This window comes from Janthinobacterium sp. HH102, assembly GCF_001758625.2.
Taxonomy (GTDB): Bacteria; Pseudomonadota; Gammaproteobacteria; order Burkholderiales; family Burkholderiaceae_D; genus Janthinobacterium.
On sequence record NZ_CP062062.1, the window covers coordinates 3588522 to 4047485 of the forward strand.

Here is a 458964-nt window from a genome sequence, read left to right on the forward strand (position 1 = left end):
TATGTCTTTGTCAATCACCAGGGACGCGTGGAAGCGGCAGGCCTGATCGGCGACGCAGACTGGCTGGCCCTCGTCGGACAATTGAACGCCGAACCGTCGCAGGAGCGCGCCGCATGAGCAATATCAACTTCGGCCCGCATTTTGAACGCCTGCGCCTGCTGTACCCCGTGCGCTGGCGCATCGCCGCAGGCCTGCTGTGCATGGTCCTTACCGTGGGCGCCCAGCTGGCCTTTCCGCAAGCCATCGCGTATTTCATCGACAACGTGACCGCCCTCACCCGGCACGGCGTCACGCCGGGCATGGTCGCCGCCATGCTGGCCTTCAGCGTGCTGTATGCGCTGGCTTCGGCCGCGCGCTTCTACCTGCTGCAATCGAGCGGACACATGGTTGTCATGGGCGTGCGCCGGCGCCTGTTCGACGTGGTGATCAACCAGCCCATCGCCTTCTTCGACAAGCACCATGGCGGCGAGCTGAACAGCCGGCTCACGTCCGACGTGTCGGCCCTGCATGAAAGCCTGACCATCGGCGCGGCCAACGCCCTGCGCTCGCTGTGCGTGTTTTTGGGCGGTATCGCCATGCTGCTGCAGCTGTCGCCCATGCTGAGCCTGCCGCTGGCCTTGTTCATTCCCATCAGCCTCTATCTCGGCAAGTTATCCGGCAGCAATTACCGGCAGCGCGCGCGGGCCATTTCGGCCACTCTGGCCACCAGCGGCAAGGTGGCGCAGGAATATTTTGCCCATGCGCGCCTGGTGCAGGCGTTCAACCAGCAAGGCGGCGCCATGGCCCGTTACGCGCAAGCCATGCGGGAGCTGCTGGAGGTGTCGCTGGCCGGCACGCGGCTGCTGGCCGTGTTCCAGGGCGCGCAAGGCTTGCTCGCGTTTGTTGCCCTGTTGACCACCCTGTGCTTCGGCGCCCACCTGATCGGCCAGGGCCGCCTGAGCGTGGGCGAGCTGACGGCCTTTGTCATCTATGCCAGCATGGTGACGGACACGGCCGGCTCCATCAGCGAGTTCTGGAACACCTGGATGCGCACCATGGGCTCGACCGACCGCATCTTCGAGATCCTGCGCAGCCACCGTGCCGTGCCCGAAGCGCCGCCGCAGCCGCCGCTTGCGGGCCACATCGCGCTGCGCGACGTGCGTTTTGCGTATCCCGAGCGCGTACAGGTCGCGGCGCTGGACGGCGTCAGCCTGTCCATCCGCGCGGGCGAAAAGATCGCCCTCGTCGGCGCCTCGGGCGCGGGCAAGTCCACCATCGCCAGCCTGGTGCTGGGCCACTACAAGATGGACGCGGGCAGCCTGCAATTCGACGGCATCGACGCGCAGGTGCTGGGCGTGACGCAATTGCGGCGCCAGATGGCCGTGGTGGAGCAGGAGCCGGCCCTGTTTTCCGGCAGCATCGCCGACAATATCGCCTTTGCCGTGCCGGACCGGGTCGTGGCGCGCGAAGCGATGGTGGCGGCGGCGCGCCTGGCCCATGCCCACGATTTTATCGCGGCCTTTCCGGACGGCTACGACACCCTCGTGGGCGAACGGGGCGTGCAATTATCGGGCGGACAGAAGCAGCGCATCGCGATTGCCCGCGCCATCCTGCGCGCGCCGAAAATCCTGATTCTGGACGAGGCCACCAGCGCGCTCGACGCGGCCAGCGAACAGCTGGTGCAGCGCGCGCTCGATGCGCTGATGCAAGGGCGCACCACCATCATCATCGCCCACCGCTTTTCCACCATCGTCAAGGCCGACCGCATCATCGTCATGGACAAGGGTCGGATTTGCCAGCAAGGCACGCACGCCGAGCTGCTGCGCGCGGGCGGCCAGTATGCGCGGCTGATGCAGCAGCAGCTGTCGCAATTCCAGCAGTTGCATGACAGTACGGCCACCCTGTAGAGTGGGCCAGATGAAAAAAACCTACCATGGCAGTTGCCACTGCGGCGCCGTGCGCTTCGCGGCCGAGATCGACCTGGCGGCCCCCAGCCTGCGCTGCAACTGTTCCTATTGCCTGAAGATCCGCTGCTGGGCCAGCCAGGTGCCGCCCGCCGACTTCCGGCTGCTGGCCGGCGAAGGCGACTTGAGCGCATACCGCTTCGGCGCCGGGCGCGAGCGCCACTATTTTTGCCGCCACTGCGGCGTACGTCCGTTTGGCTACGGTGCTTCGCCCCGCAGCGGCCCGTTTGTCGGCATCGGCGTGAACTGCCTCGACGATGCGGCGGCGGCCGAGCTGGCCCGGGTGCCCGTCACCTTTGTCGATGGCTGGCATGACGACTGGGACAGGCCGCCGCAGGAAACAGGGCACTTGTAAACAATGCAAATGTAGAAATGGTTGTCAGCTACGCCGGAGTTTTCCTACGTGGCGACAAGGAGTGTCCCTATGGTTAAGCCCGACGCTTGCAACGAGAATGGTCTCAACGGTGCTGCACGGCGCCGGAGCTCAGCAGGAACATCCGACCCAATATTGGAGCGGATGACGACGCAGACTAACCTTAGGGGACATGATCATGACTTCGAACAGCAACGACAAATCCGGCAGCCAATCGGACAAACAGCAATCGGGCAGCCAACAGTCGGACAAACAGTCCGGCAGCCGCCAATCGTCGGGCGGTACCCAAGGGGGCACGCACGAGCAGCACGTCGAGGCGGGCCGCCAAAGCCACAAGAATGACGGCGACAAGCAATCAGGCTCACAAGGTTCGCAGCAGTCGGGCCAGCAATCGGGCCAGGGCAAGAGCGGCGGCGGCAGCCAGCAATCGGGTTCCGGCTCCGGCACGCGCGGCGGCACGCATGAGCAGCACGTGGAAGCGGGACGTCAAAGCCACAAGAATGACGACAAATCCTGATTTCGCAGGCATGGCCCGATGCCGCTGGTCGACATGAAAGCGCTGAAGGCCATGCTGTGCGCCGGGCTGGGCATGGGCCTGGCCGCCTGCGGCGCCAGGAATACGGCATCGAACGTGGAGGCCCCGGGCGCGCCAGCCGGGGTCTCCACGCGCGTGCTCGATGCTGGCGCCGACGCCCTGCAAGCCCGGCCGCCCATTGCGGCCCTCAATGCCTATCTCGACGGTTTTCATTTCTACAACGGCAATCTGCGCGGTCAAATGGAGGCGCACCACTATTGCACCATCGTCAATGAAGAGTTGATTCAATGCGTGATTTACGACGGCAACGTCAAGGATGCCAAGCTGATGGGCGTCGAATACATCGTCAGCGCCAGGCTGTACCAAGGTTTGCCTGCGGCGGAAAAAGCGCTGTGGCACAGCCATGTGCATGAAGTGAAGTCGGGCCAGCTGATCGCGCCCGGCATACCTGCCGTGGCGGAAAAGGCGCTGATGCAAAAGCTGGTGGGCACCTACGGCAAGACCTGGCATACCTGGCACACGGATCTGCACAAGACCTTGCCGCTGGGCGTGCCGCAACTAATGATGGGCTTTACAGCCGACGGCCAGGCCGATGCCGCCATGGTCGCCGCGCGCGACCACCGCTTCGGCATCGATTCGGCCGAAAAACGCCGCCAGCGAACCGACATCGCCGCGCCCGCCATCGTTGCCGGTGCCGACGCCTGGCAGCACGGCACGGTCATCCAGCTGGCCGACCCGACGGGAATGCCGCACAGTGCATCATCACCGCCGCCGCCATCCACGCACACGGCCGCGCCCGCCATTTCGCGTCCAGCCAGATAGACGGCGTGCGAAAGGCCGTTGTCTGGATCGGCATTCTGGGCGATAATTACGCCCATGAACGATACCACTACCTTACCCCCATTGCCCGATCGCCTGTCGATCGACCCGAGCAGCCCTTACCACGTTGCAGCCGTGTTCGAGAACGACGTCGGCATCCGCTTCAACGACAAGGAACGTCTTGACGTGGAAGAATATTGCATCAGCGAACGCTGGATCAAGGTCGCTTCCACCAAGTCCCTCGACCGCCGCGGCCGTCCGCTGCAGATCAAGCTGAAGGGCAAAGTCGAAGCGTTTTACCGCTAAGCAACACCTGCAGTTGTCATCGAGGCCGATTTTCATCGGCCTTTTTTGCGTCCGCCGCTTTCCGCTCAGGCAGCGCTGGTGACCAGCCCGGCCGCGGCCGCCATGGGCAGCCACAGCATGGCGTCGGCCAGCACCTCGTCCGGCGCCCTGCCGCTGGACTGCGCCGCCTGCTGCGCGCACTGCGCCAGCGGCGCGCCGCCGGCCAGCGCCTGCAGGCAGTCAAATTGCCACGGCTGCAGCTCTTGCATGGCAAGCCGGTAATGCATGCGCGAAATGGCCACAAAGGCGGGACTGGCCTGCGGTTGGGCCGGAATGGCGTCGTCCGGCGCGGCCTGTGCCTGTTGCCAGAATGCACACAAGGGAAATGACAGGGCCAGCAGCCGCGTGCACGGCGCCAGGCGCCAGGCCGGCGCATTTCCCAAAAGCAAGTCCAGACCGGAAGGCAGGACGGGCTGCGCCAGTTTTTCAAGCCCCGGCGCCCTGCCCGCCTCGCTGCGCGCCCGCTCCAGCCGCGCCAATTCGACGGGAAAGCGCAAGACGTCCCCCTGCGCGCCGGCCGCGCCCTGGCTGGCGGCGAGAAAATCGGCAAAGCCGCCGCCCAGGTCATACAAGGTCGGGGAAGCGGACGGGTGGCGCCAGACATAGGCGCGGGCAAAGAAGGCGAACAGCTCGTCGCCCATGACCTTGCGCAACACGGGATAATCTGCCTGCAGGCATTCGAGCAGGCGCTGCACGTAGCCGTCCGCATGGATGTGCAGCGGCGCCGGCCCGCCCCGCGCCCGTTTCAATACTTGCTCCTGCGTCAAGCCGTGGCGCTCGCTGGCCAGCTGCGCGCCGCGCGCCGCACCGCCCGGCGCCGTCATCGCCGTCAAAAACCACGATTGCAATTGCGCCAACGGTGCGTCCGCGCGCGCGTCGCCGTCGGCGCTACGGGGCATGGGCGGCCTCCAGGTGAAAGCCCAGCGGCGCCGAGACGGCGGCCAGGCTCGCCGTGGCCGTGGCCGTGGCTGGTACGGCATCGGAAAACTCTCCCCGCCCGGCCGCGCGCGCCTTGTCGAGCTCGGCCAGCAGCTGCGGGTAAGCCGGAATGTCCGCATCCCATTCCAGCAGGGCCGACACGCCCCCCGTCAGCTGCTGCGCCAGCGCGTACAGGCGCCAGACGGCCGCCGGCACGGGTGCGTCGTGCGTGTCGATCAGCATGGCGCCGCAGACGGTGGGCCCGGCCAGGTGGATTTGCACGATGTGCTCATGCGGCAACTGGCGGATGTAGGCTGCCGCGTCATAGCCATGGTTATGCGCGCTGACGTGGACATTATTAACGTCGAGCAAGAGTCCGCAGCCCGTGTCCTCGGCCAGGCGGCCCAGGAATTCCCATTCCGGCATGCTGGACTGGGCAAACTCCACGTAGCTGCTGGGGTTTTCCAGGATCAGGGGACGGCCCAGGAATTCCTGCACTTGCCGCACTCTGCCCGCCACGTGGCGCAGGCTGGCTTCGTCCAGCGGCAAGGGCAGCAAGTCGTGGCTGTTGAGCGAGGCGGCGCCCGTCCAGCACAGGTGGTCGGAAATCCACGCGGGACGGATCTCGGCGGCCAGCTGGCGCAGCTTGCGCAGGTAGGCCAGGCTCAAGGGATCGCTGCTGCCGATCGACAGCGACACGCCATGCATGACGATGGGCACCTGCGCCGCCACCTGCTCGAGCACGTGGCGCGCATAGCCGTGGTTATCGATGAAATTCTCGCTGATGATCTCGAACCAGTCCACCTGCGGCCCGTGTTCCAGAATGTGCGCGTAATGGGGCGGACGCAGCCCCACGCCCAGGCCCAGGTTCGGCAGGCCCAGGCGCGGCCGCGCCTCGTGCAGGATGCCCCGCATCAGGTCGACGGCGGCAAGGCCAGGCGCAGGTCGGTGGGCGCCGGCGGCGCGCCCACCGGCGTGCCGCGCGCCGCCATCACCTTGCCGTAGGCTTCCCAGGCCTTGTCGTAGACATTGTCGCCCAGCGCAAAGCGCATGGTCTGGCCCAGCGGAATGCTGCGGTGCTCGGGCGCGGGACCGAAATCGTACAAGGTCATGGTGGCGGGTTCGGGCGGGTCCTTCTTCGTGGTGTTCGGATACAGCTGCGAGGCCGAAATCGGCACGGCGCAGCCGCCGAAGCCGCCGCATTTGTTGTCGCTGGGCGCGCTGTAGATTTTATCGTCCTGCGGCGGCGGTGGCACATAGCATTCGCTGCCCGGCGCCGCGGCAGCCTTGACCGAATGGCCGCAGGACGAGCCGCCCGTGTCGGCCTGGGCAAAGCCGCAGCCGCCCTGGGCATGGCAGCCGTTGGAGCCGCGGCACGTATGGTAGACGGCCAGCGCGGCGCAGGTGGACGACGCTTCGCCCTCCAGATGCATGCCCTGGCAGGCGTGGTACAGCACGCCATTCTCGGCCAGCGGCACGCCCGTCGCCAGGTTCGGCGCCTGGCCCAGCACGGCCCAGCAGATGGCCATGCGGTCGCCCGCGCCCACCATCGACGGATACGGAAACTCCAGTTTCTGGTTCAGCCAGTACTTGTCCAGCACGGAAGTGATGCCATAGATGGCGCCCGTGGCCACCGTGCTCAGCATCCCCAATGTGCCGCTGGTATCCTTCAGGCGGTTCAGGGCGCCCGCCACGGCAGCGGGCGCGGGGATGTTCTTCGGCGCGGTGGCCGGGTTGTAGCGCTCGTTGGTCAGCATGGCCTCGCTCCAGCGCCCGCCTTTCTTATGCCAGCCGGCCCAGGTCTGCACTGGCAGCATGGCCTTGACCTGACCGAAACGCTCGTAGTGGTCGAACGGGGCGCTGTCGTGGCGTGCCTGTGCGTCGCGCGATTCGGCGTCCTTGCCATTGTTCGCGTACGACGGGTAATCGCACTTCAACGCGGCCAGGTCTTCGCGGTAGTCGGGCTGCACGGCCATCAGGCGCTGCGCTGCGTCACGGCGGTAGCGCTGGATGGCCGTGTCGCTGCCCTCGCCCTGGTCCGTGATGGCCGCCATCATGTCGATGGCCTTGTTGAACGAGCCCGTCTGGCCGCCATCCTGGTCCTGCGGGTCGAAGCAGGTGTCGAACTTGCGAAACTCCGCCTTGGCGTGGCCCGGCACCTGGCTGTTGAACATGTCCTGCTGCACCGAGCCGTTGACGAACAGTTTTTGCCACAAGGTCTGGCCATCCGTGTATGCGATGCTGATATAGCGCGCATAGCACTCATACATGTAGCCGATGGTACCGAACAGGGGCAGATCATGCACGTGCTTGCCCGGCGTCCAGCCCACGAACGGTACCTCGGGGAAATATTTGGTGTGGTTGTGCGCGTCAAACTTCGCCAGCTGGGCGCGCGCCTGCTGTTCCGGCTGCTCGATGGCGAGGAACAGGTCACACTGGTTGTCGTTCAGCTCTTCCAGGTTGACGCGCACGTGGCGGTAGCCGGCCGTGTCCTGCAGGTCGACGATGTGCGGGATCACCGTGCAATCCTTGCCGTAGCAAGTCCAGCCGTGGTCCTGCGATTGCAGCTCCGAGCCCGTGAAGCATGGCGCCGTGCCGATGGCCGTGGCCAGGTTGGCCGCCATCTGCAGGTGCAGCATCTCCTGGATGAAGACGCTGAAGATGATATTGAAGGCCTTCTGCTCCTTCAGTTCGGGCCGGGCCGTGGTGCCCATGCCCGGCCACTGGCGGCCTTCGTAGTAGCTGATGCCTTGCGAGTTGATCTGGTGCGTGCCCTGGATCGAATACATGGTGGCCATGTACAGGGGAATGGTGAACAGTTCCACGCTGACGGCTGCCTGGGCGATGGCGCGCACTGCCGCCGTATCGGTGGCCAGCATGTCGAGCGGACGGTTGCTGATGGCGGCCTGGGTGCTTCCTAAAACGGGCATTTTCATTCTGTCTCTCCACAGGAACGATGCGTCTCGGATATCGGGCCGGGCTGCGCCATCTGCGTGCGCTGCTCACGGCACGGAAATCATACGCCTGAGAAAGATATTTTTGCGGCAATATTTATATGCCGGCCGACGCATTGAACTGCGCCTATGCAGCCGGCCTTGCACCATGAAAATAAGCGTTTCAGGCTGTCATTCGATGACAATTGAATAGAATCGACGAAACGCGCGCGTGTATAAGCAGCGCACCGGCCATGGCCGGCGCGTCGCTTGCATGATGATAGTCAAGCGGCCGGCGGCGGCTGGAAGGCGCAAAAGCCGGGCCACTGGTCGCGACTGTCGCACACTTTCAGGCAGCCTTGATTGCCCTTGAACGTGGCGACAACCTTGATGGGAAAGCCATACAGTGGCGTGGTGGCCAGGAAGGCGGACGGGCAGCTTTGCTCATTGCTGAAGCGGAAAGTGATTTCTTCGCGGCGGCCCTTGCGCGCAAAGCTCAGCATGAAGGTTTCATTGCTGTTCCACTGCGCCTTGCCCGGCACGCGGAAACGATAGCGCGGACTGCCCGGCTGCTGGCCGTCAAGTTTTTGGCCGAAGACGCGGCTGCTGGCCGTGGCCGTTTCCACCTTGGCGATCGGATAAGGCACGGCAAACATGTAGGTGCCCGCGAAACCCTGGTCGAAGCCCAGGCCCTTCTGGTAGAACGGCACGACGATATGCGGCGCGCCCGCGTATTCCGCGCTGTTGCGCGCCGTCATGCGCGACGTCAGCTTGTCGTCGGGCGCTTGCCCGAAGACGACGTCCACTTCCACCAGGGCCTGGCTCTTGTCGATGTCTTGCGCCAGATAATCCCTGGGGGCGATCTCGCTGTGCACGCAGCCGGCCAGCAAGACTGCGGCGAGGCCGCCGGCGATGATTTGAGGGTAGCTCATGGCTGTTTTCCTTCCGGCGGCGCGGAACTGAGGCCCAGGCCCGTCACTTGCCAGCCGCCCTTGCCTTGTTTCCATTGAAATTGCTGGCCGAACCAGGCCAGTTCCAGCTCGCGCCGGATGCGGTTGCTATCCGTGCGGCCCTGGCGCGCCTTGATGGCGGCGCCCGCCTGTGCGGAGGCGGCCTCCGACAAGGGTTTCAGCCACCGTTGATACGTGTCCGGCGGCAAGGCCAGCACGCCGGCCACGCCGTCGTCGCGCGTGGCGACGATGATCCCCACCTTCGTCAGCGCATTCGTCAGATAGGCGCCGCGCCGCCCGTCGGGCGAGACGGAGACCAGCATGGCGGACGCGTAATCGCCGGTGACGCCGCCCGGCACGTCAAACCACAGCAGCTCGCCCGTGCCCGTATCGAGCGCGCGGCCGTCGCGGGCAAACAGCAGCATCTCGGGACGGCCCGGCTGCGGCACGCCCCATTCGGGGTCGCGCTCCGTGCGCACCATGCTGTCGCGCTGCAGGGGACTGATGGGGCGCATCAGCGGTTCACCATTCTGCACGCCGATGAGGATGGTGCCCTGGCCCGTATAGCCCTTGGTGAATGCCAGCAGCATGGGCTGGCCCTCGCGCGTCGCTTTTAGCGGGCGCACCTCCACCACTTCGCGCGCGCCGCCGGGCCAGTAGCCGTGCTTGCGGAAAGTCAAGGTGACGAGCGCGTCGTGGCGGTCACGCGTGACGACAAAGTCGCCGTATTGCTGCATCACCGGCACATACGGCGCTTGCGCCTGCGCGGCGGGCACGATGGCGGCGGCCAGGGTGGCGGCGGCCGCCAGGCGGTGTAAAGAAAAGAACAGCATGGCATCCTGTAAAGGTCGCACTGGGCGAAGGAACGCCATCATAAACGATTCATCGCCAGCAACACTGTCCGATAGGAAACATCAATGGCGCTGGATTTCGATCAGCTCGATCTCGAACAGCTTGGGCCACAATTTTCCCGTGACAAACAAGCGCTTGCCGCGCGCATCCCAGGCAATGCCGTTGAGCACGGCGTCGGGATTGGCCGTGCCCCGCTGCTCGGGCGGCAGCAAGCCCGTCAGGTCGATCCAGCCCATAACTTTACCGCTGGCCGGGTCGATGCGGGCGATCACGTCCGCGCCCCACACATTGGCGAACAGTTGCCCATCGACCATTTCCAGTTCGTTCAGCCGGTCGATGGGCCGCCCTTCGGCTTTCACTTCGAAGCGGCGCACTTCCTTCAGGGTTTTCGGATTGAGCACGCGGATGGCGGACGTGCCGTCGCTCATGTAGACGAATTGATTGTCGCTGGCCAGGCCCCAGCCTTCGCCCGGGTAGCTGAATTTGCGTTTCAATTTGAAGGTCTTCACGTCGAAGACATAGCCGGTCTGCGAAATCCACGTCAGGCCCAGGAGCTCATCGCCCACATCCGTGATGCCTTCGCCAAACACATTCTTGTCGAGCATGCTTTTTTGCAGCACCTTGCCCGTCGTCAATTCCACCTTGCGCAAGGAGGACTGGCCATTCTGGCCCGTGCTTTCATACAGATGGCCATCCTTGAACAGCAAGCCTTGCGTGAACGCCTGGGGGTCGTGCGGATAGGTGTTCTTGACGAAATAACCATACACGGGCAAGGCGGCCTGGGCGTAGCCCATTTCGCTCATCAGGCCCACGGTGCATAACAATCCCAGCAGCAATGAGCCGGCCGTGCGTTTAAGTCTGGTATTGACGTTGATGTTCATCGGGTCGGGCGGAAGTTGGCGAGCGCCTATTGTAAACGTGCCGAGTCCGCCATGCGCGCGCTGACGAGCTCCAGCCAGGCGCGCGCCGCGAACGACAGCCGCCCGCCCCGGCGCCAGGCCAGCATCAGATTCCACTCCACGGGCGGGCCGTCCAGGGGGATGACGTCAAATTGCGCGGCATCAAGCGTGTCGCAATACATCTTCGGCAGCAGGCAGATGCCCACGCCCAGCCGCACCAGCGAGGCAATGAAATCCCACTGGCCGCTGCGGCCCGTGATGCGCGGCGCGAAACCGGCCCGCTGGCAGGCATCCTGCACGATGTCGTTCAGGGCAAACGCGGCGCCATAGAAGATGAAGGGGCTGTCGGCCAGATCGGCCAGGGCCACGGACGAGTGGCCTTGCCACGGCGAGCCGGGCGCCGCCAGCAGGCACAGTGGTGAGCGCACGAGGGGCAAGGCTTCGAAATCCTGCCAGGTGGCCGCATTGCCCGGATAGTCGAGCATGGTGCCCAGTTCCACCGTGCCGGTGCGCAAGTCGCGCTCGATCGCCTGCGTGCCGCTTTCATACATCTTCAGTTCGATGCCCGGATAGCGCTGGTGGTATTCGGCCAGCCACGGCGCCAGGGTCGAATGCGTCTGCGGCGACACGCCGACGCGCAGTTCTCCCCGTTCCAGATGTTGCAGGTCACGCAATTCCACCTTCAGTTCCGCATGCAGGGCCAGCAGTTCATGCGCGCGCGACAGCACCACCTTGCCCGCGTCCGTCAGCGTAAAACGCTTGCCCGCGCGGTCCAGCAGGGCCAGGTCCAGCGATTGCTCCAGCTGTTGCACCATCTTGCTGACGGTGGGCTGCGTCACGTGCAGCCTGGCGGCCGCGCGCGTAAAACTGGCTTGCTCGACCACTTCGACGAAGTAGCGCAGGGAGCGGATATCCATGATGCATTCCAATATCGAATGATAATCATGAGTTTAAGTCATTTTATCTTTTGATGTGGGCTCACTACAATGAAAACCTCCCCCATCCGTTTGAAAGCCCGCCGTGAAAGCCGCCCCTTGTTCCACCACTGCCCCACTCTCCATCCCCGTCTGGCGCCAGCCTGCACAGACTGCGTGGCAAGTGGGCATTTTGATTGCCGCCTGGTGGCTGGCCGACGCGGCCGCCTCCGCCCTGCACTTGCCGTTCTCCGGCGGAGTCGTGGGCCTGTTCGTGCTGGTGGCCCTGCTGCTGGCGGGCTGGGTGCGCCCCGCCGCCATCGAACTGGGCGCGAACTGGCTGCTGGCCAATATGCTGCTGTTCTTCATACCGCTGGTCGTATCCGTGGTGCAATTTACGCAACTGTTGAAGTCGCAAGGTCTGATGCTGTTCGTAAATATCGGCCTGGGCTTTGCCTGCGTGATGCTGGCGACGGCGCTGACGGTGGAAGGGGTGTGCCGCTATGAACGCAAGTTGCGTCTGAATAAGCTGCTGCGCCAGCGCGCCGCGAGGGCGCCAGCATGAGCACCCTGCTGCTGTCGCTGCTGTTCCTGCTGCTGACCCTGGTGCTGTTCTACGCCAACCAGGCCGTGCACCGCCACCACCCGCACTTCTTGCTGACGCCCGCCATCTGCACCTCGGCGATATTGATCGTCATCGTGCAGGCCACGTCGACCCCTTTCGCCACGTATTTCGGCGAGACGCGCTGGCTGCCGTGGTTGCTGGGCCCGGCCACCATCGCGTTTGCGCTGCCCATCTTCCAGGAGCGCAAGCTGATCCGCAAGCATTGGCTGGCCTTGTCGCTGGGCAGCTGCGCTGGCATCGTGGCATCGGTCGCCGCCACCTTGCTGCTGGACCGGGTATTTGGCGTGCACGGCGACATGGCGCGCAGCCTGCTGGCGCGTTCCGTGTCGACGCCGTTCGCGCTGGAAGCGTCGCGCCACATGGGCGGCTCGGCCCAGCTGACGGGCATCTTCGTGGTAATGACGGGCTTGTTCGGCTTGATGCTGGGCAAGCCGCTGCTGAAACTGCTGCCCTTGCGCATGCGCATCGCCCGTGGCGCCCCGTATGGCGCGGCCGCGCACGGCTTCGGCTTGTCCGTGGCGCGCAGGGTCGGCACGGAAGAAGGCGCCGTGGCCAGCCTGACGATGATCTTTTCCGGTGTCGTGACGGTGCTGCTGGCGCCGCTGCTGGGGCATTTGCTGGGCTAGCGGCCCGCTTGCAGCGCCTGCATGCCATGCACGATCAGGTCGATGCCCGCCAAAAAATCCTCGCGGTCGTCGTGCGCGCGCAGCTGGCCCGCCACCTTGCGGGCGAACGGAAACGCCTGCGCGTCGAGGCGTGACCAGGCGCCCGCCAGGGTGTCGAGGAAATGCGCGCGTTCCAGGCCCTGTTCCCGGGCGATGACGGCATTGGCCGCATTCTGCCCGCTCACGCCCAGCAGATAATTGAGCAAGGCGCATGCCGCCATCCACTGCCGGTCCTGCGGCACGCCCAGCGCATCGACCTGCCGGCCCAGGCGTTCCAGGATGCGCACGGTGGGCAGCTGGCCCGGCGCGCGCGACAGGGCCGAACCCAGCCAGGGATGCGCATCCATCGCCTCGAACATGGCCAGCGCCACGGCGCGGATGCCCGCCTGCGGCGTATCGCCAGGCGGGGCGTCCTGCATGGCGCGGGCGACGATGGCGTCGCTGGCGGCCGTGAACAGATCATCCTTGTCAGCCACGTGCCAGTAGATGGCGCCCGCCCCCGTCGCCAAGCGCGCGGCCAGGGCGCGGAAGGTCAGGCCGCCCTCGCCCGCTGTGTCGAGCAGGGCGATGGCAGCGTCGATGATGGAGTCGCGCGTCAGCGAGTCGGCGCGTCGTGGTGGGGTCGCTACGGTATCGGGCATCGCTTATCTTGACACAGATGATGGCTTGCCGCAAAATTCTTCTGGAACGCCGTTCCACTACTATTTTGAACACCACCTGAAAGATCACCATGCAAATCGCCATCATCGGCGCGGGCTTGGGCGGGCTGATGCTCGCCCGCGTGCTGCACGTCCACGGCATCGCCGCCACCGTGTATGAAGCGGATGCGTCGCCCCAGGCGCGCCGCCAGGGCGGCATGCTCGACATCCACGAGGAAAGCGGCCAACAAGCGCTGCGGGCGGCCGGCCTGCACGACGCCTTCCGTGCCCTCATCCATGCGGGCGGCGAAGCGAGCCGCGTGCTCGACCAGCATGGCACGGTCTTGCACGACGAGGGCGACGATGGCACGGGCGGGCGTCCCGAAGTGCCGCGCGGCGAGCTGCGCCGCATCTTGCTCGATGCCTTGCCTGAAGGCTGCGTGCGCTGGGGCCACAAGCTGACAAACGTCGCGACGCTGGACGGCGGCAGGTACATGCTGAGCTTTGCGCATGGCGCCACGGCGGCCAGCGCTCTGCTGGTGGGCGCGGACGGCGCCTGGTCCCGGGTGCGGCCGCTGCTCTCCAGCGCGCAGCCCGCCTACAGCGGCATTGCCTTCATTGAAACGTATCTGTTCGACAGCGACCGCCGCCACGGGGCCACTGCGCAAGCCGTGGGCGCCGGCGCCCTGTTCGCGCTGGCGCCGGGCAAGGGCATCCAGGCTCACCGCGAAGCCGATGGCGTGCTGCATGCGTATGTGGCCCTGAGTAAACCCGAAGAGTGGCTGGCAGGCATCGATTTTGCCGATCCCGCCGCCGCGCGGGCAGCCATCGCCGCCCAGTTTGCCGGCTGGGCGCCGGCGCTCACGGCCCTGATCACGGACGCGGACACGCCGCCCGTGCCCCGTCCCGTGCACCTGCTGCCCGTCGACCACCGCTGGCAACGCGTGGCAGGCGTGACCTTACTGGGCGACGCGGCCCATTTGATGGCGCCGGCCGGCGAAGGCGCCAACCTGGCCATGCTGGACGGCGCCGAGCTGGCGCAGGCGCTTGCCGCGCACCCAAGCGACGTGGAAGCGGCCTTGCTGGCATATGAAACGGCGCTGTTTGCGCGCAGCAGCGCGGCCGCGGTGGAGTCGGAACGCATCCTGCGCCTGTGCTTTGACGACGACGCGCCGCATAGCCTGGTGCGGTTCTTCACAGGCATGCGGGACGCCGGCCCGGCACGCACAGTGTGAACGGCGGCGCCAAAGCCCCACGCCGGCGGCCTTTATCGGGGATAATACGTCTTTCCCCATTCCAAGCAGCCGCGCCACGATGAAATACCCCGCAGTCCTCCCCTTCAGCGACATCCTGCCACGCCTGCATGAATTCGACGCCATCATCGACGTGCGCAGCCCGTCCGAGTTCGCGGAAGACCACTTGCCGGGCGCCATCAACCTGCCCGTGCTCGACGACGAGCAGCGCGTGCGCGTCGGCACGCTATATAAACAGACCAGCGCCTTCGAAGCGAAGAAGCTGGGCGCGGCGCTGGTGGCGAAGAATATTGCGCGGCATATCGAAGACGGTTTCCTCGGTCACCCGCACGAATGGAAGCCGCTCGTCTACTGCTGGCGCGGCGGCAACCGCAGCGGCGCCATGGCGCACATCCTGGCGCGCATCGGCTGGCCCGTCACGCAACTCGACGGCGGCTACAAGGATTACCGGCGCCACGTGAATGCCGAACTGGCCACCCTGCCCGAGCGCTTCGACTTCATCAACGTGCTGTGCGGCCCGACGGGCAGCGGCAAGAGCCGCTTGCTGCAAGTGCTGGACACGCAAGGCGCGCAAGTGATCGACCTGGAACAATTGGCAGCGCACCGCGGCTCCGTGCTGGGCGGCTTGCCCGAGGAAGAGCAGCCCTCGCAAAAATCGTTCGAAAGCGCGCTGTGGCAGCAGTTGCGCCAGTTCGACCCGGCATTGCCCGTCTTCATCGAATCGGAAAGCAAGAAAGTAGGCCGCGTGCGCGTGCCCGACGCGCTGATGGACAAGATGCGCGCGGCCGCCTGCACCGACGTGCGGCTGGCCACGGACCAGCGCGTGCAATTGCTGATGCAGGACTATGAACATTTCGTCGGCGACCCGGAGCGCCTGAATGTGCAGCTGGCCCTGTTGACGCAGCTGCATGGCAAGGAGAAAATCGCCCATTGGCAGCAGCTGGCGACGGCGGGCCAGATGGCCGAGCTGGTGGAAGAGCTGCTGATCCAGCACTACGACCCCGTCTACCGGCAATCGATCGCCCGCAACTTCAGCCGCTACGCCCAGGCGACGCCGCTGGTCTTGCCCGATATTTCAGAACATGCCTTTGAGCAAGCCGCGCGCGCGTTGTGTGGTATTGTCGGCACTAATTCCCCCTAAAGACGCAGTGCCGGGGTCGGCCCCTGAGAGTCCGACCCCAGACCTTGCGTTTGGGGTAAAAATGATCATCGTTGTACACAACATCAGCAGGAATTTCCATGTCAGATAGCGCAGCAACATCCAATACCCCCATCCGATTGACCGAATTTGCCCATGGCGGCGGCTGCGGCTGCAAGATCGCGCCCGGCGTGCTGGCCGACATCTTAAAGGGCAGCGGCGGCTTTCCGCTGCCGAAAGAATTGCTGGTCGGCATAGAAACCTCCGATGACGCGGCCGTCTACCAGCTCAACGACGAGCAGGCGCTGATCGCCACGACGGATTTCTTCATGCCCATCGTCGACGATCCGTTCGACTTCGGCCGCATCGCCGCCACCAACGCCATTTCCGACGTGTACGCGATGGGCGGCACGCCCATCATGGCACTGGCCCTGGTCGGCATGCCGATCAACAAGCTGCCCGTGGAAACCATCGGCCTCATCTTGAAAGGCGGCGAAACCATCTGCGCCCAGGCCGGCATCCCCATCGCGGGCGGCCACACCATCGATTCCGTCGAACCGATCTATGGCCTGGTCGTGCTGGGCCTGGTGCACCCGTCGCAGGTGAAACGCAACGCGGGCGCGCGCGCCGGCGATAAACTGGTGCTGGGCAAGCCGATCGGCGTGGGCATCCTGTCGGCCGCGCTGAAGAAAAATGCGCTGGACGCGGATGGCTACGCGTCCTTGATCAACAACACCACCAAATTGAATACCCCGGGCAAGAAACTGGCCCTGCTCGATGGCGTGCATGCGCTGACGGACGTGACGGGCTTCGGCTTGCTGGGCCACACGCTGGAACTGGCGCGCGGGGCCAAGTTGCAGGCGCGCATCGCCATGGCTGACGTGCCGCTGCTGCCGCAAGTGCAGCAACTGGCGCAGAATGGCAACATCACGGGCGCCTCAGGCCGCAACTGGCAGGGCTACGGCGCGCAAGTGGCGCTGGATGACAGTCTAACTGCCATCGACAAGGCGATCCTGACGGACCCGCAAACGGCCGGCCCCCTGCTGGTGGCGTGCGCGCCGGAAGCCGTCGAGCAAGTGCTGGCGATTTTCCGCGCCGAAGGCTTTGGCGACGCCGTCGTCATCGGCGAGATGCAGGATGGCAATACCGGGGTTTCCGTATATTAATGAACAATCTTTCAAAGGCAGTCCCATGACCACATTCTCCAACAAGTTCCCCGCCATCCTGGCCACCGTCGCCGCCACCCTGGCCATCCACAGCGGCCTGGCGCAGGCGCAGCAAGTGCTGCGCGTGTCCGCCATTCCCGACGAAGCGCCGACGGAGTTGCAGCGCAAGTTCAAGCCGCTGGGCAGTTACCTGGAGAAAAAGCTGGGCATGAAGGTGGAATTTACGCCCGTCACCGATTACGCGGCGTCCGTGGAAGGCTTGATCAATCACAAGCTCGACATGGTCTGGTTCGGCGGTTTCACGTTTGTGCAAGCCAACGTGCGCAGCGGCGGCAAGATCGTGCCGCTGGTGCAGCGCGAGGAAGACACGAAATTCCGCTCCGTGTTCGTGACCACCAGCAAGGACATCAATCAATTGTCTGATCTGAAAGGCAAGAACTTCACGTTCGGCTCGGAATCGTCGACCTCGGGCCATTTGATGCCCCGTTACTACTTGCTGGCCGCCAAGATCAACCCGGACACGGACATGAAGCGCATCGCGTTCTCGGGCGCGCATGACGCCACCGTGGCGGCTGTGGCCGGCGGCAAGGTCGACGCGGGCACCTTGAACATTTCCGTATGGGAAAAACTGGTCGAAGCGAAAAAGGTCGATCCAAGCAAGGTGCGCGTGTTCTACACGACACCCGGCTACTACGATTACAACTGGAGCGTGCGCGCCGACATGAACCCCGTCGTGCGCAAGAAGCTGACGGACGCCTTCCTGGCGCTGGACCCATCGACGGCCGAAGGCAAGGAAATCCTCGAACTGCAGCGCGCCACGAAGTTCATCCCGACCAAGGCCGAGAACTACAAGGATATCGAAGCGGCCGCGCGCGATGCGAAGCTGTTGAAGTAAACGACGTCGTCGCGTTTTATCGTAGGTCGGATTAGCGGCAAAGCCGCGTAATCCGACACAAGCGATAATGCCAACAATGTTGTCGGATTACGGCCTCCGGCCTAATCCGACCTACGCTGCCGTCGCATGGCGTAATCCGACACACCAACGCCCCCATACCGAACATCGCATGACATTCCAACTTCACAAGGTCAGCGTCCACCACGCGGGCGCCGCCGGCAGTGCGCTGGCGCTGCGCGAGCTGGACCTGGACGTGGCCAAGGGTGAACAGATCGCCCTGATCGGCCCGTCCGGCGCCGGCAAGACCAGCTTGCTGCACACCTTGGCCTGCGCGCTGCGCCCGGCATCGGGCACATTGCACATCCTGGGCGCATCGCCCTGGCAGCTCGGCAGCGCCGCGCGCCACGCCTTGCGCGCGCGCCTGTTCCTGGCGCCGCAAACGCCGCCGCTGCCGCCGCGCCAGCGCGTTGTCAACGCCGTGCTGGCGGGACGCTTGCCGCAATGGAGCTTGTGGACGGCCATCCGTTCGCTGGTCGCGCCCGTCGATCCGCGCGCCGCATGGGAAGCGCTCGGCAAATTCAACCTGCAGGATAAACTGTATGCGCGGGTCGACCGCCTGTCCGGCGGCGAACGCCAGCGCTGCGGCATGGCGCGCGCGCTCGTGTCGGATGCAGAAGTGTTCCTCGTCGACGAACCCTTGTCCGCGCTCGACCCCACCCTCGCCTTGCAGACGATCCACGTGCTGCAGGCGGAAGCGACGGCGCGCAACGCCACCCTGATCTGCAGCCTGCACCAGGTGGAGATCGCGCGCGCCTGCTTTACGCGCATCGTCGCCCTGCGCGACGGCCAGATCGTCTTCGACTTGCCTGGCGCCGAGGTCAGCGACGCCATGATCGCCGAGCTGTACCGCAACAAGGCCGACGCCGCGCCCCAGTTCGAATCGGTGGAAGCGAACCTGGACGCCACGAGGCCCCTTTGCTGAAGAGCGCCGACGCCGCCATGCCGCGCGACCCCGCCTGGCGCGGCCGCCTGACCGGGGCTGCCATCGTGCTGCTCGTGCTGTGGCCGATGCTGGTGCAGGCCGAATTCAAGCCGTGGATACTATGGGATGCGCAAAGCCTGGCAGCCACCAGGCAATTCATCGCCAGCTTCGTGCCGCCCGCCCACTCGCTGGAATTTTTGCAGCTGGTGGCCATTTCCAGCTGGGAAACCATCGCCATGGCCACGGCCGGCATGGCGCTTGCCATGCTGGGCGCCATTCCCCTGACCTTGCTGGTGACGGAGCGCCTGTCGATCTCGCGCATCGGCAGCGGCCAAGTGTCGCCGCTGGCCGCCAGCGTGCGCCATGGCGTGCGCGCGCTGCTGGTGCTGCTGCGCAGCGTGCCGGAACTGGTCTGGGCATTGCTATTGGTGCGCATCGTGGGACTGGGGCCGACGGCGGGCGTGATCGCCATCGCGCTCACGTATTGCGGCATGCTGGGCAAGGTGTATGCGGAAATCCTCGAATCATCGGACGCCGCCGCCTGCAACGCGCTATTGCACAACGGCAGCGGCAGATTAAAAGCCTTGCTGTACGGCGCCCTGCCCGAATCGGCCGCGGAACTGGTGTCGTACACGATCTACCGGTGGGAATGCGCGATCCGCGGCTCCGTCGTCATGGGATTTGTCGGCGCGGGCGGCCTGGGCCAGCGCATGGATGAATCGATGAAGATGATGGCAGGCAATGAACTGGCCACCATGCTGATGGTGTTCGTGCTGCTGGTGGCGGGCGCCGACGCCGTCTCCGCCATGCTGCGCCGGAGGCTGGCATGAAGACTGAACCGATGTTGCCCGCCCCTGCCCCCGTGCGCTGGTCGACCTGGGCCTTGCTGGCCGGTCTGCTGCTGCTGGTCATCGCCAGCTTCGCCACCCTGCCCATGAAATGGGGAGAATTCTTCAGTGCCGATGCCGTGCGCACGACGGCCGATTTCCTGCACGGCTTCGCCCCGCCCGAGCTGGCCAGCCCCTTCCTGATGAAAGTCGGCGTGGCGACGTTCGAAACCCTGGCCATGTCGGCCATCGGCACGGTGATCGCCGCCATCCTGGGCGCGCTGCTGGCCCTGCCCGCCAGCGGCCGTTTCGGCAGCCTGGCGCGCAACGCGACGCGTGGCGTGTTGAATGTGCTGCGCTCGATCCCGGAACTGGTGTGGGCCTCGATCCTGCTGATCGCCGCCGGCCTGGGCCCGTTCGCGGGCACCCTGGCCCTGGCCCTGCACACGGTGGGCGTGCTGGGCCGCTTGTTTGCCGACGCCTTCGAAAATTGCCCGCCCTTGCCGGCCGCCACCCTGCGCATCAATGGCGCCCGGCCCGCCGTGGCCTTTTTGTACGCGACCTTGCCGCAGTGCGGGCCGCAGATGATGTCCTACACCCTGTACCGCTGGGAAAACAATATCCGCGCCGCCGCCATCCTCGGCGTTGTCGGCGCGGGCGGCCTGGGGCAGATGCTGAAATACCATCTGTCGCTGTTCCAGATGCAGAACGCCGCCACCGTCATCGTCGCCATGCTGCTGATGGTGGCCGCCGTCGATGGCCTCAGCTACCTGCTGCGCCGCGCCATGACCCGCTAATTTTCACTTTTCACAAGGAATGCCCATGTCAGGCTGGTGGACGATTATCTCGACAGAAACGCCGGAACAGCTGGCCGATATGACGAAGGTCAACAAGGAAGCGTTTCTCGCCACGTGGGAAGCGGGCCTGTTCGGCGCCGACTGGATCGCGCAATTGTGTGAGCAAAGCAAGGCGACCCAGCTGGCCTTCAATGGTTTCCCCAACCGCTACACGGCCTCGGCGGACGTCATCGCGCCCCTGCTGCTGGCGGGCATCGCCGAAGCGCAGGACGGGGAATTTCCGCAAGACAAGCCCACGGGCTGGCCCGGCAGCATTACCGTGTATCCGGAGCGCATCGCCGCGTGCAGACCTGGACAGTTGCTGACCATCGAAGTGTGGGACCAATCGTAAATGATGATCAGAGGCAAATGATTTACACTGGCAGCTGAACAATAAAGGAGTCCATGCATGGGATTGGCAATAACAGTCGGCGCTCTGGCCGACCTGCACGAAGAAGACCCGGAAGGCGCGCAATGGTTGGCCGATTCCCTGGCGCAAGCGAACGCCCTGCTGCAAAAAGCGGGCTTGCCGCAGCATGGCGAACCGCTGGTCTTGCCGCAACTGCAGTCGCGCGCAGCGCTTGATTCCTTTCCATACAGCTACCTGCATTATTTGCGCCGCGCGTATGCGCATGCGGTCCAGGATGGGCAATGGCGGGCCACGCCGCTGGCCGAAGGCGAGGATCCAAGCGAAGATCCGGTGCTGGAAGCGGCGCAGGATGACCTGGACAGCCACCTGCTCTGCCATTCCGATTGCGAGGGCTTTTATTTCCCCCTCGTCTTCGACGACGTCATTTTTGCCGATGATGAACATCCGCTGCTGGGCGGCATGCTCGGTTCCTCGTACAGCCTGCGCGCCGAACTGGTCACGGTCGCGCCCGCGCTGGGCATTTTCCTGCTCGGCGACGAGCTGAGCGATGAAGAAGCGGCGCGCATCAATGCGCGTATCGACGCCGAAGACGGCCTCGAGCGCGAACTGATCGCCTGGCTGGCCGCGTATGAGGCATGCAGGCTCAGCATCGAACACAAGACAGCGATCGTCTTCAACTGAGCATGCTGATACGGCCCACCACCGCCAGCGACTGGCCAGCGCTGAAAGCCACGCGCCTGGCCGCGCTGCTCGACGCCCCCACGGCCTTTGGCGCCAGCCACGCCAGCACGGCCGCTTTTGCCGATGCCGACTGGCAGCAGCGCGCCATCAGCACGCCGCAGCGCACGTTTTTCCTCGCCTTTGACGACGATCAACCAATCGGCCTCGCAGCGCAGGTGCTCGCCGGTAATGGCGAGTGCCACCTGATCGCCATGTGGGTGCAACAGCAATACCGCGGCCGGGCCGTAGCCCAGGGGCTGGTCGACGCCGTGAAACAATGCGCGGTGGACAACGGCCATTCCCGGCTGGTACTCGACGTGGCGCCCGAGAATGCGCGCGCGGCCACCTTCTATCAGAAACAGGGTTTTGTCTTTTTGCCGGAATGGGAAGCGCTGGAGAGCCATCCGCATATCCGCGTGCAGAAGATGGAGTGGCTGGCGCCGGCTAGCTGATAGTGGCCCAGGCCCTGGCGCCGCTGGAACTGTCGGGGCGCGCACACAGCACGATGTAAGCAAAATTGTGGGGACGGCAGCAAACGACGCAATGATCCTGTTAATATTGCCAAATACTTAAATGACTGGCACCATCCGACGGACAAGCGCCACGGCATTCAAGCATGACGGATGTATTTTCCTGCCCCGCAGGCCACTCTTGCATAGACTGTCAACACCATGAAAAAACTGCTCCTGGGCGCCGTCGCCGCCTGCTGCGCGCTGCATGCCGGCGCCGCCCCTGTCGAAGACTTCATCAGCATCTGGAAACTGGAACGCACCACCGTCCCGAACTATGTCGTCATCAAACAGGAAGGCGAGCGGCTCGTGGCGCTGCGCTACTCGCGCAATGTGCTGACCAACAAGATCACCGAACGGCGCTTTCCCGCCAGCTATGCGAACGGCGACGTCACCATCGCTGCGGGCGAGACCATCATCGAAGCGCGCAGCGTGAACGACGTGGCGACCGTCACGACGCTGGCGGAAGCGTACAAAAAGATTTCGTCCTCCACGGCCGCACCGACTAGTTAAGGAATGGCGCAGATTTGAGTCACATCATCATCCGCCAGCGCTATCCGGGTGCAGAAGATGGAGTCGATAGCGCCGGCATGAGCGCAATCAGTTGGTACACCCCGAGGATGAAGCGTGTTTGACTGGATTTTCGACGCCATCGTCTGGGTCGTTCGCCTGCTGGTCTATAACGTAGTAGGAACGGTCATCGAAAAACTGTTCTATTGGCCGGGCTGGGCAATGCTACGGCTGCTCACCCTGGGCCATTACCCTCCGGCAAGAGGGCTTCCTCACCATCATTTTGCCGTCGCCCTGTTTGCTGCAATAGTCATTGCTTCCGGCTTGCTGATGGCATGGGCGTAAATGCAGATGCGCCGCCTGGGCGACCTGCGGCTGGCGTGCGAAGTCCACTGGGCCATCGACAAGGAGACCTTGCCTTTCGCCATGCGCACCATGATGAGCGCAATGGGCGGGCCCTGCAATTTCGTGTCGAAAAAGGGCACCTACAGCTTTGCCGAAATGCGGCGCATCACGGCTGCGACGATCAGTTTCAACGGCAAAAGCGCGCCCGTGCCCTTCAACGGCCATGCTTTCACTCCGCCGCTGCGGGAGCAGGACTGGAGCGATGACAGTATGATCGAACTGGCATTCGACAACGATCAGGCTGCGCAGTGACCAGCGCAGTACCCTACTTCACCCGCTGCTTTTCCAGCTTGCGCGCCAAGGTGCGCCGGTGCATGCCCAGCCTTCTCGCCGTTTCCGAGATATTGAAATCCGTCTCGGCCAGCATTTCGTGGATGCGCTCCCATTCCAGGGTCTTGATGTTGGTGGCGCGGTTCGTCAGTTCGATGTCGGCGTTGCCGGCCACGTGGCCGAAGGCCGCTTCGATGTCGTCCGTGTTCGACGGTTTCGCCAAATACTGGCAGGCGCCCAGCTTGATGGCTTCGACGGCCGTGCCGATGCTGGCGTAGCCCGTCAGCACGACGATCAGCATTTCCGGGTCGTGCTGGTGCAGCATCTGCACGCAGGCCAGGCCGGACGTATTGCCATTGAGTTTCAAATCGACGACGGCGTAGTCGGGGCAATGCTGTTCCAGCAAGGCGCTCGCCTCATCGAAATTGGTGGCCAGGATGACCTGATAGCCGCGCCGTTCGAACGAGCGGCCCAGGGTGCGGGCAAACGCGGCATCGTCTTCCACGATCAGTAACAGACGGTCATCCTGCATGGTGGTCGCTTTCTCTTTCCAGTTTGATGGCAGCCAGCGGCAAGGCCAGGTGCACCACCGCCCCGCCCTGTACCCGGTTGCGCGCCGTCACCGTGCCGCCCAGGGTACGCGCGACATTGACCACCAGGAACAGGCCGAGGCCGCCGCCGGGCTTGCCCTTGCTGCTTTGATATGGTTTGCCCAGGTGCGTCAGCATCGACGGCTCGAAGCCGGGGCCCGCATCGGTAACGACCAGGTGCAAGGCGTCCGCTTCGCGCGTCGCTTCAAAACGCAGCCATTCGGGCGATGCTTCCAGCGCATTGTCGAGCACATTGCAGATGGTTTGTTTCAAGGTCGAATCGAAGACGACGGGCACATCGTGCTCGATGCGGTTATCGTACTCGAAATCCTGGATCGGGCGGCTCGTGCGCCACTCGTCGACCAGGTCGTTGAGGAAGGTATTGATCGTCGTCTTCACGGAAGATTCCCCGCGCGCCTCGCCCGCCGACAATAAAATGCCGCTGACGATGCTCTTGCAGCGCTGCAATTGCGCCTGCATTTCCGTGATTTCTTCCAGCAATTCGCTGTTCTTGCTCAATTCCGGCATGCGGCGCCAGTCGCCGAGGATGACGGACAAGGTTGCCAGCGGCGTGCCCAGCTCGTGCGCGGCGCCCGAGGCCAGCAAGCCCATGCGGATGATGTGCTCCTCTTCCGCCGCGCGCTGGCGCAAGTCGGCCACCTTGGCGTCGCCGGCCCGCTGGTTGCGGTTGATGCGCGTGATGAACACCACCAGCAAGGCGGCGTTCAAAATAAAACAGATCAGCAGGCCCTGCACGTACAGGCTGGAAAAACCGCGCTCGGGGTCGATCGGCAGGATCAAGGGGCCGGGCAGCAAGGCCAGGCCCGCCAGGCACAGGCTGGTAATGGCCACCATGATCCAGGTCGACCACACTTCCAGCAGCACGGCGCTGAGGATGACTTGCAATAAATACAGGAAGGCAAACGGATTGCTGATGCCGCCGCTCAGGTAGAGCTGGGCCGTCAGCACGGTGACGTCGACCAGCAGGGCAAGAAACAGGGCCGTATTGGAAACGGGCTGGCGTTCGTGCCAGCGCAGCAGGCTGGCCAGGTTGAAGGCGATCAGGCAGGACAGCACTTCCAGCATGTAGGGCACGGGCAAGGCGATGCCCAGTCCCACGCCCACGCCGAAGATGGTGCTGATCTGGCCGATCACGGCCAGCCAGCGCAGCTGGATCAGCAGCTTCATGTTCTGGTGGCCGGCCGGATGTTCCATCTCGGCCGCCACGGCGCCGCGTTCTAGTACCTCGCGGTTGGGCAGGATTTCAATCCTGCCCGGCATGGTCGCTTTCCTGGCGATCGGCATTGCCCGCCTTGCGCGCGCGGCGGCGCCGGTCTTCGCGCACGATCCACCATGTGATGCCGGCCACCATCAGGGCCAGCGCGAACCACGTCAAGGCGTACACGAGGTGATTGTTGTGGAACGAGATCACGGTCAGGCCGCCGACGGGGGCGTCACTGGCCGTTTCCGATTTCTCTTTCGCATCGACGAAATATGGCGCCACGTTGCTCAGCATGTGCGAGGCGGCGATGGCGGCCACGTCGCGCGAATACCAGTGCTGCGTGGCAGGACTGTTTTCACGCAAGAAACCGCCGCCCGTCTCGCTGATGCGCAGCAAGCCGTCGACCTCGACGATGCCGGCCGGCGTGCTGGCGGCGATGCCGGCGCGTTTCGGCACGAAGCCGCGGTTGATGAGCACGGTGCTGCCGTCGGCCAGGCGCAAGGGCGTCACCAGCCAGTAACCGCTGCCCAGTGCCGTCGTTGCTTGCACCAGGGTATTGAAAATGGGGAGATAAGTACCGGAGAGTCGCACATGGCGGTATTCATCCGTTTGCTGCGTGATGCCGGCCCAGGCTGCGGGTCCAGGCGCGTCCGTTGCGGGCGCATGTACGCGTTGTTCGACGCGCTCGATCAGGTCAAGCTTCCAGAACAGGCGCTTGACTTGCCAGGTTCCCAGGATACAGAAACCGGCAAACAAGATCCCCGCCAGCAAGGCCAGTGCAATTTTTGAATAATGCACAGCCATGCCGCGTGGGCCTGGCGCGGCATCTTGCGATGCGGCGCCAGGGGCGCGCCCTGTGTTGCTTGGGCGCGGTTGACTCATCATGGAGCCGTTTTCGTATGCATGTACTCAGGCATCAGATCCGGCATCATGTTGTGGTTCATGTGGTACATGACCCACAGGGAACCGGCCATGGCAATGCCCACGATCATGATCGTGAAGATCAGCGCCATCATGTTCCAGCCGCCTTCGGACTTGGTGTTCATGTGCAGGAAGTACACCATGTGTACCACCACTTGAACGGCCGCGAACGCCAGCAGGACCAGACCCATGGTGCCCGAGTTGGTGATGGCTTTCGTCATCACCAGCCAGAACGGAATGGCCGTCAGGATCACCGACAGGATGAAACCGATGGCGTAGCTTTTCAGGCTGCCATGATCGTGGTTGTCATGGTGGTGGCTATCGCCGTGTGTGTGGTGGTCGCTCATGGCAGCACTCCCATCAGGTAGACAAAGGTGAAGACGCCGATCCAGATGACGTCCAGGAAGTGCCAGAACAGCGACAGGCACATCATGCGGCGGCCGTTTTCCGGGGTCAGGCCATGCTTGTTCAACTGGAACATCAAGGTCACGAGCCAGATCACGCCGAACGTCACGTGCAAGCCGTGGGTGCCGACCAGGGCAAAGAACGACGACAGGAACGCGCTGCGCTGCGGACCGGCGCCTTCGTGGATCAGATGAATGAATTCATACATTTCCAGCGACAGGAAGGCCAGGCCGAACAGGCCCGTGATGCCCAGCCAGACCAGGGTGCTGCGCAATTGCTTGCGCTGCATGGCCAGCATGGCGAAGCCGTAGGTGATCGACGACAGCAGCAGCATGGCCGTGTTGACGGCCACCAGCGGCAGGTCGAACAGCGCGGCGCCCGTCGGGCCGTCCGCATAGCTGCGGCCGACCACGGCGTACGTGGCGAACAGACAGGCGAAGATCAGGCAATCGCTCATCAGGTAGAGCCAGAAACCGAGCAAGCTGCCGTTTTCCGGGTGGTGCTCGCGCACAAAGTAGCTGCGCGTGCTTGGTGCGGCGCCAGCGGCGCCGGTGTTATGGGCGATGGTATCAGACATGGCTGCTCAGCAATTTAGTATAAGCGTCTTCGGTACGGACCACTTCTTCCGCAGGAATGTAGTAATCGCGCTTGTAGTTAAAGGTATGGACGATGATGGTAATCATCATGACCACGAAGCCGATGCCGGCGACGAGCCACATTTGCCAGATCAGGCCAAAACCGACCAGTGCGGACAGTGCGGCGATCACGAAACCAGCCCAGGTGTTCTTCGGCATGTGGATCTTCGTGAAACCGGACGTCGGACGCTGGTAACCGTGTTTCTTCATGTCAGTCCATGCATCGAGTTCGTGCACTTGTGGCGTGAAGGCGAAATTATAGTCTGGCGGTGGCGACGACGTCGACCATTCCAGCGTACGGCCGCCCCATGGATCGCCGGTGACGTCGCGCAGGGCGTGACGGTTGCGGAAACTCACATAGAACTGCATCAGCAGGGAACCGATACCCAGCGCGATCGAGACGGCGCCAAACCAGGCGATGATGGTCCAGATTTGCAAGGATGGATCTTCAAAGTGGTTGACACGACGGGTCACGCCCATCAGGCCCAGCACGTACAGCGGCATGAAGGCCAGGTAGAAGCCGACGAACCAGAACCAGAACGAGCACTTGCCCCAGAACGCGTCGAGCTTGTAGCCGAAGGCTTTCGGGTACCAGTAGTTAATTGCAGCAAATACACCAAACACCACGCCGCCGATAATCACGTTATGGAAGTGGGCGATCAGGAACAGGCTGTTATGCAGCACGAAGTCCGCTGGTGGTACGGCCAGCAGCACGCCGGTCATGCCGCCGATGGTGAAGGTGACCATGAAGCCGATCGTCCACAGCATCGGCAGTTCGAAGCGGATACGGCCGCGGTACATGGTAAACAGCCAGTTGAAGATCTTCGCGCCCGTCGGGATCGAAATGATCATCGTCGTGATGCCGAAGAAGGAGTTGACGCTGGCGCCCGAACCCATGGTGAAGAAGTGATGCAGCCATACCAGGTACGACAGGATCATGATGACGCAGGTGGCGTACACCATCGAGGCGTAGCCGAACAGGCGCTTGCTGCTGAACGTGGCGACCACTTCCGAGAACACGCCGAACAGCGGCAGGATCAGGATGTAGACTTCCGGGTGACCCCAGATCCAGATCAGGTTGACGTACATCATGGCGTTGCCGCCCAGTTCCGTCGTGAAGAAGTTAAAGCCGGCAACGCGGTCCAGCGACAGCATGGCCAATACGGCCGTCAGCACCGGGAAGGCGGCGACGATCAGGATGTTGGTGCACAGTGCGGTCCAGGTGAAGACGGGCATTTTCATCCAGGTCATGCCAGGCGCGCGCATCTTGACGATGGTGGCGATCAGGTTGACACCGGACAATAGCGTCCCGACCCCGGCAATCTGCAAGGACCAGATGTAATAGTCTACCCCCACGTCCGGACTGCCGACGATGCCCGACAGCGGCGGATACGCCAGCCAGCCCGTGCGGGCGAATTCGCCGACGAACAGCGAAGCCATGACCAGGGCGGCGCCCATGGTGGTCATCCAGAAGCTGAAGTTGTTGAGGAATGGGAAAGCCACGTCGCGCGCGCCGATCTGCAGCGGCACCACGTAGTTCATCAGACCCGTCACGAAAGGCATCGCGACGAAGAAGATCATGATCACGCCGTGGGCGGTGAAGATCTGGTCGTAGTGATGCGGCGGCAGGAAGCCGGCATTGTCGCCAAAGGCGATCGCCTGCTGGGTACGCATCATCAGCGCGTCGGCAAAGCCGCGCAGCAGCATGACCAGGCCCAGGATCATGTACATGATACCGATTTTTTTATGGTCGATACTGGTGATCCAGTCGCGCCACAGGGTACCCCAGACGCGGAAATACGTCAGTGCCGCAACGAGTGCGATACCGCCCAGGGCGACCATTGCAAAGGTCGCCAGCAGGATAGGTTCGTGAAATGGAATTGCATCCCAAGTCAGACGGCCGAATATAAGCTTCGTCAGATCAATATGGTCTAGCATTGTTACTCTCAGAGAAAAAAGGGAGGCGCCAGGCAAGCGGCGCCAGTATCTGCAGCGCCACTACGATGCGCTGCGGGATTCATGCAGTGGTTACTTGGCTTGAACGCCCTTTTCCACGACTGCATCGCTAGCGACTACTGCCGTTACGGCCGCTACCGGGCTTTTTGCCATCGTCAATTTGTATGGCTCGACCGGCGTCACGCACAGGGCGTCGGAAACGATGGTGCGGTTCAGAATTGCCTTGTACAGATCGTTAGGCACGGCGCTGTAGCGGCGTACCGGGTCGCGTTCGCTAGGCTGGGCCAGCGACAGGTAGTCGTCGCGGTTCAGCGCGCCGCCACCGGCACGTGCCGATTCCACCCATTTGTCGAAGTCCGCATCATTGACACCGTGGAACTTGAAGCGCATGCCCGAGAAACCGGCACCGCTGTAGTTCGCGGAGAAGCCTTTATAGACACCCGGCTTGTTGATGACGGCATTCAACTGCGTTTCCATGCCCGGCATGGCGTAGATCTGACCTGCCAGCGCGGGGATGAAGAACGAGTTCATGACGGACGACGCGGTGATCTTGAAGCGGATCGGACGATCGACGGGCGCGTACAGTTCATTCACGGAAGCGATGCCTTGCTCCGGGTAGATGAACAGCCATTTCCAGTCCATGGCCACGACTTCGACGATCATCGGCTTGTGGCTGGCGGGAATGGGACGGTTGGCGTCGATACGGCTCAATGGGCGGTATGGATCGAGGGTGTGGGTGCTGATCCAGGTCAGCAGGCCCAGCACGATGATGATCAGCAGGGGCGCGCCCCAGATAATCAGCTCGAGGCGAGTCGAGTGGTCCCAGTCCGGCTCGTATTTGGCCGCGGTGTTGTTTTTTCTATAGCGCCATGCGAACAGCAGGGTCAGGGCGATTACCGGAACGATAATCAACAGCATCAGCAATGTCGAGATGACAATCAGATTGCCTTGCTGAACTGCGATGTCGCCAGACGGATTCAGTACCACCGTATTGCAACCAGCCAACAATGCGAGAGGTAAAAGAAGCAGTCCGCGACGAACTTTTAATGAAAACATACAGGAAAGTCCAGTACAGGGGATGAAGATATGGTACTGTATTCTCACTGGAGCGCACTGGCAATTGGACGTTTTGTCCTACCCCTTGCTCGGACTTTCACTTGGTAGACGAGGACTTCTCCTACAACTATCTAATGAATAGTCCTGCTCCGGGCGTGAGACACCCGGGGTAAGTTACGCGTTGGCCGAACTCGAAACGATATTGGAGACGATCATCATGTCCAGCACGCGCACACACAGCGGCGATGTACCCGCCGACTTTTCCCCCCACTCCCTGCGCGACGCACGCGGGGCCGGCACGGTCGAATCGCATATCGACCCCGGTGAGATCGCCGTCGGCGTGATCATCGGCCGCGCTTCCGAATACTTTGACTTCTTTGTTTACGCCATCGCCTCGGTGCTGGTGTTTCCGCGCGTCTTCTTCCCGTTCGAAGAACGCCTGGAAGGGACGTTATATGCGTTCCTGATTTTCTCATTCGCCTTCATCGCCCGTCCGTTCGGCACCGTGATCTTCATGGAAATCCAGCGCCGCATGGGACGCAGCGCCAAGCTGACGTTCGCCCTCTTCCTCCTGGGCGTGTCGACGGCCGGCATCGCCTTCCTGCCGACCTACTCCCACCTGGGCTTTGCCGCCATCATCTGGCTGTCCGTGCTGCGCATCGGCCAGGGCGTGGCCCTGGGCGGTTCCTGGGATGGCTTGCCATCGCTGCTGGCCCTGAACGCGCCGGAAAACAAGCGCGGCTGGTACGCCATGCTGGGCCAGCTGGGCGCGCCCGCCGGCTTCCTGATCGCCGCCGGCCTGTTCTGGTTCATGCTGACCAGCCTGACGGATGAAGACTTCCTCGACTGGGGCTGGCGCTATCCGTTCTATGTGGCCTTCGCCATCAACGTCGTGGCCCTGTTTGCCCGTTTGCGCCTGGTGTCGACGAATGAATATGCGCGCCTGCTCGACGAACGCGAACTGCAGCCCGTGAGCGTGTTTGAAATGAGCCGCGGCCAGGGCCGCAACGTGCTGATCGGCGCCCTCGCCGCGCTGGCCAGCTACGCCCTGTTCCACCTGGTCACCGTGTTCCCGCTGTCGTGGATTTCCGTCTACCAGACGCGTTCGGCCCCGGACTTCCTGCAAATCCAGATGGTCGGCGCCGTGCTGGCCGCCATCGGCGTAGTGATTTCCGGCTTGCTGGCCGATAAAGTGGGCCGCCGCACCACCCTGGGCGTGCTGGCCGTGCTGATCGCCATCTTCAGCGCCTTCGTGCCGACCCTGATGGGCGGCGGCAATACGGGCCAGGACGTGTTCATCCTCGTGGGCTTCAGCCTGCTTGGCCTGTCCTACGGCCAGGCTGCCGGCGCCGTGACGGCCAACTTCCCTGCCCGCTTCCGCTATACGGGCGCGGCCCTGACGTCCGACCTGGCCTGGCTGGTCGGCGCCGGCTTCGCCCCGCTGGTGGCGCTGGGCCTGTCGGCCAACTTCGGCCTCGCCTATGTCAGCTTCTACCTGCTGTCGGGCGCCGTCGCCTCGCTGGCCGCGCTGAGCCTGAACCGGGCGCTGGAAATCCGCGACTGACATATATATATATATATATAGAGGCAAATCGGGTGGCAGCGTGCTGCCACCCGACAATACCCAAGAAACGCCGGCACCGTCCGGCGTTTTTTTATGCCACGGACCGGCTTACTGTATCGCCAGCTGCCGCCCGCCCGTGCCCTCTTTCTTCGGCAAGTCCAGCAGCAGCACGCCATTTTCATAGCGCGCCTGGGCGCCGGCCTCGTCCACCTCGTGCGGCAGCACGAAGCTGCGGTATTGCTGGCCATACTCGCGTTCGCTGCGCACGGTCTTGCCGCCGCCGTCGCGCGTCACCCTTTCATCCTTGAGTTCGGCACTGATGGAGACGCGGCTTCCGTCGATGGAGACCTTGATATCGTCCTTGTTGACGCCCGGAATGTCTGCCTGTACCTGATAGGCTTGCTCGGTTTCGGAAATGTCGACGCGCATGCGTGACGAACCCGCATCGCGCAAGCGCAAGGCGGGCGCGAAAAAGTCATGCATGAAATCTTCCATGTCGCTGAACGGGTCGAAACGTGCCAGCGGGTTTTGCGGATCGCGACGCATCAATTGATTAGCCATGATGTCCTCCTGCATGGGATGGTTTGCACACGGCGGTCGTCGCAGGGACGCCGCCACCTCCTGCATCTTAGGATGCGAACCGCTTGTCTCTTTGATCTGCCTCAATCGCGGCCAGCTTGATTTTTCCCCGACGATCATCTGTGCGCTGGCGCGCTTTGCACCGCCTTACGCGTCGGCAATTTAGCGCAAGACTGTTATGCTAGCGCACGCTATGCTTGACCACCAGAAACCTTGCATTTCAATTAAAATTGACTTTTTCGCGACAGCCTTACACGGACATGATGAATACCAAGACCCCGATCGACTCCTTCAGCTTTCGCCGCATCCTCGCCCGCAACGTTACCTTGCCGCTGCTTATCGGGATCGTCACGGCCCTCGTCTTTGTCGGCTTGATCGCCTACCTGCTCTCGGCCCTGCGCTCGGTCGAGCATTCCGAACGGGTGATCGGCAACGCCAACGAAGTCATGAAGCTGTCCGTCGACCTGGAAACAGGCATGCGCGGCTACCTGCTGACGGGTGATGAAACGTTCTTGGCGCCGTATAAATCGGGCAAGGCAAAGATCGCCGTGGAAATGAGCACCCTGCTCGAGCTCGTGTCGGACAACTCCATCCAGGTGGACCGGCTGCGCCGCATCCGCGCGCTGCAAGGGCAGTGGATGGAGTATGCGGAAGCCGTGATCGCCCAGCGCCGCAACAACCAGGAATTCCTCGCGCGCGTGCGCCAGGGCGAAGGCAAGCTGGAATTCGACGAAATCCGCCGCGAATTCCTCACCTTCCTGTCCATGGAACAGCGCTTGCGCCAGGAGCGGGCCGACTCGGCCGAGGGCCGCACCATGCTGGCCGTGGTGGTGTTCCTGATCCTCAGCCTGGGATTGTCCGGCTTGCTCGCCTACCTGGGACGTCGCGAACTGCTGCGCCTGTCCGATATCTATAACGATGCGCTCGAGCAGCGCGGCAAGGACAACGAGGTGCTGCAGGAGCAAGCATGGCTGCGCACGGGACAGACGGAGCTGGCCGCCCACACGAGCGGCCAGCTGGGCCTGCCGCAGCTGGGACGGCACGTGCTGGACTTCCTGGCGCACCGGCTGGAAGTGGCCGTGGCCACCCTGTACGTGGTCGACGAGGATGGCAGTCTGCGCCGCACGGCCGTGTACGGTTTCAACGAACAGGGCGTGAAGGAAAAACAGGTGTTCAAGCTGGGCGAAGGCCTGGTCGGCGAGACCGCGCGCGAAAAGCGCCTCAAGCACGTGCAGCAAGTGCCCGAGAATTATCTGACCGTGACGTCGAGCCTGGGCAGCGGCGCGCCGCTGGAACTGGTGTTGGTGCCCGTCAACAATGAAGGCCTCGTCAACGGCGTCATCGAGCTGGGCTTTACACATCCCGTCAGCGCCCGCGCCAAGGAATGGCTGAACCTGATTGGCACCAATATCGGCACGTCGCTGGAAGCGGCCCTGTACCGCCAGCGCCTGCAAAATGTCCTTGAAGAAACGCAGCAATTGAATGAAGAACTGGAAGTGCAGCAGGAAGAGCTGCGCACGGCTAATGAAGAGCTGGGCGAGCAGTCGCGCGTGCTGGAACAGTCGCAAGCCCACCTGGAAGAGCAAAAGGCGGCGCTGGAGCAGTCGAACGAGCAGCTGGCCGTGCAGGCGCTGTCGCTGGACCAGAAGAACATGGCGATCAGCCAGGCGCACGCCCAGCTGGAAGCGCGCGCGGAAGAGCTGCAGCGGGCCAGCCGCTACAAATCCGAATTCCTGGCGAATATGTCGCATGAGCTGCGCACGCCGCTGAACAGCTCGCTTATCCTGTCGAAGCTGTTGTCCGACAACAGCAGCGGCAACCTGACGCCGGAGCAAGTGACGTTTGCGCAAACCATTTATTCGGCCGGCAACGACCTGTTGACCCTCATCAACGACATCCTCGACATTTCCAAGGTCGAGGCGGGCAAGCTGGAGTTGACGCCGGACGCCGTGCCTTTCGACGAGCTGCTCAGCAGCATGAAGATGCTGTTCGGCGCCCAGGCGCAGCAAAAGAAACTGGTGTTTGACGTCAAGGTGGCGCCGGACACGCCGCCATCGTTCGTCAGCGACCGCCAGCGCCTGGAGCAGATCCTGAAAAACCTGCTGTCGAACGCCATCAAGTTTACCGATGCGGGCACGGTGTCCCTGCACGTGAGCGCCGATGCGGCCGGCCAGGTGCGCTTCCAGGTGCAGGATTCGGGCATCGGCATCGCCGACGACCAGCAGCACAAGATTTTCGACGCCTTCCACCAGGCCGACGGCACCACCAGCCGCCGCTATGGCGGCACGGGCCTGGGCCTGTCGATTTCGCGCGACCTGGCCGCCTTGCTGGGTGGAGGCATCGAGCTGGCCAGCACGCCGGGCCAGGGCAGCACGTTTACCTTGGTGCTGCCGGCCGTCATGCCGGAACGGGCGGTGGAGGCGGCGGCAGCGCCCCACGCCGCGCCGCAAGCGCCCGCAAAAACCGCGGCCGCCGCACCAAAGGCGGCCCCCGCCGCCAAGCCCGTGCCGCTGCCCACGTTCCAGGATGACCGCGATAGCGTGCCTCCCGCCAAGACGGGCCAGCGTTCCGTGCTGGTGATCGAGGATGAGCCGTCGTTTGCCGGCATCCTGTTCGACCTCGCGCATGAAATGCAATACCGCTGCCTGGTGGCGCACGGCGCCGACGAAGGCTTGCGCCTGGCCGAAGAATTCCTGCCCGACGCCATCCTGCTCGACATGGGCTTGCCGGACCGCCCGGGCTTGCTGGTCTTGCAGCAATTGAAGGAAAACCCGCTGACGCGCCACATTCCCGTGCACATCGTCTCCGGCAACGACCAGATCCAGGAAGCCATGCAGCTGGGCGCCATCGGCTACGCCACCAAGCCGCGCACGCGCGAACAATTGAAGGAAGTGTTCCACAAGCTCGAATCAAAATTCACGCAGCAGATGAAGCGCATCCTGCTGGTCGAGGATGACGAACGCCAGCGCGAAAGCGTGGTGCACCTGATCAGCGACAACGACGTGGAAATCACGGCCGTGGCCTTGGGTGAGCAGGCGCTGGAACTGCTGAAGACACAAATTTTCGACTGCATGATCATCGACTTGAAGCTGCCCGACATCCAGGGCAACGAATTGCTCGAACGCATGGAACATGAAGAGCTGTGCTCGTTCCCGCCCGTCATCGTCTACACGGGCCGCAACCTGAGCCGCGAGGAAGAAGCGGATTTAATGAAATATTCGCGCTCGATCATCATCAAGGGCGCCCGTTCGCCCGAGCGCCTGCTCGACGAAGTGACCCTCTTCCTGCACAAGGTGGAGTCGGAACTGTCGAGCGAGCGCCAGGGCATGCTGCAACAGGTGCGCAGCCGCGAGCGCGTGTTTGAAGGACGCAAGATTTTGCTGGTGGACGACGACGTGCGCAACATCTTTGCCCTGACGAATGCGCTGGAACAGAAAGGCGTGGTGGTGGAAATCGGCCGCAACGGCTTCGAAGCCATCAGCAAGCTCAACAGCGTGGACGATATCGACCTGGTGTTGATGGATGTCATGATGCCGGGCATGGATGGCCTGGAAGCGACACGCTTGATCCGCGCCGATGGCCGCTACAACAAGCTGCCCATCATCGCCATTACGGCCAAGGCCATGAAGAATGACCAGAAAGAATGCCTGCAGGCGGGCGCATCCGACTACCTGGCCAAGCCGATCGACCTGGACCGTCTGTATTCGCTGCTGCGCGTGTGGATGCCGAAGATGGAACGCATCTGATGCCACGCCACGCGATGGAAAGCCGCTGATGTCCCCGCGCTACACGGACGAGCAGCTGCATGCGCTGATGGAAGCCATCTATCAGCGCTACAGCTACGACTTTCGCGACTATTCCCTGCCCTCGCAGCGCCGCCGCCTGAACCAGGCGCTCGAGCGCTTCCATTGCGCCGACTTGCCTGCCTTGCAACAGCAAGTGCTGCACGACGCAGCCAGCTTTGGCAAGCTGCTGCAGATTTTGACCGTGCCCGTCACGCAAATGTTCCGCGACCCGGCGTTTTTCTTCGCCTTGCGCGAACACGTGGTGCCCGTGCTGAAAACCTACCCGTCGCCAACCATCTGGGTGGCCGGCTGCTGCACGGGCGAAGAAGCGCTGTCGCTGGCCATCGTGCTGCACGAGGAAGGCTTGCTCGAACGCAGCACGATCTACGCCACCGACATCAATCCGCAGGCGCTGGCCACGGCCGCGCGCGGCGTGTATCCGCTGCACCGGCTCGAGGAGTATGGCGCCAACTACCTGGCAGCGGGCGGCCTGGGCCAGCTGGCCGACTACTACACGGTCGAGCATGCCACGGCGCGTTTCGAGCAGCGTCTGCTCGACAGTATCAACTTTGCCGACCACAGCTTGTCCACGGACAGCGTTTTTATCGAAACGCAATTGATTTTGTGCCGTAACGTGCTGATTTACTTCAACAAAACCTTGCAGGAGCGGGCCCTGGGCCTGTTCCACGACTCGCTGTGCCACCGGGGTTTCCTGGGCCTGGGCAGCAAGGAAAGCACGCATTTCACGCGCTTTGCCGCCGACTTCGAGCCATTGCCGGGTCCCGAAAAGCTCTACCGCAAGCGTGCGCCGTCGCACGCCGCTTCCCATTACGCTGGGCGGCACATGCCAGGATTGAAACATGATGAATGAAACAAGCACCAAACTGCTGATCGTCGATGACTTGCCGGAAAACCTGCGCGCGCTCAATGCGCTGATCCGCGAGAGCGACCGCAGCGTCTACCAGGCCTCGTCCGGCGAAGAAGCGCTGGCCCTGCTGCTCGAACACGATTTCGCGCTGGCCATCCTCGACGTGCAAATGCCGGAAATGGATGGCTTTGAGCTGGCGCAACTGATGCGCGGCACGGAAAAGACGCGCCATATCCCCATCGTCTTCGTCACGGCGGCCGGCAAGGAAATGAATTTCGCCTTCCAGGGCTATGAAAGCGGCGCCGTCGACTTCCTGCACAAGCCGCTCGACATCAATGCCGTGCAAAGCAAGGTCAACGTGTTCGTCGCCCTGCACCAGCAGCGCAGCGAGACGCGGCGCCAGGTGCAGGCGCTCGAGCACAGCCGCCAGCAGCAGGAAGCGTTATTGAAGGAATTGCGCGCCACCCAGGCTGAACTGCAGCGCTCGCTGCGCCTGCGCGACGAATTCATGTCCATGGTGGCGCACGAGCTGCGCACGCCCCTGAACACGCTGTTCCTCGAGACGCAGATGCGCACCGTGAACCTCGAGCGGGGCAACCTGGCCGCCTTCGAGCCTGAAAAGCTGGGCAAGATGGTGGCGCGCGACGGGCGGCAAATCCGCAGCATGGTGCGCCTGATCGACGACATGCTCGACGTGTCGCGCATTACCAGCGGCAAGCTGTCGATCCGCCGCGAATCGGTCGACCTGACCAGCCTGGTGCGCCGGGTGGCCGACGACCTGTCGCCGTATGCCGCCGCGGCCGGCAGCGTGCTGGAAGTGCTGGCCTTCGAACCCATCCACGGTTACTGGGATGCCTTCCGCGTCGAGCAGATCGTCGTCAACCTGATCAGCAATGCCGTGCGCTACGGCCAGGGCCAGCCCGTCGAAATCAGCCTGGCGCACACGCAGAACAGCGCCGTCATCGAAGTGCGCGACCATGGCATCGGCATCAATGCGCGCGACCAGGAACGCATCTTCGACGCCTTCGAGCGCGTCATGCACCAGGACCGCACCGGCGGCCTGGGCCTGGGCCTGTTCATCACCAAGCAGCTGGTCGACGCGCATGGCGGCGCCATCACCCTGCAAAGCCAGCCCGGCAATGGCGCCCTGTTCAGCGTCACCCTGCCGCTGGCCGGCAGCTGAGGCCGGCATGACCATCACACCCGCCCCCCGCGGCCAGGCCGGCGCCAGCGGCGTCGCCTTCTTGCTGCAGCTGGAACGCCGGCTGCGGCTGCTGCAGGACACGGGCGAGATCCTGTCCCTGTCGGCGCAGCTGCTGGGACAGCGCCTGGGCGCCCAGCAGGTGGCCTGTTTCGATATCGACCAGAGCCTGCAATGCCCTACCCTGCAGCATGCGTGGAGCGACGGCCTGGCGCCCGGCGCCGCCGGCGAGTATTTCCTCGGCGATTATGCCGCCCGCCTGGCCGATGCCCTGGCCGCCGGCCAGGCGCTGGCCGTCAGCGATGTGGCGAGCGACCCGCGCACGGCCATGCCGGCCGCGCTGGCCACGTTCGCGCGCCTGGGCATCCGTGCCTTCCTGAACATTCCCATTGCCAAGGAGGGCCGGCTGGCGGCCCTGTTCGTCGTGCACAGCAGCGCGGCACGGCTGTGGCATGCGGACGAAATCGAACTGGCCGTGCAAGTGTCGGAACGGGTCTGGTCGACCATCTTGCGGGCCAGGGCGGAATCGCGCCTGCGCGCCCTCAGCGCCACCATGGAAACGCAGGTGGCCGAGCGCACGCGCGAGTTCGGCCGCACATGGAACGTCAGCCCCGACTTGCTGGGCGTGCTCAACCTCGACGGCTATTTCGAACACTCGAACCCCGCCTGGCAAGCCACCCTGGGCTGGTCGGTCGAGGAAATCCGCACGACGAAATTTTTTGAACTGATCCATCCCGAAGACTTACCGCGCACCTATGCGGCCTGGGAGGCAGCCAACCAGGGCCAGCCGGCGCTACGCTTCGAAAACCGCTACCGCCACAAGCTGGGCGGCTGGCACTGGCTGTCGTGGGTGGCCGTGCCCGAGGGCGAGAAAGTGTATTGCAGCGCGCGCGACATCACCGTGGAAAAGAAACTGGAAGCGGACCTGGCCGCCCGCAACAGCGAGCGCGAACGGCTGTGGCGCAGCGCGCAAGACCTGATGGTGGCCATCGATGCCGACGGCTGCTTTACCGCAGTCAACCCGGCCGCCAGCGCCATCCTGGGCTGGCTGCCCGAGGAAATGCTGGGCCGCAGCCTTTTCGACTTCGTGCTGCCCGAGGATGCGGCCGCCACGCGCCAGGCGCTGGCGCAAGTGTCGCGTGAAGCCATGCCCAGCTTTGAAAACCGCTACCGGCACCGCGATGGCGGCCACCGCTGGCTGTCGTGGGTGGCGGCGACCGAAGGCGACCTGGTGTTTGCCACCGGGCGCCACGTCACCCTGGAAAAGGAGGCGGAAAGCACCTTGCGCAGCATGCAGGAATCGTTGCGCCACAGCGAGATGGCCCTGCTGCAATCGCAAAAGCTCGAAGCGCTGGGCAAGCTGACGGGCGGCGTGGCCCATGATTTCAATAACGTCCTGCAAATTATCTCGGGCAATCTGCAACTGCTGCAGATGACCCTGGATGGCGACCCGCTGGCTGCCAAGCGCATCGCCAGCGCCTCGTCCGCCGTGGAACGGGGCGCCAAGCTGTCGGCCCAGCTGCTGGCCTTTGCGCGGCGTCAACCGTTGAAACCGCTGGTGACGGACCTGGCGCAGCTGCTGCGTTCGACGGAAGAGCTGCTGCGGCGCGCCACGGGCGAAACCATCGAGACGCGTCTGCTGCTGGCCGACGACTGCTGGCGCGCCCTGGTCGACCCGCACCAGCTGGAAAACGTCATCCTCAACCTGGCCATCAACGCGCGCGACGCCATGAATGGCCAGGGCCAGCTGACCATCGAACTGAGCAACAGCGTGCTGGACAGCGGCTACGCGGCCCGCCATGCGGACGTGGCACCCGGCGACTACGTGCAGCTTGCCGTCTCGGATACGGGCACGGGCATTCCCGCCGAACTGCTGGACAAGATTTTCGAACCGTTCTTCACGACCAAAAGCGAAGGCGAAGGCACGGGCCTGGGTTTGAGCATGGCCTATGGCTTCCTGCGCCAGAGCGGCGGCCACCTGACGGTGGACAGTCTGCCGGGCCACGGCAGCACCTTCCGCATCTACCTGCCGCGCTCGCTCGAAGCGGAAACGGAACTGCCGCTGCAACTGGGCGGACCCGTGCTGGGCGGCAAGGAAACCATCCTCGTCGTGGAAGACGACGTGCAGGTGCAGACGACGGTGGTGGACATGCTGCGCGGCCTCGGCTACGTCGTGCTGCGCGCCAGCGACGGCGAAAGCGCGCTGGCCATCGTCGGCAGCGGCGTGCCCATCGACCTGCTGTTTACGGACGTGGTAATGCCGGGCAAGGTAGCCAGCACGGAACTGGCGCGCCAGGCCCGCTTGCTGCTGCCGCAGCTGGCCGTGTTGTTTACCTCGGGCTACACGCAGGACGCCATCATGCAAGGCGGCCGCCTGGAGCCGGGCGTGGAGCTGTTGAGCAAGCCCTACCGGCGCGAAGACCTGGCGCGGCGCATCCGCCACCTGCTGGCCAATGGCCGCCATGTGACGGCCCTGCACCAGTACCGTGCGCAGCTGGCGCCGCAGCCTGCGCCGGCGCTGCCGGAGGGAAGGCATATCCTGCTGGTGGAAGACAATGCCGACGCGCGCGCGATGACGAGCGAACTGCTGGCCATGCTCGGTCACACGGTGCTGGCCGTGGGCACGGCCGAGGAAGCCCTGCCGCTGCTGGGCACGCCGGGACTGGATCTGCTGCTGACCGATATCAGCCTGCCGCAGATGTCGGGCGTCCAGCTGGCCGAGCTGGCGGCGCGCGACTATCCGCAGCTGGAAGTGGTGTTTTCCACCGGCCATGCGCCGGCCAATTCCGGCGTGCTCGACCCGCAGGCGCGCTTTCTGGTGAAACCATTTACCGTCAAGCAATTACAGCGGGCCTTGCTGCCGCCAGGTCAGTAGACGTCGAGCCGGCGTGCCTTCAGTGCGCTGGCCAGCTCTTCCAGGCCAAACGGCTTGCGCAGGAAGCGCGCGCTGGCGTCCTGCATCAGGCTGGCGCCCCAGTCGTGTCCTGAAGCAAACACCACCTCCAGCTGCGGCCAGTGCGCGCGCGCATGGCGCGCCAGCTCCAGGCCGGACATGGTGGGCAGGCTGATGTCCGTCACCAGCACGTCCAGGCCCGGCATGGCCAACAGCGGCATGGCCGCTTCCGCGCTGGCCACGCCGTGCACGGTGTGCCCCAGCATATTGAGCATCTCGGTGGTCATTTCGCGCGCATCGTCATTGTCTTCCACCAGCAGGATGCGCCGCCCGGACGGATCGGGCGCGCCCACCAGGCGGCGGTCGGCCAGCAAATGGCGGATGCGCCGCGCCAGGTCTTCGCGCCGGTAGGGTTTGCTCAACAGCTCGACGCCAGCGTCCAAGCGCCCGCCGCGCATGATGGCGTTATGCGTATAGCCCGAGGTAAACAGCACGGCCAGGTCCGGCAGCAGCAATCTCGCCTGCTGCGCCAGCTCCTTGCTGCTGACGGGACCGGGCATGACGACGTCCGTAAACAGCAGGTCGATGGCCACGCCCGTGCCCAGCAGGGCCAGCGCCGAGGCGCCGTCGTCCGCATGCAGCACGTCGTAGCCTAGGCCGCGCAGCATGTCGACCACCGTGTGCTGCACGGGCGCGTCGTCTTCCACCACGAGGATGGTCTCGCCGCCGCCCAGCACGGGGCCCGTCAGGCCAGGCGGCGGTTCGGCCAGCTTTTCCAGTGAGCGCGGCAAATATATCTTGAACGTCGTGCCGGCGCCCGGCGCGCTATGCACCTTGATGTGGCCCGCGCTTTGGCGGATGAAGCCGTACGCCATGGACAGGCCCAGGCCCGTGCCCTCGCCTTCCTTTTTCGTCGTGAAGAACGGTTCGAATATCTGGTCGATCACGTCGCGCTCCATGCCGTGGCCCGTATCCGTGATGGTCAGCAGCACGTATTGCCCCTCCAGCACATCGGCATGCAGGCTGGCATAGGCGGCGTCGAGCGTGACGTTACTCAAGGTAAACGTGAGGCGCCCGCCCTTGTCCATCGCGTCGCGCGCATTGATGGCCATGTTCAGCAGCACGTTTTCCATCTGGTTCGGGTCGACCAGGGTATGCCACAAGCCTTCGCTGATGAAGGTTTCCTCGGTAATCGCCTCACCCAGGGCGCGGCGGATCAGCTCATGCATGCGGCGCAGCAGCCGGCCCAGGTCCGTCACCAGCGGTTTTAATGGCTGGCGCCGTGCAAAGGCCAGCAGTTGCGACGACAGCTTGGCGCCCCGCTCGACGGCCGAGGCGGCTGAATCGAGGCGCCTGGCCGCCTGCGGATTATCGGCCACGGTCAGCTTCAGCAACTGCAAATTACCGGAGATGATTTGCAGCACGTTATTGAAATCATGGGCCACGCCGCCAGTCAGCTTGCCGATCGATTCCAGCTTTTGCGCCTGCAACAAGGCTTGCTCGCTGCGCACGAGCGCCAGACGCGCCTCTTTTTCATCGGTGACGTCGCGGCCGATGGCGTGAATCAGCTTTTGCGCCGGCACGGCCGTCCAGGAAATCCAGCGGTAGCCGCCATCGCGGCGGCGGTAGCGGTTTTCCATGCGCAAGGTGGGCGCGCCGTGGGCCAGGCGCGACAAATCCTGCAGGGCCGCCATGCGGTCGTCGGGATGCACGAGGCTGATGAAGTCCATGCCCAGCGATTCGATTTCCGGGCGCTCGAGGATCTTGCTCCATGCGGGGTTGACGGCAATGATCATGCCGGACAGGTCCGCCACCAGCATAATGTCGGTGGACAGCCGCCACATGCGGTCGCGGTCTGCCGTGCGGTTGGCCATTTCCACTTCCAGCGAGGAATTCAGGTAGGCCATCTTTTCCAGCACGTTCTTCTGTTCCTGCACGTCCGTATTCGTGCCCACCCAGCGCAGTACCTTGCCCGCCTCGTCGAACAGGGGCAAGGCGCGCGCCAGGAACCAGCGGTAGGCGCCGTCGCTGGCGCGGCGCATGCGGAACTCCTGCTCATAGGCGCTGGCGGTGGCGACGGCCCGGTCCCAGCTTTTCTGCGTGATCTGCACGTCGTCCGGATGCACGCAGTGGCGAAAGCCGCTCGATACAAGCGACTTCATCGATTGCCCTGTGTATTCGCACACCTGTTCGTTGACCCAGTAGGTGGCGCCGCTGCCATGCGCCAGCCAGGCCTGGTTGGGCATGGTCGAGGCAAGCGAACGGAACTGCGCCTCGCTGTCGAGCAAGGCGTTGCGCGCCTGCCAGTGTTCGTCGATATCTTCGCAGGAGCCATACCATTTCACGGCTTGGCCGCGTTCGTCTCGCCGGCAATACGCGCGCGAATGCACCCAGCGGTATTGGCCATCCTGCCGGCGCACGCGCATTTCCTGGTCCAGGGGCTGGCCGCTGCCCACCGCTTCGCTCCACGCCGCCAGTGTGCGGGGCACGTCCTCGGGATGGATGGCGTCCAGCCAGCTGGTACCGAGGCCGCTGCCGCCCGTCCAGTCGCGCCAGCGCTGCGCCACATAGTCGAGCTTGCCGTCGAGGTCGGCCGTCCACAGCACTTGCGTGTTGAGCTCGATGGCGTAATGAAAGTGTTCGCGGCTGTCGTGCAGCGCCTGTTCCAGCTGGCCCCGCTCGATGACATGCGCGGCCACGCGCGCGGCCAGCGCCAGCAGTTCGATTTCCGGTTGCGTGGGATGGCATGTCGCCTGGAAAAACAGGCCCAGCACACCCAGGATATGCCCCTTCGCGCCAAAGACGGGGGCGACCCAGCAGGCGCGGTAGCCGTGCAGCATGGCTTCCTTGCGTCCGGCGCTCCAGTTCACGTCGCGCGTGATGTCGCCGCAATATACGGGCGCGCCGGAAAAGGCCGCCGTGCCGAATGGAGAAGGCTGTTCGCCGCCGTGGCGCAGGGCCAGGCACAGGTCTTGTGGCAGGCTGGGCGCGGACAAGCCGCAAAAGCGGTCGGCCTCGTCGATGAGCACCAGGCAGGCATGCGCGCCGCCCTCGGCCAGGTCTTGCAGCGCCAGCAACAAATGCTCCAATGCCTGGGCCAGGTCGGCGCCTGCCGCGATGCTGCCCAGCGCACTATGTTCGGCGTCCAGCAAGGAAAGAATGTTGTTTGCGTGCACCGTGTCGATAAGGGGAAAACTGATGCCCGAAATATACCATGGGGCAACGCTCTTGCAGGAGGAAAACAGCATGCCCCTTGATCTCTCCCCCCACGCGACCCTATGCTAAAGTGTTGCTCTCTTCTCAAGCGAATCCCAGCATGCCTACCACCTTGCCGTCCTCCCTGATCGCCACCGCCCTGCTCGCCTCCGTCCAAGGCGCCGTCGCCGCCCCCATGAGCCTCGACGATTACCTGGCCCTGAGCGGCCCCGCCCCCACGGCGCAGATCGCGTATGGCCCCGCGCCGTCGCAATACGCGCAGCTGTTCCGGCCCGAAGGCAGCGGCCCGTTCCCCGTCGTCGTGCTCGTCCATGGCGGCTGCTGGACGGTGGCCTTCGGCGGCATCAAACAGATGCGCAACGTGGCCGGCGCCCTCGTCGCGCAAGGCATCGCCGTGTGGAACGTCGAGTACCGCCGGGTCGACGAGCCGGGTGGCGGCTATCCGGGCACCTACGAAGACATGCACGCGGCGCTCGACAGCCTGCAGCAGCACGCGCCCCAGTACCAGATCGACACGAGCCGCATCGTCGCCATGGGCCACTCGGCCGGCGGCCAGCTGGTGCAGTGGATCGCCGGCCGCGAAAAGCTGCCCAGGACCAGCCCCCTGTACCGCGACAAGTACTTGCCAATAAAAAATATCCTGAGCCTGGGCGGCCTGGCCGACCTGCGCCACGAGAAAGACTTGATCAAGAGCAGCTGCGAACGCGACATCGCGCAACTGGCAGGCAGCGCCAGCACTGAGCGTCCCGACATCTACAGCGACACCAACGCCGCCGACCTGATCCCCAACGGCAGCCGCACCGTGCTTGCCACGGGAGAACTGGACACCATCTCCCCTCCCCGCGTCGCGCACGACTACGCGGCCAGGGTGCTCAAGGCCGGCGACCATGCGGAGGTGCTGATTTTGCCGGGCGCCAGTCATTATGACGAGATTGCCGCGACGTCGAATGCGTGGAAGATGGTTTTGCCGGTGGTGCGGGGGATGCTGGGGATGGCGGGCGATCAGAACCAATAAGGCAATTGATCAATGCATGCGAATACGCAGTTTTCGAACCGGGCGATGAAGGTAAACCATGCGGGAGAGCAAGGAGCCATCAGCATTTATACCGGCCAGATCTTCGTGGCCCGTTTGACCGCAAGCCATCTCGTGCCGGAACTACGGGCCTTGAGGGCGCATGAGCGGGAGCACAGGACGATATTTCATGACGTTCTCGAACGCCGTGGCTTGCCGCGCTGCCGCAGCTATTCCCTGTGTGCGGCGGGTGGCTATGCGCTGGGCATCGCCACGGGGCTGTGCGGTGCGCGCGCGATCTCGCTGACCACCGTGGCCGTCAAACGGGTGGTCCTCCGGCATCTGCAGCACCAACTCACTATATTGAGCGACGACGATGATGCGGCTGGCGCCATTACAGCAATCCTCAAGGACGAGCAGGAACATCACGACCAGGCATCCATCCACGCGCAAGGCAGCGGGATGTTCGGACGCATACTGAGCGGCATGGTATTCGGCGCCACGGAATCGGTGATCTGGCTGGGAGTGCGCCTTTAGTCATACTGCTATTATTGGCCCAGGCGGAAAGCGGCCATGAGCCGTCTCATAGGAATGATATGCCAAGCACAAAAATCAATGCAATGACCCAGTGCGAATGGCTTGAGCTTGGTTTTTTCTATGAGAGAGATGACGATCTCAAAGAATGGCGATTGCGAGGCCTCAAAGCGGGACTTCGACAATTAGCCGAGGCGATACGCGCATATGCCGCCAACCCACGTAATAGGATTGTTTCGGAACACGAACACTTCGGACCGTACAAATATCTTGAAATTGGAACCTGCCCGACCACAGAAATTACTGACCACTGGATAGCCGGACCTATCAGTGAAATCTATCAGTTAGCGCAACTGATGGAAGCTCGCCTGGATAAAGTACTCGTGGGCGATTGTGTTTTTCTTCGTTCCGAATTCGCGCCCTCATCACCATATGAGTTTATCCTGGAAATTGAGGGGGATAACTTTGACCCGTCAACGGCGGATCTTGACAGCTGGCCGTGACCATGACATTTTCTGCTAAAGTCTGCGCCGGAGCGTAGCTTACTAACGGTAGCCTTCGGCCAATAGCAGCCACGAACATTGATTAATGATTTTTGCCAGATTGACTGGAAATGAACATCAAGGAATACGAGAACCTGCCAGATGGACTTCATCCTTTGACGGTTTGGGAGCATACCAGGATTGCACTGATCGAATCCGAAGGGGAGGACAAGTTCCTTACCCTCCGCAAACTTCGCGAGCTCGCGCACCATCAATGGCACACCTATGAAATTCCCCCATCAGGTCTTCGCGATCATTTACAACGTTGGCTTCAAGAGCATTGGCAGCATTCGTATCAGTTCATTGAATCCGTTCTGCTAATTGCCTATAGTTTCTGTCTAAACAAGGGGATTTATTCTAAGGCGCTAGAAGAGTTCCCTGGTGCTTTCAGCTTGAGCGAGCAAGATCTTGAACAGTCAGCAGGCGAAAGCATGAATCCGTGGTGGTCTTTGGCTCCAAAAGTAAAATGACTGAGCAAGGCGTAAGCGTGTTTTTCTTTGACATGTGACCGCTTTTGGGAGCAGCCTACCAATGACACCAACCGGCCAGAAGCCGCCGTTCGGCTCTATGGTCTAGAGCGTTTTCTGAGCTTTGATCACCGCGATGGTAGTGCAGCTAGAGTGCGGTGATACCCCATAAAGATGCCTCGTTCGGCGCTGGTTTGGGAGTGGGGAGCTACAGACGTGCAAGCTTGGCTCTCAAAAGGGACACCAATAATGCGCTGGGCCTGCCGGCTTTTGAAGAATAGGAGGCGACTCGATGAAGCTAAACAAGGCTTGGTGGGAGCATCTGGCGCCGAAGTCGATGATTGGACGGCGGCGCGAGGTTGAGCAATTGCTGGAAGACTTCATACGGGCCTCCGACTTCGGATTGGAATGGGCGCGGGTGGCTGCAAATCCCCACGGTGTTTTTAGGCTCACGCCAGGCAAAGTGATACCCGTGGTGCGCATGATATTCATGAGCGACCGTCAGGGGTTCATCGCTCCGTTCCAGAAGCTCATGGATGGGCATAGAACTGTGGACCGCAAGTCAGGGTACGGACTCGGCGCCTTGGGCGAAGGCGAGTTAGCTATCCGGCCTAGGATTTCGGTGGAAGTTGTTACTGACCCTGCGTATTTGGCTGCGGCCATGCGCGGAGCTACGCAGATTGACGAAAGCACGATCAGGAGCCCTAGCCTTGTATTTTCGTTGCCCGCAGTTTTCTTACTTTCGCCCAAGCACTACCCTGAACGCACATACGTCCTCTACCAGCATATCTTCGGCGCTGGTGCATCGTACCCTGACGATGGGTACTTTTATGTTGGTGTGTCCACCCGAAGCTGGCAAAAGCGCTGGTCCGAGCACTGTCGCGCGATTGGGACGGGCAGTCCATTGCTTTTCCATCGTCGATTTCGAGAGGAGCAAGAGGGTGGGCGTCTTACGTACGTGCACCACAAAGTGATGGCTATCACCGACGATCTGGAGCAGCTCTACGAGGCGGAAGAGTTTCTGGTGGAAGGCCATTGGGATGATGAACGCCGGCTAAATATGGTCCCAGGCGGAAAGAGTGGCCTACGCTACCTTCGGGAAAACGGAATGCTTTCGAAAGGCGCTGTTCCTCTGCCCGATGACCGCGACAAGATTCTGCACAAGTGGCTGAATGACCATCCACGCTTGGGATTACCGGCGCCGTGGGTCGCCGAAAAGTGGAAGGACAACGACTGGGCGATAGCGCAGATTTGCGGGCGGGACGGGCGCTTATCCGTCGTCCAAGTCAAGGCAATACGTGAGCTCGCCAACTACCACACGCCAGAGGAGATCTACGTCCGCATCGGGGCGAAAAACGTGGATCAAGTGAAACGAGTCTTGGATGGAAAAACCTACGCACGAATAGCCTGATCTCCCGAGTGTGCCGTACCAAGCTACTATAGTTCGCGCCGGCTTAAGGAAACGCGAGCTTAGGCCGGTACGAGGGCTGGTGAGCGGCTGCTTTGGGGCGACAGCTGACGCTCATCAACCGCGAACTGGCAACAGCAAGAAGAATAGGCCCACCCCCTCAACCCAGGCTCCCCGGGCCCAGCGGGCCTGAAAAATGGCCAGGGCAAGGCGCGCGGGCGAAGACAGTACGATGAGTACGGCGAGCCCAAGCAACGCAGCCATGGCCATTTTCTTAGGCTCGCGGCTCTGGCCCGCCGTTCAAAACAATACGATCACTGAACACGCGCCAGGTACTGTGCCAGTTGGGCAAAAGTAGCCTTAAACCCCTGCGTCATCGACTCAAACCCCTGCTTGAACGTCTCATGCTGCTCATCGGTCGCCTTGTGGGGCGTCGACCGCAAGGTCATCGTCGTCTTGCCGTTTTCCTCGGTAAGCGTCATGACATTGAACGATTCCAGCGGCCACGTCGCGCTGACCGGGTGCTGCACGGCATTGCCCTGCTTGTCGGCGAAGGACAGGATCGAGACGATCTTTTCCGGCGCTTCAATGGCCTGGTAGGTGAACTTGCCCCACATCTCGTAGCCATTGTCGGCGCGCATGCCGTAGTGGAAGACGCCGCCCGGCCGCAAGTCCAGCGCCAGCACGCTCAATTCGAAGCCGACGGGACCCCACCACTGGGCCAGGCGATCGGGCTCCACCCACGACTGGAACACCAGCTCGCGCGGCGCGTCGAAGGTTTGCGTGATGACAAAGTCGCTGCTGTCGCGGTGCTGTCCGTCCTGCTTCTGTTTTTCCGTCGTCATGCTGTCTCCTGATGGTGGTGGGCTCACTGTTAATGTACCAGCGGCGCCGGCAAACGGAAAGGCCTGTACGCCTGTCAAACCAGCATGCTAAAATATTAGTTAGACACCTAACCATTAGACGACTCACCTTATGATTTCTATCGAAGAGCGCTTTTCCGCCGCGCTCCACAAGACGGCGCGCGGCTGGCGCCATGCCATCGACCGGCGCCTGAAAGACCTGGACCTGGGGCAAGCGAGCTGGATGTGCATCGCCATGATCGCCAAATCGCCGCAGCCGCCCTCGCAAAGCGAACTGGCCCATCAGCTGGGCGTGGAAAACCCCACCATGGTGTCGATGCTGGACCGGCTCGTGAAATCGGGCTTCGTGCAGCGCCAGCCGTCGGAAACGGACCGCCGCGTGAAACTCGTCGTGCTGACGGAAGCTGGCCTGCAGGTGTATGACACGGTGCGCAAGGAAGCGGACGGTTTCCGCAAGGAACTGCTGCAGGGCATTGATCCCGGTCAGCTGCAGGCCGCCACCGAACTGCTGGAAGCGCTACAGGCGGCCACGGAGAAATCCGCATGAGTTCGGCCACAGCCAGTACCACGCCGGCGCTGCCCGCTTCACAGGACCCGACCTTGAACCGGCGCATGATCACGATTTCGATCATGCTCGCCACCATCATCCAGGCGCTCGACGGCACCATCGCCAACGTCGCCCTGCCCCACATGCAAGGCAGCCTGTCCGCCTCGCAAGACCAGATCACCTGGGTGCTGACCTCGTTCATCGTCGCCGCCGCCATCGCCACGCCCCTGACGGGCTGGCTGTGCGACCGTTTCGGCCAGAAAAACACCTTTCTCGTGTCGGTCGCCGGTTTCACGCTCGCCTCCGTGCTGTGCGGCCTGTCCGGCACCCTGTCCGAGATCGTCGCCGCCCGCTTGCTGCAGGGCGTGTTCGGCGCGGCCCTCGTGCCGCTGTCGCAGGCGGTCTTGCTCGACATCAATCCGCGCGAAAAACACGGCTCGGCCATGGCCATCTGGGGCATGGGCGTGATGATCGGCCCCATCCTGGGACCAACCTTGGGCGGCTGGCTGACGGACAGCTACAGCTGGCGCTGGGTCTTCTTCATCAACATCCCCATCGGCGCCATGGCCTTCTATGGCATCTGGCGCTACATCCGCAAGGACCCGCCCAACCGCCGCATGAACTTTGACATGTTCGGCTTTGCCACCTTGAGCCTGTCCATCGGCGCGCTGCAGATGCTGCTGGACCGGGGCGAGCAGAACGACTGGTTTTCCTCGACGGAAACGTGGATCGAAGCCATCGTGCTGGCCATGAGCCTCTGTTACTTCATCGCCCACACGGCCCTGCGCCCGGCCGGCAAGTCCTTCCTCGATTACCGCCTGCTGAAGAATTCGAACTATGTGAGCGGCTTGCTGTTCATCTTCATCGTCGGCATGGTGCTGTTCGCCACCCGCGCGCTGACGCCGTCGATGCTGCAAGGCTTGATGAATTACCCGGCGGCCATTGCCGGCCTGGTGACGGCCCCCAGCGGCCTGGGCACGATGCTGGCCATGCTGATCGTCGGCAGGCTGACGGGCAAGATCGATACGCGCATCCTGCTGGGCGTGGGCTTTTCGATTACCGCCTTTTCGCTGTGGCAAATGGCCAATTTCACCCTGGACCTGGTGCCGAAGACGGTCGTGTGGAACGGCATCATCCAAGGCATCGGCCTGGGCCTCGTCTTCGTGCCCCTGAGCGCGGCCACGTTCGCCACCCTGTCGCCGCAGATGCGGGCGGAAGGCACGGCAATCTACAGTCTGGTGCGCAATATCGGCAGCAGCATCGGCATCGCCCTCGTGCAAACATTGTTGGTACGCAATACGCAGATCGCCCATGCGTCCCTGACGGAACACATCAATATTGCCAACCCTGCCCTGCATGACCCCGGCATCGCACAGGTGTTCGACCTGGGCACGAGCACGGGCATCGCGGCGCTGAATGGCGAAATCACGCGGCAGGCGTCGATGATCTCCTACCTCGACGACTTCTGGCTGATGATGTGGCTGACCATCCTCGTGCTGCCGCTTTTGCTCCTGATCAAACCACCGAAGAAAAATGCGCCTGTCGTGGTCGACCACGCGGCCATGGAATAACCCTCATGCACACACCGATGAAACTCTCCCTGAGCGTCCTGGCGCTAAGCTTATCCCTGGCCGGCTGCGCCAGCATTCCGCCCGACACGCAACAGCTGCCGCAACAAGACCTGGCCACCGTGCAATTGGCGGCCGACATCCACCTGGCCAGCGAAGGCTGGCCCGCCGCCCAGTGGTGGCGCCAGTTCCAGGACGATCAGCTGGACCAGCTGATTGAACAGGCGCTGGCCGCCAGCCCGAACCTGGCGGTGGCAAACGCCCGCATCGGCTCGGCCCTGTCCGCGTTTGACGCCCAGCATGCGCAGCGCGGCCCCAGGCTGGACTTGGACGCGAACGCCAACCGGCAGCGCTATTCGGGCAACGGCCTGATGCCCGCCCCCATCGGCGGCAATTACTACAACGAGGTCACGGTGGGCGTGCAAGCCCATTACGACCTGGACTGGTGGGGCAGGCACAAGGCGCAGATCGCGGCCAGCCTCGGTGAAGTCAATGCCCGCCGCGCCGAATACGCGATGGCGGAACAGATGCTGGCCGCCGAGATCGCACGCCACTACTTCAGCATGCAAAACGGCTGGGCCCGCATGGACAACCTGCATGCGCTGGTGCAACTGCAGCAGCTGCTGGTGCTGGACAAGGAAAAGCGCATCGCCAACGGCCTCGGCGTCAGCGATGACCATCTGTCCGCGCAAACGCGTTTGAGCCTGCTTCAGCAGCAGATTGCCCTGCTGGAGACGCAGGTCGTCACGGAACGGGAAGCCTTGCGCGCCCTGCTCGGCGGCGACAGCTCGGCGCTGGCCAGCCTGCAGCCGAAACAGGCGCAGGCGCTGCCGCACGCCCTGCCCGCCAAGCTGGGCATGGAATTGCTGGCGCGCCGGCCCGACTTGCAGGCGGCCCGCTGGCGAGTGCAAGCATCGATGAGCAAGATCGAGGCGGCGCAGGCGGCGTTCTACCCCGATATCGACCTGAGCGCCTCGTTCGGCCTCGATGCGATCAAACTGGGCAAGCTGCTGCAGTCCGGCAGCCGCACCCTGTTCATCGGCCCCGCCCTGTCCTTGCCCCTGTTCGACAGCGGCCGCCTGCAGGCACAGCTTGCCGGCGCGCGCAGCGAACGCAACGAACTGATCGCCGACTACAACCAGAACGTCTTCAATGTCGTGCGCGACGTGGCGCAGGCCGGTGCCAGGGTACAAGGCGTGGAAAACCAGCTGCGGCTGCAGCAGGACAACCTGCGCGCCAGCGAAGCGCAGCTGCGCAACGCGAATGCGCGACTCAAGCAAGGGCTGGCCGACCGCGCCACGCAACTGAACGCGGAAATGACCGTGCGCGGCCAGGTGGACCTGGGCATGCAGCTGCAAAACCAGCGCCAGAACGCGGAAATCAGCCTGACCGTGGCCCTGGGCGGCGGCTACCGGGGCAGCAGCGACTTTGCCGCCACGACGACTCAACAATAACGATCGATTACGGAATACATCATGAGCAGCGACACCACAACCACCTCCACCGAACAGCCGGGCAAACGCAAGGCCGTCCTGATCGCCATCACGGCCGCCTTTCTCGTGGCCGGCGCCGCCTGGACCGCCTACTATCAACTGGTGCTGTCCAGGGAAGAAGTGACGGACAATGCCTACGTGGGCGGCAACCTCGTCACCCTGTCCGCGCAAGTGACGGGCAATGTCGACGCCATCCGCGCCGACGAGACGCAGATGGTGAAAGCGGGCGCGCCGCTGATCACCCTGAACGCCATCGATGCGGACCTGGCCCTGAGCCAGGCGCAGGCACGGTTGGGCAACGTCGTGCGCCAGGAACGCGAGCGTTATGCCAGCGTGGGACAGTTCGACGCCGTCATCGAGCAGCGCCGCCTGGCCTTGGCCACGGCGCAGGGCAACCTGGCGCGCCGCGCGCCGCTGGCGGCGGACCACACGATCTCGGGCGAAGATCTTGTTCATGCGAAACAGGCCGTCGACGACGCGAAAGCGGCCTTGATCGTGGCGCAGCGCCAGGCCGAGTCGGCCAAAGCGGGCGTGACCGGCGTCAACCTGGCCAGCCATCCGGCCGTGCTGTCGGCCAAGGGCGACGTGCTGCAGGCGTGGCTGGCCGTGCGCCGCAATGCCGTGGTCGCGCCCGTCTCGGGCTATGTCGCCAAGCGCAGCGTGCAGCTGGGCTCGCACGTCACACCGGGTACGCCGCTGATGTCCATCGTGCCGCTCGACCAGTTATGGGTCGACGCGAACTTCAAGGAATCCGAATTGCGCAATATCCGCGTGGGACAGGCGGCGACCATCGAAACGGATTTGTATGGCAGCAAAGTCGTCTACCACGGCAAGGTGCTGGGCATGTCGGCCGGCACGGGCAGCGCGTTTTCGCTGTTGCCGGCGCAAAACGCCACGGGCAACTGGATCAAGGTGGTGCAGCGCGTGCCCGTGCGCATCACGCTGGACCCGAAAGAGCTGGCCGCCCACCCGCTGCGCATCGGCCTGTCGACCACGGTGACTGTCGACACCAGCCATGGCGAAGGGGCAACCCTGGACCAGCCGATGGCGGCATCCACCGTCTACACGACCCAGGCGCTGAGCCAGCCCGTGGACGAGGCGGAGAAGATGGCCGATGCCATCATTGCGCAAAACCTCCTGAATTGATGCGTAGGTCGGCTTAGCGCAAGGCGCGTAAGCCGACAACATTGTTGGCATGGCCTGTGGTGGTGTCGGATTACGCGGGGCGTTGCCCCGCTAATCCGACCTACCTGGCCTTGCCAGCCGATGCTACCTGGTCCAGGATATGCTTGGGCACTGCCGCATAATGCTTGAATTCCATCGTGTACGTGGCGCGGCCTTGGGTCAGCGAGCGCAGGGTGGTGGAATAGCCGAACATTTCCGCCAGCGGCACCAGGGCCTTGACGATGCGCCCCGCGCCGCCGGGAATGTCGTCGACGCCCTGCACCATGCCGCGCCGGGCCGTCAGGTCGCCCATGACGTTGCCCATGAATTCTTCCGGCGTTTCCGCCTCCACCTGCATCATCGGTTCCAGCAGCACGGGCGACGCCTTGCGCATGCCGTCCTTGAAGGCGATGGAGCCGGCCATGCGGAACGCGTTTTCGTTGGAATCGACGTCGTGGTAGGAGCCGAACGTCAATGTCGCCTTGACGTCGACGACCGGATAGCCGGCCAGCACGCCCGCCTTCAGGGTTTCGATGATGCCCTTGTCGACGGCGGGAATGAATTCGCGCGGCACCACGCCGCCCTTGATGGCGTCGACAAACTGGTAGCCCGTGCCCGGCTCCAGCGGTTCAAGTTTCAGCACCACGTGGCCGTACTGGCCCCGTCCGCCCGATTGCTTGACGAATTTGCCCTCGATATCTTCCACCGCGCGCGTGATGGTTTCGCGGTACGCCACCTGGGGCTTGCCCACGTTCGCTTCCACGCCGAATTCGCGCCGCATGCGGTCGACCAGAATTTCCAGGTGCAGTTCGCCCATGCCCGACATGATGGTCTGGCCCGATTCCTCGTCCGTATGCACCCTGAACGACGGGTCTTCCTGCGCCAGGCGGTTCAGGGCGATGCCCATCTTTTCCTGGTCCGGCTTGGTCTTCGGTTCGACGGCCTGGGAAATCACGGGTTCCGGGAAGATCATCTTTTCCAGCACGATGATGTGGTCGATGGCGCACAGGGTGTCGCCCGTGGTGACGGCTTTCAGGCCCACGGCGGCGGCGATGTCGCCCGCATACACTTCCTTGATTTCCTTGCGCTCGTTCGCATGCATCTGCAGGATGCGCCCCAGCCGCTCGCGCGCGCTCTTGGTGGGGTTGTAGACCATGTCGCCCGAGTTCACCACGCCCGAATACACGCGGAAGAAGGTCAGCTGCCCCACGAACGGGTCCGTCATGATCTTGAAGGCCAGCGCCGAGAAATGCTCGTCGTCGGCCGGATGGCGCTCCACCTCGTTGTCGTGCTCGTCGTGGCCCATGATGGGCGGCACTTCCAGCGGCGACGGCAGGTATTCGATGACGGCGTCGAGCATGGCCTGCACGCCCTTGTTCTTGAAGGCGCTGCCGCACAGCATGGGCACGATTTCGTTGCGGATGGTGCGCGCACGCAAAGCCTGCTTGAGTTCCGCTTCCGTGAACGTGTCGCCATTCAGGTAGCGCTCCGTCATGTCGAGGCTCGCTTCAGCCGCCTGTTCGACCAGGTGCTCGTGCCATTCCCGCGCCTGCGCCAGCAGCTCGGCGGGAATCTCGCCATAGCTGAACTGCACTCCCTGGCTGGCGTCGTCCCAGGTGATGGCGCGCATTTTCAGCAAGTCGATGACGCCCGTAAAATGCTCTTCCGCGCCGATGGGCAGCTGGATGGGCACGGCCACGCCCTTCAGGCGCTCGCCGATCTGCTTGCGCACGCGCAAGAAATCCGCGCCCACCCGGTCCATCTTGTTGATGAAGGCGATGCGCGGCACATGGTATTTATTGGCCTGGCGCCAGACGGTCTCGGACTGGGGCTGCACGCCGCCGACGGCGTCGTAGACCATCACGGCGCCGTCGAGCACGCGCATCGAACGCTCCACCTCGATCGTGAAATCCACGTGGCCGGGCGTGTCGATGATGTTAATGCGGTGTTCGGGGAAGTTGCCGGCCATGCCTTTCCAGAACGCGGTGGTGGCGGCCGAGGTGATGGTGATGCCCCGTTCCTGCTCCTGCTCCATCCAGTCCATGGTGGCGGCGCCGTTGTGCACTTCACCGATCTTGTGATTGACCCCCGTATAAAAAAGGATGCGCTCGGTGGTGGTGGTCTTGCCGGCGTCGATATGGGCGCTGATGCCGATGTTGCGGTAGCGCTCGATAGGTGTTTTGCGGGTCATCACAATCTCCATGGCTAGCCCCGGCACGACTGTGTTTGCGCCGGTTTTCCAGTGTAGCAGACATCGATTTTGGCAGTGGCGGGTAACCGGTTTTTACCATGCGCGCAACACTGACATTAACGCGCACGCGCGTTGCACAGGACAAATAAGAGTTTCGGCTATACTTTCAACTTTATTAATCCAGCAAAGATTAATCAAAATCAATACGCACGGTGAATTACCGTGCAAGGCGACGCCGCCGGCATGCAGCCCAGGTGCGCACCGAATGACATGCCCCACTCAGCCTATGACCATCCAACTAAGAAAAATAATCCTCTCCTCCCTGCTGGCGTCGCCGGCGCTGGCCATGGCCGGCGAACTGGAACAGCAAATGCAGCGTTGCGCCGTGCTTGGTGACGCCAGCGCCCGCCTGGGCTGCTTCGACACCCTGGCCAAGGCGGCGGAAAAAGCCACCATCGCCGCCGGCGGCGATCCCGTCACCGCTGCCGTGGCCCTGGCAGCGGCTGCCGAGGTTGCTCCCATCACGCCCGTCAGCCCGCCGGGCGTGGCCACGCCGGACGCCGTCAACGCCGCCATCCCCGCCATCGCGCAGGCTGGCGCGGCGCCGCCGGAAGCACCGATTTCGCGCACCCAGCAATCGTGGGAACTGAACGACGCATCGAAACGGGGCCTGTTCAACTTCCGCCCGCACCGCGACACCTATCTGTTGCTGGCCAATTACAGCGACGCCTCGAACGACGAACCGTTCCAGGATTTCACGCCAGCCGGCATCAAGAGCCAGCACGTGGAATTGACCTTCCAGCTGAGTTTCAAGATGAAACTGCTGGAGGACATCGCCGGCACGCCCATCGACATGTGGTTCGGCTACACGCAGCAAAGTTTCTGGCAGGCGTATAACCGCAAGGCTTCGAGCCCCTTCCGCGAGACCAATTACCAGCCGGAGCTGATGCTGATCTTGCCGATCAACAAGAATTTCGCGGGCCTGGAATTCAATTACCTGAACCTGGGCCTCGTGCACCAGTCGAATGGCCAGACCTCGACCCTGTCGCGCAGCTGGAACCGCGTGTATGCCGAGCTGGGCGTGGAAAAAGACAACCTGGCCGTCACGGGCCGCATCTGGCACCGCCTCGACAACAGCGCGACGGACAACGACAATATCGACATCACCGATTACATGGGACATGGCGACTTGCGCGTGAGCTACCGCAACAAGGGCCATGAATACGCCGTGACGGCGCGCCGCAATTTCAGCAAGAAGCATGGCTCGATGCAGGCCAGCTGGGCTTTCCCATTGAAAGCCAACCTGAAAGGCTATCTGCAGCTGTTCTCCGGCTATGGCCAGAGCCTGATCGACTATAACTATTCGCAGAAATCGATCGGCGCCGGTTTCATGGTCGACCTGTAAGCAGTACACGCATAAAAAATGGCGCCGACGGCGCCATTTTTTATGGGAAATCCAGTTTAGTGCCGCCCGCCACCGAGCACCCGAGCCGGCAGCATGACGATGGCGCGCAGCAATTCGAACACGCCTTCCACGCCGATGCCGATCAGGCGAAATGGCAGCAACAGCAGCCAGGCCAGCGGATACAGCACGAGAGCCAGCAAGGCCAGGGGCCAGCACACCAGCAAGAGCAGCAGCCACAGCACGAATCCCAGCATCGCGTTCCCCTCGAATGAAATGTGCGGAGCAAGCCGTGCTTGCCCCGCTACCGTGACGGCACTATAGCCAAGCGCCGCGGGGGCGGCAACGGCCGTGCGACGAACTGCGTGCTACGGGGATGAACGGTGCAAAAACGGGAATGAACGGGGGCTTACTGGCCGACGCAAATCACTTTCGTGATGTACTCGTGCGCGTTCGGCTTCTTGCTGGCGGCCCATTTGATGGCCTGGTTGGCCTCTTCGATGGTCAGGATGGAGGCCTTGTCCTTCGACTTGATGAAGGACACGCCTTCAAACACGCCTTCCTTGCTGCGCATTACCTTGGCAAACACGGGCGGTTTGGTCTCGCCGTCGCTGATTTTGTTCTGTTGCACGAGGTAACGCTGATCGATCTGTTCCATGATAATAAAGCTGTCCAGTGGTAAAAGACGGAATATACCCTGAATGGACAAACGCCGCAGGATGAAATCGCTGCGGCGTTGCCCAAATTTGATTTCGAACGGCTGACAAAACCGTAGCGAGCGGCAGTGAGTTGTGGCTAAGAAGCGCAACCGTACTTTAGTACGGTGAGCATCGCAGGCCGCAAATCGCGACGCGCAGCAGGTTTGGTCAGCTGATCAGGCGTAGACGGGATTCTGCGTCACTGGCTGCAGATTCACGTCATAGATCACCTGCGCGCGGATCGACGTTTCCAGCGAGGGGATCGAGCCGCCCGCGCGGTACTGGAAGCTCACCTGCAGCACGTCGCCCGCCTTCACGGCCACCGGCGCGGCCAGCGGCAGACACATGTAGTGGTTCAGCCAGTCGATGGTGGTCGAGCGCTCGGGCACGACGGCCAGGATATTCTTGGTGACGAAACGCAAGGCGTTCAAGGTGCCGCTGCGCTCGACGACGAACTTGCCGTCGAAGCCGAACACGCTGTCCGTCGGCTGGCTGAAGTCGATGATGCTGTAGACGGACGGCGGCGCCAGTTCCAGCACACCTGGATGGATGGCCGTGGTTTCCTGGAATTGCACGATGGGCGCATAAAACCCCTCGAAATCGTATTCCTGCTGCATCGGCTGCACGGCCATGATGACGGCCTCGGGCAGGAAGATGGGCAGCGGGCCGCCGAAGCGGGCCAGGTAGCGGCGCTTGAACGATTCGATCACTTCCACCTGCTTTTCGCGCAGCATGCCCACATGGATCATTTCGCAGATGACCACATCGACGGGCTCGGGCGGCAGGTATTCGAAGGCGTCCGCATGAACGACTTCGACTTTTTCACCGTTCGGGTTGAGCGCCAGCATCTTGCGCGCTTCCTTGACCATGTCCGGATTGAACTCCACGCACCAGACCTTGTCGGCGCGCGCGGCCGCAAACCACGACAGCACGCCGGTGCCGCCGCCCAGCTCCAGCACCTTCATGCCGGGTTTCACCGCGTAATCGATCGCCGACTTGAACCCGTGCATGCGGTTCTGGTCCATCAACATATTGTGGTGGTAATGGACGGGGATAAATTGCCCCAGGTAACAACTCTCGATTTCTCGTTCATTCAGCATGTCTGTCCTCTTGGAGTCTGGCTCCGATGGCCGATCGGTTTTGTCATTCCAGAAAGCAGTGATATCGCACGGGCTGCGCGCGGGGCGGCGACAATACAGCCGGCGCCTGACGGTGGTGTGATGGCCCATGCGAACAATCTCCTGATTAATGCGACACGATCATTATCGTTAATCGCCAGGGAGAACAAAGGGCTGAGGTGAGAGGCAATTCCATGCCAGTTTTGGCGCTGGCATGGAAAATATTATCAGAACGATTACTTACATGTACTTATTTACGGGCAGCGCGCGCCTTCTGTGCCGCTTCGATGATGGCCACCACGCCTGGCTTGTCGCCGGCCTGGGCGAACTGCACGGCCGTCCAGCCATGGTCGCTTTTCAGGGTGGCGTCCGCGCCCCAGGACAACAGCAGCTTGACGGCGCCCTCCTGTCCTTCGCGGGCGGCAAACATCAGCGGCGTGATATTGGCAGGCGCGCGCGCATCAACGACGGCGTCGCGGTCGAGCAATATCTTCATGATGGGCAAGTCGCCCGCCGAGGCCGCATAGTGGAGCGCCGTCCAGCCGCTCTGGTTGACCTTGGCACCCTTGGCCAGCAAGGCGTTCACCGCGTCCAGCTTGTGCTTGTAGGCGGCCATCATCAGCGCCGTGTTGCCGTTGGCCGAACGCGCCTCGATGTCGATGCCGGGGGCGTCGAGCAGCAGCTTGAACACCTTGTCCGCATCGTCGCGCAGGGCCAGCACGAGCGGTATGTCGCCGCGCTGCGCGTCAGGCTGGTTCGGATTCATGCCGTCAGCCAGCATGCCGCGCACGCCGCTGTCGTTGTTGACGGAGACGGCGCGGAAGAAGGCATCCGGTTCCGGCGCCGCCTGGCCGGCCGTCGCCCAGCACAGCAGCATCGCCGCAGCGAGTTTTCTCATCATGTCGGACCTTAAGAAGTTATGGCAACTGATTGAATAGCTTGAAGAAATTGTCCGTCGTCTGTTTCGCCACCTGGTCCAGGGGGATGCCTTTCAGGGTCGACAGGTACTCGGCCACGTGGGCCACGTAGCCCGGTTCGTTCATTCGGCCGCGGAACGGCACGGGGGCCAGATACGGCGAATCCGTCTCGATCAGGATACGCTCGAGCGGCACTTCCAGCGCCACAGCCTGCAAATCCTTGGCGCTCTTGAACGTGACGATGCCGGAAAACGAGATATAGAAACCCATATCGATGGCGGCGCGCGCCACTTCGAGCGATTCCGTAAAGCAATGCATGACGCCGGCCACGCCGCCGGCGGCCACGCCCGCACCCTCTTCGCGCATGATGCGTATCGTGTCTTCGCTGGCCGCTCTTGTGTGAATAATCAAGGGTTTACGGGTGATTCTTGAAGCTTTGATGTGAGTGCGGAAACGCTCGCGCTGCCACTCGAGGTCGCCCGTCAGGCGGAAATAATCGAGGCCCGTCTCGCCGATGGCGATGATCTTCGGGTGGTCGGCCAGGCGCACCAGGTCTTCCACCGACGGTTCAGGCGTGTCCTCGTAATCGGGATGCACGCCAACGGAGGCAAAGATATGCGGATACTGCTCGGCCAGGGCCAGCACCTGCGGGAAGTCCGGCAAGTCGACGGACACGCACAGTGCGTGCGTCACCTTGTTCTCGGCCATCTTGGCGAGGATCTCGGGCATGCGAGCAGCCAGCTCGGGGAAATTGATATGGCAATGGGAATCGATATACATAAGGCGGGATTGTACCGGAGGGAGCAAAAACTGGCAGGGGAACGGCGGCGGCGCGCATCCCCTGCCGGGGCGGTTCGGATGCTGGCAGCCGATTACATCTGCGAGGCCGGATGTTCCGCGAGCGGAACGAAGTTGCCGGTCGATTCGTCGAGCGCGTCGAGCGAACCGTTCTCGATGTCGTACACCCAGCCATGCAGGGTCAGACGATGTTGCGCCATGGCCAGCGCCACCGAGGGATGCGTGCGCAGGTTATTCAGTTGCGCGACCACGTTGGCGCGCACCATGCCGTCGATGCGCGACTGCTCCGTCGGATGGTCGACCGATTCGTTGATCATGCGCGCAGCATCCGCATGGTGCAGCCAGCTGCGCACGGCCGGCATGTGATCGAGGCAGGCGCAGGTGGCGATCGCCTTCATCGCGCCGCAATCGGAATGGCCGCAAATGACGATGTCGCTCACGTTCAGGGCGGACACGGCAAATTCCACCGTGGCGCTGACGCCGCCCGGCTCCGGGCCGTACGAAGGCACGATGTTGCCCGCGTTGCGGATCACGAAGAGTTCGCCCGGCTCGCGCTGCGTCACCAGTTCGGGCACCATGCGGCTGTCCGAGCAGGAAATGAACAGGGCCTTCGGGGTTTGTCCCGTGGCCAGGGTCTTGAACAACTCGCGGCGCTCAGGAAAAACCTCTTTTTGGAAACGTAGGAATCCAGCAATAATGTCGCGCATAATCAATAGGGATCGTTATCTGAGCCGGTATTATCGCTGAATGGCGCAGGTTTCGCCTATTGCCGCGCCTACTGCCCTTCTGGCGGCTGCCACAGTTCCACCTTGTTGCCCTCGGGATCGATAACCCAGCCGAACTGGCCGTATTCCGAGTCCGGCGCCTTGTCCAGCACATTACAGCCTTCGTCGCGCAGCGCTTGCAGCAGCGCGTCGAGGTCGTCGACCCGGTAATTGATCATGAAGGACGCCTTGCCGGGCGCGAACTGCTCGCTGTCCTTGGCCGCCACGGACCAGATGGTGGTGCCGCCAGTGGACTGGCCAGCGGCGTCCGTCCAGGTGAAGGCGGCGCCGCCCCAGGGCTGCACGTCCAGGCCCAGGTGGCGCTGGTACCAGGCGCGCAGCGCGGCCGGGTCTTGCGCCTGGAAAAAGATGCCGCCGATGCCAGTGACTCGTTGCATGCACGCCTCCGTTGCTGTTCAGTGCCTTGACTGTAACACCGGGGGTCAAGCGTGGCAAACGGCGCAGAGATAATTTACATTAACTCAGTAACGCAAGCTCTTGATTTCATTGGCAACTTGACGCGTAGTCTAGCAGCATGTCTTCGAGGAACAGCTTGGGCGACAAGGGGTGTTCGGCAATTGCCCGGCGCTCGTTGGCGGCCTTGATGGCGGCCATCAGGCGGCTGACGTTGATGCGCCCGGCCAGCGCTTCCAGTTCGCGCCGGTGGCGCGGGTAGTAGCGGATGGTGCCGGACAATTTAACGGAAAACACGTCGTACAGCCAGCGCTGGAGCGATGCCACGAGCGGCGCCAGCGGCGCCTTCTGCAGTTTGTCCGCCGCCTTCAGGGCCGCTTCCACGCCGGGATTGGCCAGCACCTGCAGCAACTGTTCCGTTTCCTCGCGACCGCCCGATTCGGACTGGGCCAGCGCGGCCAGCGGCGCGCCGCCCTGCTCGCGCAGCCAGCTGTCCGCATCGTTCAAGCCTTGAGCCTTGAGCCACGTCAACGCCTGCTCGTGGCTGGGCATGGGCAAGGCAAATTTGCGGCAGCGCGACAAGATCGTCGGCAGCAGGCGGTCCAGGCTGTTCGAGGCCAGCAGGAACAAGGTGCCCGGCGGCGGCTCTTCCAGGGTCTTCAGCAAGGCGTTCGAGGCGGGCGTGTTCAGCGCCTCGGCCGGGTACAGCACGACCACGCGCAAGCCTTGCCGGTGCGTGGAAATGTTCATGAAGTCGGCCAGGTTGCGGATCTGTTCGATCTTGATGTCTTTCGACGGCGTCTTGGTCTTGGCGCTTTTCTTCGCGCCTTCACCCTCTTCGCCGTCGTCCGCCACCTCGTCTTCCAGCGCTTCCGGACGCACACGGCGGTAATCGGGATGGTTGCCCTGGCTAAACCAGCCGCACGAGGCGCAGGCGCCGCAGGCATGGCCGTCGGCGCGCACGTCTTCGCACAGCAGCGCTTGCGCAAAATGCTCGATGAAGTCGGCCTTGCCGATGCCTTGCGCGCCATGGAACAGGATGGCGTGCGGCATGCGCGGGCGCAAGGCTTGCAATTGCTGCCACGCGTCCTGTTGCCACGGATACAGAGAACTGGTCATATCTTCTTCTTTTAAATCAGCGCGTTACAATGCTTTGTGCAAGCAATACATCAAGCAATTGCGCGAGCTGCACCTGGATGTCGGCAATGCTTTGCGTGGAATCGATGATGCGGAAACGCTGCGGGAACTGGGCCGCGCGGCGCAAATACTCATTGCGCGTGGCGGCAAAGAAATCCGATCGCTCCTGCTCGAATTTATCCAGTGCGCGCGTGGCATCCAGGCGGGCTCTAGCCACGGCCAGCGGCACATCGAACAGGAATGTGATGTCCGGCTGCAAATGCGGGTGCACCCACGCTTCCAGCTGCTCCATCTTGCGCAAGTCCATGCCCCGGCCGCCGCCCTGGTAGGCGAAGCTGGCATCGGTAAAGCGGTCGGAAATGACCCACTCGCCCCGTTCCAGGGCGGGCGCGATGACTTGCGCGATGTGTTCGCGGCGGCTGGCGAACATCAGCAAGGCTTCCGTTTCCAGGTGCATCTTTTCATGCAGCAGCAGTTCGCGCAGCTTTTCGCCCAGGCTGGTGCCGCCCGGTTCGCGCGACGAGACGAGGCTCACGCCCCGCTGCCGCAGGTAATCGGTAACAAAGCCGATATGCGTCGACTTGCCCGCGCCGTCGATGCCTTCGAAGGTGATGAAGCGCGGTTGATAGTGTTGTGTCATGAAGCTCTTGATTTGATAAGGATATTAGCGCTGGTACTGGTTCACGGCGCGGTTATGGTCGGGCAAGTTGGCCGAGAACTGGCTGGTGCCGTCGCCGCGCGCGACGAAATACAGCGCCTGCGTGCGGGCCGGCGCCAGCGCCGCCGTCAGCGATTGCGCGCCAGCCAGGGCGATCGGCGTGGGCGGCAAGCCGCCGCGCGTGTAGGTATTGTACGGGGTGTCCGCTTCCAGGTCGCGTTTGCGGATCTTGCCCTGGTAATTGTCGCCCATGCCATAGATAACGGTGGGGTCCGTCTGCAACAGCATGCCCGTCTTCAGGCGGTTGACGAAGACGCCGGCGATCATGGCCCGCTCGGACTTTTGCCCCGTTTCCTTTTCCACGATGGACGCCATGATCAGCGCCTCGTACGGGTTTTTATATGGCAAGGCCGGATCGCGCTTGAACCACGCTTCGGACAGGCGGCCGATCATGGCCGTGTGCGCCTGCTTGAAAATCTGCATTTCGCTGGCGCCCTTGGCGAACAGATACGTGTCCGGGAAGAACAGGCCTTCCGGCAGCACGTATTCGGGGCTGATCTTCGCCATCAGCTCCTTGTCGGACAGGCCCACGGTATCGTGCTTGAGGCCGGGATGGCTGGCCATGGCCATGCGCATCTGCTTGAAAGTCCAGCCTTCGATGATGGTCAGCGATTCCTGCGCGAACTCGCCCCGCGCCAGCTGCGTGATCAGACGCTGCGGCGTCGTGCCCGGTTTCAGCTCGTAGGAACCGGCCTTGATCTTCGAAGTCTTGCCTTCGATGCGCGCCAGCATGTTGAACAGGATGGGCACGATGGGCACGCCCGCGTCCGCGATCTGCTGGCCGGCCGCATGCGCGCCGCTGCCCGGGCTGATCGTAAACGGGATCGCTTCGCCGTCCGTGGTGATGGGCTGCTGCGCCCAGTACACAAAAGTACCGCCGACGCCGATGGCGGCGATGACTGAACTGACTACAAGTTTTTTAAAGAAAGCCATTGTTCCGATTCTTGTGATGCGCTCGCTGGCGGGCAACGCGCGCTTGTTATGATCGTTCATTTGTGAAGCAAGTGCGCGCAAAGCGGCGCCAACACTGGCAATCTTGCCGCTGCCGACGCAATCTGCGCGACATCACTATAATGAACCCGTAATGATAATGCTTAATCGCTGATCTAATGGAAATTATGAATAACTGGAATCAATTTTTAACTGCCCAAGGCGCCCGCCCCCTTGCCGCCGAGAACGCGCCTGACGGCACCGCGCTTGCCACCAGCGTCTCCCCCATCGCCGATTTTGGCCACTCCCTGACAGTGCCCCAACTGCAAGAAGGTTTTGTCGCGGCCATCACGGACCAGGGCTTGATCGGCCTGACCGGCGACGAGGCAGCCAGTTTCCTGCACGGCCAGCTGACCAACGACGTGGAACACCTGAAGCAGGAACAAGTGCGCCTGGCCGGCTACTGCACGCCGAAGGGCCGCCTGCTGGCCAGTTTTTTGATGTGGCGCAACGCCACCACCATTTATCTGCAATTGCCGCGCGCCATACAGCCCGCCATCCAGAAGCGCTTGCAGATGTTCGTGCTGCGCGCCAAGGCCAAGCTGCACGATGCGTCCGTTGATGCAGCGAACCAGGTCATGCTGGGCCTCGGCGGCAAGCAAGCCGGCGCGGCCCTGTCCGCCTGGTTCCCCGCCCTGCCCGCCGCGCCGTTCAGCAAGGTGGACCACGCGCTGGGCACCCTGCTGCGCGTGGCCGATGCCTTCGGCAGCGCCCGCTATGAATGGCTGACGTCCGCCGCCACGGCGCGCGACGTGTGGCCGCAGCTGGCTGAAAAACTGGCCAAGGGCGGAAATGACGCCTGGCAATTGTCGGACATCCATGCGGGCATCCCGCAAATCACGGCCGCCACGCAAGAGCAATTCGTGCCGCAGATGGTCAATTTCGAGCTGCTGGGCGGCGTCAATTTCAAGAAAGGCTGCTACCCGGGCCAGGAAATCGTCGCGCGCAGCCAGTACCTGGGCAAGCTCAAGCGCCGCACCACCCTCGTCAGCATCGCTGACGCAAGCGTCGTGGCCGGTGGCGAACTGTTTGCCGTCAGCGACCCCGAGCAACCTTGCGGCATGGTCGTCAACGCCGCACCCAACGGTGATGGCGGCATCGACGCCCTCGTTGAAATGAAGCTGGGGGCGATCGAAGAAGGTTCAAGCGCCGCCGGCGCCGTGCGCTACGGCTCGGCCCAGGGTGCGGCCGTGCATTTCCTGCCCATGCCTTACGTGCTTGACGCACTCGACTTGTGAGAATGCCATGAAAGATTTGTACATTTATTATCAGGTCAAGCAAGAGCACGCCCAGGCGCTGGAAGCCAGGGTGCGCGCCTTGCAGGCGAAACTGGCGGCCGCGTCCGGCGTGGCGCCGCAACTGAAGCGCCGTCCTGACAGCAAGGATGGCTTGCAGACGTGGATGGAAATCTATCCCGTCGTCGGCGAAGGGTTTGCCGAATTGCTGGCCGCTGCCGCCGACGAGGCAGGCTTGCTGGCCCTGACGGCCGGCGCGCGCCATACGGAAGTGTTCATGGATTTGCCCCCATGTGCCTGATCGTTTTTGCCTGGAAAGTCAATCCGCACATTCCGCTGATTGCCGCCGCCAACCGCGACGAATTCTATGAACGCGCCAGCGCCCCCGCCGGGGCCTGGCCCGAGCACCCGCAAGTGTATGCGGGCCGCGACCTGCAGGCGGGCGGCAGCTGGATGGGCATCACGCAGTCCGGCAGCGGCAGCTCGCGCTTTGCCGCCATCACGAACATCCGCAGCCCGCAAGACCGCAACCCGGACGCCCCCTCGCGCGGCGCCCTGGTGGCGGACTATTTGGCCGGCAACATGTCGCCGCAAGACTATATCGCGCAAATCCGCACCGGCTGCAAAGCCTACAACGGTTTTAACCTGGTGCTGGGCGATGCCACTACGCTGATCTGGTTTTCCAACCGCGGCGATGGCGATGCGCGCAATGGCCAGCCTTTGGAACCGGGCATCTACGGCCTGTCGAACGCCCTGCTCGACGCGCCGTGGCCGAAGGTCCTGAAGACCAAGGCCCAGTTCGCCAGCCTGCTGTGCCAGGGCGCCCCCGACGAGGCCTATTTCGACATGCTGGCCGACACCACGCGCGCCCCCGACTTCCGCTTGCCCGACACGGGCGTGCCGCTCGACCTCGAGCGCGTGCTGTCCGCCGTCTGCATCGAAACACCGGGCTACGGCACGCGCACGTCCACCGTGGTGAAACTGTTCCCGGACTCGCCCGGCGAATTGCATGAGCTGGTGATCCAGTAGGTCGGGTTAGCGCGCAAGCGCGTAACCCGACAATACCAGCGTCCTCAACCGGCATCACCACCGTCCCCGATGTCGGATTACGCGCGCCTCTGGCGCGCTAATCCGACCTACGCAAGCTTTCCCTATCCTCATCGAAAACCCATCCATCATCGCCGCGCAGAAAAAAGAAAACGCTTGCATTAGCGCGCAAGCGCGTAACCCGACAACACCAGCGCCCTCAACCGGCATCACCACCGTCCCCGATGTCGGATTACGCGCTCCTCCGGCGCGCTAGTCCGACCTACGCAAGCTTTCCCTATCCTCATCGAAAACCCATCCATCATCGCCGCGCAGAAAAAAGAAAACGCTTGCATTAGCGCGCAAGCGCGTAACCCGACAACACCAGCGCCCTCAACCGGCATCACCACCGTCCCCGATGTCGGATTACGCGCGCCTCTGGCGCGCTGATCCGACCTACGCAAGCTTTCCCTATCCTCATCGAAAACCCACCATCCACCCATCCGCACAAAAAAGAAAGCGCTTGCGCAAGCGCTTTCTTTTGTTTACGATAGATTCCAACGCGGCGACACAGCCGCACACTATCGCAGCACACAATAAGAATAAAACCATCAGGAGACACCATGGCCACCATGGAAGATGTAGCGCGGGCGGCGGACGTATCGTTGTCGACCGTTTCGCACGTACTCAACGGCACCCGCAAGGTCAGCCCGAAAACCTTCGCCGCCGTCAACGCGGCCATGCAGCAGATCGGCTATGTACCGAACATGCTGGCGCGTGCCCTGGCCGGCTCCTCGTCGGGCACCATCGGCGTGGCCATTTCCGCTTTCACCAATCATTACTTCAGTGAAACCGTGCGCGCCATCGAGGCGGCCTGCACGCGCCACGGTTTGATGATGCTGTTTTCCGATACGCATGACGATCCCGAGCAGGAACTCAAGGTAGTGCAGAACTTGCACCAGCGCCGGGTCGACGGCATCGTGCTGGCGCCTTCGGGCGACTCGCACCATCGCACCCTCGACTACTTGACCAGCAACAAGATCGCTTCCGTGCTGGTCGACCGCATGTCGCCGCAGCCGTTCGACCAGGTGGGCGTGGAAAACATCGAGGCGACTGCCGAACTGGTCAGCCATCTGATCGCCGCCCACGGCCACCGCCGCATCGGCTTCATCGCGGGCGCACCCGGCCTGTCCACGACGCACGAGCGTATCGAAGGCTACCGCCTGGCCTTGCGGCGCGCCAATATCGCCTTCGACCCGGACCTGCTGCGCTCGGGCGACTCCAACCTCGAGCGCAGCGGCGCGGCCACGCGCGAGTTGCTGGCCCTGCCTGCCGGACAGCGCCCGACGGCCATCGTGGCCGGCAATAACCTGATGACCATCGGCACCATGCACGCCTTGCGCGACGCACAGATTGCGGTACCACAAGACGTGGCGCTGGCCGGCTTCGATGATTTCGACTGGGCCGATTACTTCAGCCCCCGCCTGACCGTGATGGCGCAGCCGCTCGAAGAGCTGGGCGCCATGGCCGTCGACCTGTTGATCGACCGTATCGCCAACCCGGGCCGCGCCCAGCACGTGCAGCGTTTGTCGCCGACCTTGCGCGTACGCAACTCCTGCGGCTGCCCCTGACCTTTCACTGTAAATCAACATGCATCCAGCGATTTCCCTCGGTATCGATCTCGGTACCTCCGAACTGAAAACCGTGCTGATGGACGGCACGGGCGCCGTGCGCGGCCAGGCCTCTGTGCGCATCGATACCAGCCGCCCACAGCCGGGCTGGTCCGAACAGTCGCCGCAGGACTGGTGGGCCGCCTGCGTCAACGCGCTGGGCCAGCTGCGCACCGGCTGGCCGCAGGACTACGCGCGCATCGTCTGCATCGGCCTGTCGGGCCAGATGCATGGCGCCGTGCTGCTCGATAGTCACGACAAGGTGATCCGTCCCGCCATCCTGTGGAACGACGCGCGCGCCGAAGCCGAAGCGGCCAGCCTGGCGCGCGACTATCCCGCCTACGCGGACGTAACGGGCAGCCTGCCCATGGCGGGCCTGACGGCGCCGAAACTGCTGTGGCTGCAAAAGCATGAGCCGGCCGCGTTTGCCGCCATCGCCTGCCTGCTGTCGCCGAAAGACTATCTGCGCCTGCAATTGACCGGAATCAAACTGACGGACATGTCCGACGCGGCCGGCACCCTGTGGCTGGACGAGGCCAACCGTGCCTGGTTCGCCCCCATGCTGGCCGCTTGCGGCCTGGTGCCCGAACAGATGCCGGCGCTGGCCGAAGGCGACGCGGCCACGGGCACGGTGCTGGCCGCCGTCGCGGATCAGCTGGGCTTGCCGATGGACGTGGTGGTGGCCGGTGGCGGGGGCGACAACCCCGTCTCGGCCGTGGGCATCGGCGCCGTCAACGGCGGCGACAGTTTCATTTCGCTCGGCACCAGCGCCGCCATCGTCTCCGTCACCGAGCAGCCGCTGGGCAACCCGGCCGGCGGCGTGCACAGCTTTTGCCACGCCCTGCCCGGCCGCTGGTATGCGATGGGGGCGATCCTGTCCGGCGCCAGCTGTTTGCGCTGGGCCACTGGCGTGCTGGGCCAGCCCGACGAGGCGGCCCTGCTGGCGCTGGTGGAAAGCGCCGTGCCGCTCGACGCGCCCATCGCGCCATCCGCGCCCCTGTTCCTGCCGTATCTGTCGGGCGAGCGCACGCCGCATAACGACCCGCAGGTGCGCGGCGCCTTTTTGCAACTGGGCCACGACAGCACGCCGGCGCAACTCGGCTACGCCGTGCTCGAAGGCGTGGCGTTCGCCTTGCGCGACGCCATGGCGGCCGTCACCTCGACCGGTGCCGTGGTGCCACACTGCATGCTCGTGGGCGGCGGCGCGCGCAGCCAGTACTGGGCGCAGCTGCTGGCCAATGTGCTGGGACGCGAAATGCGCACCTTGCACAACAGCGAACTGTCGGCCAGCCTCGGTGCGGCCAAGCTGGGCTTTGCGGCCATCGGCGACGCCAGACTGCTGACGCAGGGCTTGCCCATCAAAAACACTTTCCTGCCCGATGCCGCGCACAGCGCAGCCTTGAGCATCCGCTACGGCCGCTACCGTAGCCTGTTTCCAGCCGTGCAAGCTCTGCACCAACTCAGTGATAAGGAATAGCAATGAATCAGCTGCAACAATTGAAGCAACACAGCACCGTCGTCGCCGACACGGGCGACTTTTTGCAACTGGCCCGCTTCGCGCCGCAAGACGCCACCACCAATCCGTCGCTGATTTTAAAAGCCGTGCTGCAACCCGATTACGCGCCCTTGCTGGAGAGCACGGTCGCAGCCCACAAGCATGCCTCGCTCGACGATATCGTCGACCAGGTGCTGGTGCGCTTCGGCCTGGAAATCTTGAAAGTGGTGCCTGGCCGCGTGTCGACGGAAGTCGATGCCCGTTTGAGCTTTGACCGCGACGCTACCGTGGCCCGCGGACGCCGCCTGATCGCCCTGTACGAGCAAGCCGGCATTGGCCGCGAGCGCGTGCTGATCAAGGTCGCCGCCACCTGGGAAGGCATCCAGGCCGCACGCGAACTGGAAAAAGATGGCATCTTTTGCAACCTGACCCTGCTGTTCGCATTTTGCCAGGCCGTCGCCTGCGCCGACGCGAAGGTGCGGCTGATTTCGCCGTTCGTGGGCCGCATCTACGACTGGCATAAAAAATCGCTGGGCGCGGCATGGGACGAAGCGGCGCGCAGCCTGTCCAACGATCCAGGCGTGCAATCGGTCACGCGCATCTTTAATTATTACAAGCAACATGGCATCGCCACGCAAGTGATGGGCGCCAGCTTCCGCAACGTGGGACAGATCACGGCCCTGTCCGGCTGCGACTTGCTGACCATCAGCCCGGACTTGCTGGCCAAGCTCGAAGCGTCAAGTGCGCCGTTCGAGCGCGCGCTGGGCGGCGACCTGGGCGCGGCGCAGCCGGCCGTCACCTACGACGAGGCCGCTTTCCGCTACGCCCTGAACGACGATGCGATGGCCACCGAGAAGCTGGCCGAAGGCATCCGCGGCTTTGCCGTCGATGCGGGCAAGCTCGATGCCATGATCGAGAAATTACGCAGCCAATAAGTTTGCACCCGGTTTTTCACCCGTAGCACCGTTTGTTTTTACAATAAAAACCCTTGGAGATCCTCATGAAAAAAGTCATTACCGCCACCCTGCTGCTGTCCGCCGCCTGCGGCGCCTTCGCCGCCGACAAACCGCTGAAATCGATCGGCGTGAGCGTGGGCGACCTGGCCAACCCGTTTTTCGTGGCGATTGGCCGCGGCGCGGAAGAAAGCGCGAAAAAGCTGGGCGGCCCCGGCGTGAAAGTCACCACGGTGTCCAGCAAGTATGACCTGAACACCCAGGTGGACCAGATCGAAAACTTTATCGCCAACAAGACCGACATCATCATCCTGAACGCCGTCGATTCCAAAGGCATCGCCCCGGCCATCAAGAAAGCGCGCAATGCGGGCGTGGTCGTGATCGCCGTCGACGTGGGCGCCGTGGGCGCTTCGGCCACCGTGATGTCCGACAACACCATGGCCGGCGACGTCTCGTGCGCCTACCTGGCCAAGCAAATTGGCGGCAAGGGCAATGTCGTGATTCTCAACGGCCCGCCCGTCACCTCCGTGATCGACCGCGTCAATGGCTGCAAGAAAACCCTGGCCGCGTTCAAGGATATCAAGATCCTGTCCGACAACCAGAACGCGGGCGGCAGCCGCGACGGCGGCATGACCGTGATGTCGAATCTGCTGACGGCCCATCCGAAGATCGACGGCGTGTTCGCCATCAACGATCCGACGGGCATCGGCGCCGAACTGGCAATCAAGCAATCGAAGCGTACGGACGTGAAACTGATCACGGCCGTCGATGGCGCGCCCGATGGCCAGAACGCCCTGAAAAACAAGGCCGGCCTGTTTGCCGCCACCTCGGCGCAAAACCCGTACCGCATGGCGACCGATGCCGTGCAGATGGGCTACGACATCATGAACGGCCGTACGCCGAAGCAGACCATGGTGCTGTTGCCGACCCCGGCCATCACCAAGGAAAACGTCGCCACCTACACGGGCTGGGTAAAGAACTGATCTGCCTGACCTGAACCACGTGGCGCCGCCGGCCAGTTCGCGGGCGGCGCCAGTTTCACCAGCAAGGAAGGACAGTCATGAGCGACAATATTATTTTTGAAATGCGCGGCATCGAGAAGCGCTTCGGCGCCACGCGCGCGCTGCGCGGCGTGCACCTGACGGTGCGCAGCGGCGAAATCCATGCCGTGATGGGAGAGAATGGCGCCGGCAAGAGCACCCTGATGAAGATCCTCTCGGGCGTGTACACGCCCGATGCGGGTGAAATCCTTCTCGACGGCAAGCCGATCAGGATCCGCAACCCGGGCGAGGCCCGCGCCCTAGGCATCAACCTGATTTACCAGGAACTGAGCGTGGCCAAGAACATGACGGTGGCGCAGAACGTCTTCATGGGCAGCGAACCGCAAGGCCCGTTCTGGACCGTCAAGGGCGGCGAAATGCGCGCGCGCACGAACGCCATCCTGGCCGACCTCGGTTCCCGTTTCGACGCCGACACCATGGTCTCGACCCTGTCGATCGCCGAGCAGCAGCAGGTGGAAATCGCCCGCGCCCTCGTGCACGAAAGCCGCATCCTGATCATGGACGAGCCGACGGCCGCCCTGTCCGACCGGGAAACAGAACAATTGTTCCGCATCATCGAAGAGCAGCGCGACAAGGGTCTCGCCGTGCTCTACATCAGCCACCGCATGGCCGAGGTGGAACGCCTGGCGCGCCGCATCACGGTGCTGCGCGACGGCGCCTATGTGGGCGAACTGGGCAAGGACGAACTGGATCAAAAGAAAGTCGTGCAAATGATGGTGGGCCGCCCCGCCGACGACTTTTATGCGCACCAGCGCCGCACCACGCGCGGCGCCGAGCGCTTGCGCGTGGACAAGGTAGGCGGCGGCAAGGTCAAGCCCGCCTCGTTCGCCCTGCATGCGGGCGAAGTGACGGGACTTGCCGGCCTGGTCGGCGCGGGCCGCACGGAACTGGCGCGGCTGATCTTTGGCGCGGACAAGAAACAATCGGGGCAAGTGTGGCTGGACGGCCAGGAAGTGCACATCCACCGGCCGCTGGCGGCGATTCGCCACGGCATCGGCTACCTGCCGGAAGACCGCAAGAGCCTGGGCTTGTTCATGCAGTTGTCGGCCATGGAAAACATGTCGATGAATATCCTGTCCAGGCATGCGACGGCGGGCGTGGTCAACCGTGGCGCCCTGACCCAGCTCACGCGCGAGGCGATTGCCAACCTGAACGTCAAGGTCTCCGGCCCGGACGGCATCGTTGGAGGCTTGTCTGGCGGCAACCAGCAGAAAGTCTTGCTGGCGCGCTGGCTGGCCATCGCCCCCAAGGTGCTGATCCTCGACGAACCGACGCGGGGCGTGGACGTGGGCGCGAAGAGCGAAATCTACAAGATCATCCACCAGCTGGCGGACGCGGGCACGGCCGTGCTGTGCATTTCCAGCGAACTGGCCGAGCTGGTCGGCATCTGCGACCGCGTGATGGTGATGTGCGAAGGACGGCTGACGGGCGAAGTGACGGGCGACGATATCACGCAGGAAAACATCCTCGCTTACGCCACCCAGCTGGAAGCGGCATAAGAATAATCATTCAGGAGATAGACCATGACAACGAGTACCACCCGCGGCGCGGCACGCGCCGGCGAACCCTTCAATGCCTCGAACCTGATGCGCCGCCTGGGCATGCTGCCCGTGCTGGTCGTGCTGTACCTGGCCATGTATGGCCTGACCGTGTATTTCTCGGCCGACGGTACGTCCACGTTCATGACCAGCAACAACACCATGAACATCTTCCGCCAGGTATCGATCAACATCGTGCTGGCCTCGGGCATGACTTTCGTCATCCTGACCAGCGGCATCGATTTATCGGTCGGCTCCGTGCTGGCCGTCTCGGCCGTGGCAGGCATGCTGATGTCCTTGTCTGCCCAGTTCGCCGGCTTTTCGATTCCCGCGTTTCTGATCGTCGGCTTGCTGCTGGGCGCGCTGAACGGCGTGCTGGTCGCCCTCGTCGGCCTGAACCCGTTTGTCGTGACCCTGGGTACCATGACGGCCCTGCGCGGCGCAGCCTATCTGCTGGCCGACGGCACCAGCGTGCTGAACACGGAAATCCCGAGCTTCGAATGGATGGGCAACGGCAGCTTCCTGGCCGTGCCCTGGCTGATCTGGCTGGCCGCGGCCGTCGTGCTGCTGACCTGGTTTATTTTGCGCAAGACCACATTGGGCCTGCATATCTACGCCGTCGGCGGCAATATCCAGGCGGCCCGTTTGACGGGCATCAAGGTCGGTCTCGTGCTGATGTTTGTCTACACCATCAGCGGCCTGTTCGCGGGCCTGGGCGGCGCCATGTCGGCCAGCCGTCTGTATGCGGCCAACGGCAACTGGGGCACGGGTTATGAGCTGGACGCCATCGCGGCCGTCGTGCTCGGCGGCACGAGCCTGATGGGCGGCGTCGGTTCCGTCTGGGGCACCGTCATCGGCGCGCTGATCATCGGCGTGATGAACAACGGCTTGACGATCCTGGGGCTGTCGTCGTTCTGGCAGTATGTGGCGAAAGGTGTCGTGATCGTGCTGGCCGTGATTCTCGACAAATGGCGTCAGAGCCACGCGCAGAACTGATGGTGCTGGTGGTGTCGGGTTACGTGCTTCGCACTAACCCGACCTACCATGGCCGTCACAAGCCGGCGTAGGTCGGATTAGGCCGCAGGCCGTAATCCGACAACACCTGATGGTGCTGGTGGTGTCGCGTTACGCGCTTCGCGCTAACCCGACCTACCATGGCCGTCACAAGCCGGCGTAGGTCGGATTAGGCCGCAGGCCGTAATCCGACAACACCTGATGGTGCTGGTGGTGTCGGGTTACGCGCTTCGCGCTAACCCGACCTACCATAGCCGCCATAGGCCGGCGTAGGTCGGATTAGGCCGCAGGCCGTAATCCGACAACACCGGAAGCACCGTTAAAACACCAGCCGCATCTCCACATGCGCAATCCCCGCCTCTTCAAACACCTCCCCCTGCTGCACGAAACCGTGGCGCGCATAGAATGGCGCGGCCACGGTTTGCGCGTTCAGCACCACCGCCGCATCGCCGCGTTCGCGCGCCTTGTCCATCAGCAAGGTCAAAATGGCGCCGCCCACGCCGGTGCCGCGGCCCGGCTGGCGCACGGCCATGCGGCCGATGTGGCCATCGGGCAATAGCCGGCCCGTGCCGACGGCGTTGCCCGCGTCGTCATAGGCCACGGCATGCAGGCAGACGGCGTCCATGTCGTCGAGTTCGATCTCGGCCGGCACTTTCTGTTCATCGACGAAGACTTCAAAACGGATGGCGGTGGCATCAAGGCCCAGGGTGGCCCAGTCGCCGAGGCGGATGGTGTGCTTGGTCATGGTGTAAGGTAGAAAGAGACAGGCCGTTATTGTCGCACGGCCTGCCTTTCGAGAGGGAGATCAGCTGAGCTTGACCAGCTGCTTGCCGAAGTTACGGCCTTTCAACAGGCCGATGAAGGCTTCCGGCGCGCTGGCCAGGCCCTCGGCCACGGATTCGCGGAATTTCAGCTTGCCCGTCGCCACCAGGGTACCCAGTTCCGCCAGGCCTTGCGGCCAGAATTCCGGCTGCTCGGAAACGATGAAACCGCGCATGGTGAGGCGGTTGGTGAGGATGAAGCGCGCATTGTTGAGCGGCGTCGGTTCGCCGTTGTAGCCGGCTATCCAGCCGCACAGGGCCACGCGGCCAAACGCGTTGGTGCGCGCCAGGGCCGCGTCGAATACGGCGCCGCCCACGTTTTCAAAGATGGCGTCGATGCCGTCCGGCGTGGCAGCCGCCAGGTCGGCTTCCAAGTTGCCCGCCTTGTAGTCGACGCAGGCATCAAAACCCAGCTCGTCGACGACATATGCGCACTTCTCCGCCCCGCCCGCGATGCCGACGACCCTGCAACCTTTCAGTTTCGCCAGCTGGCCCACGACGCTACCCACGGCGCCGCTGGAGGCCGACACGACCACCGTTTCGCCCGCTTTCGGCGCCATGATCTGGTTCAAGCCATACCATGCCGTCATGCCCGGCATGCCGACGGCGCCCAGGTAGGCCGACGCGGGGATGTGCGTCGTATCGACCTTGCGCAGCATCGTGCCGTCCGACACGGCCACTTCCGTCCAGCCCAGGGTCCCCACCACCGTGTCGCCGACGGCGAACTTTGGATGCTTCGACTCGAGCACCACGCCCACCGTGCCGCCGATCATGGTTTCATCGAGCGCTTGCGGCGCCGCATAGCTTTTATTCGTGCTCATGCGCCCGCGCATGTAGGGGTCCAAGGACAGATACTGGTTACGCACCAGTAATTCACCATCCTTGATGGCTGGAATTTCTTTGGTTTCCAGACGGAAGTTATCCGGCTGCACTTCTCCCGTGGGACGCGAGGCGAGGACGATGCGTTGGTAGGTGGTCATAAGGGTTCCTGTTTGTGGGGTGAATTCAGAATTTAGCCCGTAACGCAAGAGCTGGGGTCAGACCCGGCGGGTCTGACCCCGGATTTACACTTCGTAATCCATGCATTGCCGCGCTTCGCGCACGGCGCCAAAAAACGGCTTGATCTTCACGTGCTCGGGGTGGTTCTGGTAGGCATCGAGCGCTGCGCGGCTGGCGAATTCGCTGTACAGGACGATGTCGTAGGTCGCTTCCAGGCCCGGCTGGGCCACGGCTGCCTCGAATTTCAGGATGCCGGGGACCAAATCCGAACAGGAATCGAGCAGGGCTTTCAGTTTCAGGGCATTCGTGGCGCGGTCGGCGCCTTCGGCGTGGTCTTTGAGTTTCCAGAAAACGATGTGCTTGAGCATGGTGGCAGCTGCTTGTTTATTAATGAACCATTACTGTACCCGCTATCGGCGCGCCTTGCAGAAAGTGACCGGCAAAAGAAAACGGGCGGCACTCAGGCCGCCCGCAGACTGGCTGTCAAGCAAGCATCACAGCACTTCGAACAGCCCCGCCGCGCCCTGGCCGCCGCCGATGCACATGGTGACGACCACGTATTTGACGCCGCGGCGCTTGCCTTCGATCAAAGCGTGGCCCGTCAGGCGCGCGCCCGACACGCCGTATGGGTGGCCGACGGCAATCGCGCCGCCATTGACGTTCAGGCGGTCCATGGGGATGCCCAGGGTGTCGGCGCAATACAGCACTTGCACGGCAAACGCTTCGTTGAGTTCCCACAGGCCGATGTCGGCCACCGTCAAGCCCGCCTTTTTCAGCAGTTTCGGAATCGCGTACACGGGGCCGATGCCCATTTCATCAGGTTCGCAGCCGGCCACGGCAAAGCCGCGGAAGACGCCCAGCGGCTGCAGACCTTTCGCTTCGGCCACTTTCGCGTTCATCACGATGGCCATGGACGCGCCATCGGAAAACTGGCTGGCATTGCCGGCGCTGATGACGCCGCCGGGCATGGCGGGGCGGATCTTCGCCACGCCGTCATACGTCGTGTCGGCACGGATGCCTTCGTCGGCGGCAATCGTCACTTCGCGCGACACCAGCATGCCGCTGGCCTTGTCGGCCACGCCCATGATGGTGGTCATCGGCACGATTTCCGCGTTGAACAGGCCAGCAGCCAGGGCGCTTGCTGCGCGCTGCTGGCTTTGCGCACCGTAGGCATCCTGGCGCTCGCGCGAAATCTGGTAGCGCTTGGCCACGGTTTCGGCCGTCTGCAGCATGGGCCAGTACACTTCCGGCTTGTGCTGCTGCAGCCAGACTTCCCTGTACATATGCGTGTTCATTTCATTTTGCACGCAGGAAATCGATTCCACGCCGCCGGCCGCATAGATATCGCCTTCGCCCGCGATGATGCGCTGCGCCGCCAGGGCGATGGCCTGCAAGCCCGAGGAACAGAAGCGGTTGACGGTCATGCCGGCCGTGGTGACGGGGCAGCCGCCGCGCAAGGCCACCTGGCGCGCGATATTGCCGCCCGTGGCGCCTTCGGGGAAGGCGCAGCCGACCAGCACGTCTTCCACTTCTTCCGCCTCGATGCGCGCGCGCTCGACGGCGGCCGCCAGCACATGGCCGCCCAGGGTGGCGCCATGCGTCATGTTGAACGCGCCCTTCCAGGACTTGGCCAGGCCCGTGCGGGCGGTCGATACGATGACGGCTTCATTCATGCTGTGTCTCCTTGTGGGGATATTATTGGGTGGGGTGTCTGCGGAATGAGAATAGCACATTTAAGTACGGTCGTTCGCAAAGTTGGAATGATCGGCAATTTGTAAGCTTGGTGTAAGTTTCAAGCAAGCATGACGTAAGGTTCGGAGAACACACTCGCCCCAAGCTGTTGCAAGAATGGTCAAAAAGACCTCGGCACCAGTTCACTATAAAACATAGGGAGACAAACCATGGCATCACCATCCGGCTCGGCCGACGTACGGAAAATGTCCACCAAGGGAACGCCGATTACGCCCGAGGAACGCAAGGTCATCTTTGCATCCTCGCTCGGCACCGTTTTTGAATGGTACGATTTTTACCTGTACGGTTCGCTGGCATCGATCATCGCCAAGCAATTCTTCATCGGCGACCCCACCACCACCTTCATTTTCGCGCTGCTGGCCTTTGCCGCCGGCTTCATCGTGCGTCCGTTCGGCGCGCTGGTCTTCGGCCGCCTGGGCGACATGATCGGCCGCAAGTACACTTTCCTGATCACGATTCTGATCATGGGCGGCTCCACCTTCATCGTCGGCTTGCTGCCGGGCCATGCGTCCATCGGCATCGCCGCACCGATCATCCTCGTCATCCTGCGCATCCTGCAAGGCCTGGCGCTGGGCGGCGAATACGGCGGCGCAGCCACCTATGTGGCCGAGCACGCGCCTGAAGGCAAGCGCGGCGCGTTCACGGCGTGGATACAGACGACGGCAACGCTGGGCTTCTTCCTGTCGCTGATGGTCATCCTGGGCACCCGCCTGGCGACCGGCGAGAAGGATTTCGAGGCCTGGGGCTGGCGCATTCCCTTCCTCGTTTCCGTCATCCTGCTCGGTATTTCCGTGTGGATCCGCCTGGCCATGAATGAATCGCCGGCGTTTGCCAAGATGAAGGCCGAGGGCAAGACCTCGAAGGCGCCGCTGACGGAAGCGTTCGGCAAGTGGAAAAACCTGAAGATCGTCATCCTGGCCCTGATCGGCCTGACCGCCGGCCAGGCCGTCGTCTGGTACACGGGCCAGTTCTACGCCCTGTTCTTCATGATCCAGACCCTGAAAGTGGACCTGGCCACGGCCAACGTGCTCGTCGCCATCGCCCTGCTGCTGGCCACGCCGTTCTTCCTGTTCTTCGGCAGCCTGTCGGACCGCATCGGCCGCAAGTACATCATCCTCGGCGGCTGCCTGATCGCCGCCCTGACCTACTTCCCGATCTTCAACGGCCTGACCCACTTCGCCAATCCGCAGCTGGAAGCTGCACTGAAGAACTCGCCAGTGGTGGTGGTGGCCGATCCCGCTTCCTGCCACTTCCAGTTCAACATGACCGGTACCAAGAAGTTCCCGTCGTCGTGCGACATCGCCACGGGCTTCCTGTCGAACAGCTCGGTGAACTACACGAAGGAAGACGCGCCAGCGGGCAGCATCGCCAAGGTACGCATCGGTGCGAAGGAATTTACCTCGTTTAACGCCGTCATGACGCCGGACGGCCTGAACTTCGATGCCGAGAGCAAGGCCCATGAAGCAGCGCTGAAGAAAGAAATCGGCGCCGGCATCAAGGAAGCGGGCTACCCTGCGAAAGCCGATCCGGACCAGATCAACAAGCCGATGGTCGTCTTGCTGCTGTTCATCCTGGTGCTGTACGTGACCATGGTGTACGGCCCGATCGCCGCCATGCTGGTGGAAATGTTCCCGACGCGTATCCGTTACACCTCGATGTCGCTGCCCTACCATATCTGTAACGGCTGGTTCGGCGGCTTGCTGCCGACCACGGCCTTCGCGCTGGTGGCCTTCAAGGGCGATATCTATTACGGCCTGTGGTATCCGATCGTCGTCGCCCTGGCGACTGTCGTGATCGGCACCCTGTTCGTCAAGGAAACCAAGGACAACAATATCTACGCCGACGACTGATCCGATGCAAGCCCCGGCCGCCAGGCCGGGGCCCGCAAAGCAAAACGCCGCTGACTGGTCAGCGGCGTTTGTTTTTTTAAGCAGCGTATGCGGCGCAGGCGGCGGCAAGCCTATTTTTCGCTCTTGCCCTTTTTCAGCTGGTCGCGCTGCTGCACGTATTCCTGGTAGCTGGTCTGGTTGCGCTTGCGGCAGGCGTTGCGGTCGTCGAAATTATTGAGGCTGTTGCAATACTCGCCGATCTTGTCCCGGTTCGCGTCATACAGTACTTCGCAGCCAGTGATGGCCAGCAAGAAGGGAACGATCAGATATTTCATTGCTACTCTCATGGATAGGGACGGATTGCGCGAAAAAACACCAGATTGCCCGCTGGATAAGCGTGCAGCTTTATCTTAACGCGATCCTGGCGAAAAGTACAAGCGCTCGGTATTACTAAATAGAAAGGATTCCCGGCGTGCCGCGCGCCAGGGCAGCCACCTCTTCGGCACCGGCATCCTCATTCAACAGCGGGTTGGCCGCCGCAAACGCCGCCAGATGCTCGAGCAGCACGCGCACGCGGGCCGGCAGGTAGCGCCGCTGCGTCCACACGGCATACACATGGCGCGGCTGCGGCATCCAGTCGGGCAGCACGCGCACGAGCGAACCGCGCGCCACCTCGTCGCGGCACTGCAAAAGCGGACACAGCAAGATGCCGATGCCCGCGTCGGCCATTTCCACGGCCAGGCGCATTTCGTTGACGCGCAGGCGCGCCTGCGGCTCGATCAGCATTTCGGCGCCGTCGCCGGGCCGCCGCAAGCGCCAGCTGCGCAACGGTTCGGCCACGATCAGCTCGTGCCGCTCGAGGTCCTGCAAGTCGCGCGGCACGCCGGCGCGCGCCAGGTAGCCGGGCGCGGCCACCATCACCAGCGCGGCGCTGCCCAGGCGGCGCTGCATCAGCGAGGAGTCATCCAGCGCGCCCACGCGGATGGCCAGGTCGGCGCCGCTGCCCACGAGGTCTTGCAGCAGGTTCGACAGTTCCAGCTCCAGGCGGATATCCGGATACTGCTGCATGAAACTGACCCAGGCCGGCGTCAGCAAGCCGCTGGCGAAGTTGACGGGCGCCAGCACGCGGATGCTGCCCGAGACGGCCGACAGGCTGGCGTCGAGCTGCTGCGTCGCCTGCCGCAGCGCGTGCACGAGGGGACGGCACTGCTCGTAGTATTGCCAGCCTTCCGCCGTCGGCTGCAGGCGGCGCGCGCTGCGGTTCAGCAAACGGTAACCGAGCTGGCTTTCCAGCTTCTGCAGCCGGCGCGTGACGGTGGCGGCGGGCAAGTCTTCCTTGACGGCCGCCGCATGCAGGCTGCCCGCCTCGACGATGGCGACAAACAGGGCTAGATCATCAAGCATGATTCGTCGAGCATGATTGCATTTTCGGAATTTGAAATTAAAAATATGGCTCTAGTATAGATTGCCGCAAGTTGTTACGCTGCATATCTTCACCATTTTGAAAGTGTCCCATGACCGACGCCCTGCGCCTGCGCTGCGTATTTGCCTTTCTGATGTCGCTGCTCATGACCCTGCTGATGAGCGCCTGGGTCACCTGGCTCAATATCGGTTTGCAGGCGGACTTCCTGCCCCGCTGGCGCCATGCCTTCTTTGCCGCCTGGCCCGTGGCCTTCTGCGCCGTGATGCTGTTCGCGCCCCGCGTGCAGCTGATGAGCCGCAACATCGTGGCGCGGCTCGCCCGCCGCCCTTAACCGGCAGTCGGCCAGCAACAGTATCACTCGGTCACTCCCGCCCACGGCCGCCCTGATCCGGGCTATGCTATGGCCGTCCTGTTTTTTACAGCGGAGTGCCCATGCTCGATCACGTATCCCTCACCGTCAGCGACCTGGAACGCGCCGAGCGCTTCTACGACGCCGTCTTTGCCGCGCTCGACGTGCCCAAGGTAGGCAGCGACCATGCCAACGCCTGGATAGGCTACGGCGAGCGCAGCGATGCACAGCACCCCGAGCGCAGCTACTTTTCCGTGCGCCTGGGCCCGCAGCCCGACGACGCGCCGCGCCGCCACTGCTGCTTCAAGGCCCCCTCGCGCGCGGCCGTGGACGCGTTTTGGCAGGCCGGACTGGCGCATGGCGGCATCGACCTGGGCGCGCCCGGCCTGCGCCACTATCACGCCAGCTATTACGCGGCCTTTCTGTTCGATCCCGACGGCAACCGCATCGAAGCCGTCTGCCACCGCGCCGAGGCCGGCTGACAGGTGGGGAAATCCGGCTCTGTTCGGCATTTCCACTTCGAGACGATTTGCCTATAATGGCTGGCACGCCATACCGGTCCGTGAACAAAGAAGGAGATTCATGCATCATCTATTCGTCGGCCGCCCCGCGCGCACCATGCTCCTCTCCAGCGCCGGCTTGCTGCTGGCAGGCTGTTTTTCCGGCTGCTCTCTGTTTCCATCCGCCCCGGCCACGCCAGGTGTGCCGGCCACTGCGGCCCTGCCCGACGCCAGCATCGCGTATACCCTGAGCGGCCGGGACGGCTTGCCCGTCGTGTTCCAGTCGGCCATGGGCGACGGCAAGGATGTATGGGCCAAGGTCGTGCCGGAAGTCGCCCGGCAGCACCGCGTGCTCGTCTACGACCGTCCCGGCTATGGCGACAGCCAGAAGACCACCACGCCGCGCGATCCCTGCACCATCGCCGCCCAGCAGCGCGCCCTGCTGGCGCAAGCGGGCCTGAAGCCGCCGTATATACTGGTCGGCCATGGCTTGGGCGGGCTGTACCAGTATGTGTATGCCAGGCTGTACCCGCAGGACGTGGCCGGCCTGGTCCTGCTCGACCCCACGCACCCGCAGCAGTGGAACCGCCTGCAGACGGACGCGTCCACCTACGCCATGCTCGTGAAGACGCGGCGCAAACTGATGTTCAACAGTACGGAATCGGCCGAGTTCGATGCACAGACGCAATGCCTGCAACACGTCGACATGAACAGCCCGCTGCGCGTGCCCGCCATGCTGCTGGTGCGCGACAAGTTCGGCATCGAGGAAATGGGCTCGTTTGAAAACGTGGTGCGGGCGCAGGAAAAGGATTGGCAGCGCCTGTCCGGCGCGCCGGCCATCGAGCGCATCACGGGCGCCGGCTATTACATCCAGAAAGACAACCCCGTCATCGTCAACGAGGCGGTCAAGATGGTGGCGAAGAAGAAGTAAACATGCTTGCTGGCGTCCTTGGTGGTGTCGGATTACGCGGCCTGCGCCGCTAATCCGACCTACGCCTCTACGAGGGCTCAAGAGCCGGGTAGGTCGGATTAGCGTGGCAAAGCCGCGCGTAATCCGACAATACTGTTGGCATCGGCTTAGCTATTGAAACCCTTGCCTTCGCCTGCCAGCTTCACCAGCAGGGGCGCCGGCGTCCACGCTTCGCCGTGGCGGCCTTTGGCGTAGCCGGCGATCGTATCGAGCACGTTCGGCAAGCCCACCGTGTCCGCGTAGAACATCGGGCCGCCGCGGAACAGCGGGAAGCCGTAGCCCGTCAAATACACCATGTCGATATCCGAGGCGCGCAGGGCGATGCCCTCTTCCAGGATGCGCGCGCCTTCGTTGACCAGGGCATACACGAGCCGTTCGACGATTTCCTGGTCGCCGATCTTGCGCCGCGTCACGCCGATGTCGGCGGAATGCTGAACGATCATGGCGTTGACCTGTTCCGACGGATACGCCTTGCGGTCGCCCGCCTTGTAGTCGTACCAGCCGGCGCCCGTCTTCTGGCCGTAGCGCCCCAGTTCGCACAGCAGGTCGGCCGTCTTCGAATACGTGACGTCCGGCTTTTCCACGTAGCGGCGCTTGCGGATGGCCCAGCCGATGTCGTTGCCGGCCAGGTCGCCCATGCGGAACGGGCCCATGGCGAAGCCGAATTTCTCGACGGCTTTGTCAACCTGCTCAGGCAAGCAGCCTTCTTCCAGCAGGAAACCGGCCTGGCGGCTGTATTGCTCGATCATGCGGTTGCCGATAAAGCCGTCGCATACGCCCGAGACGACGCCCGTTTTTTTCAGCTTTTTCGACAGCGCCAGCGCCGTCGCCAGCACGTCCTTGCCCGTTTCCTTGCCGCGGACGATTTCCAGCAGCTTCATGACGTTCGCGGGGCTGAAGAAATGCGTGCCGATCACGTCTTGCGGGCGCTGGGTGAACGCGGCGATCTTGTCCAGGTCCAGGGTGGACGTGTTCGAGGCGAGGATGGCGCCCGGCTTCATGACGGCGTCGAGCTGCTTGAAGACGGTTTCCTTCACGCCCAGTTCTTCGAACACGGCTTCGATGACGATGTCGGCTTGCGCGATGTCGGCATACGCCAACGTGCCGCTGACCAGCGCGATGCGCTGCTCGGCCTTCTCTTGCGTCAACTTGCCCTTCTTGACCGTGTTTTCATAATTCTTGCGGATCGTGGCCAGGCCTTTGTCCAGCGCTTCCTGCTTCGTTTCCAGCAGCATCACGGGAATGCCCGCGTTGGCGAAGTTCATGGCGATGCCGCCGCCCATGGTGCCGGCGCCCACGATGGCCGCGCTGGCGATCGTGCGCACGGGCGTGTCGGCCGGCACGTCGGGCACCTTGCTGGCGACCCGTTCGGCAAAGAAGGCGTGGCGCAGGGCTTTCGATTCCGGCGACTGCACCAGTTGCATGAACAGTTCGCGTTCGTACTTCAAGCCATCGTCGAATTTCATCGTCACGGCGGCCGCCACGGCGTCCACGCATTTGAGCGGTGCGGGGAACGGGCCGGACATGGCTTTGACGGTATTGCGCGAAAACTGCAGGAACGCTTCATGGTTCGGGTAATCGACCTTGCGCTCGCGCACTTTCGGCAGCGGGCGCACGTCGGCTATCTTCGTGGCGAAGGCCACGGCGGCGGCCAGCAAGTCGGCGCCGGGGGCGATGACTTCGTCGAACAGGGCCGTGCCGGCCAGTTTTTCGGACGCCACGGGCGTGCCCGAGACGATCATATTGAGGGCCATTTCCAGGCCCAGCACACGCGGCAGGCGCTGCGTGCCGCCCGCGCCCGGCAAGATGCCGAGTTTGACTTCCGGCAAGGCCATCTGCGCGCCAGGCGCGGCCACGCGGTAGTTGCAACCGAGCGCCAGCTCCAGGCCGCCACCCATGCAGACGCTGTGGATGGCCGCCACGACAGGCTTGGTCGACTGTTCGACGACGTTGATCAGGGTGTGCAGGGTCGGTTCCGTGAGCGCCTTGGGCGAATTGAATTCCTTGATATCGGCGCCGCCCGAAAAGGCCTTGCCGGCGCCCGTGATGACGATGGCTTTGACGGTCTCGTCCGCCAGCGCCTGGCGGATGCCGGTCACGGCGGCCGTGCGCGTCGCCAGGCCCAGACCATTGACGGGCGGATTGGCCAGGGTAATGACGGCAACGGCGCCGTTCACTTGATATTCAGCACTCATGTCTCTTCCTTATTGGTTTTGCTCAACGTATGAGGTGGTTGCAAGGGATGAAGCTTTACTATACCGTATAAAAGAACGCTCGTATTATTTTTGTCGTGTGCGCGCGGCCGCCAGCATGCTACGCCATGGTACAACATCGTTTGCGGATCGATTCTGCTGCCGACAGCAAACTCCGGCAGAAGCTATCAATTGGATATTCATTCAAATAACAAAACCGCAATAATAATAACGTCGTTTTATTATGCGAAGGAATGCGTTTGTGATATGCCGGCATGGGGTAATTACGACAATTCTTACATTATTTATTCCCTCCCCTTGTTTTTCGCCAGACGCTGGGGAATAATAAAATTATTGATTAAAATCAATACTCTACAATTTATCTCCTATAGGCCAAGCGCAGAAAAAACGTGGGCGGCAGTTCATTGCGCACATTCTCACCGATTATCACCAAATCACGGCCGATGCAATGACATTTTTGCCTTATACGGATAGCAGAAAAATAATAACAGCAGCCTTATCGCCCCCATTCCTCTTCTCATATCGAAGGACATACTATGGACGCAGCCAGCCATGTCAGCCCCACGCAGGATCTGGACTTAGAAGCGATAAATACTGCATTGAACCGTGTCCAGGCCGTCATCGAATTCGAACTCGACGGCACCATCCTGCATGCGAATGACAATTTCCTGCGTGTCGTCGGATACAGCCTGGCCGAGGTGCAAGGCAAGCACCATGCCATCTTCTGCGATCCCGAGTATGTAAAAACGGCCGAATACGCCAACTTCTGGGCCAAGCTGGCACGCGGCGAATTCGACCAGGGCGAATACAAGCGCCGCGCCAGGGATGGCCGAGAAGTGTGGATCAACGCGTCGTACAACCCCATCCTCGACGCGGACGGCAAACCGTATAAAGTCATCAAGTTCGCCACCGACATCACGGCCAGCAAGCACCGCAACGCCGATTATGAAGGCAAGATCGACGCCATCAGCAAGGCCCAGGCCGTGATCGAGTTCCGGCTCGACGGCACCATCATCCGCGCCAACGACAATTTCCTCAAGTCCGTCGGCTACACGCTCGACGAGATCGAAGGCAAGCACCACCGCATGTTTTGCGAGCCCGAGTACGCCAAGAGCGCGGAGTACGCGCAGTTCTGGCAAAAACTGGGCAAGGGCGAGTTCGACGCAGGCGAATACAAGCGCCTCACCAAGGACGGACGCGAAATCTGGCTCAATGCCTCGTACAACCCCATCTTTGACGCGGAGGGCCGCCCCTTCAAGGTGGTCAAGTTCGCCAGCGATGTGACGGCCCTGAAAAAGCGCAATGCCGAATACGAAGGCAAGGTCAGCGCCATCGGCAAGGCACAGGCCGTGATCGAATTCGACATGCAGGGCAAGGTGCTCGATGCCAACGGCAATTTCCTCGCCGTCATGGACTATGACTTGAGCGATATCCAGGGCGAACACCACCGCATGTTCTGCGAGCCCGAGTATGCGGGCAGCGCCGAGTACAAGAAGTTCTGGCAAAAGCTCAACCGGGGCGAATTCGACGCGGGCCGCTACAAGCGCCTGGGCAACCATGGCAAGGTGGTGTGGATACAAGCGACCTACAACCCCATCCTGGACCTGAACGGCAAGCCGTATAAAGTGGTCAAGTTCGCCATCGACATCACGGACCAGGTGAACCTGGAAAACAGCATCCAGGCCAAGGCCGCCAACGACAGCCGCAAGGTCAATGCCCTGCTCGACTCGGTGGCGCGCGCGGCGCAAGGCGACCTGACCTGCCATATCGTGCCCGAAGGCGGCGAACCGATCGATTTGCTGGCCGGCGGCATCAGCAAGATGATCGTCGACTTGCGCGGCGTCATCGGCAACGTGGTATCGGCGGCCAACGGCTTTGCCGAGGCTTCGCACACCATCGCCGAACGGGCCACGGGCGTAGCCGTGGGCACGCAGGCGCTGGGGGCCACGGTGGAAGAAATGAACGCCTCCATCGACGGCTTGACGTTTTCCATCAATTCCATCGCGGAAAACACCTCGAACGCCGATTCGCTGGCGAAAGCCACGCAGCAGGAAGCGGAATCGGGCGCGCGCGCCGTCGCCAAATCGATCGAGGCGATGGACCTGATCAACCGCTCGTCGGAAGACATCGGCGAAATCGTCAAGGTCATCAGCGAAATCGCCAACCAGACCAACATGCTGGCCTTCAATGCGGCCATCGAGGCGGCGCGCGCGGGCGAGCACGGCCTGGGCTTTTCCGTCGTCGCCGACGAAGTGCGCAAGCTGGCCGAGCGTTCCTCGCAGGCGACCAAGGAAATTTCCAAGCTGATCAACGAATCCGTCAAGCGGGTGTCCACCGGCAGCGAGATTTCGCGCCAGGCCAGCGATGCCTTCGACAAGATCGTCTCGGGCGTGGCCAAGACCACGCTGGCCATCTCCGATATCTCGAAGGCGGCCAACGAGCAGCTGCTGACGGCGCGCGAAGTGTCGACGGCGATCCAGTACATCGCCGAGGAAACGGAAAAGTCGGCCGCCAACTGCGACAGCATCGCCCGCTCGACGGATGGCTTGAACGAGCGCGCGGGCAGCCTGAACCAGACTGTCTCCGGCTTCGTGGTGTAGGCCATGAGCCACGCGGCCACCTTGACGCCCGAGGTGCTGACGACGCTGATCGCGCTGGTGCGCCAGCATACGGGCATCGCCATGGCCGCGCGCAAGAGCGTCTTGCTGGAACGGCGTTTGCAGCCGCGGCTGCATGCGCTGTCCCTGCACAGCTACCAGGCTTACCTGGACCGGGTGGCCAGCGACCGCGACGAGGTGGTCCATTTCATCGACCTGGTGACCACCAACGACACCCTGTTCTTCCGCACGCCGCAGGTCTGGGACTACTTCCGCGACCGCTACCTGCCCGCCTGGGCGCGCGCCCATCCCGACGGCTGCCTCGCCATCTGGTCCGCGGCCGCCGCCAGTGGCGAGGAGCTGTATTCGATCGCCATGCTGTGCGAGCAATTCAAGCTGCAAGTGCCCGCCTTCCGCTACCAGATCCTGGCCAGCGACATTTCGCTGCAGATCCTCGCGGCGGCGAAGGCCGGCCAGTACAGCGGGCGCTCCGTCGAGCGCATCCGGCTGTCGCACCAGGACTTGCTGCGCAAATATTTCTCGCCCGCGCCATATGGCGTCAAGGTCAACGACGAGCTGCGGCAACACGTCAGCTTTGCCCAGCATAACTTGCTCGAAGCGCTGCGCCCGGCGCGCCAATTCGATCTGGTGTTCCTGCGCAATGTACTGATTTATTTCGACGCGGCGCACCAGGAAACCGTGCTGCGCCAGGCCCGCCTGAGTCTCAAGGATGAGGGCCGGCTGATCCTGGGCGAGTCGGAAACGATCGCCCGCCTCGGTACCGGCTATCAGTTCGAGTTTCCCATGATTTACAAGGCGGGTAGCGCATGAGCATCATCATCGAACATGGCCTGGCGCCGCACCATGTTGGCATGGGGCAACTTAGCGTCGGTACGCATGGCGAGCAGCTGCAAGCCTTGCTCGGCTCCTGCATCGGCATCGGCTTCATCTGGAAGAACGGCCCCTGCTGCGGCCTGGCCCACTGCTTGCTGCCGGAAGCGCCCGGTGCCGGGCATGCCCTTGGCGCCCGCTATGTGAGCCAGGCCGTGCCCTCGCTGCTGCGCCTGATGGGCGTGCGCCAGGCCGATTATGCCGATATCGACGTGGTGCTGGCAGGCGGCGCCAGCATGTTCGGCCCCGCCCACGTCCACGGCCGCCTGCAGGTGGGCCGGCAAAACGCGGAAGCGGCGCAAAAATACCTGGCCCAGTGCGGCTTGCACGTCAGTTTTTGCGCGCTGGGAGGCCGCCACGGGCGCCAGCTGCTGATCGATTGCGCCCGGCACAGCTACGCCGTCACCGAGGTGGTGGCGCCACCCGAATGGATTCCACGCAAGGAAGGCGCATATGGATATGCATGAAGCGACGGGCTTGCAGGCCCATGGCGCAAACGACACGGCCGCCGAACTGTTCGGCTCCTTCCACCTGGGCGGCGATGAATTCGCCCTGCCCGCCAGCTGCATCCGCGAAGTGGTGAACTATCCCGCGAAAGTCACGGCCCTGTCCCTGTCGCCCGCGTATCTGGAAGGCATGTTCACCTTGCGCGGCAGCGTCATTCCGGTGGTCAACCTGGGGCGCTTGTTCCGCGCCGATGCGCCGCGCGCCGTGGGCACGGACAAGATCGCCATCCTCGATTTCCAGCAAGTACTGATCGGCATCGTCTTCCAGGATACGGGCGAAATCCTGCGCGTGCCCGCCAGCGCGCGCAGCGCCCTGCAATATGCGGCCAGCGACAGCCAGGCCGTCATCGCCGGCACGATTTTGCTCGATGGCGGCGCGCGCCTGCTGCAGATACTCGACCCGCACGCCCTGCTGCGCATCGAAAACGTGCCCCACGTATTGGCGCTGCAGGCGACGGGCGCCAAGCTGAGCACGGCCCGCTACCATGCGCAAAGCGAACGCCGGCAATGCGTCAGCTTCCATGCGGCCGGCGCCACGTTTGCCTTCGAAATGCTGGCCATCCAGGAAATCATCAAGGTGCCGGAACTGCACAGTTCCGTGCTGAACAACGAACTGTGCCTGGGGCGCATGCATTTCCGCGGCAACCAGGTGGCCGTCGTCGACTTCGGCGCCCTGCTGCAGGCGCCTGCGTACGACAAGGCGGCCAGGGAAGCCACGCCGGACCAGCGCGTCATCGTCGTGCGCCTCGACGGCACGACCGTGGGCTTCCTCGTCGACTCCGTCGACAGCATCGTGCATTTCTTTGGCGACCAGGTGTTGCCGATTCCCCTGCTGAGCAAGGCGCGCGCCGCCATGTTTGCCGGCTGCATCACGAAAGAGGGCCTGGGCGACATCATTTTCCTGAACCACAAGGACATCCTGTCGCAGGCGGAGATCGTCGAGATGCGCGACGGCCACGCGCGCCTGTACCCAGCCGACACGGAAATGGGCGCCGCCACGCACAAGGCGCGGCGCCGCGTCTACATTACGTTTACAGTGGAAACCCGCTTCGCCGTGGAAATCGGGCAAGTGCGCGAAATCATCGATTTCAGCCACGCCATCACCACGCCGCCGGGGATGCCGGCCTGCATGCTCGGCATGCTCAACTTGCGTCAGCAAATGATCAGCATCATCGATCTGCGCCAGCTGTATGCGATGCCGGCCCTGCCGGACGCCAGCAGCGGCAAGATCTTGATCGTGGAACGGGGCGCCGAACGCTACGGCTTTCTCGTCGACCACGTCGACAACATCATGACCATTTCCGACAGCCAGCGCTTTGCGGCGCCGCAAATCATCCGCACGGGAGAGCATGACGACTTACGCAGCGAAATGGATGAAATGATCGACATCGGTACGGATGCGCAGCGCCAGACCCTGTCCGTCTTCCAGTGCGATCATCTGCTGGAAAAGCTGGAGACGGCGCTGCCGCGAGCGGCCTAGGATTCCTTACATCCCCGGCAACTGGTGTCCCTTGAACTGCTCGCGCAGCTTGTTCTTCTGGATCTTGCCCGTGGCGCCCATGGGCAAGGCGTCGATGAACAGCACGTCGTCGGGCGTCCACCACTTGGCGATCTTGCCCTCAAAGAACTGCAGCAAGGCGTCGCGCGTGACCGTCATGCCGGGACGCAACACCACGACGAGCACGGGACGCTCGTCCCATTTCGGGTGGAACACGCCGATGCAGGCCGCCTGCAGCACGGCCGGGTGGGCCATGGCCAGGTTTTCAAGGTCGATGGTGCCGATCCACTCGCCGCCCGACTTGATCACGTCCTTGCTGCGGTCCGTGATCTGCATGTAGCCGTCCGCATCGATGGTGGCCACGTCGCCCGTGGGGAACCAGCCATCCTGCAGCACTTCGCCGCCCTCGTTCTTGTAGTACGAGGAAATGATCCACGGCCCCTTCACCAGCAGATGGCCATACGCCACGCCATCCCATGGCAATTCCTTGCCGTCATCGTCGACGATCTTCATGTCCACGCCGTAGATCGCATGGCCCTGCTTTTGCAGTATCTTGCGCTGCTCGTCCTTCGGCAAGTCCAGGTGCTTGGTCTGCAAGCCGCCCGCCGTGCCCAGCGGCGACATTTCCGTCATGCCCCAGGCGTGGATGACCTCGATGTCGAACTTGTCGATCAGGGTATCCATCATGGCCGGCGGGCACGCCGCGCCGCCGATCACCGTGCGGCGGAAGGTGGAAAACGTCAAGTTATTCTGCAAGGCGTGGTTCAGCAAGCCCAGCCAGACGGTGGGCACGCCGGCCGAGAACGTCACTTTTTCCGCCTCGAACAATTCATACAGCGACTTGCCGTCCAGCGCCGCGCCGGGAAACACCATGCGCGCGCCGGACAGGGGCACGGAATACGGCAAGCCCCAGGCATTCACGTGGAACATGGGCACGACGGGCAGCACCGTGTCGGAGGCGCGCACGTTCAGGGCGCTGGGCATGGCCGACGCATACGCGTGCAGCACGGTCGAGCGGTGCGAATACAGGGCGCCCTTGGGATTGCCCGTCGTGCCCGACGTATAGCACAGGGTGGCGGCCGAGTTCTCGTCGAACAAGGGCCATGCGTAGTCGTCCGAATGCGTGGCGATCAAGTCTTCATAGCACAGCAGGTCGGGGATGGTGCTGCTGGCGGGCATCCGCTCGCGGTCGCACATCAGCACGAAATGGCGGACAAAGGTGCAGTCGGCGGCGATTTTCTCCACCACGGGCAAAAAGGTCAGATCGAACAATAAAACCTGGTCTTCCGCGTGGTTTGAGATGTAGGCGATCTGGTCGGGAAACAGGCGCGGATTGATCGTGTGCAAGACGGCGCCCGAGCCGGACACGGCATAATAGGCTTCCAGGTGGCGGTAGCCATTCCAGGCCAGGGTGGCGACCCGGTCGCCCATGCCGACGCCGAGGCCATGCAAGGCATTGGCCAGCCGGCGCGCGCGCTGGTGGCAATCGCGGTAGGTGTAGCGGTGCATATCGCCTTCCACCCGGCGCGAAATGATTTCGCTGCCGCCATAATGACGCGCTGCAAACTCGATAATGCTGGAAATCAGCAGGGGCTGATTCATCATCTGGCCCATCACTGGACTCAAGGGGAATGCCGACATCGTGTCTCCTGGGGTGGCTACTCGGTTATTGTTGGAATTGACAGATTTTTCCTAGTTTCGTACGGTCGTGCGGAAATCGTCAACGCATTTCGATATTGCGCTGCAGCATGGAATTTTTGATTCCGTTTCCAGCCGCATGGGCAAGCGCCACGCGCCTTGGCGCGGTGCGGTAAAATCGCATTCCAGGCTGGCGCACCTTGCCGGTCCACCTTATTTGACTGGAATTGCCATCACCGCTCATACCTTACCACTGGATAACGCCTTTGCGGCCCTGCCGCCCGCGTTCTATACGCGCTTGATGCCCACGCCCCTGCCCGCCCCATATTTCGTGGCCGCCAGCGCCGCCGCCGCCGCCCTGATCGGCCTCGATGCGGCGCGTCTGGCCGAGCCTGATTACGTGGCGCTGCTGGCCGGCAATGCGGTTGCCGAGCGCTCGCAGCCCCTGTCGGCCGTGTATTCGGGCCACCAGTTCGGCGTCTGGGCCGGCCAGCTGGGCGACGGCCGCGCCATCCTGCTGGGCGATATCGCCACAGCGAGCGGCCCCATGGAGCTGCAGCTGAAAGGCGCCGGCGCCACGCCGTATTCGCGCATGGGCGACGGGCGCGCCGTGCTGCGCTCGTCCATCCGCGAATTCCTGTGCTCGGAAGCCATGGCGGCGCTCGGCATTCCCACCTCGCGCGCGCTGGCCATCATGGGTTCGCAGCAAGGCATCATGCGCGAAACGGTGGAAACGGCGGCCGTCGTCACGCGCATGGCGCCCACGTTTGTGCGCTTCGGCTCGTTCGAACACTGGTTTTACCGCAAGCAGCCGGACGAACTGAAAATCCTCGCCGATTACGTGATCGACAGTTTTTATCCCGAGTTGCGCGTCGCAGCAAATCCATACCAGGCCTTGCTGGCCGAGGTCTGCGTGCGCACGGCGCACATGATCGCGCAGTGGCAAGCCGTCGGCTTCATGCATGGCGTGATGAATACGGACAATATGTCGATCCTGGGCCTGACGCTCGATTATGGCCCGTTCGGCTTCATGGAAGCGTTTGACGCGGAACACATCTGCAACCATACGGACCAGCAGGGCCGCTATTCCTATGCCAACCAGCCGCAAGTGGGCCACTGGAACTGCTATGCGCTGGGCCAGGCTTTGCTGCCCTTGATCGGCGAAGTGGAACTGGCGCAGGCGGCGCTGGACACGTACCAGGGCGCGTTCGCCGAGAAAATGAATAGCTTGCTGCGCGCCAAGCTGGGCTTGCAAACGAGCCAGGACGGCGATACGGCCTTGTTCGACAACATGTTTGCGCTGATGCAAGCCAATCATGTGGATTTCACGAACTTCTTCCGCGCCTTGTCTACACTGCAGGTGGCAGCGCCCGAACATGACACCATGCTGCGCGACATGTTCATCGACCGGCCCGCCTTCGATACGTGGGCGGCGACGTACCGCGCGCGCCTCTTGCTGGAAAACAGCGTCGATGCCGAACGGCAAGCGGCCATGAACGGCGTCAACCCGAAATACGTGCTGCGCAACTATCTGGCGCAAGTGGCCATCGAGAAAGCCCAGCAGCAGGACTACACGGAAGTGGCGACATTGCTGGAAGTTTTGCAAAAGCCATTTGACGAACAGCCCGAACACCAGCACTATGCGGCCCTGCCGCCCGACTGGGCCAGCCACCTTGAAGTCAGTTGCTCATCCTGAGGAGTCATTATGACCACGAATAAAGTCAAGAAAACCGACGCCGAATGGCGCGCCATGCTCGACTCGATGCAATACGAAGTCACGCGCCACGCGGCCACGGAACGGGCCTTCACGGGCAAGTTCTGGGACCACCATGAACACGGCATCTACACCTGCGTCTGCTGCAACACGCCCCTGTTCGCGTCGGACACCAAATTCGATTCCGGCTGCGGCTGGCCCAGCTACTTCCAGGCGCTGGACCCGGCGAATGTCACGGAAATCGTCGATCGCAGCCACGGCATGGTGCGCACGGAAATCGTCTGCGCCGTCTGCGACGCCCACCTGGGCCACGTCTTCCCGGACGGCCCGCCGCCGACCGGCTTGCGCTATTGCATCAATTCGGCCTCCTTGCGCTTCGATCCGCAGCCTTGATCTGGCGATGGCTTGGGCGTTGCTCCTAAGCCATTCCTAAGATGATTCTAATAAGACCAGTGTAAAGTCTCGCCATGAAATTTCTATTCGACCTATTCCCCCTGATTGCCTTCTTCACCGCCTTCAAATTGGGCGGCATGTATGAAGCGGCCACGCACGATTTCGTGCAGCAATATTTGTCCGGCTTCGTGTCTGGCGGCCTGATCAAGGCCGACCAGGCGCCGTGGATACTTGCCACCCTCGTCGGCATCATCGCCACGGCTTGCCAGGTCAGCTATCTGCTGCTGCGCGGCCGCAAGGTGGACGGCATGCTGTGGCTGTCGCTGTTCATCTTTGTCGTGTTCGGCGGCGCCAGCATCTATCTGCATGACGATTTCTTCCTGAAATGGAAGCCGACCCTGATCTACTGGCTGTCCGGCCTGGCCCTCTTGATCGCCCACGTGGGTTTCAAGAAAAACCTGATCCGCAAGACCATGGAAGCGCAAGTGCAGTTGCCCGATGCCGTCTGGAACCAGCTGCTGGCCGCATGGATCATCTTCTTTGGCGCCATCGGCGCACTGAACCTGTTCGTCGCCTTCGTGCTGTACAAGGGCGACATGGCCGCCTGGGTCAGTTTTAAAGCGTTTGGCGCGACGGGCATCTTCTTTGCCTTCATCGTGGCGCAAACCCTGTTCCTGGCCAAACATATCAAGGAAGACGCATGATGAGCTCCACCACTGAAAACACCGCGCCGGAAACGCGCATGCAGCGCATTCGTACCCGCCTGGAAACGGCACTTTCCCCTCTGGAATGCGTGCTGGAAGACGACTCGGCACGCCACCGGGGCCATGCGGGCGCCGCCTCGGGCGGAGGCCATTACAATCTGCGCATAATTTCTAGTCAATTTGAGGGGCTCAGACTCGTCATGCGTCATCGACTGGTGTATGATTCCGTGCACGATATGATGCATAATGAGATACATGCATTGGCGATTGTGGCCCTGGCGCCGTCCGAAGTAGTGTAAGGACGGCGTTTTTGGCGTACCGGGGCGACTTGGTATGCCATTTGCCGCAAGCGCCATGCACGCGTTTTCTTCCCATGCGTTTTTTACGAAACTTTCCCTAACAGGATTTAATAATGACTTTTAAGCCAGCCCGCTTGCTGATCGCACTACTCGCCGTTGTCGCGGTACCTGTTTTTGCGCAAAATGTTGCCGTTGTTAATGGCAAGCCTATCCCATCGTCGCGCGTTGATGCAGTCGTCAAGCAAGTCGTCGCCCAAGGCCAGCAACCGGATTCGCCGCAACTGCGCGAAATGATCAAGAAAGACTTGATCGGCCGTGAAGTGCTGATGCAAGAAGCGGAAAACAAAGGTTTCGGTAAAGATGCAGCCGTCAAGCAGCAAATCGAGAACGCACGCCAAGCCATCGTCATCAACGCCCTGGTCGGCGACTACCTGAAAAAGAACCCGGTCAACGACGCTGAAATCAAGGCCGAATACGACCGCTTCGTGGCGCAGACGGGCGACAAGGAATACCACGTACGCCACATCCTCGTGGGCACCGAAGCAGAGGCGAAAGACATCATCGCCAAGCTGAAAGGCGGCGCCAAGTTCGAAGATCTGGCCAAGCAATCGAAAGATACCGGTTCGGCCGACAATGGCGGCGACCTGGACTGGGCAGCCCCGTCGTCGTTCCCGAAAGTGTTCTCGGACGCCTTCGTGAAACTGCAAAAAGGCCAGGTTACCGACACCCCGGTGCAAACGCCTAACGGTTTCCACGTGATCAAGCTGGACGACACCCGCGCGGCAAAACTGCCGACCCTGGAAGAAGTCAAGCCACAGATCGCCGAAGCGCTGCAGCAAAAGAAACTGCAAGCGTATCAAGAAGAAATGATCAAAAAAGCGAAAGTTCAGTAAGAACTGACCTCCCCGGCGCCCTTTTCGGCGCCGGTCGTGTATTCTGCGCCTGAATGCGCACTGCGCGCCAGTCGCGTATATCGATTTTTAGTATATTTATTAGGAATGAACATGATTTTGAAGCCAGCCCGCCTGATCTTAGCCCTGGTCGCCGTCGTCGCGATCCCTGCGTTCGCGCAAAACGTCGCCACCGTGAATGGCAAGGCCATCCCATCGTCGCGCGTCGACCAGGTCGTCAAGCAAGTCGTCGCCCAAGGCAAGCAAGCCGATTCGCCGCAACTGCGCGAAGCCATCAAGAAGGACCTGATCGGCCGCGAAGTGCTGATCCAGGAAGCCGACAAGCAAGGCTATGGCACGCGTCCGGAAGTCAAGTCGCAGATCGACAATGCCCGTCAAAGCATCATCATCAACGCCCTGCTGGCCGACTACGTCAAGAAGAACCCTGTCAAGGACGCTGAAATCAAGGCCGAATACGACAAGTTCAAGGCCCAGGCCGGCGACAAGGAATACCATGCACGCCACATCCTGGTGGCCACCGAAGCGGAAGCGAAAGACATCATCGCCAAGCTGAAAGGCGGCGCCAAGTTCGAAGAACTGGCAAAAGTATCGAAAGACGGTTCCGCAGCCAATGGCGGCGACCTGGACTGGGCTAGCCCAGCTTCGTACGTGAAGCCATTCTCCGACGCCATGGTCGCCCTGAAACCAGGCCAGATCACGCAAACGCCCGTGCAATCGCAATTCGGCTTCCACGTGATCAAACTGGAAGAAACCCGTCCGACGAAGCTGCCGGCACTGGAAGAAGTCAAGGGCCAGGTGGCCGAGTCGCTGCAACAGAAGAAGCTCGCCGCCTACCGCGATGAACTCATGAAAAAAGCCAAGATTCAGTAATATTGGATCGGCATGAAAAAGCGCTCCCGGTGAGCGCTTTTTTTACGACTGAAAGAAAGCGAGATGCCATGAATCTACATGCAGAATTGAAAGCCGCGCTGGAAGCGGCCGCCGAACCGGGCCGCGCAGCGCCCATGCAGGCCTACATGCGCGGCCAGTTCGTGTTCCTGGGCGTGGCGGCACCACAGCGGCGGCTGGCCGCCAGGGGCTTGCTGGCGGGCTTGAAAGGCGTGGGGGCCGAGGTGCTGCTGGAACATGCGCAACTGCTGTGGCAGCAGCCAGAGCGTGAATACCAGCATGTGGCGCTCGACATGCTGGCCCTGCACCGGCGGCAACTGGGCGTCGAACACCTCCCCGCCCTGCTCGGCCTGGCGCGTCAGCGCGCGTGGTGGGACAGCGTCGACGGCATGGCGGGCATCGTGGGCGAGGTGCTGCAGGCGGAGCGCCAGCGCGGCGGCGATGGCCATGCGCACATGGATGGCGCCTTGCGCCACGAGGACCTCTGGCTGCGCCGCATCGCCATGCTGCACCAGCTGGGCTGGCGCGCCGGCGCGGATGCCGCCTGGCTGTTCGGCGCGGCGCTGGCGCTGGCCCACGAAGACGAGTTTTTCATCCGCAAGGCCATCGGCTGGGCCTTGCGCGATTACGCGCGCCACGCCCCGACAGAGGTGCTAGCGTTTGCCACAGAGCACCGCCAACGGCTCTCTCCCCTCAGCTACCGCGAAGCGCTGAAGCACCAGCGACCTTGAACGACTGGCCGCCCAGCAATCGCAGCGCCGCGTCGATGCGCGGTGCCGCATCCCAGGCCGGCACGGGCGCCAGCAAGCCCAGCGCCATCTGCCGCAGCGGCTCGGCGATCACCATGGCCAGCAGCAAGCCGGCCAGTTCGTGCCCATCGTGCCCATCCTGCAGCACCAGATGGCCGCGCGCGGCCTGGCGCTGCAACCACTGGGCCAGCAAGGCCGTACCCCGCTCGATGCCGTTGCGCTGATACACGGCCAGCAAGTCCGCGCGGGCGGGAAACTCCGTGCACAGCAGGCGGAACAGGCCCACGGCATCGGCCGTCAACACGCGCGCCGCCATCGCCTGCAATATCTCTTTTAGTAATGGCAGCACTTCACCGGGCGCGGCCGCATCGTGCGCCATGGCCGGTAAGAAGGCGTCCGTCCAGCCGCGCACCACCAGCGCCACGAGTTCCTCGCGGTTGGCCGCATACTGATACAGCGACTTTTTTGCCATGCCCGCGTGGCGCGCCACCGCTTCCATGGTCGTGGCCGCATAGCCTTCGTGCAGCAGCAGCCAGGTGGCCGCCTGCACGGCCGCCTCGCGCGCTTCTTCGGGCGGGCGCGCCGGACGGCCCCGTCCACGCACAGCCTTGCTCTCTGCCTTGCTCTCTTCTTCCTGCATGCCGGCTCCAAGCTTGATCGATGGGCAATTTTACACTGAAACATATTTAGGAAACACTATGCGTTTCTTTAATATATAATTGCTTCACCCAAACAAAGGAGAACGACATGACGAAGCATATTGAATTCCCATGGAGCATCACCGGTACGGGCGACTTGCTCGACCCGTTCCCGCTGCACCTGGAAACGGGCATCACGCGCCTGGAAAATGGCTGCCTGCTGGTGGCGGCGCGCACGGAACTGCACGGCTGCAGCGGGCGCATGCTGGACTGGTGGTTTACGTTTTTCGAAACGACGCAGCACATCAAGTGGTGGCATCCGCACGACCACGTGGCCCATCACGGCTGGAACAATGCATGGAAAAAGGGAGAAAGCTATTACGGCGCCTCGATCGAGGCGGTGGAGTCGCTGGGCGATATTCCACCCGTGAAAGCCAAGCTGAAGTTCCATGATCCGAAGGAGGTCTTCGACCCGGTGCAGCTGCAGCAGGCAAGGGACAGCGGCGCCCTGTCGGCCGCCGTCTGCGCGCGCATCGGCTTTGGCGATTACGTCGTGCTCGACCCGTACGGCGATCCGCTCGATGGCGAAATGCTGCACCTGACACGCGACACGCCGACGGGCTGCGTGCTGCGCAGCCGCTTCTTGCTGGGCCGCAATAGCCTGGACCCCGTGCGCGACGTGCCCGACGTGCTGGGCCTGAATTTGCTGCGCCATTGCTACAGCGAATTTACCTATCTGTCGCGCTTTTTACCGTCGCTGTACTACGGCGAGCACGCCAATGGCGAAAAGGCGCCGCTGCCCTGGTAAAGAGCCTTACAGCCGCTTGTGCATGCGCGCCAGCGGCAGTTTGATCGCGTTGGGCAAGTCGAGGTGAAAATCTTCCGTGACGGCAAAGCCGCTGGCCAGGTACAACGGCACGCCGGGCAAGGTGGCGGCCAATTCCAGCGCCGTAAAACCCGCGGCCCGCGCCTGCCGCTCGCAGTGGCGCATCAGCATGCTGCCCAGGCCCTGGCGCGCCGCGGCCGGTTCCACGAAGAAGGCGCGGATGCGGCCCGGCTGGCTGGCCGGGTCGAGCAGCGGGTCCGGCCCGCTCTTCGCGCGGTCGGCACCGTACAGGGTGGCGCGCCGGCTCCAGCCGCCGCAGGCCAGCATGGCGCCAGCGCGTTCGATGACGAAATACGTGCGGTCGGCAACGAGCTGCGTATCGACACCGAACACGTGGCGCGTCACGGCCTCGGCCTGTTCCAATGTATAGAATCCCGCGCTCAGCGCCACGCCGGAACGGGCGATCAGCGCATTCATTGCAGGCACATCGGCCGGCAGCGCCACGCGCAGGCGCGTCAACGCGCCAAAGCTGAACCAGGCACGGCGGATGCGGCCCTGCTCCACCTCATAGGTCGCCACCAGTTCCTGTGCCGACACCCCATCGTCCGTGTCGCCATGGACGATTTCATGATCGATCACCAGCTTGCCGCAGGCTATACGATTGAGCAACTGCGCCCGCGGCTGGCTGGCGGCGAAGCGGGCCGTGAAGCGGGGGCCGATCTGCGCACTGCCTTGGGCCAGCAAGGTATCGGGATGCTGGAATTGCTGTGCGTCATCGGCGTAAATGGCCAGCAAGGCGGCCACATCGTGGGCATTGTAGGCGTCCAGTTGCGCCTGGACCACCGCCGTGGGCAAAATGCGTGTATCGTTGGCAAGCGCCATGCGTGTACCTGTTGTGGAGTCGATGGAAAGTTGCAAAGGGTAACATTGTCGCCCCTGTCGCGGCGTCGTTTACTGCGATAATAACAAGATTCGTCGCAAGTGGCATATTGAGGCGTCATCCATCAACCGTACAGCGCAATCGCACAAGCACAGCAGGAGTAAATATCATGAAATGGGAAGGCAATCGCGAAAGCGACAATGTGGAAGACCGCCGTGGCGAAGATGGCGGCGGGGGCGGCGGTGGGGGCGGCTTTGGTTTTGGCGGGCGCTCGATCGGCATCGGCACCATCGTCATCGCCCTCGTCGGCTCGTATGTGCTGGGCGTCAATCCCCTGACCCTGCTCAACCTGCTCAGCGGCGGTGGCGGCCAGGTCAGCACCCAGCAAAGCCAGGCCCCGGCGCGCCAGCCGCCCGAATCGGACGAGATGGCCCGCTTCGTGAAAACCGTGCTGGCCGATACGGAAGACACCTGGGGCGCCCTGTTCAAGGCCGAAGGCGGCAGCTATGTGAAGCCCAAGCTGGTGCTGTTTTCCGGGAGCATCCCGACGGCCTGCGGCACGGGCCAGAGCGCCAGCGGGCCCTTCTATTGCCCCGGCGACCAGAAAGTCTATCTGGACCTCGACTTCTTCAATCTGATGCAACAGCGCTTCAAGGTCTCGGGCGAGTTTGCCGAGGCCTACGTGATCGCGCATGAGGTGGGCCACCACGTGCAGAACCTGATGGGCTTGTCCGAGAAGATCGACAATGCGCGCCGCACGGCCTCCGAACGCCAGGCCAACGCCATGTCCGTGCGCCTGGAATTGCAGGCCGATTGCTTTGCCGGCGTGTGGGCATTTCACGCGAACCAAGACCGCAAGATCCTGGAACAGGGCGACGTGGAAGCGGCCCTGAAAGCGGCCACGGCCATTGGTGATGATGCGCTGCAGCGCCAGTCGCAAGGCCACGTCGTGCCGGACTCGTTTACGCACGGCACCTCTGAGCAGCGCGTGCGCTGGTTCAGCAAGGGCATCGAGAGCGGCCAGATTGCCCAGTGCAATACGTTCGAGGCACGCCAGCTGTAAAGATCGCCCCCGTGCCGCCCTGCGCGCGCACGGGGACGTTGCTTCTACTTCAAATCGATGCGCCCGTATTGCCCATGCGTCTCGTCATCCGGCCCGGCCGCATAGAATAGCGTATTGACGGGCTGGCTGTTGAGGCCATTGCCGAAGGCGATGCCCCACAAGCCATCGATCACCAGCGGCGTGCCATCGGTCTTGAGCAGCACGCCAGCGGCGGTACCCGTGTCGGGGTCATAGGCATTGATCTTGCCATCGCCAAAATTCCCTATCAACAACATATTGCTGGCCGTGCCGAAATCGGCGGGCGCCAGCGCCATGCCCCATGGCGCATTCAGGGCGCCGCCGCTCACCAGCCGCTTGATCAGTGTGCCGCCCGTGTCATACACGTTCACGATACCGAGGCCGGCGCCGGCCTCTTCATCGTCGCCGCTGGCTTCCCGCTTCGCGTAGGCGACATAGATGCGCTCGCCAATGGCCTGGATGCCGAACGGCGCATAGCCAGCCGGCAAGGCGGGGTCGCCGAATGCGCCAGGCAGGGCGACCCTGGCGAAGCCGGCATCGAAGACGTCGACGCGCCCGTTGTGGAAATCGGCCGCATACAGGTAATTGGCGCCCGCATAGCGCGAAATGGCCAGGCCCTTGTAGACGCTGCCGCCTGCGCTGCCGTCGAACACGACCAGGGCCGTCGTCGGGCTGACCGTGGGCGACCAGGCGGAAATAGTCCCGCTTTCGCTGGCGAAGATGAAGGGGCTGGGTGCCGTCACGCCGTTCTGGCTCAGCTTGAAGTCCTGCGTGCCGTTGAAGACGATGCCCGTGGGCCCGGCCGGCGTGCCGACCACCAGCGATTGCGGCACGCCGTTGCCATCGTACAAAGTGGACTTCGCCGTGCCATTCGCGGCCACCCAGACGAAACCGCGTGGGTTGAAGGCCACGCCCCAGGCGTTGACGAGGTTGGGGTCCGTGTGCGCGGCCGGCACGGCGGGCGTGTCCGACACCAGGCTGGTGGCCGCATAGGCGCTCACGGCCGGTGGATGGTGATGATGGCCGCCGCCGCAGGCAAACAGGGTCGCGGCCAGCGCGATGACGAAACCGGTGCAGATCAGTTGCTTGATGCGGTGCGTATCCATGGCATTCCCCTCGGCGTGATGGGCAGTATTGTGCTGCCTGCTTTCAGGGTAGAACCGGGCCATGGAGCATGCTTGAGGCGTGTCAAGCGCGGCAAAGATAGCCAGCGTCAGGGTATGCTGACGTCGTAGCGCTTGCCCATTCGTTTCAATTCGCCCGTCTCGATCAGGTTATTCAGTTCCTGGTCGAACTGCAGCCGCAACCTGTCGAAAGCGGGTGAGCGTGGATAGGCAAAATAGCCGTTTTGCAGTTCGATGATTCTGGGCAGCGGTTTCACCTGGCGGCCATAGCCGAGACGGGCGATGACGGGGTCGGTATTGCGGCGGTTGCTGATGAACACGTCGACGTGGCTGTGCACCAGCATCTTCAAGCCATTTTCCACATTGTTGGCCACGCTGACCTGCAGGCCGGGCCGCACGCGCTCCCAGTCCGCGCCATAGGCCCAGCCATTGAGCAGCACCACCCTGCGGTTCTTCAGCGCAGCGTAATCGCCATCCCAGCCGAAACTGGCGTCCTGGCGCGTATAAAAGACCATCTGGTCCTGGTAGAAAGGCTTGTCGGAAAACGCCATGCTGGCGATGCGCTCGGGCGTCTTGTAGGGACCGATCAGGATATCGGCCTGGCCCTGCACCAGCATGGCTTGCGCGCGCGCCCACGGCACCATGCGAAAACGCACGGTGTTACCCGTGCGCGCCGCCATCACGCGCAGCAGTTCCGCGCCCAGGCCGCCGTATTCGCCGCTGTCCTGATATTCGAACACGCGCTCGAACTGCGCACCCACGGCCAGCAGCTCGCGCGCCGGCGCCGGCAAAGGCACGGCAAACGCCGGCCACAGCAGCGCCAAGGCCAGCAGGCGCCGCCCCGCTCTTCTCATCAGCCGACGATGCGCAAAGAGTAATCGGTGGCCCGCACGTCCTTCGTCAGGCTGCCGATCGAGATGCGGTCCACGCCCGTTTCGGCGATGGCGCGCACGGTGTCGAAGTTAATGCCGCCCGACGCTTCGAGCAAGGCGCGGCCGTTGGTGAGGGCCACGGCCTCGCGCATCATGTCGTTGCTGAAGTTATCGAGCAAGACGGAGACGGCGCCCGCGTCCAAGGCTTCCTGCAATTGCGCCAGGGTTTCCACCTCGATCTGCACGGGCACGCCCGCATCGAGGTTGCGCGCGTTTTCCAGTGCCTGGCTGACGCCGCCGGCGGCCGCGATATGGTTTTCCTTGATCAAGATGCCGTCGTACAGGGCCAGGCGCTGGTTCTTGCCGCCGCCCACGCGCACCGCATACTTTTGCGCCAGGCGCAGGCCCGGCAAGGTCTTGCGCGTGTCCAGGATGGACGCCTTGGTGCCGGCGATCACATCGACATACCGGCGCGTGGCCGTGGCCACAGCCGACAGCAGCTGCAGGAAATTGAGGGCGCTGCGCTCGGCCGTGAGCAGGGCGCGCGCCGGCGCTTCAATCGTGCAGACGACGCTGTCGGCCGTCATCATGTCGCCTTCAGCGTAATGCCAAACGATGTCGATGCTGCGGTCCAGGCTTTTCATGATGCCTTCGAACCATGGCGCACCGCACAGCACGGCCGCTTCGCGCACGATGACACGGGCCGTGACGATGTGGTCGGGCGGCACGAGCTCGCCCGTCAGGTCGCACTGGCCCACGTCTTCCAGCAAGGCGGCCAGCAGATTGCCCTCGAACGCGCGCGCCAGGGCCGGATCGAAGGGAGCGAAAGAATTAACGAGGGTACTCATGCTGGACCGATTCCTTGGAACAATGTGGTTTCTTTTGCCAGGTCCGCGCCCGGCTTGAGGCCCGCCTTCTTGGCGGCGGCGAAGTCGAGCATGCGATTGATCGAACGCACGGCCAGCTGCCCGACGGCGGGATCGACGTGGATTTCGTTGTGCATGTTTTCCAGCGTTTGCGCCAGGTTCAGCAAGCCGTTCATGGCCATCCACGGGCAATGCGCGCAGCTTTTACAGGTGGCGCTGTTGCCGGCCGTGGGCGCTTCGATGAAGCGTTTACCTGGCGCGGCCGCGCGCATCTTGTGCAGGATGCCGTTGTCGGTGGCGACAATGAACGTGTCCGTGTCCATGGTTTGCGCTGCCGCAATCATTTGCGACGTCGAGCCCACCATGTCGGCCAGGGCCACCACGTTGGCGGGCGACTCCGGATGCACGAGCACCTTGGCTTGCGGATACTCTTCCTTGAGCAAATCGAGTTCGATGCCCTTGAATTCGTCATGCACGAGGCAGCTGCCTTGCCACAGCAGCATGTCGGCGCCCGTTTCTTTCTGGATGTAGGAACCCAGGTGCTTGTCGGGCGCCCACAGGATTTTCTTGCCCTGCGCATGCAGGTGGGCAACGATGTCGAGGCCGATCGACGACGTCACCATCCAGTCCGCGCGCGCCTTGACGGCCGCGCTGGTGTTGGCGTAAACGACGACCGTGCGGTCCGGATGGGCATCGCAGAAGGCCGTGAATTCATCGACCGGGCAGCCGAGGTCGAGCGAGCAAGTCGCGTCGAGGTCGGGCATCAGGACGGTTTTCTCGGGACTGAGGATTTTCGCCGTTTCACCCATGAAGCGCACGCCGGCCACGACGAGGGTCTTGGCCGGATGGTCGCGCCCGAAGCGGGCCATTTCCAGCGAGTCGGAGACGCAGCCGCCCGTGGCTTCGGCCAGGTCTTGCAGGTCGGCATCTACGTAATAGTGGGCAACGAGCACGGCTTCGCGCTCGATCAGCAAGCGCTTGATGCGCGTGATCAGTTCGGCTTTTTCAGCCGGGGACGGCGTCGCTGGCGTGCGTGCCCAGGCGTGGGCAGTGCAGCTGGCTCCGTCTTGTGGATGTTCGTACTCGACGGATTTGATGGCTAAAGTTTGCATGGCTGTGTCAAACAAAAACGGGATAGACCGGCACGATTGCAATGAAGCAGGTGCGCCGGAACGAATGAACCGCGGCGCGTCGGTGTGGTGCTGGCCGATGGTACAGCTGGCCGGCATTGTCGGATTACGCTACGCTAATCCGACCTACATGGCCTGCCTACTAGCGTAGGTCGGATTAGCGCACAGCGCGTAATCCGACCCAACGTGAGCGTACAAATTAATCGATACCCTGGCTCTTGAGGTAATCCTCGTAATTGCCGCGGTAATCGACCACTTCATCTTCCTTGATTTCGATGATGCGGTTGGCCAGCGAGGACACGAATTCGCGGTCATGCGACACGAAGATCAGGGTGCCCGCGTATTTTTCCAGCGCGATGTTCAAGGATTCGATCGATTCCATGTCCATGTGGTTGGTCGGCTCATCGAGCATCAGCACGTTGTGGCGGCCCAGCATCAGCTTGCCGTACATCATGCGGCCCTTTTCACCGCCGGACAGTACCTTGACGGCCTTTTTCACATCGTCGCCGCCGAACAGCAAGCGGCCCAGGATGGAACGCACGGCCTGGTCGTCGTCGCCCTCTTTCGTCCACTGGCCGATCCAGTCGGTCAGGTTCGTGTCTTTGGCGAAATCTTCCGTCGGGTCTTGCGGCATGTAGCCGACGTTGGCGTTTTCCGCCCACTTCACGCGGCCCTGGTCAGGCTGCAGGCCGGCGATGTCGCCCGCGATGCAGCGCAGCATGGTGGTCTTGCCGGCGCCATTGGCGCCGATGATGGCGATGCGCTCGCCCGCTTCGACCATGATGCTGAAGTTCTTGAACAGCTGGCGATCAAAACCTTTCGAGATGTTCTCGACTTCCACGGCCAGACGGTGCAATTTCTTTTCGCCGTCGAAGCGCACGAACGGGTAGGCGCGCGACGATGGCTTGATGTCGTCGACCTTGATCTTTTCGATCTGCTTGGCGCGCGACGTCGCCTGGCGGGCCTTCGATTTGTTGGCGGCGAAGCGGCGCACGAATTCCTGCAGTTCCGCAACCTTGTCTTTCGCTTTCGCGTTGTTGGCCAGCTGCTGGTTGCGCGCCTGGGTCGAGGCGAACATGTATTCGTCGTAGTTGCCCGGATAAATCTTCAGGGTGCCGTAATCCATGTCGGCCACGTGGGTGCAGACCTGGTTCAGGAAGTGGCGATCATGGGAAATGATGATCATGGTGGAGTTGCGCTCGTTGAGCACGTCTTCCAGCCAGCGGATCGTGTTGATATCCAGGTTATTCGTCGGCTCGTCGAGCAGCAGGATGTCCGGATTCGAGAACAGCGCCTGCGCCAGCAGCACGCGCAGCTTCCAGCCTGGCGAGACATTGCTCATCGGGCCTTGATGCAGGTCGATGGCGACACCGGCGCCCAGCAGCAGTTCACCGGCGCGCGATTCGGCCGTGTAGCCGTCGTATTCGGACACTTTGCCTTCCAGCTCAGCGGCTTGCATGTAGTCGTCGTCCGTCGCTTCCGGGTTCGCGTAGATCGCGTCGCGTTGCTGGATGGCGGCCCACATTTCCGTGTGGCCCATCATGACGACGTCGAGCACGCGCATGTCTTCAAACGCGAACTGGTCCTGGCGCAGCTTGCCCAGGCGCTCGTTGGTGTCGAGCATGACGTTGCCGCCCGACGGGTCCAGGTCGCCGCCCAGGATTTTCATGAACGTCGACTTGCCGCAGCCGTTGGCACCGATCAAGCCATAGCGGTTGCCGTCGCCGAACTTGACGGAGATATTCTCAAACAATGGCTTGGCGCCAAACTGCATCGTAATATTTGCTGTAGAGAGCATGTGATATTGGGTCTTTATTCAGTTAAAACAGCTAGTTAAATACTTTTCTCCCATTATACAGCACCCACCCTCATCACTCTATAGCGGTCCGCCGAGGGCGACCGGAGCACATGCGGAGAAATAATGGCAAGAAAATATGATTGCCGTATTTTAATTTAACGGATACGCTGCGGGGCATCCGTTTCCACCCCTCCATCTCACAGGCTTCACTTGAAAAAAATCACCATCGCCGCAGCCGTGGCCGTCATTGCCGTCGCCGCCACCGCCTACGCTGCGCCGTATTACACCTTGCACCAGATCAAGACCGCCCTGGCCGAGCGCAATGCCGAGGCCCTGGCCGGACACGTGGACTTCCCCGCCCTGCGCGCCAGCGTCAAGACCCAGCTCGAAGCGAGCATGGCGCGCAGCATCGCGGCGACCGCCGGCAGCGATAACCCGCTGGCCGCGCTGGGCCAGTCGATCGCCGGCGCCATGCTGGGCAAGATGGTCGATGCCATGGTCTCGCCCGCAGGTGTCGTCGCGCTGGTCAACAAGAGCGCCGTCAGCCCGCAAGCGGGAGCCGCAGGCGACGCGGACGCGCCCGCCGATGGCGCCCGGAAAAAAGCCGCGTATTCCGCAGGCTATGCCGGCCTGAACACCTTCGTCGTGCGCGCACAAGACGGCAATGCGCAGGACGGCGCACTGGTCCTGCAGCGCCATGGCGTGTGGGGCTGGAAACTGAGTTCGATCGAGATTGCGTCGGCGATGGCCGCACGTTAAAGGAAAGGAACGCGCATGCGCAGGCGATCTGAGACACAATGCGTGTCATTTTGCCTCGGATTGCAGGAAATTTCATGCTGAAACATACGGCTTTATCGCTGGCAATGGCCCTGGCCTGCGCCACGCCATTGGCCCACGGCCTCGATGGCACAGCCGGGAGCAGCCACTCCGTTGCCTCGCGCATGCAGGCGGAAACGTCCAGCGCGGCCGACCCCGGCGCCCCCGCGCCACTGCCCGTGCCCAGCGATATCTCGCTGGCCGAACTGGAGCGCCGCCTGGCGCTGGGCCAGGCGCAAACCGCCGAAAAACACTATGCCAGCGCGCTCGATCCGGCCGTGCTGAGTACCTTGGCGCAGCAGATGGGGTGCCACGATATCGCCGGCGCGCATCCGTTCGGCTTGCCGCTCGATCAAACGCAGCCCACCGTGCTGAGCGGCGCCCACCTGCTGGCCCGCTGCCCGGACCGCGCTTACGTGACGATCACGGCGATGTCGATGGCGGGCAAGGCGGGCAAGCGCGCCTCCCTCAACCCGCAGGCGTTCAGGCACACTGTCGATGGCCGGCCCGCGCGGCGCCTGTATTACAAGGCGCCCAACGGCCGCCAGAAGGAATCGCTGACCATCATTGATGGCAGCTATGCGTATGCGCTCGAATACTGGTCGCTCGATGACAGCCAGCACAGCGGCATGGTGGGCATGCGCCGCATGGAAACATTGACGTTGCCGCAACCAGATGGGCAAAACTAGCCAAAATACTGTATATTCATACAGTTATCAGCTATTTTCCTGCCCGCCATGCCCGCCAACCAGCAGCACGCCTTGCCCTACACCATTTCCGTCAGCGCCACGATCGATGCGGAGGTCGAGCAAACCATCCTCGACGGCTTGAACGCCTACAACGATGCGATCACGGGATACCAGGACAGGCAGGTGTTGAGCGTGGTCGTGCGCGACCGCGACAGCCAGCGCGTACTGGGCGGCGCCATGGGCCGGACCTCGCTGGGCCTGCTGTTTCTCGATTTGTTTTATTTGCCCGCCGCCTTGCGGGGGCTGGGACTGGGCAGCCAGGTACTGGCGCAGTTCGAGGAGGAAGGCCGCCGGCGCGGCTGCGCCTCGGCGGTACTGTACACCATCAGTTTCCAGGCGCCCGAATTTTACGAGCGCCGCGGCTGGCGCCGCTTCGGCGACATCGCCTGCAGTCCCGAAGGCACGAGCCGTATCTTCATGAGCAAGACCTTGTAGGCTGTCAACGGCAGCGGCCGGCGGCAAACCGGCCGCCAGCCGCTCTCCGATACCGCTGCTTACATGCCCAGCGATTTGAGCAGGTCGGCGTTGTCGTCGTCTTCCGGTTCCGCCGCAGGCGCCGGGGCGGCGTCGCGTTCGCGGTTCGCATACTCGCTATCCATCAGCGAATCGGCGTCGATTTCGCGCGAATCGAAATCGTGCAGCTTGATGAACTCGGTACGGTCGATCGCCAGTTCCAGATAGAAAATATTATTCTTTTCCGTATAGAAAGTGACGCGGCGCATTTCCGGGCGGTCCAGCGGCGTGTCGACGCTGAGCATCACCTGCTTGTTCAGCACCAGCATCTTCGGCTGGCTCTGGGTGATGTTCGTTTGCAGCTCGCGCCGCACCTTGCCCGTGAAGTCGCCGACGATCTGGTTCATCAGTTCGCCCATGATGTTCGACACTTCGTCCGACGTGTAGAAGCTGGCCAGCTCCGACTTCGGCATACCCATGTGCAACATGTAGCGCTCGTAGATTTCCATCGCCGTATCGGCGGCGAAATTGAGCACCACCAGGCCCGTGAAACCGCCATCGAACATCACGAAGCAGCCGATGTCGGGCTTGAGGCCCGTCTTGGTGATGCGCTGCACCATGCCCGAATAATTGACCTTGCTTTGTGTTGCCACGTTGAGCACCCGAACCACCGAGTTGCACAAACTCATCAACAAATCTTCTGTACCGTACACAACATCCTTTTCTGCATCCATGAGCAACCTCTCCTACTATTTTAAAGATGACAGCACTGTTCCCTGCCCGCCGCGAGCCGAAACATGACCGTTTCGCTCAGCAAGCGGACGACTTCACCTTTGCATGCCTGACCTTGCGTGGCAGTGCGCGCCGCGATGCCGCCGGCCCGAACCGCCCTCTTACCTTTTTCTGTATAGAAATAAGTATCAGATGCGCAGAATACCGAGATGTAACATTTCCGTCCAGCCATACCTGCATTTACTTGACGATCTGTGCGGAAATACCATAGCTGGCCAGGACACGGGTGCAGGCAGAAGAAATAGTAACTAAAAATCAAGTGCGCGCAAGACCACGCTGCTGACCAGCAGATCGCGGCTCAGGTAAGCGAAGGCGCGCTGGCCGATGCGCAGGCGGTGGCTGTCGAAGATGTCCAGCAAGTTGCCGCCCTGCTCCTGGTCCAGGCTGTGCAAGGCCGTCACGGTGATGCGGCAGGTCTTTTCCGCCCCGAAGACGGACAAATGGAAGCGAATGGCATCGCCCGCCGGCTCGAGCGCGATGCTGTCGCGCAGGATTTCATAGGGCATGGGCTGGCATCCCGCTGTGCGTATGGTCCGCTGGCCCCCGGCACCATCTGACTGACGGAATCGCCGAACAACGACGCTCAAGCTCGGCGCGGTTTTCTGCTAGGAATAAATGCATCATGACGTGTACGGCAATCTCAATGATCAATAACAAGCAAGCGTAGCGCGACGGCTCGTCAACTACCGTCTGTTACCGTACATATTCAACCGCGCGCCTGCCTTGGGGCCGTGCGGCGCACGTCCCGGGCCTCCCCCTGTGCTATTGTCGTCAGGTACATCACCAGGCAGGAGCCATGCATGAGCAACATCGTTACCAGCGTCTCGTTCCGCTACATCGATCCGCGCCACAAGGAACCGGGCCCCAGCCGGGAATTCATCAACCAGAACATTCTGCTGCCGCCGGGCGCCCATCTGCCGCGCATGGGCGAAGCGATCGAACTCATGCACTGGGACTTGAACCGCGACATGAAATCCGGCGTGTATTCGGTCCTGTTCATCCACACGCGCATCGCCTTGTTTGATGGCAATGACAAGCCATCGGGCTGGCACACCACGATCACCGTGGGCCCGCAGTCCGACGAAATCGACGCGCGCTTCCTCACCGCCCCCTCCTGACAGCCGTGCGGCCCTTGTTGCGGCCAGGCCCGACCACCTAAAATAGTGCTTTATATTAAACATGATCGTGACGGCAGCCGGTGGCACCGTCACGTGCGATGCAGGGAAAGACGACGATACAGATGAGCAATCTTGTAGAGCAGGCAACACAAGAAATGACGGCGGCAATCGAAGCGTGGTTTGCCGAGCGCCTCAAGCGTACCGACCTGGAAGCCGCCGTGAAGCGGACCACCTTGCAAATGGGCGTTTTTAACGATTTCCTGCTCGACTACAAGCCGGGACGCACCATGGCCGACGATTTCCATCTGGCCGAGGCCGATGATGTCGCACCGAGGACGCCTTCGCGCCTCGACGAAGCCGTCGTGCGCGACACCATCGCGCCCCGGCTGGCAGCGCTCGTGCGGGCGAAGCTGGAAACACTGGCCGACAAGCCCCTGATCGACTACCGCTTCAGCTTTCGCGGCAAATTCCAGACGGCGCAGGGCATGCTGCACCTGAACCTGCTCGAGTATGTCAACGCAGGCAAGCGCACAAGCTTGCTCGATCACATACACAGCTACGTCACGCAAAAGCTCGAGCATGGCAACCGCCCGACGAAAAAGCTGGAAACCTTCTTCCTGGCGCGCCACCTGCTCGATCCCCACCTGTTTCCCCAACCCGATATCGCCTGGACGATCGCCCAATTCGAGCGCATCGAGCAGCTGAACAAGTCGCGCCCGCAAGCGCTGGCCGAACACCGCAGCGATATCATCCAGGCCGTGTCGGCGTGGGCGGAAAAGCAGTTCCTGCCGCAGTTCTATGACGTGCAGCAATCGAGCTACCGCAGCACCGAATACACCTTGAAGGCGGGCGCGGCGCTTGACACGCAGGCGCTGGCGTCCATCGACCTGCTGCTGTATGGCGCCGTGATGATCTTGCGCCATGAACCGAGCTACGCCAAGTCGAAGGGCCTGAAATTCCTGGAAATCGCGCGCGAACTGGGCAGCGAGCGGGCCGAGCGCATGCTCAAGGAAGGCAGCGGCGCTTTCGCGCCCGACGCCATCCACCTGAAAAACGCGCAGCTGGAATGCCGCGCCAACGATGTGTTTGCCACCATCAGCATCGCGATAGCCCGGGAAGAGGAAGAGGCGTATGCGCAGGCACTGGCCTTCATCACGCATTTGCTGAACAACGGTTTCCCGAAAAGCTGCCAGATCAAGCTCAAGTCCAAGGTCAAGCAGTACCTGCCGATCAAGGGACTGGCGAAATCCGATACGCATCGCTTCTTTGCCAACGCCCTCGCCTATCCCGCCCTGCAGCCGCAGCTGGAAGCGTATGCGCGCGCCGCCATCGAGCAATTCGAATTCTATGCGGACACGGAAGGCGAAAAGAATTGCATGCCCGGCAGCTACGCCACGTTCGGCCTGGGCCTGCTCGATGCGCGTTATTTTCCGCTGGTGCAGCACTACATGGCCTACGTCGACGAGGAACACCAGTCCGTGCAGGACCAGTTCACGGCGGCCTTTGCCGAGCAATATGGCGTCACGCGCGACTCCGCCCCCGTGCTGGCGGCGTGCCTGCGCGCCTGCACGGACAACGCAAAGGTCAAGATCCAGGATGAACTGGAAGAGGTGGAGAAACTGGAACTGTTCTGCCAGCAACTGCAAGGGCTGGAAGGCTATCTGGTCGAGCACATGCTGTATCCCATCTGGGGCAAGCTGGAAAAACTGGCTACCCTGGCGCGCAAGGCGCAAGGCCGGCGCAAGGAGCTGCTGCTGGCCTTGCTGGAAGCGGCCAGCAAGACGCACGCCTAATGTGCGCAACGTTATGACTTTTACCATCTATAATGCGCGCGCCATAGTTGCTATAAAGCATTTTTTGGCGCCTGACATTGAATCGTGGAGAAAATACATGCACCAAACAGTAGCAACATCGCGCACTGCCCTGCTGGCGGCAGCCTTGGCCGCCGCCATGGCGTTGGCCCAGCCCGCCATCGCTGCGGAAACCGCCGTGGAACTGGCGCCCGTCGACGTGGCCAACCTGTACATCAAGACCATCATCAACCATGATGAAGCGAGCGTCGCCCAGCTCAATGCCTACCTGCGCCCCACGCGCCTGGCGGGCAAGCAGAGCGCCGAATATGCGTCGTACAGCGGCTTGAAGGAAACGGATGCAATATTCCCTGCAAAAACGGGCAAGCTGATCGCCGACCTGTTCCCTGCCGCCATGCGCGCGGCCGTCACGCCGGCCGCCGAACAGCTGGCCGCCAATGTCATCGCCGCCATGAATGGCGCCGCGTGCCAGGCCACCAAGGCGGCCCCCGTGACGGTGGAAAACGGCATGCAGACGGCTGCCGTCAGCTTCGAATGCCAGGTCGTCAAGGTGCCCGTGGCATGGGCGCTTGCCGCCCAGCAACTGGCGAAGAGCGGTTGCAAGGTCGAGCAATGCAAGGCAGGCCTGCAAAAGATCGCCGCCACCTACACGAGTTCGCCGAAGCAGACGTGGCGCGCCGTGTTCGCCGTCAGCCGCGAAAAGAACTCGGAAGCCTGGCGCAACGATTTCGCCCGCGAAACCTTCGATGAAATCTGGGAATACCTGTAATCCCGACCTCGTTTAGAATGGCTGGATGGAAAAATTGACCCCGGTACCACAGCCTGCGGGCCTCGCCTTGCTGCGCTTGGTCGACCCCGACCATGTGGAAGGCGCGGTGGTCGCGCAAGCACTGGCGCAAGACTTGCCTGCCCTGCACGCCAGGCAATTGCTGGCGCTGCTGCGCCGGCTGCGTGCCGCGCAATCCAATCAGCAGGATTATGCGGGCGCCAGCGTCGAGCAGGCCGAACAGCAGTTCGGCGCCGCCATCGCCGCCGTCAAGGCGGAGCTGGCCACGCGGCCGCACATTCCCAACAAGCAGGAAGCCAAGGCCCTGCGCCAGGCGGCGGCAAAGAGGCGCTGAACGAGGCGCAAGCCGCCCGCCAGCAAGGCCGTTTCGTGTGGGCAAGGACGCCAACCCCCTCCTATAATCGGAGACTCTCCTGTTTCCGCTCTTGAAAGGCATCCCCATGTCCACACGATTTTCCCGCCACGTAGCCGGCTGCGCCATCCTTGCCGTCGGCGGCCTGGCCGCCATGCAGGCGGCCCATGCCCTGGAGACGGGCCCCATCGACGCGCGCGCCGTGTGGCAGGAGCGCTCGCTATCGGCTTGCCGCAGCGAACAATCGCCCACGGCGCCCGACGTCTGCCTGCTGCGCACCATGCAGCGCTCGGGCGCCCGCCCGCAAGCCATCGCCGCCGCCAGGATGCTGGTCAAGGCAAACAAGGCGGGCTTCATCTCGGCCTGGCGCCCGCTGGGCAAGGCGGCCCTGGCCACCGTCACCTATCCGTTCCGCGCCAACACGAATGAAGGCACCCTGCTGATCGGCAGCGATGGCGCCGCCATCGACGTCGACGAGGACTCCGTGCGCGAGGAAGACCGCGCCACACCGGCCTGGCGCGCGTTTGCCGCCGCCCACCCAGACTCTGTCCCGTTCGCCCCCGCCGACTTTATTGGCAGCACAGCGACCGCCGATGGCGGCCAGAGCGTGCTATTTTCTACGCCCCTGATCACCTGCCACGCCTGCGCCGAGGATGGCGCACTGCTGGTTGCCTACACGATCGACAAGGCGGGAATCGTGCGCGAGCGCAAGCTATTGACGATCAAGTAAGCCTGCCTCAAAGATAAGATAGAATTGCTTAATGGCATGTCTATACGCGTACATGCCATCTATCCACTACTTATTATGGGAAAACATGCGCCGCTCTTGCCTTGCACTGCACCTCACCGCCGCCCTGCTGCTGTCCAGCTCTGTCCACCTCGCCACTGCCGCGCCCGCCGCTACGGCTAACGCTGCCGCCAGCGCGGCCACGCCGCTCGTCATCGGCGAAAGTTTCACGATCGACTCGCAGGCGCTGAAGGAACGGCGCCACATCAATGTGTATGTGGCGCGCGCCTGGGATACGCCGCCCGACGCGCCCCTGCCCGTGCTGTACATGCCGGACGGCGGCGTGGCCGAAGACTTTCTGCACGTGGCCGGCTTGCTGCAGGTGTCGGTAGCCAACGGCACGATGCGCCCGTTCATGCTGGTCGGCATGCAAAACACGCAGCGCCGGCGCGACCTGACGGGGCCGACCGATAATGCGCAAGACCGCAAGATCGCGCCCGTCGTGGGCGGTTCGCCAGCCTACCGGGCCTTCATCCGCGATGAACTGATGCCGGAAGTCAAACGCCGCTACCGCACGACGGGCGAGACGGCCATTGTCGGCGAATCGCTGGCGGGCCTGTTCGTGGTGGAAACATACCTGCTGGAACCGCAGCTGTTCGACCACTACCTGGCCTTCGACCCCAGCCTGTGGTGGAACCAGGGCGCGCTGCCGCGTCAGGCGGCGGAGCTGCTGGCCAAGGGCAAGCCGGGCAAGCACAGCCTGTACCTGGCGTCCAGCAGCGAAGCGGGCATCGCCATCGAAGTGCAGCGCCTGTCCGACGTGCTGCAAAAGCAGGCGCCGCCCGGCTTGCAATGGCACGTGGAAAAGATGCCGGAAGAGACCCATGGCACGGTCTACCATCCCGCAGCCCTGAAGGCTTTCCGCGCCGTGTTCAAACCGCAAGAACCGGCCAGGCAGTAAGACATGGACAAACTGTAATCTGGTGAGGGGCTCATGCGCAGGGTCGGGCGGGTAAAATCGGCGGCCCTGCTTTTCCCGCCTGAGTCCCGTCCGCCATGAACTTTTTGCAATTATTTATCCTTTCCATCGTCCAGGGCTTCGCCGAGCTGCTGCCCGTGTCCAGTTCCGCCCACGTCATCATGGCGGAAAAATGGATGGGGCTGGATCCCACGTCGCCCGAACTGACCATGCTGCTCGTGATGTTGCATACCGGCACCATGTTCGCCGTCATCGTGTATTTCTGGGCATCCTGGCGCGCCACCTATTTCAGTTCGGCCAGCGCCTTCCGACGCAATGTGCTGCTGCTCGCGGCCGCCACGGCCCTGACGGGCATCGTCGGCTTCGGCTTGCTCAAGGGCATCACCCATGTCATGAGCAAGGATGCACCCGGTTTTGAAATCGAGCACCTGTTTGGCAACGCGAAACTGATGGCCGCCGCGCTGGCCGCCGCCGGCGTGCTGATCATTGTGTCGTCGCGCCTGCAGGCGCGCCAGCATGGCACCTTGTCCATCGGCAAGGCGATGGTGATCGGCGCCGTGCAAGGCCTGTGCCTGCCCTTCCGCGGCTTTTCCCGCTCGGGCGCCACCATTTCCGCCGGCATCGCCATGGGCGTGCCGCAGCGCCGCGCCGAGGAATTCAGCTTTGCCCTCGCCGTCGTGCTGACGCCGGCCGTGCTGGTCAAGGAAGGCTGGCGCTTCTACCAGGCCGTGGCAAATGGCAGCCTGGATCATCTGGAACACGGCAACAGCCTGCTGCATTTGCTCGGCCCCAGCCTGCTGGGCATGCTGCTGTCGTTCCTGGCTGGCTTGCTGGCCTTGCGCTGGCTGTCGCGCTGGCTGGAACAGGGCCGCTGGCATTTCTTTGGCGCGTATTGCCTGCTGGCCTCTGCCGTGGTGCTGTACGTAGGGTAAAATCGCCGGGTTTGTCATTTGTCACTACCATCCCAGCCAGGTTTTACAGAAAGCCAACGATGAATTTCGCCGCCACCGCCGCCCTCTCCCTCGCCATGTCCACCGATGCCTTCGCGGCTGCCGTCGGCAAGGGCGCAGCCCTGCACAAGCCGCAATGGCGCGAGGCGCTGCGCACGGGGCTGATCTTCGGCGTCATCGAGGCGATCACGCCCATCATCGGCTGGGCCCTGGGCAGCGTGGCAGCGCCCTACGTGGAAGCGTGGGATCACTGGATCGCCTTCAGCCTGCTGGGCATCATCGGCCTGTTGATGATACGCAATGCCCTGTCCGACGCCGACGAGGAAGAAGCGCCGGCCCAGTCGCACTCGTTCTGGGTGCTGGCCGTCACGGGCCTGGCCACCAGCATCGACGCCATGGTCGTGGGTGCGGGCCTGGCCTTGCTGGGCGCCAATATCGTCGTCACGGCGGCCGCCATCGGCTTTTCCACCTTCGTCATGGTGACCCTGGGCGTGATGCTGGGCCGCGTGCTGGGCACGGTAGCGGGCCGGCGCGCCGAACTGGTAGGCGGCCTGGTACTGATCGTCATCGGCTGCGTGATCTTGTACGAGCATATCGGCCACCCGGCCTGAAGCCCGGGCGCGCACGGCACAAGCGCCGGCGTGGACGGCAGCGCGCTTTGTGCTACATTCAATGCTCTGCATTCCTGTCTCGCAAGGTGACCATCATGGAAACTATTGAGCTGCTTTTTGCCGCGCTGGTGCGCGAAACGGCCGAATCGATACGCGACCACCACGTCCCTTTTGCCATCAAACACGATGAGCGCGCGTATTTCGAGTGGATGGATGGGCACCCGATCCATGGCTATATTCAGGAAGCGTATCGCGAGATCGAGGAAACAGCCCAGCAGATTCGCGCCATTCGCGCTGGGTGATGACGGCTGGCAAAATCGGCTGCGCGGGGCGCTTTGCGGCCTGCGATGCTCACCGTACTTATGTACGGTTGCGCTTCTTAGCCACAAATCGCCGCCGCTCGCTACGCTTGCAACAAGCGTCGATACGCTAGTTGAATGCGTTCAAGGGACGTATTGATACAAATCAAACACTCTGCTATTCGATACGCGTGGCATGGTCTGGCCCATGACAATCAGGTCTGGAGGCGGCAAACATGGATCAGCAACAAAAACACCAGATCCGGGGCTATGAATTTCATGTGGCGGGGGCGCTGGAGAAGGATGGGCGCTACCGGGGCATGATTTTGATCAGCAAGCGCGGCGATACCCTGCAGGTGTACGCCAAGCCCGTGCTGATAGAAACGCCGAGCAGTTTCAAGTCCGTGCATGCGGCCTTGATCGAGGCATCGGCGTATGCCCAGGAACTCATCTATAACGGCGCCATCAAGGCGCTGCTGCCGGCCGACGGGCCGCTGGCCGGAAAACAGGCTCCGCAGCCGCCGGATTTCGTCGGCAACTGACGCCGGCAAGCGCATCCGGCCATCCAGGGTGGCGCGTATAATGACGCGCTTTCCCGGATGAAAAATCAACACCATGGAATTTGTGAATTTACCGCTCGTCTTCCTGGTCGGCTGCGCGCTGATCGCCTTGCTGGCCAAAAAGAATGGCTATTCGTGGTACCTGTTTTTCTTCGCGATTGCCGTGCCCGCTCCCCTGTTGCTGCTGGCTTTGCCCCATGTGCTGGGCGTGGAGGCCGCGTCGCTGACCTCCGTACGGCTGGGCACCGTCCTGCTGTTCCCGCTAGCAGGCTTGCTGCTGGCCATGCGGGGCAAGCGCTAAGGCTGTTTCAGCGTACCGGCACCCCATCGGCCAGGCGCCAGCCTACCGACAAGGCTATTTGCTGCGCCTCTTTTTCATTGCTGCAATCATCATAATCACAGGTATCCGCATACGCGCCGCACGCCTGGTTCTGGCTGATGTACGAACCGACCCAGCGGCCATCGCGGCGCTGGCTGGCCGTGGCGCTGATGATAAAGCCTTTGTGGATGGTGGGGTTTTCAAAAGACATAATTCCTCCGATGCAAAAAAAGCGTCAGGGATCTGACTGGGTTCCACTGTGCGCCACATGCTGCCAGCAGTCTGTACGTTTGATCACACTCACGAAAAGGATGCACGCCGCGCTCGCGCCTACAGGCGATCGGGTATGATTTCGGCATGTGTGGACGATTCGATCAAAATGACACGGCGCGCGTGCTGGCGTCATCCTTCGGCTGGACCGACGCGGTGTTCGACAGCGAGGCCGAGCCGCACCTGAACGTCTCGCCCGGCACGTACCGGCCCGTGCTGCATATCCAGGATGGTGTGCACCGGGTCGACGATGTCTTCTGGGGCTACCGCCCTGCCTGGGCCGCCCAAGCCGTGCCCGCCCCCGGCAAGAAAAAAATCCCCATCGCCATCAATGCCCGGCTGGAAAAATTGGCAAGCGCCTACTGGAAACCCTTGCTGCGCGCGGGGCGCGGCATCGTCTGCGTCGATGGCTGGTATGAATGGACGGGCGAGAAAGGCCGCAAGCAGCCGTGGCACATCCACCGCAAGGACCGCGCGCGCCTGTTCCTGCTGGCGCTGGCCCAGTTCGGGCCGTACAAATTCAACCGCGAGGAAGCGGGCTTCGTGCTGGTGACGGCCGACAGCCTGGGCGGCATGGTCGATATCCACGACCGCCGCCCCGTCGCCGTCAGCCTGGAAGACGCGCACCGCTGGCTAGCCCCCGCGCTCACGCCCGAGCAGGCGCTGCACCTGGCGCGCACCTGCATGCTCGACGTGGACTTGTTCGAGTGGCATGCCGTCGATAATCCGCTCGTGCCGTCCGCCAAACCCAAGGCACCACCGCCGGCGTCGCCGCAAGGCGCCTTCGACTGGGGCGCCGACTAACTCAGCCGGGCAAGCGCGCCAGCCGGCGCCACAGCGCTTCCATCGGCCCCTGGCGGAAGTGCCGCAACCAATAGTGGCTGAGCAGCACCTGCCCCGCCATGATCACTATGGCCAGGCCCAGCATCTCGACGGGACGCAGCGTGGCGCCCCAGCCCAGGCCCGGCCCCTGCAGCAGCCAGGTGCCTAGCAAGGATTGCAAGAGATAATTACTCAGCGCCATGCGGCCCACGGGCGCCAGCCATGCACCGAGCCAGCGCAGCATGAAGGGACCGGCCAGCATCAGCGCCGCCACATAACCGGCCGCCAGCACGGGACCGCCGGCGAACAGGCCCACTTCGAACAGGGCCGTATCGAACACGGTTTGATACGGATCGGCCACCTGCCACGCGACGGCCCCCGCCGCCAGCAGGTTGAACGGCAAGCCCACGCCCAGCCCCACGGAGCGCACGCGACGCCACAGGCGCTCGTGGCGCCGCGGCTGCGTCAGCCAGCCGCAGCGCACGGACAAAATGCCCAGCAAGAACAGCACGATGATGTGCGGCAGCATGACGGCGGCGTACAGCAAGGAGACGAGGAAATCGTTGGCGCGCAGCCTGGCCACGGCCCACACACTGCCTTGCGTGTAGGTGGCGTAGCGGGCCGCGAAGTTTTGCAAATCATGCGCCGTGTCCGGCGCGCCGCCCTGCTGCCCCACGGGAATGAGCAAACACATGAACAGCAGAAAACCGGCCGCCACCAGCCAGGCGCGGTTGCGTATGCGGCTCAGTTTGGCCGCAGCCAGCGGCAGGATCAGCATGCCGGCGACAGCATACGAGGTCAGCACGTCGCCGCTCCAGATGCAGAAACCGTGCAGCAGGCCGAACACGAGCAGCCAGCGCAAACGGCGCCGGTACGCCGCTTGCGCCTGCTCCCAGCTGCCCAGCTGGCGTTTCAGGGAACGTGTTTGCAGGGCAAAACCGGCGCCAAACAAAAAAGCGAAGATGGGATAGAACTTGAACTGCGCCAGCGCCGCCACGCCGAAAATGACGAGCTGGTCGAGCACGGGCGGCTGCGCCGGCAAGGTGCCGTAGCGCAAGGACAGCGTGCCCCAGGCAAAGCCCCAGATATTCACGAGCAGGATGCCAAACACGGCGATGCCGCGCAGCACGTCAAGCTGCAGCAACCTGCCGGGCCTGGCGCTCATGGCGTTGATGGCGTTCAGGGGCGCGCCAGGGTCGGGTAATCAACCACCTGCAGGGTGAAGCCGGACGCGTCCGATTGCAGCCGCGCCTGGCCGCCGAACGGCAAGGTGACCCGCCGGCGGATGTGCCCGAATTCGAGCCCCGTCAGCACGGGCACGGGCAGGCGCTCGCGCACGTAGGCCAGCATGACGTCGAAATCGTAGCCCCTGTCCATCGGACTCAGCTTATAGGCGGAAAAGTCACCGAGCACGACCGCATGCTGGCGTTCGAACACGCCCGCATGCAGCAATTGCAGCAGCATGCGCTCGACCCGGTACGGGTGCTCGTTGACGTCTTCCAGGAACAGAATGCCGCCGTTAATCTCGGGGAAATACGGCGTGCCGAGCAGGTGGACCAGCATGGCCAGGTTGCCGCCCCACAATTTCCCCACCGCATCAACCTGTGGATTGCCAACGGACGTGCCCGTGACCGTGTGCGTGGGTCCCGCCAGGCATGACCACAGCTGATCGAGCGTAAATTGCTCGGGCTCGTCGCGCGTAAAATCGTCGCAGATCATGGGGCCGGCAAAGCTGGCGCGGCCCGTTTTCGCCATCAAGCCCATGTGGAAGGCAGTAAAATCGCTGTAGCCGACGAACAGCTTGCGGCTGGCGGCCATGCGGTCGAAATCGATGTCGGGCAGGATGCGGCTGATGCCGTAGCTGCCGCGCAAGGCGATCACCACCTGCACGTCGGGGTCGGCGGCTGCCGCGTTGAGCTGCGCCAAGCGGCCCGCATCCGTGCCGCCGAAACGCTGGAAGCTGTGTGCGGGGTCGTAGTAGTTGTGGACGGTGGCGCCTTGCGCCTGCAGGCGGGCGATGCCGCGCGCCACGGCCACGTCATCGGGCGCGCAACCGCCAGGCGCCACGATGGCGATGCCAATTTCAGGTGTCTTCAAAATGCCCATGCCTTCAAAAGTGGTGGGCGCGCCTAGGCTGGCTGGGAGCGCATCTGGGGCGCCATCTTACCTTGCAGATGCACATCGATCAAGGCGAGCAGGCGCTCGATCAGCTGGGGCGGCATGTCGTGCCCCATGCCTTCGATCACTTCGAGCGTGGCGCCCGGAATCAGCGCCGCCGTATCGATGCCGCAGGCGACGGGGATCAGGGGATCGGCCGCGCCATGGATCACCAGCGCCGGGCAGCTGATACTGGGCAGCAAGGCCGTGCGCTCGCCCGAGGCGGCAATGGCGACCATTTGCCGCGCCACGCCTTCCGGGCAGCTGCCGCGCTGCAACGCCGCTTCGATGCGCTGGTATAGCAGCTTTTCCGACACGGGATAGGCGGGACTGCCAATGACGCGCACGGTGGCCGCCATATGGGCCATCAGTTCGGCGCGGCTGGCATTGCGTTTCGGGCGTTGCAATAACGCATTGCGTGCCGCCCGCGTGGGGCCGGGCAAGCCGCGCCGGCCGCTGCTCGACATAATGGAGGTCAGGCTGAGCACTTGCAGCGGCGCGCGCGCCGCCATCACTTGCGCGATCATGCCGCCCATCGACACGCCGATCACGTGCGCCTGCGCAATGCGCAGAGCCGCCAGCAAGCCCAGCGCGTCGTCCGCCATGTCATCGAGGGTGTAGGAAGTTTTGAGGGGCCAGCCCAGCAGGTTTTTCACGTAGGCCAGCGGCAGATACGGTTTGCCCGCCTGCGCCATCTTGCTCGACAGGCCGCTGTCGCGGTTATCGAAACGCACGACGCGAAAACCTTGTTCGACGATGCCTTCGACAAAGTCCGCCGGCCAGGCGATCAGTTGCATGCCCAGGCCCATGACCAGCAGCACGCACGGATCATCCGGGTTGCCGTGGCTTTCATAAGCTATGTTGAGGCCGTTCGCCATGATGGTTGCCATGATTGCCTCTCTTCAGGAACCAGCACGCAGACACGATCGCTGCGGCCTTGCAATCAGCATACCACTATTGTGCTTCAGACATGAGACCGGCACGCGGCACCCACACTGAAGTGTTGCTCTGGTCGCACATGACATAACCTACTGCGCGTCGCGACTTGCGGCCTGCGATGCTCACCGTACCTAAAGTACGGTTGCGCTTCTCGACCACAATTCGCTTCCGCTCGCTACGGTTCTGTCACGTGCTGATACTCATCAACTTGCAAAAACCTTATTTTGCCTTTGGCAGACTATCGGCCAGATCCACCCAGCTTTGCGGCTGCGGTTTGCCCCGCTCGCGCACGCCGAAGAAGGAGACCACTTGCGTGCCGTCGTTGTCGAAGAACTCGACGGACGTGACGCCGCCGCGCTTGACGACCCAGCCGCTGCGCAGGGCCGTGTCGCGGATGTGCAGGTTGAAGTCCGGGTCCAGCACGTTGAAGAAGCCGCCGGCCGCCATGGTTTTTTCGATCTTGCCGCTGTAGATCTGCGTCAAACCTTCATTACCCAGGAAGACCATGATGGCGACCTTGTCCTTGGCCGCGTTTTCCAGCAGGGTGCGCAGCGCTTGCGGCGTCACGCGCTCGACCACGCCGGCCGGCGCCAGGCGCAGCGCCTGCTCGCGCGTCAGGTGGAATTCGCGCATGATTTGCGCAAACTGGTGCACGTCCGTCATGTCTTTCCAGGCCAGCTGGAATTCCTTGACGTCGATCTCGCTGTCCGGCTTTTCCGCCGCCTTCGGCGCCACGGCCAGCACGTTCAGTTCCGCGCTTTGCTGCGGCGCGCGGAAGGTGGCCACCAATTTATCGTAGACGGCCACGCCAGGCTCGTTGCGCAGGTAGATTTTGTGCACGGCCGTGCCGTTGGCGTCAAAGAATTGCAGGCTGCGCGTCGGCTTGCCGTCGCGGCCCGCTTGTTCCACGGCAAATGCGTACTTCCAGTTTTCAAAGTGGAAACGCAGGTCGATCTGGCCGCCCAGGTAGCCGCCCGCGATATTGCGCTGGCGCGCTTCCGTTTCCGGGTCCTTGGCGTCGGCCTGCTCGGACTTGTCGCCCGCCTGCTTGAACTTGCTGGCGACGCCCGTCGTTTCGATGACGCCGTTTTCATTGCGCGTGATCGCTTGCACGAGGCCCAGGTCCAGTGCGGCGCGCATGATTTCGCGCGGCTGGTTGCCGTCCGCCTGCAGGCGCGTGACGCCCTTGCCGATGTTGGTTGCCAGCAATTGCGCTTCGGACACGCCCAGCGCGCGCGCCGCGTCGCGGATCTGCAGCTTCGGCTGTTCCGTGCGCAAGGTGGACCAGCGTTCCGCCAGGGTGGCTGGGGCCGCATATGCGTTTGCAATCAGCAGGCTGCCTAGCAGGGATAGAACGAGTTTGGATAACTTCATAGAGAGACCATTCAATCAAATATGGAAAATAAGAGGGGCAGGCGCCCCTCCCCGGTAAAAATTTAGAAATTGACGCTGAGGCTGGCTGCGACGTTGCGGCCCGGTTTGGCGTAGCGCTCGATCTCGGCGCGGCTGGCGGCCGTGGTGCCGGCGGCCAGGCTGCGCGAGGCGGCGTAGTCCCAATACTTGCGATCCGTCAAGTTGTACACGCCGACGACGATCTTCGCGTTTTTGTGCACGTTCCAGTACGTCGACAGGTCGAAGATGGTGTACGACGGCACGGTAAACAGCGGGCCAGCATCGCCGATCAGCAGGTTTTCCGGCGCCTGCTTGGCGCCCGCATGCACGGCCGTCAGCGCCAGGCCGAACAGCTGGTTCGCATGGTCGTAGCCGAAGGTCAAGGCCGACTTGGCCGGCGCCACCGAGTTCAGGCCGCCGCTCTCGCCCGTCTGGGTATTGAAGGAACGGCCCTTGGCCACGCCGGTCGCCAGGTCCACGTGGTAGCCCTGCATGGCCGGCGCCCAGGCGCCCAGCTCGGCGCGCAGGGTCAGCTCGGCGCCCCAGGTGCGGGCATTGCCGATGTTTTCCGGGCGGAACAGGCCGCGCGTGATGGTGGGGTAGTTCACCGGATCATCTTTTTGCATCACGTAGTCGATCATGTCCGTGTATTCCGTCTGATAGACGGACGCGTGCATGCTCAAGCCCCTGATGACGTCGCCCTTCAGGCCCAGTTCATACGCCTTGCTCGTTTCCTTGCGCAAGTTCGCATTGCCCAGCACGGCATAGCCCTGCCCCGTGCCCGTATAGCTGAACGAGTCGTAGGTGCCCGTGCGCTCGGCCGCCGTCGGCAGGCGCGTGCCGCGCGTGAAGGTGGCGTAGGCGTTCATCTGCGGCAAGACTTCCACGGACAGGCTCAGGCTGGGCGTGAAATAGGTGTCGCTCTCTTTGCGCACTTCCTTGGCCGCGTTCGGCACGGCGATCGCATAGGTTTGCAGGTTTTTCGGTTCGTTCTTGCGGTAGTCGGCACGCAAGCCCGGCGTCAGCACGGCTTTCTTGCCCGCCAGATTGAAACTGAGATCGTCGCGCACATACAGGGCCAGCTTGCTCGTGTCCATGTCGGCCATGCGGTTCTTGTTGGTGACCTGATGCTGGCCCGTGGCGACGATGACGCGGTCTTCGCGCCACGGACGGCGCGTTTTCAGCTGTTCCAGCTGCACGCCGTACAGCAGCGCGTTGTCCGCATTGAGCTGCTTGAACGCTTCCGACGTCAGGCCGATGCTGTCATTCTTGAAATTGGTATCGATGGCGCGCCGGGCCGGACTGCCGAACGTGTAGAGGCCTTGCGTCTTGTCCTCGGTTTTCGCGTTCTGCAGATAGACCTTCGACGTCAGGCGGTCGAACAGGGCAAAATCCTTGAGCACCACGTCGTGGCCCAGGCTCACGCGCGTGCGCTTGGTGGTGGAATCCTGCTGCACGCCCGTCGGATAATACGTGCTGACCTTGCTGCGCAGGTCGCGCTTGTTCTTGCGCTCGAACATGTCGACCGTCAAGTCCAGCTTCTGTTCGCCAGGCAAGGTCCACACGAGCTTGGACAGCAAGGCGTTCGAATGCCAGTCGTCCGGGTTGACGGGCGTGGTACCGCGGCTGTCCATCTGCTCGCCATCGCGGTGCACGTAGACGGCCAGGCCCTGCAGATTGGCGCCGATTTTGGCGGCGCCCGTCAGGGTGTGCGCATTGCTGCGGTCGGCCGTGGCGCGGCCGTATTTATAGGCCACGTAATGGTCTTGCCCTTCGCCCAGGTAATCCTCGGGCGACTTGGTGATGAAGGCCACGCCGCCGCCCAGGCCGGGATTGGCGCCGCTGGCGGCCGTCGTGCCCGAATCGATGCGCACTTCGCGGAAGGTTTCCGGATCAAAATAATCACGACCCGTGGCGAAAGCGTTGAGGGTGTTGCCGTCCGGCTTGGGCGCCGCGTCGGGCAGCGAGATGCCGTCGAGTTCCAGGCTGACCCGGTTGCCTTCCAGGCCGCGGATGTTGTAACCGGTATTGCCAGAGCCGTCCCACACGCTGCCGCTGCCCGAGGCCGCCGCCGGCGCACTGATCAAGGGCAAATAGCGCACGATGCCGCCCATCTCGGTGACATTGCGGCGCTCCAGGTCGTCCGCCGTGACGACCGTCTTGGTGCCGGCGCGGCGCTCATAGTCCTGCTTGGCGTTGACGACGATTTCCGGGAAGACAGGCAACTTGGCCGGCTCCTGAGCGGCCGTGCCCGCATTGATGGCGGCCGTCTGCGCGAGAGCAGGCAGCATCGGCGCCGCGAACAGGCCCAGCAAGGCGGCGCGCAGCACCAGGTTATGGCGGCGGGCAGGCAGATGAGCTGAGAATACGACGGGTGCAGCGGTGCGCTGCGGAAGCACAGTAGTCATGATGGTCCGGTTTAAGAGTGGAGGCTGGCTCTTGAACCCGGATCGATAACGAAAGTGTTAACGATGCATAAGGAAAGTTTGCTGGCGAAAACAATACTGTAACACGAATCATTCTCATTTGAGAATGGCAATTGGTCTAGACAGATGTTATTTCGCAACAATTATAAAAATGCCAGCCGGATGGCTGGCAAGGGATGGCTGGCATTCTGGCAAAGCCATGGCGGCCCTGCCCTGCCCGGCGTCAGGTAGCCGGACTGGCCAGCTTGCGCGCTTCCGCCTGCGCACGGCGGCGCTCGGCAAAGAAACGCTTGAGAAAAGCGCCGCACTCGTCGGCCAGCACCCCGCCAACGATCGCCGTCTGGTGGTTCAGCGCGGGCTGCTCGAACAGGTTCAGCACGGAGCCGCAGGCGCCCGTCTTCGGGTCGCCCGCGCCGTAGACCACGCGCGCCAGCCGGGCATGCAGCATGGCGCCCGAACACATCACGCACGGCTCCAGGGTCACGTACAGCTCGCAGCCGGGCAGCCGGTAGTTGCCCAGCTTTTCGGCGGCGGCGCGCAAGGCCATCACTTCCGCGTGCGCCGTGGGGTCGTGGCGGCCGATGGGCTGGTTGTAGCCCACGGCGATGACTTCGTCATCCTTGACGACGACGGCGCCGACGGGCACTTCGCCCAGGTCCCATGCGTGCTGGGCCTGCTCCAGGGCCAGCTGCATGTAGCGCGCATCGCGCGCGCCAGCGTGCATTTCAGTCATCGGTCACTTCTGCCCAGCAATTTGGCGTTTCATGCAGCACCAGTTTATGCAGGTGCAAGCCCGTGCCGAAATGGTCGGTGAACGCCGCTTTCAGTATCTCGAAGGCGATGCGCGCCAGGTTTTCCACCGTCGGGATACGGTCGATGACGACGGTTTTATGGTCGGGCAGGCTGGCCAGGAAATCGCGCACGGCCGTGTCTTTCTCATAAACGAGGAAGGCGTGGTCCCACACATCGACCAGGTGCTGCTTGGCCAGGGTTTTCACGTCGGAAAAATCCATGATCATGCCATTGTCGGAATTGCCTTCCGCTTCGATGACCTTGCCGACCAGCGTGATTTCCACCGTGTAGCGGTGGCCGTGCAGGTTGCGGCACTGGCTTTTGTGGTCGGGAATGCGGTGGCCCGCGTCGAATTCGAGCTTGCGTGTGATAGTCAGCATATTGTTTTATTAAGGTATTTGCAGGAGTTTATGGGTTTGCAGGCTCAGCTTCCACTTCGGGTTGCTTTTGCACGTCTCGATGGCCAGCTTCATGTTGTGCGCGGCCAGGGGGCCATCCATCGCCTGCACGAAGAAGTTCTCGAAGTCGAGCCCTTCGTAGGCGGCCAGGTCTTGCTGGAACTGGGGGATGACGACCTTGATCTCATTGCCCTTGTGGACGACCAGTGTCGAACCCATCTTCGGGCTGACGCAGATCCAGTCCACGCCGGCCGGCACGGGCAAGGTGCCATTGGTTTCGATGGCGATGGTAAAGCCGACCGCGTGCATGGCATCGATCAGGGCCGTGTCCAGCTGCAGCAACGGTTCGCCGCCCGTAAACACGACGTATTTGCTCGGCGCGTAGCTGGCCGGCCACAGGCTGTCGATCAGCGCGGCCAGCTCCTCGGGCGTCTTGAACTTGCCGCCCAGTTCGCCATCGGTGCCGACGAAATCCGTGTCGCAGAACTGGCACACGGCCGTGGCGCGGTCGCTTTCGCGGCCCGTCCACAGGTTGCAGCCGGAAAAGCGGCAAAACACGGCCGGACGGCCCGCGTGCGCACCTTCGCCCTGCAGGGTGTAAAAAATCTCTTTGATGCTATAAGTCACTGTATTTCCTAAGAGCTGGCTGGCGTCATCGCGCAGGGCGAACGCATCGAGGCCGGCGCACCGCACCGTCACCGCAAAAGCCGATTGACAACCCTCTATTATATGCCGCCACGACACTTTCCGTGCAAATGCCGTGCCCGCCGTCTGGCGCCGCGGCATCCGGCAGCAAGAAAGCCACAGCGGCCGTCAAAACTGCGCAGCTTTTGCGTTTAGACAATATAAATAACCCATGGTTAATATATTTTCTGTAAGAACATTGCCTGCTGGAAAACATTTAGGGAGCGAGAAAATGATGCAACGCTGGCTACGCCCGCCGTGTCGCCTGAGCATTCTGGCTTGCCTGGCGGCCGGCGCACTCGCTTCTCTGCACGCCGGTTACGCCGCCGGCCCGATACTGCAGACCGGCACGCCCTTGCGCCTGATGCTGGCCTGCGCCATCCTGTGCGGTGCGCTGGCGCTGATGCTGTGGCGCCAGCACCGCCTGGCGCTGCGCCTGCGGGCGCTGGAACAGCTGCGCGCGGACGCCGAGCAGGAGCGCCTGGCCAGCGGGCAGCAGCAGGCGCGCGAACAAGAGCGCCAGCGCATCGGGCGCGACATCCACGACGACCTGGGCCAGCATCTGCTGACCTTGAAGATCGACCTGTCCATGCTGCAGACCAGCACGCATGGCACGGCGCCCCAGCTGGCGCAGCAACTGGCCGTGATCGTGCGCAATGTCGACCTCAGCATCGCTGCACTGCGCTGCGTCATCCATGACTTGCGCCCGCCCGCCCTCGACGCCGGGCTGCAAGCAGCATGCGAAGAGCTGTTGGCCGACTTCCGGCGCACCACGGGCATTGATTGCCGTTTCGATTACCGGCTCGACGCCGCCGCCGGCCGCGCGCACGGCGCCTTGCTGTACCACGTGGTGCAGGAAGCGCTGGCCAATATCGCCCGCCACGCGCGCGCCACGCATGTCCGGCTGTGCCTGCAGCAAGCGGGCGCCACCGTGGAATGCCGCATCCGCGACGACGGCATAGGGCTGCCGGGCTCGCCGCCGCGCCTCGGTTGCGGCCTGTCCGGCATGCATGAGCGCGTGGCCGCCGCCGGCGGCAGCCTGCACATCGACAGCCGCAGCGGCGCCGGCACCACCTTGCGCCTGTCGCTGCCGCTGCCGGTCCGCCATGACGAGGCGATGGCCCATCGCTGAAAATATTGCTCAATATCAACACCTTCGGCCCGCCACACTGCATCATGGCCAACGAACCAGCCCCCACTCACGCCCAAGAAGGATGCTTTCATGCCGGATAGCCACGCACATGCCAGCGTATCGCCGTATGGTGAAGCCCAGGGTTTCGCCGTCAAGATGATGGAATTACTGGTCGTGCCGACCTTCGTACTCGATGTGCATGGCAGGGTGATGATCTGGAACCGCGCCTGCGAGCAGCTGACGGGCGTGCCAGCGTCCGAAGTGCTGGGCGCGCGCGAGCCGGGCCGCTGCTTTTATAACGACGAGCGCCCCACCCTGGCCGACCTGCTGCTGTCCGGGCGCGGCGGCGACATGCGCGCCCTGCATGCCCAGCAACAATATCGCAGCGGCACGGGCAGCAACCTGTGCGCGGAAAACTGGTGCGACATGCCGCGCACGGGGCGGCGGCGCTACCTGGCCGTCGATGCCAGTCCCATCCATGGCAATCACGGTGAACTGATCGCCGTGGTCGAAACCCTGCGCGACATGACCGATGAAAAACGCGCGCAGGTGGAACTGGAACGCCTGGCCACGCGCGATGGCTTGACGGGGCTGGCCAACCGGCGTTGCTTCGACGACACCATCCTGGCCGAGTGGCAGCGCGCGCAGCGGCAGGAGCAGCCCCTGTCGCTGCTGATGGTCGACGTCGACAATTTCAAGGAATATAACGACAGCCACGGCCACCAGGGCGGCGACCTGTGCCTGCGCAAGGTGGCCGGCGCCGTGGCCAGCGAAATGCGCACGAACGACCTGGTGGCCCGCTACGGCGGCGAAGAATTTGCCGTCATCCTGCCGAACCAGTCGCTCAAGGGCGCGGCCATCGTGGCCGAACGCATCCGCCAGCGCGTGGAACGGCTGCAGCTGCCGCGCAAGCGTCCCGACGGCGCCTGCGTCACCGTCAGCATCGGCGCCGCCACGGCCCTGCCCGGTCCCGGCACGGAACTGGGGCAGTTGATCCACACGGCCGACTGCGCCCTGTACCGCGCCAAGCACCTGGGCCGCAACCGCATCAGCCTGCCGGAAACGACGCTGACCTGAGCACCTGTCCCTGCGGCACGCCTTGCCTGCCCTGACGGGGCCGCCCCTTCATGCCAAAACGCCTTGCCCCTATGCACGGCGGCATGAATATTCTATGCTGCGGCGTTGCACTTTCATAACATCCAAAAAAGAAGGAGCCCCCGTGTCAAGAATCATGCCCGCTTTATTACCCGTTTTCGCCCTGGCCCTGTCGGCCATGGCCGCGTCGAACCTGGGTGCGGCGCCCGTCAAACCGGCCGCCGCCCACGGCGCCACCGCCGCCAAGGCCGATTTGCTGCCGTTCAAGGCCACGGAAAAAACCCTGGCCAACGGCTTGAAAATCATCGTCGTGCCGACCGGCTTCCCGAACCTGGTCTCGCTGCAGATTCCCGTGCAGACAGGTTCGCGCAATGAAGTCGAACCGGGCAAGTCCGGCTTCGCGCATTTCTTCGAGCACATGATGTTCCGCGGCACCAAGGCCTATCCGCCCGAGAAATACCAGGAAGTCATCACCCGCGCCGGCGCGCGCCAGAACGCCTATACGAGCGACGACCTGACCAATTACCACACGACGTTCGCCAAGCAGGACCTGGAAACCGTGCTGAAGGTGGAGGCGGACCGCTTCCAGCACCTCGACTATGCGGAAGACGCGTTCAAGACGGAATCGCGGGCCGTGCTGGGCGAATACAACAAGAACAGCGCCAATCCCGTCTCGAAACTGTTCGAAGTGATGCGCGACAGCGCCTACACGACGCATACCTACAAGCATACGACGATGGGTTTTATCCAGGACATCGAAGACATGCCGAACCAGTACGCGTACTCGAAACTGTTCTTCGACCGCTGGTACCGACCCGAGCGCACCACCATCATCATCGCCGGCGACGTGGAGCCGCAGCAGGCCATCGCGCTGGTGGAAAAATACTGGAGCGGCTGGCAGCGCGGCAAGCAGCAGGCGGCCGTGCCCGTCGAACCCGCGCCGCGCGGCCCCGTCTACAAGCACGTGGCCTGGCCCACGCCGACCCTGCCGTGGGTAGCCGTGGGCTTCCACGCGCCCGCGTTTTCCGTCAATGACAAGGACCAAGCCGCGCTGGCGACCTTGCTGTCGCTGTCGTTCGGCCGCACCTCGCCGCTATATAAACGCCTGGTGCAGAACGAACAGAAGGTCGACCAGCTGTTCGAGATGACGCCGGACCGCGTCGATCCGACCCTGGCCGTGCTGGGCGCGCGCGTGAAAAACATCGACGACGCCGCCTACGTGCGCGACGCGATATTGGCCACCGTGGCGCAGCTGCGCGACACGCCGGTGAGCGAAAAAGACCTGGCGGACGCCAAATCGGCCGAAAAATACGGCTTGATCCGCTCCCTCGACAATACGGAGCAGATCGCCGGCACCCTGGCGTCCTTCGTGCATTTCGACCGCTCGTATGCCACCATCAACCAGTACTACCGCCTGATCGACACGCTCACGCCAGCCGACCTGCAGGCGGCCGCGCGCAAATACCTGACAGATGACGGCCTGGTGGTGACCACCCTGTCGCACCAGCCGATGGCAGCCGCCATCGCCACGACGCCAAAGCTGGCCAGCCTGCTGCCGGCCGCCTCGAACGCGAAGTTCGACGTGCTGGTGCAAAAGTCCGCGCTGCCGCAAATCCGCTACAAGCTGCTGTTTACGGCCGGTTCCGCGCAAGATCCGCAAGGCAAGGAAGGCCTGGCCGCGCTGACGGCCGCGATGGTGGCGTCGGGCGGCTCGTCCGAGCGCAAGATCGACGAAGTCAACCAGGCACTGTTCCCGCTCGCCGGCAGTTTCAGCCAGCAGACGGACAAGGAAATGACGACGTTTACGGGTTCCATCCACAAGGATAACTGGACCCAGTTCAACGCCATCGCCCTGCCGCTGCTGCTCTCGCCCGGTTTCCGCGAAGACGACTTCCGCCGCCTGAAGGATGCGCAAAAGAATGCGCTGCTGCTGGACCTGAAGGACAACAATGAAGAGGAATTCGCCAAGGAACGCCTGCAAACCAATGTGTATGCGGGCACGCCATATGGCCATCCCGTACTGGGCACGGTCGCCGGCATCGACGCCATCACGCTCGACGACGTGAAACAGTTCTGGCAGACGGCGTATGTGCAGGGCGCCGTCAAGGTGGGCCTTTCCGGCAACGTGTCCGACGCCATGACGGCCTCGCTGACGCAGGCGCTGGGCAAGCTGCCGGCCGGCCCCGGCTTGCCGGCCACCGTGAAACCCGCGGGCCGCAAGGCGAACGGCCTGGAAGTGGAAATCATCGAGAAGAACACGCGCGCCACGGCCATCTCGTTCGGCCTGCCTTTGGAGGTGACGCGCACGCACCCGGACTTCCCCGCCCTGTGGCTGGCGAAGACGTGGCTGGGCGAGCACCGCGCCTCGAATTCCTACCTGTACCAGCGCATCCGTGAAATCCGCGGCATGAACTACGGCGATTACGCGTACATCGAAGCTTTCCCGCGCGGCATGTATCAGTTTTTCCCGAATCCGAACCTGGGCCGCAAGGCGCAGCTGTTCGAAATCTGGATCCGCCCCGTGGCGCCGGACAACGCCCACTTCGCCCTGCGCGTGGCGCTGACGGAATTGGGCAAGCTCGTCAACAACGGCCTGACGCAGGACGATTTTGCCACCACGCGCGATTACCTGATGAAGAACGTCTTCGTCATGACGTCGACGCAAGACCAGCAGCTCGGTTACGCGCTCGATTCGCAATGGTATGGCACGCCCGAGTTCACCAAGCTGATGCGTGACGGCTTGTCGAAACTGACGGTGCAAGACGTCAACCGCGCCATCAAACAGCATCTGTCGGCAAAGAACCTGTCCGTGGTGATCGTCGCCAAGGATGCGGCCGGCCTGAAGGAAAAGCTCGTCAGCGACGCGTTTTCTCCCATCAAGTATGACGGCAACAAGCCGCAGGCCCTGCTCGATGAAGACAAGGTCATCGGCGCGATGCAGCTGAACATCAAGCCGGAGGCCGTCACCGTGACGCCGGCGGCGCAGGCGTTTGCGAAGTAAGCCGGCGCAGCATCAACCCCATCCGATGCAGACCGTCGGATGGGATGTCGTTCCGCACGGGCGCCTGCCGCTCACTTTGCCGTAGCAAATTCATAGCACATATATATATTCCTCATGACATCCGAAGTAGTAGATTCCCCACGAGCAGAAACGCTCCCGCCGACCATGCCTGACAGCAGCCAGGCGAGACGCCCGCGTCCTGCAGCCGTCACGGTGACTGCCTATCTGTTACTCATGAACGCGGGCGGCGCGGTCATTTATTTCCTGCTGTTCGGCCGCCACACGGCGTCCGGTGCGCTGCAGTTACTTGAAGCATCTGGCTATGCCGACTTTTTCATTGCGATTGGCCTGCTCCGCGCCCAGCGGTGGGCGCGCATGGCCTACGTCATTGCGGGCATGATCGGCATAGGGGTGATGATCGCCATCGAATCGCCGGCACAGGGCAGCCTCGCCCTGCGACTGCTGTTCGCCGTACCGGCATTCGCGACCTTCCTCTACCTGCTGTACCGTGAGGATGCCCGGCTCTACTTTGCATCAGCGAAACTGCCCCGCCCCAGCCCTGGCGGTCGGCGGCGCATCGGCGCGTGCCTGTACATCATCGCTGCCGTCTATGCTTACTGGTGCCTCAATGCGATTGTACTGGGCATTACAGAGATCTATCCGGCAAGCCTGCATCGCGACAAGCTGATCTTTATTACCTTGCCGGTCATTTTGATCGCGGAGTGGGTGGGCAACACACCGGGACGCCTGGCCAGGGCCAGCATCCTGTCCATCGCATTCGCCCTGTACCTGGCGCAGATGTTTTTCTATAAATATATCTCACCGTACGCCGTTCAAATTGGGCCATCGCTGTGGCAACTGCGGAACTGGGCCATCGGCATGGGCGGCATCGCAATTGCCCTGCATTATCTGCAGTGGTCACGGGGGCCGCGAAAATGATGATCAGCGCTGACGCTGCACAAGCGATGATATTGCAGTTCTGCGAAGGCGACACGCAGTCGCCGCACTACATGAAGCACGCGATCCAGTGTTGCGTCCTGTCCGAACGCGGCGACTACTGGATCATCCGTGCCAATTCAGAGGCATATGTGGTGCATGGCCGCAGCGAGTATTGCTACGTCGGCGTCAATGCATTCTTGCTTGACGTCCTGTCAGGCAAGATCGAGACCGTTGTGAGCGGAAACCGTGTCAGTCACTACCTACAGGATAAATATGACGTCCGCGACGCGGCCGGCCAAGCTTACGTGCTTGAACCTGCCTTTGAGCGATCAGACAAAGCAGCAGTCGTCCGCCTGCGGCAAACCCTAGCTTGTCGCTTGCCCCACGCCCTGGCGCTGCTGTCGCCTGAACATCGCAGCTGGCTGACGGGCCAGCGTCGCGTGATGCAGTGGGCGCAACGCGAGCTCATGGCAAATGGCGTGGCAACCGAAGTTATGCTGCGCCCGGGGCCGGGCGGCGCATTGCATATTCCAGAGCAAATCTGGCATTGGGATTTGCTGCAGGCCGAACTCAAACGGCTTCCCGGCCTGGCCTGACGATACTAAAGCGGCCCGGCCATGGCCAACTCACTCGAAGGGATTGGCCACCGACGTCACCTCGGGCGGCGGCAGCTGGTCGGGCAGTTCCTGCTTTTCCAGCTGCGCCACCACGTCGGCCAGCAGTTTTTGCAGCTGCTTGGCCAGCGCCAGGCCCGGCTTGTCCAGGGTCAGGTCGATGTCGCCGCTGATGCTGATGCGGTCGATACGGTTTTCGATGGTCAGGCTGCCAATTTCCAGCACATCGCTTTCATTGGCATACGGGACGAATTTTTTTGCGCACATGGGATTTCCTTTTTGACGGTCTTGTTATTTCTTGGACTTGCTCTTCACCTTGGGCAAACTCAGCATGCGCAGTTTCTGCTGGCGCGTCAGCGACGGTAACAGATCGATGCCTATCCTGTCTTCCAGTTGCGCAATGCTCAGCACTTCATACGTCTTCGTGTCGACGTTTTCAATGAAGTAGGCGGCGCCGGCGCGCTGGCGCGGGCTGTACACGGCCTTGTACAGATGACTGGGCACAATGACTCTTCCCACCTTGCGCAGGTTGCCGCCGATAAAAGCCGGGCCCGTGATCACGTACAGGTCGCCCTCTTTCTTCGCCATCTTGCGCACGGCGCCTTCGATGCCGGCCCACACATAGCGGTTGTTGCGCGCGTCTTGCGGCACCATGTTAGCCAAGGTAAAGCTGTCGCGCTGGCTCTGGCGGTCCGGCATGTCGCCGTTGGGCGCCATGTGGCCACGGTCGAAGCCGCTGCGCGCATAGTCGGCCAATTCGGCGCGCTGGGCGGCGGGCAGCTTGCGTTCAGCGTGGAAGGAGTTTTCGCGCGACAAATCCTGCGCCGCGTCCAGATTGTTCGCCGTCAAGTGCTCGGCCGACCACAGCGGCGTGCGCGTGATACCCGAGTGCATGACGCCAAACACGTTGTAGCACAGCTCTTTGGTTGCCACGTCCAGCTTGGGGTTGGTGATTTCCGGCTTGCGGCCGTCTACGTAGTGGGCGGGACAGGCATCGGCATGCGCCAGGTTCGCGGCAAAGGCGGAAGCCAGCACGCCGCACGCCAGGGTCAGCCTGGCGATCGTTCCTTGAATCATATTTCCCTTTGAAATCTTTGCAGGCCAGCATTCTAGCGGACGGCGGCCCTCGCCACAAACCGGCACCAGCCTGGCGTGCGCGCCTGTGCGGGGCGGCAAATTGGCGTGCAGGCGGGCGGGCAAGCGGCCCTGCGCAAAGCCGGCGCAAATAAAGGCCAACAGGCCGCGCACGGCCATTCATATCTGCTAAGATTGCCTTGATTCGTTCGCATCGACCATTCAAGATTTGGAGAGCATATGATCAAAAAAACCCTGCTGCTGATCGTTGTCGTCGTCGCCGCCATCCTCGGCTATGCCACCACCAAGCCCGACACCTTCAGTGTCCAGCGCGAAATCACCATCAAGGCCCCGCCCGAGAAAATCGCCGCCCTGATCACGGACTTCCATTACTGGGCCGCCTGGTCGCCGTGGGAAAAGCTCGATCCGGCCATGCGCCGCACGTTTACGGGCCCGGCCAATGGCCTGGGCGCGCAGTATGCATGGCAAGGCAATGACAAGGTGGGCGCCGGCCGCATGGAAATCACGGAAGCGGCCCAGCCCGAGCGCACCGTCATCAAGCTGGACTTCCTGAAACCGTTCGAAAGCCACAACACCACCACCTTTACCATGACACCCGAGGGCGACGGCACCAAGGTGAACTGGACCATGACGGGCCCCAGCCCTTACGTCAGCAAGGTCATGACCGTCTTCGTCAGCATGGACAGGATGATCGGCAAGGATTTTGAAAAAGGCTTGAACAACCTGAAGGCGGCTGCGGAACGCTAAGTCTGCTCGCAGCACATGGCAACAGGGCCCGCGCGGCCCTGTTTTATTTGGCGCTCCCCCTTGCGGGCCCCGTCAGAACTGCTCGATCCAGGCGGCCAGGTGATCCGGCGTGAGCGCCGGTTCAGCCTGCACTACCTTGCCCTGCAAGCCCAGTTCCGTCTTGCTGAGCTGCAATGACCAGCCGCGCCGTGCCAGCCACAACAAGCTGGCCAGCCAGAACGAGTGGATGGCCGAGACGGGCGCCGTGGTCGGCGTTTCCAGGAATTCCGTCAGCAGCCGGCCATCGAGGAACAGCGCCGTCCCGCCCTGGTTTTGCAGCGCCGCGCCAAACACGGGCAGCAGCATGTCGATCGCCTGCTCCACGCCGCGCCCCGGATGCTCGCGCTCGAGCGTGTCGAGCTGCTGGCGCACGGCGGCAGCAAAGGCCGTGCCGCGGAAGGCTTCCGAACTGACCAGGTCGGCATAATCCATCAGCAACCAGTCCGGCTCGGGCGGCGTGACGCCGGCCGTCAGGGCCGCCGACAGATACGCTTCCACAGGCAGCTGCTGTTCCGGACCGGCCAGGCTGGCGCACAAGGCGTACAGGGTGCCGATGCGGTTGGCGACGGCTTGCCGCTGGCGCACCATCAGCTTTTCGCGCAGCAACTGGGCGTGCTCATTGCGCAAGCGCGCCAGTTCCAGCGCCTGCTTGAGTTCCATGCGCAACGCCGCGATATCCCACGGCTTCTGGATGTAGCGGTGGATCTGCCCCTGATTGACGGCTTCCACCGTGTGCTCGAGCTCGGAATACGCGGTGGTGAGTATGCGCACGATGTGCGGATGGCGGTCCCAGCAATACGACAGCAGCTCGTTGCCGTAGGCGCCGGGCATGCGCTGGTCGGAGACCAGCACGGCGATGCGGTCGGCCTGCTCGTCGAGTATGCGCTTGCCTTCCTCGACCGAAGTGGCCGTCAGCACGTCGGCCAGCGGCGCGATGGCGCGCTGGAAGTATTTGAGGGCGTTGGCCTCATCATCGACATAGAGTATCGTCGGCAAGCCTTGCGCCGGCTCACGCTGAGCCGGTAAACGCAGATTGGCGTCAATCATGCTCGTTCCTTATATGTACTGGAAAATTCAGGGTTACCGTGGTGGAAGTGTCAAATTCGGTGGCGATATCGAGGTTGCCGCCGAACGACTGCATCATGCGGTGGCAAAACACCATGCCCCAGCCCTTGCCTTCGCCACCACCGGCACTGACGGGGTCGGTCAACAGCTGTGCGACGATCTCGGGGGCGATGCCGGCGCCATTGTCGCGCACCGTGATGCGGCCCGCATCGATGCGGATGCCGATCGCAGGACGGGCTTGCTCGCCGGCCGAACGCAAGGCATTCGCCAGCACCGACGATAAAATCAGCGCGACGCAATTGGGCGACTCGGCAATGGAGAAATCGTCGCCCACTTCCACCGTAATGGCGGCGCGCTGGTCCGTGCTCAAGGGATAGCTGTCGAGCAAGGCATCCAGCAGCTGGCGCGCGCTGCCGGCGCGGCGTCCGCCCTGCATGCCGGGCTCGGCGCTGGCCAGGCGCACCGTGTCGACAAAGCTGGCCAGCACGGACAAACAATAGCGCGCATTGTCGTGCATCAAGGCGGCCGCTTCGCCGATCTCGGCCTGCGGTGCGGCGTCCGCCTGCGCGCGGCGCGCAATGCCGCGCGCAAAATTGGCGATGGCCGCCAGCGGCGTGTTCAATTCATGCGCGAGAAAGGCCAGCGATTCCTCCATCGCCACCAGGCCCTGGCGGCGGGCGGCCCGCTCGCGTCCCGTCTGCACGGCCAGCTGCAGCGCCGCTTGCATGGCGGCCAGGTCGAGCGGCTTTTCCAGCAAACGGAACAAGGTGCCGCCGTTGATCAGCTCGAGCAGCACATCCTTGTCCGCATACGCGGTGACGAGCATGCAGACGATGTGCGGATAGCGCTGCGCCACTTCCTGCAGCAATTCGCTGCCCAGGCGGTCCGGCATGCGGTAATCGGTGACGAGCACGTCGATCTGGCCGGCCTCGTCTTTCAGCAAGGCCAGCGCAGCATCGACGCTCTGCGCCGTCAGCACGCGGTAGCGCTGGCCGACGGCGCGCTCGAAATACTTGCAGGCGAGCGCTTCGTCGTCCACGTACAGCACGCTGGCGCGGCTATCGTTATCCATGCTAGCGGCCCTCCCAGTCGGAGCGCTGCAAGTCGAAATTCATGCTGGCCCATACACCCAGCTCGCTTTCGGCGGAGAGGGTGCCGCCGTGGCGCTCGATCACGCCATAGCTGATGCTCAGGCCCAAGCCCAGGCCCTGCCCCACTTCGCGCGTGGTAAAGAACGGTTCGAACACGCGCGCCAGGTTTTCCGGGGCGATGCCGGGGCCGTTGTCGCGCACGCTGATGCGCAGGCGGTTGTCATCCCAGTGGGCCGTGATGCGGATCTCGAACGGCGGCGCATTGCCCTTGCGCATGGACAGCACGGCATTGCCCAGCAAATTGATCAGTACGCCCACGATGGCCGCCTCGTCGCCGCGCACCAGGGTGTCGACCGGCAAGTCGTGGCTGATGCTGACGTTCTTCGTTTCGTGGCCCACGACGCGGATGGCGGCCTCGAGCGCGCTGCGGAACTGGAAGTGGCCCGTTTCCAGTTGGTTGCCGCTCTTGCGGTAGGCAAAGGTTTTCAAATCGGACACGATGTGCTGCACGCGCAGCATGCCCTGCTTCGCGTCGGCCAGGCATTCGCTGACCAGCGCGCTTTGCTTGGCGGCCGGGTCTTCGATGGCCACCTCGATGGCCATCATGCAGAAGTTCACGGGATTGTTCACTTCATGGAGCATGCCGGCGGCCAGGGTGCCGATGGCGGCCATCTTCTCTTGTTGCAGCATCTGTCCCTTGATATCGGCCAGGCTTTTATTCGTTTCTTCCAGCTGCGTGTTCTTTTGCGCCACTTCCGCCTTCAGCTGGAACAGCATGAAGCGGGCGCGTTCATTAAAATAGGTAAATACGGCGCTGATGCTGGCCGACATGATGAGGAATAAACAGTTGACGACAAACGTGCTTGGCAAGTCGAAACCGCCCGCATGCCAGGCGCACGCAGCCACATACAGCAGGCAGGAAATCGCGCCAAAGACCATATTTTGCCACAGGCCGAAGGCCAGCACGATGCCCGATGAATAGATGGCCAGGGTCATGCCCACATAATAGATCGAGGTGGCGCCTTCCGTGACGGCGATCATCCAGGCGATCATGATTTGCGGCAGGATCAGCCAGACAAAGGTCAGTCCCTGGATGCGGTCTTGCGCCCAGCGCGTGCGCATGGTCAGCACGACGCAAAAGATCAGCACGGACACGACGATGCGCGCGCTGGTGAACGCCGACTGTTTGTCCGGATACAGGGCCGAATCGAGGCCCATGCCCAGCAGGATCAGCACGATGCCCGTGTAGGCCCCGCCGCGGCTGAATTCCAGGCGGAAGTCGCGCAAAACGGCCGTGTAGCCGGCGTGCAGGCCTGGGGTATCCATGATCAAGGAATGCTCACTTCCGCAAACACATTCACGCCCGTGGCGTCGACATAGATTTTCGGGTCCCTTGCATGCTCGGGCAGCAAGGCCGACAGGCCCGCTTCATTGCGATAGATCAAATGCCATTCCAGCAAATGCTCCATGCCGAACTTGCCCGGATTATCCGCGTGCACATTCGTCACCAGCAGCCGCCCGCCGGGACCCACGCGCGAGGCGAAGTGCATCAGCAGGCGCGCGCACACCTTGTCGGACAGATAGTCGAACAGGCCGGCGCAATACACGGCGTCAAAACTGCCGGGCAAGCCCGTGGCGCCCGAGCCGTGGCGGCGCTTGAGCAGGTTGTGCACGGAATCGTGCACATAATCGATCTCGACCACGCGCCCCGTGCGCTGCATGATGGTGGTCAGGCGCGCGCGCGTCCAATCCAGCGTCTCGCTGCTGAAGTCGACCAGCTCGAAGGCCAGCCATTGCGCATCGGGGCACGTTTCCAGGAAACGCTGCACCTCGATGGCCGGGCCGCAGCCCACGTTGAGCACCTTATACACACGCCCGGCGGCGCGCGCCGCGGCCGCCTTTTGCGCCAAAAACTCCGTCAGGATATCGATGCGGTTGCGGTGCGCCGTCGCCACGGCCGCCTGCAGAAAGGCCGCATTGACGATCTGAAAATACGTGCTCGGGCCCTGGCGCGGATCGTCCAGCAGCTGGTTGACCATCTGGTAATCGCCCGCATAGCCGAGCGGCTTGGTAAACGTGCGGAAAACGAACGGGGCGCGCAGGATCAGCGGGTGCAGCGCCGCCTGGGCGAAGGCGCGGTGGGCCGGCGCCCGCTCTTCCTCGACCAGCGAGGCTTCCACCTCGAGCTGGCGCAGGTAAAGCTGGGTCTGTTCCATCAGCGGCAAGGCCAGCTCGTCGAAGATATCGGGGCGCAGGCGGCCGTTTTCCTTGGGCAGCGAGTCGGACAAGTCGACCTGCTCGACCCAGCGCGCCACTTCCGACAGGAAGGCGCGCATTTCGTTGACGACGATCTGGTAGTCGCGGCGGATGCGGAAGCGCTCGCCCCAGCCGGCGACAAAGGCGCTCGACTCTTTCAACACGGCGCCCTTGACGACGACCACATCGCTCAGCTCGCGCCACTCGTCGATCAGGGTCACGGAAACGATGGCGGTCAGGCCCGTGTTGACGCTGCTGATGACGACGGCCTTGCCGACGTAGGCGTTTTTCGCCCCCATGCGCACGGTCACGTCATTGAGCACCTCGCTGACCTGCACAATCGAGTATGGATTATAGATTTCCATGACCAGCGAATTGCGCTGCAAGTTGAAAATCGTGCCGCGCACCGCCTCACCCTGGGTGTTGCGGAAACTGACGACTGGATCGATCTGCGATTGTGAATACACGATTGAGCATTATCAAGTTGCCCGGTTTCCGGCGCACCACACTGGTGACGCCAGTTTCCAGGCTGGGTTAAGGCACGGCACGCCGGTTGTCTGCCGCCGGCCCGCCATCGTGATGGCGGTATTGCGGCGTCGCGTGACGCCGTACCGGAGCGCCTCAAAGCGCGTCTGTCCGCTCTCTGATCGAGTGTACTATGGATGTAGCAGAACGGGCAATTGTTCCCTCAGGAACGACCTTGCGTGGCGCCGGCGCGCAACGCCGGCGATCATCCAGCAACGAACAGGGCCAGCGCGTGACGCAATAATTGCGGCGTTTGCCCCGTCCAGCGTTTGAACGAGCGGCGGAAGTTGGTGGCATCATGAAAGCCGAGGTAGGCGGCCACGGCATCGTTGTCGTAGCCATGCGCCTGGAACAGATAAATCGCCTTGTGCGCGCGCACTTGGTCCAGCTCGGCCTGGAAATGCGTGCCATGGCGCGCCAGATGGCGTTTCAGGGTGGCGGGACTGACGCCGAATTCCTGCGCCGTGCGCTCCAGGGTCGGTGCGCAGCGGATATTGAGCAGCAGGTAGTCGTACAGCGCACCGAGCAGGCTGGCTGCCGGCACGGGCGCCAGGGCCGCCGCGCGCAAGGCCAACGCCGCCGCCGTGGCATTGCCGCGCGGCCAGGGCTTGTCGAGCCAGCTCGAATCGATGAGCATGGCGTCCACCTGGCAATCGAAACGCAGGGACTGGCCCAGGTGCACTTCGTGCTGCTCCACGTGGCGAGGCCGCGCGCGGTTGAAACAGAAGCGCCATGGCAAGGACTCGCCCGCCAGCCAGCGGCACATGGCCGCCAGCGCCGTCATGTGCATTTCCACCAAAAAAGGCAGCTGGCTGGGCGCGCCGAATGCATCGACCCAGTACAGCACGTGCATGTCGCCGGCCTCGCGCAAGCGCGGCTGCAGCAGCGGACACAGCAAGGTATGAAAATCGCACAGGATGGTCAAGGCCTGGCGCAGATTCTGCGCCTGCAGCAAGGCATGGCTGGCGGCGCCATAATGGCCGGGCAACATTTGCTGGCCCAGCATGAAGCTGGTGTCGGCACTGTCGAGACCACGCGCCACGTTGGCCAGCAATTGCAGGTATTGCGCGGCGCTCACCTGGCTTTCCGCGGACGGCAGCGCGCCGCCGTCCAGGCCCGTGCCCTTGAGCAGCGGCGCCGTGGCCAGGTCGCGGCTGCGCGCGTAGTCAAGCACCAGCGCCGGCTGGTGATGGGCCGCGATGCCGGGGTCGCCCTGCTGAATCAGCGGCATCAGGCGGGCGCGGCGCTGCCGGCCCTGGGACTGGCGCTGCGGCCCGGCGTTTCCACGGCCCGGCTCAGCTCGGCCAGCACCACTTCCGGCACGCCATCGGTGAGCGAGCACGCATGCCGCAGGCTCAGGCGGATTTCGCGGTTGTCGTTGGTGTGGTGGCGCATCTGCCCCACCATGACGCACAGGTGGCGTGCCCGCACGGCCGCATCCTCGCGCGACACGCCCGGCATCAGCACGGCGAAGCGGTCGCCCGCATAGCGGCACAGCAGATCGTCATTGCGCAAGTTCAACAGCAGCATGTGGCCCACGGCTTGCAGCACGCGGTCGCCTTCGCGGTGGCCGTATTCGCGGTTAATTAGGTGAAAGCTGTCGATGTCGAGCAAGACCAGCGCGCAATCGAGGCCGGGCCGGCGTTCCTGCTCCAGGCGCATCTGCGTGCGCAGGTAGCTGGCGTCGGCCAGCTGGGTGATGCGGTCGAAGGCGCGGTGGTCGCGGAACAGGCGTTCGCGCTTTTGCAGATGTTCGTTCAGGCGGAACTGTTCCTGGCGCCAGTAATACATGCCGATCGTCAGCACCAGCATGCCGAACGGGATCAAGGCTTCCAGCCAGTTATCCCATACTTCCTGCTTGTCGATGGCGAAGAATTCATCGAGGCAATCGGCCCAGGACCCCAGCATGATGGCGCACAGGCCGCCGGCGATCAGGCTCGTCACCCGTCCACGCGGCCGGCTGCTGAGGGTAAACAAAAACCAGATGCCCGCCATGACGGCCGTGCCGCCTTCGCAGACGATATCCATCCACTTCCAGACGGCAAACGGTTTAACGTGGCCCAATGTGGCGTACAGGAACAAGAACAGGGGCAAGGCCAGTGCGGCGGCAATCAGGCTGTTACGGTGCAATGGCAGCATGTGGGAAAACCTTTAAAAGTGGTGCTGCCGCCACGATAGCGCCTGCCCATGACGGCACGATGACATGCCCCGCTCCCGTGCGGCAGGTGCAAACGGCTCATCATTACCAGGGACACCCATGCAAATACGGCGAGCCTTTGCCCATGCGCCCTGCGCCGGCAGGTCATTTCAGCTCACCCCGGTTCATTTCCGGCCGGAAAGCGTTCACCCGCCGTTGTTTTCAGGCTGGCAATCGATTGCCTGTCACGCAACCGTCATATTTGCTGCCTAGAATCCGCCCGGTTCCTTCCTCCCTAACCGAGCTCTTCATGAAAACCACGCACACATCGTTCCCCTCTCCGCTGCGCCTGACGGCCCTGTCCCTGGCCATCATGGCCGTCTTCAGCGGTCAAAGCCATGCGCAAGCACAAGATGCGGCTGGCCAGCCGGCCGCCACCGTGGTCGTCAGCGGCCAGCGCGCCAGCCTGCGCAACGCCATCGCCGCGCAAGAGAAAGCCGACAACATCATCAGCGTCATCAGCAGCGACGATATCGGCGGTTTGCCCGATAAAAACGCGGCCGAGGCGCTGGCCCGCTTGCCGGGCGTGTCCGTCCAGCGCGACCAGGGCGAAGGCCGCTACATCACGGTGCGCGGCCTGGGGCCTGACCTGAATGCCGTCACCATCAACGGCGCGCTGGTGCCGTCGCCGGAAGCGGGCCGCCGCGCCGTGGCGCTCGATATCCTGCCTGCCGGCCTGATCCGCACGCTGGAAGTCTCGAAGACCTTGCTGCCGGAAATGGACGCCAACTCCCTGGGCGCCACCATCGAAGTGAAATCGCTGTCCGCCTTCGACTTGCCGGGCAAGCTGCTGTCGGCCAACGTGGCCGCCAGCCATGATGAAAAGACGGGCAAGACCAGCCCCAGCGGCGGCGCCCTGTGGGCCCAGCGCTTTCTCGATGGCAAGCTGGGCGTGGCCGCCGGCCTGAGCGCGGAAAAGCGCTCGTTCGGCTCCGATGACGTGGAAACGGGCGGCGCCTGGAGCAAGGGCAAATTGTCGGGCCTGGAATTGCGCGACTACCTGCCCGTGCGCAAGCGCGGCGCCCTGGCAGTCAACCTCGATTACCGTCCGGAAGCGGGCAACAGCTGGTTTTTGCGCTCTTTTGTGAGCGAATTTTCCGACGATGAAGTGCGCGACCGCCTGACCATCAGCAATATCGCCGGCGGCAGCCTTGCCGAAGGCCAGACGGCCAGCGCGCGCGCCGAACGTCGCATCCGCCAGCGCAAGTACACGCAGCAAGTACGCTCGCTGGTGCTGGGCACGCAGCAGAAATCGGGCGACTGGACCCTGGACGTGAAAGGCGGCCTGAGCCGCGCCACGGAAGACACGCCGGAATCCTTGAACGACGGCCGTTTCCGCGGCCTCAGCAATTTTGCCGGCATCAGTTTCAATGGCACCGAGCAACCATCGTTGAGCGGCCCCGCCTCGCTGTACGACCCGGCCAGCTACGCGCTCAACGCCATCACGCTGCAAAAGCGTTACTCGAAGGACAATGAACACCATGCACGCATCGACCTGGCGCGCAAGTTCGACATCGCCACCCTGAAATTCGGCGCCAAAGTCAGCCGCCGCGAAAAGACGAATGACACGGATCAATGGGCGTATAACAGCAGCAAGGCTTCCAGCGGCAATTACTGGGGCGCCGGCTCCACGTCGATGAGCGCCTTCGTGCAGGGCCACAATCTCGATTACGACCTGGGCAACATCGGCGTGGCGCTGGACCCGGCGCTGATACGCGCCAGGGTCGCCGGCCTGGACCGCGACAAGGCGCGCCTGGCCACGGAATCGGTCATCAACGATTACCGCATGCATGAAGACATCAACGCCATGTATGTGCAGAACAGCTATGATTTCGACGCCTGGCACATCCTGGGCGGCGTGCGCGCCGAGCGCACCAGCTTTGAAGCGGCCGGTTCGCAGGTGGACAGCGCCGGCGTCGCCACCGCCTTGACGCGCGAACGTTCGTACACCAATTGGCTGCCGAACCTGCAAGCCCGTTATGACGTCGATCAAAAGACCAGCGTGCGGGCCGCCTGGACGCAAGCCGTGGTGCGCGCCAACTTCAGCCAACTGGCACCGGGCATCAGCCTGGCCAGCAACACGGAAGCCGTGATCGGCAACCCGGACTTGAAACCCTTGAAGGCCAACAACCTCGACCTCGGTATCGAGCGCGTGCTGGGCAACGACGGCGTGATGTCGGCCTACGGATTCTACAAGGACATCAAGAATTTCACGTACACGACCAACCTGGCCGGCACGGGAGCTTGGACGGGCTACACGACGGCCACCTCTTATGCGAACGGCGACGCGGCGAAAGTCAAGGGCATCGAACTGGCTTACATGCAGCCGCTGCGCATGCTGCCGGCGCCCTTCAACAAATTCCTCGTCGGCGTGAATGGCACCCTGAGCACCTCGCGCGCGCAAATCGGCCGCTACGACAAGGCGAGCAAGCAGCAGATGAACCGCGACATCCGCCTGCCGGGCCAGTCGAACCAGGTGATGAATTTGATGCTGGGCTATGAAACGGGCCCGGTCAGCGCCCGCCTGGCCCTCAACTACAAATCGCCCTACCTGCTGGAAATGGGCGGCGATATCCTCGATCAAAGCCAGGACCGTATCGTGGACAGCCAGAAACAGCTCGACTTCTCGCTGTCGTACCAGATCAACAAGCAGTTCCAGGTGGTCTTTGAAGCGGCGAACCTGAACAACGAGAAATACTATGTCTACCAGGGCACGAAGCAATACAACGTGCAAAACGAACAATACGGCCGCACTTTCAAAGTGAGCCTGAAAGCCAGCGCCTTCTGATGATGATTCTCAATAACATGAAAAAAACCGTACTCTGCAGCGCTTTGCTGGCTGCCTTTTGCCTGGGCGGCATCGCGCAGGCCGCCCCCGCCAACGCCCTGCCGTCCTTTACGCAGGAAGCGGAAGAACTGGCCCGCCTGCCCGGCGGCGGCTGGCTGACTTTGGACAAGCACGGCTTGCGTCTGTTCAATGCGGCCAGCCAGGAGCAGGACCGCATCGCCGTGCGCGCCAAGCAGCTCGACACGCGCATCGATGGCAGCAAGGTGCTGGCCGTCTTCCTGGAAGCGGACACGCAGCGCCCGCTGCCCGTCTCCGTCGACGTGCAGGCGGGCAAGCTGGTGAAACTGGCGCCGTTTCCGGTGCCGACGTTTTCCGTGGAAGCATCGTGCCTGTACCGCGACGCCCAGCAGCTCGATCACCTGTTCTTGATCGACAAGGATGGCCAGGCGGAACAGTGGGTGATGCAGGGCGAGCAGCGCAGCCTGGTACGCAAGCTCGCCCTGCCGCCGCACGCGAAACATTGCCGCGCCGACGATGGCGCGCAGCGCCTGCTGGTGAGCGAGTCCAACATGGGCGTGTGGGCGTATGAGGCCGATTCGGAAGGCATGGGCAAGCGCGAAGTGGTGGCCCTGCGCAAGCCGTACGGCCAACTGGAAGGCGGCGCCGGCGCCCTGGCCGTGCTGCCGGGCGGCGTGGCCGTGCTCGACGGCAAGGCGGACAAGCTGCACCTGGTCACGCATCAGGGAAATACATGGATGGCCCTGCCGGCCCATACCGTCGCCTTGAACGTGCGCAAGGGCGACAGCCAGCTGGCGCTGGACAAGGACGCCTTGCTGCTGCGCGGCAAGAACGGTTGGCAGGCGCGGCCCTTGAAATGGGCAGGCAAAGCGGAAACGCAGCCTGCGGTAGCCATCATCGCCCCGCAAGCGCAGACGGAACCGATGGCGCGCCAGGGCGACGCAGCCGACGACCCGGCCATCTGGCTGTCCAGGAATCCAGCCGATGCGCGCATTCTCGGTACCAACAAGAAACAGGGGCTATTGGTCTACGACCTGCAAGGCAAGCAGACGCAGCTGCTGGAAGTGGGACGCCTGAACAACGTCGACGTGCGGCAAAACATCCAGTTGGGCGGCAGCAAGGTCGACCTGGCCGTGGCCACCCAGCGCGACGACAACAGTATGATGTTATTTACCATCAATGCCAGCGGCGAGGTGGCGGAAGCGGGCCGTTTTCCTACCGGTCTGAAAAGCATCTACGGCATGTGCTTGTACCAGCCAGCCGGCGGCGGCGTACAAGCGTTCATCAACGACAAGGACGGCACCTTCCAGCAGTACCGCATCGGCCTGGAAGGCGGCAAATTCAGCGCGACTCTGTTGCGCAGCTTCAAGGTTGACACCCAACCGGAAGGCTGCGTGGCCGACGATGCCAACGGCCGCTTGTTCCTGGGCGAGGAAACGCGCGGCATCTGGACCACCTCGGCCGACGCCGCCAGGCCGGACGCGCTGACCATGGTCTTGCCCGTGGGCGCAAACCTGGCGGCGGATGTGGAAGGCATGGCCATCTACCGCAAGCCAGGTGCCAAGCCCGACACCGGCTACCTGATCGTCTCCAGCCAGGGCGACAGCAGCTACGTGGTGCTCGACGCGCAAGCGCCGTACAAGGTGCGCGGCCGCTTCAAGGTGGGCTTCAACTTGCCCGCTGGCATAGACGGCACCTCGGAAACGGACGGCCTCGACGTCACCTCCGCCAACCTGGGCGGCGCGTATGCGCAAGGCATGCTGGTGATCCAGGACGGCTACAAGCGCTTGCCCGATGGGCCGCAGAACTTCAAGTATGTGGCGTGGGGGGATGTGGCGAAGGCGTTGAAGCTGGAGTAAAAGAGACGGTGAGCGTGGGTCAGTGGCATTCGCAACGTGACACCTGCTTGAGCCAGAGGGGCAAACGAATGAGATCGTGTCTGTCTGCCCCACAAACCCTCCGGGCGCGATTTCCGCCTTCTACGCGCCCGGGCCAATGGCTCGCGGACAGTGGTGATGCCGTTATTGCACTGCCTCGTAACCCTGTGTGTTCGAGGTACCTCAGCATTAGTTGAATTTGGGAAATGCATAATTTGCAATATATTGCAAATGTTATAATTTGATAGATTATCTGTCATTATTGCCTGCCATACTTGTGACGCTGCATATCGACAAGGTAGGTAGGTAAAAAACGTAATTTTCGAAATTCAAAAAATGGAGAAATTGATGACTATCGTTGGAAGCCAAATTATTTTCCCAAAGGGTAACGAAACGTTTGTAAAGCTCACAAAAGAGGCGCCAGGTCCGCTACCTTGCCCCTCGGGAGACATTATTGCACCATTCGCAGCATTTCCAGCTCCGGCACCCGGCACATCGCGCTGGTACCGTCTGAAAGCAGTCTATTTTGACGAAAATGCAGGTGGTCAATGCAACGTGCAAATTCTTTTCAACATGTTTTCTGGCGAAACGATCAAATTTACCCTGCCTCAGGTTGCGAGCGGTGCTGGCGCGTCGAATTTTCACTATAGCGACTGGTACAAACCAGGAACAGTGAATGGGGAATACTCCCGTATCACCGCCTATTTTTCTAGTGCGGCCCCATATAACAACTCTGCCGGAATTTACTCGCTGATCTTGGAAGCCTACGACGTTTTAGCGTCACAAGCTGCATAAACAAACCGGGATCAGCTAGACAGGTATATTCTATGTGAAGCGTCACGCATTCGTTGCATGCGTGACGCTTGAGGTAGTCTGACATTCTCTGACCTCGTGCGCGCCTCAAAAACCCTCTCCAGCTCCGGCATGAAGCCGGTGGCACCATTTTCCCGACTGTGATGATCAAACACAGCCTGTTTGCCGACCAGGAGCACAAAGCAAAGCTTAACAAGTTTGGCGATACGCTGCGACTGCTGGAACAGCGTGCTGACTTCGCCGCGTTAGCCGCAGCAGTCGATGCCGCTGCTCCAGGCCCCAGCTGCAAACGCGTCGGTTGTTTACCGTTCTCAACCAAACGGATGGTGCGTGTGCTGCTAATTTTACGGCTATTCAATCTCAGCGACGAGCAGATGAAACACCAACTGCTCGACCGCCTCGGTTTGCAACGCGTTTGGGTCGCGCATGAGCAGCCATATCCCTGACCGGAACACGTTCCGGACGCCAGGACTATCGGCGGGCGGGCCCCTTGATCGCTTATGGCGTCACTAATTTCTCAGCACACAAACCCGAACTCCAGTGATCAGAGCTTTCCTAAAAATAAAGCCGTGCATCCGATGCCGTATTAAAATACCGCCCCATGACCTCCCCCGCCTCGACCTCCGCCCTCCCCGACAACATCCTGCTCGCTTCCCTGGCCGTCCTGGGAGGGCAGATTTCCGTCAATCTGGGGGCGGCGATTGCGAAGAATCTGTTTCCCGTCATCGGGGTCGAGGGGATTACGGCGTACCGCGTGGGGTTCTCGGCGCTGATCCTGCTGGCCATCTTCCGGCCGTGGCGCTACCGGCTGACGCGCAAGGATGTGCTGAATTTGCTGGTCTACGGTTCCGTGCTGGGGTTGATGAACTTGCTGATTTACCGGGCGTTTGCGCTGATACCGATCGGTATCGCCGTCGCCATCGAGGTAACGGGGCCGCTGGCCGTGGCCATGCTGTCGTCGCGGCGGCCACGCGATTTGCTGGCCGTCGCGTGCGCCGTGTTTGGCTTGTATTTACTGTTGCCGCTGCAAGGCAGTCCGGGCAGCCTGGACCCTGTCGGCGTGGCGTATGCGCTGGGGGCGGCCCTGTGCTGGGCGCTGTACATCATCTTCGGCAAGCGCGCCTCGACCTTGCAGGGCGGCCAGGCCGTCGCCTGGGGCATGACGGTGGCGGCGATGGTGACGGTGCCCATCGGCATCACCTACTCGGGAACAGCCTTGCTGGCGCCGTCGATTGCCTTGATGGGCCTGGCAATCGCCATGCTGTCCAGCGCGCTGCCGTATTCGCTGGAAATCTTTGCCTTGCGCCGCTTGCCGCAAGGGGTGTTCGGCATGTTCAGCAGCGCGGCGCCGGCCGTCAGCGCGCTGGCCGCCATGGCGGTGCTGGGAGAATTGCTGAGCCTGACCCAGTGGCTGGCCATCGCCTGCATCGTGTTTGCGTCGGCCATGGCGGCGCTGGGCGCACAGGGCGGCAAGCGCTAGCGGTATTGCATCCGTCGTGCGCCGCTTCCTCGCATCCATGTCGTGCTGGCGGGCAGATTTTGATGTGCGCCTGTAAAATGCGTCATCGTTTGCCACGCATTGCATGCCCGCCTCACCGATGACATCCACCTTTCTTTGTCGCCTGCTCTTCCCTCTGGCCGCTGCAGCCCTGCTGCTGGCGCCAGCAGCCGTCGCGCAGGCTGCCGCTCCCGCCCCCCTCACCGGCAATGCCGAAGCGGGCAAGGCAGCATTTCGCAAATGCGCTTCCTGCCATCAGGTGGGACCATCGGCGCGCGGCGGCTTCGGCCCCAAGCTGACGGGCGTGATCGGCCGCAAGGCCGGCGCCACTACCGACTACAAATACTCGGCGGCCATGAAAAACGCGAATATTGTCTGGACCGAGCAAAACCTGGCCGCCTTCCTCAAGGCGCCCAGCGATTTCATTCCCGGCAATAACATGCGCTTCTGGGGCATCGGCAATGCGCAGCAAGTGGCCGACTTGCTGGCCTACCTGCGCACGCAGCAAGCCGTCCCATAACGCATGCATGGACAGCCGGACACCGCATCCAGCTCATGACGCCAACTCAAGCCTCCAGCGCTTGCAGCACGCCCTTGCGCTTCTTGTGTGCCGCCTCATAAGCGCGCAGCCGCTTGCGCTGGGCAGCGGACAGGCCGTCCAGCTTGCCGCGGATCTGCGCCACCGTCAGTTGCTGGTAGCCAGCGATGGGCAAGTCAGGCGGTGACGCCTCCGGGGCAGCGCCGCCGGCTTTTTTCCGCTCCTGCGCTTGCCTGGTTTCACCCGACTGCGCCCTTTGCTTGTTCACGATGCGCGCCGCGACCTCTTCCTCGCGGCCCGGGTAACGTCCTTCCTGCTTGAAATCGCGTTCCAGCTTCTTGAATTCGCGTTCACGCTTGGGGCTTGCACCAACAGGCATCTATCCTCCCGTCTAGGATTTGGCCGGGAACTTGCGCAGGCACAGGTAAATGGAATACAGCGCCGCCAGCCCCACCAGCACGTACACGCCGCGCGAAGCCGCCGTCATGGCACCGAGGATGCGGGCCACGATGTCGATATCGAACAGGCCCACCAGCGCCCAGTTCAAGCCGCCCACGATCAAGAGGATCATGGAGATCCAGTCGACCACGTTCAAGCGCTTTTCCGACATTTCCTGTTTTGCCGCACCGTCCGATCCTGCCTGGATATTCGCCATATCAGCCTCCTGTAAGAAGAAAGGACCCGCCGCCGGGTCTATCAAAGAACAGTGTAGGCGCGGCACCGGCACACGCCAGTCGGACGATGCCGGGTATCGACGTAGGACGGGTCTGTAATAAGGCAGGTGATTTTATCTGGCAACAAGCCAGCTCACGGTGGGGGCCAACGGCATCGTGGGCTGTCTTCCGATGCCTGAGTTCCCCTTGCCAGGTCATTGCTGCAGTTGCTTGTACATGATGGTGGTGGCGTCCAGCCGGTCGCCGGCCGGCGCCAGCGCATAGGCGGGGATGCTGCCCGCCACCACGTAACCGAGCGACAAATACAGCGCTTGCGCATGGTCGCCGCTGCGCGTGTCCAGGGTCAGCAGGCTGCACGGCAGCTGCCGCGCCTGTTCTTCCAGCGCCTGCATCAGCTGGCGGGCGATGCCATGCCGGCGGAAAGCGGGCGCGACCAGCAGCTTGCGCACTTCGGCCCGGTGCGCCTGGTTGGGATTGGTGTCCCAGTCCAGCTGCACGGCACCGGCCACCTTGCCTTCCACTTCGGCCACCAGCAGCAGGCGCACGCCGCGCGTGACGGCCGGCAAGACGTTATCCGTCCAGAACGCCTGGCTGGCCGCCGTATCGAACGGCAGGATAAAACCGATGCTGGCGCCGTCGTGCACGCAGTCTTGCAGCAAGGCGCCCAGTTCCGGCAGGCGTACAAGAATATCGGCGGGCAAAAAATGGCGTAGCGATGGGGACATATCAACCTCAGACGATGAACAAAAAATAGCGGGCACCGCTGTCCGGCGGGGTCGTAAACGCGCTGGCGCCATGCAACTGGTAGCGCAGGCAATCGCCGGGCAGCAAAGCGTGGGAGCGGCCGTCGACCGTCACGTTGAGCTTGCCCTCCTGCAGCAGCAGATGATGTTCCATGCCGGGCCGGGGCGAGGCGGCGTAGGCGATCGTCACGCCCGCACCCAACTCGCATGCGAGCGCTTCGCCGGCCAGCGCGCGCGACGGGGGCGAGACGGAGCGGCGGACAAAGCCGGTGTCCGGGTCCGTCCACACGGTTTGTTCCGCCCGCAGCAGCAGGGGCGGAAAATCGTCCTCGACCATGCGCAGCAGGCGCGACATGGCCAGGCCATACGCGGCGCACAGCTTGCCCAGCACGGCTGTCGTCGGGCTGACTTCGCCATTTTCCAGGCGAGACAGGGTAGCGCGGCTGACCTGGCTCAAGTGAGCCAGCTGGTCCAGCGACCAGCTCCGCTCCACGCGCAACTGTTTTAATCGCGCGGCCAGGCGCTGTTCCGTCTCGCTCTCTGTGAGTATCGAATTTTCCATATAAGGGAATTTATTCCATATATGGAAAAACGTCAAGCCATGCGCGAGGCGTGGCGGCACAGTTCCAGAAAACCTGTCAAACGGGGCGAGAGGATCTTTTTGGCTTGGCGGATCAGATAGAAATTGCGTTCCAGGGGCGGCAGCATGGTTTCCAGCTCCACCAGTTGGCCGCTGGCCAGCAAATCGGCCACCACCACCCGCGACAGGCAGGCGATGCCGAGACCGGCCGCCGCGCCATACTTGATCGCTTCCGAATTGCTGAACTCGCCTGCGGCGCGCAGATAGTGCAGGTACGGCACCAGCGCCTGCTCCACGGCTTCGCGCGTGCCCGAGCCCGCCTCGCGCAGCAGCCAGCCCGCCTGGTTCAGCTCCGCAAAGCTGAGCAAATGGCGCAGCTGCGCCAGCGGGTGCGTGGGCGCGGCCACGATCAGCATCTGGTCCGTCAGCCACGGCTCGACCAGCAAGCCCGCTTCGTGACACGGCCCTTCGATCAGGCCGATATCGACACGGAACTCCGCCACGGCGGCCGCGATGTCGGCCGTGTTGGCAATCGTCACCTGCGGGATGCTGCGCCCGTACTGCTGCGACGCCTGGGCCAGGATCTGCGGCAGCAGATAGATGCCGATGGTCGTGCTGGCGCCGATCTGCAGGCTGACGGGCACGGACGGGTCGGCGCCCGCAAACTGGCGCTCGATGCTGGCGGCCGCGTCGCGCATCTGCCGCGCCTGCGGCAACAGCAAACGGCCATTGTCGTTGAGCAGCAATCGCTTGCCGACCCGGTCGAACAGTTGCGCCCCGAGCAGGGCTTCCAGCTCGTTCAGGGCCGCGCTGGTAGCCGATTGCGACAGCGCAATCTGCTCGCCGGCCGCGCTGGTGCTGCCCGTGTCCGCCACGGCCAGGAATATCTGCAGTTGCCGCAAAGTCAAAGCCATCTTATTTACCTATTTTTTAGGTCAAACATACAAAAACAATCCGTTTTACCATTTAATCGACAAACTGTACAGTCATGCCATACGAACCATGAACCATGGAGTACGGCATGTCTTCTCTATCAACAACTAATACCACCAGTTTCAGCGACCGCTATGGCCGCCTCCTGCCCGGCCTGCTGCTGAGCGGCCTGATCGCCTGGGGCGCCATCGCGCTGGGCAAGCTGGAATGGATGCAAAGCCACGGCATGAGCGCCCTGACCCTGGCCATCATGCTGGGCATTGTGCTGGGCAACAGCGTGTATGGCAGCCTGGCGCCCACCTGCGGCGCGGGCGTGGCTTTTTCCAAGCAGACATTATTGCGTCTTGGCATCATCCTCTACGGATTCCGCTTGACGTTCCAGGATATCGGCCAGGTGGGCCTGGCCGGCATCGCCATCGACGCGCTGGTGCTGGCGTCCACGTTTGGCCTGGCCATGTTCCTCGGCACCAGGGTGTTCAAGCTGGAACGCAACAGCGCCATTCTGATCGGCGCGGGCAGTTCGATCTGCGGCGCGGCAGCCGTGATGGCGACGGAGCCCGTCGTCAAGGGGCGCAGCGAGGACGTCACCGTCGCCGTCTCCACCGTCGTGGTGTTCGGCACCATCGCCATCTTTTTGTATCCCGTGCTGTACCAGCTGAACCTGGGCTGGCAAGTGCTGGGCGCCACGCCCACGGCCTTCGGCGTGTACATCGGTTCGACCGTGCATGAAGTGGCGCAAGTGGTGGCGGCCGGCAAGTCGATCGGGCAAGAGGCGGCGAATGCGGCTGTGATCGCCAAGATGGTGCGCGTGATGATGCTGGCGCCGTTCCTCGTCATCCTGTCGGCCCTGCTGGCGCGCGGCAAGGCCAAAGATGGCGGCCACGACAAGGCGGCCAAGCTGGCCATCCCCTGGTTTGCCTTCATTTTTATTGCCGTGGTGGCATTCAATTCGCTGGGCCTGTTGCCAGCGGGCACGGTCGCCACCATCACCGACATCGACACGGCCCTGCTGGCCATGGCCATGGCGGCCCTGGGTTTGACGACGCACATGTCGGCCATCCGCCGCGCCGGCATCAAGCCCCTGTTGCTGGCCGGCCTGCTGTTCTGCTGGCTGATCGCCGGCGGCGCGGCCATCAACCATGTGGTCGCAAGCCTGTTTGCCTGACCTTGAGCCGGATTCAGGCCGGGGCCGCTGACACGGGAGCCGAAAACTTCGTACAATAGACGTGTTTTGACTTCCCAATCCGGCTTCGGCCCCACCCAGGAACATCCATGCACCTCTCGAACTGGCTGCTTTTCTGCAGCGTCGCCCTGCTCGTCACGTTTTCTCCCGGCCCGGCCGTCTTGCTGGCCATCTCGAATGCCATCGCCGTCGGCCCCCGCCGCGCGATGATCAGCAGCATGGGCAATGGTTTTGGCTTGTTCATCATTTCCGGCGTGGCCATGGCCGGCATGGGCGTCGTGCTGGCCACCTCGGCCACGGCCTTCATGCTGCTGAAACTGGCCGGCGCCCTGTATCTGGTGTTCCTGGGCATCAAGCAATGGCGCAGCAAGACCAGCGTCGTGGCCGATGCGCCCGTGGTGCAAGGCGCGGCGAATCCAAATTCATTCTGGAAACTCTTCCGCCAGGGCTTGACGGTCGCGCTGACCAATCCGAAAGCCATTTTGTTCTTCTCGGCCCTGTTTCCGCAATTCATCACGCCGGGCGAGCCGGTGGCCATCCAGTTCACCGTGCTGACGACCTCGTTCGTCGCCTGCGCCATGCTGGCCCATCTGTTCTATGCCAACCTGGCGCGCCTGCTGAAAACCCAGCTGGCAACGCCAGGCCGCGCCAAGCTGTTCAACCGCATCACGGGCGGCGCCTTCGTGCTGCTGGGCCTGAGCCTGCTGCGCCTGCGCAGCAAGGCAGCATAAGGTCACTGCGCCGATAGAAACGCCTCGATGCTGGCCGCCAGGGCCAGCGGCGTTTCATTCATCGGATAGTGTCCCGCATTGCCCAGCACCTCCAGCCGGGCTTGCGGGTACCACGCCAGATACGTGCGGCGCATCAAGTCCGCATCAAAGCGGGGGTCGTGTTCCCCCACCAGCGCCAGCAAGGGCAGGTTCGGCGCTGATCCTTGCACTTCGCCGCTGAAATCCGTTTCGCTCCACGCGAGAAAATAGGCGGCGAACGCGGCCTGATCCGAACTTTCCCACGAATACTGCGCCTTCCAGTCCAGCCAGCTTGCAGGCAAGCGCCCGCCCGTGCTGCGATCGATGATGGCGCGCCGCGCCTGCACATCGTCGCTGGCGTCGAGAAACAGTTGCCGGGCCGTGCCCTGCAGCGCCACGCCGCAGCTGGGCACGGGCGCCACGGCCACCAGCTTGCGCAGCCGCAAGGGCGCCAGCAAGGCCAGCCGTTCCAGCGCCATGCCGCCCATCGAATGGCCGACCACGCTGAATGTGGCAAAGCCCAGCGCATCGGCCAGCGCCAGCGCGTCGCGGGCGACCTCTTCCATCGAATACTCGCCCGACGCGCCGCGCATGCCGCCATAGCCGCGATTGTCCATGAAGACATAGCTGAAGGCGCCGCCATTGAGGGCCGTTTCCATGGGCGCGAACGCGTGCGCGTCGCCAAACCAGCCGTGCAGGACGATGACGGCGTGGGGGCCATGGCCCACGCGATGATAGGTATTGTGCATATGCATCCTTGAAGGAAAAGTCTGCATGGTAATGGCACAGGTAACGGCCCGCCTTCGATGCCAGGTCAAACACTGTAGAGTACGGGCCATGGATGATTTTTATACGGAAGTGCCGCGAACACTGATCGCCACGGCGCGCGACTATGCCGCCGGCGAGATATTTCCCAACCACAGCCATGCGCGCGGGCAATTCGCGTATGCGGCGCGCGGCGTCATCAGCGTGCACACGCCGCAGGGCAACTGGCTGGTGCCGCCGCAACGGGCTTGCTGGCTACCGGCCGGACTCGTCCACGGCATGCGCATGCATGGCGCCGTGACCATGCACAACGTGTTTATCGCCCCTGACGCCATCGCCAGCATGGATTTGCCATCCGATTGCCAGGTGCTCGATGCCACGCCGCTGCTGCGCCAGCTGCTGGCCGAAGCGGTGACCGTGGAAGCCTTGTATGTGCAGGCGTCGCGCGCCGGGCGGTTGATGGCCTTGCTGCTCGACGAAATCGCCGCTGCCAGTCCCCTGCCCCTGAGCGCGCCCCTGCCGCAGGACGCCAGGCTGGCGCGGCTGTGCATGGACATGCTGCGGCAACCGCGCCTGGACAGCGGCCTGGACGCGATGGCGATGCAGGCGGGCATGAGCCGGCGCACGTTCACGCGGCAGTTCCGCACCCAGACGGGGCTGGCCTTTGCCCAATGGCGCCAGCAAGCGTGCCTGCTGGCCGCCATCACGCGGCTGGCCGAAGGACAAGCCGTCACCCGCGTGGCGCTCGATCTCGGTTATGCCAGCCCCAGCGCCTTTACGGCCGCCTTCCGCCGCGTGCTGGGGCAGGCGCCCAGCGACTATTTAGCTTAGGCAATCATGGCGGCGATGCGCTGTGCCAGCGCCTGCGCCAGTTTCTGCACATGGTAGCCATCGACAAAGCCATGGTGGGCCTGCGCGGAAAACGGTATCCGCATGCAGTCGTCCGGCTGCGCGGGGCCGAATTTTCCCCAGGTAAAGGTCGGGATATCGGCGTCGCGGTGGCGGCAGATCGGGTGCTCGATCGCCGCCAGCTCCAGCCATGGCAAACAGGTAATGAAGATATTGTTGCGCTGCTCGCGCTCGCTTTGCCCCTCGCCCGTGTTGATCAGCGCGCAGCTCGCTTCGGCGATGCGCTTGGCTTCCAGGCTGCGTTCGATGAAGAGATCGAGCTGGTCCGTCATGATGAAACGCGTATAGTTGAGGTTCTCGTCGCTGTTGATGACGGTGTAGGACGCGGGAAAATCGTCGATACGGATCACTTCGCCCTGGCAGATGCGGTACATGAAATTGTCGATGTCCTTGACCGTATTGAGCAGGCAAAACAGGAAAAAGTGAAACACGGGAATGTTCCGTTCCTTGCACCAGGGGCGGAAATCGGGCACGTCGAGCTGGAAATTGATGTTGACGAGGGGATTGTCAAACGCGCGGAACAAATCGTAGCGGTCGCGCCGCTTTTCAAAATTTTTCATGCGGCGAGTGTAGACGATGGAAGTGCTGGCGGGCAAGTCACGCCGCACCAGCGCCGCTGCCCGCCAAAATCTCCCGGGCCACCTCGGCCACGCCTTCTTCCAGCTCGGCAGCCGTTGGCGACAGGGCGAAGCGCTGCAATTCCCCGTCCACCGCGGCAGCGAGCCCGGGGGAATGGCGCACGATGCCCAGCAGAACAACATATTTCCATTGTTCATCGTCACTGGCCAGCACCGTCTTGAGATACGGAGCCAGGCGCGGACCGATGCCGGCCAGGTAAGGCAGGAGGACGGCGGCCACGGGCCAGTTGGCGTCCTGCACCCACTCCAGGATCTGCGGCATGGCGGGACGCAGTTCTTCCCAGCGCAAGGCGGTCAGGGCTTGCGCATTGTCCGTATCGTGTTTGTCGCGCGGCAATGGCAGACTCATGCGAGGCATCCTGTCATGCGGCGCCGCCATGCGCCAGGCCCCGCTGCACCTTCCACGCCAGCGGCAAGGTCAGCAGTAATACGGCCGCCAGCGCCAGCAAGGCCGTGGGCACGCTCGTATGGTCGCCCAGCGCGCCGAACAGCACGGGCGACAGCGCGCCGCCGCCGATGCTGCCCGTGTAGAACAGGGCAAACGCGTGCTCGCGCTTGCCTGGCTCGGCCAGTTCCGGCACCACGCCGTACAGCACGGACGAGGTGCCGTTCAGCGCCAGCCCCAGCAGGGGCAGCATGGCCATGATGCCGGCCAGCGGCAGCCACAGGGCCGCGACGATCAGCAGCGAGGTCATCGATTCCGTCAGCCACACGGTCTTCATCATGCCGATGCGCGCGCCCAGGTAGCCGCACAGCAGCTTGCCGAAGGCGCCGCCCACGAACAGCAGCGACAAGGCCACGCCGATGCCGGCCGTGCCCGCGCCCTTGCTTTTCAGCAAGAACGGCAAGAAGGTGAGAAAACCCATGCGCACGGCGCTGTCCAGGGTGCCCGTCGCCAGCAGCGCGCGAAAGCTTGCTTTGGAGCCGCTGCCAGTGACGAGTTTGACCGCTTTCTTCTGACTGGCCTGGATCTCTTCCGGCTTCGGCAACAGCCACCACAGCAAGCCGGCCGCCGCCAGGCCCAGCAAGCCCAGCAGGGAAACGCTCGCTTGCCAGCTGCATACGAGCAACAGCAAGCCCACCAGCGCGGGAATCAGGGTCTTGCCGATATCGCCCGCAAAATTGTAGTGCGACAACGCTTCCTTCACGCCGCCGCCCGCCTCGTGCGTGTCGGTGACGATGGAAGACGCCAGCGGATGCTGGGTGCTGGCGCCCAGGCCGCCCAGCAGCAAGGCGATCAGCAGCACGGCCAGGCCGCCCGCCTGCCCCGCGATCAGGTAGGCGACGCCGGCCAGCGCCGTGCCGCCCACCAGCATGCGCTCGCGTCCCCAGCGCTTCGCCAGGCGGCTGGCCAGCAGCTGGAACCCGGCCATCATGCCCGAGTAGGACCCGCGCAACAGCCCCACCATGGCGTAGCTGATGGCAAACTGCGCCTGCCAGATGGGCAGCAGCACATAGATCACGTCCGTCAAGCCGTCATGCACGGCATGCGCGCTGCAGGCGGCGAACAGCGAGCGGCGGCGGATCGATTTATCGGAAGGATGTGCTTCGGGGGACAGCGTGGCAACGGACGGTTCGGTCATGACTGTGCATGCGGGAAATCAGGAGGCATCCAGCTTACACCAATTAGCAAGTTCGCATCCTGAGCCAGCATGGGTGAACGCTGGAAAACGCGCGCGGCCTGGCGCCATCGCGTTGACGGCGCCAGGCCCCTGCACTACTTGGCCATCGCATCCTTGGCCATGCCATCCTTTTTCATTTCATCCTTTTTCATTTCATCCTTCTTCATACCGTCTTTCCCCATGGCATCTTTTGCCATGCCATCCTTGGCCATGTGATCCTTCTTCATGTGTTTCTTGGCCATCGGCTTGTGCATGCCGTCCTTGCCCATCGCATCCTTGTGCATGGCGTCGGCCGAGGCAGGCTTGGCCATCGCGTCTTTCTGCATGGCGTCCTGGGCAAACGCGGCGCCCGACATGAGGATGGCGGAAGCGATGATGGCGGCGAAGGTGGTAATGGTGGTTTTCATGATATGTCCTTGTCTCAGTGTTGGATGGGCGAGATTGCCCGGTGGTAAAACTATTGCTGCGCTACAGGGTGCTGCTTGCTGCTGAACATAAGGAAGGCCGGGAGGTGCTCAGGGCCAGGCGCATTGCCGCAGGCAGTACGACTAGTACGACAAGGCAATGCAACGCCGCCCTGGCCGGCTCCCCGGCCTTTCTAGGAACCGCCGAACCAGTTGTAGCCCTGATTCTCCCAATACCCTCCCGGGTAGGTATTCGTGACAAAAATGGCCTGGATGTGCTTGGGGTTCTTGTAGCCCAGCTTGGTCGGCATGCGCAATTTCATCGGGTAGCCGTATTTCGGCGGCAATTCCTGGCCGTCGTACGTGAGGGCCATGATGGTTTGCGGATGCAGGGCCGTGGCCATGTCGATGCTCGTGAAATAATCGTCGGCGCACTGGAAGCCGATGTATCTGGCCGTCGTGTCGGCGCCCACGCGCTTGAGGAAATGGGAAAACGGCACGCCGCCCCACTTGCCGATGGCGCTCCAGCCTTCCACGCAGATGTGGCGCGTGACCTGCGTTTCCTGCGGCAAGGCGCGCAGCTGCGGCAGGGTCCACGGCTTCTTGTCGGCGATCAAGCCGCTCAACTCCAGGCGCCAGGCGTCGCCATCGACCTGTTCCACCTCATCCTCGCCGTAATAGGCGTTGAAGGGAAACGGCCGCGTGATCATGGAGTCCGGGTAAGTCGGCGCCAGTTTATTCGGGTCGAACAGCCAGCCCTGCACCCGGTCGTTCATGCGCGACACGGCCGTCAAGGCTGTCTCGATGCTGGACGGGTCGCTGGCGTTGCAACCCGTCAGCAAGGACAGGCCCCCCAGAGTCAGGCTGCGCTGCAAAAACAGGCGCCGCGACGGCTGTTTGATCTGGCGCAAGGCGTCGGCCAGCATGGCCTGGCCCTCTTCTTGCACGAGGATGGTTTTTTTCATGCTCATCTCCTTAGCGGCCGCGCAACATGGCGACCAGGGTGCGCGGCACCAGTGCCACCATCAGCAGGTGCACGCCCACAAAGCCCGTCAGCAGCGCCATGGCGATGAAGTGGACCCTGCGCGCGCTCTCGTAGCCGCCCAGCAGTTCGCGCAGCAGGGGAAACTGCACGGATTTCCACAGCACCAGGCCGGACAGCACCAGCACGATGCAATCGAGCATGACGAACAGATAGGCGGCGCGCTGCACCATGTTGTAGCGGCGCGGGTCCGCATGGGCCAGCTTGCCCTTCAGCGCGGCGATGAAATCGGCCAGCAGCGCTCGCGGCGAGAGGGGAAAGAACTGGCGCCGCAGCCGTCCCGAGACGATATTGATGACCAGATACAGCAGGCCATTGGCCACCAGCAGCCACATGGCGGCGAAATGCCATTGCAGGGCGCCGCCCAGCCAGCCGCCCAGGGTCAGCGCGCGTGGCAACTCGAACGGGAAGAATGGCGCCGCGTTGTAGATGCGCCAGCCGCTGGTGGCCAGCACTACCACGGCCACGGCATTGAACCAGTGCGTCAGGCGCAGCCAGGCAGGGTGGATCACGCTCGCTTGTCCGTTCATCACATCACCCCTTTCGCGCAGGATGCCGTACTGACGGCTTGCAGGATGGCGCTGCTGTCGGCCCGCTGCACGAAGGCGACGATTTGCAGGTTTTCCGGGCGCCAGCTGGCGGGCAGGCTGACTTCGCGGCGCAGCCGGGCGCGGCCTTGCGCCAGCGCAACCGGCCCCAGCCACAGGCGCACGGCCGCATCGTGATGCAGGGTGGCGCCGCGGTTTTCGCCGCGCAGCACGGTCGAGACGATGCCGTTTTCGCTGATGGCGACGTATAGCTGGCCGTCCGTCCGCGCATCCGGCGCGCTGGCATCGGCTTCCAGCAGCAGCTTCCCACCCGGCGCCGGCGTGGCGGACAGGCGGATAGCGACGGGCGCGGCGGTCGCGTTGATGCGGCGGATGGCGGCCGGCAGCTGCGTATCCCAGCCGCGCAATTCCGTGCCGCCCACGAAGAACTGGGGCGTATAGGCCACATGGCGCGGCTGGTGGCGCAACAGCTCGGCCTGGCGCGCATCGAATTGCGCCTGCGCCAGCGGGTCCGTCCAGCCGATCTGGTCCCAGTACGTGACGTGCAGGGCCAGCGGCACGATCAGGCTGGCCGCCCCCGCTTCCTTGCGCAAGGCGTTCAGGCGCTGGTCGGCGGGCGGGCAGCTGGAGCAGCCTTCGCTGCTGTACAGCTCCACCAGCGCCGCCGTCTGCGCACCGCTTTTGACTTCGCAGCGCTGGCCGGAAGCCATCTGCGCCATGGCCGGCGCTACCACAGCCATGCTCAGCAAGGGTAAAAGTAATGTTGCAAGGCGCTGCTTGATGTCCATGGTCTTTCACCGGTATATTAAAAATAGGAAGCGTGCTTGCCTGTCAATTCGCCGCACCGTGCGGATTGGTTACAGCCACCCTCAAATAATTTAAGATTTATTTTTTTCAACGCCTGTCACCAAAGGCTTGCATGCAACGAATACCAATAAGCGAGCAGTTGCACGGCACGGAATTGCGGCTGCACGGCTTGATGCTGCGCGGCCTCGATGGCGATGCGGCGGCGTATCGCAGTTTCTTGCAGGCAAGCAGCGCCCATTTGCGCGCGTTTTTCCGGCGCCGCCTGCAGCGCTGGCCGGACGAGGTGGAAGACCTGGTGCAGGAGTGTCTGCTGGCCATCCACAACCAGCGCTTGACGTATGACACGGGGGTGCCGCTGACGTCGTGGATCCATGCGATCGCGCGCTACAAGATGATCGACTGGCTGCGCCGGCATGGTCGGCGCGAGGCGCAGCACTTGCCGTATGACGAAGAAGATAGCGCGCAGGAACTGTTTTCCAGCGCCGATGCCGAGGCGGCCGAGGCCAGCCGCGACCTGGGCAAGCTGCTGGCCACCTTGCCGGCGCAGCAGCGCGACGCCATCGTGCATACCAAGCTCGACGGCTGGTCCGTGCGCGACACGGCGGCGGCCATGGACATTTCGGAAGCCAGCGTCAAGGTGGCCGTGCACCGCGGCTTGAAGGCCCTGGCGGCCCATTTAAGGATAGAAGGAAACGCACCATGAAAACCGATGACTTGATCGCCATGCTGGCCAGCGGCCCGGACGTGGCCGCCGCGGCGCCGCCCGGCACGCACTGGCGCGCCGCAGGCACCTTGGGCGCCGGCCTGCTGGCCAGCGTGGCCCTGATGGCCATGCTGCTGGGCGTGCGGCCCAACCTGGAACAGCTGGCACTGCTGCCCGACTTCTGGATCAAGGTGGGCTTCGTCGTGTGCCTGTGCCTGGCGGCCTGGCACGTCAGCCGCCGCCTGTGCGTGCCGGGCGCCAACACAAGCGCCCTGCCCCTGCTGCTCGCCATGCCCCTGCTGCTGATGTGGGCGCTGGGCGCCATCATCCTGAACGAAGCGCCGCCCGAACAGCGCGCCGATCTGTTCTGGGGCGCCACCTGGCGCAGCTGCCCCCTGCTGATCGCCATGCTGTCGCTGCCCATCCTGGCCGCCGTGCTGCGCCTGATGCGCCAGCTGGCGCCCACGCGCCTGCGGCTGGCCGGCGCCGCCGCCGGTTTTGCCGCCGGCGGCATGGCTGCCCTCGTGTATTGCCTGCATTGCCCGGAGCTGGCGGCCAGCTTCGTCGGCTTCTGGTACGTGCTGGGCATGCTGGTGCCGACCGCCATCGGCGCCGCCCTCGGTCCCAAAGTGCTGGCCTGGTAGGGGGCCTACAAGGTCAGTTGCAGACTTTGACAAAGAGTTGAATCCGTTTTTTGTAGCCGTTCGTATAAGCCAGGCAGCCTGCAGTTTCTTGGACTTGTCTGTCAACGCCAACAAAAATCGGGAGAATCGAAATGTCATTGTCATACTCGAAAACCGCACTGGGCGCCGCACTCCTGGGCAACCTTCTCGCCGTTTCCTTCACTTTGGCCATCGCGCCAGCCGCCTACGCGTCCAGCCACCGCGAAGCGCCGTTCATCACGCAAAACCCCAAAGTCGACGCCACCGACTTCTACATGTTCCGCAGCTATGAAGCGGGCCGCGGCGCCTACACCACCCTGGTGGCCGACTATATTCCCCTGCAGGACGCCTACGGCGGCCCGAATTACTTCGCCATGGACCCGAACGCCCTGTACGAAATCCATATCGACAACAATGGCGACGGCAAGGAAGACCTCACCTTCCAGTTCCGCTTCAGCAATACCATCAAGGACGGCCAGTTCACCGTGGGCGGCAAGAAAGTGTCGATTCCGCTCGTCATCAACGGCGGCGCCATCGATTCCGTCAACCCGGCCGGCCTGAACGTGCGCGAAACCTACAGCGTGACGGTGGTGCGGGGCGACCGCCGCTCGGGCACGCGCAGTAGCGTGACCAACGCCACAGGCGGCGGCACGACGTTCGACAAGCCCGTCGACTACATCGGCACCAAGTCCATCCCCAACTATGCCGCGTATGCCGCGCAGCACGTCTACACGGTCAACATCCCCGGCTGCGCCACGCCGGCGCGCATGTTCGTCGGCCAGCGCAAGGACCCGTTCGTGGTCAACCTGGGCGAAACGTTTGACTTGATTAACATCAAGGCGCCTGCCACGGAGTTTGCCGCGAATGCGGAGTCCGCCGCCAGGGATGACCTGGCCCGCAAGAACGTCACGGCCATCGAGATGGAAGTGCCAACCGCGTGCCTGACGGCGGGCCTGGAGCCCGTCATCGGCGGCTGGACCACGGCCAGCCTGCGCCAGGGGCGTCTGCTGAACCCGGCGCCGGGCAGCACCGCGGCATCGAAGGAAGGCGGCGCGTGGGTGCAAGTGTCGCGCCTGGGCATGCCGCTGGTGAATGAACTGGTCATCGGCCTGAAGGACAAGGACCGCTTCAACGCCAGCAAGCCGTCGGGCGACGCGCAGTTTGCCGACTACGTCACCAACCCGACGGCGCCGGCGCTGGTGGAAGTGCTGTTCGGCTCGGCAGGCGCCAAGGCGCCCACCAACTTCCCCCGCAACGACCTGGTGGCCACCTTCTTGACGGGCATCAAGGGCGTCAACCAGCCCGTCACCGTGACGGCATCGGAAATGCTGCGCCTGAATACGTCCATCGCGCCCACCGCCGTGGGATCGCAAAAGCGCCTGGGCGTGATCGATGGCGACAACGCAGGCTTCCCGAACGGCCGGCGCCCCGGCGACGACGTGGTCGACGTGGTGCTGCGCGTGGCCATGGGCAAACTATGCACCTTGAACATCGGCTGCTCCCCGGCCGACGCTCCCGCAGGCGCCCTGCACTTCACGGACGGCGCTTTCCTGGATGAAACCTTCTTCACGGCGGGTTTCCCTTACCTGAAAACGCCCGTGGCCGGTTCGCCACAGCAGTAACAAGGAGAACGCGATGAAAAAGCTCTATCTGATCGGCGCCCTGGCGCTCGCGGCCCTGCTGGCCGGCTGCGGTGGCGGCGGCAGCAGCCATGGCGGCGATAACGGCAACGGCGGCACCACGCCGCCGCCCGTGGTCTTGCTCGATGCGTTTTATATGGCCGTCAGCAACGTCATCCTGACCACCAGCGATGACAAGGATGGCGTCGCCATCGACGCCATCATGGCGACGTCGCCGGAAGACACGGAACCGGTGCCGCTGTAAAGCCCTTGCGGGCGCCGGAGTGTCCGCTCTCCGGTACCCGCATCAATGACTGTTGATGGCATCCATGATGAAAACACCGATTTCCCTGCTGTGCGCCTGCCTGCCCCTGCTGGCCCAGGCCGCGCCCTACACGCCGAAAGACGGCGGCGCCGTCATCGAACAGCTGCCGCGCCGCGCCGACGCCACGCAGAGCGAGCTGCGCGGCCTGCGCCAGCAATTGAATGCCACGCCGCAAGACATGACCCTGGCGGCAAGCCTGGCGCAGCGCTACATCGCCCTGGCGCGCAGCGAAACGGACCCGCGCTACCTCGGCTACGCGCAAGCGGCCTTGGCGCCCTGGTGGCGGCAAGCGGCGCCGCCCCTGCCCGTGCGCCTGCTGCGCGCCACCATATTACAAAGCACCCACAAGTTCGGTCTCGCCCTGCAAGACCTCGACGCCGTCATCGCGCAGCAGCCGCACAACGCCCAGGCATGGCTGACGCGCGCCACCGTGCTCACCGTGAAGGGCGATTACGCGCAGGCGACCGCCAGCTGCGCCCGGCTGTCGGCGCTTTCCACGCAGCTGGTCACAGTCACCTGCCTTGCCAATATCGCCAGCGTCACGGGCCGGGCCACCGCCAGCGAGCGCCTGCTGGACCTGACCCTGCAAAGGAGCGCCGGCGCGGCGCCCGAGCTGGAAAGCTGGGCCGCCACCCTGCTGGCGGAAATGGCCACGCGGCGCGGAGATTCAACGCTGGCCGAAGCCCGCTACAAGACCGCGCTGGCGCGGCAGCCGCGCGACAGCTACCTGCTGGGCGCCTACGCGGATTTCCTGCTCGACCGGCAGCGTCCGCAGGAAGTCGTCAAGTTGCTGCAAGACCGGCAGCGCATCGACGCCCTGCTGCTGCGTTACGCGCTGGCCCTGCAATCGCTGCCCGGCCAGCAAGCGGCATTCCAGGCGGCCAAGGCCGAGCTGGCGGCCCGCTTCACCGCCGCCATGCAGCGGGGCGACACCGTGCACCAGCGCGAGCAAGCCCGTTTCGCCCTGTTTTTGCAAAAAGATGTGCCGGCCGCCCTGCAGCTGGCGCAGCAGAACTGGGCCATCCAGAAGGAAGCGCCCGACATGCGCATCCTGCTCGAAGCGGCCCTGGCCGCGCGCAACTACGCGGCGGCCCGGCCCGTACTGGCGTGGGTGGCGGCGAATGGCGTGGAAGATACGGTCCTGCAAGGACTCGTCAGACAGCTGGGCCCGCAGGATGGGCAAAAAGTCAGTATTATCAGGAAAGCAGGTGTGCTGTGAGGTGTGCTGTAAAGCGCTGCCTGTTCATCCTGCTCCTGTGCGCCTGGCTGGCCCCCGCGCAGGCGCACAAGCCCAGCGACAGCTATCTGAGCCTGACCGTGCACGGCCAGCAGATCGAGGGGCAATGGGATATCGCCCTGCGCGACCTCGATTTCGCCATCGGCCTCGACGGCAACGGCGACGGCGCCCTGACCTGGGATGAAATCCGCGCGCGCCATGCGGCGATTGCCGCCTACGCGCTGCAGCGCCTGCAGCTGACCAGCGACCAGGGCGCCTGCCCCCTGCAAGCCGCCGGGCAGCTGATCGACAACCACACGGACGGCGCCTACAACGTGCTGCGCTTCCAGGCCACTTGCCCGGGCGGCGCTGCGCCGGCCAGTGTGACCATCGGCTACACGCTGTTCGCCGACCTCGACCCGCAGCACAAGGGGCTGCTCAAGATCGATAGCGGCGGCGCCACGCAAACGGCCATCTTCGACCCGGACAGCCCGCGCCAGACCATCTCGCTGGCCGCGCCCGACCGCCTGGCGCAGTTCGGCGCCTACGTGAAACACGGCATCTGGCACATCTGGATCGGCTACGACCATATTTTGTTTTTGCTGTCGCTGCTGCTGCCGGCCGTGCTGCTGCCGGGCTTGCGCGAGCAGCAGCACGGTCTGAAGGCGGCCTTCCTTGACGTGCTGAAAGTCGTCACGGCGTTCACGCTCGCCCATTCCATCACCCTGAGCCTGGCCAGTCTGTCGCTCGTATCGCTGCCGTCGCGCTGGGTGGAGTCGGCGATCGCCGCTTCCGTGATCCTGGCCGCGCTGAACAACCTGCTGCCCCTGTTCCGCGGCAAGCGGCCCGTGGCCGCGTTCGCCTTCGGCCTGATCCACGGCTTCGGCTTTGCCAGCGTGCTGCGCGACCTGGGCTTGCCGCAAGGCTCGCTGCTGGCCAGCCTGCTGGGCTTCAACGTGGGCGTGGAAATCGGCCAACTGGCCATCGTCGCCGCCTTCTTGCCCCTCGCGTGGCTGCTGCGCAAGACCTGGCTGTACCGGCAAGTGCTGACCGTGGGGTCGCTGGCGATTGCCCTGGTGGCGTGCGTGTGGCTGGTCGAGCGGGTGGCCGATATCAAGCTGATCCCGGCCTGATGCGGGCCCGACAGCGTTGCTGGCCCGCCACTGCCGGGCCACAAGTCGCGGCAATCGGGCTACAATACGAACAATTCTCAATCGCATCAAGGCCTGTCTGTCCTGTGGACCGTGGCATGGAAAGGTTGCATGCTACGCCCCGAACTGGAACTGCACCAGCAAATCGAAGTCCTGTACAGCGACCACCACGGCTGGCTGCAGTGCTGGCTGCGCCGCAAGCTGGGCAACGCCTTCGATGCGGCCGACCTGGCGCACGACACGTATCTGCGCATCCTCGCGCGGGGCCGCGCGCCCCAGCCGGAAGAATCGCGCCAGCATCTGGCGCAGATCGCCAACGGCCTGGTGGTGGACCTGTTCCGCCGCAGGCATATCGAGGCCGCCTATGCGGACGCCATCGCCGCGCAGCCGGAAGCGACCGTCCCCACGCCGGAAATGCGCGCGCTGATCGTCGAGACACTGCTGGAAATCGACGCCATCCTCGCCAGCCTGCCAGCCAAGGTGCGCGACGCCTTCCTGCTGTGCAAGCTCGAAGGCATGGCGTATGCCGACATCGCCGCGCGCCTGGGCGTATCCGTCTCGTCCGTGGAAAAATACATCGCCCGCGCCCTGCTGGCCTGCTGTGCGGCGCAATTCGCATGAGTTCCCAAGCGGACGGCGCCCCCATCGCCCCCGCCGCGCTGCAGCGTGCCGCCGAGTGGATGGCGCGGCTGTGGGCGGAAGACGCCAGCGTGGCCGACGCGGATGCCTGCGCCGCCTGGCGCGCCGCCCACCCCGAGCACGAGCGGGCCTGGGCCCGGCTGCAGCGCTTCGCCCGGCAATTCGACGCTTTGCCGCGCGAGGTCGCGCGCGGCGCGCTGGCGCCGGTCCAGCGCCGTGCCACCGGGCGCCGGCGCGCCTTGCAGCTGCTGGGCCTGATCGCGGCGGGCGGCGGCACGGCCCTGCTGGCGCACGAATCCGGCCTGTGGCAACGAACGGGCATGGGCAGCGACTACCGCACTGCCGTGGGCGAGACGCGCGCCATCGTGCTGGCCGACGGCACGCAGGTGGTGCTCGACACGGCCAGCGCCATCGACGTGCGCTACAACGCCGGCGAACGGCGCATCGTGCTGCGCGCGGGCGCCATCCTCGTCACCAGCGCGCATGAAAACGCGGCAGTCTACCGCCCTCTGCTGGTGGCAACGCCGCAGGGCACGGCCACGGCACTGGGTACGCGCTTCTCCGTGCGCCTCGACGATGGCGTCAGCCAGGTCGCCGTCTTCCAGGGCGCCGTGGCCCTGCAGCCGGCCCGCGCCGGGGCGGAATCCCTGCATCTGCAGGCGGGCCAGCGCGCCGGCTACACGCGGCAGGACGTGCAGGACGTGGCGAGCGTGGAAGACAGCGCCGCCGCCTGGGCGCAGGGCAGCCTGGTGGCCGAGCGCATGCGCCTCGATGACTTGCTGGCCGAGCTGGGCCGCTACCGCCACGGCGTGCTGCGCTGCGACGAGTCCATCGCCGCTCTGCGCGTGACGGGCGTGTATACGCTGCGCGACACGGACCGCTCGCTGGCCAACCTGGCCCTGAGCCTGCCCGTGCAATTGCGCTACCGCACGCGCTACTGGGTCAGCGTGGGGCCGCGCCAGGCGTCCTGAAAAATACCTGCAAAATAATTGAAAAAACGTTGAGGGTTTTGGCTTTTCGTTCGGAATAAGGGAAGAACGAATTTTTTCCCGCCACTTTCCAAGGATTTGCACCATGCCTGCTCGCCTGACCGCTCCCGCAACCAAGCTGCGCCCGTTTCCCCTCGCCGCCGCCATCCAGGCCCTGTTCCTCGCTGGTGCCGCCGTGGGCGCCCTGGCCGTCACGGCACCAGCCGCCCACGCCCAGGCGGCAGGCAACACGCAGGCGCAGCGCCAGTATTCCATTCCCGCCGGACCGCTGGAACGTGCGCTGACCAGTTTCGCCAGCACGGCCGGGGTGGAACTGTCGGCCGATGCAGCGCTCCTGCAGGGCAAGCGCAGCGGCGGCCTGACGGGCAGCTACACGGTGCGCCAGGGCTTCGAGGAACTGCTGCGCGGCCAGGGTCTGCGCCTGGTGGCGGGCGCGCATGGCGCGTATGCGCTGCGCACGGACGCCTCCGCGGCACAGACGCCAGCGCCAGCCCAGGCCAGCGCCACCCTGCCCGCGATCACCATCAATGCGAGCAGCGAGCGCGAAACGGCCACGGGCCCCGTGCGCGGCTATGTGGCGCGGCGCGCCGCCTCGGCCACCAAGACCGACACGGCCCTGAACGAGAACCCGCAATCCATCTCGGTGGTCACGGCCGATGAAATCAGCGACCGCAATGCCGAATCGCTCGACGAAACCCTGCGCTACACGGCCGGCGTGACGCCGAACCAGCGCCCGCTGGGCAGCGACGATTCCTCGCTGCTGCGCGGCTTCACCATCGAGACGAACGGCATCCTGCAGGATGGCTTGCGCAATTCGGGCCGCACCTTTGGCGCCTCGATCGAGCCGTATGGCCTGGAACGCCTGGAAGTGCTGCGCGGCCCCGCTTCCGTGCTGTACGGGCAGATTCCGCCTGGCGGCATGGTCAACGCCGTCAGCAAGCGCCCCAGCGCGGATGCCGTGCGCGAAGTGGGGATTGAGTACGGCAGCTACCAGCGCCGCCAGTTGAAAGCCGACGTGGGCGGCGCGCTCGACGCACACGGCGACTGGACCTACCGGGTCGTCATGCTGGGCCGCGAAGCCCATACGCGGCTGGAGCGCGACCGCGACAACCGCCTGTACTTCGCGCCTTCGCTCACGTGGCAGGCGGGACCGGCCACGCGCCTGACTTTGCTGGCCCGCTACGAGCAGGACAACCAGCAGTACGCGTTTCCCAACCAGCTGCTGCTGCCTGGCCCGCGCGGCCAGGTCGATCCGAAGGTCAACCTGATGGGCGACGATAACCGCTTCAAGCGCCGCAATACCATGCTGGGCTACGAGTTCGAGCACAGCTTCAATGACACCTGGTCGCTGCGCCAGAACCTGCGCTACACGCGCCTGAACAACGACCGCACGGACATGTTCCCGCTGGGCCTGAATGACGATGGTACGGTGGAGCGCTATTTCATGCCCGTCGATACGGCGTCGAAAAGTCTGTTCGCCGACACCCAGCTGCAGGCGCGCTTTGCCGCCGGCGGCCTGGCGCACCAGGTGCTGCTGGGCGTCGATTACGCGAACATCCGCAACACGGACGACTACCGCCATCAAAAAGGCTTTATCGCGCCGATCGACCTGTACCAGCCCGTGTACGGCAAGCAGCCGCTGCTTCCCGCCAAGGCGCCCACGCGCGCTGAAGCGCCGTCGCGCCAGCTGGGCCTGTATGCGCAGGATCAATTGAAATGGGACCGCTGGGTAGTGACGGCCGGCCTGCGCCGCGACAAGGCCACGCAGTCGCGCGACGTCACCGACCTCCATAGCGGCGCCGTCAAACCCGACTTCCACCAGTCGCCATCGGCCACCACGGGCCGCGTGGGCGCCGTCTACCTGTTCGATGGCGGCTGGGCGCCGTATGTCAGCTACGCCACCTCGTTCTCGCCCGAACTGGGCATCACGGCCAACGGCAGCGCCCTGAAACCATCGCGCGGCAAGCAGTTCGAGGCGGGCGTGCGCTACGAACCCGTGGGCCAGCGCGCCAGCTACACGGCGGCCGTCTTCGACCTGGTGCGCGACAACGTCACCACCTCCGACATCGGCAATCCGGGCCGCCTGCAGCAAACGGGCCAGGTGGGCTCGCGCGGCTTGGAACTGGAAGCGCGCACGGAGTTTGCCAGCCGCCTGAGCCTGATCGCGCAATACACCTACCTCGATACGGAAGTCAGGAAGAGCAATAACGGCGACCTGGGTCTGCAGCAAGCGGGCGCGCCGCGCCACAGCGCCTCGGCCTGGGCCCGTCAAGCGTTCAACCTGGGCACGGCGCTGCCCGCGTATGCGGCGCTGGGCATGCGCTTTCTCGGCGCCATGCGCTCGAATTCCGACGGCGAGAACCTGAACATCCGCAATGGCGGCATCACGCAGTGGGATGCGGCGCTGGGCGTGTCGCGCGGACCGTGGCAGTTTGCCCTCAACGTCAACAATGTGCTCAACAAGCAGACCCTGTATGACTGCGGCTACCTGCCCAATCTGTGCTACCGCAATGCCGAACGCACGGCCAACGTCAGCGCCATGTACCGGTTCTGATGCCATCGCTGCAAATGCGCCCTGCATTGGCGGCGTTGCACCGCTACGCCGGCCTGCTGATGGCCGGCTTCCTCATCGTGGCCGGCGTCACGGGCAGCGCGCTCGCGTGGAAGGATGAACTGGAGGCGGCCCTGCTGCCTGCCGTCTTCCGCGCGGCGCCGCCAACGCCGGGCGCCGCGCCGCTCGACGCCCTGCTGCTGCGCGAGTCCGTCGCCGCGCGCTTCCCGCAGGCGCAGGTCAGCTACGCGCCGCTGTCGGCACCGCCCGGCCACAGCATGCAGTTCTACCTGCGCCCGACGGCGGACGCCGCGCCGCTGGCCAGCGACGAAGTGTTCGTCGATCCGTACACGGGCGCGCTACTGGGCCAGCGAAAATGGGGCGAGATCGGCCAGGGCGCCATCAACCTGCTGCCCTTTATCGAGCGCCTGCACTCTGCGCTGGCGCTGGGCGACACGGGCTTGCTGATTTTCGGCCTGATCGCCATCGTCTGGACCATCGACTGCTTCGTCGGCGCCGCCCTGACCTTCCCCGCACGCCTGAAAAAACGCTCGCCGGGCAGCAAACCGTGGCTGCTGCGCTGGCGCCCGTCGTGGCTGCTGCGCCGCCATGGCGGCACTTATAAACTGGTGTTCGACCTGCACCGCGCGGGCGGCCTATGGCTGTGGGCCATGCTGCTGGTGTTTGCCTGGAGCGGCGTCGCCTTCAACCTGTACGGCGCGTATGCGGCCGTGATGCATCCGCTATTTCCCCATCAGCCAGCCGAGGAAGTGGTGGCGCGGCACACGCCGTCGCCGGGGCCACGGCTGGACTGGCCTGCCGCCCGCGCGCAAGGTCGCAGCCTGATGGCGCAGCTGGCGCGCAGCGGGCACTTTGCCATCCTCGAGGAAAACGCGCTGGCCTACGAGCGCGCGCTGGGCGTCTACAGCTACAGCGTGCGCAGCAGCCGCGACGTGCGCGAACACAAGGGCCTGACCACCGTCTTTTTCGATGCGGCCAGCGGCCGGCAGCTGGCCGCCTGGCTGCCCACGGGCGCGGCCAGCGGCGACACCATCCGCAGCTGGATCAGCGCCCTGCACATGGCCTCGATGTGGGGCTGGCCCTTCAAACTGTTCATTTGCGCCATGGGCGTGCTGGTGGCGGGCCTGAGCGTGACGGGGGTGCTGATCTGGCGGCGCAAGCGCCAGGGGCAGGGCGCTAAGCCATTAATCAGGGAAAACCGATGAACGCCCGCGGCACGGCCTGCGTCAGCCACACGCCGTTGTCCGACACATAAAACACGTGGCCCTGCGCCTGCATCGCGGCCGCATCGACCGTCAGCACGACGGGCTTGCCGTGGCGCGCACCCACGGCCACGGCCGTTTCGCGGCTGGACGACAGGTGCACATGATTGCGCGCTCCCGGCAGCAGGCCGCCGGCACGGATCGCCGCTACAAAGCGGCTGGCCGTGCCGTGGTACAGCATGGCGGGTGGCGTGGCGGGCGGCAGTGCGATATCGACGGCGGCCAAGGAATGCCCCTGGTTGGCGCGGATGCGCAAGCCGTCATCGCTGATCGCGTAGCGCGTCTTGCTGTCGCGCGCCACCACCTCATCCAATTGTTCACGAGAAATAGAACGGCCATGGCTGGCCGCCTGCGCCAGCAGCTGGCCGATATCGGCCCAGCCTTGGGCATCAAGGGCGAGGCCGATTTTTTCGGGAGAGTGGCGCAGGATAAGGGAAAGGAATTTACTGGTTTGTACTAGGTGATTGCTCATGCCCCAGTTTATCGTTATCAGAACGCATACGACAAGGTCAAGCGCGCGGACCGGGGTTCGACGGGATGAAAGTGCCGGTCATTCACGCCGTCCGCCCCCTCGCCGGGCAGGCGCGACGCATAGTAGTAATCGATGTCGCTGGCGCGCTTGTTGAACAGGTTGAACACGTCGAGCGACAGCCGCGTCCTGCGGTCGAGCTGGTAGGCGAGGCGCGCATACGCCAGGGTGGTCGACGCCGAGCGCACGCTATTGTCCTCGATCAAGGGACGGGGGCCGAAATAGCGCAGCTGCAAGGCGCCCGACCACGGTCCCCGGTCCGTCACGGTCACGCCGAACGACGCCACCCTGTCGATCGAACCAGGAATATAATTGCCGGCCGCATCGTTTTGCGTGTAGCGCGAGCGCGAAGCTGCCAGGTCCAGGTCGAACAGCAGCCACGGCGCGGCAACATAATGGTTATTCCACTCGATGCCGTGGCGGTGGCTGGCACGGCTGGGCTGCGTTTCGCCCGCGTCGCCCACGAACAGCAGTTCCGACGCGAGATCGAGCCGCCACAGGGCCAGCGAGCTTTGCAGGCCCGGCAGCCATTCCGTGCGCGCGCCCAGTTCCATGCCCTTGCTCGGCACGAGGGGCGTCACGGGCGCGGAAGGCGTGCCGTCGGGCAAGCGCGTCTGCGTCGTGCCCCGCGCATCGTTGCTATGGAAACCCTTGCCATAGTTCACAAAAAACTCCGTCTTGCTCCACGGCCCCAGGATCAAGGACAGTTTCGGCGACACCACGTGGTCCTGCGCCGTACCGCTGTTGCCGGCGATGCTGCTGGCCACATTGAAACGGTAGGTGTCGTAGCGCACGCCCGCCACGGAACGCAGCCACTGCAGCCACTGGGTCGTGTTTTCGCCGTACAGGCCGACGCTGGCCTCGCGCACCCGGTCTTCGCGCACCGTGGCTTGCCGCACTCTGTCCACCGTGCTGTACAGGCCCACCGGCGACACCCGGTCATGGCGCGCCTGCACACCGAGCTTGTTGCGCAGGGAAAGACCGAACAGCTGCGTATTCCAGCTTTCGCTCGTGTTGACACCGGCCACCGTGCGCCGCTCGCTTTGCTGGAACTGGTCGCCGGCGGCCGGGTCGGCCAGGAAATAGGTGAAGTCACTGTTGAGTTCCAGCTGCGAGCGGATCAGGTACGCGTCAAACTCGAACACCCGGTTTTCCGTGCGCCGGCGCATCGCATACGACAGGCTGGCGCGCGAGGTGTCGCCGCCGTCGCTGGGCGCGAGCGAGCCAAAACGGCCGATCTGGCCGGACTCCACGGCGCGCAGCGGCACCTGGTCCGTGGCGTTCCAGCTGTTCTTGTAGGCCATGGCCGTCACGCTGAAGCCGTCGTCTTGCGTTCCCTGGCTGTAGCGCAGCACGCCGCTGACCTTGCGCACGCGCTCCGGCACGTCCCAGGGGCCATTGTTGCGGTTCACCTCCAGGCCATACAGCAAGGTGCCTGGTCCTGCATCGAGGGAATCGGCCACGACGGCGCGCACATAGCCATGCTGGCCCACGGACACACTGGCCTGGCCTTGCGGCAATTTGTCGGCCAGGCGAATGCGCGCCGCGCCCGCCGAGGCGAAATCGCCTTCGCCCGCGAAATACGGCCCCTTCTTGTAATCGATGCGCTGCACCAGCTCGGGAATGAGGAAATTGAGGTCGGAATAGCCCTGGCCATGCGCATGCGTGCGCATGTTGACGGGCATGCCGTCGACGTACGTGGCGAAATCCGTGCCATGGTCGAGGTTAAAACCGCGCAAGAAATACTGGTTGGCCTTGCCGTCGCCGCTGTGCTGGGTGACGATCAGGCCCGGCACGAATTCCAGCAATTCGCCCGTGCGCAAGGCGGGACGGTTGACGATCAGCTCATTGGTGATGACGCCCTGGCTGGCCGCATCCGAGGTGCCGACGGCGTTGTCGTAGTGGCCCGTCACGCGCACGGTGCGCGACGCATCCGTGGGCGATGCGGCCTCCGGCGCAGCCGCCTTGCCGGCACCGGCCACCAGCAACAAGGCACAAGCTGCCAGCTGTTTGCGTTTTATCAACCGCATCGCGTCTCCCCTTTTTATGATGTCAGTACAGGCTCCTACGGGATATATACGCGGCAGACCGGCTGCCTGGATTCAGCATTTTTCAAGGAGCGACCGTGGACCTGAGCGACAGCAGCGGCAAGGCGAGCAAAAGCGTCACGGCGGCCGTGCGCAAGCGCGACGTGCTGCCGTACATCCTGCTGTTCATCTTGCTGGCGGGCTTGCTGGCCGTGCTGGCGGGCGCCCTGCTGCCGCCCTACTACCACGCCGTGCCGGCCCTGCTGTGGAGCCTGGGCTTTTGCGTCAGCGGCATGCTGCTGGGGTTTTTATTCGGCATACCGCGCAGTCTGCCCTCGGGTACCGTCAACGCCGCCCCGCCCGACGAGCAGGCTAATGGCAAGGGCCGCTCCACGGACGAGCCTCCCCCGGCAAGCGCGGACGCGGCAACCGGCAACCCCAGCAATACCCTGTTTCTGGGCACGCCCACGCCCATGGAAATCAATTCGAATCTGGTGGAAGTGTCGGACTGGCTGACGAAAATCATCGTCGGCGTGGGTTTGATCGAGCTCAAAAGCCTGCCTGGCAGCGCGCGCAGCATGGCCGCCTTTATCGCGCCCAGCCTGGCCACGGACACGCCCACGGCCATGGCGGTAGTGGGCGGCATCATGCTGTTCTTTTCCGTGCACGGCTTTTTGATCGGCTATTTGCTCACGCGCATTTACCTGTCCATCATGATCAAGCGCGCCGACAGCCTCGTCAAAAACGAATCCGTGCGCCTGGAAAGCGGCAAGGAAATCGAAGTGACGGAACTGAGCCGTTTGCAGCAAAAGTCGCTCGACGACATGCAGGAAGCCGTCACGCAGCTGCTGCTGGCCCATCCCCCCGATGGCGCCGCCGCCGTCACGGCCCTGGCCGCCGCGCCGACGGCGCAACGGCCGGTCAGTCTCGTGCTGTGGCTGGACGACCACCCGCGCAACAATACCTTGCTGATGGAGCAGCTGGAGCGGGAAAACATCAAGGTGGACCAGGCCGTGTCGACGCGGCAGGCGCTGGCCATGCTGCAACAGAAGCACTACGCGCTGTTCATCACGGACATGGCCAGGGTGGAAAACGGCCGCCGGGTCAAGGATGCGGGCGTGCGCACGGTGCGCGAAGTGCGGCAGGCGCAGCCCGCATTACCGATCATCGTCTATTGCAACAAGGATACGTTGGCAAGCTATGGCACGGAAGCGCAGGCGGCGGGTGCCCGTTTCATCACCACCTCGGGCACCAGCCTGCTGGCCAGCGTCAACAAGCTCATACATGAACAACGCGGAAATGAGGCTCAGCCGCCGTCGCAGGCGTAGCTGCCCACGTGGTGCAGCGAGCTGCGGTGCGGATGCGCCAGTCGATTCGGCGCAAACACGCACACGGCCGTATCGGCCAGCACACCCTGCGCGTCCGCGCACGCCTGCGCCAGCCAGTTGTCCGCATACGACACGCCGTCGAGCAACTCTGCCAGCGGCGCGGGCGCGGCCAGCAGCGCGCTCTCGAAGCAGGCCGGCTCATAACACGTGAGGCCCGTTTCCAGGAAGAATGGCGACGGCACGGCATCGCCATCTTCCGTGTACGCGGGCGCCAGGTAAGCCTGCAGCGCTTCCCAGCTGGGAAAGCGGCCGCTGCAGGTGAAGACGTGGACCATGGGCAAGTTGGACGTCAACTTACAGCTTCTCCATCTTTTGCCGCACGGCCGGCGCCGTCGAGGCCGTCGGCGCCAGTTCCAGATAGGTTTTATAGGCCGCTTTCGCCTTGGCCGCATCGCCGGCTTTGGCATACGCGTCGCCCAGGTTCAGGTAGGCGATGGCGCGCGACGGGTCCATCTTGACCGTGTTTTCAAACCAGCGTGCCGCTTCGCGGTATTTTTCCTGCTTGTAGAAGACAAAACCCAGGTTGTTGGCCGCCAGCGCGAAGTCGGGACGCAATTTCAGCGCTTCCGTAAATTGCGCTTCCGCCTGCGCGTACTGTTTCTCCTTGTACAGCTGCAAGCCGCGGTCGTTGGCCCGCTGGGCCAGCTGGCGCGTGGAGGTCGGCACGGCGCCCGGCGTGACGATCTTCTGTTCGCCGCCCTGCAAATCCTTCACCGTCACGCTGGCCGCCGCCGGTTTGGCGTCGAGCTTGCTGTTCAGGGCGATGGCTTCCGTCGACAGCTGCGTCGTGTTCGGGCTGAGGAATTCCGTCTCGCCTGGCAATTCGAAGACGAAATCGCCTCCTTCCGATCCGGGCAGGCTGCCGAACGCGGGCGTCTGGTTCGACACGCTGGACACGGCGGGCGCTACATACGCCGCCAGTTCCGTGGCCGTGATGAGGCCGTCACCGTTCAGGTCGCCCTTGCCCGCCAGGCCTTGCAGCAGGGTCCACGTAAACACGGAGTGACCGTTCGGTCCGCCATCGGCCACCAGCTGGTCGCCGCCGCCGGCCGTCAGCATTTGCCGGCCGATGCGTTTGGCATTGTCGCGCAAGAAAGAGCTGGAACCGGCGCCGCGCGTCAGGCCCAGGCCGCTGTAGCAGGCGTCCATGACGAAAAACGCATGCTTGGCCGTCAGGGACTCCGCGATATTCTGGATTTCCGTCATCGGAATCGCATCCGTGGCGAACTGCGCCGGGTCGGAATCGACGGGCACGATGTAGCCGAGGTCGCGCCCCGAGCTCAGCTTGCGCGTGGCGCCGTGGCCGGCGAAGAAGACGAAGATGCGGTCATTCTTTTGCACGCCGCCATGGGCCAGCTTGTCGTGGAAAGCGGCCAGGATATTGTTGCGCGTCGCTTCGCCATTCTTCAGGGTCACGACGCGCTCGGGCGCGAACGCGAATTTCTCGATCAGCGTTTCGCGGATGCCTTGCGCGTCGCGCACCGCATATTGCAATTTCGGCCACTTCGCGTAATCGTCGATGCCGATCACGACGGCCCAGGAATTCGCGTAGCCGGTGGTGACGGGCACTTTCTCGGGCGCGGGCGCCGTGCTTTTTGCCACTTGGAAACTCGTGCCATCCCAGCCCGCGAATTGATAGCCTTCGGCGATCAGCTTGTCGAGCACGGCCGGCAAGGCTTTCACCGTGCGTTCGTGGATGTCGTGGAACAGGACGATGCCGCGCCCCGCCTTGTCGACGGACGCCAGCACGCGATTGGTAATCGAGCTGGGCACGGGGTCGGCCCAGTCCAGCGAATCGATATTCCACATCACGGATTTCAAATGGGCATCGGCCAGCGCGGCCATGCCTTCGCTGTTGCGCGCGCCATACGGAAAGCGGAACAGCGCGGCCCGCTCGGGGCTGATGGCCTTTAATAAAGTGTCGGTGCCGAGGATTTCGCCTTTCAGCTTGTCGCCCGTCTGTTTCGACAGCTGTGCATGGCTGAAACTGTGGTTGCCCACGGCATAGCCTTCCTTCATCAGCTTGCGGCTCACTTCCGCGCCCGCGCCCAGCTTGGCGTGGCCTTCCGCGTCCAGCGACCCCAGGTTGCGGCCCACGTTGAAGAACACGGCCGGCACGCCATACTGTTTCAAAATGGCGCTGATTTCTTCCGTGTAGCGGCGGTGCGGGCCGTCGTCGAAGGTCAGCACGATGGTTTTCTTCGGCAAGCCCAGACCGAAGATTTCCGCCTCATCTTTTTTTGGCGCCGGCTTGGCTTCGGGCATGGAGCCGGCGGGAGGAACAGCATACGGCACGACGATGCCGTTTTCCTTCAGAATCTGTTCGCGGCTGTACAGTTTTTTCAGCTGCGCCACGTAATCGTCCCACCGTTCGCGCTTGAGTTCGATGGCGCGCTGGCCCAGGTTGCCGAAGATTTGCCGGATTTCCTTCTCGTAATTGCGCTCGATCTCGCCCAGCGCATCGAGGTCTTCGGAAATGCGCTTGTGCAGCTTGATGGCAGGCAAGGACGAATCCTTGGCCACGTCGGCCAGCATGCTTTGCAGCAGTTCGCGGAAAGCCAGGCGGTCCGCGTCATACAGGCCGGGATCGGATTCGATATAGGTGAGCAGGCTGTCGAGCGCTTCGAAGCGGCCCGGATTCGTGGGTGCCGTCAATTGATCGAGCGCTGCATCGAGCTTGGCGATGCGTTCCTGGTTTTCATGGAACAGGGCCTGGCCCACTTTACGGGCTTCGTCGCGCGCGCCTTCGGGCAAGCTTTGTTCGTCGGCCAGCAGCACGATGATCTTGCGGAAATTGCCCAGCAAATCGCGAAATTGGCTGGCCACGGCGGCCGTATAGACGGCGGAATGCGGTGCGGCGGCAGGGCTGCCCGAAGCCGGGGCACCGGGCGTGGCGGTGGCGGCCGGACGGGTGTAGCTATAAATGCCGGCCCCAGCGGCGAGAGCCACGACAACGGTGGCGGCGATCTTGATCGGCTTGGAAGTCACAGGCTTGTCATTCCCTTCACATACTATGCATACAATTCAGATGGCGCGGATGCGCAAGATGCATAATTGTAAAGCACGCTTGGCACTTGCTCAGCCCGCACGATGAATTTCGGCAATAATATCGCTGCACACCTTCATAGATAGTGAAAACGGGAACGACGATGCACAAGAAACTCTGCGCTGCGGCGCTGATGCTGGGCGTGGCCCTGATGCTGCTGCAACTGCGCGCGCACGCGGGCGACGACGTGGTCAATGTGGCGGGGCGCGTGTGCCTGCCGCACTGACCACCTGAGTAAGCCGGACCGTGTGCCTGTCACTGGTCCGGGTCAAAATGCTTGCGCAAGCCTTGCCAGCACTCGAAATAATCGTGTTGCAGCAGGCCGCCGTCCAGCGCGAACGGTGTGGGCTTGAGGATGGTGCGCGTCTCGAACATGAAAGCCATGGTATCGGCCACCTTCGCGGGCGCGGACGTGTCGCCGTGCGAGGCTTTTTCGAACGTCTGCGCATCGGGACCGTGGCCGGACATGCAGTTGTGCAGGCTGGCGCCGCCCGGCACGAAACCGGCTGCCTTGGCGTCGTACACGCCGTGGATCAAGCCCATGAATTCGCTGGCCACGTTGCGGTGGAACCAGGGCGGGCGGAACGTGTGCTCGGCGGCCAGCCAGCGGGGCGGGAAGATGGCGAAGTCGATGGCGCCGAACAGCGGATTTTCGCTCGGCGCCTGCAGCACGAGGAAGATCGACGGATCCGGATGGTCGTAGCTGATCGAGCCGATGACATTGAAGCGGCGCAAATCGTATTTGTACGGTGCGTAATTGCCATGCCAGGCGACGACGTCGAGCGGTGAATGGTCGAGCGTCGTGCGCCACAGGTGGCCGCCGAACTTGGCCACCAATTCGCAATCGCCGTCGATATCCTCGTAGGCCGCGTGCGGCGTGAGGAAGTCGCGGCTGTTGGCCAGGCCATTCGAGCCGATGGGCCCCATGTCCGGTAGGCGGAAAGCCGTGCCGAAATTTTCGCAGACATAGCCGCGCGCCTTGCCGTCCGGCAGGGTCACGCGGAAGCGCACGCCGCGCGGGATCACGGCGATTTCCTGCGGTTCCAGTTCGATCAAGCCCAGTTCCGTGGCAATCGCCAGCCGCCCTTCCTGCGGCACGACCAGCAATTCGCCGTCGGCCGAATAAAAGAAGCGCTGCATGGAGCGGTTGGCCGCGTACACGTGGATGGCGCAGCCGCTCATCGCTTCGGCGCTGCCGTTTCCCGCCATCGTTTGCCAGCCATCGATGAAATCGACCGGCGTGGCGTCGTCGGGCAGCGGCAGCGGGTCCCAGCGCAGCTGGTTCGGCGGCGTCGGCGGCATGGCGTGGAAATCGCTGACGATGCGCGTGTTTTCAGCCAATGTAAACGGCGGATGCTGGCTGGCGGGACGGATGCGGTACAGCCAGGAACGCCGGTTCTGCGCGCGCGGCGCCGTAAACGCCGTGCCCGACAATTGTTCCGCATACAGGCCCAGCGGCGCTTGCTGCGGCGAATTTTGCCCCTGCGGCAAGGCACCGGGGATGGCTTCCGTGGCAAACTCGTTGCCGAAGCCGCTTTGGTAGCCGGCGCCTATCATGCGCGCTCCGCCAGGCCGTCGGCCGCGTCGCGCAGCAAGCCTTGCACCACGTCGGCCTGGCCGATGGCGCCCATGGCCAGCAAGGCGAAGCGGGCCAGGAACAGCGGCGAGCGCTGCTCGCCCAGGCCGCCCATGGTGTGGCACAGCTCGGTGTATAAATTATCGAGTTCGATGTCGGTCATATGATCTCCTGATTTACTGTGCTCTTCCTTCGTTAACCCAAAAAGCGGAAGAGCTGGGGTCGGACCCTCAGGGACTCGGCGCCCCCTTCCGACCCCGGAATTTGCCACTGGGTTTGGTTCAAGACAATGCCCGTTTCAAAGCATCCGCCACCTGCCCCACCCTCACCTCGCGCCAGCGCCCCAGCACGTGCCCATCCGGGCGCACGAGATAAAACGTGCCGGGCTGCGCGTCAAACAGCGAGCATACCTGCGCCGTGTGGTCCCAGGCGCACCCTTGCGCGCCGCTGCGGGCGATCGCCACGGTCGTCAACGGCAAGCTGTCGCCCAGCGCCAGCAGTTCCGCATGCACTGCGCCATCGTCGCTGAAATACAAGCCCGTGAAATGGCCATCGGCGCGTTTGAGCAAATCGGTAATATACCCCGCTTTTTGACCGCCGTTGTGCGGCAGCGCCAGCGGGCACTCGGGCAAGACCGTGCCCGGCGCGGGACCGGCTGCGAACACGTCCAGCTCAGGCGCATTCAAGGCCGATTGCGCATACGCGATGGCGCTGGTCTGGCGCGGGTTGATCAGCGAGCGCACGTGCGCATGCTTGCCTGCCAGGCCCAGCACGGCCGTGCGCATCAGCTCGAAGGCGAACGTGGGCGGCGCCATGAATTCCGTGCTTTTCGTGCCATGACGCAGGTTTTCATGGGCGGCATAGACGCGCTCGTCCGAATAGCTGTCGAGCAAGCTATCCGGCGCCCGGCCCTTGACGACGTAGGCGAGCTTCCAGGCCAGATTGTCCGCATCGTCGATGCCGGAATTGGCACCGCGCACGCCGAAGATCGGTACCAGGTGGGCCGCATCGCCCGCGAACAACACGGCGCCGTGCCGGTATTTTTCCAGGGTCAAGGCGTTGGCTTTATAAATGGTGATCCACACGGGATGCCATGGCTGTGTCTCCCCCATCATGGCCAGCAGGCTGTCCACGCGGGGTGCCACGTTTTCCAGCAGCACGGCCGCCTGCGCATCCTCGTCGTCGCGCAGCTGGTAATCGATGCGCCAGATATCGTCGGGCTGCTTGTGCACCAGCACGGTCGAGCCGGGATTCGACGGCGGATCGAAATACGCGAGGCGCTCCGTGGGGCGCTCGCTTTTCAGGTGGATGTCGACGATGACATAGCGCCCTTCATAGCTGGTGCCCTGCAATTTCAAGCCCAGCGCCTCGCGCACAGCGCTGCGCCCGCCATCGGCCGCCACCAGCCAGTCCGTGTCGATGGTGTAGGTGTCATCGGGCGTGGCCAGCGTGACCGTGGCGCCATCGGCGCGCTGCTGCACGCCAGTGACGCGCGTTTGCCAGCGGATATCGATCAGCTCGCTCTGGCGTTCGGCCGCATCGAGCAGGAATTGCTCGATATGGTATTGCGCCAGGTTGACCATCGGCGGCAATTTCTGGTTCGCGTCTTGCGGCATCGTAAAGTGCAGCACTTCCTCGTCGCGGTAAAAGCTGCGGCCGCCCGCCCACGGCAAGCCTTTGCTGATAAAACCGTCGAGCGCACCGAGGCGGTCGATGATTTCCAGGCTGCGCCGCGAGATGCAGATGGCGCGGCTGCCCGTGCAGACGCCATCGTCCGCCTCGATCAGCACCGAGTGCACGCCGTGGCGCGCCAGGCCCAGGGCCGTGGCCAGTCCCACGGGGCCGCCGCCGACGATCAGGACCGGGACGTGCTGCGTGCCGGCGCCAACAGCCTTGCCGGGCGGATACACTTTGGGCACATGGGGATAAGGGTGAAACGTGTCGCGCATGATGGTGTCCTCTCAAGAATGTGTTTTGCCGCCGCGCGCAATCGGCAGGGTCAGCACGATGGCAGCCCCGACCACCAGCAGCACGCTGGCATACAGCAAGCCCGTGGCAAAGCTGTGCGTGAAATCCTTCAGCCAGCCCACGACGACGGGGTTCAGGGCCGAGCCGATATTGCCCGTGGCATTGATGACGGCGATGCCGATGGCGCGCGCACCCAGGCTCAGGGCCCGGTCCGGCGTGGTCCAGAAGACCGACATGGCCGTGTAGGCGCCCGTCGAAGCCATGCACACGCCCAGCAACTGCAGCACGGGGTTGCCGGAATAGGCGGTCAACAGCCAACCAAAGGCCGACAGCAGCATGGGCCAGACGATATGCCAGCGGCGCTCCTGCAAGCGGTCCGAGCGGCGGCCCCAGACAATCATGCCGATCACGGTGCAGACCTGCGGTATCGCCGCCAGCAGCCCGATCTGGGTGTTGCTGGCGCCGCTATTGAAACTTTTCACGATCAGCGGCGTCCACACGGCCACCATGGCCAGGGTATTCACCAGGCAAAAGTAGGCGATGCCGAATTTCAGCACGGTGGGCGACAGCATTTCCGCCAGCACGGAGACTTTTTGCCGGGGCGCATCAGGCTTGTGCTCGGCCGCCAGCATGCGCGCCAGCACCTGCTGTTCCAGCTTGCACAGCCAGTTTGCCTTGTTGGGCGCGTCGTCAAGGTAGCCGTAGACGGCCAGGCCCAGCAGCACGGAAGGCATGCCTTCGAGCAAGAACAGCCATTGCCAGCCCTTCAAGCCCCAGTGGCCGTCCAGCCCCAGGATCAGGCCCGACAGGGCCGAACCGATGGCGGCCGTGACGGGCATGGCGATCATGAACAGGGCATTGGCCCGTGCGCGGTAGGCGCTGGGAAACCAGTACGTGAGGTAGAGCAGCATGCCGGGCAGGAAGCCCGCCTCCGTCACACCCACCAAAAAGCGCAGCGCATACAGGCTGGCCGGGCCGCTGGCGAACAGGGTCGCCGTCGAGGCCAGGCCCCAGGCGATCATCATCGAACCTATCCAGCGGCGCGCGCCGATGCGGGCCAGCACGATGTTGCTGGGAATGCTGCAGGCGATGTAGGCGATGTAGAACAGCGTGGTGGCAAAGCCGAACTGGGTGCCGGACAGGCCCAGGTCCTGCATCATGGTCAGGCCGGCAAAGCCGATGTTGATGCGGTCAAGAAAGGAAAACACGAACAACAGGAATAAAAATCCCAGCAGATGGCGCGATACCTTGCGCATCACCTGCTGTTCCAGTTGCACGCTGGCCGCGTCGAGGACGGGCGCCGGGGTGGCCGCGTCGAGGACGGGCGCCGGGGTGGCGGCGATGGCGGGGGTGGCCCCTTGGGCGATGGTCATGCTTGTCTCCATAAGGTGTCGCCCTCCCCTTGTTGATTTTATTGGGTGAGAGCGGCCGGGTGGTCCCGGCTTGAAACACAGTATGCAGACGCCCGCCGCGAACCCTGTCCCCATTTTGGGGACATTTCGCGGCGAACACCGTCAAAAAGGCGGAGCCGTCCCTACGTCCAAGGGACTAGACAGGTGCTGGCGCCATGCACAGGGCAAACAACTGGCGCTGGCTGGAAATGCCCAGGCGTTTATACGCGCGCTTCTGGTAGGTGATGACGCTCGATGGCTGCAGGCCCATGGTCTCGGCGATTTCCACGGCCGTGAAGCCTTCGAGCACACAGCGCAGCACGTCCAGTTCGCGCTTGCTCAAGGCGGGACAATGCTGGCGCAGCCTTGCCAGCATCATGGGCGCGACACCCTGCGCGGGCTGGCCGTTCAAGCTGTAGTGGTGCCTGGCCGCATGGGCGAACAGCGGGGACAGGGTTTCGATGGCGGCGATTTCGCCAGGCTGGAACTGGCCCTGGCTGCTGTCGCGGTAGAAATTGACGGACAACCAGATATCGCCGGCCGGCTGCACCAGCAAGGATAGCCGGTCCGAGACATTCGGCTTTTGATAGCAGGTGGCGCGATAGCCGGGATGGTCGATCTCGTCGCTCGCTTGCTGGTGCAGCACGATGGCGGGATCGATTTTCCGCCCGGGCGCGGGCGCGATCACGCGCTGGTTGCCGTCGAGCGCGTAATAGTGGCGCGCGTAGCTGTCCGCGATATCCTGCAGGAAACGTCCGCCGCGCCGGTCGGCCACGGCCACCGTGCGGGGCCGGTTGCCGAATTCATAGGCAAAGATCGTGCACTGGGAAATGGGCGCGACCGTGCTCACCGTCTTCAGGATGGCCCCGGCGACGGCATTCACGTCGGCATGGCCGATGGCAGCCACCAGATCGAGGGCGCGCCCCAGATCCAGCTGCCCTTCCGCCTGCCGCCGCTCCACCTGCCAATAGCGCATGGCCGTCTCCCGTGACGCTTATTGTTGACGCTGCGGCAAGACCCAGTCCGGCCGGATGTAGTGGCAGGTGTAGCCGTGCGGCAAGCGCTGCAGATAATCCTGGTGCTCCGGTTCCGCTTCCCAGAACGGGCCGGCCGGCGCCACTTCCGTCACCACCTTGCCGGGCCACAGGCCGGACGCATCGACGTCGCGGATGGTGTCTTCGGCCACGCGCTTTTGCTCGTCGTTCGTGTAGAAGATGGCCGAACGGTAGCTCGTGCCGCGGTCGTTGCCCTGGCGGTCCGGCGTGCTGGGGTCATGGATCTGGAAGAAGAATTCCAGGATCTTGCGATAGCTGATGGTGCTCGGGTCGAAGATGATTTCGATCGCTTCCGCATGCGTGCCGTGGTTGCGGTAGGTGGCGTTGGCGACGTCGCCGCCGCTGTAGCCCACGCGCGTGGCGATCACGCCCGGATAGCGGCGCAGCAAATCTTGCACGCCCCAGAAGCAGCCGCCGGCCAGGATCGCGGTTTCGTTGTCTTGTGCCATGGTGTCTTTCCAGTTCTAGTCAGAAGCAGCTATCTTACTCTGTCGCGCGACTTTCTTCAGCGGGCCAGCAAGCGCTTGAGCTGCGCCGCCTGGTAGGCACCGATGGCGTCATTGAACAGGCAGCGGATCAGGGGATCGTCGACGATGTCGGCCTCCGCCAGTGCGGCCCGCGCCCCGGCATCGAACGGGCCATCGTTGATGCGCATGTACATCGACGTCAGCGATTCGCCCAGCACCAGCGCCGCATCGCATTTCACCAGCGGCACCTCGGTGGTCCAGCCGGGCGCTTCGTTCGTCTCGGGCACGAGGTCGATCAAGTCGCCATGCGTGCGGTAATGCAGGATGGTGGCCGCGCCGTCATGGCCGTACAGGGCCAAGCGCCACAGGCGCGGTTGCTGGAAGTAGCTGTCCTCGGGCAGCTCCATGTCACGGTAGCGCTCAAGCAAACCGTTGCGGCAGAAATCGAGCACCAGCGCTGCGTCGGCATCGCTCAAGGGCGGGAAACGGCGGGCGATATCCGCCGTGGCGGGCGGCGGCGCGTCGGGGCGATAGTCGAAATCCACGTCCTGCGGTCCGACCGGGAGCACCCAGGGCAAGGGTTCGGCGCTGCTCACTCCGTGCGCGTCGAGCAGCACGGCCGTCGACGGATCGAGGCGGAAGATGTGCGCCTCGGGCAGCGCGGCGCCGATTTCATCGGCAAAGCGGCGGTAAGTGATCGGGAACATCGCATGGTTATACCAGGACCAGTCTTCCTGCACGAACTGACAGGAGCTGGGCACGAGGTAACGGGGCGCCAGCGCGCGCAGCTGCGGCACCCAGTCGTCGGGAAGCTCGACCGGGCCTCGCGCTGCCAGCGACGGCGCGATGACGGCGATCTCGCGCATGGTCTGGAACGGCCACAGCACCATGTCCCAGGGCGCGAACGCGGCCAGCTGCGCCAGCGTCTCGGGGCCGATCCACGAGTCGACGACGTTGAGCACATTCATGCCGGCTGCGCGCACCTGGAACAGCGAATCGACGTCGTCGTCCAGCGCCCGGCGCGGGATCACCTCGATGGCGCCCACGCGCACGGGCACGTCCACCTGCAGGCGCTCGACGGACGTAAAGCCGAGCGCGCGGATCATCGCGAACAGTTCGTCGAAGACGCAGTACAGATAGATGGGCGTGGCGCGGTCCAGCGCATCGAGGCTGTCGAGCGAGCAGTGGTCGTCGTGGAAGTGCGAAATGAAGACGGCATCCCAGCGCAGCCGGCGCACGGCATCGAGGTCGAAGCGCACGGACGGAAACGCGTGGCAGTTGCGGCTGAAGGGGTTTTCAACGATGGGGTCGAAGGCGATGGTCGTGCCTTCGCATTCGAAGACATAGCCGGCGTGCAGGATGCGGGAGATTTTCAGGGGCATGGGAAATCGGAAAGAACCCAACGGCGGAAATGCCGGGGTCGGACCCTGAGGGTCCGACCCCAGACTTTGCCTTTGGGGTAAAAAAGGACGCTAGCTGTGCGCCAGAGACAAGGCTCAATACGGATTATTCAGCACATCCATCGCAAAGTACGTAAAGATCATGTCGGCGCCCGCGCGCTTGATGGCGCCCAGGGTTTCCTGCACCACGCGGCGCTCGTCGATGGCGCCCGCCTGGGCGGCGAACTTGATCATCGCGTATTCGCCGCTGACCTGGTAGGCGCCGATCGGCAGGCGCGTCACTTCGCGCAGGTCGCGGATGATGTCGAGGTAGGCGCCCGCAGGTTTCACCATCAGCGCGTCCGCGCCTTCGGCTTCGTCGATCAGGGACTCGCGCACCGCTTCGCGGCGGTTCATCGGGTCCATCTGGTAGGTCTTGCGGTCGCCCTTCAGGGTACTGCCGGCCGCGTCGCGGAACGGGCCGTACAGGCCCGAGGCGAACTTGGTCGAATACGCCATCACGGGCGTGTCGTGGAAGCCGGCCGCATCGAGCGCGCTGCGGATGGCCGCCACCTGGCCATCCATGGCGGCCGACGGGGCGATGATGTCGGCGCCCGCCTGGGCCGCGATGACGGCCTGCTTGCCCAGGTTCAGCACCGTGCTGTCATTGTCGACCGTGTCGCCATGCAGGATGCCGCAATGGCCGTGGTCCGTGTATTCGCAGAAGCAGGTGTCGGACATGACGACCATTTCCGGCACGGCGTCCTTGATGATGCGCGACATGCGCGCCACCAGGCCGTCCGGGTTCAGGGTGTCCGTGCCGTGGCTGTCCTTGTGGTGCGAAATGCCGAAGGTCATGACGGAGCGCAGGCCGGCGCGCGCGTAGCGCTCGATTTCCTGCGCCAGCTTCGCTTCGGGAATGCGGCGCACGCCGGGCATGGACTTGATGTCGATGAAATCGCTGCTGCCTTCGTCGACGAAGATCGGCAGGACCAGGTCGCGCGGATTGATCTCGGTTTCGCGGAACAGCTCGCGCAGTTGCGGGGTCGCGCGCAGGCGGCGCATGCGCGAAGTGGGGAATTGTGCTGGCATGGGGTGACTGGCTTCAGGTTAACAACGCCAACAAGTATACGCCGATCGCGCCGCTTGCGCCGGGCTGCCCGGCAAAAAAGCCGCGCAGGTCAAAAAATGCCGCCTTGCGCCTTCATTGCGGCTGCAACAGGGCCGCCACTTGCCAGCGCATGTCCGCCGCCAGCTGCACCAGCATGGCGCCGCGGCGGCGCGCATCAGCGCGCTTTTTCGACGGCACCAGTTCCAGGTCCGGCATCCGGCAAGGGCCGCATGGCAGCCTGTAATTGCCGTCGCCGGCAGGCAGCGCATGCAGTTCGCGCCACGCCAGGTCGTAATCGCACGAGATGTGGCGGCGCCGGCGCCAGTTCAGCGCGATGCGGTTGGCGTTGCTGACCAGGTCCAGGTGGCCGCAACCGAAAAAATCGCCCAGGTCGCGCAAGGCGGCCACCATCAGGTTTTTCGGTCGGCAGCCGTGCAGCGCCCGCGTGGCGTCCTTCACCGCCTGCGCGCCCGCCTGCGAGCGCAGTCCCTGCAAGGCGCCCAGCTGGATGACGGCGCCTCCGGGCTGGGGACGGAACAGGAAACTGGCCAGGTACAGCGACACGCCGTCGCGCGTCAGGCGCAGGCACAGGTCGCCCTCGCGGTGGCTGTCATGGATGGCCGTCAGCTGCAGGCGGTAGGTGGCGCCATCCTTGCCCTCGATGGCGGCCAGCACCAGCGCGCGGCGCGCCGCGTATTCCACCAGCGGCCGGGCGCCCGCCTGCCACATGAAACGGTAATGCCCGCGCAGCAGCTCCACCCGCGCCGCGCAACCGAGCTGGCGGCTGGCGTAAGGACGGTAAATCTTGTACAGCAGGCTGGGATGGGCGTGCGCCAGCGCCGCCAGGCCAGGCGTGCCTGCGACAAAGGCTTGCCAGCGCGCGCGCTGCAGAGGAAAAACGACGGCGCCCAGCGCGGCCTTGATACGGTGGCCATGCTGGCGCAGTGCGGGCAGCGCGGCGCGCTCCTCGATGATGGCAAAAGTATGCATGCGTATGCTTCTACAACAGGTCTCGGCAAACAGAACGCGGCAGGACCGCGGCAGCCCGAAACAGGCGGCAGCACGCATGCAGCCGCTCTACGCCGGGTAGAGCGGATGATAGGTGGGAGCTAAAACAATGGGGGTTACAAGTTGGTAATGTGCTGCCTGCCTACGCTAGCGCAGCAGGTGCAGGCGCAGCCGCAAGCCCGGCGCCGCATCCTCGATTTCCAGACTGCCGCCATGCAGGGCCGCGATGGCCGCCACGATGGACAGGCCCAGGCCATTGCCGGGCAAATGGCGACTCTTGTCGAGGCGGTAGAAGCGCTGCGTCAGCTTCGGCAATTCCTCGGCCGGCACGCCGGGGCCGTTGTCGCGCACGGCCAGCCAGCCGCCCTGCGCGTCGCTGCCGGCCGACACTTCCACCGTGGCACCCTGCCCCGCGTACTTGATGGCGTTGTCGACCAGGCTGGCCAGGGCGCTGCCCAGCAGGTTGCGGTCGCCCCGCGCCGGAACGCCCTCGCCATACATCTGCACCAGCAGCACGCCCTGCTCGTCGGCCGTCGCTTCATACATTTCCACGATATCGGCGCCGATCTGGTGCAGGTCGATGTCGTCGAAATTCTCGGGACGCATGCCCGATTCGGCCGCCGCGATCTGCAGCAGCTTGTCGAACACGCGCGTCAGATCGTCGATGTCGTCGATGGCCGCCTGCGCCGCGCTCTCGTAGCCGGCCACGCCCTGCTGCTGGCGCAAGGCGCCATCGAGCTTGTTGCGGATGCGCGCCAGCGGCGTGCGCAGGTCGTGCGCGATCGCGTTCGACACGTGGCGCACGCCTTCCATCAGGTGTTCGATGCGGTCGAGCATGCGATTGATGTCGCGGCTCAGCAAGCCGAATTCATCCTCGCTGGAGACGGGAATGCGCCTGCTCAGGTCGCCCGCCTCGATTTCCCCCGCCGTGCGGCGGATCTGCCCGATGCGCGCCTCGAGCTGGCGGCGGAACAGCCAGGCGCCCGCCACCACCAGCAGGATAGCCACCCCGCCGCCATAGGCCAGCGAGCGCAGCACCAGCGTGCGGATCGACTTGCCCTCCTCCATGTCGCGTCCGACGAACAGGCGCGCGCCGCCCGTCAGGTCGCGGATCAGCATGCGCGCGGGCACCCGGCGCCCTTCGCGCGTGACGTCGCGGTGCAGCAGGCGGCCCACGGGGCTGCCCAGGTCGGGCCAGGACGACAGATTGCCTGCCACGCGGCGGCCATCGGCATCGACCAGCAAAAAGATCTCCGTGTCGCTGTCGGTGCGGTCGGTCAGCAGATGGGCGATTTCCGCCATCGTGCGGCTGCTGCCGCCCTGCTCGTACAGCGCGGCGAGGCGCTCCGAGAGCAGGGTCAGCTTGCGGTCCACGCTGCGATCGAGCACGCCGATGGTGCCGAAATAGAACACGGCGCAGACGATGCTGATCGACACGACCACCAGCACGCCATAGCCGAGCGCCAGCCGGGCCGCGATCGAGCGGTGCAAGTTACGCACTGTCGAGCACGCCCAGGGTGTAGCCGACGCCGCGCACCGTGTGGATCAGCGGCGGAGAAAACTCCTTGTCCACCTTGGTGCGCAAACGGCTCACCTGCACGTCGATGACGTTGGTCTGCGGGTCGAAATGGTAGTCCCACACGGCTTCGAGCAGCATGGCGCGCGTGACGGACTGCCCCTGGTGGCGCATCAGGTATTCCAGCAGGCGAAATTCGCGCGGCTGCAGCGCGATTTGGCGGTTGGCGCGCGTCACGCGCATGGTGCGCATGTCGAGCACCAGGTCGGCCACCTGCAGCTGCGTCGATTCGGGCACGGGCGCGGCGCGGCGCAGCAGCGCCTCGATGCGCGCCAGCAGTTCGGCGATGGCGAACGGTTTCGACAGGTAATCGTCGCCGCCGCTGCGCAGGCCGCGCACGCGTTCGTCGACGCTCGACAGGGCCGACAGCACCAGCACGGGCGTGTTGCGGCCCATGCCGCGCAGGCGCGCGACGATGGCCAGGCCGTCAATCTCGCCGGGCAGCAGGCGGTCGAGCACCAGCGCATCCCAGTCTTCGCCGCAGGCCAGGCGCATGCCGTCGATGCCATTGTCGCAGGCGGTGACGTCGTGGCCCGCTTCGCGCAGGCCGGCACAAATGTAACGGGAAGTTTCGGCTTCGTCTTCGATGACCAGGCAGCGCACGGGGATTCCTTGTAAGATCAGGCAGCAAATACGCGCAGCATACGCCAGGCGCGCGCCACTTGCCAGCCCCGGCGTGCACCGCCAGGCGGCGGCCGGCTAGTTACATTTGCCGCGCAGCTTGGCGATCGCCACGAAGGGCAAGGCATATACGCCACCGATGCCGATCGGGCCGATGCTGGTGGGCTGGCGCTTCAAGCCGTCGGCGTGCAGGCAGTCGGGCACCTTCGCCTCGGCGAAGGCGGCGGAGAACTGCTCGTATTTCCGGTCGGCGCGTATCGTCACCTGCTGCATGGCCGGCTGCGGCAGCGCGTCGCGCGCCTGCGCCTCTTCCGCCAGTACGGCGCGCACGGCGTCGCGTATCATCGATTGCGTCAGTGGCGGTGCCGCTCCCGCTCCCGCTCCCGGCGTCGTCTCCGGCGCCTGGCCCCCGGCCTGCACCGCCGCGCACAGCCAGACCGCGGTGACAAGCTTGCAAGCTATTTTCATCGTCATCATCCACACATGCCAGGTTTGCAATATTTCCATCAATATAGCAGCATTCGTGCGCGCCGGGGCGTGCGGCGAACGTTGACGGGGTCGGGTACAATACAGCCTCGAGAATGTTTGGCCGCGCCCGCGCGCGCATGTTTTATCGGCGCTTCCCGGCTTGCCGCGGCCAGCATCGCCACCACTGCCACTAACGAACATCAGGCGCGCCTGGCGCGCGCCACAGACCACTACAGCCATGAAATCGACCCACTCTCTCGCACTGGCGCTGGCCATGGCCATCACTTGCGGCAACGCCGCCGCCGCCGACACCAAGCAAAGCATGCTGTTCGATGAAATCCCCATCGGCAGCTGGAGCACTTCCGCCGAACTGGGCGCCATCACCACCTCGGGCAACACGGTCGGTACCTCGGTGACGGGCAAGATCGACGCGCGCCAGGAACTCGACGACTGGAGCAACCAGTACATCTTCAGCGGCTACTTCAAGGAAGACGAAACGACGAACGACGAAGGACAAAAGATCCGCGAACGCTCGGCCGAACGCTTTTCCGCCTCCGCCAAGGCCGCCTACAAGCTGATGGCCGACCATGAAAAACTGTTCGTGCTGGCCTCGCACGTGAACGACAAGTTCGGCGCCTACACCAAGTACTCGACCCTGGCCGTCGGTCACGGCTCGCGCTGGTATCAGTCGAGCGACAAGAGCGTCGACGTGGAATTCGGTCCTGGCTATTTCAGCGGCACCAATGACGCGGGCGAATCGGAACACGGCCTGACGGTGCGCGGCGCAGCCGCCATGAAGTGGAAGATCAGCCAGTCGGCCATGTTTACGCAGACGGTCAGCGTGGAACGGGGCACCTCGAACACCCACTCGATCGCCGAAACGGCCCTCAGCACGAAGATCAACGGCACCATGCAGATGAAGGCCGCCTTCAGCGCCCGCAACGATACCCGCGTACCGGACGACAAGAAGAACACGGATACGCAAACCTCGCTGACCCTGGTCTACTCGTTCTGAGATGCCGGCCACGCTGATGCGGCGCTTGCGCCTGGGCGCCCTGCTCTGTGCCGCGGCGCTGCTGAGCGGCTGCGCCGCCGTCACCGTCAGCGCCATTTCGCCGGCCGACTACCTGCAGCAGCGGCGCGGCGACATCCTCACCACGGGCAAACTCAGCGCATCGGCCAGCGAAGTGCTGCGCATCATCGGCAGCGACATCGCCGCCTGCGAAGCCAATACGGGCAGCTGTCGCGCCGACCTGGCCCGCTCCGAGCTGCTCAGCGACGAACAGCGCCTGGCAACCCTCTCCGAATTGTGGCTGGAAAGCGCCCTGGCCGAAGAAAAACAGGGCGGCCACCCCAGCGCCGAGCTGCTGGCCGCGTGGCTGGAATCGGCCCGCTATGCCTACGCCTACCTGTTCTACACGACGCGCACGCCGGGCCAGCGCGCCTTCGAGGAACGCCAGACGCAGATCCGCGACTACTATAACTACGCCGTGCAAAAGGCCGTCGGCAACCTGTTCCGCCACCGCGGCGAATACCGCCCGGACGGCCATGTGATCCGCGTCGCCGGCTGGCAGATCGACAGCGAACTGTCTGCCCTGCGGCTGCCCGCAGACGGCACCCTGCCGGAAGAACTGCTGCCGGCCACCTCGCTGACGTTTTCCGGCCTGCGCAATGTGTACCGGCGCGACGGCTTCGGCGCCGACCTGGTGGCCGTCATGCCCAAGCCCCCGGCGTCGACAGGCGACTATGTGCCGTACCAGGAAACCCGCTTCCCCGTCGTCACGGCGCTGATCCGCTTCGACGGCAAAAGCCTGCAGGAAGTCCTGGCCACGCAGCAGCTGCTGGTGATGCTGGTCGACCCGACGCGCAGCGAATCGACGCGCATGGCGGGCCAGGAACTGCCCGTGGCAGCCAATTTCACGGCCGGCTATGGCCTGTGGCTGGCCCGCTCCGGCTTCGGCGTGCAGGCGCTGCGCACCCTGTTCGGCCGCGCCGACGGCATTTCGCGCCCGCAGGTGCACCTGATGCAGCCCTACGACCCGAACAAGCGCACCATCGTCATGCTGCACGGCCTGGCCAGCAGCCCGGAAGCGTGGATCAACGTGGCGAATGAACTGATGGGCGACGAACAGCTGCGCCGCCGCTACCAGATCTGGCAAGTGTACTATCCGAGCAATGCGCCGCTGGCGGCCAATAACGCCGCCATCCGCAAGGCGCTGACCGCGACGCTGGCGCAGTTCGACCCGGCTGGCAAGGCGGATGCCGCGAACGAGATGGTCTTGATCGGCCACAGCATGGGCGGCGTGCTCGCGCGCCTGATGGTGTCCGACGCCAGCAACACCCTGCTCGACGCCATCACGGAAGAATACAATTTGAAGGGCAAGAAGGCGGAAAAAGTACGCGCCGGACTGGCGCCCTACCTCAATTTCACGGCCATGCCGCAGGTGAACCGCGCGATCTTCATCGCCGCGCCGCACCGCGGCACCTCGTTCGCCAACCACAAGGTGGCGCGCTGGATCGCCAATCTCGTCACCTTGCCCATCACCATGCTCGACCAGCTGTCCGACGCGGCCGGCAGCCTGGCGCAGCTCGACACGGGCAGCAGCGAGCCGCTGCGCATCCCCAACAGCATCGATAACCTCAGCGACAAGGACCCGTTCGTGCGCCTGGTGGCGGACCTGCCCATCAGCCCGAAAGTGCGCTACTACTCCATCATGGGCAACGACACGCCGGACCTGCCGCTGGCCGAATCGAGCGATGGCGTGGTGCCCTACGCCAGCGCCCACCTCGACGGCGCGCTGTCGGAAAAAGTCATCCCCTCGTGGCACAGCGTGCAGGAAAGCCCGCAGGCGATCCTGGAGATACGGCGGATTTTGCGGCTGCCGGACAGCTTGCCCTGATATACAGCGCTGCCTGATGCAGAAAAGATGCGCTTTTCGCTTGATAAAGTTGCGAAACATGATAATCTTGTGTGTAAGACGCCTGGCGCATATACCCGAGGAGCGAACATGACAGCGCATCTGCATCACGACACTCTGGCGCCCGCGCGCCGGGAATGGACCGACAACGACCTGCGGGTAGTGGAACAATTCTCGCAATTGGTGAGCGCACAGCTCGACCTATTGGCGCAAGGTCCCGAGCGCGAGCGCCTGATCGACCTGGCCACGCGCGCGCTCGATGCGGCGCGCGCCTCTCTGCGCGCCACCCCGCCATCGATACCGCTGCAACTTCCCGTGTCAAAACTCAAGGTATCCGATGTCATTGGGCAAGGATGGGTGGAACTGTCGCAGGCGTCGCTGTATCGCGCAGTGGAAAGCCAGCGGTTTTATTGCGTGACACCCAAGGGGCGCAGTATCGGCAAGGAGTTTCCGGCGTGGCAATTTGTCCAGCCCGTGCCGGAACTGATCGCGCCCGTGCTCGCCATTCTCGCCGGCCAGCCCGGCAGTGACATTCATGCCTTCTGGGTCAGCAGCGCAGACGAACTCAACGAACTGTCGCCGGCAGAGCTGCTTGCAGGCAAATCGTTCGAAACGCGGGCCGAAGTGCATCCCAGTCAGCAGGCGCTGCTGGATCTGCCCGCCAGCGAGAGATTGCGCAAGGTGCTGGCGGCGGCGAAGTGGCAGCATAGGGGCATGGCCGATATCGTAGGCTAGCCTCGCATGACGCTACAACTGAAAGATACGCTTGTCCCGCCAGAAATGACCGCGCGCCTGCCGGCGCTGGCATTGCTGCGCGCTGAATTATTGAGTCATATCATCACCCATCCAGCAGGCCAGGCCGTGGTGCGCGCGGCGTGGAACATGGCATCGATCTGGCCATTGAAAGTCCAGCGCACCTACCGCTTCGGCCCGCCCGCCGAACTGGCAGATGCGGCCGGCTTCCCCTATCACTGGGCGTATCTTGCGGACGATGCCTATACGGCTGCCTGGGAAGCCCAGCTTTGCCAGAACGACGTGACGCGTCCGGGCACCTTTTATATCGCGCATGGTGCGGAACTGGCCCTGATCGCCACGCTGTCGTTCAGCGCCCCGCTGCAATTGCTCGACCTGACCGGGCTGGCCGCCAGCCGCCTGGGTATCTACGATCAATTGCGCAGTCCCGACCACGGCTGGTGCCAATGGCTGGGCTGGCAGCTGGATCAGATCATTGCGCAGGAGGCAGGCGCGATTCACGGTTTCGTGTATCCATCGCGGCGACAACCCGGCAAACTTGCCTATGCGATATCCTCTCGCCACATGGCAACCTTGGGCACAAGCATGGCATGCGCCCATGTGCAATTCGGCAGCACTGAAGCATATGCGCGCTTGCTGGCCGACCGCCTGCGCGTGGATCCGCCCTGAGCTGATACGCCCTACGCCGGCTCGCGCCACTTGTCCTTGATCTCCAGCATGGCCGGCAGCTGTTCGATGAACAGCGCCAGCAGCGCGGGATCGAAATGCGTGCCGCTGTCGCGCTGCATGGTGGCGATGGCCTCTTCGATCGTCCAGGCGCGCTTGTAGGGGCGCTCGCTGGTGAGCGCGTCGAAGACGTCGGCGATGGCGACGATGCGGCCTTCATGGGGGATTTCTTCGCCTTTGAGGCCTTGCGGATAGCCGCTGCCATCCCATTTTTCATGGTGCGTCAGGGCGATGGTGCGCGCCATTTTCAGCAGTCCGCCCGCGTGCTCGCCGATGATGGCCGCGCCGATTTCCGCGTGGCGGCGCATGACTTGCCATTCTTCCGCATCGAGCTTGCCCGGCTTTTGCAGGATGGCGTCGGGGATGCCGATCTTGCCCACGTCGTGCATCGGTGCCGCATTCAATAAATCTTCCGCCCTGGCCGCGCTGTAGCCGGCCGCCAGTGCCAGCTGGCGCGCGTAATAGCTCATGCGGATGACGTGCATGCCCGTCTCGTTATCCTTGTATTCGGCCGCCTGGCCCAGGGTCTGGATCACCTGCAGGCGCGAGCGGCGCAATTCCTCGGCGTCCACCAGCGACAAGTGCGTGCGCACGCGGGCGCGCACGATGGGCGGGCTGACGGGCTTGGTGATGTAGTCGACGGCGCCCGCGTCGAAGCCGTCCGCCTCGTCCTTCACGTCGCACAGGGCGGTGACGAAAATGACGGGAATCGCGGCAGTGACCGGCATGGCTTTGAGCTGGCGGCACACTTCATAGCCCGTCATGGCCGGCATCATGATGTCGAGCAGGATCAGTTCGACGGGGTTGTTCTGCGCCAGTTCCAGCGCCTTCTCGCCATCCTTGGCGTACAGCAGGCGGTAATCGTCCTGCAGAATCTGGCGCAGCACCTGCAGATTCGTCGCTTCGTCGTCGACGAGCAGCAGGATCGGTTTGTCTTCTTGTAAGGTCATCGTCAGTCCAGTATCAGGAAAGGTCGGCAGCCGCAGGAGCCTCGAGCCACGCCAGCAGCTGGCGCAGCACGCCCACGGCGCGCGCAAATTCAAAGTCGTCGATGGCGCTGGCCAGCGCCTGCAGGCGCGGCTGCTGGCCATGCGGCGCCAGCATGGCGGCGATCTGCGCCATCAGGGCGTCGTCGAGCTGCCCGCCCTCCAGGCTGGCGATGGCTTGCCGCAGCAAGACGCCGGCAGCTGGCGCATCGAGGGGCGCGCCGGCGGCCGTCGCGTCCATGGCCACGGCCGGCATATTTACCTCTTCCAGTTCACCGGCCAGCGCCATGAAGGCGGCGGCCAGCTGCACCAGCAATTCGGTGGCCGGCAGCTGGCGCGCGATCGCTTGTTCGATGCGTCCCAGCAGGCTTTCGACCTGCACCAGGCACAGATTGCCCGCCGCGCCCTTGATACGGTGCAGCAGGTGGCCGGCCACGCTGCCGCCGCCGCGTTCCAGTTCCGCCGCCAGCATGGCGGCGCAGTCGCCATTGGCCTGCACGAAGCGGCCGATCGCCCGCTGCAAGGCTTCGCGGCCGCCCCACAGGGCGATGCCGCGCTGCCAGTCGACCTGGCCGGCGGCCACGCGCGCCGCCGCGCCGGCGGCCGGCGGCGGCATGGCCACGGCGATATCGAGCAGGCGCGCGATTTCCGCCGTCAGCTTGTGCATTTCCAGCGGCTTCGAGGCAAAGCCGTTCATGCCCGCCGTCTGCGCGGCGCGGCGGTCCTGTTCCAGCACGCTGGCCGTCAGGGCGATGATGGGCGTCGCCTTCAGGCCCTGCTCGCGCTCGTACACGCGGATCAGGCGCGTCGCTTCCAGTCCATCCATGCGCGGCATCTGCACGTCCATCAGGACGATGTCGAAGCTGCCCTTGCTGAACTCGCGCACGGCGCTCTCGCCATCGCTGGCGGCGATCACCTGGTGGCCCGCCGCGCCCAGGCTGATCAAGAGCAGCTCCACGTTCTGCGGCACGTCGTCTGCCGCCAGGATGCGCAGCGGCGGCAAGGCTGCCACGGGCTGCTCGCTGCGGCGCGCCACGGCCTTGCCCGGCGCCAGCGGCAGCAGCACGTGGAACACGCTGCCCACGCCCAGGGTGCTTTCCACCGTGATGGTGCCACCCATCAGCTCGACCAGCTGCAGCGAAATCGTCGTGCCCAGGCCCGTGCCGCCAAAGCGGCGGCTCATCGAGGAATCGGCCTGCGTGAATGGGGCGAAGATCTTGTCCAGGCGGTCGGCTGGAATGCCGATGCCCGTGTCGTGCACGGCGATATGCACTTGCTCGCCCTGCATGCCGACGGCCACGCGCACATGGCCCACTTCCGTGAACTTGACGGCGTTGCCGATCAGATTCGTCAGCACCTGCTGCACCCGGCGCGCGTCGCCGAGGAAGAACTGGCCCATGCCGGGATCGACGTCGACATGCAGCACCAGGTCGCGCGCGTGCGCCGTGACGCGCAGGGAGGCGGCCACGTGGTCGACCAGGTCGGGCAGCGAGAAGTCCACCAGTTCCAGCTCGGTGGCGCCCTTTTCCAGCTTGGCCGTGTCGAGGATGTCGTTGAGCAGTTCGAGCAGCGAACGGGCCGACTGGCGCACGGTGCCCAGGTGGCGGCGCTGCAGGCTGTCCAGGGCCGTCCCCAGCAGCACTTCCGTAAAGCCGATGATGGCGTTCATCGGCGTGCGGATTTCATGGCTCATGTTGGCCAGGAAGCTGGTCTTTGATTCGGCGGCCAGCTCGGCGCGGTCTTTCGCCGCGCGCAGGTTTTCCTGCATGGCGCGCCGCTCGCTCACGTCGGTGGCCAGCTTGACCACCTTGAACGGCTTGCCGTCCGTGTTGAAGATCGGATTGTACGACGCCTGTATCCACACTTCGCGGCCATCCTTGCCGATGCGCTTGTACTCGCCCGTATTGAATTCGCCGCCCGCCAGGTGCTGCCAGAACGCGATGTAGTCGGGCGAGGTCACGTGGGCGGGTTCGCAGAAGATGCTGTGGTGCAGACCCAGCACGTCGTCGAGCTGGTAGCCGACCAGGTCGAGGAAGTTCTGATTGGCCGCCAGGATGCGCCCCTGCAGGTCGAATTCCGCCACGGCCGTCGCGCGCGAGATGGCTGTCACCTTGCCTTCGTATTCGGCGTTGCGCAATTCGCTTTCCGTGATGTCGAGGATGACGCCGTCGATCCAGCGCACCACGCCGTCGTTGTCGAGCACGGGGCCGCTGCTTTCGCGCACCCAGCGCTCGCGCCCGTCGCGGTGGATCAGGCGGTAGACGTTCTCGAAGTCGCGCTGTTCGCCGGCCGCCTGCACGCAGGTGTCGTTGACGCGCTGGCGGTCGTCCGGATGCACGAGGTCGAACAGCCTGACCCGCCCTTCGATGAAGTCCTGCGGCGTCCAGCCCGTCAGGTTGAAGACGGCGTCGCTGATGAAGATCATCTTCCATTCGGGCGCGAAGCTGCAGTGGAAGGACACGCCCGGGATATTGCGGATCAGGGTACGGTACTGGCGCTCGCTGTCCTTGAGCGCCTGCTCCATGCTGCGCGACGAGCGCATGTCCGTGACAAACGCCACGAACAGGGGCTGGCCCGGCGTATCGATCTTGCCGATCGCCACGCGCATGGGCAGCACGGCGCCGTCCTTGTGGCAGCCATCGAGTTCGCGTCCGCTGTCGAGGATGCGCGAAGCGCCCGTTTCCAGATAGTCGCGCAGATAGCCCTCGTATTCGGCCGCGTCGGCCGGCTGCAGCAGCACGCTAGCGTCGCGCCCGACGATGTCCGCTTCGCGCCAGCCGAACAGGCTTTCCGCGGCGGGATTGAAGGAGCGCACCTTGCCCTGGCCATCGATGGTAATGAGGCCATCGGCCGCTGTGTCGACGATGGCGCGCAGGCGCGATTCGCTGGCGCTGGCGTGGCGCAGCAGCTGGCGGTAGCGCAGCAAGCCATTCGCGGCGGCCACAAAGACGGTCAGCGTGACGGTAATCAGGGCCACGGCCAGGGCGACGAACGAGGCTTGCACCGTGATCGTGTTCTCGCCTGCCGTGGGCGTGCCCGAAAAGCGCGCCGCCAGCATGCCCGTGTAGTGCATGCCAGAAATGGCCAGGCCCATCACCACGCTGCTGACCAGCAAGGATGTAAGCGGACTGAGGCGCTGGCGCATGGCGTTCAGGCCGAAGCGCACCCACAGCGCCAGCATGGCCATGGTGACGGCCACCAGCAGCGAGAGCACAAACAGCCAGGGTTCGTAGCGCAGGGCCAGCGACGTCTGCATGGCGGCCATGCCGCTGTAATGCATGGAGCCGATCCCAACTCCGACGAGCACGCCGCCGACCACCAATTGCCGCCAGTTGATGCTCGGACGGGCCAGCAGGTGCAGCGCCACCCACGAAGCGGCCATGCCTGGAAGCATCGACAGCAGGGTCAGGCCGGGCGCGAAGGACACGCGCGTGCAGATATCAAAGGCCAGCATGCCGATGAAGTGCATCGACCAGATGCCACCGCCGAGCGCGATGGCGCCCGTGATGATGGCCGTCTGGCGCTGGAAGCCGCGCTCGCTGCTGCGCGCCATGCCGGCGATCTGCAAGGCCATGAACGAGGCAAAAATGGCGATGCCGATAGAAAACAACACCAGCCAGGCATTGTGCGTGCCATAGATGTACGGCAAGGTATCGTTCGATACGGCAAAGGTGGAACTCAGCATACTGTCGTGAACCGAATAGAGTGAAACGTGACGTCGCAAAACATGACGGCGCACCGCGCGCCGGCGCCGGGCTTTTTAGTAAAGCGGCAACACAGCGAAAATGACAACGGCAACAGTCGACCAGGGCAAGGCTCGGTCATCACGCCCGCGCCTGCCGCGCGGGGGAAAGGTGCTTTTTACAGAGGGAAAAAGCGGAATGCGTACGAACTCTGGCGCGGATATCTGGCCGCCAGCGTGACGATGATTTTTTAAAGAATCATGAGTATAGTTGCTTTGCGAACATATTCATAGGACTTCAGCAATATAGTTGCCAAAAGAAAAATATTCCGCAGCCCTGATGCGACAATTTCCGGCCGCTCAGCCTGGCGGCCACTGCGCGCGTATCGCGGCAGATTCCTGATAGGTGGGACCGGCCCGCACGGCGACAGGAATACCGGCCAGTTTGCAACGGCGGCTCAACTCGTCCTTGATCTGCCGCAAGGACCAGCGCTGCGGCACGGGCAGATCCATGCCAATCACGCGAATCAGCGGGCAGTCGTCGAGGGTCGAGTGCAGCAACAGCTCCAGGCGCGCCATCGGTGGCCCGCCCCGGTAGACGGTTACCGCGCCCGCGTAGGCGACCACCTCGAGCGCGCGTATCTGCCGCAGTTCCAGCTGCAGCGCCTTCTCATGGCCGGGCAAACGCCGCGCCACCCGGCGCAGCAACAGGCCGGCGTCGTTGATTTCGACATCAAAGGACAGATTGCGATCCGGCAGCAGGACCAGGCCGACGGTCCAGGCGGCCAGCGCCGGCAGGAGCAGCAGCACCGCATCGCCCGCGTATGGCACGTCGCGCCAGACGGCTTGCAGGACAAAGGCGAGGATCAGGGCGCAGCCGCCCAGCAGCACGCTGCGCCACAGTACGGGACGCAGATTGGCCATCATCGCTGCCTGGGAACTTGCATCGTCGGCCGGCGCAAAGCGTATCCATTCGGCGCGTGCCCCTTTGAGCTTGCGAGACGGCGCTGCGCTCAAGCGGTCGGCGCCAGCATGCCGCGGAACCACGCCAGCTGTTCGCGCGTCAGGTAGTTGGCACCATCGCCGTGCAGGATGACGATCTCGATCTCGGGAGGAATCGACGCGATCAGTTGCGCGCCCGTGACGGGAATCTTGGGAAAATTGATGCCGGCCAGGAAGGCCAGGTCTTCCGCCACCGTCACGCACTGGCGCTCGGGATTCGGCGACGGCACGAGGAACAGGTCGATCTGCTCGCTCTGCCCGCCGATCACGACGTGCAATTGCGCGGCCAGCAGTTCGGGCAGGATCAGCTCGATGTTATTCTCGGCGCGCGATTGCTGGAAAGCGCTTTTCAGGGGCGTGAGGACAGGCGTGGCGGACATGGGAACCGTGTAAAAGTGAAGACGGCGGCAGTGTAGCAGAGGCGCCCGGCCGGGCGCGCTCCGCTGGCGTCACCCCTACAGCTTGTAGTTCAGGGACAGCAGCACGCTGCGCGGCGCGCCGTAGCGTTCCAGCCCGCCCGACCACGCATAGCCGAGGCCCTGGTAGTAGCGGCGGTCCAGCACGTTGTCGACGCTGACGCGCAGCTGCACCTGCTCGCTCAGGCGGTAGCCGGCCGTCAAGCCGACGATGGCGTAGCCGCCCTGTTGCGTCAGGTAGCCCGTGTCGCGGCGGTAGATCTTGTCCTGCGCGTACACGGAGCCGCCCAGATTCCAGCGCGCCAGGCTGCCGCGCAGCTGCACAGTCGTGTACAGCTTGAACAATTGCTTCGGCTCATCCGTGGCGATGCGCTGGCCGATGTTCGCCGCCACGCTGTCTTTCGTGTATTTGGCCAGCACATAGGTGTAGCCGCCGGCGATCTGCCAGCCCGGCAAAGGCGAGCCCGAGAGTTGCAGATCGACGCCTTCGCTCTGCACCTGCCCGGCCGCGCGGGCGCAATAGATGGCGCCGCCCGTGGGGCAATTGACTTCATCGGCCATCGCGCGGTTATTCTGCTTGATGCGGAACAGGGCGCCGCCGGCATTGAGGCGGCCGCCGAAGTACTCGCCCTTGACGCCCACTTCCAGGTTGGTGCCGCTCAACGGCGGCAAAGTATTGCCGCGCACGTCCAACGAGCTTTGCGGCTCGAAGATCTGCGTGCCGCTCGCATACACGGAGTGATGCTGGTCCAGGTCGTAGACGAGGCCCGCATACGGCGTAAACTTCGCGTTTTCCGTCAGGCCGCGCCGCCACGTGGGGTTGCTGGCATACCAGCCCGTCACGTCCTGCGCATACCAGCCGAAGCGCCCGCCCAGCACCAGGCGCAGCGGATCGGCCAGGCTGAAGTTGCCGGCCGCATAAATTCCCTTCTCATCCGTCTTGCGGCCCCAGTTGTACGGCTCGAACGGCGCGCCGTTCATGCGATAGGCATGGGGATTCCACTGGCGGATGTCGATCACGCGCGTGCCGGCGCCCTCCCAGCTCTGACCCGCATCCGAATCGTCGTGGCGGTAGCTGGCGCCCACGATGACGTCGTGCTGGCGGCCGAACCAGGTGACGGGGCCGCTCAGGCGCCAGTCAGCCACCACCTGTTCCGTGTTGTACTTCCAGCCCGTTTCCGACTGGCCGAAGCGATAGATCTCGCCATCGATGCGGCTGTTGGTGGTGTTGCGCGTGCTGGACGAGGCATCGATGCGCGTGATGGCAAAGCGGCTGCGCCAGCCCTGCTCCAGCCTGGTTTCCAGGTCGGCGAAGACGACGTTGTTGTCGCGTTTCTGGAACGAGTCGGCATTGTTCAGGAATGTCGAGCGCGGCAAGTCCATGTGGCGGCCGTCGGCAAACGTCGGCAAGCCGACAAACACGCCGTCGGTGCGGCTGTGCTGGCGCGAAAAGCCGATGCCGGCCGTGGTCGATGGCGTCAGGTCCGCTTCGACGATCGCATACACGGTGCCATTGGTGTTGTTGACCACATCGACGAAACTGTCGCTGTCGCGCCAGCTGGCCGCCACCCTCCCGCGCACGCTGCCCGAGGCGTTCAAGGCATTGCTGGCGTCCACCGTCAATTGCCGGTCCTTCCAGCTGCCCAGGTGGGCGGATGCGTTCAGCAAGGGCGTGGCCGTGGGGCGCTTGCGTATCATGTTGATGCTGCCCGACGGCGCGCCCGCCCCTTCCATCAAACCCGTGGCGCCGCGCACCACTTCCACCCGGTCGTACATCAGCATGTCGGCGGAAACATTACGCTCATTAAAACCCGTGACATCGAGCGGCAAGCCATCGACGTTGACGTGGCTCAAGGCAAAACCGCGCGCAAAATACGTGGTTTCCTGGTCGGACACGCCCTGGGTCTTGCCATAGATGCCAGGCGTGGCGCGCGCGACGTCCTGCAAGGTGGTCAAATCGAAATCTTCCATCTGCTGGCGCGAAATCACGCTGACCGTTTGCGGCGTGTGGCGTTGCGACAGGTTCAAGCCCGTGGCCGTCGACATCGCGCGCGCCGTATATAAACCCGTGCCTTCCGTGGCGCGGTCCGCCTCGGCGCTGACGACCACGGCCGGCATGCTGGCCAGGCCGCCATCGGCCGTGCTGGCATTCATTTTGCGCAACATATAATTGCCGCTGCCGTTTTCAAGCACTTCGAGGCCGCTGCCTTGCAGCAACGTTTGCAAGCCGGCCGCGACGCCATAACGGCCCTGCAAGCCCGGCGTCACCAGGCCGTCGAGCGCCACGCCCTGCGTGGACAGGTTCACGCCGGCGGCGATGGCAAACGAGGCCAGCGCATCGCGCTGGCTGCCGGCGGGAATGCTGTAGTCGCGTGTGCTGGCTGCCTGGCTGGCCTCGGCCGCCAGCGCCATGTGCGGCAAAGTGGCGCCGGCGCCGCCCACGGCGAGAAACAAGACCAGCGCGGCGCGCACGGCGCCGGTGGTGGGATGGAGCGTCATGCGTGCTGCTGTCAACGTGCGGTGCTGTAAAGCCATGTAAACCCTTTCGATGGTTCGGATTGTTCGTTCTCTACCTTGTATGACGAAGCAATCTGCAAAAAGGGACAGGCAAGAAGTAAATTGGAGCACGTCGGCTTACGCCCTGCGGGCTAAGCCGACCTACCATACCCGACAGGCGTAGGTCGGCTTAGCGTGGCAAGGCCACGCGTAAGCCGACAAGCTCAAGCCGCCTCGACACTGATCCAGTAGCGCGTGCGGCGCGCCAGCCGGATCGGCAAGGCGCGCTGCAGCAAGAGCAGGATGTTCTCCGGGTCGTGCAACTGGAAGATGCCGTCCACGGGCATGGCGGCGAGCGCCGGATCGCAGCGCAGCACGCCATAGCGGTAGCGGGCTACCTGTTCGAGCACCTCGCCCAGCGGCATGCGCTCGGCGATCAGCACGCCCCGCAGCCAGGCGTCCGCATGCGGCGCCAGCGGCGTCAAGGCGGAAACGGCCGCGTCGTCAAAACTGCCCTGCCGGCCCGCATCGACCCTGCGCAAGGCGTCGGAAGCTTCCCTTGGCCGGATCTCGACGGCGCCCTCGCTGACGCTCACCTGCGTGCGCGGCGCCAGCACGCTGCCGCCGTGGCGCACGCTGAAGTGCGTACCGAGCGCGCGCACGACGCCATTACTGCTGCGCACGAGGAACGGGCGCGCCGGCACGGCCCCGTCGTGCGCCGTGGCGACGTGTATTTCCCCGGCATGCAAGACCACCAGCCGCGCCGCGCCGTCAAAGCGCACGTCGATGGCCGTGTCCGTATTGAGTACCAGTTGCGTGCCATCGGGTAATGTCATGTGGCGGATTTCGCCCCTGGCCGTGCGGATGGCCGCGCGCCACGCTTGCCACGGCGCCGACTGGCTGGCCAGCCACAGTGCCGGTCCGGCCACGATCAGCCCGGCCAGGCCGTAGAGCACGGCACGCCGCTGCGGCGACTGCGGCGCCCCGTCCGCCGCCTGGCGCAGCACCGGCGGCACGCTGGCCAGGGTGCCGCACACGAGCTCGGCCCTTTTCCAGGCCGCTTCGTGCGCGGGATCGCTGGTGCGCCAGGCCTGGAAGGCTTGCTGTTCGTCAACGTTCAAAGGCCCCCCATGCAAGCGCACCAGCCATTGCGCCGCCGCGCGGGCGGCGCGCGGGTCGATGGCAGCCGTGCTGGCGTTCACAGGATCAAGAGGATGCAGCGCTCGAACGCCTGCACCATATAGCGCTTGATGCTGCGCTCGCTCACGCCCAGGCGCCGGGCGATTTCTGCATAGGCGAGGCCATCGACATGCGCCAGCAGGAAGGCGTCGCGCACGAGCGGCGGCAAACCATCGAGCATGGCATCGATGCGCTGCAAGGCTTCCAATACCAGCAAACGCTCTTCCGGCGACTGCATCAGCAATTCAGGCTGCTGCGCCAGGGTTTCCAGCCACGCCTGCTCCAGCGACAGGCGCCGGTAATGGTCGATCAGCAGGCGCTGCGCCACGGTGGTGAGATAGGCGCGCGGTTCGCGCAGGCTGTGCCGGCTCTCGGGCGGCGCCGTCAGCAGGCGCACGAAGATATCGTGCGCCAGGTCGGCCGCATGGTCGGCGCACTGCAGCTTGGCGCGCAGCCAGCGCATCAGCCAGCCGTGGTGGCTGCTGTAGATGCCTGCTATCGACTCGCTGGACTGCGCAATGTTCACTCGGGACTCCAATGCGCGCAAGGCAAGGCGCGACTAATTGATAATAATTCTCATTATCACAAATCCGGGCCTCCGGCGTCAATGCCGGCGCCTGCCTATCGCTGGAAACCGTTGTTTCAGCGCGCTTGCCGGCTGCTAAGTAACCCCCAATAAATTATTGTGATTTCTGACTTCCATAACCGGCGCTCTGCGGCGTTGCTCACTGCTAGCAGTGCTCGCACTGCGTCGCAGCGAACGCCTTGCATAGCATCCGGTTCTGTTTGTCATAAATTCACACTAATTTTCCGAGGATTACTTAGCGGTTGATATACACGCTCTTCATGACCATGCCGCCGCGCATTTTCTTCGCGCCCGGCGCCAACCCGGCGGGACAGGCACCGAGGAATACGCCCGCCAGTTCCGTGCGTTGCACCTCGGTCTTGCCGTTCAGTTCGATAGTGGTATCGGCGGTCAGGGTATAAGCCTTGGCCAGGTCGCCCTTGAAACTGCCCGCCAGCTTGGCGCCAGGACAGCTGGACTGGAAAGTATAGCTGTCGCCCTGGCGGCTTTGCGACGCGATCTGGCATTCCTGCTCGAAATCGCTCCACAAGTCGTCGTCGATCAGGCGGTCGCGTTGCTGATCAACGCAAATTTCCCAGGAAAACGGCGAGGTGGCGGGCGTCACCTTCCACAGCCCCGTGGCACGCTGCAAGCGCTGCGCCGGTTCCGCCGCCGAGGCGGACGTGGCTGCGCACAGGGGAAGGATCATCATCAGGAACAGGGTCGCGCTGCGTTTCATGGGCATTCCTTTTGGCTAAAAGTTTAAATATAGCAAAGAGGAACGCATGCAGGCCGCACGCTTAGCCGTGCATCCCGGGCCTGGCTGCCAATACGAAGGGAATGGCAAACGGCCCCAGGAGCACCACCAGGATGGCCCTGACAGCCGTAGTTTTCAAGGAGCGGCGCTTGGCAATGAAGAGGCAAACGAAAGCCGACAGCGACCAGATCAAGGCAGGCAAGTATTCAGTCATCATGCACTCCGGATGCGCCTTGCAAGGCAGGAGAACCATGCTGACACGGAAACGCGGGCATCGCAATGGCAGATTGGGCGTCTGCAAGGCAATGCGCCGCTGAGCACGTTTTTTTCAGCAATTCTTAAGACTGAGGCTCATAGCACTGACGACAGTGGTGAAGCTGTCGCCTTGACTACGTTGCCGGCGGCACGGGGCATGGCGTCTGACCGGCCATTTGCGCATAGGTACTGGCGGCGCCGCCCAGATGGATGAAATCCGTGTACAGGACACGCTTGCCGTGCAGCGTGTCCTGAAATCCGCCCAGGTAGGCGCCCGTCTTCGGATAATTGCCGCGCAACGGCAAGTCCACATTCATATAGTGGGTCGGGAAATTGCTTCCCTCATACACCAACTTGCCATTGAGCCACAGGCGCGATGCGCCCGTGCCTGAGGCATGCTGCCAATCCGCATCGAGTACCACGCAATACCATTTCTCACGTTCAATTTTCCCCAGCACCAACCGTTGATGCATCGTGTTGTTCGGGGTCGCATCGGGCACCATCACACCGTCCTTCAGCGTGTAGGTGTCGCGGTGATTGGCCCGCGTCTCCAGCAGCAGGTCAGGGCCGTCGGCGACGATCGAGAACGGTGGCGACGTCACGACGATGCCCCTGGAGCTGTGCACCTGGAAGACGACGATCCAGCCATCCTTGCCCGTCAAGTCCCAGTCGGCGGGAAAATACACGCCGCCCGCATACCAACGGCGCCCCTGGGGCATGCGCTCATACGATGGCGTTACCTCTGTGCGCTTGCCATAATCGTCGGGATCGCTGGCATTGACCGTCATGCGAAATACCTTGCGCATCTCGACGCCTTGCGTCACGGCGGGATCGCCCACCAATTCCAGGCCAGCAGGATTGCCGGCGCTAATGCCATACAGCCAGCTGAAATAGCGTGTCGTCACATTGTCAAAACTGGCTGGCCTGGGCAAGCTGGTCGGCGCCATGGTGGTCACGGGTCCGCCGATGCTGTTGACGACCTGCGCGTGCAGCGGCGTGGCAGCCAGCAATGCCAGCATGGCGGTGGCGATAAATGAGCGCATGGGAAACCTTTGCTTCAGGGATTGCTCAAGGCGCTGCATGGCAAGGCGTCTTTTGCGTCAAGTCATTGAGTGATGCGGCGGCATCGCCCACCCATATAAAGTCGGCATACATCACGCGATGGCCGGGTGCCGCCCCCTCGGGTACGCTCAAGCCCACGCGCGGCACGTGCAGCGCGCCCGCATAGCTGTTGTGGCTTAAGCGGGCAAAGAAAGTTTCCTTCGCACTGCCATTCATGTACACCCGCAATTCACCGGTGCCGGCCACCGCAGACCAGTCAGCACGCACCACCATGCAATGCCAGCTGCCCAGAGTTGCCGGCCCAGCCAGCACCGTGCGGCGCGCAGAATTGGCGGGCGTGATATCGCTAGTCCGATGATTGAAATTCATGTTCAGCGTCAGCTGGTCGCCACGTATCTGCAGTGCAAGCGGCGGCGCCAATGCACCTGCCCCGCTGCCGTTGTCGACCTGGGCCACGGTGACGGGCACGCTGGTGGCAATCCAGTCGACCGGCAGGAAGATGCTCATGGCATACCAGCGCCGGGGCGATTGCACGGGATGCTGTTCGTTCAACAGGTAGGCATCGCTGTGCGGCGTGGCGTCCGTGCTGTACCAGTCAGCGCGCACCACGGGCCGCGTAACGCCGCCCAGCGTCGCCGTCGTCACCTGGACACGCTGCTGCGCATGCTGGCGCACGCCATAGTAATCAGTGAAATGCTGTGCGATGTCCGCCGCCGGGGTGGCAGGAAAGACGGCCGCCCCGGCATGCACCGGCAAGCCCGCAACGGTCAACAAGGAGATGGCGGCAAGACGAAATAACTGCATGCAAAGCCTTTATGGATGGGCTATCAAAAACACGATGCATGTAATTGTATTTAAATCTATTAATTTTTACAATTAATAAATATATTTTTTATAATTGCTGGATATACGGGGCAAAGCAGGATGAGGCCGGGTCCGCCAGGCGGGCACCGGCACCAGTGGACGATTTAGTGCTGACCGATCTTCATGATCTTCAACGCGTTCGTGCCGCCGACCTTGCCCATCGGCTCGCCCCAGGTCAGCACGACGGTGTCTCCCTTGGTCACGACTTTATGTTCCACCAGCAAATCTTCCGCCTGCTGCAAAACCTTGTCGCGGTCCGTGCCGGACGTCAGTTCCAGGGTGCTGACGTTGCGGTACAGGGCCAGCTTGCGGCGCGTGCCCACGCTCGGGGTCAGGGCCACGATGGGGATGTCGATGTTGCAACGGCTCATCCACAGCGCCGTGGAGCCCGATTCCGTCAGGGTGGCGATCGCTTTCACGCGCAGGTGGTGGGCTGTAAACAGCGCGCCGTAGGCGATCGACTGGTCGATGCGCGAGAACGTGGCGTTGAGGAAATCGGCGTCCAGTTTGCAGGTATCCCACTTTTCCGCGTCCAAACAGATGGCGGCCATCGCTTCCACCGTTTCGATCGGGTAGCGGCCCGAGGCCGTTTCCGCCGACGTCATGACGGCATCCGTGCCGTCGAGCACGGCATTGGCCACGTCGGACACTTCCGCGCGCGTGGGCACAGCGTTGACGATCATCGATTCCATCATCTGCGTGGCCGTAATGGCAAGCTTATTCGACGCGCGGGCCATCTTGATCATGCGCTTTTGCAAGGCCGGCACGGCCGCATTGCCCACCTCGACGGCCAAATCGCCGCGCGCCACCATGATGCCGTCGGAGGCGTCGAGGATTTCCTGCAGCGCGGGAATGGCTTCCGCCCGTTCGATCTTAGCGATCATCATCGGCTTGTGGTCCCACGCTTCGCCGGCGATATTGGCCAGCTGGCGCGCCATGACCATGTCCGTGGCGTTTTTCGGGAAGGAGACGGCCACGTAATCGGCCTGGAAGCTCATCGCCGTTTTCACGTCTTCCATGTCTTTCGCCGTCAGGGCTGGCGCGGACAAGCCGCCGCCCTGGCGGTTGATGCCCTTGTTGTTCGACAATTCGCCGCCGATTTTCACGGTCGTGTGGATTTCGCTGCCGACGACTTTATCGACCGTCAGGACGATAAGGCCATCGTTGAGCAGCAGCACATCGGCAGCGCGCAAGTCGCGCGGCAATTCCTTGTAGTCGAGGCCGCAGCGCTCGATGTTGCCCAGTTCGCCGTTTTCGCCCCATTTCGCGTCGAGGATGAACTTGGCGCCGTTTTCCAGGAAAATCTTGCCTTCTTCAAACTTGCCGACGCGAATCTTCGGGCCTTGCAAGTCGGCCATGATGGCCACTTCGCGGCCGCACAGCGCTGCCGCTTCGCGCACCATGCGGGCGCGGTCGATATGGTCTTGCGCCTTGCCATGCGAAAAGTTCAGGCGCACGACGTCGACGCCGGCCTTGAACATGCGGACCAGGGTATCGATATCGTTCGAAGCGGGGCCGATGGTGGAAACGATCTTGGTGGCGCGTTGCTGTACTTGCATGGTCATGGTGTGCTGCTTTCTATAAAGTTCGTGCTGCTGCAAGGGCCGGCCTTGTGGGCCGGCCGTCCTGGTGCGCTGGATCAGCGCTGGTTCTTCTTACTTGGCCGCCATCAGGGCGACCGTGGTGTCGAGCATGCGGTTAGAGAAGCCCCACTCGTTGTCATACCACGACGACACTTTCACGAGGCGGCCCGACACCTTGGTCAAGGTCGAATCGAAGTTCGACGAGGCCGGGTTGTGGTTGAAGTCGATGGAAACGAGCGGTTCCGTCTGGTACGTGAGGATGCCTTTCAGGGCGCCTTCCGACGCCGTTTTCAGCAAGGCATTCACCTCTTCCACCGTGGTATCGCGCTTGGCGATGAAGGACAGGTCGACCAGCGAGACGTTGATGGTCGGCACGCGCACGGCGAAACCATCGAGCTTGCCATTGAGTTCCGGCAGCACCAGGCCGACAGCGGCCGCCGCGCCCGTCTTGGTGGGAATCATCGAATGCGTGGCCGAACGGGCGCGGCGCAAGTCTTCATGCATCACGTCGGAGAGTACTTGGTCGTTCGTGTAGGCGTGCACGGTGGTCATCAGGCCCGATTCGATGCCGATGGCGTCGTTGAGCGGTTTTACTAATGGCGCGAGGCAATTCGTCGTGCACGAAGCATTCGAGATGACCGTGTCCGTGGCTTTCAGCACGTGCTGGTTGACGCCGAACACGATGGTGGCGTCCACGTCCTTGCCGCCCGGCGCGGAAATGATGACTTTCTTTGCTCCGCCCTTCAAATGCGCCGAGGCTTTTTCCTTGGTCGTGAAGAAACCCGTGCATTCAAGCACGACGTCCACGCCCAGTTCTCCCCATGGAATCAGGGCCGGATCGCGCTGCGCGAACACGCGGATGCGGTCACCATTGACGAGCATATTGTCGCCGTCGATGGTGACGACGCCGGGAAACTTGCCGTGCACCGTGTCGTAGCGCGTCAAATGCGCATTCGACTTGGCATCGCCCAGGTCGTTGATGGCGACGATTTCGATATCCTGCTGCTTGCCGCCTTCATAAAACGCGCGCAAGACGTTGCGGCCGATGCGGCCATAGCCATTGATGGCAACTTTGATGGTCATGCTGTCTCCTTGTTGTTTTCTACTGAATTCGTAAAGCCAACCCAAGTGCAAAGCTGGGGTCAGACCCGGCGGGTCTGACCCCGGAATTTCGGCAACTTTGCCCTAAAAGTTAACCGCTGTTGCGCAACCCCGCCGCAATGCCATTGATCGACAAATGAATCCCCGTGCGGGCCGCCGCATCCTGTTTACCCTCGCGGAAGCGTTTCAGCAGCTCCACCTGCACGTGGTTGAGCGGGTCGATGTAGGGGAAACGGTTGCGTATCGAGCGCTGCATCAGCGGGTTGGCTTGCTGCAACTCTTCCTGGCCCGTGATCAGCTTCAAGGCGTCCAGGGTGGCCGCGTATTCGGCGCGGATGCGTGTAAAGATGGCGTCGCGCAGGGCCTTGTCCTTGACGAGCTCCGCATACTTGCCGGCGATGGCGATGTCGCTCTTGGCCAGCACCATATCCATGTTCGACAGCAGGGAAGTGAAGAAGGGCCAGTCCGTGTACATGCCGCGCAGCACGTCCGCCCCGTCGGCGGGATGGGCGGCCAGGTAGGCTTGCACGGCGGAACCAAAACCGAACCAGCCCGGCAGCATCAAGCGGCATTGCGCCCAGCTCAACACCCAGGGAATGGCGCGCAAATCCTCGATCGAGGTCGACTTCTTGCGCGAGGCGGGACGGCTGCCGATGTTCAGGGCGGCAATTTCCGCGATCACCGTCGATTCCCAGAAGTACTGTTCGAAGCCCTCGGTGCCGTAGACGAGGTCGCGGTAAGCGTTCAGGGCCGTGCCGGACAGCTCTTCCATCGCGGCCAAATGGCCCGCGCCGGCCGAAGCCTTCGGCTGCAGCTGCGCCTGCGGCAGCAGGGTCGACTGGATGGTGGCGGCCACCAGCACTTCCAGGTTGCGGCGCCCTACTTCCGGATTCGCATACTTGGCCGTGATGACTTCGCCCTGCTCCGTCAGGCGGATCTGTCCCTGCACGGCGCCGGCCGGCTGGGCCAGGATGGCTTCGTAGCTGGGTCCGCCGCCGCGGCCCACGGAACCGCCGCGGCCGTGGAACAGGCGCAGCTTGATCTGGTATTGCTTGAACACCGTCACCAGCTCGATCTCGGCCTTGTAGAGTTCCCAGCCGGAGGTCAAGAAGCCTCCGTCCTTGTTGCTGTCGGAATAACCAAGCATGACTTCCTGCTGGTCCGCGCGCGACGCCAGCAAACCCCGGTAGAACGGCAAGCCGAAGGCGCGCGCCATGATGGCGGGGCCGGCGCGCAAATCGTCGATGGTTTCGAACAGGGGAATGATGTTGACGTCCACTTCGCGGCTGTCCTGGCGCAGCAAACCCACTTCTTTCAGCAGCAAGGCCACTTCCAGCAAGTCCGACACGCTGGCCGCCTTCGAGATGATGCAGTTCGGCACCGATTCCTTGCCGTATTTGACGTGGGCGTCGCGCACGGCGCGGAAGATGTCGAGTTCGGACGTCGTTTCTTCCGAATACTGCGCATACGGCGACGTCAGCAGGCGTGGCGACTCCAGCTCGGCCAGCAGCAAGCTGATGCGCTGCTCTTCATCGAGGTCCAGGTAGACGAGGCCCGGCTGGGCGCCGGCGAACAGTTCGCCCACGACGCGCTCGTGCACGTCGGAATTCTGGCGCAGATCGAGCGGCGCCAGCGAAAAGCCGAACACCTTGACGGCACGGCGCAGCTGGCGCAGCCGGCCCCGCGCCAGCGCGCGCAAGCCATTGCTGACGAGCGAGTGCTGGACCACGTCCAGGTCGGCCAGCAGTTCGGCGGCCGCCGCGTAAGGCTGCACGCCGTCCGCTTGCTTGCCCTTGCCAGAGAGCACCACGCGCGTCGCATCGAGGCGCGCATGGATGCCGTGCAGGGCGCGGCGGTACGGTTCGTCGACCCGGTGCGGCGACGCATCGGCCGAGCGCTCGGCCAGCGCGCGCAGCGGCTCGCTGCAGGCGTTCAGGATTTGCGCCAGCGACAGTTGCGAAGCGAGCTTGCGCAATTCACCGAGGTAAAAGTCGAGCACCTTGTCGGCTTGCGTCTGCAGGGTGCTGCGCAGGATGTCGGCCGTGACGAAGGGATTGCCGTCGCGGTCGCCGCCTATCCAGCTGCCGACTTTCATGAAATTAGGCAGTTCCGCATCTTCCCAGCGGGCATCGCGCTGGGCCAGCATGGTTTCCAGCGAGGAATATAATTTCGGCAATTCGCGCAAAATCGTGTGGTCGTAGAACGACAGGCCGTTGGCTACTTCATCCATGACGGACAGCTTGCTCGTGCGCAACAGTCGCGTTTGCCACAGGGTGACGATGCCGCGGCCCAGCGCTTCTTCGTTCTGTTCCGCCTCTTCCGGCGTCATTTGCACGCGGTCGCGGTCGCTCAACAGGCGCGCGATGGCCATCTGACAATTCTGGATGCTCTTGCGCTGCACTTCCGTCGGGTGCGCCGTGAACACGGGGCTGACAAACGCATCTTCAAAGAAGGTTTCCAGCGCATCGGCCTTGCCCGCGTCAAACACATTGCCGACGGCATGGCTGAGACTGCCCTGGCGCGGCGGCGAACCGGCGATCAAATGGGCGCGCGTGCGGCGGATATGATGTTGATCTTCCGCAATGTTGGCCAGCAGCGAGAAATAGCTGAAAGCGCGCGTCAATTGCGTGGTTTCTTCCTGCGACAGCGCTTGCAGCGCGTCCGACAGCTGCGCGCGCGCCGCTTCATCATTGTCGCGGCGGAAACGAATGGCCAGCTGGCGCACATGTTCGATGCGCTCGAAGGCAGGGTCGCCCAGGTGGTTGCGGATGGCGTCGCCCAGCAGACGGCCCAGCTGGCGGATATCGCTGCTCAGCAGCTCGTCTTTCACTTCATTCATTTGCATGGTATGTATTTCCTGGGGCGGCCACGGTGGCACCGCACAGATTGCGTAGTACGCGCTCCCCGGCCGGGAAACGCCCATCATCCGATTTTTGTAGTAAATTTACCTTATTGCTTCACCATCCTCTTGATTTTCATCAATAAAATCCATGCTCAAAGGGCCAACAAGGGCCTGCAAGCTATTTACCAGGGCAACAATATGAAAATTTACTACGCATTTAAGCGAAAGGCAATCAACTTTTGTCTTTCGAGGATCAAAAGTGACGGCGCAACACACAGGGCCGGCGCTCTCCTGTATGCTGCGGATGAAACAAGGATGTAATCCACATCTTATGAACGATGCCCATGCGACTGACTGCCTACACTGACTACACCCTGCGCACCCTGATGTACCTGGGCGTGCACCGCGACCACCTTGTCACCATCCAGGACATCGCCGACCTGCATGCTATTTCCAAGAATCACCTGATGAAGGTGGTGCACCAGCTGGGCCTGTCGGGCATCGTGGAAACCGTGCGTGGGAGGAATGGCGGCCTGCGCCTGGCGCGCGACCCGGCCGAGATCAATATCGGCACCGTGGTACGCGAAACGGAAAATGACTTTTTTATGGCGGAATGTTTTAACAAGGAAAACAATACCTGCCCGCTGACGCCCGATTGCCTGCTGAAAGCCAAGCTGGGCCAGGCCACGGCCGCCTTCCTGGCCGTGCTCGACACGGTAACCCTGGCATCGATACTCGAAGCGACGCCGGGCGCGCCAGCGCTGGCGGCGGGCGTGATTCCCCTGCACGTGGCAAAGTAAGGCCATACCAATGTTGCGCAACTGCCGCGCCGGGAAGTAGCATGCGAAACGTGGGCTGAAGAAATGGCAGAAAACACTGCCCTGACTGCCGGCTAATTGATGCGGATATACCAATACACAGCGGCATTGCGAGGCCGGGTTTCCGGTCCACCCTTGTTTTCAACGGAAACCGCTGTCGATCCGTTCTCAGACGCTGCCACTACCCTGGCAGCGATCCCCCCATAAGCGGCAGCTTCGATCCTTTCGGCTATCCTGGGAAGAGCGGCAACATGATTATGCGCGGCAAAGGAATCCGGCTGCACGCTACCGGCCATGCGTTCGCCGTCTGGATCATTCCTTGCACCTTCATTTATTCCGCGCAAGAACAAACCACGCAGATCGGGGACCGTGCGCTTTCCGCTGGAAATTTTTTCGTACACCGAACGCGTCACATCCCGCCCATCCGCGAGAACCCACGTGTATTTTTCAGGAACATAGGTGGAATCAAGCCCTGCCTGACGGTAAAACTCGGCAGGCGGCAGCATCGAGCCGATGACCGCGCCTATCGGAATGAGATTATTACCGATAACTTTTTGCGCTGTTTCCGTAGCCACCCTTTGCGTTTGGATGTAACTGCTGCCTAATGCTGAAGCCAAGCCGATCAATGCAATCATTATGGAAGGCAACCAGTGAGAAGAATGAGTCCCTGATGCATTCATGACATCCCCTTCCAGACGTACGTCCACACTTTGCGCCAAAGACATAGATAGCCGCTCATGGTCACAGCCTCTTACTTCGCGGGCACCGCTCACCGGAAGTACTCTCTTTATAGGTCAAACAGCCTCAATCCTTACTGACCTTTCTCAATTCATGAGCAAAGCGCCCGACTGCAAGATGCACAGAAATGAATTGCAGGCGCGCAAAACAATCACGCCCGGCGAACCGGGCGTGATTGTTTTCTTCAACAACACTTCTTTACATCAATGCGCGCTGGCGCCTGCCGCGCCGATGCCCGTTTCCGAACGCATTTGCTGCGCTTCGTAGCCGGCGCGGTCGATGCGCGCGCGGGGGCTCTTGTCGAGCACCGAGAACAGCCAGATGCCGACGAAGCCCGCCGTCATCGAGAACAGCGCCGGTGACGCATACGGGAACAGCGCCTCGCCATGACCGAGCACGTCGACCCACACGGACTTCGACACCACCGTCAGGGCGACGGCCGTGATCAAGCCCAGGAAGCCGCCGATGGTGGCGCCCCGCGTGGTGCAGTCTTTCCACAGCACCGACATGAACAGCACGGGGAAGTTGGCCGAGGCGGCAATGGCGAAGGCCAGCGAGACCATGAAGGCGATATTCTGCTTTTCAAAAGCGATGCCCAGCACCACGGCGATAATGCCCAGCACGATCGTCGTCACGCGCGACACTTTCAATTCATTGGCGCCCGTGGCCTTGCCCTTCTTGATGACGGTGGCATACAGATCGTGCGACACGGCCGACGCTCCCGACAGGGTCAAGCCCGCGACCACGGCCAGGATGGTGGCGAACGCGACCGCCGACATGAAGCCCAGGAAGACGTTGCCACCCACGGCCTTGGCCAAGTGCACGGCCGCCATGTTGTTACCGCCCAGCAATTTACCGGCCGCATCCTTGAACTCGGGATTGGTGCTGACCAGCACGATGGCGCCAAAGCCGATGATGAAGGTCAGAATGTAGAAATAGGCGATCCAGGTGGTGGCCCAGAACACGGACTTGCGCGCTTCCTTGGCGCTCGGCACGGTGAAGAAACGCATCAGGATGTGCGGCAGGCCGGCCGTGCCGAACATCAGCGCCATGCCGAACGAGATGGCCGAGATCGGGTCCTTGATGAAGGAACCGGGGCCCATGATGGCTTCCTTGGTGGCATGCACGTCCACCGACTTGGCGAACAGCGCTTCCGGGCTGAAGTTGAATTGCGCCAGCACGGCCACGGCCATGAAGGTGGCGCCGCCCAGCAGCATCACGGCCTTGATGATCTGTACCCAGGTGGTGGCCGTCATGCCGCCGAACAGCACGTAGATCATCATCAAGGTACCGACCAGGACGACGGCGATCCAGTATTCGAGGCCGAACAGCAGCTTGATCAGCTGGCCCGCGCCCACCATCTGCGCGATCAGGTAAAAGGCCACGACGACGAGGGTGCCGGAGGCCGAGAAAATGCGGATCGGCGCCTGCTTGAAGCGGTAGGCGGCCACGTCGGCAAAGGTGTAGCGGCCCAGGTTGCGCAGGCGCTCGGCCATCAAAAAGGTGATGACGGGCCAGCCGACGAGAAAGCCGATGGCGTAGATCAGGCCGTCATAGCCGTTCAAAAAAACGGCGGCGGAAATGCCGAGGAACGATGCGGCCGACATATAGTCGCCCGCGATGGCCAGGCCGTTCTGGAAGCCCGTGATGCCGCCGCCCGCCGTGTAGAAATCGGAAGCCGACTTGGTCTTCTTGGCCGCCCATTTGGTGACGAACAGGGTAAAGATGACGAAGACGGCGAACATGATGATCGCCGTCCAGTTGGTCGGCTGCTTGACTGCCTGGCCCAGGTCGGCGCCGGCCGCGAACGCGGCATTGCTGGCCCCCAGCAAGGCCAGCGCGCTCAGGCCGGCCACGCCGCGCAGCGCATGCTTGGCGGCGCTCATGCCTGCACCCGTGCCTGGATGGCGCTGGTCAGGTCGTCGAATTGCTTGTTGGCGCGGCGCACGTAGATGCCCGTGATCACCACGGTAAACACGATGACGAACAGGCCGATCGGCATGCCCCAGGTCATCACGCCCGTGCCCGTTTTGGCAGCAAGAAATTCCTTGTCGAACGCGATGAGCAGGATGTAGCCGTAGTACACCAGCATCATCAGGCCCGTCAGGGCCCAGCCGAAGCGCGAGCGCACCTTGACCAGCTGATGATAATTGGGGTCGCGCTTGATTTGTTGCACAAGATCGTCATGCATGGTGTTGCCTCCGTTATGTAAAAAACTGCTCTTTTCTTTTCGAGCTTGCATTCACGATACGGCGCGAGGCTTACCCGCCCCTTACGGCGGCGGTTTTTTCTCGCAGGGGCAACACAAGGCAGTAGAAATCAGTTCAAGGCGGCTGCCGGTCCGAAGAATTCATGGTGCGTCTGCCGTTCCGGCACGCCCAGCTCGCGCAGGTATTGCTTGACGGCCCGCATGAACGGCTGCGGCCCCAGGAAGTAGGCGTCGACGTCGCGCGAGGCCGGCAGCCAGCTATTCAACTGCTCTTTATTCAGCAAGCCGACGGCGTCCGGGGCATCTTGCTCGCCGGCATGTTCCGCGTAGCAGTAATAGCGCTGCAGCTGCGGATGCTGCGCGGCCAGTGCATCGATCTGCGCGCGGAACGCATGCACGCCGTGGTGGCGCGCCGCGTGGATGAAATGCACGGGACGCGTGCCGCGCAGGGCCGCCGTCAGCATGGCCAGGGTGGGCGTGATGCCCACGCCGCCGCTGATCAGCACCAGCGGCTTGTCGCTCTCGGTCAGCACGAAGTCGCCCGAGGGCGGCGTCAGCTGCACGGTATCGCCCGCCTGCACGTGGTCGTGGAAGAAATTCGACACCTTGCCGCCCTCTTCGCGCTTGACGCTGATGCGGTAGGTCTGGCCATTGCTGGCGGCCGACAAGGAGTACTGGCGGCGCATGGGCACGCCATCGACGTCGACCAGCACGCCGATGTACTGGCCCGGCGCAAAGTCGAGCACGGGCTGGCCATCGGCGGGCGCCAGCAGGAAGGACGTGATCTCGCCGCTTTCCACCGTCTTGCTGCGCACGGTGAAGTCGCGCGCGCCGCTCCAGCCGCCCGGCGCGGCAGCCTGCGCCTTGTAGATGCGCCCTTCCTCGCCGGCCAAAATATCGGCCAGCTGGCCGTAGGCCGCGCCCCAGGCATCGATGACGGCGTCGCTGGCCACCTCTTCGCCCAGCACTTCGCGGATCGCCTGCAGCAGGCTGGCGCCCACCAGCGGATAGTGCTCGGCGCGGATCTGCAGGGCCACGTGCTTGTTGACGATGGTGGCCACCAGCTCGCCCAGCGCTTCTAGCTGGTCGATATGTTTGGCATACATCAGCACGCCATTGGCCAGCGCGCGCTGCTGGTCGCCGCTGTGCTGGTGCGCCTGGTTAAAGTACGGCAGCACTTCGGGATGATCGCGGAACAGATTCTTGTAGAAATGGCGCGTCAGCGCTTCGCCGCCCTGCTCGAGGATGGGGACGGTGGCCGTGATGATGGCGCGTTGTTCTTGGGTCAGCATGTGAAATCCCTGTATGAATTTGAAATAAGAAGAAAGCCGGAAAATAACGGCAGCTAACAAAACCGTAGCGAGCGGCGATGATTTGTGGCTAAGAAGCGCAACCGTGCTAACGCACGGTGAGCATCGCAGGCCGCAAAGCGCGACGCGCAGTAGGTTTGGTTAGCTGCCCTACAACGCTTCGATGGCGGGATAAAGGTCGTGATCCTCGCGGCGCATGCGCTGGAACAGCGCGTGCAGCACGGTATTGGCTTCGCTGCGGAAGGCGTCCGGTTCGGCAGCCAGGCGCACGGGCGTATTCCAGCGGCCCGCGAAATCGAGGTAGGCGCCGGCGATGCCGTGCATCTCGTTTTCATACTGGCGCCCCAGCCGGGCCACCGTGGCCACGCCGGACGCCTGCGCGGCCGGGTACAGGTAGCGCTGCTCGACGGCCAGGTGCAGCTTGATCAAGCCGCTCATGGCGACGATCTGTTCGGCGATCGCCTGCGCCTGCGCGGCGACACCGCCGCGCGCCAGCCGGCGCAAGTCGTCGATGGCGGCCAGGATGGCCAGGTGCTGCTGTTTGAATTTGTCGATATTCATGGCGTGTTTCTCTTGTTGAGTGTTGCCAGTGTAGCGGAATTCACTTAAACATGCAAATTACATGCATCTTTAAAAGCGCCAATGTTTCCCACAGGAATGTACATCGACATGCGCCACTATGTGCGGCACAGAACACAAGCTAAAGCCACGTCTGCCTATAATTTATTCATCACAGCGCGGACCCGTTTGCGGCCGTGCCGCACCCTCCACTTCAGCCAAGGATCAGCATGAAAAACAAAGCGGGCATGGGCCAGGCGCAGCAACTGGCCGGCATCATCAACGAACACCACACGGAACTGCTGGACGGCTGGATGGCCGGCCTGATCGCCCGCCTGGTGCGGCGCGACAAGATCGCCGAAAACGAGCTGCGCCAGCAGGCGTCGCAATTTTTGCCGCTGCTGGCGGGCGCGCTGGAAAGCGGCGACTCGTTCGACATCGAAGGCGGCGCCTGGGACGATACGCGCCAGCTGCTCGCCGAAATATCGCAGTCGCGCGTGCGCCAGGGCTATTCGCCGATCGACACGGCCAGCTTCATGTTCTCCCTGAAGGAACCGCTGTTCGCCTACCTGCGCAAGCAAATCACGGCGCAGCCGGATCAGCTGGGCGACGCCATCGTCAGCACCAGCAAATTGTTCGACGAGCTGGGCCTGCTGACTATCGCCATCTACCAGAAGGCGCGCGAACAGGTGATATTGCGCCAGCAGCAGGAATTGCTGGAACTGTCCACGCCCGTGGTGCAGCTGTGGCAAAACGTGCTGGCCCTGCCCCTGATCGGCACCCTCGACAGCGCCCGCACGCAGGTGGTGATGGAAAGCCTGCTGCAAAAGATCGTCGACACGGGCGCACTGATCGCCATCATCGACATCACGGGCGTGCCCACCGTCGACACCCTGGTGGCGCAGCACCTGCTGAAGACCATCGCCGCGGCGCGCCTGATGGGCGCCGACTGCATCATCAGCGGCATCCGCCCGCAGATCGCGCAAACCATCGTGCACCTGGGCGTCAACCTGGAAGACGTGATGACCAAGGCCACCCTGGCCGACGCCTTCGTCGTGGCCCTGAAACGCACGGGTTCCAGCATCACCTACCAGCAGCAACAACACTGAGGCGCCTATGGAAAGAATCCCCATTTTACGCATGGGCCGGCTGCTGCTGGTGACGATCCAGGTGGATATGCATGACCGCCTGGCGATGACCCTGCAGGACGACCTGACCACCCGCATCGTGACGGACCGCGCCACGGGCGTACTGATCGACATTTCCGCGCTCGACATCGTCGATTCCTTCATCGGCCGCATGATCAGCAACACGGCGGCGATGGCGAAAATCCTCGACGCGCGCACCGTCGTCGTCGGCATGCAGCCGGCCGTCGCCATCACCCTGGTGGAACTGGGGCTGACCCTGGAAGGCGTGAGCACGGCGCTCAACGTGGAGCTGGGCATCAAGATGCTGGAACGGAGCGGCGCATGCGCATGACGGGGGCGCCGTGCTAGGCGCGCAGGCACAGGAGCGGGCGCAGGCGGGGACGCAACAGCTGCAGCAGATCCTGCCCCTGCACAGCGACGAGGACGTCGTGCGCTTGCGCAAGCAGGTGCGCGATAGCATGGTCGCCATGGGTTTTGGCCTGATCGAACAGACCAAGATCATCACGGCGGCCAGCGAACTGGCGCGCAACACCCTGCGCTACGGCGGCGGCGGCGAAGCGCGCATCGCGCGCGTCAGCGATGGCGCGCGCCAGGGCCTGGAACTGCGCTTCGTCGACGCGGGACCGGGCATCGACGATATTCCCCTGGCGCTGACCGATGGCTATACCAGCGGCGGCGGACTGGGACTGGGGCTGGGCGGCGCCAAGCGCCTGGCCGACGCATTTCACATCGACACGGCGCCCGGCGCGGGCACCACCGTCACCATCGCGAAATGGAAGCTGTTTTGAACCACCAGGAACCACAGCCTGACATTCTCAGGCAAAGAAGTTTTCCCATCGGCGAACCGAGCGAGATCGCCGCGGCCCGCCGCGCCGGCAACGAGCTGGCGCGCCGCATCGGCTTCGACGATGTGCGCACGGGCCAGCTGGCCATCATCATCAGCGAGGCGGCCACCAATATCGTCAAGCACGCGCAGCGCGGCGAGATCCTGCTGCGCAAGGTGCTGCGCGGCGGCACCAGCGGCATCGAAGTGCTGGCCATCGACAACGGCCCCGGCATGGCCAATGTGCGCCAGCACATGCAGGATGGCCATTCCACCACGGGCACCTACGGCGTGGGGCTGGGCGCGATACGCCGCCTGAGCCAGGAATTCGACCTGTACACGGGGCCCGGCAAGGGCACGGTGCTGATGATGGTGGTATGGGGACCCAACGCCAGCAGCGCCATTCCCGCCCATCCGAACTGGCGCATCGGCGCCGTGTGCCTGCCGCTGGCCTCGGAACAAGTGTGCGGCGACGCGTGGAACGTTGTGTGCGAAGGCCATGAACTGAGCCTGATGGTGGCCGATGGCCTGGGCCACGGCCCGCTGGCGGCGCGCGCGTCGGAACGCGCCAGCGCCCTGCTGGAACACGACACGCCCGGCCTGCCGCCCCTGCCCGCCCCCTTCATCGAACTGGCCCACGGCGCGCTGCGCACCACGCGCGGCGCGGCGTTGGCGGTGGCGCATATCGACAGCGCGCGCCGCGAATTGCGCTATGCCGGCGTGGGCAACATCGCCGCCTGCGCCTTCGACGCGCAGCAGCGCCGGCATCTGCTGTCGCATAACGGCATCGTCGGCAGCAATCTGCGCAAGGTGCAGGAATTCTGCTATCCGTGGCAGCTGGGCACGACCCTGATCATGCACTCGGACGGCTTGCACACGCGCTGGGACCTGGAACAGTATCCGGGCCTGGCGCAATGCCACCCCAGCTTGATCGCCGCCGTGCTGTACCGCGATTTTTCGCGCGGGCGCGACGACGTCACGGTGGTGGTGCTGCGCGAACATGAGGAACATCAGGCTGTAACGGCAGAAAGGACAGGTGGGGCATGACGCAACGCATATTGACGGTCCATATCGGCAGCGAACTCGATGTGGTGGGGGCGCGCCAGCGCGCGCGGCAGATCGCCGCCCTGTGCGGCTTCGGCGTGCAGGATCAGGTGCGCATCGCCACGGCCGTGTCGGAACTGGCGCGCAACGTCTACAACTACGCGGGCAGCGGCAAGGTGCATTTCGCCATCGATGGCCAGACGGCGCCGCAGGTGCTCAGCATCCGCATCGAGGACCAGGGTCCCGGCATCGCGCAGCTCGACCGGATACTGGCCGGCACCTACCGCTCGCCCACGGGCATGGGCCTGGGCATCCTGGGCGCGCAGCGCCTGATGGACCGCTGCCATATCCACAGCGCGCCCGGCGACGGCACGCAAATCACGCTGCACAAGCTGTTCCCGCGCGACGCGCCCCTGCTCGACGGGCAAAGCATCGGCGCCCTGTCCGGCAGCCTGCAGGCGCTGCCCTCGGATATCACGCTGTCCGAGGTGCAGCAGCAGAACCGCGAACTGCTGAGCACCCTGGCCGAACTGAAGACGCGCCAGGACGATTTGCTGCAACTGACGCGCGAACTGGAAGACACCAACCGGGGCGTGGTGGCGCTGTTCGCGGAACTCGATGAAAAAGCCGACCACCTGCGCCGCGCCGACCAGATGAAGTCGCGCTTCCTGTCGAACATGAGCCATGAATTCCGCACGCCGCTCAGCTCCATCCGCGCCCTGTCCAAGCTGCTGCTCGACCGCATCGACGGCGAACTGTCGGAGGAACAGGAAAAGCAGGTGCTGTTCATCCTGCAAAGCGCCGTCAGCCTGAGCGACCTGGTGAACGACCTGCTGGACCTGGCCAAGATCGAGGCGGGCAAGGTCGACGTGCACGCCAACAGCTTCCAGGTGGCCGACCTGTTCAGCGCCCTGCGCGGCATGCTGCGCCCGCTGCTGGTGTCCGATACGCTCACGCTCACCTTCATCGACCCCGACCCGGCGCTGCAGATCCATACGGATGAAGGCAAGCTGTCGCAAATCCTGCGCAACTTCATCTCCAACGCGCTCAAGTTCACGGAGGCGGGTGCCATCGTCGTCAGCGCCACGCCCTTGCCGGAGCAGGACGCCATCCGCTTTTCCGTCTCCGACACGGGCCTGGGCATCGATGCCGAAGACGTGCAGCTGATCTTCGAGGAATTCAGCCAGGTGGAAAACCACATGCAGCGCAAGGTCAAGGGCACGGGCCTGGGCCTGCCCCTGTGCCGCAACCTGGCCACCCTGCTCAATGGCACGGTGTCCGTGGACAGCACGCCGGGCCACGGTTCGCTGTTTTCCGTGGTCCTGCCCACCAGCTACCATGCGCCCGAAGGCAGCCTGCCGCCGAGCGCGCCGGCCAACGACAACGGCAACGACCAGCGCATCGGCGTGCTGGTGGTGGAAGACAATCCGCCCGTGCGCCTGCTGTATGAAAAATTCTTGGCCGGCAGCGAATTTCGCGTCGTCCCCGCGCGCAGCGTGCGCGAGGCGCAGGAACGCTGGGAACAGCAGCGCCCCGCCGCCGTCATCCTCGACATCCTGCTGCACGGCGAAACGGCCTGGCACTGGCTGGCCGAGCTGAAAAACAACCCGCTGCGGCGCCAGGTGCCCGTCATCGTCGCCACCGAGATCGACGACGTGCGCAAGGGCCTGGCCCTGGGCGCCGACGCCTATTACGTCAAGCCGCTGTCGCGCCAGCAATTGCTGGCGACCCTGCGCGCGCTGATCGGCAACCAACACCACCGGCAAGAGCCGGTTCCGCCGCAAGGCACAACCACCTGGGACAATGCGCATGCTACCGGATAACAACAGCGATGCTCTGATCCTGAACGTGGATGACAGCGATGGCGCACGCTACGCCAAATCGCGCATCCTCAAACGCGCCGGCTTCAAGGTCATCGAAGCCTCGAACGGCGGCGACGCGCTGCTGCGCGCCCGCCAGGACCGCCCTAACCTGATCCTGCTCGACGTCAAGCTGCCCGACATCAACGGCCTGGAAGTGTGCCGCCAACTGAAGGGCGGCGCCGAGACGAACACCATCCTGGTGCTGCAGACGTCGGCCTCCTGCATCGGCACGGCCGACAAGATCCGCGCCCTCGATGGCGGCGCCGACAATTACCTGGTCGAGCCGATCGAGGCCGATGAACTGATCGCCAACGTCAAGGCGCTGCTGCGCCTGGGCCGGGTCGAGCGCGCGCTGCGCGACGTGGACCGCCGCAAGGATGAATTCCTGGCCACCCTGGCCCACGAATTGCGCAATCCCCTGGGCCCCATCCGCACGGCGCTGGCCCTGTTGTGCAAGCTCGACCCCGTCGTGCCGGCCGTGCAGGACAATGCGCGCCGCACCATCGGCCGCCACACGGACCACCTGGTGCGCCTGGTGGACGACCTGCTCGACGTGTCGCGCATTTCGCAGGGCAAGATCTCGCTGCAATGGGAAAGCGTGAGCCTGCTCAGTGTCATCCGCAGCGCGCTGGAAACGAGTTCGCACAGCATCGAGGCGCGCGGCCATGCGCTCGACGTGCATCTGCCCAAGGAAGAACTGTGGGTCTGCGGCGACGCCGTGCGCCTGTCGCAGATCGTCGCCAACTTGCTGCTCAACGCGGCCAAGTTTACGGCGCCGGGCGGGCGCATCGCCATTTCCGCCGCGCGCGAAGGCGACAATGTGCGCATCCGCCTGAGCGACAACGGCATCGGCATCGCCGCCGCCAGCATCGACAGCATCTTCGGCCTGTTCGAGCAGAGCGGCCATTCGCCCGACCGGGTGCAGGACGGCCTGGGCATCGGCCTGTCGCTGGTGCGCAACCTGGTGACCTTGCACGGCGGCCAGGTCAGCGTGCACAGCCCCGGCGTGGGACTGGGCAGCACCTTCGAAGTGATGCTGCCCCTCGACGCCAACGTGCCCGTGCCGGCCGCCGCGCCGGCGCCCGAAGCGGCCAGCGGCGGCAGCCAGCGCATCCTCGTGGTCGACGACAACAGCGATGCGGCCGACACCCTGGCCGAACTGCTGGAGATGTACGGCCACACGGTGCGCACGGCCTACACGGGCGCGCAAGCGACCGAGCGCACCCTGGAATTCAAGCCCGACATCGTCTTTCTCGACATCGGCCTGCCCGACATGAGCGGCTACGACGTGGCCGGCAAATTGCGCCAGCTGCCGATACCGCAGCAATTCCAGCTCGTGGCGCTGACCGGCTATGGCCAGGAACACGACCGCCAGGCGGCACTGCAGGCCGGGTTCAACGAGCACTTCGCCAAGCCTGTCGATTTCGGCAAGCTGGCCATGCTGGGGCTGCATATCGCACCATGAGCGCAGAATGAACGCACCATGAGCGGGGTAGCCGGCTGCCGATTGCCGAGGCGTCGGCTATAATCGGCGGCCGGCGATGGCGCCGCATCGCATCCGCCGCGCCGGGCACCCCCACCATTGGAACGATCACATGAAAACCCGCACGCCGCTGCTGCGCATCACCATGATACTGGGCGCCCTGCATGCCCTGCTGGGCTGGCTGCTGCTGCCAGCGCTGCCCGTCGGCCTGGCCGGCTGGCTGCTGGGCGGCGCCGTCCTGCTGGCGTCGACCATGCTGATGCCGATGACCATCTTCGCCCGCGCCGTCACCAACGATGCGCGCCTGGCCGACCGTTTGAGCTGGGCCGGCTCGCTGTGCATGGGCTTTTTTTCTTCGCTGTTCGTGCTCACCGTGCTGCGCGAACTGCTGATGCTGATCCCCGCCACCCGCCCGCATGCCCAGGCCTCCGCCGTGGCGGCGCTCGCCCTGGCGCTGCTGGCCACCGTTCTTGGTTTCATCAACGCCCGCCGTGTGGCGCGCGTGCGCGAAGTGACGGTGCCGATTACCGGCCTGCCGGCCGCCCTGCAGGGTTTTAACATCGTGCAGCTGAGCGACATCCACGTGGGCGCCACCATCAAGCGCGCCTATGTGGACGCCATCGTCGCGCGCGCCAACGGCCTGCAGGCAGACCTCATCGCCATCACGGGCGACGTGGTCGACGGCACGGTGGCGCAACTGGCCAGCCATACGGCGCCGCTGGGCGAGCTTCGGGCGCGCCACGGCGTCTTTCTCGTCACGGGCAACCACGAATACTATTCGGGCGCCGCGCCGTGGGTGGCGGAATTTCGCCGCCTGGGCTTGCGCGTGCTGATGAACGAACACACGGTGCTCGAGCACGACGGCGCGCGCCTGGCGCTGGCCGGCGTCACCGATTTCAATGCCGGCGCCTTCGATCCGGATCAGCGCAGCGACCCGCAGGGCGCCATCGCCGGCGCGCCAGCCGATATCCCCCGCATCCTGCTGGCGCACCAGCCGCGCAGCGCGCCCGAGGCGGAAGCGGCCGGCTACGACCTGCAATTGTCGGGCCACACGCACGGGGGGCAATTCTGGCCATGGAATCTGTTCGTGCCGCTGCAGCAGCCCTACGTGGCGGGCCTGCACCGGCAAGGCCGCCTGTGGATTTATGTCAGCCGCGGCACGGGTTATTGGGGCCCGCCGAAGCGCATCGGTGCGCCGGCGGAGATCACGCGACTCAGGCTGGTGGCGGCATAGAACTTCAAGGAACTACAAGATTCACAGCTCTGCAACACCTGATTGCAGCCGCCGAAACGTTCTTTGATGCTGTTGCGATAAGAGGAAATGGCAGTTTTCAGTTACTTTAGGAATAATCCTAATGGTAATATGGGTTGCCATGATATCAACCTTGGAATCGAATATCCCATGACCTCATCGTTTAACTTTAGTGATCTTTGCGACCAGAATATCAATGTCTTAATAGGGTCCGGTGCCTCGTTTGGTTTGTTCCCGACGTTGGAACTTGGAATTAAAGCGGATGATGGGACACATACTACGGTTGAGTCTCTGGCCACCCTTTTCGCCGATCGATCCGACCCTCGATATTCAGCCCTCTTTGTGCACTACTACAAGACGTGTATCGAACCCGTTCTCTCGTTTGACTATTCTGGTGCGATGAAAGCCGGGCCACAAGCGACAGCTCTGGAAAATTATCGAAAACTCCTCAGTTCGTTGCTCTTGCTGTTGAAGCGTAAGAGACCTGATCAACGCAAGGTATGCAACTTATTTACGACGAATTATGACGGGTGCATTGCCCATGCTGCGGAAGAACTTTGGAAGGAGCGCAAGCACGAATTCTACCTTAATGATGGAACGACTGGTTTTAAGCGTCGCTATCTGGATGCTAGGAATTTCAGTACTGTGACGACGCAAACCGGAGTATTTGGACGACACCGTAACGAAGTCCCCCAAGTCAACTTGATCCATTTACACGGTTCAAGTTACTGGTTTAAAGATGCAGATCGAATACAAGTCAATTATCTGACAAACAACGCAGATAGGCTGGTAACCTCAGGCGCGCTCGCCAGATGCGATAATTTTTCCGACGTGCTACTCGACGCAACGAAGATGGTGAAAGACCTGCCAGATGTGAGATTTATCGGAAAAGAAACTTCAGCGTTTTGGTCAAAATACGATTTACTACCTATCGTAAACCCCACAAAGTGGAAGTTTCATGAAACCGTCTTTGAAGAGCATTACTATCAGATGCTCCGATACCTGAGCTATGAGCTTGAGAAGCCCCATGCTGTGTTGTTGACTTTCGGATTTTCATTCGCAGATGAACATATTCGTCAGTTGGTTAGGCGTTCACTATCGAATCCCTCACTTCAAGTTTATGTATGCTGCTACAGCGTAGGGGCGAAGGCCTCTATTGAAAAGCATTTTGGTGAGTTTCCGAACGTGCAGGCAATCGTTCTCGACGATCCGCTGGATTTCAGTGCATTCAATGATCAGGTATTTACTGCTTCGCCGCGCGTAGTTGGCGTAAAGGATGCATTAGCTGAAGTGGCTGCGGCATGACTATCCGCGTCGGAGAGGTCGTCGCTGTCGAAGGGACAAAAATTACAATTCGTATCTTCGAAGAGTCGAATCGGGATACGCTTTTTTTGCACGGGGAGAAATATAAAGGCATATCGATCCGAGAATACCTATCGATACAACGTGGTTTCAAGGACATCATATGCTTAGTCCAAGGTGAATATCTGGATGAACGCCGATTCGAAGGTGACGGTAGTAGTTCGTACTTTGTACGCCGGATCGAAGTAAAACCAATCGGATACCTAGAAGAAGGACGATTCAGAGAAGGAATCAAATTCCTTCCAATGATCAAAGACTCTGCTTTTCTCATGCAGGAATCGGCTGTCAAGGCCCTATACACGTCAAAGGACGAGTCTAAGGGCTTGATGATTGGACAGCTTCTCAAAGAAGAAATTCCAATAGCGATCCCATGGCAGCGTCTCTTCAATACGCACATTGGAATTTTTGGCAATACCGGTAGTGGCAAGTCGAACACACTTACCAAACTTTATACTGCATTGTTCGAAGCCAAATCTCGTGATTTTGCTCAAAAAAGCAGATTTGTATTACTCGACTTCAACGGAGAATATACAAATAATCAATTAATCGATGCCGAACAAAAACGTGTTCTTCGTCTGCGGACTGCTGTTGACGGGGGAGACAAGATCACCATCAGCCAAGACGAGTTTTGGCACACCGAAACGCTGTCGATTTTGTTTCAAGCAACCACTAACACGCAGCGACCATTTATCAATCGAGTCGTAACGAGCTGGGACAAACATCGCAAACAAGTAAATAGCCTGGCACGCTTCTTTGCATTTACTTGCAAATCAGTTTTCTCATCGGCCGCCCCAAGGACTGAATGCCTGGACTTGCTGCGGGTCGTATGTAAGTTAATTCAAGCCGAAGAATTGCAAGCGTTTCTTGGCACGGTCAATTGGCATAGTCAGCAGGGCAAGTTTTTTGTGGCAGGACCGCGATTTTTCGACTCTGATGGGAATAGGTATGCTGCCTTACTGCAAGTATTAGTGAGTGATGTGAACATAGATAATCTCAACACATTCGATGAATTTTTGGTTCGTGCCCACCTTCATCTAACGCTTGACGTTTTAAGCAGTTTTGTTCAGTTTGAACACATTCAGCCACTACTCAAACGCAGTGAATCCGCGTTTACGAATCTAAGGCGGGTTGTCGATATTTCAGATGCCTTACCCGAAGCACGCATTTTGACAGTAATCTCGCTGCGCAATTGCAACCAAGATACTAAGAAAGTGCTCCCACTATTAGTGGCGAAACACTATTACAACAGCCATCGTAGCAGCGTCGCGTCGCCTCCCGATAGAACAATGCATTTGATCATTGATGAGGCCCACAACATTTTGTCGGAACAGTCATCAAGGGAGCACGAAGTTTGGCGGGACTATCGCCTTGAGCTATTCGAAGAGATTATTAAAGAAGGTCGCAAATTTGGCATGTTCTTGACTCTATCAAGCCAACGCCCAGCAGACATTTCTCCAACTATTGTATCCCAACTTCACAATTTTTTTATTCATCGTTTAGTAAACGAACGAGACCTATATTTGATCGACAACGCGATCAGCACGCTCGATCAGGTATCAAAATCACAGATTCCCAACCTGCCGAAGGGGTGCTGCATTGTGACTGGTACTTCATTTGACCTGCCGATGACTCTTCAAGTGGATCTTCTAGAGAGACATAAACAACCAGATAGCGAGGACGTGGACCTTGCTGATATCTGGTCAGAGAAAATTGACGATCTCATTTAACTATTGAAGAAACCACGAGGAGCAAGAATGAGCGAAAACATCTACAACATTTTTTTGCTATTTGAGAACGACGTTTGTTCGGAACTAGCTTACAGAGTTCATCAATACGGTGGAGCCCAAGAACATGCAATGGAATTCCTCAGGATACAAGTTGAAAAGGATTTTCGCTTGGCCACAAAATTCAAACTGACTGGTCCATTCACACGGCAGCAATTTAACGCCCGTAGTCGCTTTGGGGACAGCCACCATCTAATCGAAGAATTTTTTGTACAGGTTGACGCTGGGCCCGCACCATTGCTCTGTATAACGCCTGTCAAGGATGGAAATGTCTTCTTTAACTATAGTTGCTCAGGAGAATTAGATGTAAATGATGTGGCACAGACGCTTGGCGAGAGGGGCTATATGGACGATTGGCTCGTTAAGTATACGAACACATCAGGCATCAATCTTTCTTTGCTCATCCATGATGACTACTTCCTTGCTATAAAGCTCGCATTCAACAAACGGCTCTATGTATCGGCGATGAAATTGTTGGTGTCGTGCATTGATAGCGTTGCGTATATCGAGTACGGTGACGTACCAGGGCCGCAGCCATTTATCCTATGGCTCGATGCCTATGCTGATTTGGCGCCGCTCGGGATTACATCCGCAGAGCTTTGGGAAATGCGCAATGGCATCTTGCACATGACGAATATTAACTCGAAAAAAGTTCGCGCCAACAAGGTACGGCGCATCTCTTTTAGAGTGGGTGGATTAGGCAGCGCCACGCAAAACCCCTCTGGCGATGTCTACTATTTCGACTTCTACAGTTTAATTCAAGCCTTCGGTGCTGCTCAGGGACGATGGGTGGAGACTTACAATAACAACCGAGAAAAGTTTGCACAATTTATCGAACGTTACGATGAAACAATTTCAGATAGTCGGCAAACCATTTATACGACCAGTGAAAGTGGTCACTAATAACCTATCGTCACAATCCGGTGTTGCACCCACGTACGTCGCCAAACTGCGGCCCACGCAGCTAAGTATGTGCCTGCTGCTCCATTCACATTCAAAAGCAACCGGCAATATGTATCTGGGAACTCTTGCTCATTAATCGGGCCGCATCTGCGCGGCGAAATCGCGCTGGCGGAACTGCTCCAGCAAAAAATCGACGAAGACGCGCGTCTTCGCGGGCAGCAGCTTCTTGCTCGCATAGTACACGGACAGGGGGCCGGAATCGGCGTGCCAGCCGGGCAGCAGGCGGATCAACGCGCCGCTGCGCAAATGGGCCAGCGCGTGCGGCATGGGCAGCAGCGCCACGCCGACACCCATGATGGCTGCCTGCGCCATCGCTTCCGGATCGTCGAAGATGGCGCGCGGCCGGCATTCGGCCACGCCTTCGCCGCCCGAACCATCGCGCAATATCCAGCTGCGCAATCTGCCGCTGCCGGCCGAGCGGCGCGCCACGCCGTCGAATTGCGCCAGGTCCGAAGGATGGGCGGGCATGCGTTTCCCCCGCATGAAGGCGGGCGACGCCGTGGCGACGACGTGGGCGTGACCCAGTTCGCGCGCCACCACGCCGGGCGTCAGCTCGATGCCGCCGCCGATGGCGACATCGAAACCTTCGCCGATCAAGTCCACTTGCCGGTTGTCGAAATGGCAGTCGGGGATGACGCCCGGGTAGCGCGCGATGAACTCGCCCAGCAAAGGCACCACATAGCTGCGCCCGAACGACGGCGCCATGCTGATTTTCAGGATGCCGGCCGGCTGGCCGCCCTCTTCGGCCACGCCGGCGATCGCCTCGCGCAGGGTAGACAGGGCGCCGCCGATCTGCTGCAGGAAGCGTTCGCCCCCTTCCGTCAGGGTCAGGCGGCGCGTGCTGCGCTGGAACAGGCGCAGGCCCAGGCTCGCTTCCAGCCGCGCCACGTTCTTGCTGACGGCCGCCGGCGTCAGCCCCAGGCGGCGCGCGGCCGCCGAAAAGCTGCCCAGCTCGGCGGACAGCACAAACGATTGCAAGTGATTGAGGGCATCCATGCGCCTATTCTACCCGCTCACTTGATCGTTTTGGTTGAAAGTGATTGTAGCGATTCATGGCTAGCGCGGCAGGAATGAAACCTAGATACTGAATTCCTCGACTCCTCACACAGAAAGCCCATCATGCAAACCCAAAGCAACCATACCCAGTCACTGCTGAACAAGATCGCCTTTGTGACGGGCGGCTCGCGCGGCATCGGCGCGGCCATCGTGCGCCGCCTGGCCAGCCAGGGCGCCCATGTCGTCTTCACCTATCAAAGCTCGGCCGCCGAAGCGCAGGCGCTGGCGGCCAAGGTGGAAGCGGCCGGCGGCAAGGCGCTGGGCGTGCAAGCCGATGCGGCCGACGCCGCGGCCCTGACGGCCGCCATCGACCAGGTGGCGGCGCAATTTGGCCGTGTCGACATCCTCGTCAACAACGCGGGCGTATTCCTGCCCGGCGCCATCGATGACTTTTCGCTGGCGGACTTCGACAAGACGATTGCCGTCAACGTGCGCGCCGTGTTCGTGGCCATCAAGGCGGCCGTGGCGCACATGCAGACGGGCGGGCGCATCATCAATATCGGCAGCACGAATGCGCACCGCATGCCCTTCGGCGGCGCGGCCGCCTACGCCATGAGCAAATCGGCGCTGAGCGGCCTGACGCAAGGCCTGTCGCGCGACCTGGGACCGCGCGGCATCACCATCAACAACGTGGAACCGGGCCCCGTCGCCACCGACATGAACCCGCCCACGGGCGACTTCGCCGACCTGATGCACGGCCTGATGGCCCTGCCCCGCCACGGCACGGCCGATGAAATCGCCGGCATGGTGGCTTACCTGGCCAGCGACGAAGCGGCCTTCGTCACGGGCGCGGGGCTGAAGATCGACGGCGGTTTTGCCGCCTGATCCAGCCCGAACATCAGCGAACGGTGCGCCGCCACACCCGCCATGGCGCCGTCGGCCACCGCGAACGCCACGCTGCCGGCCATGCGGCCCGCGTCACCGCAGCAAAAGATGCCGGGCACGCTGCTGGCCTTTTGCTCGTCGGTGCGCACGAACGGACCCATGGCGCCCTCTTCCAGCGCGCAGCCCAGCGTCACAGCCAGGGCACTGGCCAGGCGGGTGCGGGTGGCCACGAACAGGCCGGCCATCGCATGGCGGCTGCCGTCGGCCATGACCACGTCGGCCACGCCGTCGATCCGCGCCACGGGCGTGCGCAGCACCGTCACGCCGCGCGCGCCCAGTTGCGCCAGCTGCGCCGCATCGGGCTCGAACGCGCCATTCAGGAAAAAAGTGACCGTGCCCCAGTCGGGCAACATCAGCGCATGGTGCATCGACAGGGGCCCTGTGGCCAGCACACCGATGGCGCCCTGCTGCAGTTCATAGCCGTGACAATAGGGGCAGTGAAAGACGCTGCAGCCCCAGCGCTCGGACAAGCCATCGACGGGCGGCAGCTCGTCGATCACACCGGTGGCCAGCACCAGGCGGCGGCCGTGAACGACATTGCCGTCCGCCAGGATCACGTCGAAGCCATCGCCATCGGGGCTGGCCGCCGCCTGCACGGCCGTGCCGTCCAGCCAAGTGACGGTGGCATACGCCAGCAGCTGCGCCTTGCCCTCGGCGGCGATGGCGGCCGTCCCGCTGCCGTCCTGGGTCAGGAAACCGTGGGAGTGGCTGGCGTAGCGGTTGCGGCGCTGGCCGCCGTCGATCACCAGCACGCGGCGGCGCGCGCGCGCCAGTTGCGTGGCGGCGGAAAGGCCGGCGTAGCTGCCGCCGACGATGATGGCGTCAAAGATGTGCATGGGGTGCTCCTCGGTGGATGGCATATTGTTGGCTGAAACGGTCGGCCAGGTCGGCCAGGGTGACGGCGCCGAAGCGCCGGATCAGCAGCGCCTCGGCTTCGTCGAAGGCGCCGGCCAGCGACTGGTTGACCACCTGCTCCACCAGGCAGCCAGGCTGGTCGACGCGGTTGCCCATGGCGAAGATGGTGGGCGAACCGACGGCCACGTAGATGTCTTGCAGGGTCACCCTGTGCAGGTCGCAGACGATACGCCAGCCGCCGCCATGCCCCTTGCCCGAGGCCACGTAGCCGCGCTCGCGCAAGCCGGCCATCACGCGCCGCACCAGCACGGGGTTGGTGTCCAGGCAGCCGGAGAGTTCCTCGGACGTCATCGGGCGTCCCGCGTGGGCCATGTGCAGCAGCACATGGAGGATCGATGATAGTTTGCTGTCGCGTCTCATGTAACTCATGATAGTACATAAGTTCCGCATATGCAAACGAGTTGCAAAATCCTGCACAAAAAAAAAGGGGTCAGACCCTGTCGGGTCTGACCCCAGCCTTTGCTTCAGGGTGATTTTTTAAGCTGCGGATGTTTCCTTGCGACGCCGTCCCCGCCACCACAGCAGCAAGGCCAGCAGCACCAGCACGCCGACGATGATGCCGGCGCGGGCCAGGCCAATCAGGTTCGAGGCACGACCGCCGTTGCGCAGGGTCGTCACCTGCTCCGCCGTCACCTTCACGTCAGGATTGCCGTACATCTTCTGCACGTAATTGCCGAGGGTGACGATCTGCTCGTCCGACAGGGTCTGGCGGAAGGCTGGCATCAGGTGTCCCGCAGTATGATTACCCTTGCCATCCTGCCGCTCCACCCCATCAAGGATCGCCATCACCAGGTTGTTGCTGTTGCTGCGGCCCGTCACCGAGTTGTGGAACAAGGGCGGCAAGCTGCCGTCGAAACTGCCCTCGCCCTTCGCCTGGTGGCAGCTGGCGCACTGCGCATCGTACAGCTGCGCACCCGACATCTTGTTCAATTCCTGCGGCAGCGGCACGCCGCGGATCGCATCGAGCTCATCGCCCGCCTGGCCCCATTGCGTCACCGGTTTCGTGTCCGCCTTGTCGCGGATGGCGGGCACGCTCTTGATGTAGTGCGCGATGGCGTCCAAATCCGCGTCGCTCAGGTGCTTCAGGCTATGGTCGATGGCTTCGGCCATCGGTCCGGCAGCCTGCCCCCGGTGCGCGGCGCGGCCCGTGCGCAGGTAATCGACCAGGTCTTGCTGGCTCCAGCTGCCGATGCCGCTGTTGGCGTCCGAGGTGATGTTCGGCGCAAACCAGGTGCCCAGATCAAAGCCCCCCAGCTCCTTCGACAGCTGCTCGGCCATCAGCGCGTTGCGCGGCGTGTGGCAGGTGCTGCAGTGGGCCAGCCCTTGCGCCAGGTAGGCGCCGCGGTTCCACTCCATGCTCTTGGCCGCATCGGCCACGAACGGCTTCTTGTCGAGGAAGAGCCAATTCCAGCCCGCCATCGACAGGCGGATGTTGAACGGGAACGGCAAGTCCGTCTGTGTTGCCGGCGCCGTGTCCACCGCCGCCACGCCATGCATGAAGTAGGCGTACAGGGCGGCCGTGTCGTCATCCGTCACCCTGGCGTAGGCCGTGTAGGGCATGGCCGGGTACAAGTGCGCGCCGTCGGCCCGCACGCCATGGCGCACGGCGTCGGAAAACTGCTTGAGCGTGTAGTTGCCAATGCCGTGCGTTGTCGACGGCGTGATGTTGGTGGCGACGATGGCCCCCAGCGGCGTGGCCAGGGACAGTCCGCCCGCCATCGGCTTGCCGCCCGGGACGCTGTGGCAGGCGATGCAGTCGCCCGCCGTCGCCAGGTAGCGGCCACGTTCGATGGCCTGCACGTCGGCGCCGGGGGCGTTCGCCGCCAGCACGGGCAAGGCCAGTGCCAGCAAGGCGGCGCCGGCTGCCATTCTGAAGGTCGCCATCATGCTGTTCCTCCCTGTTGTTCGTCGAGGATATGCTTGACGGTGCGCAGTGCCACGGCCAGGCCGTTTTCCGTCGAATTGCAGGTGCCCGACGTGGGCAGCACGCCGGTGCTGCACAGGAACAGGTTGGCATGATCAAACGTGCGGCCCCACTGGTCGCACACGGCCTTGGCCGGATCGGAACCCATCGACAGGGTGCCGCAGATGTGCTGGTTGTTGGCGAACACGCCTTCCTTGCTGTGGCGCAGATTGGTGCCGCCCATCAGTTTGGCGATCTGCTCGAAATCCTGCTTCGAGCGCTCGTGGCCCCGTCTCGTGTACTCGTCGATCGCATAATGCGCCTGCGGCTTGGGGATGCCCATGGCATCCTTCTCGCTGCTGAGGGCGATGCGGTTTTCCGGGTTCGGCAGCACTTCCAGCACGTTTTTCAGGCTCATTTCGCGCGCCGAGCGGAAACGCAGCTGCTGTTCGAATTCGGCGCCAAACACGCCCTTGCCGATCAACTCCCTGGTCGCGCCATCGACGCGCGAGATGTTCGTGAAGTCGAGGCGGTACGGCGAATGCTGGCTGCGGAAGTCGCCGTCGCGCATGGTGTTGATGGAATTGGGACTTTGCGGGCCCCGGCCCAGCCACAGGTCTTCATCGGCGTCGAAGGTGATCGAGGTGCTCGGGTGGTCCATCAGATTGCGGCCCACCATGTCGCTGCTGTTGGCCAGGCCGTTCGGGTACTTGTCCGTGGCGGAAACGAGCAGCAAGCGGGGGCTTTCGATGCCGTTGGCCGCCAGAATGAAGGTCTTGGCCGTGACCCGGTGACTCTTTTTATCCACGTCGTAGTACAGCGCGGCCGTGATGCGGCCCTGCGCGTCGTGTTCCAGCTTGTAGACATTGGCGTTGCACACGATTCTGACGCCCGCGTCTTCCGCCTGCTGCGCGGCGATGCCGCCGTGGTATTGCGCGTCGATGGGGCAGATCGGCTGGCAGCTGTTGTTGCCGCAGCAGGCCGGGCGGCCATCGTAGCTAACGCTGTTGCGCGCCACCGTATTGCCCACCACCTTGAACGACGGGTCGAGGCGTTCGCGGATGCGGCGCATGGCGTACGGCTCCGTCACGGCATCCATCGGGAATGGCTGCTTGCGCGGCGAACCCGTGTTCTCCGCACCCGAGACGCCCATGATCTCTTCCGCTTCCTGGTAGAACGGCTCCAGGTCTTCGTAGCTGATGGGCCAGTCGACGCCCACGCCGTACAAGGTGTGGATGCGGAAATCGTTCGGCACGTTGCGCCACGCCTGCGCGGCCCAGTGCCACGAGGTGCCGCCAAACTGGCGGATGTATTCGGCCGGGTACGGATACGGACCGGCCTGCACCAGGTAGCCGTTATCCTTCGGCTGGTAGATCGGGTGCGGCGCCGTGGCGACGGACGGATACGGCGACATCCAGTCGCTGCGGCGCGTCGTGTTGCGGAAACGGGCGACGATTTCGCCGCGCGACACGCGCGGGCCCGCTTCGAGGATCAGCACCGAGGCGCCGGCCAGCGCCAGTTTGCGCGCGGCCAGCGAACCGATGATGCCGGAGCCGATCACGAGGTAATCGGCGGAGAGTGCTTCAGCCATGATGGCTCCTTAAATGGGTTTTCTGGCCCAGCTACCGTAGGCGCCGTAGGAATACGTGGGAGGCTTGAGGACGTCGGCCACGACGGCCGCGTTCAGCGCCTGCTCGTAGGCGACGCAGACGGCCGCCTCGCCCGTGCCGATGATGCCCAGGTACCAGGCGCTGGCGATCTGGCGCGGCAGGGCCGCCAGCGGCGACTGGGCCGGGTCAAGCGCATCGAGCGCTTCCTGCAGGCCGGCCGCCTGCAAGCCCTGCGCATTGATCAGGGCCAGCAGCGCGCGCACATTCGCGGGGAAGGCGGCGTCCTGCGCCACCAACGCGTCATACAGGCGCCGGGCCAGCACGGGATCGAGCACCTGGCGCCCGACCAGCATGGCCGACACGCCCAGGAAGGCGCCCTGCTCCGCACTGGCGACCGGCTCGGCCAGCGCCCAGGGAATCAGCGCCGCGGCCGAAGCCGACAGCAAGCCGGCCAGCACCATGCGGCGGCCGGGATTCAGGGGGCCGCGGCCCTCCTTGTTGTGTATAGCGTCCAATTGAAGCTCCCGTGAGTTCAGCAACCGTTCAGAAAGAATGCTTGAGACCGACCATCACCACCGTCTGGCCGCCGTTCGACGACGGCGTGCCGTTTTGCGAATCGCCGACCGAGGCGACGGCGTCGACGATGGCGCCGTTCTGGCCCAGGGTCTGGCCGCGCGCCAGCTGGCGCGCTTCGATCAGGTAGATCGCCGTGCGCTTGGACAGCGCGTAATTCTGTTCGAACGACAGCTGGCGGTAGCGCGCGCGGTCCGACACGCCGTTGGCGCGGCTGGCGTAGGTGTCGCTGTAGCCGGCGCTCAGGAACCACTGCGGCGTCCACTGGTAGCTGGCGATCAGGCCGGCCGTGTTGAAGATGGCCGTGTCGCGGAACGTGGAATGGCTGCCCGCCTGGTATTGCACGTTGCTGGCGTTGGCGCCCACCATCCACTTGCCCATGGTGTAGCGGGCGCTGGCGGCGATGAATTCGATGCTGTCGGCCGAGGCGTAGCCCTGATTGATGGCGGAGATGCCGAAGCTGGCCGCGGCCTTGTCGCTCCAGCCCGTGCCGTTCTCGCCATTTTTCAGTTTCAGATAGCCGAGCGCAAATTCCGCCGGCGAGGTGCTGTACTTGACGGCGGCGCTGAAGCTGCTGCCCACGGCATTGCCCTCGGCCGCTTCGCCGAAGCCGTATTGCGCGCTGGCCTGCAAGCCGCGCCACGCTGGCATGCTGTAGGTGACGGAATTGCTGATGCGCACGGTCGTATCGAGGCCGTCGATATCGCCCGGGTGTGCGCCGGTGGCGCCCGTCAAGACGTTGCTCGACGCCAGGGAACCCACGAGCAGGTAGTACGGCGTGTACTGGCGCCCGGCCGTCAGGCTGCCGTAGGCGTGCGATTGCAGGCCCACGTAAGCCTGGCGGTTGAACAGGGCGCTGGCCGAACTTTGCGCACCCGTATCGCTTTCAAAGCCGTTCTCCAGCAGGAACAGCGCCTTCAGGTCGCCGCCCAGGTCTTCCACGCCCTGGAAACCGATCTTGCTGGCGGACAAGTTACCGCTGCGCATGTAGGTGTTCGACTTGCCGCCCTGGTTGCTCGCGTACGCGGTGGCCGCGTCGACCACGCCATAGATGGTGACATTGCTTTGGGCGCAAACGTTTGCGCCGATGAGCGTGGAAACGGCCAGCGCCGCAGCGCGCATGCATGTATGGTTCATTTTTTTCCTGACTTTCCTGTTTTATCTGGCGAAATACGGGCGTGGCGCCCCGTTGCCGCCCCATCAACAATGGGGCATCCGCTGTTCTTCTTGATCTGGATCAAGTGCGGCAAATTATACGCTTATTTACTCACATGTAAGTGATTGACTGTAGAGCATAGTCTTATAGCAAAACATTGATTAGTCTTATAGCAAAACCAGAAGGCGCGCAGGCGCACGCCCGGCAAGGTGCGGCAATGCGTGGAACGGGCATGACAAAAGCAGCGGCGGCGCGTGTCGAAAAACACGCGCCCGATGATGCTCAGGCAAGGAGAAGTTTGGGGTTCAGCGCAGGATGGCGGGCGCCACCGGCAGGGTTTCGAGGGCAATGAAGGCTTCCAGCGCGCGGCGCATGTCTTCGAACACCTGCTTGCCGTACGCTTCTTCCAGGTGGGCGTATTGCAGGTCGATCAGCTTACCCATCTGCAGCAGCAAACTGGCGCCCGCTTCCGACAGATGCACCTTGCGGCGGCGCTGGTCGCCTTCGAACTTGCTGCGTCCAATCAGGCCGATCTCTTCCATGCGCGCCAGGATGCCGCTCATGCTGGGGCTGGAAATCTGGCAGATTTCGCACAGCTCGCGCGGTTCCAGGGTGGGGCTTTCGTTCAGCGCGCGCATGATGCGCCACTGCTGCTCCGTCACGCCGAAGTGATTGAGGATGGGGCGGAAATGCTGGAGCAGGCTGTCGCGCGCCTTCAGCAGCAGTTGCGGCATGTTCGGATAACGGATCGGTAGCTGCAAGCGGAACTCCCTGGGTGACCGGCAAATGAGCGTCATTATACGGCCGGCCCAGGGCAAACGGCGGACTGACAACGATGTATTTTTCGCTACGTCCGCCCTGCCCCACGCCCTTCTCCCCGCCCCTCTGCCCGCCCCTCTACCTCCTCGTGCGCATGCCGCTGCACGGACCACAGCACGCCCGCCGTCAGCAAGACCATCGCGCTCCACTCCAGCGGGCGCGGCATGCGCTGCGCGTAGGCGAAGCCGTACAGCAGCGCGAACAGGGTCTCCGACAGGATCAGCTGGCCCGACAGGGTGACGGGCACCCGGCGCGACGCCAGATTCCACAGGTAGTTGCCGATCACGGAAGCGCCCAGCGCCAGCAGCAGGCACACAAACCAGAAGCGGGGCCAGTCGCGCGCCGGAGAGCCATCGGCGCCGCCCGCCGGCTGCAGCGCCAGCATCACGGCGCCCACGACCAGCGCGATGACGCCGCTGGCCAGGCCATACAGCATGGCCCACTCCGCGGCGCTGACATGCGCATGGCGCTTGAGGAAACGGGCATTGTCGAGCGCATACCAGGTCCAGCACGCGAGCGCGCCGATGGCGCACAACACGCCGGCCAGCTTGTGCGCCAGGCTGGCGCCATCCGCGCCCGCGCCGCCTGCCTGGCTGAAGATATCGACATTGATGCAGGCGATGCCTGCGGCCACCACCAGCAGCGGCAAGGCCAGGCGGCGCAAGGGCGGCGCGCCGTGGTCCTTGTGGCCGAACAGCGTCACGCTCAGGGGCAGCAAACCGATGATCAACGACGTGGGCGCCACACCGGCCAGCTTGACGCCATACGCCAGCAGCAGGTAATACACGACGTTGCCCGCCAGCGCCTGGCGCAGCATGGCCAGCCAGTCGCCGCGCCGCAGCCGGCGCAGCAGGGGCAGGAGGCGCGGCAGCATCAAGCCGGCCGCCAGCGCGCCATAGCAGATGTAGCGTCCCACCATCAGCTCGGCCGGAGAAAAATCCGGCAGCAAGACGGGCACAATGAAAACGGCGCCCCAGAAGGCGCCGGCCAGCAAACCAGATACGATCCCACGCCACATGCAGCCACGCTCACGTCATTATTCAAGGACGCCAGTATAGGGTATGCGGCGCGAGTCGCCCGCCGTCAGCCCTTCGCTTTTCTCTGCCCGGGGATGAAGTGTTCGCGCACGGCCTTGGCCAGCAAGTCCGGCGGCAGCAAGCCCTGTCCCAGCAGGAAGTTGTTGAAGGCCAGGCGGTCGAATCGGTCTCCCAGCGCCAGCTCCGTTTCCGCGCGCAGCTGCAGGATGCGCGTATAGCCGTAGAAATAGCTGCCCGCCTGGCCCGGCATGTTGAAGGTGTAGCGGTCCAGCTCCTGGCGCGCCATCGGTTTCGACAGCATCACTTCATCCGTCAGGATGCGGCCCGCCTCTTCGCGCGTGACTTGTCCCAGGTTCAGCATCGGGTCGAGCATGGCGCGCGCCGCGCGCAGCATGCGGAACTGCAGCGCGATGAACTGGCCCTCGGCCGGCTCGTACGGGATCATCTCCGCTTCCGCGTACAGCGCCCAGCCTTCCACGTTGACGCTGTTGAACGCATACAGGCTGCGCGCCTGCGACACGCCCCGTTCCACCATGGCGCTGAATTGCAGCTCGTGGCCAGGGCGGCCTTCGTGCGCGCTCAGGGTCCAGGCCGCGCCCGCGAAGTTGAAATCGTCATACGCTTCGCCCTTGCCGCTGGCAGCCGGATTGCTGACGGGCAGGACGAACTGGCCGTGCTCTCCCGTATTGCCGATCAGCGGAGGCGGACGCATATGCGGCGCCGGCTGGGCCGCCGATTCGGCGGCGGACGCCAGGCGCATGGTCATGGCGCGCGCAGGGATATCGACCACGCGCTGCCGGGCGATGCGTTCCTCGAGCTGCGTATTGACGCCCTTGTAGTGCGCTTCGAGCTGCGCGTTGGGGATGGAATCGCTCTTCAGCGCGCGCAGCACCTGGCGGTAGTCGCTACCGTCGACGCCCTTCAAGGCCAGCCTGGCCGCCACCACGGGCGCCAGCGCCTGCATGGCGGCGCGCGTTTCCAGGTAGGATACCTGCGCCCGTTCCACCAGCGCGCGCGGCTCGATGTCGATGCCCACCTGCTTCAGGCGAAACGCGTACAGCTCGGGCGCCATGCGGAAATCCGTGCGCGCCAATGGCAGCACCACCTGCTTTTCCCATGCCGCATAGTCGTTCAGCTGCTGCTCCATGGCGGCCAGCGCGGGTTCGGCGCCCGCGATCTTCATGTCGGCGAACAGCTTGCGGATGCCGGCGATATACGTGGGCACGTTTTCCAGCGACTGCGCCACCTGCAGGCGCACGGGACCGGCCAGGTCAGGCGTGCCGATTTTCTCCGTGAAGCGCGCCTTCGCCTGCTGCGTGATCGGCGTGCTGCCCGGGAACTGGCCCACATAGCGCCGCAGGCGCTCAAGCGCCTTGGCGCGGCGCGCGGCCGGGCGCTGCTCCTGCAGCAGGCTTTGCATGCTGCCAAAGACCATTTGCGGCACATCGACCCACGGCAAGGTGTATCTGGCTTCCAGCTCGGTGCCGGCGATTTCCTGGTCGACGGCGCCGATCAGAATTTCCAGGTCCTGGCGTATGCGTTCGTCGCGTTCCAGTTCCAGCTTCTGCTGCAACTGCGCGCGCGCCTTCCGCATGGCCGCGACCTGGCGCCCGGTGATGTCCGGCCCCAGGTCGGCGGCCAGGCCGTCGTACTGGGCCAGGCCCCTGTCGGACGCGTCTTCGGGCGAGAACTGCGCCTGCGCCGCCAGCACGATGGCCGCGTTGCGGTTGCTGGCCTCGACCCAGGCGGACGACGCGGAAGCAGCTGCGGAAACGACGGGGTCGGCCGCCATGGCGGGCATGGCCAGCGCGGCTGCAAGCGCGGCGGCGAGCACGGTCTTGCACAATTGCGGAGTGACGGACATCGGGGGATTCCTTCAAAGGTGAGCGATGAGCGAAGCGGCGAGTATCGGCCAGCCTCGCAGGCCTGTCAATTCACCCCGTTCAGGACGGGCAGGTTCCACGGCGTGACGATCTGGATGGCGGACAGTGACGGCGATTGCGCCAGGGCCGGCAGCGCGCCCTGTGCCCGCAGGATTTCCTGGCATGCACGGCGCATGTCCTGGCCCAGGTCGTGGTGCAGCACGGCCTGGATGGCGCCCGACTTGAGCAGCGCCACGTTGTCCGCGTCGAGATCATGACCGATGAAGACCTGGCAGGGTCGGCCCGCTCGCGCAAAGGCCTGCACGATGGCGGCATTGCCGCCGCCGATCGAATACACGGCGGCGATGCCCGGATGATCTGCCAGGGCTAGACGCACCAGCGCCCCCGTGGCCCCGTCGATGCCGTGGCCCTCGCTCACTTCGACGATGGATAAATGGCGGTGACGTTCGCGCAGCGCCCGGCGAAAGCCGATCTCGCGCTCTTCCTCGCCATGAAAGCGGTTGCTGCTCAGGGTCACCAGCACCTGCTGTTTTTTCCTGCTGCCCAGCCACTGGCCGACCAGGCAGGCGGCCGTCTCGCCCGCCGCGCGGTTATCCATGCCCACGTAGCTGCGGCGCGCGGAGCCTGGCAAGTCAGTCACCAGGGTCACCACGGGAATGCCGGCCGCCGCCAGCCGGTTCACCGCTTCCGCCACCGCTGGCAAGTCCGGTGCTTTCAGCAGCACGCCGTGGCTACCGTTCTTGCGGATGCGCTCCAGCAGGTCGACGATGCCGTCCACGTCCAGCGTTTCATGCAGGTGAAAGCGCGAACGCAGCACGGCCGGATGCAGCGACGGCAATTCGGCCTCCAGCACGGCCCGCACGGCGTCCGTGAAGCGGCGCGGCGCCACCATCAGCACATCGAGCATGAATTTTCTGCCAGACAGGCCCACCTGCGTGCTTTGCCGCGCCAGTTCATCGAGCGCCTGCATCACGCGGCGCACAGTATTGGCGTGCACGCCCCCGCGCTGCTTGATCACGCGGTCGACCGTGGCCACGCTGACGCCGGCCTGCAGCGCCACGACCTTGACGGGGAACGGATGCGTCATGCCATATCCAATTCAGATTGATGGTTTTTTGATGAATTTTTTGATGAAAAATGCGGATTTTCATCCCTATACTGATTCTACAACTTAAACAACGGAGACACCGCATGCCCACCACAGACGCCACCGCAGCGCCGCCCAGCCCCTTCTGGCTAGCATCAGAAAACTGCGACCTGCAGGATTTCATCGCCACCGTCAGCCTATGCACGGCGCTGGCCGACTATCCCCACGCCGCTGCGGTGAAAGAAAACATTCTCGTCTACGACTGCGACCGGGTGCGCGCGCTGGCCGCCAGTGCGGTGTCGCTGCGCGCGCTGCAGGCCGAATGGGGCCGGGCGCTGATGGATGGTCCTGGCGTCATCGTGCTGCAACGCGCCGTCGCCGACATGGACACGCTGGAACAGGTAAGCGGCGTGTTTCGCGCGCTGATCGCCGAACAGCATGCGAGCGGCCAGGCGGCCGGCGACCATTTCGCCAAGGCTGGCGCGAATGACCGCATCTGGAACGCCCAGCAAAAACTGTGTCTGCGGGCACCCGAGGCATTCGCGCGCTATTACGCCAACCCCGTCTTCGCGTGGATCGCCGAGGCCTGGCTCGGTCCCGCCTACCAGATGACGGCGCAAGTGAACGTCGTCAACCCGGGCGGAGCGGCCCAGGCGCCGCACCGCGACTATCACCTGGGCTTCCAGAGCGCGGCCAGCTGCGCCGCCTATCCCGCGCCCGTGCACCAGATGTCGACCCTCTTGACCTTGCAGGGCGCCGTCGCCCATTGCGACATGCCGCTGGTATCCGGTCCCACCCTGTACCTGCCCGGGTCGCAGCGCTACCGCGCCGGTTTTCTCGCCTGGCAGCAGCGGCCGTTCCGCGACTACTTCGCGCGGCATTGCGTGCAGCTGCCGCTGGCCAAAGGCGACGCCGTCTTCTTCAACCCCGCCCTGTTCCATGCGGCGGGCCATAACCGCTCGCCCGACATCCGCCGCATGGCCAACCTGCTGCAAGTGTCGTCGCCGTTCGGGCGCGCCATGGAAGCGCTGGACCGCCGCGCCATGAGCGCCGCGCTGTATCCGGCCCTGCAGGCGCTGCGCGCGCAGGGAGTCCTGGATGACATTGGCATCAGCCACGCGATTGCCGCCTGCGCCGAAGGCTATGCCTTCCCCTGCAACCTCGACCGCGACCAGCCCATCAACGGCATGGCGCCGCCCACGCAGCAGCAGCTGATGCACGAAGCGCTGGCGCAAGACTGGCCCGCTGCGCGCTTTATCGACGCGCTGGACAGCCACGCCTGGCGCCGGCAAGCCTGAATCCCTCACCGCGACACGAACGGAGTACCCGCATATGCAAGACATCCACATCGGCCTGATCGGTGCCGGCTACATGGGCAAGGCCCACACCATCGCCTACAAGGCTGTGCGCAGCATTTTTCACACGGCCCTGAACCCCGTGTGCGAATGCATCGGCACCAGCAGCAGCGAAGGCGCCGCCCACAGCGCGCAGGAACTGGGCTGGAACCGCTCCACGGGCGACTGGCGCGCGCTGGTCAATGATCCCGCCATCGACGCCGTCATCGTCGCCACGCCGCCGGCCACGCACAAGGACATCGTGCTGGCGGCGCTGGCCCTGGGCAAACCCGTATTCTGCGAAAAGCCGCTGGGCATGACGGCCGCCGAATCGCTGCAACTGGCGCAGGCGGCGGAAAGCGCGGGCGTGGCCAATATGGTCGGTTATAACTACATCCGCACGCCCGCCAGCCAGCTGGCGCGGCAGATCATCGAATCGGGAGAGATCGGCGAGATCATCCACGTCGCCGCCGAACACGTGGAAGACTACCTGCACGACCCGCGCGCGCCCGCTTCGTGGCGCACGCGCGAAGCGACGGCAACGCGCGCCGGCGCGCTGGCCGACGTGGGCTCGCACCTGCTCAACCTGGCCCTGCGCCTGGGCGGTCCCGTCGACGCGCTGGTGGCCGACATGAATACCGTGCACGCGCAGCGCCAAGGCCCGCACAGCATGGAAGCGGTGGAAAACGACGACCAGGGCAATGTGATGCTGCGCTTTGCCAACGGCGCGCTCGGCGCCCTCACCTTCAGCCGCGTGGCGGCCGGCCGCAAAATGGGCTACACCTACCGCATCACGGGGACCAAAGGCGCGATCGCCTTCGATCAGGAAGACCAGAATGCACTATGGCTGTACGACGCCGGCCGTCCCGCGCAGCGCCAGGGTTTCCAGCGCCTGCTGATGGGGCCTGCCCACCCCGACTACCTGGCGTTCAGCCAGGGCGCGGGGCACGGCACCGGGTACAACGAGCAGATCGTCATCGAAGCGCGCGATTTTCTGCAGGCTATCGCCAGCGGCGCGCCCGTCTGGCCCACCTTCCGCGACGGCTACGAAGTCGACCGGCTGATCGATGCCGCGCTGCGCTCCGCACGGGAGCGCAGCTGGATTTTCGTGCGTTGACAACAGGGACGGTTTAGTAAGCCAGCCCGTAGCCGAACTTGTACAGCGGATGGGCCGTGTCATACGGCACGTCCGATTTCTGCACCTGCACTTCGGCCATCGACGACGGCAGCTCGAACGGCAGCTTGCCCTGCGGCTTGGCCTTGCCCGTCAGGACATCGAACAGCGCGCCGTCGCTCACGCCGAAGTTGGCGAGGATGGCGCTGGCCTTGTCCTGCACGTTGCCTAGGATGGCCGGGCGGTCCAGGTACACGGTGACGACCGTCTTCGGCGCATACTTGGCCGCGTTCTTGATCGCCTCGTAATTGGCGTTGCCGTCGACGTAATCGAGGCGGCCCTCGTGCTGCATGCTGCCGAAGATGTAGTTCGGGTGCAGGGTTTCATACGGCGCGGCCACGCGCAGCAGGGCCACGTCCGCTTCCTGCGGCGTGGCGACCACCGTGTAGCCATACTGCTGCGCCACGGCCGCATCGATGCCGTACAGGTAGACCTTCTTGACGGTGGCGGCCAGCGGCAAGACCTTGTCCTTGTTTTCCAGCAAGACCAGCGAGCGGCGCTGGGCTTCCAGGCCCGCTTCGATGAAGTCCGCCTTGCCCACGGTGGCGGCCGCCTTGGCCGCATCGACGAACGGATGCTCGAACAGGCCCTGCTTGAATTTCTGGATCAGGATGCGCCGCGCCGACGTGTCGATGCGCGCTTCCGTCAGCTGGCCCCGTTGCACCGCTTGCGTCAGATAAGGCGCTTCCGTCACGCCGCCGAACTGGTCCATCCCCGCCGTTACGGCCTTCACGTAGCGCTCGGCCTTGGTGGCGTCTTCCATGCCCCACGGCGTGCCGAAACCGATGAAGGAAGGCGCGACGCCAGGCGCCGTGCCGTTGCGGCAGTTGGCGTCGCAGTCGGAGGTGATGCCCCAATCGGACAGGATCACGCCCTCGAAACCGTATTTGCCGCGCAGCAGATCCGTCAGCATGGTCTTGCTGAAGCCGGCCGCCACTTGTTCCAGGGTGATGCCGTCGATGGTGATATTGCCGTCCGGCAGGGCGTAGGTCGGCATGACGGAGGCCGCCTTGGCCGTGAACGCGCCTTCGAACGGCTTGACGTGGTAAGCGAAGTTGTTGCCCGGGTAGGTCATGTAGCGGCCATAGTAATTGTGGCCGTCGAAGCCCTCTTTCGTGGCGCCATAGCCGACCCAGTGCTTGACGACGGCCACCACGCTGCCGTCATGCAATCCCGTATTGCCATCCTGGAAACCTTCGATATAGTGCTGCACCATGCGCTTGGCCAGGTCCGCGTCTTCGCCGAAGGTGCCGTTGATGCGCGACCAGCGCGGCTCGGTGGCCAGGTCCGCCTGCGGCGACAGCGCTTGCGTGATGCCGACGGCCAGGTATTCCTGGCGCGCGATGTCGCCGAAGCGGCGCACCAGCGCATCGTCGCCGATGGCGGCCAGGCCCAGGGTTTCCGGCCACTGCGAGAAACCCTTGGTACCGGCGCTGGCGCCCACCGTGTACTGGAAATGGTGGCGCGGGTCCGTGCTGATGGAGACGGGAATGCCGTGGCGTGAAGTTTCGCTCAGGGCCTGCACCTTGTTGTACTGGGCCGCCATATTGGCCGTGTCGCCCGCCATGCGGGTGATGAAGGTGTTGACGTATTGCTTGACGATCAGGTCTTGCAGCGCCGTCAAATCGTAGGCGCCGCCCTGGCCGATGCCGGTGGGATCGGCCACAGTGGGTGCGGTGCCGTGCATCATCAGACCCGTTTTTTCATCGAGGCTCATGCGCGACAACAGGTCGTCCGCGCGCGCCTCGGCCGGCAGGCGCCAGTCTTCGTACGGGTCGATCTTGCCGTTGCGGTTCATGTCCTTGAAGGTATAGCCGTCGACTTTCAACTGGGTGTAGGTGGTGGCGCCGAACACGGGCTGCGTGTATCCCTCGCTGCCGGTGTGGTTGTTGCCGCAAGCGGTCAGGGCAAGCGTGGCGACGCAGCCGGCGACCACGCGGGCCATCGGTTTCAAAGTGCAATTCATCATTATCTCCAAGACTGTTTTTGTAGGTATCAAGGCGCGGCAGCAAGGCCGGCCGAAAACAATATAGCGTGAGAATGCGTGAGTTTCTTGACCGCGCAGCACGCGTTTTATACCCGCGAGAACAATTTTTGGTTAGATGGCACAACAACCAACAATCTCCTACAAAGTGCTAATATTTGTGAAAAATTACTACAACAAGCGGAATACGCTGAATAAGCAGGAGACAGCCTTGCACAAACCCGACACGCGCACGGTTTCGAACCGCATCGCGCAGCAATGCGCGCGCGCCATGCAGGCCGATGGCCACGATCCCGCCGACTTTTTTCGCCAGACGGGCATCACGCCGGCGCAGCTGGACGAGCCGGGCGGCCGCATCAACGCCGAGCGGCACCGCCGCATGACGGCCTACGCCCAGCAGCTGCCGCAGCACCGCGGCCTGCTCGATCTCGACGTGACGCACTGGTTCGCGCATTACTCGGGCATCGCCCACGTCTGCTTCAATCGCCCCACCCTGCGCAGCGCGCTGCACGAGCTGCTGCACTTGCGGGGCCTGATCGGCGAATTCGACTTCATGCTGATGAGCGAAAATGGCACGCGCATCGAGATCGAATACCTGTCCGAGTTCTGCCAGCTGGGGGGCGCCATGCAGGCGCTGGCCAATTTCCGCATGCTGTCGCTGGTCGCGCGCGCCTACGACGACGGCACACCCACCGCCTTCCATGCCGGTTTCCAGGGCAAGGCGCCGTGGTTCGCGCCGGCCATTGCCGAGTGCTTCGGCGCCGCCGTCACCTTCGGCCAGGCGCGCAACACCCTGACGTTCGACGCGCCTGCGCTGGACCGTCCCTTCGCCCAGTTCAACGCCATGCTGGCGCCGCACGCGCTGTGCTACGCGCAGGGGCAATTGCAGCAATTGCAGGGAGCGCAGCTGTTTTCGGCCCGCGTGGAGCAGGCGATCATCGATTTGCTGGGCCGGCAAGGCGCCGGGGACGCCGACGGCACCGCATTGCTGCCGGCCCTGTGCGACGGTATGGCGATGAACCGCTGGACCTTGCAGCGCCAGCTGCAGCAGGAACAGACCTCGTTCCGCGCGCTGGAATTGCGCGCGAAAAGCCGCGAATCGCGCCGTTTGCTGCGCGAAACGAGCCTGAGCGTGGTGGAAATCAGCGAGCGCCTGGGTTTTTCCTCGCAAAGCGCATTTACCCGCTTCTTCAAGACCCAGTTCGAACTGCCGCCGGCGCGCTACCGGCAGGATGCCGCCGGAACCTAGAGAAAGAGACAAGCAACAAGTAACAAGTAACAAGAAACAAGCAAACAAGCAAACAAGCAAACCGCCAAACCACGAAACGGCCCAAGTCAGAAAGACAGGCGCCCCGGGCCAAGCGGACCTGAAAAATGTCGAGGGCCAGGCGCGGCGACGCAGACAGTACGCCAGTACGGCAAGGAAGCCGCAACGCCGCCATCGGCATTTTCTCAGGCCCGCGTCTCCGGCCCGCTGTTCTCAATCTACACCACCCTTGCCTGCGGCCGTATCCTGAACCAGATCGCGTACATGGCCGGCAGGAACACCAGGGTCAGCACCGTGCCGGCAAACGTGCCGCCGATCAGGGTATAGGCCAAGGTGCCCCAGAATACGGAATGGGTCAGCGGAATAAAGGCCAGGATGGCCGCCAGCGCCGTGAGGATCACGGGACGCGCGCGCTGCACGGTCGCCTCGACCACGGCGTCGAACGGCGCCAGGCCGGCCGCCTCGTTCTGGTGGATCTGGCCGATCAGGATCAGTGTATTGCGCATCAGGATGCCCGACAGCGCGATCAGGCCGACCAGCGCATTGATGCCGAACGGCTGCTGGAACAGCAGCAAGGTGGGCACGACGCCGATCAGGCCCAACGGGCTGGTCAGGAACACCATCACCATCGCCGAGATCGAGCGCACCTGCAGGATGATCATCAGCAGGGTCAGCGCCAGCATGATAGGGAACAGCGGCAGCATCGCTTGCGTTGCCTTGGCCGATTCCTCGATGGAGCCGGCCTGCTCGATGCGGTAGCCGGCCGGCAGCTTGTCGATGACGGTTTGCAGCTGCGCCGTGATGGCGCCCGAGACGTCGGGCGGCTGCATGCCGTCGGCGATGTCGCCGCGCACGGTAATCGTCGGCTGGCGGTCGCGCCGGCGCATCACGGGTTCTTCCGAGCGCACCTCGACGCCGCCCACCTGCGACAGCGCGATGCGTTCGCCATTCGCGCCGGCCAGGGTCAGGTCGGCGATGCGCGCCGGGTCCAGCCGCACGTCGCCTGCCGCGCGCGCCACCACCTGCACCGTGCGGATATCTTCGCGCACGGCGGTGACGGGCACGCCGCTGAGCAGGAACTGCAGCTGCTGCGCCACGGCGGCCGACGTCAGGCCCATCGCCTGCAAGCGGTCCTGCTGCAGGCTGAAATGCAGGGTGGGCGTGCGCGTGCCCCAATCGGTATTGACGGTACGCATCATCGGGCTGGCCAGCATCACGCGCCGCACCTCGTCGGCGATGCCGCGCAACACCTCGGGATCGGGGCCGCTGACCCGGTAGGCCACGGGAAACGGCGAGTACGGGCCGAACACCAGTTGCGTGACGCGCACGCGCGCCTCTGGCGCCAGGCCGGCGGCAACGGCCACGCGCAAGCGCTGCTTGAGGCTGTCGCGCGCCAGCTGGCTGTCGGTGCGCACGACGATCTTGGCAAACGAAGGATCGGGCAATTCCGGCCCCATGGCCAGGTAAAAGCGCGGTGCGCCCTGGCCCACATAGGCCGTGACGATCTTCGCTTCGGCCTGGCGCGCCAGCCAGGCTTCCACTTTCGCCGCCGCGCCGCTGGTCTGTCCGATCGCGCTGCCGTAGGGCAGCTGCACTTCGATCAGCACTTCAGGGCGGTCCGAGATCGGGAAGAACTGTTTCTTGACGACGGCCATGCCCAGCACAGCCAGCACGAACAGGCCGATCACGGTGCAGAACACCAGCCATTTGCGGGCGATCACGCGCCCCAGCAGCCGGCGAAAGCGGTGGTAGCGCGGCGTGTCGTACAGCGCATCATGGCCGCCGGCGACCTTTTTCAGCTCGGGCAGCAGCTTCACGCCCAGGTAGGGCGTAAACACCACCGCCACCACCCACGACGCGATCAGCGCGATGCCGACGATCCAGAACATATTGCTCGTGTATTCGCCGGCGCTGGAGCGGGCAAAGCCGTTGGGCATGAAGCCGACGGCCGTTACCAGGGTGCCCGCCAGCATGGGTGCGGCCGTATGGCTCCAGGCGTAGGCGGAGGCGGCGATGCGGCTGTAGCCCTCCTCCATTTTCACGACCATCATTTCGATGGCGATGATGGCGTCGTCCACCAGCAGGCCGAGGCCCAGGATCAGGGAGCCGAGGGTGATGCGGTCGAAATTCTTGCCTGTCGCGGCCATCACGATGAACACCACGGCCAGGGTCAGCGGCACGGCGGCGGCCACCACGATGCCGACGCGCCAGCCCATGCTGATAAAGCACACCAGCATCACCACCAGCAGCGCAGCGAGAAACTTGAGCATGAATTCGTCGACGGCCGCGCTGATATTGACAGCCTGGTCGGTAACCTTGGCCAGGCTCATGCCCAGCGGCATGGCGGCACCGATGGCCGACACTTCCCCGTCCAGCGCCTTGCCCAGGTCCAGCCCGTTCCAGCCGTCGCGCATGACCACGCCCAGCAGCAGCGCCGGCTCGCCGCCATTGCGCACCAGGAAACTGGCCGGATCTTCCTGGCCACGGCGCACGGTGGCGATATCGGACAGGGCCAAGGTGCGCCCCTGCACCACCACGGGCGTATCGCGGATCTTTTGCAGCGCGTCGAGCGCGCCGTCGAGGCGGATGGACACCTGCGGCCCGCGCGTTTCGACCGAGCCGGCCGGCGTGAGGGCATTCTGGCCGTGCAGTGCCGCGAACACGTCCTGCGCCCGCACGCCCAGGGTGGCCAGGCGTTCCTGCGAAAACTCCACGTAGATGCGTTCGGCCTGTTCGCCGATGATATTGACCTTTTTGACGCCCGGCACGTGCAGCAGCCGCTGGCGCAAGGTTTCCGCCTCGCGCACCAGCAGGCGCTGCGGCTCGCCTTTGGCTTTCAGCGCATACAGGGCAAAGGTGACGTCCGCGTATTCGTCATTGATCATGGGGCCGATCACGCCGGCCGGCAAATTGGCCGCCTCGTCGCCGGCCTTCTTGCGCGCCTGGTAAAACTCGGCCTGCACCTGCCCGGGCGGCGTGCTGTCGAGCAGTGTCAGGGTCGTGAAAGCCAGCCCCGGCCTGGTGTAGGTCTCGGCCCGTTCATACCAGCGCAGCTCCTGCAGGCGCTTTTCGATCTTGTCGGCCACCTGGTCCTGCATTTCGCGCGCGCTGGCGCCAGGCCAGGCGGTGACGATGGTCATCACCTTGACCGTGAAGGCCGGGTCTTCCGCGCGCCCCAGCTTGAAGAACGACAGCAGGCCGGCCAGCGAAATGAGACAGATCAGGAACAGGGTGACGGAACGCTCGCGCACGGCCAGCGCCGACAGGTTGAAGCCCGCCGCGCTCATGGATGCGCTCCCGCGCCGGCGGCCACTGGCGCCGGCTCGAGCCTGACCCGCTCTCCCTGGTGCAGCAGATGGGCGCCCAGCGCGACGATGCGTTCGCCCGCCTTCAGGCCGCTGACGTCGGCGCCGTCATCGTGCAGCCCCTGCACCTTCACCGGCCGCCAGGTCACTTGCGCCGGCGTACCGGCGATCACCCACACGCCCTGACCCTTGCCCGCATCGTGCAGGGCCGCCAGCGGCACTTGCACAGTGCCGCTGGCGGCATGCGCGCCGGGCAGGCGCAGGGTGACGGTGGCGCCCAGCGGCGCGCTTGAGAGCGCCGCGTCGAGCACATAGCGCGCCTCGAAAGTGCGCGTTTGCCGGTCCGCCGTCTGCGCCAGCTGGCGCAAGGTGGCCGGCACGCTGGCGCCCGGCCTGCCGAACAGGGTGGCCTGGGCCTTGGAGCCGAGCGCGGGGCGTACGGTTTCCGGCAGCTGGATCGCCGCTTCGCGCCGGCCGTCATGGGCCAGGCGCACCACCACCTGCCCGGCCGCGACCACCTGGCCCGGTTCGGCCAGGGTGTCCATCACGACACCGTCGGCGTCGGCCAGCAGCACCGCGTACTGCAACGCATTGCGCGCCACCCCGGCCAGGGCTTCGGACGCTTTCAATTGGGCGCCGGCCGCGTCAGCCGCCGCCTTCACCTGGTCGTAATTGGATGCCGAGATGGCGCCGGTGCCGCGCAAGTCGCGGTAGCGCGCCTCCTCGTCCGCCGCCTGGCGCGCGCGGGCGCGGTCGGCCGTGACGGACTCCTGCCGCGCCTGCGCCAGCAGTTGCAGGTCGTCGGCGTCGAGGCGCAACAATGGCTGGCCACGGCGCACGGCCTGGCCGGCGTCGACCAGCCGTTCGCGCACCTTGCCGGCCACGCGGAAACCGAGGTCGCTTTGCACGCGCGGCGCGACCACGCCCGTAAAGCTGCGCGTGCCCGCTTCGGCGCCCTGCACCGGGACGGCGCGCACCAGCGGCGTGGCGGTGCGCGGATCGGCCTGCGCCTTGTCGGCGCAGGCGCTCAAGGCCAGGGGCAAGGTGGAGATGACTACAGATGAAGCGAGGCGGCGCCAGCGCATAAGAATCCCATGAATGAGTGATCAGGGTTCTCATTCTGGTACTAGTGACCAAATAAGTCAATGGTCACAACTTAGTGCAAAACTATGGCGACAGGCTGCGCAACACCAGGCTGGACAGTTGCAGCACCGCCGTTTCGCTGCTGTCGACGCTGTGCTGCAGCAGCAAGGGATTGACGTAGGGGCGCATCACCAGATAGATCGCGCTGGCCGTTTCGTCGAGCGGCGTCTTGCGTTCAAAGTCGCCCGTCTTGCGCCCCTGCTGCAAGATATCCTGCAGCAAGGCGCCCATCGCCAGCTCGTAGGCTTGCACGGCAGGCCAGCGCCCGGTGGCGGCCGAGGCGGCGATGTCGTACAGCTTGCGGTCCTGGAAAAACAGCCGCAAGCTGGCCTCGACGCTGGTCCGGAACATGCGCCGCAGCTGCTCCGGCGGCTGGCCGGCCGCCGCCACCGCGTTTCTCACCTCGGTTTCGATCTGGCGCAGGCAGCTGGCGCAGATATGCTCGCCGATGGCTTGCTTGGATTCGAAGAATTTATAGATATAGGCCTTGGAAAAGCCGATCGCCCTGGCCAGGTCGGAGACCGTCGTCTTTTCATAGCCGTAGCGGCTGAAGTAATCGGTGGCGGCGGCAACGATCTGGTCGCGCACGTCGTGGCCGGCCGGGCCGCGCGCAGGGCTTGGTGTGTCGGGTGTGGTGGAATTCATGGCGACAGCTTAACGCGCCGCGACGGAATGCACAATAAGTGACCGATATGTATTATAGTCACACATTATTTCTTTTTTGAACTGGAAGACCACCATGCCACTGCCACGCCTGCGCCTCCCCTTTCTGCTGATCGCCGCCGGCCTGGCCGCCACCGGCTGCACTGCTGGCCTGGACTACCGCCGGCCCGAAGCGCCGCTAGCGGCGCAGTATCTGCACCAGGCGGCGCTCGGCGCGCGCCAGGACGCGGACGCCGCCGAACTGCGGCAGTGGTGGACAGCGTTCGGCGATCCGCGCCTGACCCGTCTGGTAACGGTGGCGCTGGCGCAAAACCTCGACCTGGAGCAGGCGCAGGCCAGGGTCAGGCAGGCGCGCGCCGCCACCGGGGCGGCAGACGCCGCGCTGCTGCCGTCGGCCAGCATTGGCGGTCAGGCGGCGCGCGCCTACCAGTCGGTGCAAACGCCGCTGGGCAAGGTCTTGAACGCCACGCCAGGCTATGACCGCGCCGGCAGCGCGCGGGAATTGAACCTGCAGGCGTCGTGGGAACTCGACCTGTTCGGCGGCCTGCGCCGCGAACGTGAAGCGGCGCGCGCCGATTACGAGGCCAGCGAGGCTGGATGGGCCGCAACGCGCCTGGCCGTGGCGGCGCAAACGGCGGACCTTTACCTGTCCATCCAGGGCCTGCAGGCGCGGCTCGACCTCGCACGCCGGCAGGTCGACACCGACGCGGCGCTGCTGGAACTCGCCACGCTGCTATACGACAAGGGATTGGCGAACGAGCCGGCCCTGCGGCAGGCCGAAGCATCGCTGGCGCAGGCGCGCGCCGCCGTGCCCGGCCTGGACACGGCGCGCGAGGTGGCGCTGCATGCACTCGACGTGATGCTGGGCGCGGCACCCGGCACCTACGGCGATGAACTGGTCGCCGCCGGCGTGATGGCGCGCGCGCCGCGTATCACGGCCGGCGGCTCGCCAGGCGAACTGCTGCGGCGCCGGCCCGACCTGATCGCCGCCGAGCGGCGCCTGGCCGCCGCCAGCGCGCGCACCGGCGCGGCCGTTGCCGAGTACTACCCGAAATTCAATTTTGGCGCCTTGTTTGGCAGCGCCACGGCCGGCGGCGCCCTGTTCGGCAGCGGCTCAGGCCAGGCCGCCGGCATGCTGGGCCTGCGCTGGCGCCTGTTCGATTTCAGCCGCATCGATGCGCAGATCGAGGCTTCGCGTGGCCAGGAAGCCGAGCTGCTGGCGGCCTACCGGCTCGCCGCGCTGCATGCTGCCGAAGACGTGGAAAACGCCTGTTCGGCTCTGCTGCGCCATGAAGAACAGGCCACTCTACAGGCGCATGGCGTAGAGGCGCTTGAGCGCGCCCGCGCCGCTTCGCTGGCAGCCTACGAGAAAGGCGTCACCAGCCGGCTTGATGTACTGCAGGCCGATACGAGGCTGCTGCGTGCAAGGGACGCGCGCGCGCAGGCGCAAACGGCGTCGGCGCGCGCGGCAGTCGCCGCCTACCGGGCGCTGGGCGGCGGCTGGCAGGCGCCGCAGGCCGGGGCCGAGGCGGTCGCTGCCAGGTCAATGTGATGGCGGCCCGAGCCACAGCCGCCGTGCCTTCGGTGTTCCACCGCCGTTTGATGCGGGTGGTGGAACAGTATTGCCAATTGAGTAATTCCTCCCCATACTGCCAGGCATTGCCCTTCATTGCCGTCCACTATGCTTATCAGCCTGCGCCCCGTCACCGTCGACAATTTCGACCTCGTCAGCGACTTGCCCCTGTTGCCGCAGCAGCGCGACTACCTGGCCAGCAACGACTATTCCATCGCGCAAGCGAGTTTCCATCCCGCCATCCTGCATACGCGCGCCGTGTATGGCGACGAAGAGGTGATCGGCTTCCTGATGTTCGTCTCGCCCGACGCCGACGACCCGCCCGGCCACTACCAGATCTGGCGCTTCATGATCGACCACCGGCGCCAGGGGCAAGGCCATGGCCGCGCCGCCCTCGCCCTGGCGCTGGCGGAAATCCGCGCCCGCCCGGATGCGCGCAGCATCGAAATCTGCTACAAGCCCGGTAATGCCAACGCGAAACAGTTCTATGCCAGCATGGGTTTCGTGGAAAAAGGCATGGATGCGGATGGCAATGACATGCTGGCCATGATCGAACTAAGCTAGCTGCCTGACGTCGCGCCCGCATCGGCCCTGGCATCGAACGCCAGCCGTGCCGCATCGATGGCGTCGCGGTGGCCGTAGGCCCAGGCGCCCAGCGCGCTGATGGGAATCAATAGCGAACGCCCCAGGTCCGTCAGCGCATAGTCGACGCGCGGCGGCACGGTGGGAAACACGGTGCGCGTGACGAGACCGTCGCGCTCCAGGCCGCGCAGGGTCAAAGTCAGCATACGCTGCGAAATGCCGCCGATCAGGCGGCGCATCTCGTTGAAGCGCTTGGTGCCATTGCCCAGCAACATCACCACCATCACGCTCCATTTGTCGCCCACGCGGGTCAGGATATCCGTGATCGGGCGGCACGAGTCCGCCACGCCCGCATGGCCGCCGTGGTCGCGCATGCGCTTTTCCAGCTCGGCCCCGCGCGCAGCCACCTCGCCCATGGTCACATCCGTGTGCCCCAGTGTGGAAAAAGTGCCTTCTTGTGCGTTCATTTGATAGTCACTATATTTAACCAGGTTACAAAAACATACCACCCGATCATACCATCCAAGAAGGCAACCATGAACATCCTGCATATCGATTCCAGCGTCCTTGGCGAGCATTCCGTCAGCCGCCAACTGAGCGCCGCCATCGTGGCCCGCCTGCAAGCGGCCGCGCCCGGCGCCACCGTCCACTACCGCGACCTGGCCGCCCAGCCCTTGCCGCAATTTACGGCCGCACCCGGTGCCGCCGAAGGCGAAATCCTTGCCGCCGCGCTGGAGCAAGTGCTGGCCGCCGACATCATCGTCATCGGCGCCCCCATGTACAACTTCGCCATCCCCAGCCAGCTCAAATCGTGGCTCGACGCGCTGGCCGTGCCCGGCAAGACCTTCCAGTACGGCGCCAATGGCCCGGAAGGCTTGCTGGGAGCCAAGCGCGTGATCATCGCCTCGACGCGCGGCGGCTACTACGGCGCCGACACGCCGATGGCCGCCCTGGAACACCAGGAAAGCCATCTGCGCGCCTTCCTCGGCTTTCTCGGCATCCAGCAGATCGAGATCGTGCGCGCCGAAGGCGTCAAGGTCAGCGACGCGGCCAGGATGCAGGCCATGACGGCGGCCTTCGAGCAGATCGGCGCGCTGCAGGCGGCGTAGGTTCAGCTTGATTATCTGGCTGCGGCGGAAACTGTTTCGGCGCAGCCAGACTGGGCATGGCGGACAAGAAACGGCAAACTGCGCTAAGCTGCATCCGCCCCACCACTTTACAAGGACCACCATGACCCTGATCGTCGTCGCCACCATCGATGCCCAAGCCCAACATATCGACGCCGTGCGCGCCGCCCTGGAAGCCGTCGTGCCGCCCAGCCGCACGGAAAGCGGCTGCTTGCGCTACGAACTGCACCTCGACAACAAGATTCCCACGCGCTTCATCATGCTGGAAGAATGGACGGACAACGCGGCCCTGACGGCGCACTACGCGACGCCCCACTTCCACGCACTCGTGGCCGCCACCGAGGGCAAGGTCGTCAAGATCGACGTGGCGGAATTGAGCAAGCTGAAGTAACAACCGGCGCGCTGCGCAAGCGTGCCGCCATCTTGGCAAGTTGCCATCTATAATATGGCAACTTTTCTTTATGGCCATCATGACGACACTTTCCTCGATACGCGGCGCCGCAGCGGCAGCCGCCTTGACCCTCTACACCGCCGCCTTCGCGCAAGCGCCCATGCCCAATCTCGTGGGCGAATACAATCTGCTCTCGTCGAAGACCGTGCCGCCCAGCAACTGGGGCTATTCCAAGGCCCGTGTGTCGATCAAGCAGCTCGACGACCATCACCTGCTGATCCTGCTCGCGTGCGAATGGAAACGCGAACCGAAGGCCGTCTGCGGCGACTATTTCTATGCCCAGTGGCGCGACGATGGCCTGTATCTGCAGGACATGAACACGTTTGCCATGCGCCTGTACTTCGATCCCGCCACGCGCAAGCTCACCATCATTTCGCGTGGCGCCGACGCCAAGCAAAGCGTGCGCCACGAAGTGTTCGGCACGACGACCGAACCGCTGGTCGATACCGCCCTCGTGCGGCGCATGAAGCGCGAGCAATCGAATGCCGACAGCAAGGAAAACCGGCGCGTGTTCGGCCCCTACACCAAGTGGACCTACCAGGAAAACCGCATCGAATTCCAGCGCCAGGACTTGACGGCGCGATAATGCGGCGACTGATCCAGCCCATGCGGCGCCAGCTGCTGCGCCTCGCCGGCGCTCTGCTGTGCTCGCCCTTGCTCGCGCGCGCGGCCGACAACGAGCTGCCCCGCGCCGTACGCCAGCGCATCCTGGCCACCCTGGACTACCCGCTGCCCAAGGTGCTCAATGTGCACCATCTGGCCCTGATACGGCGTTTCAGCATCGGCTGGTCGCCCGTGGAAAGCGGCGCCGCACGCCAAGCAAGCAGGAATCTGTTCCAGCGATGACCCGGCACAGCAGCTTATTCCCGTGCTGTCAATCCGATTCGGCGCCTGTCTCGCTCAACCTCGACGGGGGATGATGGGCAGGCCCTTTTTCGAGTCCGATCATTTTGGGCGGCGATGGATCTTTTCTGCGCTCGCAGACCAATACGCGCAATGCGACAGATAGCGGCACGCCATTTGTATGCAGGTATTTTGCTGCCACGGCAGTGCCAAGCATTTCCTGAAAAATAATCGCCACATCAATTTTTTGTGCTGTCAATGCATCGATCCGCCTGGGATGATCCGGCTCCACCTGCACGGGGCCGCCGATGTAATTTTTAGTCACCATGTCAATTCATGTCAAGTAGGGGGACAAGCACCGCATGCTCCCGCTTCGGGCTACCGCAATTCGGCAGGCCGCCTTTATTGATACTCTTCCGGTCTCTTGCGTATCTCCGCCCTTACTCTGTGCATACGGCTTCGCACTGTTCCCATTCGGTACGCCATCTTTATCGCAATTTCGCCATCGCCCATACCTTCATCCTCACGCAACAATAATGCCTTTCCCAGGGAAGGCAGGAAATGGGCGATAAAAAGAACGATGTTCATTCCAGTTTCCATTGCACCGAAAATCTCTTCTTCATGAAAAATATTCAAGGCATCAATTGCACAATCTACGCCGCCAATTAAACCATCAGAACCTGATTTAATTCTGCCGGCATTGCAATAATGGGTTTTATACCATTCACGGCCATTAACAATCTGAACCATACCATCAATATATTTCTCACGATGAATATATTGGCGCGGAAAATATCGTATGCGGATACGCCATCTGCTATACGGCACCTCAAATATCTCTTCGGCACCCGCACAAAAAATTTTCCAAAAATAACTTTCATTTCCCATGAGCATGCTTCACTCGGCGAAGCCAGAGTTGAGCCATATCCTAACAGCAAGAATACCTCCTCAAATTAATACGCAGAAAACATTGATTTATATCAATATAAGAAATACAAGATAATAAATATTGCAAAACATATAAACACATATCCATCGGGAAACAATTAACCTGAAACTGTTTCTGCGATGTGCAAAAATAACGCCGCTCCATGGTTGAACTTTAATTTATTAAAAATAATAAATATTTCTTTATGGAAAATTTTTATAATGCCGTCTTCTTTGTTACATTCGCCTTCGTGCGCGATGGAAATTTTTTATGTAGTAATATTTAAAAAAATTTCAAAGCATTTTGGGTGAGCATTTCCAATGACAAAAAAGACAAGCACTTCCTACGTCATCGAGTTTACGCAACGAACGACGCGAGTGTTGAGGTCGCTCAATGTGAAGTCTGGAAGAGTGAAGATTGATATCAAAGATACGGCGATGCCGTTCGACACGCGAATAGTCGATGCCTGGGTCAACATCGAAGACGGCGTCCTGTGGCTGGAGCATGAAACGGGAGAAGACTATACGGTGAGAATCAGGCTTGCCACAGTGCTGCGCTGGTCACGTCAACCAAAATGGTAGGCAGCCTGCCGCCACCGCTCGGCAGTTTTTCGGGCCTTGCCCGCTACCGTTTCCCATAACATGAGGAAATCCTGAGTCCCGGCTCCATCGTCCGGTTGGACATCCACCGTGGGAAACAGACCACATTGCCCTGCGTTACAAGGAATCGAGCCTGGCCAGCATCGTGGCCGCCTGCTGCCGGAAAGCGGTGACTGTTTCCTCGTCCATTTTTTCCAGCTGGCGATACGCCATGCCGATGCGGGGATTGTGCTCCAGCGTGGCCGCGTTGCGGTGGAAAAAATCCCAGTACAGGGCATTGAAGGGGCAGGCGCGCTCGCCGATGCGCGCCTTCTTGTCGTAATGGCATCCCTTGCAATAATCGCCCATGCGGTCGATATACGCGGCGCTGGAGACATACGGCTTGGTGGCCAGCAGGCCGCCGTCGGCGAACTGGCTCATGCCGACGGTATTGGGCAGTTCCACCCATTCGAAGGCATCGATGTAAATGCCCAGGTACCAGCCGTGGACCTTGGCGGGATCGAGGCCGGCCAGCAGCGCGAAGTTGCCGATTACCATCAGGCGCTGGATGTGATGCGCGTGCGCCTGTTCCAGCGACTGCGTGATCGCCTGCGACAAACAATGCATCTTCGTCTTGCCGTCCCAGAACCAGGAGGGCAGCGCACGCGCATGGCCAAAGAAATTCTTTTCCGCATAACCGGGCATCTGCGCCCAGTAGACGCCGCGCACATATTCGCGCCAGCCCAGGATCTGGCGGATGAAGCCCTCGACCGCGGCCAGGGGAGCGTGGCCGGCGTAATAGGCGGCCTGCGCCCTGTCGACGACTTCGCGCGGGTTCAGCATTTTCACGTTCAGCGCGAACGACAGCAGGGAGTGGAACAGGCGCCAGGCCTTGCTGCTCATGGCATCCTGGAAATCGCCAAAATGCGGCAAGGCCCGCTCGATGAAGGCATCGAGCTGCTGCAGCGCCTCATCCCGGTTCAGCGCCCAGGCCAGCCGGTCCGCACAGGGCGCGCCGAAGCTCTTCACGCCGGCGGCGACGATGCCTTCCCATAGACGCGAATGGTCATGCACGGTGCGCGGGTCTTGCGGCTCGGCGGGCGTGCCGCGCCAGGGCTTGCGGTTATCGTGATCGAAATTCCACTGGCCGCCGACGGGTTTTTTCGCGTCTTCCATCAACACCTGATGCGTGCCGCGCATCTGGCGGTAGAAAAACTCCATCAGCCATTGCTTGCGCCCGGCGAAAATATCGGCCGCCTCGTGGCGGGCCGTATAGAAATGCTCGCTGTCGACCATCAGCCACGGGATGGCCGAGCGCCGTCCGGCCTGGTAGAGCTGCTGGTCGAGGCGCCACTCGTCGGGCGCCTGGTATTCGACGGCGCCGGCGTCATAGTGGCGAATCAGCGCTTCGATATTCTCCGGTATCGAGCGCGTGCTGGCCACGTCGCCGATGGCGATGTAATGCACGGCGTGGCCATCCTCGCGCAGCTGGCGCGCAAAGTCGCGCATGGCAGCGAAGATGGCCAGGATTTTCTGCGCGTGATGCAGCACATAATCGGTTTCTTGCCGCACTTCCATCAAGACGTAGATGGTGGCGTCGTCGACGTCGGTAAACCAGCGGTGCTGCGTATTGAGCTGGTCACCGAGGATCAGGCGCAAGGTGGGCTTCGGTGTCATTATTGTCCTGTATCAAATAACATCGTGGCCGCTAGCCTTGCGGCATTGGCTGCGGCGCCGGGACAGGCGCGGGAGCCGGTTCCGCCACGGCCTTGCCATGCGCTTCCTGCCCGCCCTCTTCCGCCGGCACGGCCAGCGGCGCGGGCGGCGCGCCTTCCTGCAGCAGATCGCCCGGCTCTTCCACCGGTTCATCCTGCGGTTCCTCGACGGGTTCCACGTGGCGCAGCGGTGGTGGCGGCTTGCCGCCAGGGAAGATGGCGTCGCGCGACAGCTTGCCCGTGTCGAGCGCCGTCTTGAAGAAGTCGCCCACCACCAGCACGGCGTTGTGGCCGCCCTGGCCCCAGTAATTGCTGCGCATGGTGACGCGCGCGTCGTTGAAACCCACCCAGGCGCCGCCGACGAGTTGCGGGTGCATCAGGATGAACCAGCCGTCCGCATTGTTTTGCGTGGTGCCGCTCTTGCCGGCCACGTCGGAACGGATGCCGAAGCGGCTGCGGATGGCCGTGCCCGTGCCCCGGTCGATGACGCCGCGCATCATGTCCGTCAGGGTGGCGGCCGATTCGGCCTGCATGGCGCGCTTGGGCTTGTCTTCGCCGAAGCGGGCGATGACCTTGCCTTCGCGGTCCGTGATGTGCGTGACGACGAACGGCAGACGGGCTTCGCCCTGGGCCGCGATGCTGGCGTAGGCGTTGACCATTTCCAATAAGGTGACAGGACTGGTGCCCAGCGCCAGCGACGGCACTTTTTCCAGCTTGCTGTCGCGGATACCCAGCGCGCGCGCCAGCTTGATGATGGGCGGCAAGCCCACGTCCTGCATCACTTGCGCCGTGATGGTGTTTTTCGAGTAGACGAGGCCGTCGCGCATGGTCATGTCGCGGCCCGTCGTGCCGCTCATGTCCGTCGGGCGCCATTTGGTGCCGTCGGCCGCCTTGATGTCCATCACGGCATCGCGGTAGACATGGTCAGGGCTCAGTCCCTTTTCCAGCGCCGCGCCATACACGATGGGTTTGAAGGTGGAACCGGGCTGGCGCGCCGCCTGCGACACGTGGTCGAACTGTTCGCGCGCAAAGTCTCGGCTGCCCACCCAGGCGCGCACGGCGCCCGTGGCCGGGTCCATGGCCGCAAAGCCCGCTTCCAGCCGCGTCTTCGACTTGCGCAGGGCCGCCATGAAGGCGCGGTCGCCCTTCAGCTGCGCCAGCGCCGCTTCGGGCGTGCCGCCGGCCGCCGTCAGCTTGCGGTAGTCGGCGGACTCGCGCACGAAGGCGTCGAGCAGCGCCGGATGCGATTTCCAGAAATAATCGAAGGGCACGCTGCCGCCCTGCATGCCCGCGTACATGCCCGTCGACGTGGACGACGGCACGCCGGCGCGGCTCCATTCCACGTCGGCAATCGCCTGCAAGGCATTCGCCTGGCGCTCGACGGCGCGTTCGGCCGCCTGCTGCAAATCATGGTCGAGCGTGGTGTGCACCACCAGCGCATCGAGTTCCAGATTGTAGTCGTTCTCGTCGGCCCAGTCGATCAGCCACTTGCGCACATAGGCCGTGAAATGGCTGTCCGACTGCGCCCGCTCGCTCTGGCGCTCGAAATGCAGGCGCAGCGGACGCTTGATCAGCTGCTTGTAGCGCGCCTCGTCGATGACGTCGTGCTTGCGCATCTGGCCCAGCACCACGTTGCGCCGCTGCAGGGAGCGTTCGGGATTGCCGACGGGATTGTAGTAATTCGTCCCCTTGAGCATGCCGACCAGGGTGGCGCTTTCCAGGATGTCGAGGCGCGCGGCGGGTTTGTCGAAATACGTGCGGGCCGCCATTTCGATGCCGTAGGTGTTGTACAGGAAGGGAACCGTGTTCAGGTAGGCTTCCAGGATTTCCGTCTTGCTGTAGGTGGCCTCGATTTTCAGGGCCGTGATCAATTCCTTGAGCTTGCGGTTCAGGTTGCGCGAGCGGCCGATTTCCTCGGGAAACATATTGCGCGCCAGCTGCTGCGTGATGGTGGAACCGCCTTGCGGGTTGCCCCCTGCCGTATGCAGAATGGCGCCGGCCGTGCGCGTGAAGTCGATGCCGTGGTGTTCGTAGAAACGGTGGTCTTCCGTCGAGATCAGCGCACTGATCACGTTCGGCGAAATCTGCTTTAACGTGACCCGCTCCTGCAAGCCCTGGTCGAAGCGGGCAAGTTCCTTGCCATCGGCGCTGACCATGGTGGTCGGCGCGGCCGCGCGCGCCTGGCGCAAGTCGTGGATGCTCGGCGTCAGGGGGATCAGCAACAGCATGTACAGGATCACCAGCGCCAGCAGGGCCAGAAACGACCATAAGACCAGCACCAGCGCGCGCCGCACGGGCGGCAAGGTCATCAAGTGCGCGTGGCCGCGCCGGTACAGCGCCACTGCCTTGATCCACGCCACTCCCGCCACGCGCACTGCCTGCGCGCGCGCCCGTATGAACGCCTGCCGTGCTTTTTCCTGAAACTGCTCCATGCCTGATGCCATGCTTGTAACCTTGTCTGATGCCGGGGAATCCGTTTCAGCAAGTATATAGGGCGGGCAACAAAGCGGGCCGGAATTTACGCCAGGCAAGCATCGAGGCGCGCCAAGGTGACGCCGACATACGCGCCCACGCAGCGCCCGTCATGCGTCGTAAACGGGTTTTCCAGCTGTAGCAGGCCGCAATCGCAGACGACGGGATCGACCTGGGTCACGATGCCGAGCGCCAGGTAGCGCCAGCCATCGAGGCGCACCAGGCGCTTTTCCCGGCCAGGATTGGCGCGGAAGATGGCGTCCCAGTCGTCGATTTCGCTGGCCATGGGCCACAGTTCGAGCTGGACTTGCGCGCCGGCGGCCAGTTGCCCGCCACCAAACTCGTCCATCACGTGCAGGCGCTGGCCGCCCACCTCGATGACGGCTTCCAGGTACTCGCCCTCGGTAGCGATGAAGGTGGCGACGACGATGCTGGCCGTCACTTCTGCGCCTGCTCCAGCAGGGCCGGCAATTCCTTCAGCATCGCCTCGCGCGTGCGCAAGCCTGCGGACTGCTGGCCCTTCTGCTCATCCTGCACCAGGCGCGCGAACACGATGCTGCGCCCGCCCTTGCTGGCCCAGCCCACGAACCAGCCGTAGCCATGCGCTTCGTCGAAGCTGCCGTCAGGCTTGCGCGGGAAAGCGGCGCCTGTCTTGCCATGCACTTGCCAGCCGCCCACGTCCGCCAGGCGCGTCAGGCGTCGCGTCTGCTCCATGGCCTGCTTGGTGACGGGCAATTGATCGTTGACCAGTTTGCGCAAGAAGCCCAGCTGTTCCAGCGGCGAGATTTTCAGCGAAGAGCTGATCCACGAGCGCTCCAGGCTGTTGTCCTTGCCCGGGTCGCCCGACACATCCGCATTGCCGTAGCGCAAAGCCTTGGCGTATTTCTGGAAGCGCTCGGCGCCCAGCGCCTGCGTGATCTGCTGCGAATACCAGACGACGGAATACTGCATCCAGCGCGACGGGTCCGTATCCTGGCGCCACGCTTCGCCACCCCAGTCCACATAGCCCTGGCGGAATGGCAGGCTGGGCTTGTGCTCGTCCTTGAGGAAGCCGGCGTCATAGCCCATCAGGCTGAGCGCGATCTTGAACGTGGACGCGGGAGTAACACGGTCGATGCAATTGCCCTCCTGCAGCAGGACGGCGCCTGTCTTGGCATCGGCCATGGCGGTGCAGATGGTGGCGGAATGGGCTTGCGAGCCGGCCAGGACGGCGCCTGTCAGGCCGAGGATAAACTGGAACAATGCGCGATATTTCATGGGCCTCCGGGGCTGAGGGAGAATGACAAAGCGAAATTGTACCGGGCGGCGCGGCGCGATGCCAGCGCTGATGCAGTGCATGCGCGCTAGCGCCCCGCCGGCACGCCCGGCTGACGTTCCCGCTTCAAATGCTCCTCTTCCAGCTCGTCCATGCCCAGCTTTTCCTCGTCGATCAGCACATGCTCGCGCCGCTCGCGCTCCAGTTCCTCTTCCAGGCTGTCTTCGCCAGGGTCCTGCGTGATGTTCTCCGGCATGCGGTCTTCCTCCACGGTGGTTGAGTGAAAAGTTCAGGCAAGCTGGCCCGCCTGTGCCACGGCATCGTGCGGATGCAGGCTTTCCATATGCCGTACGGTAACACGCGGCTGCGCATAATGCGGCGCCAGTGCCGCCTGCACGCGGCGGGCCGCGTCCTCCACGTACATCAGATTAGCACCATTGAGGCGCGCAAACGCCTGTTCGTCGGCCCGTTTCACGGCCGTCTGCAAGGGTGTCGCCAGCGCCGCTTCCACCCAGTCGATCAGGGGAAACAAGTCCAGCTCCGCCTGCTCCGTCAATGGCACGGTCACCGTCGCCGTGCTGCGCTGGCTGTGCGGCGTGGCCAGGCTCGCGTGTTCCTGCAGCCAGTCGCTGGCGGCTGCGCCGTCGATGCCGCCTTTGCCGAACTGCGCCGCAAAGGCCTCGGCCAGCAATTGCCGCGCCAGCGCCGCCGAGCACGGACAGGTCGACGAGTAGCCGATCTCCACCGTCAGGGACAGGGCAAAACCCTGCGGAGAAACACTGGCCTGCAGGCGCACGGGATACGATTTCCAGCCCGCCAGCCCCGCCGTCAGCAGCGCCGGCTGGCGCCGCAGCAGGGGAAACGCCAGCGCGATGCGCGCCTGCGTGCTGCCGCAGTCGGCGTGACGGTCCACCATGCGCCGCAACACGGCGGCCAGGGCGCCCGCATCGAGCGGCTGCGCGGCGGCAAAGGCATCGAGCAGCAGATACAGGCGCGACATGTGGATGCCCTTCACGTGCGGATCGGGCAGATCGACTTGCACGTCGGCCCACGCATGCACTTGCTGCGCCTGCCCGCCCTCTTCCAGCCACAGCGGCAAGGCGATGCCCTGCATGCCGACCCATTCCAATGGCAAGGGGCTGCCTGAATGGGAACCGGCCGCCACGTCGGGCAGGGGCGAAGAAAGGGAATCGCGCTTCATGGTTAAGGCTCCATATGCAAACAAGTTGCATATCATGGAGAAAAAGCGTCGCATTTGCAAGTATCTTGCATTAAAGCGGCAAATGATTTATCTTGACTCGCTAACACATGTCAGATAATGTTGACATATGACAGATACAAATACAGCCCATCCCACCGGCGACCGCTTGCTGGCCATGCTGGCGGCGCTCGACAATCCGCACCGGCTGCGCATCATCGCGGCCCTGGCCAGCGGCGGGCGCAACTACATCAGCCAGCTGGCGCGCGACCTGGGCATCAGCCGGCCCCTGCTGCATTTGCACCTGCAAAAGCTGGAGCACGCGGGACTCGTCACCAGCCAGCTGGAACTGTCGCATGACGGCAAGGCCCTCAATTACTTCGAGGCCAGCCCATTTGAATTGCTGCTGACGCCGGCCAGCATCGCCGCCGCGGCGTCCACGCTCACTCCCAATGCCGATTAATCCTGAACTGTAGAGGTCATCATGTCTGAAAATATCTTTTTCGCCGCCTTCTTCTTCCCCTGCACGGCCGCCGTCATCATCTTCGCCCTCAAATATACGTCCGGCATCGTGCAGGCGCGCGCCCGGCTGGCGCAGGACGGCGCCTACCAGGAGCTGGCCAGGTCCATGGCCGCCGCGCAGGCGGAAACGGCAGCGTCGCTGACAGCATTGAGCGCCTCCGTGACGCAGATCCAGGCGCGCCTGGGCAGCCTGGAAACGATACTCAAAGAAGTCGAGTAAACCCTTTCATAGCCACCCCACGACCAGGAGACCGCACCATGAATACCGTATCGACCGCCCGTCTGTATGCGCTGCGCGCCATGTATCTGCTGATTGTCCTGGGGCTGGGCAGCGTGCTGTGGCCCGGCATCGTCACGCCGCACGCGCCGTGGGAACTGGCGCGGGGCACCGTCAACTGCATGCTGGCCGCGTTTTCGCTGCTATGTTTGCTGGGCTTGCGCTATCCGCTGCAGATGCTGCCCCTGCTGCTGTGGGAGGCGCTGTGGAAGACCATCTGGCTGCTGCTCGTGCCGCTGCCGCAATGGCTGAACGGCCAGATCGATCCCGCCACTACGGCAACCACGTTTGAATGCGCGTTCGTGGTGCTGGTCTACCTGGCCATTCCGTGGCGTTATGTGCATGCGCATTACATCGTCAAGCCGGCCACGCCGTGGCGCCAGCTCAGGCAGCCTTGCGAAACGTCAAATTGATGCGCTGCGCGCCCAGCAGCGCGTGTTCGCCCTCCTTCAGCGGCGCCACGCCGTGGAAGCGCAGACGGTCGGCGCCGCCCCACACGACCACGTCGCCATGCAGCAGCGCGATGCGCGCCGCCTTGTCGCTGCGCTCGGCGCCGCCGAACAAAAAGGTGGCGGGCAAACCGAGCGAGACGGAAACGATGGGCGCGTTGAAATCGCATTCGTCGCGGTCCTGGTGCAGGGCCATGCGCGCACCGGGCGCATAACGGTTGACCAGGCAGGCGTCGGGCGTGAAGCCCGGATAGCCGGCCGCCAGCGCCGCTTGCTGCGCCAGGCACAGGAACACGGGCGGCATGGGCGGCCAGGGTACACCGCTGGCGGGATCGAGCCGCGCATAGCGGTAGCCGCGCCCATCCGTGACCCAGCCCAGGGGGCCGCAATTGCTCATGGCCACGGACATGCGCAAACCGCCCGGCGTGGCCATGTGGCGCAGGGGCGCGGCCAGCACGATGGCGTCCAGCGCCGGCAGCAGCTCGGGCAGATACGGCAGCGCAAAACGGCGCAGCAGGACCGACGCGGACGAGCCGGGCACCAGCGGCACCGGTCCGGTCGGGACGTCGTCTTCATCGGCAAACAGGGTCAGGTTCATGCCGCCTATTTTAGCCGCATTACACAAAAAGCCCCCACGGTGCGCTACAGTAGCGCTTCCAGCCACTACCACCCGCCTCCACGATGGATCATTACGCCGATTTGCTGCACACCCTGGCGCAGCAGGAAGAATCCCTGCAATTCGAACGCTTCGACAACGACGCGGCGCTGGCCGTGGGCCTGTGGATCGTCGAGGAAGTGCGCAAGCGGGGCAAGGCCGTCACCGTCAACATCACGCGCAACGGCCAGGTGCTGTTCCACCACGCCATGACGGGCGCCACGGCGGACCAGGCGGACTGGATACGCCGCAAAAACAACACGGTGCAGCGCTTTTGCCGCAGCTCCTACTACATGGGCATCTCGTATAAAAGCCGGGGCAGCACCTTCGAAGACGTGAAGTACCTCGATGACATCGAGTACGCGGGCCACGGCGGCGCGTTTCCCCTGCTGATACGCGGCGTGGGACTGGTCGGCACGGTCACCGTGTCCGGCCTGGCGCAGGCGGACGATCACGCGCTGGTGGTGGCGGCCCTGCAGGCGCAGCTGGACAAATAGTCAGGCGTCCAGCGCCCGGCGCAAGGCGGCGCGCGCCAGCAAGCGCGTGGAATCGAGCGTCGGCAGCGGCGAATTGGCGTCGCCGATGATCAGCGGGATTTCCGTGCAGCCAAGGATGACGGCGTCGCAGCCCTGCTCACGCAAGCCGGCGATGACGGCCTGGAAGCGGGTGACGCTTTTCGGCCGGATCACGCCCGGCACCAGTTCTTCCATGATGATGCGGTTGATTTCGCTGCGCTCGTCTTCGCCCGGCCGCACACAATCGATGCCGCGCGCGGCCAGCCTGTCCGGATACACGGCGCTGTCGACCAGCCAGCGCGTGCCCGTCAATCCCACGCGCTGGTAGCCGCGCGCGGCCGCCTCGCTGGCCACCACATCGGCGATATGCAGCCAGGGCAGCGGCGAGCGGGGTGCCACCAGCGCGAATGCCTGGTGGATGGTGTTGTCGGGGCAGATCAGGAAATCGGCGCCCGCCGCGGCAAGCTTGTGCGCCGACGCCAGCATCAGTTCGGCCACGCCGGCCAGGTCGCCCGCATTCAGGCAAGCCACATAGCGCGCCAGCGGCGGCGTGTGCAGCGTGACTTCCGGATGTTCATACGCTCCCAGCGCATGCGCGCCCTCTTCGCAAATCGTGCGGTAGCACAGGGCCGCACCTTCGGCCGAGCAGCCGACGATGCCGATATGTTTGCTCATGATCTTCCTCCTGGATTAAATACGTTGGCCGCCGTCGATGGGAATTTCCGCGCCCGTGATGTACGAGGCGCGCTCGCTGCACAGGAACTCCACCAGATCCGCCACTTCGGCCGTCGTGCCCAGGCGGCGCAGGGGGATTTGCGTGTCGACGATGTGCGAGGTGCCCGGCGACAGAATCGCCGTGTCGATCTCGCCCGGCGCGATGGCATTCACGCGCACGTTCAGCGGCGCCATGTCGTTGGCCATCTCACGCGTTAGCGACGCCAGCGCCGCCTTCGAGCTGGCGTAGGCGGAGCCGGCGAACGGGTGCACGCGGTAGCCGGCGATCGAGCACAGGTTCACGACGGCGCCGTGCGCGTTCGACAGTTCCTGCGCAAAGCCGCGCGTCAGGGCCAGCGGCGCAAAGAAATTCGTGTTGTACATTTCCTGCCAGGTCTGCATGTCGGTGGTCAGCGAATTGACGCGCGAACCGCCCGGCCCCTTCGGCGACACGCCCGCGTTGTTCACCAGCGCGTGCAATTTCGAGTCGCCCAGCATGGGGCGCAGGGTGTCGACCATCTGCCCGATCTGGCTCAGGTCCGACAGATCCATGCACACATGCGTGTTGTGCTCCTGGCTGCGCGGGCAGCCGCCCGGAATCGGGCTGCGCGACACGGTGATCACGCGCCAGCCCAGGCTGCGGAAGCGCTCTGCCACGGCGTGGCCGATACCGCGGCTGGCGCCCGTGACGATGGCCGTTTTCTGTTCAATCTTCTGTTCAGTCTTGTGCGTGTTCTGCGTCATGTGCTTCCTTGTCTAGTTGTGTTGCGCCGGCGTGGATGCGCTCCTGGCGCATCACATACGCCAGCATCTGCGTGCCGCCGTCGAGAATGTCCTGTTCGATGGCGCGCCGCGCAGCCGCCCCGTCGCGCTGGCGCAGCGCGGCGATGATGGCGTGGTGGTGGCCGACGCGCATGTCGGGCGAAAAGCTGGCGTAGCCGGCGGCGATCAGGGGCGCCGTCTGCATCCACAGGTGGTCGACGAAGCGTTTTAACGTCGGCATGCCGGCCGCCTGGGCCAGGCCCAGGTGAAACGCCTGGTTGCATTGCAGGGCCGCCGGCAAGTCGTGCCGCGCAATCGCCTCTTCGTTCGCCTGCAGCAGGCGTTCGAGGTCGGCCAGGGTGGCGTCGTCGATGCGCTGCGCCGCCTCGAACGCACCCAGCCCTTCCAGTTCCAGCCGCAGCGCGCGGATTTCCAGGTAGCGCGCCACGCTGAGCACGGGCACGCGGAAATCGCGCGGCGAGCGCAGCACCAGCGCCTCTTCCTGCACCAGTTGCAGCATGGCGTCGCGCACGGGCGTGACGCTGGTACCGAGCTGCAGCGCCAGCTCGCGGATGCGCAGGCGCTCATTCGGCTGGTAGCGTCCGGCCGCCAGCGCCTCGCGCAGCATCGCGTACACGGACTTGCCCAGGTTGACGTGCTGCAGACTGTCCAATTGGTGCTTCATGCGTATTTTTGATCTTTTGAAATTATGATGCATCATACATCAATGTAAAAAACAGTGTTTTTCCAGACGTGCGCTGCGGACAGGAAACAAGGAAACACCGCAAGCACGTACAATCAGCCGCCACCGCATCGAAAGGAGCGCTCTTGAACTGGGATTATCCGCACGCCCACACCCTGCCCGTCACGCCCGAACCGGGCGACATCGACGGCTTGCAGCACACCAACAACGCCGTCTACGTGCGCTGGTGCGAGCATGTCGCCTGGCACCACTCGGCCACACTGGGGCTGGACCTCGACGATTACCGGCGCCTGGACCGGGCCATGGCGATCCGCCGCGGCGCATACGACTACCTGCTGCCGACGCGGGCCGGCGAAGCGCTGACCCTGGCCACCTGGCTGTGCGCCAGCGATGGGCGCTCCAGCATGGAACGGCGCTTCCAGCTGATCCGCGACAGCGACGGCGCCACCGTCGTGCGCGGACGCTGGGACTTGATCTGCATCGAATTGAGCAGCGGCCGCGCGCGCCGCCTGCCGCCCGAGTTCCTGGCCGTGTACGAACCGGCCATCGTCGCGGCGGCCGCGTAAAGCGTCGCCCGGGCTGCCGTTTTGCGCGCCGTTCGGCGAAGATGCGGGGCTTTTCCTGCGCCTTCGCAGTGCAACATGCATTTCGCTCCTGATTTGCCCGTGCATGCTTTAGAATCAGCGACCTCAGCCCCGTAAAAACAGGATAAAACATATGACGGCAGTCGGGAATACCGAACCACAAGAGCTCAAGCGCGGCCTGAAAAGCCGCCACATCCAGCTCATCGCCCTGGGCGGCGCCATCGGCACCGGCCTGTTTCTGGGCATCGCGCAAACCATCAAGATGGCCGGCCCTTCCGTGCTGCTCGGCTATGGCATTGCCGGCGTCATCGCCTTTTTGATCATGCGCCAGCTGGGCGAGATGGTGGTCGACGAACCCGTCGCCGGCTCTTTCAGCTATTTCGCCGACAAATACTGCGGCCACCTGCCCGGCTTCCTGTCGGGCTGGAACTACTGGGTGCTGTATGTGCTCGTCAGCATGGCCGAACTGACGGCCGTCGGCATCTACGTGCAGTACTGGTGGCCGGGCGTGCCGACCTGGGTCTCGGCACTGATCTTCTTCTGCGCGATCAACGCCATCAGTTTGCTCAATGTCAAAGCCTTTGGCGAGATGGAATTCTGGTTCGCCATCATCAAGGTGGTCGCCATCATCGGCATGATCGTCTTCGGCGCGTATCTGCTCGCTTCCGGCGACGCGGGGCCGCAGGCGTCCGTGGCCAACCTGTGGCAGCACGGCGGCTTTTTCCCGAATGGCTGGCAGGGGCTGGTGATGGCCATGGCCGTCATCATGTTCTCGTTCGGCGGCCTGGAGCTGGTAGGCATCACGGCGGCCGAGGCGGATGATCCGAGCACGACGATTCCGCGCGCCACCAACCAGGCCATCTACCGTATCCTGATCTTTTACATCGGCGCGCTCGGCATCCTGCTGTCGCTGTACCCGTGGCAAAACGTCGTCACCGGCGGCAGCCCTTTTGTCCTGATCTTCCATGCGCTCGACAGCAACCTGGTGGCCACGGCCCTGAACGTGGTGGTGCTGACGGCGGCACTCTCCGTCTACAACAGCGGCGTGTACTGCAACACGCGCATGCTGTTCGGCCTGGCCAAGCAAGGCAATGCGCCGCGCGCGCTGCTGCACCTGAACCGCCGCGGCGTGCCGCTGGTGGCGCTGGGCGTGTCCGCGCTGGCGACGGGCGCCTGCGTGGTGGTCAATTACTTCATGCCGGGCGAAGCGTTCGAAGTGCTGATGGGCCTTGTCGTGTCGGCGCTGATCATCAACTGGGCCATGATCAGCTGGATCCATTTGCGTTTCCGCGCGCAAAAGAAGGCCGAGGGCAAGACGACCCTGTTCCAGAGCCTGGGCTACCCGTTCACCAACTACGTGTGCCTGGTGTTCCTGGCCGGCATCCTGGTGATCATGTACCTGACGCCGGGCCTGCGCATCTCCGTCTACCTGATTCCCGTGTGGCTGGCCGCGCTGGGCGTCGGCTACTGGATCAAGCAAAACAAGGCCAAGGCATAGGCTGTTTTGCGCCGCATCCAGCCAAGCAACAAGCAAGCAAAAAGCCCGTCTTCGCAGACGGGCTTTTTGCATGGACGCGCGGTCATGTCTACGCGACGGCGGCTCCGCCCTCTTCCGGCTGTGCATCGGTTCGCCACATGCTGACGGTCTGACCCGCATACGATTGCAGCAGCACATCGTCGCTCAAGGTCAGCATCGCCTGCTGGCGCTGCTCCGCCTTCTTCTCGGGCGTCATGCCGAGCTCTCCGGTCCGGTACGGTCCCAGCACGGGCAGCAAATCGCGCAGCACGGAATAATTGCCTGGTATGGTCTTGTCCGATTCCAGCTTGGCCAGGAAATACTTCATGACATGCTCGGACTGCTTGCCCTCCTGCCGCAAGCTCGCCTTCACCATCTTGCCATCCTTGTAGGCCACCTGCGCATCGCTGCTGGCCGTATCCTCGATCTGATGATACGTATAGTTCTGCGATTCCGTGCTGTCCGTCAGGCGCAGCGGCACGCCGGGGACGAGGGTCTCATGGAAGCTGGCGCTCAGCTTCGATTGCTGCTGCTGCCTGACTGACCGCTCGTCCTGGCTGGCGCCGGCCTGCAGCGTCTTTTGCGACACTTCATAATTGAAGCCATCCTTTTCCGAACTGCGCATGGGATTGCTGAATTTCACGGCCTGCGATACGGAGGCGCTGAAATCGGCCAGCCCCGTCAGGATGGACTTGTCCTCGGCCGCCAGGCGCCACTTGCCCGTCTCGGGTGTGTCCGTGGCCGCTTGCGGCGCGGCGGTATTGCTGTGCAAGGCCGTAAAGCTATCCTTGAGCATGGCCACCAGGCCCGCGTCGCCATGACCGCGCGACGCCGCCTGGTCGAACTGCTTCATGTAGCTGCCCAGCGCCTTGGCTTGCCGTTCGCGACTGCCCAGGGTATTGAGTTGGCTGGCGTCGACCTTCAGGTCCAGGGAGCCGGCCTCGCCGCTGAAGCTGACCTGGCGCTGCGCGCCATCGGCCTGGAAATCCAGGGTTTGCACGCCCTCTATCTCGCCGCGCACCTTGACTTCCGCATGCAGTTTCACCGACGCCAGCAACTGCTGGTCGAACTGCATCAAGCCTTCCAGCTTGATTTTCGGCGTATCCCGTCCCATGCCATCGATGGCGTCCTGAAAACCCTTCGCCAGGTCGCCCAGGGCGCTGGCTTCAGCGTCGCTGAGGTCGCCACTGGTCGTCATGCTCACGGCCAGGCCGTCGCCCTGACTGTCGAGCGACAGCTTGACTTCCACACCGCTTTTGGTCGTGATGCTGAGGGTAACCTTGTCTTCGCCATTGCCATGCAGGCTGCCCGGCGCGATGCCGGACGCCGCATAGACATTCGGCGTGGTGCTCGGCGGCGGCTGCCGCATCGCCTGCGAGAAATTGTAGTTGCCCAGCTTGGCCTGCCCCAGCATGGCCGCGCCCAGGCCGCTGAAGCGGCCGCCAAACGCATGCGAAGAAAAACTCTTTGTCATCGCCTCACTCACCTTGTTGCGGGTCGCGCTTTCCCATATCGTCGGCGAAGGCAGCAGCTGCGCGACGGCTTGCGTCGCCCCGATGTCAACAATGGAGGACGGGCTCGGCGCCGGAGACGGCGCGGCATCCGCCTTGGTGGCAGCGGCATTGGGCGCGCGTGAGGGACTTGGATTCCAGCTCGGGATCGAGGAGACGGAGGTCATGGGTCTTATGCCTTGCTAAACGAAGATGGATGGTTAGGTAAAGTATGCATAACTTTCATTTTTTGATAACTGGTAGCCGTCGAGTACTGCCATGTTTTCTCAGAGCAAGGGATGGGTCGCATCTCAAGCGCTAAGCAGACACTGCTATAACGACGTGAAATGTGAAATCATGAGCGCAAAGGAGCATGAAAATTTTTCATTCTTGATACAAATCATGCTCCGCCGCCATACCAGCGTTCGCAGGTGTTCGCCATCTAACTCAATTTGAACAGTTGCCACAAGTAAATTTCTACTGTTGCTCAAATGCTGAAAGTGACGAAGTGTGATATTTCGCCCGCCCGCAATCAATATGATCGCTGAGTGCTTCGTGATAAAGCTGCATATGCTTATTCGGAACCGCAAGCACGGCCTTAAGGAGGCAATATGAAATTTATGCACTTAACCATCGCCAAGCGGCTCGGCATGGGCTTTGGCCTGGTCGCCCTGTTCCTGTTGCTGGTCATCGCGCTGGGGCTGACCAGCATGCGACAAATCCAGGACCGCATGGATGAAGCGACCAAGGTCAACAACGTCGAAACCAGGCTGGCCCAGACTATGGACTTGACAGTGACCGAGCGGGCGCTGGCGCTGCGCAATCTGATTTTGCTGAAGGAGGAGAAGGAGATCCAGATCGAGGTCGCGCGCATCGCCGAGCAGGAAAAAAAATACGCCGCTGCCCAGCAAAAGCTGGGGGAAATGTTCGCCAAGCTGGAAGGCACCTCGAGCGAAGAAAAAAGCCTGCTCGAACAGATCCGCACACAAAGCGACCTGGCGGCGCCCTTCATTCAGCGGGCCGCCGCGCTGGCGCTGGAGCACAAGCAGGACGATGCCTACAAACTGCTGCGCTATGAATTCCGCCCCGTGCAAAAGCGCTGGTGGGAATTGCTGCGCACCTTGATCGCCGTCGAGGAAAAGCAGAATAACGAGGCCTCCAGCATGGCCGAGGCGGCCTACAGCCAGGCGCGCCTGGTGATGCTGAGCATCGGCTCGCTGGCCCTCATCACCAGCCTGCTGGCCGCCGTGCTGATCACGCGCAGCGTGACGCGCCAACTCGGTTGCGAGCCCGACGAAGCGGCGGCGATCGCCGGGCAGATTGCCAGCGGCAACCTGGCCGTGCCCATTCATACCCGCCCCGGCGACACGCACAGCCTGCTGCACGCCATGCAATCGATGCGCGACAGCCTGGCGCAGATCGTCCAGCAAGTTCACGCCAGCACCGAGACCATCGCCACGGCGGCAGGCCAGATCGCCATGGGCAACCTGGACTTGTCTTCGCGCACGGAACAGCAGGCCAGTACGCTGGAGCAAACCGCTTCATCCATGGAAGAACTAACCAGCACCGTGCGCATCAACACCGACCATGCACGCCAGGCCAACGGGCTGGTCGAATCGGCCTCCAATGTCGCCACCAAGGGCGGCGCCGTGGTGGCGCAGGTGGTCGACACCATGGCGGCCATCGATGTCTCGGCGCGCAAGATCGTCGACATCATCGCCGTCATCGACGGCATCGCCTTCCAGACGAATATCCTGGCGCTGAACGCGGCGGTCGAGGCGGCCCGTGCCGGGGAACAGGGGCGCGGCTTTGCCGTGGTGGCCACCGAGGTGCGCAATCTGGCGCAGCGCTCGGCCGCCGCAGCCAAGGAAATCAAGGACCTGATCGGCGACTCGGTCGACAAGGTCCAGGCCGGCAACCGGCTGGTCGAACAGGCAGGATCGACCATGCACGAGGTGGTCGCCAGCGTCAAGCGCGTCACCGGCATCATGTCTGAAATGATGTCCGCCAGCCAGGAACAATCCGCTGGCATCGAGCAAATCAATATGGCCGTGACGCAAATGGACAATGTGACGCAGCAAAATGCGGCACTGGTCGAAGAAGCCGCCGCCGCAGCGCAAGCGATGCAGGAACAGGTCAACAGCCTGAACGATGTCGTCAGCGTCTTCCGCGTGGGCAACATCGCTGGCGGCCGCGATGCGGGACTGCGCCTGGTCAGCCGTCAGCCACCGCCGCCGGCAGTACGGCGCGCGCCCGCCACGGCAAAGCCGGCTCGTCCGGCCGTCGCCAAGCCCAGCGAAATCGAGTGGGAACAGTTTTGAGCCGGCAACGGGGGAGTGGCACACGTGGGGAAACTGGAACAGATCGCCGCTGCGGGCGAAGTGGTAGCGACGCACATCTTCCCGCATGCAAGCCATATCGGCAAGGAACAACGGGGCCTGCTGGCCGGTCAGCAAGGCGCGACGCTGTGGCTGACCGGCCTGAGCGGCGCAGGCAAGTCGACGCTGGCGTACGCGCTGGAAAGGCGGCTGCTGGCAGAGGGTCACCTGAGCTGCGTGCTCGACGGCGACAATATGCGGCACCACCTGAATGGAGACCTGGGTTTCTCTCCCCGCGATCGCCAGGAAAACATCCGCCGCAGCGCTGTCGTGGCCAGGCTGATGAACGATGCCGGCATGATGGTCATCTGCGCCTTCATCTCGCCGCTGCGCAGCGACCGCGAGATGGCGCGCCAGATCATCGGCAGCGACAATTTTATCGAAGCCTATATCAGCACGCCGAGCGCGCTATGCGAGGAACGCGACCCCAAGGGACTGTACAAAAAAGCGCGAGCCGGACTGATCCCTGCATTTACGGGCGTCTCCGCGCCCTACGAGGCACCGCTGGCGCCGGCGCTTATGCTGGACACGGGCGTGCTGTCGCTGGAACAGGCCTGCGAGCGGCTGTTCCAGCAACTGTGCCCGCACTTCATCTGATGCCGCGCGGCCACCTTTTCGAGGAATGATGAGATGATCAGCAGCCACCATCCCGGCGACGGCGCGCGCCCGCGCCCCGTCATGATGATCCCCTTGCGCCGCTGCGGTAGCCATGCCCTGCGCCTGCGCCTGAACCTGTCGCCGCAGTTTTATTCGCCGTATCCACTGCACCTGGTTGACATGATGCCGCTGCTGCCCCTGTACGGCGACTTGCGCGATGACCGCGCCTACTTTCGCCTGGTGGTCGATGTGGTGGGCCTGGCGGCGGCCAGCATGGTCAAGTGGCCCGGGGTCGTCTTCGATCCGGTGGAAGTGTTCGAGACGCTGCGCGGCCAGTCGCGCAGCATCCACCGCGTGGCATGGGAGCTGCTGCTGCGCGCGGGCGAACGCCGCCAGGCGCAGGTGGTGATGGACAAGTCGCTCGACAGCGTGCACTACGCCGACGACATCGTACGGCTATATCCCGACATGCTGTTCCTGAACGTGGTGCGCGATCCGCGCGCGCAAGTGGCGTCGATGAACCGCGCCATCATCCACGATTTCGACACGCTGCTCAATGCCAGGACCTGGCTGGCCGCCCATGCGGCAGCCGACCATGTCGTGCAACGCTATCCGCAGCGCGTGCTGACGATACGCTATGAAGATTTCCTGTCGCGGCAACAAGAGACGCTGGAAACGGTATGTGATTTTCTCGGCATCGCCTTCCTGCCGCAAATGCTGGACGTGGCCGCGTCGGCGGAGGCGCGGCAAATCGCGCAGTTGTCATCGCTCTGGTCGGCCAACTGCCATGCACCGATCGCGACCAACATCGACAAATTCAGGCAGCAACTATCGGACGATGACATCAACCTCATCGAAACGCTCACCGGCCCGTATATGGACCGCTACGGCTACGCGCGCCTGAGCCGCGGCGACGCCAACATCACGCCGGCGCTGATCGAGCTGGCCGGCAAGCGCTCGGCGCAAGGACGCGAACGCGCCTGGCACGCCTTGGAACAGGATAACTTCCGCGATTACGTGCTGCGCCGCTGCCGCGCCGACTATCTGACCCAGCTGCATGCACGGCTCAGCCAGGCCAGCGGCGCGCAGGGCAGCAGCAGCATCGTCACGCTGGATCAACTCGACCAGGGCTCGTTTGTCGTCAGTGATTAAAGTCTGGCCATCGCCAGTTCCACGCTGCCCTCCTGCGCCGGGCAAGTCGCGCTGCCCAGTCACTTATCCCTAAAAACAACAATTTCAATATCGATCGGCAATGTCCACTAGAATGGTGGGCATATGAAACATATGATTAGCGCGCCGGTCGCCAGTTTCACCGATTTGCTGCTTGACGCCGTGTGCATGGTTGACGTGGACGGGCGCTTCGTGTTCGTCAGCGCCGCTTGCGAACGCATCTTCGGCTACACGCAGCAGGAAATGATCGGCAAGCTCATGCTCGACATGGTCGCCCCCGCCGACCGCGCCCGCACCCTGGCCGCCGCGCGCGCCATCATGGATGGCCATGCGCAGACGCACTTTGAAAACCGCTACCTGCGCAAGGATGGCAGCCTGGCCCACATCATGTGGTCGGCCCGCTGGTCCGCCGCCGACCAGCTGCGCGTGGCCGTGGCGCGCGACATCACCTTGCTGAAACAGGCGCAGGCAAAGCAGGCAGCGCTGTACGCCATTTCCGAAGCCATGCAGGCGACGCAGGATTTGCCCGCCTTGCTGTACCGCATACAGCACATCATCGGCGAGCACTTGCCTGCGCGCAGCCTGACCTTGCTGCTGCAGGACGAACACGGCGCACAGCCTTTGATGACCTGCCATGCCGGCGACAGCGCGCCGCAGCCGACGCCGTCCCTGGCCAGCCTGCTGTGCGACGAAGTCCTGCGCAGCGGCCGCCCCTTGCTGCTGCAGGCGGGACAACTGGCCGGCCTGCCGCCGGCGCTGCAAACGGCGGCTGGCACCCTGTCCTCGTGCTGGCTTGCCGTGCCGCTGTATTCCTCGCTGGGCAGCATCGGCGCGCTGGCCTTGCAAGGCGGCCAGGATGCCGTCATCGGCACGGCGCAAGACCAGGATTTGCTGCAATTTGTCGCAAAGCAACTAGCGACCGCCATCGAGCGCCGGCAGTTGCAGACGCAAATGCAGTTCATGGCCATGCACGATGAACTGACCCGTTTGCCGAACCGCCGCCTGTTCCACGACCGCCTGCACACGGCGTTCGCCCGCGCGCACCGCCAGGAAGGCCGGCTGTCGCTGCTGTTCCTGGACTTGAACAACTTCAAGCGCGTCAACGACGACCACGGCCATGCCTGTGGCGACCTGCTGCTGCAAACGGTGGCGAACCGCCTGCGCGATTGCATGCGCGAAACCGACACCTTGGCCAGGATGGGCGGCGATGAATTCGTCGTGCTTCTGGAAAGCAATGTCACACCGGCCGATGTCAGCCTGATCGAGCAAAAGATCCACGCGGCCCTGGCCGCGCCGCTGCACCTGGGCAACGGACAGCAATTGCGGATCACCGTCAGCATCGGCGTGGCCCACTATCCGGAAGACGGCGATACCATGCAACTGCTGTTGCGCCATGCGGACCGGGCCATGTATGCATCGAAGATGCTTGCCGCCGCCTCGCGCTAGGCTGCCCTGGCGACAGTACCCGCATGCTATACTTTCCGGCGATGCTAAGACTCTTCAAAACATGGCTGATCCTGCTGCTGATCGCGGCGCTGCCGCTGCAGGCGGCCGCTGCGGGCGCCATGCGGGCGTGCGCGCCGCTTGCGGCATCGCCTGCCGCCGCGATGGCAGCGGCTTGCCAGCATTACGCCGCGCAGTCATCCGCCATCACGGACAGCGCCGGCACGCCGGAAGAAAACAAGACCCCTGCCAAGCATGCCGCGTGCGGCGCCTGTTCCCTCTTTTGCCTGGGCGCACTGATGCCGCCCGGCCTCGCCCTGCCCGCCGCCGCCGGCACGGGTGCGCAACGCGTCGCCGCTGCAACGGATACCTTGCTGCCGGGATTCATTCCCGACGGCCCGCGCCGGCCCCCGCGGCCGCTTTCCGCTTAAATTCCAAGCTCGTCCCAAGCAGGCCACTGCGGTGGCCACGATAGCCCTATTCCGTCTGAAAGCGACACATGATCAAACATTACATACTGCGCGGCGCCTTCGCCGCCATGCTGGGCTTGCCCACGTTCGCCATGGCGGCCCTGCCCGTCATTGAAGTCTACAAGAGCGCCTCGTGCGGCTGCTGTTCCGAATGGATCAAGCACCTGGAAGCGAACGGTTTCACGGTGCGCGCGAAAAACGTCGAGATGCCGGCGCAATACCGCAAGCTGGCCGGCATTCCCGACGCGCTCGGCTCCTGCCACACGGGCCTCGTCAACGGCTACGCCATCGAAGGCCATGTGCCGGCCAGCGACATCAAGCAGCTGCTGCGCGAAAAACCCAAGGCGAAGGGCCTGGCCGTGCCGGCAATGCCGATGGGCTCGCCAGGCATGGAAGGGCCGCGCAAGGATGCATACGACGTCTTGCTGGTCAAGAGCAATGGCAGCACCAGTGTTTACAAGCACTACCAGTAAGATGCAGGGCCAGTAAGATGCAGGGAAAATGAAAAACGCCGCCGGAATCGCTTCCGGCGGCGTTTTTTTGTCAGGCAGTAAAGAACTTACTGCCTGTCAGGACTGCATCAGATGGTGTCGAGCACGGCATTCAGGCTGGCGCTAGGACGCATGACCGCTTCCGTCTTCGCGGGATCCGGCAGGTAGTAACCGCCGATATCCGTTTCCTTGCCTTGCACTGCTTTCAGCTCGGCAACGATCTTTTCTTCGTTGTCCGCCAGGGCTTTTGCCACTGGCGCAAAGTGCGCCGCCAGTTCCGCATCATCCTTCTGCGCTGCCAGGGCTTGCGCCCAGTACATGGCAAGGTAGAAATGGCTGCCGCGGTTGTCCAGCTCGCCGGTGCGTGGCGATGGCGACTTGTTGTTGTCCAGCAATTTGCCGGTGGCTTCGTCCAGGGTTTTCGCGAGGATCTTGGCCTTCGCATTGCCCGTCTTGATGCCCATGTCTTCCAGCGACACGGCCAGCGCCAGGAACTCGCCCAGCGAATCCCAGCGCAGATGGTTTTCTTCCACCAGCTGCTTGACGTGTTTCGGTGCCGAACCGCCGGCGCCCGTTTCGTACATGCCGCCACCGGCCATCAATGGCACGATCGACAGCATCTTGGCGGACGTGCCCAGTTCCAGGATCGGGAACAGATCGGTCAGGTAGTCGCGCAGGATGTTGCCGGTTACGGAAATGGTGTCCAGGCCGCGGAAGGCGCGTTCCAGCGTGTAGCGCATGGCGCGCGTCTGCGACATGATCTGGATGTCCAGGCCCTTGGTGTCGTGCTCCTTCAGGTAAACCTGTACCTTCTTGATGACTTCGTTCTCGTGCGGACGATAGGAATCGAGCCAGAACACGGCAGGCATGCCCGAGTTGCGCGCGCGCGTGACGGCCAGCTTGACCCAGTCGCGGATCGGCGCGTCCTTGACCTGGCACATGCGCCAGATATCGCCCTCTTCCACCGTTTGCGTCAGCAGCACTTCGCCCGTTTCCAGGTCGGTGATGTTGGCGGTGCCGCCTTCAGGCACTTCAAAGGTCTTGTCGTGCGAACCGTATTCTTCCGCTTGCTGCGCCATCAGGCCCACGTTCGGCACGGTGCCCATGGTCTTCGGATCGAAGTTGCCATGCCATTTGCAGAAGCCGATCATTTCCTGGTAAATGCGTGCGAAAGTCGATTCCGGCATGACTGCCTTGACGTCTTTCGGACGGCCGTCGGCACCCCACATCTTGCCGCCGATACGGATCATGGCCGGCATCGACGCGTCGACGATGATGTCGTTCGGCGAATGGAAGTTGGTGATGCCCTTGGCCGAATCGACCATGGCCAGTTCCGGACGATGCGCGTGGCAGGCGTGCAGGTCCTTGAGGATTTCATCCTTTTGCGACGCTGGCAACGTGTCGATCTTGTCGTACAGGTTGCTCATGCCATTGTTGACATTCACGCCCAGCTTGTCGAACAGTTCGGCGTGCTTGGCGAACGCGTCCTTGTAGAAGATGCGCACGCAGTGGCCGAAGACGATCGGGTGCGAGACCTTCATCATGGTGGCCTTGACGTGCAGCGAGAACATCACGCCCGTCTTGAAGGCGTCGTCGATTTCCTTCTCGTAGAACTCCAGCAGCGCTTTCTTGCTCATGAACATGCTGTCGATGATCTCGCCCGCTTGCAGGGAAACCTTCGGTTTCAGCACGATGGTCTTGCCCGAGGCCGTGACCAGTTCCATCTTGACATCGCGCGCTTTTTCCAGGGTCAGCGATTTTTCGCCGTGGTAGAAGTCGCCATGGTGCATGTGCGAGACGTGGGTTTGCGACGACTGGCTCCACTCGCCCATCGAGTGCGGGTGCTTGCGCGCATACTCTTTGACGGCTTTCGGTGCGCGGCGGTCGGAATTGCCTTCACGCAGCACCGGATTGACCGAGCTGCCGATGCATTTGCCGTAGCGGGCCTTCAAGGCTTTTTCTTCTTCGGTCTTCGCATCTTCCGGATAGTCGGGCAGCTTGTAGCCACGGCCTTGCAGTTCGCGCACGCAAGCGATCAACTGACCTTGCGAGGCGCTGATGTTCGGCAGCTTGATGATGTTGGTGTCCGGATTCTGGGTCAATTTGCCCAGTTCAGCCAGGGTATTCGGGACTTTTTGCGCGTCCGTCAGGAATTCGGGAAATTCAGCCAGTACACGTGCCGCCACCGAAATATCGCTGGACACCACGTCCACGCCAGCCGGCGCGGTGAATTTTTTGATAATCGGCAGCAGGGAATACGTCGCGAGCAGCGGCGCCTCGTCAGTCAGCGTGTAGATGATTTTGGATTTTTGTGTTGCCATGTTCATTCCCTTGTATGCGGTGATGCCTGGTGGTTAACTTTCTTCATTCCAAACACAGGACGGTTAGCCTTGCTTTGGACGGCTAGTGTGCCGGCGGTGACGCCGTGCTTGCCCACCGCGTATTTTAGACTGTCCTGCCGCTGTTTGTGTATCCGATGGCGACGAATCTTATATAAGACAGCAAATATCCGGAACTACCGGGCCAGAATGGCCATTTTCCGCATTGAAATGGATGCGGGGCGGCGGCACGGCATGTATGCCGCCCCGAAAAAACATTCCATATTGACAATATCCAAGTGGAAGCGACGTCACGGCCCCTCGTTCTTGACGATGCCACGCACATTCGTCAGCGCCAGGCAAACGTTCAGCACGATCAAGGCCCAGGCTTCGTCTTGCCAACCCCAGCACACCCACAGCACGTTGCTGAACAGGAAAACCCAGAACCCGGCAAGGCGCCGCGCGGCCATGCGCGAGCCCACCAGCCAGGCCGCCAGCAGCGAAGCGGCCATGGCGGGCCATTGCAACAGTTCGATAATGTCCGACATGGCGCCTCCTGTGCATCGTTCAGTTGGCAATATTGTCTGTTGTTTTATCAGCGCACGCCTGCCCATCCCGCCCCACTTCCCCGTAAATCCTCAGTCGGCTTGATGTCGATTAAGCCAGCTTATTAAAACAGCCATACGATGAGCGTGCTTGCTTCTTTTATTCATCCATTGTTTGTCTTTTCTCAACTGAAAGGTATTTCAAATGAAACCTGCTATGCGGAAAATCAAGTCAATACGGCAACAATTGGGACAGGGCATGACGGAATACATCGTCATCGTGGCCCTGATCGCCGTCGCCGCCATCGGCGTATATCAATTGTTCGGCGCCACCATACGCAACCAGACGGCCGGTATCGCCATGGAGGTGTCGGGCAAGAACGGCACAGCCGCCATCGCCAAGGCCGGCGGGGCCGCCACCAAGGCCGAGACCGCCGCCAAGGACACGGCGAAGAACAGCCTGTCCACGTACGGCGACCAGGCCACCACCGGCAAGCAGGACTAGGCTGCCGCCGCCAGCGAGCCCCCGAGCCAATGAGCGCCTCATCCACATCATCATGACACCGCTACAGGCAGTCCGCCTGCCCCCCTTCGCGCAACGCCGCCAGCAAGGCCAGGCGCTCATCTATGGCATCGTCGTTCTCATGGGCGGCCTGGCCGCCCTGCTCTTCGTTTTCAATACGGGCCAGCTCACGGCGGAAAAAACCAAGCTCGTCAATACGGCCGACGCCGTCGCCTACAGCGCCGCTGTCATGCAGGCGCGCGCCCTCAATTTCGACGCCTACACCAACCGCGCGCTGATGGCCAACGAGGTCATGATCGCGCAAGCCGTCAGCATCGCCGCGTGGTCCGCCCATGTCGTCAAACATACGGAAAACGTCACGCCCCTCAACTGCCGCAGCTATTACTCCGTGCCGGCGGCGCTGCTGCTGATCGATTACATCCCCGTCTGCTACCTGCTCAGCTTGCCTACCGCCAGGAATACCGCGCAAGCCGTCGACCAGGTGGCGCAGCAAGCAGCGCAGGCCAGCGTGCTGGCGTCCGAAGCGGCCAAGGCCGTCCTGCAGGGGGCGCAGGCGAACATGGCGGCCACCATCCTGCCTGCCCGTAAAACGCTGATGCAGCAGGTGGCCGACGCCAACTATGCGGGCGACGGCAGCGTACATGTCGACAGCATGCCCATCACCGATACGTTCACGCAGTTCGAAGGAAGCAGCTTCATCCGCGCGTATGCGGGCGCCGAACGGGGCCGCTTCAAGCAGGCGGCGCTCGCTGCCGCCCAGCGCGATGCCTTCGTCCGGCAGCGCTCCTGGACCTCGGCCAATCACCTGCCTTGCCTGTTGGGCAACAAGGCGGAGTTCCGCCGGCGCGGCGGGACGGAGCTCGTCGACTTCGACGAGTGGAAAGCCATGGACACGGCGTCGCTGCACCACTGGTCCTGGCATACGCACGGCCTGTTTCGCCTGCCCACCTGCGACGACGATGAAATGCCGCTCGGCTACGGCACGCAGGCGGCGGCCCACGGCACGCCCGACGACAGCGGCGCCGCTTACGGCCAGTCGCGCCCTGGCAATCCCCGCGCCAGCGCCCTGGCCAGCAGCAGCGACTGGCATTACAGCGGTTTGTCCACCTTTTACGACATCGCCGTGCCGGCCCTGGCCTACGCGTCGACGGACCCGCAGCCGCGCCTGACCTTCGCCATCCGCCTGACGCGGGCGAAAGGCCAGCTCAGGACATCCGATGGCAGCTCCGGCATCAAGCCGGGCGGCCGCCTGGCCCTCATCGACGGCAAGCCGGCCCACGCCGTGCTGGCGGCAGTGTCCTCCGCACAAGTGTATTTCGAACGGCCAAGCGGGCGCGACGATGGCATGACGGAGTTGGCCAGCCTGTTCAACCCGTATTGGCAAGTGCGCCTCGTGCCGACCTCGGCGGCCGATCTGGCGGCCGCCACAGCAATGGGAGGCGCGCGATGAAGCCGTTTGGCCTGTCCCTGTTGCTCCTGCTTTGCATCCTGCTGCCGGCCAGGGCCAGCACGCAGGCCGAAGATGCCGTGCGTCAAATGCCCATGGTCCACGAAGCGCTGGCGGCGCGCGACGCCACCGTCAAGGTGCACCTGGTCAGCGCGCGCGGCTACCTGAACGGCAAGCCCGGCGACACGGCCGGCCTGGCCCGCCTGCACGCGGAAGTACAGGCTTGCGTCCAGCGCAACAGCGAACGGGGCATCGCCTCGAAGCCGCCACACGCCTGGCCCGAACATGTCATCAGCATGCGTCTGGACACCTATGCTGCCGTCAACCGCAGCATCGTGTACGCCGCCGGCCTGTCTTATGCCATCGATCCCCGCGATTGCAGTCTGATGGAAGCGCGCACCAGCAAGGCCAGCCTGTCATCGAGCCTGGGGACCTGCGAAGTCGATTTGCTGGCAAAGACGGCGCACGGTCATTGCGATGCCACGGGGCAGGCGCGCGCCGCGCCGCCGCGCCGCCAGCCGCCGATGACGGCGGCGCAAAAGGCCGACATCGTGCGCCTGGCGGCCGGCAGCCCGGCCATGGCCGCATTCGCTGCCGCCATGCAAGCGCACCCGCAGGCGGGCATGGGCGAACGCAAGGTCATCCTCGGCCTGGAATGCGAGGTCCGGCCCAATCCGCTCGACCCGGAGGGCAAGAACTGCGTGTCGCGCGGCGGCTCCTTTTCCTCGCTGGACGCCATCGGCGAAGCAGGCATGTCCGGCATGACCTTGGAAATGAGCTCGCCCAACGGCATCGAGCTGCGCGCCACGCAGGCCAGGCTCGACACCCTGGTGCCGAACGCCGTTTTCGCGCCCTACCTCGAGGGCGGCTTTCGCATCACGCGCCCGGAGAACCGGCCATGAAACGGCACAGCTTTCGCCCCAGGCACGACCGCGGCCAGGCGCTGACGGAGTTTCTCGTGCTCGCCGCCGCCCTGTTGCCGCTGTACCTGCTGCTGCCCCTGATCGCCAAATACCAGGACATCGCCACGCAGGCCGGCATGGCCAGCCGCTACGTCACCTTCGAGGCGATCACGCACAACGATGCGCAGAGTGCCTGGAAGCCGCCGGCAGCCTTGGCCGGCGAAGTGCGCCGGCGCTTTTTCAGCAATGCGGACGCCCCCATCAAGACGGGCGATACGGCCGGTAATTTTCTCGCGCACCAGAACCTGTTCTGGCGCGGGCCTGCCGGCATCGCCCTGATCGCGGACTTCGACAGCGACGTGGCCGTCAGTTTTGGCCCCGGCAACGCGGCCAGCCATGCCGGCGCTTTCACGCCCGCCAGCGACGGCGCACCTTTCAACGGCTTGCCGGGCGCCTCCGCAGGCCTGCACACCGCCGACGAACTGGGCTTGCCAAGCCGCGGCATTTACCGGGGCAACGTCAGCGTGCGCCTGGCTAAGTTGCCGGCAGGCATCGTCGCCTATCAGCCGTTTGACAGCCTCGACCTGGCCATCCACCGCCATACGAGCGTCGCCATCGATGGCTGGGCAGCCGGGGGACCAGCCCAGGTGCAGTCCCGTCTCGACAGCAAGCTGCTGGTTCCCGCCACGGCGCTGCGCGATGCGGCGGGCGTGGTCAATGCCAGCGTGACCCTGGTGGAAATGGGGCACATCCAAGGTCCGAAGCTGGGGCAGCTCGACTTCTGGCGCGATGTCGTGCCGCCCGACCGACTCAGGTAGGCATTGCGCCATCCACCTTATCCGCATCAGGGGAGATTGCAGAAATGATAGCAAAACAATATCTTCGGCGTCTATCAGGCGCGGCACTGGCGCTGTTGCTGCCCTGCAGTGCCGCTGTGTCGGCGCCGACAGCCTGGCCCGTGATCGCTGTTCCCGCCGGCATTGAAACATTTGCCACGGGTGGCGAGATGCGCGTCAATGGCCTGCCGCTGCACGTGCGCGGCGTGCTGTCCGCCAGGACGCCGGCCCAGGTGGCGGCGCTGTTCCGCGCCAGCCTGGGACAACCGCTGGCGGAACACACGCGGGACGGCACGCTGGTGCTGGGACGGGCGCTGGGCGAATTTTACGCCACGGTGCAGCTGCAGCCAGCGGGAAGCGGTACGCGCGGCCTGCTTGCCGTCAGCCACCTGGGCGCCGCGCCGGGGCCGCACGATAGCGCCACGGACAGGCTGCTGTCGCGCTTTCCTGCCGGCTCGCGCTTGCTGACGCAAACGCGTTCGGTGGATGGCCCGCGCCGCGCCGAGTTGCTCACTGTCAGCAACGCCATGGGCGTCGAGAGCAATGTCCGTCACTTGCGGCGCGCCCTCGAAGCGCAAGGCTACACGCTCGAGCATGCGGACTCGGCTGCCAGTGCGCCCGGCGGCGCCACCTCGCTGTTTTTCAGGACCTCCGCCAGTGAAGCGCTCGCGGTGATTTACCGCGACAGCCAGGGCCACACGGCCATCGCCCTGAACACCATCACGCGCCTGGAGTCCGCCAGATGAGGCCGCGCTTCCGCCTCCGCCCGCAAGAGGGCCAATCCAGCGTCGAGTACGCCATCGTCTGCGCCGCGCTGGCCATCGCCCTGGGCGTGGGCATGAGCGGCGAGACCAGCGTGCTCAGGCAACTGCTGGCCGCCTTCAAGTCCGTGTACCAGGACTTCAGCTACGCCATTTCCCTGCCCGGCTGAGCATCATGAAAATTCCCTTTCCCCCGTTTTCGAAGATCAACAAGACCTGGGTGGTACTGGGCGCCGCACTCGCCATCGGCCTGCTCGCCGCCGTCGCCACGCGCAGCTTCCTCAGCTCCCGGGTGGCCGAAATCGAGGCGCGCAATGTGCATCAGACGCTGAGCGTGGTCGTCGCCAAGACGGATCTGGCGCAAAACACGATCTTGTCGAACGACAACGCGGCCGTGCGCAAGATTCCCGTCGAATATGCCCACTCGGGCGCCGTGCAGCCGGGCGATTTCGAGCGTATCGCCGGCAACGCCATCGCGTTTCCCGTCAAGGCGGGTGAAATGATCATGTGGAGCCAGATGGCGGGCAAGCGCGTGCCCACCTTTTCCGCGCGCCTGGCGGCGGGGCGGCGCGCCATCACGGTGGTGGTCGATGAAATCAATTCGATCTCCGGCATGCTGGAACCAGGCGACCTGATCGACCTGATGCTGACCATCGACCAGAACGGCAGGAAGGTCGTGCTACCGCTGTTGCAAAGCATGCAAGTCATGGCCACGGGCCAGCGCTCGGTGGATGACGCGAAAAACGGCGAGGCCGCGCAATTTGCCACCGTCACCCTCGACACCACGCCCGCGCAAGCGCGTAACCTCATCATCGCGCGCGAAAGCGGCAAGCTGACGGCCTTGCTGCGCAATCCGGCGGACAAGGCCGCGCCCGGCCAGCAAGACTATGACCTGTCGTTGCTGTTCGACACCCGGCCGGATAGCCTTCCCCTGCCGCAGCGGCGCGGCATCCCCGTGCTGTATGGCGGCAGCGGCATGCCGGCGCCGCCCGACGCCCTGCGCCTGCAAGGGCATCGCAGCGGTACCGATCCGCCAGTGGCGATGCCGCCGGCGCCATTGGCCGCCCCACCGCCCATTCCGCTCATCAACGCTGCCGCCGCGCCGCCCTGAGGCGTACCGGCGACAGCCTGCCTTGCGCCAGCGCGCAAGCCACCGCACGCCCTTTGTATGGACACAGTCCCATGAAACGCTACTTCCTCACCCTGCTGTCAGCCCTTTGCGTAACGCTCGTGCTGGGCGCAAGCCTGGCGGCACCGGCCTGCGCCCGCGCCCAAACGGCGTCCCAGGGCGTGATCGAAGGCAAGGCGCCGCTCGCAGCCAGGGCCGGCAGCATGCCAAAGACCGCCAATACCAGCAGCGCGGCAGCGCGCTACCAGCCCATCGCCAAACAGGACGATGCCGAAGCGGAGCCCGAACTGGAGCTGTACCTGGGCGAATCACGCGTCTTCCCCACGCCGGGCGTGGCGCGCATTGCCGTAGGCAATGGCCAGGTCATCACCGCCAACGCGCTCGACGACAGGGATGTCATCATTTTCGCCAACGGCGCCGGCAACTCCTCGTTGTTCGTCTGGCACCAGGATGGCCGCTACCAGCGCGTAAAAGTCACGGTGCTGCCGCTCGACATGCGCAGCTATGCGCGCGATATCGCCAGCTTTTTGTCGGCCATCCCGAAAGCGAAGGCCAGCGTGGTGGGCGACAAGGTCGTCGTCGAAGGCGATGAATTGTCCGACGCGGACCGCGACAAGGTGGCGGAACTGGCCAGGCGCTATCCGCAAATCGTCAATTTCACCAGCCCCATCGGCTGGGAGCAGATGGTCATGATGGACGTCAAGGTGGTCGAGTTCCCCCGCACGGAACTGCGCGAGCTGGGCCTGAAATGGAGCGCCACGGGCGGCGCGGCCATCGGCGGCATCTGGGCGCCGTCCAGCCGCGGCGATGCGGGCCGCTATGCGATCAATGTGCGCACGGGCGAGGCCAATGCGCCGCCGATCACCGTGCCGAATGGCGGCAACGGCGGTTTCGTGCCCCTGCCCTCGAACCTCACCATCCTCAGCGCCATCAACCTGGGGCTGAACGCGCAGTTACTTGCACTACAACAAAATGGCACTGCCAGCATCCTTGCCGAGCCCCAATTGTCGACGCGCAGCGGCTACAAGGCCAGCTTCCTGGCCGGCGGCGAGATTCCGTATTCCGTCGCCTCCGTCAACGGCGTGACGGTACAGTTCAAGCCCTACGGCATCAAGCTCGACATCGAACCCAAGGTGGGCAGCAATGGCGTCATCCGCGCCGTCATCGAGTCGGAAGTGAGTTCCATCGACGCCTCGCTGTCCACCAGCAGCGGCCCGGCCTTGCTGACGCGGCGCACGCGTACGGAGTTCAATGTGCGGCAGGGCGAAACCATCGTCCTTGCCGGACTGCTGCAACGCAATAGCAGCAGCGACGTCGACAAAGTGCCCCTGCTGGGCGACATCCCCATCCTGGGCACTCTGTTCCGCTCGAAGCGCTACCAGAACAAGGAAACGGAGCTGGTGGTATTCGTCACGCCCAGCATCGTCGACAGCCGCAGCGCCGGCCTGGCGGACCGGGTGCGCAGCGCCACGCAACGGCTGGAGCAGCAGCTGGGCCAGCCGCCCCACCTCAGCGACGCCTTGCAGCCCGGCGCGGATGCGGCCCGCTTCAACCAGGCGCCGCCGTCCGTGCCGGCGCAATGAAGGCCATCATGTTCCAGGTCGACATCCTCCACCCCGACGGCAGCGCCAGGCAAATGAGCGTGCCCGACGATTGCATGGTCGGCAGCAAGACCAGCAACGACATCTGGCTCGACAGCTGGCGCATCGGCAAGGAACACGCGCGCCTGCTCAGGACGCCTTCCGGCGTGTTGCTGGAAGACATGGGCTCTTATGCGGGCACCAGCGTCAACGGCGTGCGCATCCGCAGCCAGCATGGCCCGCTGGCGCCGGGCGACGTGATCGCCATCGGCCCCTACAAGCTGCAGGTGCAGGAACTGGCCGGCACGGCACGGCCCGTGCAGGCGGCCGCTTTCCACTCGCGCTCGAGCAGCGCCGCCACGCGCAACCAGCGCGCCACGGCGGAAATCCACGCCTCGCGCCTGGCGGCGGAAAAAATGCAGCAGCACATGCAGCGGCAAGCGGGCGACGGCGCCGCGCCGGAAGAGGACTTTGCCATCATCCTGGCGCCGCAGGCACGCCAGCAGCTGGAATTCGAATGGCGTCAGCGCCTGCACGCGATCTTGCTCGAAACCATGGATTTGCGCCGCCACGACGTATCGAAAATGAGCGATGAGCAATTGCGCGCGGAAGCGCGGCGCTACATTCACGACATCATGCGGGCGCAGCGGGCCGAGATCCCCGAGGAACTCGACTATGAACTGCTGGCCAGGCAAGTGCTCGACGAAGCCGTGGGCCTGGGGCCGCTGGAGGAATTGCTCGACGATGCAGGCGTCACGGAAATCATGGTCAACCAGTTCGACCGGATTTATATCGAGCGCGACGGCAAGCTGGAAAGGCATCCGCTGACGTTTACCAGCGAACGGGCCGTGCTGGGCGTCATCGAGCGCATCGTCGCGCCGCTGGGCAGGCGCATCGATGAATCCTCGCCCATGGTCGACGCGCGCCTGAAGGATGGCTCGCGCGTCAACGCCATCATCGCGCCGCTGGCCCTGAAAGGCCCGGCATTGACGATCCGCAAGTTCGCCAGATACAAGATGACGGCGGACAATCTCGTGCAACTGGGCGCCCTCAGCGCCGACATGGCCGCTTTCCTGCAAGTGTGCGTGGCGGCGCGCAAGAATATCGTCGTCTCGGGCGGCACCGGTTCCGGCAAGACGACCTTGCTCAACATCCTGTCCAACTTCATTCCCGCGGGCGAGCGCATCATCACGGTGGAAGACGCGGCCGAGCTGCAACTGCACCATGAACACTGGGTCAGCCTGGAGGCGCGCCCCGCCAATGTCGAGGGCAAGGGCGCCGTTTCCATCCGCGAACTGGTGCGCAACACCCTGCGCATGCGCCCCGACCGCATCGTCGTCGGCGAATGCCGGGGCGGCGAGGCGCTCGACATGCTGCAGGCGATGAACACGGGCCACGACGGTTCGCTCACCACCCTGCACGCCAACAGCCCGCGCGACGCCCTGGCGCGCCTGGAAACCATGGTCTTGATGGCCGGTATGGAATTGCCCCTGTCCGCCATCCGCGACCAGGTCGCCTCCGCCATCCACCTGATCGTGCAGCAGACGCGCTTTGCCTGCGGCACGCGCCTGGTCAGCAGCATCACGGAAATCACGGGCATGGAAAGCGGCAAGTTCCAGATGCAGGAACTGTTCCGTTTCGTCCACCTCGGCTACGGCGGCGCGGGCGAAGGCGAAGGCGAAGGCGCTATCGTACGCGGCTATTTCAGCGGCTGCGACCTGCTGCCGGGCTTTTACGAAGCATTGCGCAGCCAGGGCCAGCCGCTCGACACGACGATCTTCCGCCAGCGGGAGGCGACATGAACAGCGCCATGAACGCCGCCCACATGCTGCTGTTCATCACCGCCATCGCCGCCCTGGCGGCGGCCATCCTCGCCTGGCTGGTGATCGACATCGGCATCGCCACCATGCTGCGCTACCGCGCCCACTTCACGGAACGCACGCGTTTCCAGGTGCGCGAATTCTTCCTGTTCGTCGATCCCGCGCGCATCTTCCTGGCCCACGCGGCCACCATGACCCTGGGCGCCATCATCGCCGGGCTGGCCAGCGGCAGCATGCTGGTGGCCGCCCTGGCCTTCCTCGGCCTGGCGCTGCTGCCGCGCGCCGTGTATGCCTGGCTGCGCCGGCGGCGCCTGCGCAAGTTCGAAGAGCAGTTGCCGGACGCGCTGATGATGCTGGCCGGTGCCCTGCGCGCGGGCCTGAGCCTGAACCTGGCGATGTCGCAGCTGGTCATCGAGGCGCAGGCGCCGCTGGGCCAGGAATTTACCCTGCTGCTGCGCGAGCAGCGCCTGGGCGTGACCCTGGAGCAAAGCTTGAACGGCTTGGTGCGGCGCATTCCCACCCAGACCACGATCCTCGTGGTGTCGGCCATGCGCATCGCCACGGAAACGGGCGGCGGGCTGGCGGAAATGCTCGAACGCACGGCCAGCACGGTGCGCAACCGATTGCACATCGAAGGCAAGATCCGCGCGCTGACGTCGCAGGGCAAGTTGCAGGCGTGGATAGTCGGCCTCTTGCCCGTCACCCTGATGCTCGTGCTCGACCACATGGAGCCGCAGGCGATGGACCAGCTGTGGCACACGCGCATGGGCTGGGGGGCGCTGGCCGTCATCGCCACCCTTGAAGTGCTGGGCATCCACGTCATCCGGCGCATCGTCGCCATCGATGTCTAGGCGCCGCCATGTCTCCCACCCGCATCGAACTTACCATCACTGCCCTGGCCATGCTGTCCGGCCTGGCCATGGCGCTGCTGGCGACTTTGCTGGCCAGGACGGTGGCCGCCATTCCGGCCGAGGACCGCAGCTACAAGGATGCGCCGCCCCTCGCCTTCCGCCTGCTGTGGTGGCCCATCCACTGGGGCGGCCATGCGCTGCGCCCTTTCATTGCCAGGGCGCCCACGGCCTCGCTGCCCGTGCGCTTGCGCAAGGCGGGCCTGGACTACAGTCTCAGCCCCTCGCAATTCGTCGCGGCGCGGCTGCTGTGCGCGCTGATCGTCGCCGCCTTTTCGTGCTGGGTGCTCGATTCGCTGGGCCAGGGCAGCCGCAGCGGCGTCGGCGCCGCCCGCTACTGGCAGGCAGGGCTTGCCGGCGCCGGATCCGGCTGGTGCTACCCGGGTATCTGGCTGCGCGACCGCATGGCGCTGCGCAGGAGCGCGCTGAACAAGTCCCTGCCCTTTTACCTCGACCTCATCACCCTGTGCGTGGAAGCGGGACTCAATCTGCAGGGCGCGCTGCAACAGGCGGCGCTGAAAGGGCCGAAAGGCGCGCTGTGCGACGAAATCAAGCGCGTGCTGCGCGATGTGCGTAGCGGCAAGGCGCGTGCCGACGCGCTGCGCGCCATGAGCGAACGGGTGCAGGAACCGGCCGTGACCAATTTCGTCACGGCGCTGATCCAGGCTGAACGCATGGGCATGAACCTGGGACCCGTGCTGCGGGCACAAGCGGATCAGCGGCGCTCCGAGCGCTTTCTGCGCGCCGAAAAACTGGCCATGGAAGCGCCCGTCAAGCTGCTGTTTCCCCTCATCGCCTTCATCTTTCCCTGCACCTTCATCGTCCTGTTCTTTCCCATCGTCGTGCAATTCATGCAGTCGGGCCTATAAGGAGCCGCCATGCCCACGCGCCATTCCAGCATCCTGCACACGGCCAGCGGTGCGCACGCGCTGGAACTGCGCCTGGCGGACAGCTTTCTCACGCGCCTGCGCGGCCTGATGCTGGCCGCGCCGCTGCATGGCGCGCAAGGTTTGCTGATCACGCGCTGCGCCAGCGTGCATGCGGCCTGCATGCGCTACCCCATCGACGTGGTCTACCTGGACCGCCACGGCGTCGTCACCGGCTGCGCCGCCGGCCTGCGCCCGTGGCGCGCCAGCTTCGGCGGCCTCGGCTGGCGTGCGCCGCGCACGGCGCACACGCTGGAACTGGCCGCCGGCGCCATCGCGGCCCTGCACATCCGCCCCGGCGACCGCCTGCAGCATCCACGGCTGGAAGCTGCGCCCGCAACGGTGGCCGGCACGCGGGACAAGACCCAGCGCGGCTCGGCGATGATCGAATTCACCGTGGTCGGCCCCATCATCACCCTGCTCGGGCTGTCGATCCTGCAATACGGCATGTTGTTTTTTGCCAGGACACAAATCAACTACGCGGCCTTCATGGCCGCGCGCGAGGGGGCCGTCGCCCATGCCAGCGTCAGCAGCGCCTACGCGGCGTACACGCGCGCCCTTGTTCCCCTGTACGGCGGCGGCCAGACGCCAGCCCAGCTGGCCGCTTCGCTGGCCAAAGCGAACGCAGACCTCGGCGCCAACGGCACCGGTAACGCCAGCATCGAGTTGCTCAACCCGACCCGGCAAAGTTTTGATGACTGGAACGACGTGCACAGGCAAATCGCGCTGCATACGGGCAACCGCCGCGTCATCCCGTACAGCGGCCAGAGCCTGAAGGAGCAGAAAGTGGGCGCCACTTCCGGCCAAACCATCCAGGACGCCAACCTCATCAAGCTGCGCATCACGCATGGCTACCTGCCAAAAGTTCCCCTGGTCAAGAACCTGTATGCCACCTACCTGAAATGGCTGGACCCGCACACGGACGCCTTTCATACCAAACTGCTGGCCAGCGGCCGCATACCCGTGGTCACGCACGTCACCGTACACATGCAGTCCGACGCCATCGAGGGCAACAGCCCCGTTTCCATGCCGGGGCCGGGCAACGGCGGAGCGCCCGTCAACCCCGGCAACCCGCCCGTCACAGACCTGCCGCCGCCCGCGTGCGACAACCTCAGTTGCACCGACCCGCCCGTGACGCCGCCCCCTTGCAACCCGTTCACGGACCCGCGGCATTGCGTGCCGGAACCGTGCTCCATCGTCTGCTGCGACCCGAGCTGAGGTAAACCATGTTGCCATCTCTATATATTCATCGTCTGCGTCCCCGCAGTATCAGCCTGCCGGCCTGGTTCTTGTTATCCTGCATGCTATCTTTTACCTTGCCCGCGCGCGCCTGCGGCCCCGAACCGGGCGGCCCCCCATCCCCCTGCAGCGGCGCCGTCGCCGGCGTGGGCGGCAGCGGCAGTCCCGATGCGGGCGCGGGCAATCCCATCAACGTCATCACCGGCAATAAATACCAGCGCGAGGAAGACTTGCCCGCCCTGCCCGGCGTGCTGGGAGTGGAAATCGTACGTCACTACAACAGCGCCTACAGCAAGCCAGGCAGCCCCAACGGTCCCATGGGACGCGAATGGAAACTGTCGTATGAAACCGAATTGATCGACAAATTCGGCCGCATCCAGATACTGCAGGCCGACGGCGCCCGCGTCATCTTCGACCGCGATCGACGGCATCCGGACCTGTGCAGCACGGCGCTGCCGGCCCACGGCCGCCTGACGCTGGCGCCCCAGGCCAACGGCGCCAGCGACTACACCTGGACCCTGCCCGACGGGCGCCGCCTGCATTTCAATACCTTGGGCAAGCTCGACAGCATCACGGCCGCCACGGGCGAAATGCTCAGGCTGCTGTATGACGACAACCATCTGCTGGTGCAAGTGACCGACCCGCAAGGCCGCAGCCTGCACCTGCGCTACCTGGCGCACACCTCGGCAGGCGCCAGGGCCGGCACGCAATTTCGCGGCGTGCAACACATCGACAGCCCCGTGGGACGCTTTTCCTACGACTACGGCGGCGCGCCGCCACCGGGAGCACTGTCCTTCGAGCGGCGCATCCTGCTGGCCAACCTGCTGCGCGTGCACTTGCCGGCGGGCGACAAGGCGCAGCCCGCTGTCAGCCGCCGCTACCACCACGAAGACCCGCGCCTGCCCTGGCTGCTGACGGGCATCAGCATCGAAACCGGCAGCGCCGGCGGCCCGCCCGTGGCCACGCGCTACGCCACCTTCGGCTACGACAGCAACGGCCGCGCCAACCTCAGCACGCATGCCGGCAATGTCGGCAAGGTCACGCTCGATACCAGCGAGGGGGGAAAAACCGTGCTCACCAACAGCCTGGGCCAGCACACCGTCTACCGCCACGCCATCGTCGGGGGGCAGCAGCGCCTGCTGGAAGTACGCGGCGCCGGCTGCGCCAGCTGCGGCGAAAGCAATGTGCGCTACGCCTACGACAAGCTGGGGCAACTGCTGGAAACGACCCGCCTGGACGACAAGGGCGAGCCCGTCAGTGCCAACTGGCGCGAACTGGATCCGCTGGGCCGCACCGTCCGCGCCGGCAGCGTGACATACCAGCACGGCAAGCGGGGCATCGCGCAATGGCGGCTACGCCTGGAATACGCGGGCGACGATCCCGCGCCCACGCTGATCGCCCGCCCCAGCGTCGTGCCGGGCAAGGAGCGGCAAACGCGCATCGATTACAACGCCATGGGCCAGATCCTGCGCGTGACGCAGACGGGATGGGTGCCAGGCCACGACGGCCAGCAGGCAACGGCCGCCATCGCGCGCACCACCAGTTACCAGTACGCCATCATCGCCGGCCGCAGCCTGCAGACCCGTATCGACGGCCCCCTGCCCAACGGCAAGACGGGCACGCCGTCGGACTCCGACGTCACCGTGTTTGAATATGGCCAGCCGGCGGACAAGAGCGACGCGGGCAAGCTGGCGCGGTATGACGAACATGGAACAAACGACGTCCCCCTGACCGCCATCATCGCGCCTGGCAATCTCAAGCGCGCGTTCACCTATGACGGCGCCGGCCGCATCGCCACCATCTCCGATGCGCTCGGTCAGATCACGCAGTACGCCTACACGCCGCGCGGCCAGTTAATGCGCCAGACGCGCGACGGCGCGACGTATGCGGCGCGTTACGACGGCCTGGGTAATCCGCTCGAAATCGCATACAGCGACCAGGCAGGCCAGCAGTCGCTTGCCCGCCTGGGGTACGACGCCGCCGGCCGCCGCATCTGGAACGCCTCACACCTGGGCATCGTGACGCGCCATCGCTACGACACGGAAAACCGCCTGCTCGACACCACCACGCAATCGAGTACCATCAAGCAAACCCTTGGCTACCGCTACGACCCGTTGGGCCATCTGCTGGCCATGACCGATGCGAATGGCGCGCGCTCGACGATCAGGTGGAACGCACGCGGCCTGCCTGATACGGTGGCCGATGCGCTGGGGCGCGTCACGCGTTTGCGCCATGACGCCATGGGCAATATCGTCGGCGTGACGCAGTGGGCGAACACGCCGGAGGCATTGGGACAAAACACGGAAACCCGCTTCGAACGCGATATCGACGGCCAGCCCACGGCCGTGACAGCGCCAAACGGCGCCACTACCCGCTATCTGCGCGATGATTTCGGCCAGGTCATCGCCACCATCAGCCCCGACAGCGGCATGACACGCCGGCAATTCGACGCCGCCGGCAGGCTGATAGCGGGCACCGACGCCATGGGTAACCAGGCCAGCTACGCCTACGATGGCGCCGGGCGCATCGTGCGCCAGGTCATCACCGATGTCGGCGCTCCGGCCGGCCAGCGCCAGACCGTCACCACCTGGCGCTACGCGGGCGCACACTTGGTCGCCATCGATCACCCGCAACAATCCGAGCGCTACAGCCACGACGCGCATGGGCGCCTGTCCGTCAAGACCGTCATCATCACGCTCCACGGCGGCAGGCAGGCCAGCTATCACACCCGTTACCGCTACGACAGCCTAGGGCAGCTGAGCGGCATCAGCTTGCCGGACGGCAGCCTGCTCGAATACCGGCGCAACGGCCAGCAGCAAGTAGTCGCGCTTGAGCGCCAACTCGTCCACAGTCCCTGGCTGCGCTGGCTGCTGCCAGGGACAAGCATCGTCAAGGACCTGGAGCGCGACGTGATGGGACTCAAGCGCTACACCTATGGCAACGGCATCGAGGCCCTTTACCAGCGCAGCAAGGAAGGGGCGCTGGCGCGCATCGTCTACCGCAACGCGCGGGGGGACCAATCCGGGCAGCAAGCCGTCTTGGCGTTGCAAGCCGTGCTGGGCATCGGCCAGGCCGTGGCCGCGCCGGAATCCGCGCTGCCAGCCGAAAATGCGCAGCACGCCGCCCAGGCTGGCGCGTTGGGCCTGCCACCCGATCCGGCCGCCCTGCTCGATCACCGCTACCTGTGGGACGTGCAGGGCAACTTGCTGTATACGAGGGACAGGGACGCCGCCAGCAACTACGCCTACGATGCCCACGACCGCCTGATTGCGGCGGCAACGGCCTCCCTGGCCCCGTCAACGGCGGCAAGCTTCGACCGCTACCACTACGACAGCGGCGGCAACCGCTTTATCAGCCAGGAAGAGATCGCCAGCCAGGATGAACTGCGGCGCAACACCGTCCGCGCCAGCGATACGAAAGACGCCCGCTACGACGCGGCCGGCCAGCCGCAGCGCATCGGCCAGCGCCGCTATGCATGGGATGCGCTGGGCCGGCTGCTGGCAGTGCATCAGGGCCTGGACCTGCTGGCGCGCTACCGCTACAACCATCGCGGGCTGCGCATGGCCAAGGAAGTGCGCGGGATGCGTACTTATTATCTGTACGACGACGACAGAAAGCTGCTGGCGGAAGTCGATGCCGACGGCAAGGTCAGCCGGCAATACATCTATCTTGCCGGCCAGCCGCTGGCGCTGATCGACACGGCGGCCGACGCCGCCGCCGAATTACGGGAACAGCGTGGGCCGCTGGCGCAAGCCATGGCCGACATCTCGGCCATCTGGCAAGCCTGGTTCAGTCACGGCGAGAGCATCGCCTTCCTGCACAACAACCATCTGGGGGCGCCCGAGCTGGCTACAGACGCCCATGGCAAGCCCGTGTGGCAAGCCGCATATGCGCCATTTGGCAAGTTAAGAAAAACAAACACCCAGTACGCCTTCCAGCTCAAGCTGCGCCTGCCGGGCCAGTATGCCGACCAGGAAACGGGCTTGTACTACAACGACCAGCGCTATTACGACCCGGCCCAGGGCCGTTACCTGACGCCCGACCCGCTGGGCCTGCGCGCCGGCGCCAACAGCTATGCCTATGTCGCGGGCAATCCGCTCAAGTATGTCGATCCGAACGGGCTGATCCTGTTTGCGTTTGATGGCACGGGCAATAGCGAACATCCGAAGCCGGACAGTTCGATTTCCAATGTGCTGAAGTTCTACGAGGTCTATGACCAGATCAAAAATGGAAAGGCTTTTTATATCACCGGCATCGGCACCACCAACCCGGATATGCCCTACGCCGGCAGCGCCATTACGGGCGAAGGCTTCGACCAGCGCGTGAGCCTGGGGCTTACCTTTCTCAACGACTACATCAAAGAAAGCGCGAACACTGGTCTCCTGGATATTGACGTGGTGGGTTTTAGCCGAGGTGCAGCAGAGGCACGCTTTTTTCTCAATGTCGTTGCCGACAACCTCAAGAAAAATGACGGCGCCTATGTGACTGATGGGAAAAGCCGCTGCCTGAACCTGCGCTTTGAAGGTCTGTGGGATACCGTGCCGCATCTCGGCATACTGCATGAAGGTGAAAAGCAATACTTCTTTTCAGTACCGGCCGCCGTCAAATACGCGGTGCATGCAGTCGCGCTGAACGAGCACCGCGGTGGGCCGCCTGACTTCGATCTGCGCTCCATCATGGACAGACCCGGCCAGACCAGTTCGGCGAACCGCCTCGAAAAGGCGTTCATTGGTAGCCATTCCGACATCGGCGGCGGCTTCGGCACCGGCGACCTGTCCGATGTGGCGCTGATGTGGATGGTTGAACAGGCGAAGGGACAGGGAATCGCCATAAGCGAAAAAAAACTAGAAAAAAATGGATGGGACATTATCACTAATCCCATCTTGCATGACCGGAGCGGCAACAGGTTCAACAGCGACGACATTACCGTCACCAGATACGTCGGCTATGAAAACGGCAAGGAAGTATCGCAGACGGACGCGGTCTTCGATGGCAAGCGAACCTCGGACACCAACGATTTCATCAATTTTTTTCCCGATGCTTACAAGTGCGGCACGATGGCCAATCCCGATATCGGGCTGGTGGACATGAACAAATACAAGCTCTGGCTGGCCAGTTATGGCTTAAGCATCACCACCGGCCCCATCGTCAACGCTTCCTGCAAGGCACCATCATGAAAACATATCTGCTCCAGGCAGTTTGCTTCCTGGCGGCCATCGCCCTCTGCACTGCCTGTGCCGCGCCACACTCGCAGCAAGGCCCCGGCATGATCGTGACCTTCAGCAACGGCATCAAAGGAAAAGAGGTCGACGTGCTGCGTGCGCGAACGGCGAACGGCGTATTTTTTCCGACCCCTGGCTCCCTGGGACCCGACAAGAATCCCATGACTGGCGGCAAGACCATGGGTGCCGCGCCGGATGGCCGCGAACTGCCGCATTGGGTGGAGTTCGAATGGCAGGTATGGCCCTATCCCTACCCGGACAGGCCTTCTGATCCTGTAGCGCGGCAAGTCTGGAGTGACGGCGTGCATGCCATGTCCCGCTCGCTGCCCATCCAGACGGCCCGCGTCGCCGTCCAGTCACGCGTGCCGCAAGACGTCATCGACGAAGTACTGGCGTCGAACAGGCAAAGAGCGCCGCGGGCGCTGCCGGACAAGATGCTGTGGGTGTATTTCATCTGGTACGAGACGGGCATCAAACTCCGCTGGAAACTGAAAAGCAGCTGCTGTGGCTTGTTGCGCGAAGGCGGCGACGAGCTTGCGCCATGACCAAAACCCCAGGCAACCAGCACCGGCCGGCGCGCCCGCCGTGGCCGTCCCCCCCCACCTTCAACGCTTCCTGCAAGGCGCCATCATGCAAAAATATCTGCTCCAGGCAATTTGCTTCCTGGCGACCATCGCCCTCTGCACAGCCTGTGCCGCACCACACTCGCAGCAAGGCCCCGGCATGATCGTGACCTTCAGCAACGGCATCAAAGGAAAAGAGGTCGACGTGCTGCGTGCGCGAACGGCGAACGGCGTATTTTTTCCGACCCCTGGCTCCCTGGGACCCGACAAGAATCCCATGACTGGCGGCAAGACCATGGGTGCCGCGCCGGATGGCCGCGAACTGCTGCAATGGGTGGAGTTCGAATGGCAGGTATGGCCATATCCCTACCCGGATCGGCCCGCTGATCCTGTAGCGCGGCAAGTCTGGAGCGAAGGGGTACATGCCCTGTCCCGCTCGCTGCCCATCCAGACGGCCCGCGTCGCCGTCCGATCGCGCGTGCCGCAAGACGTCATCGACGAAGTGCTGGCGTCAAACAGGCAAAGAGCGCCCAACGCGCTGCCGGACAAAGATCTCTGGGTGTATTTCATCTGGTACGAGACGGGAATCAAGTTTCGCTGGAGGCTGCTGCAAGGCTGTTGCAAGATGCTGCGCGAAGGCGACGACGAGCTTGCGCCATGACCAAAACCCCAGGCAACCAGCACCGGCCGGCGCGCCCGCCGTGGCCGCCGGCCCTACCTTCAACGCATCCTGCAAGGCACCATCATGAAAAAACATCTGCTCCAGGCAGTTTGCTTCCTGGCGGCCATCGCCCTCTGTGCAGCCTGCTCTGTAACACGGTCGCAGGACGGCCCCGGCATGATCGTGACCTTCAGCAACGGCATCAAAGGAAAAGAGGTCGACGTGCTGCGTGCGCGAACGGCGAACGGCGTATTTTTTCCGACCCCTGGTTCACTAGGTCCTGACAAGAATCCCATGACCGGCGGAGCCACCATGGGCGCCGCGCCCGATGGCCGCGAACTGCCGCAATGGGTGGAATTCGAGTGGCAGGTATGGCCCTATCCCTACCCTGTCAGGCCTGCGGATCTTGTAGCGCGGCAAGTCTGGAGCGAAGGGGTACATGCCCTGTCCCGCTCGCTGCCCATCCAGACGGCCCGCGTCGCCGTCCGATCGCGCGTGCCGCAAGACGTCATCGACGAAGTGCTGGCGTCAAACAGGCAAAGAGCGCCCAACGCGCTGCCGGACAAAGATCTCTGGGTGTATTTCATCTGGTACGACACGGGCATCAAGTTTCGCTGGAGGCTGCTGCAGGGCTGTTGCAAGATGCTGCGCGAAGGTGGCGACGAGCTTGCGCCATGACCAAAGCCCCAGACAACCAGCACCGGCCGGCGCGCCCGCCGTGGCCGTCACCCCCACCTTCAACACTTCCTGCAAGGCACCATCATGAAAAAACATCTGCTCCAGGCAGTTTGCCTCCTGGCGGCCATCGCCCTCTGCACTGCCTGCTCTGTAACACGCTCGCAGCAAGGACCCGGCATGATCGTGACCTTCAGCAACGGCATCAAAGGCAAGAAGGTCTACGTCATACGTGCGAGAACGGCGAACGGTGTATTTTTTCCGACCCCCGGCTCCCTTGGTCCCGACAAAAATCCCATGACCGGCGGAGCCACCATGGGCGCCGCGCCGGATGGCCGCGCACTGCCGCAATGGGTGGAGTTCGACTGGACCGAATGGCCCTATCCAGCACCGCCTCCACCAACAGAGCCAAGCGCCCTACAGGCATGGAACGACCGTGTGGACTTGCTGACCCGGACTTTGCCGCACAAACGTGCCCGCGTCGCCGTCCAGTCACGCGTGCCGCAAGACGTCATCGACGAAGTACTGGCGTCGAACAGGCAAAGAGCGCCGCGGGCGCTGCCGGACAAGATGCTGTGGGTGTATTTCATCTGGTACGAGACGGGCATCAAACTCCGCTGGAAGCTGAAAAGCAGCTGCTGTGGCTTGCTGCGCGAAGGCGGCGACGAGCTTGCGCCATGACCAAAGCGCCAGGCCCCACAGAGCGACCAAAAACATCAGGCCTGTTCCTTGGACTGGCAGCAGGATCTTGCCGAGTGCCGCCAAGCCCGCCAGCGCAGGCATGAGCACTAAAGTGGCACGCAGGCTACGCTCCATTAGCCAGCCGGCCAGCAGCGTGCCAACGAAGTTGGCGACACCAAAACCCAGGAGCATCAGAGACAAACCGTTTACATCTATATGGACAACGCTTTCAAGAGCGGGGCGAATATAGGTGAACAATGCATATTGCCCGGTATGGGCCAGTACGCAGCCCAACATCCCGATCCCGATCCCCGGGCGACGGAGCAATCGCAGTACCGATGTGGTGCGCGTCATCGTGCGCGGCGCCATACGGGGCAGCGTGAACAATTGAAACAAAAGTGTTAGCCCTCCGACAGCCGCGGCTGCTATAAATGCACTGCGCCAGCCATATATGCCCCCTAAGTAACTGCCCAGCGGTACGGAAACGACCGTCCCGATGGCGATGCCGCTGAATAATCAGAACGGCTAAAATGAGCAAGCAAAATCAAATTTTTCCATTGTCTAATCTCGTCAGTGAACTATTGACAAGTACTGAAGCATCAGCGGGCAAGACTGAACTTTCATTAAAAATATTAAAAAGATATGTCCATTTTCGATCTCGTCCTCAATATCTCTCCCTCCTTCCATCGCCAATGTTCAATTCGGATTGAAGGTGAGGCCACGGGACTGGCCACATTTGAAGCCCTTCAGACAGGCCTTCTTCCGCGCATTACACATAGTTTGCCAGTCGAAAGTGAACAAATGGCGACACTCCATAGACGTTCTTCCGCCATGTTAATGGAGTGGGATGAACAGTGGAATCAGCTTGGCTTGGATGGAATTAGCATTAACGGAGTTTTCGGTTCCTCGAGTTCGAAGCCTCAGTTGTTTTCGTTGTGGAGTCCGAAAGAAGGGTGCGCTGCACACACGATGCTGGCTGCTGTGTTTGAATGTTTGCCCTTTGACCGTTGCAGCGGGCCTGCTGGCGAACTGCTCGAGATTGTGCGGAGCTATTTAGACCTGCAGCCGCCCGTCAGCATCATCAACTATAAGCCGACGCATCTTCGGCTTGCACCGTGGGTGCATGCAAATGACGCGTGCGAGGTCGAAAGCCATTTGCGGATGCTTGCCGATGACGGTGACTTGATAGTTGATGCGTCCGGTATGGAGCGATTTTGCGGAGCGCTAACGCAGCTACTGCCTGTTGAGCATCTGCTGAAAAGACGTGGGGAAGTACGTTGGATAGTCCGCAGCGAGTTTTCAAATGCTCTCATACAGGCTGGTGTTGCACAGTCTATGATTGAAATTGTTCCAGCCCTTCCGATTTCGCGCAAGGGTGAACCGATAGTGCTCGGCGGTATTTTTGTGGGTTCTTCAGAATTGATTTCTTTTGCCAAAGCCGGAGAAAGGATGCAATTGGTTCGCAGTTTTAGAAAAGAATACTCACTGACGATCGAGCAAGCCTCTAAGGCTGCAGCGGAGCTAATGGAAATTGTCGCATGCCATCCAATGCATTGAAGGAAACAAAAGCACGTTTTTCTTCGCTCAATTTCCAGTGATGAATCGGCGCCAGTAGCTTAGACGCTCCTGAGACATAGTTCTTGAAAGATGAAAAACCGATGGATCGTGTTTGGCATGGGCGTCCTGCCAGGCACCTGGTGTGCGATCTCGTAGCTGCCCGCTCCAACGACGAGATCGGGTCTGGCCTATCTATTCAGCTCTGCAATGATGCATTTAAGTTAAAGTGTTGCGTTGATCGATTGAACCCGCAGCCAAAAGCAGCCTTTGTCAGTGATGGATTTGCTCAGTTCCCTTCTGCCTGAATCGCGACCATGAAGAATCAATACCGTGTAACAAAATATGACCCCTCGCTGAGAGATGCGACAGGCGGATACACAGGCTGCGATTGGACTTCGCGATCTGATATCGGACGGGTATTTGACGGTGGGATGCTGTCTGAGGCGGTGTATCTGAATGTTGAAAATAGCTACCTGTCCGCTATGAAAAGTTTCCTGGATGAGGCAGGTATCGAGTCATTGGCGTTGACGGCATTGGAATGTCGCGACGCCCCCGCAGATGGCTTTCTGCACCGGGGGAACCTATCTATTGCTCAAAGCCTCGATTTCGCGCGTCTTGTCCTTCGCGAAGAGGCCTGGGGAAAACTCGTCGTGCCAGGCAAGGCGTATGTCCACTTTGGCTACGACTACTACATGTACATCGGAGTACCCTCGAAATGCGAGCGGTCGATTGCGATCGCACGCGATCTAGGTCTATTTGTCGAACGAATTCGCTCGCCTCATCTTCGTCAACAGCCATTCAGATAAGTTACCCGACTTCGGATGAGGCAAACGAGTCAGTGCAGTGGTTTAATGTACCCGTCAGTCAAAAAGTAATCGAGTGGGATGGTCCCGCGTCAGGCATAAGCCGACACCAAAGAGCACTAAAGCACCTCTCAGCCCGCCTAAATGCGGGCTGTTTTCGTTTTCAGCCTGGCACTGTCTGGCAAGTTTTCGCACCACCAAGCCCCCCTCCGCTACTATGAACTGCCCGGAGCAATCAGCTGCATCCGCCCGCATGGTCGTTGCCACCGTGCGCGGCGATGAACATGGCGACTGCGGACCGGCAATAGGATTCGATTTCGTTGTCGTCCTCCGCTATCGCTTCATTGAAGCGTGCGATGATCAGCAGATCGGAACCTTTTAACAGCGCGGCAAACAAGCGGGCAGACCGGAGAGGATCTGGCACATGCAGAACCTCCTTCGCGTGCAACTGACGCAACAGGGCCTCGATTTGGGCGATGACATGGGCGGGGCCTGCTTCGTATTGGAGCTTGCTTAGCGACTGTTGATTCGTCTTGTCGGCCATGATCATGGCTTCGATACGACGGACGTCCGGGTTCAAGAACGTGCGAAGCAGGGATGATCCCACCGCCATGAGCTGATCCTCGGCCGAACCGTCTACGCCTTCAAACAGGGCCTGCGGTGCAAACTGATGGCAGCGGGCCGCGATGGCAGCGCTAAACAGCGCCTCCTTGTTCTCGAAGTGCCGATAGATGCTTAGCTTGGATATCTTCGCCCGCTGGGCGACCTTGTCCATTGTCGTCGCTTGAAAACCCAATTCCACAAAAAGCTCGCACGCCGCGTCGGCGATCGTTTGGCCAAGCGCCTCGTTGGTTGGCCGGCCGCGCCGGCCCTGATTTTTTTCAGTCATAAAAATTCCAGTACTTGACAGTATCCAATTCTTTAATTAGGATACCACATAGTATCCAAAAGGTGCAAACCCAATGGACAGGTTATTGCGCGCCAAGCCCTACCCAGCCCTCACCCACACACGGAGTCCATCACCATGAATGACGTCATCATTATCGGCGGCAGCTTTGCTGGCCTCGCCGCCGCCCTGCAGCTCGGCCGTGCCCGCCGCAAGGTCACGGTCCTCGACAGTTGCCGGCCGCGCAACCGCTTTGCCGGCCATTCGCATGGTCTGCTCGGCCACGATCACAAGCCGCCGCTGGACATCCTGGTCGAGGCGCGGCAGCAGCTGGCGCGCTATCCAACGATCAGGCTGGTCACTGCCCGTGCCGAATGCATCTCCGGTACGATCGACGATTTCTGCGTCGTCACTGACGATAACGAAAGCCTAAGGGCACGTCGCCTGATCCTGAGCTATGGCGTCGTCGATCAAATGCCTGATATCCCGGGCTTCGCCGAAGGCTGGGGCACGTCCATTGTGCCCTGCCCCTATTGTGACGGTTTTGAAGTCGCCGGCCAGCATTGGGGCCTTGTCTGGTCCGGTCCGCAGTCGCACAATTATGTCAGGCTGTACGGCGATTGGACCGAGACGCTGACGGTCTTCGCCGATGGGCACGACATTCCACCCGATATCCGGGCCGATCTGGCGCGCCGCAACATACCTGTCGTCGATGGCCGAATCATGGAAATCACCCGACACGGAGGCGAAAATGCCACTGTCAAGCTCGATACCGCCACCAATGTCGCGGTCGACATCCTGTTTGCGCATCCGCGCAACAAGCCGTCCGCAAGCCTGCATGAATCACTGGGCCTCGCTACAGTCAATACGCCACTGGGCATCGCCATCAAGGTCGACGAGCGCCGCGAAACCAGCATACCCGGCATCTACGCCGCCGGCGATCTTGCAAACCCAGCCATGGCCTCGGTCACCACGGCAATATCGCAGGGCGCAACGGCGGGTATCTCCGCTCAGCAGTCGATGCTGGTTTGAGGGCACAGATTTGTGATGAGCATGGCCATCGAACCCGACAGCGCCGGTGTACGCATCCCTCCGCCCGTCATCTATCCGGGAGCGCTGCTGTCGGGGTTGGCGGCGGAACAGATCGAACGCGCGGCCGCGCTCGCAATTCCTCACCCACTCACGTTCATGAGATCCTCTCCGCGCAGGTCGAGGACCGCCATCGGTTCGCCGCACGGCATGCGATGGCGGTCGTCCCCCCGACGTCGACCACTTCCTACACATCGAGGCCCCCGAGGCGATCGCGGAACGGATCGCGGCGTGGGGCCGACTCGTGTCATCCCCCCCCTGCCTCGACAAAAGGGGTCTAGTCAAGAACAAATCAGAACAAGGAGATAGCATGACAGAGCAAAATGCCTATCAGGTCGCCAACTGGAATCATCAAAGCGGAGAACGCTGGGTCGCAAACCAGGCCCGGCTTGATGCCATGGTGGCGGTGTTCGGCCAAGCCGCGATCGAAGCCGCCGCGCCCGCGACGGGCGAGCGCGTGCTGGACGTCGGCTGCGGCGCAGGCGCGTCGAGTCTGGCTCTGGCCGCCCGCGTCGGCGCGCAGGGGCAAGTGCTGGGCGTGGACATATCCGAATCGCTGATCGGCCGCGCACGCACGCTTACGCCACAACATACGCCGGCCCAGTTCCTGGTAGCCGACGCCAGCAGTGCCGAGTTGCCGGAAGGCGCGTTCGACATCCTGTTCTCGCGCTTCGGAGTGATGTTCTTCGGCGATCCAACAGGGGCGTTCGCCCATATGCGACGCGCGCTGCGGCCGGGCGGGCGGGTCGTTTTCGTCTGCTGGCGCGGCGCGGCCGAGAACGAATGGATGCGCCTGCCGATGGGCGCGATAAAGGGCATCGTCGCGCTGACCGCGCCGCCCGATCCCGAAGCGCCCGGCCCGTTTTCGTTCGGCGAGCGGGATCGGGTGACGCGCATCCTGACGGCAGCCGGTTTCACCGATATCGCTATCGCGCCCTTCGATGCTTCCGTCCCGTTCGGCGAGGGCGGAACGCGGGACGCTGCGATCGACGACGCGGTGAAGATGGCGCTCGAGGTCGGCCCGCTGTCGCGCGTACTCGCCGCTCAGCCCGATGAGATCCGTGCCCGCGCCGCGGTCGCCGTCCGTACCGTCTTCGCGGGCCGCCCCGGCGAGCACTCGGTGATGATCGACGGCGCGGCATGGATCGTCACGGCGCGCAATCCGGCAAGTTGACACGGATTAACACGGGAGACGCCCGCCGCTTGGTGGAACGGGGCGCCTTGGGCCGGGCAGATTGATATCCCGTCTGGCGTGGCTCTGACGCCACTGGCGCTGCGATGAAAAATGTGCCGTCTAGGATGTCCGACTTTATTGGTCGTCCAGATAAAAATATGAGCTTGCAGGGACTGCTGAAGGTCGCGACCGACCGTTTCCGCCCGGCCGATAGCAGACGACATGCGTGGCTTAGGCTTTGAGAGCAAGGAAGAGATATGATAGGCGTAAGCCTGCTTGATATGAAAACGGCCGCAGGAAGCGGCCGTATCGTTTGGGACTGGACAATGGACGAAAATCCCATTGCCCCAAGTTTGCCCCAAGTTCGTATTCAGACAAAAGATGAAATCCTGAGTCATTGAATACAAACGAAAAATTTGGTGGGAAGTGCAAGTTTCGAACTTGCGACCCCTGCAGTGTGAATGCAGTGCTCTACCCCTGAGCTAACCTCCCGAAGCGAGGCGAATTATCGCATAGGTGTTGCGGCATCTGCAAGGGCTGGCAAGAGGAAATTTACCATGCCCCGCTTTTTTCTCAGGCGGCCGCTGGCGGCGACGTGACGGCGGTCCAGATGCACTGGCCTTTGGCAGCCTTGTCGAGGCCGGCGATGGTGGATTCGTGGGCGGCGAGCTCGTCGGCCGTGGCGCTCTGGAAGATGACTTCGGCCAGGGGCACGATTTCCAGCACGGCGCCGTCGGCGGCCACTTCCACCTCTTCTTCCATGCTCAGGCTGTTTTGCCCGCGCGTCATGGCCAGGTAGACGTCGGCCAGCAATTCGGAGTCGAGCAGCGCGCCGTGCAGCTTGCGGTGGGCGTTCGAGACGCCGTAGCGGTCACACAGGGCGTCGAGCGAGTTGCGCTTGCCCGGATGCATTTCCTTCGCCTGCACCAGGGTATCAATCACGCCAACCACTTGTTCATGCACGGGCGGCAGGTTCAGGCGCTTGAATTCCGCGTTGAGGAAGCCGATATCGAACGGGGCGTTGTGGATGATCAGTTCGGCGCCGGCGATGTAGGCGCGGAATTCGTCGGCGATTTCCGCGAATTTCGGCTTGTCGCTGAGAAATTCCGTCGTCAATCCGTGGACGGCCAGCGCACCCTCTTCCGAATCGCGCTCGGGATTGATGTAATGATGGAAATTATTCCCCGTCAACATGCGGTTGTTCAGTTCGACCGCCCCGATCTCCAGGATGCGGTCGCCCGTACGCGGGTTCAGGCCGGTGGTTTCAGTATCGAGAACAATTTGACGCATGGCGGATTCATTCGTAAAAGCAAAAAGCGAAGGGCACAGTATAGCAAACCTGTGTGCTGCTGCAATCGCACCCAGACATGTTCGAACGCCCAACAAAACCGTAGCGAGCGGCAGTGATTTGTGGCCGAGAAGCGCAACCGTACTCTAGTACGGCGAGCATCACAGGCCGCAAAGCGCGACGCGCAGTAGGTTGGGTTGGGCGTTCTTACGCGCGCACAGTTTCCACGCCCAGGTTGGCCAGCTGATCGGCTCGCTCATTGCCAGGATGGCCATTGTGGCCGCGCACCCAGCGCCATTCCACTTCATGCACGGCCTGGGCCGTATCGAGGGCCTGCCACAGGTCGACGTTTTTCACGGGCGCCTTGGCCGCCGTTTTCCAGCCGCGCGCCTTCCAGCCGTGGATCCATTCGCTGATGCCCTTCTGGACATACTGGCTATCGGTATACAGCACCACCTGGCACGGACGTTTGAGCGCCGTCAAGGCTTCGATCACGGCCTTCAATTCCATGCGGTTATTCGTCGTATTGAGTTCCCCGCCGTAAATTTCTTTCTTGGCGCCATCGGCTACCATCAGCGCGCCCCAACCGCCCGTGCCGGGATTGCCCTTGCATGCGCCATCGGCGTAAATCTCTACCTTATCCATCTTGCTGTTCCCGCCTTTTATTCGTGACCGGTGCGCCTGCGGGCGCCGTCGCCGGTTTCTTGGTCCACGCCGGACCGATCAAACGCATCCCTTTGACGCGCTTGATCGCCTGCACTATATACACTGCGCCCAGATATGGCCACCAGCGCGCGCCCGCCTTGTCCATGAAAGCGTTGCGGCGCAGCCATTTTTCTGTCCTGCAGGCAGGTGCGTAGCAGCCGAAGTAGCTTTGGCTGACGCCCATGTTCAGCAATTTTAACCAGTCTTTCATGCGCGGCATAGAGATCAGCTCGCCCGCCTGCGGCAGGTAATGGCGTCCCGTGACCCGCCCCAGCCCCTGGCGCACGCCCCACAGGCTGGCCGGATTGAAGCCGCAGACGATCACGCGCCCCTCGGGGATCAGCACGCGCTCGACTTCGCGCAAGACCTGGTGCGGCTCGGCGGCAAATTCAAGCACGTGCGGCAAGACCACGAGGTCCAGGCTTTGCGAGTCGAACGGCAACTCGTCAAAAGCCGACACGAGGGTGAGGCGGCTGTCCTGCGGCGGACGCGATGGCAGGCGCGAATCGAGCAGCCATTTGTTCGGCATGCGGTTGGCGGCCAGTGCGTCGAGCTGGGGCAAACCGATCTGCACGGCATTAAAACCGAAGATGTCGACGGTCAGACTGTCGAGACATTGCTGTTCCCAGGCGCGCACGTACACACCGGCCGGCGTCTGCAGCCAGCCGTCAAGCGCTATAATGGATTTTTCGGATGCCACACTGTCCATTCAGTTTTCTCTTTTGCTCATGACACACTCCCCTGAACACGCTTTATCGGTACTTGCCGTGCCCGCCTTTGCCGACAATTACCTGTGGCTGATCCATGACGGCCGCCACGCCGCCGTGGTCGACCCCGGCGATGCGATGGCCATCCTCGATGCGCTCAAAGCCCATCAGTTGACCTTGTCCGCCATTTTACTCACGCATCACCACGCCGACCACACGGGTGGCGTGCCTGAATTGTTGCAGCATTTCGCCGTCCCCGTCTTCGGCCCTCGCAATGAGGCTATCACAGCCATCACGGAACCGCTTGCCGAAGGCGATGTCGCTTACGTGCCCGAGCTGGGCTTGCAAATGACCGTCATCGACGTGCCCGGCCATACGAAGGGGCATATCGCCTACGTGCGCCAGCGCGACGAGCGCAGCGGCGCACCGTGGCTGTTTTCCGGCGACACCCTGTTTGCGGGCGGATGCGGCCGCCTGTTCGAAGGCACGCCGGGCCAGATGGCCGACTCGCTGGGCAAGCTGGCCGCCCTGCCCGACGATACCGAGGTATTTTGCGCGCATGAGTACACCTTGTCCAATTTGCGCTTCGCTAACGCCGTCGAGCCGGGCAATGTGGCCTTGCAGGAACGCATCGCCATCGACACGGAAAAGCGCCAGCAGGGTTTATCGACCGTGCCGTCGACCATTGCCCTTGAAAAGGCCACGAACCCCTTCCTGCGCTACCGCGAACCGGCCATCCTGAGCAGCCTGAAGGTGGAAGGCAAGCTGACCACCGATGCTTCGCCCGTCGAAGCGTTTGCAGCCTTGCGGATGTGGAAAAATAATTTTTAAACGTACCCTTTCGCCATAAAAAAATCCCGGCAGATGCTGATGGCATCGCCGGGATTTTTTTATACGGTTATTTGCTCAGGATCAGATTTCTTCGTACAGCGGCAAGGTCAGGAATTCGGCGAACGATTCCGACGTCGACATTTCCTCGAAAATCTGGCCGGCGCGCACATAGGTCGGACCATTGCCGCCCGGCGCATCGCGCTGCACCTTGGCCAGCTCTTCCGGAATCATGGCGCGCACCATGTCTGCCGTCACCTTGCGGCCGTCTTCCAGCACGCCCTTGCTGGAACGAATCCACTGCCACACTTGCGAGCGGCTGATCTCGGCCGTGGCCGCGTCTTCCATCAGGTTGTGGATGGGCACACAACCGTTGCCGGCCAGCCAGCTGCCCAGGTAGTGGATGCCCACGTTGATGTTGTAACGCAAACCGGCTTCCGTAATCGGCGCTTCCGGCTGGAAGTTCAGCAAGTCCGATGCCTTGACATCGATGTCGGGACGCTGCTTCTCGATCTGGTTCGGTTTGTCGCCCAGCACTTTCGTGAACTCGCCCATGGCCAGTTCCACCAGACCCGGATGGGCAACCCAGCCGCCGTCATAGCCGTCGGTGGCGTCGCGCGCCTTGTCGTTGCGCACGCCGCCCATGGCGATGTCGTTCTTTTCCGGATCATTCTTGATCGGGATCAAGGCCGCCATGCCGCCGATGGCCGGTGCACCACGTTTGTGGCAGGTTTTCAGCAGCAGCAAGGCGTAGGCGCGCATGAAGGGCGCCGTCATCGTGACTTTCGCGCGGTCGGCCAGGCAGAAATCCTTGTCCAGCTTGAATTTCTTGATACACGAGAAGATGTAATCCCAGCGGCCCGCGTTCAGGCCCGAGCTGTGCTCCTTCAGTTCGTACAGGATTTCATCCATTTCAAACGCGGCCAAGATGGTTTCGATCAGCACCGTCGCCTTGATCGTGCCTTGTGGCAAGCCCAGTTCGTTTTGCGTCATGACGAAGATGTCGTTCCACAGGCGCGCTTCCAGGTGCGATTCCATCTTCGGCAGGTAGAAATACGGGCCGGCGCCGCGCGCCAGCTGCTCCTTGGCGTTATGGAACATGAACAGGGCGAAATCAAAAATGCCGCCGGAAATGCGCTTGCCGTCGACCAGCACGTGCTTTTCATCGAGGTGCCAGCCGCGCGGACGCACAACTAGGGTCGCGATCTTGTCGTTGAGCTTGTACGACTTGCCATTTTGCTCGAGCGAAATCGTCTTGCGCACGGCGTCATACATATTGATCTGGCCCGTGATCTGGTTATCCCAGTTCGGCGTGTTCGAATCCTCGAAGTCCGTCATGTAGCTGTCCGCGCCGGAATTGAAGGCGTTGATGACCATCTTGCGCTCGACGGGACCGGTGATTTCCACGCGGCGGCATTCCAGCGCCTTCGGAATCGGCGCGATCTTCCAGTCGCCGTCGCGGATGTGCGCGGTTTCTGGCAGAAAATCAGGACGCTCGCCCGCGTCGAGGCGCTTGGCCCGTTCCACGCGCACGGCCAGCAACTCCTGGCGGCGCGGCTCGAATGCACGCGTCAGCTTGGCCACCAGCGCCAGCGCGGCCGGCGTCAAAATCTGTTCGTAGCCGGGGGCGATGTCACCCGTGATTTGCATGCCATCGGGAAGTGCGATCGTGTTCTGCGTCATGAAGTTCTCCGGTTTTTAGTCAATATAAGCAAAGGAAATCTGGTGATCCAAGTATAAGCGCAACAACTGCGCAGGCAAGCTGGACAGAGGCGCAAAAACACTCTGCCAGGCGGCGCGTTTGTTCTATAGTATTGCACTATAAGGCATGGAAACGAGATTAAAAATCACTTCATCTATGCGTTTTTATCACAAGTGATGACATAGCGGGAGCAACACATGGGCCAGTTCAGACAAATATCGACCTTCGTGGAAGTGGTGGCCAAGGGCAGCCTGTCGGCCGCCGCGCGCGCGGAAGGCATCGCGCCGGCCATGATAGGCCGGCGTCTCGATGCGCTGGAGCAGCGCCTGGGCGTCAAATTGCTGCAGCGTACGACGCGCAAGCTGGCGCTCACGAATGAAGGCGCCGCTTTCCTGGAAGATTGCCAGCGCATTCTGGGGGAACTGGAAGAGGCGGAAGCGGCCGTGGCCGAGCGCAGCGTGAAGGCCAGCGGCCATCTGCTCATTTCCGCACCGGCCGGCTTCGGGCGCCAGCACGTGGCGCCATTGATCCCCTCGTTTGTCGCCGAGCACCGCGACGTGACGGTGTCGCTGAATCTGAACGACCGCCTCGTCGACCTGATCGGCGAAGGCATCGACGTGGCCATCCGCATCGCCAGCCTGTCCGATTCCTCGCTCGTGAGCACCAAACTGGCCGACAACCAGCGCGTGCTGGTCGGCTCGGCCGCCTATCTGAAACGGGCGGGCACGCCGCGTATCCCGGCCGACCTAGCCAAGCACAATTGCCTGGCGATCAGCAGCGAAGGCAGCCAGCGGGGCTGGACCTTCCGCGAAAACGGCAAGAATGTGATTCTGAAAGTAGCAGGCAATATGGTCTGCAACGATGGCGAAGTGCTGCACGACTGGGCCCTGGCAGGCAAAGGCCTGGCGTGGCGCTCGATGTGGGAAGTGGGCGCGGAGATCGAATCGGGCCAGCTGGTGACGGTGCTGGACCAGTTCGCCGCGCCGGGCAACGATATTTATGCCGTCTTCGCCCAGCGCCGCCACTTGCCGCTGCGCATACGGGCATTTGTGGATTTTTTGCGGCATGCATATTCCCAACCCGACTACTGGCGCGAGCGCGCCATCTGAGGATGCCGGACCCAAGCTGCTGCGCGACGGTTTTGCCCCCCCGTCGTGACGCATGAGGGAACAACTTCAGCCCCCTGATCGTGCGTAGGTCGGCCAAGGTCGGCGTAGGTCGGCTTAGCGCAGCGTAAGCCGACACCGCCAGCCCATGCACCTCGCCAGCACCGCCATTGTCGGCTTACGCGCAAGCGCTAAGCCGACCTACCAGCTACCCGCCTGCCCGGCGAGGCATGCCGGCCAAAAATCACTGGTGTTCGCAATGGCTTGATTGCGCACCGCGACGTACCAGACGCAGGCCAGCATGGGTCAGCGTAGGTCGACGCAAGTCGGCGTAGGTCGGCTTAGCGCAGCGTAAGCCGACACCGCCAGCCCATGCACCTCGCCAGCACCGCCATTGTCGGCTTACGCGCAAGCGCTAAGCCGACCTACCAGCTACCCGCCTGCCCGGCGAGGCAGGCCGGCCAAAAATCACTGGGGTTCGCAATGGCTTGATTGCGCACCGCGACGTGCGAGACGCAGGTCGGCATGGGGCAGCGTAGGTCGACGCAAGTCGGCGTAGGTCGGCGTAGGTCGGCTTAGCGCAGCGTAAGCCGACACCGCCAGCCCATGCACCTCGCCAGCACCGCCATTGTCGGCTTACGCGCAAGCGCTAAGCCGACCTACCAGCTACCCGCCTGCCCGGCGAGGCATGCCGGCCAAAAATCACTGGTGTTCGCAATGGCTTGATTGCGCACTGCGACGTACCAGACGCAGGCCGGCATGGGTCAGCGTAGGTCGACGTAGGTCGACGTAAGTCGGCGTAGGTCGGCTTAGCGCAGCGTAAGCCGACACCGCCAGCCCATGCACCTCGCCAGCACCGCCAATGTCGGCTTACGCGCAAGCGCTAAGCCGACCTACACGGTGACGCAAGCACGCCAAAAGAGCGCGCAGCCCACGAAAAACCCATACCTCACGGAAATTCAGGCGAAAAAAAATCCTCGGAGACCGAGGATTTCTTTATTTCGTTTGATCCAGCGTATTAGATTGGCTGAATGTTCGAAGCTTGCTTGCCTTTAGGGCCAGCGGTCACTTCAAAAGAAACGCGTTGGTTCTCTTGCAGGGACTTGAAGCCGTTCGACTGGATAGCCGAGAAGTGAGCGAACAGATCTTCGCCGCCTTCGTCAGGGGTAATAAAGCCGAAACCCTTCGAATCATTGAACCATTTTACGATGCCAGTTGCCATTACAATTTCCTATTTCAGTTAAGTTGGGCTTGCGCCCGTTATATCGTTTGAAGCAAGAAAGAAATGACAGACAAACTGCACTACTACCTCGAATCCAACGATGCCCAATTATACCAACAAAACTGAGAAAAACCATTCTTTCGCAAAATAAACTTGCGAACACTACTTTAATAGCCAAATCCCCGTCTTGCGGCGCCCTTTACCAGCGGCATGGAGACACTATATCCTAATCTTCGACGCGGGTGCTTTGCGTTGCATCAAATGAATCATTGCAACCACATCTCTGTAGTGCTGTCGCTCACGCGGTGAAATGGGTGGCGCCCGCATCACGTTCTGCCCAGTCCAGTAGCGCCGTCACTTGCGCCCGCAAGGCGGGCCATTCCGCCACCGCTTGCGCTGGGGTATTGAGCATGGCGCGCACCAGCTGTTCGATGCGCCGGCATTCCTGGCCCAGCGCGGCAAAGCCGAAGGTGGCGGCCGAGCCAGCCACCGCGTGCAGCGCGCGGTGCAGCTCCGTCAACGGTTCCAGACGGGCGCCTTCGCTGTCGCAGCGGCCGCTTGCCTGCGCAATCGCCTGCATCAGGGCCGGCACGCTGGCCGCATACTTTTCGTTCAATGCACGCAAACGCGTGCGGAAATCCGGATCGATCAAGGTTGCCATCGCAATACTCGCCTGAATGACTTACTTGGTGCCGAAGATACGGTCGCCGGCGTCGCCCAGGCCCGGCACGATGTAGGCGTGGTCATCCAGGTGCGAGTCGAGCGCGGCGCAGAACATCTTGACGTTCGGGTGCGCGTTCTGGAACACGGTCACGCCTTCCGGTGCGGCCACCAGGGCCAGGAAGATGATCTGCTCGTCCGTCACGCCCCGTTTTTTCAGCACATCGACGGCATACACGGCCGAATTGCCGGTCGCCACCATCGGGTCGCACAGGATGAAAGTGCGCTCGTTCAGGTCCGGCAGGCGCACCAGGTATTCCACGGGCATGTGCGTGGCCGGGTCGCGGTACACGCCGATATGGCCCACGCGCGCCGACGGCACCAGGTTCAGCAAGCCATCGCTCATGCCGATGCCTGCGCGCAGGATGGGCACGATGGCCAGTTTCTTGCCGGCGATGACGGGCGCATCGATGGTCACCAGCGGGGTCTTGATTTCGCGCGTGGTCAGCGGCAGATCGCGCGTGATTTCATAGCCCATCAGCAAAGTGATTTCCTTGAGCAATTCGCGAAAGGTGCGCGTCGACGTGTCGTGCTCGCGCATGTGGCTCAGTTTGTGCTGGATCAACGGGTGATCGGTAACGAACAAATTCGGGAAGCGTGGGTCTTGTTTCATATTGTTTTTCTTTCTCTACTCTCTGGCGCGGCGGCAAGCATGCACCGCAAGCGCGCTGTGTGTCGATAAAATCATGGATTGCAGCATTATCCCAGTCCGCAGCCCGCCTGTGGCCGGAATTTTCGAAATATTCGGATTTATTGAAATCAATACTCGCGCAGCGCGCGCGCCAGGATGGCCGCGCAATCGGTGCCCGCCGGCAAGCGGCCATACGCTCCGCCCGGCGCCTGCACCAGCCTCGACTGCAGGAAGGCTTGCGCAACGAACGGTGGCGCATGGCGCAGCAGCAAGGCCGCCTGCACGGCCAGCACGATGCGCTCGGACAATTGCCGCGCGCCAAATTCATCCGTTTGCGCTCCATCCAGGTCGGCCAGCAGGCGCGCGCGGCAGGCAACAAAGGAAGCGTCATCATCGCCGGCCAGCGCCAGCTCGGCCGCCAGGGCGTCGCGCGCGGCAGGCGACTTGCCGAAGGCGCGCAAGACATCGAGGCACATGACGTTGCCCGAGCCTTCCCAGATCGAGTTGACGGGCAGTTCGCGGTACAGGCGCGCCAGCGGCGCCTCTTCCACATAGCCCGTGCCGCCCAGCACTTCCATGGCTTCCGCGCCAAAGCCTGGCCCCCGCTTGCAGATCCAGTACTTGCCGGCCGGCGTGAGCACGCGCGCCAGCATCGCCTGCCCTGCATCGTCCTTTTCATCGAAACAGCGGGCCAGGCGCAGCGCAAAAGCCGTGGCAGCTTCCGACTCGAGCGCGAGGTCGGCCAGCACGTTTTGCATCAGCGGCTGCTCGGCCAGCGGCTTGCCGAACACGGCCCGCTGGCGCGCATGGTGCAGCGCCTGCGTCAAGGCGGCGCGCATGATGCCGGTGCTGCCCAGCACGCAATCGAGGCGCGTATGGCTGGCCATTTCCAGGATGGTGGGAATGCCGCGCCCCGGCTGCCCCACGAGCCAGCCATAGGCATTGGTGAACTCCACCTCCGACGAGGCGTTCGAGCGGTTGCCCAGTTTATCTTTCAGGCGCTGCACGCGGATGGCGTTGCGGCTGCCGTCGGGCAGGTAGCGGGGCAAAAAGAAACACGACAGTCCACCCTCGTCCGCCTGCGCCAGGATCAGATGCGCGTCGCACTGGGGCGCCGAGAAAAACCATTTGTGGCCGACGATGCGCCAGGCGCCCCCTGCCTCTGCACCGAACAGCGCTTGCGCCTCGTCCGGCGGCACGGGCACGGCGCGCGTGGTATTGCTGCGCACGTCCGAGCCGCCCTGTTTTTCCGTCATGCCCATGCCGACCAGGGCGCCCCGTTTTTGTTCCACGGGCAAGGAGCGGGGATCGTATTCGCGCGACAGGATTTTCGGCAGCCAGCGCTGCGCGATCTGCGGCAGATCCAGCGCCTGGCGCAGGGCAGGCACCGAGGCATACGTCATCGTCACGGGACACTGCGTGCCGTTTTCCACCTGTCCCACTAATAGATAGGCGGCCGCGCGCGCCACCTGGGCGCCAGGACCGGGCGAGGCCCAGGGCGACGCGTGCGCGCCGGCGCCCACGAGGATGTCCATCAGTTCATGCCAGGCCGGATGGAACAGCACTTCGTCGATGCGCCGGCCGGACCGGTCGAACTGCTGCAGTTCGGGCGTGTGGATATTGGCCAGACGCGCCAGCGCGTACGTCTCGGCCCGGCCCAGCTTGTCGCCCAGCGCGTCGAGCTCCTGCAGCGCCGCGCCGCCGCCTTCTCGCAGCAGCGCTTCGATCAGCGCCGGGTCGCAGGCGAACAGGTTGACGTTTTCAAACGGCGTGGCCTGGTTGAAAACTTCATGCGTATCAAAAGCATTCATGGGGGTCTCCCGCGATTTGTTATCATGGCGCCCTTGCCTGCCGCGGGCGCGCCGTCAACACCGTCTGCCAGCCAGACTAGCGCAAAGCGCAAGGCGGGGCAAGCGCGCCAGGGGAAGCAAGCGCAGATAAATGTTTCCACGTGGAATGAAAATACCCATGTGTGTCGCGCGGCATGATTTTTTTCATGGAAGGCAGGAATATTTACAAAACCTGAAGCAATGTTGCTTTATTTCATGTAATCGAATGCTTTTCAATGATACATTTCGTGTGGATCGCGTTCCGATAGCCGCCCTTCCGGCCCCTATGGCGCGCGTCACGCACGATGCACTGTTTCCGTTGGCGCCCTGCCCTGCAGCGAGCGCCGGCACTGATAATAAAAAGGTAAAAGCCAGCACGATGTTTTCCAGTACCCCATCCGCCGCCCACCGCGAGGCCCGCCACGAGTTGGACAACCTCATGGAAGAGGCAGGCGACGTCGTGTTCCGGCTCGATACGGACGGCCTGATCCTGTTCGCCAGCAAGCGCGCGGCCACCCTGTTCGGCGCGCCCTCGGGCCTGTCCGGCCATTTGCTGCTGCCGCTGGCCACCGAAGCGTCGCGCGCGGCGCTGCAGGCGGCGCTGGAAGACGCGCTGGAAGAGCCGGGCCGCCTGGAAGTGCGCCTGCAAGCGCCGGACCAGGAAATCTGGTTCGAGCTGCGCCTGTCGTCTTATATGAACGCGGCCGGCGTGGCCGAATTGCTGGTGGTCGGGCGCGACACGTCGGCCCAGCACAACACGGAAGAACGGCTGCGCCACATGGCCACGCACGATGCGCTCACGGGTCTGCCGAACCGCCTGCTGCTGTCGGACCGCATCCGCATGGTGATCGCCCAGGCCGCCCGTTCGGGCCAGGGCTTTTCCGTCGCCACCATCGGCCTCGATGGTTTTAAAAAGGTCAACGATGGCCTGGGCCACCCCGTCGGCGACGCCGTACTGCGCCTGGCCGCCGCGCGCCTGCGCAAGACCCTGCGCGACAGCGACACCCTGGCGCGCGTGGGCGGCGACGAATTCGTCGCCGTGCTGCCTGGCAGCGCCACCGACGCCCAGATCAAGCTCGTGACGGGCCGCCTGCTGGCCACCCTGCAGGCGCCGTTCGAAGTCGATGGCCACACGATCTACGTGGGCGCCTCCGTCGGCGTATCGATCTATCCGCTGCACGCGGAGGATGAAGTGCGCCTGGTGGCGCTGGCCGATGCGGCCATGTCGCGCGCCAAGGAAACGGGCAAGGCCCGCTGCCTGGTCTACAGCCCGCGCCTGAACGGCCCGTCGGAACACGATATTTCGCTGGAAGCGGCCATGTTCCACGCCGTGCGCGAAGGCGAATTCCTGCTGTTTTACCAGCCCATCGTCGACGCGCACACGCGCCAGATCCAGGGCTTCGAAACCCTGATGCGCTGGAAGCATCCGACCCTGGGCCTGGTGCCGCCTGTGCGCTTCATCCCGATTGCAGAAGCCAATGGCCTGATCAACCTGCTGGGCGCCTGGGCGTTGAAGGCGGCCTGCGTGCAGCTCAAGCAGTTCCAGGAAGTGGCCAAACGGCCGTTGTACATCTCCGTCAACATCAGCCCGCGCCAGTTCCGCAACGATAAATTCCTCGACGTGCTCGATGAAGCCATCGCGTTTTCGGGACTCTCCGGCGAACACCTGGTGCTGGAAATCACGGAAGGCACGCTGATGATCGACCCCGTGCATGCGGAAACCATCCTCGTCAAGATGACGGAGCGCCGCGCGCGCATCGCCATCGACGATTTCGGCACCGGCTACTCCTCGCTCGCGTATCTGAAGCGCTTCCCCATTTCCGTGCTGAAGATCGACCGCACCTTCATCAAGGACTTGCCCGAATCGAGCAAGGATGCGGCCATCTGCAACACCATTCTCGACCTGGCCAAGCATTTGAATTTGTCCGTCGTGGCCGAGGGCGTGGAAACCGAGGAGCAGATGCACTTCATCGAGTCGCGCGGCTGCCAGTACGTGCAAGGCTACCTGACGGGCAAGCCGATGCCGGCCCATGCCGCGCTATCGGCCTTGAGCGACAAAACCTATGCGGCGCTGGTGCCTGCGCCGTCTGCCAATGAACCGCGCGGAGGGGTGCAATGAATCCAGGTCATTTCACGGTACCGACACAGCTCGGCAAAAACACCCTGGACCTGCTGTGGGCGCGCACGCGACAGCAAGGCGACATGCCCGGCTTCGCGAAAGCCATCAGCGCCATCCTGGGCGCCATGCGCGGCGAGGATGACCACGAATTCGACATCACGCAAACGGTGCTGTCCGACCCTGTCCTCACGCACAAGGTACTCAGGCTGGCCAACAGCGGCATGTATTCGGCCTTCGGCCAGCGCGTCAACACGGTCTCGAAGGCCGTGCTGGTGCTCGGCATCGACGCCATCGGCCACCTGGCGCTGGGCCTGAAGCTGATCGAGGAGCTGTCGCAGGCGTCGCCCGATTCCGTCAGCGCCCACGTGGAAATGGAAAAAGCCGTGCTGGCCGGGATGGTGGCGCAGCAGGTGGCCACCAGCGCCGGCAGCCTGCAGGCGGAGCAAGCCGTCGTCTGCTCCATGCTGCACACCCTTGGCCGCATGATGGTGACGTTCTACATGACGGATTTCTGGGCGCGCATGCAGGCGCATGCGGGTCCCGGCAACGAAGCTGCCGCCGCGCGCGAAATCCTCGGCCTGTCGCTGCCCGAAGTGGGCTATGCCACGGCCGCCCACTGGGGCTTGCCGCAGCACCTGATCAACGGCATGCGTCCGATGGACCCGTCGCCGGACAACTCCCCCGTCAGCGGCGCCGACTGGATGGCGGGCCTGTCGACGATGGCGGCGCGCTGCGCCGACTCGCTGTGGCATGACGATGCGGCCGGCGCGGCGCAGGTGCATGCGCTGATCGACGATTATGCGGGCACCCTGGGCATCACCGCGACGGACCTGGTGGTGGCGGTGGACAAGGCCAAGGCGATGGCGGCGGCCGACCTGTCGATCGCACCGCTGTCGAAACCGGCCGAACGGCGCGCGCGCCAGCTGGCCTCGACGCGCATGCGCGCCGAAGGCAATCGCGTGTTGATCGGCGGCCTGGCCGACCTGCGCGGCGCCATCGGCAGCGCCAGCCCGGGACAGATGGTCTCGATGGCGCTCGAAACGCTGCACCAGGGCTTCGATTTTTCGCGCTCGGTGGCGTTCGTGCGCAACCACAGGGACCATTTGTATTCGGCGCGCATCAGCTTGGGCGAAGGCATGGCGGACCTGCAGGATTTGATGGTGTTTGGCGACGCGTATGAGCCGAACGTCTTCCATGCGGCCCTCAACAGCGACCGCGTGATCTTCATCGACAACGCTCGCGACCCGAAATTCGCCGCCAAACTGCCGCAATGGTGGAAGACGACCCTGTCGGAAGCGCGCAGCTTCGTCGTGCTGCCGCTGTCGGCCAACGGCCACCCCACGGGATTTTTATATGGCGACTGGGACGACAGCTTCCCGCCGATCCAATTGAATCAGACGGAATTCAACCTGATCAACGATATCCGGGCGTTATTGGTGCAGTCGGTGGAGATGCGCCATCAATTGGAATTGGTGGCGAACAAGGTGGCGTGACAGGAGGCGCCGACAATGGTGTCGGATTACGCGCTGCGCGCTAATCCGACCTACATGGCATGGGCCGTAGGTCGGATCAGGGCCGCAGGCCCGTCATCCGACAACATTCAATTTACTTCAGCTTCGGCGTATTCACGCTGACATCGCCGCATTGAGCGCGGTGCATCAGGGCGTGGTCGATCAGCACCAGCGCCAGCATGGCTTCGGCGATCGGCGTGGCGCGGATGCCCACGCAGGGGTCGTGGCGGCCGAACGTTTCCACCATCACGGGATTGCCCTCTTTATCGATCGAGCGGCGCGGCGTGCGGATCGACGACGTCGGCTTGATGGCGATCGACACGCTGATGTCCTGCCCCGTCGAAATGCCGCCCAGCACGCCGCCCGCGTTATTGCCGATAAAGCCTTCCGGCGTCAGTTCGTCGCCGTGCTCGGAACCCTTTTGCGCCACCGAATCGAAGCCGGCGCCGATTTCCACGCCCTTGACGGCATTGATGCCCATCATGGCATAGGCGATGTCGGCGTCGAGCTTGTCGTAGATGGGCTGGCCCAGGCCGACCGGCACGTTTTGCGCGATCACGTCGATGCGCGCGCCGATGGAATCGCCGTCGCGGCGCAGCTGGTCCATCGCCGCCTCCATGCGCGCGATCAGGTCCGCGTCGCCGCTGGCGGCAAAGAACGGGTTCGCATGCACGTGCTCCCACGACTGGAACGGCACGGGAATATCACCCAGCTGGCTCATGCAGCCCTTGAATGTGGTGCCGTACTGCTGCAGCAGCCATTTCTTGGCGATGGCCGCCGCGCCCACGACGGGTGCCGTCAGGCGCGCCGACGAGCGCCCCCCCCCGCGCGGATCGCGCACGCCGTATTTATGCCAGTAGGTGTAGTCGGCGTGGCCGGGGCGGAAGCTTTCCGCGATATTGCCGTAGTCCTTGCTGCGCTGGTCTTCATTGCGGATCAGCAGCGCGATGGGCGTACCCGTCGTCACGCCCTGGTACACGCCGGAGAGGATTTCCACGGTATCCGATTCCTGGCGCTGCGTCACGTGGCGCGAAGTGCCCGGCTTGCGGCGGTCCAGCTCGGGCTGGATATCGGCTTCCGACAGGATCAATCCCGGCGGACAGCCATCGATCACGCAGCCGATGGCCGGACCGTGCGATTCGCCGAAAGTGGTAACAGTAAACAGCTTGCCAAAAGAATTGCCGGACATAGTAGGAAGTGGTGAGGACTGGAAAACTCAATTCTACCAGCCTGCGGGGCATGCCATGCCGCTAATGCCAGGCCACTGCCCGATATTTACCCGCCACCCACCCTCCCGCCGCGCCTTTCGCCCCGCCCCAAACCGCCATTTTAAAATCCCGCGTTATTTTTTCGCATAAAAAATACCAAATAAGCGTCGCAATCATGCAATGCAAGAAATATTGCCCTACAGAATAGACTTAAAAAAACATTTTGCTTATTAAATAGCTATATACTTGGATCAGAGCGCGGCACACAATACTGAACGCCAACCCAGATTTAGGCTGCGCCGAGAGCACGTCACAAAATGCCCAGGGCCAGGCGTCGTTGCCGAAGACAGTACGCAAGTACGGCGAGGCAACGCAACGATAGTTGAGTGCTGTTTTTCGTTGTTCCAGAGTGCATCAGAAATGCCCAGGGCTAGGCGTACTGCCGAAGACAGTACGCGAGTACGGCGAGGCAGTACAACAACGCCATGGACATTTCTGATGTGCTCACGTTCCGTATTGAGTCATCCTGGAGAAGCTATACATGCCCGCACCGATCATCCCCCTTGACGCCAACAAGGACGATCACGACGACCTGGTATTCCTCGATGAGCAACCAGCGGCGTCGCTGGCCGTCGCACAGCGCAGCGTCTGGCGGGTGATGATCATCGACGACGATGAAGACGTCCACTCCACCACCACATTCGCCCTGGGCAATCTGGAAATGCAGCACCGCCCGCTGGAATTCGTGCATGCGTATTCGGCCGGCCAGGCGCGCGAACTGCTCAAGCATGAAGACGACATCGCCGTCATCCTGCTCGACGTGGTCATGGAACAGGATGACGCGGGCCTGCACCTGGTGCGCTACATCCGCGAAACGCTGAAAATGACGGACGTGCGCATCATCCTGCGCACGGGCCAGCCCGGCTATGCGCCGGAAATCGACGCCATCCGCGATTTCGACATCAACGACTACAAGACCAAGTCCGAACTGACGCGCATCAAGCTGTTTACGACGGTGACGGCCGCCATCCGCTCGTACGAGCAGATCCGCTCAATCAACAGCAGCCGGCGCGGCCTGGACCGTATCGTCCACGCCAGCACGCAGCTGATGGCGCTGCATGGCGTACAGAATTTCTCGGCCGGCGTGCTGGCGCAGATCGCCGACCTGCTGGGCACCCGGGCCGACGGCGTGCTGTGCGTGCAGGACTTGCAGGACAATGGCAGCAAGGAGCTGCTCGTTTCGGCCTGTACGGGCAGCTTTTCCAGCCTGCCGCACAGCGCCCTGTGCGGCCTGCAAAACCCGCGCGTGATGGCCGCCATCGAGCACACGCTGGCGCAGCGGCGCAATGTCTACGCACACGACTACGCCACGCTGTACTTCGCGGGCAAGGCCGGCCGCGACGCGGCCGCCTACCTCATGCTGCCGCGCCCCCTTTCCGCCATCGATGAAAGCCTGCTGGAAGTATTCTGCAGCAACGTCGCCGTGGGCCTGGACAACGTCGAGCTGGTATCGCACCTGCACAATGCCGCCTTCTACGACCAGTTGTCGAAGCTGCCGAACCGCACGCGCCTGGTGGAAATCCTCGACGCCACGCTGGCCGGCCCCGCGCGCGACGACGCCACGCTGTCGCTGGTCGACCTCGACCACTTTGCCGAGACCAACGACGCGCTGGGCCACCAGTTCGGCGACATGCTGCTCGTCGCCGTGGCGGGACGCCTGCAAACCCAGCTGGGGCCGCAACTGACGGTGGCGCGCCTGGGGGGCGACATCTTTTGCGTGCTGGGCGACTCGTCGCAAGTCAATCCAGCCAAGATCCTGGCCCTGTTCCAGGCGCCGTTCTGCATCGACGGCCAGGACGTGCAGCTGTCTGCCACCCTGGGCCTGGTGCGGCTGGGCGAACATGCGGGCACGGGCGCCGACGCGCTGAAGGATGCCGACATCGCCCTGAAACGGGCGAAAAGCCAGCAGCGCGCCGGGCACTTCTATTTCTCGCGCAGCATGGGCATCGAAATCCGCGAAAGAGTCCGCATGATGCACGCGCTGCGCACGGCCTTCAGCCAGGACCAGCTGTTTGTCGTGTATCAACCGCAGATCGACCTGACCACGCGCCGTCCCGTGGGCGCCGAAGCGCTGCTGCGCTGGCAGACGCCGGACGGCAAGTTCATCTCGCCCGACCGCTTCATCCCGATTGCCGAGTATTCAGGCATCATCATCGACCTCGGCGAATGGGTGCTGCGCACGGCTTGCCGCGAACTGGTGCTGCTGCGCGAGCAGGGCCACCGCAACTTCGTCATGTCCGTCAACGTATCGCAAGTGCAGTTCCGCCACCCGCTGTTCCTGGAAATGCTGCGCGCGGCGCTGGAAGAGACGCAGGCGCCACCCGAGTTCATCGAGCTGGAAATCACGGAATCGATGGCCATGGAAGAGCCCGATTTATTGATCAAGATGTTGTGGCAGATCAAGCAGACGGGCGTAAGCATCGCCATCGACGACTTCGGCACGGGCTTCTCGTCGCTGTCCTATTTGCAGCGCCTGCAAGTGGACCGCCTGAAAATCGACCGCGCCTTCGTCACGGAGATCACGGGATCGGCGCGCGGCAGCAGCATCGCCGAAATGGTCATCCAGCTGGGCCGCAACCTGGGCCTGGCCGTGATCGCCGAAGGCGTGGAAGACGAGCGGCAAGCGCAGATCCTGCAAGCGCTGGGCTGCCCGATGGCGCAGGGCTTTCTGTTCGCCCGCCCCATGACGGCCACGGCGCTGGGCACCTGGCTGAACAATGAGGCGCTGCAGGGGGCGGCATAGGCCAGGCCTTGGATCGCCAATGCAAAACGCCGGCAATCGCCGGCGTTGTCTTTACTGCATGAGTGAAGATTAATCCGTCGTTTCGGCCGGCCAGTCGCGGATGTACGCTTTCAGCATCTGGTTTTCAAAGCTTTGCGCTTCGAGCACGGCGCGCGCGACGTCGTAGAAGGAAATGACGCCCAGCAGAGTCTTGGCGTTCATGACGGGCAGGTAGCGCGCGTGCTTTTCCAGCATGATGCGGCGCACTTCATTGACTTCCGTGTCAGGCGTGACGGTGATCGGGTGGTCATCCATGTGCTTGCGCACGGTGCCGCCGCCGATCTGGCCCGCATTTTCATGCAAGGCGTTCAACACTTCGCGGAAGGTCAGCATGCCGACCAGGTCGCCAAATTCCATGACCACCAGCGAACCGATGTCTTTTTCAGCCATGGTATTGGCCGCGTCAAGCAGGGGCTGGTCAGGCGTGACCGTGTAGAGGATATTGCCCTTGACTTGGAGAATTTCAGATACTTTCATATTGGCCGTCCTGTCCGCGTGATTGGTATTTTAGTTATTCTAAGCCCTTACTGCGACTGTAGCCTATGCCTGCGGAAAAATCCAGCCTTGCGCGCAATCAAATCGAGGGGGATTGCGCGCAACTTTTCATCAGCCCCGGCGGCGGAACCACCCGGCAATCGAGAGGCGCTCGCGCGCCGTCGGCAACACTTCGTGCAGCATCTCGCCCGACATGAACATGGCCATGCGGCCCGCCTGCGGCAAGATATCCACCTGAGCGCCATCCTGCGGGTGCAAACGCAGCGCGCCGCCATGCTCGGGCAGCCAGTCGTCGTTCAGGTACAGCACGACGGACACGGTGCGCTTGTCGTCGTCGCGGAAACGGTCCAGATGGGCCCGGTAAAAGGCGCCCGGCGCATACAGGGCGAAATGGCTTTCATACTCTTCCAGCCCCAGGAACAGCTCGCGGTTGAGCATGCGCCGCAGCGCTTCCATGTGTTCCAGGTAGCGGTCGCACGCGCTTGACCTGCCCGTTTCCAGCCATTCGATATGGTCGCCGCGGATGTCCGGCTGCAGCAGCGGCGCATGGCCGCTGCCCACGCCGGCCCCCTTCATCTTGCCGCTGAGCATGGATTGCACGCATTCGGCGGCCAGTTGGCGACTCAGTTCTGGGGAAATGAAATGCTCTTGCATGAGCCAGCCTGCCTGGCAGAGGCCGTCGACGATAGAGGGTCCGGGTACGGCAAGGGAGCCGTCGAACGATATTGCGGGCATAAAATCTTTCCTGGTGGACATGCATGAGAGTGCGCCTGAAGCCCAGGATTTCGTTCGCTTGCAACTGCTTCCCTGCGGCGCGGCGCACGCGCACAGCTAAGACAGCCCGAATATCGCTGATACGATATCGTACCACCGCCGCACCGCGCCGGTCACTTTTTTTACACTTCAGGTTACACGCGAGCTGAGCCTGACCGTCCGCCAGCACGGCCCCATGCGCCCTGCACAGGAGCCCTTTTGCTCAGCTGCAAATCAGGTTACGATCTTGCCACTATAAAACTTGGCGGAGACACCATGAGCGGCCCGAAATACCCCGGTTTCGATACCTTATCCCTGCATGCGGGTGCCGCGCCCGACCCGGCTACGGGCGCGCGCGCCACGCCCATCCATTTCACGTCCTCGTTTGCCTTCAAGAGTTCGGACCATGCGGCCTCGCTGTTCAATATGGAACGGGCCGGCCACGTCTACTCGCGCATCTCGAATCCCACCAACGCCGTGCTCGAAGAGCGCATCGCCGCCCTCGAAGGGGGCGTGGCCGGCATCGCCACGGCCAGCGGCCAGGCCGCCATGCACCTGGGTTTATGTACCATCGCCGGCGCCGGCTCGCACATCGTGGCCTCGCGCGCCCTGTACGGCGGCTCGCACAACCTGCTCGCCTACACATTAAAACGCTTCGGCATCGAGACGACCTTCGTCGACCCGCGCGACGTGGACGCCTGGCGCGCTGCCATCCGCCCGAATACCAAAGTCCTGTTCGCGGAAACCCTGGGCAATCCCGGCCTCGACGTGCTCGATATCCCGACCATTGCCGCCCTGGCGCACGAGCAGCACTTGCCGCTGATGCTCGATTCGACGTTCACCACGCCGTATTTGCTGCGCCCCTTCGAGCATGGCGCCGACCTGGTGTTCCACTCGGCCACCAAGTTTTTATGCGGCCATGGCACGGCCATCGGCGGCTTGCTCGTCGACGGCGGCACTTTTGATTGGCAGGCGGCCTACGACCAGACGGGCCGTTTCGCCGAACTGTGCGAACCGTATGACGGCTTTCACGGCATGGTCTTCGCCGAGGAATCGACGGTGGCGCCGTTCGCCCTGCGCGCGCGGCGCGAAGGCTTGCGCGACTTCGGCGCCGTCATGAGCCCGCACAACGCCTTCGCCATCCTGCAGGGCATCGAAACCCTGGGCTTGCGCATGGACCGCCACGTGGCCAATACGCGCAAGGTCATCGATTTTCTGCTGGTCAATCCGGCCGTGGAATCCGTGTCCTACCCGGAACTGCCGTCGCATCCCGATTACGAGCTGGCCAAGACCCTGCTGCCGAAGGGCGCGGGCGGCGTCTTCACCTTCCGCCTGCGCGGCGACCGCACGGCGGGCCAGCGCTTCGTCGACAGCCTGAAGATCTTTTCGCACCTGGCCAACGTGGGGGACGCCAAGTCGCTCGTCATCCACCCCGCCTCCACCACGCACTTCCGCGTGCCCGACGATCAACTGGCGCAGGCCGGCATCACGCAGGGCACCATGCGCTTGTCGGTGGGCCTGGAAGACGCCGACGATTTGATCGAAGACCTGGCCCGTGGCCTGAAACTGTCGCAGAAAGGCGCCTGACATGCAGCTCACCATTGAGAACACCACGGCCTACTGCTACACGGGTGGCAAGCCATTCAACCCGAACCAGCCCACGGCCGTCTTCATCCACGGCGCGCAAAACGACCATAGCGTGTGGGCCCTGCAGACGCGCTACTTTGCTCACCACGGCTGGAACGTGCTGGCCGTCGACTTGCCGGGCCATGGCCGCAGCGGCGGCGCGGCGAAAACCAAGGTCGAGGAACTGGCGCGCTGGATCCTCGCCGTGCTGGACGGGGCCGGCGCACCCAGGGCCATGCTGATCGGCCACAGCATGGGATCATTGATCGCGCTGGAAGCGGCATTCCTGGCGCCGGATCGCGTCAGCCACCTGGCCATGCTCGGCTCCACCTACCCGATGAAAGTCTCGCCGGCGCTGCTGGAAACGTCGCTCAACGATGAACAGGCGGCCATCGACATGGTCAATATCTGGTCGCACTCGTCGATCGCGCAAAAGCCGTCGTTTCCTGGCCCCGGCTTTTACGCCATGGGCGGCGCACGGCGCCTGAAGCAGCGCATCGCCGCCCTCAACCCCGATCACGTGTTTCACACGGATTTTTCTGCCTGCAATGCCTACGCGAACGGCGAAATCGCCGCCGCTTCGGTACACTGCCCCACTTTATTCATTTTCGGCGCGCGCGACATGATGACGCCGCCCAAGTCGACCCGGCTGCTGACAGCGGCCATAGCGCATGGCACCGTGGTGCAGGTCGACAGCGGGCACGAATTGATGGCCGAGCAGCCGGACGCCGTGCTCGACGCGCTGTTTGCGTTTGCGCAAACGGCAGCGGCAGCGGCAGCGGCATGAACGCTTTTTTTAGGATAGATGCACATGTTGTTGAATACCCTGTTTGAAGAATTGACCGGCCGCGGCAGCGGCACGGAGGCGGAGCGGCACGAACGCTACAACTGGCTGCAACAGCTGCGTTTCAATAACCCGCAAGCGGAAGAAGGCGGCCCGATGGCCGGCATTCCGTACTACCAATGGTGCCGGCTGCCGCAAGCGCTGATCGTCGCGGGCCAGCACACGGACCTGCTGGTCGGCACCACGAGCGCACTGTATCTGGTCTTCGAGGGCCGCCACGCGGCCGCGTTTGCGGCCGAACTGGGCCTGCAATACGACGCCAACAACCGCATCGACCGCCCCGGCGGCCTCGACGAGCTGCTCGATGCCTATGAAGAGCAGGACGACGGCAGCTGGGCCACCCTGCCGAACGAAGCGCCAGCGCCGCCGCTTGCCGGCTGGGACGACGTGTACTTCCGCGTGCGCGACCTGAGCGACGGCAGGACCATCCAGAGCGTGACCACCATCGCCTACGAAAGCAGCCGTTTCCCTGGCTACACCCTGCTGGGCACGACCATGGTGGGCGCGGGCGCCATCGCCCACGACGACGAGACGGCGGAATATTTGCAGCAAATCTTCGCCGACTGGGCCATTCAGCGCGAATGCGCCGATGTCTGTCTGCCAGCGCAGGAACCGTGGCCCCACGCGCCGCGCCAGACGCCGCCCGCGCCTTTCGGTACCCCCTTCGATTTTGCCCGCAATCTCGCCTATCTTGACACCCTGCTGGCCGCCTACGAACGCGCGCAGGGGCAGGCGGAAATCGATGGCGGCGATAGCGCTTACTGGGCATGCGCGGCCGCCAGCGTGGCTTACCAGGTCTTCTCGCTGCGCTACACGGCAGGCCTGCCCTTGCCCGAAGTGGAAACGGCGCTGGAAGCTGCCATCGGCGCCTGCGAAGCGGCACGCGCGGCCCTGGCCGAGGCCTACGATGACGATGCCTTGCCCGCCTTTGATTTCGAACAATTGACGGATTACGCGCGTACCCTGCAGCTGCTGGGCGCGGCCCTGCTGTTCGGCCGCCACGACCTGGCCGCCCGCCTGGCCGCCCTGCAGACGGCCTTCGACGGCGAAGACGGCGTGTACGAAGCGCTGCTGGCGACCATCGACCCGACGCGACCCGCCGTCGACGAATGGTATTTCGCCGAGCCCTATTCGGCCCTGTTCGAGTGCCTGGACGCGGACGATGCCGCGCAGCAGCTGGAACACCTGCGGCACTATCTGGCCAGCTGGCATGGCGCGCTGGTGCACGAAGACTGGTTCAACGGCCATTTGCGCGCGCACGGCCTGGGCGGCTACTACGGCCTGTGGGCCTTCGAGGCGGCCGCCGTGGCCAAACACCTTGGCCTGGAACGCAGCGCGCTGGCGCATTGGCTCATGCCGCCCGCGCCCTGAATCTCCCGTTCACTTTTAGATAAAGATCAATGATCAATACCGCAGCCCTGTTCAGCACCGCATTTTTACCCGGCCAGGCCGGTTTCGACACCGAGACGATCAACGGCCTGGCCGAATGGCGGCTGGACGTACCTGCGCTGTTCAAGCTGCTCATCGGCGCCGGCACGCAAGCCGTCGCCTGGCCCATCTACGGCGACGGCGAAGACTGCCCCTGCGTGCTGGCCGCGCCGATGGCGCAGGCACAGGCCAGCTGGCAAGCGTTGTCCGCGCTGATGGACAAGCCGCGCAACGCGGCCGCCATCGTCGCGCGCAGCGCCATCAGCGCCCTGCTGGCCAGCGGCCAGCCGTGGCTGATCCTCGATTGCGTGCAGCTGATCGCGCACGATATCGGCACGCCGGAATACGCGGCCGCGCTCGAGGCCCTGCGCGCCGAGGCGCAAGCCCTGCACTCTGCCCTGCAGCGCGGCGACCGGGACGCGCTGGCACCGCTGCTGGCCGCCGGCGCCGCATCGCCGGCCACCGGCTACTGGTCGGCTACGGCCGAGGCGCAACTGGCCGAGGTCGAGGAACTCGATGCGCAAGATTTGCCGTTCCTGCAAGGCCTGGAAGTGCTGGGATGGGAGGAGGACGCGCTGTGCTATGCAGTGAGCGCCGCCGCTGAACCGGACGTCACCGGCCTCGTCACGTCCTATGGCCGCTGGATCGTGCCGCTGTCGCAGCGCTATGTCGACCTGGGCGTTTACTACGCGGACGATGGCTGGATCACCTTTGCCACGGCGGACGCCCCCGATGCGCACGGCGTGCTGGACCTCAACGGCACGGTGGTGCTGCCGCCATCCCCCGGCGCCCTGTACGTCATCAGCCCCCATCTGGTACAGAGAATCGCGCCGGACGGCGCCAGCAGCCTGCTGCGCCTGCCCGACGGCGCGCTGCTGATGGACGGGGTGGACAACATCTGCCAGCGCGACGATGGCTTGATCGACATCGAACGCCAGACAGACCAGACAGACGATGACGGCAAGCGCAATGTGCACGGCGTGGTCGACACCACGGGCAAGGTCGTGGTGCCGCCGGCCTACAGCTCCGTGCAGGATTTCGGCACGAAGAAGAAAATCGCCATCGTCAGCCAGCGCATCGCCGGGCGCTTCCTGTTTGGCCTGGCGAACAGCCAGGGCGAGCTGCTGGCGCCCTGCCAGTACGAAGCCATCGATAGCGCCACCACGTCGTCGCCGCCCAAGCTGCGCAAGAACCTGATCTTCGCCATCGACGCGCAAGGCCTGGCCTGCATGCTGACGCCCGATGGCAAGCAGGCGTTTACGCCGTTATATCCGCCCGCCCACCACTTGCGCGGCGTGGCCGTGCAAAGCGATTTTTTATATGTGGTCAACGATGGCATGGCCTGGAGCATGGATTTCACGGGCCAGCTGCTCGAGCAGTTCGACACGGTGGAGAACTTCAAGGCGGCCATCACGGCGCAATTGAGCGAGTCCATCGGCCTGGGCCAGAAAAAGCCCGAGAAAAAGCCCGCCAAGCGCCGCAGCTTCACGCCGGCGCAGATCCTGGCCAAGGCCGACCGCGAGCAGTTGCGCAGCATGGCCGCGCTGCTCTTGCTGGGCGATGCTGCACTGGCCGCACGCTGCGTGGACATCACCCTGGAAGAACTGGCGGATGACGACCCGGAAGCGGAATACGAAGGCGAGACGCCCGAAGCGGCGTGTTTCTTCCTGCTCTGGTCCACGGCCGCCGATGCGCTGGGCCACGGCACCAGCCTGGACTGGAAATCGGTCGATGAAGTGCCGCGCATCGCCCGGCACATCGGCCTGCCCGCGCTGCGCGATTTTTCGTGGACGGAACGCGAGGATGGCGACGCGATGGCCGAAGGCCTGGCCGCCATCGCCACCCACCTGGCGCCGCATCAGCTGCGCCTGGTGAACCTGCACGGCGGCGAAGACACGTATTATCTGGGCGTGGTACGCACGCAGGATGCGGCCGCGTTCAGCAAGGCGGCGCAGCAGGCGGCCCTGCGGCCCGTGCTGCTGTGACGGCTTGCCGGCCCGTCTGCTGATATCGCACCCGGCCGGCAACATGGAACGCCGTTACTGGCCGGGTGCATCTTTACTTGACGGAACGATCGAACAGCGCCTTGTCAAAACGCAGGGTAATGACTTCGGTATCGTCCGGCTTGCCTGGCTTGCGGCCGTCTTCACCGGGGTAGTTCGTGTCAATTGCCACGACTAGCGTGTGGGCATCGAGGACTTCAACGCTCTCCACCGAGTCGAAAGGCATGCTGAACTTACCCACAGGCATATTGCTCGCCTGCCCGCCGATGCCTTTGGGGTCGGAGATATTCAGCAAGTCCACCAGCAGCGTTTTCTTGAGGGCGCCATCAGCATCTTTCTCCTTCAGGTCGACCAGGTACAGGCGCTTGATCACGGCCTTGGCGCCCCAGAAGCCGTCGCGCTCGATGAGCACGAACTTGCTGCCGCCGACATTGGTCATGTCGCCGATCACGACGCCATTATCCTTGGCCGCGCCATCCTTGCGGTACACGAGATTCTTGCCCGTATAGTGCATGGCGGCGGGGTCGAACTCGAAGATGTTCAGGTAGCGCTCATCCGCGGCAACGGGCCGCAGGGACGGGTCGCTTGGCGCCGCTTCCGGCACCGCGTAGAGCAGGCTGCGGTCGGCGTTATAGGCCAGGCTTTCGAAGCCCCGGCTGCCTGACAGGGTGATGCTGGCGCCCTTGCCCAGCACTTCCGGATTAGCCGGGCTGCGCAGGAAGGGATGGGGAACGGGATCGCCCATGAGCGTGCCGTTTTTGTCGAAGTGCAGGATATACGGGCCGAACTCCTCGCCCACGAACCAGGTGCCATCGGCGGCGCGCGCGAGCGATTCAATGTCGAAGTCAAAACCGGTCAGCAGGCGGCCCGCGCGAATGCGCGCATCGACGGCGATACCGCTGTCGGAAAAGACCAGTCCGCCGGAGGTGTTGCTTGGGTAGTTGACATAGTCGGCCGTGATTTTCAGGTCGATGCCCTTGCCGTCGTTTAAGAAACCCCTGGCGTCGTTGAAGGCGAGGAAGCTGTTGATCTTGATGCTGCCCGGCGTCTTGCTGGCGTCTGCGTCCGTGCGGAAGTTGATGCTGGCGTTATACAGGCCGAGCACGAAATCGGCCGAATTGCCCTTGGCGCCGTAGCCATTGTCGGCCATGGCAGTCCAGCTGCCGTCGTCATTCCTCAGCAGAGCGGAGAAGCCCGGAATCGGCACGCCATTGGCAAACGGCGGGCTGACGCCAAGCGCCGCGGCCATGAACTGTCCGGAAACCGGCGCCGGCCAGCGCGCCGTGTCAGGCAACGCTGCCCAGCCGACCAGCTGGTGCGGCAGTCCCTCCCCCTCCTTGGGCACCGCGTCGGGAGCCGCAGAGGAACTGCCGCCGCAGGCAGCCAGCATGCCGCTGACCATCACGATGGCCAAGCCGCGGCACAAATTCAAACCGCTCAAATGACAACGCATATTTGCTTCCTCTACAAGATGAATGGAGAGGAAAGCTTACCGGCCTTCGGTGACCAGTTTATGACATGCGTCCCTAGCGCGCGAGGCGGATGCCGGCAGGAAGCGCACCGCCGGGCCCGTCAATTGCAGCGCACTTCCCCGAAATGCTGCGCCAGGCTCAGGCCCAGTCCCTGCTCCACGGCGTTTTCCACCTGCGCCGCCAGCGCGGCTGCCTCTTCCGCCGCCTTGATGTCGCGCTCGTTGGTGGAACCGGCCGGATAGCCGGAGTTCACGCGCATGCCGCCGAAGACGAACAGGCGGTAGACGTCGGCCAGGCTGATGCGGTTGACGTTGCCCAGCAAGACCCAGTGGTCGGAACTGTCGGCCACGCGCTTGCCCCACTGTACCCGCACGGCGCCGTCCACGTTGACTCTTCCCACCCAGCCCTGCTGCACCATCTTGTCGAGCAGGGTTTCCATCTCTTCGAAGCCCAGGCGCGTGCTGCGCCGGATCTCGGCCGCGCCCACCAGGGCCGAATCGGCGCAGTGGCACGCCTGGTGCAGCACTTTCAGGATGGCGACGGCGTCGACGAATTCGCTGCCCGGTGCCGCCTCGTACCACCAGCGCTCGTATTTCACGACGGGCAAGGCGGCCACCAGCAAGGCGCCCACCAGGGTGATCATCCAGCTCAGGTATATCCACACGAGGAACAGCGGCAAGGCGGCCAGCGCGCCATAGATGCGCGAATAGGTGGGGAATTCCTGGATGAATTCGCCGAAGCCGCGCTTGGCCACCTCGAACGCCAGCGCCGCCAGCAAGCCGCCCCAGGCCGCGTCGCGCCAGTCCACGTCGCGATTCGGCACGGCGATGTACAGCAGAGTAAACGCCAGCATGGTCAGGCCGATCGACACCAGCGTGTAAAACACGGCGCCGATGAACGGCACGGCGCCCACCACGCCGCTGGTGGCCATGAAAAGGCGCGAGGTCACCGTCAGCGACACGCCCACCAGCAGCGGCCCGAGAGTCACGATGGCCCAGTAGACGAGCAAACGCTTGGTCCAGCGGCGCTCCTGGCGCACGCGCCAGATGCGGTTGAAGACGCGCTCGATCAAGCCCATCATGCCCACCGAGGTGACGATCAGGGCGCCCGCGCCGATGGCCGACAATCGCGTCGCCTTCGACGCGAACGTCGTCAGGTAGTCGAGGATGGTGTTCGAGATGCCCTTGGGCATCACGCTTTGCACGAAATAGTCTTCCAGCGCGTGGCGGAAGGTATTAAACAGGGGGAAAGTGGTGAAGATGGCCAGGGCCAGCGTGAGCAGCGGCACCAGCGCGAACACGGTGGCGAAGGTCAGGCTGCCGGCCACTTGCGGCAGGCTTTCCTCGCGCACGCGGCGGCGCGCGAACTGCAGCAGGTCGCGCGTTTCGGACCACGTCAGGCCGCGCACGACGTCCAGCCCCATGCTCAGGGTGCGCCACAGGTATTGGAAGAACGGGAATATATATTTTGAAAACATGTGCAAAATCAGAACGGCGCCATGACAGCAGTCGTATCAGGCTGTAAAGCGCCCTATAATACCAATGATGAAGCCAACCAATCTGATTATTCTCGTATTGTTTTATTCACGCCATGGCGCCACGCGCCAGTTGGCCGAGCTGATAGCCCAGGGAGTGGAAAGCGTGCCTGGCTGCGATGCGCGCCTGCGCACCGTGCCCGCCGTCTCCACCGTGACGGAAGCGACGGCGCCCGAGGTGCCGCTGGACGGCGCGCCCTACGTGGAACTGGACGACTTGCAGGAATGCGCGGGCCTGGCCCTGGGCTCGCCCACGCGCTTCGGCAACATGGCCGCCGCCATGAAGTACTTCTGGGATGGCACGGCCAGCGACTGGCTGGCCGGCAGCCTGTCCGGCAAGCCCGCCTGCGTGTTCACGTCCACGGGCAGTCTGCACGGCGGCCAGGAATCGACCCTGCTGTCGATGATGATTCCCCTCTTCCACCACGGCATGCTGGTCATGGGCTTGCCCTACACGCATCCGGAACTGATGACGACGTCCACGGGCGGCTCGCCGTATGGCGCCACGCACTGGTCGGGCATAGACGGCGACAAGGCCTTGAGCGACGATGAAAAACGCCTGGCCGTCGCCCTGGGCCGGCGCCTGGCGGAAAACGCCGCGAAACTGGCAGGTGCATGATGCACGGCACACTGCACAAGTATTTTCACTGGGGCGCCATCGCCAGCCTCGTCACCCTGATCGTCTGGTGTCTGCTGTGGGAAACCGTCGTCGCGCCCCTGCAGCCGGGCGGCTCCTGGGTCGTGCTGAAGGCGGCGCCCTTGCTCATTCCCCTGTACGGCGTCATCAAGCGCGACGTCTACACCCTGCAATGGTCGTCGATGGTGATCCTGCTGTACTTTACGGAAGGCGTGGTGCGCGGCTACAGCGACACGAACCCCACCTCGGCCCTGATGGCCTGGGGCGAGGCGGCCATCGTCTGCGTCTATTTTGTCTGCGCCGTGCTGTATCTGCGCCCGTATAAAAAGGCGGCCAAGCGCATGGCCAAGGAGCTTCTGGAAAAAGTGAATAAAGTGAGCATCAAAAAATGACCGAACAGCCAGTGCATGACCAAGCCGACTTCCTAGCCGCCTGCCGCGACCTGCTGGGCGATACCTACGTCCTCACCCGCGATGCCGACACGGCGCCCTTCCTCACCGACTGGCGCGACCGGTTTACGGGCAAGGCCCTGGCCGTGCTGCGCCCCGCCACCGTGGAACAGGTGGCCGCAATCCTGCGCGCCTGCGCGCAATGGCAGGTGCCCGTCGTGCCGCAGGGCGGCAATACGGGCCTGGTGCTGGGCAGCATTCCCGACGCCACCGGCACGGCCGTCGTGCTGTCGCTGGCGCGCCTGAACAGCATCCGCGCGCTCGACCCCGTCAACCGCACCATCACGGTCGACGCGGGCTGCATCCTGCAAACCATCCAGGAAGCGGCCAGCGCCGCCGGCTGCCTGTTCCCCCTGTCGCTGGCGGCCGAAGGCAGCTGCACCATCGGGGGGAATCTGGCGACGAACGCGGGCGGCACGGCCGTGCTGCGCTACGGGAACACGCGCGAGCTGTGCCTGGGCCTGGAAGTGGTCACGCCGCAGGGCGAGATCTGGAGCGGCTTGCGCGGCCTGCGCAAGGACAATACCGGCTACGATTTGCGCGACCTGTACATCGGCGCCGAAGGCACCCTGGGCGTGATCACGGGCGCGGTCATGAAACTGTACCCGCAGCCGAAGGCCTGCATCACGGCGCTGGCCGCCATGCCCTCGCCCGCCCACGCCCTGCGCTTGTTAAGCCTGATGCAGGACCATTGCGGCGCCAGCCTGACGGGTTTTGAGCTGATGTCGCAATACTGTTTGCAACTGGTGGCGCAGCAGTTCCCCCAGCTGCCGCGGCCTTTCGCTGACGCGCACGGGCAGTCGCATGGGCAATATGTGTTGCTGGAACTGTCCAGCAGCCAGTCCGAGGCGCATGCCGTGGAATTGCTCGAAGCGAGCATCGGCGCGGCCCTGGAAGACGAGTTGATCGAAGACGCCGTCGTCGCCAGCTCCGTGGCGCAGTCCGAAGGCCTGTGGCAACTGCGCGAACATATTCCGCTGGCGCAGGCGCAGGCGGGCAAGAACATCAAACACGATATCTCGCTGCCGATTTCCCGCATCGCCGACTTCATCGCCGTCACGGATGCGGCCCTTGCGTCAGCCTTCCCCGGCTGCCAGCTCGTATGCTTCGGCCACCTGGGCGACGGCAACCTGCATTACAACGTGGCGCCGCCAGCCGGCATGACGGACCGGGATTTCCTGGCCAACCAGGATGCCATCAACCGCATCGTGCACGACCAGGTCCACGGCTTTGGCGGCTCGATATCGGCCGAGCACGGCATCGGCGCACTGAAAAAGGCGGATCTGGCGCACTACAAGTCGCCGCTGGAACTGCAGCTGATGCGCGCCGTGAAGCAGGCGCTGGACCCGCAAAACATCATGAATCCGGGGAAGATATTGTGAAGCCATCGTCTCTCCTGCTCTGCGCCATGGCCTTGCTGGCCGGTTCCGCCAGCGCGCAGGACGTCTACAAATGCGTGCAGGATGGCCAGACCAGCTATAGCGCCACGCCCTGCACGGGCGGCCAGCTGCAGATCCTGGAAGTTCCCTCGCCTCCGCCCGCCGTCGACAAGGGCGCGGCCACGCGTCAGGAACGGGTGGCCAGCCAGATGGAAGCGGCGCGCAAGAAGCGCGAAAACCTGGAAGACCAGGCGCGCGAACGGGCCGCCAAACAGAAGGAAATGCACGAGAAGCATTGCGCCCAGCTACGGCTGGAACAAAAATGGGCGGCGCAGGACGCCGTCGGCGCGGGTGATAAAACCCGCAATGCGGCGCAACTGAAAGCGCGGCGCGCCGGCGAGCGCCTGGCCGTTGAATGTCTGAATTGAGTGCGCCGGCAGCCAATCCCGCAGGTATGCGCCTGTTGTCGCGCTGGCTGCTGCTGGGCGAATGGCGCGCGCATCCCGTGCGCGCCTTCGTCGCCATCCTCGCCATCGCCATCGGCGTGTCGCTGGGCTTTGCCATCCATTTGATCAACGCGGCCGCCTTCAATGAATTTTCCACGGCCGTCAAAAGCCTGTCCGGCCAGGCCGACGTGCAAGTGGCCGGGCGCGAAGCGCTGTTCGACGAAGCCGTCTACCCGTGGCTGGCGCAGCGCGACGGCGTGGCCGTTGCCTCCCCCGTGCTGGAACTGCAAGCCGGCGTGAGTGGCAAGAAGGACGGCGGCCCGCTGCACATCCTGGCGCTCGACGTCTTCCGCGCCGGCTTCATCTCGCCCGACCTGATCGGCGCGCCGGCCGAAGGCCAGCCTTTCGACACCCTGGCCGACGACGCCATCTTTTTATCGCCTGCCGCCTTGCGCTGGCTCGACGTCGCCGAAGGCGGCCAGGTCGCGCTGCAATCGGGCACGGGCACGGTGTCCCTGCGCGTGGCCGGTTCGCTACAGCGCGCGCGCGCCGGCCAGCGCATCGCCGTGATGGATATCGGTGCGGCGCAATGGCGCTTCAACAAGCTGGGCAAGCTGTCGCGCATCGACCTGAAACTGCGCCAGGGCGTCAACCGCGACGCCTTCCAGGCCGCGCTGAGCAGCGCGCTGGAAGCGCAGTACCCGGGGCGTTTCCAGGTAGGCCAGCCAAATGATGAAAACCAGAATAGCCGCAACAATAACCTGAGCCGTGCCTACCGCGTCAACCTGACGGTGCTGGCCCTGGTCGCCCTGTTTACGGGCGCGTTCCTCGTGTTTTCCACGCAGGCCCTGTCCGTCATCCGCCGCCGCGGCCAGTTCGCGCTGCTGCGCGTGCTGGGCATGGAGCGCAGGCCATTGCTGCGCCAGGTGCTGCTGGAAGGCGCCAGCCTCGGTATCGTCGGCGCGGCGCTGGGCATCGCCGGCGGCTATGCCATGGCCGCCGTGGCCCTGCGCTTTTTCGGCGGCGACCTGGGTGCCGGCTATTTCGCGGGCGTGCAGCCGCAGGTGCAGTTCACGCCCGTCGCCGCTTTCGTGTATTTCGCGCTGGGCCTCGGTGTGGCCTTGCTGGGCTGCGCGGCGCCCGCGCTGGAAGCGGCGCGCGCGGCCCCCGCCATCGCCTTGAAATCGGGCAGCGAGGAAGTCGTGACGACGCGCCTGGCCAAGACCTGGCCAGCGCTGGCGTGTCTGCTGCTGGCCGGCGCCTTGACGTTTTTGCCGCCCGTGTTCGAACTGCCCCTGTTCGGCTACCTGTCCATCGCCCTGCTGCTGATCGGCGCCATCGCCCTGATGCCGCAGCTGGCGGCCGTCGTCTTCCGCGCCCTGCAAGCCGCCTGGCTGCGCACGGAAACGAGCAAGCATGCGCCCGTGCGCAGCCTGACCGTGGCCCGCCTGGCGAACGCCTCGGGCCAGGCCGGCATTGCGCTCGGCGGCGTGCTGTCGAGCTTTAGCCTGATGGTGGCGATGGCGATCATGGTGTCGAGTTTCCGCGTTTCCGTCGACGACTGGCTGCTGCAGATCCTGCCGGCCGACGTGTACACGCGCCCGGCGGCCAGCGGCGGCACGGCGGGCCTGAGCCCGCGCGAGCAGGCCGCCATCCTCGCCCTGCCCGGCGTGGCCAGGGTGGATTTCCAACGCCTGCGCTCGCTGTCGCTGGCGCCCGAGCGCCCGAACGTCATGCTGCTGGCGCGCCCCATCAACTTGCGGGACCCTGGCAAGAGCATGGTACTGGTGGGCGACACCCTGCCCGTGCCGGCAGGCAGCCGGCCCGTGTGGCTGTCCGAAGCGGCGGCCGACCTGTACAACGTCAAGCCTGGCCAGCAGATCGCGCTGCCGCTGGCGGGCGGCCTGCACAAGTTCTTCGTCGCCGGCATCTGGCGCGACTATGCACGCTCGTCCGGCGCCATCCACATGCCGCTCGATGACTACCGCGCCCTGACGGGCGACATGGACGTCAGCGATGCGGCCCTGTGGCTGGCCAAAAATACCACGGGCGAGCAGTTGCAGCAGCGCCTGAAAGCCCTGCCTTTCGGCGCCAGCCTCGAAGTGTCGAACCCGTCGGCCATCCGCGCCCTGAGTCTGCAGATATTTGACCGCAGCTTCGCCGTCACGTATTTACTGGAAGCCATCGCCATCGTCATCGGCCTGTTCGGCGTGGCCGCCACGTTCTCGGCGCAGACCCTGGCGCGCGCGCGCGAATTCGGCATGCTGCGCCACGTGGGCGTGACGCGCGGCCAGATCCTGTCCATCCTGGCGCTCGAGGGCGGCGCGCTGACGGCGCTGGGCATCGCCACCGGTTTTGTGTTGGGCCTGTTGATCAGCTTTGTGCTGGTCTTCATCGTCAATCCGCAATCGTTCCACTGGACCATGCAGCTGCACCTGCCGTGGTCCTTGATCGCCACTGTGGCCGGCGCCCTGCTGACGGCCGCCGCCCTCACTGCCCTCATCGCGGGGCGCCAGGCGCTGTCCGCTGGCCCCATCCGCGCCGTCAGGGAGGACTGGTAATGCGCCGTTTGACTTGTTTATTATTGTTTTGCAGCGCCGCCGCCATCGCCGCGCCGCCCGCCTTCGCCCCCGTCACGCCGCTGCCGGCCGGCCAGACCCTGCGCATGCCGCACGATTTCGGCGCCCATCCCGCCTATAAAACGGAATGGTGGTACGCCACGGGATGGGTAAAAACCGCCGGCGGCGAGCAGCTGGGCTACCAGGTGACCTTCTTTCGCAGCGCCACGTCCGCCGACGCGGACAACCCCAGCGCCTTCGCGCCGAAACAGCTGATCATCGGCCATGCGGCCCTGTCCGACCCGAAAGTGGGCAAGCTGCTGCACGACGAGAAAAGCGCGCGCGAGGGTTTTGGCCTGGCCTACGCCAAGGTCGGCGACACGGACGTCAAACTCGACGACTGGCGCATGCGGCGGCAAGCGGACGGCACTTACCAGGTCAGCCTGGCCGCGCGCGATTTTAATTTGCAGCTGGTCCTGGCGCCCACGCAGCCCGTGCTGCTGCAGGGCGTTGGCGGCTATTCGCGCAAGGGCGCGCGGCCCGCGCAATCGAGTTACTACTACAGCGAGCCGCAGCTGCGTACCACGGGCACCATCGCCCGCGCGGGCGGCAAGCCGGAAGCGGTGACGGGCGCCACCTGGCTCGATCACGAGTGGTCGAGCCAGGTGCTTGATGCGGACGCCAGCGGCTGGAACTGGATAGGCGCCAACCTCGCTGACGGCGGCGCCCTGATGGCCTTCCAGATCCGCAGCAAGACAGGTGCTAAACTATGGGCGCACGCGACATGGCGCGATGCGTCCGGTAAGATGACGCAGTACGCGCCCGGCGACGTCGATTTCACGCCTACGCAGCTGTGGCGCTCGCCCCGCACGCAGGCCGAATACCCGGTCGCCACCGAGATCCGCACGGGCGCCACGCGCTGGCAGATCAAGCCCTTGCAAGCCGACCAGGAGCTCGATTCGCGCCGCTCGACGGGGGCCGTGTACTGGGAAGGCGCCGTGACGGTGGAGCGCGACGGCCAGCCCGTGGGCCGCGCCTACCTGGAAATGACGGGCTATGTCCAGCCGATGAAGTTGTAAGCAATGCATAAAATGCCGGGGTCAGACCCATCGGGTCTGACCCCGGACAAGCAAAAAAGTAAATCAAAGCGAAAAACAATGACAACCAGCACAGAAACAGGCAGCACCAGCAAAGCAACCGCCGCAACCGCCGCAAGTACCGCACCGACTCCCGACACCGGCAGCAGCCGCGAACTGAAAAAAGGCAGCCTGGCCGCCTTCAAGGGCTTGATGCCCTTTCTGACGCCGTACCGCAAGCAGTTCTTCCTGGCCGGAATCGCGCTGGTGGTGGCCGCCGCCTCGACCCTGGCCATTCCCGCCGCCTTCAAGCAGATGATCGACCTGGGTTTCGGCGGCGCGGCCGGCTCGAAAAGCATCCAGCACGTCGACCTGGTGTTCCTCGCCCTGTTCGGCGTGGCGTCCATCCTGGCGCTGGCCACGGCGGCGCGCTTTTACACGGTGTCGTGGCTGGGCGAGCGTGTCACAGCCGACATCCGCAGCGCCGTGTACCGCCACGTCGTCACGCAAAGCCCGGAATTCTTTGAAACGACGCAGACGGGCGAAGTCCTGTCGCGCATCACCACCGACACGACATTGATACAAGCCGTGGTCGGCACCAGCATCTCGATGGCGCTGCGCAATGTGCTGCTGTTCCTGGGCGGTCTGGTGATGCTGTTCGTCACCAGCGCCAAGCTGGCGGGCATCATCATCGGCCTCTTGATTCTCGTCGTCGTGCCCATCATCGTGTTTGGCCGCCGTGTGCGCAAGCTGTCGCGCGATTCGCAGGACCGCATCGCCGACGCGTCGGCCATGGCCGGCGAAATCCTCAACGCCATGCCCACCGTGCAGGCGTTTACGCACGAAAAGATCGAATCGAAACGCTTCGGCGACTCCGTCGAAGGCGCCTTCATGACGGCCATGCGCCGCATCCGCGCCCGCGCCCTCTTGACCATGATCGCAATTTTGCTGGTCTTCGGCACCATCGTGTTCGTCCTGTGGCTGGGCGCGCGCGCCGTGCTGGAAGGCGCGATGACGGGCGGCGACCTGGGCCAGTTCATCCTGTACGCTTCCATCGTGGCCGGCGCCATCGGCGCCCTGTCCGAAGTCATGGGCGAAGCGCAGCGCGCCGCCGGTGCCACCGAGCGCCTGCTGGAACTGATGGCCGTCAAATCGGAAATCGAGTCGCCTGCCACGCCGCTGCCGCTGCCCGCGCGCGCCGCGAATGGCGCTTCGCTGTCGCTGGACGACGTCATGTTCTCGTATCCGTCGCGCCCCGATACCCACGCGCTCGATCACGTCAGCCTCGACATCCGCGCCGGCGAAACGGTGGCCGTCGTCGGCCCGTCCGGCGCCGGCAAGACCACGCTGTTCCAGCTGTTCCTGCGCTTCTATGACCCGCAAAGCGGCAGCATCCGCCTCGACGGCGTCGACATCAAACAGCTCGACCTGCACACCCTGCGCGACGCCATCGGCATCGTGCCGCAGGATACCGTGATCTTCTCGGCCGACGCCATGGAAAACATCCGCTACGGCCGCGCCGGCGCCAGCGACGAGGAAGTCATCGCCGCCGCGAAGATGGCGGCCGCCCACGAATTCATCGAGCGCCTGCCGAACGGCTACAAATCCTTCCTCGGCGAACGGGGCGTGCGCCTGTCCGGCGGCCAGCGCCAGCGCATCGCCATCGCCCGCGCCCTGCTGAAAAACCCGCCGCTGCTGCTGCTCGACGAAGCGACCAGCGCGCTGGACGCGGAATCGGAACGCCTGGTGCAAAAGGCGCTGGAAGCGGCCATGGTGGGCCGCACCACCGTCATCATCGCGCACCGCCTGGCCACCGTGCAGCGGGCCGACCGCATCATCGTCATGGAAGACGGCAGGATCGTCGAGACGGGCACGCATGCGTCGCTGGTGGCGCTTGGCGGCATCTACGCGAATCTTGCCGCACTGCAATTTCATCACGTACAGCTCAATCCAGCGGAATAATCATGAACGCACTTTTCCACGCCAACCTGGGCATCACCGATTTCTGGACCTTTTTACTGGGGACCATCTTCATCGTCATCCTGCCCGGTCCCAACTCCATGTACGTGCTGTCCGTGGCCGCCCAGCGCGGCGTGCGGCCCGCCTACCAGGGCGCCTTCGGCATCTTCGCCGGCGACCTGATTCTGATGGTGCTGTCGGCCTGCGGCGTCGCTTCGCTGCTGAAAGCCAGCCCGGCCCTGTTCTACGTCGTGAAATACATCGGCGCGGCTTACCTGGGCTGGATCGGCCTGCAGATGCTGATAGGCTGCTGGCGCAAGCTGCGCGCGCCCGCTCCCGCTGAAGGCGAAGCGGCAGCCGTGCCGCCCCCCGTCAAGGAAAGCGACCCGTTCCGCAAGGCGCTGATCATCAGCCTGATGAACCCGAAAGCGATTTTGTTCTTCATCTCGTTTTTCATCCAGTTCGTCGACCCGGCCTTTGCAAAGCCCGTGCTGTCCTTCATCGGCCTGGGCCTGATCTGCCAGGTGATCAGCTTTACCTACCTGACGGCCATCATCTTTGTCGGCGCGCGGCTGGCCGAGACCTTCCGCCGCCGTCGCCGCCTGTCGGCCGGCATGGGCGGCGGCGTGGGCGCCATGTTCATCGGCTTTGGCGCAAAACTGGCCACGGCCACCCTGTAAGGAAAACACCGTGAACGAGCTTGAACTGCGCCAGCGCTGCCACACCATCCTGCCGGGCCACCGCCAGCCCACGCCAGCGGCCACCTTCGCCGCCATGGCCGCCTGGTGCGATGCCAACGATGTTGCGCACGATACCTATGGCGAGGGCGCGCTGATCGAACAGTTCGAGAACAAGATCGCCGGCCTGCTCGGTTTCGAGGCGGCCGTGTTCTGCATCACGGGCACCATGACGCAAGTCACGGCCCTGCGCCTGGCCTGCCAGGACCGGGGCTCGCGCCTCGTCGCGCTGCACCCGACCTCGCACATCCTGCGCCACGAGCGGGGCAACCATGAATTGCTCGATCACTTCAAGGGCTTGATGCTGGGCGACCCGCACCGCCCGTGGACGGTGGACGACCTGCGCGCCGTGCCCGATGCGCTGGGCGCCGCGCAGGTCGAACTGCCGATGCGCGAAATCGGCGGCCAGTGTCCGTCGTGGGATGCCTTGAAAGACATCAAGCGGCACTGCCGCGAACGCAATATCCACCTGCACATGGATGGCGCGCGCCTGTGGGAAGCACAAGCCGGTTTTGGCCAGTCCCTGCCCGCCATCTGCGACGGTTTTGATTCCGTCTACGTGTCGCTGTACAAGGGCATCGGCGGCCTCGGCGGCGCCATGCTGGCCGGCAGCCGCCCGTTTGTCGAGCGTGCGCGCGCGTGGTTCCACCGCCAGGGCGGCAACATCGTGCACCGCACGCCCTACGTGGTGGCCGCCGCCATGCAGTTCGACGCGCGCCTCGCCGCCATGCCCCGCTATTTTGCGCGCACGCAGTGGCTGTACGCGCTGCTGCGCGATTTTCCATCGATCGCCGTCAACCCCGCCCAGCCGCAAGCGAACATGCTGCATCTGCACCTGCCCGTGTCGCGCGAGCGGGCCATCGCCATCCGCAACCAGGTGGCCGAAGACCACGGCATCTGGCTGTTCGGCCGCGCCAGCCACGCGGCCCTGCCCGGGCACAGCGTGGTGGAGTGGTATGTGGGCGACAACTTGCTGGAACTGCCCGACGACACCGTGCGGCTGGCATTGACCCTGCTGGATCAGGCCATGCGTAACAAGGCACCATCGGCGTAGGTCGGGGTAGGTCGGGTTAGCGCATAGCGCGTAACCCGACAACACCACAGCCACAGCCATCGCCAACAATACCGTCGGATTACGCGCGGCTTCGCCACGCTAATCCGACCTACACCCTACCGCGCCCAACAGCGCACCACCGCTGGGGTCTGCCCCCAAAAAAAAAAGCGCCCGAAGGCGCTTTTTTCCTTTCATGGCGGCCGGGTTGGCCGCCACTACCTGCTTAGAACTTGTAGTTATAAGCGAGACCGATCAACTGCATGCGGGTCTTGAACAGGCCCTTGGTGGTTTCACCGTTGCCGGTGCAGCCCGTCTTGACCGGCGAGCAGTCGTTTGTGTAGTTGACGTCAGCATCCTTGAAGTCGATATAGCTGTAAGCCAGGTCGATCGAGGAATTGGCGTTCAGCTTCCAGTTCGCGCCGATCGAATACTGCATGCGGTCGCTGTCCGGCAAGGCCGGGTGGCGCAATTCGGCGCTGCGGACCGGCGCCTGGTCGTGGGCGATACCGGCGCGCAGCATCAGGCTTTCGCTGTACTTGTAGTTGGTGCCCAGCGACACGCGGTAGGTGTCTTTCCAGTTCTGGCGAATGCGCTCGGCGCCTTCGGCCGTCGGCGGGAACTGGATGTCCAGGTTCTGCAGGCGCGAAGTGCGGGTCCAGGTGACGTCGCCCATCAAGGCCCACTTATCATCCATCTGATGGAAGGCGTTGACCGACAGGGTTTCCGGCGTGCGCAATTCCACCAGCGCTTCCGAATTGACCTTGTTCGATGCCTTGGCGATGAAGGCGTTCACGGCCGGATTGCTCGTCACTTGCGAGAAGTCCCAGATGGTGCTGCCCTTGAGCTTGTGCGAAATCGACGAGCGGTAGGCGATACCGAAACGCGTGCCTTCGTTCAGCTGGTACAGGTAGCCCAGGTTGAAGCCGAAGCCCCAGTCATGGCCATCCATCGAGGCATGGCCATCCTTGATCGGGCCCTGCAGCGCGGCGCCCGCAGCTTGCGCCGCAGCCAGACCCTGCGTCTTGGCGATATTGGCCAGGAAGGCCTGCGATGCGCTAGGGGCAAACTTGCCCAGGAAAGCAACCGAACCCGGCACGTCCACGCCCTGGCCCAGTTCCGCCTTCATGTATTCGGCCGTCACGCCGAAACCGAACGAGTGGTGCTGGTCCAGCTTGAACGACACGGAAGGATTCAGGGCGATGGCTTCGAGCTTGATATTGGTGATCGCGTAGCGGCCATACCAGTCGTTGCCGTAGTCAAGCTTGGCGCCATACGGCACGAACAGGCCAGCGCCGACGGTCCACTGCTCATTGATTTTCTTGCTGGCATACAGCGCTGGCGCGAACACGGCATCCGGCGCATAGTCCTTGGTTGCCGCGTAAGGCGTGCGGTTGCCCGGGAAGAAAGGCTTGGAGCCCGAATCCGTGTAGGTCGAATGCGGTACCACCAGGGTGCCGCCGCCCACGAATTGCGTGCCTTCCAGGCGCGCCATGCCGGCCGGGTTATAGAAAATGGTCGACGCGTCGGCCGCTTCGGCGCCGCTGGCATCGGCCGTGCCCTGGGCGGAAACGCTTTGCGAGCCGAAACGGTAGCCCGATGCCTGGGCGGTGGAAGCGAAGCCGGCGCATGCGACGGCGATGAGGAGGGGCAGATATTTATGTTTCAAGTTAGTCTCTCTTTATTATATGAAGTGTCTTCGTCACATTGTCCCGGGTAGCTCAACCTCACCCGTCCTGCACTGTTCTTGCCGCCGTGAACTCCAATTCACTGACGGCATGAGCGAAGCATATAATATTTTTTAGAAAAAAGCGAACGTTCGCTCTTTTTATGAAGCAGCGTTGTTTTCCATGCCAATCACGACGCACTACAGCGCCGGCGCCGGTGCTGGAAGCGGTATCAGGAAGCGCTGATGCATCAGCGCCAGCATCTGTTCGGCCGGCACGGGACGCGAGATGAAATAGCCCTGCACTTCATTGCATTGCAGCGCGCGCAGGATGTCGAGCTGCTCGCGCGTCTCCACGCCTTCGGCCACCACGCTCATGCCCAGCGCATGCGCCATCGACAGGATGGCGCGCACGAAGACCTCGCCCTGCTCCGAGCGGCCCAGCTCCATGGTGAAGGCGCGGTCGATCTTCAAGCCATCCATGGCGAACTTCTGCAGCTGCGACAGCGAGGAATAGCCGGTACCGAAATCGTCGACCAGCAGGCGCACGCCCAGCGCGCGGATGGCCGACAGCTGCTCCACGGCGCGGTTCTGCTCATCCATCATGGCCGATTCCGTGATCTCCACCTCGATCAGGCGCGCGTCGATGCGGTGGCGCGTCAGCGCCGACGCCAGCACCTGGTGCACGTCGCCGCGGCCGAACTGGCGCGCCGACACGTTGATCGATACGGGCACCAGTTCCAGTCCGCTGGCTTGCCAGCGCGCCATCTGCAGGCACACCTTTTCGATGACGACTTCGCCCAGCTGCGAAATCAGGCCGCTGCTCTCGGCCACGGGGATGAATTCCAGCGGCGGCACCATGCCATGCTGCGGATGGTGCCAGCGCACCAGCGCCTCCATGCTGCACAGCTGCCCGCTCATGGCGTCGACGCGCGGCTGGTAGACGACGAGGAACTGGTCCTGCTCCAGCGCCGCCACCAGGCTTTGCTCCAGTTCGCGGCGGCTGCGGATGGTTTCGAACAATTCCGGCTGGAAAAAGCGGTGATGGCCCTTGCCCGCCACTTTCACGGCGTACATGGCGATGTCGGCGTTCTTCAGCAGCACTTCCGTCTCGGCGCCATCGCGCGGATACAGGCTGATGCCGATCGAGGCCCCCATCTTGTGGCGTTCGCTGCCCAGGTAAAACGGTTCGTCAAAGGCGATGGCGATGCGCTGCGCCACCTGCTCGGCGCGGCTGTCGTCCTCCACGGGGTCGAGCACGACAACGAATTCGTCGCCGCCCAGGCGCACGACGTGGTCGCCCGGCCGCAGCACGGCCTTCAGGCGCAGGGAGGCGGCGCGCAGCACTTTATCTCCCTCGGCGTGGCCCTGCGTATCGTTGATATCCTTGAAGCCGTCCAGGTCGATGAACAGCAGCGCCAGCATGCGCCGCGCGATGGCGGCGCGGCCCAGGGCGCCGGGCAGGAATTGCTGCAGCCAGTATCGGTTGGGCAAGCCCGTCAAACCGTCCTCGTTGGCCAGGCGGCGCAAGTCGCGCTCGTGCTCCTTGGCCGTGCTGATGTCTTGCAGAGTGACGGCCAGGCGGTCGCCGCTGCGCACCAGGCGCCGGCGTATCCAGCGCAGCTTGAAGGGATTGCCTTCCGGCAGTTCGATCTCTTCCTCGGAGAAGCCGGACTCCATGGCGGCCCGGTAATTGTGGATCAGGTCGCGGAAATACGGCTCATGGGCGCGCGACTGCAGGCGCATGCCCAGCAATTGTTCGCGCCGCACGCCGAAGTAGCCGGCGCCCGGCTCGTTGCAGTCGACCATCTCGAAATCGAGGATGCTGCCATCGGCGCCGCGCAGGGCGGCGATGATATAAAAGCCGTCGCTCGTGCCTTCGGTGGCCATGCGGTAGGCATTGCGCACGCCTTCGGACTGGTGGTGGCGCCACGCCAGGCGCAGCGACAGCACCGTGGCGACGGCGGCAAAGGCCAGCAGCAGCACGGTGACGGCCAGCGCGATGCCGATATAGATGGTGCGCGTTTCCTCGTAGGGGTGCAGCATTTCGCCGTCCGACAGGCCGACCACGGCCGCAAACGGATAGGCTTTCAACGCCTGCCAGCCCACATAACGGCTTTGCTTGTCGGAAAAAGCGATCCGGCCGCCCGAATGCAGGGCGCCGCTCTCCGTTTCCAGGAAACTGGTGTCGAGGAATGGCGTACCCTGTGCGCTCTGGGCCGGCAACACGCGCGCACCGAGACGCGTGCTGAACAGCTCGCCCTCTTCCCCCACCATGGCGGACATGCCGAACTTGCCGAAATTGACACTGTTGTAGAATTCGGAAAAATAGCTGGAGTGGATGGAGATCAGCAGCACGCCGTCGAAATTGCCATCCACGTCTTCCAGCCGGCGCGTGAAATGCACGAGGCTTTCGTCGGCGCCCGGGGGTGCCGCCGCTTCGCTGGCGGCATTGGCCTTTCCCAGCGCGATGCGCAGCGCGCTGGAATTGCTGCGCCAGTGGCGCAGCAGGAAATCGCTGCGCTCGTTGACGCGCAGGCGCTGCAGCGGCGCCGTGGCCGTCACGGGATGACCCTTGCGGTCGAGAATGGCGACGATGGCAAATTGCGGCAAGGCATACATGCCCTGCGTCTTCAATTGGTCGAGACGCAACTGGCCGCGCGAATTTTCCCATTCATACTTGAGCTGCAAGGTCAGCTGGTCCATCTGCTCCAGGGTGCGCAGCAGATACTGGCTGTAGGCTTTCGACAACGAGGAAACGCTGTCGAGCGCCTGCTGCTGCGCCACCTTTTTTTCCGCCTCCAGCTGCAGCAAGGTGGCCGTCCACAGCACCGCGCACAGGACCAGCCCCAGCAAGGGCCAAGCCAGGATCAGGCGCAGATTGGCCTTGAAAAAATCGGCCCTGCTCATCTCCACTACGGCGCCGTTATTATTATTTACAAATTGTCGCAAGAACATGGTGCAGCGTCTGCCGTTTCTGTGTATTTCTTCAAGGACACACAAATTACCACAGAGTCATGTTTACAGGTAAGCCGGCCGCGTAATTATGTATGCGGCCCGCAGACCGCCTGTCGCGCCTGCGTTACAATCACCATCCTTACCGTTGGAGAAATACATGCAGCAATATCAAGATTTGATCAAGACCGTGCTCGAAACGGGCAGCTGGCAAGACAACCGCACGGGCATCCGCACCCTGAGCGTGCCGGGCGCCATGATGCGTTTCGACTTGGCCAACGGCAACTTCCCTGCCGTCACGACCAAGAAACTGGCTTTCAAATCCGTGATCGGCGAATTGTGCGCCTTCCTGCGCGCCTCGCGCAACGCGGCCGAGTTCCGCGCGCTGGGCTGCAAGGTGTGGGACCAGAACGCCAATGAAAATGCGCAATGGCTGGCCAACCCCTACCGCGAAGGCGAGGATGACCTCGGTCCCGTGTATGGCGTGCAATGGCGTCAATGGCCTGCGTACAAGCTGCTCGACGCCGACCAGCCCGCGCAAATCGCCGACGCGCAAGCGAACGGTTTTACCCTGGTTGCCCCCATCGTCGAGGACGGCGTGCAAAAAGTGCTGCTGTACAAGGCCGTCGACCAGTTGCGCGAATGCCTGGACACCATCATGCACAATCCCGGCAGCCGCCGCATCCTGTTCCACGGCTGGAACCCGGCCGTGCTTGATGCCGTCGCCCTGCCCGCCTGCCACTTGCTGTACCAGTTCATCCCGAACGCCAGCACGCGCGAAATTTCGCTGTGTTTATATGTGCGCAGCAACGATATCGGCCTGGGCACGCCGTTCAACATCGCCGAAGGCGCGGCCCTGCTGCACCTGGTGGCGCGCCTGACGGGCTACACGCCGCGCTGGTTCACCTACTTCATCGGCGACGCGCACATCTATGAAAACCACCTCGACATGGTGGAAGAACAATTGAAGCGCACGCCGTTCCCGGCGCCCAAGTTTGTCATTTCCGACCGCGTGCCCGATTACGCGAAGACGGGCAAATACGAACCGGAATGGCTGGAAAAGATCGAACCGTCGGATTTCTCGCTGGAAGGTTATGAACACCATGCGCCGATCAAGGCGGCGATGGCCGTCTGATGGCGGTCGCACCGCTGGCAGCCCTGCACCGCAAGCTGTTTGACGAAACGGACGGCGTTAAGTTTTCCAAGCTGAAAGACCGGTTGCTGAAAAAGCATGCGGCCGACGAGCGGCAAGCCGTGCTCGCTATCCTGACCGCCTACGCCAGGGAAGGCCAGTTGCTGCACTGGCGCGCCTTCCTGATGACGGATATCGTCGCCCTGGCCGAACCGGGAGAATACGGCGATTTTTTCAGCTGGAGCCTTGATATGGACGGCCTCGCCTACTGGGGCGTGGATGGCATGCTCAAAAGCATGGGCAAGGAGGCGTATGCTCCGCTCGTGGCCTTGGCCACTGCGGAAAATGCCAAGCTGAGCGTGCGCGCCAAGGCCGTGAAAAGCTTGGCCGTCTTCAGCCGCCAGCCTTTCGATGCCGGTTTGCCGTACGATCCCGGCCATTGGAAGGAAGAGCAGCTGCGACTGGAGGCTGTACAGGCCTGGCAGCGCGATGGCTACCCGGATGGCGCAGGCCATGCGGCGCCCGCCACTCACGCGGCGCTCGAGGATCCGCGCACGCCGCTGGAAAAGGCTGCCGCCAGGCTGGAGAAAAAACTGGCGGCCCGGCGCAAAAAGGAGCAGGACCTTGCGCAGCCATCGAACTGGCTGACCATCGCCAGCGCCGCCGACATGGCCGGCATCGCGCAGCGCTGGGCCTTGCCGGAGCAGTACCGGCGCTTCCTCGCTTGCCATTCGCCGCTGCGGGTGTTGATCGACAGCCAACAATATTTCCAGGGCTTGAGCCTGTACGGCGCGGCCGAGCTGGTCAAGGCCCAGTCCGGTTACGCCTGGGATGCCGTCAGCGGCGCCGCCATCGCCGGCTGGCCGGAACAATACCTGGTGATCGCCGACGCGGGCGCCGATCCGTATTGCCTGGACTTGGGCGCCATTGCCGGCGGCGATGCGCCCGTGTACACGGCAGAACACGGCATGGGCGCATGGCGCTTCGAGCGCCATGCGGACAGTTTCATCGACTTCCTGAACGAGATCGCGGCGGCGGCCTAGCCTGCTTCGCCTCCCGGTCCGCCCGGGCCGGGACCGCCTGGGCCGCCCGGCCCCCGTCCGCCCGGCGGACCGAAGCGCGGTTCCCGTTCGCCCTCTTTCGCCGCCGACGTGGCGCCGCCCAGGCGGTACGACAGCCCCACGTAAATCATGCGTCCATCGAAGCGCCGCGTGCTCGTCTCGCGCAAGGAAGCGCTGTTGATGACGGTTTCCATCTTGTTGCTGCTGAACACATCGGTCACATTCATGACCAGGCTCAGCTGCGGCGTCACCGTGTGGCGCCAGCTCACGTTCAAGGTGTTGTTCGGCGAACGGTAGCCCTGTCCCGACAGCATCTTGCCCTGCATTTGCAGGGCCAGCTGCAGCTGGTTGGCCGGGTTGATCTGGTAATTGAGGCGCGCGCGGCCGCTCAGGGCATTCGCCGTGCGCGTGCTGCGGTTGCCCAGGTCGTCGGAACTCGTCTGCTGGCTGCGCGCCAGGTTGCCGCTCGTGTTCAGGGTCAACGATGGCGTGAGCTTGCCGCTGACGCTGAACTCCAGGCCGCTCGAATGGCTGCCCTCGCCGTTTTCCCGCGTTGTCAGCAGCACATTGTCACTGATGAAATAGCGGTAATCGACGATGGCATCCGTGTCGCGCCGGTGGTAGGCACGCAAGCTGCTTTCCAGGCCAAACAATTTGGTTTCATAGCCGATCTCGAACGAATCCGTCTGCGTGGGTTTCAGCTTCGGGTTGCCGGCCGACACATTGAACTCATCGCGGTAGATCACGTACGGGTTCAGGTCGCCCGCGCTCGGGCGGCGCAGGCGGTGCGCATAGCTGAAGCGCAGGTTGCTCTCGTCGCTGACCTTATACGTGGCGAACAGGCTGGGAATGTAGTTGATGTAATTGTTGCCGGCCTCGACGCCGCTGGTGATCTGGCGCACGTTCAAGTCCGTGTATTCGGCGCGCAAGCCGGCCAGCGCACCCCAGCGCTCGCTCAGGCGCATCTGGTAGGAGCCGTACAGCGCAATGGTGCGTTCGTCGAGCTCGAAACGGTTGCTGCGCATGGGGTTGACGGTGGCAAGCAGACTGGCCGGGTTGATGTCCGTGTACAGGGTGTCGAAGCTGCTCTTGTTGTCGGCCACCTTGTAGCCGAGCTTGGCCGTGCCGCCCGCCAGCGGACGCTCGTAGTCGCCGCTGAAGTCGACGATGCGGTTGCCCGTCTCGCTGTGCTGGCGCGCGCGGCTGTCGAAGGCATTCACGGGCGCCACCGCATAGGTATTGGCGTAATCGCTGTCGCTCTCGTTGGTCGACGACGACACGCGCAAATCGATCTTGAGAGTTTCCCCCGGCAACTCGCCCTTGTGGTCGTAGCGCGCGCCCCAGCTGTAGTTGCGGCTGTCGCCGTTGCGCACGGTACTGCGCACATAGTCGCCGATGGTGCTGCCCGTGCTGTCGCCATTGAGGTAGCGGTCGAGCGAGCGCTGGTCGTTGCTGCGCCCGTTATACGACACGCTGGCGGCAAGGGTGTCGTTGGCGTTCAGGTTGTAATTGACGGTGCCATGCAAGCCCAGCGAGTCGTTCAAGCCATTGCTGGTGGACTGCTGACTGCTGGGGGCGAACGCGCCCGTGCCACGCTCCAGGCGCTCGCGGCTGACCTCGGCCACGGAATTGCGGCCGTCATGACGCACATTGATGCCGCCCTGGTAGCCCCACGGCCCCTCGTTATAGGTGCCGGAGACGGAGCTGTTGTAGCGTCCGGCAATGCCCGCATTCGCGTTGACGGTGGCAAAACCGCCCGGCTTGCGGTTGCGCCGCATCACCAGGTTCAGGATCGGGCCGCCACCGGCCTCGTTGCCGAACTGGGCGCCGGGATTGTTGATCACTTCCACGGATTCGATATCGTCGGCGGCCATGGCGTTCAGGGTGGCGCCGCGCGAATCGCCCTGCAGCATGGCCGACGGCTTGCCATCGATCAAGATCTGCACATTGCTGCTGCCGCGCAGGGAGACGGCCCCATCGGGATCGACGGCCACCGACGGCACATTGTTCAAGGCATCGGCCGCCGTGCCATTGGTGCTGCCGACGTCGGACTTGACGTCGTAGACTTGCCGGTCGATGCGGCCCGTGGGACGTTCGGCCGTCACGCTGACGGACGGCGGCGCATCCACGGCGGGCGTCTTGGCAGGCGGCTTGACGATGGTATCACCGGTGACGGTTTGCGCCTGAACAGCGGCGCCGGAGACGAGCAGGCTGCCGCCCGCCAGGCAATGGAAAAGAAGTTTATGCATTTGGCTAAAAGATAATCGAGACGCTACGGATGAGGCACTACGCCGCAGCGTGAGAGCACATGTGTGGGCACAGTTCAAGCATGCCACGATTACAAGGAGCAAAGCAAATGCGAACCATTGTTATTTACTTCAATTTACAAATCTCTTGCACTTGTGGCTGTACAGCCTCATCCGATGACCTTTGCGCTATCTTTACGTTACCTCAGCAAGCCATTGCCGCGCGCCAGTTTCAGCCAGCCCGGATATTCCGTCATCAATAAATCATACAGTTCTGCGTCGCTGTGCTCGTCGGGCGAGCTGACGGAAAAGTAATTGGCGTTGTCGACCAGGCGGCCCTGCAGTTCGTCGAGCTTTTCCAGAAACGGGAAGTCGGAATCGGCAAAGGCGGCGAGAAACTTGCTTTTCGACTTGCGCCCCTTGCCGATGCCCATGAATTGCCAGAAGATGGGCTCGTTACTGGCCCAGCGCAATTGCTTTTCCGTCGTCGCCTGGTCGCTGGTGCCGCCATCGGTCACGAACATGACGTACACGGGCAGCTCGGCCGCGACGGGCCGCGTGCGCTCGCCGCCGGCCTTGTCTGGGAAATAAAACGCGCGGATCGCCTGCATGGCGGCGCCATAGCGCGTGTCGCCCTCGAGCGGATGGCGCTGTATGGCCTGGCCCACATAGGTATTGCAGTTGCTCAAGGCCATCGGTGCCGGATGGTGGACGTTCTTGCCGAACAGGAAAACGTCGATCTCGCCATCGTCGTCGAACTTACAGCCCAGCGCCAGGATGCGCTCGGCAAAGCGCTGCACCAGCCCCTCTTTATACAGCCGTCCCATGGAACCGGAAATATCGAGGCACAGGCACACCTTGGCCCGATGGTCGGACAGGCCCACTTTTTGCAAGGACACGCCCGCCTGCTTGACCAGGCTGACCAGCTGCGGTGCCTCGCGTTCGACGCGCTTTTCCAGATTGATCTTCGCCTGCATGACGGCCGAAGCCGCCGCAGGGGCGGCAGAGGTGGCAGGAGAGGCCTGGTCGACTTCGCCGCCGAAATGCTGCACCAGCGCATCGAGGCCTCCATTGAAGCCCTGGCCCACGGCCATGCAGCGCCAGCCGCCGTCCTTGCGGTAAATTTCTGCCAGCATGACGGCTTTTTCCTGTGCGAAATCACTGCCCGCGAACGCGAAGCGGGCCAGTTCGCGTCCGCCCGCCTGCAGGCGCACATGGCCCGATTGCAGCTGCGACATCACGCCGCCGCCATCGATGGAAGCCGTCACGACGAGGCGGTCTATATTCGCCGGCAAGCGCGCCAACTGCAAGGCAAACGCGGCCGTGTCGCCGCCGCTGCCCGTGCGCACTTCCACGCCGCCGCACGGCGTGCGCGGCTGGTTGAAAAAAGTCATGTAGCGCTCGTCGGACAGCTTGCCGGCCGCATCGAGGCCGAAACAGGCGACGTCCAGCGCAAGGCCCTGCGCGGCGACGCCGATGTCCAGCACGCCGTCGGGAACGAGATTGGCCAGCGGCAAGCGCTGTCCCTTGCTCAAGGTTTCCATCAGTGCCTCCTAGGCGATATAGCGGCGTGGATTGTCCGCATTGCAATCATCTTCATCTTCCTTGTCCTCGCCCTTGAAGACGACGGGACCGTTGAAAGCCAGCTGCAGGTTCTCGCCCTGCCAGCTCAGCCACGGCGTCGCTTCGCTGCCCGGCTCGGACGTCTTGCCGGACGGCTCGAGAATGATGCTGTCGGGCGTGACGCGCGCCATGCCGATCACATAGGTGTAGACGCTATCGTCCTCGGCCGCCTTGGACAAACGGAAATCGAAGTCGCACTCGACGATCTGCTGGCCATACTGCATGACCATCTTGGGCCGCATGGAGGCGACGGAAACGGCGCCATTGGCCACCGCCGAATACACGCTGAAGACGAGGCCTACCGTGCCGCCGTAATGCTGCGCCAGCGCCGGATTGACTTCCACCGTTTCCGTGGCCGGCTCCTTGCCGGATGCGCCCGCCACGTCGCCCAGGTGGCGCACGAAAGGCATGCTGTCGAAGTTGCCGGCCGCGTCCGGTGCCTGGATGAAGCGCATCTGGCCGTTCGGCAAGAGGATGCCCACGCGTAAGTCGAGATCGTCGTTATCGTCGTCGCCATCGCCGTTATCGACCCAGGTGGCCTTGACGGTGAGTTTGCGCGGCGCGCCCGCGCCCTTCTCCAGCGACACCTTGTGCGTCTGCCCCGCCTTGGTCAGCGAAATTTTCGACAAGGAAATCTTGGGTGCCGGCGCCGGTTCCGCTGCCGCCTGCGCCACTTCGCCGCCGAAATGCGCGACCAGTGCATCGAGGCCGCCATTGAAACCCTGGCCCACGGCCATGAAGCGCCAGCCCCCGTCCTTGCGGTAGAACTCGCCCAGCATGACGGCTTTTTCCTGCGCAAAATCAGATCCTGCATACGCAAAGCGGGCCAATTCTCTCCCGCCGTCTAGCAGACGCAGGTAACCGCTGCCCAGCTGCGCCATGGTCGCTGCCCCATCGATGGCGGCCGTGACGACGAGGCGTTCGATGGCGGCAGGCAAACGGTCCAGCTGATAGCTGAAGCCTGCCGCATCGCCGGACGGCGCCGATGTTTCCACGCCGCCGCACGGCGTGCGCGGCTGGTTAAAGAAAGTCATGTAGCGGTCGTCGGACAATTTGCCGGCGGCATCGAGGCCGAAACAGGCGAAATCCAGCGGCACGCCGGCGCTGGCGAACCCCAGTTGCACGACATTGCCCGTGACGAGGCCGGACAGCGCCAGGCGCTGCCCCTTGATCAGGTTTTCCATGGGATTATGTATTCAGATGTGAGAGTTTCGGACAACGGCCCAGGGCGAGGCGCGTCGTCCGATGACAGTACGAATAGTACAGAACCTGCATGGCGACGCAACGCCGCCATGGATCGCTTTTCTGGATTCTATACAAAGCTACAAGAGCTTCGGACAACGGTTCAGGGCAAGGCGCATCACCGAAGACAGTACGAATAGTACGGCGAGGTGACGCAACGCCGCCATGGGCCGTTTTCCGGAGCTCTTAGGCGTTGATGCCGAACGAGCGTGCCAAGGGGCCCAGGCCGCCTTTGAAACCCTGGCCGATGGCCTTGAATTTCCATTCGCTGCCGGCGCGGTAGATTTCGCCGAAGATCATGGCCGCTTCCGTCGAGCCATCTTCCGACAAGTCGTAGCGGGCGATTTCGGTGCCGTTGTCGCCGTTCAGGCAACGGATGTAGGCCTTGCCCACCATGCCGAAGTTTTGCTTGCGGTTTTCCGCATCGTGGATGGTGACGGCCACGGCGATCTTGTCGATGTCGGCCGGCACGTTGGCCAGGTCGACGGCGATTTTCTCGTCGTCGCCGTCACCGCCGCCCGTGGTGTTGTCGCCCGCGTGGACGATGGAGCCGTCAGCCGACTTCAGATTGTTATAAAAAATAAAATCAGCGTCGGAACGGGCCTTGCCATCCGTTTTCAGCAGGAAGGCGCTGCCGTCCAGGTCGAAAGCGGCGCCATCGGTGGCGCGCGGGTCCCAGCCCAGGCCAATCACGATTTTCTTCAAGCCAGGAGCTTCCTTGCTAAAGTTGACATTGCCGCCTTTTTGCAAACTGATCGCCATGGTGTTTCCTCTTTAATGTGTGGGTTGCATTCGGTGTTTCAGGTCACGTCGCCGGTACCCCGGCTTGATGAGCCATGAGCCTACCATAAAGTTCCTGCTTGTCAGCGGCGCACTATTGAAAATAATGCCATGCGGAAAATGCCGTACGGCTGCCCCAATACGCAAAATGACGGATAATGCCGCTCGACGAAAATTTTCACCCTCATGAGCGACTTGAACCCGGGCTTGTCTTTGCACAATAAGAAGATACAACTCGACTGTATCCCCGGCACCCTGTGCGATGAACGCCTGTGGTCACGCCTGGCGCCTGCCCTGGGCGACGCCTTCGATCTACGGCACGTGCCCCTGCACCAGGCACGCACGCGCCCACAAATGCAGGAGCTGATCGCCAGCCACAGTGCGCCGCAAGCCCACCTGGTGGGCTTTTCGCTGGGCGCCTACCTGGCGCTCGAACACGCACTGGCCCACCCGCAACGCGTGCAATCCTTGACTTTGATCGCCAATTCCGCCAAAGGTTTGCTGCCGGCGGAAATCGAAGCGCGCCAGCGCATCGTCGCCATGCTCGAGCGCAATGCCTATGCGGGCATCACGCGCCAGCGCCTGCGTGAACTGCTGCACCCGTCGCACCTGGACGATGCCGCCATCACGGGCCTGATCCGGCAAATGGGCCTGGACCTGGGCAAGGACGTGCTGCTGGCGCAATTTCTCACCACCATCGACCGTCCTGACCTGATGGCGCGCCTGCCTGAACTCGATTTCCCCGTGCTGATCGTGGGCGCCGAAGACGACAAGCTCGTCCATCCCGACGATTTGCGCGCCATGGCGGCCCGCCTGCCGCAAGCCACCTTGCACTTACTAAAAGACAACACCGGCCACATGATTCCGCTGGAAGCACCAAGCGAGCTGGCGCAAGCCATGCGTGCGCATCTGGAGGCTGCCGGCAATTTCAACGATAATGACGGGCATCGGGCCATGCCCCCACCACTTTGACAGAAGCAATGAGCCATTTGACCATCATCGTCGCCACCGACCAGCAAGGCGGCATCGGCATCAACAACACCTTGCCGTGGAAACTGCCGGAAGACCTCGCGCATTTCAAGCGCCTGACGACGGGCCACCCCATCCTCATGGGCCGCAAGACCTTCGATTCCATCGGCCGGCCGCTGCCGAACCGCCGCAACATCGTCATCACGCGCAATGCCGACTGGGGCCATGAGGGCGTGGAAGCGGTCTCGTCGGTGGAAGCGGCCATCGCCCTGCTCGACGGCGCGGAAGGCTATGTCATCGGCGGCGCCGAGATTTACCGGCAGTCGCTGGCCCTGGCCCAGCGCTTGATCATCACGGAAATCGGCCAGACCTTTGATTGCGACGCGTTTTTCCCCGCAGTGGACCATGCCGTATGGCAAGAAACAGCGCGCGAGGCCCATGTTTCGGAGAAATCCGGCCTGCCTTACGCCTTTGTCACGCTGGAACGCAAAGCCTGATAAGGTGATGTCGATCGCCAGCATGCTGCTGTAATACCCCTGTCACACCCATGCGTCACGCTAGCGTACGCTTGTGACGCTTTGATGCGATATTTTTTTCCCGCAGACGCCGCATTTCTGCGAGAATCCCGTTCTTATTTTTTTTCTGCGGCTGCCGGGTTGTACGACCGCCTGACCGTCGCGCCCTAGTCCGCCCCTTCACATCTGTCAGGGGCGGCTTGCTTTTTTGGAGACATGCATGAAATTTCGTTTCCCCATCGTCATCATTGACGAGGATTTCCGTTCTGAAAATACGTCCGGCCTGGGTATTCGCGCCCTTGCCGCCGCAATGGAAAAAGAAGGCATGGAAGTGCTGGGCGTGACCAGCTACGGCGATTTGTCGCAATTTGCCCAGCAACAATCGCGCGCGTCAGCCTTCGTGCTGTCGATCGACGATGAAGAATTCGGCGGCGGTTCCATCGAGGAAACCGACCATGCCTTGAAATCGCTGCGCGCCTTCGTCGAGGAAATCCGCTACAAGAACGCCGATATCCCCATTTATCTGTATGGCGAAACGCGCACTTCGCGCCACATCCCCAACGATATTCTGCGCGAACTGCATGGTTTCATCCACATGTTCGAAGATACGCCGGAATTCGTCGCGCGCCATATCATCCGCGAAGCGAAATCCTACCTGGACGGCCTGTCGCCGCCGTTCTTCCGCGCGCTGGTGCACTACGCCAACGACGGCTCCTACTCGTGGCACTGCCCCGGCCACTCGGGCGGCGTGGCCTTCCTGAAGTCGCCGATCGGCCAGATGTTCCACCAGTTCTTCGGTGAAAACATGCTGCGCGCTGACGTCTGCAACGCCGTCGAGGAACTGGGCCAGCTGCTCGACCATACGGGTCCTGTCGCCGCGTCCGAGCGCAATGCGGCGCGCATCTTCAATGCCGATCATTGCTATTTCGTCACCAACGGCACGTCGACCTCGAACAAGATGGTGTGGCACTCGACCGTGGCACCGGGCGACATCGTCGTCGTCGACCGCAACTGCCACAAATCAATCTTGCATTCGATCATCATGTGCGGTGCCATTCCCGTGTTCCTGATGCCGACGCGCAATCATCTGGGCATCATCGGTCCCATCCCCCTGCATGAATTCACGCCGGAAAGCATTGCCCGCAAGATCGAGGCGAACCCGTTCGCGCGCGAAGCGAAGAACAAGAAGCCGCGTATTCTCACCATCACGCAATCGACCTACGATGGCGTGATCTACAACGTGGAAACCCTGCGCGAAATGCTGGACGGCAAGATCGACACCCTGCACTTCGATGAAGCATGGCTGCCGCACGCCACCTTCCACGATTTCTACAAGAATATGCACGCCATCGGCAAGGACCGTCCACGCGCCAAGGAATCGATGATCTTCTCGACCCAGTCCACGCACAAATTGCTGGCCGGCCTGTCGCAGGCCTCGCAAATCCTCGTGCGCGAATCGGACACGGTCAAACTGGACCAGGACGCCTTCAATGAGGCTTACCTGATGCACACCTCGACCTCGCCCCAGTATTCCATCATCGCCTCGTGCGACGTGGCAGCGGCCATGATGGAAGCGCCGGGCGGCACGGCCCTGGTGGAAGAGTCGATCATGGAAGCGCTCGATTTCCGCCGCGCCATGAAGAAGATCGACCAGGAATGGGGCCAGGACTGGTGGTTCCAGGTGTGGGGTCCGTCCACCTTCAACGACGAAGGCATGGGCCAGCAGGAAGACTGGATGATACGCGCCGAGGATGACTGGCACGGCTTCGGCGACCTCGCTCCCGGCTTCAACATGCTCGACCCGATCAAGGCGACCATCGTCAACCCGGGCCTGTCGCTGGACGGCCAGTTCGGCGACACGGGCATTCCCGCGTCCATCGTCACCAAATACCTGGCCGAGCACGGCGTCATCATTGAAAAATGCGGCCTGTACTCGTTCTTCATCATGTTTACCATCGGCATCACCAAGGGCCGTTGGAATACCCTGCTGACGGCCTTGCAGCAATTCAAGGACGACTACGACAAGAACCAGCCGATGTGGCGCATCCTGCCGGAATTCGCGGCGGCCAACCCGCGCTACGAAAAAATGGGCTTGCGCGACCTGTGCCAGCAAATCCACGATTTCTACAAGGCGTACGACGTGGCGCGCTTGACGACGGAAATGTATCTGTCGGACATGATCCCCGCCATGAAGCCGTCGGACGCGTTCGCCAAGATGGCGCACCGCGAAATCGAGCGCGTGGCCATCGACGAACTGGAAGGCCGCATCACGTCCATCCTGCTGACGCCGTATCCACCAGGCATCCCGCTCTTGATCCCGGGCGAGCGCTTCAACAAGACCATCGTCGACTACCTGCGCTTCGCGCGCGACTTCAACGAGCGCTTCCCGGGCTTCGAGACGGATGTGCATGGTCTGGTGAAACGCGAGGTCGATGGCAAGCGTGGTTACTTCGTCGACTGCGTCCGTCAGTAACAGTTCATCCAATCTGCTGCGCGTCGCGACTTGCGGCCTGCGATGCTCACCGTACTTCAGTACGGTTGCGCTTCTCGGCCACAATTCGCTTCCGCTCGCTACGATTGGATGAACCGTCGTGACGTTCGTTAAAAACGGTTAATTCTGACGTTTGTTGTACGTCATTCAATAGCGCCGCCTGATGTGCATCAGGCGGCGTTTTTCATTGTGCGCCTTCCGCGCACGCTTGTGCCAGATCAAACGGCTGGGGTATCGGGCTTCTAAGATGGGCGACTCGTGCCCTGTGATGGCTGGCATATGATGCTCAAGGTGTGGCTGGAAATCGTGCAGCAGGCGGCGGCTGGCAGTGGCGCCTTGCTGATGACGGCCTTGAAGCAGGCTCAGGTAACTATAGCCCGGCGGCACGAAGGTGAGGAAGATGCAGCGGGCATCGTGTTGTTTGCCGAAGCCGATGCCAAGCTGCTGCAAGCACTGCCGGCACTGTGCTGCCATGCCCGCGTGCTGGCCATTGCCGCCTGCGGCCAGCCACCCAGCTGCGCGCAACAGCGCGCGCTGATGGCCGCCGGCGTGCTCGACGTGCTGCTGTGGCCGGCGGGCAGCGTCGATGCGGGCCCGGTGCTGGCGCGCCTGCAACGCTGGCAAGCCGTGGCGCAGCTGCTGGCCTCCAGCGCCGTGCGCCGGCAGCTGGTGGGCGACAGCGCCGCCTGGAGCGCCCTGCTGCACCAGGTGGTGGAAATGGCCGCCTTCAGCCAGGCGTCGATGCTGATCATGGGTGAAACGGGCACGGGCAAGGATTTACTGGCGCAACTGGTCCACCGCCTCGGCAACTGCAGCGGCGGCTTCATCGTCCTCGACTGCACCACCCTGTCGCCGGAACTGGCGGGCAGCGAACTGTTCGGCCATGAACGGGGCGCCTTTACGGGCGCGGCGGCCGCGCGCGACGGCGCTTTTGCCCTGGCGGACGGCGGCGTGCTCTTCCTCGATGAAGTAGGCGAACTGCCGCTGCCGCTGCAGGCCCAGCTGCTGCGCGCCATCCAGGAACGCAAATACAAGCGCGTGGGCGGCAATACCTGGCAGCCAACCCAGTTTCGCCTCGTCTGCGCCACCAACCGCGAACTGGAAGACGAAGTGGCGCGCGGCGCCTTTCGCGCCGACCTGTATTACCGCATCGCCGGCTGGCGTTGCCAGACGCCGCCCCTGCGCGAGCGCCAGGACGACATCCTGCCGCTGGCCCGGCATTTTCTCGCTGAACTGGCCCAACAAGAGCCGCCCCCGCTGGACGCCGCCGTGCGCGAATATCTGCTGCTGCGCGATTATCCGGGCAATGTGCGCGAACTGCGCCAGACCGTCACGCGCATCTGGCACCGCCATTGCGGCCCCGGCCCCATCACCATCGGCGCCCTGCCGCCCGAGGAACGGCTGCTGGCGCCGGCCTGGCCCGACCAGCATTTCGAGGCGGCCGTGCGGCGGGCCCTGGCCCAAGGCTGCAAGCTGTCGCACATCACACGCTGCGCCGCCGACGTGGCCATCCGCCTGGTGCTGGCCGAGGAACACGGCAACAACCAGCGCTCCGCCGCCCGCCTGGGTGTGACGGACCGCGCCCTGCAGATACGCCGCAAGGCGGCCGCCTGCACGGCGCAAGCCGCTACTGCCGCGACACCGCTGGCCACGCCAGCCGCCCTGTGATCTGTCTCACGCCAGCCCCGCCAGCCGCAAAAAATTGCCGCCCGTGATCAGCGCCGCATCCAGCTGCGGCAAGCCCAGCAAGTGAATCTTGTGCAATTCCAGCCCCGGATGCAACCAGGGGCCATCCGAGCCGAACAAGACCTTGTGCGGCCCGGCACGGCGCACGGCCTGTTCCAGTAAATCAAAGCGGCGCACGCCCGAGCTGTCCGTATGGATGTTGCGGTGGCGTACCAGATGGTCGATCAGCGCCAGCTGGGCCGCCCAGTCGTCGCCGAAACTGCCCAGGTGGGGCAGGATGAAGTTGACGTCGGGATACTGCTGCGCCAGCAGTTCGGCCACGGCCACCTCGCCGGCCGGGTCGTACAGCACGGGCAGACCGAAGAAACGGGCCGCGTCGCACACTTCGCCGCTGATACGCGCGTCAAAGCGGTGCGCCTTGATGCCGACAAAACCATAGCGTTCGACGGCCGTGCGCACCAGGTCCATGATGCGGCCCCGGTCGCGCCGCGCATGCACGAAGGCAAAGCCATAAAAACGCTGCGGATCGGAAGCGGCCAGGCGCGCCACGCCGTGGTTGGCAATCGCATAATCGGAGTGGAAGGCGGCGAACAGCACGCTGCGGGCGATGCCGGCCGCCTGGGCCCGGCGCAGGTAGGCGTGCAGCGGCGCATCGCTGTCCCACGGCCCGCTCAAGCCGTCGCCTGGCCCCGCATGGCAGTGACTATCGATGACCAGCGCCATGCCCGCCTCCCTGCGCTCAGTTCCAGTCGCCCATGACGACGATGCGGTTGCCGCGTCGGCGCCAGCGCCCGCTTTCCTCTTCCTGCTGCGGCGCAGGCGAGCGGAAATGCGGCAATTGCTGATGCAAGGCCCGCGTCAGCGCACTCTCGACGGCGCGCGCACTGCCATCGCCGTCGGCCGCCAGACGGGCCGCCTGCCCCGCGATGCGCACGAAGCGGCGCGCCATCTCCAGTTCGCGCTCGGCCGGCGCCTCGGCTTCCATTTCCAGCTCCAGCGCATCGCTGGCCGCGCGCCCCAGGGCGGAACCGAGCGCCGTGCCCACGCCCGGTATCGGTATCATCGAACCGAGAGCGCCGCCGACGAAGGGCAAAGCCGTCTTGGCCACGGCCTTCAAGGCGCCGCCCAGGGGCTTGGCCACCTTGGCGATAGTGGAACCCACTTTCTTGACGCCCTTCCATACGCTCTTGAAGACCTTGCCGAGAAACTGCTCCAGTTCCTCCTCGCTGGCCACTTCCAGCAATTCCATGGCCAGCTGCAATTCCTCCTCTTCGCTCAAGACGGCCGGCGCCGCCCCCTTGCCGGGCCAGTCCGGGCCGAATTCCAGCACTTCAAACGCGGCGCCGGCCCGCTGCCGGCATTGCGCGCATGCGCATTCGAGTTGGTGCATGATGCTCTCCTTCGCAATGATCAAGGCGTGGCTTCCGGGTCCACATTCAGCTCCACATTTCACCGAGCACGGCCAGTTCCAGTTCGCGCCGCTGGTTGGTCAGCACGCCGCGCTGGTTGGCGAACATGTCGTCGTGGATGCGCTGCTCGATGCGGCGGCGCTGCGCCGCCGAGGACAGGGGCGCCACATACACCTGGTGCCCGCTCAGGTCCACGCCCATCATCTGGCCGCACAGCCGGTGCTGCAGCAGGCGCCGGTGCAGGTCGTCCGTCTGGCCGCTGTAGGCGCGGCGGCGCCCGCCCGCATCGAATTCGATCACATACAGGCCCGGCCCCCGGCCATTCGGATCGCGCAAGGCATTGGCCAGCGTCCCCAGCGCCAGGTAATTGAGGGCGGCCGCTTCCGGCACCCGGCCCATGGTGCCGGCCAGGGTCGGCGGGATTTCGCCCTGCTGCTGGCCGTCGTCCTGCCCCTGGTCCTGCCCTTGGTCCTGGTCAGGTTCCGGCTCCTGCTGGTCTCCAAACGCGGGTTCCGCCACGGGATAGGGCGCCGGATAAAGCGTGGGATAGATGGCCGGATAGCCGCCCCAGCCCCGGTAGCGCGGCGGCAGGTAGGGCAAGGGCGGCGGCGCCGGGCGTGGGGGCCGACGCGCCGGATTCGCCTGGTAGCGCGGCGGCATGGGGCGGCGCGGGCCGCGCAGTGGGGGCCGCGCGCGCACGCCGCCGCCATAGCGCCCGCTGCCGGGCCGCCAGCGCTCGCCCTCCCACTCGGACTCGGATTCCCCCTCCTGCGCCCACTCCTGCTCCTGCTCCCACTCGTACTCACCTGCCGCTCCCGCTTGCCCCGCAAAGGGCAGCATTTCAAACGCGTCGTTCATATCGCCTCCTCGTGTGATGTTCAAGCAAATTCATCGCCTGCTCCAGTTGCCCGGGCGTCTGATCGGCCCGCAGCAGAAAAGTCAGCGCCCCGGGACCTTCCCCCGCTTGCGCCAGCGCCAGCACGCCCGCCGCGCGCAAGGCTGGCTGCAAGTGGGCGCGTCCGGGCAGGCGCTGCACGGGAAAGCTGCCGCCCCGGCAAGCGATGCCAGACGCCGCCATCCCCGTCCTCCATTGCGCCACCCTGTCCGCCAGCCTCGCGCGCAGCGCGTCGCCGTGGCGCGCATTGAGCGCCATGGCACGCCGCGCGGCCGCCAGCACGGCGGCCGACGGCGGACTGGCATGCACGCGCGTCTGGCTGTGCGCCGCAAAGCGCTGCAACAGGCCGCCGCTGCCTGCCAGCACGGCCAGCGGCACGCCAAAGCCCTTGGCCAGCGAGGCGCCGACGATCAAATGGCCGCCCGCCTCGTCGCAAGCGCCCTGCAAGCCGTGCAGCCGCGCCGAGCCGCCGCCTTGCGCGCCCGCCACGCCCAGCACCTGTGTATCGTCCAGCAGCAGATAGCCGCCGCCCTGGCGCGCCAGGGCCGCATAAGCGGCCAGCGGCAAGACCTGGTCGCTGCCCGGCACATAGCCGTCGGCCAGGATCAGTGGACGCCGCCCCTGCCTGCCCCAGGCCGCCGCCAGGCGCCGCAGCGCCGCCATATCGCCGCTGGGAAACAAGCGCAGCGGCAAGCCCAGCGCCTGCGCCCGCTCGGCGCCCCAGCGCGCGATGGCATAGCTGCCGCCATCGATGAGGATCACCAGCCGCTCGGCAGCCAGCATGCCGAACAGGTCCCAGAACAGGTGCAAGGTCGACGGCAGCACGCAGGCCGCCTCGCAGCCTTGCAGCGCAGCCAGGGCCGCGGCCAGCGCTTGCGCGCCCGGCGGCTCCCGCAGCGCGGCCGGCTGGCCCAGGGTCAGGCTGCTCCACGGCGCCAGCGAGGCCGCCGGATGGCGCATGCCCAAGTACAGGGCACTGGTAAAGTCGAGCATGCACGCGCCCCGCTCCCGCCCTAGACGCTGCGCAGCTGCTGGCTCAGGCGCTGGCGCAGCAACACCGAAGGCATCGTCGATTCGACCACCGGGTCGCTGCTGTCGACGGACAGATCGACCCCCGTGGCGGCGCGGTAGCCGTGGATATAGCCTTGCACTTGCGGCCGCCAGAAGCGCGCCCAGTTGAACGCCTGCGTGGGTTCATAGATATCGCTCCAGTTGCCGTAGCGCACGGAGAGCAGCAATTGCTCGCCAAAGATGGCCAGGTTACGGAAATGCATGACGCTCGTGTCCGTCCAGCCCTGCAGTTTCTTCATGGCGTCGACCCGGTCCATCCACGGTTCCGGATACGCGACCATCACGCGCGTGGGCAAGAATTCGCGGAATTCGGGGCGCGCCAGCATCCATTGCTGCATCAGCATCTCGATGCGCGCCGTCGACGGCAAGTCCCCGAACTGGTTGTGCGCGCCCTGCGACAGGATCAGGTGGATCTCCTTGAGTGCATTCAACACGGGGAAGGCATCCGCCTTCACGGTGGTGTCGTCATCCTGCTTGTAGAACGAGGTCAGCAGGCGCAGCAAGTGGTGGAAGGCCTCCAGGAATTTGGAGCGGCTGTCGGCTGGCCGGAAGTGCTGCACTGCCTTGCCGTCCAGGCGCACACCGTAGTGATGGTCATACTCGTAGTTCCGGCGCATCACGGTCAGCCGATGCTGTTCATCCTGCGTGTATCCCCACAGTAAATTATTCAGCGGGCGCAGCATGTCGATTTCCGTGTTCGACAAAGGATCGAGATGGTTGCCCGGCGCGCGCAAGTTCTGGAAGCGCTGCGCGATGGCGTTCATGGTCTGCACCAGCATGCCTTCTTCATGCCAGTACGACCAGATCAGTTCCAGCAGGCAGGGATTGGCCAGCTTTTCCTGGATGATGCCAAAGCACAGGTCGACCTCGCCTTCCTGGCCGCGCGGGATGCTGATCGGGATGTCGGGCAGCTTGCGGCGGATCACGGCCAGGTAGGGCAAGGTCTGGAAGCCGTCCACGTTTTCCAGGTAATCGTTGCGCAGCACGGTTTCCAGGTCGCGCCCTTGCGGTATGTCGCGCCGGTCCAGATAGGCGTTGTCCTCGGCCGGATTGAAGGCCAGCGGTTGGTTCAGCACGCCGCAATTGACCATCACGAACGCTTCCGTCGCCACTTTCAGCACGCGGTAGGAATCGGCATCGGAAAACGGCAGCGCGCGGCGCTGCTTGAGCTGCTGGAACATGTCGGCCTTTTTCACGAAGCGTTCCTGCTCGAAACCCCGTACGCTGGCCAGGTCGCCGCAAAACAGGCTGTCCATGAAATGCAGGTAATTCGTAAACGACATCGCCTCGGTGCTGTTGCGTATCAGGGTCCACAGCGGCAAGTCTTCCGTCGGCTCCGTTTCCGTGCGCGTCAGCGATACGCCCACGTTGCCCGTGATGGGCTGCGGCTGGCGCTCTTCCGTCTCGTATTCCGCGTCGAGCGCCAGCATGGCGTGCGGGCTCAGCCCTTCCGGCACGGGCAAGGCGTTGCGCAGTTCGGGACGCTGCGACAGCATCATCTGTCCCATGAAGCGGTGCATGCCGGCGCGCCGCACCGGCGTGGAAAACGCGTTCGGCGTACCGCGCATGGGCACCCACGGCGCGGCGGCCAGCAGTTGCACCTGGTCGCGCCCGTCGGCGCTCTGATCGCCGTCAAACGAGACGGTGGCGATGGCGCGGTCGCCCACCCTGCCGAACTGACAGTCGCTGGGATGGCAGTCGGCCGTTTCAAACGCCAGCGTCACCTGCGGGTTGAGTTGGGGCGTGAAGCACAATACGGCGCTGCAGCCGGCCTGCACCGTCACGCACTGGGGCGCCGTGGCGGGGAAATTGCCATACACCCCCACGTAACTGCCCGTCATCAGGTCGGTAAACACGGTGCCGCCACGCCCATCCGTCCAGCGCACGCCCACCAGCATGGCGGGATCAGGCACCCAGGTGGCGGCATTGAAGTTGTGGCAATCCGCCTCGGCTCCCCGGTACAGGCTGATGGCGGCATTGACGACCATGGCCCCGCTGTCCTGCTCGTGTACGGTGACCGCGATGCTGCCGCCGTGGTGTTTCGGACCCGCCTGGCCCGCCCCTCTGCTTTTGCTGCTCATCTTGCTGCTCATGTCGTTCTCCTCAATGGATAATCAAACGGGATGCCAGGGGCGGCAGCAACCTGCCGGACTGGCGGCCATGCCGCACGACGTCGGCGCACAGCTCCGACGTGTCCAGGGTGCTGCGCAAGGCCCAGTGGGTCAGCAAACGCCCCAGCAGCTCGCTTTCGTCTTCCGGACTCAAGGTACCGCTGGCGCGCGCCTGGCCCAGCACGGCGAACACCAGGGTCGGCGCGGCCTGGTACATCTGCGCCGGCGCCAGGGTCCAGCTGCGAAACAGCTGCGCCAGCATGGCGGGCTGGCGCGTGTGCACGGCCATGGCTTCGACCAGCGAGCCGCCGCGCAAGGCCGGTGGCCGGTGCTGCACCAGCAAGCCCACGAGGGCCGCCATGCTGGCCTGCAGCTGCTCCAGCAGCCGCTGCCGGGCCGGCGGCAGGCCGGTCAGCGGGTAGTACGACAGCCACAGCTGCTCCAGCCGGTCCCATTGCGGATGCGGATACAAGGCCCGTCCCATGGCACAGCTCAGGCGCACCCGCAGCCATGGCACCGGATGGGGATCGTCGATATTGAGGCGGAAGACAAACACGCGCGGCAGGCTGACCACGCCGATCAGGCCCAGGGTGGCGGCCACGCCGACCCGCGCCAGCGACCAGAAGTCGGCCACGATCTCGGAAATCCACCGCTCCCACAGCTGCCACACGTGCACCAGACCGCTGCCGCCGTGCTGCATGGCTTGCAGCACGGGCCGCAAGGACGCCACCAGGTCCAGCAGCGCCGCGCCCTGGTGGCCCACCTCGTGCACCAGCGACGAAGCGATGCTGCTGCCGATCATGCGTTCGCGCGGCAGGCGGATGATGGCGACGGGATTGTCGCCGCCGCCCGGCAGGCGCGTGCGCGCGCGGCGGATGGCGGCGCCCGGCCCCCGGTCCAGGTAGCAGATCACGGGCGGCGCCTGGTACACATTGCCGGGCAGCGCCAGCGCATCGGCGGCAACGATGTCGAGACCGGCCAGCCACACGCCCGTCTTGTGCTCGCTGCGCTGCGTGATGACTTCGTTGAACAGGTCGAACTGGGTCAGCGCGGCATTGAATTTCAGGCGCAGAAAGGTGAAGCGGCGCTGCGCCTCGGCGGCGGTGGCCATGCTGGCGCCATCGGCGTGCTCGCGCCGCAGCCAGTGCTGGAACTGGGCGACCATGCGCCGCAATTCACGCCGGCCCTGCACCAGCTGGCTTTCGATGGCCGACTGGGCGCTGGGCATCAGGGCGGCCGCCAGCACCGTCGGCTCGATCAGCGCGAACGGTTCCAGCCGCGCCAGCCGCGTCAGCAGCGAGCGCGCCTCCTGCGCCAGCATCCAGGCAGCATAAGCGCCGATGGCCATGATGTCAGACGCCGTACAGGACGATCTTGTGGCCCTGGCGCGCCCAGCGCCCGCTGGAGGGGCGCATGCCCGCCGAGCCCCTTGCCGCGCCGCCCTGGGCCATGGTCCCGCCCGCAGCGGCGCCGCTGCCGTTCTGTGTGGCGACCTGGCTGCCGGGGCGGCCCAGCAGGCCGGGCGCGAACTGGCGCGCCGCCGCGCTGGCGGCCGCCTGGGCGATGGCGCGCGGGTCGCCCGAACCGCGTGCCTGCGCGGCGCGGTTGACCGTGTCGGCGGCCAGGCGCACGAACTGCTTGGCACCCTCGAATTCGCGGTCTTCGTTCGACGAGGCCTCCGCTTCCAGCCCCAGCGCATTGCCGGCGGCCGAGGCCAGGCCGCTGCCGATCTTGGCGCCCAGCGGGCCGCCGAAATAGCCGCCGATGGCGCCACCGGCCAGCGGTATCGCCTTTTTCGCTACGCCCTTGAGCACGCCGCCGATGGCTTGGCCCACGGGCGACTTGATGATGCCGCCCGCCACCGAGGCGGCCTTGCGCAGGAAATTGCCGAGGAACTGTTCCAGTTCGGCTTCATTGCTGACCGACAGCAGTTCATTGGCCAGTTCCATTTCCTCGGCTTCGGAAAACATGGCGCTCGCGCCACCCTCGCCGCTCCATTCGCCCTGGCCAAACTCGAACTGTTCCGCTTCAAAGCCGGACATCTCCTGCCCGTATTCCAGGGTCGTACGATCTAAGTCATGCATGATGAGCTCCTAAAAGTTAGCACCTCGGTTGACACTACAGCGCCGGACAGACTGGCCGTCCGGCTAACAATCGAGCACGACGATGTGCCCGCCCTCGCGGCGCCAGCGGCCACCGTCCGGTCCCGGCGCTTGCGCCGCCTGCCTGAGCAAGCCTGGCGCCACGCTGCGTGCCACTTGCAACAGGGCCGTTTCCACCCGCGCCCTGGGCGCGCGCGCACCCGTGCCGCCGTCCTGCGTCAGCGCCGTATTGACGGCATCGATCAGATGCACGACCTGGCGCGCCAGTTCGAATTCCTTGTCTTCCGGGCTCAAGCCCTCCAGTTCCATGCCGAAGATGCCCGCAGCGCGCCGCTTGAGCGCCTGTGGCGAACCGCCATGCAGGGGCAGCAGGGGCGCCACCACCTTGCCCAGCAGCTGGCGCAGCGGCCCTTCCAGCGGCGTGCCGCGCACTTGCTGGCCCGCCGCGGTGGCGCCCAACTGGCGCGCCAGGAAAGCATCGAACTGGGACGGCGCCTGCAATTCCAGCAACTGCGCCGCCAGTGCCAGCTCATCTTCGTGCTGCAGGGACAGCACGCCCGGCGCTTCCGGCAATTCCATTTCGGGACGATAGGCGAGCAGGCGGCTGGTCATGACAGGCTCCGGTGAAAGGCGGGCGGGTGGTCCATGCCTCCCTGACGCAAGGGCCATGCCAGCCAGGTGCAGAGGGAAAAACGGGACGCGACGGCGAACGCCTTTTCGCCGATGCGATAAAAACCATGGTTTCCGGCGAAGCTGTTTTCGCCCTGTCCATGAGCTTTCAAACAAGCTTAATTAGAGGGAATTTATTACGTCGCCTATCGACCACAAGCAGGCGTTCGCGTAAAAATATTTTTCCATTTGTAAAAAATAAAGTTCATCAAAATACTATAAAAAATCACTTAACATCGGTCAAAAATGCATTAAATCGAAAAATAGACAAGACGCAAATGTTCTTTTGAGCACGCACTTTCAGTAGGCAGGCAATACAATAACGAGGTCAGATTTTGATTGCCACAAAGAAACTAAATGATCCATCCTACTTTGCGCCGCTTGCTGGCTGCTGTAACACTTCTGAGTTTGCTGAACGCCTGTGGTGGCGGTGGCGGCGACAGCCCGACCGCCACGGTGGCGCCGCCTGCGGACATGAAGCCGGGCGAGCCGGCAGTTCCCGCAGAAACCGTCCCGCCGCCCCCACTGACCACGCCACCGGCCGCGAAGGTGACGACATTTACGCGCCAGCAGGCGTCACGCTTCCTGGGCCGGGCCACGTTCGGGCCGAATATCGCGGCCATCGATGCACTGGCCGCCAGCGACAGCAACGCCTGGTTCCAGTACCAGTTTTCCAGACCGCAAAGCTTGCATCGCAAATATCTCGATGCGAAATTTCCACCAGCGGACACGACGGCCAGCAAGGCCTTGCCTCAGAATTTTTATGAATCATTCTGGCAGCAGGCCGTAGGCGGCGACGACCAGTTGCGACAACGCACGGCGTTTGCCTTGTCGGAAATTTTCGTCATTTCCACGCAAAACGAAGCCGTGTGGCCGCACGTGCGCGGTGTTGCCAGCTATTACGACATGCTGGGACAACATGCTTTCGGCAACTTCCGCACCTTGCTGCAAGGCGTCGCCACGCATCCGATGATGGGTCTGTATCTGTCGCACCTGCGCAATCAGAAGGAATCGGCAACGCGTACCCCGGATGAGAATTTTGCCCGCGAAATCATGCAGTTATTTACGATCGGCCTGTATCAGCTGAACGCTGACGGCAGTTTGAAATTGTCCGGCGGCAAGCCCATCGATACCTACTCGCGCGACGATGTGAGCGGCCTGGCGAAAGTATTGACAGGCTGGAGCTGGGCCGGACCAGACCAGGCCGCTAACCGTTTCTTTGGCAGCGTGGCCGATCCGGACCGCGACTGGAAACCGATGCAGAATTACACGGCCTTCCATTCCACCGGAGAAAAACGTTTCTTGGGAGTCAGTATTTCGGGCGCCACTACCGGCGAAGCCGACCTGGCGCAAGCCCTCGACACTCTGTTCAACCACCCGAATACAGGCCCCTTCTTCGGCCGCCAGCTGATCCAGCGGCTCGTCACCAGCAATCCCAGCCCCGCCTATGTGGGCCGGGTAGCGGCCGCGTTTGCCAATAATGGCGCTGGCGTGCGCGGCGACATGCAGGCGGTGCTGCGTGCCGTGCTGCTCGATCCGGAGGCGCTGGCCCCGGCCGGCACAACCTTGCGTACGGGGAAATTGCGCGAACCGCTGGTACGCCTGGGCAACTGGATGCGCGCCTTTAACGCCAAGGATGCAGCTTCGCAATACCGCATCTATTACCTGAGCGATCCGCTCACGGGCCTGGGCCAGAATCCCATGAATGCACCCTCCGTCTTCAATTATTTCCGTCCCAGCTATGTCCCGCCCAATTCGCCGCTGGCCGCCGCCAGTCTGGTGGCGCCGGAAATGCAGATCACGGCAGAGCCGTCCGTCACCGGCTATCTGAACTTCATCCAGGACGCCATCAGCGGCGGCGTGGGAGAAAATGCCTCGGTGAAGGCGGACTATGCGGCCGAGCTGGCCCTGGCCGACCAGCCTGCAGCCTTGCTCGACCGCGTCGACCTGCTGCTCTTGGCCGGCAACATGTCGACCAAGCTGCGCGGCACCATCCTGTCCACCGTCAATAGCGTGCCGATTCCGGCCGCCACCGGCAGCAATGCCGCACAGGTCAACCTCGCAAGAACCTACCGCGTACGCCTGGCCATCTTCCTGTCGATGGCCTCGCCTGAATACCTGGTCCAGAAATAAGGAAGCCGCATGTCCCATCTCCCCCCTTTTTCCCGCCGCCGCTTCCTCGGCTCCATGCTGAGCCTGGCCGGCAGCACGGCCGCGCCGTTCGCCCTCAACCTGGCAGCCATGGGCCAGGCTGCCGCCCAGTCGGCCGATGACTACAAAGCGCTCGTGTGCCTGTTCATGGCTGGTGGCAACGACGCCTTCAACACGGTGCTGGCAACCGACACATCGTCCTGGAATGAATACACGCGCCTGCGCAACACGGGCAGCAATGATTCGATCCACCTGCCCGCCGTCGGTGCAGCCGGTGGCGTGTTGCCCATCGTGCCGGCCACCGTGCAAGCGGGACGCAGCTTTGCCCTGCATCCCGCCCTCGTTCCGCTGAAAAGCCTGTTCGATGACGGCCGCGCCGCCGTCGTCGCCAATGTGGGCACCCTGATCCAGCCAGTTACCCTGGCGCAATATAAGGCGGGCGGCGTGGCCCTGCCGTCCAAGCTTTTTTCGCATAACGACCAGCAATCGACCTGGCAGTCGGGCCTGCCGGAAGGCGCCAGCGTGGGCTGGGGCGGACGTCTGGGCGACTTGCTTGGCGCGGGCAACAGCAACGCCATGTTCACGGCCGTATCCGCGGCATCGAACGCGCTGTTCCTGAGCGGACGCCAGGTGCGCCAGTTCCAGGTGGGCCAGGCCGGTGCGGTGCCGATTCGCAATATCGATCTCAGCGGCAGCCTGTTCGGCACGGCGCAGGGGCCGGCGGCATTGCGTGAAATCATCACGACGGCCGGCAGCGACCTGATGGAACAGGAACATGTGGCCACGATCGGGCGCGCCATCTCCAGCCAGAGCGTCCTCAGCGGCGCCATGCTGGCGGCCGGCGCGGGGGGCGTGCCGAATCCCCCGCCCTACGTCAATCCGAACACAGGCGCGTCCGGCGTCAATCCGCTGGCCGTGCAATTGCAGACGGTGGCGCGCATCATCGGCGGACGCGGCGCCCTGAGGGTGAAACGGCAAGTATTTTATGTGACCCTGGGCGGCTTCGACACGCATGACCGGCAAAAGGCGCTGCATGCCGACCTGATGGCCCGGCTGGCCCATGCGCTCGCCTACTTCGACACGACCCTGGCGGCCCTGCAGGGCGCGGATCTGCGGCGCCAGGTGACGACCTTTACGGCGTCGGACTTCGGCCGCACCTTCAGCAGCAACGGCGATGGCACGGATCACGGCTGGGGCGCGCACCACTTTGTCGTGGGCGGCGCCGTCAAGGGCCGCGACATCTACGGCACCTTCCCCGTCACGGGCCTGGGCCATGAGCTGGACGTCGGTTCCGGCGCCCTGCTGCCGACCACCTCCGTCGACCAGTACGGCGCCACGCTGGCCAAGTGGTTCGGCGTGGCCGACAGCCAGCTGGCCGAGGTGTTCCCGAACATCGGCAACTTCAGCCGGCGCGACCTGGGGTTCATGACGACAACTTAACCATTGACGGCGATCACCAGCGTGACGACATAGCCATCCGTGGCATTGCCCGTCACCGTGGCCATCTGCAGGCTGGTGCCGTCGCTGAAGACATTGTCGCTGGCATAGCTGATCTGCGCCAGGTTGCGCACGCTGGCCGTGTAGCCGCTGGCCGTGTAGGCCTCATTCAACGTTGCCATTGGAAAAGTGAATTGCGAGGTCTTGATGCGGTTCGAGGCAGAGGCCGCCTTAGCCAGGCTGGGATAGACCTCGACATGCACGTGCGGCATGCGCCCCGCATAGCAGCCGGGAAAGATCGTCGTGAAGCTGAGGTTGCCGGCGCTGTCCGTTTCCTGCACGCCGCGCAGGTAATTTTGCGCCGTCACGCCGCTCGAATACAGCGAATACAGGCCGTCGCGGTCGCAATGCCATACATACACGGCGTAACCGGCCAGGCTGGCGCAGCTGCCGCTGGCGTTAAGCAACTGCAGCTTGATGGTGAGCGGCACACCCGCCGCCACACCCGTGGCGCCATTAAAACTGGCGCGGATATCGCTGCGCACGACACCCGACTGGTTCAGCACGTTAATGATGCTGCCGCCATAGGTGTTCGTGCCATCGGCAGGATACGGCCCGCCCGTTTCCTCGGGAATCACTGTGCATGCGCCCGTGCTGGGTGTCGTGACCCCAGCGGCGCCGCTGCCTGCCGCCGCGCCGCTGGCGTCCGACCCGCCGCCGCAGCTCATCAGGGGCAAGGTGGCGGCGCCGGCCAGCAGCCAGCGCAGCACCTGTCGCCGCTCGGCCGCCTGTTGCCGCATCATTTCGAGGTCGGATGCCAGACCGTGATCATGTAGTTCCATAGATATTCCATCAAGTGGGGCAAGCCCGCCAAGGCGGGATTCAGGCTGGCGCACAGGTACAGCGCCTGCGTCGCATGGCGCGAGAGCGCCTGCAAGCTGCTGCCCGGACGCAAGGCATGGATGCGCATGCTGGCTCTCCCTGCGCTCGCGCCTGCCGCTTACTCGGAGCGCCGGAGGTCGCGCGGACCCTGGCGGCTGTCGTGCCGCTGCTGCACCTGCTGGCGCTGTGCCGCCGTCAGCACGGCCAGCAATTGCTGCTCCAGCCGCGCATGCTGCAAGCTGATCTTCGCCATGGCTTGCGCCGCCGTGTTCGCCAGCGCGCTGGCTTGCGCATCGTCGTAGGCGCTGGAGGCGGCCAGCGCGCGCAGCTGCTCGTGGGCCTTGAAGGCGATCTTTTCCTGTTCCCGCAGCAAGGGCGCCTGGGCGTAGGTGGCGGCAAAAATTTTATCCTGCTGCGCTTCGCTCAGGTCGATGCCATGCAGGAACGGCGGCAAGCCTGGCGCGCCGGGTCCGCCTGGGCCGTGACGGAAGCCGGACGGCGGCCCCGGCATGGCGCGCGGCGGCGGGCCGGACGGCGCAGCTTCCTGCTGGGCCAGGGCGAGCAGCGGCATGCTGCAGGCGCACAACAGCAACAGGGATACGGCGATACTCAGGTATTTCATCGGGCGTTCCTTTCGTGGAGATCAGCGCTGATTGTCGGCGTCTGGCGTGTAAAGCAACGTCAGGGCCGCGTAAAAGCGTGTAAAGGAAGCTGCGCAAATGTAAGCGGACGTATGTAAAAGCGGGTAAAAGGGCCCTGAACCGCGCCTGTTGACTGCTATCATCGGGCGATATTCACCCGAAAAAAGCACAGGCATGAGCAAGGTTTTGTTAATCGATGACGACGTGGAACTGGTCGGCATGTTCCAGGAATACCTGACGCAGGAAGGTTTCGATGCCCGCGCCGTGCATGACGGCGAAAGCGGCGCGGCCGAGGCGCTGACGGGCCTGTACGCCATCGCCATCCTCGACGTCATGATGCCGCGCATGAATGGACTGGAAACCCTGCGCCGCATCCGCGCCGGCAGCAACCTGCCCATCCTGATGCTGACGGCGCGCGGCGACGATACGGACCGTATCGTGGGCCTGGAGCTGGGCGCCGACGATTACGTGACGAAACCGTGCACGCCGCGCGAGCTGACGGCGCGCATCCGCGCCATCCTGCGCCGCGCGCAGGCGGCGCCGCACGACAGCTCGGGTCTGGCGCCGCTCACCGTAGGGCAACTGACGATGTGGCCGGAACAGCGCCGCGTTTCCTGGGCCGGCGCGCACCTGGAGCTGACAAGCACGGAATTCAACTTGCTGGAAGTGCTGGTGCGCCATGCGGGCAAGCCCGTCAGCAAGAATCAATTATCGGAACTGGGTCTGGGCCGTCCCATGGCCCGCTTCGACCGCAATATCGACGTGCACTTGAGCAGCCTGCGCCGCAAACTGGGCAGCCTGGCCGATGGCCGCTCCTGCCTGCAGACCGTGTACCGTCTCGGCTACCAGCTGATCAAGGAGTAAGCGTGGGCCGTCTGTTCTGGAAGTTTTTTCTATGCATCATGCTGGCGCAAGTGACCGCCACCATCGGCATCGGCGGCACCTTCTGGCTGAAAAACCGGGCGGCCCAGCAGGAGCGGGCCCTCGACATCGACACCAGTCCGCCCGCGCAAATGATCATCGAGGCCGCCAGCGCCACCCTGGAAGCGGGCGGCAGCCAGGCCTTGCGGCAATTCCTGGGCAAGCTCGAGCGCATGCGCGTGTTTGCCGTCGATGCGCGCGGACACGAACTGATGGGCCGCGCGGTGCATCCCGCCATGCTGGCCAAGGCGCGCGCCATGCTGGAGCAAAGCCAGGCCCATCCCGTCGTGCGCACGGTCACCGGCAGCGACGGCCAGCGCTATCTGCTGTTCCTGCCCTCGTCCGAACGCTTCCGCAATGCCGAAGCAGGCGCCGCGCGCGACACGCTCAACGCCGTCGCCATGAGCGGCCCGCGCGCCATGGGAGCCGGTCCACGGCCCCACGAAGCAGGCACTGCGCCGCCACGCGGCGAATTCGGCCGCGGCCCGCCCCCGCGCATGGACACGCCCTACCGCACCTTCATTCCCCTGGGGGCGGCCATTGCCGCCAGCCTGCTGTTTTCTTTCCTGCTGGCCTGGTATTTTGCGCACCCCATCCGCGACCTGCGGCAAGCGTTCGAGGCCGCCTCGCACGGCAATCTGGCGCCCCGTTTTCACGCCAGCGGCAAGCGCGGCGATGAATTGACGGACCTGGGCCGCGATTTCGACCGCATGACGGGCCGCTTGCGCAGCCTCATGGAAAGCCAGACACGTCTGCTGCATGACGTCTCGCACGAGTTGCGCTCGCCGCTGGCACGCCTGCAGGCCGCCATCGGCCTGGCGCACCAGCAGCCGGAAAAGATGGCCGCCTCGATGCAGCGCATCGAACGCGAAAGCGAACGCATGGATAAACTGATCGGTGAACTGCTGACGCTGTCACGGCTGGAAGCCGGCGCCGGGCAAACGGGAGCCGGGCACATGCACAGCGAAGACGTCAGCATCGCCGACCTCGTGCACGACATCGTGGACGACGCCCGCTATGAGGCGCGGGCACGCCAGTTGAACGTCGAACTGGCGGGCGATGCGGCCATGCCCGACACCAGCGTCACGGGCCAGCCAGAATTGCTGGCGCGCGCCGTGGAAAACGTGGTGCGCAACGCCGTCAAGCACAGCCCCGATGGCGGCACGGTGGAAGTGGAACTGTCGCGCATGTCCGACTGGCTGCGCATCGCCGTGCTGGACCGGGGCCCCGGCGTGGCTGGCGCGGACCTGGCGCGCATTTTCGAACCGTTCTTCCGCGCCAGTAATACCCAGCACAGCACGGATGGACACGGCCTGGGCCTGGCTATCGCCCGGCACGTCATCAACGCCCATGGCGGCCGCATCGGGGCCAGCTTGCGCAGCGGTGGCGGCTTGTGCGTGGAAATGTTGTTGCCTGTCAAAACGCCAGGCTGACCTGTCGGCAAGCCTGGCGCGTGGATGTGTTGTTACGCCTGCGTATCGATGATGCTGCCCAGGGTCGACGCGCTTGACCTGGCGGGACTCGCCACGGTCTCGGCACTGCTGGCCGTTTGGGAATCGCCTTGCGCCGCCTTCTGCGCGGCTGCCGCCTGTAGCTGGGCAATTTGCGCCTGCAAGGCCTGGATTTGCTGCGCCAGCTGCTGCTGCAGCTTTTGCGACGCGTCCGTCTGCTCGCCCTTCTGCGACTCCGTCAACTGTTTTTGCGCCGCCGTGATCTGCTTTTGCAGCGCCGCGATCTGCGCACTGCTGCCCGCACTGGCGCTGCCGGCCGCGCCGACTGTACCGCCTGCGCTGCCGGAACCGATTGCCGCTACCATATTGCCTCCCTGATTATTCAACACCTTATTATCGGCGCGCAAGGTACTCAATACAGGGCGGCAAGTGTAAAGGCGGGTAAAGCCATGTAAAGACGCCGCGCGCACCATCCAATTGCACACCAGCAAGAAAAACTGGCACACTGGCGCTTCCTGCCTTGACCACGATCCATGATGATGACGCCCCTGCTGCCCGCCCTTCCCGACCTCGTGCCCCGCCAACGCTGCGGCGTGATCGAGTTTCCCGTCCACCACATGCGTGGCGGCACATCGACGGGCCTGGTCTTGCACGGGGCCTGCGTGCCGGCCGAGCAAACGCTGCGCGAGGAATTGCTGCGCCACCTGATGGGCGTGCCCCAGTCCGGCCGGCAGCCGGGCAACCGGCAAATCACGGGCATGGGTCGGGGCGCGCCCACCAGCAATAAAGTCTTCCTCGCCGAGGTGGAACAGCATGCGGGCCAGCCGCGCCTGGTCAGCACCCTGGCCCAGCTGGCTGGCGAACACGGCGATATCGACTGGAGCGTGAACTGCGGCAATATGTCGTCCGCCCTGCAACTGTGGGGACTGGACAGCGGCGTGATCGAGGCGCTGGCCATCGGCGCGCACGATATCGATATCCGCAACACCAACACGGGCGTCATCACCACCTCGCGCATGGCGCGCGAACGCGACGGCAGCTTTACGGCCGCCAGCATTCCTGGCGTGACCGGCAACTTCCCCCGCGTGGACCTGTTCCTGCGGCAGCCGGCAGGCGCCAAGACGGGCAAGTTATTACCAACAGGCAATGCGCAGGATGTGGTGCACGGTTATGCGGTCTCGTGCGTGGATGTGGCCGTGCCCATGGTCATCGCGCCAGCGAGCCAGTTCGGCAAGACGGCGCACGAGTCCATCGCGGAACTGGAAGCGGACACGGCGTTCATGCAGGCGATCCGCCAGGTGTGGAGCGCGGCGGGTCTGCTGATGGGCTTGCGCAAGCGCGATGGCGGCTTGATGACGTTGGCGGAATTGGAACGCAGCGAAACCATCCCCAAGTACTGCATCGTGGGGCCGGCGGCGGGAGAGGGAAATATTGCTGTGCGCTACTTTACGCCGCAATCGGGCCACGCTTCGCTGGCCGTCTCGGGCGGCTGCTGCCTGGCGGCCGCGTGCCTGATACCGGGCACGGTGGCGCATGCGCTGGCGCGCGGCGTGCCGCCAGTCAAGCAAGCGGAAACAGAGATGGAACTGGGCATAGCCAACCCGGCCGGCATCCTGGACACCACCATCGTGGCGCGCCAGGACGGGGTGACGGGCAACATCGCCATCGACGGCGCGGCCTACCGGCGCAGCGCGCAAATCTTGCTGCGCGGCCATGTTCCCCTGTACCAGCCGTCAACGGCGCTGAAGGCGTGGCTGCTGAAACAGATTTAAAGCAGGACTGGCGCCCTGCCCGTTCCAGCAATCAATCAGGTCTTCGGCAATGTCACGCCCACCTGGCCCTGGTATTTGCCGCCGCGGTCCTTGTACGAGGTTTCGCACACTTCGTCGGATTCGAAGAACAGCACTTGCGCCACGCCTTCGTTGGCGTAGATTTTCGCCGGCAACGGTGTCGTATTCGAAAACTCCAGGGTCACATAGCCTTCCCATTCCGGTTCGAACGGGGTGACGTTGACGATGATGCCGCAACGCGCATACGTGCTCTTGCCCAGGCAAATCGTCAAGACGTTGCGGGGAATGCGGAAATATTCCACGGTACGGGCCAGCGCGAAGGAATTGGGCGGGATGATGCAATAACCCTTGCCCGACACATCAACGAAGTTATTCGCGTCAAAATCCTTGGGATCGACGATGGTGGTGTTGATGTTGGTAAACAACTTGAACTCGTCGGCGCAACGGATGTCATAGCCATAGCTGGAGGTGCCGTAGGAAACGATGCGGTTGCCGTCGCGTTCCTTGACCTGGCCCGGTTCGAACGGCTCGATCATGCCCGTTGTTTCCGCCATGCGGCGTATCCATTTATCGCTTTTAATCGTCATCGCAGCAGTATCTTTCTAGAATATCGAATGGCGGGGGCGGCGCGCCAGGTGCAGGCGCGGCCCGAATGGCAGGATTTTACGCGAAAATCCGCCGCTGTTGGCCCCCATCCCCTGAAAATCCTTGGCGGAAGGCTATTGTTTCGCCAGCAATGCCGTGATCATCTCGCGCACCACTTGCGCCGTCAGTTCCGGGTTTTCCATGGGAAACAGATGGCCGCCCGGCACCTGGCGGAAAAACTTGCCGACCAGTTTGCGCGTGGCCGTCAAGCCCGCCTGGCGGCATTCCACCGATTCCGTGCCGCCGATAAAGCCGATGGGCACGGGAAACCCATCCTTGACGAGGCCGCCGATATGGTGCGGCAAGCTGCGGTAGACCTGCGTTTCCACTTCGCGCGTAAAACGCAGCTGCACCCCGTCCGGATGGGGAGCCAGGCCGCTGTCGATGTAATCGCGCAAGACTTGCGGCGCCCAGATGGCGAACATGTCCTTGGCCGCGAAGTGTTCATACGCGGCTTGCGCATCGGGCCACAGCTTGCGCCGCCTGGCGGAAAAACGCGAGGGGGAAAACCGCTCGCCCAGCGCCGTGTTGCGCGCCAGGCGCACCAGCAAGGCGCGCCAGCCCGCCACCACGGGCGAATCGAGCAAGACCACGCAACGCACCAGGTCGGGCCGCTGCTTGGCCACCATCACGCTGAGCATGCCGCCCAGCGAATGGCCGACGAGGATCACGGGCGCGCTGTAGCGGCGTTCCAGGTCGTCGATGTACTCGCGCACCAGCTCGGGCCAGCCCGTGCTGACGGGGTAATCCGGATCGTGCGCATGCATGTCGAGCGCCTGCACGGTGTAGTGCTGGCCCAGCAAGCCGAACAGCTTGCGGTAGGTGCCGGCAGGATAACTGTTGGCGTGGGCAAAGTGCAGTTGCGGGAGGGTCATCGTGGAACGAGGCCGGTGAATGCGATAGGCAATTGTAATGGCATGCCGGCAAGACGGATCAGAGGAAGACCTCTAATTTGCGAGCTGGCAGCGGGCGCGCTGGCGCCATGCCGGGCACGAACGAGGCCAGTACTTCGCCCAGCTCGGCGTTGGAATCGACCACGCAAAAAGCATCGTCAAACGCATGGTGGCGGTTCATGGGATTGCGCACGACGATGCATTCCAGCCCGGCCGCCCTGGCGGCGCGCAAGCCGCGCGGCGAGTCTTCCACGGCCACGCAGTCGGCGGCGGCCAGGCCCAGGCGCTGCAAGCCCAGCCGGTAGCCGTCGGGCGCCGGCTTGCTTTCGCCATACATTTCGCGCGTCAGCACGAAGTCGAAGTGGCTGAGCAAGCCCGTGGCCGCATGGCTGATGCGGAAATGCTGTTCGTAGGCACTGGTGACCACGCCCATGGCCACGTGCGGGCGCAGCGCCGCCAGCACTTGCCCGATGCCGGGGATGGCCAGCTGGCCCGCCTGGCGCAGGCGTTGCGCAAACAGCACGGTGCGCTCGGCCCGCAGGCGCTCGACCAGTTCGATGGCATGGCCCTGCCCCAACAGCAGATGCCAGGCGCCGTAATTATTGTCCAGGAACCAGTCAAAGAATTGCTTCGGCGTCAAGTCTATGCCGTAGGGCAAGAGCAAGTCGCGGTTGCTTTCGTAAAACAGCTGCTCGGTATCGACCAGCACGCCATCGTTGTCCCACAGCACGCCCCGGATGGTTTTCATGGCTTGTTGTCGTTCAAAAACTTACTTGAAGAAGATGTCGTAGGACAACTTCACGATCAGCAGCACCAGCAGCACGAGGAAGAGGATGCGCACGAAGGCGGCGCCGCGGCGCACGGCGATCCAGGTGCCCGTCAGGGCGCCCAGGATATTGCACACGGCCATGGGCGCCGCCACCGCATACACCACGTGGCCGGCGGGAATGAAGAAGGCCAGCGCGGCCACGTTGGTGGCGATATTCACCAGTTTCGAGCAGGCCGAGGCGAGGATGAAATCGAAGCCGAAGACGCGGATGAACAGGAAAATCAGGAAACTGCCCGTGCCCGGCCCGAACAGGCCGTCATAAAAGCCGATGGCGCCGCCGATGACGATGGCGAGGACGCGTTCGCGCGGGCCAATGGGGCGCGCTTCGCGCGTCGTGCCGAAATCCTTCTTGATGAAGGTGTAGATCGCCATGATGATGATCAACACCAGCACCATGGGGCGCACCACTTGCTGCGGCACGTAGGACACAGCGGCCGCGCCGATGAAGGACATGACGAAGGCGCTGGCCACGGCGGGCAGCACCAGCAGCCACGGGATGTGCACCTTGCCGACAAAGGAGCGGGCGGCGAACGTGGTGCCGCAGGCGGACGCCAGCTTATTCGTGCCCAGCAAGGACGTCGAGGCCATGTTCGGCATCAGGTTGAACAGGGCCGGCAGCTGTATCAGCCCGCCCCCGCCCACGGCGGCGTCGATCAGGCCGGCAAAGAAGGCGAATAAACACAGCAGCGAGATGGTCAGCATGATAGGCAATATGGAATGGGCGACAGCGGCAGTATAGGCGGCAGTCACTTTTTCGGATGCAACTTCAAATTGCGGAAAACGCAATCAGCCGTAACGCTTGACGGAATGCGCCCCATGCGGTCTACTGGCCTCTTTTGCCGGGAGCGACGCGATGTCGATGAAACTGATGTGGGAGATCCGCGCCTTTTGCACCGTGGTGGAAAAGCGCAGCTTCATCCATGCGGCGCGCATGCTGGGGCGCTCGCCGTCGGCCGTCACGCGCGCCATCCAGTTCCTCGAAGACGCCATCGGCGCCGAGCTGATCCTGCGCACGCAAAAGCAGTTCACCCTGACGACGGCCGGCGAAACCTATTACGCGTCGGCCAGGCACTTGCTGGAAACGCAGGCCGAGGCGGAAGAGCAGCTGGCAGAGCTGAGCAACTCGCCGCAAGGCTGGGTGCGCCTCTCGGCGCCGGAAATTTTGTCGCTGGGCTTCCTGCCGAAAGTGGTGGCGCAATTTTCGCGCGACTATCCGAACGTGTCCGTGGACATCCATTTCTCGGACAAATCGATCGACCCCATCCAGGAAAAGCTCGATTTCGCCATCCGCGGCGCCTTCCCCCAGTCGAGCGAGCTGATCGGCTATCCCCTGTGGAATTACCGCCGCTACATGTACGCCTCGCCCGACTATATCGCCCACATGGGCGCGCCCGAGGAACCGGAAGAGCTGGCCGGCCACGACGTCATCATGCACTCGGCCCCCCGCATTTTGCGCGACTGGCATTTCGTTTCCACCGAGCGCAACGTGCGCTACCAGGTGCAGCCCCGCTTCCGCTTCACTTCCGGCATCGCCACCTTCCAGGCGGCCCTGGAAGGCGCTGGCATCGTGCGCCTGGCCAGCTGGCTGGCGGAACCGGCCGTGGCGGCAGGCACCCTGCGCCGGGTCTGCACGGCATACCGGCTGACCTCGTCGAAGGAGCTGGACCCGAGCATCCATGCCGTGTATGGCACGTCGAGGATGGCCAAGGGGGCAAGGTTATTTCTGGAATATGTGCGGCAGCGAGGGCTGGAAATACCCGATGAACGGGCAAGTTAGCATCTATTTCGCGGCGATGACGTCGCTATACACGGCGAACTGCGCGCCGTCGAAAACAAAGGCGGCCACCTCGCGCATGCCCAGTCGTTCATGCGCACGCAGCGAGCCGATATTGTCGCGCCGGATGAACAGCACCGCCTCCGCGCCCCCATGCCGCGCACGCATGGCAGAGTACAACAGCGCCAGCAAGCCCTGCCCCCGCTCCGAGTCCGCGATGCAGACGGGGCCATACACATAGGCCTTGTCACTTCCCCGATACGCGGCCAGCATGGCCAGCACCACGGGCGCCTGCGCGGTGGCAGCTGCATTGCTGAACAACACGCCAACGACAGGCCCGTCGGCTGCGCGCCGCGCCACAATGACGGGCGATTCGCCATCCGCCATGCTGGCCACCTTGTCGCGCGAAAACTCGCCCGTCAGGCTGCCGCCCTGCGAGGGGGAATTAGCTTGCAACAAGGTCGTGATGGCGTCGATGTCGGCGGCCTGGGCCAGGCTGATCAGATAATGGCTGCTTAAATGGAACAATCAACGCTCCTCGATTGGGTTCTTCCGTTGAGATGCTGCTGAAGCGAATATGAAAACAGCTAGTGTGCAACTGCACAGTCCGCCACCTTGCTGGCCTTGGCGGCATCGGCCACCTGTACGGCGCTGCGCTTGACATCTCCCCACAGGTAAAAGATGAGAAAAATTCCCACCAGTGGAAAAATAAAGTGCAGGACCTCGTACTTTTTTTGCAGTGCAGGACACTCTTCGCCAGCGCAGCTCTTCTTTCGCCATAGCCCCACCACGCCGTAGCGACATAAATAAATAACTGCGTTCATCGTCACTGCGAGTATCCACACTATCGAAATAATAAGGAGGCTGAATAACCATTGTCCGATATTCGGCAGAAAACTCGTCGTCAGCACGTCCGAAAAGACGAGCGACAATAACATCCCGGTGCTAATTGACACTGTATGCGAGATGCCATGTATGACAGGCACCAGCACTTTCTGCCTGAAAAAAAGCCCCCACTCGGCAGTCAACAACATGGTGCATGCCACCAGAAAAAGGACAAGATTGAACAAGGGCGCTGGAATATCCTGGTAATGCACAATGAATTTGCGCTGTAGCGATTTGGCCATATCATTGAAAGGCTGATCACTCGTAAATTGCAATCCAAACAAGATCAAGCCAGTAAACAAGCCGCTCGCGATACCAATACCCGTATGCTGTATCGCCTGCGCCAACGCTGGCGAAATCCCCTCCACATAACGTAACCCTTGATCCCACCGAATCGAACGCAAGCGCCGGTAAGCAGCGTCGGCCTTCGCCAGCAAGCGCTCGAAGGGATTGCATTCATCGCACATAATGGGTCTCCTGTCCGGCATCCGATGCGGCGCACTACCTTATCGCCCATGCCAATACCGTGGCCGGCTGGCCCGGTACAACGTCGCGTCGATATCGTCGCCAAATTCCAGCACCACCGCCCCCGTCACATCCGTGCGCAGCCGCGCAATGCCCATGTCGCCATAGCGCGCATACACTTGCGGCTTCGGATGTTTGTAGCGGTTCCGGTGCCCGACCTGGAAAATCGCCAGGGCCGGATGGACGGCGTTCAGAAAGGCCGGTGTCGACGAGGTGCCGCTGCCGTGGTGCGGCGCCAGCAGCACGTCGGCGGCCAGGTCGCCATCGGCCGAGCGCGCCAGCAACTGTGCTTCCTGCGCCGCCTCGATGTCGCCGGCCAGCAAGATGGCATGCTTGCCTGCCGTGATTTTCACGGTGCAGCTGCGGGCGTTCGGCGTCAAGCTGATGTCCGTGCGGCTGGCGGGCAACGGGTGCAGCATGGCAAAGTGCACGCCTTCCCAGGTCCAGCTTTGACCGGCCACGCAATGCAGATACGGACGCCCGGCTTGCCGCCGGGCCTCGACGGCCGGATGGCCATCGAACAGCGACGAGGCCAGCCAGCCCACGTCTATGTTTTCCAGCAGAGAGATAGCGCCGCCCGCGTGATCGAGGTCACTGTGGGAAATGATCACGCCGTCGAGCGTAGCGATGCCCCGTGCGCGCAGATACGGCACGATGACACGGCTGGCGCCGTCGGCATCGAGGCTGTAGGCGGGCCCCGTGTCGTACAACAAGCGGTGTCCATGCGTTTCCACCAGCACGGCCATGCCTTGTCCCACATCAAAGGCCGTGATCCACATCTGGCCCGGTGGCGGGCTGGACGGCAAGGCCGTTAGCAGGGGCAGCCAGCCCAGCATGCCGGCCCAGCGGTGCGGCCATCCGCGTGGCGCCAACAGCCAGGCCGTGCCGAACAGTGCCCAGCAAAAACTCCACATTGGGGGCGCGGGCGCCGTCCAGACGGCGAAGCGGCGCGCACCGAGCCAGTCCAGCACCTGCGCCAGCATCTGCACGACGGCATGCGCCAGCAGCAACAACCCGTCGCACAAAGGCGCCGGCAGCAGGCTGCCCGCCAGGGACAGGGGCGTGACGATCAGGCTGATGACGGGTATGGCCAGCGCGTTGGCCACAGGGCTGACCAGCGACACTTGCGAAAACAGCAGCATCGTCAACGGCACCAGCCCCACCGTCACCACGTATTGCGTATGCGCACCGAGCGCCACGGCCGCGCGCAGGCGGCGCCAGCGGCTGGCGTTCTGCGGCAAAGGCGCCGTGGTGCGGCCTGCCGTCGCGTACAGCATGGTGGCAACGGCGCCGAACGACAGCCAGAAACCGGGCCACAGCACGGCCCAGGGATCGAGCAGCACGACCACGCCCAGCGCCAGACACAGGATATGGACGATGCTGGTGATGCGCCCCAGCCACAGGGCCAGCGCCACCACCAGCAACATATATAAAGTGCGCTGTGCGGGCACGCCGAAGCCGGCCAGCAGCACATACACCAATGCCGCCAGCGCGCCGGCCAGCGCCGCCACCTTTTGCGCCGGCAGCAGCAAGGGCAGCTGCCGGTCCGTGAAAAACGAGCGCCGCCACAGCGCGCCCGCACCAAGGGCGAACAGTCCCGCGATCATCGTGATGTGCAGGCCGGAAATCGAGATCAAATGACTGACGCCCGTGCGGTTGAACACCTGCCAGTCCGACTGGGGAATGGCGCGCTGGTCGCCCACCACCAGCGCCACGATCACGCCCGCATACTGTTTTCCGTCAAGGCTGCGCAGTATGCGCGCACGCAAGGCCGCGCGGCTGGCCTCTACCACGTTGCCGAAACCGGGCACGAAGGCGGCCAGGCGCACGTTCGGCGTATCCGCGCGCGGCTGCGGCCGCACGTAGCCGGTGGCGCGCACGCCCTGCTCCAGCAGCCACGCCTCGTAATCGAAACCTTATTCCGCCACCCACTTTTCATAATATGTACTTGACAGGAGGAAACTCAAATCCCATCATGCCCGCCTTATTCTACATGCCACTTTTCGTTCTATGTTTTATACCGTATTTTTGCCTGATGAAGACTCGATGAGAAAGGCCGGATTCGGCTATCGCGCGAAAGCGCCTGCCATATTTTGCGAGCACTGGAAATACCAAAAAGAAGTGTCGTGGTACTTACGTGACCGGGCAGCGGGCGAGGCATTTGAAATTGGCCGAAGCGTTCGTAGTTTTCCAACGGCCAGCTCGATGGATGGCTATGCGCGAGCCATGACGGATTTCCTCGAATGGTGCGACTGGGTCGGATGCAAGTGGCAAAAGGTTGAGTACCAGGCAGACTTGATCGATCGTTATCAGGTCCACATGCAATCGGGGGCGTGGGCTGTTCGCGGCGTCGGTCTAAAACCGCGAACTTATAATCTTCGTGTTGACGAAGCGTGCCACTTTTTGCGATGGGCAGCGCGAAAAGAGCTGCGTGCCAAATTCACAGTGACGACACACCGAACCTCGCTTAATTTAGGTGGCCCGTCTGCTCGGGGAAAGTCAATCGAGGTCGAGAGTCGGACCGGTAGGGTGCGGCCCGATCCGATTTCCCTGCGCATACCCAAAACCCAGGAAATCAACCGATGGCGCAACTACGTCCAAATAAGAAGAGGAGAAACGATGGCACTGATGTGTGATCTCATCATGGCCACCGGCATTCGTGAGCAGGAGTGCGCGCAATGGCGGACTTTCACCCTTCCGACAGACAAGTCCAAAAGGGTCAGCGTAGACGGGTATGTCACGGTCAAGATCGAGTACGGTGCGAAGGGAACGAAACGCAGGAATGCCAGGGACGACACGGTAGGTCCACCCCGAAATATCAGCGTCCCTACATCGCTGGCGGAGAGATTGCACGAGTATGCTGGCGCCCGCCGTACAAAATCGCGACAGGTTTATGTGAATGCAGCAAAGAACCCTGCCGAGCGAAGAAAGCGGCAGCTCGAGCGGGAGGATCGACTGTTTTTGTCGGAACACGACGGACGCCCGATCAGCGCAGATACGATATACAAGGCATGGGCAATTATGCCTGAGGAGTACATGCCATATCTCGGATGGTCCCCTCACTTGGGACGGCACTACTGGGCTTGCATGGCACTTTGGAATTCCTTTATGGAACGGGAAGCACTGTTGGCCGAAGGCGTGGTGCCCACAACCGATTGGATCACCGCAGGGGCGAATAGCGACATGCTTTTGTTAGTACAACCGCAGCTTGGTCACGTGGACGAAAAGACCACCCATGCCTATTTAGTTTGGCTGGGCCAGATGGGCAGAGCGTACTTGGGGTCGAAATCACGTGGGAACACTGACTTCACAGACTGGCTGGAGGAACCTTGTAGTGCCTGAACTAACACAGAAAAAGCGGAAAGGCCACGGCACCGCGCCGCCGGCGGAAGTCATTTCCCTCGAACCGTCAGACCCTCTCTACTTCATGACAACGCATCCGAGGAATCCAGGAGAGTTTAAATTAAGAATATTTGCGACGGGCGCAACAATGCTTGATTACCCGCCGACGCATAAGAAAAGCTTTATCCCGTATTCCGGTCGTGCAACCCTTATTGGCGAACTCGCTCCCCATATCCGCGGATTGTATGGATCATCGCCGGCAAACAGCGTTGAAACCATCATGGGCGTCCTTCGCTGGTGGTGGAGGCATCTTGACAAGTGCGAAACGATAGCACCCGTTGCAAGCGTAGGCGATCTGAATGACGTGCACTATGCTTCATATCGTGCGTCGCCAACTTCAGAGGGCTCTGCGCAGTGTTTTTTCAGGCTAGTGAGTTTGGCTCGGCAAGCTCAAGGTTTGCCGCCCCTATACTGGACCGCCATGAAGGATCCAGAACGGGTAACTGACCTCATTGCCCATGAGGACGTAAGACGCATCTACCATTTCATCAAGCGCCCCGCGTTCGATGCGTTGCTGCGATACGAAGAAGATCCGGACCGTCCGCCCGAACGGATTGAAGTCCTCTATCTTTTTACATTGTTCATCATGAGCTCCGGATGGAACGCACAGACGGCATTGGATATCGATATTGCTTCTGAGTGTGGACACGGCACGTTAAAGTGCATCATCCCTCACCCTCAAAATGATGCGTTCTGCTACGTGCAGTCCAGGAAGATACGCGCCGGCGGCTCTGTCCAGTACGCCCTGAGCAGAAAACAGTCTCAGTTGTCGCCATCAAGTATTGTGCTTGCCCTGCGCCGTCAGACTGCGACTCTGCGGCAGCGACTCATCCGTTATCTCGCCATTCTCGAATGGCAGCTCGAGCGCTGGAAAAAATATGGTGGCAAGACGCTTGTAGAGCTCAATGCGAGAAGAAAACTGATTGCCGATATTGAGCGCCAAGCCAAATCGCCATGGTTGTTTGCAAGGCAAACAGTGGTAAGCGGCAGGGGGCGAGATGTTGCCATTGCCGATATCGGGGTAGTTAGCAAGTATTCTTTGAGTTCGGATGGGCGTGTACAGACACCATTGATTGTTTGGGCCAGAAAAATCAATAGCCAACTTGCACCGGGTGAGAAGCCAATTGCCGAGCAGATGGTGCTGAGCGATTTGCGCGACGCCTATATTTCGTGGCGATGGGAACGAAGTGGTTATTCATGGCTGGACGCCATGCTTGCAGCTGGCCACAAAAGCATGGAAACTCTGAAGCGTTATCTCAACAAGAAACAGCACAAGGCAGCCTCGAGACGGGAGTTTCTCAAAGTTGGCGACGCATTATGGGAAACGATCATCGGGGTTCGCGGCACCGGTGCCGCAGCAAGTCTACCTACCGTTGTGGCAGCAAAAGTGGCCGGAGCAAGCGAGGAACAGGTGGTACGCTGGCTAAAAAGCAGAGACCAAACCTATGTCGGTACGGGATGCGCGGACTTCTATAATCCTCCCGAAATGTTCGCGCTAAATCGTCAGCCAGGCGATGGCTGTCGCGTGCAGCGGTGTACGCTGTGCGAACATGCCATCCTGCTGCATACAAGCTACCACCATTTAGCCAAGCGCCAAGTCGAACTCCTGATACATCAGTCGGCTATCTCTACGGCAAGCTGGCTTGAGTCCGATTACCCATCTGAGCTCGAGAACATCCAAATCGCGCTTTCAGTGTACAAAGATAAGGACGTGACGACCTCTATATCCTACTGGGAAGCTCAGGTTCGCGATGGAAATCATTCAGTGTTGTCCATGGAAGGATCTTATGCTTAGCGCTGTACCCAGTATCGAAAAGCAGAGTGAGACTGCAAACGCCGATCTAATTTCGGCAGAAATTTCTCGTGTTTTGCCAAGCGGGCTTACCGCGGAGCAGATCCAACACAAGGGCAAGGATGAACTGCTCGCCTTGCAGCGGCATTTCAACCTCGGGACAATTTGGGGCGAAATTCGGATTCCTGACGAATGGCTATCTGACTCGATAAGACCTGGTGCAGGCACCGTCAACCTGTACAAGCGATTGGGCACCCGAGCCACCTCGCAATCAACCTTGGAGTTGGCAGTGCTGACAGCTATGCGCATGGTGCTGCTTGCCTTCTGCTCACCTTCGAAGTCAGGACGCCAGTTCCCGGCGTATCTCGGCCCATCCAGCATTCTCACTAAACTCACCGGAGCGTGGATCAATTTTCTGAAGTTTGCGCTAGGTCAGCCAGCTGTGGACAATGGCGGGATGTTGGGACGCCTTGGAAGTTACACCTTCAAACGCACAGAATACGCAGAGGGAGAACGTTTCCGAAATTTTCACTCACGCGGCTTGTGGTGGGACCCTGTGCCAGTGATTGCGGTTTCTACGATTGCCGAGGAGTCGAACCTGTCTGCGAATGAAACGCCAGATCCATTGCCCACAAGCCCAACCACAGACCCGTATCTACCTCTTCCCGACGCATTGGTGCACCAAGTAGGTCTTCGTGCTGCATGGATAGTCAAGGACCTCATGCCTGTTTTGTTGGAGGCATATCGCAAGGTTGCGGCGGTTCAGAAATCGAATGCGCATCTGGCCACTTCAATGATAAGCCGAAGCACAACCGCATTCCTATCGGCGTACATCTGGAAGGATACGTCGGGCAAACCTATTAAAGCGTTGCCGTTCCAACTTGATGTTGAGGGTTCAGGCGTTAATCCAATCTGGCCACCGTCGAATCAAGCGTCCCTTCAGGCATACCTGCGGATGGGACAAATGGCAAATTTTTTCGTGGTCGGGCTTAGCGCCGGGCCTCGGGCAGGCGAGATCAATTCATTTACGACCAATTGTTTGAGAACAAGCCGCGACGGAATGGCCCTGGCTAACGGTCAAACATACAAACTGGTTGATCGATTCGAGGGCGAGGAACGGGATTGGCCCATGCCAAAACTCGCGGTCCAGGCAATTCAGCACCAAATCACACTGTCAAAATTGGTTACCGGATATTACTCCAACATTTTCAAAGAGGGCAAAGAGCCATTGTGGCGCACCTTTTACCATGTAAGCAAGGGCGGTGTCCTGAGCGGATCTCACAACGATGAGATGCGTAAGTTCGTAACAAATCTGGGCCTAAATGGACTACTTGATGAGCAATCTCTATCCCATCATCGATTCAGGAAAACGATTGCGCGCCTTGTAGCGCTGGCGTACGTACACGCACCCAAAATCCTAATGGACGTGTTCGGTCACAAATCCATCGAAATGACCATGCACTACATTCTCGCCGATCCGACGATCCTGGCGCAAATGCGCACGATCCGGAAGGAGTTGGTACTGATCATGGCGAAGAAGGCGATCCAAAACGCTTCCATGAACGGAGGTCCAGCAGCTTCAAAAATCCGGACCGCAGTACGCGAAATGAAATTCAGGCATGCCGATGACTACGGCGTCGATAACGAAGATGACCTCGCGATGATTCTCACGGGACAAGGGGTGTTTTGGATGCAGCCGCGACCGGGGGTCATTTGCACGAAGCTGCTCGATCAAGTCGGACCGTGCGCTAAAGGCAGAAGTCAGCCGAATCCAGCTCGGTGTCAAAGTGACTGTTCATTCCGGCTTGAGGAAGCCGACAATCGGGCGCAGGTTGATGAGACCATCGCGGATATCGTTAAAAAAATTCAGCGGGCATGGGCGCATGAAGACGAGATGCTTGCGGGAGTATGGGCGGGCCAACTGGTCACCCATGTAAAGCGATTTGACGACTTAATGGCGAAGTGGAAAACTCATCCCATCGTTAAAACGACGCTGAACAGAGAGATCAGGGGAGTGGAAGATGTCGGAGCCTAAATTGCCGCTGAATGCAGGATTGCGTGACGCTGCGGCCGCGTACGCTAAACAGAAGAGCAACCACATTGTCAAGCTGCTTCAGGACATCATGAAGACTATCGATGAGGAGATGGCCGCCAACGACAGTATCTACCCTCTCAACGCGGGCAAACTAAACCAGCGTGAATTATGTCGTCGTGCAGGCATCTCGTTCATGACCCTCCAGAGTCCGGTTCACAAGTTGACCACGCGCGTGCAGGTGGACACCTGGCTGAAGTCTAAATTAATTGTCACCAAGAAGGCTGCCGCGAAGGCTGAGGTGAACCGGACGGATCACTGGAAGGAACAACATCGCCTGGTCACTACGCAGATCTGCATTTACGAATTGCAGTTAAAAGAGAAGGACCTGATCATCGCGAAGCAGCACGAGGACTTGGAAAAAATTGAGAGTGAGCTAGCGAAAATGCGTAAGGGGCGGGTCGTGAGCATCGCTAAAAATAGATCCTTGGAGCTATAGAATGCCAAGGCCTCCGTAGGTGGACTCGCCTTTGATCGCGAGCTGCGCCGGAGCGTTCGCAATGCATACCTGCGGCAACGGAGCACCGGCGCAGACGTGCTTCCCAGGTTGCGCGACGCCGTCGTTTTGTGGGGCGGCGACGATGCCTGGACCGTGACGGGATTCGAGACGGACCCACTTACGCGGAAGGCCGTCGCGCAGTCGTGGTATGTGAAGGCGAAACCTAGCAGTGCTGATAGGTGGCATTCATGATAGGTAGTGAACGTGCGCTGAGGGGCATCTACTGCCCTACGGTGAGGCAAAAGTGAAAATAGCCGGCGCTTTCGCGCGCGAAAGTCGAGCCTGGCCCTAGCAAGGCGATTTTCACGTCGTTTTTCCCGTATTGGTGTAAAACCCGGACGTCATTCCTTTGGCTACGCTCCACTCGGGGTACAGAAGGCTGAAAACGTGGTTGATCGCCTTATGCGCCTCCCGCAGGTAATCGGCTGCCTGGGTCTCGGTTATCACCACCCCGTCGGGGCGATGCAATAACTTATTGCGCGTTTCCATTCCTGTCTTAATCACAGCCAGATAGGGTGACTTCTCGCCCAGGTAGTGCTTCATGATTTTGTCGTACAGCTTGGTTAATGGGGGCGAAGGCATTTCGAGAATAAGCAACTCGATTTCGGGATGCTTGCGGATCAAGGCTTCCTTGATTGCGAGCTCGAGAGCAATGGTAATGTCAATCCAACGAAATCGAGGCTCCGATTCCTGCATCGCCCTGAACAGATGTCGCATACCGATCAGCGGTCGGTAACCCTTGTCCAGGCCCACCTGCATCGCCGCCGCTCCGCCCGTCGAAAACGTCACCATCGCGGAGCTGCTGGTCTCGGGCGGTATCGGGACAAATTTCTCTTCGCCTTCACCGTCTGACCATGTGAAATTAGCCGCCATCCCAAGCGCATTATCGAAAATGTCGGGACGTATGAGGAAATACTTGATCGCCTCAACAACCCGGCGCGCGGCCCCGTCCAGGCTTCCGAGGACGCTCGCCAGCTCGGCCGGATAGCTCTTCACCGACACTGTAGAGGACATAAGCCAAGCGTGAAGCTCGGCGCTGACCTCGGCCTCGGCCTGGGCAACTGCATAGATCTCGCCCGCGGGGATATCAACCGCCACGTGCAATGCCCCCGAGGCGACGTGGTAGAACTCGCTCGCTTGTCCAACCGGGGGAAAAGTGCTTTTCCGTTTTTGAATCGGAAAGTGGGCGGTGAATCGTAAATTTGGCATGGTTGCGCTGACGTGGTGGACTTGCCCCATTATATCTATTGGACAACTGCCGCCCATCGGCAATGCTGACTTTCGACAGTCCACTAGCGGCGCACGCACCGTCTCGCGCAAATAATCTGTCGCGGCGCCGCCCCCTTAAGAATCCCCCAGGAGCACGGTGAGTACATGAGGACGAAGAGTACATGAGGACAGGGAGTACACGCAAATTCCCTAAGTATTTGATTAAAAATATAAAATTCTATAAAAATGCGCCATATCGCGCCGTTCAACCGAGGTTCGCTGCACCAATTCACGTACGTTCACCACCCTGAAAGTCGCTTAGGCGCTGTTCAGCCGCGTCGAATAGCGCACGTATTGCCTCATTGCTATTTTTTGTGCACAAGCCGATCATGGTGACATCCACTTTGAAAGGCAATTATGATCAACGAGAAGCAGTCCCAAGCGCGACGGATGAAAATGGCAGAACGGGCTCAGCAAAAAATGGACCTGCATTTCCCGGGCTGGCCAGAATTCTGGGTGTGGAATCGCAAGCGCGATGCAGGCTATATCAGCGTGCCGCGCATCTTGCCCATTGCCATGCAGGCCATCGATAATCATGCGACCAAAGGCTCGCCCGGCGGACACACCCTCTTTTGCCTCTGGGCGCGTTCTCCCGACCACGTGCTGGTGACAATCGAGCACCCAGCCACGTTCGCTGCCGAAGCCGGCTTCATTGGCAAGCGCGCCGTTGATACCTGGCGCAAACGCATGAAGGTTTTGCGCGACTTGGGTTTCATCATTCCGAAAAAGGGACCAAGCGGCGACTTCCACCACGTCCTGTTAATCAGCCCGATCGCTGGAGTGGAACGTATGTATCAGAACGGTCAGGTGCACGTCGACCTATACGACCGTTTCCTGGGCCGGCTCGCCGATACTGGAGCGTACGGTCAGCTTGAAGCGTTCAAGGCGGCGTGGCAGGCCGAGCGCGAAGCGGCTCTGGCGGCAGCAGGCTCTGCCGCGGCAGCTCCCCGCCTCCCCGCCTCCCCCGCCTCCGCCGCCTCCGCCATCGTCCGTGGCGCCGGCCGCCCCGCCCCCGGCCATTGCGAATACTCCGACCAGTTAGAGCTGTCGTAGTGGCACCGATCGCTGTCGTGACGCCAAAATTGGCCGTGGTATTGCGGTTTGCGGCTCAGGGTAAGTACCTATTCCGCTTCTACGCGCAACGGATAAAGCCGGTATCAGGTCGAGCATAAGGGCCCGGCCGCAATGATCTTGAAAGGATCAAAGTTATGTCGAAGTTTGCATGGATCGCCAAGGCGATCAAGGAATTTCCCGCCATATTGCCGGCGATCGCGAAGCACCCCCTGCCGGCGTGTGCACTGATGATGTTCATCATCGCGCTAGTGAGCTTGTTGCGTTAGGAATCGCTTCGGCCAGTTTGTAGGGCGCAGCTAATGCAGCTACGAAACGCTTAATGTGGTGTTAAAACACCATGTTTAAGCAGGGCGAAACGCCCCGCTGCTGCAGCATCTGCGAGGCCTACCTACACAGGCAGGCGCAGTGGGGCTCCTCGGCTTCTTAAAACTGCATGCTTACAGCGTTGGGTAAGTTATGGCAAATCTGGGCGACTTGGCTGCTTCTGACGAAGGCACAACGCCGGCTTTTGCTAAAAACCAACAGGGAGAATAATTTTTTAATTGCAACTGTCAAAATGGCAATTAATTGTTCGCTCTGACGTATGATTGGAAGTCCACTGTAGGCAAGTATGGTGGACATGCCTTCCAAGACAATGCTGTTTTACGAATGCGCCAATGACTTCTCGAAACGCTGCTGCGGTGTTTGCGGTAGCCCTTAACCGATCCGCAGATAATTTTCTCAGTCGCTGCAACCTACGCCGCTGCTGCACTGTCTGGGAGTTTGGGCGTGACGGAATGCCGGTCACGGTCGGGGCAGCAAGATAGTGTATTTCGTACCGAAGTTCGTAGGATCGGAAGAACCCGTCAACTACTGGCGAAAGGCGGCGGAAGCTTTTTGGCACCGCTACACGTTTTTCACTGAATTTGGGGGTGTAAGCCGGGCGCGCAGCCAGCGTAGGCCACCACCAGCACCTGTCCAGGAAACGGAGGTTTATTGGACTGCGCACGCTCCAATGGCTGTCGGCCGTCATGCCCGGCGCTCGCCGTCCATAAACTCAGTCCATCAAACTTGTGCCATGAACAACGACTCTCGATGAGCTTTTGGAACATTTTCAGTTGCAGTTATTCCTGGTTCGCGCCGATGGAGTGCAGGTCGGCCCCGTCAAATGCAGGTTCATTTGCAGCTAATGCTGGTTTGAGGGGGCCGTCAAATGCAGTTAATTCTGGTCGAGAATCGGCTGGAATGCAGGTCAGACCATATTCAAACGCAGGTCGTTACAGCTAATTTAAAGAATTGAGAATTTTAATGAATATAAATACTAATTTTGAGATACAGGTTGAGGTTACCGTTAAGGAAGGTGATACGAGTACAGAGCGGGGCGCGCTATTAGAGTCGCTTGCGAAGCGGATTTTAAAGGCTCTTCAGCATGAGCATGTCACGACGGATGTTCGGGTTACTGGATGCGAGCTTGATATTGTTGCGACTGACATCCAATCAGGAGCTCGAATAGCGGTTGAATGTAAGGCGTATCGAGATCGCACAATTTCTGCAGATGTCCTGACAAAGATGCTCGGCAATCTAATGGTGCACGACTTCAACGCCTCTTGGTTGATTACCACAGCTAAGCTTGGAAAAGACGCCAAAGGTATTGCAGATAAATTTAGATTAAAAAGTGTTGAGCAGCGCCTTCAACTTAGAATCTATGAGCCAGAGGAACTGGTCAAACTATTAGTTTCAGTTGGGCAGATAATTGATCCTACTAAATTGCCAATCCCGAATACTGAAAGAATATTACCTGGGCGGACGCTTTTAATTACTGACGTTGGCGAATATTGGGCGATCAGCGCTGTAGGGCCGACCTCCGGTGTGGCCGATACCGTGATGGTGTTTGATGCCCTCACTGGCGCCCAAGTTAGTAACTTACCTCTTATTCAGCAACTTTCAGAGCGTGACTCTAATCTACGCGAGCTCAACTGGGTGAGCGGATTTGATGAACTCGCGACCCTTTCTGCGCTTACTGACGCATCTTTAAGAATAGAATTAGACAACATTGCACCAGTACCGATTTCCGATGATTGGTCTGATTATCGGCCAGCTCGCCCAGAGGATTTTGTTGGGCGTGACGAATTATTAAAGACTATAACCGGATTTTTTGATGAGATTAGATCGAGAACAACGGCAACCCGTCTATTAGCCATCAAAGCTCCCTCGGGCTGGGGGAAAAGCTCGTTCCTCGTGAAATTGCGTTCGATTTGCGTTCAACAAAAATTTCGAGAAAAGATTTTTCTGTATGCCGTGGATTGCCGCACCGCAAGCTCTCCCCGGTATCCAGAACTCGCGTTGAAGCGTTGCCTTGATGAGGCAGTTCGCGAGAATTTTGTTATCGGCCCAAGTGGCGGGTGCAGGGTAGGCTCTTCTGGCGATCCATTTTCCGATCTCTCTGTTCAAAACGTATTAAAAGAGCTCCGGGAACAAAACAAGTTAATTGTTTTGTTTTTTGATCAGTTTGAGGAAATTACAACAAAACAAGAACTGTCCGATTTGTTCGTTCAAATAAAAATGCTCTGTTCCGCAGTTGAATCAGCGAATGAAAATGTCGTACTCGGCTTTTCATGGAAGACTGATGGCTCGATACCGGCCGACCATCCCGCATATCACGTTTGGCATTCCTTCGCTGACCGCCGACGTGAGTTTGAACTCCCGTTGTTTTCTAAATCAGATACGTCTCAGCTCCTCACTAGGTTATCCAAAGAACTTAAACAACCCATCGAACCAAGTCTTCGAAGATTACTTTCTGAACATTGCCAGGGTTATCCGTGGCTTCTTAAAAAATTATGTGTGCATGTTTTCAGGGTTTTGCAGACGCAGCCTGCAAGACAGCGCGAACTTCTTGAACGCGCGCTAGATGTGGAAGCACTGTTCAACAAGGACTTGGCCGATTTGGATTCAGCACAAATTGCGTGTGTTGAGAGGATTGCTTCCGACTCCCCTGCCGACCATTTTAAAATTGCAGAGCAATTTGGCGATGATGCTGTGTCCGCTCTTATACAACGAAGGCTGGTCATTCGAAGCGCAGGAAAATTGGTACTTTATTGGGATATATTTAGGGATTACGTATTGACAAAACAGGCTCCCTCGATACCAACACGGTATATGCCAACTTCCTCGCCTGTAACTATGAAGCAAGTAGTAGCGGCGCTGCCAAGTGCCAAGCAAATTTCTATTCTTTCGGCGAAAGTCGGATTACGACCAGGAACGCTCGATAACGTGGCACGCGACTTGGTAATGATGGGAGTTTGTCAATATGATAGAAAAAATGCCAAGCTTGCATTAGTACATAAAAACCAACGAGACACGCTTGCTTCGGCTTGGCGATTCTTTTCATCTCATGCATTACTGCGAAAGCTTGTGGAGCAATTCGGAAAGGGGTTCCGAGGCGTATCATTATCAACGGTTGAGTCAGTGCTAGCAAGCGAATTTGCTAGTTTTGAATATTCTGATAAGTCTTCTAGAGTGCTAACCCTACGTTTTCTATCGTGGCTGCAGTGCTTCGGTATTTTATCGATTGACGGCGAGAATTCTATTAGTCATGAAACAAATCAAATTATCCCAACCGACTTAACGCAGTTAAGAGTTGAATCGCGTAGCCGTAGTTCAAAGCCGCAATTTTTAGGAGAAGCACCGCCGGCGCGTGTACTTGAGCTTCTTGAAGCACTACAGCTACCTGGGTATAAATTAGTATCTACAGATAGAAATGCAATTCGGATATTGTATAGCTTGCGGTTGATTCCGTCTACTATGCAGCCCTTGCTTGCCGAGAAAATACCGAAAAGTCAGATTGAATCGTGGTTAGCCGGCAAGGTACTTGTTCAGCCTTCAATCCGCCTAGCTAGAGAGTTATTACGCATTAACCCTAATGTAACCGCGCTCGAGGTTGGCGAGGCCCTAACTAACGAGCGTAACATATCTGACGCGTCTAAACGGCGTTATGGACATGGTGTAATGGTCTGGGTGAATTGGATTCACGACTTGGTAGCGGGAAAATCGATCACTCAGTCGACGCTATTTGAGGAAAAAAGTTAAAAAATAATTGCGTTGCGCCGCCTGCCGTATTTGGCGAGAGTCTTGGTGGGCTATGGCCAGCGGGTCTTAGAAGAACCGCTGGTCTCCTCATGGAATTAGTAACTTGATCCGTTTTTGTTATTTGAGCGATCCATAAACTCATAACGCAACACGGTTCTTCAGCGACCGCTTTGGGGGGCGGATTCAATCGGTCAATACAACACACCTTTCAAATTGCTGTGCCGTCGTTTGGTAGTGTAGCGTCTTCCTGGGACGTTCGTTCAGCCTTCTAGCCACCTCATCAAGATTGTCCTGTGAGTAGGTGGAAAGGTCGAGCCCCTTCGGAAGATACTGGCGCAATAGCCCGTTTGTATTTTCATTCGAACCTCGTTGCCACGGATTCTGCGGATCGCAAAAATACACTTAGATACCGCACGCGACAGGTTGGCGACGTAACTCGTCGAAGCAGAAGAGCTTTGCGACGATGGATCGAATGTATAGGGAGGGCAATATCAGCTATGGCTGAGTTACGCATGAACTGATTTGGGTAACCCATTAGCCAAGTCGGTATCGAGGCGCTGAAGCCAAAGGCCCGAGCGCCATGAACTTCCTTTGGCGATCCGCTGAGTTATCTGACCAGAATTGACGGCGTTCTACGCTCTTATTGATTTTTCTTGTAAAAATACAATTCTTTTCCGGAGTAACGAGTGAACGTATAACGGCTGACGTTATATCTGCTCGTATAGGCTGAATTGGGACAGTCGTAGAACGTCCCCGGCGGCATAGTGTATCCATGGGATTCGCGTTGCCGTGCGGACGCTGCAGGCGCACCGTCAGCCGCCAGCGTTCGCCCGGCTGCACGTCGCCCACTTCGTTCGTCACCTCATCGCGAAAGCCCGCGTACCAGGACAGGGCGATCAGGGGAGGCACCTTCGCATTGAGTGCCTTCTCCACGGCAAAATTGAAGCGCACGCCCTGCTCGAAGCGGTACGGCAAGCTGGCCACCGTGCCCGTCACGACGATGTCCTGTCCCTCGTCGGCCAGCGCCAGTTGCGGCGCCATGGCGGCCTGGGCCAGCCAGGCGGCCCAATAAAAGCCCAGCCCCACGCCGGCCGAGAGCGCAATAGCGGAACGCCAACCGGAACGCCAGCGCGCGTGTCGGCACAACAGCCACGCCATCAGCAGCGCCGCGCCAGCGATCACCGACAGCAGCGCGCCCGCGTGCGGCGGCAAGCTTGCCTGCGTCTGCAACCAGGCGGCGCCAGCGGCAAAGCCGAGTATCAGGGTGCGCATGGGAAGGCAGGATCAAGGCAAAATCGGCTCGCTGCGAAAGAGGCTCAGTTACTGTGATCGCTTTCCACGCCTTGCCGTCTGATCTGGCGCAATGGTGCACTGGATAAGAACGCTCATGCACTGCATCCACCAGCTACGCCTTGTCCTATGCCGTACTGACCGACCTCGTGTCGGTCAGCAATAACCCCTTAGCGGTGCTCGACCTGGCCTGCGGCGAAGGTCATGCGTTCATGGAGGCCGCAGCGCCGCTGCAAGCCGGCGACGGATTGATCGCCACCGGCTGGGGGCTCCGCGCCGTGCGCGCACGGGCAGCCTGAACTGCCATCGGCGCCATGGCTTGCTGGCGTCAGCAACAGGCTACGATAGTGGCAGCCGCAGCGCGCAGTATTCCTCCCGTCAATTGCAGGATTGCAGGCAGGCGGACCGCTCGGCGCCGCACTCGGCTTGAGAGGTACCGGCGGCGATGCAAGCCCGCCATTCGGCAGCGCAGGCGCTATAGCAATTGGCAAAGGCTGGCGTCGCAGTCACCGCCAAACCGAGACCTGACGCGAAAAGAAATGCAGCGAGCTTTTTATTCATGGAGTTCTCCCAAAGTCGGATGGCTGATGAATCCCCGCGCGCGCCATCCTCTGGCGCAGGGCCACATACACAGGTATGTCGGGTGTCATCGCGCGCTGGCCGTACGTCAGCGCGAAATGGAAAATCCTGCGGCCGCCAGCAAATCCTGGAGCACCGCCAAATCAAAGCCGTGCATATCAACGGCACGCCCCAGCCGATAGCCAGAGCGGCATCCAGAATAATGCCGTACGTCGCCGTCAATTTCAGATATTTTGAAAAAATACCAAAATACCCTTGCAAAATCTGAAGCCATGATCAGCTCGCCATTATTAATTGTCAAGACAATTCAATTCATTTCACGCCATCGGCCAATTCCTTGCGCAATGAAAAATACAGACACGATACGAATATCATCACCGTGACTATCGATAAAAACATACTCTTTGTTATCATCGGCGCCACGGCAATTGAAATTTTAATGTTAAATTCAAAAAACTAACAAAGTTAATAAAAATACATTCATGAAAATTCCAGCCGAATAAAAATGCAGCAGGGAAAAAACGCTAAGCGCAAAGCACCGGATATCGGATTCCCATTTCGCGTTCAAGCAAGATGATTGGCAAGCAGGCGGCAGCGCCGCCCTCCATGGTTGCGAGGCTTATCCGCCTCAGGGAATCATCGTTTTACAGATCAGCGCTCGTGCGGCAGCGGCACCGTGCGCCGGGGGAAAATCTTTACCCTGCGCACGGTATAATCGGCCTCGCTTACTTCAACACCCAGGCACGACATGACTTCCTCCGCACTTCCTCCCGATACCTCCACCGACCTTTCCGACAGCAGCGAAGACAATAACGACGCCACCCTGGTCGCGGAACTGGGGGAACTGGCCGAGCATATCCGCCTGGTGAAAATGGAAGGCCGCGTCTTCGTGCGCTTTTCCGGCGTCGTCAAGGCAGGCCACCTGGTGGTGCCGTATGCACTCGTGCCTGCACAGGGCGTGCTGGCGCGGCCGGCCAAGTGGCGCAAGATGGACCGCGAGACCAAGCTGGCCCTGGTGCGCGAACGGGCCAGCGCGGCCGTCTTCGAGGAACTGCGCCAGCATGTGATGGATTTCGTCGCCGATATCGCAGGCCTGAGCGAGGATGTAGACACGGACCCGATGGTCTTCCTGCACACGCTGGCCGACATGCAGACGTCGGAGCCGGCCGGCATGGTCTTCGACCGCATCCGCCAGCGCTTCCATCACGCCATCGAGCGCCAGCAGGAAGAACAGCACGCGGCGCGCACGCGCCAGAGCATCAACCTGGCCGAATACCCCGCCTCGTTCGAGATGGCGCGCCGCCTGCCGCGCCGCTTCATCGCCCTGCTCGGACCGACCAATTCCGGCAAGACGCACCGCGCCATGGAAGCGCTGGTCAAGGCAAAGAGCGGCATCTACCTGGCGCCATTGCGCCTGCTGGCCCTGGAAAACTATGAACGCCTGCAGGAAGCCGCGCCGCACGGCAAACCGCTGGCCGTGAGCCTGATCACGGGCGAGGAGCGCAGGGTCGTCGACGGCGCCACGCACGTGGCCAGCACGGTGGAAATGCTGGATACGAAAACCGTCGTCGAAGTGGCCGTCATCGATGAGATCCAGATGCTGGCCGACCCGGACCGGGGCGCCGCGTGGACGGCGGCCGTCTGCGGCGCACCGGCCCACACCGTCTACCTGGTGGGGGCGCCGGAAGCGCGGCGCGCCATCGAGGCGCTGGCCGAACGCCTGGACTGCCCGCTGGAAGTGCACGTCCTGAAACGCATGGCGCCCCTGTCGATGGAGCCGACGGCCGTGCGCAAGGTACGCAACCTGCGCCGCGGCGACGCCGTCATCGCCTTTTCGCGCCGCGAAGTGCTGATGTGGCGCGACATGATCACGGAAACGGGATTATCGGTGGCCACCGTCTACGGCAACCTGTCGCCCGAAGTGCGGCGTGCGCAGGCGCAGCGCTTCCGCGACGGCACGGCCGACATCGTCGTCGGCACGGATGCGCTGGCGATGGGCCTGAACATGCCGATCGCGCGCATCGTCATGACCACCTGCGTCAAATACAATGGCCGTGAAGAGGAAGAGATTTCGGCCGCGCTGGCGCGCCAGATCGCCGGACGCGCGGGCCGCTATGGCGTGCATGAAGAGGGCCTGGTGGCCGGCTACGACAACGAGACGCATGAAGTGATGCGCGCGCTGCTGAAGGAAAAGCTGCACCCGCTGAACACCAGCGGCTTTGCCGTGGCGCCCTCGCTCGAACATCTGCACCGGATTTCGTCGGTGACGGGAGAGCTGTCGCTCAGTAAACTGCTGCGCCGCTTCATCCACAATATCGACGTGCCGGACGGCTTCTTCTTCCCGCGCATCACGGAAGACCAGAAGGAGCGCGCCGTCTGGCTCGACACCCTGCCCCTGTCCGTTGCCGACAAATTTACTTTGTCGCTGGTGCCGATATCGAGCAAGGTGCCCTCGCTGCAGACGGCGTGGGAGCACTGGGCGAAGAATCTGTCGCAGGGAAAAACGAGCACCTTGCGCCAGCACGCGCACGGCGGCGGCACGCAGAATCTGCAGCAGGTGGAAGACACTTGCCGCTACTATTCCGCGTATGCCTGGCTCAGCTACCGCCTGCCCGAATTCTTCCCCGATATCGCGGTGGCGCAACACCTGTCGCGCGATGCGTCCGAGCGCGTCGATTCCATCCTGCGCGCGCACAATGCGGCCTCGCGCGGACGGTCGAAGAAGTTCAAATAGGCGTCACCTGACGGGCCAGAACCAGACCTCGCCGCAATCCCAGTAGCATTCGCTGCCGCAGACCTTCACGCCGATGGAGGGCAGCAGGATGTCGATATGCCCGCCCGCGCCGCCCAGGTAGCCGGGAATGCGGAAGAAGGCGACGACGCCCTGGCGCTGGCCGATGCCTTCCATGGCGTCATCCCCGGTAAATTTTTCGGGCGCGCCAAACATCGAGGGGCTGGCCAGCATGTGCGACAGCTTGGCCTGCCCCGGTTCGATCAGCGCGCCCTTGAATGCCCCCTTGCGTATCGCCATGCGACCCTTGACCTGGACCCCGGCCTTGATCAGGGCCAGGCTGACGCGGATGGCGCAGGTGTTGGCAAAGCTGTCCTTGCCGATCAAGTCTTCCCAGCCGATTTCGCGGAACAGGGCCGCCTGGTCGACGGCCGCCACGCTGGAGTAATTTTCACGCAGCTTGATGAATGCAGGTTTCACGTCAGCCTCCCGTCATCCCTGGTCGACAGGGAACATCAGGCCGATTGTAGGAGGATGCGGCGGCTCCGCACTGAGCGAGATCAAGCGTAAACCGACGACACCTGTAATGCCAACAATGACGTCGGATTACGCGCGGCATTGCCACGCCAATCCGACCTACTTGAGCATGTAGGTCGGCTTAGGCCAAAGGCCGTAAGCCGACGACACCCGTAACGCCAGCGAGGACGTCGGATGAAGGCCGCTTACGGTTTGCCCGCCTCGTAGTGCAGCTTGAGCACCAGCCCGTTATGGTCGTCGGCCATATAAATATCGCCATCCTGGCCCTGCTTGACGTCGACGGGCGCGCCCCTGCCCTGCTTGCCCTTGCGCTCCCAGTTGCCGATCAGCTCGACGGACTTGCCCAGGGGCGCGCCGGCCTTGTCGGGCAGCAGCGCCACCAGGCGGTGGCCGTTGCTGCGGTAGCCGTGGTAGCCGATGATCAGGCTGTTCTTGTACAGCGCCGGGTAGCGGCTGGCCGTGTAAAAGGTCATGCCCAGCGGTGCGGCATGGCCGGGCAGCAGGCGCTGCGGCGCCGCATACTGGGCGGCGCAAGCCGTCTTCGGATATTCGGGACTGGCGACATTGTCGTCGTAGCAGTACGGCCAGCCGTAATGCCGGTCGGCCTTGATCAGGTTGAGTTCTTCATGCGGCAGGTTCTCATCGCTTTTCAGCTCCGGCATGGCCGCCTGGATGGCGTCGCGCGCGTTTTCCGCCTGCCACAGTTCGCCCGTGGCCGGATGGAAGGCCAGCGCCATCGAATTGCGCAAGCCGCGCGCATGCGTGCGCCAGCTCGTCACCGTGCCCGCCGGCCAGGCCATCGTGTATTCGCGGATGGCGCCCAGCGCCTCAAGGCCTTCCGCCGAAGGACAAGCCTTGGCCGGATCGGGCGCCTTGCCATCGTTCTCGCAATGGTCGGTGCTCGAACCCACGTTCACGTACAGGTCGCCCTTGGGACTGAAACGCATGTTCGTCAACAGGTGCAGGCCCAGGCCCGGCAGGCGCGGCGTCTTGGCCGTGCCGCCGATCACGTCGGTGATGGCGCGGGCGGGATCGCGCAGGTCGAAGCGGAAGATGCGTCCCACCTCGCCCACGTAGACCAAGCCGTCCGGTCCCTGCACGATGCCGTTCGGGCGATCAAGCTTGTCGAGCAGCAGCTTGCGTTCATAGCCGCCACCGGCCGCCTTGGGCTGCAGCAGCCACAATTTACCCTGTTTCGGCGCCCATCCCGTCATGTCCGTGACGAGGATGTCGCCATTCGTCAGCGGCAGCACGCCACGGGGAAATTTCAGGCCGTCGGCCAGCACGGCCACGCAAAAGCCGGCCGGCGTGGTCACGTCGAGGCGCGGCATGCCGTCGCACTGGGCGCCGGCCGCCGCCATGGCGGGCGCCAACGCGCTGGAAAGGCAGGCCGCCAGGGCGCCCGCAAGCATTTTCTTGTTCATGGTTTCACTCCATCAGGGGTAATCGAGGCAGTACGGCACGCGCGTTGGCGCTGGTTTGCGCCGCCACGTCGGCAAGTTCCAGGCCGCGCAATTCGGCCAGCACGGCGCCGATGCGGGGCAATTCTTCGGGGCTGTTGCGGCCCGGGTGGATCCAGCTGGGCGAAATATCGGGCGCGTCCGTCTCCAGCACGATGGCGTCCAAAGGCAGGTCCGTCGCCATGCGGCGTATCTGCAAGGCGCGCGTAAACGTCATGGCGCCGCCGAAACCGAGCTTGAAACCGAGATCGATATAGCCCTGCGCCTGCTGGAAGCTGCCATTGAACGCATGGGCGATGCCGCCGTTCGGGCGGATCTGGCGCGCGTGCTTGAGGACGATGTCCTGCGAGCGGCGCACGTGGGCCAGCACGGGCAGGTCGAAGTCGCGGGCGATCTTCAGCTGCTCGCGCAGGAAGTGCTCCTGCTTGGCGCGCATGGCCGGTTCGCACAGCATGGGAATGAAGAAATCGAGGCCGATCTCGCCGATGGCGACAAAACGCGGATCATGCATGGCCAGCGCCACGGTTTCGCGCAGTGCGATCAGATCGTCTTCCGTGGCCTGCGGCACGTAGATCGGGTGGATACCGAGCGCATAGCAGGCGTTGGGCGCCGCCGCCAGGTCGCGCACGATGGCGAAATTGGCCCGTTCGACGGCGGGAACGACGATCATGCCCACGCCCTGCTGCTGCGCGCGCGCCGCCACCTGCAGCGATTCGCTGCCGAATTCATGCGCGTCGAGGTGGCAGTGCGTGTCGATCCACATGGCGGCTCCTTAGTACTGGTACGGCTGCAGCCCTTCGTCCGTCAGGCGCAGCACGCGGTCGCAGCGCCTGGCCAGCTCGATATCGTGCGTGACGATGACGAAGGCCGTGCCCAGGGTGCGCGACAGTTCCAGCATCAGGTCGAAAATCTGTTCGGCCGTGGCGTGATCGAGGTTGCCCGTCGGTTCATCGGCCAGCACGCAGGCCGGCTGCGTGACGAGGGCGCGGGCCAGGGCCACGCGCTGACGCTCGCCGCCCGACAATTCACCAGGCGTATGCGTGACGCGCTTGGCCAGGTTGACGCGCGTGAGGATTTGCTGCGCCAGTTCGGTGGCCGGAGCGCGCTTCATGCGCCGTATCATCAGCGGCATGGCGACGTTGTCCAGCGCGGAAAACTCGGGCAGCAGGTGGTGGAACTGGTAGACGAAGCCCAGCGAGGCGTTGCGCAAGTCGCCGCGCGCCTTTTCGCTGAGAGTGGCGAAATCCTTGCCCAGCAGGGTCACCTTGCCGCTGGTGGGCGTATCGAGCCCGCCCAGCAGGTGCAGCAGGGTCGATTTTCCCGAGCCGGAGGCGCCGACGATGGCGACGCGCTCGCCGCGATGCACGTCGATATCGATGCCGGCCAGCACCTGCACCTTGTAGCTGCCCTGCGTAAAAGTCTTGCCCAGGCCACGGCAGCTAAGGACGGCGGAATCGGCGGAAGTGCCGTTGGAGGCAGGTTTGTTCAGATCGGTCATGGTCGTATTCAGTGGTTTATTCATAGCGCAGGGCTTCCGCAGGTTTGACGCGGGCAGCCCACCAGCTTGGGTACAGGGTCGCCAAAAAGGCGAGGATCACGGCCAGCACGCCGATCTTGGTGACGTCGGGCCAGCGCAGGTCGGACGGCACGGTGCTGATGAAATAGATGTCCTTGGAGAGGAACTGCACGCCCAGCAGATGCTCGATGAAGGGCACGATGACGTCGATGTTCATCGCCACCAGCACCCCGCCGGCCACGCCCAGGATCGTGCCCAGGATGCCCACCAGCGCGCCCTGGATCATGAAGATCTTCATGATGGAACGGGGCGAGGCGCCCAGGGTGCGCAAAATCGCGATATCGGCCTGCTTGTCCGTCACCGTCATCACCAGGGTCGAGACGAGGTTGAAGGCGGCCACGGCGATGATCAGGGTCAGGATGATGAACATCATGCGTTTTTCCGTCTGCACGGCGGCAAACCAGTTGGCGTTCAGCTTGGACCAGTCGCGCAGCCACAGGTCGCCCGGCATGGTTTTCTTCAGTTCCGCCGCCACTTGCGGCGCCTGGTTCATGTCGGCCAGGCGCAAACGCAGGCCGGACGGGCCGTCGAGGCGCAGCAGGCGCTGGCCATCTTCGATATTGATGAAGGCCAGGCCGGCGTCGAATTCATTGTGGCCCGCCTGGAAGATGCCGCTGACGGTAAAGCTGCGCATGCGCGGCAGCACGCCGGCCGGCGTGACCTGGCCCTGCGCCAGCATCAAGGTGACTTTTTCGCCGAGGTTCACGCGCAAGGCGCGTGCCAGCTCGATGCCCAGCACGATATTGAAGGTGCCCGGCTGCAGCGCCTTGAAGCTACCCATGCGCGTCTGGCCGGCCACGTCCGAGACGTTCGGCTCTTCCTCGGGCAGCACGCCGCGCACGATGGCGGGGCGCAGCGCATCGTCGCGCAGCAGCATACCCTGGGTTTCCACGAATGGCGCGGCGCCCTTCACGGCCGGATTCCTGAACGCTTGCGCCGCTTCCGCGCGCCAGTCAGGCATGCTGCCGCTGTTGTCGAACACTTCCACGTGGGCCAGCACGGACAGCATGCGGTCCGTCACTTCCTTCTGGAAGCCGTTCATCACGGACAGCACGACGATCAGCGCCGCCACGCCCAAGCCGATGCCGGCCATGGAAATGAGCGAGATGAAGGAGATAAAACTGTTGCGGCCACTGCGCTTGCCGGCCCGTGTGTAGCGCAGGCCGACCAGCCATTCGAAGGGAAGATTTTTTAACATGCTTGTGAAGTGATTGATTCTTGTGTAAGCGACATGCCACCGTGCCAACCCAATGGCGAAGTGCCGGGGTCGGACCCTGAGGGGCCGACCCCAGGTTCTGCCTTAGGGGTAATTTTCTTATTCATAGCGCAGGGCCTCGGCCGGCTTGACTCTGGCGGCGCGCCAGCTCGGGTAGATGGTGGCCACCAGCGCCAGGCCAAAGGCGATCAGGCCGATCTGCGCCACGTCCAGCCAGTGCACGTCCGACGGCACGGCGCTGATCTGGTAGATTTCCTTGGAGATGAAGTGCAGGCCGAAGATGCCTTCGATGAAGGGCACGATGACGCCCACGTTCAGCGCCAGCACGACGCCGCCGATGACGCCCAAAGCACTCCCCAGCAAGCCCACCAGCGCGCCCTGGATCATGAATATCTTCATGATGGAGAACGGCGAGGCGCCCAGGGTGCGCAGGATGGCGATATCGGCCTGCTTGTCGGTGACCGACATCACCAGGGTCGAGACGAGGTTGAACGCGGCCACGGCGATGATCATGCTGAGGATGATGAACATCATGTTCTTCTGGCTTTGCACCAGCGCATACCAGCTGGCACTGGCGCGCGACCAGTCGCGCATCCACAGCTGGCCCGGCATCGAGGCTTTCAGTTCGCGCGCCACCTGGGGCGCCTTGTTCATGTCGTGCAACCGCAGACGCAGGCCGGACGGGCCGTCGAGCTGCAGCAGCTGCTCCGCGTCCTGCATGTTCACAAACGCCAGGCTGCCGTCAAGTTCATTGTGACCCGCCTCGAAGATGCCGGCCACCTTGAGCGCGCGCATGCGCGGCATGACGATGCCGTTGGCCGGATCGCCCGCCCTGGGCTCGCGCTCGAGCATCAGGGTGACGTTCTGCCCCACTTTCACGTCGAGCGCCTTGGCCAGGTCGATGCCCAGCACGATGTTGTACGAGCCTGGCGTCAATTCCTTGAAACTGCCGTGCTTCATCTGGGCGGCCACGCTCGAGACGGTGGCTTCCTGCTGCGGCAGCACGCCGCGCACGACGGACGGGCGCATGGTTTCGTCATTGAGCAGCATGCCCTGGGTTTCCACGAACGGCGACACGGCCTTCACTTGCGGGTTGGCGTAGGCGGCGCGCTCCTGCGCCTGCCAGTTGGGCATGGAACCGCTCGTGTCGAACACCTCGACATGGGCCAGCACCGACATCAGGCGGTCGGTGACTTCCTTCTGGAAGCCGTTCATGACGGAGAGGACGACGATCAGGGCGGCCACGCCCAGGCCGATGCCGGCCACGGAAATGAGAGAGATGAAGGAAATGAAGCTGTTGCGGCCACTGCGTTTCCCGGCGCGCGTATAGCGCACGCCGACCTGCCACTCAAAAGGAAATTGTTTGATGATGCTCATGCGCTCCCGCGACAACGATGATATGCGAGCGCGCAGTGTGCCACACAATGGGCATTTCATGCATGATCTCTGCGTCATCTCTGTGTGAAACCGCGCACGCCGGCGCTATTTTACCTCCTGCGCCAGGCCGAAAACCCGCAGCAGCTGCCCCGCCAGCGCATATTGCCGCATCTGCGCCAGGGTCAGACGGTGCAGCTGGTCGATGCGCCGCTGCTGTATCGTGAAATAGCTGTCGCGCGTCTGGATGACCTGCTGCAGGTTGCGCCGGCCCGCCTCGTACTGGATGGTCCCGCCGCGCACGACGAAGGCCATCTTCTTTTCCTGCTCGTCAAGCAGGGCCAGCGTGCGCTGCGCATTGGCGATGCGCGGCAGCATGCTGGCCAGGTCGGCGCGCGTGCCCTGCTCGGCGCGCGCCACGTCCGCCTCGGCCGCCTGGGCGCGGCTGATGCTTTCGTCGCGCTGCGCCAGGCTGCCCCCGCCGAGCGGGATTTCCCAGGAGACCCCCACCGACCAGCCCCGCTGCTGGATGGTCGACGGCGGCGGCGTGGTCTTGTTATTGAGCAGATGGCTGACATTCAGATCGATTTTGGGGGCCAGGGTGGCCGCCACGCCGCGCACGCGCAACTGGGCCGCGGCGGCCCGCTCGCGCGCGGCGCGCAACTGCGCCTGCTGCGTATCGGCATTCTCCAGCGCCTGCGCCGGCAGCGGCGCAAAGGCGAAATCGGCAAACTGCGCCACCGGCTCGAAGGCCAGCGCCTCGAGCTTGATGCGCGCCGCCTGCTGGTCCGTCAGCAAGCCGTCGTGCACCAGTTCCGCGTCCAGCTGCGAACTTTGCGCCAGTTCGCGGTCCACTTCCGACGATTTGCCCAGTTCCGCCTGGCGCGTCACCTGCCGCACCAGCTGCGTCACGTCGCGCAGGCGTTCCTGCGACTGCTGCAGGCTGCGTTCCAGGCGCTGCATGTCGAAATATGCTTCGGCCAGCTTTTCCGCGCTTTCCGCGCGCGCGCGCTCCACGTCGAAAGCGGCGCCCGCCATCTCGCGCTCGGCCGCATCAAGTTCGGCGCGGTCGGCGCCGCCGTTGTACACGTTCCAGCGCACGCTCGCTTCCACCTGGTGCGTGCGGCGCTCGACCTCCAGCGTCCCATCGAGGTCCTTGCTGCGCCCCCGCGTCGCCTGCAGCGCCGCAGTGGGAAACAGGCGCGAACGGGCCTGCTTGTAGCGCGCTTCGGTGGTGGCCAGCGCCGCCTGCGCCGCAATCACCTGCGGATCGCGCGGCACGGCGCGCGCCAGCAAGGCAGGCAAGCCGCGCGCGGACTGCGCCTGGAAAGTGGCCGGCGGCGCGGACTGGGCCGCCGCGTTTGCGCAGGCCAATGCCATGCAAATCAAGAAGGCACGCATCACCGCTCCTGCAGGGAAGACTGCAAGCCGCGCAGCACGGGCTTGAACACATATTGCAGCACCGAGCGGCGCCCCGTCAGGATGCCCACGTCGACGGGCATGCCTGGCGTCACCGGCAATACCTTGCCGTGCGCCGTCAGCTGGCTGCGGTCGGTGCTCAGCTGCACCTCGAAATACGGTTCGTTGCGCTCGTCGGGAATCGCGTCCGCCCCCACGCGCACCACTTGCGCCTGCATGCGGCCATAGGTGGTGGCGTCGTACGCCAGCACATTGGCCGACGCGCTCTGTCCCACATGGATAAAACCGATGTCCGACGGTTTCACGCGCACGGAGATCAGCATTTCCGAATCGGCCGGCACGATTTCCAGGATAGGTTTACCCGGCTGCGCCACGCCGCCGACGGTTGCCACCAGCACGCGGTTGACGACGCCGTCGACGGGCGCCGTCACGTCGCGCCGGCTCACCTGGTCCTGCTGGCCTTTCACGGTGCTGGCCAGGGCGCCGGCCTTGGTTTCATACTCGCTGCGCTGCGCGCCCCACTGGCCGCGCATGCGCGCTTCCACTTCGCCCGCCTGCGCCTGCGCCTCGGCCAGGGTGGCCGTCAGGCGCGGCACGGAGGTGCGCAGGCTGTCGAGTTCCGTGCGCTGCTGCTGCACGCGCTGCTGCGCATTCAGGTAGTCGCCGCGCGAACCGGCACCCTCTTTGAAGAGCCTCTCCTCGATGGACAGGCTTTCCAGGGCGATTTTCAGGCCCGTGTCGAGCTGGGCGATGCGGCTGTGCGCCTCGGCCAGCTCGCCGCGGCGGCGCGTCACGCCTTCGCGCGCGGCCGCCGTGGCCGACGCGAATTCGCGCTGGCCGTCGCGCCACAACTGCATTTCCTTGGCGATCAGCTCGGGCGCCTCTTTCTGCCATTCCGGCGCAAACTGGGGCGTGCCGCCGGACAGCAGCGCATCGAGGCGCGCCCTGCCCGCCAGCGCGGCCAGGCGGTTTTGCACGCTGGCGCCCAGGTTGGCCTCGTACTGGGCCGTGTCCAGGCGCAGCAGCAAGTCGCCGCGGCGCACGCGCTGGCCCGGCTTCACCAGCATTTCACGCACGATGCCCCCTTCCAGGCTTTGCACTTCCTGCAGGTGCGATGGCGGCGTGATGGCGCCCCGGCCATTCACGGACACGTCGAGCTGGGCGAACATGGCCCAGGCCAGCGCCAGCACCAGCAGCACGGACGTCAAGGCCAGCATGCGGATGACGATGCGCTGCGGTTCGCGTTCCGGGTCCGGGTGGGCCGCCGGCAGCGGGCGGGCGTTCGGGGCATTGAGGGCGCTCATGCCGCCACTCCCTGTTCCACCGCAGGCTTGGCCGCCTGGCTGTTCAAGACGCGCATGACGTCGTCGCGCGGGCCGTCGGCCACGATGCGCCCCTTGTCGAAGACGATCAGGCGGTCCACCAGCGCCAGCATGGCCATGCGGTGCGTCACCAGCACGATGGTCGTCTCCTTTAAGGTACGCAGCCGCCCGATCAAGCGCTGCTCGGTGGCCGGGTCGAACATGCTGCTCGGCTCATCGAGCAGCAACATCGGCGGTTTCACCAGCAAGGCGCGGGCCATGGCCACGGCTTGCCGCTGGCCGCCGGACAGGCGTTCGCCGCGCTCGCCCACTTCCGTCGCCACGCCGTTGGGCAGCTGGGTGATGATGTCGTCGAGGCAGGCCAGGCGGATGGCGTCGAGCAGGCTGGCGTCGTCGGCCTGGCTGCGTCCCAGTTCGATGTTTTCGCGCAGGGTACCGTGGAACAGGGTCACGTCCTGCGGCACGTAGCCGATCTGGCGGCGCAGGCTCAAGGGGTCCAGCTGGGTGCTGGCCAGGTCGTCGAACAGCACGCTGCCGCTTTGCGGGCCGTACTGGTTCAGCAGCAAGCGCAGCAAGGTGCTCTTGCCGGAACCGAGCTTGCCGATCACGCCGACGCGTTCGCCGGGGCGGATGTGCAGGTTGAGCTTATCGAGCAGCGGCGGCGAATTCGGGTAGGCAAAGCCCACGTCGCGAAATTCGATGCGCCCGGACAGGGGCGGCGCCTGCAGGCTGGCCGCGTCATCGTCGGTGGGCGCTTCCATGATTTTATTGAGTGCGTGATACGACAGCTTGGTCTGTTCCCAGCGTATGATCAGGCCCGCGATCTGGCTCACGGGCGCCAGGGCGCGGCCCGTCAGCATGCTCACGGCGATGATCTGGCCCAGGGTCAGAAGATGCTCGCCCATCAGCAAGGCGCCCGTGGCCACCACGGCCACGCCGGACAGGGCCAGCACGGCCGTGTTGATGTAGTTGACCCGGCTGACGATTTCGCGCGTCTCGACGCTGTTGGCGGCGATGGCCACCGTCAGGCTTTCCCATTTGCGCCGGCTCCACGCTTCGGCGCCCAGCGCCTTGATGGTGTCGAGGCCATTCATGGTTTCAAACAGGTGCGCCGTGCGCTGCGCGCTTTCCTGCATCGAGGCGGCCACGTGGCGCGCCAGGGCCGCGCGCGAGGCGAAGGCCACCAGCAGCAGGATCGGGATGACTGCCAGGGGCACGAGCACGAGCCAGCCGCCGACCAGGGCGATCACCAGCAGGAACAGCAGCAGGAATGGCAAGTCGCCCAGGGTGGTCAGGGTCGTGGAGGCAAAGAATTCGCGCACGGATTCGAAATCGCGCACGGTATTGGCCAAAGTGCCGCCGGAAGCGGGCCGGCTGGCCGCGCGCAGGCGCAAGCACTGGGCGAAAATGTTCGACGACAGCGCCACGTCCATGCGGCGCGACGCCGTTTCCACCAGTTCGCCGCGCAGCAGGCGCAGGGCCAGCTCGAAGCCCGTCAGCACCACGACGGCGATCGTCAGCACCCACAGGCTGGACGTGGCATTGTTCGGGATCACGCGGTCATATACGGCCATCGCATAGAACGGCACCAGCGCGCCGATGACATTGAGCACCAGCGTGCCCAGCAAGGCCCAGCGGAAGACCCAGCGGTTGCGGTTGAACACGTCCCAGAACCAGCGTCCCGCCACCGGCATGCTGTAAAGCAAGCTGCGCTGGTCGAAGAACATGACGGGACGCACGGCCACCCAGCGCCCATCGGGCACTTCCCGCGCCAGCGCGGCGGCGTCAAACCAGGCGCTGCCTTCGATGCCGGGCACGTGGCATTCATATTTGCCATCGGCAATGGCCAGTATCACCAGCGCCTGCCCTTCCCCGTTGAGCAGCAAGGCCGGCATTTCCGTGGGACGGCGTGGCTTATCTACCGGCAACACGGTGCCGGCCAGGCTGGCCTGCGCCAGCGCCTGTTCGAGAAAGTCAGCCGTGGCCGGTGCAGCCTGGGCCGCCACGCTGGCGCGCAGGCGCTCGGCCTGCACGGCAACGCCGAAAAAGCGCGCCAGGAAGACGATGGCGTCGGCGATGGCATCGGTGGACATGCCGGCGGAAGCGGTGGAGGTGTCAAGGGGTGGGGTCATGATGGATTCACAATAAAACGCTGCGGCGCGCCGGTCGGGCGCGCCGCAGCGGGAACGCTATCGCTTGCGCGATGAGTGATGACTAATGAGTAATAATTAAGTCAGCGCGGAAGCGCCCTTGCGGCGGCGCGCCATGAAGCCCAGCAAGCCCAGGCCCGCGACCAGCATGGCCCACGTCTGCGCTTCCGGCACTGGTGACACGGCCAGCAGGGTTTGAGAAGCGGGGTTGACGCTCGTCAAGCTCGTGTAGTTGTACAGGTTCTGGATGGCGCCATTGCCCGTTGCCACGCCCAACATGGTGTTGGCCTGGCTGACGACGGCGTTGCTCAGGTTTTTGAAGCGCAGGTCGCCCGTCAGCAGGTTCGTGTTGTCGTTATTCAATTCCCACAGGGCCAGCTGGAAGGCGGCGGCGCTGTTGGCGCTGGTCGACACAGTCGCGATGGACGAAGCGTAATACCCTTCATACAGGCGCTTGACGGAATCGCTGGCGGCGAAGGCGCCGCTGCTGTAGCTGTTCGAACTGTTGCTTACGGCCACATGGGGATCGAGGCAAAACGCCAGGAAGGTGTTGCTGTCGTATTTGACTTCCCACAAGGTCGGCGAGATGGCGCTGCCCGAGCCGAAGGCACCGCCAGCAGCCGTAAACAGGCTGACGCTGTGCGAATCGACGACTTGCAGATTGGAGGCGGCCAGGGCGCTGCCGCTGGCGAGGGCGAAGGCGGCTGCGGCGATGGCGCCGCGAACGATCAGGTGCATGGATTGTTTCATTGTGGTTTCCCTATTTCGATTATCAAGTGTGAAAAAAGCGTGGAAAGCGCCGGCGCCCCGTGACGGGCGCGCCGGTGCGGCATTGCCGGGCAGGCTCATGGCCCGGCAAGGGACATCAGGCAGCCATTTCCTGGGGCTGGGTATTTACGTGAGCCATGGCGCGGCGCAAGAGGTCGGCCATTTCGCACTGGGCCTGGGCTTCTGCGGCAAGGGCTGCTGCTGCGGCCGGCGCGGCGGCGACGGTGGTCACCGTGCCATCCTGGCCCAGCACCACGTCGAGCGTGCTGTCGTCGCGCAGCAGGTCGGCCATGCTGGGCAGGGTGACGCCGGCAGCGGCCGCATCCTTGGCATCGACGTTGAAATACACGTCCGTCATGTCGACCGTCTTGCCGTCGGCCAGGGTGGCGCTGCTGCGCTCGAGGTGCAGATTGCTGTTGGCGTCGAGGAAAGGCAGTTCCGTGTAGCTGACCGCCAGGCTGGCCACGCCGGCGTCGTGCAGGGACATCAGCTCGCCATCGTCCGTGACGCCATTGCTGTTGGCGTCGCGCCAGATGCGCAGTTCGGCGAACTTGTCGTCATGCGCATCGACCACGCCGTCGTGGTTCGAGTCATAGCTGGACAGCTTGGCGAAGCCCGTGCCCTTCTCGTTACCACCGAACAACTCGGAGATGTTGTCGATCTTGCCATTGCCATTGCTGTCGATGGCCAGCAAGCCGTCATGGGCCGAGACCCAGCCCGTCTGGATGGCGCTGCCCGTGCCCAGCAGGTCGAAGCTGCCGTGGAAGTCGGCGCGGGCGATCGTGTGCACGCCGTCACCGTTGAGGTCGATGACGATGGGCGTGATGGCCGCATCCCAGCTCATGTCGTTCTGACCCGACGCCAGCTTCAATATGTCCGTGTAGACCACGTTGGACGTCGTGCCGTTGCTGTTGACATCCGAATCGATATTGTCGTTCGTGCCCACGTTCTTCGCGCCCCATTTCCACGTATCCATGGCGTAGCCCGCGTGGTACACGCCCGACTTGTCGAATTTCAGGGAATAGCTGCCCGGATCGAGGTTGCTGAACAGATAATTGCCGTTGGCATTCGTGTAGGTGGTGGCCAGCAGCACGCCGCTGCCCGAGTACAGCTGCACCTTGATGTTGGCGATGCCCGCCTCGTTGTAGTCTTGCACGCCGTCATGGTCGGCGTCGCGCCACACCTTGTCGCCCAGACTGGCCTTGCGGTAGATGCCCGCATCCCAGCTCATGTCGTTCTGGCCGGCGGCCAGGTTGATCAAGGACGAGCGCCCCGTGCTGACATCGACGTCGGAATCGGCCGTATCGCTGCCCAGATTGGCCTTGGTGTAATAAAAGCCTGATGGACGGATGACTTCAACCTTGTAGCTGCCGGCCGCCAGTTCGCTGAACAGGTAGTTGCCGCTGGCATTCGTCGTCGTCGAGGCGATGACGACGTTGCTGGCGTTGAGCAGGTTGACTTTTACGCCCGCCACGCCCAGTTCGCCTGCATCCTGCACGCCGTTGTAGTTATTGTCTTCCCACACGCGGTCGCCGATGGAGGCCGTGTTGAGTTTGACCAGGCCGGCATCCCAGTCCACCTGCACATCGCCCGACTTCAAGGTGGCCCATGTGGTGGTGAAGCCGCTGGCCGGATTGACGTCCGAATCCGTGGCGTAACCGCCGATATCGGCCTTGGTGAAGCCATAGCCGGCCGGCGGCACGAAGCCCAGGTAATATTCGCCGGGGACCAGGTTGCTGAACAGATAATTGCCGTTCGCATCCGTGGAGGCGCTGGCCACGACGACGCCTTGCGCGTTGTACAGATTGACTTTCACGCCACACACGCCCGCCTCGCCCGCATCCTGCGTGCCGTTGCCGTTCGCATCGAACCAGACGCGGTCGCCGATGGAGGCCGTCTTGTACAGGCCGGCATCGAGATCCTTGTAGTTCTGGCCCGCAGCGACCGTCACCTGGCCGCTGTTGCCCAGCGTGTTGATGTCGCTGTCGAGCGCATCGCTGCTGCCCGCATCCTTGACGGTGGTCAAATAGCCAGCGGGGGCGACGACGGCGATGGAATACGTGCCCGGATCGACATTGAAGTTGTAATAGCCGGTGGCGTCCGTCAGGGTCGAGCCGATCACGCTGCCGGCCGCATTTTTCAGCTGCACGGTGACGCCGCCGATGCCGGACTCGCCCGCATCCTGGATGCCGTTGGCGTTGCTGTCATGCCACACGCGGTCGCCCAAGGTGGCCGGCAAGGCCACGATGCCGGCATCCACGCTGTGGTTGCTGTCGCCCGAGGCCAGCAGCACTTGCGCTGTCCTGCCATCGGCATTCGCGTCGGAATCGCGCTGCTCATCGCCGCCCTGGTCCTGGCCCGTGAAGGTATAGCCGGCTGGCAAGGTGGTCTTATCGAATTGCACGCTGTAGGCGCCCGGTTTCAAATTCGTGAACAGGTAGTTGCCGTTCGCATCCGTCACCACAGGGCTGCCGACGGCGTTGCCCGACGCGTCGAGCAAGGTCACTTTCACGCCAGCAGCACCCGCTTCGCCCGCGTCCTGCACGCCGTTCTTGTTGGTATCGAACCAGACCCGGTCGCCCAGCTCGGCCGTGCGGTACAGGCCCGCGTCCAGGGTCAGGTTAGTTTCGCCCGGCGCCAGGGTGACGGGCGCCATCTTGCCGGCCGCATCGATATTGCTGTCCTTGCCCGCATCGCCGCCCTGGTTCGCTGCCGTCGGCACATAGCCGGCGGGCGCCACCACGGTCACGGAATACGTGCCCGGGTTGACGTCAAAGTGGTAGCCGCCGCTGGCGTCCGTCGTGGTGGAGGCGACCACATTGCCGGCCGTATCCTTCAATTGCAAGACCACATTGGCGATGCCCGCCTCGCCCGCGTCCTGCACGCCGTTGGCATTCTTGTCTTCCCAGACGAAGTCGCCCAGGTGGGCCATCGGCACCTTGAAGGTCAGGTAATGGGGCGCCAGACTCAGGTCTTGCGCATTGCAGCCGGCCGTGCCGCCGTCATCGCGCACCTTGAAACCGAGGTCGAAGTCGCCCGCCACGGTCTGGCTCGGCACGAAGACCAGGTGGCCCGCGCGGATGTCGTCGATGGACACTTCCGTGCCCACCGTCACGGCCACGCCATTCAACAGAACCTGGCCCGCCGTGGTGGTATTCGTGATGACGATGGACTTGAAGCCGTCGTGCTCGACGTCGTCGTGGAAGCCGAAATCGCCTTCGCTGAGCACCATGTTGTTTCCATTGAGCAATGTAAACGTCTTATCGGCCGCGTCCGGCGCGTCGTTGACGGGGTCGATGATGACTTGCAGGCTCAGCTGGACGATATCGCCATTGCCCTTGTCGATCGTCACTTCGATGGTCGAAAAGCTGCCGTTGTAGTTGGCGGCCCAGTCGCCGGGACGCACATACACGGTGTCCGCATCGAGCATGCCGAACAGCGGTGTGTTCTCGGTCGATTCCGTATCGTCAGGCAACAGCACGGTGAAATTCTTGATGTTCAGTTCGCCTTGCACCGAGTAGCCGGCCTGGATCAGCAGGTCGCGGATATCGAAATTCTTGTTGATGTCTTCGCAGACGTGGACCGTGGTCGACAGGTTGTAGGTAGTCATGCGGCCTCCTGACGGCATGCCACGGCGGCAGCAGGAGCGGAAGTACGAGGGGCCAGGGCGCGATCAGCCTGGCCGCGCAAAGCGGCGAATGTATACATAAGTGGGCTTCCAAGAAGGGACTTGTTTAAAAATGAAGCCGGCAGATCTTGTATACAATTTCGAGGGACACAGGAGCCAGACGACGCAACCACGCAGCAGGGGGTGATTGTCTTTCTGATATTAAGTTAGCGCAATTATATCCACTATCTTTTCAAAAGAGAATCATTTTCCGATGACAAAGATAAAATTTAAATAATGAAGATGCTTTATTGATATTTTTAATATGCAAGGCGGCTGGCTTGCCCGCGCCAATCTGTGGCAACGATCGAGGCGAAAACACATGCGCCCTACTCGCACGCCGCCGCTATCGCCTACAATCTCGGGATGAATCAACTTACCCTCGTCTTGCCCTTCGCCTTGCCCAACGCCGAACTGGCTGCCGACCTGCTCAAGGTCTTGCAGGCGCCCGCGCTGGCAGCGCTGCTGTCGCGCACCTCCACATGCAATTTAGAAACTTTTGACAACGCCAACCGCTTGCTGCCGCATGAAGCGTGGCTGGCGCACGCCCTGGACCTGTCGCCCGCGCCCAACGGCGCGGCGGCGCAGGCGGCCTTTGCCGCCCGGGCCATGCGCGGCTACGGCCTCGTGCCGGAACCGGGCGCACGCTACTTCCTGCTGCATCCGGCCCACCTGGCCATCGCCCGCAGCCATATCAGCCTGGAAGACTTGCGCCAGCTCAAGCTGAACGAGACCGATGGGCGCGCCCTGTTCGACATCGCTGCCCCGTATTTCGACGAGATCGGCCAGCCGCTCGCGTATGGCGACGCGGGCACCTGGTTCATGCGCGCCGATGGCTGGAGCGACTTGCAGTGCGCCACGCCGGACGCCGCCACTACGCAAGACCTGTCCGTCTGGATGCCGGAAGGCGAGCACGCGCGCGCCGCGCGCCGCCTGCAGAACGAAGTGCAGATGCTGTGGCATGAACATCCGGTCAATGCGGCGCGCGAAGAACGGGGCTTGAAAGCCATCAATGCGTTCTGGATCTGGGGCGGGAGCGTGGCAACAGTGGAGGCTGCGCGCTGCGCGGCCAGCCTGCATACGCAGAACGCGCCGGGCTGGCTGGCCGCGCTGGCGGAACCGGCACGCCGCGATGCCAGTCCAAACAGTGTGCTGGCGGACCAATCCGACACGATCGTCGTGCTGGGCGGCTTGACCGAAGCGGCACAGGCCCAGGAATGGGGCATGTGGCTGCAGCAGCTGCAAGCGCTGGAAGCAGACTGGTTCGCGCCCCTGCTGGCGGCCTTGAAAGATGGCCGCCTGGGCCAGCTGCGCCTGGTGCTGACCCACCGCGACGCCTGGCTGGACGTCACTACCAGCAAGCATGCGCAGCGTAAATTCTGGCGCGCGATTACCCTGAACAAGTTGAAAGCATCATGACCCGTACCCGCATCGCCACCCGTCCCTGCCCTTACCGCGAATCCGAATTGCTGCGCCAGGGCGGCATCCATCCCGTGCTGGCCCGCCTGTACGCCTCGCGCGGCCTGTCTGACGCGAAAGAACTGTCGATTGAGGCCAAGGACTTGATACCGCCGTCCGGCTTGCTGCACATCGGCGCGGCCGGCGTCTTCCTGGCCGATGCCATCGCCGCCAAGAAACGCATGGTCATCGTGGCCGACTACGATTGCGACGGCGCCACGGCCTGCGCCGTGGCCATCCGCGGCTTGCGCGCCATGGGCGCCGACGTCGATTTCATCGTGCCCAACCGTTTTGAATACGGCTACGGCCTGACGCCGGAAATCGTCGAACTGACGGCGCGCGAAAAATCGCCCGACATCATCATCACCGTCGACAACGGCATCGCCAGCATCGACGGCGTGGCCGAGGCGAACCGGCGCGGCATGCAGGTCGTCGTCACCGACCACCACTTGCCGGCCGACACCCTGCCCGACGCGGCCGTCATCGTCAACCCGAACCAGCCTGCCTGCGGTTTCCCGTCCAAGCATTTGGCGGGTGTGGGCGTGGTGTTCTACGTCCTGCTGGCCCTGCGGGCCGAGCTGCGCCGGCGCGGCATCTTTGATGCGCAAACGCAACCCAAGCTCGACAACCTGCTCGACCTGGTGGCGCTGGGCACGGTGGCCGACGTGGTGCGTCTCGATACGAACAACCGCATCCTCGTCGCGCAAGGCTTGAAACGCATGCGCAAGGGCAATATGCACGCGGGCGTGGCGGCGCTCTTTCGCGTGGCGGGCCGCGAAGCGCGCAGCGCCACGCCGTTCGACCTGGGCTTTGCCCTGGGACCGCGCCTGAATGCGGCCGGCCGCCTGCAGGACATGTCGCTGGGCATCGAATGCCTGATCACGGACGACGAAGGCCGCGCCTGGGCGCTGGCCCAGCAATTGAACGACATCAACCTGAAACGCCGCGAAATCGAGGCGGAAATGCAGGATACGGCCCTGCTGCACCTCGACGATTTCGAGCCGGCCAACAGCAGCACCATCAGCGTGTTTGACGAATCCTGGCACCAGGGCGTGATCGGCATCGTCGCTTCGCGCCTGAAGGAAAAATTCTACCGCCCGACGATTACCTTTGCACCCGGTGCCGACGGCTGGATCAAGGGTTCCGGACGCTCGATTCCCGGTTTCCACTTGCGCGACGCGCTCGACCTCGTGTCGAAACGGGCGCCTAGCCTGATTGACAAGTTCGGCGGCCACGCCATGGCGGCGGGCTTGACCATCCGCGCCGACGCCTTCGACGCCTTTTCCCAGGCCTTCGAAGCCGTGGGCCAGGCTTGGCTCAGCGCCCAACAGCTGGAACGGGTGGTGGAAACGGATGGCCCGCTGGAAGACGCGTATTACACGACGGCCTTCATCGAGCTGATGGATGGCCAGGTGTGGGGCCAGGGCTTCGCCCCGCCCGTCTTCTGCGACGAATTCCGCGTCGTCAGCCAGCGCATCCTCAAGGAACGGCATTTGAAACTGTTGCTGGAAAAGAACGGCGTGCGCTTCGACGCCATCTGGTTCGGCCATACCGATGCCCTGGGCGAACGGACAAGGGTCGCCTTCCGGCTTGATGCGAATGAATACAATGGCACGACCAAGGTGCAATTGATGGTGGAGCACGCCGAGCCTGTGTAGTGACACCTGACAGTACCTACTGCGCGTCGGTATGGGCCGCCTGCGATGCTCACCGTACTAGAAGTACGGTTGCGCTTCTCGACAGCCTCTCCCTTCCGCTCACTACGGTTCTGTCAGGCGTTGCGAATTTTGTGGTCTTATTGCCATGTCTCATGTTTACGTGAAACAATGTCGGATCAAACAACAGCGACGGCTGGAACAGCGATTCACACCACCTGAAAGTTATCCCGCACCATGCTGACCGGCCTGAACCACCTCACGCTGTCCGTGCACGACCTTGATCGCAGCGTCGTCTTTTACCGCGATACGCTGGGCCTGCGCATGCATGCGCGCTGGGAGAGGGGCGCCTACCTGTCGGCCGGGGATTTGTGGCTGTGCCTGTCGCTGGATGCGGGCGCGGCGATCGGCGCGGGCGGCTACACGCACTATGCCTTTTCCATTTCCCAGGAAGACTATCCTGCCTTTGCCGCCCGCTTGCGCACGGCTGGCGTGACGGAATGGCGGCAAAACAGCAGCGCCGGCGATTCCCTGTATTTTCTCGACCCGGACGGCCACCAGCTGGAAATCCATGCGGGCAGTCTGGCGCAGCGGCTGGCGGCCTGCCGGGCAGCGCCGTATCAGGGCATGGTGTTCGAGGATTGACGATGGTCAGCGCATATTCAATAAATTCATTAAATTCATTGCGCCAGCAAAAGAGCATCCGCTGTTACTGCACAAAAACACTGTCACGCATCGATAAACCCTTGATAATCTTGTTTTTAAAACTGTTTTTAAAACTTAATCAAGCTGACAATATTCCATCCGCAATGGGCAAAATCGCCACATTTTATTGCAACAATAAAAATATTGATTGGAAATAGTTAACACTTATTTGGCAAATTCACTAGAATTGATAGCACATCAGGTAATTTCCAATGATGCATGATCAGTTCTGAGGGCAAACCCGTCGAAAGGCGGGGACGCAAAGCCACCGGCCTACCGCGCGCAAGCGCCATGGCAGCGGGGCTGCCAATGCAGGGCCGGGACCGCCAACGCGCGCCACCAGCCTCGATGCATTGTCGAGATGTGGCCCTCGCCCAACTCGGAGAGTTTCGCCATGAAAAAATTCATTCCCACGCATGCCCGCCACGGGCGCCTGCTGCTGGGCGCCACGGCCGCCATCCTGCTGGGCGCGTGCGGCCCCGGCCAGGAGACGACGGCGCCGCCCGCTGCCATCGCCACGGCCGCGACACAGTTCAGCGTCGAGGTACCCGTCATCCCCGCCGGCGTCGGCACGCTGGTGGCGCAGCCGATGTTCCATGCTGCTCCTGCCCTCCTGGATGCGCCGGACGGGCGCGACAACGCCAACAGCAGCGGCTCGGCCCACTGGCGCCCGCACATGCAGCGCGTCCCCCGCGCCATGGCGGACATGGTCACGCGGCGCCTGACGGCGCAAAAGATCGCTGCAGCGGAACAGGCGGCGCAGAATATCGCGCCGTTGCTGTCCGGCGGCACGAGCGACACCGTCGCGCCGATGGCCGGCAGCAGCGTGGTGGCGACCTACTCTCCCGCGCAAATCCGCGCCGCCTACGACTTGCCCGCCCTGCCTGCGGCGGGCACGGCGCTGACGCCAGCCCAGGCGGCCCAGCTGGGTGCCGGGCAGACGATCTACATCGTCGATGCCATGCACAACCCGAACGCGGCGGCCGAACTGGCCATCTTCAACCAGAAATTCGGCTTGCCCGGCTGCACCACCAAAGCCATCGCCACGAATGCCGCCCTGCCATTGCCGCCAGCACCACTGAGTGGCTGCGAATTGTCCATCGTCTACAACACACCGTCGAGCACGATGACGGCCACCGCGCCCGCCTATAACTCGGGCTGGGCCATGGAAATCGCGCTCGACGTGCAGTGGGCGCACGCCACGGCACCGCTGGCGCGCATCGTGCTGATCGAGGCGCCCGACGCGTCCGTCAACAGCCTGCTGGGCGCCGTGCGTCTGGCCAACCTGATGGGCCCTGGCGTCGTCTCGATGAGCTTTGGCGCCGCCGAAGGCAGCTGGACAGCCTCCGTCGACAGCGCCTTCACGGGCAAGAACATGAGCTACCTGGCCGCCACGGGCGACTCGGGCAGCGGCGTGTCCTGGCCTTCCGTGTCGCCGAACGTGCTGGCCGTGGGCGGCACCACGCTCAGCTACAGCGGCAGCGGTGCGCGCAGCGAAGCGGCCTGGTCCGGCACGGGCGGCGGCATCAGCGCCTATACGGCCCTGCCCAGCTACCAGACGGTAAACGTGCCCGGCCTGACCAATCTGCTGCGGCGCAACGTGGCCGATGTAGCCTTCAATGCCGACCCCGCCACGGGCCAGTACACGGCCGTGATGGCACAGGGCAGCAGCACCGCAAGCTGGCTCAGCATCGGCGGCACCAGCCTGTCCACGCCGCAATGGGCCGGCCTCGTCGCCATCGCCAACGCCAGCCGCGCGCTGCAGGCGAAGACGGCGCTCGGCTTGCCGCACAGCATGCTGTACGGCCAGATCGCCACCGTGCCCGGCACCTTTGCCAGCAGCTTTGCCGACATCACGCGCGGCAGCAACGGCACCTGCAGCGTGTGCACGGCCAGGGTCGGCTATGACCCGCTGGGCGGCCTGGGCACGCCGAACGTGAAAAACCTGCTGGCCAGCCTGTCGGGCACGCAGATCGCCCCGACAGCCCCCGTGGTGGCGCCGGCCGGCATCAGCGGCGCGGCCGGCAAGCCGCTGTCGTTCACCGTCTCGGCCACCGCTTCCAATCCACTCAGCTACACCATGCTGGGCGCACCGGCCGGCATGAGCATCGCCGCCACGGGCGTGGTCAGCTGGGCCGCCCCCATTGCCGGCACGTATGCCGTGACCATGGTGGCCAAGGATAGCGTCACCGGCCTGACCGGCCAGGGCGTGTACAGCATCGTCATCGCCCCCGTCGCGCCGCCCGTCGTCACGGCCGGCGCCATCACGGGCAAGGTGGGGACGGCGCTGACGTTCAATGTCAGCGTCACGGCCGCCAATCCCGTCACTTATGCGCTCGCCGGCGCACCGGCCGGCATGACCATCAGCAGCGCCGGCCTGGTGAGCTGGGCCGCGCCCGTGGCCGGCACCTATGCCGTCACCGTGACGGCCACGGACAGCAAGACTGGCCTGAGCGGCAAAGGCGTCTATACGGTGGCCATCGCCGCCCCGCTGCCGCCCGCGGTGACAGTGTCCAGCGTCAGCGGCAAACCGGGCGTGGCCCTGTCGTTCACGGCCACGGTGGTGGCGCCCAACCCCGTCACGTACAGCCTGTCGGGCGCGCCGTCCGGCATGGCCGTCAATGCCGCCGGCGTCATCAGCTGGGCCAGCCCCGTGCTGGGCAGCTACAACGTGACCGTCATCGCCAAGGATACGAAAACGGGCTTGACGGGCCAGGCCGTGGCCACGGTGAAAATCGCCGCCGCCGGCCCCACGATCAGCGCCGCCGCCATGACGGGCGTGGCCGGCAAGGCCATGAGCGGCAGCATCGTGCTGACGGCGCCAGGTGCGACCTCGCTGCGGATCTCGATCGACGGCGCGCCGCTGGGCATGCAGTTCTCCATGAGCGGCCTGACCATCACGGCCTACTGGCCGCAACCGGTGGCCGGCAGCTATGCGCTGAAGGTCGTGGCGCTGGACAATAACGGCTTGACGGCGCAACTGACGGTGCCGATCACCGTCACGGCAAGATAAACCAGCGTCGCCCGCCAACGGGGCGCAGCGGGACACACGTCCGCTGCGCCCCGTTTTGCATGCGCGCGGCCGTTGCAACGAATCCGAAAAAGGAGTATAAATAGTCCTTAAACAGAGTTTTATTGAAGGACATATCATGCATCTCGCCTATGCCTATCCCAAGAGCCGCTTCGAGCCGGCCGTGCTCGTCGACCTGAACGCCAAAGCCGAGCGCGAACGATTGTCGCAAGCGGCACTGAAGGGGTTTTTCAAGCTGGCCGCCGCGTGGAAACTGCGCGACGACGATGCGCGCGAATTGCTGGGCGGCCTGTCCAGCAGCGCCTGGTACGAGTGGAAGAAACACCCGGACCGCGTGCTGGAAGTGGACCGCATCACGCGCATTTCCTATTTGCTGGGCATCTACAAGGCCTTGCACATCCTGTACGGCGACAAGCTGGCCGACGAATGGGTAAGTTTGCCCAACAAGAACCCGATCTTTGGCGGCCGCACGCCCCTGTCGCAGATGCTGGCCGGCGGCTTGCTGGCCATGCAGACGGTGCGCAAGCTCCTCGACGCCCGCCGCGGAGGGCTGTGATCGTGCCGGCCGCCGCGAATTCCCCGCTGCCGCCGCTGGCCGCCTTGCGCCAGATCGACACCTGCCGCCTGATCCCGTCGCGCTTCGCCGACATGGAGGATTCCGTGCTGGCGCCGCTGGCCGAAGACGACGGCCACCTGCGCGAGCTGTTCGAACTCGATAACGCGACGAATGCGCGCCTGGTGGCCGAGTACGGCGGCGCGCCAGGAATTGGCGTGGACGAGCTGGTTTTTGGCGTGCCGCACTTTCGCATCATCAACGCCGCCTACACGTATGCCCGCCCGGAAGGGGCGCGTTTCAACGATGGCGAACGGGGCGCCTGGTATTGCGCTTTCGACATGCCCACGGCGCTGGCCGAGATCATTTTCCATAAAACCGTGGAATACCAGGAAATCGACTATTTCGACGACAGCGTCAGCTACCAGTCGCTGCTGGCCGATTTTTCCGCCAGCTTCCACGACCTGCGCGGCCAGGAGCGCTACCAGGCTTGCCTGGACCCGGCCAGCTACATCGCCTCGCAAGACCTGGCCGCCATCCTGCTCGAGGCCGGTTCCATGGGCGTGATCTTCCCCAGCGTCCGGCACGCCAGCGGCACCAACCTGGCCTGCTTCCGCCCCGCCCTGGTGGGCAATGTTCGCAAAGGCGTCGCCTATCGGTTAACATGGCAGGGTACGCCGACGCCGCACGTGGAAGCCTTGCCAGGCAAATAAACCGCGCGCACCGGCATCCGACTCACCGAACATTGATATTTCGCATGCAAACCAATCCTGAAAAAGACACCGAACTGCGCCTCAAAGTAAACAGCGAAACGGCCCGCCTGGCCTGGAGCGAACTCGAAAAGCACTTCGCCCAAGGCAATGTCGTCTGGATCGCCAACGAGCTGGACCTGGTCGAAGTGGCCGTGCGCATCTCGCACGACGACAAGGCCACCATCACGCAATGGATGGTCGACGGCAAGGTCGCCAAGGTCTCGGACCAGCAGGCGCTGGACTGGCAGGCGGCCGATGCGTCCCTGTGGGCCGTCGTCGTCAGCCCGTTCATCCTGGTGCAGCAGGAAAAGCCGACGAAACATTAAAGATTACATTCGAACATCAGCCGTAACGGTGCGTAGCCAAGCATGGTGGCCGTAATTATTCGCATCTATATTTGCTAATAATTACGGCAGCTGGCGCACTTGCATTAAATTTCATTACTAACACAAAAGGCTAAAAAGGAATCTCGTCACCTAAATCGTCCCTTGTGGCACGATGAAGTACAAATAAAGATTCATTTGCCTCAATCCATTCCCAAGCTTGTGGCGTTAGCTCAAGACCTGGATAACGCTCGCTGCTGTAATCCTCCTGCATCATAGTTTCTTCGATGAATTTCTTGGTCAATAAACGCTTCATCCCAAGATTGAATCCAAGACTCGTTACTCCAGCACGTTCTGCGTCCTGTTTTGCGGAATATAGCCCGGTTGGACTATGTGGACTAAGGCCGCCTGCCAAAATTGCCATTACTCTTAATTCTGGTGGAGATAAACCTGCTACAGGAGCAACAGCCTCTGCGTCAGATATAAACTGCAATGCTGCATCTTTTTTCACGTAGGCCTTTATCTTTTCCGTTATATCCGCCTTGAGCTTACTGAAATCGCTAAGTGATTCAGACTTATATACTATGATTGTACGATGTTGGATATCGAACGGAAATTTCTTGCCAAGTCGCTCCGCGTTACAAATCATTACTACTGGTCGCCCAGATGCAAACGCATATCCGAGTTCATACCAAACATTCGGGTTATCCACTGTAATATCTGCAAGGCAAACAATAGCCGATCGAATGCCATTCTCGATTGATTCAATTGGAACCGACACGCTCGGATCTTGATCGACACGATAGGCATCATATCCAGCCGCCCTAATGGCGGGTTCGTAAACGTCGTTATACCTCTTATCGTATGGACCGCCATCAAATGGCTGGATTACAAAACACGTTGGCATATATTTTCCATAAGAAAATTGGGCGCTAACTTAATATTTATCAACCAAAATATCTGATCAATCCAAGTTTTAAATCATTAAACGCCATAAAAACTGAGCAAAAATACTCACCCTACAATATTCAGCCTATCGCATTTTTTAGAATAAAAACTAAAACTGACGCCAAAAGAAGACTACAGCAAATTTAATCACACAGCTCGAGCATTAAGTAACGCGAAGCAAGCGCCCCTTCAGTGCCCGCCCCCCAGATACGCCGCGATCACCTTCGGGTCGGTTTTCAGGCTTTCGGCCGGCCCATGCACGGAGATGCTGCCGTTTTCCAGCACGTAGCCGTAATCGGCCACGTTCAGGGCGGCGGCGGCGAATTGCTCGACCAGCAGCATGGTCACGCCTTCGGCCTTCAGTCGCGTGATGATGCGGAAGACTTCTTCGACCAGGATGGGCGCCAGGCCCATCGACGGCTCGTCCAGCAGGATCACTTCCGGGTTCAGCATCACGGCGCGGGCCATGGCCAGCATCTGCTGCTCGCCGCCCGACAAGGTGCCGGCCAGCTGGTCGCGCCGCTCCTTTAGGCGGGGGAACAGTTCCAGGGCCTTGTCCAAATCTCCCTTGATGTCGCCTTTCGGGCGCGCGCGCGTAAAGCGGGGGAAGGCGCCCAGCAGCAGGTTGTCCGTCACCGACATCGAGGCGAACACGCGCCGCCCTTCCGGCGAATGGGCCAGGCCGGCGCGCGCGATGCGGTGCGAATCGAGGCCCGTGACATCCTTGCCGCCCAGGGTGACGGTACCGGATTTGGGTTTGAGCATGCCGGAGATGGCGCGCATGGTGGTGGTCTTGCCGGCGCCGTTCGAGCCGATCAGGGTCACCAGCTTGCCCTTCGGGACGTCGAGCGAAATGCCGTGCAGGACTTCGACTTTGCCGTAGGCGGCGTGCAGATTGTGAATGGTCAGCATGGTCTTCCTCTCAGTGCGCCGCAGGGCTCAGGGTGTCGGCGCTGCCGCCCAAATAGGCTTCGATCACTTTCGGATCGCTTTGGACAAGCGCGGGTGCGCCTTCGGCGATCTTCTGGCCGAAATCGAGCACCGTCACCACGTCCGACAGGGCCATCACCACGTCCATGTGGTGCTCGATCAGGATGATGGTGATGCCGTGTTCGCGGATCTTGCGGATGATGGCCATCAGTTCCTTGATGTCGGGCGCCGTCAGGCCCGCCGCCGGCTCGTCGAGCAGCAGCAGACGGGGGTTGAGGCCCAGCGCGCGGCCGATTTCCAGCAAGCGCTGCTTGCCATAAGGCAGATTGCGCGCCTCTTCGTTGGCCAGGTCCGCCAGGCCCACGAACTCGAGGATGCTGGCGGCCCGCTCGCGCGCCGCCGTCTCTTCGCGCTTGTAGCGCGGCGTATGCAGCATCACGTCGAGCACATTCGACCTGAACGTATTGTGCAAGCCCACCAGCACGTTCTCGGTAGCCGTCATCTCGCCGAACAGCTGCACGTTCTGGAAGGTGCGCGCCACGCCGCCCAGCGCGATTTCGGACGGCGTACGCCCGGAAATGACGGCGCCCGCAAATTCCACCTTGCCCGCCGTCGGCTTGTAGATCCCCGTGAGCACATTCATCATCGTGCTCTTGCCCGAGCCGTTCGGCCCGATCAAGCCGTGCACGGAGCCCTGCGTGACGTTCAGGTCCACCTGGTTCAGCGCTTTCAGGCCGCCGAACTGCATCAGCGCCTGGTCCACGCGCAGCAGGGTCGCGCCCTGCTGCCCGCCCTGCGCGTGGTCGAACGGCGCCACGCCGTGCGAAGCGACGGCCTGCACATGGCGCCGGCCCTTGCCGATAAAGCTCATCAAAAAGCCGACGATGCCGTCCTGCAGGTAGTACACGACAAACAGGGTCATCAGGCCGAAGATGGTCAAACGCCAGTCGACCATGTTTTCCAGCTTGTAGGAAAACGCGGCCAGGCCGATGGTGGCCGCCAGGGGCACGAGCACGCCGCGCACGGTGGAGCGTTTTTTCGCCAGCATGAAGGCGGAGCCGATCACGCCCAGCACGGCGGCGGACACGGCGATCTTGCGGAACAATTCGATGTCCGACAAGAGGCTGGGCAGCATGACGACGATCAGGGCACCGATCAGCGCGCCCGAACGCGTCTTGCGTCCGCCCATGATGACGGCCAGCAGGAACAAGATCGTCAGCTCGAAGTTGTAGGTATTCGGCGAAATATACTCTTCCGAATACGCATACAGGCTGCCGGCCAGGCCCGCGAAACCGGCGCTGATGACGAACGCATACACCTTGTAGCGGTAGACGGACACGCCCATGCAGTCCGAGGCGATGGGGCTGTCGCGCAGCGCTTCGAACGCCCGTCCCAGGTTCGACTTCAGGATGCGGTGCACCACCACCAGCGAGATCACCAGCAGCGCGGCGACCATGTAGTAGTACTCCACTTCCGTCAGCTTGTGGCCGAACAGGACGGGTTTGTGGATCTTGATGCCCATCGGGCCTTCCGTCAGGAAGCTCATCTCGTTGATCAGGATTTGCACGATGGTGCCGAAGGCCAGCGTCACCATGGCCAGGTAGGGCCCCGTCACGCGCAGGGCAGGCAAGGCCAGGATGGCGCCGAACAGGGCCGCGCCCGCGATACTGGCGGGGATGGCCAGCCAGAACGGCGCGCCCAGCTTGAACACCAGCACGCCCGTGGCGTACGAACCGATGCCGAACAGGCCCGCGTGACCGAGCGACACCTGCCCCGTGTAGCCGACGACGATATCGAGGCCGAACAGCAGAATGGCGTAGATCAGGATGGTTTCGGCCAGGTGAATGTAGTACGGGTTCGGGATGACGATGGGGAACAGCGCGAGCGCGGCCAGGCCCGCCGCGCTCAGCGCCAGCATGGTGATTTTCTTGTTCATGTGGTCCTCAGACTTTCTTGATCGCGGCTTTGCCGAACAGGCCGGACGGCTTGACGGCCAGCACCAGCAGCAGGAGCAGCAGGCCGGGCACTTCCTTGTAGCCGGTGGAAATGTAGTAGCCGGTGGTCGTTTCCGCGATGCCCAGGATCAGGCCGCCGACGATGGCGCCCACGCCCGACGTCAGGCCGCCGATGATGGCCACGGCAAACGCTTTCAAGCCCAGCGAGGCGCCCATGGTGGCCCCCGTCAAGGTCAGCGGCGCCACCAGCACGCCCGCAAAGGCGGCCGTGGCCGACGACAGCGCATAGGAAAAGGTGATGACCATGCCCGTGTTGATGCCCATCAAACCGGCCGCGTCGCGGTCGTTGGCCGTCGCCACGACGGCCTTGCCGTAGATCGATTTGCGGTTGAATACTTCGACGGCCAGCATGATGGCCAGCGCGCCGACGATGACGGCCACCTGCATCTGCTGCACGTTGGCGCCAAACACCTGGAACGGCGCGGCCGACAGGGGCGACGGGAACATCAGGTCATCCTTGCCCCAGATGTTTTCCGCCACGTTCTTGAAAATGATGGCCAGCGCGATGGTCGACATGATCCAGCCGAATTCGGACTTGATCTTGATGGCGGGCCGCACGCCTATCCATTCGACGAACACGCCCTGCAAGGCGCCGAAGACGATGACGATGGGGATCATCAGCAAATAGCTCATGTAGGGGCCGCCGTGGATGGTGCCCACCAGCGACAGGCCCACGAGCGCGCCCAGCATCAGCGATTCGCCCTGGCCGAAGTTGAGGGTGCCGGACGTGGCAAAGGTCAGCTGGTAGCCGAAGGCGATGACGGCATAGATCATGCCCAGCGCGATGCCGCTGAAGACGAGCTGCAGGAAGATTTCCATGGTATTCCCCGAAGGATGGGAGATAAAAAAATGGCCAGTCCTGATTCCTCAAGGCTGGCCACTGCGCGGCGAATGTCTGCCAGGCTTATTTCGCGAGGACGACTTTGCCGTCCTTGACTTCGCCGAAGACCGTCAGGTCGGCCGTGATCGCTTCATGGTTGGTCTTGCTGAACGGCTTGTTGTAGGTGGTGACGGCGCCTTCCACCTTCTCATTCAGGTTTTCCAGCGCGGCGCGCACTTTCGGACCATCCGTGCCGCCCGCCTGCTTGAAGGCGGCGGCCAGCAGGTAAATGGAATCGTAGCCTTGCGCGGCCGAGACGGCCGACGGCATGCGTCCGCCCGACGGCTTGTAGGCGGCCACATAGGCGTCGATGAAGGCCTTGCGCTTCGGCGTGCTTGCGTCCTGGATGAAGGTTTGCGGCATGCGCGTGCCGTTGCCGTTCTTGCCCGCGTTGTCGATGAAATTGCCCATGGCCAGGGTCCAGCTGCCGATCAGCGGCACTTTCCAGCCCAGTTTTTCCATGCCGTTGGCGATCTGCGCCAGTTCCGGGCCGATGCCGTAGGTCAGCACGACTTCCGCCCCCGCCTGCTTGGCTTTCAGCAGCTGGGCCGTCATGTCGACGTCCTTGATGTTGTATTTTTCAACGACGACGGGCTTGATGCCCTTCTTGTCGAGCGCCTTTTCCAGGTCTTCACGGCCCAGCTGGCCATAGTTGGTGGAATCGGCCAGGATCGCCACTTTCTTGAACTTGCGGTTCTCGATCGCTTCATGCACGATCATGCCGGACTGGATCGTGTCATTGGCCGCATTGCGGAAGATGTAGTTTTCCGGCTGGTCGGCGAATTGCTTGGTGACGATGGAACCCGTCGCCACATTATTCATGACGGGAATTTTCGCTTCCTGGTAAAAGCGCTGCGAAGCGAGGGCCACGCCCGTGTTGATGTAGCCGACCGTGGCGGCGACCTTTTCCTTGTTGATCAGTTCCTGGGCGATCTGCACGCCGCGTTCGTTCTTCGCTTCGTCATCGCGCTCGATCAGCAGCAAGGAACGGCCCAGTACGCCACCCTTGGCATTGATTTCCGCGACGGCCAGCTTGACGCCGTCGCGCATCGACACGCCCATCGGCGCGGAACCGCCCGTAAACGGTCCGGACACGCCGATCTTGATGGGGTCGGCTGCGACTGCCGCCTGCGAGAAACCCAAAACCAAACTTGCCACGAGCAATTTCTGTTTCAAATTCATTGTCATCTCCTCTGCTACAACGTTTTAAATGCCACTTATTTTTATTGTCGTACGCTGGATAACCGCCCCATCGATAAATCATTGTAGGTGAGTAAACATGCACCAGCAACAACTACATATGACGCGTCGCAACATGCAGAAAAGAGCTAATTGCTGGCCCGATGTCAGTCTTTTGTAAGGAAAATATGACGCAAATTGGAACACACTGCACCATTTGGCAACAGCCCTGGCGCCGATACGGGGCCGCCAGGCGACTTCACAGCGAGCTGATCTGGCGCAATACTGCGACTGCCCAGCATGCTAACGTCGGCCATGCCAGCGCGTGCGCGCCGGCCCCGTCAGCCACTGCTACCGCATGGAGGCCATATGCAGCGCCCGTCGAACTCGTCCATTTCCACCCTGCTTCTTTGCGCCAGCGCCAGCCTGCTGCTGGGCGGCTGCGCCGCCAACCTGGCGCCCGTGCGCAGCTTCGCCGAACAGACGCAAAAGGTGTCGCTGCACTTCGAACCCATGCTGGCAGGCGGCGTCCGCAGCTGCATGGACAAGGCCATGCGCAAGCGTCTGATCCTGGCCGAGCGTTTCGATGCGCAAGCGAGCGAACAGGCGGCGCGCGCCGATTGCGCCGCGATCGCGCAAGCCAGCGCGTCGATCGCCAGCCTGAACGACGTCCTGCTGCGCTATGCCCAGACCATGGCGGCGCTGGCCGATGACAAGCTGCCCGTCTACAAGGAAGAGTTTTCCGGCCTCGGCGATGCGCTGGGCAGCCTCGCGCAGCCGGGCGCCGGCGCGCCCCTGCTCGATGCGGACAAGCTGGCCAAGGTCGTCAAACTGAGCGAGCATCTGAGCCGGCTGGCCACGCAGCGCCGGCAGAAATCGGCCTTGCGCGAATTGCTCGACGAGCAGGAAGCCGTCGATATCGTCAGCAATGCGCTCAAGGAGTATGCGCAACGCAGTTACCGGGCCGGCTTGCAGGATGAATTGCGCGACCTGGATCTGCTGCGCGGCGCCGTCGATAACGCCGCGCCGCGCGAACCGCTGGCCGCCAACTACATCCGCACGCGCTTGCACCTGGAAGGCCGGCAGTTGCAGGAAAGGGAAAAGATCGTCGCCGCGTATGTCGCCGCCGTCGACGCGCTGCAAGCGAGCGTGGCCGCGCTGCGGGCCAATTTCGACCGCCTGCAGGCGCCGGAACTGGAGCGGCAGCTGGCGCAATTTTCACGCGACGTCGACACGCTGCAGCGGCAAGCGGCGTTCTATGCCCCCGCCCGCTGGTAAGCGGCGCGCACACAGGAGTATCCCATGCCCCCACTGACCGAACTGAGCGAACTGACGAAAGACCAAAGCTACGCCATCGCCGACAGCCTGGCGCAGGCGTCGAGCCTGGTGCTGGAATTGCGCATCCGCGAACGCGAGGCGCTGGCGCCGGACGAGCGCGCGCTGCTGGAACAATATGAAAATCACCTGGACCAGATGGTCGCGCTGTTCCGTGCGTATGGCATTTACCTGACGGCCGAAGGCGCCGAGCAGGCGCGCGTCGACATCGAGGGCGCCATCGCCAAGGGCAAGTCGCAGCTCAAGCGCATCGCCGACATCAAGGCGGCCATCGGCACGGCGGCCAGGCTGGTCGACCTGGGCGCCGCCATTTTGTCGCGCGACCCGTTCGCCATCGGCGAGGCGGCGGCCAGCTTGCGGGCCAAGCCTAAAAAAGACGCTCAGGCTTGACCCGGTCGCCAGGCAAGCGGCTTACTCGATGCTGAGCACACCCTGGTCCGAGCTCAGATACGTTCCTGCGCCATCGGCCGCTTCGGCCAGGCTCCAGGCGTAGCCGCCGGCCGCCGGTGCCGACGTCAACGCGTAGTGCGCGCCCGGTTTCAGTCCTGTCGCCAGGATGGCGCCGCCGGCATGGGTAGAGACCCAGTCCATGCGGGCGGCGGGCGCCACGTCGCGGTTGAACAGCACATGCAGCTGACTACCCAGCAACAGCGCCTCGGTGTTGGCTGCGGCAGCCAGGCGTATGGCGCTCGGCGCAGCGGCCGGTCCCGTGCCGCCGTCATTGTCGGCAACGGCCAGCACATGCAGGAAGTACTCGGGCGCGTTCAGGGCGGGCGCCGCGGGCGCCGCCACTTCCAGGCGCCAGACGCCGACATCGCTGGTCGACGATTGCTGCTTGCTGACCAGCGGCGTCTGATTGCGCCACAGGTAACTGCCATCGGCCTGGCGCCGGCGCACGGTGAAGCGGCAATCGGCGCCGTTGCCGGCAACAGCACCAGTTTCGAGATCGGTCTGCGCGCAGCCATTGCCCCCCTCCTGCGCACCGCCCACCTTGCGCACGCTGGCATTGAGCGGCAGGATCGTCTGCGCCGTCAGCATGCCGCCGCCATTGCGAATGGTGGCGATGCGCTCCTGGCCCGCCTTGTAGCCCAGCTGGTACTGGCCATTGCCCAGCGCCGTCACGCCCGGCGCGCCCGATACGGGATCATTTGCCGTGTGCAGCAGGAACGTGGCCGGCAAGGCCTGCTTGCTGCGCACGCTATCGAAGACGACAGTGACCGGCTTGCCCCAGAACGATGGCGAGCGCAGGAACAGCACGTTGCGCACAAAACCGTTGGCCATATCGAGCTTGCTGGACGCATAGGCCTTGCTTGCATTGCCGCTGGTGTAGGTGTACTGCGGCGTATTTTCGTAACGGATGATGCCGTCGAGCGCGTTCGGGCCAGCAGGGCTGATTTCCTCGATCGTCGGATAGCCCTGTCTCGGCGCATAGAACCATTGGCCGCCGTCATTGCTGAATTCCCTGTCTCCGCGCGTGAACCGCTCGTTCTTGTCGAATATCAGCAGCGTATTGTGGGCAATGCTGCGCGTGTAGTAATTCCACCAGTGGCTGCTGCCATATTCTTCATACAAGCCCGTGTCGAGCAGCAGCGGAGCCTTGTAATTGAGCGAAAAACTGTTCTGGTCGAAGTGCTGGTGATTTTCCGCGATAAAGGACGTCGATTTGAATTCCAGTAACGTGGCATTCGCATAGTCCCAGCTATCACGCATCAGCACCTGGCCCGACGTCCGGAAATGGCGCGACAGTTCCAGCGATTCCAGCGGCGCTGCAGGCAGTTGAACGGGCCACAACAGCCGTTCCAGTATCAAGGCATCGTGCGAGCTGCGCGACGCCACGACATGCTCGCGATAAAACTTCCCTGCCACGCCATCGGCCGTATCCGTCACCGCGCCCAGCGCCAGCTGCCCGATCAATGTGCTGCCGAGCGGCGTTGTGAAATTGTCGCCGCTGGCGGGAAAGCTGCCGTCATGGCGCAAGCCGTAGATATACGGATAGATCAGCCTGGCTTGCCAGTCGGCCTGCAACAGGGGCGCCGTGCCCGTACTTTCCAGCGCGCTGCGCCACAGGAGCAGGCGCTCGGGAATGCTCGATACACCATAGGCAAAGCCCATATGGTGGCCGCCGTCGACCGAAATAAGAGCGCGTGCAGCAAGAAAACCCTTTTCGTAGTGCGCATACGACGTTTCAATCATCGGCAACACTTCCGGATGCTCGTCGACGATGGCCAGCAAGCCGACGGTGACATTATTAACGGCGCTGAACGGGTGGCCGCTGATATAGAAACCGGCGATGGACGGCTTCGATTCGCTGCGGTCCCACTGTTCATACACGGGCTTCTTCTTGCAATCAAAACTGGTGCTGGTGATATATAACTGCTGATAGCCGCACATCGAGACAAACAGATTCTCGTGCCCCTGGCCCGTATCGGCGGCGATCGTTTCCTTGATTCGCTGCGCCGTCAGGTCGCGGTAGGTGCCGAAGCCCACGGCGTCGGGCACGGCGCGCGCGCCCGTTTCGGCAAACAGCCAGTCGTACAGGATGCCCATGGCGCCGACGCGCCCGCCCGACGACCACTCGCCGCCGGCCACGGGGGGCGTCACCAGCAGCTTGTCGAGGTAATTCAGGGCGCCATTCAGATATTTCGCATTGCCCGTCAGGCGGTAGGCCATGGCCAGCATCTGCGCAGTTTCATAAATCGTGCCGCGGCTGCCGGTGGCCACGTTGCACAGCTCCGGCACGCCGCTGGCAGGGGGAATCAGCGGGCAGGCTTGAAGCGTGCTCACCCGTACGTCGACACGCTCCATGAAGCCGTACCAGGCCTTGTTGAGCAAAGCATCCATCGCCGGTGCTTGCCACAATTCATGGCCAGCGCCATCGAGCAAACGGAAATTGCGCATGGTTTCGTTGCGCCGCATGCCTATCCTGCTGATCTGCCCATCCGCCTTCCATTCCATCGGTGGCGTGGCGCTGGTGCCGTCGACCGTTCTCCAGCCCATGGGCACGGCAACGCCATTGACTCTCAAGTCAACTTTATGGGTCTGGCTGTTCCATGACAACTGGATGTTCGACCAGACATCGGGTTTCAAATCGATCCTGGCGACAGACAGATACTGGTCCAGTCCATTGACCTGGAAACCGACCTGGAAACCGAGGCTTTCCCCCGCCGCGCCGGCCGGGCTATCGTAGGAATCGACGTGGCGGATAAAAAAGCCGTTGCGGCTCGGACTGAATTCGCCAAAAATCGGCTGGTTGACGCTATCGAGCGGATCCTTGCGCCCGGCGAACAGCTCCAGGCTGATGCTGCCGCCTGCGGCTGGGAATGCGGCCGGCAGATTTGGCAATTGCGGTTTCAGCGCATCGAAACTGGCTTGATTCAAGAATAGCCGCGGATGGCCTTGCTTGATCGGCGCTGGCAATTGCGCCATCGCGGTAGAGGCAAGCAGGCAAAACATGCCGAGCATGGCATGCGCCATTTTCCTCGGCAAGAACGGTATACCGCTTCGGCGATGGTGAAACATTGTTTTTTGTTGGCGAATCATTTGACTTTGCACACGGGCTCCCGGAATCATCCAGTTAATAAAAAAACCATATGTCGAATACTGCCATACAATTTTTTAAAAAAGCCAATAATGACTATCAAATAACAAATTATTGAAAGAAAATATAAGCAGTCAGAATGATCACGAAGAATTAATCTTTCCGATCAAAAACAAACAATTCCTTCAACACATTCCAATTGCAACAGGCCTGCCCCAGGCAGCCGGCCATGCCCTCAAGGCTCAGGCGGACGGTGCCCCATCGCATGCGTGGCCATCTTCAGATACAGGAACGATTGCTCCTCGCTGTGCGCGTAGCCCATCTGTCCTTCGGCCAGGGCCACGGATTTCTGCTGCAGCGCTTCCGGGTATTCGAGGTCGCAGGCGGCGTCGAGCCAGTAGCGCGCCCTGGCTTCGTCGGTATCGAGCAGCATGTTCGCCACGATGAACATGGCGGGCGCCACGCCCCGCTGCGCGGCCAGTTCCAGCCAGCGCAACGCGGCGGCACCGTCCTGCGGCCCGCCCATGCCGTTCTTGTGCATCAATCCCAGGTAGTACGCGGCGGGGCCGCTGCCCTGCCCCGCCTCCCGTTCGAACAGGATGCGCGCCTGCGGCTGGGCCGCGACTCCCGCGCGCATCAGGGTCTTGGCCTGGGCCGTCAGGTCCGGTGCCGCCGATGCCAGCGGCGATACGGCCAGGGCGATGGCACACAACCATGCCTTCACTTCGACAGGTCCACTTGATACAGCGCAAAGCCCTTGCCCGCACCATCGTCAGCTTTCAGCTGCGTCACGTTGTCGATGCCGGCCGCTTTCGCCAAGTCGATCACGCCCGGCGCGGAATGGAACACCACAGGGCCTTTCGTGGCAGCTTTGGCGAAGCGCCAGCTGCGCGCCGAACCGTTTTTTGCGCGCGTCAGGTTTTTCTGCTGCGTCACATACGCGATCAAGAGTTCGCGGTTGTTATCGGGCGAGGCTACCACCGTCTTGCTGCCGTCGAGGCCAGGGAAATTGCCGCCGCCGCTGGCGCGGTAGTTGTTCGTCGCGATCAGGAATTCCTGCGCCGCGTCCACAGGTTTACCCTTGTAGGTCAGCGCCTTGATACGCCGGCCCGGCGGCTGCGTGACGTCGATCTGGTAGCGCACGTCGGCGCTGGTGATGGCGTCAAAGTTGTAGCTCGGGTGGGCGGTGTTGACCAGCTCCTGTGCTTCCAGCTTATTCGGGTCGATGGTATTGAAGCGCTGCGCCGACTGTTCCAGCCAGGCTTTCAGCTCCGCGCCATTCATCTTCACGCCGTACAGCGCGTTCGGATACAAATACAGGTCGGCCGCATTGTTCAGCGCCACATTGCCCGCCTTCACGTCCGTGTAGTCGGATACGCCGGCCGAGCCGCTCTTGAACGGCGACGACATCGACAGCACGGGCAAGTGCGCGTACTGCGGCAGGTTCGCCTTCACATACGCGGCCAGATAGCTCGATTGCGCCTGGTTCACGACTTCGATGGCGCTCACGTCGCCCACGTCGGCGAAATACGTCGACATGCGGAAATCCGTGGCGCCGACCGGTGTCTGTACGTAGGCGATCGTGGCCGCGTGCTCCTTGGCCACCAGTGTGGCGATGGCCGCATCGGGAGTGACATAACTCTTGTCCGCGTTCTGGATGCCGCGCGCTTCCACCGTCGTGGCGCTCTTGTCGACCACCCACTGCTTGCCGTCGTGGCGCAGGCGCAAGCCGATCACGCCCAGGTGCTTGCCCCACAAATTGGCCATCACGGTGGGCACGCCGTTGACCAATCCTTTGACCTTGTCGACGCCGGGCAAATTAAATTGCGGCACCGTGCTGGCGGCGTTCGGGAACAGCTGGTGCGAATGGCCGATCAGCATGGCGTCCACGCCCGGCACTTGCGACAGGTAGTAATTGCCGTTTTCCATGGTCGGCGAGTACGGGCTGTCATCGAGGCCGCCGTGCGAGATCGCCACCACCAGTTCGGCGCCATTCGCGCGCATCTCGGGAATGAATTTTTCCGCCGTCTCGCGCACGCCCTGCGTATAGACGCGCCCTTCCAGCCAGCGCTTGTCCCAGGCCATGATGGTGGGCGGCGCAAAGCCGATGATGCCCACCTTCACGGTGGCGGTGATGGCCTTGCCATCGGGACCGGTGGCCGTGATCTGCTTGTCGATGATGTGATATGGCGCAAACAGGGGCTTGCCCGTCCTGGCGCTGTAGACGTTGGCCAGCACTTGCGGGAACGCGGGACCGGCGCAGCGCGGTTTGCCGGCGTCGACGCTGTCGACGTCGAAGCGGTTGCCCGTCACCTGGCTCAAAAACGCCAGGCCGTAGTTGAATTCATGGTTGCCGATGCCGCCGCCGTCCACTTTCAGCAGATTCATCGCCTTGTAGATGGCCAGGGTCTGGTCGCAAGCCAGCGGTTTTACCAGTGCCTGGTAGTCGGCCAGCGCCGTGCCCTGGATGGTGTCGCCGTTGTCGAGCAGCAGATTGTTCGGGAATTGCGCACGCGCCTGGGCGATCAGGGCCGCCGTGCGTTCCAGGCCGATCGACGGTTCCGCCTGCAGCTTGTAGTAGTCATAACTGAGCACATTCGCGTGCAAGTCCGTCGTCTCCAACAGGGCCAGGGTGGCGCTGCTGCCGGCCGGCGCGGCCGAAGGCGCCCGCGCGGGTCCCGTGGCGGCGGGCGGCAAGGCGCCGCAGCCGGCCAGCAGCAGCGGTAACAGGGCGAGACGGGGCAGTTGACGCAGGGGGTGGCGCATGAGAATTCCTGTGGAAAGACAATATCGCCAGCATCATACGCAGCACGATAGCCATCATCAAGGCAAAAATATTGTCGCAAATATAGCAAAATACGCATTTTATTGCCACGCGCGGCCGCAATTGCGCCGCGGCGGCAGCGGAAACGCGCCACGCTCGCGTATAATTCAGGGTTTGATTTCACCATAGAAGACCAGAACATTATGGAAGCCGAACGCATCAATATCATCTCCGCCCTGCTCAACGACCTGACGGTCCGCGAAGCCGAACTTCGGAGGTATCTTTGACTTCACTGTCAAGTCGGAGAAACTAGAGCAAGTCAACGAAGAGCTGGAAGATCCAACCGTCTGGAACGATCCCAAGCGCGCCCAGGACCTCGGTAAAGAGAAGAAGGCGCTGGAAGCGATCGTCTTCACGCTGACCAAGGCCGATGCCGACCTGCGCGACACCCGCGACCTGTTCGACATGGCCCGTGAAGAAGGCGACGACGAGACCCTGGAAGCGATCGAGCAGGACGTGCAGGAAATCCGCAAGGTCATCGAAAGCATGGAATTCCGCCGGATGTTCAACAATCCGATGGACCCGAACAACTGCTTCATCGACATCCAGGCCGGCGCCGGCGGCACGGAAGCCCAGGACTGGGCTTCGATGCTGCTGCGCCAGTACCTGCGCTATTGCGAACGCAAGGGTTTTAAAGTTGAAATCCTCGAGCAGTCCGACGGCGAAGTCGCTGGCATCAAGACGGCCACCCTGAAGGTCGAGGGCGATCACGCCTACGGCTTCCTGCGCACGGAAACGGGCGTGCACCGCCTGGTGCGCAAGTCGCCGTTCGACTCGGCCAACGGCCGCCACACGTCGTTCACGTCGCTGTTCGTGTATCCGGAAGTCGACGATTCGATCGAGATCGACGTCAACCCGGCCGATATCCGCGTCGATACCTACCGCGCGTCGGGAGCCGGCGGTCAGCACATCAACAAGACCGACTCCGCCGTCCGCATGACCCACGCACCGACCGGCATCGTGGTGCAGTGCCAGAACGACCGTTCGCAGCACCGCAACCGCGCCGAAGCGATGGAAATGTTGAAAGCGAAACTGTACGAGCATGAACTGCGCAAGCGCATGAGCGAACAGCAAAAGCTGGAAGACTCGAAGACGGATGTGGGCTGGGGTCACCAGATCCGCTCCTACGTGCTGGACCAGTCCCGCATCAAGGACTTGCGCACCGGTTTCGAGACGGGCAATACCAAGGGCGTGCTCGATGGCGACATCGACGACTTCATCTCCGCCTCGCTCAAGCAAGGCGTATAAGGATGAACGCATCCGCTCCGGCACTGGCGCAGCGCGCCTTCCTGTTCGACATGGATGGCACGATCGTCGACAACATGGCCTTCCACACGACATCGTGGCTGGCGTTCTTTGAACGCCACGGCCATGCGCTGGATGCGGACGCCTTTTTCCGCGACACGGCGGGACGGCAGGGACACGAAATCATCGCCAAGTATCTGGGCGAGGATGCCGACCACGTCACCCTGCTGGCGGAAAAGGAAGTCGTCTACCGCGAACTGTATGGCCCGCACCTGGCCACGGTGCTTGGCTTCGACCGGCTGATCGCCAGCGCGCGCCAGCATGGCGTGGGGCTGGTGGTGGGCACGGCCGCGCCAAACGAGAATATCGCGTTCACGCTCGACGGCCTGGACCTGCGCCACCGCTTCGACGCCATCGTCGGCGCCGCCGACGTGGAACGGGGCAAGCCGCACCCGGACGTGTTCCTGAAAGGCGCACAGCTGGCCGGCGCGCTGCCGCAAGACTGCATCGTCTTCGAAGATGCGCCCCTGGGCGTGGAAGCGGCGCGCCGTGCCGGCATGCGCGTCGTGGTACTCACCACCACCCTGCCGGCCGAGGCGTTTGCCGCATTCGACAACATCATTGCCATCGTGCCGAATTTCTCCGCACTCGACGTCGACGCACTGTTTGCCAGCGTGGCGCCAGCGCCGGCACCACATCATCAATAATCACCAACGAAGAACACCATGACTACGGATATCCAAGAACAAGCCGCCGCCCCCGATGAAAACAAGATCATCGCCGAGCGCCGCGTCAAGCTGGCCGCACTGCGCGAACAAGGCGTCGCCTTCCCGAACGATTTCCGCCCCGAACACAAGGCGGCCGATCTGCACGCGCAATACGGCGGCAAGACGCGCGAAGAACTGGAAGCCGAACCTGTCACCGTGGTGCTGGCCGGCCGCATGATGCTCAAGCGCGAAGCGGGCAAGAAAGCCGCCTTCGCCACCCTGCAAGACGCTTCCGGCCCGAAGGCCGACGGCCGCATCCAGATCTACGCCACGCTTGATCTCACCGGCGAAGCGGCCATGGCCGCCCTGCACCACTATGACCTGGGCGATATCCTGGGCGTGACGGGCACCCTGTTCAAGACCAAGACGGACGAACTGACCATCAAGGTCACCGAACTGCGCCTGATCACCAAGTCGCTGCGCCCGCTGCCGGACAAATTCCACGGCCTGGCCGACCAGGAAACGAAGTACCGCCAGCGCTACGTCGATCTGATCATGAACGAAGAGACGCGCCGCACCTTCAAGGCGCGTACCGCCGCCATCTCGTCGATCCGCCGCTTCATGGAAAAGAACGAGTTCATGGAAGTGGAAACGCCGATGCTGCACACGATTCCGGGCGGCGCTGCGGCCAAGCCGTTCATCACGCACCACAATGCGCTCGACATGCAGATGTTCCTGCGCATCGCGCCCGAGCTGTACCTGAAGCGCCTGGTCGTGGGCGGCTTCGACCGCGTGTTCGAGATCAACCGTAACTTCCGCAACGAAGGCGTGTCGATCCGTCACAACCCGGAATTCACGATGATGGAATTCTACGCGGCCTACACCGACTACAAATGGCTGATGGATTTCACGGAAGCCGTCATCCGCCAGGCCGCCATCGACGCGCACGGCACCGCCACCCTGACCTACGGCGGCCGCGAACTCGATTTGGCAAAACCGTTCCACCGCCTGACCATCGTCGAAGCGATCAACAAGTACGCGCCGGGCTACACGCCGGAGCAGTTGAACGATGCGGAATTCATCAAGGAAGAGCTGAAGAAATTCGGCGTCAAGCCGTTCGCCACGGCCGGCCTGGGCGCGCTGCAACTGGCGCTGTTCGAAGAGACGGCTGAAGCGCAGCTGTGGGAACCGACCTACATCATCGACTACCCTGTTGAAGTGTCGCCACTGGCGCGCGCTTCCGACACGGTGGCCGGCATCACCGAACGTTTTGAACTGTTCATGGTGGGCCGCGAGATCGCCAACGGCTTCTCCGAGTTGAACGACGCGGAAGACCAGTCGGCACGCTTCCTGGCGCAAGTGGCCGCCAAGGACGCCGGCGATGAAGAGGCGATGTTCTACGACGCCGACTACATCCGCGCGCTGGAATACGGCATGCCGCCAGCCGGCGGCTGCGGCATCGGCATCGACCGCCTGATGATGATCATCACGGATTCTCCGAACATCCGCGACGTCCTGCTGTTCCCTCACTTGCGCCGCGAAGAGTGATGAACACCTGAAAAATCTACTGCGCGTCGCGATTTGCGGCCTGCGATGCTCACTGTGCTATAGCACAGTTGCGCTTCTTAGCCGCAACTCCCATCCGCTCGCTACGATTTTTCAGGCGTTCGATGCTTCAAGGCAAAAAAAAAGCCGCCTGATTTTTTTAATCAGGCGGCTTTTTTACTTATGCGGCCTGCCGTCAGCCGGCCAGGGTCACGCGCTGGTGGCTGCGGCTGGCCTGCTGCGCCGCCAGCGCCGTCGCCAGCGCGCGCATGCCGTCGTCGCCCGTGGCGGCCGGCTGCCCTTCGCCGCACATGGCGCGCTGGAAGGCACGCACCGAGCGCACGTACAGGTTCTCGTGCTCGACGGGGATGTCGACGCTGCCGCCGTCGCGCGTCAGGCTGATGGTGCCGACGGGGCGCTGCGTCATCACGCCGGTGGCGAAGATGGTGCCCTTGGTGCCGATGATTTCCACGCCGGACAGCGAATACGGCGCGTTGAACGCGTCGTGCACCTGCACCAGTGTGCCGTTGTCGAATTCGATGACGGCCATCAGCCCCTCTTCCAGCCCGGCCACCGTCATGCCGCCGCTGGTGGCGCAGGCGGTGACGTGGCGCGGTTCCGAATCCAGCAGGAAGCGCAGGGTGTCGACATCGTGCACGAACATGTCGAGCGTGACGCCGCCCGATTCCGGCGCATCCAGGCGCCAGCCGCGCAAGTGCTGCGGCAGGTTGTTCGCGTGCAGTACGCGGCCATACAGGGGCTGGCCGATCTCGCCCGCGCGTATCAGCTCGCGCACCTTGCCGTGGCTGGCCGCGTTGCGCAGGTGGTGGTTAATCCCCAGCACCACGCCCGCCTCGGCGCAGCCGTCGAGCATGCGGCGGGCGTCGTCCAGGTTCAGTGCCAGCGGTTTTTCGCACAGCACGTGCTTGCCCGCGCGCGCCGCCTGCAAGGTCTGCGCCATGTGCCATTCGTTGGTGGTGCTGATGTACACGGCATCCGCGCCCGGATGGGCCAGCGCCGCATCGAGGTCGGTATAACTGGCGGCGATGCCGAATTGCGCCGCAAAGGCGGCGCCGCGCACAGCATCGCGGCTGACCACGGCCAGCACCTCGGCGTCGCCCTGCTGACGGATCGCGTCGACCATCCATTCGCGCGCCACGGTGCTGGCGCCGACCAAAATCCATCCGGTTTTCTTCATTCGATTCTCCCGTTAAAAAGTGTGGCGCAGGCCCAGGTTCCAGGCCTGGTTGCCGGTGCCGTTGTCGGTGGCATTGCCCACCAGGTAGGCGGCGCCGTTGCGGTTGTCGATGTGCGCGTAGGCCGCGTACAAGGTGCTGCGTTTCGACAGCGCATACGTGTAACCGATGCCAATTTGAGAAGCGTCGCCGTTGGCGGCGCGCCGGTCGTCGCGCCGCACGTACGAGAACAGGATGCGGTGCGGGCCCACGGGCACGGTGGCGCCCAGCATCAGGTCCGCGCTGTCGACCGTGGTGGCGGCACCGGCCGTACTCTTGCTGACGGCGACGGCGCCATGCGCCTTGACCACGCCGAAGTCCCAGGTGGCGCCCAGCACCGTGTTGCGCGCCCGCCCCGTCAACAGCGCGCTTGACAGGGTGTTGGCGTCCTGGTGCGCCATGCGCACGTACAGCGGCCCGCTGGCATAGGTGGCCGCCGCGCCCATGTAGCGCTTTGCCGACGCGTCACCCGGCACTTCGCCGAAGCCGTACGCCAGTTCGCCGGACAGTCCCCCGCGCACGGGCGAGCTGTAGGTGATGCTGTTGTCGACCCGGCTGATGTAGCCGGCCGTGAAGACATTGCTCATCCTGCCCGCAAAACCCAAGTAAAACGGGTCCAGCACGCCCAGGCTGCTATCGATGAACGTGTACTGGCGGCCCAGCCGCAAGGTGCCCGCCGCGCCGGCGAGGCCGACGAAGGCCTGGCGCCCGAACAGCAGGCCGCCCTGGGCCGAAGCGCCCGTGTCGGCCAGGATGCCCGCATCCATCGTAAAGATCGCCGTCATGCCGCCGCCCAGGTCTTCGCTGCCCTTGAAACCGAGCCGCGAGCCGTTGGCGATGCCGCTCGTCAGCTTGAGCACCCTGCCTCCGGGGCCGCCGCTCTCGGACACCATGCCCAGGTCCGCGATGCCGTACATGGCCACGTTCGACTGCGCCGCGCACAGGCCGCCGCAGGCGCCCGCGCCGATGATCATTGCCCTTGCTACCTTGTTCTTCATTTCTTTCCCTGTCTGTCTTTTTATGGATACCGTTCTTAGCTGACCAGGTGGCGCGGGCGCTCGCCGCGCAGGCCGGCCAGCAGGTTGTCCACGGCCTGCTGCGCCATGGCGTAGCGCGTTTCATGCGTGGCCGAGCCGATATGCGGCAGCGCCACCACGTTGGCCATGCCCGGCAGCGGATTGTCCGGCGCCAGCGGTTCGCGCTCGAACACGTCCAGGCCGGCACCGTGGATGGTGCCCTGCTGCAGGGCCTCGATCAGCGCCGCCTCATCGACGATGCGCCCGCGCGAACCATTGATGAAGATGGCGCCGGGGCGCATCAGCGCGAATTCGCGCCGCCCCATCATGCGTTCCGTCTGCGCCGTCAGCGGCAGGACCACGCAGACGAAATCGGAGCCGGCCAGCAGCTCGTCGAGCGCCACCTGTCGCGCGCCCAGCGCCGCTTCCACCTCGGGCACCGCTTCGCCGTTCACGTACAGCACCTGCATGCCGAAACCCAGCGCGGCGCGGCGGGCGACGGCGCGGCCGATGCGGCCCATGCCCAGCATGCCGATGGTCTTGCCGTGCACGTTGACGCCGTACTGGCTTTCGCCCACGCTGCGCGTCCAGCGTCCCGCCTTGACGAATTCGGCCAGTTCAACGACCCTCCGCGCGCTGGCGAGGATCAGCGCGAAGATCGTGTCGGCCGTCGTTTCCGTCAGCACGTCCGGCGTATTGGCCAGCAAAATACCCCGTTCGCGCAGGTAGTCGACGTCGAACTGGTCGACGCCCACCGAAATGGTGGAAATGATGCGCAGGTCGACGGCCGGGTCCAGCAGTTCGCGGTCCAGGCGCACGCTGGCGCCCAGCAAGCCATGCGCGCCGCGGATGGCGGCGGCGAATGCGGCGCGGTTGCCCGCGTCGATCGCCTCGAAATACGTCACATCGCATTCGGCGCGCAGGCGCGCCAGCAGCGGCTCGGCCAGCTTTTTATACACAAGCACATGTTTTTTCACGAGTGTTCCCCTGTTCGGTTCAAGATTGGCCCAGCGCGTCGAGTTGGGCGCGGGTCGGCAAGCCTTCCATGTCGCCGGCCACCTGGATGGCGAAGGCACCGACTCGGTTGCCGCGCCGTACCGCCTGGGCCAGCGGCAAGCCTTCCAGCAAGGCGCTGACCAGGCCGGCCGCGAAGCCGTCGCCGGCGCCTACCGTGTCGACCACCTTGTCCACGCGCTCGCCCGGCACCATGCCGCTGTCGCCGTCGGCCGTGCGGTAATAGGCGCCCTCTGCGCCCAGCTTGATGACCACCAGGCGCGCACCCTGCTGCAGATAAAAGCCGGCGACGTCGCGCGGCAGGTCGTGACCGGTGAGGATTTTTCCCTCCCCCAGGCCAGGCAACACCCAGTCGGCCCTGGCGGCGAGACGGTTGATCTGTTCGACCATGACGGCTTGCGACGGCCACAGCGAGGGCCGCAGATTCGGATCGAACGACACGGTCCGGCCATGCTTGCGCATGAAGTCGATTGCCTGGCCGGCGAACGCCAGGCTGGTGGCGGACAGCGCCGCGGCCACGCCCGTGGCGTGCAGGTGGCGCGCGGACAGGAAATAGGCGGGGTCGAAGTGCTCGGGCGCCAGCCGGCTGGCGGCGGAACCCTTGCGGAAGTACTCGACCAGCGGATCGGCGCCGTTCTCGGCCTTCTCCTTGAGCAGGAAGCCGCTGGACTGGCCGGCGACGGCCGCGACCCGGCTGCAATCGACGCCTTCGGCCTGCACGCTGGCGCGGATGAAGCGGCCGAACGAGTCATCGCCCACGCGGCTCAGCCAGCCGACTTTCAAACCGAGGC

423 protein-coding genes, 1 tRNA gene, 3 pseudogenes and 1 riboswitch (2 of these 428 running past the window's edge) are annotated in these 458964 nt (G+C 63.3%); of the genes and pseudogenes, 216 read left to right on the forward strand and 211 right to left on the reverse strand.

The genetic code is table 11. The features are described from left to right. From JAB4_RS16250 to JAB4_RS16275, 6 genes are all read left to right on the forward strand, one after another. Positions 1-117, forward strand: the end of a protein-coding gene (locus tag JAB4_RS16250) for a hypothetical protein (RefSeq protein ID WP_070218823.1). The gene continues 441 nt to the left of window position 1, outside the view; the window shows 117 of its 558 coding nt (coding positions 442-558); its start codon lies off the left edge, out of view; the stop codon is at positions 115-117. After that, the gene (locus JAB4_RS16255; RefSeq protein WP_070218824.1) at positions 114-1886 is read left to right on the forward strand and encodes an ABC transporter transmembrane domain-containing protein; all 1773 of its coding nucleotides are present in this window, start codon (positions 114-116) and stop codon (positions 1884-1886) included. Before JAB4_RS16250 ends, JAB4_RS16255 begins: the two co-directional genes overlap by 4 nt. A gap of 10 nt (positions 1887-1896) precedes the next feature. After that, complete coding sequence (locus JAB4_RS16260; protein WP_070218825.1) at positions 1897-2298, forward strand: GFA family protein; 402 nt, start codon at positions 1897-1899, stop codon at positions 2296-2298. Positions 2299-2494: 196 nt separating this feature from the next. Then, positions 2495-2833 carry a hypothetical protein gene (locus JAB4_RS16265; RefSeq protein WP_205602360.1) on the forward strand — a complete coding sequence of 113 codons (339 nt, stop codon included), beginning with the start codon at positions 2495-2497 and terminating at the stop codon, positions 2831-2833. A gap of 18 nt (positions 2834-2851) precedes the next feature. Next, the gene (locus JAB4_RS16270) at positions 2852-3673 is read left to right on the forward strand and encodes an OBAP family protein (RefSeq protein ID WP_083287196.1); all 822 of its coding nucleotides are present in this window, start codon (positions 2852-2854) and stop codon (positions 3671-3673) included. A gap of 54 nt (positions 3674-3727) precedes the next feature. After that, on the forward strand, positions 3728-3976 hold the full coding sequence (locus JAB4_RS16275) for a DUF3297 family protein (protein WP_010398340.1): 249 nt from the start codon (positions 3728-3730) through the stop codon (positions 3974-3976). Positions 3977-4041: 65 nt separating this feature from the next. Here JAB4_RS16275 and JAB4_RS16280 read toward each other — a convergent pair whose 3' ends face one another. The 7 genes from JAB4_RS16280 to JAB4_RS16310 all read right to left on the reverse strand — a co-directional run bounded on the left by JAB4_RS16280 (position 4042) and on the right by JAB4_RS16310 (position 11484). Beyond that, on the reverse strand, positions 4042-4914 hold the full coding sequence (locus tag JAB4_RS16280; protein ID WP_070218827.1) for a DNA-binding domain-containing protein: 873 nt from the start codon (positions 4912-4914) through the stop codon (positions 4042-4044). Continuing rightward, a complete protein-coding gene (locus tag JAB4_RS16285) occupies positions 4904-5848 on the reverse strand; it encodes a DUF692 domain-containing protein (RefSeq protein ID WP_083287197.1) in 945 nt (314 codons plus the stop codon). The genes JAB4_RS16280 and JAB4_RS16285 overlap by 11 nt, the downstream gene beginning before the upstream one ends. Beyond that, positions 5848-7869 (reverse strand): ferritin-like domain-containing protein, encoded by a 2022-nt coding sequence (locus tag JAB4_RS16290; RefSeq protein WP_070218828.1) that lies wholly within the window; start codon positions 7867-7869, stop codon positions 5848-5850. Before JAB4_RS16290 ends, JAB4_RS16285 begins: the two co-directional genes overlap by 1 nt. Before the next feature lie 281 nt (positions 7870-8150). Beyond that, positions 8151-8798 carry a hypothetical protein gene (locus JAB4_RS16295; RefSeq protein WP_070218829.1) on the reverse strand — a complete coding sequence of 216 codons (648 nt, stop codon included), beginning with the start codon at positions 8796-8798 and terminating at the stop codon, positions 8151-8153. After that, positions 8795-9649, reverse strand: a complete 855-nt coding sequence (locus JAB4_RS16300) for a hypothetical protein (RefSeq protein ID WP_083287198.1) — start codon at positions 9647-9649, stop codon at positions 8795-8797. The genes JAB4_RS16295 and JAB4_RS16300 overlap by 4 nt, the downstream gene beginning before the upstream one ends. 81 nt (positions 9650-9730) lie before the next feature. Continuing rightward, the gene (locus JAB4_RS16305) at positions 9731-10549 is read right to left on the reverse strand and encodes a glutaminyl-peptide cyclotransferase (protein ID WP_071650154.1); all 819 of its coding nucleotides are present in this window, start codon (positions 10547-10549) and stop codon (positions 9731-9733) included. A 26-nt stretch (positions 10550-10575) separates the two neighbouring features. Then, the gene (locus JAB4_RS16310) at positions 10576-11484 is read right to left on the reverse strand and encodes a LysR family transcriptional regulator (protein ID WP_070218830.1); all 909 of its coding nucleotides are present in this window, start codon (positions 11482-11484) and stop codon (positions 10576-10578) included. 103 nt (positions 11485-11587) lie between these two features. On the opposite strand from JAB4_RS16310, the gene JAB4_RS16315 reads away from it, so the two are divergent. Together JAB4_RS16315 and JAB4_RS16320 are read left to right on the forward strand one after the other, a co-directional pair. Further along, entirely contained in the window at positions 11588-12046 is a 459-nt protein-coding gene (locus JAB4_RS16315) for a CidA/LrgA family protein (protein WP_083287199.1), read from the forward strand. Then, positions 12043-12732, forward strand: a complete 690-nt coding sequence (locus JAB4_RS16320; RefSeq protein WP_070218831.1) for an LrgB family protein — start codon at positions 12043-12045, stop codon at positions 12730-12732. Before JAB4_RS16315 ends, JAB4_RS16320 begins: the two co-directional genes overlap by 4 nt. Here JAB4_RS16320 and JAB4_RS16325 read toward each other — a convergent pair. Beyond that, positions 12729-13412, reverse strand: a complete 684-nt coding sequence (locus JAB4_RS16325) for a TetR family transcriptional regulator (protein WP_070218832.1) — start codon at positions 13410-13412, stop codon at positions 12729-12731. The genes JAB4_RS16320 and JAB4_RS16325 overlap by 4 nt on opposite strands. Positions 13413-13501: 89 nt before the next feature. On the opposite strand from JAB4_RS16325, the gene JAB4_RS16330 reads away from it, so the two are divergent. The 13 genes from JAB4_RS16330 to JAB4_RS16390 all read left to right on the forward strand — a co-directional run bounded on the left by JAB4_RS16330 (position 13502) and on the right by JAB4_RS16390 (position 23272). After that, positions 13502-14644 carry an NAD(P)/FAD-dependent oxidoreductase gene (locus JAB4_RS16330; protein ID WP_083287200.1) on the forward strand — a complete coding sequence of 381 codons (1143 nt, stop codon included), beginning with the start codon at positions 13502-13504 and terminating at the stop codon, positions 14642-14644. 79 nt (positions 14645-14723) lie between these two features. Further along, on the forward strand, positions 14724-15803 hold the full coding sequence (gene mnmH / locus JAB4_RS16335) for a tRNA 2-selenouridine(34) synthase MnmH (RefSeq protein ID WP_070218834.1): 1080 nt from the start codon (positions 14724-14726) through the stop codon (positions 15801-15803). 98 nt (positions 15804-15901) lie between these two features. After that, positions 15902-16966 (forward strand): selenide, water dikinase SelD, encoded by a 1065-nt coding sequence (selD, locus tag JAB4_RS16340; protein ID WP_070218835.1) that lies wholly within the window; start codon positions 15902-15904, stop codon positions 16964-16966. Between the two features lie 25 nt (positions 16967-16991). Then, positions 16992-17861, forward strand: coding sequence for a putative selenate ABC transporter substrate-binding protein (locus JAB4_RS16345; protein WP_070218836.1), 870 nt, complete (start codon positions 16992-16994; stop codon positions 17859-17861). A 169-nt stretch (positions 17862-18030) separates the two neighbouring features. Then, on the forward strand, positions 18031-18843 hold the full coding sequence (locus tag JAB4_RS16350; protein ID WP_070218837.1) for an ATP-binding cassette domain-containing protein: 813 nt from the start codon (positions 18031-18033) through the stop codon (positions 18841-18843). A gap of 17 nt (positions 18844-18860) precedes the next feature. Then, a complete protein-coding gene (locus tag JAB4_RS16355) occupies positions 18861-19673 on the forward strand; it encodes an ABC transporter permease (RefSeq protein WP_070218886.1) in 813 nt (270 codons plus the stop codon). Next, positions 19670-20467 carry a phosphonate ABC transporter, permease protein PhnE gene (gene phnE / locus JAB4_RS16360; RefSeq protein ID WP_070218838.1) on the forward strand — a complete coding sequence of 266 codons (798 nt, stop codon included), beginning with the start codon at positions 19670-19672 and terminating at the stop codon, positions 20465-20467. The genes JAB4_RS16355 and phnE overlap by 4 nt, the downstream gene beginning before the upstream one ends. Before the next feature lie 25 nt (positions 20468-20492). Next, positions 20493-20858, forward strand: coding sequence for a hypothetical protein (locus JAB4_RS16365; RefSeq protein WP_070218839.1), 366 nt, complete (start codon positions 20493-20495; stop codon positions 20856-20858). Between the two features lie 57 nt (positions 20859-20915). Beyond that, positions 20916-21557 carry a hypothetical protein gene (locus JAB4_RS16370; protein ID WP_070218840.1) on the forward strand — a complete coding sequence of 214 codons (642 nt, stop codon included), beginning with the start codon at positions 20916-20918 and terminating at the stop codon, positions 21555-21557. A gap of 2 nt (positions 21558-21559) precedes the next feature. Beyond that, positions 21560-22048 carry a GNAT family N-acetyltransferase gene (locus tag JAB4_RS16375; RefSeq protein WP_070218841.1) on the forward strand — a complete coding sequence of 163 codons (489 nt, stop codon included), beginning with the start codon at positions 21560-21562 and terminating at the stop codon, positions 22046-22048. Positions 22049-22267: 219 nt separating this feature from the next. Continuing rightward, entirely contained in the window at positions 22268-22618 is a 351-nt protein-coding gene (locus tag JAB4_RS16380; protein WP_070218842.1) for a hypothetical protein, read from the forward strand. Positions 22619-22732: 114 nt separating this feature from the next. Beyond that, complete coding sequence (locus tag JAB4_RS16385) at positions 22733-22960, forward strand: hypothetical protein (RefSeq protein ID WP_217494516.1); 228 nt, start codon at positions 22733-22735, stop codon at positions 22958-22960. After that, entirely contained in the window at positions 22961-23272 is a 312-nt protein-coding gene (locus JAB4_RS16390; protein WP_070218843.1) for a hypothetical protein, read from the forward strand. Between the two features lie 13 nt (positions 23273-23285). On the opposite strand, the gene JAB4_RS16395 is transcribed toward JAB4_RS16390, so the two are convergent. The 7 genes from JAB4_RS16395 to cyoA all read right to left on the reverse strand — a co-directional run bounded on the left by JAB4_RS16395 (position 23286) and on the right by cyoA (position 30075). Further along, positions 23286-23822, reverse strand: a complete 537-nt coding sequence (locus tag JAB4_RS16395) for a response regulator transcription factor (protein WP_034788474.1) — start codon at positions 23820-23822, stop codon at positions 23286-23288. Further along, the gene (locus JAB4_RS16400) at positions 23812-25161 is read right to left on the reverse strand and encodes an ATP-binding protein (RefSeq protein ID WP_099408535.1); all 1350 of its coding nucleotides are present in this window, start codon (positions 25159-25161) and stop codon (positions 23812-23814) included. The genes JAB4_RS16395 and JAB4_RS16400 overlap by 11 nt, the downstream gene beginning before the upstream one ends. After that, a complete protein-coding gene (locus JAB4_RS16405) occupies positions 25145-25906 on the reverse strand; it encodes an SURF1 family protein (protein ID WP_227741969.1) in 762 nt (253 codons plus the stop codon). Before JAB4_RS16405 ends, JAB4_RS16400 begins: the two co-directional genes overlap by 17 nt. A gap of 77 nt (positions 25907-25983) precedes the next feature. Further along, positions 25984-26370, reverse strand: a complete 387-nt coding sequence (gene cyoD / locus JAB4_RS16410; RefSeq protein WP_034788483.1) for a cytochrome o ubiquinol oxidase subunit IV — start codon at positions 26368-26370, stop codon at positions 25984-25986. After that, the gene (gene cyoC / locus JAB4_RS16415) at positions 26367-27005 is read right to left on the reverse strand and encodes a cytochrome o ubiquinol oxidase subunit III (RefSeq protein ID WP_034788486.1); all 639 of its coding nucleotides are present in this window, start codon (positions 27003-27005) and stop codon (positions 26367-26369) included. Before cyoC ends, cyoD begins: the two co-directional genes overlap by 4 nt. Next, a complete protein-coding gene (gene cyoB, locus JAB4_RS16420) occupies positions 26998-29001 on the reverse strand; it encodes a cytochrome o ubiquinol oxidase subunit I (RefSeq protein ID WP_070218846.1) in 2004 nt (667 codons plus the stop codon). Before cyoB ends, cyoC begins: the two co-directional genes overlap by 8 nt. A gap of 90 nt (positions 29002-29091) precedes the next feature. Further along, complete coding sequence (gene cyoA / locus JAB4_RS16425) at positions 29092-30075, reverse strand: ubiquinol oxidase subunit II (RefSeq protein ID WP_175444764.1); 984 nt, start codon at positions 30073-30075, stop codon at positions 29092-29094. A gap of 217 nt (positions 30076-30292) precedes the next feature. Here cyoA and JAB4_RS16430 point away from each other — a divergent pair, with 217 nt between their 5' ends. After that, positions 30293-31639, forward strand: coding sequence for an MFS transporter (locus JAB4_RS16430; protein ID WP_070218888.1), 1347 nt, complete (start codon positions 30293-30295; stop codon positions 31637-31639). 108 nt (positions 31640-31747) lie between these two features. Here JAB4_RS16430 and JAB4_RS16435 read toward each other — a convergent pair whose 3' ends face one another. Then, on the reverse strand, positions 31748-32200 hold the full coding sequence (locus JAB4_RS16435) for an Hsp20/alpha crystallin family protein (protein WP_070218889.1): 453 nt from the start codon (positions 32198-32200) through the stop codon (positions 31748-31750). Positions 32201-32481: 281 nt separating this feature from the next. On the opposite strand from JAB4_RS16435, the gene JAB4_RS16440 reads away from it, so the two are divergent. Genes JAB4_RS16440 through JAB4_RS16455 form a run of 4 tightly spaced genes read left to right on the forward strand, consistent with a single transcriptional unit; the run spans position 32482 to position 40947 of the window. Continuing rightward, entirely contained in the window at positions 32482-35964 is a 3483-nt protein-coding gene (locus JAB4_RS16440; protein ID WP_070300255.1) for a response regulator, read from the forward strand. Positions 35965-35992: 28 nt separating this feature from the next. Beyond that, positions 35993-36874 (forward strand): CheR family methyltransferase, encoded by an 882-nt coding sequence (locus JAB4_RS16445; protein ID WP_070218327.1) that lies wholly within the window; start codon positions 35993-35995, stop codon positions 36872-36874. Then, on the forward strand, positions 36864-38054 hold the full coding sequence (locus JAB4_RS16450; protein WP_070218328.1) for a hybrid sensor histidine kinase/response regulator: 1191 nt from the start codon (positions 36864-36866) through the stop codon (positions 38052-38054). Before JAB4_RS16445 ends, JAB4_RS16450 begins: the two co-directional genes overlap by 11 nt. 7 nt (positions 38055-38061) lie before the next feature. Continuing rightward, the gene (locus JAB4_RS16455; RefSeq protein ID WP_070218329.1) at positions 38062-40947 is read left to right on the forward strand and encodes a PAS domain-containing protein; all 2886 of its coding nucleotides are present in this window, start codon (positions 38062-38064) and stop codon (positions 40945-40947) included. Here JAB4_RS16455 and JAB4_RS16460 read toward each other — a convergent pair. Next, positions 40941-44213, reverse strand: coding sequence for a PAS domain-containing protein (locus tag JAB4_RS16460; RefSeq protein ID WP_227741970.1), 3273 nt, complete (start codon positions 44211-44213; stop codon positions 40941-40943). The two genes, JAB4_RS16455 and JAB4_RS16460, sit on opposite strands and share 7 nt — an antisense overlap. A 68-nt stretch (positions 44214-44281) precedes the next feature. On the opposite strand from JAB4_RS16460, the gene JAB4_RS16465 reads away from it, so the two are divergent. The 5 genes from JAB4_RS16465 to JAB4_RS16485 all read left to right on the forward strand — a co-directional run bounded on the left by JAB4_RS16465 (position 44282) and on the right by JAB4_RS16485 (position 48147). Continuing rightward, positions 44282-45196 carry an alpha/beta hydrolase gene (locus tag JAB4_RS16465; RefSeq protein WP_070218330.1) on the forward strand — a complete coding sequence of 305 codons (915 nt, stop codon included), beginning with the start codon at positions 44282-44284 and terminating at the stop codon, positions 45194-45196. A gap of 12 nt (positions 45197-45208) precedes the next feature. Continuing rightward, positions 45209-45730, forward strand: coding sequence for a demethoxyubiquinone hydroxylase family protein (locus tag JAB4_RS16470; RefSeq protein ID WP_070218331.1), 522 nt, complete (start codon positions 45209-45211; stop codon positions 45728-45730). A 59-nt stretch (positions 45731-45789) separates the two neighbouring features. Further along, positions 45790-46230, forward strand: a complete 441-nt coding sequence (locus JAB4_RS16475; RefSeq protein WP_139143680.1) for a hypothetical protein — start codon at positions 45790-45792, stop codon at positions 46228-46230. Positions 46231-46340: 110 nt separating this feature from the next. Further along, positions 46341-46739, forward strand: coding sequence for a hypothetical protein (locus tag JAB4_RS16480; RefSeq protein WP_070218333.1), 399 nt, complete (start codon positions 46341-46343; stop codon positions 46737-46739). A 289-nt stretch (positions 46740-47028) separates the two neighbouring features. Next, positions 47029-48147 carry a hypothetical protein gene (locus tag JAB4_RS16485; RefSeq protein WP_070218334.1) on the forward strand — a complete coding sequence of 373 codons (1119 nt, stop codon included), beginning with the start codon at positions 47029-47031 and terminating at the stop codon, positions 48145-48147. A 311-nt stretch (positions 48148-48458) separates the two neighbouring features. Here the strand turns inward: JAB4_RS16485 and JAB4_RS16490 are convergent, their stop codons facing one another. Continuing rightward, positions 48459-48989 (reverse strand): SRPBCC domain-containing protein, encoded by a 531-nt coding sequence (locus JAB4_RS16490; RefSeq protein ID WP_070218335.1) that lies wholly within the window; start codon positions 48987-48989, stop codon positions 48459-48461. Between the two features lie 130 nt (positions 48990-49119). Here JAB4_RS16490 and JAB4_RS16495 point away from each other — a divergent pair, with 130 nt between their 5' ends. The 4 genes from JAB4_RS16495 to JAB4_RS16510 are packed head-to-tail and all read left to right on the forward strand — an operon-like array spanning position 49120 to position 53761. Beyond that, entirely contained in the window at positions 49120-49554 is a 435-nt protein-coding gene (locus tag JAB4_RS16495) for a MarR family transcriptional regulator (RefSeq protein ID WP_070218336.1), read from the forward strand. After that, positions 49551-51125: a DHA2 family efflux MFS transporter permease subunit gene (locus JAB4_RS16500; RefSeq protein ID WP_070218337.1), complete on the forward strand. Its 1575-nt coding sequence runs from the start codon at positions 49551-49553 to the stop codon at positions 51123-51125. The genes JAB4_RS16495 and JAB4_RS16500 overlap by 4 nt, the downstream gene beginning before the upstream one ends. A 5-nt stretch (positions 51126-51130) precedes the next feature. Beyond that, positions 51131-52576, forward strand: a complete 1446-nt coding sequence (locus tag JAB4_RS16505; RefSeq protein ID WP_070218338.1) for an efflux transporter outer membrane subunit — start codon at positions 51131-51133, stop codon at positions 52574-52576. Between the two features lie 21 nt (positions 52577-52597). After that, positions 52598-53761 carry an HlyD family efflux transporter periplasmic adaptor subunit gene (locus JAB4_RS16510; protein WP_070218339.1) on the forward strand — a complete coding sequence of 388 codons (1164 nt, stop codon included), beginning with the start codon at positions 52598-52600 and terminating at the stop codon, positions 53759-53761. A 100-nt stretch (positions 53762-53861) separates the two neighbouring features. Here JAB4_RS16510 and fusA read toward each other — a convergent pair whose 3' ends face one another. Continuing rightward, complete coding sequence (gene fusA, locus JAB4_RS16515) at positions 53862-55970, reverse strand: elongation factor G (protein WP_070218541.1); 2109 nt, start codon at positions 55968-55970, stop codon at positions 53862-53864. Positions 55971-56256: 286 nt separating this feature from the next. Here fusA and JAB4_RS16520 point away from each other — a divergent pair, with 286 nt between their 5' ends. Then, positions 56257-57375 carry a phospholipase A gene (locus JAB4_RS16520; RefSeq protein WP_070218340.1) on the forward strand — a complete coding sequence of 373 codons (1119 nt, stop codon included), beginning with the start codon at positions 56257-56259 and terminating at the stop codon, positions 57373-57375. Between the two features lie 56 nt (positions 57376-57431). On the opposite strand, the gene JAB4_RS16525 is transcribed toward JAB4_RS16520, so the two are convergent. The 10 genes from JAB4_RS16525 to mltG all read right to left on the reverse strand — a co-directional run bounded on the left by JAB4_RS16525 (position 57432) and on the right by mltG (position 64869). After that, positions 57432-57629 carry a hypothetical protein gene (locus JAB4_RS16525; protein ID WP_070218341.1) on the reverse strand — a complete coding sequence of 66 codons (198 nt, stop codon included), beginning with the start codon at positions 57627-57629 and terminating at the stop codon, positions 57432-57434. Positions 57630-57781: 152 nt separating this feature from the next. Continuing rightward, positions 57782-58030, reverse strand: coding sequence for a hypothetical protein (locus JAB4_RS16530; RefSeq protein WP_070218342.1), 249 nt, complete (start codon positions 58028-58030; stop codon positions 57782-57784). A 216-nt stretch (positions 58031-58246) separates the two neighbouring features. After that, positions 58247-59170 carry a methyltransferase domain-containing protein gene (locus tag JAB4_RS16535; protein WP_070218343.1) on the reverse strand — a complete coding sequence of 308 codons (924 nt, stop codon included), beginning with the start codon at positions 59168-59170 and terminating at the stop codon, positions 58247-58249. Between the two features lie 268 nt (positions 59171-59438). Next, positions 59439-60089 (reverse strand): ankyrin repeat domain-containing protein, encoded by a 651-nt coding sequence (locus JAB4_RS16540; RefSeq protein WP_070218344.1) that lies wholly within the window; start codon positions 60087-60089, stop codon positions 59439-59441. 16 nt (positions 60090-60105) lie between these two features. After that, entirely contained in the window at positions 60106-60885 is a 780-nt protein-coding gene (locus tag JAB4_RS16545) for a TatD family hydrolase (RefSeq protein ID WP_070218345.1), read from the reverse strand. 92 nt (positions 60886-60977) lie between these two features. After that, entirely contained in the window at positions 60978-61610 is a 633-nt protein-coding gene (locus JAB4_RS16550) for a carbonic anhydrase (RefSeq protein ID WP_034756156.1), read from the reverse strand. 68 nt (positions 61611-61678) lie between these two features. Next, the gene (locus JAB4_RS16555) at positions 61679-62065 is read right to left on the reverse strand and encodes a VOC family protein (RefSeq protein WP_070218346.1); all 387 of its coding nucleotides are present in this window, start codon (positions 62063-62065) and stop codon (positions 61679-61681) included. 106 nt (positions 62066-62171) lie between these two features. Next, a complete protein-coding gene (locus JAB4_RS16560; RefSeq protein WP_070218347.1) occupies positions 62172-63200 on the reverse strand; it encodes a DNA polymerase III subunit delta' in 1029 nt (342 codons plus the stop codon). A 16-nt stretch (positions 63201-63216) separates the two neighbouring features. Beyond that, on the reverse strand, positions 63217-63858 hold the full coding sequence (gene tmk / locus JAB4_RS16565; protein WP_070218348.1) for a dTMP kinase: 642 nt from the start codon (positions 63856-63858) through the stop codon (positions 63217-63219). Positions 63859-63882: 24 nt separating this feature from the next. Next, positions 63883-64869: an endolytic transglycosylase MltG gene (mltG, locus tag JAB4_RS16570; RefSeq protein WP_070218349.1), complete on the reverse strand. Its 987-nt coding sequence runs from the start codon at positions 64867-64869 to the stop codon at positions 63883-63885. 176 nt (positions 64870-65045) lie between these two features. On the opposite strand from mltG, the gene JAB4_RS16575 reads away from it, so the two are divergent. From JAB4_RS16575 to JAB4_RS16615, 9 genes are all read left to right on the forward strand, one after another. Further along, positions 65046-66164 (forward strand): folate-binding protein YgfZ, encoded by a 1119-nt coding sequence (locus JAB4_RS16575; RefSeq protein WP_070218350.1) that lies wholly within the window; start codon positions 65046-65048, stop codon positions 66162-66164. A 7-nt stretch (positions 66165-66171) separates the two neighbouring features. Then, positions 66172-66462, forward strand: a complete 291-nt coding sequence (locus tag JAB4_RS16580) for a DUF4936 family protein (protein ID WP_070218351.1) — start codon at positions 66172-66174, stop codon at positions 66460-66462. Continuing rightward, positions 66453-67190, forward strand: coding sequence for an NRDE family protein (locus JAB4_RS16585; protein WP_070218352.1), 738 nt, complete (start codon positions 66453-66455; stop codon positions 67188-67190). Before JAB4_RS16580 ends, JAB4_RS16585 begins: the two co-directional genes overlap by 10 nt. Before the next feature lie 620 nt (positions 67191-67810). Continuing rightward, the gene (locus tag JAB4_RS16590; RefSeq protein WP_070218353.1) at positions 67811-68818 is read left to right on the forward strand and encodes a LacI family DNA-binding transcriptional regulator; all 1008 of its coding nucleotides are present in this window, start codon (positions 67811-67813) and stop codon (positions 68816-68818) included. Between the two features lie 31 nt (positions 68819-68849). Then, positions 68850-70334 (forward strand): xylulokinase, encoded by a 1485-nt coding sequence (gene xylB / locus JAB4_RS16595; protein WP_217494521.1) that lies wholly within the window; start codon positions 68850-68852, stop codon positions 70332-70334. 2 nt (positions 70335-70336) lie between these two features. Then, entirely contained in the window at positions 70337-71287 is a 951-nt protein-coding gene (tal, locus tag JAB4_RS16600; RefSeq protein WP_070218355.1) for a transaldolase, read from the forward strand. Between the two features lie 65 nt (positions 71288-71352). Further along, positions 71353-72288 (forward strand): ABC transporter substrate-binding protein, encoded by a 936-nt coding sequence (locus JAB4_RS16605; protein ID WP_121669532.1) that lies wholly within the window; start codon positions 71353-71355, stop codon positions 72286-72288. 77 nt (positions 72289-72365) lie between these two features. Then, a complete protein-coding gene (locus tag JAB4_RS16610) occupies positions 72366-73865 on the forward strand; it encodes a sugar ABC transporter ATP-binding protein (protein WP_070218356.1) in 1500 nt (499 codons plus the stop codon). Positions 73866-73889: 24 nt separating this feature from the next. Beyond that, complete coding sequence (locus JAB4_RS16615) at positions 73890-74900, forward strand: ribose ABC transporter permease (protein ID WP_070218357.1); 1011 nt, start codon at positions 73890-73892, stop codon at positions 74898-74900. A gap of 337 nt (positions 74901-75237) precedes the next feature. Here the strand turns inward: JAB4_RS16615 and JAB4_RS16620 are convergent, their stop codons facing one another. From JAB4_RS16620 to JAB4_RS16635, 4 genes are all read right to left on the reverse strand, one after another. Beyond that, positions 75238-75663, reverse strand: a complete 426-nt coding sequence (locus JAB4_RS16620; RefSeq protein ID WP_070218358.1) for a GNAT family N-acetyltransferase — start codon at positions 75661-75663, stop codon at positions 75238-75240. Between the two features lie 60 nt (positions 75664-75723). Continuing rightward, positions 75724-76719: an NADP-dependent oxidoreductase gene (locus JAB4_RS16625; protein WP_070218359.1), complete on the reverse strand. Its 996-nt coding sequence runs from the start codon at positions 76717-76719 to the stop codon at positions 75724-75726. Between the two features lie 84 nt (positions 76720-76803). Next, on the reverse strand, positions 76804-77106 hold the full coding sequence (locus JAB4_RS16630) for a Dabb family protein (RefSeq protein WP_070218360.1): 303 nt from the start codon (positions 77104-77106) through the stop codon (positions 76804-76806). Between the two features lie 126 nt (positions 77107-77232). Further along, complete coding sequence (locus JAB4_RS16635; RefSeq protein ID WP_070218361.1) at positions 77233-78411, reverse strand: acetyl-CoA C-acyltransferase; 1179 nt, start codon at positions 78409-78411, stop codon at positions 77233-77235. A 228-nt stretch (positions 78412-78639) separates the two neighbouring features. On the opposite strand from JAB4_RS16635, the gene JAB4_RS16640 reads away from it, so the two are divergent. Beyond that, positions 78640-80340, forward strand: a complete 1701-nt coding sequence (locus tag JAB4_RS16640; RefSeq protein WP_070308452.1) for an MFS transporter — start codon at positions 78640-78642, stop codon at positions 80338-80340. Between the two features lie 110 nt (positions 80341-80450). Here the strand turns inward: JAB4_RS16640 and JAB4_RS16645 are convergent, their stop codons facing one another. Then, positions 80451-80654 carry a hypothetical protein gene (locus JAB4_RS16645; protein WP_070218363.1) on the reverse strand — a complete coding sequence of 68 codons (204 nt, stop codon included), beginning with the start codon at positions 80652-80654 and terminating at the stop codon, positions 80451-80453. Positions 80655-80769: 115 nt separating this feature from the next. After that, positions 80770-81723 (reverse strand): LysR family transcriptional regulator, encoded by a 954-nt coding sequence (locus JAB4_RS16650; protein ID WP_070218364.1) that lies wholly within the window; start codon positions 81721-81723, stop codon positions 80770-80772. Positions 81724-81833: 110 nt separating this feature from the next. On the opposite strand from JAB4_RS16650, the gene JAB4_RS16655 reads away from it, so the two are divergent. The 3 genes from JAB4_RS16655 (at position 81834) to JAB4_RS16665 (ending at position 83522) form a co-directional block, all read left to right on the forward strand. Next, complete coding sequence (locus JAB4_RS16655) at positions 81834-82073, forward strand: DUF2798 domain-containing protein (protein ID WP_070218365.1); 240 nt, start codon at positions 81834-81836, stop codon at positions 82071-82073. Between the two features lie 101 nt (positions 82074-82174). Further along, complete coding sequence (locus tag JAB4_RS16660; RefSeq protein WP_070218366.1) at positions 82175-82573, forward strand: VOC family protein; 399 nt, start codon at positions 82175-82177, stop codon at positions 82571-82573. 100 nt (positions 82574-82673) lie between these two features. Continuing rightward, entirely contained in the window at positions 82674-83522 is an 849-nt protein-coding gene (locus JAB4_RS16665; protein ID WP_070218367.1) for an alpha/beta fold hydrolase, read from the forward strand. 146 nt (positions 83523-83668) lie between these two features. On the opposite strand, the gene JAB4_RS16670 is transcribed toward JAB4_RS16665, so the two are convergent. Then, entirely contained in the window at positions 83669-85756 is a 2088-nt protein-coding gene (locus tag JAB4_RS16670; RefSeq protein WP_070218368.1) for a 3-hydroxyacyl-CoA dehydrogenase NAD-binding domain-containing protein, read from the reverse strand. A gap of 554 nt (positions 85757-86310) precedes the next feature. Between JAB4_RS16670 and JAB4_RS16675 the strand changes: the two genes are divergently transcribed. The 4 genes from JAB4_RS16675 to JAB4_RS16690 are packed head-to-tail and all read left to right on the forward strand — an operon-like array spanning position 86311 to position 91248. After that, positions 86311-88374, forward strand: a complete 2064-nt coding sequence (locus tag JAB4_RS16675; RefSeq protein ID WP_071650139.1) for a PAS domain-containing methyl-accepting chemotaxis protein — start codon at positions 86311-86313, stop codon at positions 88372-88374. Between the two features lie 3 nt (positions 88375-88377). After that, positions 88378-89202 (forward strand): protein-glutamate O-methyltransferase CheR, encoded by an 825-nt coding sequence (locus JAB4_RS16680; RefSeq protein WP_070218369.1) that lies wholly within the window; start codon positions 88378-88380, stop codon positions 89200-89202. After that, complete coding sequence (locus JAB4_RS16685; RefSeq protein ID WP_070218370.1) at positions 89199-89729, forward strand: chemotaxis protein CheD; 531 nt, start codon at positions 89199-89201, stop codon at positions 89727-89729. Before JAB4_RS16680 ends, JAB4_RS16685 begins: the two co-directional genes overlap by 4 nt. Then, positions 89716-91248, forward strand: a complete 1533-nt coding sequence (locus tag JAB4_RS16690; protein ID WP_227741971.1) for a chemotaxis protein CheW — start codon at positions 89716-89718, stop codon at positions 91246-91248. Before JAB4_RS16685 ends, JAB4_RS16690 begins: the two co-directional genes overlap by 14 nt. Before the next feature lie 6 nt (positions 91249-91254). Here the strand turns inward: JAB4_RS16690 and JAB4_RS16695 are convergent, their stop codons facing one another. Continuing rightward, the gene (locus JAB4_RS16695) at positions 91255-92907 is read right to left on the reverse strand and encodes a 3-(methylthio)propionyl-CoA ligase (protein ID WP_070218371.1); all 1653 of its coding nucleotides are present in this window, start codon (positions 92905-92907) and stop codon (positions 91255-91257) included. Between the two features lie 250 nt (positions 92908-93157). On the opposite strand from JAB4_RS16695, the gene JAB4_RS16700 reads away from it, so the two are divergent. The 7 genes from JAB4_RS16700 to JAB4_RS16730 all read left to right on the forward strand — a co-directional run bounded on the left by JAB4_RS16700 (position 93158) and on the right by JAB4_RS16730 (position 98544). After that, on the forward strand, positions 93158-94600 hold the full coding sequence (locus JAB4_RS16700; RefSeq protein WP_071650143.1) for a YdiU family protein: 1443 nt from the start codon (positions 93158-93160) through the stop codon (positions 94598-94600). 9 nt (positions 94601-94609) lie between these two features. Then, positions 94610-95011 carry a peptide-methionine (R)-S-oxide reductase MsrB gene (msrB, locus tag JAB4_RS16705; RefSeq protein WP_070218372.1) on the forward strand — a complete coding sequence of 134 codons (402 nt, stop codon included), beginning with the start codon at positions 94610-94612 and terminating at the stop codon, positions 95009-95011. A gap of 74 nt (positions 95012-95085) precedes the next feature. After that, positions 95086-95715 (forward strand): septation protein A, encoded by a 630-nt coding sequence (locus JAB4_RS16710; protein ID WP_070218373.1) that lies wholly within the window; start codon positions 95086-95088, stop codon positions 95713-95715. Then, positions 95712-96014, forward strand: a complete 303-nt coding sequence (locus JAB4_RS16715) for a BolA family protein (RefSeq protein ID WP_225317325.1) — start codon at positions 95712-95714, stop codon at positions 96012-96014. Before JAB4_RS16710 ends, JAB4_RS16715 begins: the two co-directional genes overlap by 4 nt. 113 nt (positions 96015-96127) lie before the next feature. After that, the gene (locus JAB4_RS16720) at positions 96128-96907 is read left to right on the forward strand and encodes a peptidyl-prolyl cis-trans isomerase (RefSeq protein WP_070218374.1); all 780 of its coding nucleotides are present in this window, start codon (positions 96128-96130) and stop codon (positions 96905-96907) included. Between the two features lie 111 nt (positions 96908-97018). Continuing rightward, positions 97019-97795: a peptidylprolyl isomerase gene (locus JAB4_RS16725; RefSeq protein ID WP_070218375.1), complete on the forward strand. Its 777-nt coding sequence runs from the start codon at positions 97019-97021 to the stop codon at positions 97793-97795. Positions 97796-97863: 68 nt separating this feature from the next. Continuing rightward, the gene (locus JAB4_RS16730) at positions 97864-98544 is read left to right on the forward strand and encodes a DNA alkylation repair protein (protein WP_070218376.1); all 681 of its coding nucleotides are present in this window, start codon (positions 97864-97866) and stop codon (positions 98542-98544) included. On the opposite strand, the gene JAB4_RS16735 is transcribed toward JAB4_RS16730, so the two are convergent. Further along, on the reverse strand, positions 98507-99202 hold the full coding sequence (locus JAB4_RS16735) for a TetR/AcrR family transcriptional regulator (protein WP_070218377.1): 696 nt from the start codon (positions 99200-99202) through the stop codon (positions 98507-98509). The genes JAB4_RS16730 and JAB4_RS16735 overlap by 38 nt on opposite strands. Positions 99203-99309: 107 nt before the next feature. Between JAB4_RS16735 and JAB4_RS16740 the strand changes: the two genes are divergently transcribed. After that, entirely contained in the window at positions 99310-100008 is a 699-nt protein-coding gene (locus JAB4_RS16740) for a hydrolase (RefSeq protein WP_070218378.1), read from the forward strand. A gap of 6 nt (positions 100009-100014) precedes the next feature. Here the strand turns inward: JAB4_RS16740 and JAB4_RS16745 are convergent, their stop codons facing one another. Next, the gene (locus JAB4_RS16745) at positions 100015-100908 is read right to left on the reverse strand and encodes a GNAT family N-acetyltransferase (RefSeq protein ID WP_083287205.1); all 894 of its coding nucleotides are present in this window, start codon (positions 100906-100908) and stop codon (positions 100015-100017) included. Positions 100909-101075: 167 nt separating this feature from the next. On the opposite strand from JAB4_RS16745, the gene JAB4_RS16750 reads away from it, so the two are divergent. Continuing rightward, positions 101076-101969, forward strand: coding sequence for a neutral zinc metallopeptidase (locus JAB4_RS16750; RefSeq protein ID WP_070218379.1), 894 nt, complete (start codon positions 101076-101078; stop codon positions 101967-101969). Between the two features lie 44 nt (positions 101970-102013). Here the strand turns inward: JAB4_RS16750 and JAB4_RS16755 are convergent, their stop codons facing one another. The 5 genes from JAB4_RS16755 to JAB4_RS16775 form a co-directional block, all read right to left on the reverse strand. Continuing rightward, positions 102014-103093, reverse strand: a complete 1080-nt coding sequence (locus JAB4_RS16755) for a TIGR03118 family protein (RefSeq protein WP_070218380.1) — start codon at positions 103091-103093, stop codon at positions 102014-102016. Between the two features lie 107 nt (positions 103094-103200). Continuing rightward, positions 103201-103965: a transporter substrate-binding domain-containing protein gene (locus JAB4_RS16760; protein ID WP_070218381.1), complete on the reverse strand. Its 765-nt coding sequence runs from the start codon at positions 103963-103965 to the stop codon at positions 103201-103203. Next, entirely contained in the window at positions 103965-104831 is an 867-nt protein-coding gene (gene nadC / locus JAB4_RS16765; protein ID WP_070218382.1) for a carboxylating nicotinate-nucleotide diphosphorylase, read from the reverse strand. Before nadC ends, JAB4_RS16760 begins: the two co-directional genes overlap by 1 nt. Further along, on the reverse strand, positions 104828-105961 hold the full coding sequence (gene nadA / locus JAB4_RS16770; protein ID WP_070218383.1) for a quinolinate synthase NadA: 1134 nt from the start codon (positions 105959-105961) through the stop codon (positions 104828-104830). The genes nadC and nadA overlap by 4 nt, the downstream gene beginning before the upstream one ends. 217 nt (positions 105962-106178) lie before the next feature. After that, positions 106179-107777, reverse strand: a complete 1599-nt coding sequence (locus tag JAB4_RS16775; protein ID WP_034756044.1) for an ABC-F family ATPase — start codon at positions 107775-107777, stop codon at positions 106179-106181. 210 nt (positions 107778-107987) lie between these two features. Between JAB4_RS16775 and JAB4_RS16780 the strand changes: the two genes are divergently transcribed. The 3 genes from JAB4_RS16780 (at position 107988) to JAB4_RS16790 (ending at position 109777) form a co-directional block, all read left to right on the forward strand. Next, the gene (locus tag JAB4_RS16780) at positions 107988-108536 is read left to right on the forward strand and encodes a DUF2939 domain-containing protein (RefSeq protein ID WP_070218384.1); all 549 of its coding nucleotides are present in this window, start codon (positions 107988-107990) and stop codon (positions 108534-108536) included. A gap of 74 nt (positions 108537-108610) precedes the next feature. Then, positions 108611-109282, forward strand: coding sequence for a hypothetical protein (locus tag JAB4_RS16785; protein ID WP_070218385.1), 672 nt, complete (start codon positions 108611-108613; stop codon positions 109280-109282). Between the two features lie 48 nt (positions 109283-109330). Then, positions 109331-109777 (forward strand): GNAT family N-acetyltransferase, encoded by a 447-nt coding sequence (locus tag JAB4_RS16790; RefSeq protein WP_070218386.1) that lies wholly within the window; start codon positions 109331-109333, stop codon positions 109775-109777. A 59-nt stretch (positions 109778-109836) separates the two neighbouring features. On the opposite strand, the gene JAB4_RS16795 is transcribed toward JAB4_RS16790, so the two are convergent. Continuing rightward, a complete protein-coding gene (locus tag JAB4_RS16795) occupies positions 109837-110529 on the reverse strand; it encodes a DUF3334 family protein (protein WP_070218387.1) in 693 nt (230 codons plus the stop codon). A 306-nt stretch (positions 110530-110835) separates the two neighbouring features. Next, the gene (locus tag JAB4_RS16800; protein ID WP_070218388.1) at positions 110836-111093 is read right to left on the reverse strand and encodes a DUF1488 family protein; all 258 of its coding nucleotides are present in this window, start codon (positions 111091-111093) and stop codon (positions 110836-110838) included. A gap of 294 nt (positions 111094-111387) precedes the next feature. Here JAB4_RS16800 and JAB4_RS16805 point away from each other — a divergent pair, with 294 nt between their 5' ends. The 11 genes from JAB4_RS16805 to JAB4_RS16855 all read left to right on the forward strand — a co-directional run bounded on the left by JAB4_RS16805 (position 111388) and on the right by JAB4_RS16855 (position 119082). Then, on the forward strand, positions 111388-111705 hold the full coding sequence (locus JAB4_RS16805) for a hypothetical protein (RefSeq protein WP_070218389.1): 318 nt from the start codon (positions 111388-111390) through the stop codon (positions 111703-111705). Between the two features lie 122 nt (positions 111706-111827). Next, positions 111828-113498, forward strand: coding sequence for a DUF6138 family protein (locus JAB4_RS16810; RefSeq protein ID WP_070218390.1), 1671 nt, complete (start codon positions 111828-111830; stop codon positions 113496-113498). Positions 113499-113595: 97 nt separating this feature from the next. Beyond that, positions 113596-114285: a hypothetical protein gene (locus tag JAB4_RS16815; RefSeq protein ID WP_070218391.1), complete on the forward strand. Its 690-nt coding sequence runs from the start codon at positions 113596-113598 to the stop codon at positions 114283-114285. 25 nt (positions 114286-114310) lie between these two features. Further along, positions 114311-114637, forward strand: coding sequence for a hypothetical protein (locus JAB4_RS16820; RefSeq protein ID WP_070218392.1), 327 nt, complete (start codon positions 114311-114313; stop codon positions 114635-114637). A 106-nt stretch (positions 114638-114743) separates the two neighbouring features. Further along, the gene (locus JAB4_RS16825; protein ID WP_070218393.1) at positions 114744-115385 is read left to right on the forward strand and encodes a hypothetical protein; all 642 of its coding nucleotides are present in this window, start codon (positions 114744-114746) and stop codon (positions 115383-115385) included. 85 nt (positions 115386-115470) lie between these two features. Further along, a complete protein-coding gene (locus tag JAB4_RS16830; protein WP_083287207.1) occupies positions 115471-116343 on the forward strand; it encodes an alpha/beta hydrolase-fold protein in 873 nt (290 codons plus the stop codon). 95 nt (positions 116344-116438) lie between these two features. Continuing rightward, positions 116439-117293 (forward strand): undecaprenyl-diphosphate phosphatase, encoded by an 855-nt coding sequence (locus JAB4_RS16835; protein ID WP_070218394.1) that lies wholly within the window; start codon positions 116439-116441, stop codon positions 117291-117293. A 59-nt stretch (positions 117294-117352) separates the two neighbouring features. Next, entirely contained in the window at positions 117353-117922 is a 570-nt protein-coding gene (gene mntP, locus JAB4_RS16840) for a manganese efflux pump MntP (protein ID WP_070218395.1), read from the forward strand. A 95-nt stretch (positions 117923-118017) separates the two neighbouring features. Further along, positions 118018-118224 carry a hypothetical protein gene (locus tag JAB4_RS16845; RefSeq protein WP_070300249.1) on the forward strand — a complete coding sequence of 69 codons (207 nt, stop codon included), beginning with the start codon at positions 118018-118020 and terminating at the stop codon, positions 118222-118224. Between the two features lie 233 nt (positions 118225-118457). Then, positions 118458-118763, forward strand: coding sequence for a hypothetical protein (locus JAB4_RS16850; protein ID WP_070218397.1), 306 nt, complete (start codon positions 118458-118460; stop codon positions 118761-118763). A 73-nt stretch (positions 118764-118836) separates the two neighbouring features. Then, positions 118837-119082 carry a hypothetical protein gene (locus JAB4_RS16855; protein WP_070218398.1) on the forward strand — a complete coding sequence of 82 codons (246 nt, stop codon included), beginning with the start codon at positions 118837-118839 and terminating at the stop codon, positions 119080-119082. Between the two features lie 7 nt (positions 119083-119089). Here the strand turns inward: JAB4_RS16855 and JAB4_RS16860 are convergent, their stop codons facing one another. Further along, positions 119090-119311: a hypothetical protein gene (locus tag JAB4_RS16860; protein WP_070218399.1), complete on the reverse strand. Its 222-nt coding sequence runs from the start codon at positions 119309-119311 to the stop codon at positions 119090-119092. A 146-nt stretch (positions 119312-119457) separates the two neighbouring features. Here JAB4_RS16860 and JAB4_RS16865 point away from each other — a divergent pair, with 146 nt between their 5' ends. Beyond that, positions 119458-120174, forward strand: a complete 717-nt coding sequence (locus JAB4_RS16865) for an SOS response-associated peptidase family protein (RefSeq protein ID WP_070218400.1) — start codon at positions 119458-119460, stop codon at positions 120172-120174. A 1-nt stretch (position 120175) separates the two neighbouring features. On the opposite strand, the gene JAB4_RS16870 is transcribed toward JAB4_RS16865, so the two are convergent. From JAB4_RS16870 to queE, 8 genes are all read right to left on the reverse strand, one after another. Next, complete coding sequence (locus tag JAB4_RS16870) at positions 120176-121357, reverse strand: DUF418 domain-containing protein (RefSeq protein ID WP_070218401.1); 1182 nt, start codon at positions 121355-121357, stop codon at positions 120176-120178. Positions 121358-121371: 14 nt separating this feature from the next. Continuing rightward, positions 121372-122289, reverse strand: coding sequence for a muramoyltetrapeptide carboxypeptidase (gene ldcA / locus JAB4_RS16875; RefSeq protein ID WP_070218548.1), 918 nt, complete (start codon positions 122287-122289; stop codon positions 121372-121374). Positions 122290-122321: 32 nt separating this feature from the next. After that, on the reverse strand, positions 122322-123239 hold the full coding sequence (locus JAB4_RS16880) for an alpha/beta hydrolase (RefSeq protein ID WP_070218402.1): 918 nt from the start codon (positions 123237-123239) through the stop codon (positions 122322-122324). Between the two features lie 268 nt (positions 123240-123507). Continuing rightward, positions 123508-124662, reverse strand: a complete 1155-nt coding sequence (locus tag JAB4_RS16885; RefSeq protein WP_070218403.1) for a ChuX/HutX family heme-like substrate-binding protein — start codon at positions 124660-124662, stop codon at positions 123508-123510. Positions 124663-124724: 62 nt separating this feature from the next. Then, positions 124725-127088, reverse strand: coding sequence for a TonB-dependent hemoglobin/transferrin/lactoferrin family receptor (locus JAB4_RS16890; RefSeq protein ID WP_070218404.1), 2364 nt, complete (start codon positions 127086-127088; stop codon positions 124725-124727). Between the two features lie 241 nt (positions 127089-127329). Beyond that, complete coding sequence (tadA, locus tag JAB4_RS16895) at positions 127330-127839, reverse strand: tRNA adenosine(34) deaminase TadA (protein ID WP_070218405.1); 510 nt, start codon at positions 127837-127839, stop codon at positions 127330-127332. Further along, on the reverse strand, positions 127832-128278 hold the full coding sequence (gene queD, locus JAB4_RS16900) for a 6-carboxytetrahydropterin synthase QueD (protein WP_035819191.1): 447 nt from the start codon (positions 128276-128278) through the stop codon (positions 127832-127834). Before queD ends, tadA begins: the two co-directional genes overlap by 8 nt. Before the next feature lie 9 nt (positions 128279-128287). Beyond that, the gene (gene queE, locus JAB4_RS16905) at positions 128288-128923 is read right to left on the reverse strand and encodes a 7-carboxy-7-deazaguanine synthase (RefSeq protein ID WP_070218406.1); all 636 of its coding nucleotides are present in this window, start codon (positions 128921-128923) and stop codon (positions 128288-128290) included. Between the two features lie 289 nt (positions 128924-129212). Here queE and JAB4_RS16910 point away from each other — a divergent pair, with 289 nt between their 5' ends. The 5 genes from JAB4_RS16910 (at position 129213) to JAB4_RS16930 (ending at position 135743) form a co-directional block, all read left to right on the forward strand. Continuing rightward, a complete protein-coding gene (locus JAB4_RS16910) occupies positions 129213-130112 on the forward strand; it encodes a sensor histidine kinase (protein ID WP_070218407.1) in 900 nt (299 codons plus the stop codon). Between the two features lie 90 nt (positions 130113-130202). Further along, positions 130203-131189 (forward strand): diguanylate cyclase, encoded by a 987-nt coding sequence (locus JAB4_RS16915; protein ID WP_070218408.1) that lies wholly within the window; start codon positions 130203-130205, stop codon positions 131187-131189. 142 nt (positions 131190-131331) lie between these two features. Next, positions 131332-134208 (forward strand): pitrilysin family protein, encoded by a 2877-nt coding sequence (locus JAB4_RS16920; protein WP_227741973.1) that lies wholly within the window; start codon positions 131332-131334, stop codon positions 134206-134208. A 165-nt stretch (positions 134209-134373) separates the two neighbouring features. After that, complete coding sequence (locus JAB4_RS16925) at positions 134374-135147, forward strand: hypothetical protein (protein WP_139143682.1); 774 nt, start codon at positions 134374-134376, stop codon at positions 135145-135147. Continuing rightward, positions 135144-135743: a hypothetical protein gene (locus tag JAB4_RS16930; RefSeq protein ID WP_070218410.1), complete on the forward strand. Its 600-nt coding sequence runs from the start codon at positions 135144-135146 to the stop codon at positions 135741-135743. Before JAB4_RS16925 ends, JAB4_RS16930 begins: the two co-directional genes overlap by 4 nt. Positions 135744-135773: 30 nt before the next feature. On the opposite strand, the gene JAB4_RS16935 is transcribed toward JAB4_RS16930, so the two are convergent. Both JAB4_RS16935 and JAB4_RS16940 read right to left on the reverse strand, forming a co-directional pair. Beyond that, positions 135774-136028 carry a hypothetical protein gene (locus tag JAB4_RS16935; RefSeq protein ID WP_070218411.1) on the reverse strand — a complete coding sequence of 85 codons (255 nt, stop codon included), beginning with the start codon at positions 136026-136028 and terminating at the stop codon, positions 135774-135776. Between the two features lie 24 nt (positions 136029-136052). After that, complete coding sequence (locus tag JAB4_RS16940) at positions 136053-136838, reverse strand: DNA/RNA non-specific endonuclease (protein ID WP_070218550.1); 786 nt, start codon at positions 136836-136838, stop codon at positions 136053-136055. Between the two features lie 237 nt (positions 136839-137075). Here JAB4_RS16940 and JAB4_RS16945 point away from each other — a divergent pair, with 237 nt between their 5' ends. After that, complete coding sequence (locus tag JAB4_RS16945) at positions 137076-137603, forward strand: SRPBCC family protein (RefSeq protein WP_034755971.1); 528 nt, start codon at positions 137076-137078, stop codon at positions 137601-137603. 72 nt (positions 137604-137675) lie between these two features. On the opposite strand, the gene JAB4_RS16950 is transcribed toward JAB4_RS16945, so the two are convergent. From JAB4_RS16950 to JAB4_RS16975, 6 genes are all read right to left on the reverse strand, one after another. After that, positions 137676-138689, reverse strand: coding sequence for a response regulator (locus tag JAB4_RS16950; protein ID WP_070218412.1), 1014 nt, complete (start codon positions 138687-138689; stop codon positions 137676-137678). Further along, complete coding sequence (locus tag JAB4_RS16955; protein WP_070218413.1) at positions 138682-139779, reverse strand: hybrid sensor histidine kinase/response regulator; 1098 nt, start codon at positions 139777-139779, stop codon at positions 138682-138684. Before JAB4_RS16955 ends, JAB4_RS16950 begins: the two co-directional genes overlap by 8 nt. 1 nt (position 139780) lies before the next feature. After that, a complete protein-coding gene (locus tag JAB4_RS16960; RefSeq protein WP_070218414.1) occupies positions 139781-141124 on the reverse strand; it encodes a HAMP domain-containing sensor histidine kinase in 1344 nt (447 codons plus the stop codon). A 2-nt stretch (positions 141125-141126) separates the two neighbouring features. Beyond that, complete coding sequence (locus JAB4_RS16965; protein WP_070218415.1) at positions 141127-142521, reverse strand: class I SAM-dependent methyltransferase; 1395 nt, start codon at positions 142519-142521, stop codon at positions 141127-141129. 263 nt (positions 142522-142784) lie between these two features. After that, positions 142785-143810, reverse strand: coding sequence for an AraC family transcriptional regulator (locus tag JAB4_RS16970; RefSeq protein WP_070218416.1), 1026 nt, complete (start codon positions 143808-143810; stop codon positions 142785-142787). After that, positions 143810-144718, reverse strand: a complete 909-nt coding sequence (locus tag JAB4_RS16975) for a GGDEF domain-containing protein (protein WP_070218417.1) — start codon at positions 144716-144718, stop codon at positions 143810-143812. The genes JAB4_RS16970 and JAB4_RS16975 overlap by 1 nt, the downstream gene beginning before the upstream one ends. A gap of 308 nt (positions 144719-145026) precedes the next feature. Here JAB4_RS16975 and JAB4_RS16980 point away from each other — a divergent pair, with 308 nt between their 5' ends. The 6 genes from JAB4_RS16980 (at position 145027) to JAB4_RS17005 (ending at position 152290) form a co-directional block, all read left to right on the forward strand. Next, on the forward strand, positions 145027-147564 hold the full coding sequence (locus JAB4_RS16980; protein WP_070218418.1) for a TonB-dependent receptor: 2538 nt from the start codon (positions 145027-145029) through the stop codon (positions 147562-147564). Positions 147565-147581: 17 nt separating this feature from the next. After that, positions 147582-149441 (forward strand): phytase, encoded by a 1860-nt coding sequence (locus JAB4_RS16985; protein ID WP_070218551.1) that lies wholly within the window; start codon positions 147582-147584, stop codon positions 149439-149441. 366 nt (positions 149442-149807) lie between these two features. Then, positions 149808-150254: a hypothetical protein gene (locus tag JAB4_RS16990; protein WP_139143683.1), complete on the forward strand. Its 447-nt coding sequence runs from the start codon at positions 149808-149810 to the stop codon at positions 150252-150254. A gap of 161 nt (positions 150255-150415) precedes the next feature. Then, entirely contained in the window at positions 150416-150718 is a 303-nt protein-coding gene (locus JAB4_RS16995; protein WP_070218419.1) for a transposase, read from the forward strand. A gap of 155 nt (positions 150719-150873) precedes the next feature. Next, positions 150874-151752: an EamA family transporter gene (locus JAB4_RS17000; RefSeq protein ID WP_070218420.1), complete on the forward strand. Its 879-nt coding sequence runs from the start codon at positions 150874-150876 to the stop codon at positions 151750-151752. Between the two features lie 103 nt (positions 151753-151855). Further along, positions 151856-152290, forward strand: a complete 435-nt coding sequence (locus JAB4_RS17005; RefSeq protein ID WP_227741974.1) for a cytochrome c family protein — start codon at positions 151856-151858, stop codon at positions 152288-152290. A gap of 46 nt (positions 152291-152336) precedes the next feature. Here JAB4_RS17005 and JAB4_RS17010 read toward each other — a convergent pair whose 3' ends face one another. From JAB4_RS17010 to JAB4_RS17030, 5 genes are all read right to left on the reverse strand, one after another. Next, a complete protein-coding gene (locus tag JAB4_RS17010; protein ID WP_070218421.1) occupies positions 152337-152687 on the reverse strand; it encodes a hypothetical protein in 351 nt (116 codons plus the stop codon). A gap of 12 nt (positions 152688-152699) precedes the next feature. Next, positions 152700-152963, reverse strand: a complete 264-nt coding sequence (locus tag JAB4_RS17015) for a DUF378 domain-containing protein (protein ID WP_083287209.1) — start codon at positions 152961-152963, stop codon at positions 152700-152702. 213 nt (positions 152964-153176) lie between these two features. Beyond that, positions 153177-153707: a GNAT family N-acetyltransferase gene (locus JAB4_RS17020; protein WP_070218422.1), complete on the reverse strand. Its 531-nt coding sequence runs from the start codon at positions 153705-153707 to the stop codon at positions 153177-153179. 7 nt (positions 153708-153714) lie between these two features. Continuing rightward, complete coding sequence (locus tag JAB4_RS17025) at positions 153715-154287, reverse strand: XRE family transcriptional regulator (RefSeq protein WP_070218423.1); 573 nt, start codon at positions 154285-154287, stop codon at positions 153715-153717. A gap of 32 nt (positions 154288-154319) precedes the next feature. After that, complete coding sequence (locus JAB4_RS17030) at positions 154320-155219, reverse strand: LysR family transcriptional regulator (RefSeq protein WP_070218424.1); 900 nt, start codon at positions 155217-155219, stop codon at positions 154320-154322. 107 nt (positions 155220-155326) lie between these two features. Here JAB4_RS17030 and JAB4_RS17035 point away from each other — a divergent pair, with 107 nt between their 5' ends. Both JAB4_RS17035 and JAB4_RS17040 read left to right on the forward strand, forming a co-directional pair. Then, positions 155327-156403 carry a YeiH family protein gene (locus tag JAB4_RS17035; protein ID WP_070218554.1) on the forward strand — a complete coding sequence of 359 codons (1077 nt, stop codon included), beginning with the start codon at positions 155327-155329 and terminating at the stop codon, positions 156401-156403. 107 nt (positions 156404-156510) lie between these two features. Beyond that, on the forward strand, positions 156511-157152 hold the full coding sequence (locus JAB4_RS17040; protein ID WP_070218425.1) for a LysE family transporter: 642 nt from the start codon (positions 156511-156513) through the stop codon (positions 157150-157152). Between the two features lie 2 nt (positions 157153-157154). Here the strand turns inward: JAB4_RS17040 and JAB4_RS17045 are convergent, their stop codons facing one another. After that, positions 157155-157919, reverse strand: coding sequence for an alpha/beta hydrolase (locus JAB4_RS17045; RefSeq protein WP_070218555.1), 765 nt, complete (start codon positions 157917-157919; stop codon positions 157155-157157). Between the two features lie 88 nt (positions 157920-158007). Here JAB4_RS17045 and JAB4_RS17050 point away from each other — a divergent pair, with 88 nt between their 5' ends. Then, the gene (locus JAB4_RS17050) at positions 158008-158766 is read left to right on the forward strand and encodes a helix-turn-helix transcriptional regulator (protein WP_217494515.1); all 759 of its coding nucleotides are present in this window, start codon (positions 158008-158010) and stop codon (positions 158764-158766) included. Here the strand turns inward: JAB4_RS17050 and JAB4_RS17055 are convergent. The 7 genes from JAB4_RS17055 to JAB4_RS17085 all read right to left on the reverse strand — a co-directional run bounded on the left by JAB4_RS17055 (position 158763) and on the right by JAB4_RS17085 (position 163886). Further along, on the reverse strand, positions 158763-159404 hold the full coding sequence (locus tag JAB4_RS17055) for a CatA-like O-acetyltransferase (protein ID WP_070218556.1): 642 nt from the start codon (positions 159402-159404) through the stop codon (positions 158763-158765). The genes JAB4_RS17050 and JAB4_RS17055 overlap by 4 nt on opposite strands. Before the next feature lie 37 nt (positions 159405-159441). Further along, entirely contained in the window at positions 159442-159831 is a 390-nt protein-coding gene (locus JAB4_RS17060; RefSeq protein WP_175444765.1) for a DUF5071 domain-containing protein, read from the reverse strand. A 13-nt stretch (positions 159832-159844) separates the two neighbouring features. Then, positions 159845-161065, reverse strand: a complete 1221-nt coding sequence (locus JAB4_RS17065) for an MFS transporter (RefSeq protein ID WP_070218427.1) — start codon at positions 161063-161065, stop codon at positions 159845-159847. A 134-nt stretch (positions 161066-161199) separates the two neighbouring features. Then, positions 161200-161511 (reverse strand): pentapeptide MXKDX repeat protein, encoded by a 312-nt coding sequence (locus JAB4_RS17070; RefSeq protein ID WP_070218428.1) that lies wholly within the window; start codon positions 161509-161511, stop codon positions 161200-161202. A gap of 191 nt (positions 161512-161702) precedes the next feature. Then, on the reverse strand, positions 161703-162479 hold the full coding sequence (locus JAB4_RS17075) for a molybdopterin-dependent oxidoreductase (RefSeq protein WP_070218429.1): 777 nt from the start codon (positions 162477-162479) through the stop codon (positions 161703-161705). 4 nt (positions 162480-162483) lie between these two features. Further along, positions 162484-163080 carry a cytochrome b/b6 domain-containing protein gene (locus JAB4_RS17080; RefSeq protein ID WP_070218430.1) on the reverse strand — a complete coding sequence of 199 codons (597 nt, stop codon included), beginning with the start codon at positions 163078-163080 and terminating at the stop codon, positions 162484-162486. Next, on the reverse strand, positions 163080-163886 hold the full coding sequence (locus JAB4_RS17085; RefSeq protein ID WP_071650140.1) for a DUF1223 domain-containing protein: 807 nt from the start codon (positions 163884-163886) through the stop codon (positions 163080-163082). The genes JAB4_RS17080 and JAB4_RS17085 overlap by 1 nt, the downstream gene beginning before the upstream one ends. Positions 163887-164017: 131 nt before the next feature. Between JAB4_RS17085 and JAB4_RS17090 the strand changes: the two genes are divergently transcribed. The 10 genes from JAB4_RS17090 (at position 164018) to JAB4_RS17135 (ending at position 174986) form a co-directional block, all read left to right on the forward strand. After that, complete coding sequence (locus tag JAB4_RS17090; protein WP_070218431.1) at positions 164018-164608, forward strand: sigma-70 family RNA polymerase sigma factor; 591 nt, start codon at positions 164018-164020, stop codon at positions 164606-164608. Continuing rightward, on the forward strand, positions 164605-165252 hold the full coding sequence (locus tag JAB4_RS17095) for a DUF1109 domain-containing protein (RefSeq protein ID WP_070218432.1): 648 nt from the start codon (positions 164605-164607) through the stop codon (positions 165250-165252). The genes JAB4_RS17090 and JAB4_RS17095 overlap by 4 nt, the downstream gene beginning before the upstream one ends. A 131-nt stretch (positions 165253-165383) precedes the next feature. After that, positions 165384-166892 carry a DUF4331 domain-containing protein gene (locus JAB4_RS17100; protein ID WP_083287213.1) on the forward strand — a complete coding sequence of 503 codons (1509 nt, stop codon included), beginning with the start codon at positions 165384-165386 and terminating at the stop codon, positions 166890-166892. 13 nt (positions 166893-166905) lie between these two features. Then, complete coding sequence (locus JAB4_RS17105; protein ID WP_070218433.1) at positions 166906-167154, forward strand: hypothetical protein; 249 nt, start codon at positions 166906-166908, stop codon at positions 167152-167154. 64 nt (positions 167155-167218) lie between these two features. Next, on the forward strand, positions 167219-168433 hold the full coding sequence (locus JAB4_RS17110; protein WP_139143684.1) for a hypothetical protein: 1215 nt from the start codon (positions 167219-167221) through the stop codon (positions 168431-168433). After that, positions 168430-169563, forward strand: a complete 1134-nt coding sequence (locus JAB4_RS17115; RefSeq protein ID WP_083287214.1) for a HupE/UreJ family protein — start codon at positions 168430-168432, stop codon at positions 169561-169563. The genes JAB4_RS17110 and JAB4_RS17115 overlap by 4 nt, the downstream gene beginning before the upstream one ends. A gap of 129 nt (positions 169564-169692) precedes the next feature. Next, positions 169693-170202 carry a sigma-70 family RNA polymerase sigma factor gene (locus JAB4_RS17120; protein WP_070218435.1) on the forward strand — a complete coding sequence of 170 codons (510 nt, stop codon included), beginning with the start codon at positions 169693-169695 and terminating at the stop codon, positions 170200-170202. Beyond that, positions 170199-171191: a FecR domain-containing protein gene (locus tag JAB4_RS17125; protein WP_070218436.1), complete on the forward strand. Its 993-nt coding sequence runs from the start codon at positions 170199-170201 to the stop codon at positions 171189-171191. Before JAB4_RS17120 ends, JAB4_RS17125 begins: the two co-directional genes overlap by 4 nt. Before the next feature lie 103 nt (positions 171192-171294). Continuing rightward, positions 171295-173763 (forward strand): TonB-dependent siderophore receptor, encoded by a 2469-nt coding sequence (locus tag JAB4_RS17130; protein WP_070218437.1) that lies wholly within the window; start codon positions 171295-171297, stop codon positions 173761-173763. Beyond that, positions 173763-174986: a PepSY-associated TM helix domain-containing protein gene (locus JAB4_RS17135; RefSeq protein WP_217494514.1), complete on the forward strand. Its 1224-nt coding sequence runs from the start codon at positions 173763-173765 to the stop codon at positions 174984-174986. The genes JAB4_RS17130 and JAB4_RS17135 overlap by 1 nt, the downstream gene beginning before the upstream one ends. On the opposite strand, the gene JAB4_RS17140 is transcribed toward JAB4_RS17135, so the two are convergent. Together JAB4_RS17140 and JAB4_RS17145 are read right to left on the reverse strand one after the other, a co-directional pair. After that, positions 174970-175515, reverse strand: a complete 546-nt coding sequence (locus tag JAB4_RS17140; protein WP_070218438.1) for an RNA 2'-phosphotransferase — start codon at positions 175513-175515, stop codon at positions 174970-174972. The genes JAB4_RS17135 and JAB4_RS17140 overlap by 17 nt on opposite strands. Before the next feature lie 17 nt (positions 175516-175532). After that, positions 175533-177602, reverse strand: a complete 2070-nt coding sequence (locus tag JAB4_RS17145) for a TonB-dependent receptor (RefSeq protein WP_070218439.1) — start codon at positions 177600-177602, stop codon at positions 175533-175535. A 95-nt stretch (positions 177603-177697) separates the two neighbouring features. Between JAB4_RS17145 and JAB4_RS17150 the strand changes: the two genes are divergently transcribed. Continuing rightward, positions 177698-178927 (forward strand): response regulator, encoded by a 1230-nt coding sequence (locus JAB4_RS17150; protein WP_070218440.1) that lies wholly within the window; start codon positions 177698-177700, stop codon positions 178925-178927. On the opposite strand, the gene JAB4_RS17155 is transcribed toward JAB4_RS17150, so the two are convergent. Together JAB4_RS17155 and JAB4_RS17160 are read right to left on the reverse strand one after the other, a co-directional pair. Continuing rightward, on the reverse strand, positions 178906-179280 hold the full coding sequence (locus JAB4_RS17155) for an immunity 22 family protein (RefSeq protein ID WP_070218441.1): 375 nt from the start codon (positions 179278-179280) through the stop codon (positions 178906-178908). The two genes, JAB4_RS17150 and JAB4_RS17155, sit on opposite strands and share 22 nt — an antisense overlap. A gap of 1 nt (position 179281) precedes the next feature. After that, the gene (locus JAB4_RS17160; protein ID WP_070218442.1) at positions 179282-181975 is read right to left on the reverse strand and encodes a polysaccharide deacetylase family protein; all 2694 of its coding nucleotides are present in this window, start codon (positions 181973-181975) and stop codon (positions 179282-179284) included. Positions 181976-182136: 161 nt separating this feature from the next. Between JAB4_RS17160 and JAB4_RS30950 the strand changes: the two genes are divergently transcribed. Then, on the forward strand, positions 182137-182259 hold the full coding sequence (locus JAB4_RS30950) for a hypothetical protein (protein ID WP_256267169.1): 123 nt from the start codon (positions 182137-182139) through the stop codon (positions 182257-182259). Between the two features lie 29 nt (positions 182260-182288). On the opposite strand, the gene hmgA is transcribed toward JAB4_RS30950, so the two are convergent. The 12 genes from hmgA to JAB4_RS17220 form a co-directional block, all read right to left on the reverse strand. Next, entirely contained in the window at positions 182289-183590 is a 1302-nt protein-coding gene (gene hmgA, locus JAB4_RS17165) for a homogentisate 1,2-dioxygenase (RefSeq protein ID WP_070218443.1), read from the reverse strand. Beyond that, positions 183587-183772 carry a DUF2783 domain-containing protein gene (locus tag JAB4_RS17170; protein ID WP_070218444.1) on the reverse strand — a complete coding sequence of 62 codons (186 nt, stop codon included), beginning with the start codon at positions 183770-183772 and terminating at the stop codon, positions 183587-183589. Before JAB4_RS17170 ends, hmgA begins: the two co-directional genes overlap by 4 nt. Before the next feature lie 118 nt (positions 183773-183890). After that, a complete protein-coding gene (locus JAB4_RS17175; RefSeq protein ID WP_070218445.1) occupies positions 183891-185558 on the reverse strand; it encodes an FAD-dependent oxidoreductase in 1668 nt (555 codons plus the stop codon). Between the two features lie 12 nt (positions 185559-185570). After that, positions 185571-186950, reverse strand: a complete 1380-nt coding sequence (locus JAB4_RS17180; protein WP_083287216.1) for an MFS transporter — start codon at positions 186948-186950, stop codon at positions 185571-185573. Between the two features lie 175 nt (positions 186951-187125). Further along, positions 187126-187944, reverse strand: coding sequence for a helix-turn-helix transcriptional regulator (locus tag JAB4_RS17185; RefSeq protein WP_070218446.1), 819 nt, complete (start codon positions 187942-187944; stop codon positions 187126-187128). A gap of 18 nt (positions 187945-187962) precedes the next feature. Beyond that, positions 187963-188472 (reverse strand): peptide-methionine (S)-S-oxide reductase MsrA, encoded by a 510-nt coding sequence (gene msrA, locus JAB4_RS17190; protein WP_070218447.1) that lies wholly within the window; start codon positions 188470-188472, stop codon positions 187963-187965. Between the two features lie 56 nt (positions 188473-188528). After that, positions 188529-189872 carry an MBL fold metallo-hydrolase gene (locus JAB4_RS17195; protein ID WP_070218448.1) on the reverse strand — a complete coding sequence of 448 codons (1344 nt, stop codon included), beginning with the start codon at positions 189870-189872 and terminating at the stop codon, positions 188529-188531. 114 nt (positions 189873-189986) lie between these two features. Next, positions 189987-190961, reverse strand: coding sequence for a porphobilinogen synthase (gene hemB, locus JAB4_RS17200; protein ID WP_070218449.1), 975 nt, complete (start codon positions 190959-190961; stop codon positions 189987-189989). A 112-nt stretch (positions 190962-191073) separates the two neighbouring features. Next, positions 191074-191970: a DUF535 family protein gene (locus JAB4_RS17205; protein WP_070218450.1), complete on the reverse strand. Its 897-nt coding sequence runs from the start codon at positions 191968-191970 to the stop codon at positions 191074-191076. Positions 191971-192135: 165 nt separating this feature from the next. Further along, complete coding sequence (locus JAB4_RS17210) at positions 192136-193488, reverse strand: HAMP domain-containing sensor histidine kinase (protein WP_070218451.1); 1353 nt, start codon at positions 193486-193488, stop codon at positions 192136-192138. Beyond that, positions 193481-194167 (reverse strand): winged helix-turn-helix domain-containing protein, encoded by a 687-nt coding sequence (locus JAB4_RS17215; protein WP_070218452.1) that lies wholly within the window; start codon positions 194165-194167, stop codon positions 193481-193483. The genes JAB4_RS17210 and JAB4_RS17215 overlap by 8 nt, the downstream gene beginning before the upstream one ends. A gap of 96 nt (positions 194168-194263) precedes the next feature. After that, positions 194264-194653 (reverse strand): hypothetical protein, encoded by a 390-nt coding sequence (locus JAB4_RS17220; protein WP_139143685.1) that lies wholly within the window; start codon positions 194651-194653, stop codon positions 194264-194266. Positions 194654-194891: 238 nt separating this feature from the next. Here JAB4_RS17220 and JAB4_RS17225 point away from each other — a divergent pair, with 238 nt between their 5' ends. The 4 genes from JAB4_RS17225 (at position 194892) to JAB4_RS17240 (ending at position 198993) form a co-directional block, all read left to right on the forward strand. Beyond that, a complete protein-coding gene (locus JAB4_RS17225; protein ID WP_070218454.1) occupies positions 194892-195668 on the forward strand; it encodes a DUF481 domain-containing protein in 777 nt (258 codons plus the stop codon). Position 195669: 1 nt separating this feature from the next. Then, positions 195670-197553, forward strand: a complete 1884-nt coding sequence (locus tag JAB4_RS17230; RefSeq protein ID WP_083287218.1) for an alpha/beta hydrolase — start codon at positions 195670-195672, stop codon at positions 197551-197553. Between the two features lie 108 nt (positions 197554-197661). After that, on the forward strand, positions 197662-198306 hold the full coding sequence (locus tag JAB4_RS30680) for a hypothetical protein (RefSeq protein ID WP_227741975.1): 645 nt from the start codon (positions 197662-197664) through the stop codon (positions 198304-198306). Between the two features lie 6 nt (positions 198307-198312). Then, positions 198313-198993, forward strand: coding sequence for an RES domain-containing protein (locus JAB4_RS17240; protein ID WP_139143686.1), 681 nt, complete (start codon positions 198313-198315; stop codon positions 198991-198993). An 11-nt stretch (positions 198994-199004) separates the two neighbouring features. Here the strand turns inward: JAB4_RS17240 and JAB4_RS17245 are convergent, their stop codons facing one another. Beyond that, positions 199005-200000, reverse strand: coding sequence for an HD domain-containing phosphohydrolase (locus JAB4_RS17245; protein ID WP_070218456.1), 996 nt, complete (start codon positions 199998-200000; stop codon positions 199005-199007). Between the two features lie 13 nt (positions 200001-200013). After that, complete coding sequence (locus JAB4_RS17250) at positions 200014-203721, reverse strand: PAS domain S-box protein (protein ID WP_070218457.1); 3708 nt, start codon at positions 203719-203721, stop codon at positions 200014-200016. 27 nt (positions 203722-203748) lie between these two features. Between JAB4_RS17250 and JAB4_RS17255 the strand changes: the two genes are divergently transcribed. After that, positions 203749-203973 carry a hypothetical protein gene (locus JAB4_RS17255; protein ID WP_139143687.1) on the forward strand — a complete coding sequence of 75 codons (225 nt, stop codon included), beginning with the start codon at positions 203749-203751 and terminating at the stop codon, positions 203971-203973. 105 nt (positions 203974-204078) lie between these two features. Here JAB4_RS17255 and JAB4_RS17260 read toward each other — a convergent pair whose 3' ends face one another. The 12 genes from JAB4_RS17260 to ppc all read right to left on the reverse strand — a co-directional run bounded on the left by JAB4_RS17260 (position 204079) and on the right by ppc (position 217843). Beyond that, on the reverse strand, positions 204079-204735 hold the full coding sequence (locus tag JAB4_RS17260) for a hypothetical protein (RefSeq protein ID WP_139143688.1): 657 nt from the start codon (positions 204733-204735) through the stop codon (positions 204079-204081). Next, positions 204732-205100, reverse strand: coding sequence for a hypothetical protein (locus JAB4_RS17265; RefSeq protein WP_070218459.1), 369 nt, complete (start codon positions 205098-205100; stop codon positions 204732-204734). Before JAB4_RS17265 ends, JAB4_RS17260 begins: the two co-directional genes overlap by 4 nt. A 75-nt stretch (positions 205101-205175) precedes the next feature. Then, a complete protein-coding gene (locus tag JAB4_RS17270; RefSeq protein WP_227741976.1) occupies positions 205176-207635 on the reverse strand; it encodes a TonB-dependent receptor in 2460 nt (819 codons plus the stop codon). A gap of 221 nt (positions 207636-207856) precedes the next feature. Then, positions 207857-208834, reverse strand: a complete 978-nt coding sequence (locus JAB4_RS17275; RefSeq protein WP_070218461.1) for a FecR family protein — start codon at positions 208832-208834, stop codon at positions 207857-207859. Next, positions 208831-209337: a sigma-70 family RNA polymerase sigma factor gene (locus JAB4_RS17280; RefSeq protein ID WP_070218462.1), complete on the reverse strand. Its 507-nt coding sequence runs from the start codon at positions 209335-209337 to the stop codon at positions 208831-208833. Before JAB4_RS17280 ends, JAB4_RS17275 begins: the two co-directional genes overlap by 4 nt. 295 nt (positions 209338-209632) lie before the next feature. Then, positions 209633-210115 (reverse strand): DUF3617 family protein, encoded by a 483-nt coding sequence (locus tag JAB4_RS17285; RefSeq protein ID WP_070218463.1) that lies wholly within the window; start codon positions 210113-210115, stop codon positions 209633-209635. Positions 210116-210176: 61 nt separating this feature from the next. Continuing rightward, positions 210177-210350: a hypothetical protein gene (locus tag JAB4_RS17290; RefSeq protein ID WP_175444766.1), complete on the reverse strand. Its 174-nt coding sequence runs from the start codon at positions 210348-210350 to the stop codon at positions 210177-210179. A 172-nt stretch (positions 210351-210522) separates the two neighbouring features. Then, positions 210523-211431 (reverse strand): heparin lyase I family protein, encoded by a 909-nt coding sequence (locus JAB4_RS17295; RefSeq protein ID WP_070218465.1) that lies wholly within the window; start codon positions 211429-211431, stop codon positions 210523-210525. A 25-nt stretch (positions 211432-211456) separates the two neighbouring features. Then, positions 211457-212254, reverse strand: a complete 798-nt coding sequence (locus tag JAB4_RS17300; protein ID WP_083287220.1) for a heparin lyase I family protein — start codon at positions 212252-212254, stop codon at positions 211457-211459. A 164-nt stretch (positions 212255-212418) separates the two neighbouring features. Beyond that, positions 212419-213879 carry a pyruvate kinase gene (gene pyk / locus JAB4_RS17305; RefSeq protein ID WP_175444767.1) on the reverse strand — a complete coding sequence of 487 codons (1461 nt, stop codon included), beginning with the start codon at positions 213877-213879 and terminating at the stop codon, positions 212419-212421. Between the two features lie 90 nt (positions 213880-213969). After that, positions 213970-214980 (reverse strand): type I glyceraldehyde-3-phosphate dehydrogenase, encoded by a 1011-nt coding sequence (gap, locus tag JAB4_RS17310; RefSeq protein ID WP_070218467.1) that lies wholly within the window; start codon positions 214978-214980, stop codon positions 213970-213972. Positions 214981-215089: 109 nt separating this feature from the next. Continuing rightward, complete coding sequence (gene ppc / locus JAB4_RS17315; RefSeq protein WP_217494513.1) at positions 215090-217843, reverse strand: phosphoenolpyruvate carboxylase; 2754 nt, start codon at positions 217841-217843, stop codon at positions 215090-215092. Between the two features lie 341 nt (positions 217844-218184). Between ppc and JAB4_RS17320 the strand changes: the two genes are divergently transcribed. Continuing rightward, positions 218185-218640 (forward strand): Rrf2 family transcriptional regulator, encoded by a 456-nt coding sequence (locus tag JAB4_RS17320; protein ID WP_070218567.1) that lies wholly within the window; start codon positions 218185-218187, stop codon positions 218638-218640. 92 nt (positions 218641-218732) lie between these two features. On the opposite strand, the gene JAB4_RS17325 is transcribed toward JAB4_RS17320, so the two are convergent. The 5 genes from JAB4_RS17325 to JAB4_RS17345 all read right to left on the reverse strand — a co-directional run bounded on the left by JAB4_RS17325 (position 218733) and on the right by JAB4_RS17345 (position 223476). After that, entirely contained in the window at positions 218733-219383 is a 651-nt protein-coding gene (locus tag JAB4_RS17325) for a hypothetical protein (RefSeq protein WP_139143689.1), read from the reverse strand. 216 nt (positions 219384-219599) lie between these two features. Next, positions 219600-221282, reverse strand: coding sequence for a cation acetate symporter (locus JAB4_RS17330; protein ID WP_070218469.1), 1683 nt, complete (start codon positions 221280-221282; stop codon positions 219600-219602). Then, positions 221279-221587, reverse strand: coding sequence for a DUF485 domain-containing protein (locus JAB4_RS17335; protein WP_070218470.1), 309 nt, complete (start codon positions 221585-221587; stop codon positions 221279-221281). Before JAB4_RS17335 ends, JAB4_RS17330 begins: the two co-directional genes overlap by 4 nt. Positions 221588-221715: 128 nt before the next feature. After that, positions 221716-222897: an NO-inducible flavohemoprotein gene (gene hmpA / locus JAB4_RS17340; RefSeq protein ID WP_070218471.1), complete on the reverse strand. Its 1182-nt coding sequence runs from the start codon at positions 222895-222897 to the stop codon at positions 221716-221718. Between the two features lie 168 nt (positions 222898-223065). Then, positions 223066-223476, reverse strand: a complete 411-nt coding sequence (locus JAB4_RS17345; RefSeq protein ID WP_070218472.1) for a hemerythrin domain-containing protein — start codon at positions 223474-223476, stop codon at positions 223066-223068. A gap of 227 nt (positions 223477-223703) precedes the next feature. Here JAB4_RS17345 and JAB4_RS17350 point away from each other — a divergent pair, with 227 nt between their 5' ends. The 10 genes from JAB4_RS17350 to JAB4_RS17395 all read left to right on the forward strand — a co-directional run bounded on the left by JAB4_RS17350 (position 223704) and on the right by JAB4_RS17395 (position 235134). Next, positions 223704-224582 carry an STAS domain-containing protein gene (locus tag JAB4_RS17350; RefSeq protein ID WP_083287221.1) on the forward strand — a complete coding sequence of 293 codons (879 nt, stop codon included), beginning with the start codon at positions 223704-223706 and terminating at the stop codon, positions 224580-224582. Positions 224583-224589: 7 nt separating this feature from the next. Beyond that, positions 224590-224952 carry an STAS domain-containing protein gene (locus JAB4_RS17355; protein WP_070218473.1) on the forward strand — a complete coding sequence of 121 codons (363 nt, stop codon included), beginning with the start codon at positions 224590-224592 and terminating at the stop codon, positions 224950-224952. 10 nt (positions 224953-224962) lie between these two features. Then, complete coding sequence (locus JAB4_RS17360; RefSeq protein ID WP_227741977.1) at positions 224963-225409, forward strand: ATP-binding protein; 447 nt, start codon at positions 224963-224965, stop codon at positions 225407-225409. Then, the gene (locus JAB4_RS17365; protein WP_227741978.1) at positions 225406-226491 is read left to right on the forward strand and encodes an ATP-binding SpoIIE family protein phosphatase; all 1086 of its coding nucleotides are present in this window, start codon (positions 225406-225408) and stop codon (positions 226489-226491) included. Before JAB4_RS17360 ends, JAB4_RS17365 begins: the two co-directional genes overlap by 4 nt. After that, a complete protein-coding gene (locus tag JAB4_RS17370) occupies positions 226488-228311 on the forward strand; it encodes an ATP-binding protein (protein ID WP_083287222.1) in 1824 nt (607 codons plus the stop codon). Before JAB4_RS17365 ends, JAB4_RS17370 begins: the two co-directional genes overlap by 4 nt. After that, a complete protein-coding gene (locus JAB4_RS17375) occupies positions 228298-229815 on the forward strand; it encodes a response regulator (protein WP_083287231.1) in 1518 nt (505 codons plus the stop codon). Before JAB4_RS17370 ends, JAB4_RS17375 begins: the two co-directional genes overlap by 14 nt. Before the next feature lie 130 nt (positions 229816-229945). Then, entirely contained in the window at positions 229946-231067 is a 1122-nt protein-coding gene (locus tag JAB4_RS17380) for a metallophosphoesterase (RefSeq protein WP_070218476.1), read from the forward strand. Between the two features lie 168 nt (positions 231068-231235). After that, entirely contained in the window at positions 231236-232390 is a 1155-nt protein-coding gene (locus JAB4_RS17385) for an SIR2 family protein (RefSeq protein WP_070308454.1), read from the forward strand. Then, positions 232387-234174 carry a DUF87 domain-containing protein gene (locus JAB4_RS17390; RefSeq protein WP_070218478.1) on the forward strand — a complete coding sequence of 596 codons (1788 nt, stop codon included), beginning with the start codon at positions 232387-232389 and terminating at the stop codon, positions 234172-234174. The genes JAB4_RS17385 and JAB4_RS17390 overlap by 4 nt, the downstream gene beginning before the upstream one ends. A 27-nt stretch (positions 234175-234201) precedes the next feature. Next, positions 234202-235134: a hypothetical protein gene (locus JAB4_RS17395; RefSeq protein WP_070218479.1), complete on the forward strand. Its 933-nt coding sequence runs from the start codon at positions 234202-234204 to the stop codon at positions 235132-235134. 132 nt (positions 235135-235266) lie between these two features. On the opposite strand, the gene JAB4_RS17400 is transcribed toward JAB4_RS17395, so the two are convergent. Then, on the reverse strand, positions 235267-236190 hold the full coding sequence (locus JAB4_RS17400; RefSeq protein WP_070218480.1) for a LysR family transcriptional regulator: 924 nt from the start codon (positions 236188-236190) through the stop codon (positions 235267-235269). Between the two features lie 123 nt (positions 236191-236313). Here JAB4_RS17400 and JAB4_RS17405 point away from each other — a divergent pair, with 123 nt between their 5' ends. Next, a complete protein-coding gene (locus JAB4_RS17405) occupies positions 236314-237075 on the forward strand; it encodes an SDR family oxidoreductase (RefSeq protein ID WP_070218481.1) in 762 nt (253 codons plus the stop codon). Here JAB4_RS17405 and JAB4_RS17410 read toward each other — a convergent pair. The 10 genes from JAB4_RS17410 to JAB4_RS17455 all read right to left on the reverse strand — a co-directional run bounded on the left by JAB4_RS17410 (position 237003) and on the right by JAB4_RS17455 (position 248118). Further along, the gene (locus tag JAB4_RS17410; protein WP_083287223.1) at positions 237003-237971 is read right to left on the reverse strand and encodes an NAD(P)/FAD-dependent oxidoreductase; all 969 of its coding nucleotides are present in this window, start codon (positions 237969-237971) and stop codon (positions 237003-237005) included. The genes JAB4_RS17405 and JAB4_RS17410 overlap by 73 nt on opposite strands. Beyond that, the gene (locus tag JAB4_RS17415; protein WP_070218570.1) at positions 237958-238410 is read right to left on the reverse strand and encodes an Rrf2 family transcriptional regulator; all 453 of its coding nucleotides are present in this window, start codon (positions 238408-238410) and stop codon (positions 237958-237960) included. The genes JAB4_RS17410 and JAB4_RS17415 overlap by 14 nt, the downstream gene beginning before the upstream one ends. Positions 238411-238527: 117 nt before the next feature. Then, positions 238528-239937, reverse strand: coding sequence for a cytochrome c (locus tag JAB4_RS17420; protein ID WP_070218482.1), 1410 nt, complete (start codon positions 239935-239937; stop codon positions 238528-238530). After that, positions 239934-241544, reverse strand: a complete 1611-nt coding sequence (locus tag JAB4_RS17425; RefSeq protein WP_070218483.1) for a GMC family oxidoreductase — start codon at positions 241542-241544, stop codon at positions 239934-239936. Before JAB4_RS17425 ends, JAB4_RS17420 begins: the two co-directional genes overlap by 4 nt. A gap of 9 nt (positions 241545-241553) precedes the next feature. Then, positions 241554-242078, reverse strand: coding sequence for a sorbitol dehydrogenase family protein (locus JAB4_RS17430; RefSeq protein ID WP_227741979.1), 525 nt, complete (start codon positions 242076-242078; stop codon positions 241554-241556). A gap of 28 nt (positions 242079-242106) precedes the next feature. Continuing rightward, positions 242107-243273, reverse strand: coding sequence for a porin (locus tag JAB4_RS17435; RefSeq protein WP_227741980.1), 1167 nt, complete (start codon positions 243271-243273; stop codon positions 242107-242109). Positions 243274-243597: 324 nt separating this feature from the next. After that, positions 243598-244053: a homoprotocatechuate degradation operon regulator HpaR gene (hpaR, locus tag JAB4_RS17440; protein WP_227741981.1), complete on the reverse strand. Its 456-nt coding sequence runs from the start codon at positions 244051-244053 to the stop codon at positions 243598-243600. Positions 244054-244139: 86 nt separating this feature from the next. Next, positions 244140-245129, reverse strand: coding sequence for a DMT family transporter (locus JAB4_RS17445; protein ID WP_070218486.1), 990 nt, complete (start codon positions 245127-245129; stop codon positions 244140-244142). Between the two features lie 65 nt (positions 245130-245194). Further along, on the reverse strand, positions 245195-247012 hold the full coding sequence (locus JAB4_RS17450) for a DUF885 domain-containing protein (RefSeq protein WP_070218487.1): 1818 nt from the start codon (positions 247010-247012) through the stop codon (positions 245195-245197). 65 nt (positions 247013-247077) lie between these two features. Then, entirely contained in the window at positions 247078-248118 is a 1041-nt protein-coding gene (locus JAB4_RS17455; protein WP_070218488.1) for a LacI family DNA-binding transcriptional regulator, read from the reverse strand. Between the two features lie 104 nt (positions 248119-248222). On the opposite strand from JAB4_RS17455, the gene JAB4_RS17460 reads away from it, so the two are divergent. After that, on the forward strand, positions 248223-249416 hold the full coding sequence (locus tag JAB4_RS17460) for a phytanoyl-CoA dioxygenase family protein (RefSeq protein ID WP_070218489.1): 1194 nt from the start codon (positions 248223-248225) through the stop codon (positions 249414-249416). 34 nt (positions 249417-249450) lie between these two features. Beyond that, positions 249451-250569: a Gfo/Idh/MocA family oxidoreductase gene (locus tag JAB4_RS17465; protein ID WP_070218490.1), complete on the forward strand. Its 1119-nt coding sequence runs from the start codon at positions 249451-249453 to the stop codon at positions 250567-250569. 13 nt (positions 250570-250582) lie between these two features. Here the strand turns inward: JAB4_RS17465 and JAB4_RS17470 are convergent, their stop codons facing one another. Continuing rightward, complete coding sequence (locus JAB4_RS17470) at positions 250583-252595, reverse strand: glycoside hydrolase family 3 N-terminal domain-containing protein (RefSeq protein ID WP_070218491.1); 2013 nt, start codon at positions 252593-252595, stop codon at positions 250583-250585. A 226-nt stretch (positions 252596-252821) separates the two neighbouring features. On the opposite strand from JAB4_RS17470, the gene JAB4_RS17475 reads away from it, so the two are divergent. Continuing rightward, positions 252822-253859 (forward strand): AraC family transcriptional regulator, encoded by a 1038-nt coding sequence (locus JAB4_RS17475; RefSeq protein WP_070218492.1) that lies wholly within the window; start codon positions 252822-252824, stop codon positions 253857-253859. 236 nt (positions 253860-254095) lie between these two features. On the opposite strand, the gene JAB4_RS17480 is transcribed toward JAB4_RS17475, so the two are convergent. From JAB4_RS17480 to JAB4_RS17490, 3 genes are all read right to left on the reverse strand, one after another. Then, positions 254096-257164: an efflux RND transporter permease subunit gene (locus tag JAB4_RS17480; RefSeq protein ID WP_070218493.1), complete on the reverse strand. Its 3069-nt coding sequence runs from the start codon at positions 257162-257164 to the stop codon at positions 254096-254098. Then, positions 257161-258267: an efflux RND transporter periplasmic adaptor subunit gene (locus JAB4_RS17485; protein ID WP_070218494.1), complete on the reverse strand. Its 1107-nt coding sequence runs from the start codon at positions 258265-258267 to the stop codon at positions 257161-257163. The genes JAB4_RS17480 and JAB4_RS17485 overlap by 4 nt, the downstream gene beginning before the upstream one ends. 82 nt (positions 258268-258349) lie before the next feature. Next, on the reverse strand, positions 258350-258970 hold the full coding sequence (locus tag JAB4_RS17490) for a TetR/AcrR family transcriptional regulator (protein ID WP_070218495.1): 621 nt from the start codon (positions 258968-258970) through the stop codon (positions 258350-258352). Between the two features lie 94 nt (positions 258971-259064). Here JAB4_RS17490 and JAB4_RS17495 point away from each other — a divergent pair, with 94 nt between their 5' ends. Together JAB4_RS17495 and JAB4_RS17500 are read left to right on the forward strand one after the other, a co-directional pair. Next, on the forward strand, positions 259065-260540 hold the full coding sequence (locus JAB4_RS17495; RefSeq protein ID WP_070218496.1) for an efflux transporter outer membrane subunit: 1476 nt from the start codon (positions 259065-259067) through the stop codon (positions 260538-260540). A gap of 129 nt (positions 260541-260669) precedes the next feature. Then, positions 260670-261125: a GNAT family N-acetyltransferase gene (locus tag JAB4_RS17500; RefSeq protein ID WP_070218497.1), complete on the forward strand. Its 456-nt coding sequence runs from the start codon at positions 260670-260672 to the stop codon at positions 261123-261125. On the opposite strand, the gene JAB4_RS17505 is transcribed toward JAB4_RS17500, so the two are convergent. Further along, complete coding sequence (locus tag JAB4_RS17505) at positions 261122-261517, reverse strand: helix-turn-helix domain-containing protein (protein WP_070218572.1); 396 nt, start codon at positions 261515-261517, stop codon at positions 261122-261124. The two genes, JAB4_RS17500 and JAB4_RS17505, sit on opposite strands and share 4 nt — an antisense overlap. Before the next feature lie 162 nt (positions 261518-261679). Here JAB4_RS17505 and JAB4_RS17510 point away from each other — a divergent pair, with 162 nt between their 5' ends. From JAB4_RS17510 to JAB4_RS17525, 4 genes are all read left to right on the forward strand, one after another. Next, positions 261680-262252 (forward strand): NAD(P)H-dependent oxidoreductase, encoded by a 573-nt coding sequence (locus tag JAB4_RS17510; protein ID WP_070218498.1) that lies wholly within the window; start codon positions 261680-261682, stop codon positions 262250-262252. 121 nt (positions 262253-262373) lie between these two features. Beyond that, complete coding sequence (locus tag JAB4_RS17515; RefSeq protein ID WP_070218499.1) at positions 262374-262661, forward strand: putative quinol monooxygenase; 288 nt, start codon at positions 262374-262376, stop codon at positions 262659-262661. 79 nt (positions 262662-262740) lie between these two features. Beyond that, a complete protein-coding gene (locus JAB4_RS17520; RefSeq protein WP_070218573.1) occupies positions 262741-263307 on the forward strand; it encodes a hypothetical protein in 567 nt (188 codons plus the stop codon). Further along, entirely contained in the window at positions 263307-263567 is a 261-nt protein-coding gene (locus tag JAB4_RS17525) for a hypothetical protein (RefSeq protein ID WP_070218500.1), read from the forward strand. The genes JAB4_RS17520 and JAB4_RS17525 overlap by 1 nt, the downstream gene beginning before the upstream one ends. 28 nt (positions 263568-263595) lie before the next feature. Here the strand turns inward: JAB4_RS17525 and JAB4_RS17530 are convergent, their stop codons facing one another. Together JAB4_RS17530 and JAB4_RS17535 are read right to left on the reverse strand one after the other, a co-directional pair. Further along, positions 263596-263892, reverse strand: a complete 297-nt coding sequence (locus JAB4_RS17530) for a hypothetical protein (protein ID WP_070218501.1) — start codon at positions 263890-263892, stop codon at positions 263596-263598. A gap of 74 nt (positions 263893-263966) precedes the next feature. Then, entirely contained in the window at positions 263967-264452 is a 486-nt protein-coding gene (locus JAB4_RS17535) for a hypothetical protein (RefSeq protein WP_139143835.1), read from the reverse strand. Between the two features lie 360 nt (positions 264453-264812). Here JAB4_RS17535 and JAB4_RS17540 point away from each other — a divergent pair, with 360 nt between their 5' ends. Further along, on the forward strand, positions 264813-265073 hold the full coding sequence (locus JAB4_RS17540; RefSeq protein WP_070218503.1) for a hypothetical protein: 261 nt from the start codon (positions 264813-264815) through the stop codon (positions 265071-265073). A gap of 135 nt (positions 265074-265208) precedes the next feature. Here JAB4_RS17540 and JAB4_RS17545 read toward each other — a convergent pair whose 3' ends face one another. From JAB4_RS17545 to folE2, 6 genes are all read right to left on the reverse strand, one after another. Beyond that, a complete protein-coding gene (locus JAB4_RS17545) occupies positions 265209-266747 on the reverse strand; it encodes a cryptochrome/photolyase family protein (protein ID WP_139143836.1) in 1539 nt (512 codons plus the stop codon). A gap of 31 nt (positions 266748-266778) precedes the next feature. Further along, positions 266779-269229, reverse strand: a complete 2451-nt coding sequence (locus tag JAB4_RS17550) for a transglycosylase domain-containing protein (RefSeq protein WP_070218505.1) — start codon at positions 269227-269229, stop codon at positions 266779-266781. Positions 269230-269303: 74 nt separating this feature from the next. Further along, a complete protein-coding gene (locus tag JAB4_RS17555; RefSeq protein ID WP_083287407.1) occupies positions 269304-269699 on the reverse strand; it encodes a hypothetical protein in 396 nt (131 codons plus the stop codon). Then, complete coding sequence (gene blaOXA / locus JAB4_RS17560) at positions 269696-270514, reverse strand: class D beta-lactamase (RefSeq protein ID WP_070218506.1); 819 nt, start codon at positions 270512-270514, stop codon at positions 269696-269698. The genes JAB4_RS17555 and blaOXA overlap by 4 nt, the downstream gene beginning before the upstream one ends. An 86-nt stretch (positions 270515-270600) precedes the next feature. Next, the gene (locus JAB4_RS17565; protein ID WP_175444825.1) at positions 270601-270768 is read right to left on the reverse strand and encodes a hypothetical protein; all 168 of its coding nucleotides are present in this window, start codon (positions 270766-270768) and stop codon (positions 270601-270603) included. A 33-nt stretch (positions 270769-270801) separates the two neighbouring features. After that, a complete protein-coding gene (gene folE2, locus JAB4_RS17570; protein WP_070218507.1) occupies positions 270802-271713 on the reverse strand; it encodes a GTP cyclohydrolase FolE2 in 912 nt (303 codons plus the stop codon). 127 nt (positions 271714-271840) lie between these two features. Here folE2 and JAB4_RS17575 point away from each other — a divergent pair, with 127 nt between their 5' ends. Genes JAB4_RS17575 through JAB4_RS17585 form a run of 3 tightly spaced genes read left to right on the forward strand, consistent with a single transcriptional unit; the run spans position 271841 to position 272922 of the window. Beyond that, positions 271841-272173, forward strand: a complete 333-nt coding sequence (locus JAB4_RS17575; protein ID WP_070218508.1) for a winged helix-turn-helix domain-containing protein — start codon at positions 271841-271843, stop codon at positions 272171-272173. Between the two features lie 21 nt (positions 272174-272194). Then, entirely contained in the window at positions 272195-272452 is a 258-nt protein-coding gene (locus JAB4_RS17580; RefSeq protein ID WP_070218509.1) for a hypothetical protein, read from the forward strand. A 38-nt stretch (positions 272453-272490) separates the two neighbouring features. Continuing rightward, positions 272491-272922: a hypothetical protein gene (locus JAB4_RS17585; protein ID WP_070218510.1), complete on the forward strand. Its 432-nt coding sequence runs from the start codon at positions 272491-272493 to the stop codon at positions 272920-272922. Here the strand turns inward: JAB4_RS17585 and alkB are convergent. Beyond that, the gene (alkB, locus tag JAB4_RS17590) at positions 272894-273556 is read right to left on the reverse strand and encodes a DNA oxidative demethylase AlkB (RefSeq protein ID WP_070218511.1); all 663 of its coding nucleotides are present in this window, start codon (positions 273554-273556) and stop codon (positions 272894-272896) included. The genes JAB4_RS17585 and alkB overlap by 29 nt on opposite strands. 83 nt (positions 273557-273639) lie before the next feature. Here alkB and JAB4_RS17595 point away from each other — a divergent pair, with 83 nt between their 5' ends. Beyond that, positions 273640-274110, forward strand: coding sequence for a heme-degrading domain-containing protein (locus tag JAB4_RS17595; RefSeq protein ID WP_070218512.1), 471 nt, complete (start codon positions 273640-273642; stop codon positions 274108-274110). On the opposite strand, the gene JAB4_RS17600 is transcribed toward JAB4_RS17595, so the two are convergent. The 3 genes from JAB4_RS17600 to JAB4_RS17610 are packed head-to-tail and all read right to left on the reverse strand — an operon-like array spanning position 274111 to position 276289. Continuing rightward, a complete protein-coding gene (locus tag JAB4_RS17600) occupies positions 274111-274803 on the reverse strand; it encodes an amino acid racemase (RefSeq protein ID WP_070218513.1) in 693 nt (230 codons plus the stop codon). It abuts the gene before it with no gap. A gap of 15 nt (positions 274804-274818) precedes the next feature. Continuing rightward, on the reverse strand, positions 274819-275586 hold the full coding sequence (locus JAB4_RS17605; protein WP_083287408.1) for an SDR family oxidoreductase: 768 nt from the start codon (positions 275584-275586) through the stop codon (positions 274819-274821). Then, positions 275561-276289 (reverse strand): GntR family transcriptional regulator, encoded by a 729-nt coding sequence (locus JAB4_RS17610; RefSeq protein WP_070218514.1) that lies wholly within the window; start codon positions 276287-276289, stop codon positions 275561-275563. Before JAB4_RS17610 ends, JAB4_RS17605 begins: the two co-directional genes overlap by 26 nt. A gap of 143 nt (positions 276290-276432) precedes the next feature. Between JAB4_RS17610 and JAB4_RS17615 the strand changes: the two genes are divergently transcribed. Both JAB4_RS17615 and JAB4_RS17620 read left to right on the forward strand, forming a co-directional pair. After that, positions 276433-276873: a thioesterase family protein gene (locus JAB4_RS17615; RefSeq protein WP_070218515.1), complete on the forward strand. Its 441-nt coding sequence runs from the start codon at positions 276433-276435 to the stop codon at positions 276871-276873. Between the two features lie 151 nt (positions 276874-277024). Continuing rightward, positions 277025-278389: an amino acid permease gene (locus JAB4_RS17620; RefSeq protein ID WP_070218516.1), complete on the forward strand. Its 1365-nt coding sequence runs from the start codon at positions 277025-277027 to the stop codon at positions 278387-278389. An 88-nt stretch (positions 278390-278477) separates the two neighbouring features. Here JAB4_RS17620 and JAB4_RS17625 read toward each other — a convergent pair whose 3' ends face one another. Further along, positions 278478-280085, reverse strand: a complete 1608-nt coding sequence (locus JAB4_RS17625) for a hypothetical protein (protein WP_139143838.1) — start codon at positions 280083-280085, stop codon at positions 278478-278480. A 423-nt stretch (positions 280086-280508) separates the two neighbouring features. Here JAB4_RS17625 and JAB4_RS17630 point away from each other — a divergent pair, with 423 nt between their 5' ends. The 6 genes from JAB4_RS17630 to JAB4_RS17655 all read left to right on the forward strand — a co-directional run bounded on the left by JAB4_RS17630 (position 280509) and on the right by JAB4_RS17655 (position 286428). Further along, complete coding sequence (locus JAB4_RS17630; RefSeq protein WP_175444826.1) at positions 280509-282218, forward strand: methyl-accepting chemotaxis protein; 1710 nt, start codon at positions 280509-280511, stop codon at positions 282216-282218. Between the two features lie 24 nt (positions 282219-282242). Further along, a complete protein-coding gene (gene cysC / locus JAB4_RS17635; RefSeq protein WP_070218576.1) occupies positions 282243-282872 on the forward strand; it encodes an adenylyl-sulfate kinase in 630 nt (209 codons plus the stop codon). A gap of 33 nt (positions 282873-282905) precedes the next feature. Continuing rightward, positions 282906-284024: a sulfotransferase gene (locus tag JAB4_RS17640; RefSeq protein ID WP_070218520.1), complete on the forward strand. Its 1119-nt coding sequence runs from the start codon at positions 282906-282908 to the stop codon at positions 284022-284024. 123 nt (positions 284025-284147) lie between these two features. Further along, complete coding sequence (locus JAB4_RS17645; protein WP_070218521.1) at positions 284148-285488, forward strand: diguanylate cyclase; 1341 nt, start codon at positions 284148-284150, stop codon at positions 285486-285488. Positions 285489-285529: 41 nt separating this feature from the next. Next, a complete protein-coding gene (locus tag JAB4_RS17650; RefSeq protein ID WP_070308538.1) occupies positions 285530-285916 on the forward strand; it encodes a hypothetical protein in 387 nt (128 codons plus the stop codon). Positions 285917-285984: 68 nt separating this feature from the next. Further along, complete coding sequence (locus JAB4_RS17655) at positions 285985-286428, forward strand: DUF411 domain-containing protein (RefSeq protein WP_070218523.1); 444 nt, start codon at positions 285985-285987, stop codon at positions 286426-286428. Positions 286429-286535: 107 nt separating this feature from the next. On the opposite strand, the gene JAB4_RS17660 is transcribed toward JAB4_RS17655, so the two are convergent. Together JAB4_RS17660 and JAB4_RS17665 are read right to left on the reverse strand one after the other, a co-directional pair. Further along, positions 286536-288767, reverse strand: coding sequence for an NADP-dependent isocitrate dehydrogenase (locus JAB4_RS17660; protein ID WP_070218577.1), 2232 nt, complete (start codon positions 288765-288767; stop codon positions 286536-286538). A 308-nt stretch (positions 288768-289075) separates the two neighbouring features. Beyond that, a complete protein-coding gene (locus JAB4_RS17665; RefSeq protein ID WP_070218524.1) occupies positions 289076-289312 on the reverse strand; it encodes a hypothetical protein in 237 nt (78 codons plus the stop codon). Between the two features lie 214 nt (positions 289313-289526). Here JAB4_RS17665 and JAB4_RS17670 point away from each other — a divergent pair, with 214 nt between their 5' ends. From JAB4_RS17670 to JAB4_RS17750, 17 genes are all read left to right on the forward strand, one after another. After that, the gene (locus JAB4_RS17670; RefSeq protein ID WP_071650141.1) at positions 289527-289814 is read left to right on the forward strand and encodes a hypothetical protein; all 288 of its coding nucleotides are present in this window, start codon (positions 289527-289529) and stop codon (positions 289812-289814) included. 52 nt (positions 289815-289866) lie between these two features. Then, complete coding sequence (locus JAB4_RS17675) at positions 289867-291282, forward strand: pilus assembly protein TadG-related protein (RefSeq protein ID WP_070218526.1); 1416 nt, start codon at positions 289867-289869, stop codon at positions 291280-291282. After that, the gene (locus JAB4_RS17680; RefSeq protein WP_070218527.1) at positions 291279-292181 is read left to right on the forward strand and encodes a hypothetical protein; all 903 of its coding nucleotides are present in this window, start codon (positions 291279-291281) and stop codon (positions 292179-292181) included. The genes JAB4_RS17675 and JAB4_RS17680 overlap by 4 nt, the downstream gene beginning before the upstream one ends. Continuing rightward, positions 292178-292999 (forward strand): hypothetical protein, encoded by an 822-nt coding sequence (locus JAB4_RS17685; RefSeq protein WP_070218528.1) that lies wholly within the window; start codon positions 292178-292180, stop codon positions 292997-292999. Before JAB4_RS17680 ends, JAB4_RS17685 begins: the two co-directional genes overlap by 4 nt. A 116-nt stretch (positions 293000-293115) precedes the next feature. Beyond that, a complete protein-coding gene (locus JAB4_RS17690; RefSeq protein WP_139143839.1) occupies positions 293116-293763 on the forward strand; it encodes a hypothetical protein in 648 nt (215 codons plus the stop codon). After that, on the forward strand, positions 293760-293948 hold the full coding sequence (locus JAB4_RS17695; RefSeq protein ID WP_070218530.1) for a hypothetical protein: 189 nt from the start codon (positions 293760-293762) through the stop codon (positions 293946-293948). Before JAB4_RS17690 ends, JAB4_RS17695 begins: the two co-directional genes overlap by 4 nt. Positions 293949-293953: 5 nt before the next feature. Next, positions 293954-294889: a Flp pilus assembly protein CpaB gene (gene cpaB, locus JAB4_RS17700; protein ID WP_070218531.1), complete on the forward strand. Its 936-nt coding sequence runs from the start codon at positions 293954-293956 to the stop codon at positions 294887-294889. A gap of 71 nt (positions 294890-294960) precedes the next feature. After that, positions 294961-296490, forward strand: coding sequence for a pilus assembly protein N-terminal domain-containing protein (locus tag JAB4_RS17705; protein ID WP_070218532.1), 1530 nt, complete (start codon positions 294961-294963; stop codon positions 296488-296490). 8 nt (positions 296491-296498) lie between these two features. Beyond that, positions 296499-298289 (forward strand): ATPase, T2SS/T4P/T4SS family, encoded by a 1791-nt coding sequence (locus tag JAB4_RS17710; RefSeq protein ID WP_070218578.1) that lies wholly within the window; start codon positions 296499-296501, stop codon positions 298287-298289. Further along, positions 298286-299158, forward strand: a complete 873-nt coding sequence (locus JAB4_RS17715) for a type II secretion system F family protein (RefSeq protein ID WP_070218533.1) — start codon at positions 298286-298288, stop codon at positions 299156-299158. The genes JAB4_RS17710 and JAB4_RS17715 overlap by 4 nt, the downstream gene beginning before the upstream one ends. A gap of 8 nt (positions 299159-299166) precedes the next feature. After that, positions 299167-300084 (forward strand): type II secretion system F family protein, encoded by a 918-nt coding sequence (locus tag JAB4_RS17720; RefSeq protein ID WP_070218534.1) that lies wholly within the window; start codon positions 299167-299169, stop codon positions 300082-300084. 9 nt (positions 300085-300093) lie between these two features. Next, positions 300094-301359, forward strand: coding sequence for a DUF192 domain-containing protein (locus JAB4_RS17725; protein ID WP_070218535.1), 1266 nt, complete (start codon positions 300094-300096; stop codon positions 301357-301359). Between the two features lie 83 nt (positions 301360-301442). Then, positions 301443-306557, forward strand: a complete 5115-nt coding sequence (locus tag JAB4_RS17730) for a DUF2235 domain-containing protein (protein ID WP_139143840.1) — start codon at positions 301443-301445, stop codon at positions 306555-306557. Continuing rightward, a complete protein-coding gene (locus JAB4_RS17735) occupies positions 306554-307147 on the forward strand; it encodes a hypothetical protein (protein WP_070218537.1) in 594 nt (197 codons plus the stop codon). The genes JAB4_RS17730 and JAB4_RS17735 overlap by 4 nt, the downstream gene beginning before the upstream one ends. Positions 307148-307232: 85 nt before the next feature. Further along, complete coding sequence (locus JAB4_RS17740) at positions 307233-307826, forward strand: hypothetical protein (protein WP_070218538.1); 594 nt, start codon at positions 307233-307235, stop codon at positions 307824-307826. A gap of 84 nt (positions 307827-307910) precedes the next feature. Then, positions 307911-308504 carry a hypothetical protein gene (locus JAB4_RS17745; RefSeq protein ID WP_070300236.1) on the forward strand — a complete coding sequence of 198 codons (594 nt, stop codon included), beginning with the start codon at positions 307911-307913 and terminating at the stop codon, positions 308502-308504. Between the two features lie 84 nt (positions 308505-308588). Beyond that, entirely contained in the window at positions 308589-309182 is a 594-nt protein-coding gene (locus JAB4_RS17750; RefSeq protein WP_139143841.1) for a hypothetical protein, read from the forward strand. A gap of 27 nt (positions 309183-309209) precedes the next feature. Here the strand turns inward: JAB4_RS17750 and JAB4_RS17755 are convergent. Then, a pseudogene (locus JAB4_RS17755) lies at positions 309210-309686 on the reverse strand (MFS transporter); the annotation flags it as partial. A 138-nt stretch (positions 309687-309824) separates the two neighbouring features. On the opposite strand from JAB4_RS17755, the gene JAB4_RS17760 reads away from it, so the two are divergent. Both JAB4_RS17760 and JAB4_RS17765 read left to right on the forward strand, forming a co-directional pair. Further along, entirely contained in the window at positions 309825-310739 is a 915-nt protein-coding gene (locus JAB4_RS17760; protein WP_139143842.1) for a hypothetical protein, read from the forward strand. 314 nt (positions 310740-311053) lie between these two features. Next, positions 311054-311545 (forward strand): hypothetical protein, encoded by a 492-nt coding sequence (locus tag JAB4_RS17765; RefSeq protein WP_070223482.1) that lies wholly within the window; start codon positions 311054-311056, stop codon positions 311543-311545. 232 nt (positions 311546-311777) lie between these two features. Here the strand turns inward: JAB4_RS17765 and JAB4_RS17770 are convergent, their stop codons facing one another. Next, on the reverse strand, positions 311778-312431 hold the full coding sequence (locus JAB4_RS17770) for a TetR/AcrR family transcriptional regulator (protein WP_070223480.1): 654 nt from the start codon (positions 312429-312431) through the stop codon (positions 311778-311780). A gap of 135 nt (positions 312432-312566) precedes the next feature. On the opposite strand from JAB4_RS17770, the gene JAB4_RS17775 reads away from it, so the two are divergent. Further along, a complete protein-coding gene (locus tag JAB4_RS17775; RefSeq protein WP_070223477.1) occupies positions 312567-313460 on the forward strand; it encodes an NAD(P)/FAD-dependent oxidoreductase in 894 nt (297 codons plus the stop codon). A 367-nt stretch (positions 313461-313827) separates the two neighbouring features. Beyond that, positions 313828-314691, forward strand: coding sequence for a methyltransferase domain-containing protein (locus JAB4_RS17780; RefSeq protein ID WP_070223476.1), 864 nt, complete (start codon positions 313828-313830; stop codon positions 314689-314691). A 417-nt stretch (positions 314692-315108) separates the two neighbouring features. Here JAB4_RS17780 and JAB4_RS17785 read toward each other — a convergent pair. The 4 genes from JAB4_RS17785 to JAB4_RS17800 all read right to left on the reverse strand — a co-directional run bounded on the left by JAB4_RS17785 (position 315109) and on the right by JAB4_RS17800 (position 317393). Next, a tRNA-Val gene (locus JAB4_RS17785) sits at positions 315109-315183 on the reverse strand. Positions 315184-315264: 81 nt separating this feature from the next. Beyond that, positions 315265-315981, reverse strand: a complete 717-nt coding sequence (gene dnaQ / locus JAB4_RS17790) for a DNA polymerase III subunit epsilon (RefSeq protein WP_070223475.1) — start codon at positions 315979-315981, stop codon at positions 315265-315267. Positions 315982-316186: 205 nt separating this feature from the next. Continuing rightward, entirely contained in the window at positions 316187-316624 is a 438-nt protein-coding gene (gene rnhA, locus JAB4_RS17795; protein ID WP_034784447.1) for a ribonuclease HI, read from the reverse strand. Continuing rightward, complete coding sequence (locus tag JAB4_RS17800; RefSeq protein ID WP_070223474.1) at positions 316617-317393, reverse strand: class I SAM-dependent methyltransferase; 777 nt, start codon at positions 317391-317393, stop codon at positions 316617-316619. Before JAB4_RS17800 ends, rnhA begins: the two co-directional genes overlap by 8 nt. A 19-nt stretch (positions 317394-317412) precedes the next feature. Here JAB4_RS17800 and gloB point away from each other — a divergent pair, with 19 nt between their 5' ends. Then, a complete protein-coding gene (gene gloB / locus JAB4_RS17805; protein ID WP_070223473.1) occupies positions 317413-318222 on the forward strand; it encodes a hydroxyacylglutathione hydrolase in 810 nt (269 codons plus the stop codon). 81 nt (positions 318223-318303) lie between these two features. Here gloB and aceB read toward each other — a convergent pair whose 3' ends face one another. Beyond that, positions 318304-319902 (reverse strand): malate synthase A, encoded by a 1599-nt coding sequence (aceB, locus tag JAB4_RS17810; RefSeq protein WP_070223472.1) that lies wholly within the window; start codon positions 319900-319902, stop codon positions 318304-318306. A gap of 216 nt (positions 319903-320118) precedes the next feature. Between aceB and JAB4_RS17815 the strand changes: the two genes are divergently transcribed. Further along, entirely contained in the window at positions 320119-321030 is a 912-nt protein-coding gene (locus JAB4_RS17815; protein WP_070223470.1) for a LysR family transcriptional regulator, read from the forward strand. Between the two features lie 1015 nt (positions 321031-322045). Here the strand turns inward: JAB4_RS17815 and JAB4_RS17820 are convergent. The 4 genes from JAB4_RS17820 to JAB4_RS17835 all read right to left on the reverse strand — a co-directional run bounded on the left by JAB4_RS17820 (position 322046) and on the right by JAB4_RS17835 (position 325411). Then, on the reverse strand, positions 322046-322249 hold the full coding sequence (locus JAB4_RS17820; protein WP_010398811.1) for a cold-shock protein: 204 nt from the start codon (positions 322247-322249) through the stop codon (positions 322046-322048). A gap of 298 nt (positions 322250-322547) precedes the next feature. Then, a complete protein-coding gene (locus JAB4_RS17825) occupies positions 322548-322910 on the reverse strand; it encodes an Hpt domain-containing protein (RefSeq protein ID WP_070224424.1) in 363 nt (120 codons plus the stop codon). Positions 322911-322931: 21 nt separating this feature from the next. Further along, positions 322932-323582 (reverse strand): uracil phosphoribosyltransferase, encoded by a 651-nt coding sequence (upp, locus tag JAB4_RS17830; protein ID WP_070224425.1) that lies wholly within the window; start codon positions 323580-323582, stop codon positions 322932-322934. Positions 323583-323728: 146 nt separating this feature from the next. After that, the gene (locus tag JAB4_RS17835; RefSeq protein ID WP_070224426.1) at positions 323729-325411 is read right to left on the reverse strand and encodes an isovaleryl-CoA dehydrogenase; all 1683 of its coding nucleotides are present in this window, start codon (positions 325409-325411) and stop codon (positions 323729-323731) included. 397 nt (positions 325412-325808) lie between these two features. Here JAB4_RS17835 and JAB4_RS17840 point away from each other — a divergent pair, with 397 nt between their 5' ends. Then, positions 325809-327548 carry an EAL domain-containing protein gene (locus JAB4_RS17840; protein ID WP_070224478.1) on the forward strand — a complete coding sequence of 580 codons (1740 nt, stop codon included), beginning with the start codon at positions 325809-325811 and terminating at the stop codon, positions 327546-327548. Further along, positions 327545-329041 carry an HDOD domain-containing protein gene (locus JAB4_RS17845; RefSeq protein ID WP_070224427.1) on the forward strand — a complete coding sequence of 499 codons (1497 nt, stop codon included), beginning with the start codon at positions 327545-327547 and terminating at the stop codon, positions 329039-329041. Before JAB4_RS17840 ends, JAB4_RS17845 begins: the two co-directional genes overlap by 4 nt. 112 nt (positions 329042-329153) lie before the next feature. Here JAB4_RS17845 and aroC read toward each other — a convergent pair whose 3' ends face one another. Then, a complete protein-coding gene (gene aroC, locus JAB4_RS17850) occupies positions 329154-330248 on the reverse strand; it encodes a chorismate synthase (RefSeq protein WP_070224428.1) in 1095 nt (364 codons plus the stop codon). Between the two features lie 560 nt (positions 330249-330808). Here aroC and JAB4_RS17855 point away from each other — a divergent pair. Then, positions 330809-333070, forward strand: coding sequence for an EAL domain-containing protein (locus tag JAB4_RS17855; protein ID WP_070224429.1), 2262 nt, complete (start codon positions 330809-330811; stop codon positions 333068-333070). 69 nt (positions 333071-333139) lie between these two features. Here JAB4_RS17855 and JAB4_RS17860 read toward each other — a convergent pair whose 3' ends face one another. Further along, positions 333140-333586 carry a CBS domain-containing protein gene (locus JAB4_RS17860; RefSeq protein ID WP_010398828.1) on the reverse strand — a complete coding sequence of 149 codons (447 nt, stop codon included), beginning with the start codon at positions 333584-333586 and terminating at the stop codon, positions 333140-333142. 129 nt (positions 333587-333715) lie between these two features. After that, positions 333716-334258, reverse strand: coding sequence for a 2OG-Fe(II) oxygenase (locus tag JAB4_RS17865; protein ID WP_227741982.1), 543 nt, complete (start codon positions 334256-334258; stop codon positions 333716-333718). A gap of 375 nt (positions 334259-334633) precedes the next feature. Here JAB4_RS17865 and JAB4_RS17870 point away from each other — a divergent pair, with 375 nt between their 5' ends. From JAB4_RS17870 to JAB4_RS17885, 4 genes are read left to right on the forward strand one after another with little or no spacing between them, the layout of a single operon-like run. Then, the gene (locus JAB4_RS17870; protein WP_070224431.1) at positions 334634-335944 is read left to right on the forward strand and encodes an O-acetylhomoserine aminocarboxypropyltransferase; all 1311 of its coding nucleotides are present in this window, start codon (positions 334634-334636) and stop codon (positions 335942-335944) included. Position 335945: 1 nt separating this feature from the next. Then, a complete protein-coding gene (locus JAB4_RS17875; RefSeq protein ID WP_070224432.1) occupies positions 335946-336770 on the forward strand; it encodes an alpha/beta hydrolase in 825 nt (274 codons plus the stop codon). 24 nt (positions 336771-336794) lie between these two features. Further along, positions 336795-338198 (forward strand): PoNe immunity protein domain-containing protein, encoded by a 1404-nt coding sequence (locus JAB4_RS17880; protein WP_070224433.1) that lies wholly within the window; start codon positions 336795-336797, stop codon positions 338196-338198. Between the two features lie 29 nt (positions 338199-338227). After that, positions 338228-340240, forward strand: coding sequence for a WG repeat-containing protein (locus JAB4_RS17885; RefSeq protein ID WP_070224434.1), 2013 nt, complete (start codon positions 338228-338230; stop codon positions 340238-340240). A gap of 73 nt (positions 340241-340313) precedes the next feature. Here JAB4_RS17885 and JAB4_RS17890 read toward each other — a convergent pair whose 3' ends face one another. After that, positions 340314-341711, reverse strand: coding sequence for an esterase-like activity of phytase family protein (locus JAB4_RS17890; protein WP_070224435.1), 1398 nt, complete (start codon positions 341709-341711; stop codon positions 340314-340316). 119 nt (positions 341712-341830) lie between these two features. Further along, positions 341831-343207: a YihY family inner membrane protein gene (locus tag JAB4_RS17895; RefSeq protein ID WP_227741983.1), complete on the reverse strand. Its 1377-nt coding sequence runs from the start codon at positions 343205-343207 to the stop codon at positions 341831-341833. A 67-nt stretch (positions 343208-343274) separates the two neighbouring features. On the opposite strand from JAB4_RS17895, the gene wrbA reads away from it, so the two are divergent. The 9 genes from wrbA (at position 343275) to JAB4_RS17940 (ending at position 353559) form a co-directional block, all read left to right on the forward strand. After that, positions 343275-343883 (forward strand): NAD(P)H:quinone oxidoreductase, encoded by a 609-nt coding sequence (wrbA, locus tag JAB4_RS17900; protein WP_070224480.1) that lies wholly within the window; start codon positions 343275-343277, stop codon positions 343881-343883. Further along, the gene (locus tag JAB4_RS17905) at positions 343883-344293 is read left to right on the forward strand and encodes a DUF2069 domain-containing protein (protein ID WP_070224481.1); all 411 of its coding nucleotides are present in this window, start codon (positions 343883-343885) and stop codon (positions 344291-344293) included. The genes wrbA and JAB4_RS17905 overlap by 1 nt, the downstream gene beginning before the upstream one ends. Continuing rightward, positions 344290-345732: an FAD-binding oxidoreductase gene (locus tag JAB4_RS17910; RefSeq protein ID WP_070224436.1), complete on the forward strand. Its 1443-nt coding sequence runs from the start codon at positions 344290-344292 to the stop codon at positions 345730-345732. The genes JAB4_RS17905 and JAB4_RS17910 overlap by 4 nt, the downstream gene beginning before the upstream one ends. Next, complete coding sequence (locus JAB4_RS17915) at positions 345729-346157, forward strand: DUF4124 domain-containing protein (protein ID WP_083287885.1); 429 nt, start codon at positions 345729-345731, stop codon at positions 346155-346157. Before JAB4_RS17910 ends, JAB4_RS17915 begins: the two co-directional genes overlap by 4 nt. Continuing rightward, the gene (locus JAB4_RS17920; RefSeq protein ID WP_070224438.1) at positions 346145-348736 is read left to right on the forward strand and encodes an FtsX-like permease family protein; all 2592 of its coding nucleotides are present in this window, start codon (positions 346145-346147) and stop codon (positions 348734-348736) included. Before JAB4_RS17915 ends, JAB4_RS17920 begins: the two co-directional genes overlap by 13 nt. Continuing rightward, on the forward strand, positions 348736-349812 hold the full coding sequence (locus JAB4_RS17925) for a carotenoid 1,2-hydratase (protein WP_070224439.1): 1077 nt from the start codon (positions 348736-348738) through the stop codon (positions 349810-349812). The genes JAB4_RS17920 and JAB4_RS17925 overlap by 1 nt, the downstream gene beginning before the upstream one ends. A 78-nt stretch (positions 349813-349890) precedes the next feature. Beyond that, positions 349891-351771 (forward strand): ABC transporter transmembrane domain-containing protein, encoded by a 1881-nt coding sequence (locus tag JAB4_RS17930; RefSeq protein WP_070224440.1) that lies wholly within the window; start codon positions 349891-349893, stop codon positions 351769-351771. A gap of 2 nt (positions 351772-351773) precedes the next feature. Further along, complete coding sequence (leuE, locus tag JAB4_RS17935) at positions 351774-352448, forward strand: leucine efflux protein LeuE (RefSeq protein ID WP_070224441.1); 675 nt, start codon at positions 351774-351776, stop codon at positions 352446-352448. Between the two features lie 10 nt (positions 352449-352458). Continuing rightward, positions 352459-353559, forward strand: a complete 1101-nt coding sequence (locus JAB4_RS17940; protein WP_070224442.1) for a beta-eliminating lyase-related protein — start codon at positions 352459-352461, stop codon at positions 353557-353559. Positions 353560-353782: 223 nt separating this feature from the next. Here the strand turns inward: JAB4_RS17940 and JAB4_RS17945 are convergent, their stop codons facing one another. Next, a complete protein-coding gene (locus tag JAB4_RS17945) occupies positions 353783-355225 on the reverse strand; it encodes an OmpP1/FadL family transporter (RefSeq protein WP_070224443.1) in 1443 nt (480 codons plus the stop codon). Between the two features lie 198 nt (positions 355226-355423). Continuing rightward, positions 355424-358132, reverse strand: coding sequence for an EAL domain-containing protein (locus tag JAB4_RS17950; RefSeq protein WP_070224482.1), 2709 nt, complete (start codon positions 358130-358132; stop codon positions 355424-355426). A 205-nt stretch (positions 358133-358337) separates the two neighbouring features. Between JAB4_RS17950 and JAB4_RS17955 the strand changes: the two genes are divergently transcribed. Both JAB4_RS17955 and JAB4_RS17960 read left to right on the forward strand, forming a co-directional pair. Further along, complete coding sequence (locus JAB4_RS17955) at positions 358338-359312, forward strand: thymidylate synthase (protein ID WP_070224444.1); 975 nt, start codon at positions 358338-358340, stop codon at positions 359310-359312. Further along, the gene (locus JAB4_RS17960) at positions 359312-360352 is read left to right on the forward strand and encodes an SMI1/KNR4 family protein (RefSeq protein WP_070224445.1); all 1041 of its coding nucleotides are present in this window, start codon (positions 359312-359314) and stop codon (positions 360350-360352) included. The genes JAB4_RS17955 and JAB4_RS17960 overlap by 1 nt, the downstream gene beginning before the upstream one ends. On the opposite strand, the gene JAB4_RS17965 is transcribed toward JAB4_RS17960, so the two are convergent. The 4 genes from JAB4_RS17965 to JAB4_RS17980 all read right to left on the reverse strand — a co-directional run bounded on the left by JAB4_RS17965 (position 360349) and on the right by JAB4_RS17980 (position 366243). Further along, complete coding sequence (locus JAB4_RS17965) at positions 360349-362619, reverse strand: outer membrane beta-barrel family protein (protein WP_070224446.1); 2271 nt, start codon at positions 362617-362619, stop codon at positions 360349-360351. The genes JAB4_RS17960 and JAB4_RS17965 overlap by 4 nt on opposite strands. A 197-nt stretch (positions 362620-362816) precedes the next feature. Beyond that, positions 362817-364160, reverse strand: coding sequence for a VWA domain-containing protein (locus JAB4_RS17970; RefSeq protein ID WP_070224447.1), 1344 nt, complete (start codon positions 364158-364160; stop codon positions 362817-362819). 9 nt (positions 364161-364169) lie between these two features. Beyond that, positions 364170-365423: a TerD family protein gene (locus JAB4_RS17975; RefSeq protein ID WP_070224448.1), complete on the reverse strand. Its 1254-nt coding sequence runs from the start codon at positions 365421-365423 to the stop codon at positions 364170-364172. Between the two features lie 244 nt (positions 365424-365667). After that, entirely contained in the window at positions 365668-366243 is a 576-nt protein-coding gene (locus tag JAB4_RS17980) for a TerD family protein (RefSeq protein WP_070224449.1), read from the reverse strand. Between the two features lie 204 nt (positions 366244-366447). Between JAB4_RS17980 and JAB4_RS17985 the strand changes: the two genes are divergently transcribed. The 4 genes from JAB4_RS17985 (at position 366448) to JAB4_RS18000 (ending at position 371904) form a co-directional block, all read left to right on the forward strand. Beyond that, the gene (locus JAB4_RS17985) at positions 366448-367233 is read left to right on the forward strand and encodes an alpha/beta fold hydrolase (RefSeq protein WP_070224450.1); all 786 of its coding nucleotides are present in this window, start codon (positions 366448-366450) and stop codon (positions 367231-367233) included. A gap of 8 nt (positions 367234-367241) precedes the next feature. Next, the gene (locus tag JAB4_RS17990) at positions 367242-367727 is read left to right on the forward strand and encodes a dihydrofolate reductase (RefSeq protein ID WP_070224451.1); all 486 of its coding nucleotides are present in this window, start codon (positions 367242-367244) and stop codon (positions 367725-367727) included. 238 nt (positions 367728-367965) lie between these two features. Then, positions 367966-370218, forward strand: coding sequence for an arginine/lysine/ornithine decarboxylase (locus tag JAB4_RS17995; protein WP_070224452.1), 2253 nt, complete (start codon positions 367966-367968; stop codon positions 370216-370218). Between the two features lie 297 nt (positions 370219-370515). After that, positions 370516-371904 carry a sigma 54-interacting transcriptional regulator gene (locus JAB4_RS18000; protein ID WP_070224453.1) on the forward strand — a complete coding sequence of 463 codons (1389 nt, stop codon included), beginning with the start codon at positions 370516-370518 and terminating at the stop codon, positions 371902-371904. 6 nt (positions 371905-371910) lie between these two features. On the opposite strand, the gene JAB4_RS18005 is transcribed toward JAB4_RS18000, so the two are convergent. The 8 genes from JAB4_RS18005 to JAB4_RS18040 all read right to left on the reverse strand — a co-directional run bounded on the left by JAB4_RS18005 (position 371911) and on the right by JAB4_RS18040 (position 380122). Continuing rightward, a complete protein-coding gene (locus JAB4_RS18005) occupies positions 371911-372645 on the reverse strand; it encodes an amidohydrolase family protein (protein WP_227741984.1) in 735 nt (244 codons plus the stop codon). Positions 372646-372661: 16 nt separating this feature from the next. Further along, positions 372662-373312: a hypothetical protein gene (locus JAB4_RS18010; protein ID WP_139143845.1), complete on the reverse strand. Its 651-nt coding sequence runs from the start codon at positions 373310-373312 to the stop codon at positions 372662-372664. A gap of 46 nt (positions 373313-373358) precedes the next feature. Next, positions 373359-374189, reverse strand: coding sequence for a GIY-YIG nuclease family protein (locus JAB4_RS18015; protein WP_070224455.1), 831 nt, complete (start codon positions 374187-374189; stop codon positions 373359-373361). Beyond that, positions 374173-375219, reverse strand: coding sequence for an aminotransferase class I/II-fold pyridoxal phosphate-dependent enzyme (locus JAB4_RS18020; protein WP_070224456.1), 1047 nt, complete (start codon positions 375217-375219; stop codon positions 374173-374175). The genes JAB4_RS18015 and JAB4_RS18020 overlap by 17 nt, the downstream gene beginning before the upstream one ends. A gap of 20 nt (positions 375220-375239) precedes the next feature. Further along, complete coding sequence (locus tag JAB4_RS18025) at positions 375240-377390, reverse strand: hypothetical protein (protein ID WP_070224457.1); 2151 nt, start codon at positions 377388-377390, stop codon at positions 375240-375242. Between the two features lie 10 nt (positions 377391-377400). Next, positions 377401-378756 carry a hypothetical protein gene (locus JAB4_RS30685; RefSeq protein WP_070291606.1) on the reverse strand — a complete coding sequence of 452 codons (1356 nt, stop codon included), beginning with the start codon at positions 378754-378756 and terminating at the stop codon, positions 377401-377403. Positions 378757-378760: 4 nt separating this feature from the next. Continuing rightward, the gene (locus JAB4_RS18035) at positions 378761-379492 is read right to left on the reverse strand and encodes a hypothetical protein (RefSeq protein ID WP_071650285.1); all 732 of its coding nucleotides are present in this window, start codon (positions 379490-379492) and stop codon (positions 378761-378763) included. Positions 379493-379555: 63 nt separating this feature from the next. Next, positions 379556-380122 carry a hypothetical protein gene (locus tag JAB4_RS18040; protein WP_070224459.1) on the reverse strand — a complete coding sequence of 189 codons (567 nt, stop codon included), beginning with the start codon at positions 380120-380122 and terminating at the stop codon, positions 379556-379558. A 26-nt stretch (positions 380123-380148) separates the two neighbouring features. On the opposite strand from JAB4_RS18040, the gene JAB4_RS18045 reads away from it, so the two are divergent. The 3 genes from JAB4_RS18045 to JAB4_RS18055 all read left to right on the forward strand — a co-directional run bounded on the left by JAB4_RS18045 (position 380149) and on the right by JAB4_RS18055 (position 383770). Next, complete coding sequence (locus JAB4_RS18045; protein WP_139143846.1) at positions 380149-380469, forward strand: hypothetical protein; 321 nt, start codon at positions 380149-380151, stop codon at positions 380467-380469. Between the two features lie 67 nt (positions 380470-380536). Then, positions 380537-382312, forward strand: coding sequence for a DUF1800 domain-containing protein (locus JAB4_RS18050; RefSeq protein ID WP_070224460.1), 1776 nt, complete (start codon positions 380537-380539; stop codon positions 382310-382312). A 9-nt stretch (positions 382313-382321) separates the two neighbouring features. Further along, on the forward strand, positions 382322-383770 hold the full coding sequence (locus tag JAB4_RS18055) for a DUF1501 domain-containing protein (protein ID WP_070224461.1): 1449 nt from the start codon (positions 382322-382324) through the stop codon (positions 383768-383770). Here the strand turns inward: JAB4_RS18055 and JAB4_RS18060 are convergent. Genes JAB4_RS18060 through JAB4_RS18070 form a run of 3 tightly spaced genes read right to left on the reverse strand, consistent with a single transcriptional unit; the run spans position 383767 to position 385271 of the window. Then, on the reverse strand, positions 383767-384609 hold the full coding sequence (locus JAB4_RS18060) for an intradiol ring-cleavage dioxygenase (RefSeq protein WP_070224462.1): 843 nt from the start codon (positions 384607-384609) through the stop codon (positions 383767-383769). The genes JAB4_RS18055 and JAB4_RS18060 overlap by 4 nt on opposite strands. Beyond that, positions 384567-384737, reverse strand: a complete 171-nt coding sequence (locus JAB4_RS18065; RefSeq protein WP_162995707.1) for a hypothetical protein — start codon at positions 384735-384737, stop codon at positions 384567-384569. Before JAB4_RS18065 ends, JAB4_RS18060 begins: the two co-directional genes overlap by 43 nt. 30 nt (positions 384738-384767) lie before the next feature. Beyond that, on the reverse strand, positions 384768-385271 hold the full coding sequence (locus tag JAB4_RS18070) for a periplasmic heavy metal sensor (protein WP_070224463.1): 504 nt from the start codon (positions 385269-385271) through the stop codon (positions 384768-384770). 193 nt (positions 385272-385464) lie between these two features. Here JAB4_RS18070 and JAB4_RS18075 point away from each other — a divergent pair, with 193 nt between their 5' ends. Then, positions 385465-386154 (forward strand): response regulator transcription factor, encoded by a 690-nt coding sequence (locus JAB4_RS18075; protein WP_070224464.1) that lies wholly within the window; start codon positions 385465-385467, stop codon positions 386152-386154. A gap of 2 nt (positions 386155-386156) precedes the next feature. Next, the gene (locus tag JAB4_RS18080) at positions 386157-387644 is read left to right on the forward strand and encodes an ATP-binding protein (RefSeq protein WP_070224465.1); all 1488 of its coding nucleotides are present in this window, start codon (positions 386157-386159) and stop codon (positions 387642-387644) included. Positions 387645-387676: 32 nt separating this feature from the next. Here JAB4_RS18080 and JAB4_RS18085 read toward each other — a convergent pair whose 3' ends face one another. Beyond that, complete coding sequence (locus JAB4_RS18085) at positions 387677-388027, reverse strand: FlxA-like family protein (RefSeq protein WP_070224466.1); 351 nt, start codon at positions 388025-388027, stop codon at positions 387677-387679. Positions 388028-388195: 168 nt separating this feature from the next. Here JAB4_RS18085 and JAB4_RS18090 point away from each other — a divergent pair, with 168 nt between their 5' ends. Further along, positions 388196-389434, forward strand: a complete 1239-nt coding sequence (locus JAB4_RS18090) for a PrpF domain-containing protein (RefSeq protein WP_083287414.1) — start codon at positions 388196-388198, stop codon at positions 389432-389434. A 35-nt stretch (positions 389435-389469) separates the two neighbouring features. On the opposite strand, the gene dcd is transcribed toward JAB4_RS18090, so the two are convergent. The 4 genes from dcd to JAB4_RS18110 form a co-directional block, all read right to left on the reverse strand. Continuing rightward, entirely contained in the window at positions 389470-390039 is a 570-nt protein-coding gene (gene dcd, locus JAB4_RS18095) for a dCTP deaminase (RefSeq protein WP_034755486.1), read from the reverse strand. A gap of 132 nt (positions 390040-390171) precedes the next feature. Further along, positions 390172-390972 carry an alpha/beta hydrolase gene (locus JAB4_RS18100; protein ID WP_070224467.1) on the reverse strand — a complete coding sequence of 267 codons (801 nt, stop codon included), beginning with the start codon at positions 390970-390972 and terminating at the stop codon, positions 390172-390174. Between the two features lie 58 nt (positions 390973-391030). Then, positions 391031-391738 (reverse strand): HAD family phosphatase, encoded by a 708-nt coding sequence (locus tag JAB4_RS18105; protein WP_070224468.1) that lies wholly within the window; start codon positions 391736-391738, stop codon positions 391031-391033. A 21-nt stretch (positions 391739-391759) separates the two neighbouring features. Continuing rightward, positions 391760-392521 carry a TSUP family transporter gene (locus JAB4_RS18110; RefSeq protein WP_070224469.1) on the reverse strand — a complete coding sequence of 254 codons (762 nt, stop codon included), beginning with the start codon at positions 392519-392521 and terminating at the stop codon, positions 391760-391762. Between the two features lie 151 nt (positions 392522-392672). Here JAB4_RS18110 and JAB4_RS18115 point away from each other — a divergent pair, with 151 nt between their 5' ends. Next, entirely contained in the window at positions 392673-393596 is a 924-nt protein-coding gene (locus JAB4_RS18115) for a LysR family transcriptional regulator (protein WP_070224470.1), read from the forward strand. 3 nt (positions 393597-393599) lie between these two features. Here JAB4_RS18115 and JAB4_RS18120 read toward each other — a convergent pair whose 3' ends face one another. The 3 genes and pseudogenes from JAB4_RS18120 to JAB4_RS18130 form a co-directional block, all read right to left on the reverse strand. Further along, positions 393600-394121, reverse strand: a complete 522-nt coding sequence (locus JAB4_RS18120; RefSeq protein WP_083287415.1) for an N-acetyltransferase — start codon at positions 394119-394121, stop codon at positions 393600-393602. A 59-nt stretch (positions 394122-394180) separates the two neighbouring features. Beyond that, complete coding sequence (locus JAB4_RS18125) at positions 394181-394945, reverse strand: hypothetical protein (protein WP_070224471.1); 765 nt, start codon at positions 394943-394945, stop codon at positions 394181-394183. Between the two features lie 39 nt (positions 394946-394984). After that, positions 394985-396919: pseudogene (locus JAB4_RS18130) on the reverse strand (DNA internalization-related competence protein ComEC/Rec2); the annotation flags it as partial. A 130-nt stretch (positions 396920-397049) separates the two neighbouring features. On the opposite strand from JAB4_RS18130, the gene JAB4_RS18135 reads away from it, so the two are divergent. Genes JAB4_RS18135 through JAB4_RS18150 form a run of 4 tightly spaced genes read left to right on the forward strand, consistent with a single transcriptional unit; the run spans position 397050 to position 402728 of the window. Beyond that, on the forward strand, positions 397050-398345 hold the full coding sequence (locus tag JAB4_RS18135; protein WP_139143847.1) for a site-specific integrase: 1296 nt from the start codon (positions 397050-397052) through the stop codon (positions 398343-398345). Beyond that, positions 398338-400200 carry a hypothetical protein gene (locus JAB4_RS18140; RefSeq protein ID WP_139143848.1) on the forward strand — a complete coding sequence of 621 codons (1863 nt, stop codon included), beginning with the start codon at positions 398338-398340 and terminating at the stop codon, positions 400198-400200. Before JAB4_RS18135 ends, JAB4_RS18140 begins: the two co-directional genes overlap by 8 nt. Continuing rightward, complete coding sequence (locus JAB4_RS18145; RefSeq protein WP_083287416.1) at positions 400157-402232, forward strand: tyrosine-type recombinase/integrase; 2076 nt, start codon at positions 400157-400159, stop codon at positions 402230-402232. Before JAB4_RS18140 ends, JAB4_RS18145 begins: the two co-directional genes overlap by 44 nt. Continuing rightward, on the forward strand, positions 402219-402728 hold the full coding sequence (locus tag JAB4_RS18150) for a hypothetical protein (RefSeq protein WP_139143849.1): 510 nt from the start codon (positions 402219-402221) through the stop codon (positions 402726-402728). Before JAB4_RS18145 ends, JAB4_RS18150 begins: the two co-directional genes overlap by 14 nt. 363 nt (positions 402729-403091) lie before the next feature. Here the strand turns inward: JAB4_RS18150 and JAB4_RS18155 are convergent, their stop codons facing one another. Then, on the reverse strand, positions 403092-403997 hold the full coding sequence (locus JAB4_RS18155; RefSeq protein ID WP_139143850.1) for a hypothetical protein: 906 nt from the start codon (positions 403995-403997) through the stop codon (positions 403092-403094). Between the two features lie 417 nt (positions 403998-404414). Here JAB4_RS18155 and JAB4_RS18160 point away from each other — a divergent pair, with 417 nt between their 5' ends. The 3 genes from JAB4_RS18160 to JAB4_RS18165 all read left to right on the forward strand — a co-directional run bounded on the left by JAB4_RS18160 (position 404415) and on the right by JAB4_RS18165 (position 409196). Next, positions 404415-405110, forward strand: a complete 696-nt coding sequence (locus JAB4_RS18160; RefSeq protein ID WP_193725203.1) for a hypothetical protein — start codon at positions 404415-404417, stop codon at positions 405108-405110. 155 nt (positions 405111-405265) lie between these two features. After that, positions 405266-405397, forward strand: a complete 132-nt coding sequence (locus JAB4_RS30955; protein ID WP_265334667.1) for a hypothetical protein — start codon at positions 405266-405268, stop codon at positions 405395-405397. 1021 nt (positions 405398-406418) lie between these two features. Beyond that, positions 406419-409196 (forward strand): restriction endonuclease, encoded by a 2778-nt coding sequence (locus JAB4_RS18165; protein ID WP_071650186.1) that lies wholly within the window; start codon positions 406419-406421, stop codon positions 409194-409196. Positions 409197-409379: 183 nt separating this feature from the next. On the opposite strand, the pseudogene JAB4_RS18170 reads toward JAB4_RS18165, so the two are convergent. Next, positions 409380-409604 (reverse strand): annotated as a pseudogene (locus tag JAB4_RS18170) (IS30 family transposase); the annotation flags it as partial. A 126-nt stretch (positions 409605-409730) separates the two neighbouring features. Further along, positions 409731-410468: a ComEC/Rec2 family competence protein gene (locus tag JAB4_RS18175; RefSeq protein WP_070220012.1), complete on the reverse strand. Its 738-nt coding sequence runs from the start codon at positions 410466-410468 to the stop codon at positions 409731-409733. A 140-nt stretch (positions 410469-410608) separates the two neighbouring features. On the opposite strand from JAB4_RS18175, the gene JAB4_RS18180 reads away from it, so the two are divergent. Next, entirely contained in the window at positions 410609-410785 is a 177-nt protein-coding gene (locus JAB4_RS18180) for a hypothetical protein (protein ID WP_175444792.1), read from the forward strand. Between the two features lie 79 nt (positions 410786-410864). On the opposite strand, the gene JAB4_RS18185 is transcribed toward JAB4_RS18180, so the two are convergent. Continuing rightward, complete coding sequence (locus tag JAB4_RS18185) at positions 410865-411047, reverse strand: hypothetical protein (protein WP_139143755.1); 183 nt, start codon at positions 411045-411047, stop codon at positions 410865-410867. A gap of 106 nt (positions 411048-411153) precedes the next feature. Further along, positions 411154-411366 (reverse strand): hypothetical protein, encoded by a 213-nt coding sequence (locus JAB4_RS18190; RefSeq protein ID WP_139143754.1) that lies wholly within the window; start codon positions 411364-411366, stop codon positions 411154-411156. Between the two features lie 447 nt (positions 411367-411813). On the opposite strand from JAB4_RS18190, the gene JAB4_RS18195 reads away from it, so the two are divergent. Next, positions 411814-413799, forward strand: a complete 1986-nt coding sequence (locus tag JAB4_RS18195; RefSeq protein ID WP_070220011.1) for a helicase-related protein — start codon at positions 411814-411816, stop codon at positions 413797-413799. Positions 413800-413802: 3 nt separating this feature from the next. On the opposite strand, the gene JAB4_RS18200 is transcribed toward JAB4_RS18195, so the two are convergent. From JAB4_RS18200 to JAB4_RS18250, 11 genes are all read right to left on the reverse strand, one after another. Continuing rightward, on the reverse strand, positions 413803-414276 hold the full coding sequence (locus JAB4_RS18200; RefSeq protein ID WP_070220009.1) for a T6SS effector amidase Tae4 family protein: 474 nt from the start codon (positions 414274-414276) through the stop codon (positions 413803-413805). Between the two features lie 242 nt (positions 414277-414518). After that, complete coding sequence (locus tag JAB4_RS18205) at positions 414519-415757, reverse strand: PQQ-dependent sugar dehydrogenase (protein WP_070220007.1); 1239 nt, start codon at positions 415755-415757, stop codon at positions 414519-414521. A 4-nt stretch (positions 415758-415761) separates the two neighbouring features. Then, the gene (locus tag JAB4_RS18210) at positions 415762-416556 is read right to left on the reverse strand and encodes a TatD family hydrolase (protein ID WP_070220005.1); all 795 of its coding nucleotides are present in this window, start codon (positions 416554-416556) and stop codon (positions 415762-415764) included. Between the two features lie 9 nt (positions 416557-416565). Next, positions 416566-417291 (reverse strand): lipoprotein-releasing ABC transporter ATP-binding protein LolD, encoded by a 726-nt coding sequence (lolD, locus tag JAB4_RS18215; protein WP_070220003.1) that lies wholly within the window; start codon positions 417289-417291, stop codon positions 416566-416568. A 16-nt stretch (positions 417292-417307) separates the two neighbouring features. Next, positions 417308-418567 (reverse strand): lipoprotein-releasing ABC transporter permease subunit, encoded by a 1260-nt coding sequence (locus tag JAB4_RS18220; protein WP_070220001.1) that lies wholly within the window; start codon positions 418565-418567, stop codon positions 417308-417310. Positions 418568-418684: 117 nt separating this feature from the next. Then, positions 418685-419962, reverse strand: a complete 1278-nt coding sequence (locus JAB4_RS18225) for a lipoprotein-releasing ABC transporter permease subunit (RefSeq protein ID WP_070219999.1) — start codon at positions 419960-419962, stop codon at positions 418685-418687. A gap of 105 nt (positions 419963-420067) precedes the next feature. Then, on the reverse strand, positions 420068-421360 hold the full coding sequence (locus JAB4_RS18230) for a TolC family protein (RefSeq protein WP_227741985.1): 1293 nt from the start codon (positions 421358-421360) through the stop codon (positions 420068-420070). Further along, positions 421360-422682: an HlyD family type I secretion periplasmic adaptor subunit gene (locus JAB4_RS18235; protein ID WP_070219997.1), complete on the reverse strand. Its 1323-nt coding sequence runs from the start codon at positions 422680-422682 to the stop codon at positions 421360-421362. The genes JAB4_RS18230 and JAB4_RS18235 overlap by 1 nt, the downstream gene beginning before the upstream one ends. Further along, the gene (locus JAB4_RS18240) at positions 422679-424832 is read right to left on the reverse strand and encodes a type I secretion system permease/ATPase (protein ID WP_070219995.1); all 2154 of its coding nucleotides are present in this window, start codon (positions 424830-424832) and stop codon (positions 422679-422681) included. The genes JAB4_RS18235 and JAB4_RS18240 overlap by 4 nt, the downstream gene beginning before the upstream one ends. 96 nt (positions 424833-424928) lie before the next feature. Continuing rightward, the gene (locus JAB4_RS18245) at positions 424929-425600 is read right to left on the reverse strand and encodes a PEP-CTERM sorting domain-containing protein (protein WP_070219993.1); all 672 of its coding nucleotides are present in this window, start codon (positions 425598-425600) and stop codon (positions 424929-424931) included. Positions 425601-425715: 115 nt separating this feature from the next. Next, positions 425716-429228, reverse strand: coding sequence for an SdrD B-like domain-containing protein (locus JAB4_RS18250; protein ID WP_070219991.1), 3513 nt, complete (start codon positions 429226-429228; stop codon positions 425716-425718). Between the two features lie 423 nt (positions 429229-429651). On the opposite strand from JAB4_RS18250, the gene JAB4_RS18255 reads away from it, so the two are divergent. The 7 genes from JAB4_RS18255 to JAB4_RS18285 all read left to right on the forward strand — a co-directional run bounded on the left by JAB4_RS18255 (position 429652) and on the right by JAB4_RS18285 (position 437765). Beyond that, the gene (locus JAB4_RS18255) at positions 429652-430704 is read left to right on the forward strand and encodes a hypothetical protein (protein WP_070220024.1); all 1053 of its coding nucleotides are present in this window, start codon (positions 429652-429654) and stop codon (positions 430702-430704) included. After that, the gene (recJ, locus tag JAB4_RS18260; RefSeq protein WP_070219989.1) at positions 430701-432401 is read left to right on the forward strand and encodes a single-stranded-DNA-specific exonuclease RecJ; all 1701 of its coding nucleotides are present in this window, start codon (positions 430701-430703) and stop codon (positions 432399-432401) included. Before JAB4_RS18255 ends, recJ begins: the two co-directional genes overlap by 4 nt. Before the next feature lie 234 nt (positions 432402-432635). Beyond that, on the forward strand, positions 432636-433043 hold the full coding sequence (gene fos, locus JAB4_RS18265) for a fosfomycin resistance glutathione transferase (protein WP_070219987.1): 408 nt from the start codon (positions 432636-432638) through the stop codon (positions 433041-433043). Between the two features lie 284 nt (positions 433044-433327). Further along, positions 433328-433414, forward strand: a riboswitch (cyclic di-GMP riboswitch). An 83-nt stretch (positions 433415-433497) separates the two neighbouring features. After that, the gene (locus JAB4_RS18270) at positions 433498-436116 is read left to right on the forward strand and encodes a S53 family peptidase (protein ID WP_070220022.1); all 2619 of its coding nucleotides are present in this window, start codon (positions 433498-433500) and stop codon (positions 436114-436116) included. A gap of 136 nt (positions 436117-436252) precedes the next feature. Beyond that, complete coding sequence (locus tag JAB4_RS18275) at positions 436253-436690, forward strand: MbcA/ParS/Xre antitoxin family protein (protein WP_070219985.1); 438 nt, start codon at positions 436253-436255, stop codon at positions 436688-436690. After that, positions 436687-437400: an RES family NAD+ phosphorylase gene (locus tag JAB4_RS18280; protein WP_227741986.1), complete on the forward strand. Its 714-nt coding sequence runs from the start codon at positions 436687-436689 to the stop codon at positions 437398-437400. Before JAB4_RS18275 ends, JAB4_RS18280 begins: the two co-directional genes overlap by 4 nt. Positions 437401-437444: 44 nt before the next feature. Next, positions 437445-437765 (forward strand): DUF2288 domain-containing protein, encoded by a 321-nt coding sequence (locus JAB4_RS18285; protein WP_070219983.1) that lies wholly within the window; start codon positions 437445-437447, stop codon positions 437763-437765. A gap of 130 nt (positions 437766-437895) precedes the next feature. Here the strand turns inward: JAB4_RS18285 and JAB4_RS18290 are convergent, their stop codons facing one another. The 5 genes from JAB4_RS18290 to JAB4_RS18310 all read right to left on the reverse strand — a co-directional run bounded on the left by JAB4_RS18290 (position 437896) and on the right by JAB4_RS18310 (position 443717). Then, the gene (locus JAB4_RS18290; protein ID WP_071650185.1) at positions 437896-438669 is read right to left on the reverse strand and encodes a hypothetical protein; all 774 of its coding nucleotides are present in this window, start codon (positions 438667-438669) and stop codon (positions 437896-437898) included. Between the two features lie 230 nt (positions 438670-438899). Next, a complete protein-coding gene (locus JAB4_RS18295) occupies positions 438900-439622 on the reverse strand; it encodes an ABC transporter ATP-binding protein (RefSeq protein WP_070219979.1) in 723 nt (240 codons plus the stop codon). 10 nt (positions 439623-439632) lie between these two features. Continuing rightward, positions 439633-441576 carry a branched-chain amino acid ABC transporter ATP-binding protein/permease gene (locus JAB4_RS18300; RefSeq protein ID WP_070219977.1) on the reverse strand — a complete coding sequence of 648 codons (1944 nt, stop codon included), beginning with the start codon at positions 441574-441576 and terminating at the stop codon, positions 439633-439635. Positions 441577-441583: 7 nt separating this feature from the next. Then, on the reverse strand, positions 441584-442474 hold the full coding sequence (locus JAB4_RS18305) for a branched-chain amino acid ABC transporter permease (RefSeq protein WP_010398938.1): 891 nt from the start codon (positions 442472-442474) through the stop codon (positions 441584-441586). Between the two features lie 85 nt (positions 442475-442559). Next, positions 442560-443717: an ABC transporter substrate-binding protein gene (locus JAB4_RS18310; RefSeq protein WP_070219975.1), complete on the reverse strand. Its 1158-nt coding sequence runs from the start codon at positions 443715-443717 to the stop codon at positions 442560-442562. Between the two features lie 366 nt (positions 443718-444083). Here JAB4_RS18310 and JAB4_RS18315 point away from each other — a divergent pair, with 366 nt between their 5' ends. Both JAB4_RS18315 and JAB4_RS18320 read left to right on the forward strand, forming a co-directional pair. Beyond that, the gene (locus tag JAB4_RS18315; RefSeq protein WP_070219973.1) at positions 444084-444992 is read left to right on the forward strand and encodes a hypothetical protein; all 909 of its coding nucleotides are present in this window, start codon (positions 444084-444086) and stop codon (positions 444990-444992) included. A 24-nt stretch (positions 444993-445016) separates the two neighbouring features. After that, on the forward strand, positions 445017-445439 hold the full coding sequence (locus JAB4_RS18320; protein ID WP_070219971.1) for a hypothetical protein: 423 nt from the start codon (positions 445017-445019) through the stop codon (positions 445437-445439). Between the two features lie 21 nt (positions 445440-445460). Here JAB4_RS18320 and JAB4_RS18325 read toward each other — a convergent pair whose 3' ends face one another. The 3 genes from JAB4_RS18325 to JAB4_RS18335 all read right to left on the reverse strand — a co-directional run bounded on the left by JAB4_RS18325 (position 445461) and on the right by JAB4_RS18335 (position 451353). Beyond that, positions 445461-448427 carry a heparinase II/III family protein gene (locus tag JAB4_RS18325; RefSeq protein WP_139143753.1) on the reverse strand — a complete coding sequence of 989 codons (2967 nt, stop codon included), beginning with the start codon at positions 448425-448427 and terminating at the stop codon, positions 445461-445463. Between the two features lie 395 nt (positions 448428-448822). Then, complete coding sequence (locus JAB4_RS18330; protein WP_139143752.1) at positions 448823-449311, reverse strand: SEL1-like repeat protein; 489 nt, start codon at positions 449309-449311, stop codon at positions 448823-448825. Further along, positions 449308-451353, reverse strand: a complete 2046-nt coding sequence (locus JAB4_RS18335; RefSeq protein WP_070219965.1) for a bifunctional 2',3'-cyclic-nucleotide 2'-phosphodiesterase/3'-nucleotidase — start codon at positions 451351-451353, stop codon at positions 449308-449310. The genes JAB4_RS18330 and JAB4_RS18335 overlap by 4 nt, the downstream gene beginning before the upstream one ends. 201 nt (positions 451354-451554) lie before the next feature. Between JAB4_RS18335 and prfB the strand changes: the two genes are divergently transcribed. From prfB to lysS, 3 genes are all read left to right on the forward strand, one after another. Next, positions 451555-452659, forward strand: a protein-coding gene (gene prfB, locus JAB4_RS18340; RefSeq protein ID WP_121669803.1) for a peptide chain release factor 2 whose coding sequence is annotated in 2 segments (ribosomal slippage) — positions 451555-451635 and positions 451637-452659 — 1104 coding nt in all. Because the reading frame shifts where the segments join, the coding sequence is not laid out codon by codon here. 2 nt (positions 452660-452661) lie between these two features. Next, entirely contained in the window at positions 452662-453363 is a 702-nt protein-coding gene (locus tag JAB4_RS18345; protein WP_070219961.1) for an HAD family phosphatase, read from the forward strand. Between the two features lie 18 nt (positions 453364-453381). Beyond that, positions 453382-454911, forward strand: coding sequence for a lysine--tRNA ligase (lysS, locus tag JAB4_RS18350; RefSeq protein ID WP_070219960.1), 1530 nt, complete (start codon positions 453382-453384; stop codon positions 454909-454911). A 193-nt stretch (positions 454912-455104) separates the two neighbouring features. Here lysS and JAB4_RS18355 read toward each other — a convergent pair whose 3' ends face one another. The 4 genes in view from JAB4_RS18355 to JAB4_RS18370 are tightly spaced (at most 35 nt apart) and all read right to left on the reverse strand, a layout consistent with a single transcriptional unit that may run on beyond the window. After that, positions 455105-456106 carry a Gfo/Idh/MocA family oxidoreductase gene (locus JAB4_RS18355; protein WP_070219959.1) on the reverse strand — a complete coding sequence of 334 codons (1002 nt, stop codon included), beginning with the start codon at positions 456104-456106 and terminating at the stop codon, positions 455105-455107. Between the two features lie 12 nt (positions 456107-456118). Further along, on the reverse strand, positions 456119-457141 hold the full coding sequence (locus JAB4_RS18360) for a porin (protein ID WP_070219958.1): 1023 nt from the start codon (positions 457139-457141) through the stop codon (positions 456119-456121). Positions 457142-457176: 35 nt separating this feature from the next. Next, positions 457177-458136 (reverse strand): D-glycerate dehydrogenase, encoded by a 960-nt coding sequence (locus JAB4_RS18365; protein ID WP_070219956.1) that lies wholly within the window; start codon positions 458134-458136, stop codon positions 457177-457179. Between the two features lie 19 nt (positions 458137-458155). Continuing rightward, positions 458156-458964 carry the 3' portion of a sugar kinase gene (locus JAB4_RS18370; RefSeq protein ID WP_227741987.1) on the reverse strand. 166 nt of this gene lie beyond the right edge of the window, so 809 of the gene's 975 nt are visible here — the last part of the coding sequence; the start codon falls outside the window, past its right edge — the gene reads right to left on this strand; the stop codon is at positions 458156-458158.

Bases quoted from the DNA above. Each gene is read 5' to 3' on its own strand.
- JAB4_RS18115 (WP_070224470.1), top strand. From the start codon at position 392,673: ATGTCGATGAAACTGATGTGGGAGATCCGCGCCTTTTGCACCGTGGTG.
- JAB4_RS18155 (WP_139143850.1), bottom strand. From the start codon at position 403,997: ATGCCAAATTTACGATTCACCGCCCACTTTCCGATTCAAAAACGGAAA.
- JAB4_RS17050 (WP_217494515.1), top strand. From the start codon at position 158,008: ATGGATGATTTTTATACGGAAGTGCCGCGAACACTGATCGCCACGGCG.
- JAB4_RS16790 (WP_070218386.1), top strand. From the start codon at position 109,331: ATGCCCGCCAACCAGCAGCACGCCTTGCCCTACACCATTTCCGTCAGC.
- JAB4_RS16585 (WP_070218352.1), top strand. From the start codon at position 66,453: ATGTGCCTGATCGTTTTTGCCTGGAAAGTCAATCCGCACATTCCGCTG.
- JAB4_RS17880 (WP_070224433.1), top strand. From the start codon at position 336,795: ATGTTGTTGAATACCCTGTTTGAAGAATTGACCGGCCGCGGCAGCGGC.
- JAB4_RS16440 (WP_070300255.1), top strand. From the start codon at position 32,482: ATGAATACCAAGACCCCGATCGACTCCTTCAGCTTTCGCCGCATCCTC.
- JAB4_RS16755 (WP_070218380.1), bottom strand. From the start codon at position 103,093: ATGGATACGCACCGCATCAAGCAACTGATCTGCACCGGTTTCGTCATC.
- JAB4_RS16850 (WP_070218397.1), top strand. From the start codon at position 118,458: ATGGATCAGCAACAAAAACACCAGATCCGGGGCTATGAATTTCATGTG.
- fusA (WP_070218541.1), bottom strand. From the start codon at position 55,970: ATGACCCGCAAAACACCTATCGAGCGCTACCGCAACATCGGCATCAGC.
- JAB4_RS16750 (WP_070218379.1), top strand. From the start codon at position 101,076: ATGAAATGGGAAGGCAATCGCGAAAGCGACAATGTGGAAGACCGCCGT.
- JAB4_RS16830 (WP_083287207.1), top strand. From the start codon at position 115,471: ATGCGCCGCTCTTGCCTTGCACTGCACCTCACCGCCGCCCTGCTGCTG.
- JAB4_RS17995 (WP_070224452.1), top strand. From the start codon at position 367,966: ATGAAATTTCGTTTCCCCATCGTCATCATTGACGAGGATTTCCGTTCT.
- JAB4_RS17890 (WP_070224435.1), bottom strand. From the start codon at position 341,711: ATGCGTTGTCATTTGAGCGGTTTGAATTTGTGCCGCGGCTTGGCCATC.
- JAB4_RS18305 (WP_010398938.1), bottom strand. From the start codon at position 442,474: ATGGAAATCTTCCTGCAGCTCGTCTTCAGCGGCATCGCGCTGGGCATG.
- JAB4_RS17675 (WP_070218526.1), top strand. From the start codon at position 289,867: ATGACACCGCTACAGGCAGTCCGCCTGCCCCCCTTCGCGCAACGCCGC.
- JAB4_RS18185 (WP_139143755.1), bottom strand. From the start codon at position 411,047: ATGAATAAAAAGCTCGCTGCATTTCTTTTCGCGTCAGGTCTCGGTTTG.
- JAB4_RS17330 (WP_070218469.1), bottom strand. From the start codon at position 221,282: ATGAGCGCCGCCAAGCATGCGCTGCGCGGCGTGGCCGGCCTGAGCGCG.
- JAB4_RS16310 (WP_070218830.1), bottom strand. From the start codon at position 11,484: ATGGATATCCGCTCCCTGCGCTACTTCGTCGAAGTGGTCGAGCAAGCC.
- JAB4_RS17735 (WP_070218537.1), top strand. From the start codon at position 306,554: ATGAAAACATATCTGCTCCAGGCAGTTTGCTTCCTGGCGGCCATCGCC.
- JAB4_RS17130 (WP_070218437.1), top strand. From the start codon at position 171,295: ATGCCTGCTCGCCTGACCGCTCCCGCAACCAAGCTGCGCCCGTTTCCC.
- JAB4_RS16560 (WP_070218347.1), bottom strand. From the start codon at position 63,200: ATGACCAGTTCTCTGTATCCGTGGCAACAGGACGCGTGGCAGCAATTG.
- JAB4_RS17250 (WP_070218457.1), bottom strand. From the start codon at position 203,721: ATGCTGAGTTCCACCTTTGCCGTATCGAACGATACCTTGCCGTACATC.
- JAB4_RS16355 (WP_070218886.1), top strand. From the start codon at position 18,861: ATGCCGCGCGACCCCGCCTGGCGCGGCCGCCTGACCGGGGCTGCCATC.
- JAB4_RS18195 (WP_070220011.1), top strand. From the start codon at position 411,814: ATGACTTCCTCCGCACTTCCTCCCGATACCTCCACCGACCTTTCCGAC.
- JAB4_RS16455 (WP_070218329.1), top strand. From the start codon at position 38,062: ATGACCATCACACCCGCCCCCCGCGGCCAGGCCGGCGCCAGCGGCGTC.
- JAB4_RS17905 (WP_070224481.1), top strand. From the start codon at position 343,883: ATGCACGGCACACTGCACAAGTATTTTCACTGGGGCGCCATCGCCAGC.
- JAB4_RS16260 (WP_070218825.1), top strand. From the start codon at position 1,897: ATGAAAAAAACCTACCATGGCAGTTGCCACTGCGGCGCCGTGCGCTTC.
- JAB4_RS17380 (WP_070218476.1), top strand. From the start codon at position 229,946: ATGAAAACCCGCACGCCGCTGCTGCGCATCACCATGATACTGGGCGCC.
- JAB4_RS16530 (WP_070218342.1), bottom strand. From the start codon at position 58,030: ATGGAACAGATCGATCAGCGTTACCTCGTGCAACAGAACAAAATCAGC.
- JAB4_RS17410 (WP_083287223.1), bottom strand. From the start codon at position 237,971: ATGCACATCTTTGACGCCATCATCGTCGGCGGCAGCTACGCCGGCCTT.
- JAB4_RS18275 (WP_070219985.1), top strand. From the start codon at position 436,253: ATGCATCTCGCCTATGCCTATCCCAAGAGCCGCTTCGAGCCGGCCGTG.
- JAB4_RS16630 (WP_070218360.1), bottom strand. From the start codon at position 77,106: ATGCTCAAGCACATCGTTTTCTGGAAACTCAAAGACCACGCCGAAGGC.
- fos (WP_070219987.1), top strand. From the start codon at position 432,636: ATGCTGACCGGCCTGAACCACCTCACGCTGTCCGTGCACGACCTTGAT.
- hmgA (WP_070218443.1), bottom strand. From the start codon at position 183,590: ATGATAGGCGCCGGCTACCAAAGCGGCTTCGGCAACGAGTTTGCCACG.
- JAB4_RS17980 (WP_070224449.1), bottom strand. From the start codon at position 366,243: ATGGCGATCAGTTTGCAAAAAGGCGGCAATGTCAACTTTAGCAAGGAA.
- JAB4_RS17645 (WP_070218521.1), top strand. From the start codon at position 284,148: ATGAAACATATGATTAGCGCGCCGGTCGCCAGTTTCACCGATTTGCTG.
- JAB4_RS17435 (WP_227741980.1), bottom strand. From the start codon at position 243,273: ATGAACCATACATGCATGCGCGCTGCGGCGCTGGCCGTTTCCACGCTC.
- JAB4_RS17370 (WP_083287222.1), top strand. From the start codon at position 226,488: ATGACGCAACGCATATTGACGGTCCATATCGGCAGCGAACTCGATGTG.
- JAB4_RS17055 (WP_070218556.1), bottom strand. From the start codon at position 159,404: ATGAAAAATTTTGAAAAGCGGCGCGACCGCTACGATTTGTTCCGCGCG.
- JAB4_RS17975 (WP_070224448.1), bottom strand. From the start codon at position 365,423: ATGGAAAACCTGATCAAGGGGCAGCGCCTGGCGCTGTCCGGCCTCGTC.
- JAB4_RS16580 (WP_070218351.1), top strand. From the start codon at position 66,172: ATGAAAGATTTGTACATTTATTATCAGGTCAAGCAAGAGCACGCCCAG.
- JAB4_RS18125 (WP_070224471.1), bottom strand. From the start codon at position 394,945: ATGTGCGATGAATGCAATCCCTTCGAGCGCTTGCTGGCGAAGGCCGAC.
- JAB4_RS17375 (WP_083287231.1), top strand. From the start codon at position 228,298: ATGCTACCGGATAACAACAGCGATGCTCTGATCCTGAACGTGGATGAC.
- JAB4_RS17955 (WP_070224444.1), top strand. From the start codon at position 358,338: ATGCAGCAATATCAAGATTTGATCAAGACCGTGCTCGAAACGGGCAGC.
- JAB4_RS17335 (WP_070218470.1), bottom strand. From the start codon at position 221,587: ATGCATGACGATCTTGTGCAACAAATCAAGCGCGACCCCAATTATCAT.
- JAB4_RS16695 (WP_070218371.1), bottom strand. From the start codon at position 92,907: ATGTCGGCATTCCCCTTGAGTCCAGTGATGGGCCAGATGATGAATCAG.
- selD (WP_070218835.1), top strand. From the start codon at position 15,902: ATGTCAGATAGCGCAGCAACATCCAATACCCCCATCCGATTGACCGAA.
- JAB4_RS17670 (WP_071650141.1), top strand. From the start codon at position 289,527: ATGCGGAAAATCAAGTCAATACGGCAACAATTGGGACAGGGCATGACG.
- JAB4_RS17780 (WP_070223476.1), top strand. From the start codon at position 313,828: ATGACAGAGCAAAATGCCTATCAGGTCGCCAACTGGAATCATCAAAGC.
- JAB4_RS17515 (WP_070218499.1), top strand. From the start codon at position 262,374: ATGACCCTGATCGTCGTCGCCACCATCGATGCCCAAGCCCAACATATC.
- JAB4_RS16720 (WP_070218374.1), top strand. From the start codon at position 96,128: ATGACTTTTAAGCCAGCCCGCTTGCTGATCGCACTACTCGCCGTTGTC.
- tal (WP_070218355.1), top strand. From the start codon at position 70,337: ATGAATCAGCTGCAACAATTGAAGCAACACAGCACCGTCGTCGCCGAC.
- JAB4_RS17420 (WP_070218482.1), bottom strand. From the start codon at position 239,937: ATGATGGCGACCTTCAGAATGGCAGCCGGCGCCGCCTTGCTGGCACTG.
- mltG (WP_070218349.1), bottom strand. From the start codon at position 64,869: ATGGCTTTCTTTAAAAAACTTGTAGTCAGTTCAGTCATCGCCGCCATC.
- JAB4_RS16950 (WP_070218412.1), bottom strand. From the start codon at position 138,689: ATGATTGACGCCAATCTGCGTTTACCGGCTCAGCGTGAGCCGGCGCAA.
- JAB4_RS16640 (WP_070308452.1), top strand. From the start codon at position 78,640: ATGGCATCACCATCCGGCTCGGCCGACGTACGGAAAATGTCCACCAAG.
- JAB4_RS18005 (WP_227741984.1), bottom strand. From the start codon at position 372,645: ATGGCGCTGGTCATCGATAGTCACTGCCATGCGGGGCCAGGCGACGGC.
- JAB4_RS16545 (WP_070218345.1), bottom strand. From the start codon at position 60,885: ATGTATATCGATTCCCATTGCCATATCAATTTCCCCGAGCTGGCTGCT.
- JAB4_RS16300 (WP_083287198.1), bottom strand. From the start codon at position 9,649: ATGCTGTTCTTTTCTTTACACCGCCTGGCGGCCGCCGCCACCCTGGCC.
- JAB4_RS17925 (WP_070224439.1), top strand. From the start codon at position 348,736: ATGCGCCGTTTGACTTGTTTATTATTGTTTTGCAGCGCCGCCGCCATC.
- JAB4_RS17715 (WP_070218533.1), top strand. From the start codon at position 298,286: ATGAACAGCGCCATGAACGCCGCCCACATGCTGCTGTTCATCACCGCC.
- JAB4_RS17720 (WP_070218534.1), top strand. From the start codon at position 299,167: ATGTCTCCCACCCGCATCGAACTTACCATCACTGCCCTGGCCATGCTG.
- JAB4_RS16970 (WP_070218416.1), bottom strand. From the start codon at position 143,810: ATGCCGCTGATTCAGCAGGGCGACCCCGGCATCGCGGCCCATCACCAG.
- JAB4_RS17825 (WP_070224424.1), bottom strand. From the start codon at position 322,910: ATGGCAACCTTGATCGATCCGGATTTCCGCACGCGTTTGCGTGCATTG.
- JAB4_RS17230 (WP_083287218.1), top strand. From the start codon at position 195,670: ATGCCGGCCACGCTGATGCGGCGCTTGCGCCTGGGCGCCCTGCTCTGT.
- JAB4_RS18310 (WP_070219975.1), bottom strand. From the start codon at position 443,717: ATGAATTTGAAACAGAAATTGCTCGTGGCAAGTTTGGTTTTGGGTTTC.
- JAB4_RS16985 (WP_070218551.1), top strand. From the start codon at position 147,582: ATGAAAAAAACCGTACTCTGCAGCGCTTTGCTGGCTGCCTTTTGCCTG.
- JAB4_RS17650 (WP_070308538.1), top strand. From the start codon at position 285,530: ATGCTAAGACTCTTCAAAACATGGCTGATCCTGCTGCTGATCGCGGCG.
- JAB4_RS17530 (WP_070218501.1), bottom strand. From the start codon at position 263,892: ATGGTGACTAAAAATTACATCGGCGGCCCCGTGCAGGTGGAGCCGGAT.
- JAB4_RS17660 (WP_070218577.1), bottom strand. From the start codon at position 288,767: ATGGCAACACAAAAATCCAAAATCATCTACACGCTGACTGACGAGGCG.
- JAB4_RS18250 (WP_070219991.1), bottom strand. From the start codon at position 429,228: ATGACTACCTACAACCTGTCGACCACGGTCCACGTCTGCGAAGACATC.
- hmpA (WP_070218471.1), bottom strand. From the start codon at position 222,897: ATGCTGACCCAAGAACAACGCGCCATCATCACGGCCACCGTCCCCATC.
- JAB4_RS18000 (WP_070224453.1), top strand. From the start codon at position 370,516: ATGATGCTCAAGGTGTGGCTGGAAATCGTGCAGCAGGCGGCGGCTGGC.
- dcd (WP_034755486.1), bottom strand. From the start codon at position 390,039: ATGACGATTAAAAGCGATAAATGGATACGCCGCATGGCGGAAACAACG.
- lolD (WP_070220003.1), bottom strand. From the start codon at position 417,291: ATGACCGATCTGAACAAACCTGCCTCCAACGGCACTTCCGCCGATTCC.
- JAB4_RS17520 (WP_070218573.1), top strand. From the start codon at position 262,741: ATGACGACACTTTCCTCGATACGCGGCGCCGCAGCGGCAGCCGCCTTG.
- JAB4_RS16625 (WP_070218359.1), bottom strand. From the start codon at position 76,719: ATGACCACCTACCAACGCATCGTCCTCGCCTCGCGTCCCACGGGAGAA.
- nadA (WP_070218383.1), bottom strand. From the start codon at position 105,961: ATGCAAACTTTAGCCATCAAATCCGTCGAGTACGAACATCCACAAGAC.
- JAB4_RS17400 (WP_070218480.1), bottom strand. From the start codon at position 236,190: ATGGATGCCCTCAATCACTTGCAATCGTTTGTGCTGTCCGCCGAGCTG.
- JAB4_RS17220 (WP_139143685.1), bottom strand. From the start codon at position 194,653: ATGAAAATAGCTTGCAAGCTTGTCACCGCGGTCTGGCTGTGCGCGGCG.
- JAB4_RS18020 (WP_070224456.1), bottom strand. From the start codon at position 375,219: ATGCTCGACTTTACCAGTGCCCTGTACTTGGGCATGCGCCATCCGGCG.
- JAB4_RS16605 (WP_121669532.1), top strand. From the start codon at position 71,353: ATGAAAAAAGTCATTACCGCCACCCTGCTGCTGTCCGCCGCCTGCGGC.
- JAB4_RS16320 (WP_070218831.1), top strand. From the start codon at position 12,043: ATGAGCACCCTGCTGCTGTCGCTGCTGTTCCTGCTGCTGACCCTGGTG.
- JAB4_RS16395 (WP_034788474.1), bottom strand. From the start codon at position 23,822: ATGCAGGATGACCGTCTGTTACTGATCGTGGAAGACGATGCCGCGTTT.
- nadC (WP_070218382.1), bottom strand. From the start codon at position 104,831: ATGAGTACCCTCGTTAATTCTTTCGCTCCCTTCGATCCGGCCCTGGCG.
- JAB4_RS18085 (WP_070224466.1), bottom strand. From the start codon at position 388,027: ATGGTAGCGGCAATCGGTTCCGGCAGCGCAGGCGGTACAGTCGGCGCG.
- JAB4_RS17290 (WP_175444766.1), bottom strand. From the start codon at position 210,350: ATGATGACTGAATACTTGCCTGCCTTGATCTGGTCGCTGTCGGCTTTC.
- JAB4_RS17610 (WP_070218514.1), bottom strand. From the start codon at position 276,289: ATGAAGCACCAATTGGACAGTCTGCAGCACGTCAACCTGGGCAAGTCC.
- JAB4_RS18135 (WP_139143847.1), top strand. From the start codon at position 397,050: ATGAGAAAGGCCGGATTCGGCTATCGCGCGAAAGCGCCTGCCATATTT.
- JAB4_RS17970 (WP_070224447.1), bottom strand. From the start codon at position 364,160: ATGGAAACCTTGAGCAAGGGACAGCGCTTGCCGCTGGCCAATCTCGTT.
- JAB4_RS16375 (WP_070218841.1), top strand. From the start codon at position 21,560: ATGCTGATACGGCCCACCACCGCCAGCGACTGGCCAGCGCTGAAAGCC.
- JAB4_RS16880 (WP_070218402.1), bottom strand. From the start codon at position 123,239: ATGGCAACCATCATGGCGAACGGCCTCAACATAGCTTATGAAAGCCAC.
- msrA (WP_070218447.1), bottom strand. From the start codon at position 188,472: ATGGCACAAGACAACGAAACCGCGATCCTGGCCGGCGGCTGCTTCTGG.
- JAB4_RS17025 (WP_070218423.1), bottom strand. From the start codon at position 154,287: ATGGAAAATTCGATACTCACAGAGAGCGAGACGGAACAGCGCCTGGCC.
- JAB4_RS17350 (WP_083287221.1), top strand. From the start codon at position 223,704: ATGAAAAACAAAGCGGGCATGGGCCAGGCGCAGCAACTGGCCGGCATC.
- JAB4_RS16955 (WP_070218413.1), bottom strand. From the start codon at position 139,779: ATGGATAACGATAGCCGCGCCAGCGTGCTGTACGTGGACGACGAAGCG.
- JAB4_RS17390 (WP_070218478.1), top strand. From the start codon at position 232,387: ATGACTATCCGCGTCGGAGAGGTCGTCGCTGTCGAAGGGACAAAAATT.
- JAB4_RS17740 (WP_070218538.1), top strand. From the start codon at position 307,233: ATGCAAAAATATCTGCTCCAGGCAATTTGCTTCCTGGCGACCATCGCC.
- JAB4_RS16725 (WP_070218375.1), top strand. From the start codon at position 97,019: ATGATTTTGAAGCCAGCCCGCCTGATCTTAGCCCTGGTCGCCGTCGTC.
- JAB4_RS16825 (WP_070218393.1), top strand. From the start codon at position 114,744: ATGTCCACACGATTTTCCCGCCACGTAGCCGGCTGCGCCATCCTTGCC.
- JAB4_RS17355 (WP_070218473.1), top strand. From the start codon at position 224,590: ATGGAAAGAATCCCCATTTTACGCATGGGCCGGCTGCTGCTGGTGACG.
- JAB4_RS18070 (WP_070224463.1), bottom strand. From the start codon at position 385,271: ATGAAATACCTGAGTATCGCCGTATCCCTGTTGCTGTTGTGCGCCTGC.
- JAB4_RS16745 (WP_083287205.1), bottom strand. From the start codon at position 100,908: ATGGCGCTTGCCAACGATACACGCATTTTGCCCACGGCGGTGGTCCAG.
- JAB4_RS18230 (WP_227741985.1), bottom strand. From the start codon at position 421,360: ATGCGTGCCTTCTTGATTTGCATGGCATTGGCCTGCGCAAACGCGGCG.
- cpaB (WP_070218531.1), top strand. From the start codon at position 293,954: ATGAAAATTCCCTTTCCCCCGTTTTCGAAGATCAACAAGACCTGGGTG.
- JAB4_RS16670 (WP_070218368.1), bottom strand. From the start codon at position 85,756: ATGAGTGCTGAATATCAAGTGAACGGCGCCGTTGCCGTCATTACCCTG.
- JAB4_RS18235 (WP_070219997.1), bottom strand. From the start codon at position 422,682: ATGAGCGCCCTCAATGCCCCGAACGCCCGCCCGCTGCCGGCGGCCCAC.
- JAB4_RS16285 (WP_083287197.1), bottom strand. From the start codon at position 5,848: ATGCGGGGCATCCTGCACGAGGCGCGGCCGCGCCTGGGCCTGCCGAAC.
- blaOXA (WP_070218506.1), bottom strand. From the start codon at position 270,514: ATGAAATATCGCGCATTGTTCCAGTTTATCCTCGGCCTGACAGGCGCC.
- JAB4_RS17640 (WP_070218520.1), top strand. From the start codon at position 282,906: ATGATCAGCAGCCACCATCCCGGCGACGGCGCGCGCCCGCGCCCCGTC.
- JAB4_RS17625 (WP_139143838.1), bottom strand. From the start codon at position 280,085: ATGACCTCCGTCTCCTCGATCCCGAGCTGGAATCCAAGTCCCTCACGC.
- JAB4_RS16520 (WP_070218340.1), top strand. From the start codon at position 56,257: ATGACCATCCAACTAAGAAAAATAATCCTCTCCTCCCTGCTGGCGTCG.
- JAB4_RS17655 (WP_070218523.1), top strand. From the start codon at position 285,985: ATGATCAAACATTACATACTGCGCGGCGCCTTCGCCGCCATGCTGGGC.
- tadA (WP_070218405.1), bottom strand. From the start codon at position 127,839: ATGACTGAAATGCACGCTGGCGCGCGCGATGCGCGCTACATGCAGCTG.
- JAB4_RS17195 (WP_070218448.1), bottom strand. From the start codon at position 189,872: ATGCCCCTGAAAATCTCCCGCATCCTGCACGCCGGCTATGTCTTCGAA.
- JAB4_RS16590 (WP_070218353.1), top strand. From the start codon at position 67,811: ATGGCCACCATGGAAGATGTAGCGCGGGCGGCGGACGTATCGTTGTCG.
- JAB4_RS16760 (WP_070218381.1), bottom strand. From the start codon at position 103,965: ATGAGAAGAGCGGGGCGGCGCCTGCTGGCCTTGGCGCTGCTGTGGCCG.
- JAB4_RS18205 (WP_070220007.1), bottom strand. From the start codon at position 415,757: ATGAACAAGAAAATGCTTGCGGGCGCCCTGGCGGCCTGCCTTTCCAGC.
- JAB4_RS18050 (WP_070224460.1), top strand. From the start codon at position 380,537: ATGATCCATCCTACTTTGCGCCGCTTGCTGGCTGCTGTAACACTTCTG.
- JAB4_RS16945 (WP_034755971.1), top strand. From the start codon at position 137,076: ATGATCAAAAAAACCCTGCTGCTGATCGTTGTCGTCGTCGCCGCCATC.
- JAB4_RS18255 (WP_070220024.1), top strand. From the start codon at position 429,652: ATGAATCAACTTACCCTCGTCTTGCCCTTCGCCTTGCCCAACGCCGAA.
- JAB4_RS18065 (WP_162995707.1), bottom strand. From the start codon at position 384,737: ATGCGCATCCATGCCTTGCGTCCGGGCAGCAGCTTGCAGGCGCTCTCG.
- JAB4_RS17000 (WP_070218420.1), top strand. From the start codon at position 150,874: ATGACCTCCCCCGCCTCGACCTCCGCCCTCCCCGACAACATCCTGCTC.
- JAB4_RS17425 (WP_070218483.1), bottom strand. From the start codon at position 241,544: ATGGCTGAAGCACTCTCCGCCGATTACCTCGTGATCGGCTCCGGCATC.
- JAB4_RS18240 (WP_070219995.1), bottom strand. From the start codon at position 424,832: ATGACCCCACCCCTTGACACCTCCACCGCTTCCGCCGGCATGTCCACC.
- JAB4_RS17285 (WP_070218463.1), bottom strand. From the start codon at position 210,115: ATGAAACGCAGCGCGACCCTGTTCCTGATGATGATCCTTCCCCTGTGC.
- JAB4_RS18160 (WP_193725203.1), top strand. From the start codon at position 404,415: ATGATCAACGAGAAGCAGTCCCAAGCGCGACGGATGAAAATGGCAGAA.
- JAB4_RS16505 (WP_070218338.1), top strand. From the start codon at position 51,131: ATGCACACACCGATGAAACTCTCCCTGAGCGTCCTGGCGCTAAGCTTA.
- JAB4_RS17105 (WP_070218433.1), top strand. From the start codon at position 166,906: ATGAAAAAGCTCTATCTGATCGGCGCCCTGGCGCTCGCGGCCCTGCTG.
- JAB4_RS17170 (WP_070218444.1), bottom strand. From the start codon at position 183,772: ATGACCGACATCGAACTCGATAATTTATACACCGAGCTGTGCCACACC.
- JAB4_RS16610 (WP_070218356.1), top strand. From the start codon at position 72,366: ATGAGCGACAATATTATTTTTGAAATGCGCGGCATCGAGAAGCGCTTC.
- JAB4_RS16800 (WP_070218388.1), bottom strand. From the start codon at position 111,093: ATGCCCTATGAAATCCTGCGCGACAGCATCGCGCTCGAGCCGGCGGGC.
- JAB4_RS18220 (WP_070220001.1), bottom strand. From the start codon at position 418,567: ATGTTAAAAAATCTTCCCTTCGAATGGCTGGTCGGCCTGCGCTACACA.
- JAB4_RS17525 (WP_070218500.1), top strand. From the start codon at position 263,307: ATGCGGCGACTGATCCAGCCCATGCGGCGCCAGCTGCTGCGCCTCGCC.
- JAB4_RS17270 (WP_227741976.1), bottom strand. From the start codon at position 207,635: ATGACGCTCCATCCCACCACCGGCGCCGTGCGCGCCGCGCTGGTCTTG.
- JAB4_RS16735 (WP_070218377.1), bottom strand. From the start codon at position 99,202: ATGCAGGAAGAAGAGAGCAAGGCAGAGAGCAAGGCTGTGCGTGGACGG.
- msrB (WP_070218372.1), top strand. From the start codon at position 94,610: ATGACCACGAATAAAGTCAAGAAAACCGACGCCGAATGGCGCGCCATG.
- JAB4_RS17100 (WP_083287213.1), top strand. From the start codon at position 165,384: ATGTCATTGTCATACTCGAAAACCGCACTGGGCGCCGCACTCCTGGGC.
- JAB4_RS17090 (WP_070218431.1), top strand. From the start codon at position 164,018: ATGCAACGAATACCAATAAGCGAGCAGTTGCACGGCACGGAATTGCGG.
- folE2 (WP_070218507.1), bottom strand. From the start codon at position 271,713: ATGAAGCGCGATTCCCTTTCTTCGCCCCTGCCCGACGTGGCGGCCGGT.
- JAB4_RS17765 (WP_070223482.1), top strand. From the start codon at position 311,054: ATGAAGAATCAATACCGTGTAACAAAATATGACCCCTCGCTGAGAGAT.
- JAB4_RS16400 (WP_099408535.1), bottom strand. From the start codon at position 25,161: ATGCCGGGCAGGATTGAAATCCTGCCCAACCGCGAGGTACTAGAACGC.
- JAB4_RS16885 (WP_070218403.1), bottom strand. From the start codon at position 124,662: ATGAAGTTATCCAAACTCGTTCTATCCCTGCTAGGCAGCCTGCTGATT.
- JAB4_RS17605 (WP_083287408.1), bottom strand. From the start codon at position 275,586: ATGACGCAGAACACGCACAAGACTGAACAGAAGATTGAACAGAAAACG.
- aroC (WP_070224428.1), bottom strand. From the start codon at position 330,248: ATGTCCGGCAATTCTTTTGGCAAGCTGTTTACTGTTACCACTTTCGGC.
- JAB4_RS18015 (WP_070224455.1), bottom strand. From the start codon at position 374,189: ATGAACGACGCGTTTGAAATGCTGCCCTTTGCGGGGCAAGCGGGAGCG.
- JAB4_RS18150 (WP_139143849.1), top strand. From the start codon at position 402,219: ATGTCGGAGCCTAAATTGCCGCTGAATGCAGGATTGCGTGACGCTGCG.
- JAB4_RS16685 (WP_070218370.1), top strand. From the start codon at position 89,199: ATGAGCATCATCATCGAACATGGCCTGGCGCCGCACCATGTTGGCATG.
- JAB4_RS16275 (WP_010398340.1), top strand. From the start codon at position 3,728: ATGAACGATACCACTACCTTACCCCCATTGCCCGATCGCCTGTCGATC.
- mntP (WP_070218395.1), top strand. From the start codon at position 117,353: ATGAATTTCGCCGCCACCGCCGCCCTCTCCCTCGCCATGTCCACCGAT.
- JAB4_RS17685 (WP_070218528.1), top strand. From the start codon at position 292,178: ATGAAACGGCACAGCTTTCGCCCCAGGCACGACCGCGGCCAGGCGCTG.
- JAB4_RS18270 (WP_070220022.1), top strand. From the start codon at position 433,498: ATGAAAAAATTCATTCCCACGCATGCCCGCCACGGGCGCCTGCTGCTG.
- cyoA (WP_175444764.1), bottom strand. From the start codon at position 30,075: ATGTTTTCATTAAAAGTTCGTCGCGGACTGCTTCTTTTACCTCTCGCA.
- JAB4_RS17225 (WP_070218454.1), top strand. From the start codon at position 194,892: ATGAAATCGACCCACTCTCTCGCACTGGCGCTGGCCATGGCCATCACT.
- JAB4_RS16370 (WP_070218840.1), top strand. From the start codon at position 20,916: ATGGGATTGGCAATAACAGTCGGCGCTCTGGCCGACCTGCACGAAGAA.
- JAB4_RS17005 (WP_227741974.1), top strand. From the start codon at position 151,856: ATGCCCGCCTCACCGATGACATCCACCTTTCTTTGTCGCCTGCTCTTC.
- JAB4_RS17175 (WP_070218445.1), bottom strand. From the start codon at position 185,558: ATGCGCGACACGTTTCACCCTTATCCCCATGTGCCCAAAGTGTATCCG.
- JAB4_RS18040 (WP_070224459.1), bottom strand. From the start codon at position 380,122: ATGACCAGCCGCCTGCTCGCCTATCGTCCCGAAATGGAATTGCCGGAA.
- JAB4_RS16635 (WP_070218361.1), bottom strand. From the start codon at position 78,411: ATGAATGAAGCCGTCATCGTATCGACCGCCCGCACGGGCCTGGCCAAG.
- JAB4_RS18035 (WP_071650285.1), bottom strand. From the start codon at position 379,492: ATGCATGACTTAGATCGTACGACCCTGGAATACGGGCAGGAGATGTCC.
- JAB4_RS17965 (WP_070224446.1), bottom strand. From the start codon at position 362,619: ATGCATAAACTTCTTTTCCATTGCCTGGCGGGCGGCAGCCTGCTCGTC.
- recJ (WP_070219989.1), top strand. From the start codon at position 430,701: ATGACCCGTACCCGCATCGCCACCCGTCCCTGCCCTTACCGCGAATCC.
- JAB4_RS17695 (WP_070218530.1), top strand. From the start codon at position 293,760: ATGAGGCCGCGCTTCCGCCTCCGCCCGCAAGAGGGCCAATCCAGCGTC.
- JAB4_RS17960 (WP_070224445.1), top strand. From the start codon at position 359,312: ATGGCGGTCGCACCGCTGGCAGCCCTGCACCGCAAGCTGTTTGACGAA.
- JAB4_RS17800 (WP_070223474.1), bottom strand. From the start codon at position 317,393: ATGGACAGTGTGGCATCCGAAAAATCCATTATAGCGCTTGACGGCTGG.
- JAB4_RS16350 (WP_070218837.1), top strand. From the start codon at position 18,031: ATGACATTCCAACTTCACAAGGTCAGCGTCCACCACGCGGGCGCCGCC.
- JAB4_RS17035 (WP_070218554.1), top strand. From the start codon at position 155,327: ATGTCTTCTCTATCAACAACTAATACCACCAGTTTCAGCGACCGCTAT.
- JAB4_RS17180 (WP_083287216.1), bottom strand. From the start codon at position 186,950: ATGACCATCGCCCAAGGGGCCACCCCCGCCATCGCCGCCACCCCGGCG.
- JAB4_RS17010 (WP_070218421.1), bottom strand. From the start codon at position 152,687: ATGCCTGTTGGTGCAAGCCCCAAGCGTGAACGCGAATTCAAGAAGCTG.
- JAB4_RS17510 (WP_070218498.1), top strand. From the start codon at position 261,680: ATGAACATCCTGCATATCGATTCCAGCGTCCTTGGCGAGCATTCCGTC.
- wrbA (WP_070224480.1), top strand. From the start codon at position 343,275: ATGAAGCCAACCAATCTGATTATTCTCGTATTGTTTTATTCACGCCAT.
- JAB4_RS17985 (WP_070224450.1), top strand. From the start codon at position 366,448: ATGAGCGACTTGAACCCGGGCTTGTCTTTGCACAATAAGAAGATACAA.
- JAB4_RS17630 (WP_175444826.1), top strand. From the start codon at position 280,509: ATGAAATTTATGCACTTAACCATCGCCAAGCGGCTCGGCATGGGCTTT.
- JAB4_RS30955 (WP_265334667.1), top strand. From the start codon at position 405,266: ATGTCGAAGTTTGCATGGATCGCCAAGGCGATCAAGGAATTTCCCGCC.
- JAB4_RS17455 (WP_070218488.1), bottom strand. From the start codon at position 248,118: ATGACGCATCCGTTCCCCGTCAAGGTCGTGGCGCTGCAGGCCGGCGTC.
- JAB4_RS16775 (WP_034756044.1), bottom strand. From the start codon at position 107,777: ATGCTCTCTACAGCAAATATTACGATGCAGTTTGGCGCCAAGCCATTG.
- JAB4_RS16865 (WP_070218400.1), top strand. From the start codon at position 119,458: ATGTGTGGACGATTCGATCAAAATGACACGGCGCGCGTGCTGGCGTCA.
- JAB4_RS16890 (WP_070218404.1), bottom strand. From the start codon at position 127,088: ATGACTACTGTGCTTCCGCAGCGCACCGCTGCACCCGTCGTATTCTCA.
- phnE (WP_070218838.1), top strand. From the start codon at position 19,670: ATGAAGACTGAACCGATGTTGCCCGCCCCTGCCCCCGTGCGCTGGTCG.
- gap (WP_070218467.1), bottom strand. From the start codon at position 214,980: ATGACCATCAAAGTTGCCATCAATGGCTATGGCCGCATCGGCCGCAAC.
- cyoB (WP_070218846.1), bottom strand. From the start codon at position 29,001: ATGCTAGACCATATTGATCTGACGAAGCTTATATTCGGCCGTCTGACT.
- tmk (WP_070218348.1), bottom strand. From the start codon at position 63,858: ATGACACAACACTATCAACCGCGCTTCATCACCTTCGAAGGCATCGAC.
- JAB4_RS17490 (WP_070218495.1), bottom strand. From the start codon at position 258,970: ATGAATTCCACCACACCCGACACACCAAGCCCTGCGCGCGGCCCGGCC.
- JAB4_RS17725 (WP_070218535.1), top strand. From the start codon at position 300,094: ATGCCCACGCGCCATTCCAGCATCCTGCACACGGCCAGCGGTGCGCAC.
- JAB4_RS16650 (WP_070218364.1), bottom strand. From the start codon at position 81,723: ATGCTTGATGATCTAGCCCTGTTTGTCGCCATCGTCGAGGCGGGCAGC.
- JAB4_RS16995 (WP_070218419.1), top strand. From the start codon at position 150,416: ATGATCAAACACAGCCTGTTTGCCGACCAGGAGCACAAAGCAAAGCTT.
- JAB4_RS17680 (WP_070218527.1), top strand. From the start codon at position 291,279: ATGAAGCCGTTTGGCCTGTCCCTGTTGCTCCTGCTTTGCATCCTGCTG.
- JAB4_RS17775 (WP_070223477.1), top strand. From the start codon at position 312,567: ATGAATGACGTCATCATTATCGGCGGCAGCTTTGCTGGCCTCGCCGCC.
- JAB4_RS17500 (WP_070218497.1), top strand. From the start codon at position 260,670: ATGCTTATCAGCCTGCGCCCCGTCACCGTCGACAATTTCGACCTCGTC.
- JAB4_RS17855 (WP_070224429.1), top strand. From the start codon at position 330,809: ATGCCCGCACCGATCATCCCCCTTGACGCCAACAAGGACGATCACGAC.
- JAB4_RS16715 (WP_225317325.1), top strand. From the start codon at position 95,712: ATGATGAGCTCCACCACTGAAAACACCGCGCCGGAAACGCGCATGCAG.
- JAB4_RS17865 (WP_227741982.1), bottom strand. From the start codon at position 334,258: ATGCAAGAGCATTTCATTTCCCCAGAACTGAGTCGCCAACTGGCCGCC.
- dnaQ (WP_070223475.1), bottom strand. From the start codon at position 315,981: ATGCGTCAAATTGTTCTCGATACTGAAACCACCGGCCTGAACCCGCGT.
- rnhA (WP_034784447.1), bottom strand. From the start codon at position 316,624: ATGGATAAGGTAGAGATTTACGCCGATGGCGCATGCAAGGGCAATCCC.
- JAB4_RS16690 (WP_227741971.1), top strand. From the start codon at position 89,716: ATGGATATGCATGAAGCGACGGGCTTGCAGGCCCATGGCGCAAACGAC.
- JAB4_RS17845 (WP_070224427.1), top strand. From the start codon at position 327,545: ATGAATCCAGGTCATTTCACGGTACCGACACAGCTCGGCAAAAACACC.
- JAB4_RS16805 (WP_070218389.1), top strand. From the start codon at position 111,388: ATGAGCAACATCGTTACCAGCGTCTCGTTCCGCTACATCGATCCGCGC.
- JAB4_RS17870 (WP_070224431.1), top strand. From the start codon at position 334,634: ATGAGCGGCCCGAAATACCCCGGTTTCGATACCTTATCCCTGCATGCG.
- JAB4_RS18210 (WP_070220005.1), bottom strand. From the start codon at position 416,556: ATGTGGATCGACACGCACTGCCACCTCGACGCGCATGAATTCGGCAGC.
- JAB4_RS17135 (WP_217494514.1), top strand. From the start codon at position 173,763: ATGCCATCGCTGCAAATGCGCCCTGCATTGGCGGCGTTGCACCGCTAC.
- JAB4_RS17495 (WP_070218496.1), top strand. From the start codon at position 259,065: ATGCCACTGCCACGCCTGCGCCTCCCCTTTCTGCTGATCGCCGCCGGC.
- JAB4_RS16500 (WP_070218337.1), top strand. From the start codon at position 49,551: ATGAGTTCGGCCACAGCCAGTACCACGCCGGCGCTGCCCGCTTCACAG.
- JAB4_RS16870 (WP_070218401.1), bottom strand. From the start codon at position 121,357: ATGAGCGCCAGGCCCGGCAGGTTGCTGCAGCTTGACGTGCTGCGCGGC.
- JAB4_RS17325 (WP_139143689.1), bottom strand. From the start codon at position 219,383: ATGTCTTTGGCGCAAAGTGTGGACGTACGTCTGGAAGGGGATGTCATG.
- lysS (WP_070219960.1), top strand. From the start codon at position 453,382: ATGACTACGGATATCCAAGAACAAGCCGCCGCCCCCGATGAAAACAAG.
- JAB4_RS17565 (WP_175444825.1), bottom strand. From the start codon at position 270,768: ATGCCGGAGAACATCACGCAGGACCCTGGCGAAGACAGCCTGGAAGAG.
- JAB4_RS17990 (WP_070224451.1), top strand. From the start codon at position 367,242: ATGAGCCATTTGACCATCATCGTCGCCACCGACCAGCAAGGCGGCATC.
- JAB4_RS16925 (WP_139143682.1), top strand. From the start codon at position 134,374: ATGCCTGACAGCAGCCAGGCGAGACGCCCGCGTCCTGCAGCCGTCACG.
- JAB4_RS16835 (WP_070218394.1), top strand. From the start codon at position 116,439: ATGAACTTTTTGCAATTATTTATCCTTTCCATCGTCCAGGGCTTCGCC.
- JAB4_RS17140 (WP_070218438.1), bottom strand. From the start codon at position 175,515: ATGAGCAATCACCTAGTACAAACCAGTAAATTCCTTTCCCTTATCCTG.
- JAB4_RS16660 (WP_070218366.1), top strand. From the start codon at position 82,175: ATGCTCGATCACGTATCCCTCACCGTCAGCGACCTGGAACGCGCCGAG.
- cyoC (WP_034788486.1), bottom strand. From the start codon at position 27,005: ATGTCTGATACCATCGCCCATAACACCGGCGCCGCTGGCGCCGCACCA.
- JAB4_RS17710 (WP_070218578.1), top strand. From the start codon at position 296,499: ATGTTCCAGGTCGACATCCTCCACCCCGACGGCAGCGCCAGGCAAATG.
- JAB4_RS16655 (WP_070218365.1), top strand. From the start codon at position 81,834: ATGACCGACGCCCTGCGCCTGCGCTGCGTATTTGCCTTTCTGATGTCG.
- JAB4_RS17295 (WP_070218465.1), bottom strand. From the start codon at position 211,431: ATGCGCTCATTTATCGCCACCGCCATGCTGGCATTGCTGGCTGCCACG.
- JAB4_RS18290 (WP_071650185.1), bottom strand. From the start codon at position 438,669: ATGCCAACGTGTTTTGTAATCCAGCCATTTGATGGCGGTCCATACGAT.
- JAB4_RS16935 (WP_070218411.1), bottom strand. From the start codon at position 136,028: ATGTGCGCAAAAAAATTCGTCCCGTATGCCAATGAAAGCGATGTGCTG.
- JAB4_RS17120 (WP_070218435.1), top strand. From the start codon at position 169,693: ATGCTACGCCCCGAACTGGAACTGCACCAGCAAATCGAAGTCCTGTAC.
- JAB4_RS30680 (WP_227741975.1), top strand. From the start codon at position 197,662: ATGACAGCGCATCTGCATCACGACACTCTGGCGCCCGCGCGCCGGGAA.
- JAB4_RS16990 (WP_139143683.1), top strand. From the start codon at position 149,808: ATGACTATCGTTGGAAGCCAAATTATTTTCCCAAAGGGTAACGAAACG.
- JAB4_RS18315 (WP_070219973.1), top strand. From the start codon at position 444,084: ATGCAGCGCCCGTCGAACTCGTCCATTTCCACCCTGCTTCTTTGCGCC.
- JAB4_RS17445 (WP_070218486.1), bottom strand. From the start codon at position 245,129: ATGTGGCGTGGGATCGTATCTGGTTTGCTGGCCGGCGCCTTCTGGGGC.
- JAB4_RS17885 (WP_070224434.1), top strand. From the start codon at position 338,228: ATGATCAATACCGCAGCCCTGTTCAGCACCGCATTTTTACCCGGCCAG.
- JAB4_RS16380 (WP_070218842.1), top strand. From the start codon at position 22,268: ATGAAAAAACTGCTCCTGGGCGCCGTCGCCGCCTGCTGCGCGCTGCAT.
- JAB4_RS17840 (WP_070224478.1), top strand. From the start codon at position 325,809: ATGTTTTCCAGTACCCCATCCGCCGCCCACCGCGAGGCCCGCCACGAG.
- JAB4_RS17745 (WP_070300236.1), top strand. From the start codon at position 307,911: ATGAAAAAACATCTGCTCCAGGCAGTTTGCTTCCTGGCGGCCATCGCC.
- JAB4_RS16435 (WP_070218889.1), bottom strand. From the start codon at position 32,200: ATGGCTAATCAATTGATGCGTCGCGATCCGCAAAACCCGCTGGCACGT.
- JAB4_RS30685 (WP_070291606.1), bottom strand. From the start codon at position 378,756: ATGGCCATCGGCGCTTATGCTGCCTGGATGCTGGCGCAGGAGGCGCGC.
- JAB4_RS17550 (WP_070218505.1), bottom strand. From the start codon at position 269,229: ATGGCATCAGGCATGGAGCAGTTTCAGGAAAAAGCACGGCAGGCGTTC.
- JAB4_RS16940 (WP_070218550.1), bottom strand. From the start codon at position 136,838: ATGATTCAAGGAACGATCGCCAGGCTGACCCTGGCGTGCGGCGTGCTG.
- JAB4_RS16490 (WP_070218335.1), bottom strand. From the start codon at position 48,989: ATGACGACGGAAAAACAGAAGCAGGACGGACAGCACCGCGACAGCAGC.
- JAB4_RS17040 (WP_070218425.1), top strand. From the start codon at position 156,511: ATGCACCTCTCGAACTGGCTGCTTTTCTGCAGCGTCGCCCTGCTCGTC.
- JAB4_RS17665 (WP_070218524.1), bottom strand. From the start codon at position 289,312: ATGTCGGACATTATCGAACTGTTGCAATGGCCCGCCATGGCCGCTTCG.
- JAB4_RS16910 (WP_070218407.1), top strand. From the start codon at position 129,213: ATGATGCAACGCTGGCTACGCCCGCCGTGTCGCCTGAGCATTCTGGCT.
- JAB4_RS18010 (WP_139143845.1), bottom strand. From the start codon at position 373,312: ATGCACCAACTCGAATGCGCATGCGCGCAATGCCGGCAGCGGGCCGGC.
- JAB4_RS17030 (WP_070218424.1), bottom strand. From the start codon at position 155,219: ATGGCTTTGACTTTGCGGCAACTGCAGATATTCCTGGCCGTGGCGGAC.
- JAB4_RS17300 (WP_083287220.1), bottom strand. From the start codon at position 212,254: ATGCAGTTATTTCGTCTTGCCGCCATCTCCTTGTTGACCGTTGCGGGC.
- JAB4_RS18175 (WP_070220012.1), bottom strand. From the start codon at position 410,468: ATGCGCACCCTGATACTCGGCTTTGCCGCTGGCGCCGCCTGGTTGCAG.
- JAB4_RS17465 (WP_070218490.1), top strand. From the start codon at position 249,451: ATGCAAGACATCCACATCGGCCTGATCGGTGCCGGCTACATGGGCAAG.
- gloB (WP_070223473.1), top strand. From the start codon at position 317,413: ATGACACACTCCCCTGAACACGCTTTATCGGTACTTGCCGTGCCCGCC.
- JAB4_RS17085 (WP_071650140.1), bottom strand. From the start codon at position 163,886: ATGGACATCAAGCAGCGCCTTGCAACATTACTTTTACCCTTGCTGAGC.
- JAB4_RS18335 (WP_070219965.1), bottom strand. From the start codon at position 451,353: ATGCGCCACCCCCTGCGTCAACTGCCCCGTCTCGCCCTGTTACCGCTG.
- JAB4_RS18075 (WP_070224464.1), top strand. From the start codon at position 385,465: ATGAGCAAGGTTTTGTTAATCGATGACGACGTGGAACTGGTCGGCATG.
- JAB4_RS18345 (WP_070219961.1), top strand. From the start codon at position 452,662: ATGAACGCATCCGCTCCGGCACTGGCGCAGCGCGCCTTCCTGTTCGAC.
- JAB4_RS16405 (WP_227741969.1), bottom strand. From the start codon at position 25,906: ATGGCTGTGCATTATTCAAAAATTGCACTGGCCTTGCTGGCGGGGATC.
- JAB4_RS16960 (WP_070218414.1), bottom strand. From the start codon at position 141,124: ATGGATACCCCAGGCCTGCACGCCGGCTACACGGCCGTTTTGCGCGAC.
- JAB4_RS16550 (WP_034756156.1), bottom strand. From the start codon at position 61,610: ATGCGCGACATTATTGCTGGATTCCTACGTTTCCAAAAAGAGGTTTTT.
- JAB4_RS17820 (WP_010398811.1), bottom strand. From the start codon at position 322,249: ATGGCAACTGGCATCGTAAAATGGTTCAATGATTCGAAGGGTTTCGGC.
- JAB4_RS16525 (WP_070218341.1), bottom strand. From the start codon at position 57,629: ATGCTGGGATTCGTGCTGTGGCTGCTGCTCTTGCTGGTGTGCTGGCCC.
- JAB4_RS16855 (WP_070218398.1), top strand. From the start codon at position 118,837: ATGGAATTTGTGAATTTACCGCTCGTCTTCCTGGTCGGCTGCGCGCTG.
- JAB4_RS16485 (WP_070218334.1), top strand. From the start codon at position 47,029: ATGAAGCTAAACAAGGCTTGGTGGGAGCATCTGGCGCCGAAGTCGATG.
- JAB4_RS17015 (WP_083287209.1), bottom strand. From the start codon at position 152,963: ATGGCGAATATCCAGGCAGGATCGGACGGTGCGGCAAAACAGGAAATG.
- JAB4_RS16730 (WP_070218376.1), top strand. From the start codon at position 97,864: ATGAATCTACATGCAGAATTGAAAGCCGCGCTGGAAGCGGCCGCCGAA.
- JAB4_RS16475 (WP_139143680.1), top strand. From the start codon at position 45,790: ATGCCAAGCACAAAAATCAATGCAATGACCCAGTGCGAATGGCTTGAG.
- JAB4_RS30950 (WP_256267169.1), top strand. From the start codon at position 182,137: ATGCACAAGAAACTCTGCGCTGCGGCGCTGATGCTGGGCGTGGCCCTG.
- JAB4_RS18355 (WP_070219959.1), bottom strand. From the start codon at position 456,106: ATGAAGAAAACCGGATGGATTTTGGTCGGCGCCAGCACCGTGGCGCGC.
- JAB4_RS17875 (WP_070224432.1), top strand. From the start codon at position 335,946: ATGCAGCTCACCATTGAGAACACCACGGCCTACTGCTACACGGGTGGC.
- JAB4_RS16575 (WP_070218350.1), top strand. From the start codon at position 65,046: ATGGAAATTATGAATAACTGGAATCAATTTTTAACTGCCCAAGGCGCC.
- JAB4_RS17950 (WP_070224482.1), bottom strand. From the start codon at position 358,132: ATGAGCAGGGCCGATTTTTTCAAGGCCAATCTGCGCCTGATCCTGGCT.
- JAB4_RS17585 (WP_070218510.1), top strand. From the start codon at position 272,491: ATGAATACCGTATCGACCGCCCGTCTGTATGCGCTGCGCGCCATGTAT.
- JAB4_RS17385 (WP_070308454.1), top strand. From the start codon at position 231,236: ATGACCTCATCGTTTAACTTTAGTGATCTTTGCGACCAGAATATCAAT.
- JAB4_RS16915 (WP_070218408.1), top strand. From the start codon at position 130,203: ATGCCGGATAGCCACGCACATGCCAGCGTATCGCCGTATGGTGAAGCC.
- JAB4_RS17705 (WP_070218532.1), top strand. From the start codon at position 294,961: ATGAAACGCTACTTCCTCACCCTGCTGTCAGCCCTTTGCGTAACGCTC.
- ppc (WP_217494513.1), bottom strand. From the start codon at position 217,843: ATGCAAATGAATGAAGTGAAAGACGAGCTGCTGAGCAGCGATATCCGC.
- JAB4_RS16980 (WP_070218418.1), top strand. From the start codon at position 145,027: ATGAAAACCACGCACACATCGTTCCCCTCTCCGCTGCGCCTGACGGCC.
- pyk (WP_175444767.1), bottom strand. From the start codon at position 213,879: ATGACCATGCAAGTACAGCAACGCGCCACCAAGATCGTTTCCACCATC.
- JAB4_RS17185 (WP_070218446.1), bottom strand. From the start codon at position 187,944: ATGCGCTATTGGCAGGTGGAGCGGCGGCAGGCGGAAGGGCAGCTGGAT.
- JAB4_RS16510 (WP_070218339.1), top strand. From the start codon at position 52,598: ATGAGCAGCGACACCACAACCACCTCCACCGAACAGCCGGGCAAACGC.
- JAB4_RS16740 (WP_070218378.1), top strand. From the start codon at position 99,310: ATGACGAAGCATATTGAATTCCCATGGAGCATCACCGGTACGGGCGAC.
- JAB4_RS17205 (WP_070218450.1), bottom strand. From the start codon at position 191,970: ATGCATACTTTTGCCATCATCGAGGAGCGCGCCGCGCTGCCCGCACTG.
- JAB4_RS16815 (WP_070218391.1), top strand. From the start codon at position 113,596: ATGCACCAAACAGTAGCAACATCGCGCACTGCCCTGCTGGCGGCAGCC.
- JAB4_RS17835 (WP_070224426.1), bottom strand. From the start codon at position 325,411: ATGAATGCTTTTGATACGCATGAAGTTTTCAACCAGGCCACGCCGTTT.
- JAB4_RS17920 (WP_070224438.1), top strand. From the start codon at position 346,145: ATGTCTGAATTGAGTGCGCCGGCAGCCAATCCCGCAGGTATGCGCCTG.
- JAB4_RS16930 (WP_070218410.1), top strand. From the start codon at position 135,144: ATGATGATCAGCGCTGACGCTGCACAAGCGATGATATTGCAGTTCTGC.
- JAB4_RS16280 (WP_070218827.1), bottom strand. From the start codon at position 4,914: ATGCCCCGTAGCGCCGACGGCGACGCGCGCGCGGACGCACCGTTGGCG.
- JAB4_RS18295 (WP_070219979.1), bottom strand. From the start codon at position 439,622: ATGCTGACCATTCACAATCTGCACGCCGCCTACGGCAAAGTCGAAGTC.
- JAB4_RS16290 (WP_070218828.1), bottom strand. From the start codon at position 7,869: ATGAAAATGCCCGTTTTAGGAAGCACCCAGGCCGCCATCAGCAACCGT.
- JAB4_RS17245 (WP_070218456.1), bottom strand. From the start codon at position 200,000: ATGACCTTACAAGAAGACAAACCGATCCTGCTGCTCGTCGACGACGAA.
- JAB4_RS16345 (WP_070218836.1), top strand. From the start codon at position 16,992: ATGACCACATTCTCCAACAAGTTCCCCGCCATCCTGGCCACCGTCGCC.
- JAB4_RS17575 (WP_070218508.1), top strand. From the start codon at position 271,841: ATGACAGATACAAATACAGCCCATCCCACCGGCGACCGCTTGCTGGCC.
- JAB4_RS17910 (WP_070224436.1), top strand. From the start codon at position 344,290: ATGACCGAACAGCCAGTGCATGACCAAGCCGACTTCCTAGCCGCCTGC.
- JAB4_RS17815 (WP_070223470.1), top strand. From the start codon at position 320,119: ATGGGCCAGTTCAGACAAATATCGACCTTCGTGGAAGTGGTGGCCAAG.
- JAB4_RS17480 (WP_070218493.1), bottom strand. From the start codon at position 257,164: ATGAGCGCGGCGGGCTTCAACCTGTCGGCGCTGGCCGTGCGCGAGCGT.
- cyoD (WP_034788483.1), bottom strand. From the start codon at position 26,370: ATGAGCGACCACCACACACACGGCGATAGCCACCACCATGACAACCAC.
- JAB4_RS16795 (WP_070218387.1), bottom strand. From the start codon at position 110,529: ATGGATGCAGAAAAGGATGTTGTGTACGGTACAGAAGATTTGTTGATG.
- JAB4_RS18100 (WP_070224467.1), bottom strand. From the start codon at position 390,972: ATGACCCTCCCGCAACTGCACTTTGCCCACGCCAACAGTTATCCTGCC.
- JAB4_RS17075 (WP_070218429.1), bottom strand. From the start codon at position 162,479: ATGAGCATGAAAAAAACCATCCTCGTGCAAGAAGAGGGCCAGGCCATG.
- JAB4_RS18360 (WP_070219958.1), bottom strand. From the start codon at position 457,141: ATGAAGAACAAGGTAGCAAGGGCAATGATCATCGGCGCGGGCGCCTGC.
- JAB4_RS16675 (WP_071650139.1), top strand. From the start codon at position 86,311: ATGGACGCAGCCAGCCATGTCAGCCCCACGCAGGATCTGGACTTAGAA.
- JAB4_RS17540 (WP_070218503.1), top strand. From the start codon at position 264,813: ATGACAAAAAAGACAAGCACTTCCTACGTCATCGAGTTTACGCAACGA.
- JAB4_RS17580 (WP_070218509.1), top strand. From the start codon at position 272,195: ATGTCTGAAAATATCTTTTTCGCCGCCTTCTTCTTCCCCTGCACGGCC.
- JAB4_RS18090 (WP_083287414.1), top strand. From the start codon at position 388,196: ATGATGATGACGCCCCTGCTGCCCGCCCTTCCCGACCTCGTGCCCCGC.
- JAB4_RS16270 (WP_083287196.1), top strand. From the start codon at position 2,852: ATGCCGCTGGTCGACATGAAAGCGCTGAAGGCCATGCTGTGCGCCGGG.
- JAB4_RS16470 (WP_070218331.1), top strand. From the start codon at position 45,209: ATGCATGCGAATACGCAGTTTTCGAACCGGGCGATGAAGGTAAACCAT.
- JAB4_RS17460 (WP_070218489.1), top strand. From the start codon at position 248,223: ATGCCCACCACAGACGCCACCGCAGCGCCGCCCAGCCCCTTCTGGCTA.
- JAB4_RS17730 (WP_139143840.1), top strand. From the start codon at position 301,443: ATGCTATCTTTTACCTTGCCCGCGCGCGCCTGCGGCCCCGAACCGGGC.
- JAB4_RS18320 (WP_070219971.1), top strand. From the start codon at position 445,017: ATGCCCCCACTGACCGAACTGAGCGAACTGACGAAAGACCAAAGCTAC.
- leuE (WP_070224441.1), top strand. From the start codon at position 351,774: ATGAACGCACTTTTCCACGCCAACCTGGGCATCACCGATTTCTGGACC.
- JAB4_RS16615 (WP_070218357.1), top strand. From the start codon at position 73,890: ATGACAACGAGTACCACCCGCGGCGCGGCACGCGCCGGCGAACCCTTC.
- JAB4_RS17080 (WP_070218430.1), bottom strand. From the start codon at position 163,080: ATGAACGGACAAGCGAGCGTGATCCACCCTGCCTGGCTGCGCCTGACG.
- JAB4_RS18285 (WP_070219983.1), top strand. From the start codon at position 437,445: ATGCAAACCAATCCTGAAAAAGACACCGAACTGCGCCTCAAAGTAAAC.
- JAB4_RS16620 (WP_070218358.1), bottom strand. From the start codon at position 75,663: ATGACCAAGCACACCATCCGCCTCGGCGACTGGGCCACCCTGGGCCTT.
- JAB4_RS16845 (WP_070300249.1), top strand. From the start codon at position 118,018: ATGGAAACTATTGAGCTGCTTTTTGCCGCGCTGGTGCGCGAAACGGCC.
- queD (WP_035819191.1), bottom strand. From the start codon at position 128,278: ATGCTGACTATCACACGCAAGCTCGAATTCGACGCGGGCCACCGCATT.
- JAB4_RS16665 (WP_070218367.1), top strand. From the start codon at position 82,674: ATGCATCATCTATTCGTCGGCCGCCCCGCGCGCACCATGCTCCTCTCC.
- JAB4_RS16860 (WP_070218399.1), bottom strand. From the start codon at position 119,311: ATGTCTTTTGAAAACCCCACCATCCACAAAGGCTTTATCATCAGCGCC.
- JAB4_RS16535 (WP_070218343.1), bottom strand. From the start codon at position 59,170: ATGCTGAATGAACGAGAAATCGAGAGTTGTTACCTGGGGCAATTTATC.
- JAB4_RS16680 (WP_070218369.1), top strand. From the start codon at position 88,378: ATGAGCCACGCGGCCACCTTGACGCCCGAGGTGCTGACGACGCTGATC.
- JAB4_RS17620 (WP_070218516.1), top strand. From the start codon at position 277,025: ATGACGGCAGTCGGGAATACCGAACCACAAGAGCTCAAGCGCGGCCTG.
- JAB4_RS17750 (WP_139143841.1), top strand. From the start codon at position 308,589: ATGAAAAAACATCTGCTCCAGGCAGTTTGCCTCCTGGCGGCCATCGCC.
- JAB4_RS16645 (WP_070218363.1), bottom strand. From the start codon at position 80,654: ATGAAATATCTGATCGTTCCCTTCTTGCTGGCCATCACTGGCTGCGAA.
- JAB4_RS17930 (WP_070224440.1), top strand. From the start codon at position 349,891: ATGACAACCAGCACAGAAACAGGCAGCACCAGCAAAGCAACCGCCGCA.
- JAB4_RS18110 (WP_070224469.1), bottom strand. From the start codon at position 392,521: ATGCTGACCATCTCGCTGCTGTGTTTATTCGCCTTCTTTGCCGGCCTG.
- JAB4_RS16430 (WP_070218888.1), top strand. From the start codon at position 30,293: ATGTCCAGCACGCGCACACACAGCGGCGATGTACCCGCCGACTTTTCC.
- JAB4_RS16265 (WP_205602360.1), top strand. From the start codon at position 2,495: ATGACTTCGAACAGCAACGACAAATCCGGCAGCCAATCGGACAAACAG.
- JAB4_RS17485 (WP_070218494.1), bottom strand. From the start codon at position 258,267: ATGCGCTGGCGCCGCCTCGCTTCATCTGTAGTCATCTCCACCTTGCCC.
- JAB4_RS17145 (WP_070218439.1), bottom strand. From the start codon at position 177,602: ATGCGGTTGATAAAACGCAAACAGCTGGCAGCTTGTGCCTTGTTGCTG.
- JAB4_RS16460 (WP_227741970.1), bottom strand. From the start codon at position 44,213: ATGCTGTTTTCCTCCTGCAAGAGCGTTGCCCCATGGTATATTTCGGGC.
- JAB4_RS17020 (WP_070218422.1), bottom strand. From the start codon at position 153,707: ATGTCCCCATCGCTACGCCATTTTTTGCCCGCCGATATTCTTGTACGC.
- JAB4_RS17505 (WP_070218572.1), bottom strand. From the start codon at position 261,517: ATGCGCGACCACGGCGGCCATGCGGGCGTGGCGGACTCGTGCCGCCCG.
- JAB4_RS17395 (WP_070218479.1), top strand. From the start codon at position 234,202: ATGAGCGAAAACATCTACAACATTTTTTTGCTATTTGAGAACGACGTT.
- JAB4_RS18025 (WP_070224457.1), bottom strand. From the start codon at position 377,390: ATGAGCAGCAAGATGAGCAGCAAAAGCAGAGGGGCGGGCCAGGCGGGT.
- JAB4_RS16820 (WP_070218392.1), top strand. From the start codon at position 114,311: ATGGAAAAATTGACCCCGGTACCACAGCCTGCGGGCCTCGCCTTGCTG.
- JAB4_RS17070 (WP_070218428.1), bottom strand. From the start codon at position 161,511: ATGAAAACCACCATTACCACCTTCGCCGCCATCATCGCTTCCGCCATC.
- JAB4_RS16450 (WP_070218328.1), top strand. From the start codon at position 36,864: ATGATGAATGAAACAAGCACCAAACTGCTGATCGTCGATGACTTGCCG.
- JAB4_RS16295 (WP_070218829.1), bottom strand. From the start codon at position 8,798: ATGAGCTACCCTCAAATCATCGCCGGCGGCCTCGCCGCAGTCTTGCTG.
- hemB (WP_070218449.1), bottom strand. From the start codon at position 190,961: ATGCCAGCACAATTCCCCACTTCGCGCATGCGCCGCCTGCGCGCGACC.
- JAB4_RS17110 (WP_139143684.1), top strand. From the start codon at position 167,219: ATGATGAAAACACCGATTTCCCTGCTGTGCGCCTGCCTGCCCCTGCTG.
- JAB4_RS18145 (WP_083287416.1), top strand. From the start codon at position 400,157: ATGGAAATCATTCAGTGTTGTCCATGGAAGGATCTTATGCTTAGCGCT.
- JAB4_RS17265 (WP_070218459.1), bottom strand. From the start codon at position 205,100: ATGTCCGCCACGCCTGTCCTCACGCCCCTGAAAAGCGCTTTCCAGCAA.
- JAB4_RS17895 (WP_227741983.1), bottom strand. From the start codon at position 343,207: ATGTTTTCAAAATATATATTCCCGTTCTTCCAATACCTGTGGCGCACC.
- JAB4_RS17545 (WP_139143836.1), bottom strand. From the start codon at position 266,747: ATGACACCGAAGCCCACCTTGCGCCTGATCCTCGGTGACCAGCTCAAT.
- JAB4_RS16330 (WP_083287200.1), top strand. From the start codon at position 13,502: ATGCAAATCGCCATCATCGGCGCGGGCTTGGGCGGGCTGATGCTCGCC.
- upp (WP_070224425.1), bottom strand. From the start codon at position 323,582: ATGAAACAAGACCCACGCTTCCCGAATTTGTTCGTTACCGATCACCCG.
- JAB4_RS17600 (WP_070218513.1), bottom strand. From the start codon at position 274,803: ATGAGCAAACATATCGGCATCGTCGGCTGCTCGGCCGAAGGTGCGGCC.
- JAB4_RS18245 (WP_070219993.1), bottom strand. From the start codon at position 425,600: ATGAAACAATCCATGCACCTGATCGTTCGCGGCGCCATCGCCGCAGCC.
- JAB4_RS17860 (WP_010398828.1), bottom strand. From the start codon at position 333,586: ATGAAAGTATCTGAAATTCTCCAAGTCAAGGGCAATATCCTCTACACG.
- JAB4_RS16305 (WP_071650154.1), bottom strand. From the start codon at position 10,549: ATGAACATCAACGTCAATACCAGACTTAAACGCACGGCCGGCTCATTG.
- JAB4_RS17095 (WP_070218432.1), top strand. From the start codon at position 164,605: ATGAAAACCGATGACTTGATCGCCATGCTGGCCAGCGGCCCGGACGTG.
- mnmH (WP_070218834.1), top strand. From the start codon at position 14,724: ATGAAATACCCCGCAGTCCTCCCCTTCAGCGACATCCTGCCACGCCTG.
- JAB4_RS17405 (WP_070218481.1), top strand. From the start codon at position 236,314: ATGCAAACCCAAAGCAACCATACCCAGTCACTGCTGAACAAGATCGCC.
- JAB4_RS18300 (WP_070219977.1), bottom strand. From the start codon at position 441,576: ATGAACAAGAAAATCACCATGCTGGCGCTGAGCGCGGCGGGCCTGGCC.
- JAB4_RS16810 (WP_070218390.1), top strand. From the start codon at position 111,828: ATGAGCAATCTTGTAGAGCAGGCAACACAAGAAATGACGGCGGCAATC.
- JAB4_RS17760 (WP_139143842.1), top strand. From the start codon at position 309,825: ATGTCCATTTTCGATCTCGTCCTCAATATCTCTCCCTCCTTCCATCGC.
- JAB4_RS16555 (WP_070218346.1), bottom strand. From the start codon at position 62,065: ATGCAACGAGTCACTGGCATCGGCGGCATCTTTTTCCAGGCGCAAGAC.
- JAB4_RS16495 (WP_070218336.1), top strand. From the start codon at position 49,120: ATGATTTCTATCGAAGAGCGCTTTTCCGCCGCGCTCCACAAGACGGCG.
- JAB4_RS16710 (WP_070218373.1), top strand. From the start codon at position 95,086: ATGAAATTTCTATTCGACCTATTCCCCCTGATTGCCTTCTTCACCGCC.
- JAB4_RS18060 (WP_070224462.1), bottom strand. From the start codon at position 384,609: ATGGAACTACATGATCACGGTCTGGCATCCGACCTCGAAATGATGCGG.
- JAB4_RS17535 (WP_139143835.1), bottom strand. From the start codon at position 264,452: ATGGGAAATGAAAGTTATTTTTGGAAAATTTTTTGTGCGGGTGCCGAA.
- JAB4_RS16785 (WP_070218385.1), top strand. From the start codon at position 108,611: ATGCTGAAACATACGGCTTTATCGCTGGCAATGGCCCTGGCCTGCGCC.
- JAB4_RS17770 (WP_070223480.1), bottom strand. From the start codon at position 312,431: ATGACTGAAAAAAATCAGGGCCGGCGCGGCCGGCCAACCAACGAGGCG.
- aceB (WP_070223472.1), bottom strand. From the start codon at position 319,902: ATGACGCAGAACACGATCGCACTTCCCGATGGCATGCAAATCACGGGT.
- JAB4_RS18055 (WP_070224461.1), top strand. From the start codon at position 382,322: ATGTCCCATCTCCCCCCTTTTTCCCGCCGCCGCTTCCTCGGCTCCATG.
- JAB4_RS17320 (WP_070218567.1), top strand. From the start codon at position 218,185: ATGCGACTGACTGCCTACACTGACTACACCCTGCGCACCCTGATGTAC.
- JAB4_RS18225 (WP_070219999.1), bottom strand. From the start codon at position 419,962: ATGAGCATCATCAAACAATTTCCTTTTGAGTGGCAGGTCGGCGTGCGC.
- JAB4_RS16975 (WP_070218417.1), bottom strand. From the start codon at position 144,718: ATGCTGCCATTGCACCGTAACAGCCTGATTGCCGCCGCACTGGCCTTG.
- JAB4_RS17045 (WP_070218555.1), bottom strand. From the start codon at position 157,919: ATGCACAATACCTATCATCGCGTGGGCCATGGCCCCCACGCCGTCATC.
- JAB4_RS16480 (WP_070218333.1), top strand. From the start codon at position 46,341: ATGAACATCAAGGAATACGAGAACCTGCCAGATGGACTTCATCCTTTG.
- JAB4_RS16365 (WP_070218839.1), top strand. From the start codon at position 20,493: ATGTCAGGCTGGTGGACGATTATCTCGACAGAAACGCCGGAACAGCTG.
- JAB4_RS17065 (WP_070218427.1), bottom strand. From the start codon at position 161,065: ATGACCGAACCGTCCGTTGCCACGCTGTCCCCCGAAGCACATCCTTCC.
- JAB4_RS17125 (WP_070218436.1), top strand. From the start codon at position 170,199: ATGAGTTCCCAAGCGGACGGCGCCCCCATCGCCCCCGCCGCGCTGCAG.
- JAB4_RS16325 (WP_070218832.1), bottom strand. From the start codon at position 13,412: ATGCCCGATACCGTAGCGACCCCACCACGACGCGCCGACTCGCTGACG.
- JAB4_RS17450 (WP_070218487.1), bottom strand. From the start codon at position 247,012: ATGTCCGTCACTCCGCAATTGTGCAAGACCGTGCTCGCCGCCGCGCTT.
- JAB4_RS18105 (WP_070224468.1), bottom strand. From the start codon at position 391,738: ATGAAAACCATCCGGGGCGTGCTGTGGGACAACGATGGCGTGCTGGTC.
- alkB (WP_070218511.1), bottom strand. From the start codon at position 273,556: ATGAACCTGACCCTGTTTGCCGATGAAGACGACGTCCCGACCGGACCG.
- JAB4_RS17415 (WP_070218570.1), bottom strand. From the start codon at position 238,410: ATGAGACGCGACAGCAAACTATCATCGATCCTCCATGTGCTGCTGCAC.
- JAB4_RS16465 (WP_070218330.1), top strand. From the start codon at position 44,282: ATGCCTACCACCTTGCCGTCCTCCCTGATCGCCACCGCCCTGCTCGCC.
- JAB4_RS16445 (WP_070218327.1), top strand. From the start codon at position 35,993: ATGTCCCCGCGCTACACGGACGAGCAGCTGCATGCGCTGATGGAAGCC.
- JAB4_RS16390 (WP_070218843.1), top strand. From the start codon at position 22,961: ATGCAGATGCGCCGCCTGGGCGACCTGCGGCTGGCGTGCGAAGTCCAC.
- JAB4_RS17595 (WP_070218512.1), top strand. From the start codon at position 273,640: ATGGATCATTACGCCGATTTGCTGCACACCCTGGCGCAGCAGGAAGAA.
- JAB4_RS17470 (WP_070218491.1), bottom strand. From the start codon at position 252,595: ATGATGAATTGCACTTTGAAACCGATGGCCCGCGTGGTCGCCGGCTGC.
- JAB4_RS17345 (WP_070218472.1), bottom strand. From the start codon at position 223,476: ATGAATATCGACAAATTCAAACAGCAGCACCTGGCCATCCTGGCCGCC.
- JAB4_RS16255 (WP_070218824.1), top strand. From the start codon at position 114: ATGAGCAATATCAACTTCGGCCCGCATTTTGAACGCCTGCGCCTGCTG.
- JAB4_RS17240 (WP_139143686.1), top strand. From the start codon at position 198,313: ATGACGCTACAACTGAAAGATACGCTTGTCCCGCCAGAAATGACCGCG.
- JAB4_RS18165 (WP_071650186.1), top strand. From the start codon at position 406,419: ATGAATATAAATACTAATTTTGAGATACAGGTTGAGGTTACCGTTAAG.
- JAB4_RS16540 (WP_070218344.1), bottom strand. From the start codon at position 60,089: ATGATGAGAAAACTCGCTGCGGCGATGCTGCTGTGCTGGGCGACGGCC.
- JAB4_RS17060 (WP_175444765.1), bottom strand. From the start codon at position 159,831: ATGAGTCTGCCATTGCCGCGCGACAAACACGATACGGACAATGCGCAA.